This is a genomic window from Streptomyces sp. NPDC025273 (assembly GCF_040638585.1).
GTDB lineage: Bacteria > Actinomycetota > Actinomycetes > Streptomycetales > Streptomycetaceae > Streptomyces > Streptomyces cinereorectus.
The window spans coordinates 1-392256 of sequence record NZ_JBEZYP010000003.1; the positions used below are offsets into that span (position 1 = coordinate 1).

The following is a 392256-nucleotide window of genomic DNA, read 5'->3' on the forward strand; positions in this document are numbered from 1 at the left end:
CCGGGGGCCGCGGGGCACCCCGGGGCCGGGCCCCGCCGGCCCTCGTCGCCCGGGCCCACATAAACCCCTGGGGGGGCGCCGCCCGCCCGGGCCCCCCACCGATGTCTGGGAGTCGTCGTGCGGGGTCAGTTGTCGTCGGTTACCTCGTTGGTGATCTTGCCGTTCGCCGCATCCACCTCGAAGGCGGTCCTGTTCCAGTCCTCGGTGACTACGTCGACCTCCCAGACGAGGGTCTGGGTGTCGTTCTCGTCGAGGCCGACCGAGGTGACCGTGCCCTTCTTCTTGTCCGTGGCGACCTTGGCCGCCTGTTGCGGCGTCTGCGTCGCCTTGGTGAGCCAGTCCGCGATCTGCTGCTTGTCGGCGTCGGTCTGCTCCTCGTCGGGGACGGCCTCGATCACGTCGCCCGACACCGCGTCGATGGTGACGGTGTGCGCGGTGCCGTCCTCCTCGACCACCTCCGCGATCCACTTCGGGCCCGTGGAGCTGCCGCTCGGGCTCGGGCTGCCGGTCGCGGTGCCCTCCGGGCTCGGGCTGGCACTCCCGTCACCGCTGGGGCTCGCGCTGGGGCTCGCGGTGTCCTCGTCGTCCAGGCCCTCGAGGTCGAGGTCGGTCAGCTTGCCGCCGGACACCTCGCCCACCGCTGTCGTGGCGGCCTTGTCGAAAGTGACCTTGACGGTCGAGAGGAGCTCCTTGCGCGCGGTCTGGTCCTCGGTCAGCTGAGCCGTGCCGGAGGGACTGCCCGAAACGCTCTCGGACGGGGTGGCTGTCTCCTTAGGAATGACCTTCGCGGCTTCTGAGGTCGCCGCGGCGGTCCTGTCACCGCTGTCCTGCCCGCAACCGGTCACAAGGGCGGAGGCAAGGACGGCGCACAGGGCGCCGACGACACGGAGCCGGCGGGTGCGCGAGCAAGCGGTCTTGTTTCGGCGGGTCTCAAATCTCATACCCGCATGCCTAGCCACCTGGGCGATCAGTCATGTTGTCCGCCCGGCGGCTGTCACCCGATCGACGGTGCGGTCCGCCCATTCGCCGTGGTCGCACCGGCACCGGGGCGAGGCGGCGACCACCCCCGTGCGCACGGGCCCCGACGCGGGCCGCGGCACGAGCGAAGGACGCCGGTCAGGCGAACCAGCGTCCTTCGTACGGAATCGCGGGTGTCAGGCGGTGAGCTGCACCTCGGACGGTGTGCCTGCCGACATCACCGATCCTGCCGACGGGACGGCCCTCAACTGTGCCTCCGCGGCGCTCAGGGCGTCGGGTACGGTCCTGGTCCCGGTGGTGACACACAGGGTGTAGGAGACGTCCTCCAGGTGACGGACACTCTCGGGAGTACCGAGCCGTACATGAAGGCTACGCAGTGCTTCGTAGCGCTTGACGAGATTCCGCAGCGTTGCGGGATGGGCCATCAGCACGGCAGTTCCTCTCGACAGGGCGGCCGGGAGCACGAGGCCCGCGCCGACGAACTCCGATCGCGCCGGCAGTCCGCCCGGCGTCACGGGCGGCCGTGCGAAGGTGGCGGCACGCGCCGGTCCCTTGCAGATGATGGTCGCCCCGCCCCACGGAATCCGCATCCGGAATCACTCCGGGTCACGAGGGTCGGGCTCCCGAGCGCGGTGCGCGCCGGTGCGAAACAATGGGCAACGGGGCACCGGCCGCAGCCGTGCCCGAACGGGAGGTCACTCATGGATTACCCGGAGAGTTACGAGCTGATATTCCAGGCGGCGGGCGCCGAGGACGACGTGGTGGTCGTCCACCTCACGGCCCGGTCCGGTGCCGGCGGTCACCCGGTCTACGAGGACGAGTCCGGAATCGTACGCGCCGAGGTCAGTGAAATCGGTGAGGTGCGGATGCTGGCGAGCGGCGGGCACCAGGTACTCCGGGTGCCGCTGCTCGCCCGGCCGCTGAGCCACGGGACGGGCCGCCGCGCCGACGAATGAGGTCTCCCCATCCCCCGCCCCAGTGCACCCTGATGTCCATTCATGCCCACGCGTCATCCGAATGTGTTTACTTTCCGGAGATGCGACCGTAGCCTGCTGGTGAAACCACAGACTCGGGCATGAAATGGATACGTAACCACATGTACGCACCGGAGCGTCAGCAAGAGATCCTCCGCCTGGCCGGCGAGAGCGGCCGCGTCGATGTGCTGTCCCTGGCCGAGGAGTTCCAGGTGACCGCCGAGACCGTCCGGCGTGATCTCAAGGCTCTCGACCGGGCGGGATTCCTGCGCCGCGTGCACGGTGGTGCGATTCCGGCCGGGCGGCTCGGCTTCGAACCCGGTCTCGCCGAGCGCGACACGGTGGCCGCCGACGAGAAGGACCGCATCGCCGCAGCCGCGCTGGGCGAGCTCCCCGCCGAGGGCAACATCATCATCGACGCGGGGACGACGACCGTCAGGCTGGCCGCCGCCGTTCCGCTCGATTCCGGTCTCACCGTGGTCACCCACGCGCTGCCGGTCGCCGCGCGCCTCGCGGACCATCCTGGGATCTCGCTGCATCTGGTCGGCGGCCGGGTACGGCACCGCACCAGCGCCGCCGTCGACGCCTGGGCACTCAGCGCGTACAGCGAGATCAACGCCGATGTCGTCTTCCTCGCCACCAACGGCTTCTCCGCCGAGGGCGGCCTGACCACTCCTGATCTGGCCGAGGCAGCGGTGAAGCGCGCCGTGATCACGGCGGCCCGCCGGGTGGTGCTCCTCGCCGACTCCGGCAAGTTCGGCCAGGAGCACTTCGCGCGCTTCGGCGACCTCTCCCAGGTGGACCTGCTCATCACGGATACGGGGCTCAGCCCCGAGGACGCCCGGGCCATCGAGAGCCGGGGCACGGAAGTAGTACGCGCATGATCCTGACCGTCACCCCCAATCCCAGCCTGGACCGGACGTACGAGCTGCCCGGCCTCATCCGGGGCGCCGTCCTGCGGGCCACCGCGGACCGCGTCGACCCCGGGGGCAAGGGCATCAACGTCTCCCGCGCGGTCGCCGCCGCCGGGCACCGCACCGTGGCCGTCGCGCCGCTGGGCGGGCCGGAGGGCGAGCTGCTGGCCCGGCTGCTCGGTGAGCACGGCATCGAGGCCGCCGGGGTACCGATCGCCGGCAGCACCCGGATCAACATCACCCTCGTCGAACCCGACGGCGTGCTCACCAAGGTCAACGCGGCGGGACCAGAGATCACCACGGCCGAGGCGGAGTGCCTGCTGGACGCCGTGCGCTCACGGTCGGCGGGCACGGAGTGGATCGCCTGCTGCGGCAGTCTGCCGCGCGGACTGCCGCCCGAGTGGTACGCCGAGCTGGTCGCCCGCAGCCATCGTGCGGGGGCCCGTATCGCCCTCGACACCTCCGGGGCCGCGCTGGTCGCGGCGCTGAGTGAGCGGCCCGACGTGATCAAGCCGAACACGGAGGAGCTGGCCGAGGCGGTCGGCCGCCCGCTCGCGACGGTCGGTGACGCGCTCAAGGCAGCGCAGGAGCTGTGCGAGCTCGGGGCCCGGTCGGTGCTGGCCAGCCTGGGCGCCGCCGGACAGCTGCTGGTGGAGGATTCCGGAGCGTACTTCGCCGGCGCGCGGGTGGATGTCGTCCGCAGCAACGTCGGCGCGGGGGACGCGTCCCTCGCGGGGTTCCTCGCCGCGGGCGGAGCGGGCCGGGCGGCGCTCTCCGCCGCGGTGGCCCACGGCGCGGCCGCCGTACAACTGCCCGGAAGCGTCATGCCGACCCCGGCCGACCTCGATCTGTCCGCGGTCGTCACGACCTCGGACATCCCCATGGACCTCGCTCTGTCGGAGCCGGCCCCATGACCACCGCCGTCCCCCACCCAGCTGTACGAGCCCCACGTCCCACGAACCGACTGTCCCCAGGACGGTCCACGAGCAAGGAGCCCCGCGATGAGTGAGCTGATCACCGCGGAACTGGTCGACCTCGATCTGTCCGCCGAGACCAAGAGCGCAGCCGCCCGTTCCCTGGCCGAACGGATGGTGGCGGCCGGCCGCGTCACCGACCTCGACGGCTTCCTTGCCGACGTGGCGGCCCGCGAGGCCCAGATGCCGACCGGTCTGGACGGCGGCATCGGTATTCCGCACTGCCGGAGCGCCCATGTCGCCGCGCCTACGCTGGCCTTCGGCCGCAGCGCGCAGGGCATCGACTTCGGTGCCGCCGACGGTCCCGCGGATCTGGTCTTCCTGATAGCCGCACCGGCCGGTGCGGACGAGGACCACCTCACCATCCTGTCGAGCCTGGCACGGCGGCTGATGGACCCCGAATTCACCGGTGCGCTGAGGACGGAGGGCGATCCCGCCGCCGCGGCGGCCCTGATCCGCGGTGAGCAGGCGGCCGCTCCCTCCTCCGGAGAGGCCCAGCACACGGCGGACGGCCGGGACGCGGCCGACGAGCCGTTCCGGATCGTCGCCGTGACCTCCTGTCCCACCGGGATCGCACACACCTACATGGCGGCCGAGTCCCTGGAGGCGGCCGCGCGCGCCGCGGGCGTGGTCATCAGTGTGGAGACACAGGGTTCGGCCGGCTTCCAGCGGCTGGACCCCGCGGTCATCGCCGCGGCGGACGCGGTCATCTGGGCGCACGACGTCGAAGTGCGGGAGAAGGCGCGGTTCGCCGGCAAGCCCGTCGTCGATGCCGGGGTGAAGGCGGGGATCAGCCGGCCCGCCGAGCTCATCGCCGAGGCCCGGCGCAAGGCCGAACACGGCGAGATCAGCCGGATCTCCGACGGCCGCGACGACGCGGACGCGGGAGCCGGCGCGGCCGGCGGTTCCTCCGGGCACTTCGGTGTCCGGCTGCGGACCTATCTGATGTCCGGTGTCAGCTACATGGTGCCGTTCGTCGCCGCCGGAGGGCTCCTGATCGCGCTGTCGTTCGCCATCGGCGGCTACGAGATCGCGAGTGCCCAGTCCGTCGCCGAGCACTTCGCCTGGGGCGAGGCGGACAGCTGGGCCGCCCTGCTCAACCAGATCGGTGGCGCCGCGTTCGGCTTCCTGGTGCCGGTACTGGCGGGTTACATCGCGTACGGGATGGCCGACCGGCCGGCGCTCGTCCCCGGTTTCGTCGGTGGCGCCATCGCGCTCACGATCAACGCGGGCTTCCTCGGCGGCCTGGTCGCCGGACTGCTGGCCGGTGCGGTCGTGATGGCGATCCAGCGGGTGAAGGTGCATCCCACCCTGCGCGGCATCATGCCGGTGCTGGTGATCCCGCTGCTCGCGTCGACCGCCGTCGGATTCCTGATGTTCGTCGTGGTCGGGAAGCCCATCGCCTCGCTCCAGAAGGCCCTCACCGACGGGCTGAACGGGCTCTCGGGCTCCAACGCGGTGATCCTCGGTGTCGTCCTGGGCCTGATGATGTGCTTCGACATGGGAGGCCCGCTGAACAAGGTGGCGTACGCCTTCGCGGTGGGCGGCCTGGCCGACCCGACGCCGGGCAGCCTGAAGGTGATGGCCGCGGTGATGGCGGCCGGCATGGTGCCGCCGCTCGCGATGGCGCTCGCCACGACCGTGCGCAGCAAGCTGTTCACGCGGGCCGAGCGGGAGAACGGCAGGGCGGCGTGGGTCCTGGGCGCGTCGTTCATCAGTGAGGGCGCGATCCCGTTCGCCGCGGCCGACCCCCTGCGGGTGATCCCGTCGGTCATGGCCGGCGGCGCGGTCACCGGGGCGCTGTCCATGGCCTTCGGCTGTACGCTCCGCGCCCCGCACGGTGGCGTGTTCGTCGTGCCCCTGATCGGTGAGCCGTTCCTCTACCTGCTGGTGATCGCCGCGGGTACGGCGGTGGCGACGGCTCTGGTCGTCACCCTCAAGGGGCTGCGACGCAGCCCGGAGGTGGCGGCGCCGGCGGCCGGCGAGCCCAAGGTCCCCGTGGCTGCCTGACCCCCCGCCCGTACCGCAACCCGTAGACCGATTCGTCCCCTCAGGAGGGAATCCATGTACCAGCGCACCGTCTCCGTCGGCTCCCGCAGCGGGCTGCACGCCCGTCCGGCCTCGCTGTTCGTCCAGGCGGCCACCCGTCAGCCGGTCAGGGTGACCGTCGCACGCGAGGGCCGTGACCCGGTCGACGCACGCAGCATGCTCTCGGTGCTCGCCCTGGCGGCCCAGCACGGCGATTCGCTGGTGCTGTCCGCCGTCGGCGCGGGCGCGCAGGAGGCGGTCGAGGAACTGGCGACGCTGCTCGCGCAGGACCTCGACGGGAAGGCCTGATCGTGACGGAGGGATGGGATCCGGCCGGCACGGGCGTGATCGTGCTCCCCTCGGGCTGGCTGGTCCGCGGCCGCGGGCTGCGGCACCCGCTCCCCGAGGGCCCTGACCCCACCTTCGCGGTCCATCTGCTCGGCAGGCAACCGCCCCCGGCGGCCTGGGAGTCGCGGTGGCTGCGCTGGCCGGACTTCCGGCTGCCCAAGGACCGGGCGCAGGCCCGGACATTGCTCCGGGAAGCGCTGGACCGTGCCGCGACGGACCGGGTAGAGCTGGCGTGTGGGGGCGGGAAGGGACGGACCGGCACGGGGCTGGCCTGTCTTGCCGTGCTGGACGGTGTCCCGGCGGACGAGGCGGTCGCCTACGTCCGCCGGCACTACCATCCCGGCGCCGTGGAGACGCCCTGGCAGCGGCGGTACGTGCGGCGCTTCGATCAGCGGTGACGGGCGCGCGCCGGATGCGTGCGCACGGACCACGGATCACGCGGCGGGGCTCATTCCACCGCGTGCGGTACCGGAACCGTGGCTCCGCCTCCGGCGCGTACCGCCTCGACGACTCTCTGGTGGAAGGAACGGCTGGCTTCTTCGGAGGGGCACGGCACAGGACTTCCTGCCAGCGTGAACCAGTCCGAGGCGCCGCTGTACTGCACGGCTACCTCTGCCTGCCCTTCGGACCATGTCGTGTGTACGGTCAGATCGCCGTTCACGACGCCTATCTCTTCGGTGCGCACTCCGCCTGTTCCCGCGAAGACACCGCAGGTGGTCCACGATGCCCAGTTCATGACGCGTCACCCTTCGGGACGAAGACAAGCCTGCCCTGCGGACTGATTCCGAGTATGGCACCACGGACGTTCACTCGCACGGGTGTACCACTGCGTGCCCTGCCCGTTGCGCACCGCTGTCGGCCAGGCGTGCGTCGAAGCGCCCCTGGGATCTTGTCCACGGCGTCGCGGGGCCCGTGGAAGGCCGGGCCCACGCGGACCGGTCCGTCTCGGCCGACGGCGCGCACGGCGGCCCGGTCGGCCTTGCCGGGACCGGTCGCGACGAGGTCCGAGGTGAACACGGAGGTGATCGTGCCCCGGCCGACCGCCCGCGTGTGTGCCGTGGTCAGCGTCTCGTTCGCCCCGGCGAGGACGAGAACGGGCTGACGGAACATCAGCACGTACGGGGTCGTCGGCGTCGATCCGGCCCGGCGGCTGCTGCTCGGGGCATGCGTGCGCCCGAGGTGGCGGTGACCGTCGGCTTCCACGACCGGTCCCCACTTCTCCCGGCACTTCAGGCGTGTGGTCGGTGCGGGTCCGGGGCACTACGCGCGTACCGGGACCGCGGCTTACCGGCGCTCCAGCGAGCCGCGGACGAACGCCGCCTGACCCGCGTGCTGCAGGTCGTCGGCGATGACGCTGACCAGCCGCACGCCGAGCGTGACCGGGGGCGACCAGGACGCGTCGACGACGCGGTCCAGGGCCCGGCCGTCGAGCCCTCGGACGAAGGCCAGGGTCTGTTCGTGCACGGCGTCGAAGTACCCGAGGAGGAGGCCGGCCGAGGCCACCCGCACGGACGCCACCTGGGCGCTGGTATGGCCGTAGCCGGTGGACCCCTTCGTGAACGGCAGCCCGTAGCGGGCGGCCCAGTCCTGTGCGAGCCACGCCTGCTCGGTCCCCGCCGCATCCGCGACGTGGTCGTCCTGGACGCGCGTGAGGTGCCACACGAGCCAGGCGATCGAATTCGCGTCCGCGTCGAGCCTGGCGTTGAGTTCGGCGGGGGCCAGGCCTTCGACCGCGGCGTGCACCGTTTCGTGAATGCGCTCGAACGCATCGGCGAGAATGCCTGCACTGTTCATACGCCCACCTTGGCCGGTCCGCTTGCGGCGGCCCGACTTCGACACGCGGCCACGGGTGGCCCGGGGGTGGGGGGGCCGTCAGGCGTGCACCGTGTGCAGCCACCGCGTCAGCAGTGTGTTGACCTCGGTGGCGCGTTCCTGCTGGATCCAGTGCCCGCAGCCCTCCAGGACGTGCGAGGAGACCAGACCGGGAAGTGTGGTGGGGTAGGCGGCGATCGCGTCGGCCATCCAGGTCGTGGACGCGTCGAGGGCGCCGCCGATGAAGAGCGAGGGCCGGGTGAGCCGCGCTCCGTCCCAGACGGCCAGGTCCTCCCAGTCCCGGTCGACGTTGCGGTAGCGGTTGAGCCCGCCGGTCAGGCCCGTCCGCGCGAACTCGGCGCCGTACACGTCGAGGTCGGCCTCGGTGAGCCAGGACGGCAGTGGGCCCTCGGGGAAGCGGTCGCGCATGCGTGCGCCCGGGGGTACGAAGAAGGGACCGGCCTCGCCGGGTGGCGGCATCGTGTCGGCGGACAGTGCCGCGTAGAAGCCGGCGAGCCACCCGCGTACGTCGGTGTCGATCTCCGCCTCGGCGCGGCCGGGTTCCTGGAAGTAGCTGACGTAGAACTCCTCGCTCCCGCCGATACGGGCGAACCCGTCGGTGGGCCGCATCGGGTTCCACGGGGCGTAGGGAACGCTGAGCATCGCCACGGCGGTGAACATGTCGGGCCGCAGCAGCGCGCTGTTGGCCGCGATGGGCGAGCCCCAGTCGTGGCCGACGACCGTGGCGGTCTCCTCCCCCAGCGCGTGGACGACTCCGACGGTGTCGGCGACGAGGGCCGTCATCCGGTAGGCGTCCACGCTCGTGGGCGCCGACGAACGGCCGTAACCCCGTACGTCGACGGCGACCGCGTGGAACCCCGCCGCGGCGACGGCCGGCAGCTGGTGGCGCCAGGAGTAGGAGGTCTCGGGGAAGCCGTGGATCATGAGGACGAGGGGGCCGGTGCCCTGTTCGAGCAGATGGATCCGGCCGCCGGGCACGTCCACCAGCCGGTGGACGGCGCCGGGGACGGACGCGGAAGGCTCGGGAGAGGCAACGGGTTGCGGCATGGATCCTCCTGGAGTCCCCGGAATCGGTCTGCGTCACGATCATTCGGCGCAGCCGTGTTCCCGGGCAAGCGACCTTGCCGTTCCGGCAAACCGGCCGCCCTCACACGAGCAGGTGCAGAAGGTGTCCGCAGGCCGTGGCCTCGTCCGGGTGCCGGGCGAGCACCTCGTACGTACCGCGTTCGTACGCGCCGGTCTCCCAGGCCCCGTCGGGTGCCCGTCTCAGGAACAGGAAGTCGGTGGGTGTGGGGACCGGTTCGTGGACGCCTTCGATCCGGTAGTAACCGCCTGGCACCCTTGCCGCGTCGAGCGCGGACCGCAGTTCACGGCGTTCCACGGGTGGTTACGCGCCCGCGGGCGTGAGATAGGCGTGGTCCAGCAGCCACTTCACGTTGAGCCGCTCCCCGGCGCCCGGGTCGAGGAAGACCGCGTCGAGCTTGATCTGCTGCCCGCCACCGCGCTGCTCGAACCACGGAGCGATGCCGCCCTGCCAGACCCAGAACGGTTTGGCGACCTTGTAGACCCGGTAGTCGCAAGGGACGGCGGCATCACGGGTGCTGAGGTTCTGCGGGGGAAGGGCCCGCTCGGTGTACGCGTCCCCCGCCGGCGCCAGGTAGCTGCCGTACTCCGAGCCGAAGCGGTCCAGGCGCTGGCCGGGACGCAGCTTGGCGGGCTCCTTGTCGATCTCGCCGTTGACCTCGGCGAAGCCGTCGTTGGGCGGGTACTTCCAGCCGCCCGTGTCGGCGGGACCCTCCCAGTACTTGGCCAGGAAGGCGGACGGTGACAGGGCTCCTGTGCGCTTGTAGCCCTTGAGCAGCGGGCCGACGGGGGCCTGGGCCGGGTTCGGGAGCCACGTGGGTCCCAGCCGGGCGTCACCGAGGAACTCGCCGGTGCACGGGTCGTGGCGGACGGCCGCCGACGAAGCGAGTTCCTGGTGCGGTGCGGCACTCGCGGCGGGGGTCGCCACGAGCCCCGCGGTGATGCCGATCGCCGCAAGTGCGCTACGGATACGGTTCATTCGGAGGTCCCCTCGATTGCCGATCAACAGCCGGACAGGACACGAAGGGTAGTTGCTCGATCGCGCAGAGTGTCCGCGCCATGCCGTCGAGCGGCCCGGCCGCAGAGCGCGGCCGGGCTCCTCGGAGGATCAGCCCCCGGCCGGATCCGGCACGAGACCGTCGGCCGCCAGACCCGCGAGGACCGCCGCCCCCAGGGTCTCGACGGCGGACATCGGACGGACCATCACGGTGAACTCCTCGATGAGGCCCGCCCCGTCGAACTGCAGCAGGTCGATCCCGTGGATCTCCTTGCCGTTCACGGACGCCTTGAACAGCAGGATCTCCGACGGGGTCGCGGTGTCCCCGGCGCTGGTGAGCGCTTCCCCCGCGAAGTGTCCGATGTAGCGGAAGTCCTCGAACGTACGCAGGAGCACACAGAAGAGCCCGAGCACCGTCGGCCTGCCCTCGAACGGAGTGAACTTCACCGGACTGAAGAGACGGACGTCCTCGGCGAACAATGCGTCCAGCGCCGGGAGATCACGCTTCTCGACGGCGGCCCGGAACTGCTCCGCGGTTTCGGCGGCGGTCATGGCCCTCACCCCTCGACTCGTCAGTCAACAATGTGACTGATCACTTCGATGAGTATGCCCCGGGCCCACCCGTCCGTGCGAGGAGTCGACGGCCGCGGCCTCAGGAGGGCGCATCGACGTAGCGCACGGTGACCTTGTCGAACCCGAGGGAGCCGAGGAGGCCCTTGAGCATGGCGGCCGTGTTCTTCTCGGCCCGCCCGGTGAGGCCGCTCTCCTGCGCCGCTTCGCCGATGTGCTTGACCGCCAGCTTGTTGACCGCCTGTTCGCTGCCGGGGTTGTCGGAGAAGAAGTCGCCGAGCCGGTCGAGGAGACCGCGCTGCTTGGACACGGCGTAGGAGCGGTCGGGGTCCAGCGCGGGCTTGCCCAGGACCGCGTGGGGCAGGCGCAGTTCGGCCGTGGTGCGGTCCTCGTTGACGACCACTCCGTCACGGGCGACCTTGCCGAGGTCGACGGAGGCTCCCACGGTACCGGCGCCCACATAGAGTGTGCGGGTGCCGCGGATGGCGTCGGGCAGGAACTTGGCGTCCTTCTCCAGGTCGACGACGACCTGGAAGTTGCCGGAGGCCGCCTCGTACGTGCTCATGTCCTGGATCGACTTGAGGACCGCGGGCCCGGAACGGTCCGTGGTCTCCTCGCCGAACACGCCGCCTAGCCCCGGCAGAAGGCTGATCCGGGTGCCCACGAGCAGCAGGACCACGGCCGCCGCGCACACGCCGGCGAACGGCAGGCATCCGCGCATGCGGTTGCGGCGGGGCGCCCCGCCGTCAGGGCCCGGGGTGCTGTCTGTCCTTACATCTGTGGACGTCATGCCTTCCGTGTGACCCGCTCCGGCCGATTCAGTCCATCGGGCGGTGCGACTACGCCAGATCCTGTACGAGCTCGCCGCTCCGCCCCCGGCCCATGGGCGAGGTGGAGGGATCCCGGCCGGCCGGGATCCCTCCACCTCTCGGTCACTCACTCCAGGAGGTCGGAATACGCCCCCAGAGCCAGTGCGATGTCGGCCTGTGCCCAGAACCGGTGGTAGGTGAAGACCGGTGCGGCCCCACCGTCCAGATAGCTCTGCACCTTCGGCCAGTTCGGGTCGTCCTCGTAGAACGACCGGATGGAGAGGAACGTCGAGTCGTTGTCGACGGTGTCCCCGTTGGGCATGGCGCCCGTCCAGCCGTTGGGGACGTACACCGGGTCGTCGAACCGGTTGTAGTCGGCGCGGGTCTCCGGCACCGCCACCCCCGCTCCGTCCTGGTAGTGCTCCCACATGCCGTCGAGCAGCGCCTGGGCCGTGGCCTTCGCCTCCGTGTCACCGGACTTGGCGGCGTAGTAGGTCAGGGTCCTGGCATAGGCACCCGCCACCCCGACGTCGTTGGTGTAGTCGGCGACCGTGACGTGGAGCCCGTCGTTCGCACCGGGGCTCGACGCGTTCCAGGTGTCGGGCGCGCCCGACCACTTGAGCGTGGACGGCATGAGATAGGTGCCGTCCGGGTTGACCGTCGTCTCGGACAGGGCCCAGTCGACCCACTTGTCGAGCACGGCCTTGGCCTGGGCGTCACCCGACTCGTGGTAGTACTCGGCGACGCGCTCCATGGACCACGCCTGGAAGCCGAACCACTGGTTGGACGGCGGGTCGTGGTAGACGGGCTTCTCGTCGTAGTACATGCCGTAGAACGTCGGCGTGCCGACCGGCGGCTGTGCGTAGCTGCCCTTCCAGCTGTTGGTCGCGCCGCCCGCGATGGCACCCTCGTCGGACTGGAGCCACTGGTAGAAGTCCAGCTGCCTGTCCAGGCTCTTGGCCCAGTCCTGCTGGCCCGTGGCCGACTTGGGCTTGAGGTCGGCGACCGAGCTCAGGGCGTACGCCGCCATCGGGTTCTGGTATCCGCCATGGGCGTGGCTGGACCCGATGCGCCAGGACCAGCCCGCCGACGTGTCGGTGGCGCCGCCCCAGGCGTAGTACCAGGACATCAGGTAGTGCGCGCTGTCCTTGCCGCTGCCCGCGGGGCAGGCGGTCGGGCCGACGCAGTTGCCGACCTTCTTGAAGTACTTGTCGAACATGGAGTAGCGCAGGTAGTCACCCATCTTCGCCGCCTTGCCGACGGTGGCCGCCACCTCACTCGACTTGCCCTGTTCCTCGGCCCAGATGTCGGCCCAGTAGGCGGCCTGCACGGCGCGGGCGTCCGCGTCCGGGGCATTGGTGAACTTCCACTGCTTGGCGTACGAGGCGTCCCCGGTGAACAGGTCCAGGTAGCCGTTGTCGCCGCCGTACGTGAAGTTGTCGCAGGTCGGGTGGGTGACGGTCTCCCAGACGGACTCCTGCGGTCCGCGCTGGAAGGTGTTGATGTACGACGGTCCGGTGTCCGTGGGACCGGCCGCGCACTTCCCGGGCGAGTTGCCGTATCCGTAGACGTTGTCGACGTCCTGGATCCAGTGCATGCCGTAGATGTCATCGGTGCCGTACGCACTCTTCAGCTCGGCCGCGATCGGGTCCGACCCGGAGGCCGCGGATCCGTCGAGCACCGCCGGGTACTCGTTCGGGGTGTCGTGCTCGGGCGCGTAGGTGGCGGGCTTGGAGGCGTTGTAGAAGGAGTTCGTGGGCTGGTCGGCGTGCGTGGGGATCATGTACTTCTCCATGGTGTCCCACGCACCGTTGAACTTCGTCCAGTCCCCGGTGATCTTCCCGTACATCGCCTGCAGCCAGATCAGGTAGCTGTACGCCTCCGACGTCGTCTCGTGCCCGTGGTCGGGGGCCTCGACGATCAGCGTCTCCACGGAGTGGTAGGGGATGCCCTCCGAGGAGAAGTAGCCGTTCGCCGGGTCGGTGATCTTCCCGTACAGGTCGAGGAAGCGGGCGTCGTACTCCTTCGCCGCCGCCAGCTGGGTGACGGTGACCTCGGCCTTGCCGTGGCCGGGCGCCGTCACGGTGAACGTCGCGGCTCCGGTGCCCGAGGCGTCGGCCGAGACGGTCACCTTCTGCGCCGTGGACCAGTTCGACGGAGTGAAGGTGAGGCTCGCTCCACCGCTGACGCTCAGCCCCGTGTTGCCCGCGGACCGGGCCACCGTGACGGCGACATTCGCCGCCGGCCGGGTGGAGAGCTTGACGTCGAAGGTGCCGGACTTGCCCTGCTGGACACCGAGTTGGGCCGGTGTCGCGACTACGGCGGGACCGGCGGCGACGGTGATGCCGGCCGGGGTGGACTCCGCGGAGGCACCGAGGCTGTCGTAGGCCCTGGCGTACACGGAGTGGCTGCCGGCGGCCAGGCCCTGGGCGCTGTAGGTGTAGGGGGATGTCGTGTCGGTGCCGAGCAGTGTCGTGTTGTCGTAGAACTCGACCTTGCTGATCCCCGCTCCGTCCGCGGCCGCCGCGGTGGCGGCCAGGGGTACCGGGTCTCCGGCGGAGAAGACGGCGCCCGCCGCCGGGGAGGTGAGGACGGTGATCGGCGGCTGGTGTGCTCCCGCACAGGCCGTGCCGTTGACGGCGAAGGCGGTCGGAGCGCTGTTGGTGCCGCTGTAGGAGAACTGCGCGCCCGTCGTCACAGCGGCCCCGGCGGCGATGGTGCCGTTCCAGGCCGCGTTCTTGACGGTGACGTTCTTGCCGGACTGGGACCAGGTTCCGTTCCAGCCGTTGGTGAGCTGCTGGTTTCCGGCGTAGGCGTAGGTCAGGGTCCAGCCGTCGATCGCGGCGGAGCCCCGGTTGGTGACGGTGAGTTCGGTGCTGAAGCCCGAACCCCAGTCATTGGTCTTCTGGTCGACACTGCACTGCACGGCGGCGGCCTGGGCGGGGGTGCCCGCCGCGGCGGTCATACCCAGCGGAAGGGCGAACGCGGCCACGAATGCTGTCCACAACCGTCTGGATCCGGCTCCGGTTCGGCCGGGTCCTTTCGGTAACCAAGTTCTTCGTGCGGTTCCCGTCGGCATGCGCGGGTACCTCCTCGCGGCTCGGCATACATGGGGGTGTGCGGGGCTGAGCACAAGCCTTGAACCAGTGGGAGCGCTCCCAGCATGGGGACGAGGAAAAACGGAGTCAAGAGACGTGAAGAGTCGAATTATTTCGATAGCAAGAGATGGGAACGGGTGTGTTGACCGACACCACTTGACGCTCTAACGTCAAGCCTCACCAGTGGGAGCGGTTCCATCAGCCGACGTGCCGTAGGGGGCACGCCCGGTCTGTCAGGAGTCGCTCATGCGACACCGTCGCACCTGCTCGGACTGCTCCTCGGAGCAGTGCTCGCCACGGCCGGCCTCGCTGCCGTACCCGTGGCGACAGCCTCCGGATCCGCCCCCGTGCGCATGGCGGGGGCTGGAACGGGACGTCCGCGAACGGCGCGGGCATCACCGCCGGCCCCTGACGTCCGGAGCGGGTGCGGGCGCCCGTAGGGGCCGATCACCCGGTGCGTTCATGCTCAACGGCACGCCCTGCAAGGCGGATCCGGACCCGGATCCGACCGGCACCACCCATCACGAGCCGTACGACCCGGCGGACCGTCCCGCCGGCGCACGACACTCCACCACTCCCGATGTCTGCGCGAACGAGGACTGCTGGACCTCCACGTTCGCGCCGGTCGTCACCGAAGTCCCCCTCGCCACCGGCGAGATCGGCGAGAACACCTGCCCCCACGGCTTCGCCGACCGGGTCAAGCAGAGGTTCGACGACCGCGGACCTCCTACCGCGGACGGGCCTGGAACACCTGGGACTGCTCCACAGGCCCGCCCTTGACCAGCGACCACGACGGTACCCCCACCCCGTACGGAATCGGGCTGCGTGATCTGCGCGCCCTCGACAGCTGAGGAAACGGAATTCGTATGAGCCGCACGAGCCGCACCACCCTGCGCCGATCCCGAACGGCACTCATCGCGGCGGGCGCACTCGTCGCCGCAGCCGCGGGCTCCGCCGCCGCGGCGGCCCCGTTCGGAGCCTCCGCCGCCGCCGCGGCAGGATGCACCGTCGATTACAAGATCCAGAACCAGTGGAACGGCGGCCTCACGGCCGCGGTGAGCGTCACCAACACGGGTGACGCGATATCTGGCTGGCAGCTGGAGTGGTCCTTCGGCGGCACCGAGCAGGTCGGCCAGGGCTGGAACGCCACCGTTACCCAGAGCGGCAAGGCCGTCACCGCGAAGAACCTCTCCTACAACGGCTCTCTCGCCTCGGGAGCCTCCGCCTCCTTCGGCTTCAATGCCACGGGTAACGGCAACAGCGCCGTTCCCGCGACCTTCAAGCTGAACGGTGTCACCTGCAACGGGGACTCGACGGGACCGACCGACCCGCCGGACCCGACGGACCCGCCTGCCGGCAGCCGTGTCAACAACCCGTACGAGGGCGCAGAGGTCTATGTGAACCCGGAGTGGTCGGCGAAGGCGGCCGCGGAGCCGGGCGGCAGCCGTATCGCCCAACAGCCGACGGGTGTCTGGCTGGACCGGATCGCGGCCATCGAGGGCGCCAACGGCGGCATGGGCCTGCGCGACCACCTGGACGAGGCCCTGACCCAGAAGGGCACCGGCGAACTCGTCGTCCAGCTCGTCATCTACAACCTGCCGGGACGTGACTGTTCGGCTCTCGCCTCCAACGGCGAGCTCGGCCCCACGGAGATCGGCCGCTACAAGACGGAGTACATCGACCCGATCGCAGCGATCCTCGGCGACTCCAAGTACGCGGGGCTGCGCATCGTCACCACGGTCGAGATCGACTCGCTGCCGAACCTGGTCACCAACACCGGCAGCCGTCCCACCGCCACCCCGGCCTGTGACGTGATGAAGGCCAACGGCAACTACGTCAAGGGCGTCGGCTACGCGCTCAGCAAGCTCGGCGACGCGCCCAACGTCTACAACTACATCGACGCGGGGCACCACGGCTGGATCGGCTGGGACGACAACTTCGGCCCCTCGGCCGACACCTTCCACGCGGCCGCGACCGCCGAGGGCGCGACCGTCAACGACGTGCACGGCTTCATCACCAACACCGCAAACTACGGTGCGCTGACGGAGGACCACTTCTCCATCGACGACTCCGTCAACGGGACGTCCGTCCGCCAGTCCAAGTGGGTCGACTGGAACCGCTACACGGACGAGCAGTCGTTCGCCCAGGCGTTCCGCAACAAGCTCGTCTCGGTCGGCTTCAACTCCGACATCGGCATGCTGATCGACACCTCGCGCAACGGCTGGGGCGGAACCCAGCGGCCTGCCGGACCGGGTGCGACGACCAGCGTCGACACCTACGTGGACGGGGGCCGCTACGACCGCCGCATCCACCTGGGCAACTGGTGCAACCAGTCCGGAGCCGGTCTGGGCGAACGGCCGCAGGCCGCCCCCGCCGCCGGGATCGACGCCTACGTCTGGATGAAGCCGCCGGGGGAGTCCGACGGTTCCAGCAAGGCGATCCCGAACGACGAGGGCAAGGGATTCGACCGGATGTGCGACCCCACGTACACCGGTAACGCGCGGAACGGCAACAACCTGTCCGGAGCGCTGCCCGACGCTCCGGTCTCCGGCCACTGGTTCTCCGCTCAGTTCCAGGAGCTCATGAAGAACGCCCACCCGGCACTCTAGGTTCCAGGCCGGCCGGCTCCGGACGCTCCCTCGTCCGGGCCCGGCCGGCGACTGCGCCACCGGTCGATCAGGGCGCGTCCGCGAGCAACCGGCGCGGACGCGCTCCCGCGCGCGGCGGCCCCCGCGCCGGGCTTGCCCCCCGGCGTCGCCCTGCTTCCCCGTACGGGCCGCGTGCCGGCCTGGGCCTTTCCTGCGCCCTTGGTTTGGGATGTGGTCCGCGTGGTCCCCGTCTTCGTCCCCGTCTTCGTCGCGGGTGCAGCCTTCGCCGGATCCGCCGCGGGCGGCTCGTCCGACAGGGTGTGGTAGCGGTGGCTGATCCGCCGCCCGAGCAGCATGTAGCCCAGCAGTGCACCGCTCGTATTGAGGATCACGTCGTCGATGTCGAAGGCCCGGCCGGCGACGAGCGCCCCCTGCGTGAGCTCGACGACGACCATCACCAGCACGGTCAGGAGCACCATGCGGATCATCCGCAGCCTGCGCGGCACCATGATCGGCAGCAGTACGCCGAACGGCGCGCCTAGCAGCAGGTTCCCTCCTGCCTGCTTACAGGCTGCCAGGAACGTGTAGTCCTGCGCGTACTGTCGCAGGGACCGTCCCGGCTGCAGATTGGAGGTCACGAGGTCCTCCGATGCCGGCGACGGTGTCAGCGTGATCTTGGCCAGGACGACCGAAAACGCCACAAGCCCCAGGAACGCGACGGCCAATGCCACCGCGCGGAGCAGAAGACGGCCCAGTCTTCTGCGTCGTGCACTACGGTCCGCCTCTGCAGTCATGGCGGAACGGATGCCCCCAACCACGGCGGACACACCCCGAGTCGGATGCAACGATGTGCGCATGAGCGTACAGAGCAAGGACGAACTGCTGGCCGAGGCCGTGCGGCTGCGCGAAGAGGGCCATCCGGAACAGGCCCGGGAACGCCTGCTGGCCCTCACCGCCACGTTCCCCGACGCGGTGGACGTGGCCTATCACACCGCTTGGGTCCACGATGTGCTCGGCCTGGAAGCCGAAGCGGTCCCGTACTACGAACGCTGTCTGCAGGGGGACGGTCTCCGAGAGGAGGACCGCAGGGGAGCCCTGCTCGGTCTCGGCAGCACCTACAGGGTGCTGGGCAGGTTCGGGCAGGCGGTCGAGACGCTGCGCCGCGGGGTGTCGGAATATCCCGACGACGGCGCGTTGCGGACCTTCCTCTCCATGGCCCTGTTCAACACCGGTGAGCACCACGAGGCCATGGAGATCCTGCTGCGCCTGGTCGCGGCGAGCAGCGACAGCCCGGACGTACAGCGGTACCGGCCCGCGATCGAGCACTACGCGGCGGATCTCACCCGGACCATGTGACCCGGGCCCCGGCGAACAGAGCGTGTGGTCCGGCGGAAGGTTCAGGCCACCCCGGTGGCAGGGGGAAGCCCCGGCCGGATCGGGGGAATCCAGCCGGGGCGGCTCGGGTGCGGGGTGAAGGGCGGTCACCGCCCTGCGGGCTCTGCCCGCTCGGCCCCTCGCATAGATGAACGATAAACCACCCCTCGCCATTCCCGGAATCGGCCCCCCGGTGTGTGAGCCACGCCATGACCACCAGGGGCGAAGCGACCTCGCACCGCTCAGGCCGTGACGGAGACGGCGGGCTCGGCCGACCGGATCCGGTACCGGTCAGCGGGTCTCACGGAACAGGGCGTACCCACCCGCCACCGGGTCGTACTTCCGCAGTTCCAGTCGGTCGGGGCCGTTGCGGCGGTTCTTGCGCGTGACGTACGCGTGGCCGGTTCCAGCCGTCGACCGGAGCAGGACGACAGGCCTGGTCTCGCTGTGTGCCACGGGACCTCCCCACAGGTTTCCGACCCCGTCGACCATAGTGGCAACGGGTGTCATTTTCATTCTGCCGCAACAACACGGGCAGGTGCGCCACCATTCCCCGAGGCGCACCCAAAGGCCTCACCGCCCCCGCCGGCCCGCACCGCGCGTCGGTCCCACCCCCCTCACACCCGAGACGCGGATCCCACCCTTCGAACGCGCGACCCCCTGCATCGAACGCAGAATCGATCAAGCATTCCGACGTCCGGGCGTGACCGGTGATCCGCAGGACCGGCGCTCTGCGCATACGCTCTGACTCCAGCCGGGTGCGCCGCTCAGGAGCCGCACGCGCGGGCGTACATCAAAGCCCTCACGCCGGGTGACTTGCGTCAACTCCCCCGCAGGCGCGAGGGTGTCAGGCGGACCTCGGACCCACACAGCCGACGGCATATGCCAGAAGCAACAACGTATCGAGTGTTGCCGAATCCCTTACGGGCTCCGGCAGCCTGTGCAACAGTCGTGCTCGGTCCACCCCCACGAACCGACCGTGCCGCGCCCGTATCGGAGTACGAGATGCCGTCCCATCAGTTTGCGGACCGCCCCGCCCCACAGCCACCCGAGCGAGATGCCGTCGACGCGTTGATCAACCGGGCACGGCGGCTGCGCGGAGATGTGGACGCCGTGCGGCGGGACACGTCAGTGATCGACGAGGACGACCCCCGGACGCGATGGCAGCGCGCGCTCTGCGAGCTGGCGGTCCATCAGCTCGACGACCTCGGCGAGCATCTGGGGCAGCTGCGGGACGGCATCCCGGCCCAGCCGGCCTCCGAGGAGGCGCCGGAGGCCGCCCGGAAGGCGCCGGCCGGTCCGCCGGCTGCGGGATCCCTCTCCCTCCTCAGCAGGGTCGGCACGGCCGAGTGGAACCTTCTCACCGACGAGGTCACCTGGTCCGACGAGCTGTACCCGATCTTCGGCCGGTCACAGGAAGCGGGTGCGCTGTCCCTGGACGAGCTGCCGTCCGTACTCCTCGCCGAGGACCAGCCCCAGCTGACGTCCATGGTGACGGACTGTCTGGTGGACGGCCGACCGATAGACGGGGAGTTCCGCATCCTGCTTCCCGACGGCGCCATGCGGACGCTGCACATGACGGGCGAGCCCGTCCTCGACGCGGACGGCTGCACCGCTTCCATGTGGGCGGTCCTGCGCGACGTCAGCAGACTCCGGCGGAGCCAGCACATCGTGGGCAGGACCCGTGACGCGCTGCGGAACCACGAGCACATGGCGCAGGCCGAGCACCGGGTGGCGGTGGAGCTGCAGGAGGCCGTTCTGCCGCCGTGGCACGGCTCGCTGCCCTTACCCGGTCAGGGGAGCGGCGGACTGGATGTCGCCGCCCACTACCTGCCGTCCGGGTCCAGCGACCTGATCGGCGGCGACTGGTACGACGCGTTACGGCTGCCGGACGGCAGGACGATGCTCACCGTCGGGGACCTGACCGGCCACGGGATCCCGGCCACCTCGGCCATGGCGATGCTGCTCGGGGCATTGCGCGGCATGGCAGTGGCCGGCATCGAGCCGGGTGCCGTGATGGGTCACCTGAACCAGCTGATCGAATGCTCGGCTCAACCCGCTCTGGGCAGTGCCGTGTGCTGCCGCTTCGATCCGGCGACCGGGACGCTCGCCTGGGCACAGGCGGGGCACCCCGCACCGCTGCTGTTCCGCGACGGGGTGGGGCACCCTCTTCCCGCGCCGGACGGGGTGCTGCTGGGTGCGGCGTCCGGAGTCATCTACGAGCAGGACCAGGTGACACTGCTGCCCGGCGATGTGCTGATGCTGCACACGGACGGGCTCACGCTGCGGAGCGACCGGAGCGCCGGCGCGGAAGCGCTCCTGGAGCTCGCACCGCGGTTCGCACGGGCCCGCACGGCGCAGGACTGTGTCCGCACGGTCGTCGAGGAGTTCGGTGCGAACGAGCGGCTGGACGACGCATGCGTGCTGGTGGCTCGGATCGGGGCGTGAGGGATCGCCGGACCTCGTTGTCCGGGGTCCCGATGGGCGGACGACATGGAATGCGCCCCGTGACAGGGCTCAGGGTCAGGTCGGGACCCTCAGATCTTCTTGACGGACGTCCCCTGGGGCAGGGCGAGTTCGATCTCCTCGCGCAGGTCTTTGATCCTGGCGTATTGCGCGAACTGGCCCGTGAGCCGGTACATTTCGCGCAGCCGGTCCCACGTACGGTGCGACGAGGTCTCCCCCATCGATACCAGGGCGAGCCGTGCGTAGCGGTCCGCCTGCTCGGGGTCGTCGGCGATGAAGCACGCCGAGGCGAGCGAGATGTAGTCGAAGATCTTGGACCGCTGGCGGCCGTTCACCCGCAGATCGAGGGCCTGCTTGGCATGGCGCTGGGCCGTGGTCGCGGCTGACGGATCATGCTCGGCCAGCGTGCGGAAGGCCAGGGCCTGCATGCCGTGCATGTCCGCCTCGTCGAACATCTGCATCCAGCTCGGCGGCGGCACATCGCCCTTGTCCGAGACGAACAGGTCCTCGGCCTCGCCGAGCGTGCGTCGCATCGCCTGCCCGCGGCCCATCGACGCCTGTGCCCAGGCCTCGATGGTGTGCAGCATCGCCCGCGTACGCGGCAGGGTCTCCTCGCCGGACCCGGACTTGGCGAGCTTCATCAGGTCCAGCGCGTCGTCCGGCCGGCCCAGGTGGACCATCTGGCGTGCCGCGCGGGAGAGTGCCTCACCGGCGCGCGGCCGGTCCCCGCCCTCGCGCGCCGCGTGCGCGGCGATGACGAAGTACTTCTGGGCGGTGGGTTCGAGGCCGACATCGTGGGACATCCAGCCGGCGAGGACCGCGAGATTGGCCGCGACGCCCCAGAGGCGGCGCTGCAGATGGTCGGGGTGCCGGTAGGCGAGCATGCCGCCCACCTCGTTGAGCTGGCCCACTACGGCCTTGCGCTGGAGTCCGCCGCCCCGGGAGGCGTCCCAGGCCCGGAACACCTCGACCGAGCGCTCCAGCGCCTCGATCTCCTCGGATCCGATGGGCGCGGCCTCGTACCGGTCGAAGCCGGCGTACATGGAGTCGTGGAGGGGTGCGGTCCTGGCCGCCGGAGCGGGTTCGGAGTGCAGCCAGTCGTGCATGGCGCCGGTGAGTGCTGAGCCAGCGGCGAGCGCGGCGCCCGCGCCCACCAAACCGCGTCGGTTGAGCATGAGGTCCATTCCCGTGAATTCGGTGAGGACCGCTGCCGTCCGTTCGGGCGCCCACGGCAATCCGTCGGGATTCTTCTCCGTCCCGGTGTCTCGCCGCTTCCCCACACGCCCGCGCCGGCCGAACCCGAGGTCCTCGATGGTCACGACACGGCCGAGTCGCTCGGTGAACAGAGCTGCCAGCACTTCGGGCACGGGATCGCGGGGGGATTCCCCCATGTCGATCCAGCGCCGGACCCGCGAGGTGTCGGTGGCGAGTTGGAGGTGGCCCATGGCCGCCGCCTGCCTGTTCACCATTCTCGCGAGTTCGCCCTTGGACCAGCCGGCCAGGCCGAACAGGTCGGAAAGACGGGTGTTGGGTACTCCGGTCACTACAAGCCCCCAGGTTCTCGGCTGACTTGACACTAACCCCCTGTCAGATGCCGAGCGACTATTCGCCAGGGTTCGCCAGGGTCCGCCAGATGGTCTGCCACCCGCGGACCGGTGTCAGGTAGGAACGCGCCACCCCGCCCGGCAGCCCTCGGTACTCCCCAGGGTGCCGGACGGCCGCCGGCCGGGGCGGCGCACGCAACTTGTCGGCGCACGAAGGGATCTGTACCGCCCATGTACACAGCATCGTCCTCCGTGTCCGCCCCGCCCCGGCCGCTTCGTCCCGTGGGGGCGGGCGGCGCGCCGTATCTCGACCCGCGCGCCGCTTCACCGGCGTCCGGTACGGGTCGGACCCGGCGGGCGGCGGGGCCGGGCACCCAACCGCTCAGCGGAAGAATCGACCTGTCCGGCCCCCAGGGCGCGCAGCTCAGGATGGCCATCGCCTCGGTGCACCGCATCTGCCCCGAGTTCAACGCGGTCCAGGTGCTGCGCCGAAGCGGGCGTTCCGTGCTCATCGTCGGCACGACCGGCCGCGCCACCGCGGTGGCCAAGTGCTTACTCGACCACTCCCCCGCGTGGACGGAGCGGTTCAGGCACGAAATAGCGGCATACCGCGCCTTCGTCAGGCACCGCCCGCCGGCTCGGGTCCCCCGGCTCATCGCCGCGGACCCGGAGAACTGCACACTGGTGATCGAGCGGATGCCCGGCCGGGTCGCGGCACTGACGAGGCATCCGGCCGAGGCGCCGCCGCGTGCGGATGTCCGAGCCGTCCTCGGCGCGGTCAGCCGGATCAACACCTGGCGGCCCCCGGCAGGTCTGTTCGAGGCGCCACTGGACTACGCCTCGCGCATCGCCCGCTATCACGAGCTGGGGCTGTTCACCGATCGCGACCTGGGCGACCTGCAGAAGCTGCTGCACGGTCTGGCCCATGCGGGCGGTCGGCACGGCATGGGCCAGTTCTGTCACGGCGACGCCCTGCTCTCCAACATCCTGCTGCCCCCGACCGGCCCCGTGCTGGTCGACTGGGAGCACGCGGGCTGGTATCTCCCGGGCTACGACCTGGCGACGCTGTGGGCGGTGCTCGGTGACGCGCCGACGGCGCGGCGCCAGATCAGCCAACTGGCACAGTCCAAGGGAGCGGCCTCGCGCGACGCGTTCCTGGTCAACCTGATGCTCGTACTGACACGGGAGATCCGTACGTACGAGACGGCCGTGCAGCGGGCGATGCGGGAGGGTGCGCCCGCCGGGGTCGGCCAGGCCCGGCAGGGCGTGCTCTTCTCCGGCGAGGAGCAGCGGCTGTTGCTGCGCAGGCTGCACGACGACTGCGCGATGGCCCGGCGGGCCGTGCGCGCTGCCGTGGGCACGCGCTGACCACGGCGGGCCGATGACCTGACCGACGGGGGATGCGTGCTGCGGGACCGGTGCCGACACACAGGTCCCGCAGCGCGCCGTAAGCGGTCCCGGCGGACCGCCCGGTTCAGGAGCCCGCGCGCACCACGTCCACGTCGGACGTCTTCACGAACGCGATCCGGTGTCCGATCTGGACCGTCACGTATTTCTCGGTCCCCCGGAAATACGTGTGGTCGTACGGCTTGGACGCGTCGATCGTCGGTGCGTAGTAGTACCCGGTGGGCGCCTCACCACCACCGGGGAAGGCCTGCCCTGCCTTGATGGTGTACAGCAGCGGGCTGCCCACGGTCGGCTTCACGAAGTCCGTGGGGTACTCCTCCTTCCCCGGGTACGCCACCCCGTACACCGGCACCTCGTCCCTGCCCGGCTTCGGCCGCACCACGAAGCCGGACGTCGGAATGGTGACGTGGGTCCTGGGCGGGGTGCGGAGCCATGCCTGCTGCCCGTACCACCAGATCGCCGTCCAGCCCGGCACCCGGTCCGCGACGACGGCCTGCTGGGTCGCACTGATCTTGCTGCCCCAGTCGGCGGCGCAGTTGGTGCCGGGCGAACCGTCAGGGTGGAGTCCCGGGTCGGAGAAGAGGGGCGCGTCAGCGGACGGCCCGGTGTGCAGCGGGACCGCACTGCTTCCCTGGAGCGGCAGGTCGACGCCCTTCTCGCAGTCGCGGAAGGCCTGTTCGTTCTTCGTGAAGTCAGGGCTGACCGTGACGAGTTCGCTGCTCCGGGGGGCGCTGGGCACGGTGGGCCTGCCGAGCAGGGCCATGAAGCGGTTCCAGTCCCAGTAGGGCCCCGGGTCCCAGTGCATGTTCTTCGTTCCGGTGGCGCTGGTCGGCGGGACTCCGTCGTGCCCGAGGATGTGCTGCCGGTCGAGCGGGATGTCGTACTTCGCCGCCAGGTGCCGTACGAGTCTCGCCGTGGAGCGGTACATCTCGGGGGTGTACCACGTGGCGCCCTCGGCGGCGACGCCCTCCTGTTCGATGCCGATGGAGTGGGTGTTGAGGTACCAGTTGCCCGCCTGCCAGGCGACGTCCTTGTTCTTCACCATCTGCGTGACGTGGCCGTCGGACGAACGCACCACGTAGTGGGCGGAGCTCTGGTTGAGCGGGTTCTGGAAGATCTTCAGGGTGGTGTCGTAGTCGACCTCGGTGTCGTGCAGGACGATGAATCTGATCGCGTTGCTGTCCGGCCGGTCCGCTGTGTCGTAGTTGCCGTACGTCTCCTTGTCGGCCGGGTCCCCGGTCTGCCGGTAGGCCGCGGGGACCCAGTCGCAGGCCAGGTTGCGGGGGCATTCCGGGCGTACCGTGTCGGCTCCGGCGTGCGCGGCAGGCGTGAGCAGCGCGACGCTGAGCGCTCCTGCGGTGGTCAGTGCGAGCGCGATCCTGCTCCTGTGCTTGGACGTCATGACAACCCTTCTTGGGCCGGGCGTACCGGAGCCGTTCCTGGGGTGATCTCAGCGTTCCGTCGTCGGCCGACACTCTGTGACGCGCGTTGATGGTGAGTCAAGAGTGCGGCGTTTTCCCGCACCCAAGCTCATATGACTATTTCGAGCGGTGCGTGCCCCGGATGGCCGAAGGGTAGTGCTGGCGCTGACAGGACAGGTTCACGCGGAGTTCCTGGAAAGGCCGGACGTACTCATGGCACAGCCCTTCTCGCTGCCGGACTTCTATGTGCCGTATCCGGCACGCCTGAACCCTCATCTGGAGGCGGCCCGAAGCCATACCCGGGAGTGGGCCCGCGGGATGGGGATGCTGGACGGATCCGGTATCTGGGAGGAGAAGGACCTCGAGGCCCACGACTACGCGCTGCTGTGCGCGTACACCCACCCGGACTGCCCGGCCGAGGCCCTCTCCTTGGTGACCGACTGGTATGTGTGGGTCTTCTTCTTCGACGACCACTTCCTGGAGCTGTTCAAGCGCACCCCGGACCGCGAGGGAGGGAAGAGGTATCTGGACCGGCTGCCCGCTTTCATGCCGATGGAGCGGGGTGCGGCGACACCGGAACCCACGAATCCTGTGGAGGCCGGTCTGGCCGACCTCTGGGCGAGGACCGTGCCGTGCATGTCGGACGCCTGGCGGGCCCGGTTCGCGGAGTCCACTGAGAATCTGCTCAACGAGTCCTTGTGGGAGCTCTCCAACATCAACGAGGGGCGGATCGCGAACCCGGTCGAGTACATCGAGATGCGTCGCAAGGTGGGCGGTGCGCCGTGGTCGGCGGGGCTGGTGGAGTTCGCGGCGGACGCGGAGGTGCCGGCCTCGCTGGCCGACGCGCGTGCCCTGCGTGTGCTGAGGGACGCGTTCTCCGACGGAGTGCATCTGCGCAACGACCTGTTCTCGTACCAGAGGGAGGTCGAGGAGGAGGGCGAGAACAGCAACGGTGTGCTCGTCCTGGAGACGTTCCTGGGCTGCTCCACCCAGGAGGCGGCCGAGGCGGTCAACGATCTGCTGACCTCGCGCCTCCAGCAGTTCGAGAACACCGCCCTGACGGAGCTCGGGCCGCTCTGCGCCGAGAAGGGGCTCAGCCCCGAAGGGACGCGGTCCGTCCTCGCGTACGTCAAGGGGCTCCAGGACTGGCAGTCGGGCGGTCACGAGTGGCACATGCGCTCCAGCCGCTACATGAACGGCGGCGGCGCGGGCGAGAGCGTGCCCGGCTTCGGAATGGCCGCCGCCTCGCTGCGCCTCACACCGCGTGCGGAGTCGGCCCGGCTGCGCGGCCACACGCATGTGCCCTACCAGCGCGTCGGCCCGTCCCTGCTGCCCGACTTCGACATGCCGTTCACCACGACGCCGAGCCCGCATCTGGCCGGGGCACGGGTGCGGATCGTGGAGTGGTCGCGCCGGATGGGGCTGCTGGAGGCGCAGCCGGGTGTGCCGGGTTCGCACATCTGGGACGAGGAGCGGCTCGTCGCGACCGATCTGCCGCTCTGTGCGGCGGGGTTGCATCCCGATGCGACTCCGGAGGAGCTCGACCTGTCCTCGGCATGGCTGACCTGGGGGACGTACGGCGACGACTGGTTCCCGGTGGTGCACGGCAGGACGCGAGACCTGGCCGGGGCGCGGCTGGCGAACGAGCGGCTGTCGCTCTTCATGCCGCTGGACGGTGCGTCCGTGCCGGAGCCGGTCAACGCGCTGGAGCGAGGTCTGGCCGACCTCTGGGCGCGGACCGCGGCCCCGATGGACGAGGGTGCGCGCCGCGCCTTCCGCGAGGCGGTCGAGTCGATGACCGCGAGCTGGCTGTGGGAGCTCGCGAACCAGGCGCAGAACCGGATCCCCGATCCGGTGGACTACATGGAGATGCGCCGGGCGACCTTCGGTTCGGACCTGACGATGAGCCTGTGCCGGCTGGGGCACGGCAGGAAGGTGCCCGACGCGGTCTACCGCAGCGGTCCGCTGCGGTCCCTGGAGAACGCGGCGGCGGACTACGCCTGTCTGCTCAACGACCTGTTCTCGTACCAGAAGGAGATCGAGTACGAGGGCGAGGTGCACAACGGCGTCCTGGTCGTGCAGAACTTCTTCGGGGTGGATTATCCGACGGGAGTGGCGATCGTGGACGATTTGATGAACTCACGGATGCGCCAGTTCCAGCACGTCGCCGAGCGGGAACTGCCGGTGCTGTACGACGATTTCGGCCTGGACGCGGAGGCCCGGGAGATCCTGGCGGGCTATGTCGTGGAGCTCCAGCACTGGATGGCGGGGATCCTGATCTGGCACCGGGACTGCCGGCGCTACCGCGAGGAGGATCTGCGGCGGGGCACCGGCACCCCGTGGCACCTCAGCGGTCCGACGGGGTTCGGGACGTCGGCGGCGAAGGTGACGCAGCTGCTGACGGCGCAGGGACGTTTCAGCCCTGCTGGAACAGCTCCGCGGGCAGTGGCTTCAGCAGTGCGTACAGATCGTCGGTGATCGGCCGGTCCCAGCTGGCGATGGTGACGAGCACGCCGTCGCTCCGGTCGAACTGGACGCAGGAGACACGGCTCTCGGAGAGCTTGACACGGCGCACGATCAGCAGGCTGTCGCCCTGCATGACGGGCACGTCCTCGGTGCCGGTCACCTCGACGGGTTCGTCGTTCTCGAGCGCGAGGAGGAGCTGGGCGACCTCGAAGGGAACCTGGCCCTCCTCGGTCTCGCGGGCCGGTGAACCCTCCGGCAGATTGCCGATGATCATTGCGGGGCCGCGGCCGCCGAACAGGTCGTACCGCAGGAAGACGCCCTGACAGCTTCCGTCGGGGGCGGGCAGGAGGCCGGCGCCGAGGTTGCCGGGCCAGTCCCCCGGATCCATGGCCAGGACGTCGAAGTCCGGGCCCGCGGGTGTGGCGGCGCTACGGCGGCGGAGGAAGGACATGGGGCCATGTTACGTGTCCCGGCTCACGTTGCGGAGCCGGGCGCCCCTGAGGCCGCCCGTCCCGATCGCACCGGTGCGCGGGTGGAGCCCCTAGCCCGACTCCGCGGCCAGCGCTTCCAGCACCCCGACGGCCTCGGCCGTACGTGCGTAAGGAACGAAGAGGTGGTCGTGGTGGTATCCGGCGACCACGTTGCAGCTCACCCCGGCGTCGGTGAGCGCCAGGGACACCGCGGCCGTCAGCCCTACGGCATCCAGGACGCAGTGCACATGCAGCGTGATCCAGCCGGCCACGAAGTCGTACGCCAGACCGGCTGCCACGGCGTCCGCCTCGGGGAGTACGAGTGTCAGCCCCTCGCGCTCGGCGACGGTGGCCACGGGGGTGGCTCCGGCGGGCACCTCACCGCCCGGCGCGGTCGTGAAGACGTAGCGGCCGGGGTTCAGCTCCGGCCGCATGCTCTGCAGCAGTGTTCGAAGATCGCGCTCGCCCGTCATGAACGCCACGCTACGGCCGCCGCGCCCTGGACGCCGGGTGGGGCCGCCCGCGCCGGGCGGCACCGGCGCCTCGCGCCGGGCCCCGTGATCCAGGGGTCTGCGGGGCGAATGAGCCATTCAGGCACGCCATGTATCCATACGCTCACCTTGCGTGGCAGCCGGGGTTGATCGCCCATAGCTTCGACCCATGAGAAGAACACACATGAAATGCCTGGTGGCTGTCACCGTCACCGCGGCCACTGCGCTGGGTTCGGCCGCCGTTCCCACCGCCGCCGCCGCCGCCGGACACGGTGACCACGTGGTGCGTCCGGGCGCTTCCATCCAGAGCGCGGTGGATGCCGCAAGCCCCGGCGACACGGTCATCATCCTGCCCGGTACCTACCGCGAGAGTGTCCTGATCACGAAACCGGGCCTGACCCTGCGCGGTATCGGAAACCGGACCGTGATCACGCCGGCGGCCACCGGCACCAGGGCCGCCGACGCCTGCGCCACGGAGGGCAACGGCATCTGTGTCGTCGGCACCAAGGGCCGCCCCGTCGACGACGTCAGCATCCACTCGCTGACCGTCTCCGGATTCAAGAAGAGCGGCATCTGGGCCTCCTGGACCGACGGGCTCACGGTCCGCCGGGTGACCGCCACGAAGAACGGCACCTGGGGCATCGCCCAGGAGCGGTCGACCCGTGCCGCATTCCTGCGCAACACCGCCACCGGCAACGGCGACGCGGGCATCTTCGTCGCGAACACGGTCAGCGAGGAAGGCGGGGCTGTCGACACCCGGGGGACGGAGATCCGGGAGAACGCCCTGAGCGGGAACCGCATCGGCGTCACCGCCCGGCGGGTCAGGAACCTCGTGATCGACAGCAACTGGATGACCGGCAACTGCAGCGGTGTCTTCGTCGTGGGCGACGAGTCCAAGCCGGCTGCCGGGGCCATGACGATCAGCGGCAACCGGATCCTGAAGAACAACAAGTTCTGCGCGGCGACCCCACGGCTGTCGGCCATCCAGGGCTCCGGCATCGTCCTGACCGGCAGCGAGGGGACGGTCGTACGTTCCAACGTCATCCGGGACAACGTGGGCGCGACCCCGCTGTCCGGCGGAATCCTGCTGTTCAAGAGCTTCGTGGGTGCCCTCAACAGCGACAACACCATCACGCGGAACCTCGTGCAGGGCAACAAGCCGGCCGACCTGGCCGACCGTGACACCACCGGAACGGGCAACACCTTCGACAGCAACACGTGCGGGACCTCCGTACCCGCCGGGATGTGTGCCGGGTAACGGCGGCACCGCCGCACAAGGAGAAACGAGACGGTATGACCACTGTGAGTCCCACCCCCGAAACCACCCCCGTCGGCTCCCCCGTCACCGCGTCCTCGAAGCCCGCCGCCTCCGCCCCCGCGGCCCAGGCCCCGCCGCCGGCCATGCGACTGCGGGAGCTCGCGTTCGGGGCGGCCTGCGCCGCGGCCGTCCGCGCGGCGGCCAGGCTGGGCGTCGCCGACGCGCTCGGCACGACACCCGCCTCGGCCGCCGAGCTCGCCCGGGTCGTGAACACCGAGCCCGTACCGCTGCAACGGCTGCTGCGGGCACTGTGCTGCTACGGGATCTTCAGCGAGACCGAGGACGGGAAGTTCGTCCATACGGAGATGTCCCGGCTGCTGCGCGAGGACGACCCGAACAGCCTTCGGTACATCTCCCTGTGGTGCACGGAGCCCTGGACCTGGGAGGTCTGGCCGCGGCTCGACGACGCGGTGCGCTCCGGTACGAGCGTCTTCCCGGAGGCCTTCGGCAAGGGCTTCTTCGACTACCTCCACCAGGACGCGGGCGAGTCCGCCCAGATCTTCAACCGCGCGATGACCACGTCCAGCGTGCAGTCCGCGCGGGACGTGGCCGAACTCCTCGACCTCACCGGGGTCTCCTCGGTCGCCGACATCGGCGGCGGCCAGGGCCATGTGCTCGCGAGCCTGCTGGAGAAACACCCCTCGCTCCACGGCACGCTCATGGACCTGCCGGGTGTCGTGGCGCGCGCGGACAGCAGGCTGCGGGACGGCGGTGCACTGGCGGACCGCGTACGGATCGTGCCGGGGGACTGCCGTGAGGAGATCCCGGTCGACGCCGATCTCTACATCATCAAGAACATCCTCGAGTGGGACGACGACAGTACCCGCAGGACCCTGCGCAACGTGATCGCCGCGGCCCGCCCGGGCGCCCGCGTCGTGATCATCGAGAACCTGGTGGACGACACCCCGTCCATGCGGTTCACCACCGCCATGGACCTGCTGCTCCTGCTCAACGTGGGCGGTGCCAAGCACACCAGGGAGAGCCTGGTCGGCCGGATGTCCGAGGCCGGTCTGCGGATCGGCGAGGTCCGCCCGGTCAACGCGTATCTGCACGCGTTCGAGTGCGTCGTACCGGACTGAAGCCCCCGGTCAGCGGGATCGCCCCGGGTCCGGCACTCAAGGTGCCGGACCCGGGGCGATCGTCCGTGTATCAGGCGCCGTCGCGCTGCCAGCGGTAGAACTGCCGGGCCATCGCGTCCTTCGGACCGCGCCAGGTCTGCGGGTCGTAGGGGCTCACGAACGCGGTGAGCCGCTCACTGACGGCCTTGAACTCCGGGTGCTCCGTCACCTTGGCGATCTCCGGGCCCGGAGGCCGCTCCGATTCGATCAGGTGCAGGTACACGTCGCCGAACTGGAACAGGGTGCGCCTGTTGACCCCCACGAGGTGGGGAAGTTCGGTGCTGTCGGAGGCCGCGAAGAGCTCGGCGATGTCCGGGGCGGATTCGGGGGCCATCCGGGCAACGATCAGTGCGTGGTGCATCTGGCCGCCTTTCGGGGCATCAGTTGGCGGGGACCGAGGCGGACCGGCGCTCCCGGTCGCGCTGCTCGATCTTGTCGCGGATGAGTTCCAGCTGCACACGGGAGTTCCGGTTGATGTTTTCGGTCATCCACGCGTCGTCGACGGGCGCGTCGGGCCGCATCGCGAAGTCCTGGCGCCAGTGCATCCTGGTACCGCCCGGGACCTCCGTGTACTCCCACCGGATGTCCATGTGCTGGAACGGTCCGGGCTCGACGCGACGGGCGCGTACGGTGCGTGCCGGGCGGTCGGTCGTGCGCTCCGACACCCAGCTCCAGACCTTGCCGTTGTCGTCCGGGTGCATGGTGAGGCGGAAGGTCGTCTTCTGGCCCTCCCGCTTGATCACCTCGACGGCGGCGTACTCGCTGAACAGCTGCGGCCAGCGCTCCAGGTCGTTCGTCATGTCCCAGACGAGGTCGAGCGGGGCGGCGATGGTGATCTCGTTCTCCGTGTGTCCGGACACGTCAGGCTCCTGTCACGAGGGTGTTGTTGACGAGGTCGAGGAACTCGCCGGGGGTCTTGCACCGGTCGGCGTCGGCCGGCAGCGGGCGGCCGAACCGGTTCTCGAGCACGGCCACGATGCCGAGCAGGCCGAGCGAGTCGAGGCCGTACTCGTCGAAGGCCGAGCCGGGACGGCTCTCCATCGCCTTCGCGTCGACCGTGAGGCCCGCGCCGTTCTTCATGAGCGCGGCCAGTTCTTCGTAGGTCAGTTGAGCGGTCATGAGGGACTACTCCTTCTCACTGAGGGGTGTCGGTGGGGCGTCGCAGCACCAGGGCCGCGTTCGAACCCATGAGGCCCCGGCTCAGCACCAGTGCCGTCCGCAGTTCCGCGGGGCGTGCGCGGCCGGTGACGACGTCGAGGTCGTGGCACACCTCGAAGACGTTGGGCGTGGGCGGGATCAGACCGTGTTCCATCGCGAGTACCGCGGCGGAGGTGTCCAGCACGGGGGCCCCGCAGTAGGCGCGGCCGATGCCGGTCTTGGGCGCCGTCACCGGCACGCGCCGCCCGTGCGCGCCCAGGGCATCGGCGATGGCCAGCGCCTCGGCGCGGTCGGCCGAGGGCACGCCGAGCGCGTCCGCGAAGACGACGTCGATCTCCTCCGGCGCGCACCCGGCCTCCTCCAGCGCTCCCTCGATGGCGTGCGCCAGTCCTTCGCGGGACTGCTCCCAGCGGGACGCGCCGGTGAAGGTGGCGGCGTGACCGGCCAGTTCGGCACGGATCCGGGCTCCGCGGCCGCGGGCTTCCGTCTCCTCCTCGACCACGAGCATCGCGCCGCCCTCGGCGGGCACGAATCCGCAGGCGTCGGAGGTGAACGGACGGTAGGCACGGGTGGGTTCGTCGCAGACGCTGAGGTCCTCGTAGCCGAGCTGGCAGACGACCGAGTACGGCGCCAGGGGCGCCTCCGCCGCACCGACGACGACGGCGTTCGTGCCGCGCCGGATGGAGCGTGCGGCATGCATGAGGGCGTCCAGGCCGCCGGCCTCGTCGCTGGCCACGACGGCGCACGGTCCCTTGAAGCCGCCGCGGATCGAGATCTGTCCGGTGCTGGCCGCGTAGAACCAGGCGATGGACTGGTAGGGGCCGACGTAGCGGGAGCCCTGTCCCCACAGCCGCTGCAGTTCGCGCTGGCCGAATTCGCCGCCGCCCGAACCCGCCGCGGTGACCACTCCGACGCTGAACGGGGCGTCCTCGTAGTCGGCGCGGCCGAGCCGCGCGTCGTCCAGGGCGAGGTCGGCGGCGGCCATCGCGTAGTGCGTGAAGCGGTCGGTCTGGACGAGGTAGCGCTCCTCGATGAACGCGACCGGGTCGAAGTCCCTGACCTCGCCCGCGACACGCAGCGGAAGGTTCTCGCAGCCTTCGCGGGAGACCAGGTCGAGGACGCTGACGCCTTCCTGCGTCTGCTTCCAGAAGGCGCCGACGCCGGTCCCGTTCGGGGCGACGACACCGATCCCCGTAATGACGGATCGCCGGTGTGTCCGGGTACTCATGGGGTCCTCCCGCCTGATCGGGTCAGGGCGACGGCCGACTGGAATCCACCGAACCCGCTGCCGACCGAAAGCACGCTGCGCAGCTTCAGGGGCCGTGCGGTGCGCGGCACGTAGTCGAGGTCGCACTCGGGGTCGGCCGTCTCGTAGTTGGCCGTCGGCGGCACCGTCTGGTGCCGGAGGGCCAGGACGCACGCGGCGATCTCGATCGCTCCGATGGCTCCGAGCGAGTGGCCGACCATGGACTTGATGGAGCTCATCGGCACCTTGTACGCGTGTGCGCCCAGGGCCCGTTTCACCGCCGCCGTCTCGTGCCGGTCGTTCTGCTTGGTGCCGGAGCCGTGCGCGTTGACGTAGTCGACCTGCGAGCCGTCGATCCGTGCGTGCGCGAGCGCCGCGTTGATGGCCTCGGCCATCTCCAGTCCTTCGCAGGTCAGACCGGTCATGTGGTAGGCGTTGCCGAAGGTGGCGTAGCCGGATATCTCGCAGTGGACGGTGGCACCGCGGGCGCGGGCGTGTTCGAGTTCCTCGAGTACGAGAACGGCGCCGCCCTCGCCCATGACGAACCCGTCCCGGCGTGCGTCGAACGGCCGGGAGGCGTGCTCCGGGTCGTCGTTGTTCGCCGAGGTCGCCTTGATCGCGTCGAAGCACGCCACCGTGATGGGGGTGATCGGCGTGTCGGACGCACCGGCGACGCAGACGTCGACCCTGCCCTCCTCGATGGAGTGGAAGGCGTACCCGATAGCGTCGAGGCCGGAGGTGCAGCCGGTGGACACGGTCTGGACGGGCCCGTGGGCGCCGACCTCCTCGGCCACGGCCGAGGCCAGGGTGCTGGGCGAGAAGGCCCGCTCCAGATGGGCGCCCGCAGGCCGGTGGTCGACGTCCCAGCGCGCACCGCTGCCGCTGACGGCGACGTAGTCCTTCTCCAGCCGGGTGGTGCCTCCGACCGCGGTACCGAGGGACACCCCGATGCGCCAGGGGTCCTCCTTCCCGGGGTCGAGCCCGGCGTCGCCGAGCGCCTCCCTGGCAGCCACCAGGGCGAACTGGACGTACCGGTCCGAGCGTGCGATCAGGTCGTCGTCGAGGCCGTGGGCCACGGGGTCGAAGTCGCACTCGGCGGCGATGCGCGAGCGGAACGCCGCCGGGTCGAACAGGGTGATGCCGCGTGTCGCGGTGCGGCCGTTGGAGAGCAGGTCCCAGAAGGCCGGGGCCCCGATCCCGCCCGGTGCGACCACACCGACTCCGGTGACCGCCACACGTCGGGTCATGACGCGGCCCCCGTTCGTTCTGGCGGCGCGTAGCCGTCACCGGGGTCCGCGGTGTCCGTGACCTCGGTGTCGACGTGACCGAGTTCGGGGCGCGGGGCGAGCGGGCCGAGGTGGAAGACCATGCGCGCCTCCACGTCGCCCACGTTGCGGAAGCGGTGACGGACGTGCGGAGGGATCAGCAGACCCTGGTCGGGCCGCATCGGGTGCGGTTCACCGTCGAGGTCCACTTCGAGGAGACCGTCCACGACGTACACGAACTCCTCCGAGTACGGGTGGTAGTGCTCGCCGATGCGCTCTCCGGGACGGACGATGGCCAGCCCCATGAAACCGCTGGTGGCCCCCACCGCCGTCGGTGTGAGCATGGCGCGCAGGTCCCCTCCGCGCCTGCGGTTGGGCTGTGTTTCGCTGAGGTCCACGATGCGGGGCCGGTGCGTGGTCATGACTGCTCTCCTCCAGGCGCGTTGTGCGGTGTGACGGCACCGGGGCGGTTGCCGCCGGTGCCGTCGACTCGGTTCAGGACTCGGTGGCCCGACGGTCGGTGATGAGGCTCATCTCGGCCTGCGCGAGGAAGCGCGCGGCCTCCGTGTCCGTGGTGGGCAGGCCGTTCGCGCCGCCGTCGAGGAGCCGACCGAGCATGGCCGCCTTGCGGTGGCCACCGATGCCGAGCGCCTGGGTGGGCTGGGCGTCGAACGGGCCGCTCACTTCGAGGAGCCGCACCACGATGTCGTCGCGCTGGAAGATGGTGCTGCTCTCGATGGGGCTCGCGACGTCGTCCGCGGCTTCCTCGTCCTGGCCGGCGAGCAGCCGGGCCAGGGCCATGCCGCAGCCTTCCTTGGCCTGGTAGAACAACGCGTGCCGCTGGACGTCCGCGGGAGCGTGACGGCCGGCCTTCACGTGGTGGACGGTAGGGAGTGCGGCCCGGGTGAAGAACATCCGGGCGGAGTCGGGGTCGCTGAGGTCCCGGTCCTGCTCCAGGTAAGGGTTGATGGCCTCCTCGACGGCCCTGACCTCGGGCTGACGGGACACATGGCGCAGTGCCGCCATCAGGTCGCCCTCGACCTCCACCGCTCGCACGACACGGTTCCCGTGCATGAAGAGCGAGGTACGGCACAGTCGGGTGTTCTCGTCGACGCGCGCCTGCGGGGAGTCGTAGTCGGCGAGGATCTTCGCGACCATCTCCTCCGTGCCCGGCTTCACCGTGAAGGTGAGCGCGTGTCGCACCACGCCGTCGCCGAGGCGCGGGGCGGCCTGGAGGCGGCCCTTGGCGGGCTCGGGGGTCTGCTCGAACGCGACGCCGGTCTCGCGCAGCACGCTGAAACGCAGGGAGCGGGTGTCACGTACGCAGCTGTGCAGCGGCTGCACCGTGGCGACGTGCTCCTCGCTGTTCACCCAGGCGAGGAACGGCGGCGCGCTCTCCCACTCGCTGGTGATGAGCCACTGCGAGGGGTTCTCGATGGACTGGCACAGCTGGTCGCTGATGTGTCCGGGGATCGACGCCACCTGGTTGCGCATGTGCTCGTACGCCTCGAGGAACTGGTTCTGGGCGCCGTCGTGCAGGTCCAGCAGCAGTATGACCCGGAGCCTCGAACCGTCGAAGGCGGACTGAGATATCCGTTCCGAGAGGGTTGTCATCTTTCGCTCTCCTTCGAGACGGTGCGGCGGCCACGTCCGTGGCCCGTCCTCTTCCGTCGGTTTCGGTGGAAGCGGAGCAGGTCCCTGCTCGCTGATGCGTGATGTCGGCCCCCGCATCGCGAGTTCGCTCCCGGGACTGATCGTGGAACGCTGGTACGGGCGGCGCGAGATTTATGAACCGTTCAGGTGAGGCGGTGACCGAAGCCCCCGCGCGAGGGCATGGACACTCCATCCGTCGTGCGTCCGAGCTGGAGCAACTGATGAACGAGAATGTCGAGCACCGCGCACCCGTCCTCATCGTGGGCGGCTCCCTGGTGGGCCTGTCCGCCTCCCTCTTCCTGAGCCGGCTCGGTGTCCGCCACCTGTTGGTCGAGAAGCACGCGAACACCTCGACCCACCCGCGCGGGCGCGGCAACAACGTCCGCACCATGGAGCTGTTCCGCACCGCGGGCGCGGAGCAGTCGATCCGGGACGCCGCTTCGGTGCTGGCGGACAACCACGGCATCCTCCAGGCGGGGTCGCTCACGGGTGACGACCAGGAGTGGCTGTTCAAGGAGATCGACCCGGGCGGCGGGCTCGCCCGGTTCAGCCCGAGCGGCTGGTGCCTGTGCAGCCAGAACGACCTGGAACCCGTACTGGTCGACCGTGCCCGCGCCGAGGGCGGCGAGCTGCGGTTCTCCACCGAGCTGCTCAGCTTCGAGCAGGACGCGGACGGGGTCACCGCCGTGGTGAAGGACCGGGAGAGCGGGGAGCACACCACGGTACGCGCGGACTACATGGTGGCGGCCGACGGCCCGCGCAGTCCGGTCCGGGAACAACTGCGGATCGGCCGGTCGGGGCCCGGTGACCTGTTCCACAACGTGAGCATCACCTTCCGGTCCCGGCAGCTCGCCTCGGTGGTGGGTGACCGGCGCTTCATCGTCTGCTACCTGACGAACCCGGAGGCGGACGGGGCGCTGCTGCCGGTGGACAACGAGGAGCAGTGGGTGTTCCACGCGCCGTGGCAGCCCGACCGGGGCGAGACGCTGGAGGACTTCAGCGACGAGCGGTGCGCCGAGCACATCCGCAGGGCGGTCGGGGACCCCGGTCTCGACGTCGAGATCACGGGCAAGGCCCCGTGGCACGCCGCGGAGCGGGTCGCCGAACGGTACGGGGCGGGCCGGGTGTTCCTGGCCGGTGACTCGGCCCACGAGATGTCCCCCACCGGGGCGTTCGGGTCCAACACCGGCATTCAGGACGCCCACAACCTGGCGTGGAAACTCGCCGCGGTGCTCGACGGCGCGGCGGGACCCGCGCTCCTGGGGACGTACGAGGCGGAGCGGCTGCCGGTGGCCAGGGCCACGAGCGCGCGTGCGTCGGCCCGCTCGGCGGAGCACAGCCACCCGGGCTACGCCGGTTCCCCGGGGCCGAGCGGCGGACGCAAGGGCGGCATGCTCACCGTCGCGCTCGGTTACCGCTATCTGCGGGGCGCGGTGCTCGGTACGGATCCCGGACTGCCGGTGGTGCCCGAGGGCATGGGGCTGTCGGGTGAACCCGGCACCCGCGCACCGCACATGTGGGTCGGCCGGGGCGGGCAGCGGGTGTCGACCCTGGATCTGTACGAGCAGTCGTTCGTGCTGCTGTGCGACGCCGGGCACCCGGAGTGGCGGGCGGCCGCGGGCCGGGTGGCGGAGCGCCTGGCGATCCGCCTGGACGCCTTCGCGATCGGTTCGGGGCCGGGTGCCGATCTGGAGCCCATGGAGGGGGCGGACTGGGCGGCGGTCCACGGCACGAGCCCCGAGGGTGCGGTGCTGGTGCGCCCCGACGGCTTCGTGGCCTGGCGGTCCGAGGCCGCGGTGGCCGACGCCGAGGCGACTCTGCGCGACGTGCTGACGGTGCTGCTCCACCGCACCTGAGAGCGGAGTCGGCCGGTGCGGCGGCCTCGGCTGCCCGGGCTCGTGGCCGAGCGGTCCGCAGGCCTGGCGCCAGTGCCGGTAGGTGACGGGGAGGCCGGTCGCAGCGGTACGTCGACGGATCGTCCGGGCAGCGGAGTCCCCGGTGCCGCGCGGATCGGGGAGAACCGGCCCGGCGCGTGAAACAGGGCGGGCCGCTGCGGGGCGCGTGCGCTCCGCGGCGGTCAGCCGGATACGCCGGCGAGGAGCCGGGCGGCCGCCTCTTTGGCCCGGTGGGCGGGATCGGGGGTTCCGGAGACGGCCGCGGTGACGATCGCGCCCTCGGCGAGCAGCACGTACGCGGCCGCTGACTCCGCGGGCCGTCCGGCGGCCACGACCAGTGCGGTGACATAGGCGCCGAAGGCCTCCTTGTGGCGGCGGGCGACATCGGCGACCGAGGGGTCGACCGCGCCGAGTTCGCCGAAGGCGTTGACGAAGGCGCAGCCTCGGAAGCCCGGTTCGGAGAACCACTGGTGGAGCCAGTCGTAGACGGCGAGGAGCCTGTCCCGCGGGGTGGGATAGTTGTCCACGTACGCGGCCAGCCGCGCGCGCCAGCGGATGTCCCGGGCTTCCAGGCAGGCGCGGACCAGCGCCGACTTGGAGGGGAAGAGCCCGTACAGGCGTTTGAGCGAGAGGCCCGATGCGGCTCGGATCTCGTCCATGCCGACCGCCTGGATGCCCCGCTCGTAGAACAGCTCCTCTGCGGCGTCGAGTGCCGCGGCCCGTGCCTGTGCCAGATCCACCGGGACTCCCTTGCGTGAGAACGTGCGTTCTCCTAAAGTACGGCAGCACGCGGGGAGAACGAGCGTTCTCACTCGCACCGGAGGAGGCCCCCATGACCGCACAGCCGCTGGTCCCGCCGTTCACACGGGAATCCGCAGTCCAGAAGGTCCGCCGCGCCGAGGACGGCTGGAACACCCGCGACCCGGAGAACGTCGCACTCGCCTACACACCGGATTCACGCTGGCGCAATCGCGCCGAGTGGGTCACCGGCCGCGAGGAGATCGTCGCCTTCCTCACGCGCAAGTGGGCCCGTGAGCTGGACTACCGCCTCGTGAAGGAACTGTGGGCGCACGACGGTGACCGGATCGCCGTGCGCTTCGCCTACGAGTGGCGCGACGGCGCGGGACAGTGGTACCGCTCCTACGGCAACGAGAACTGGGAGTTCGACGGCGGCGGGCTCATGCGCGCGAGGCACGCCTCCATCAACGACGTCCTGATCGAGGAGTCCGACCGGCGTTACCACTGGCCGCTAGGACGGCGGCCCGACGATCACCCAGGGCTCACCGGACTGGGCTTCTGACCAGGCTCTTCCTCCGGGCTACGTCACCCCTCTTGCCAGGGCGCCGTACATCCTGAATTACTGCTCCCAGGAGGATCGACCGAATGATCGGTCGTCCGCCCCGGCGAGAGGATCACCCGCATGACGGCTCTGCTGGACGCAGCCGAGCGGCTCGGCCGCGACGAGCTGGAGGCGCTGCAGCTGGAACGGCTCCGGGCGACGCTGCGGCACGCGTACGACCACGTCGGTTTCTACCGGGCGGCCTTCGACGGCGCCGGCCTGCGGCCCGAGGACTGCCGTACGCTCGCCGACCTCGCCCGCTTCCCCTTCACCGTCAAGGCCGACCTGCGCGATCACTACCCCTTCGGGATGTTCGCCGTACCCGAGGAACGGGTACGGCGCATCCACGCCTCCAGCGGGACGACCGGCCGGCCGACGGTGGTCGGGTACACCGAGCGGGATCTGGACACCTGGGCGGACGTGGTCGCCCGGTCGATCAGGGCGGCGGGCGGGCGCCCGGGCCACAAGGTCCATGTGGCGTACGGATACGGGCTGTTCACCGGAGGCCTGGGTGCGCACTACGGGGCGGAGCGGCTGGGCTGCACCGTCATTCCCGCGTCCGGCGGCATGACGGCACGGCAGGTGCAGCTGATCCAGGACTTCAGGCCCGAGATCATCATGATCACGCCCTCGTACATGCTGACCCTGCTGGACGAGTTCGAACGCCAGGGCGTCGACCCGCGTGCGACCTCGCTGAAGGTCGGCATCTTCGGTGCCGAGCCGTGGACCGAGCAGATGCGCGGCGAGATCGAGGAGCGCTTCGCGATCGACGCGGTCGACATATACGGGCTGTCCGAGGTGATGGGCCCCGGTGTGGCGCAGGAGTGCGTCGAGACCAAGGACGGACTGCACATCTGGGAGGACCATTTCTATCCGGAGGTCGTCGACCCGTTCACCGGCGCGGTGCTGCCGGACGGTGCGAAGGGTGAGCTGGTCCTCACCTCGCTCACCAAGGAGGCCATGCCCGTGATCCGCTACCGGACCCGGGACCTCACGCGGCTGCTGCCCGGTACGGCACGGGTGTTCCGTCGGATGGAGAAGGTCACCGGGCGCAGCGACGACATGGTGATCCTGCGCGGGGTGAATCTCTTTCCCACCCAGATCGAGGAGATCGTGCTGCGGACGCCGGGTGTGGCACCGCACTTCCAGCTCCGGCTGACCCGGCAGGGCCGCCTGGACGCCCTGACCGTGCGGGCCGAGGCGCGGGCCGGTGCCTCTGCGGACGACCGTGCGGCCGCCGCGCGGCTGATCGCGACAGCGGTCAAGGACGGGGTCGGGGTGACGGTCGGGGTCGAGATCGTGGATCCGGAGACCCTGGAACGCTCGGTCGGCAAGATCAAGCGGATCGTCGACCTCAGGGACGCCGGCTGAGGGACCGCGCGGTCCGAGCGGCTCAGCGTGAGCCCGTGAGCGCTGCGAAGACGACGACGTTGCCCCGGTAGCCGGCCTTCCTGCTGAACTCGCCCCCACAGGTGATCACCCGGAGCTCGGGCCGGGCCGAGGCGCCGTAGACCTTCTTGTCAGGGAACTTCTTCTTGTCGTAGACCTCGACCGCGTAGACGGTGAACACGGCGGTGCTCAGGTCCGCCCGGGTGATCTCGATGGTGGCACCCTTGCGTACGGAGCCCAGCCGGTGGAAGACGCCGGGGCCCACGCGGGTGTCCACGTGCCCGGCGGTGATAGCGGTGCCCACGGAGCCTGGGGCCGTGCCGTCGGCGTACCAGCCCGCGAGGACGGGGTTGTTGTCGGGCGGCGGCTGCAGCGCTCCCGCCGCGTCGAGGGCGAGCTTCGTCAGGGGGGCGTCGACCCCGATGGCGGGGACCCGCAGCCGGACCGGTTCCGACCGCGGCAGGGGCTGGACGGCGGCCCGCGCCGCACCGCGGCCGGGGGCCGGTGTCGCGGAGACGGGCGCGGCCGTGGCGGGATGCGCCCGTACGGGGCGCAGGGGCGCAGGGCGTACGGGCGGCCGGGGTGCGAGCGCCGGTGGAACGGGGGCGGAGCGCACGAACGCGGGTGGTACGGGGGCGGGGCGGACCGGTGCCATGTAGGCGAGGGCTCTCGCGGGCGCCGGGGACCGGTCGCCGGGCGGCGCGGCCGTCCCCGGGGAGCCGGCCGGTTCGGCGGGGGACTCGGCCTGGGCCGCCGGGGGCTGTGGCGGGTTCCCGTCCCGTGTTCCGCTGATCACCAGGGCGGTGCCCGCCACCAGGGCCCAGACGAGGTGCTTGACCTTGGGGAACGACTGCGGTGAGGTGCTGGTCCCTCGCCCGGTTTCCATCGCGTGTGCCTCTGCTTCGCCGCGGGTGGGTGGGGAGTTGGCGGGCCCGGACCGGTGCGGCGTCCGGGGCCCGCCCGACAGGGCTCGTGCGGTCAGGTGCGGACGGTTGCCGTCCGGCGCCGCATCCTGACCACTCCCCCGGCCGCGGCTCCGGCGAGCAGGACGCTTCCCGCGGCCAGCTTTGTGCTCCGGTCCGCGGGGGCGCCGAAGCCGGCGTCCACGCCGCCGGTCGGGGCGCGGCGGACGATCTCGTACGTGTCCGTGATCTTGATCCGAGGCGGGCACTTCACGGTCACGGTGTCGGTGCCCGGCTCGGTTCCTGCCGGGATCTCGAACACGCCGACGAGTACTCCAGGCCGTTCGCCCGCGAAGAGGTGGAAGTCCCCTCCGACCTCGGAGATGCCCTTACCGTAGGTCTCCTTGCCGCAGGCCCTGGTACTGACCGTGACCTGCGAGCCCGGCGACGCCTTCGCCGGGCGGATGTGAATGGTCTGTTCACCGGCGGGGGTGTCCGCCGCCGCTGCCGCCGGGGCCGAGAGAGCGAGGGCACCGACGGCCAGACAGATACCCGCACCGATGTGTGTGTTGCGCATGAGGATCCTCCAACGGGAGCAGGGTCCGGCCCGTCTGCGCGGCACCTCTGCTGTGCTCCGTTCCCGAGGCAACCGACAGTGCGTCACCTCCGCAACACGACGCCTGGCCCTCCGCGTCACCCGCCCAGGCGCAGGAATCCGGCCCCGGGTGATCGTTCCCGCAGGTCACCCGAGCGCGGGCGGGGCCTGAGGAACGATCAGCTGACCGGCGGCGAACGGGCTAAGGGGTCGGCCCCGCACTCGCTCGCCCACGTCCCGGGCCGTCAGGACCGCGGCCGGGAGAACCGGTCCCGCAGCTCCCGCTTGAGGATCTTGCCGCTGGCGTTGCGGGGCAGTTCGTCCACGAACAGGACCTTCTTCGGGGCCTTGAAGTGGGCCAGCTTCTCGCGGGCGTGGTCGATCAGTTCGTGTTCCGTCGCCTCGCCGCGGAGGACGACGATGGCGGTGACGGCCTCGATCCAGCGGTCGTCGGGCAGCCCCACGACCGCCGTCTCGGCCACCGCGGGATGGGTATAGAGAGCATCCTCCACCTGGCGTGAGGCCACGAGGACGCCTCCGGAGTTGATGACGTCCTTCACCCGGTCGACGACCGTGAAGTAGCCCTCGGAATCGCGTACGGCGAGGTCGCCCGAGTGGAACCAGCCGTCGCGGAACGCCTCCGCGCTCTCCTCCGGCTTGTCCCAATAGCCCTGGCACAGCTGCGGGGAGCGGTAGACGACCTCGCCCGCCGTCCCGTCGGGCACCTCCGTCCCGTGCTCGTCGACCACCCTCGCCTCGACGAAGAGTACGGGCCTGCCGCAGGATTCCATCCGGCCTTCGTGCTCGTCAGGGCCGAGGACGGTGGCGAGCGGGCCGATCTCGCTCTGCCCGAAGCAGTTGTAGAAGGCCAGCCCGGGCAGCCGCGCACGGAGGCGTTCCAGGACGGGCACCGGCATGATCGACGCGCCGTAGTACGCCTTGCGGAGAGCGCCTAGCTCGCGAGTGGCGAAGTCCGGGTGGTTGGCGAGACCGATCCATACGGTGGGCGGGGCGAACAGGCTGTCCGCCTGCCCGGCCTCGACCAGGTCGAAGATGCGGCCCGCGTCCGGGGCGTCGAGGATCGTGTTCTCGGCGCCCACCGCGAGGTAGGGCAGCAGGAACACGTGCATCTGCGCGGAGTGGTAGAGCGGCAGCGAGTGGACGGGACGGTCGGTGGCGCGCAGGTCGAGGGCGGTGATGGCGCTGACGTACTCGTGGACCAGGGCGCCGTGGGTCATCATCGCGCCCTTGGGCTCGGCTGTGGTTCCGGAGGTGTAGAGCAGCTGGACGAGGTCGTCGGCGCCGGGTGCGTGTGCGGGAGCGAAGGCGCGTGGGGTCCCCAGCTCCCCGAGGAGCGAGTCCGGTGCGTCCCGCAGTGCGCGCGTGGCGTGGCCGGCGGGGACGCGCGGAGCCAGGTCGGGATCGGTGAGGACGAGGGAGCTGCCGGACTGCCGCAGGATGTACGTCAGGTCCTCGCCGGTGAGGTTCTGATTGACCGGTACGTGAACGAGTCCGGCCCGGGCGCAGGCCAGGTAGGCGATCAGGTACACGTCGGAATTGTGGGCGTAGGAGGCGACCCGGTCTCCGGGGCGCAGCCCGTGTGCGCCGGTCAGGACGGCGGCCGCCGTCCCGACCGCCTCGTCCAGGGCCGCGTAGGTCCAGGTTCGGCCTCCGTAGCGCACGGCTGTGCGCCCGGGGGTGCGCCGTGCGCTGCGCGACACGACACCGTCGACTGTGCTGATGCGTACACCTGTCATGGCGTGATCCTGGGCGGCCCCGGGCCGGTGGTCAAGAGTCCGGCACCCGGCGGACGGCCGAGGAGCGCGCGGGACCGGGGAACGCGGTGGGAGCGGTGACCGCGACAGCGGTTCGCCGGAGGCATGCCTTCGCCTTCGCGCATGTCCTACCACCCCCCGCGCTCGGCCTAGTTGATGGACCATCAGATTCTTTGTCCCGTCAGAGGCGTACGAGGCGGCGGAGGTGACAGTAATCTCTGCTTCGGCAGGAAGTTTCACCATCGGACGAGATTTCGAAAGTTACTTTCGCACTGGTGCTTTCGACATGAAGGGGAAGGGGTTCCGGATGGCCGGGGACGTGTCGGACCGGGGAATGAGCCGTCGGAGGATGGGCGGCGGGATACTGGCCCTGGGCGGAGCGCTCGCCCTCGCGCCGATCCCCTTCGCGGGAACGGCACAAGCGGCGGTCGGCGCCGGGCCGGAGGCGGCGGGCACGGGAGCGGGAACCGGGACGGGTATGGGATCAGGGTCGGGCCGGCCCACGCTGCGCCGGGGCTCCGCCGCGCGTGCGGGACTGCTGGAGGAACCGCTCGACCGGCTCGTGTCCGACGCGGAGAAGTACCTCGCCGGTTCGCCCGCCCACCCCTGGTACGCGGGCGCCGTGCTGCTGGCCGGGCGCGGCGGCACCGTGGCCCTGCACCGGCCGATCGGCAAGGCCGTGCGTTACGCGGCCTACGACGAGAAGACCGACACCGGGGTGGAGTTCCCCGCGGACCAGCAGATCGCGATGGCCGAGGACACGGTCTTCGACCTGGCCTCGGTGTCGAAGCTGTTCACCTCGATCCTGGCCGTGCAGCAGATCGAACGGGGCAGGCTGGACCTGGAGGCCGCGGTCGCCTCGTACCTGCCGGACTTCGCGGGCGGGGGCAAGCAACACATCACGATCCGTCAGCTGCTCACCCACACCTCAGGCTTCCGGTCCTGGATCCCGCTGTTCAAGGAGCCGACCCGCGAGGGGAAGCTCCGTCTGCTGTGGGACGAGGTGCCGGCCTCCGCCCCCGGGACGAAGTACCTCTATTCCGACCTCAACCTGATCTCCCTGCAGCTGGTCCTGGAGAAGCTCACCGGACGCACTCAGGATGTGCTGCTCCGCGAGGAGATCACCGCTCCGCTCGGGATGCAGCGCACCCGGTACAACCCGCCTGCCTCCTGGAAGCCGAAGATCGCCGCCACCGAGGACGCCCGGCTGCCCTGGTCGGGGCTGGAGCGCGGTCTGGTCTGGGGCGAGGTCCACGACGAGAACGCGTACAGCCTGGACGGGGTCGCCGGGCATGCGGGGGTCTTCTCCTGTGCCTGGGATCTGGCCGTCCTGGCCCGTACGCTCCTGAACGGGGGCGTCTACGGCAGATCCCGGATCCTGTCCGAGGATTCGGTGGAGCTGCTGTTCACCGACTTCAACACCGCGTTCCCGGGCGACGAGCACGGTCTGGGCTTCGAGCTCTACCAGCACTGGTACATGGGCGCGATGGCCACCCCGCGCACCGCGGGCCACACCGGGTTCACCGGCACGAGCCTGGTCATCGATCCCACGACGGACTCGTTCCTGATCATCCTGGGCAACTCCGTGCACCCCGTACGCAGCTGGCGCTCGGGCAGTGCCCCGCGGGTCGCGGCCGCCAACAGGATGGCGCGTGCCGTGCCCGTCCGTCCCGCCCGGGGCGGCACCGCCTGGTTCTCCGGTATGGAGAGCGCGGCCACCGCCACGCTGGCGCTGCCCGCACTGCGTCCGGTCTCCGCGCACCCGGTGCTGAGCTGTGCGCTCTGGTGGGACACCGAACCGGCGTCGGACTCCCTCAGCCTGGAGGCGTCGTCGGATTCGGGGGCGACGTGGCAGCCGGTGCCGTTCACGACCGTACCGGCGCACGGCACCCGGCCGCCGCAGGACCAGGCGCACCCGGCGGGCTCGGTGTCCGGCTGGTCGGGGCGGGTCTGGCACCGCCTCGATGCGGACCTGGCGGCCTGGCGCGGCACCGAGCTCAGGCTGCGATGGCGGTACACCACCGACCGGTTGTACGTCGGGCGCGGTGCGTACGTCGACGGCCTGCGCGTCCGGGACGGCAGCCGCACGCTCTTCGACGGGAACAGGCCGGGCGATTCCGGCCGCGTCGAGGCGACGGGCTGGACCGTCTCCGCCGACTGAGCGGCCCGGCCGGCGGCCCGGCCGGTTGGATGACCCGCGTGAATACAACGCGCTCCGTCGACGCCCCGTGGGGCGTGTCGGTGTTCGGGGCGGACGGCATGGATGCCGCACCCGACCTGGCACGCCTCCGCGTCGCGATCGAGCAGACCGGGAACACACCCGGGTGAGGCCTTCGCCGCCACCCGGGGCGGGGTGAACCGGATCCGGGTGGTCCGGCGCGTGCACCGGGCGCCCGAAGCCGCCGTCGAGGTCTCGGCTGAACCCGCCGTCGCAGTGGAGCCACGGCAACGAGGCCACGTTCCTCGGCTACGGGTGCACCGCGGCCTTCGTGATCGAGCTGCGGGATCCGGACATCCTGGAGACCGTGCTCATCGACGTCGTCGACGCGGGGGCCAACGTGCGTACCGAGAAGGAGCTGCGCGCCCGGGCGCGTTCGGCGGACGTGGCCGCGGCTCGGCAGAAGCGAGCCCGGTGCGCCGCGGCGGCCGAGGTGCGGCTCGGGCCCGTCGTCCCCGTCACGGACGTGGACTCCGAGCAGTTGCAGAACTACCGCGGACCGGCCGGCACGACGGGAGCGCCGAGGGCGATCTGACGCCCGGCAAGGTGACGGTGCCGGCGGGTGTCGTGATCCGCTTTTCGCTCATGGGCAGTTGAGACGCGCGCCGCAGGGCGCGAGGGTGAGCGCGGGCCGCGCAAGGGCGGCCCGCGCTCTTCTCATGGCCACGCGCTGAGCCATCAGCCATTTCGAAACTTTCGACAAGCATGGTGAACGTCTTTCGACATGTCTTTGCGTGCTACCACACTCCACCCGTCGAAGAGTCCGGATCCGCGCCTGAACCGCACCGTCTTCGCACGTGGAACAGCCGATGGTCATCAAATGAGCAGTTATTCGCTCGGAAATATTTCGGAAATACAGCGTTGACGCACCTTCCCGTTGGGCGCATACTCTCCCTCGCTCCCCTCTGTTCCACTGCTCGCCTTCCCGCCGCGGAAGCGCCCTCGGGGTGTTTCCGCCGACGGCTGCACAGCACCTCGAACGGTCCGACTCACCCGTCCGGGCGCTCTGTTGGATCCGCCCGGCATCCGGAAGAAGAGGCTGGAAACGCGATGGTTCAGGTATCCCCCGACGGCATCTCCGCCCGCCCGCACCTGCCGGCCCGCACCAGGCGGGCCCTGTCCCTCGTCACGGCCGGTGTCCTCGCCCTGGCCGGCGTGGTGTCGCTCGCCGGCCCGGCCGAGGCCGTCGGCACGCTCGGCAACGCCGCGGCGGCGAAGGGCCGGTACTTCGGCACGGCGGTGGCCGCCCATCACCTCGGCGAGGCGCAGTACGCGTCCACGCTGGACGCCCAGTTCGACTCGGTCACGCCCGAGAACGAGATGAAGTGGGACGCTATCGAGAGCACCCGCAACTCGTTCAACTACTCGTCCGCCGACCAGATCGTCAACCGCGCGCGGAGCAAGGGCATGAAGGTCCGGGGCCACACGCTCGTCTGGCATTCGCAGCTGCCCGGCTGGGTCGGCGGCCTGGGCACGGCCGATCTGCGTACGGCGATGAACAACCACATCACGCAGGTGATGACGCACTACAAGGGCAAGATCGACTCCTGGGACGTGGTGAACGAGGCGTACCAGGACGGCAGCAGCGGGGCACGCCGCAGCTCGCCGTTCCAGGACAAGCTCGGGAACGGCTTCATCGAGGAGGCGTTCCGTACCGCCCGCGCGGTCGATGCCGGCGTCAAGCTCTGCTACAACGACTACAACACCGACGGTCAGAACGCGAAGAGCAACGCGGTCTACGCCATGGTGAAGGACTTCAAGCAGCGTGGTGTGCCGATCGACTGCGTCGGGTTCCAGTCGCACTTCAACAGCAACTCCCCCGTCCCCTCGGACTACCGGGCCAATCTGCAGCGCTTCGCCGACCTCGGTGTCGACGTGCAGATCACCGAGCTGGACATCGAGGGCTCGGGTTCCTCCCAGGCCGCCTCGTACTCCAGCGTCGTGAACGCCTGCCTGGCGGTCACGCGCTGCACCGGCATCACGGTGTGGGGGGTCACCGACAAGTACTCGTGGCGCAGCAGCGGCACCCCGCTGCTGTTCGACGGCAACTACAACAAGAAGCCGGCGTACGACGCGGTGCTCACCGCGCTCGGTGGGTCCACCGGTGGCGGTAGCGGTAGCTGCACGGCCACCTACACCCAGACCGCCACCTGGAACGGCGGGTTCAACGGGCAGGTGACCATCAAGGCAGGCGGTTCGGCGATCAGCTCCTGGACGGTGCCGGTGACCGTGACGTCGCCGCAGAAGGTCTCCGCCACCTGGAACGGCTCGCCCACCTGGGACACCAGCGGAAACGTGATGACGGTCAAGCCGAGCGGCAACGGGTACCTCGCCGCGGGTGCCTCTACGTCCTTCGGGTTCACCGTGAACACGAACGGCAACACCTCGACGCCTGCCGTCGGTTCCTGCACCGCCTCCTGAGCGGAGTCGGTCACCGGCCGGGACCGGGGAGGGTGAAACCCGCACCCGCCCTCCCTGTCCCGCACCCCCGCCCCGTCCGGTCCTCCGACCGGGCGGGGCGGTTGGCCGTCATCGGCGTCCGGGTCCGGCGTGTCCCGGCCGGTCCGTCACCGGCCCAGCGCCGCCATGGCGGCGTTGTGGCCGGGCACCCCGCTGACCCCGCCGCCGCGCACCGCGCCCGCCCCGCACAGCAGGACGTTGGCGTGCGCGGTCTCGACGCCCCAGCGGCCGGTCTCCCCGGTGGCGTACGGGAAGGACAGGTCCCGGTGGAAGATGTGGCCGCCGGGCAGGCGCAGGTCCTGCTCCAGGTCGAGGGGTGTCTTCGCCTCGACGCACGGCTCGCCGTTGCCGTCGAGGGCCAGGCAGTCGGCGATCGGTTCCTCCAGATGGCTGTCGAGTTCCGCGAGGGTGGCCTTGAGCAGGGCCGCGCGTGTCGCCCCGTTGTCCGCGGCGAAGAGCCGGGCGGGGGTGTGCAGCCCGAAAAGGGTGAGGGTCTGGTAGCCGCGGGCCGCGAGGTCCGGGCCGAGGATCGACGGGTCGGTCAGCGAGTGGCAGTAGATCTCGGACGGCGGGGCGGCGGGCAGCCGTCCCGCCGCCGCGTCGCGGTAGGCGTCGGCGAGCTGCGTGTACCCCTCCGCGATGTGGAACGTTCCGGTGAACGCCCGGTGCGGGTCCACCGCGTGGTCACGCAGCTTCGGCAGCCGGGTGAGCAGCATGTTCACCTTCAGCTGCGCTCCCTCGGCCTGGGCGGGCGGCTCCTCGCCGAGGAGCGCGGCCAGTGCCTGCGGCGAGGCGTTGACCAGGACCCGCCGGGCAGCGACCACCCGTTCCCCGCCGGGTGAGCGGACGGTGACCTCCGCGCGGGTGCCGTCCGTCTCGATCCGGGTCGCCTCGTGCAGGACGCGGATCTCGGCGCCCGCCGCCCGGGCCGCCCCGGCCAGCGCGTCGGTGAGCGCGCCCATCCCGCCGACGGGGACGTCCCAGTCCCCGGTGCCGCCGCCGATCACGTGGTAGAGGAAGCAGCGGTTCTGGAGCAGGGACGTGTCGTGGGCGTCGGCGAAGGTGCCGATCAGGGCATCGGTCAGCACGACCCCGCGTACGAGGTCGTCGGTGAACCGCTCCTCGACGGCGACCCCGATGGGCTCCTCGAACAGCGTGCGCCAGGCCTCCGCGTCGTCGATCCGCGCACGCAGTCCGTCACGGGCCGGCAGGGGTTCGGTGAGCGTCGGGAAGACACGTGTCGCGACCCGCCGCGTCATCGCGTAGAAGCGCTGCCACGCGTCGTACTCGCGGTCGCCGCCGGTGAGTTCCGCGAAGGACGCCCGGGTGCCTGCGCCGCCGACGAGCAGCCCGGTGGCCCGTCCGCCGCGCACGGCCGGGGTGTACGAGGAAACCGTGCGCTTGCGTACCGCGAAGTCGAGGCCGAGATCGCGGACGATCTTCTGGGGGAGCAGCGAGACGAGGTACGAGTAGCGGGACAGCCTGGCGTCGATCCCGTCGAACGGGCGGGTCGAGACGGCCGCTCCCCCGGTGCTGCCGAGGCGCTCCAGGACGAGGACGGACCGCCCGGCACGGGCGAGGTAGGCGGCGGCGACGAGACCGTTGTGGCCGCCGCCGACGATCACCGCGTCGTAGCTGTCGTGCGCGGGTGTGCCGGGTGCTCGCTTCTCGTCTGTGGGCATGGCCCCTTCGTAACATGGGACGATCACCCCTGGCCAGAGGGCTGCGACCGTGCTCGCGGGAGCGGGCGAGTGGGGGCGGGACGCCACACCGTTCCCGCACCCGTCGCCTCCACCGTTCACCACCCTCGCCTGGCGTCTGAGCCACCTCACCGAGATGCTGACCCTGCGCGCCGACCACACGGCCGGAGGGCACAGCATGACCCGGGACGACCACCAGGTCGTGGGAGACGCCGCCGGGGCGATCGCGGCCTTCGAGGCGGGGGCAGCCGCGTGGCGGTCGGCGCTGCTCGGAGCCGACGACGCGGCGCTCGACACGGTCGGGTACAGCACCTGTCCGCACGGGAGCGATCCGGAGGATCCGTTCATCGACACCGTCTGGTGGGTCAACCAGGAACTGCTGCACCACGGTGCCGAGATCGCACTCTTGCGCGACCTCTACCGCGCACGGGCGCGGGGAGCCTGACGGCCGCTCAGTGCGGCTCCGGGCCGCCCCGCCGGCGCAGATCGGCGACCCGCCGGTACAGGTCCACCGCCTCCGCGCCGCGGCCGAGCTGCTCCAGGCAGTGTGCCTCGTCGTTGCGGCTGGCGAGTGCGTCGGGATGGCCGGCGCCCAGGACCCGTTCGCGGGCCTCGGCGACCTTCCGGTAGTCGGTGAGGGCGTCGGCCCACCGGCCGAGCCAGCCGAGGCCGACGGCGACCTCCCGGCGGCTGACGAGCGTGTCGGGGTGGTCGGGGCCCAGGGTGCGTTCGCGGATCGCGCACACGTCGCGCGACTCGACGAGGGCTTCCTCCCAGCGGGCCATCCGTCCGAGGTTGACGCCGAGGCCGTGCCGGGCGCGCAGGGTCTCCGGGTCGGTGGGCCCGTTGACCCGGGTGCGGTCCCCGACCAGCGCCCGGTACAGCTCCAGGGCCTCGGCGCTGCGGCCGAGCCTGCCGAGGCTGACCCCGACCTCGTAGCGCGCGGACAGGGTGTCGGGGTGGTCGGCGCCCAGGGCCGCGGCGCGGGCCTGCGCGACCTCGCGGTACGTCTGCAGGGCCTCGGCCCAGCGCCCCAGCCGGCCCAGGGCGCAGGCCACTTCGTACCGGGTGACCAGGGTGTCCGGGTGCGTCGCCCCGAGCAGACGGCCGCGGGCGTCCGCCACCTCGCGGGCCATCCGGTACGAGTCCTCGACCCGGCCCAGCCTGCTGAGGTTGAAGGCCAGGTTGTGGCGACAGCGCAGGGTGTCCGGGTGGTCCGGGCCCATGGAGCGCTCCCGGGACGCGAGCACGGCGGCGTACACCTGGTGGGCCTCGAAGTGCCGGCCGAGCTGTCCCAGGACGTACGCCGTCTCCTGGCGGGCCGCGAGGGTCTCGGGGTGGTCGGGCCCCAAGGAGCGTTCGCGGCCGTCGGCGACCCGTGCGAAGGTGCGCAGCGCGTCGGCCGCGCGTCCGGTACGGCTGAGGGTGAACCCGACCTCGTACCGGCTGGCGAGGGTGTCGGGGTGGTCGGGGCCCAGGGCCTGCTCGCGCGCCTCCGCGACCGAGCGGTGCACCTCCCCGGCCTCCTCCCAGTGGCCCAGGCGCGCCAGGTTCAGCCCGGCGCCGTACCGGCTGGCCAGGGTGGCGAGCAGCTCGGGCGACGGGGTGGGGTGCGGGGTTCCGGCGGCGGGGAGGCCGGGGAGAGGCAGGAGCCCGGTCCCGGTCGTCCATGCGCCGGTCAGGCCCGCCGAGTGGTCGACGGGCGCCGTCCCGGGGAACGCCGCGCCGGTCGCCTTGTGCCCGGTGGTCATGTTGCGGGTCCAGGAGGGCAGGTGCGGCGTCCGGGAGACGGCCGGCCGCCCGGGGCGCAGGACGGGGACGGGCGGGGCTGGCCGGATCCCTCCGGTCTCCGGCCCGCGGGGCTGTTCGCCGGTGCGGCCGAGGGCGATGCGCTGTCGTAGGTCGCTCGCGTCGGCGGGCCGTTCCTCCGGCGTCTTGGCCAGGAGGTCCAGGACGACCCGGTCGAAGAACCCCGGCAGTTCCGCGCGGTGGGTGCGCAACGGTTCGGGCTGGGTGTCACGGTGTCCGACGAGCACCGCCCAGGCGTCGTCGAGGTCGAACGGCGGTACGCCCGTGGCGATCTCGTACAGCACGCAGCCCAGTGAGTAGAGGTCGCTGCGGTGGTCGACCTCACCGCCGCTGATCTGCTCGGGCGACATGTAGTGCGGGGTGCCCATGGCGATCCCGGTGCCGGTGAGCCGTGAGGAGTGGCCGATGTCGTGGCCCAGCCGGGCGATGCCGAAATCGCAGATCTTCACCGTGCCGTCGTCGAGCCGCATGATGTTGGCGGGCTTGAGGTCGCGGTGCACGATGCCCTGCTGGTGGGTGTAGCCGAGGGCGTCGGCGACCTGTTCCGCGATGTCGACGATGTCGGGCACCGGCAGCGGGTGCTGTTTGTTGTCCTCCAGGAGCTGGCTGAGGTTGCGCCCCTCCAGGAGCTCCATGACGAGGTAGAGGACGCCCTCGGACTCGCCGAAGTCGTGGACGACGGTGACGCCCCGGTGCTGGAGCGCCGCGGCGACCCGTGCCTCGCGGCGGAAGCGTTCGCGCAGGATGCGGGTGAAGGACTGGTCGTGCTGAGGCCCCATCGGTTTGAGACATTTGACGGCCACCTTGCGGCCCAGGGATTCGTCGCGGGCACGCCACACCTCGCCCATGCCGCCGCGCCCGATCACGTCGAGCAGCCGGTACCGGCTCTGGATCAGCCTGGTGTCCGCCATCGCCTGCTGTCGCCCCCGTCGCTCGCCTGCTGCTGCGCCCTCCCCGGCCCCTCCAGTATGGCGGCCCGTCCGCGGAGTTCGTACGGGGCGGGGCGGCTGCCGGGGCCGAGTCGTTTCATCGCCTTCACGACGTGTCCCGGTGGCAGGCACCAGCGGATGCGTGCGGGGATGCGGCGCAGGGCGGTGCCGGTGGTGCGCAGGCGGCGGTCGACGGCCTCCTGGGGCGGCGCCGTCCTGCCGTACAGCTCGTGGGCGTACGGGGGCAGGGAATCGTAGGCGAGGGCCGCCACACGTCGCCACAGCAGTGCCCGCGCCGGTGTCAGCAGGGCGTGGACCGGTGGGCGGCGCAGGAAGTCGTCGACGTCCCGCGCTTCCGGACCGGCGGCGAGTTCGGGGCGGACCCGTTCGAGGTAGGCGGCGAGTGCCGCGGTCGTGGCGGGGACGCCGGAGGGGTCGAGGCCGACGAGGCGGGCGGATCTGCGCTGTTCGTCGACGTACCGGTCGGCCTGGGCGTCGGTGAGCGGGAAGCCGGAGCGGCGCTGCACCTGGAGGTAGGAGTCGATCTCGGCACAGTGCACCCAGAGCAGGAGTCCGGGTTCGTCGAGGCAGTAGCTCTCGCCGGTCGCCGGGTCCGTGGCCCCGAGGAGGCGGTGGATCTTGCGGACCCGGGCGCCGTAGCTCTCCGCCGCCCCGGTGGTGCCGTAGGTCAGGGTGCCCACGAAGTCCGCGGTGCGCATCAGGCGTCCCCAGGCGTCCTTGCGGAAGTCGGAGTTCTGCATGACCCCGCGGACGGCGCGCGGGTGCAGTGCCTGGAAGTAGAGGGCGCGTACGCCGGCCACCCACATCATGGGGTCCGCGTGCATCTGCCAGGTGACGGATCCGGGGCCGAACAGCCCGGGGTCCGCGTCTCTCGTCGGCTCGTGCATCGGCTCGTACCTTCCACTCGGCTGTGGAACCGGGAGGCCTCGCGGCCTCGTCGTGCCGGGGTGCGGTCGTGCTCGGAATCTCGTGAAACGGAGTGAGACGTCTCCGCGATACATGCATACCGCACCCTCGTCCGTTCCGGCGAGGGGTGGGAGCCATGCCACCACCGCCGGCTGCCCCCGGAACCCTGCCCCGGGCCGCGGACGTGCCCGCTGTGCCGCCCTGGCCGGGCGGGACGACCGGGCCGGAGCCCGGTCAGCGCTTGACGGCCCGAAGGACGACGAACTTCGGATCGCCGGCCACAGTGGTGCAGTTGCCGAACGTCCGGCGCAGCTGCGTGTGGTAGCCGAGGTGCCGGTTGCCGACGACCCACAGCTCCCCGCCGGGACGCAGCGCGGCTCGCGCTCCGTGGAACATGGTGCGGGCCGTGGCGTCCGAGACCGCCTGGTGCGAGTGGAACGGCGGGTTGCTGAGGACGAGGTCCACGCTTCCCGCGGGCAGGTCCGCCATCCCGTCCCCGACCAGGAAGTCCGCCTGTGCATCGGGCCGCGCGTTGGCCCGGAAGGTCGCCTCGGCGGAGGCGACCGCCTGGTACGACTCGTCGATGAAGGTGACGGAGGCCTCGGGGTTGGCGAGGGAGGCGGACAGCCCCAGGACGCCGTTCCCGCAGCCGAGGTCGACGACGCGGTCGGCGCCGGTCCGCCCGGGCAGGTGCTTCAGGAAGAAGCGGGTGCCGATGTCCAGGCGCTCCGCGCAGAAGATGCCGGCGTGGTTGGTCATGGTCCGGCCGGAGACGGCACCGACGTCGTCCGGCAGGTCGTAGCGGTACGGCCAGGGGCTGGGGCTCCTGGGCAGCGCCGGATCGGGGGTGCAGAAGACGAGCCGGGCCTTCTTCACCGCGAGCGAGGTGCGGGTGGGCCCGATGATCCGTTCGAAGAGCTTGAGGGTGGAGGTGTGGATCTCCTTGACCATGCCGGTGCCGATGACGACGGTCCCGGCGTGGACGGCCGGCGCGAGCCTGTGCAGCTGGTCCTCCAGGAGCGCGAGGCTCTTGGGCACCCGTACGAGCAGCACGTCGACGCGCTCCGGCGGGGTGTCGCGCACCGACAGCATGCGGACCGCGTCCGGATCGGCGCCGTTGCGGGCCAGATTGGCCGCGGTGGCGCGCTGGGCGAGATACGAATCGGTGATCTGTACGGGCCGGTGTCCGGCCAGCGCGGTGGCGAGGGCGCCCCAACGGTCACCGACCACGGCCACGGTGCCGGACAGGGCGACCGGCTCGCTGTCCTGCGCCCCTTCCAGCCGGCGCAGCAGATACTCGTCGGCGGCATCCCACGCACGGAACGGGTCGCGTGGGTCCTCGGGAAAGCGGGCGAGATCGAATCCGCCCTGTGACGTCGTCAAACGGTTCATATTGCGTTCAGGCTAACCGAGTGGCGGGGGGCGCTTCGCACGCTCCCCGCCACGGCGTCCTAAGGAAGCCGTTTGTCCATGGCCGACCGGCCCTCCTCGGCCAGCGTGCGCCGTGCCCACTCCAGGGACTCCGGGGTCAGGTCCCGCCCGGAGGCGAGCACCAGATCCTCCGCGGTGGGCTGGTCGTTTCCGCCGGTGTGCAGCAGACGGTCGGGAGTCACCAGCTGCACCTCCGGCACGGATACGGATATGGATTCCGACTCTTCGCTCATGCCGCCTCCTCGTCCTTGCGGCAATTCTCGCGCCGGGACGACGTCGCCGCATCCGTTGCCCCCGGCGGCCACTCCGTCCCGTCACTTGACCTGCACATGATAAATACACAGTGTTCACACGACCGGCACCGTACGTGTGGAAGGCTCCCGGCTGACCAGGCATCACTCGGCCACCATGGCACCGCTCGCCCCACACACCCGGTGGCGGCGGCGCGGTCCCCGCTGCTCCGGAGAGGACACCCCCATGTCCAGTCGCCGCCGTTTCTACGCGCGTCCACTACTGGCCACAGTCGCCTCGATCGCCGTGCTCGCGGGCGTCGCGGCCACCGCACCCGCGGCCACGCCCACCGCCCCGGTCGCCGCCACGACCTCACTCACCGCCCTCGACGACACCTACTACCAGAACGCCCTGGGCAAGACCGGAACGGCACTCAAGAGCTCGCTGCACACGATCATCAGCGACCAGACCAAGCTCTCCTACAGCCAGGTCTGGGAGGCCCTCAAGGTCACCGACCAGGACCCGGCCAACTCGTCCAACGTGATCCTGCTCTACGCCGGCCGGTCACAGTCCAAGAGCAGCAACGGCGGCGACGTGGGCGACTGGAACCGGGAGCACGTCTGGGCCAAGTCGCACGGGGACTTCGGCACCGTCACCGGCCCCGGCACCGACATCCACCACCTGCGTCCCGAGGACGTCCAGGTCAACTCCATCCGCGGCAACAAGGACTTCGACAACGGCGGCAGCGCGGTGTCCGGTGCGCCCGGCAACTACACCGACAGCGACTCCTTCGAACCGCGCGACGCGGTCAAGGGCGACGTCGCCCGGATGATCCTCTACATGGCGGTGCGGTACGAGGGCGGCGACTCCTTCGCCGACCTCGAACCGAACAACAGCGTGAGCAACGGTTCAGCCCCGTACATCGGGCGGCTCTCCGTGCTGAAGCAGTGGAGCCAGGAGGACCCGCCGGACACCTTCGAGAAGAACCGCAACAACGTCATATTCGACCGGTACCAGCACAACCGGAACCCGTTCATCGACCACCCGGAGTGGGTCGAGGCCATCTGGTAGGCCGGGGAGCCGCCCGGTAGGAGCTCAGCCCGGACCGGCCAGGGCCTGCGCGCAGCGCTCCACGGCCTCCTCGCGGGAGCCGTAGCGCGGCAGGTCCCGGCCGGTCCGTTCACGGACGAGGTCCGGCGGGCCCAGCCGGTTGCCCGGGTCGACGACGGCCGCACGCCGCCCGCCCGCGACCAGCCGGGCCAGACCCGCGTGCAGCAGCTCCAGCGCCACGGAGTCGGCGCCCGTCACCTCCCGCAGGTCGAGCACGACCGAACCCGTCCGCTCCCGCCCGGACTCGTCCAGGGCGTACAGCACACGCTCGGCCGCGGTGAAGTCCAGGGCTCCCTGGGCCGCCACGATGCCGACCCGCTCACGCAGGGCACGCTCCCGCCGGCCGGGCGGGGCGGAGGGCAGTACGTCGGCGGTGGTGGCCAGTGTGACGGTGGAGCCCGGCAGAGCCGGGTTCCTCATGAGGTGGAGCCCGTAGCGCTCCGACAGCGCGCCGAGCGCGGCCCGCCCCCGTACCGAGGTCCCGGCCGCGTCCAGCGGCGGACTGTAGGCGGCCAGGCCGAAACGGGCCGGTCCCGCGGCGATCAGACCGCCCGACACCCCGCTCTTGGCCGGCAGCCCGACGCGCAGCAGCCATTCGCCGGAGCCGTTGTACATGCCGCAGGTGGCCATGACGGCGAGCACCTGCGCCGCGACCTCCGCGGAGACGACTCTCTCGCCGGTGAGCGGGTTGACGCCGCCGTACGCGAGCGTGGCGGACATCACGGCGAGATCCACGGTGGTGACCCGCACCGCACACTGCCGGAAGTAGGTGTCCACGGCGGCCACCGGGTCCAGCCGCCCGGTCCCCGCGCTGCGGAGCAGGTAGGCGAGCGCCCTGTTGCGGTCCCCGGTGGCGACCTCGGAGGCGTACACCTCCTCGTCCACGTCCAGCAGCCGCCCGGCGAACCGGCTCATGCACGCCAGGATGCGACGGAAGGCGGGGAACTCCGGGGTGTCGGGGACCAGCGCGGTGGTGACGATGGCTCCGGCGTTGACCATGGCGTTGGCGGGCCGCCCCGTGCCGGGTTCCAGGCTGATGGCGTTGAACGCCTCGCCACTGGGTTCGGCGCCCACCCACCGGTCCACCTCGTGCAGGCCCAGCGACGACAGGGCGAGCGCGTAGACGAAGGGCTTGGAGACCGACTGCACGGTGAAGGGGGTGTCCGCCTCCCCCGCGCTGTAGCAGTGGCCATCCATGCTGACGAGGGCCAGCCCGAAGTCGCCGGGGTCGGCTCGCTTCAACTGCGGTATGTAGTCGGCTGGTTCACCCTCGCGCACAACGGCGTACCGGGCGTGCAGATCACCCAGGACATCCGTGACGGCTTCGGCCGCGGTCATCGCGGCCTCACCGAGGAGGAAGAGCACGTCCTCCGCACGGTCATCGCGTGTGGTCGCAGAAGAGGTCGCGGAGCCCGGCCTCGCGCTCGGGGTCGAGGATCCCGAGCAGGCATTCCCTCCGGAGGGACTTCACGGCCGCCCCCACGTTCTCGGCGCCGTCGGCCGGGTGGAACTCCCACACGGTGAGCGTGGACATCTCACACACCTCCGAAAAGCAAGGGGATAACTCGCTCATACTAGGATCAAAAGGTATGAATTAACTCGTCGAACGATCCGCCCCACCCCGCAGGGCGGCCCCAGCACCGCGGACTCCGAACCCTCCGGGAGGGAACGATGGATACGGACGCCCTGACCGCAGGCCTGTTGCAGGAACTTCGAGCGACCAGGCCCTATCCGGCCCTGTCCCTGACGATGCCCACCCACCGCCGGGCACCGGACAACGCCCAGGACGCGGTGCGGCTGCGGAACCTGGTGACCGAGGCCGCCAACCGCCTGGAGGCCGACCCCCGGGTGAGCCGCGAGTCCCGCGCCGCCGTCAAGGCGCAGCTCGACCGCGCGGTCGCCGAGGTGGACCAGCGGCGGGCCCTGGACGCCCTGCTCATCCTCGCCGACGCCGACGCGTACCAGATCTGGCAACTGCCGCGCACCGCACCCGAACGTGTGGTCCTGAGCGACACCTACCTCACCCGCAACCTGGTCGCGGCGAAGGCGCGGGCACAGGCCTTCTGGGTCCTGAGTGTGTCCGCGGAGCACGCGGCACTGTGGTCGGGCACGAACGACGGGCTGCGCAAGGAGGGAACGGGCGGATTCCCGCTCACGGCCCCGCACGAGGAGCCCAACCCGCAGCGCGAGGAGCGGATCGGGGACACCCCGAGCACGTACAGCAGTGAGGACGCGCGCAACTTCCTGCGTACGGTGAACGAGAAGCTGCGCACGGTCCTGGCGACGGACCCGCGGCCGCTGTTCCTGGTCGGCCTCGCCCCCGCACTCGCCCTGCTCGACGAGGTGGGGGAGACCTCCAGGACGGCCGTCGGCAGGGCCGCGAAGGGGACGACCGCGGAGACGACCGCGCCCGAGCTGTTCAAGGACCTGACCCCCGCACTCGAGGACCGGCGGCGGCAGACCGCGGCCGGGATCCACGAAAGGCTCGACCACGCCCGGGGCAGCAACTCCTTCGCGGGAGGCCTCGACGAGGTGTGGGCCGCGGTGCGGGAGGGCCGTGCGGGCCTGATCGCGGTGGAGGAGCACTTCCAGCAGACGGTCAGGGTCACCGAGGAGCACCTGGAGCCGGCCGAGGACGCCGAGCGGCGGACGTCGGACGGCCAGGTCCGCGAGGACATCGTCGACGAGCTCGTCGAGGCGGCGCTGGACAACGGCTGCGACGTGGTGTTCGTCGCCGACGACTCCCTCGCGGACCACGGCCGGATCGCGGCGGCCCTGCGCTTCTGAGGACGTGTCCTCGAAAGCCGTCGGCCGCCCTACTCCCTGCCGTACCAGACGGTGGTGGGGTTGCAGAACTCCCGGATGCCGTGTCCGGCGAGCTCCCGCCCGTAGCCGGAGCGCTTCACCCCGCCGAAGGGCAGTGCGGGGTGCGAGGCGGTCATGCCGTTGAAGAAGACACCGCCCGCCTCCAGGTCGCGCACGCACCGGGCCGCCTCCGCCCGGTCGCGCGTCCAGACGTTGGAGCTGAGTCCGAAGGGGGTGTCGTTGGCGAGCTCCACCGCCTCGTCCAGATCCGCGACCCGGTAGAGCGTCGCCACCGGGCCGAAGGTCTCCTCGCGGTGGACGCGCATCCCCGGGGTGATCCCGGTGAGGACGGTCGGCAGGTAGAACCAGCCCCGGTCCAGGCCGGCGCCCAGCCCCTCGGGCCGGCGGCCCCCGCACAACGCCGTGGCGCCTTGGCCCACGGCGTCGTCGACGAGCTCCTCCAGGTCGGCGCGGCCCTGTTCGCTGGAGAGCGGCCCCACATCGGTGGACTCCTCCAGCGGGTCGCCGACGGTCAGGGCGCGCATCCCGGCGGTGAACCGCTCGGTGAACGCGTCGTACACATCCGCGTGCACGATGAAGCGCTTGGCCGCGATGCAGGACTGCCCGTTGTTCTGTACGCGGGCGGTCACGGCCCTCTCCGCGGCCGCGGCGACGTCCGCCGAAGGCAGGACGAGGAAGGGGTCGCTGCCGCCCAGCTCCAGCACGGTCTTCTTCACCTCGTCACCCGCCACGGAGGCGACCGCCCGGCCTGCCGGTTCGCTGCCGGTGAGCGTCGCCGCGGCGACCCGGGGGTCGCGCAGCAGCGCCTCGACGGCGCCCGAACCGACGAGCAGCGTCTGGAAGCAGCCTGCGGGGAATCCCGCCCTGGTGAACAGGTCCTCGATGTACAGGGCGGTCTGCGGCACGTTCGAGGCGTGCTTGAGCAGTCCGGTGTTGCCGGCCATGAGCGCTGGTGCGGCGAAGCGCATGACCTGCCAGAGCGGGAAGTTCCACGGCATCACGGCGAGGACCACCCCCAGCGGGCGGTAGTGGACGTAGGCCCGGGATGCCCCGGAGTCCTCGACGTCGGCGTCCTCGGGGTGCTCGTCGGCGAGCAGGCGCTCGGCGTTGGCCGCGTACCAGCGCATCGCCTTCGCGCACTTGGCGGCCTCCGCGCGGGCCGCCTTGACCGGCTTGCCCATTTCGGTGGTCATGGTGCGGGCGATGTCCTGCCGGTCCTCGTCGAGGAGGTCCGCGGCCCGGTTCAGCAGCCGGGCCCGCTGGGTGAAGTCCGTCGTGCGGTAACCGCGGAACGCGCGGTGGGCGGCGGCGAGCCTGTGCTCGGTCTCCCGCGCGTCCAGCGCGTCGAATGTCCTGAGCGTTTCGCCGTTCGCGGGATTGACCGTCGCGATGGGCATGGCATGGCCTCCTTGCATCGGTTCTTCGACCGTGCCGCGCCACGCCCTGCCGCGCAACGCGGCCCCCTGACGCACGTACCCGGCCGGCGCGGATCATGCGTGCGCGAGGCACACCGTCCGCACCGGCCGGGCGCCGGGCCCTCGTCACACGAGGACGGGAACGGGCCCGTCGAGGAACGTGCGCCCTCCGGGGAGGGGCGTACGCGGCAGCAGTCCGGTGGTACACGGCGTCTCCGCGTAGCGCGTGAACCAGACGACCTTGCCGTCGGTGGTCCTGCAGGTCCCCCAGCTGTCGCTGAGGGCCATGACGCGGCTGAGACCGCCGCCACCGCCGCTGAGCAGCCTGGGCATCCGGGAATCGTTGTCCGCCACGGACACCGTCAGGTGACGGCCGGTCCAGCGGAGTTCGACGACGCACCGATTGTCGTCGCCGACATGCCGCTGGACGTTGGTCAGGAGCTCCTCCGCCGACCGGCAGACCGGCCGGACGTGCAGGTCGAGACTCCAGTGACGAAGGTGCGCGGCGACGATGCGCCGCAGCTGGGAAATGCGCTCTGCCGACACCTGCAGTTCGACCAGATAGTGCCGGTCGAGTGGAACGGTCATCGTCGAGGCTCCTCACCGCGAGGCCCACAAACTTCACCCCGTTCGAACCAACGACCCCCGAACACGAAGCGTGAGCAATTATCACTTCTGGGTCACTCATCAGAGTGACCCGTGGGGGCCGGTTGCGCAACCGAGAGGCCGTGGCGCGCCCCGTCATGGCAGGTAGGGCAGCAGTTTGTCCGGGGTGAGCGGGAGGGCGCGCAGCCGCGCGCCGGTGGCGTGCCGGACGGCGTTCCCGATGGCGGCCGCCGTGCCGACGATGCCGATCTCACCGATGCCCTTGCTGCCCATCGGGTTGAGGTGGGGGTCGTCCTCGTCGATCCAGTGCGCCTCGATGTCCGGGACGTCGGCACTCGACGGCACGTGGTAGGAGGCCAGGTCGTTCTCGGTGAAGTCCCCGAAGACCGGGTCCATGGTGCTGCCCTCGGTGAGGGCCATGCCGAGCCCCATCACCATGCCGCCGATGAACTGGGACCGTGCCGTCCGGGAGTTGAGGATGTGTCCGGCGGCGAAGACGCCGAGCAGCCGCCGCACCCGGACCTCGCCGGTGAGCGAGTCGACCGCCACCTCGGCGAAGTGGGCGCCGAAGGCGTGCCGGGCGTACGGGGACTCCTCCCCCGCCTCCTGTTCCGTGTCCGCCGTGACGGTCACGCCCTCCGGCGGCAGCGGCCCGGTGCGTCCGGCGAGCCGGCCCACCAGGGCGGTTGCAGCCTTGTGCACCGCTGATCCCCAGGACGCCGTGCCCGAGGAGCCGCCGGCCACGGAAGCCGCGGGCAGGTCGCTGTTGCCGATGTCGATCCGGACGTTCTCCTGCGGGGTGCCCAGTGCCGAGGCGGCGATCTGCGCCAGGACGGTGCGGGCGCCGGTGCCGATGTCGGTGGCGTTCACCCCGATGCGGAACGAGCCGTCCGGCGCGGCGTGCGCGGAGGCGGCGGACTTCGAGACCAGCACCGGGTACGTGGCCGAGGCGACGCCGGAACCGAGCAGCCACGGCCCCTCCTGCCGGGAGGCGGGGCTCGGATCCCGGTCGTACCAGCCGAACCGCCGGGCACCGTCGTGCAGACAGGCCGCGAGGTTGCGGCTGCTGAACGGGCGTCCGCTGTCGGGTTCGGCCGCCGGCTCGTTGCGCAGGCGCAGTTCGACCGGGTCGATCCCCAGGGCGCAGGCCAGTTCGTCCATGGCGGATTCCAGGGCGTACATCCCCGACGCCTCGCCCGGCGCTCGCATCCAGGACGGACTGGGCACGTCGAGGGCGGTGACCCGGTGCACCGTGCGGCTGTGGGGCGAGGCGTACATGACGCGGGCCGGGACGGCGGCCTGCTCGACGAACTCCTTGATCGTCGAGGTGTGCGTGACGATCTCGTGGGAGACGGAGGCGAGTACGCCGTCGCGGTCGGCGCCCAGCCGCACCCGCTGGACCGTCGGGGCACGGTGGCCGACGATCGCCGCCATGTACCGCCGGGGCAGAGCGATTTGGACCGGGCGCCCGGTGTGGCCCGCGGCCATCGCGGCCAGAACGGCCTGGGGGCGCGGTGTGCCCTTGGAACCGAAGCCGCCGCCGACGTGCTCGGAGACGACGGTGACGCGGTTCCGCTCGATCCCCAGTGCCCGGGCCAGGCTGTCGCGCACCGCGGTGGAGCCCTGGCTGGAGTCGTGGACGGTCAGATGCCCGTCGGCCCACCGGGCGGTGGAGGCGTGCGGTTCCATGGGGTGGTTGTGCAGGCCTCCGAGCGTGTACGTGGCGTCGATCCGTACCGCGGCGGCGGCGAACGCGGCGTCCGCGTCGCCGCGTTCGCGTACCGCGGGGTGGCCCCCGTTGGCCTGCTCGGGCGTGTAGATGCCGGGGTGGTCCGCGGTGAGGGTCACGTCGGTACCGGTCGTCCTGTACTCCACGCGGACGGCCGCCGCGCCCGCCCGGGCGGCTTCGAGGGTCTCGGCCAGCACCAGGGCGACGGGCCAGCCCCGGTGCGGAACCCGGTCGTCCTGGAGGACGGAGAGGATCGGGTCGTCGGGTTCCTTCAGCCGCGGCGCGTTGTCCGGGGTCAGGACGGTGTGCACTCCCGGCACGGCGAGGGCGTCGGCGGTGCGGGTCGCGGTGACGTGCCCGCTCGGGACGGTGGCGGGGACGATCCAGCCGTACAGGCAGCCTGGCGGGGTGTGCTCCGCGGCGTACCGGGCCGTGCCGGTGACCTTGTCGCGGCCCTCACGGCGGACGACAGGGGCGCCGGGCGGCTGGGGTGCGTGGCTCATGGCGGAAGTCCTCGGTTCGTCGGAGTGCGGGCCGGGCGGTTCAGCGGGGCGGTGCCGCCCGGGCGGTGAGCCCTGCCAGGGCCCCGATCGCCAGGTTGCGGGCAAGTGCCACCTTGAATCCGTTGTCCCGCAAGGGCCTGGCGGCTTCGAGCTCGGTGTCCACCGCCTGGGCGAAAGTCTCGCCGGTCGCGGGTGCGCCCCGCAGCACCTCCTCCGCCGCCCGGGCACGCCACGGCCGGTGGGCGAGCCCGCCGAAGGCGAGCGAGGCCTGCTGGACACGCCCGTCGCGGACGGTCAGCACGGCGGCGACGGAGGCCAGCGCGAAGGCGTACGAGGCGCGGTCGCGGGCCTTGCGGTACAGGGAGGCAGCGCCGTCCGGACGCGGTGGCAGCACCACTTCGGTGATCAGTTCGCCGGGCCGGATCACGGTGTCCTGGCCGGGGTCGTCGCCCGGCAGCCGGTGGAATCCGGTGACGGGCACGGTCCGTTCGCCCTCGGGTCCGTGCAGCCGGACCGTGGCGTCGAGGGCCGCGAGAGCGACCGCCATGTCCGAGGGGTGGGTGGCGACGCAGTCCTGCGAGTGGCCGAGCACCGCGAGATCGCGGTGGGAGCCCTCCCGGGCCGGGCAGCCGGAGCCGGGAATCCGTTTGTTGCAGGGTTTGGAGACGTCCTGGAAGTACGGGCACCGGGTGCGCTGGAGCAGGTTCCCGCCGGTGGTGGCGGTATTGCGGAGCTGCCCGGAGGCACCGGCCAGCAGAGCCTGCGACAGGACGGGGTAGCCGACGCGTACGTCGGGGTGGGCGGCGAGATCGCTGTTGCGCACGGTCGCACCGATCCGGAGACCACCGTCGTCCGTCCGCGTCACCCGGTCCAGCGGGAGCCGGCTGACGTCGATGAGCAGGCCGGGCGACTCCACCCCGAGTTTCATCAGGTCGACGAGGTTGGTACCGCCGCCGAGGAACCGGGCTCCGGGACGCTCGGCACCGGCGCGGACCGCCTCGGCCACGGAGCCGGGGCGCAGATAGGCGAAGGGTTTCACGAGGCCACGTCCTCGATCGCCCGGACGATGTGGGGGTACGCGCCGCACCGGCAGAGGTTGCCGCTCATCCGTTCGCGGATCTCCTCAGCGCCGAGGGGCGCCGGCCCTTCGGGGGCGGTCGCGGTCCGCGGGGTGACGTGGGAGGGGAACCCGTCCGCCGCCTCGCCGAGCATGCCCACCGCCGAACAGATCTGCCCCGGGGTGCAGTAGCCGCACTGCAGGGCGTCCCTCTCCAGGAAGGCCGCCTGCAGGGGGTGCAGCCGGTCGCCGTCGGCCAGCCCTTCGACCGTGGTGATGCGGGCACCCTCCTGAGCGACGGCGAACAGCAGGCAACTGTTGGCGCGCCGGCCGTCGACGAGCACGGTGCAGGCGCCGCACTGGCCGTGGTCGCAGCCCTTCTTCGCCCCGGTGAGTCCGAGGTGTTCGCGCAGCGCGTCCAGCACGGTGGTGCGGTGATCGAGCGTCAGTGTCCTCGCCGTGCCGTTGATGTGCAGGGTGAAGGTCGAGCGGGTGCCCGGAAGCGGAGTCCGTCCGGGGTCCGCATCGTCCTTCCCGGGGGTGGGGTCCATGGACTGGCGCCTTCCGTTCTCGGGTCGTGCGGGCATCACGCGGGGCCGCGGTTCTCCAGTCTCAGCCGGATCTCCTGTTCCTGGTCCCCCGCGGCCGTCCCCACGACCCGGACGGCGAAGGTGTCCGCCAGGTGCTGACGGAGACGGCCGACCGCCCAGTAGCCGCCCTGCGCCTCGAGCGTCACGGGGGCGGACAGCCGCGTGGGCCGGGCACCGGCGAGCGTCTCGGACACATCGACGGTCGCGGTCCACACGGTCGGGCGTGTCGTCGACGCGTCCTGGGGTGTGTCGCTGGCCGGGCGGTCGGAGACGAAGGCGCGGCGCAGCACGTCGAACACGGTCCGCGCGTCCTCCTTCGGGCAGCCGGTCACCGCCACCACGACGTCGCCGCTCTCCCGGTGTTCCTGTCCCTGTGCGTCCGTGCTGTTCACAGTCGTTCCTTTCGGCTCCGAGGAAGGCGATACCGCTGCCGGCGCGGCTGGTCACGAACCGGGCGGACAGTGCACTCGTGCGGGTGAGACGGGGGCCCACATGGAGGACGCGGACGATGACCGGCCCCGGACGACGACGCGGGTACGCGTGGCGGCCGAGCCCGGGCGCGAGCGGCGGCCCGGCGGGCCCGGCGGGCCCGGTGCTCCCCGGCGTCCCTCCGACGGTCCCAGGGGTTTCACTCCAGGCTCACCCCATGGCTGCGCGAGGGCGACACGAGCGGCTTCGGCCCGCGGGGGTGCGGAAGCGGGCCGGTCTGCCCCGTCACGATCATGCGGCCGGTTCTGCTCACGTGAAACTCTTTCACCAGGACACCGTCACAAAATATGAATTAACTTCGCCAACTGTCTGTTATCGATCATCCGGGGTATGCGCCAATGCATGGACGTAACAAACGGAGTCAGGGATTCTCTCGCTGTCACCCTCGCCGGGCCAGGCGCGATCGGGGTTGTCGTCGGCATCGTAGGACTCGCCGTGGTGGTCCTGCTGATCGGTGCCTTCTGGTGGGGTATGCGGCGCCGGGACAAGGAGCTTCCGCCGCCGCTCCCGGAGGAGCAGCCGCACCGCCCCGCTCACCGCACGGAGATCCGGGAGAGCGACAAGCACGGCTCGGACAGCTTCCCCGCCAGCGGCCGGGGACTCTCGCCGTACGAGCTCGGCAGCCACGGCAACGAGGTGATCCCGCCCGACACCGACCGCCCGCGCGACTGATACGCGGACGCCCGTCCTGCGGGGCGTTGCCTGCCGCGACCTCCCCGCTGCCCCGGCAGCGGGGAGGTCGTGTGTTGCGGGAGCCGCCGGTGCGCACGAGGCTGGGTGCTGGCCCCGCGGCACCGAAGCATGCCGCAGAACCGATAAGGCAGTGCGACCATGACCGCAAGCGAACCGGCGCCGCTGACCGGCGCGACCGCGCCGTGCTGGGTCCATCTGGTGACCCAGGAGCTGGGGGCCGCACAGCGTTTCTACGGTGCCGTCCTCGGGTGGACCTTCCGCACCGGCCCGCTGGGCAAGGACTACGCCATGGCCCGTTCGGACGGTGTGCCGGTGGCGGGGATCGGCGCGGTCGCCTCCGCCTACCAGGTGGCCGTGGCCTGGACGCCGTACTTCTCGGTCCGGGACGCCGATGTGGCCTCGGCCCGTATCCGCGAGCGCAGCGGCACGGTGGCGGTGGGGCCGCTGACCATCGGCAAGGGGCGCGCCGTCCTGGCCGCCGACCGGGACGGCGCGTCGTTCGGCGTCTGGGAGTGGACGGGGCGCGCCGCCTCCCTGGCGCCGTCCGGACACCGGGCGCACGCCTGGCTCAGGCTGCGCACCAGGAACGCCTTCGACGCCGCGATCTTCTACGGCGAGGTGCTCGGCTGGGAGAGCGGTGCGCCCGGCTGCTGCGAGGTCTCGTACGTCAAGGAGGAGGTACTCGTGCGCTGCGACGGCCGCCCGCTGGCCCGGATCAGCTCCGGGGCCGTCGAGGCCGCACCCGATCCGATCGTGCGCCCGCACTGGCAGGTGCAGTTCCCGGTCCCCGACGTAGCGGCGACGGTCCGCCTCGCGGAGCGGCACGGAGGCACGCTCATGGAGCGGCGTGCCGTGCCCCACGGCAGCGAGGCGACGCTGCGCGACCCGGACGGCGGGCTGTTCACCGTGACGGACGTGCGCAGCCCGGCCGAGACCGACGACGACTGAGCGGGTCATTCCGCCGAGCCGGAATCTCCGTCGCCCGGTGACCGGTCGCCTTCGCCCGTCTTCGGCCCCCTGGCGATGGCCCACAGCGGGAAGACGAACCAGCAGGCCATGAACCACAGCGCCATCGCGCCCACCAGCCACAGGGCCAGGGCGTTGTGGAGCGCCACCCGCAGGATGAGCAGCAGGGTGGAGCACATCGTGCAGAAGAGAAGCCCGAGTCCGAGCTTCGTCAGGCGCGAGGCCCAGGTCACGGTCTGCGGCTTCATCCGCCTGCCGGTGAGCAGCCGGTGGTAGGACACCGGCCCGATCAGTGCGGCGGCCGTGGCCGATCCCAGCATGACGGTGGTGACGTAGATGTTCCGGTCGGCGGTGGAGAGGTCGGCGAACCGCGGCTGGAAGACCACCGCGAGCAGGAAGCCGAACAGGATCTGCACGCCGGTCTGGGCGACCCGCAGCTCCTGGAGAAGATCCGTCCACTGCCGGTCCGCCCGCTCCTCCTCCGTCTCCTCACGGCCGCTCCTGGCCCCCGTCGCGCCGGGGTCCCCACCGTTGCCGCCCGTGCTGGCCGATATCCGTCCCATTGGTGCCTCCACCACGTCGAGTGGGTGGTTCTGGTGCCCCGCGCCGGCTCTGCGAATCCTTCCGGCAGGAAAGCACGTGGTGTCCCGTGCGGGACATCGCCGCTCCGGGCCCTCGCGGGCGGCCCGGCAGTGCGCGGGGGGACGGCACTCGCCCGTGCTGTCCATGGTGGCAGCCGCCTGGGAATCCACCAGGCCGGCCGGTGCGGGGGTGGCCGCGGGACGGCTTACGCCGAGCGATTACAGGCCAAGCCCTCGACGCACCGTGACCACTCACCTAGGATCTTCTGTACGGCATCGCGCGTCGGTCACCGGCCGGGTGAGGCGTGGAGGTAGCCCGTGAGATGCCTGTTGGAGGCATTCCACAGTGTCAGTCGAGTTGAATCACACCATCATTCACTGCCGGGACAACCGTGAGTCCGCCGAGTTCCTGGCGCACATTCTGGGCCTGGAAGCCGGAAGGGAATGGGGTCCCTTCATTCCCCTCGTGCTCGCGAACGGCGTCACGCTGGATTTCGCGACCGTTCCCGCCGAATCGATCACTGCGCAGCACTACGCGTTCCTCGTCTCCGAGGCGGAGTTCGACACGGGCTTCGAGCGGATCAAGGCGCGGGGGATCGCGTACTACGCCGATCCGCACCGGAAGCTCCCCGGCGAGATCAACCACAACGACGGTGGGCGCGGGGTCTACTTCCCCGACCCGAACGGGCACGGGATGGAGCTCATCACCCGCCCGTACGGAGGCTGGTCGTAACAGCGCCGGCACGTCGGCGTGGCCCGGCCGGGATCCGGCCGGGCCACGCCCGTCAGGGGCTCCCGACCGCGAGGGTCATCTCGGGCCGGTCCCACATCACCGCGGGCGGGCTCGCCGCCACCGTACCGGTGCGTTCCGCACCCACCCTGCGGTAGAACCCTTCGGCCGGTGGATGCGCGACCACCCGCACATCGCTCAGACCCGCACGGCGCGCCTCGTCCCGCAGGTGAGCGATGAGAAGGCGCCCGATGCCCAGCCCCTGGGCGTCGTCGCCGACGAACATCAGGTCGAGTTCCGGCGGGGAGACGACCAGGGCGTAGAAACCGAGCACGCCCTCGCCCTCGCCCACCGCGGCGAAGACCCTGTGCGCCTCGATGTAGTCCGGGCCGACCCGGTATCCGGCGACCATCGGCGCGTACGGACCTCCGTAGGCGCGTGAGGTGGTGACGAGACGGGTGAGCCGCTTGGCATCCCGCGCGACGGCACGCCGGATGCGGACCCCTGCGGGCCCGGCGGACCTGTCACGCCGGTACGTGATGCTCGATCCCATACGACGAGTATTACGCACCCGCGAGACCCGGCGCACACGGGTGCCCGGTCCCAGGGGATCCGGTCCAGCTCCGGCTCCGGCTCCGGCTCCACTCGACGGCCTCGACGCCGGAGGGCCGGAGATCCAGCGGCGGGCCCCGGTGGCATGAGGAGCGCCTTGCGGATCTTCTCGCTGACCTCGGCCTCCGCCCTCGCGCCGGACGCCTCATCCCGGCCCTGATCGACCACGTCCCGTCCCGTCCGCATGAACTGCGTCAGGCGGGTACACGACTGCTTGCGAACCGCCCGGCACATCGGCCGGGCCCGTCCGAAAGGGGTTGACGAGTGGGACAGCACTACGCACCGACCGCGAACCGGAAGGAGCTCCCGTCATGACGACCGTGGTGATCATCATTGCCGTCGTCCTGGTGGCAGTGCTCGGCTACTTCCTCGTCCGCGCCCGGACGGGCGGTGGCCACGGGCTGCGGCGCCGCTTCGGGCCCGAGTACGAGCGCACCGTCGACCGGCACAACGGCGACACGAAGGCCGCCGAGCACGAACTGGCCGAGCGCGTGAAGCTGCACGGCCATCTGGAGGAGCGTCCCCTGTCCCAGGAGGCGCGCGAGGCCTACGCCGGCCGCTGGGCCGCGGTGCAGGAGCGGTTCATCGACTCGCCCACCGAAGCGGTCGCCGAGGCCGACGCGCTGCTGGCGCGGCTGGCCCGCGACCGGGGCTTCCCCGACGGCGCCGGCTTCGAGGAGCAGACGGCAGCCCTCTCGGTGCACCACGCGGAGCATGTCGAGGGGTACCGCAAGGTACACACGGCGGTACGCGGACAGGGGGGCACGGAGGAGATGCGGAAGGCGCTGATCGAGTCCCGGGCCCTCTTCGACGTACTGCTCGGGCAGACGCCCGACGAGCCGGTCCAGCAGGGCCGGCACCGGACGAACGGAAGGACCGCAGCATGATGCACCGCACCGGAGACACCGAAGGCTCTGCGCCCCGTCCGCCCGTGACCGCGATGGAGGCGCGGCACACCGAGGCACCCGGGAGCACCCCGGTCCCGCGGCACGACCCGGCGCCCGGGATCGACGGAACACGGACGCCGGCCCCCGGTCCTGACCGGAAGCAGGTGCCCAACAGGGGCCCGGGCGACACCGTCGCGCCGACCGGCCGCCCCGAGGTCACCTCCGCCGGTCTGCCGCTGCTGCCCGCCGAGGAGCAGGACGCCCTGACCCGGCGCATGCATCAGGCCGTCTCCGACTTCGTCGAGAGCCCGCGCCATGCGGTCGAGGAGGCCGAGAGCACCTTCGACCGGATCGTGGCGGGTCTGACCGAGGCGCTCGAGGAGCGCCGGCACGTCCTGCGCTCCAGCTGGCAGGCACCGGACACCGAGGCCCGGACGGAGGAGCTGCGGGTGGCCCTGCAGCAGTACCGTGACGTCGGCGAACGGCTCCTGCGCATCTGAGCGGGTCCCTGGAACGGCGGCCCGGTGCGAGGTTCCCGCGGAGGGCGTCGCACCGGGCCGCGCCGCGTGTCAGGCCGGTACGGCCAGGTCGGCACGCAACCGCTCGACCACCGCCGGGGATACCCGCAGCCCGTCGCGCAGATAGCCGTCGAGTCCGCCCCAGCGCTCGTCCATGGCATCCAGGGCGGCCTCCAGGTAGCGGGGCCGGGCCTCGATGACCGCGGCCGCGATGTCCGGGTCACCGCCCTCGTCGAGGAATCGCCGCACCAGTGGCCCGAGAGCGGCCCGGACCGCCCGGTTCACGGCCAGGAACTCCGCCCGTACGACATCACGCGGCGCGCCCGCGACGAGCAGGAGGAGTGCGGCGGCCCAGCCCGTGCGGCCCTTGCCGGTCGCACAGTGGAAGAGCAGCGGTCTCGCCCGCGGGTCCGCGGCCGTCTCCACGAAGGCGCGGTACGCGGCTGCCGCACCCGGCGAGAGAACCATCTTCCGGTAGGTCTGGGCGAACAGTTCCTCCGCCCTGCCACCGCCGAGCACGGCCGCTGCTCCGTCCGGGTCGCAGAGCAGGGCCCTGAGCCGCGCCGGGGCGACGCCCGGGTTGTCGCCGAGGACATCGGCGACGAACAGCCGGGCGCCCGGCGGCAGCCGGTCGGGCGCCCACGTGCGCTCGTCGGCGGTGCGGAGATCGACGACGGTGCGGATGCCCAGTGCGGCAACCGCCATGTCGTGCTCCGGGTCGAATTCGCTCAGCTGGCCCGAGCGCAGAAGGATCCCCTGTCGCAGGCGGCGGTCGCGCCCCAGGGCGATGCCACCCAGATCGCGCAGGTTGACGACGGTGGCGGCCGGGACGGCCCGGGCGGTCTGCACGATGAACTGCCTCTTTCCCGGCGAAGTGCCCAGGTCAGGATCGACGTCGCGTGGAGCGCGAGATTCGACGGAGGAATCGCCGGGTGCCGACGGCGGTACCGGCCCCGGGTGTCAGTCGGCGAGGATCCTTGCCTTCTGGGCCGCGAACTCGGCATCGGTCAGGACACCCTGCGTCTTCAGTTCCGCGAGCCGCTCCAGCAGCGTGATCACGTCGTCCCCGCCGTCCGCCGGGACGCGCTCGTGCGCCACGAGCTCACCTCCCGCCGTGCGGGCCGCCTGGGTGAGCGGCACGGACCAGAGGTCCTCCCAGACGATCAGCGCGGCGGAGCTGCCCTCCGGCATGCGCCCGAGCGCGTCGATGTCAGTGATGTCCGGCAGCCCGGACGTCTCGCCCTCCGGCGGCTGGAACGACACCAGCCCCGCCGGGTCGAGCACCCGCTGCTCCACACGCTCCAGGGCGCCGTCCTCACCCTTGCGCGCGAAGGCGAGGGAGAGGATGCGTACCGCCTGCGAAGCGACCGCGTCGGCCAGGACGGGCGCGATCGCGTCGGCGAACCGGCCGCCGGGAAAAGTGACGACGAGGTACTCCACGGGTCCCGCGGCCATGGTGCGTCCTTTCCCTGACGGTACTGGGTCGCCAAAAGCATAACTTCGGTCATTAAGTGACGCACTGTGAAGAACCATGACCAAGAGAACTTCACTCCCTTACTCGCAGGATCGCGTGCGTTCCGGAGAGTGCAAGGTCACAGCCGGTTCTACTGATGCCTCCAAAAGCGCTGGCCTAGCATCTGAGCATGACGGTCCTGCCTGCTGACGGGCTCTCTCTGGCCGCCGATTTCCCTGACCCCTCCCACGACCAGTGGCAGAGCCTTGTCGAAGGTGTACTGCGCAAGTCGGGCAAGGACGTCACGGGCACGGCCGCCGAGGAAGCACTGTCCACCGCGCTCGGGGACGGGCTCACCGCCCGTCCTCTCTACACCTCCGACGACACCTCAGCCGACCCCGGACTCCCCGGCTTTGCCCCCTTCGTCCGGGGCGGCAGGGCCGCAGGGAACACCGTGGCCGGCTGGGATGTACGGCAACACCACGCCCTGACGGATCCCGTACGCCTGAACGAGGCGCTGCTCGGCGACCTGGAGAACGGCGTCACCTCGCTCTGGCTCGCCGTGGGCGGACCCGGCGGGGTTCCGGTCTCCGGCCTCGCCCGTGCGCTGGACGGCGTCCACCTCGACCTGGCTCCCGTCGCGCTCGACGCGGGCGACGCGTTCGAACCCGCGGTTCGCGCGTTGCTGGCACTCCACGAGGCGCGCGGAGTGGCGAAGGAAGCGGTACGCGGCAGCCTCGGGGCCGACCCGCTCGGGCGGACGGCCCGTACCGGTGCGGAGCCGGACCTGACGGCCGCCGTCCACTGGGCGCAGGTGTGCGGCCGTGAGTACCCGGGGCTGCGCGCCCTGACCGTGGACGCGCTGCCGTACCACGAGGCGGGCGGTTCGGCCGCGCAGGAGCTGGGGCTCTCGCTGGCGACGGGCGTCGCCTATCTGCGGGCGCTGACGGCGGCGGGGCTCTCCGCCGAAGAGGCGTTCCGCAGCATGGAGTTCCGCTACGCGGCGACGGCCGACCAGTTCCTGACGATCGCCAAGCTGCGAGCCGCCCGTCGGCTGTGGGCCAGGGTCGCCGAGGTGTGCGGGGCGGGGACGGCGGGGGCGCAGCACCAGCACGCCGTGACCTCGTCGGTGATGATGACCCGCCGCGACCCGTGGGTGAACATGCTGCGGACCACGCTGGCCTGCCTGGGTGCCGGGGTCGGCGGGGCCGACTCCGTCACCGTACTGCCGTTCGATCACGCGCTGGGGCTGCCGGACGCGTTCGCCCGGCGGATCGCGCGCAACACGTCGACGATCCTGATGGAGGAATCGCATCTGGCCCGGGTCATCGACCCGGCGGGCGGCTCCTGGTACGTGGAGCGGCTGACCGATGAACTCGCCGCCGCCGCATGGTCCTTCTTCCAGGAGATGGAGCGGGCGGGCGGTCAGGCCGCCGCGCTGCGCTCCGGCATGGTCGGGGAGCGGCTCGCGGCCACCTGGGCCGCGCGCAGCAGGGACCTGGCGCGGCGCAAGGAGCCGGTGACCGGGGTCAGCGAGTTCCCGAATCTGGACGAGCGGTCCGTGGAGCGCGAGTCCGCGCCCGCCGCCCCCGTGGCGGGTGGCCTGCCGAAGGTGCGCCGGGACGAGGCGTTCGAGGCGCTGCGGGTCAGGTCGGACCGCCACCTGGCCGCCACGGGCAGCCGCCCGAAGGTGTTCCTCGCCGCCCTGGGCCCCGCCGCGGTGCACACGGGACGGGCGTCCTTCGCGGCGAACCTCTTCCGCGCGGGCGGCATCGAGCCCGTCCATGAGCCGGCTTCCGTGGACGCGTCGACCGCGGCCGGCGCCTTCGCCGCTGCCGGGGCGGCGATCGCCTGCCTGTGCTCCAGCGACACGCTCTACGCCGAGCAGGCGGACGCCGTCGCCGGAGAGCTCAGGTCCGCCGGCGCCGAGCAGGTCTTCCTCGCGGGACGGCCGGGCGAGTACAGCGGCGTCGACGCCTATGTGTTCGCCGGCTGCGACGTGGTCGCCGTCCTCTCCTCCGCACTCGACCGCATGGGAGTGGCGTGATGCAGACCCCCCGTACCCCTGTGACCTCACAGGCCCCTGTGCCCGCGGCGACGGGCACTCCCGTACCGGACTTCTCCGACGTGGCCCTGTCCGCCGGGGCCCCCGCCGAGGGGGCGGCCGACCGGTGGCGCGCCGCCGTGAAGGAATCGACCGGCGCGTCCGAGGACGAGCTCCTCTGGGAGACGCCGGAGGGCATCGCGGTCAAGCCGCTGTACACCGGGCAGGACCTGGAGGGCCTGGACTTCCTGGACACCCGTCCGGGTATCGCCCCGTACCTGCGCGGCCCGTACCCGACCATGTACGTCAACCAGCCCTGGACCATCCGGCAGTACGCGGGATTCTCCACGGCCGAGGAGTCCAACGCGTTCTACCGGCGCAATCTGGCCGCCGGGCAGAAGGGCCTCTCCGTCGCGTTCGACCTGCCCACCCACCGCGGCTACGACAGCGACCACCCCCGGGTGACCGGCGACGTCGGCATGGCGGGCGTGGCCATCGACTCGATCTACGACATGCGCCAGCTCTTCGACGGCATCCCGCTGGACAAGATGTCGGTGTCGATGACGATGAACGGCGCCGTGCTGCCCGTGCTCGCCCTGTACATCGTGGCCGCCGAAGAACAGGGTGTACCGCCGGAGAAGCTGGCCGGGACCATCCAGAACGACATCCTCAAGGAGTTCATGGTCCGCAACACCTACATCTATCCGCCCGCCCCCTCGATGCGGATCATCTCCGACATCTTCGCGTTCACCTCGCAGAAGATGCCCCGCTACAACTCGATCTCCATCTCCGGCTACCACATCCAGGAAGCCGGAGCGACGGCCGACCTGGAGCTGGCGTACACCCTGGCCGACGGGGTGGAGTACCTGCGGGCCGGACGGGCGGCGGGGCTCGACGTGGACGCGTTCGCTCCACGACTGTCGTTCTTCTGGGCGATCGGCATGAACTTCTTCATGGAGATCGCGAAGCTGCGCGCCGCCCGGCTGCTGTGGGCGAAGCTGGTCAAGGAGTTCGAGCCGAAGAACACCAAGTCGCTCTCCCTGCGCACCCATTCGCAGACGTCCGGCTGGTCCCTCACCGCGCAGGACGTGTTCAACAACGTGACACGGACCTGTGTGGAGGCGATGGCCGCCACCCAGGGCCACACCCAGTCGCTGCACACCAACGCCTTGGACGAGGCCCTGGCGCTCCCGACCGACTTCTCCGCCCGCATCGCCCGCAACACCCAGCTGCTGCTCCAGCAGGAGTCCGGGACGACGCGGGTGATCGACCCGTGGGGTGGCAGCGCGTACGTGGAGAAGCTGACGTACGACCTGGCACGGCGGGCCTGGCAGCACATCGAGGAGGTGGAGGCGGCCGGAGGCATGGCGAAGGCCATCGACGCGGGCATCCCGAAGCTCCGCATCGAGGAGGCCGCGGCCCGCACCCAGGCCCGGATCGACGCGGGGCGCCAGCCGGTCATCGGGGTCAACAAGTACCGGGTGGAGACCGACGAGAAGATCGACGTGCTCAAGGTCGACAACTCCTCGGTGCGCACCCAGCAGGTCGAGAAGCTGCGGCGGCTGCGCGAGGAACGTGACGAGACGGCATGCCGAGCGGCGCTGAGTGCGCTGACGACGGCGGCCGAACGGGGCCCTGGTCCGGGCCTCGAGGGCAATCTGCTGGCCTTGGCGGTCGACGCGGCCCGCGCGATGGCCACGGTCGGCGAGATCTCGGACGCACTGGAGAAGGTGTACGGGAGGCACGCGGGCCAGATCCGTACGATCTCCGGGGTGTACCGCAAAGAGGCAGGAGAGTCCCCCTCCGTGGACCGTACCCGCACGCTGGTCGACGCCTTCGAGGAGGCGGAGGGGCGGCGGCCGCGCATCCTGGTCGCGAAGATGGGCCAGGACGGCCACGACCGCGGCCAGAAGGTGATCGCGACGGCCTTCGCCGACCTGGGCTTCGACGTCGACGTCGGCCCGCTGTTCCAGACGCCGGGCGAGGTCGCCCGGCAGGCGGTCGAGGCGGACGTGCACATCGTGGGCGTCTCGTCGCTGGCCGCCGGGCACCTCACACTCGTACCGGCGCTCCGCGCGGAACTGGCCGCGGAGGGCCGGGAGGACATCATGATCGTGGTGGGCGGCGTGATTCCGCCGCAGGACGTCGAGGCCCTGCACGAGGCGGGTGCCGCCGCGGTGTTCCCGCCCGGCACGGTGATCCCGGACGCCGCCCACGATCTGGTCTCGCGGCTCGGTGCCGCGCTCGGCCACGAGCTGTGAGCCGCTGAGGATGGCTCCGCACATCGACATCGAGGCGTACGTCAGAGGCGTGCTGGACGGGAGACGTGCCTTCGTGGCACGCGCGATCACTCTCGTCGAGTCGACCCGCCCCGATCACCGGGTGCTGGCGCAGCGGTTGCTGAGCGAACTGCTGCCCCATTCGGGGCGGGCCAGACGCATCGGGATCAGCGGAGTGCCGGGCGTGGGCAAGTCCACGTTCATCGACGCGCTCGGGACCCTGCTGACAGGGCTCGGGCACCGGGTCGCGGTGCTGGCGGTGGATCCGTCGTCCAGCCGTACGGGCGGTTCCATCCTGGGCGACAAGACCCGGATGGAGCGGCTCGCCGTGGACGCCCGGGCGTTCGTCCGCCCCTCCCCCACGGCCGGGACGCTCGGCGGGGTGGCGAAGGCGACCCGGGAGTCCATGGTGGTCATGGAGGCGGCGGGCTACGACGTGGTGCTGGTGGAGACGGTCGGGGTCGGGCAGTCGGAGACGGCGGTCGCGAACATGGTCGACACGTTCCTGTTGCTCACCCTGGCCCGTACCGGCGACCAGCTGCAGGGCATCAAGAAGGGCGTCCTGGAGCTGGCCGACGCCATCGCCGTCAACAAGGCGGACGGTCCGCACGAGCGCGACGCGCGTTCGGCAGCGCGTGAACTGGCGGGTGCGCTGCGGCTGATGCACCCGGTGGACGCCGCGTGGACTCCTCCGGTGCTCACCTGCAGCGCCCGGGAATCGACCGGGCTGGACGCGCTCTGGGAGCGGCTGGAGCAGCACCGTACGCTCCTGGACACCACCGGGCGGCTCACGGCCAAGCGTCGCGAGCAGCAGGTGGACTGGACGTGGACGATGGTCCGTGAGGAGCTGCTGGACGGCCTGCGCAGCCATGCGGCGGTGCGCGCGCTCGCGCCCGGGCTCGAACAAAGGGTACGCGGCGGCGAGTTGACGGCTTCGTTGGCCGCCGAGCAGATCCTCGGGGCGTTCCGGGGTGATGCGGCGCGTACGCCGGACCCGGCCGGCGGCAACGATCCGGAGGACGGCTGAGCGCTGTTCGCGCGTCGTGGGTGTGGTGACCGCGGACACCACACCCACGACCGTCATCAGCCCGTGCCGCCCAGTGCCTCGGAGACCAGGGCACGGGCCTCGTCCTGGACCCTGGCGAGGTGTTCGGCGCCCTGGAAGCTCTCCGCGTACACCTTGTAGACGTCCTCGGTGCCGGAGGGGCGGGCCGCGAACCAGGCGCTGTCGGTGCAGACCTTGAGTCCTCCGACGGCGGCGCCGTTGCCGGGTGCCTTCGTGAGCACCGCCGTGATGGGCTCGCCCGCCAGGGTGTCCGCGGTGACCTGCTCCGGCGAGAGCCGGGCCAGCACCGCCTTCTCCTCCCGCGTCGCGGGGGCGTCGACCCGGGCGTAGGCGGGGTCGCCGAACCGCGCGGTGAGTTCGCCGTAGTGCTGGGAGGGCGTGGAGCCGGTGACGGCGGTGATCTCCGAGGCCAGCAGCGCCAGCAGGATGCCGTCCTTGTCGGTCGTCCACACCCGGCCGTCGCGGCGCAGGAAGGACGCCCCTGCGGACTCCTCACCGCCGAAGCCGAGGGTGCCGCCGAAGAGTCCGTCGACGAACCACTTGAATCCCACCGGAACCTCCACCAGCTGCCGCCCGAGGTCTGCGGCGACCCGGTCGATCATGGAGGACGAGACCAGGGTCTTGCCGATGCCGGTGCCGGCCGGCCAGCCCTCGCGGTGCGTGCAGAGGTAGCGGATGGCGACGGCCAGGTAGTGGTTGGGGTTCATCAGCCCGCCGTCGGGCGTGACGATGCCGTGCCGGTCGGCGTCGGCGTCGTTGCCGGTGGCGATGGTGTACGCGTCGCGCTGCTCGATCAGGGAGGCCATGGCGTACGGCGAGGAGCAGTCCATCCGGATCCTGCCGTCCCAGTCCAGCGTCATGAACCGCCAGGTGGGGTCCGCGAGCGGGTTGACCACCGTGAGGTCGAGCCGGTGGCGGTCGGCGATCCGGCCCCAGTACGCGACCGAGGCGCCGCCGAGCGGGTCGGCGCCGATCCGGATCCCGGCATCGCGTACGGCGTCCAGGTCGAGCACGGCAGGGAGGTCGTCGACGTAACCGGTCAGGAAGTCGTGCCGTCCGGTGGTGCCGGCCGCCAGCGCCCGCGCGTGGGGAATCCGCCGTACCCCCTTCAGCCCGTCCTCGATCAGGGCGTTGGCGCGGTCCTGGATCCAGGAGGTGGCGTCCGAGCCGGCCGGACCGCCGTGTGTCGGGTTGTACTTGAAGCCGCCGTCGGACGGCGGGTTGTGCGAGGGCGTGACCACGATGCCGTCGGCAAGTCCGCCGGTGCGGTCCTGGTTGTACGTCAGGATGGCGTGCGAGACGGCCGGGGTGGGCGTGTAGCCGTCGTCGGCATCGATCAGGACCGTGGCCCCGTTGGCGGCGAGCACCTCCAGCGCGGTGATCCGGGCGGGTTCGGACAGCGCGTGGGTGTCGGCGCCGAGGAACAGCGGCCCGTCGGTGCCCTGCCGGGCCCGGTATTCGCAGATGGCCTGCGTGGTGGCCGCGATGTGGTCGTCGTTGAAGGCCGCCGACAGGGCGGAGCCGCGGTGCCCCGAGGTGCCGAAGGCCACACGCTGCCCGGGCTCGGCCGGGTCGGGGTGGACGGTGTAATAGGCCGTCACCAACCGTGCCACATCCACCAGATCTCCGGGCTGCGCCGGCTGACCGGCCCGTTCGTGAACCATCGCTTCTCCTCTGTATTCGCCGGTGGGCCCGCTGGGCGGGTGGCCGCCACCGGGCGGACGGTCATCACGAGTTGTACCTGATACCGCCCCCGCGGCCACACCGGTGGGTCGCGCTGACGCACCAGCAGTACATCCGGAGCACGGCGGGAACCGGGCGCTTTCGCCATGATTGGCCGGTTCGCGCGGAAGCCGTGCCGCGACGGCCTGGGCAGGGCCCGCCGGCGGGGACGGAAACCGGAAGCCGCAGGGCGCGCACCCCACCCCCGGCGGCCGTTATCCGCAATTCGCTGTCCGCCCACTCCGTCGTGCGCGATCCCGCGAGGAGTCGCCGGTCGCCGGAATGCGGGCGAATACACACGGCACATTCATCATGAGGCACGGTCCGAAAAATGACGGACACCGGCATCTGACACGCCGTAGCACACCGTGACCATCCCGCAATCCCCGCCCGGAGGTAATTCGTGCGGACAGATGCGCGAGTCATACGTGTTTTCGCACGCACTGTCTGCAAAAGTGCATTTCGGATTTATCCACTTGATCTCTGCCTCCGACATTCCGGCCGCCGGCGTCCACCCGATCCGGCTCTCCGGGGGCATGTGAGAAGAGAGCCGTGCGTGCTGCAGAAGAGTTGCACCGAGGAAAGTCGACTGACGGTCCTTCATTTGGTCCAGCCGGTGGAGGGGGGTGTCGCACGGGTCGTGACGGACCTCGTCGCCGCACAGGTCCGGGCGGGACTGCGGCCTCTGGTCGCCTGCCCGCCCGACGGGCCACTGGCGTCGGAGGCAGCCGGTGCCGGGGCGCGCGTGCGCGCCTGGCCCGCGGAGCGTGTCCCCGGGCCACGGCTGGGGCGTGAGATCGCGACCGCGGGCCGACTGATCGGCGCCTGCGCTCCCGACGTGATCCATGTCCACAGTGCCAAGGCGGGGCTCGCGGGGCGCCTCGCCGTCCGGGGCCGCGTTCCGACCGTGTTCCAGCCGCACGCCTGGTCCTTCGAGGCCCTGGAGGGCAGGGCCGCCGCACTGGCGATGGCCTGGGAGCGGTACGGGGCCCGGTGGAGCGACCGCACCCTCTGCGTGAGCGAGTCCGAACGCCGGACGGGTCAGCGGGCCGGCATCGCCGCCCGCTGGTCGGTGATCCACAACGGCATCGACCTCGGCCGCTTCCGGCCCGGCGGCGGGGCGGAAGCGGCCCGCGCCGGCCTGCCTCTGCTGGAGGGCCTTCCGGCCGGCGCTCCGCTGGTCGTGTGCGTCGGCCGTCTCAGCCGGCAGAAGGGCCAGGACGTCCTGCTGCGGGCCTGGGAGCGGTCCCCCGTCCGGGACGCGCGGCTCGTCCTGGTCGGCGACGGGCCGTACGGGGAGGAGCTGCGGCGCACCGCGCCCCCCGGGGTGCTGTTCGCGGGGGCGAGCCGGGACGTACTGCCGTGGATCCACGCGGCCGATGTGCTCGTACTCCCGTCACGCTGGGAGGGGATGGCGCTGGCCCCGCTGGAGGCCATGGCCTGCGGCCGGCCCGTCCTGTTGTCCGACGTCGACGGCGCCAGGGAGAGCCTGCCGCCGGGCCACGCACCCCACTGCCTCGTGCCCCCGGAGGACCCCGCGGCCCTCGCGGCGGCGCTCACCGCCCTGCTGGCCGATCCGGTGCTGCGGGCGGAGCTGGGCCGCACGGCGGAGCGGCACACCCGGTCGGTCTTCGACGTGACGAAGACCGCGGACGCGGTCCTGCGGCTCTACCGGGAACTTGTCGGCCAGTCCCGCCCCACGACGAGGAAGCGCACCGAGCGATGACGACGGAGAGTGCACCGGTCCCCCGATCCGCCCAGGCGACCGCCGTGCGCCGTGCGGCTTGCGCGATCCGCCCGCCGCGTGGCGGGAACGGCCGCGCGCAGGCCCTGCGGACCGCCGGGAGCCGCAGGCGGTGGGCACCCGCCACCGGCCTCGTGGCCGCCGACGGACTGGCGCTGGGCCTGGCCCTCACCCTGGTGGCCCCCGTGCCGTGGCCACCGGGTGTCCTCCTCATGCAGGCCGCCGCCCAGCTGCTGCTGAACGCCTCCCGGGGCCTGTACCGGATCGGACTGTCCCCGTCCGTTCTGGCGGAGCTGCCGGCGCTCTGCGGGCTGGCGCTGGTGCAGTGGTACGCCACCGCCGAGGTACTGAGCGCGTACGACCCCCGCTACGGCATGGGCTGGACGGCGCTGGCCCTCGCCGCAGGCGCCCAGACCCTGCTGAGCTGCGGGACGCGCGCCGCGGTCCACCGGATCCGGCTCCGGTCGGCCGTCCGCAATCCGCGGTCCACCCTGGTGATGGGCGACGGCCGGGCGGCCGAGCGGGTCACGGCGGTCCTGCAGGAGCACCCCGAGTACGGGCTCCGGCCGGTCGGCCGGGTGGTCTCCGGCACCCCCGTGGACGACGACTCCGGATCCGCGTGCGCACCGGCGGGCCCGGCGCTGCCCGTTCTCTCGTCCGAGCAGGACGTCGCCCGGGCCGTCGTCCAGAACTCCGTGCGGCACGCCGTCTTCACGGTCCCGCCCGAGGCGGCACCCGACGGGTCCGCGCTCGTCGAGTTGTTCGTGCGGCACGGCTGTCGCGTCTGGCTGATCACCGATCAGGGGACGGCCGTCCCCGGCCGGTCCGTGTCCCGGCCGGACCACCTGTGGGGTTTCGCCGCCCACGCGCTGCACGGAGGTCCCCACCGGCCGGTCGCCCACCGGGTGAAGCGTGCGATGGACGTCGGTCTGGCCATGGTCGCCCTGGTCGCGTCCGCACCGGTGATGGCCCTCTGCGCACTCGCCGTACGCGTGTGCGACGGACCGGGCGTCGTCTTCCACCAGGAGCGCGTCGGCCGGCACGGGCGGCCGTTCGTCCTGCTGAAGTTCCGCACCCTGCGCCCGGCCGACGCGCACGAGTCCGCGACCCGGTGGAACGTGTCGGACGACGGACGTATGAGCCGCGTCGGCAGGATGCTGCGCCGGACCTCGCTGGACGAGCTTCCGCAGCTGTGGAACGTGCTGCGCGGTGACATGAGCCTGGTCGGGCCCCGCCCCGAACGCCCCTACTTCGTGCAGCAGTTCAGTCGGATCCATCCCGGCTACCGGGCCCGGCACCGCATGCCTGTCGGGATCACGGGGCTGGCCCAGGTGCATGGTCTGCGTGGTGACACCTCGATCGAGGACCGCGCCCGCTTCGACAACCGGTACATCGAGACCTGGTCGCTCTGGCAGGACGTGTGCGTCCTCGCGCGCACGGCGGGTTCACTGTTCCGGCCCGGAGGCAGCTGAACCGTGACGCTCACCATGACCGCCACTCCCGTGGCCCCCGTCGTACGTTCCGCTCCGGCGCACCCGTTCCTGCGCCGGTGGGGCAGCGGATGGCCGCTGCTGCCCCTGATCGGCACCGTGCTGCTGCTGGCCGTACCCGCCGGCGGGGCGGGGACCGTGTACGGCGTTCCCCCGGCCGACCTTCTCTCGGGCGTGGCCGTGCTCGTCTGCCTGGGGCGTCTGCTGTACCTGCGGGCCCGTCCGCTCACACCGGCCGGGGCGCTCGTCCTCGGTCTGCCGGCCGCCGGCCTCGCCCTGTCCGCGGTGACCGCGGCGGACCCGGTGGCGGCACTGCCGGGCTTCGTGCGCTATCTGCAGATCTTCGTTCTGGTACCTGCCGCGGTCCTTCTGCTGGTCAGGGACGCCCGGGAGTTCCGGATCATCACCGGTTCGCTCGTGCTGCTCGCGCTCGTCCAGGGCGCGACGGGTGTGCACCAGTACGCCACCGGGTCCGGGGCCTCGTACCGGGGTGAGGACATCCGGGCCGTCGGCACGTTCGGCGCCGGCGATGTGATGGGGATGGCCACGGTCGTCGGCTACGGACTGCTCGCCGCCGCCGCGTACGCGCTGGGTGCCCGTCCGGGCGCGCCACGGTGGCTGCGCGCGTGTGCCCCGGCCGCCGCCGCCCTGCTGGTCGTCCCGCTCACCCTGTCCTTCAGCCGGGGGGCGTGGATCGCGACGGCGGCGGGTGCCCTGGCCGTGATCGCGGCCGCCGGGGCCAGGCAGGCGGTTCGCGTGCTGGCCGTGCTGGGTGCGGCCGGGGTCGTGCTCGTCGGCGGTTTCGGCGTCGGATCCGAGATGATCTCGCAGCGGCTCACCAGCATCACCGAGGTGACCAGCGCACCCGACCGGTCGGTCAACGACCGCTACACCATGTGGGCCGCCGCGGCCGGCATGTGGCGCGAGCAGCCGGCGACCGGCGTCGGCCTCAAGGGCTTCCCGGCCCACCGGGACGGACACGCCTCGATCGGCCTCTCGGCCGGCGGTGACACCGCGGGGGCCGGACAGGACTTCGTGAAGCAGCCGCTGCTGTCCCCCCACAACATGTATCTGCTCGTCCTGAGCGAGCAGGGGCTCATCGGCTTCACCGCGCTGGTGGGCTCCTGGGCCGCACTGCTGGTCGGCGGGGTGCGCAGGCTGGCGCTCGCCCGGTCACGCGGGGCCGCGGCCGTCGACTGCGGTCTCGCCGCCGTCGGGCTGATGACCTGGCAGACCGTCGACTTCCTCTACGCGGACATCGGCGGCCCGTCCACCGTGCTCACCGGGATCGTGCTCGGTCTGGCCGCGTGGTGGGCGCTGGCCGCGCCCGGGAGGGCGACCGCCGCGTGAGCGGGACCGTGACGGGGACGGCCGGGCCGGCGGCGCCCGGGACATCCACGCCTGTCGTTCCGCCGCGGCCCGGGGGGTTCCTCGCCCGGGCCGCGGCGGGCGCCGCCGGTCTCACGGTGATCGCGGCGCTGCTGGGGCTCGTACGGGACCAGGCCGTCGCCCGGCTGTTCGGCGCCAGTCACGCAAGCGACGCGTTCCTGATCGCCTGGACCGTGCCGGAGATGGCGGCCACGCTGCTGATCGAGGACGGGATGGCACTGCTGCTGGTCCCCGCCTTCAGCCACGCCCTGACACGGCGTGCGGCCGGCGGTTCCTCGGACGATCCCGTCCGCGCACTGGTCGCCGACACCTTCCCCCGACTGTTCGCCGCGCTGGCCTGCGCGGGAGCGCTGCTCGCCGTCGGAGCCCCGTGGGTCGTGGGTGTCCTCGCACCCGGCCTCACCGATCCCTCGCTCGCCGTGGACTGCACGCGACTGACCGCCGTCACCGTGCTCACCTTCGGCGTCACGGGCTACTTCAGCGCGGCGCTGCGGGCCCACGGCCGATTCCTGGCGCCGGCAGGTGTCTACATCGCGTACAACGCCGGCATCATCGGGACGACGCTCGCGCTGCACTCCCTGTGGGGGGTACGCGCCGCGGCGGCCGGGGTCGCCGTCGGAAGTGTGCTGATGGTCGTCACCCAGTTGCCCACGTTCGTACGGCTGCTGCGGCAAAAGCCGCGTATGCCGCGGCGACGGGGGACCCGGCAGGGGGAGGCCGCGCTGCTCGGCGCCTGTGCCCTCGCGCCCGTCGTGCTCTTCGTGGTGAGCCGTCAGGCACAGGTGCTCGTGGAACGCTTCCTCGCCTCGTCCCTGTCCGACGGGGCCATCTCCCATCTCAACTACGCGCAGAAGGTCGCGCAGCTGCCGATGGTGCTGTCCATGATGATCTGCACGGTGACCTTCCCGGTGGTCGCCCGGGCCTTGGCGGCCGGGGACCGGGAGGGTGCCCGGCGCCGGGTGGAACGCGATCTCACGCTGGCCGCAACGGTCGTGCTGCTGGGCACCGCGATGGTGCTGGGATACGCGCCCCGGATCGTCGAGGTCCTCTTCCAGCGAGGCGCGTTCGACGCGGCGGACACCGCGGCCACGGCCGGGGTCATGCGCGTCTACGCGCTCGGTCTGCTCGGCCACACCCTGGTCGGCGCCCTGTGCCGGCCGTACTTCTCCACGCGGAGGCCCACCTGGTACCCGCTCGGGGCGATGGGTGCCGGCCTCCTGGTCACCATCGGGGCCGGAATGGCCCTGACCGGTCCGTTCGGTGTCGACGGCATCGCGGCGGCCAACGCCGTCGGCATCAGCACGGCCGCGGTGCTGATGCTCCTTGGACTGGGCTCGCGTGCGGTCGCCGTCCGGGCCGGTGCCGTGGCGCTCGCGCTCGGCCGGCCCGTGGCGGCCGCGGCGGTGGCCGGGACCACGGGGTGGCTCGCCTCGTCCGTGACGGCGGGTCCGGTGCTCAGCCTGGCCGCGGGCTGCCTCCTCGTCCCCGCGGTGTTCCTCCTCACCCAACTCGCGCTCGGAGCTCCCGAAGCCGTTCACCTGCTGGCCCTCGTCCGACAGAGGTTCTCTCATGGCCGCTGACACCTCGGCACCCCGTGCCGCCCCGTACACCCGCCGATCCCAGCCCTGGATCCTCACCTACCACTCGGTGACCGACCCGACGGACGATCCGTACGGCATCACCGTCTCCGCCCACCGCCTGGACGAGCAGCTGACCTGGCTGCGCCGACAGGGTCTGACCGGGGTGGGCATCGCCGCGCTGCTGCGGGCACACGCTGCCGGACGGCGCGGGCTGGTCGGGCTGACGTTCGACGACGGGTACGCCGACTTCCTCCACGAGGCGCTCCCGGTACTGCTCCGGCACGGCTGCACGGCGACGGTGTTCGTCCTGCCCGGCCGGACGGGCGGCTCCAACGCCTGGGATCCGCTGGGCCCGAGGAAACCGCTGCTCACCGACGAGGGCATCCGCGCGGTCGCCGGAGCGGGCATGGAAATCGGCTCGCACGGCATGCGCCACCGGGATCTGACGTCGTTGCCCGACCACGAACTGCGCGCGGAGACACACGGCAGCCGGGAGGCGATCCGCCGTCTCACCGGGACCGGACCCGCGGGCTTCTGCTACCCGTACGGCACCGCCGACCTGCGGGTGCTCGCGTCGGTGCGCGACGCCGGGTACGCGTACGGCTGCGCCCTCACGCCCGGTTCCCTGCTCGGGCCGCTCGCCCTGCCCCGTACGCATGTCAGTCACGCCGACCGCGGCACCCGCCTCCGGGCGAAGGCGGTACGGCACCGGCTGCGCCACCGGACCACCATCGCTGTCTCCCGCCGGGCCGGGGGCGAGGACCGGTGAAGGCCCTGCACATCATCACCGGCCTCGGCATCGGCGGCGCCGAGCAGCAACTGCGCCTGCTGCTGCGCCATCTGCCGGTGCGCTGCGACGTCGTGACGCTCACCAATCCGGGGGCGGTCGCCGAAGGGCTGCGGGCCGACGGCGTCCGGGTGCGGAACCTCGGGATGAACGGCAACCGGGACCTCACCGCCGTGCCCAGACTGACCCGGCTCATCCGCCGGGGGGCCTACGACCTCGTACACACGCACCTGTACCGGGCCTGTGTCTACGGGCGGATCGCGGCGCGGCTCGCGGGGACCACCTCGGTGGCGACGGAGCATTCGCTGGGGCGTGCGGAGATCGAGGGGCGCCCGCTCAGCCCCGGCACCCGGGCGCTCTACCTGCGCACCGAGCGGCTCGGAGCGGCGACGGTGGCCGTCTCCGGCACCGTCGCCGGCCGACTGCGCGACTGGGGTGTGCCGGCCGCGAGGATCCACACGGTGTCCAACGGAATCGATGTGACGGCATTCCGCTTCGACAGCGCGCAACGGCGCGCGACCCGTGCGCTGCTCGGCATTCCCCACGATGCCTTCGTGGCCGGGGGCGTGGGCAGACTCGTGCCCGGAAAGCGCTTCGACCTGCTGATCCGTGCCGTCGCGGCTCTCCCCGGTGCCTGGCTCGTCCTGGCCGGGGACGGGCCGGAGGCCGGTGCGCTGCGCGCCCTCGCCACCCGGGCGGGGATCGCGGACCGTGTCCGCTTCCTCGGGGAGTGCGGGGCGGGAGCCGGTACTCCCCACATCCCCGCGGTGCTGTGGGCCATGGACACCTTCGTCTCGGCGTCCCGTGAGGAGACGTTCGGCCTGGCCGTCGTCGAGGCCATGGCCGCCGGGCTGCCCGTCGTGCACGGTGCCTGTCCGGCCATCGACGACCTGCCGGCCGGCCGGGCTCCGGACACCACCCGCATCGCCTCCCTCACCGATCCCGTCGGTGAGCTGACGACCGCGCTGCGCCACCGGATGGTGAGCGGCACCCGCAGACTGCCGCCCCCGCCGGCCGTGGACCACTACGACATCAGGCTCAGCAGCGAGCGCCTCATGAACGTCTACGCACATGCCCTCGAAACCGCCCCACCCGACCGGGAGAGCTCACCATGACCGACTCGTCCGAGCCGCAGCCGGCCGTCCCCGGACGGCTGCGCAGGCCCCGCCCCGCGTTCGTACGGCCCCGTTGGTGGCCCCTGCCCGCCTGCGTCCTGCTCGGGACGGCGTGCGGGCTGTCCTACGGGCTGCTCGCCCAGCCCGAGTACGCGTCCACCAGCTACGCCGTGGTGACCGCGGACAAGGGCGTCGACCCGGCGGCGGCGCTGGGTTACGCGCAGTCGTACGGCCGGCTGGCCACCAGCGACGCGACCCTCACCTACGCCCGTGGCGCCGCCGGGGAGCCGGTACGGGAACTGCGCACCCACGTACGGTCCGAGACCTCTCCCGACTCGCCGATGATCGCGATCACCGGCACGTCGGCCGATCCGCGCCGGGCGGCGGACATCGCCGAGGCGGTGACCGAGGCCGTCATCGTCAGCAGCGGGCACGTGGCCAAGAACACCGGGGTGAAGCTGATCAAGTTCTCGCACGCCGTGCGCCCGGTCGAGCCGGTCTCCCCCTCCGTCCCGCTCGGCACGGCCGTGGGCGCGAGCGCGGGCGGTCTGATCGGCGGACTGGTCCTTCTGGTGCGGCCCGGGCCGGGACGCCGGGGCGCCACCGCCCAGGTGCCCGGTCCCGCCCAGGCGGACGCGACCGCTCCGGCCGACGGACGGGAGCTCGTACGATGACGACCGTCCGCCACGGCCGGCTCACCGTCACCCTCTGCCGGGACCTGCCGGAGTTCTCCGCACTCGCCGCGGAATGGGACGCGCTGCACCGCCGCTGCCCGACCGCGACCCCGTTCCAGAGCCATGCCTGGCTCCATTCGTGGTGGCTGTCCTACGGAGCCCCGGGCCGGCTCCGGGTCGTCCTGGCCCGCCGGGGCGACCGGCTGATCGGCGCGGCTCCCCTGATGCTCGCGCACCGCCCCATGCCCCTGTTGGTGCCCATGGGCGGTCCGATCTCCGACTTCTTCGACATCCTCGTCGACGGCGGGTGCACCGACGACGCGGTCGCGGCCCTGGAGCGCGGGCTCGACCGGGCCGCCGTCCACACCGTGATCGATCTGCGGGAGGTACGGCCCGAGGCCTCGGCCCAGCTGCTCTTCGAGCTCTGGCCCGGTGCCCGGCGCAGACTCACCGACTCGACGTGCATGGAGCTGCCGGCCCTGCCGGTCGCCGCCCTGATCGAGCGGATGCACGGCTCGCGGGCCCAGCGGGCCCGGGCCAAGCTGCGCAAGACCGACGCCGCGGGAATCGAGTGCCGTGCGGTGCCCGGGCACCGGGTGGCGAGCGCGGTCGACACCCTGCTGCGCCTGCACGCACTCCAGTGGCGCGGCCGCGGCATCAACGCCGAGCACCTGCGGCCCCGCTTCCGCGCGCACCTGGTGCGCTCCGCCCGCCGGATGGTGCGCGACGGAGAGGCCTCGCTCCGGGAGTTCCTGCTCGACGGAGAGGTGGTGGCCGCCGATCTGGCGCTCCGGTCCGCGCTGCTGACCGGCGGCTATCTGTACGGCGCCGATCCCCGGCTCAGGGGGAGAAAGGTGGACGTGTCCTCGATGTTGCTGCGCGAAGTGGCGGAGCTGGCGGCGAGCACCGGGAGCGGCGCGCTGAGCCTGTTGCGCGGCTCGGAGCAGTACAAGAACCATTGGGCGCCGGAACCGGTCGTCAATCAGCGTCTGCTGCTGGCCCGTTCCTCCCTGGAGCCGCTGCTGCGGCTGCGCGAGTCGCAGGTGGAGCTGCGGGACAGGGCCGCGGAGACCGTGAGGACCCGCTTCCCCGCCGCGCGCGACTGGCACGGCCGGCTGAGCGGCTTCCCCGCCGCGGGACTGCCCGCGACCGGCCGGAACTGACGAAGATCACGACTTTTCGACCGATCCGTTACCGTCTGTCGGTTCCCGCGTTGTCAGAGCATGCCGGCCGCAGGTTCTTCGGCCGGTTTCTAACCTCTCAAGGAGAACTGATGTCGCGTATCTCGAAGGTGGCCGCCGTCATGGCAGGTACCGGTGCCCTGATCGCCGGCGGTGCCGGCCTGGCTGCCGCCGACTCCGGAGCCGAGGCCGTCGCGGCCCACTCCCCCGGTGTCGCGTCGGGCAACGCCGTGCAGGTGCCCGTTCACATCCCGGTCAACGTCTGTGGCAACACCGTGAACGTCGTCGCCCTGCTGAACCCGGCCTTCGGCAACACCTGCGCGAACGTGTCGGACAACCACCACGACGAGGGCGGCTACGGCTACTGATCTGCTCAGCCGTCCGGCCCGGGCCTCCCCTCCTCGCTCCCGCGGAGAGGGGAGGCCCGCCCGCTTCCCGGGCCGGGCCGCCTCCGGCTCAGACGTACCGGTAGATCCGGGTGTGGTCCATGAGCTGCGAGGGCGCCACGTTCCACGGAGGCATCGGCTCGTCCCGTGCGAAGACGCGGTCCCGCTGCGGGTCGTCGGCGGGGAGCCTGCCACCCGGCAGATAGCGGGAGCGGGGGTGCGCCTTCTGCCAGCGGGTCCAGAGCAGGTCCAGGTAGGCGTGGTGCAGCCAGAAGACCGGATCGTCGGGTGACCCCGCGCCCGCCATCGACCCGCCGATCCAGCGGTGGACCCGGTTGTGGTTGGCGACCCCACGGGTCCCCCTGATGCCCCATCCCTCGATCCTGTTCCGGAAGCCGGTGGTGCTGAGGCTGTTCCAGGGCGGGGTGTCGTAGACCGGGTCCTTCAGCGCGCGGTCAACCTCCGCCGCGGTGGGCAGGGTGACCGGTGCGGAGGGCCGGCCGAAGTTCCGGCGCAGGAAGCGGTCGTCGGTGGCTCCCCCGCCGATACGCCAGTTGCCCTGCCGGTAGGCGAACGGCCCCGTCATGACCTGCCGGTCGCCGGACCTTCCGTTACCGCCGAGGAAGTCCTCCGCCCAGAGGGAGGAGGCCGGCGTGTTGTCCCGTGTCCAGTTCCAGTACGGGATCGACACCGCGGGGTCGACGGCCTGCAGCGCCTTCTCGAACTCCAGCAGATACCTGCGGTGCCACGGGAAGAAGGACGGTGTCATGTGGGCGGCCCGTGGCCGGCCCTCGGCGTCGGTGACGTAGTACTGCCGGTGCAGCGTGACGAACTCGTCGTAGCGTCCGGAGCGCTTGAGCTCCAGGATCGCGCCGACCAGGCGCTTCTTCTCCGTGCGGGTGAGGTTGCGTTGATCCTTGCGGCTGTACACCTGTGCTCGTCCTCAGGGTTCAGATGGTGTGCGGGGAGGTCGTGGACAGCTGGGAGCTGCCGATCTCGTCGACAGCGGCGCGGGCCGTCTCCAGCAGCGTCGGGAACGACTCGTAGTGGTTGACCGTGCTCAGGTAGCTGCCGTCGGCGCGCCTCATCACGTGCAGCGGTCTGCCGTCGATGCGGACCTCGACGTCCGGCACGGCGGCCACGGCCGCGGCCCCACCGGCGCGCGGCTGCCCGCCGGCCGGCACCATGACCGTGGCCGCGCCGCGGATCTGCCGGCCGCGGTACGTCTCCGCGAACCGCTCGGGCTCCGGTGCCTTCCGCTCCGTGGGGGTTCCGGCCTCCGGGCCGCCGAGGAGGACCGGGGCGAGCGCCCCGCCCGTACCGGCGATCACGGTCGCGGTGAACGCGGTGCGCAGCACGGCGCGGCGGGCCGGCCCGCGGCCGCCCGCCGCTCTCCCGCTCGTGCCTGTGGTCGGGTCCATGGTGGTGTACCTGCCTCTCGTCCACTCCTGTGCGTTGTCCTTCTCTGGGTGGGCAACGAGTTGACGCGCGAACGGTTCTCGTCCGGCGCGGCATCGCGCGACCGTGGGAATTCCCGGGGCCGTCCGGCCGCGTCGGCCGTGCAGCGGTTCGCGGCGGGCCAGCATGGCCGTCCGAACTCCCGGAGGTGGTTGTACATGGACGCGCCGACGCAGGCTTCCACGGACCGCGGACGAGGGACGGTGCCCACCGATCTGGCGGACCCGTCGTTCTGGCGGCTGCCCAGGGCCGAACGGCTGGCCGCGTTCGCCCGGTTGCGGGAGCTCGGCTCGCCGGTCCGCTTCACCCCGCGTACCGGTTCACGCACCCCGTTCTACGCGCTGGTGCGGCACGAGGACGTGAGGACGGCGAGCCGGCAGCCGGAGGTCTTCGCCAGTGCGCCCGGTGTCACCACTCCGGAACCGGCACGCTGGGCCAAAGCGGTGTTCGGGAACTCCATGGTGAACATGGACGGCGCCGAGCACGCCGGCCTGCGCAGAACCATCTCCCGCGCCTTCACCCCGCGGCTGCTCGCCGCCGCCGAGGAGAACATCGAGGGGATCGCCCGGCGGCTTGTGGACGAGGTGGCCACCGGGCGCCCCGGCGACTTCATGCGGTCGGCCCCCTCCCGTATGCCGTTCGAGGTCATCTGCGACCTGATGGGCATTCCGGGCCACCACCGTGCCGAGATCGCCGCGCGGATCGACCACGCGTCGGAGTACGTGGGGGTGCAGCGCCGGGGCCGGGCACGGCTGCGGGTGCCCGGCCGCGGTCTGCGGTCCCTGGCCCGCATGCAGATCGTGATGGCGCAGATCGCCAGGGAGCGCCGCCGCCACCCGGAGGACGACGTGATCTCGGCGCTGGTCCGCGCGGACGTCGGCGGACAGGCGTTGTCCGCCCGTCAGCTCGGCGCGTTCTTCTCGCTGCTGCTCGTGGCGGGTGTGGAGACGACCCGTAACGCGATCGCCCACGGGATGGTCCTGCTGTCCGCCCACCCGGAGCAGCGCGCCCTCCTGGAGTCCGACTTCGACCGGCACGCCGACGGCGCGGTGGACGAGATCGTCCGCCACTCGACGCCTATCATCCAGTTCCGCCGGACGGTCGCCGCCGAGTACACGCTCGGCGGCCGGGTCTTCCTCCCCGGCGAGAAGGTGATGCTTCTCTACGCCTCGGCGAACCGGGACGCCTCGGTCTTCGCCGGCCCGGACTCGTTCGACATCACCCGCTCGCCCAATCCGCATCTGGGGTACGGCGGGGGCGGACCGCATCATTGTCTGGGCGCGCATCTGGCGCGGCTGGAGATGAAGGCGCTCTTCAGCGAACTCCTCACACGCCCGGAAGGTGTGCGGACGGTGGGCGAACCGGAGCTGGTCGATTCGAATTTCGACAACCGCGTCCGCTCCCTTCCTTTCACGTTCGGCCGATATCACCCGAACGGCGGGGTCTGATTCCCCACGTGCCGAGAATGGTCCGTTCACGGGCGGTCGTGGAGCCCGTCGTTGAACATTTCTCTTTATGGTCGACAGGGTCGGAGGTACGCCACAATCCACAATCCAAGGAGGAGCCGTGCCCGTACAGCGCCGTCTCATCAATTTCGGTATCGGGACGGCTGTGCTCGGCCTCCTCGTCGGTGGCGCGGTCGTCGCGGACCGGAGTGCGCCGGGCTCCACGGCAGGCAAGGGCTCCGCTCCGGCTCCCGCGGGGCCGGAGGGTCCGACCGCCGTCGGCGCCTACCTGGACTACGGGCCGAAGGGCGTGCGGCGGATGGCGGAGCTGTCGCGCTGGCTCGGCGGGAGGCAGATGCGGGTCGGGCACAGCTATCTGCCGGGCGATCTGTGGGTGAACATCGAGGGCAGTCCGGGCTTCCTCGGCTCGTGGGCGGCCTGGCGACGGGGGGCCGAGGACCGGATGTTCGTGCTCAACACGCCGATGCTGGAACGCAACGAGGAGCACGTCCCGGACGGCGAGGTGCGCAGGCTGCTGCGGGCGGGCGCCGGCGGGGAGTTCGACGAGCACTTCCGCAAGCTGGCCGGCCGGCTGGTCCTGCTGGGCATCCCGGACACGGTGATCGTGCTCGGCTGGGAGATGAACGGGACCACGTACACCCACCGCTGCGGTCCCGATCCCGTCGCGTGGAAGGCGTACTGGACGCGCATCGTCACCACCATGCGGTCGGTGCCAGGTCAGGAGTTCCGATTCGACTTCGCGCCGAGCCGGGGACGGGACGCCGTCCCCTGGACCGAGTGTTATCCCGGGGACGACGTGGTGGACATCATCGGCATGGACTCGTACGACCAGCCTCCCGCTCAGACATTCGACGAGCAGGTGAATGAACCATACGGTCTGCAGAAGCAGGTCGACTTCGCCGCGGAGCACGGCAAGCCGATCTCGTTCCCCGAGTGGGGGCTGTTCCGCAACGGCGACAACCCCGAGTACATGCGCCGGATGCTGGAGTGGATCGAGCGCCACGAGCCGGTGTACCAGACGATCACGGACTACTGCCCGCACGGAGTGTGGCAGTGCGCCGACAACCCCGAGTCCTCCCGGGTGTACCGCGACATGCTGACCCGGCAGCCTGGTGCCGGGGACCCCGCCACGCCGGCCCCCACGCCGACCGGGACGCCGAAGCCGGACAAGCCCGCGCCCGTCGTGCCCGCGCCGGACCCGAACAGGCGCGAGTGGTGCATCAGCGTTCCGCTGAGCGAGTGGTTCGGCCGGTGGGCGGCGGACCAGGAATTCTGCCTGGGCGGCTGAGAGGTCACCCGGACGGACGCGCCGGCCTCCGGTGCCGTGGTCCCTCGTCGGTCGAGGGGACAGCCCGGGGTGGGCCGCGGCGCCGCCGGCGGCGTCCGGTCCGTGGTCGGCCACCGGTCCCGGGACGGGCCCGTAGACGATCAGCGCCTCCGGCAGCGCGGGCTCCGCGAACCCTCCCGCCCCGCCGCCACGCGGGCGACGCGGGAAGGCGGAGCGCCGGCGGATCCGCGCGTCCGACGCGTCGCGCCGCTTCCCCGATCAGGCGCGCGATGTCGATACTGGTGTCCGCACCGGCGTCGACCGGAGGGAGTGCTCCTGAGGAAGGCCGAGGCGGCCGGCACCGAGCCGGTGCGGCCCCGCCGGATCCGCCGCCGAACGCCGGGGCCGCGTCCCCGATCACGCCCGCCGACCAGGCAGGACCCTGCTCAGGACCTGGCTGGTACGTACGTAGGAGATACCGTTGAAGATGCTGATCAACGTGCCGGAGACCGTAGTCGCGGACGCCCTGCGCGGGATGGCCGCCGCCCACCCGGAACTCACCGTCGACGTCGAGAACCGCGTGGTCGTGCGACGCGACGCGCCGGTGGCAGGGAAGGTGGGTCTCGTCTCCGGCGGTGGTTCGGGGCACGAGCCGCTGCACGCCGGGTTCGTCGGGCCCGGCATGCTCTCCGCGGCATGTCCCGGTGAGGTCTTCACCTCACCCGTGCCCGATCAGATGGTCCGGGCCGCCGCTGCCGTCGACAGTGGCGCGGGGGTGCTGTTCGTCGTCAAGAACTACACCGGTGACGTGCTGAACTTCGACATGGCGCTCGAACTCGCCGAGGACGAGGGCCTGCGGGTCGCCCGGGTGCTGGTGGACGACGACGTCGCGGTGACCGACAGCACGTTCACGGCGGGCCGCCGGGGCACGGGAGCGACGCTGTTCGTCGAGAAGATCGCGGGTGCGCTCGCCGAGGAGGGCGCGCCGCTGGAGCGGGTGGAGGCCATGGCGCGGCAGGTCAACGAGTCCTCGCGCAGCTTCGGGGTGGCGCTCAGTGCCGTCACCACACCGGCGAAGGGCACCCCGACGTTCGATCTCCCCCCGGGAGAGCTGGAGTTGGGAATCGGGATCCACGGCGAGCCGGGGCGGGAGCGCCGCCCGATGATGACGTCCGGGGAGATCGCCGACTTCGCGGTCCACGCGGTGCTGGAGGACCTGCGGCCGAACGGACCGGTCCTGGTGCTGGTCAACGGAATGGGCGCGACGCCGCTGCTGGAGCTGTACGGGTTCAGCGCCGAAGTGCATCGGGTGCTGTCCGAGCGGGGTGTGGCGGTGGCTCGTACCCTGGTGGGGAACTATGTCACGTCGCTCGACATGGCGGGCTGTTCGGTGACGCTCTGCCAGGTGGACGAGGAGATGCTGCGGCTCTGGGACGCGCCGGTGCGGACGCCCGCGCTCCGCTGGGGCCGGTGAACCGTACAGCCGCCCGATGTGTGCGAGGAACAGGAGATCATGTGCTCGACACCGACTTCTTCCGCCGCTGGATGGCCGCCATGGCGGCGGCCGTCGACCGTGAAGCGGGCCGGCTGACCGACCTGGACGCCGCGATCGGGGATGCCGACCACGGCAGCAACATGCAGCGCGGGTTCACCGCGGTGACCGCCGTCCTGGAGGCGGAATCCCCCACGACGCCCGGTGCGCTGCTGACCCTCGCGGGACGGCAGCTGATCTCGACGGTGGGCGGGGCATCGGGGCCGCTGTACGGAACCCTGCTGCGCCGCACGGGAAAGGCGCTGGGGGACGGGCCGGAAGTGACGGACAGTCAGTTCGCCGAGGCGTTCAGGGCCGGTGTCGAGGCCGTTGCGCAGCTGGGCGGGGCGAAGGCCGGGGACAAGACGATGCTCGACGCGCTGCTGCCGGCTGTCGAGGCGCTGGGGTCGTCGGCCGGGGCGGCCCGGGACGCGGCGCTGGCCGGCGCGCTGGCGACCGTGCCGATGCAGGCGCGAAAGGGCAGGGCCAGTTATCTGGGCGCGCGCAGCATCGGGCATCAGGATCCGGGGGCGACCTCGTCGGCACTGCTGGTCTCCGCGCTCGCCGAGGTGGCGGAATCGAGCGGCGGAGGAGACGCGTGAGCGAGGACGAACAGGTCGGGATCGTGCTGGTGTCGCACAGCGCCGCGGTGGCTGACGCCGTCGTCGAGCTGGCGCGAGGACTGGCGGCCGGCGGTGCGACCGCGCCCGTGGCAGCGGCGGGGGGCACCTCCGCCGGAGGGCTGGGGACCAGCGCGGAGCTGATCGCCGAGGCCGCCCGGTCGGTCGACAGGGGTGCGGGGGTCGCGCTGCTGGCCGATCTCGGGAGTGCGGTGCTGACGGTGAAGTCCATGCTGGCCGAAGGGGAACTGCCCGACGGCGCCCGGCTGGTGGACGCGCCGTTCGTCGAGGGTGCGGTCGCCGCTCTGGTGACCGCGTCGGCGGGAGGCGACCTGACGAGCGTGGAGGCGGCGGCCACGGACGCGTACGGGTACCGGAAGGTCTGAGCCGGGGAGGCCGGCCGCCCCGCGTGCGGCGGGGAGGCCGGCCGGGCGTGCTCGCCCGTGCGGTCAGCTCACCGCGCAGGCCGCGCCGTTGAGCGTGAACCGCTCCGGCTCCGTGAAGGCTCCGGAGTGCGTGCCCTGGAAGCCGAAGGACTGGCTGCCGCCTGCGGCGATCCGGGCGTTGAAGGCCACGTCGGTCGCGGTCACCGCGCCCGAGGAGGGCGCGAGGGCCGCGTTCCACGCCTGGGTGACCGTCTGCCCGGAGGGCAGGGTGAAGCCGAGCCTCCAGCCGTCGACGGGCGCGGTCCCGGTGTTGTCGACCTTCACGTCGGCGGTGAATCCGTTCGACCAGGAGTTCGCCGTGTACGTCACCCGGCAGGCCGTGGGCGTACCCGGCTCACCGGGGTTCTCGGTGCCGCCTCCGGTGTTGACGACCGAGGAGAAGGAGCTGAGCGAGAGGCCGGCACCGTTCTGCCACGGCTCGAAGCCGGCCTGGACGCTGGTGAGATACCAGGAGTTCTGCGCCATTCCCCGCGCCACTGTCTGGTCCACGAAGTCCATGACGTCGAAGTTCCAGCTCGTGATCGCGGACGGCGCCACGAACGAGATGACGTCGTTGCCGCCGTTGTTCCCGGTCCAGACCTCCCAGGTGCGGCCGGCGACGGACGCGGTGCCGGACTGCGAGCCGATCGGCTGTACGGGCCCCACGCGGTTGAACCAGATCATGATCTCGGTCCGGTTGACACCGTCGGTCTTCGGCTCCGGGTCGAGCCAGATGTCGTAGGACGCGTTGTAGACCGCGTTGTCGACGTACCCGTAGGTGAATCCGGTCGGTGCGGTGCTGATCGAGCTCAGCTTCGCCGGCAGGGCGGTGCCGGGCGAACAGTTCGTGTAGTGACAGCCGTTGAAGACGGACGGATACGATTTGGGCGCCCCGTTCGTCGGTACGGAGCCGTCGGCCCGGGCGACGGTGAAGCCGTCGCCGGTGACGTTGACGCACTGCGCGTCGGCGGTGCCCCAGCGGTTGTTCTGCACCACGTAACGGTCCTGGATGACGGCCGTTCCGTACTGGTCACATATCAGGGTGTCCGCGCGGGCCGGCGTCGCCGCCGCGCAGAGGGCCGCGAGCGAGGCCAGCGTCACGAGTGACGCCGTCACCGCGGCACGTGCGGACCTGAGAGAGACAATGAGGCTCTTCATGATGTCCTTCCCGTAGGACTCGATGATGGGAGCGCTCCCAATTACTGCTCCGGCGTGGAACCTATGGGGCTGTCACGGCACTCCGCAAGGGTCGGTCCGTAACAGCTCCGGCGACCGCTCCGGGGGTCTCGCGCTCGGGCAGGCCGGGGAAGACCCGCTCGGGGTGCCCACCCCTGAGGGGATCGGTGGCGGGTGCCGGCCGGGATACGGATCCGCACCCAGAAGCCTTCCAGCCGGCCGCTGCCGTCGGGGCGGTGAGGGCGAGGCCGTGGGGAACGGTGCCGCACCGGAGGACAACGAGGACATCGGAAGGAGCAGCGGGCGGCGCGGGATGACCCTCGCGGCCCCGGAGCCGGGGCGCGACGTCGGCCGGACGGGCCAGGGCTGATGGTCCCCCGGGGCCCGCACCGGCACACTTGACGACATGTCGACAGCGAAGCGCAGTGCAGGTCTCCTGCTCTACCGGATCACCCGCACGGAGGGTGATGAGCGGGACGCCGAGGTACTGATCGGACACATGGGCGGACCGTTCTGGGCGGGCCGCGAGGCGGCGTCCTGGTCGGTGCCCAAGGGCGAGTACGAGCCTGCCGAGGAGCCCGCGGCGGCCGCCCGCCGGGAGTTCGAGGAGGAGCTGGGGCTGCCCGTGCCGGACGGCCCGTGGGTGCCGCTGGGCGAGGCACGTCAGTCCGGCGGGAAGACCGTGACCGTGTGGGCCCTGGAGGCCGAGCTGGACCCTGCCGCGGCGGTCCCGGGGACGTTCACCATGGAGTGGCCGAGGGGGTCCGGGGTGCGGCAGGAGTTCCCTGAGATGGACCGGTTCGCCTGGTGCACACCGGACGAGGCCGCCGAGCGCCTGGTGGCGGGCCAGCGGGTCTTCGTCGAACGGCTGCGTGCTCATCTCCGGGCCGGTGGAGCGCCCTGCGAACCGTAGGACGCTCCGCGCCGGCCCCGGAGCGGTGGACCGCTCAGCCCCGGGCCGTGACCGCTGTCTCCGCCACCGGGCGGCCCGCGCGCAGTTCGAGGCGGTCGCCGGTGAACCGGCCGCGGAAACCGCGGTCGTGCGAGACGACGACGACGGCCCCTTCGTAGTGGGCGAGTGCGGCCTCCAGCTCCTCGACCAGGTTCAGCGCGATGTGGTTCGTCGGCTCGTCCAGGACCAGCAGATCCGCCGGCCGGGTCACCAGCCGGGCCAGAGCGAGCCTGCGCTGCTGCCCGGTGGAGAGCGCGGCCACGGACACGGCCAGGTCGTCCGGACGGAACAGGCCGAGGGCCAGTAGCTCCTCGGCGTACTCGTCGGCGGGCCCGGGCCGTCCGGCGGCGAAGGTGGCGAGCAGGGAGCGGCGCGTGAGCCTGACGGGGAGCTCCTGCGGGAGGTATCCGATGCGGGCCCGGCGCCGGACGGTCCCGGCGTCCGGCGCGAGGTCACCCGCGAGGACGCGCAGCAGCGTGGTCTTGCCCGCGCCGTTGGGCCCGGTGACCAGGAGGCGCTGCCCCGGCCGGACGCGCAGGCCGGGCAGGTCCAGCCGGTCACCGACGACGACGGAGTCGAGCGCGGCCAGCGGTTCGCGACGCCGGTCCCCCTCGGGGGCCGGCTCAGCGGCTGTCACGAGTCCGGCGGTGAAGCACAGGGGCTGGGGAGGTGCCGGCACGGGGGCGCGGCGCAGCGCTTCGAGCCGGGTCCTGGCCGCCCTGACCTGACCGGAGAGTCTGGCCTCGTGCGACCTGCGGTGCTTGCCGAAGCCCTGCCCGGGGTCCTTGCCGGCCCCCGCGAGGCGCCGGCCCGCCGCGCTCACCAGTTCCTCGGTACGGGTCAGCTCGGCGAGCCATTCCTGGTGCTCCCGCGCCCGGCGGCGGCGGGCGGCGGCCTTCGCCGTACGGTAGCCGTCCCAGCCGTCCCCGTAGCGGGAGACACCGCGCAGATCGCGGTCGACCTCCAGGATCACGGTGGTCGTCCGCTCCAGGAACTCCCGGTCGTGGGTGACGGCGACGACGGTGCCGCGGTGGGAGCGGAGGTGGTCCTCCAGCCACGTGACGGCGGCGGAGTCCAGGTGGTTGGTGGGTTCGTCGAGCAGCAGGAGCTCCGGCGCGGCGGCCAGCACGCAGGCCAGCGCGAGACGGGACCGCTCGCCGCCGGACAGCGTTCCGAGCCGGCGGTCCCGGGTGAGGTGCCCGAGGCCGAGGCCGTGCAGGGCCGCGCCCGCCCTGACGTCCGCCCGGTACCCGTCGCGCTCCTCGTACGCCGTCAGGAGGTCTGCGTACGCGCCGAGTTGCGCGTCGGTCGGGTGTCCGTCGGAGATCGCCGCCTCCGCCGTGCGGATCCGGCGTTCCAGCTCGCGCAGTTCGGAGAGGGCCGCGTCGACGGCGTCCTGGACGGTGCCGTCGAGGTCGAGGGTGAGGGTCTGGGCGAGGTATCCGGTGCCGCCGGGGAAGCGGACGGTGAGATCGCCGCTGTCCGGTGCCTCGGCGCCGGCCATCAGCCGGAGCAGGGTGGATTTCCCGGAGCCGTTCTCACCGATGACGCCGGCCCGCTCGCCGGGGCGGACGGTGAGGGACACCTGGTCGAGGACGGATCGGTCCCCGTAGGCCTTGGAGACGTCGTTCATGGTCAGCTGGGCACGGTGACGCTGGACGGACATGGGTGTTTTCCCTGGAGTGACAGACCCTCAGCCACGCGCACCGGAGAGGCGCACGGCGGGGGCACGGGTGCCGGACGTCGGGAAGGACTGCGGCACGCGGCGCGAGCCGGCCGGGTCAGGCGGCGGCCCTCGGCGTCACGCGGCGGCGTCCTGGCCGGGAATCAGAGAAAGAAGTAGTACGTACCCATGGCGCCCAGTGTATCCGCACGCCCGCGGACGCCCGCTGAGCCGGACGGGCGGATGCCGGTCCAGGTGCGGTGTCCCGGGCCGCTGCGAGGGGTCCAGGAGTCCGTGGGAGGGGGCCGGTGGTCAGCCGACGGGCCGGCTGCGCGCCGACGCGGTGGTGGAAGCCGTGGCCGAACGGTCCGTGGCTTCACGGTCCCCGTCCGCGGCCTCCCGCCGCGACGCGTCGCCGCCGTTGTCGGCCTGCCTCCTGCTCAGGACGAGCACCGCCACGTCGTCGCGGCGCACCCCGCCGGAGAATGCTTCCAGGTCGGCCTGGAGTGCCTCCAGGACCTGCCTGGGCTCGCGCCGCGCCCATGCGCCGAGCCTCTCGTCGAACGGATAGAAGGCGCCCGTCGCGTCACGGGCCTCGGTCACCCCGTCCGTGAACACCAGGATGGACGCGCCGGCCGGGAAGCCGAACCACTCCGCGGCGCGTGCCTCGCTGCTGAGATCCCCCATGCCCAGGGGTACGGAGGTCCGGTGCAGGGGGACCGCCGACGCCGTGCCGTCGTGCAGCAGCCGTGGCGGCAGGTGTCCGCAGTTCACGGCCCGTACCCGGTCGTCGCCGTCGAAGGAGAGCAGCAGAGCGGTGACGAAGCGCTCGGTCTCACCCGTGTCCGCGGAGAACGCGTTGTGCCGGGAGACCGCGTCCTCCACCACGTCGGCGACCGAGGCGAGCGATGACTCCCGGATGGCCGCCTCACGGAAGGCGCCGAGCGCGGCGAAGCCCGCACCGATCGCGGGCAGCCCCTTGCCCTGCACGTCCCCGATGATCACCCGGGTCCCGTAGGAGGACTCCACGACCTCGTAGATGTCGCCACCGACGAAGCGGTCCTCCTCGATCGGCTCGTAGAGCCCTTCCGCCCGGACCTGCCGGGTGACGATGGGCAGTGGTCGGAGAATCTGCCGCTGGAGGGCGACGGTGGCCGAGCGGAGCCGGGCCATCTCGATGGCATGCCGGATGCGAGCCGCGCAGGCCACGACCCCCAGGGCGCTGGCGAGGATCGTGAAGCCGATGAGGAACGCGACGTCCCAGAAGGCGCCGGCGCGCGGGATGCGGGAGCCGACGACGACCAGGGTGACCCAGGCCGCCACGCAGACGGTCTGGCGGACGGTGCAGAACACCGAGGCCAGCGCGGGCAGGACCACCAGGAGCGGGATGACGGGCAGGTCGTCCCCGGTGAGGGCGTCGAGCAGGACGATCACGGCGGTCAGCAGGAACAGGGACAGCGCGAGCGCCCTGTTCCCGATCCGGGCGGCGCCCGCCAACTCCTCGTCCGGGTCCGTACCTGGCAGCGGCGCCCTGCGCACCGCCGGGCGGCGGAGTCCCATGACCACGGCACGCCTCCCGCATGTTCGTCGCTTTCGACCCGCTTGTTCCAACCTACCCGCCCCTGGGGCCCGGGTCCTGGCATCGGTCCGCGGGGCCGGATCCACGGGACGGTCACGGACAGGAACGCCCTCCGGCGGAGCAGCCGGAAAGTCACGGCGCCGCGATCGCCACCCCACCGAGCGCCGGGCCGGCCGCCCGCCACCGCTACGCGTGCGGCGGCGCCGAGGCGGGGCGGGTGCCGGGACCGGTTCCGACGGATCGTGCCTCACTGAGCGGATCCGGCCCCAGCGCGCCCCTCCCTGTGGCACCCTGGGTACGGCCGCCCCACCGGGCTCCCCCGTACCGGTGGGGCGGTTCATCGTCTCTTCGCCCTCGGCGATCTCGCCTACCGTGACCGCGAAGGGTGAACGCGGCGATTTCCGGCCATAAACGCCATGACCGCGGCTCAAATCAGCCCCTCCATGCATGAGTTGCCGTCCCACGGGCAGGCGCCTGTACCTCACGGACTTCGACCAGGGGAGCGTGGCGAGATGACGGCGCACACTGCACAGACCGCCGGTGCGGAACACGCAGGCGCCGTGGACGGCCTTCCGTGGATCGAGGACGCGGAGCAGGTCGCCCCGCAGGACGCGCGGACGCTGTCCAGGGTGTTCTTCGACCGGCTGCGGGTTCTCGAGGAGGGCACCCCGGAGCACCAGTACGCACGGAACACGCTCATCGAGATGAATCTGTCCCTCGTCCGGTTCGCGGCGGGCCGCTTCCGCAACCGGGGCAGCGGCGACATGGAGGACATCGTCCAGGTCGGCACCATCGGTCTGATCAAGGCCATCGACCGTTTCGACCTCTCCCGCGAGGTCGAGTTCACCTCGTTCGCCGTGCCGTACATCGTCGGTGAGATCAAGCGGTTCTTCCGTGACACCACGTGGTCCGTGCACGTGCCCCGGCGGCTGCAGGAGCTGCGGGTGGACATCGCGAAGGCCAAGGAGTCGCTGGCGGTCGGTCTCGACCGGGACCCCACGGTGCACGAGCTCGCCGAGCATCTCGGCCTCGCCGACGAGGAGATCACCGAAGGCATCGTCGCCGCCAACGGCTACACGGCGGGATCGCTCGACAGGCCCACCGATACGGCGGACTCGGCGGGCCGCGCCGTGGGTGGGCGCACCTTCGCGGATGTGCTGGGTGAGCCGGACCCTGCCATGGAGACGGTGGAGAACCTCCACACCCTCGCTCCGCTGCTGGACGAGCTCGACGACCGTGAGCGCCGCATCATCGAGATGCGGTTCGGCCAGGAGATGACACAGGCTCAGATCGGTGAGGAGCTCGGCATCTCCCAGATGCATGTGTCCCGGCTGCTCAGCCGCCTTCTGCGCAAGCTGCGCAGCGGGATGTTCACGCAGGACTGACGCCACGTTCACCGCCCACCGCGAGCACCTGCTCACCGGCCGGTCGTGGTCGGACGGCGCACCGGTGCGTTCGGTGGAGGTCAGCACCGACGGCAACGCCGGGTGGCCACCCGCACGGCTGCGCGACGAGCCACGCGTCGGGAGCGGGGTCCGCCGGTCGGCGGACCGGGTGCCGCGGGATCCCGGCCCCGGCCGTGCTGCTCGCTCGGGCGACGGACCTGAAGGGCCGCACCCGGCCGGCGACTACGGCCCGCAACACACAGGGCTACCTCTTAGACGCGGTGGTGCGGCACCCGGTGACGGTCCCCCGACGCCGTCCGTCGGGCCCTTCCTTCATTCGGCGCGGCCCGCGTAGTACGTGGCGATCATGTCCTGGGCGCCGCGTCCGGCCGCCTCCGCACGGGTGAAGCGCTCGGCGGAGGCGGCGACCAGGTCCAGCTTCACCCCGGCCGCCCCGGCCGCGTCGAGGATCAGCCGGGCGTCCTTCAGCGCCGTGGACAGCGCGAAGCTCGGGCTGAGGTCGCCGGAGAGCACCGCTGCGGACTTGCCCTGCAGGTAGGGCGTGTCCAGAGGGCCACCCTTGACGGAGTCCAGGAACAGCTGCGGGTCGATCCCGAGGCCTTCGGCGAGATTGAGGCATTCGGCCACGCTGTTGACCATGTTGATCACCCAGGTGTTGGCGACCAGCTTGAGCCGGGTGGCAGCGCCCGGATCCTCCCCGACCCAGACGGTGCGCTGCCCGATCGCCTCCAGGACCGGCAGCGCCGTCGCACGGGCGGTGGAGGGACCCGAGACGAACACCGTCAGCGTGCCCTGCTCGGCCGGCTGCCTGGTGCCGGAGACCGGGGCGTCGAGGTAGACGAGTCCCAGGCCGGCGGCCCGTTGGGCGAGGTCGGTGGTGGCGTCGAGCCCGACGGTGGAGCTCTGCAGCCAGACCTGGCCGGGGTGGAGTCCCGGGGCGGCCGCGGTGAGGGTCTCGGCCACGGAGGGGCCGTCGTTCAACGCGGTGAGGACGAGGTCGGCGCCGCGCACCGCTTCCTCGGCCGTGTCCGCCACGACGGCGCCGTGGGTGGCCAGGGGCGCGGCCTTGGACCTCGTGCGGTTCCAGGCACGGACGGGGAGTCCGGCCCTGAGCAGGCTGCGGGCCATCCCGGATCCCATGATCCCGGTACCGAGAACCGCGACGGCCGGCCGGCCGGGGGTGACGGTGGTCATGCGTCGTTTCCCTTCGTCGGTGCGCCCCGACGCCAGGTGGCGGGACGGGCCTCAAGACTGCCGCAGCGCACTGTCGAGAGCGGCGCGGTGCACGGCCCTGGCGAGTCGCGCTCCCCAGACGGAGCGCGGGCCGGCGAACGGCTCACCCGTCTCCGTTCCCGGGTCGGGTGCGGCGATGCAGACCGCGTCCGTGGGGGTGCCGGAGCAGTCGAGTCCGGCCTCCACGAGTGCCTGGACCTTCGCCTCGGTGGCGGTGGCGACCGCGTTGACCAGGGCCGCGTCGGAGAGGGCCACGGGAAGGGTGACGACGATGTTGACGGTGCCCGGGGGCAGAGGTCCGTCGGTGCCCGGGGAGGGCACGGCCGCCCATCCGCGTACTCCGAGACCGCTGGTGACGGTGGCGGTCACGCCGCCGTCGTCGGAGACGGTCCGCTCGGTGACGTCCGCGGCCGTCATCAGGCCGGCGCCGGGGCCGGAGAGACCCTCGGCTGCGGCGATCCCGGCGAGGTGGCGGTCGGGGTCGAGCCGGGCGTAACCGCCCTGGACCTGCGCGTTGAGGATCCAGGCGCGCTGCCCGATCCCGCCGCCGAGGACGGCGCTGCTGCACACCCGCCAGCCGGGGCCCAGCCGCCACACCAGGTGGTGGAGGCCTCTGCCGTCCTCCTGCCGGGCCAGCAGCTCGCCGCGCTGTCCGGGCAGGCGGATGCGTGCGGAACCGATGGTGCACCCCCGTTGGCAGGCCGGCCGACGGCCGGCGACGGCGCGTCGATCATACGTGCGTGGCGGGTCGGCGTCCCGGCACACCCATGAGGGTGACCTCACCCGAATGGCGTAATGCGTCGCGAGGGCCGATACGGGCGTTGTGCTGGGCCACCGCTCACCCCGGGCGCCCTGGTCCGTCCACCGCCCGGGCCGGGAGGTTGCAGCGTCCAACCGGGTGAGGCGCGATGGAAGCCGGACGCGCCTCCCCTGATGGACACACCCACAGGACGCGCCCGGGCGAGGAGGAATCGGCCATGGGAGCCGCTGACGGTTTCACGGATTCCGGAGAACTCGACGGTCTGACCGTCTACGACAGCGACGGCGAGAAGGTCGGCAGTGTAGGGCGGGTGTACGTCGACGACGACACCGGCAAGCCCGACTGGATCACGGTCAAGACCGGCATGTTCGGCATGAAGGAGAGTTTCGTACCCCTTGCCGGAGCCCGTCGTGTGGGCTCCGACCTGCACGTCTCGCACACGAAGGACCGCGTCAAGGAAGCCCCACGGGTGGACGCCGACGCGCACCTGTCGGTAGCCGAGGAGGAAGAGCTCTACCGGCACTACGGCCTGACCAGGAAGACCCCGGGCACCACGGGCGCGGGCGGCGACGCACGCACCACGTCCGGGACCGGGACGGCAGCCATGGGCGCCGCCGGGGCAGGAGCGGGAGCCGGAGCCGCGGCGGGCACGGCCCGCACCTCCGGGACGGGCAAGGCGACGACGGCCGGTACGCCGGGCGCCGCGGCCACCAAGGGCGCCGGCATGGGCAGGCACCGCGACACGGAGACGTCCTCCACGTCGCGTCCGCTCGCCGGGGCAGGGGCGGAGCGGTCCGCGGCGGGCGCCGCAGGCCGCGAGGAGATGGTCCGCTCCGAGGAGCAGCTCCTCGTCGGTACGGAGGAGTACGAGAGCGGTAGGGCGCACCTGCACAAGTACGTCGTGACCGAGCACGTCACCCGGACCGTGCCCGTGTCCCACGAGGAGGTGCGCGTGGTGCGCGAACCTCTGCGGCCGGACGAGAAGTCGACCGGTACGACGAACATCGGTGAACAGGATGTCGAGGTCACCCTGCACGCCGAGCGCGCCACCGTCCGCAAGGAGGCTGTCCCGGTGGAACGGGTCCGTCTCGAAACCAACAGGGTCACCGAGCAGAAGGAAGTCTCCGCCGAGCTCCGTAAGGAGAAGATCGACTACGCGGACGGCAAGGACATGGGCAGCGGCAAGGACATGGGCGGCGAGTACGGCCAGGGTCGCCGCCGCTGACCCCCTCACCCAGCGGCGACATGCCTCGCGGCAGTAGCGAGGGGCGGACCCGGACGGCTTACGGGCCCGCCCTTTCGCGTTCGCCCACGTGCCCGGGACTCATCCGACGCCGGGGACACGGACGGCCGCGCCCGGGAGGAAGCGCACCGAGGGCCGTCCGTCCGGCCCGTCCGGCGTCACCACGGCCCGTACCCGGTAGACCTCCGCGATGAGTTCCTCGGTGATCACCTCCGAGGGCGTTCCGGCGGCCACCGCGCGGCCTTCCCGCATGACCGTGACCCGGTCGCAGAACATGGCCGCCATGTTGAGGTCGTGCAGCGCGATCACCGCGGTGACGGGCAGCGCGGCGACCAGGGACAGCAGCTCCAGCTGGTGCTGGATGTCCAGATGGTTCGTCGGCTCGTCCAGCAGGAGTTCGCGCGGCCGCTGGGCGAGGGCGCGGGCGATCTGGACGCGCTGGCGCTCGCCCCCGGACAGGGTGTGCCAGGACTGCCCGGCCCGGTCGGCCAGTCCGGTGCGCTCCAGCGCCTCGCGCACGGCGGCCTCGTCCTCGGGACCGGGTGCGGACCAGGCCCGCCGGTGGGGGATGCGGCCGAGACGTATGACGTCCAGCACGCTCAGTTCGACCTGGGTGACGGCGTGCTGGTCGACCACGGCCACGCGCCGGGCGACCGTGCGGCGGCCGGTGTCCGCGAGTGTGCGGCCGTCGAGGGTGACGACGCCCGCGCCCGGGGTGAGGACCCCGGCCATCACCCGCAGCAGGGTGGACTTGCCCGAGCCGTTCGGACCGAGGAGCCCGACCGTGGCACCGGGCGGCGGCGCGATGCTCACGCCGTCGAGGACGATCCGCCCGCCCGCCTCCCGGGTCACCCGCTCGGCCCGCAGACCGGTGTCCGTCATGTGCTCCTCCGCGTGCGGTACAGGACCAGGACGAAGGCGGGCACCCCGATCAGGGCGGTGAACACGCCGACCGGCACCTCCTGCGGGTCGAGAACGGTCCGGGCCAGGGTGTCGACCCAGACCAGGAACACCGCCCCGGCCAGCATGGTGACCGGGAGCAGCCGCCGGTGTCCCGAGCCGGTCAGCGCACGGGCGGCGTGCGGCAGGACGAGGCCGACGAAACCGATGGCGCCGGCCGAGCTGACGAGCGCCGCGGTCAGCAGCGCGGTCGTGCAGAGCAGCACGATCCGGGTGCGGGCGACATGGATGCCGAGGGCCGCCGCCGCGTCCTGGCCGAACGCGAACGCGTCGAGCGTACGGGCGTGTCCGAGGCAGATCAGCAGCGTCACGGCGAGCACCGCGGAGCACATCCACACATCGGTCCAGCCGACCCCGCTCAGGGAGCCCAGCAGCCAGAACAGCACGCCCCTGGTCTGTTCGGCGTCGGCGGCGGTCATCACGACGAAGGAGGTGAGCGCGGAGAACAGCTGCATGGCCGCGACGCCGGACAGGACGACCCGGTCGGTCGATCCGCCGAGCGTGTGGCTGAGCAGCAGCACGAGGGCGAACGAGCACAGCGCACCGACGAAGGCCCCGGTGGAGATCGACACCGCTCCCCCGCCGACCCCGAGGACGACGACCACGACCGCCCCGGTGGACGCCCCGGAGGACACTCCGAGGACGAACGGGTCGGCGAGCGGGTTGCGCAGCAGGGACTGCATCACGGTGCCGCACACCGCGAGTCCCGCCCCGCACACCGCGGCGAGCAGGGTGCGGGGCATACGCAGGTTCCAGATGATGCCGTCCCGGATCGGGGTGAGCCGGGTGTCGCCCAGGCCGAGGTGGGAGGCCACCGCGGACCAGACGTCGGGGACGGAGATGCGGGCGGGCCCGATCGTGACGGCGACCGCGACGGACAGGAGCAGGAGGGCGACGCCTCCGCTCCACAGGAGGCCGTCACGCAGGACGCGCGCACCGGCCGCGGGCGTCCTCACCGGGCCTGCGTCCACGGCCGGTTCGGTGACGGCCGCTCCGCGCGTGACCGTCACCCCGCGAGCCCGAACGAGCGCAGCCCTGCGGCGACGCGCTCCACGCCCTCGACGGTGCGGATGGTCGGGTTCATCGCCTGGCCGCTGAGGAGGACGTAGCGCTTGTGCCGGACCGCGTCCATGTTCTTCGTGGCGGGGTTGGTCTCCAGGAACTCGATCTTCTTCCCGGCGCTCTCGGCGGTCTGCGACCTGCGGGTCAGGTCACCGATGACGAGGACGTCGGGGTTGCGGTCGGCGACGGTCTCCCAGTTGATCTGAGGCCATTCCTCGTGGGTGTCGTCGAAGACGTTCTTCGCACCGACTTCCTCGGTGATGATGCCGGGCGCTCCGCAGCAGCCGGCCAGGTAGGGGGCCTCGGCGTTCGCGAACCAGTAGAGCAGGGTGGTGTCGGAGGCGTCGATGTCCGCGGTCGCCGTACCGATCCGCTTCCGGAGATCGGCGACGAGCGCGTCGCCCCGCTCCTGTACGCCGAACACCTGCGCCAGGTCGTGGACTTCGGCGTACACACTGTCCATGGTCAGGGATTTCGTGCGGGAGCCGTCGCCGCTGCCGGTGTTGTCCTTGGCCGTGCAGTCGGTGGGCGAGAGATAGGTCGGCACACCGAGCTTCTCGAACTGCTCGCGGGGCGCGACCCCGCCCTTGCCGAGCGTCGATTCGAACGAGGCGCTGACGAAGTCGGGTTCCTTGTCGAGGACCTTCTCCGACGAGGGCCGGTTCTCCGCGATGCGGGGTACCGCGGCGTCGGCCTTCTCCAGGCCCTTCATCACCGGGTCGGTCCAGGTCGCGGTACCCACGAGCCGGTCGGCGAGGCCCAGGGCGAACAGGATCTCCGTCGATCCCTGGTTCAGGGACACCGCGCGGCGCGGCGCGGCCTCGACCGTCACCGTGCGTCCGCAGTTCTCCAGCGTCACCGGGTATCCGGCGCCGCCGTCCTTCGCGGCCCCGCCGGAGGGGCTTCCGCTGCCGCCGCAGGCGCTCAGCAGGACAAGTCCCGCGGTGAGCATGGCGGTTCGGTGTACGGCACTGGGTATGGACGGCACGAGTTCCCTCTGCGTCTCTGGGCTCTTGCGCGAAGCCCGGTACGGAGTACCGCTCCCGGTACGGGAACGGGGTGCCAGCAGGTCTTCGGACTCGGGTTCGTCCGGACGGGACGCCTTCCCGGAGCACCCGAGGGTGTCCCAGTGGCCGTGGCCCCGCCCGTCCCCCTCACCGCTGCGCGTCAGCTCCGGATTCTCACCGGATTCCCTGACTCCACGTGGAGTGCGACTGGCGTCTGCAAGCTATCACGCGGCGGCACGGCCGCCTGCGTAGCGGTGGCCGGTGCGCAGGGGGGCGCCGGTGCTCCGGGAGGCGTGCGCGCACGTACGCTGCCGCACACCCCTCGCGCCTCCCCGCACACCGGCCGCCCGTCATGCCGTCAGGGCGTGCGGCGAACCGATTCGCCGCAGACGGCACGGGGTTTCGCACGGCCGCGGGCGAGCAGGGAGGACGTGCCCCAGTACGCCAGCAGCACGGCCCGCAGGCCGAGGATCTCCATCGTCTCGCGCACCCCCCGGCGGCCCGGGGCTGCGGTGCCGGCCCGCCGGCGAGCTGCCTGTGCGGCGCTCATGCCGGGCCCGCCGCCCCGGCGTGCCAGGGCCCCTCGGGGTCGTCGTACGCGTCGGCGTAGCCGGGTCCCGCGATCGGCCAGTCGGCGAGCAGCTCGGCGGGCAGCGCGAAGGAGTCGGCCAGTTCGCGGGCGTGCGCGGCGACGGCCGTGATGAGTTCCTCGGTGGCTCCCGGCAGCTCGTCGACCTGATCGGCGCTCAGGAGACCGGCGGCCAGCAGGTCGCCGCTGTTGCGGGCCACCCATTCGAGGGCGAACAGCCGCTCCAGCTCCGCCAGCCGCTCCCGGGCCGCCCCTCCGGGCAGCGCGGCCCGGGCCTGTGCGAAGGCCTCGGCTGCCTGCCGGTAGGCGTGGGCCTCGACTCCGCGCAGCGCGGGCCCGGAACCCGCGTTCCACCGGGCGAGCCTGTCGTCGTGGGATGCCGACAGCACCCGCTCCCTGGCCCGGCTGAACCAGATGTCCTCGACGGCCGCGAGGAGCCTGCCGAGGAAGTGTGGATCGGCCAGTTGACCGGGGGTGCGGTCGAGCGGGGTGTCCCCACCGCCGGGGCCGGCCGCGAGGAGCAGATCAGCGGCAGCCCTGCTGTACAGCGCGACGTTGTCGCCCTCCGCGGTGATGGCCCCTTCCACGCCGGTGACCAGTTCGGTCATGCCGTTGTTCTCCAGCAGGGCCTGTGCGCCGCAGCGTTCACGGCACTGGACGATGACGGCGCGTGCCCGCCAGGTGATCCATGCCTTCGCCACCGCGACGAGCCGCTCCGCCTCCGCCCGGTCCTCCTCGGTGCAGACCTCCCACCGGTCCAGCGCACGGCGGTGCAGCAGGCTCATGGCGAACACCGTCGCCATGGCCGAGGCGAGCGGCCCGTGATGGGTCCGGTGGGCGTTGACGGGGACCGCGCGGGTGCCCCTGGCACCGGAGATCATCCGGTGCCCGCCGTAGCGGACGGCGACCGCGAGTGTGGCCCGGGCGGAGCCGGCCGCGCAGGCGCTCATGGAGATCCGGCCGGGGACGACCCGGCCGATGGAGGTCAGGAAGCGGCGCCGGCGGCAGGCCCGCGTACTGTGGAAGTCCCCCTCCCCGCCGCCTCCCTCCTCCGCTCCCAGCAACGCGTCCCGCCCCACGAACAGTTGCTCGAACGAGGTCAGGCAGTGGTCCACGGGACTGCCCATCCTGGCGGGAAGGCGCCGTACGCGTACGCCGGGAAGAGCCCGTACGTCGTCGGTGAGCCGCACGAGGAAGAGACGGATCCCGTGGTCCTCACCGTCGGCCAGCAGACGTGCGGCGACCAGTCCGGACTTCGGCCCGCCCGCCGGGCTGGTGTTGGGCATGAATTTCTGCGCACCCGCGTTCGGGGTGTGCAGCACGAAGCCGTCGCGTGCGCGGTCGTACGTCGCGGTGGTCTCCATGGACGCCGCGTCGTTGCCGTGCGCCACCTCCGTACAGAGGAAGGTGCCGATGCGGCGCATCGCCAGGTGGTCCGACAGATCGCGGCTGCCGACGGCGTCGTGGTCCAGGAGGCTGCCGAGGAAGAGGTTGTAGTGAATGCCCGCCACGGTGGTGAGCGCGGGGTCCACCGGTCCGAGCCATTCGTGCAGGGCGGCGAGCGCGCGAGGGTCGGCGGCGAGGCGTGCTCCGCTGTCGAGGGAGCGGTTGAGGATGCGCAGCCGTTCGTAGGCGAGGTCAAGGCGTTCCTCGGGGGTTCCGCCGGCAGGGCGGCGGAACGGTTCTGTACTGATGAGCCGCTGCCAGAAGCCGTGCTCGCGGCGGTGGCCCGCACCGAGGAGGACGCCGGTCAGCAGATCGACGGTGGACGGTGGGACGGTGTCGGTAAGGGTCACGGTCATGCAGATCCAAACGACCGGGGCGGGGGCGAGGACACTCACCGCTCGGGCGCAAGTGTGCTGGTCAGACCGTCGCGGGTTCCTCCTTGCCGGGAGGGAGGGCGTCAGCCCGTGCGACGGTGACGGCGGCGGACGCCTGCGCACGGCCCCGTCGTCACCCAGGGTCACTGCACGCGGGGAGCTGAGGCGTGCGTGGGCCCGCTCTCCGAGCGGTCCGTGCGGGGTCAGGGTGTGCGGCGCGCCGGACGTGCACGCGCCCCTGCCCGCCGTGACGAGTGCCGCGCCCCCGCGTCGGGGAGCAGCGCGCACGCCCCTTACGCGGCCCAGGGCACCGGACGCACCGCCGCCGCCCCCGCCTCCCGCGCGGGCGCGCGTGCCGGGGGAAGGGGCCCGGGCGGCCGGGAGGAGTCAGGGGGTGCCCCTGCCCCCTTCCTCCTTGCCTCCTTCGTCCCCGTACCGCCGCTCGAATTTCGCGACCTGGCCCTCGGTGTCGACCACCCGCGCCTTGCCCGTGAAGAACGGGTGGCTCTCGGCGGAGATCTCCACGTCGATGACGGGGTAGCGGGCGCCGTCGTCCCAGTCGATGGTCTGTTCGCTCGACGCCGTGGACCGGGTCAGAAAGGCGTAGCCGGCGGAACGGTCGCGGAAGACCACGGGGCGGTACGACGGGTGCTTGTCCTGCTGCATTCCTGCTCCTGCCCTTGGGGGTACGGGGATCGCGTGTCCCTCCGTCCGGGCCAGCCTCGCGAAGGGTGGTGGCGGGCGCGATCCGGCGCGTCCGTACGGAGCAGCGCTCCCGCCCTCGGCGGCGACGAGCAGCTGAGGCGAACGGTCCGGCGGCGGGGTGCCGACCGCCGCCCGCGCGGCCGGAGGCCGCGTCAGCCGCCTGCCACCGCCTCCACCGCGTCCGCCACGAGCCCGAGGAAACGCGCACGGGCCTGCGGGCTGCACACGGGTTCCGGGTCCCACGGCACGATCCGGGCCCCCCGCGCCACCGCCGACCGGGCGGGGGCGTCGGTCTCGACGAGCGGCGTCGCGTGGGACCGGATGTCCGTGAGGACGATGTGCGGCCGGAGCTCCGCCGCCTGTGTCCAGCCCGTGGTGGACCAGTTGACCCCCGGGCCCTCGGCCGGGGACACCCGGCACCCGCAGCTCGGGCCACATCGCGGGGCGTGCGACATGCGCCTGCTCCCGCCCCGCCGGCGACAGCGCCACCACCCGGGGGCCGCCGGGCGCGGCACCCGCCGCGGCACGGAGCCGGTCCCGCGCGGCCCCCAGGTCCTGCGCCGCGGCCGGGACCGGTGCACCACCGAGCGAGCGCGCCAGCTCGGCGAACCGCTCGGCCACCCGATCCAGGGTGCGCGCCTGGCCCACGTCGATCACGACGACCGGAACCCGCTCCTCCAGGTGCTTGGCGGTGTCGGGGTCGAGCCCGTAGACCTGGCCGTGTCCGTAACTGACGGCCACCACCAGGTCCGGACGGCCGCGTAAGAGGGTCTCCACGTCCAGGCCGCCGCCCGCACCCCGGTGGTCCACGGCGTCCAGTGCGAGCGTGCCGGTCTTCGCGGGGTCGGGCGTCGGCCCGTCATGGCCGGAGCCGAAGATCCCCTCCGGGTGTATACCGTGGCCCCAGCGTCGCCCCGACCTGTACGTAGGGGAGAACCCGCGACGGGCGGCTGTCCGCCGAAGTAGGCCGCCCCCGGTCGTCCGTGAACCTCCATGCGCTCTGTCCCCTCACGGCTCGCTCACCCCGTCGGGCCTGCGCCTCGGCCCTGCCTCGAGGTCGCATCCCGCTGTCCGCCCACCCCATGGCCGCCACACCCGTCCGTGGAGCGCCCCAGGAAGGTCAGCGGCCCCGGATCGGGAACCGCGATCTCGTGGAACCCGAGGCGGTCGTAGAACGCCCTGGCCGGGGTGTTCGCCGTGAGCATGGACAGATGGACGGCCGGGACCCCTCGGGTGTGGAGCGCGTCCAGGAAGGTTCCCATCAGCTCCCTTCCGTACCCCTTGCGCTGCCAGGGCGGCAACAGGTCGATGTGCAGGTGCGCCGGATGCCCGTCCAGCTGGGGAAGGATCATGCGCTCGGGGTGATGGAGGAGAGCGGTCATGTCCTCGGTGCGCGTGCGTGGCGGCCCGCCGGGCTCGGGAAAGCGTTCCGTCACCTTCGGGAGCCAGACCTCGCGGAACGCGTCCACGAACCGCCGCGTGTCCGCCGTCCCCAGGACGTAGCCGACCGCCTGCCCCGTCCCGTCGTCCAGGACGAACGTCAGCTCGGGTTCGAGATGGGCGTAGGGCTCGGCGAAGAGAGCCGGCATCAGCCCGGGGTCGGGATAGAGGTGCCGGGAGTCGCCGCCGTTGTCCGCCGTGCGGACACAGATGTCGGCGAGGGCCTCGCGGTCACCCTGACGGTAGGAACGTACGTGTGCGGCCTGGGTCATCAGCCCATCCTCCCCAACTGGGAGCGCTCCCACAAGGGTCCGGCCCCTCAGCCGCCGGCCTCCTTCGTGCGGGTCAGCTCGACGTTGAACTGGGCGCCCGTCAGCAGTGCCAGATTGGTGAACCAGATCCAGATCAGGAAGACGACCAGACCTGCCAGCGAGCCGTACAGCCGGCTGTAGCTGCCGATGTGGGTGGCGTACAGCGCGAATCCGGCCGAGGCGAACAGCCACAGGAACGCCGCGAGCACCCCGCCGGGCAGCCCGCGCCGCACGCCCCGGGCGGTGCGCGGGCCGGTGCTGAAGAGGACGAGGATCAGACAGGCGACCAGGAAGAGCAGTACGGGCCACTTGAGGCCCGCCCAGACGGTCGCCCCGGCCTGCGTCAGGCCGGTCCGTTCCCCGAACCAGCGCGCCAGCGGGCCGGTCAGGACGAGGGCGAAGGCACTGGCCATCAGCAGGACGAGCAGTCCGATCGCGGACGCCACGATGATGTGCGCCTGGCGCAGCGGGGGCCTGGTGTCCTTCACCCGGTGCATGGCGTGCAGTGCTCTGCGGAAGACCGCCAGATAACTGGAGGCGGACCACACGGCGCTCACGCTCCCGGTGGCCACGAGCAGCCAGACGGCGGTGCGCTCGTGGGTGGCCGCTTCCAGCGGCTGGCGCAGCGCGGCTCCGGACTCGGCGGGCGCGAAGGCCGTGATGTCGGCGATCAGCGTGTTGGTGGCGGCGGGGTTCGCGAGGCCGATGACGGACACGGTGACCAGGAGCGCGGGGAGCAGCGCGAGGATGGCGTAGTACGTGAGGGCTGCCGCCCAGTCGGAGAGGTCGTCGTTCCAGAGCGAGACCGGCGTCCGGCGCAGGGCGTCCCGCCAGTTCGGCGTGGCGGCCTGCCCGGGCGCGGCAGGCGTGCTTTCCGCGGTAGGGGCGTCGGTCCTGCTGGGCACGCTGGTACTCCGGGGGACGAAGGAAGGGTCGGCGGGCCGGGCGTCGTCGCGGGACGGCCCGGCCGCCCCCTTTCTCTCATGCCTCGTTCCCGCGGGTGTATGCGGGTGGTCCCGGGTGGTCTCAGTCGTTGACCGCGGTCAGCAGCACCACGGCGTCCTCCAGGGCCAGCAGCCCGTGCCGCCCCTGGTCGATCGGGTGCAGCACGCCCGCCATGAGCTCCACGTCCCCGGAGGCGGCGGTGAGCCGGACCGAGCCCCGCAGCACTTGGAGCGATGCCGCGGGCGGCGCGTTGTGCTCGTCGAGGGCGGATCCCGAGGTGAGTGCGATCACCGTCTGGCGCAGCGGCTCCTGCCGCAGCAGCAGGTGCGCGCTGCGTCCGTGCGCGTTGGCGCGGGCCGCGGTCAGGTGCTCGTCGGCGAGAGCGTTGAGATCGTCCATAGGACCACTGTGCCGCAGCCGCCGCTCCCCCGCTCCCCCGGTGTCCGCCCCAGGGCCCCGGGCGGCGGCGTCGGTTCCGCAGCCGGGCCCGCGGTGTCGCCGGTTCGGGTCGGCCGTCGCGTACGTGAATCGACGTGCCGGCGGGTGGGGTGGCTCACGGAAGTCCGTTCGGACGTAACCCGGAATCCCGGTCGCGACGCGGCGGCGGCACGGCAGGGAGGGCTGCGCCCACGGCCTGACCGGAAGGGGGCGTGACGAGAATCAGGGCGACGAAAGGAGACCGCGAGCGACGCAAGCCGTTCGCGGCGACGCAGGGGTCGCGGAAAGCCCTGTTCCACGGCACGGCACGGGGCCCGCGGACGCGGACCCCGCTCCCTGAAGCGGCGGGGAGTGCCTGACCCCTCTGCGCAGGGTGTGGTCAGAGCTCCCCGGTGTGCAGGAGCAGGTCGGGCGAGCCCGTACCCAGGTTCGCCAGCACATCGGTGGTCGCCTCGGCGTCGAGCCAGTCGGCGGCCTCCCGCGGCGTCGCGTCGGGGTTCTGCTCCTTGAAGAGGGCGACGACCCCGGCCACGTGCGGGCCGGCCATGGACGTACCGCTGAGCGTCGAGGATCCGCCGCCGAGTCCGGCCGAGACGATGTCCACCCCGGGGGCGTACAACCACACGCAGGAGCCCCAGTTGCTGAACGTGGCCTGCCGGTCCCGGTCGTCACTGGCGCCCACGGCCACGACGCCGGCGGCGCCCGCCGGGGAGACGTCGCAGGCGTCCTGGTTCTCGTTGCCCGCGGCGACGACCGGTAGCGTGCCCTGGTCCGCGAGCGCGTCGAACGCGTCGTCGACGGCCGACGAGGAGGGGCCGCCGAGGGAGGCGTTGACCACGGCGGGCTGCTCGGCGTTCCGGGCGATCCAGTCGAGGCCGGCGATGACCCCGGCCCAGGTGCCCGAGCCCTCGCAGTCGAGGACCCGCACCGGGACGAGCGAGGCGGAGCGCGCGACGCCGTACGTCGCGCCGGCCACCGTGCCGGCCACGTGCGTGCCGTGGCCGTTGCAGTCCTCGCCGTCGCGGCCGTCGCCGATGACGTCGTAGCCGGCGCCGACCCGGCCGCCGAACTCACTGTGCGCGGACTCGATGCCGGTGTCCAGGATGTACGCGCTCACGCCCTGGCCCGTCCCGGCCACGTCGTACGCGCCGTCCAGCGGGAGCGTCCGCTGGTCGATCCGGTCCAGCCCCCAGCTCTCCGCCACCGCACGGGTCTTCGGCGCCGCCTCGACGGCGGGCGGGGCGACGGACGCCTCGCTGTTCTCCTCGACGGCCTGGACGCCTGCGGCGCCGCGCACCTTGTCCAGCTGGGCCGGGGTGAGCGAGGCGGCGAAGCCGTGCAGGACCTTGCTGTAGGTGAACAGGGGCGTGACCCCGACCTGCTCGGCCATGGCGTTCGGCGTCTGCCCGGACGAGAGGGTGACGATGTACTGACCGGGCACGGCCCGGGATGACTTCTGCACCGGCACGAGAGTGCCGCCGGTGTCGGCCGTGGCCGGAGTGGTGCCGATCAGGGGGACGATCAGCAGTAGAGCGGCTGGTGCCCAGCGGGCGCGCAGGCCCATGCGTTCTCCCTAGGTGCGGAGGAGCCGATCGCGAACCCAGGACAGGTCCGCGAGGTGCGAACACCTGACCTTTCGTCCACATCCGGGGCGGGCCTTGAGCCACGTCAGCCGGACAGCGCAATGATCGGTGCCGGGGCAGGCCCATTCGGCCGATCGCATGAAAGGTTTCAACACACCACCGTCGGCGAACATAGTCCCGCCCCGGCAGTGACGTCAATGCCGCACACAGCAAGCTTGCAACAGCGAGCCGGGAAAGATCACGATCGCGAGGTAACCCTTGACAGGGACTGGTCATAACTCTAGCGTCACAGGACTGAAACGATTCATCCATGCGTCGTTACGGAGCCGAGTTGTGATCAGCAGAAGACGACTGCTCAGCACCACCGCCGCCACCGCCGCCCTCGCCGCGGTGTCCGCGTCCGCCGCCCACGCCGCCGGACCGGCCCCGGCGGCCACCGGCCGGGCCCGCGTCACCGAGCCGACCGTGGAGTACGTGCGCCGTCCGCTCGGCCTGGACACCCCGCGGCCGAGACTGAGCTGGCCCATGACCTCGGACCTCGCGGACCGTCGCCAGGCCGCCTATCAGCTGCGGGTCGCCACTTCCCCGGACCGTCTCGGGGAACCCGACGTCTGGGACAGCGGCAAGGTCGTGTCCGAACAGTCGGTGCTCGTCCCGTACGCGGGCCCGGAGCCCGCCTCCCGCACGCGCTACCACTGGTCGGTGCGCGTATGGGACTCCGACGGCCGGGCGTCCGCCTGGAGCGAGCCCTCCTGGTGGGAGACCGGGCTTCTGGCCGGCTCCGACTGGTCGGCCGGGTGGATCGGCGCACCCGCCGCGCTCACCGGTGCGCCCGCGCTGGACGACGCCTCCTGGATCTGGTTCCCCGAGGGCGATCCGGCCGCGAGCGCGCCCGCGGCCACCCGGTGGTTCCGGGGCCGGGTGGACGTACCGGCGGGAGTCACCCGTGCCCGTCTGGTCATGACGGCGGACGACGGCTTCACCGCCCATGTGAACGGTGTGGAGGTGGCGCACACCGAGGCGGACGGCCCCGCCCAGAACTGGCAGCGGCCCGTCCTCACGGACGTCACGGCCCAGCTTTCCCCCGGTGTCCAGGTGATCTCCGTGGTGGCCACCAACGCGCTCGTCGGACCGGCCGGGCTGCTCGGCGTACTGGAGCTGACGACGGCGGACGGGGCGGTCACCCTCGTCACCGGCGACGGCTGGCGGTCCACCGACCGCGAGCCGGCGGGGGACTGGCACTCCGGCGCCTACGACGACAGCGCCTGGTCCGCCGCGAAGGTCCTCGCCCCGTGGGGTTCCGGTCCCTGGGGCGAGGTACGGGTGGCCCACTCCCCCGCCACCCAGCTGCGCCGGGAGTTCCGGCTGGGCCGCAAGCGGGTGGCGCGGGCCAGGCTGTACTCGACGGCGCTCGGCCTGTACGAGGTGTTCCTCAACGGCGAGCGTGTGGGTGAGGACCGGCTCGCCCCCGGCTGGACCGACTACCACAAGCGCGTCCAGTACCAGACCTACGATGTGACCGGGCTGCTCGCACCGGGCGGCAACGCACTCGGGGTCACGCTCGCGACGGGCTGGTACGCCGGGAACATCGCCTGGTTCGGCCCGCACCGGTACGGCGATCAGCCCGCTGTCCTGGCCCAGCTGGAGATCACTTTCGCCGACGGCTCGACCGAACGGGTGGTGTCCGGGGCGGACTGGCGCGCCGCGACCGGCCCCGTCACCGGTGCGGACCTCATGGCGGGCGAGGCGTACGACGCCCGGCTGGAGACCGAGGGCTGGACACGGGCCGGCTTCGACGCCTCAGGGTGGCTCGCGGCCGACCCGGTGGACGGCGTCACGGCGGCGCTCGTCGCCGAAGTGGACGGAGCGTGCCGTGTCGAGCGTGAGCTGACGGCCCGTGAGGTGACCGAACCGAAGCCGGGTGTGTTCGTGTTCGACCTCGGCCAGAACATGGTGGGCACTCCCCGGCTCACCGTCTCGGGACCGGCCGGTACGACGGTGCGGCTGCGGCACGCGGAGGTCCTGAACCCGGACGGCACCCTCTACACGGCCAATCTGCGCACCGCTCGCGCGACGGACACGTACACGCTCAGGGGCGGCGGTCAGGAGACGTACGAGCCCCGGTTCACGTTCCACGGCTTCCGCTACGTCGAGGTGACGGGCTATCCCGGTACGCCCGGCCGTGACGCGGTCGTGGGCCGGGTGATCCACACCTCGGCGCCGTTCACCATGGACTTCACGACCGACGTGCCCATGCTCAACCAGCTCCACAGCAACATCACCTGGGGTCAGCGCGGCAACTTCCTCTCCATCCCGACCGATACCCCCGCACGTGACGAGCGCCTGGGCTGGACCGGTGACATCAACGTCTTCGCACCCACCGCCGCCTACACGATGGAGTCGGCACGCTTCCTCACCAAGTGGCTCCAGGACCTGCGTGACGGCCAGGTCGCCGACGGTGCCTTCCCGAACGTCGCCCCGGACCTCCCGGGTGTCGGCAGCGGCGCGTCGGGCTGGGGCGACGCCGGGGTGACCGTGCCCTGGGCCCTGTACCAGGCGTACGGCGACGAGCGGGTGCTGGAGCAGTCCTGGTCCTCGATGCTGAAGTGGCTGACGTACCTGGAGGAACACAGCAACGGGCTCCTGCGGCCTGCCGACGGCTACGGCGACTGGCTCAACATCGAGGACCAGACGCCCAAGGACGTCATCGGCACGGCGTACTTCGCCCACAGCGCCGATCTCGTCGCGCGCACCGCCGAGGCGCTCGGCAAGGATCCGGCGCCCTACCGTTCGCTGTTCGGCCGGGTGCGCGACGCGTTCCGGGCGGCCTATGTGACGGCGGGCGGCCGCGTCAGGGGCGACACCCAGACGGCCTATGTGCTGGCCCTGTCCATGGATCTGCTGGCGGAGGGCGACCGCGGCCCGGCGGCCGACCGGCTGGTCGCGCTCATCGAGGCGAAGGACTGGCACCTGTCGACGGGGTTCCTCGGCACCCCGCGGCTGCTGCCCGTGCTGACCGACACGGGGCACACGGATGTCGCGTACCGGCTGCTGACGCGGCGGACCTTCCCGAGCTGGGGCTACCAGATCGACCGGGGCGCCACCACGATGTGGGAGCGCTGGGACTCCATCCGGCCGGACGGCAGCTTCCAGGACGCCGGGATGAACTCCTTCAACCACTACGCGTACGGCTCGGTGGGCGAGTGGATGTACGCGAACATCGCGGGCATCGCCCCGGGGAGCCCCGGCTTCCGGAAGGTCGTGGTGCGGCCTCGTCCGGGAGGCGGGGTGACGCAGGCCGAGGGCCGGTTCGACTCCCGGTACGGACCGGTCACCACGCGCTGGAAGAAGGACACGGAGGGCTTCGCGCTCCGGGTCGTGCTGCCCCCGAACACGACCGCCGAGGTGTGGGTCCCGGGCGGCGACGGGCGAAGTGCCGTCGCCGGGTCGGCGCGGTTCCTGCAGACGGACGAAGGGTGTGCGGTGTTCACCGCGGGATCGGGCACCCACCGCTTCACCGCATCGGCCTGAGAACCTTCACCCGTACGCGGTGCGCCCTGCGGGACGTCTCCGTCCCGCAGGGCGCACGCGGCGGATCGCGTGGGGAGTCCTCCCGCGGGGGCGGGCTCCGTGGGGGGACTCCCCGGTTCCTGGTCAGTGGAAGGGCGTCGTCCCGGATGCCACGCGGAGGACCGCGACGTCGCGCGGGGGAAGCACCAGGCCGCCGTCGGCGGTCGGCGCGGGGCCGGTCAGGGCCTCTCCGGCCACCGCGTCGAACGTCACGGACTCGTCCGTACGGTTGACGAGGAACCAGTACGACTCCGAGCCGTCGGTCCGCACGGTCAGCTCCACCCGCCCCCGCGCACCGGCGGGCAGTTCGCTGACCACGCCGGCGCCGGACAGCAGGGACCGCAGCACCTCGGGCAGCCCGTGGCTGCCCAGCCGGGTGGAGACGTAGGCGGCGGAGCCGCCGTCCTCCAGGGCACGGCGGGTGATGGCGGGGCGCCCCGCGTGGTCCCCGGTCCCGTAGCGCGCGAGCACCGTGACCCCGGAATCGACCACGCTGATGTGGTCGGTCCACAGGGTGCCGGTGAGGCCGTTGTCGAGGCGTACGTCCACGCCGTCCTGCAAGGGTGCGAACTCCTCGACGCGGATGCCCAGGAGGTCACGGAGGGCACCGGGGTATCCGCCGAGGTAGACGTGGTCGTTCTCGTCGACGACACCCGAGTAGTAGGTGGTGGCGAGGTGGCCGCCGCCGCGCACGTAGGCGTCCAGCCGGGCGGCCAGGGCCTGGGGGACGACGTGCAGGATGGGGGCCGCGACGAAGTCGTACCCGGTGAGGTCGGTCGCGGTGGTGACGACGTCCACCCGGACGCCGAGGGCCAGGAAGGCGGAGTACCAGTCGAGCGCCTCCTGCCGGTAGCGCAGCAGGGAGGTCGGCTGCGAGTCGCGTTCGACGGCCCACCAGGATTCCCAGTCGTACACCAGCGCGGCACGCGCCGGCTGCCGCACGGAGCCGGTGACCGGGGTGAGGGCCTCCAGCGTCCGGCCGAGTGCGGTCACCGCACGGAACACGTCGCTGTCCGGGCCGGCGTGCGGCACCATCGCGGAGTGGTACTTCTCGGCGCCCGCGGCGGACTGGCGCCACTGGAAGAAGCAGACCGCGTCGGCTCCGTGGGCGACGTGGACCAGGGAGTCACGGGCCAGCTCGCCCCGGCTCTTGGCGAGGTTGACGGGCTGCCAGTTGACCGCGCTGGTCGAGTGCTCCATCAGGAACCACGGCCTGCCCTCCGCGATGGAGTGGGTGAGGCCGGCGGAGAAGGAGAGCTCGTCCAGGCGCTGCGGCCCGGGGTGCGCGTAGTGGTCGTTGGAGACGAAGTCGATCTCGCCCGCCCACTCGGGGTAGTTCATGGCCTTGGTCTCGCCCATCACCATGAAGTTGGTGGTGGCGGGGATCTCGGGGGTGATGCGCCGCAGGATCTCGCGCTCGGCGCGGAGGTAGTCCCTCAGCGCGTCGGACGAGAACCGCTTGAAGTCGAGCTGCTGGGCCGGATTGGCGTGGCTCGCGGCGAGTCGCGGCGGCTGGATCTGCTCCCATTCGCCGTAGTGCTGCGACCAGAAGGAGGTCGCCCAGGCGGTGTTGAGCGCGTCGAGCGTGACGTAGCGGGCGCGCAGCCAGTCGCGGAAGGCCCGGGCGGCGTCGTCGGAGTAGTCGTAGACGTTGTGGCAGCCGAGCTCGTTGGAGATGTGCCAGGCGGTCAGGGCGGGGTGGTCGCCGTAGCGGGTGGCCATGGCCTCCACCAGCTTCAGGGCATACCTGCGGAAGACCGGGGAGGTGGGCCGCCAGTGCTGCCGCGCGCCTTGGGAGAGGGTCTCACCGGTGCGGGTGACCGGCAGGATCTCCGGGTGCAGGGTGGTGAGCCAGGGGGGCGGCGAGGCGGTGGCGGTGGCGAGGTCCACCGCGATCCCGCTGCTGTGCAGCAGGTCGAGCACCTCGTCCAGCCAGTCGAAGTCCCATCGGTCCTCGGCGGGTTGGAGGCGGGCCCAGGAGAAGATCGCGACGGAGACGACGGTCACTCCGGCCTCGCGCATCAGCCGGACGTCCTCCTTCCACACCTCGCGCGGCCACTGCTCCGGGTTGTAGTCGGCCCCGTAGGCGAATCGCGCGGTGCGGTCCTCGGAGGTCGGGCGCAGCCAAGGGCGCTCGGAGGCGGAGGTCATGAAGATCCTTTCGGATACGGAGGTGCGAGCGCGGCACAGGGACGGCGCCCGTCGGACGGGCGACCGCCCCTGTGCCGGTTCAGTGGTGCGACGTCACTTGTTGACGTCGAATCCCTGTTCGGTGCCGTAGTCGACGGCGGCCTTCTGCCACGCCTTCAGCCCGTCGGCCAGCGTGGTGTCGGAGACGTACGCCTTGCCCACGGAGTCGTTGAAGACGGAGTTCGCGTAGACCTGGTAGGGCAGGTAGGACCAGCTCTCCGGCACCTGGCTGGCGGAGCGGGCGAAGATCTCGTTCGCCTTCTGGCCGCCGAAGTACGGGAAGGGGGTGTCGAGGAAGGTCGTGGAGGTCAGGTCCGCCGTGGTCGCGGGGAAGGCTCCGGCCTCGATACGGGTCTGGACGCCCGCCGAGTGGTTGGCGTACTCGTTGAAGGCGTACGCCAGGTCCTTGTTCTTGCCCGCCTCCATCACCGCGAGGGAGCTGCCGCCGTTCTCGGAGCTGACCTCACCGCCCTTCTCCCACTGCGGGAGCGGGGCCGCGCGCCAGTCGCCCGAAGCCGATTCGACGCCCGAGACGAAGTTGGCGGGCATCCAGGCGCCGGTGGCGAGGGTGGCTATGGTGCCGTCGGCCAGCCCCTTGTACCACTCGTCGCTCCAGGAGCTGATGGGTGCCAGAAGCTTCTCGTCGATGAGCTTCTGCCACACCTCGGTGAAGGCGGTGACGCCCTTGTCGCCGGTGAGGTCGACCGTCACACTGGTGTCGCGGTTCTTGAACGGGGTTCCGCCGGCCTGCCAGATCATGCTGGTCGTGAACCCCGCGTCACCGGTGTCGTTGGTGATGTAGGCCTTGGGGTCGGCGGCCTGCAGGGCGCGCGCGGCCTCCAGGTACTCGTCCCAGGTGGTGGGCGTGGCGATCTTGTGCTTGTCCAGCACCTTCTTGTTGTAGAAGAGCGCCATCGGACCCGCGTCCATGGGCAGGGCGTACACGGCGTCGTCGACGGTGACGGAGTTCCACGGGCCCGGCGAGTAGTCGCGCTTGAAGTCCGACGCGCCGTATCCGCTCAGGTCCTCCAGGGACTTGCCGAGGGCGAACTGCCCGAGGGCGTAGTACTCGATCTGCGCGACGTCCGGTACCCCGGATCCGGCCTGCACGGCGTTCTGCAGGGCGGTGTACTGGTCGTTGCCGGTGCCGGCGTTGACCAGCTTCACCTTGACCTTGGGGTACTCCTTCTGGAAGTCGCTGACCACCTGCTTCAGCGTCGGCTCCCAGGCCCACACCGTGATCGAGCCGCCCTTCTTGAGAGCCGCCCTGAGATCACCACCCGATACGGACTTGTCCGGACCGTCGTCGGAGGACCCGCACGCCGTGAGGCTCAGCGCCGCCGCACACAGCAGGCCGACGCCGCGCATCGCGCGTCTGGTCATGGTTCTCATATCGCTTCACTCCGTTGTGGTGAGGGTGGTGCACGAACCGTCGAGCGTCCGCACAGGCGCGTGCGGAGGTGGGGCGCCGCGCGGACCGGGGACGGGCTGAGCCGTCCTGCGGGCGCGGAGAATCGGTGGCTGACGAAGGCCGGGAAAGCCGCGTCACTCCTTGACGCTGCCCGCTGCCAGGCCGGACTGCCAGTAGCGCTGGAGCAGGAGGAAGGCGATGACCAGTGGCACGATCGTCAGCAGGGAACCGGTGATGACGAGGTGGAAGACCGGCTGGCCGCCCGCGGTGGAGGCCTGCGCGTTCCAGGCGTTCAGTCCCAGCGTCAGCGGGTACAGGTCCGGGTCCTTGATCATGATCAGCGGCAGGAAGTAGTTGTTCCAGGTCTGCACCATGGTGAACAGCAGCACCGTCACGATGCCCGGGCTCAGCAGCGGGAGCGCGACCCGGAAGAACGTCCGCAGCTCTCCGGAACCGTCCACCCTGGCTGCTTCCAGGAGCTCCGTGGGGACGGCCTCGGCCGCGAACACCCACATGAGGTAGAGCCCGAAGGGAGAGATCAGGGACGGGATGATGACGGCCCACGGTGTGTCGGTGAGGCCCATCTTGCTGAACATGAGGAAGGTGGGGACCGCCAGCGCGGTCGCGGGCACGGCCACGGCACCGATGACGGTGGCGAAGACGGCTCGCTTGCCCCTGAAGTCGAACTTGGCCAGGCCGTAGCCGCCGAGGACCGCGAGGAAGGTGGCCCCGCCGGCCCCGACGACCACGTACAGCAGGGTGTTGAGGAACCAGCGGACGAAGATGCCGTCGTCGTAGGTGAGTGTCTCCGAGATGTTGTCCCAGAGAGCGAAGTCACCGCTGAACCAGAGACCGAAGGAGTCGAGGAGACTCTTCTGCGTCTTCGTCGCGTTGATGAAGAGCCAGGCGAGGGGCATGAGGGCGTAGAGGGCGGTCAGCCCCATGAGCGCCGTGAGCAGCACACTGCGGCGAGGGCGGTCTGCCGTGTGACGTCTGCGCGGGGGGCGCCGGGACGCCGGGGCACGGTGGGTGACTCGCCGGGACGTCTGCTCGGCGGTGAAGGAAGGTGCGCTCATCGCTCACGCCTCCTTTCGCATGCCGCGCAGCTGGACCGCGTACGCGATGATCATCGTGACGAGGCCCATGACGAGGGAGACCGTGGCCGCGTAGTTCTGCTGCCGGCCGGAGAAGGACAGCGTGAAGGTGTAGAGGTTCGGCGTGAAGTAGGTCGTGATCGCGTTGGGCGCCAGGCTCTGCAGGATGCTGGGCTCGTTGAACAGCTGGAAGCTGCCGATCACCGAGAAGATCGTCGCGATCACGAGCGCCCCGCGGATCGCTGGGATCTTGACCGCGGCGATGATCCGCCACTGCCCGGCTCCGTCGATCTCGGCCGCCTCGTAGAGGGACTTGGGGACCACGCGCAGCGCCGAGTAGAAGATCAGCATGTTGTAGCCGACGAACTCCCAGGTGACGATGTTGCCGATGCTGGCCAGCACCAGGGAGGGCGAGAGCGGGTCGGGCAGCGACACGCCGAGGGAGTCGTTGATGTTCGCGACCAGCCCGAACCGGGTGCCGTAGATGAATCCCCACATCAGCGTGGCGACGACGGCGGGGACGGCGTAGGGCAGGAAGACCGATATGCGGAAGAAGCTCTTCCCGTAGAGCCTGCCGCTGTCGAGTGCCAGGGCTATGAGCAGGGCGAGGCCGAGCATCACGGGCACCTGCACCGCGAGGAAGATCGCGACCCGGCCCACGGCCTCCCAGAACTTCTCGTCCTCGAAGGCTCGTCGGAAGTTCTCCAGGCCGACGAAAGACGTGCCGCCCACGAGCTGGTCCCGGAAGAAGCTCAGGTACAGCGAGTAGACGACCGGGGCGAGGAACACCAGGGCGAACACGGCCATGAACGGTCCGACGAAGATCCACCCGACCCGCCCGCGCCCGGCGCGGGAGCCTCTCGGTGGTGGGCGGCGACCGGTGGTGAGCGGCGTAACAGCCGTCATTTCTTGGTACTCCTACTGGTCCGGCTTTGTGCATGGCCCCGGCCGGAGGGAGACACCGGACATGGTGGAGGCGCTGCGTTTCAGAAGCCGATGTTTACGTAAACAACAATCGGTGACGTGATGTCTACACGCCTGCTCCGCAACCGTCAAGACCCGTCTTCCACCTGGTACGACCGGACTTGGGGGCGTGGCCGGCGGACCGGCGGCACCCGGACGGCGGCCGGCACGGCCGTGTCGGCGACAGGCCTGGGGAAGTGGTAGGAATATCGGTGGCCCGGACCTTCGCCCCGTCATGCCGCACGAGCCGCAGGCGGCGCGGGAACAGGACAGATCCCGCGCGGAACACCTCGAGGGGAGCGCCGTGGACGCCGGTCCATCGGTCGGGACGGCGTCCTCCCGCACGGCGAAAGGCTCACGGGAAACACGACGGAGGCAGAACGAAGTGCACGGACGGGAAGAGGCCGCGGACCGGTCCACGGACGCCGCGGAACGGCCTCGCCGCAGGGGCGCCTCCATGGCCGACGTCGCACGCCTGGCCGGCGTCTCCTCGCAGACGGTCTCCCGGGTGTCCAACGGGCATTCGGTGGTCACCGAGGAAACCCGCGCACGTGTCCTCGCCGCCATGAAGAAGCTGGACTACCGGCCCAACAGCGCCGCGCGCGCCCTCAAGAGCGGGGAGTTCCGCACCCTGGGCGTCATCCTGTTCACGCTGGCCACGACGGGCAACGTCCGCACGCTGGAGGCCATTTCCGCCTCCGCGGCCGACCAGGGCTACGCCATCACCCTGCTGCCCGTGGCGACGCCCACCAGCACGGGGGTCCGGGGGGCCTTCACCGTGCTCGGCGAGCAGGTCGTGGACGGCATCATCGTGATCATGGAGGTTCACCTCCTGGACGCGGCCGTGTCCTTGCCGCCGCACACGCACGTCGTGGTGGCCGACTCCGACGCGGGCGACCGCTACAGCGTCGTGGACACCGACCAGTCCGGGGGCGCCAGGGCGGCCGTGCGGCACCTGCTCGACCTCGGGCACCACACCGTGCAGCATGTCGCCGGTCCGGCGGAGTCGTTCGCCGCGCAGCGCCGTGCCGACGCGTGGCGGCAGACCCTGGAGGAGGCGGGGCGCCCGGTCCCGGCCCCGGTGGGCGGCGACTGGTCGGCGGCCTCGGGCTACGACGCGGGGCTCGTCCTTGCGGCCGACCCCTCCTGCACCGCGGTCTTCGCGGCCAACGACCAGATGGCGCTCGGTGTCCTGCGCGCCCTGCACGAGCGGGGCAGGCGCGTGCCCGATGACGTCAGCGTCGTCGGGTTCGACGACATCGCCGACTCCGGCTCGTTCGTTCCGCCGCTGACCACCGTGCACCAGGACTTCGCCGAGGTGGGACGACTGTGTGTGGACGGTGTCCTACGGCAGATCCGCAACGAGACGGCCGAACGCGGTACTACGCTGGTCCCGACCCGGCTGGTCGTGCGGGCCAGCACGGCCCCGCCGCCCCGCGGTTGAACGTCCGCGGCAGCCTGGTACGGACGCTCCCCCGGTCCGGGGTGTCCGGTCCCGTTCCAGGCGCCCGCCTCAAGCCGTACGTGGATGTGCGGAAAGGCTCCTGACGGAGCATCAGTGACCTGACACCGAAGGAGCGCCATGACGATGCCCGACGGCCCCGGGCCTGGTGCCGAGGACGGAACGCCGGCGCGGCCGCTGTTCTTCGAGCGGCTCGCCGGGCTGGAGTCCTGGCTGGAGGTCCATCACTGCGCACGGGCCGAACTGTGGCTGAAGCTGGCGAAGAAGAGTACGGGCATCGCGTCCGTCGCACCCGAAGAGGTCGTCGATGCCGCGATCTGCTTCGGCTGGATCGACGGGCAGCGCAGGGCCCTCGACGGGGAGTACTACCTGCAGCGGATCACCCCCCGCCGCAGGGGCAGCCTGTGGTCCCTCGCGAACGTGCGCAGGGTCGAGGCCCTGACGGCGGCCGGCCGGATGCGGGAGCCGGGGCTGGCCGAAGTGCGGGCCGCGCGGGCGGACGGGCGGTGGGCGGCGGCGTATCCCTCGCAGAAGGAGGCCACCGCGCCCGCGGATCTCGTTGCCGCGCTGGCCTCCGACCCCCGGGCGGCGCAGCGGTTCGAGCAGCTCGGCAGGTCGGCCCGGTACCAGATGCTCCTCCAGCTGCTCAAGGCGAGAACACCCGAGGTCAGGGCCGCCCGGCTCGCACGGTTGATGGCGCGGCTGGCATCCGGCGACGAGGCCGGCTGAGCCGCCCCGCACTCCGTCAGGTGCCGATGCCGAGCAGTCCGGGACTGTCCGCGAGCGAGGCGAGGTGCCCGGCCGGATCAGCGATCAGCCGACGGGCGGTCAGATCGAGCATGCCGCCGACGCCGCTGATCTCGGCGGCCACCGTGCCGTCCTCCTTGACGATTCGCTGCACGACCCCGAAGGTCCTGCCAGAGCCGTGGACGAACGCGCAGCTGACCCGCACCCGGTCCCCTGCGCGCAGTTCGCGCAGGTACTTCACCGTGACTTCCAGCTGCACGGGGCCGACTCCGCCGGCGAGCAGCTTCTCCTGGGGCAGTCCGGCGGCCCGCAGCAGCTCCCACCGCGCGTGTTCCGCGTACTGGAGATAGACGGCCTGGTTCAGATGGCCCTGGGTGTCGAGCTCGTAGCCGCGCACCGTGACGTCGACGAAGAAAGTCATGACCACGGGAACGCCGGCGGACGGTTCATCATTCCTGACCGTTCACGGCGGGAGCTTCCGCGCAGCCTCGGTACGGAGACCTGCCGTGTGCAGGCCGAGGCGTGGGTGCGGCCGACCCGCGGCCGCGGACCGCACCGGGCGGCGAGCGGACCAGCGGCTCCCTTTTGAAGCGGCCGTGCGCGATGCGGTTGGCGTAGCGGCCGACGACGGCGCCGAAGTACGGGTGCTTCCCCGTGTAGTCGCCGATCGTGGCAAGCGAGCGGACGACCGAGGCGGCGGCGCCCGCGGTGTCGGGCACGGTCAGCCGGTGCAGGGACGCTCCGTAGCTGAGGACCTCGGCCGTGACTCCGGTACCGGAATCAAGGGTCCACAGGCCGGTCTCGGCCCCGTGGGCGGAGCCGAACGGTGTGCGGTGCACGGTGGGGCGCGGCATCAGAGGTCCTCGGGAGGAGCGGAGTCATGCCCGGGCGCGGTGGATTCCCGGACGACGAGGCGGTAACCGGGGCGCGGCCTGCGTGGTTCGGCGACGGGTCTGCCCGACAGCCGTTCGACCAGGCTGTCGACGGCGAGCCGGGCGATGGCTTCCTTGTCCGGGGCGATGGTCGTGAGTGTGGTGGTTCCGTAGCTGCTCTCCTCGATGTCGTCGAAGCCGACGACGGCGATGTCGGCCGGGATCCGCAGTCCGCGTTCGGTGATGGTCCGCATCGCGCCGATGGCGATGAGGTCGTTGTAGGCGAACACGGCATCGGGCCTCTCCCCCCGGTCCAGGAGAGCGGCCATGCCCGTGGCGCCGTCCGCGCGGCCGTAGCCGTCGGTGACCACGACCAGGGACTCGTCCGCCGCCAGGCCGGCGGCGGCGAGCTCCTCGCGCCAGCCGCGCAGACGCAGATGCGCGGGCTGGCGTTCGCGGCCCGTGCGGGAGCCGAGGAAGGCGATCCTGCGGTGGCCGAGGCCGATGAGGTGGCGTACGGCGTCGCGGGCCGCCGCCACGTTGTCGATGGCGATGTGGTCGTACGGCGCCTCGTACTCGCGTTCGCCCAGCAGGACCAGCGGTGCCGTCTCGGTGCGCGCCATGAGGTCCTCGGTCTCCAGGTGGATGGGGCTGAGGATGAGGCCGTCGATCACGTGGGACCGGAATCCCTGGCTGACCAGGAGCTCCTTCTCCCTGAGGCCTGCGGTGTGGTCGACCAGGACGGTGTAGTCGTGGCGGGCGGCCGCGTCGACGACCGCTCCGGCGAGCTCCGCGAAGTACGGGTTGCCGAATTCGGGTACGGCGAGGGCGATGATGCCGGTGCGGCCCTTGCGCAGGTGGCGGGCGGTGAGGTTGGGCCGGTAACCGAGTTCGTCGATCGCCTGCTGCACCTTGGCTCGCATGGCGGGTGTGACGTGCTGATAGTTGTTCACGACGTTCGACACGGTCTTGATGGACACGCCCGCCCGTTGCGCAACGTCCTTGAGGCTGACGCCCACGGCACTCCTTGGATCCACTCGGCTCGATGGTTCGGTACGGCAGCTGGTCCGTCGTCAGGTGCTTCTGCGACTGCGCGCCAGATAGCGCTGGGCCACCACGACAACGATAAGGAACCCTCCGCTGACCACCGACTGGTACGAGGAGTCGAGCGAGCCGATCTGATTGATCAGGTTCTGGATGACGGCGAGCAGCAGAACGCCCCAGAGGGTGCCGCTGATCGAGCCCGCGCCGCCGACGAGCAGGGTGCCGCCGATGACGACGGCGGAGATCGCGTCGAGTTCCATGCCCACGCCGACGATGGTGACGCCGGAGGAGAGCCTGGCCGCGCTGAGCGCGCCGGCGAGCCCTGCCAGCAGGCCGCTGAGCGTGTAGACGAGGAGCTTCGTCCGGGCGACGGGGAGGCCCATCAGGGTGGCCGCGTCGCTGCCGCCGCCCACGGCGAAGAGCGTCTGCCCGAACGAGGTGCGCTGCAGGACGAGTCCGCCGGCCCCGAAGAGCACCAGCGCGATGAGGATCGGGTGGCCGAAGCCCCAGACACTGCCCTGGCCCAGCTCGCCGAAGGCGGAGTCCCTGGGCACCAGGTAGGTGGTGGCGCCCTCGTCGGTGAGGGCGAGCAGCAGGCCGCGGGCGCCGAGCAGGGTGGCGAGGGTGACGATGAAGGGGGCCATGTTGCCGCGGGCGATCAGGAGTCCGTTGAGCAGTCCGATCGCGCCGCACGCCGCGAGGGGGACGAGGAGTGCGGCGAGGAAGCCGTACTGCGAGGCCCAGGCGGCGAGCACTCCGCCGAGGGCGAAGACCGATCCGACGGACAGGTCGATGCCGCCGGTGATGATGACCATCGTCATGCCGAGCGCGACCACGGCGAGGAAGGACGCCTGGACGGTGATACCGCGGGCGTTGTCCAGGGACGCGAACGTCGGGTAGATGAACGAGGCGGTGATCACGACGGTCAGCAGGACCGCCGGCACGCCCTGGCGCTGGAGGAGTTCGGCGACACGCGCCTTGGTGCCCGGCTCGGAGACGGCGGCGGGGCTGGGCCCCTCGCCGGGTGCTGTCGTCCTCCGGCCGGCCGGGACTGCGGGCGCTGCGGGCGCGGGTGTGGTTTCGTTCATCGGGACCGACGCTCCCGGGCGACGTAGACGGCGGCGATGATGATGGCCGCCTGGGCGATCTGAGCGGTGGAGTCGGGCAGGTCGTGCTTGACGAGCGTGGCGCGCAGGAGCTGCATCAGCAGCGCTCCGGCCACGGTGCCGAGCACCCGGACGGATCCGCCGCTGAGCGGCGTGCCGCCGACGACGACCGCCGTGATGGCGGAGAGTTCCATCAGGGTGCCGAGCGAGGACGGGTCGCTCGCGGTGAGCCGGGCCGTGGCGAGAACACCGGCGAGGGCGGCGAGCACCCCGCACAGGACGTACACGCCGATGAGGACGCGCTTGACGGGAAGTCCCGCGAGGGACGCGGCGGACCGGTTGCCGCCGACGGCGACGATCTGCCGGCCGAAGGTGGTGCGCTGCACCAGGAACGCGACGGCGGCGGCCAGCACTCCGGCGATCCAGACGACGAGCGGGACGCCGAGGAGGGATCCCGTTCCCAGCGACAGCAGGCCTGGGTTGACGATCTGCTTGAGCTGGCCGTCGGCCATGACCAGGGCGAGCCCCCGGCCGCCGACGAAGAGGGCGAGCGTGGCCACGATGGGCTGCAGCCCGATGAGGGAGACCAGCGTGCCGTTGACCGCTCCGACGACGGCGCCCGCCAGGAGCGAGACGACGAGGGCGGGCACGAGCCCGTATCCGAGGTAGAGCGGCAGGAGCGCGGCGGCGAGCGCCATGGTCGAACCGACGGACAGGTCGACGCCCTCGGTGCCGATGACCAGGGCCATGCCCAGGGCGACGATGACGATGGGGGCGACCTGGACGAGCTGGGTGCGGAAGTTGTCGGCGGTCATGAAGTGGCCGGTGAACAGGGCGTTGAAGAGCAGCACCACCGCCACGGCGACGTACACGCCGTACTCCTGGTACCAGGCCGGGTCACGCAGCCGGGCCAGGGGACCTGGGGGCCCGGCGGGCTGTGCGGGTCCTGCGGGCGGGGAGACGGCGGCCTGGGTCATCGGGGCTCCTCCTGTGCGGCCGGGGCCTGGTCCTGCGGCGCCGGCGCGTGGTCGGCGAGCACTCCGAGCAGCCGGTCCTCGGCCACGTCGTCACCCGCCAGTTCGCCCGCGACGGATCCGCCGCGCAGGACGACGATCCGGTCGGCGCCCTCGATGAGCTCCTCGATGTCGGAGGAGATGAGCAGGACGGCCAGGCCCTCGCGGGCGAGGTCGTCGATGAGGCTCTGGACCTCGGCCTTGGCACCGACGTCGATGCCCCGGGTGGGTTCGTCCAGCAGCAGGACCTTGGGTTCGAGGCAGAGCCAGCGGGCCAGCAGGACCTTCTGCTGGTTGCCGCCGGAGAGTTCGCCGACCTTCTGCTCGGGGCTCGACGCCTTGATCCGCAGGCGCTTCATGAAGATGCCGACGATCCGGTCCTGCTTGGCGCGGGAGACGACACCGGCCCGGGACAGGCGCGGCATGGCGGCCAGCACGATGTTCTCGCGAACGGAGAGGCCCGGGACGATTCCCTCGGCCTTGCGGTCCTCCGGCAGCAGGCTGATCCCGGCGCGGATGGCGGCGGCCGGGGTGAGGCGGGTCAGGGCGGTCCCGCCGACGGTGACTTCGCCCGCGTCCAGCGGGAGGGCGCCGGACAGCGCCTTCGCCGTCTCGCTGCGGCCGGAGCCGAGGAGTCCGCCGAGGCCGAGCACCTCGCCCGCGTGCAGGGACAGGGATATGTCGTGGAGGTGGTGGCGGCTGGAGAGGCCGGTCGCGGTGAGCACCGGCGTCCGGGCGGCTTCGTGTCCCTCCACCGCGAAGCTGGTGACGCCGGAGCGGCGGACCTCGGCCATGTCGCGGCCGAGCATCATCGAGACGAGCTGCATCCGGTCGAGGCCGGCGAGGTCGCCGGTGTGGATGTGGCGGCCGTCGCGCAGGACGGTGACGCGGTCGCAGATCCGGTACAGCTCGTCCATGCGGTGGCTGACGTAGAGCACGGCGATGCCCTGGCCGCGCAGGGTCTCGATGACCCGGAAGAGGGTCTCCACCTCACGCGGTTCGAGCGAGGAGGTCGGTTCGTCCATAATCACCACCTGGGCGTTGACCGAGACGGCCCGTGCCAGGGCGACCATCTGCTGCGTGCCGATCCCCAGGGTGTGCAGGGGGCGGCGCGGGTCGACGCGTACGCCGAAGCCGTCGAGCAGCTTTGTCGTCTCCCGGTGCATGCGGGAGAAGTCGATGAGGCCGACGCGGTTCCTGGGTTCACGGCCGAGGAAGATGTTGCGCGCCACGCTCATCAGCGGGACGAGGTTCACCTCCTGGTAGATCGTGGAGATGCCGGCCTGCTGGGACTCGAACGGCCGGGCGAACTTCACCGGCTGCCCCGCCATCCGCAGGTCTCCCCCGTCCGGCCGGTACACACCGGTCAGTACCTTGATGAGGGTGGACTTGCCGGCGCCGTTCTCGCCGACCAGCGCGTGCGTCTCCCCTGCGCGCAGCGAGAGGGAGACGTCGTCCAGGGCGACGACGCCGGGGAACCGTTTGCTCACCGAGCGCGCTTCGAGCACGGCCGAAGCCGTGGACGCGGCCGACTCCGGTGCCTGAGGTACTGCTTGGGGTGGTGCCATGGGTGGTCGTGGCCTTCCACTGTTCCAGGGGGCGGGCCCGGGAGCCGCCGTGACCTCCTGCGAGTGCCACGGCGGACGGGGCCGTCGGGGATCGGGACCGGTCAGTACGCCCCGCCGAGCGATGCCTTGGCGTTGGTCTCGTCGTACGCGCGGTCGGTGATGATCACGTTCTCGGGGATCTCCTCGCCGCCGTAGAACTTCTGGGCGGTCGCGAAGGCCAGCGGGCCGAAGCGCGGGTTGGACTCGATGACGGCGTTGTACTCGCCGTTGACCAGAGCCTGCACGGCGTTGCGGGTGCCGTCGACGGAGACGATCTTGACGTCCTTGCCGGGCTTCTTGCCGGCCGCCTTCAGGGCGGTGACGGCGCCGAGGCCCATCTCGTCGTTCTCCGCGTAGACCGCGGTGATCTCGGGCTTCGACTGGATGAGCTGCTCCATGACCTGCTGACCCTTGTCGCGGGCGAACTCACCGGTCTGCTGGGCCACGATCTCGATGCCGGGCGCCTCGGTCTTGATCCGGTCGACGAAGCCCTTGGTGCGGTCGGTGGTCACGTTGTTGCCGGATGCGCCGAGGAGGATGGCGACCTTTCCCTTGCCGCCGGTGGCCTTGATCATCGCGTCGGCGGCCCGCTTTCCCTGCTCGACGAAGTCGGAGCCGAGGAAGGCCACGTAGTCCTTGCACGCCGTGGAGTTGACCTTGCGGTCGATGGTCAGGACCGGGACCTTCTTCGCTGCCGCGGCCTTGAGCGCCGGCTCGAGGCCGTCGGAGTTCAGCGGGGCGACGATGAGGAACTGGGCGCCCTGGGACAGCATGTCCTGGATGTCGCTGATCTGCTTGGAGAGCTGAGACTGCGCGTTGGTGGTGAGGAGCTTCTTGACGCCGATCTTCTCGGCCTCGTCCTTGATGGACCGGGTCTCGGCGATGCGGAACGGATTGGCTTCCTTCTCCGACTGGGAGAAGCCGACCACCGCGTTCCTCAGGTCGAGTTCGGGCGCTCCGTAGGTCTTCAGCGAGCAGCCGGCGCCGGAACCGGCTTCGGGGGTCCTGGCCGCCTGGGCTCCCTGGCCGCTGTCACCGTCGGCGTTGCTCGTGGTCTCCGACTTCGAGCAGCCGGACAAGGCCAGCGTGGCGGTGGCGGCCAGCAGGCAGGCCGCGGCGAGGGGACGGGATCGACGCTGGATCATCATGCGCGGGACGCTCCTTGGCAGGATGACCGCACGCCGTTCGGCGTGCGGTCGGCATGGCTGGACGATGGATCCACCGCTCGGCGGCAGATGGCATTGCGTTCCTCACGACCCACTACGAGCTGCGCGAACTGCGGTCGTGAGAGCCTGTGCGGCCTCTCGGCGGCTCGGTTTACAACGTTATATAGGCGAGGTGGCGCAGGCGGCAAGAGAGTTGTCGGCGCATTTCCAGAACGTGTCGCCCGGGCTCTCCCCGCCCCCGGAACACCACGGACGGGACCTGACGGAACCAGCCGCTGCGCCATCTCTGGACACCGGCCGGACGGCGTGCTGCCATACCGCGGCAGTACGACCGGGCCGGGATCGCCGACGAGGTGAAGGCCCACGACCCGTCCCGGCTGTCGGCGACATGAGCGGCATCGACTGCCGCGGTTCCGTCGGCGTCGGCAACGGCGACGTGATCGACTTCCACGTCCGCGTCGGCCCCGGCTACGCGGCGCCCACCGCGACCCGGCCGCCGTCCTCGGCGAGTTCGGCGGTCCGGGGTCGAAGGACCCCGGCCACGCGTGGTGAAGGGGTGACGCCTTCAGCTCCCGGCGGAGGTCACCCGTGGGGCAGCCCGGCCACCCCTTCACCGAGGACACGATCTGGGCGGTGGACGCGCCCTGGGCCCCGTGACCTGACCAGCCGGTCGTACGGGGCCGGCCCGGCGGCACCGACGCTGCCGAGCCGGCCTACGCCGTGCCGTTCCTACGGCTGTTCGCCGTCGTGCAGCGCGGTCACCTCCTGGTCGGTGAGCGCCTTGTCGTACACCTTCACCTGGTCGACGGAACCGTTCCAGAAGTCGGTGTCGGCGCCCGACCACTTGGCGCGGCCCACGGACAGCGCACCGGTGCTGACATCGGCGGCCCCGGCCGCCGCTGTCGCGGCGAGCTCGCCGTCGACGTACAGCTTGATCTCGTCGCCGCTGCGTACGCCGACCACGTGGTACCACCGGCCGAGTTCGGGCCTCACCTCAAGTCGGGCACGGTTCCCGCCGGGGGTGGAGAAGGCGAACGCGCCCTGCCCGTACTGGAGGTAGAACGGGTTCTCCTGGCGCCGCCCGTCCTGGCTGACGACGGTGGCGTAGTTGCCCGGGATCGCGTCGAGCGAGGCCCAGGCCGACACGGTGTAGTCGCCGGTGGTGTCGACCACCGGTCCGTCGGTCTCCGCGTACTGGCCCTCACCGTTGAACTTCAGCGCGGAGCCCTGCACTCCGGACGTCCAGGACGCCCCCTCGGAAAGGGTGAGGTCCTTGTGGTTCGGGCCGCTGTCGGCCGCCTCGGTGCCCTGGTTCTCGTCGAGGGACCAGGCGCCGCCGCCCTTGAGCTCGTCGCGCTCTCCTGCGGCGGCACCGGCCGCGATGACCTCCTGGTTGATCTTCCGCACCTCGGCCCGGTCGACCTTGATCTCGCGGCGGTCGTACGTCCAGAGACCGTTGAGTTCGTTCTCCAGGTCGGTCACCTGGGTGTAGACGGAACCGGAGAGTTCGGCGCCGGCCGCCTCCAGGTAGTACGTGCGGGTGTTGTCGACGTACTTGGCGGTCAGGGCGTCCTTGTCCGCGACACCGCTGTAGATCGCGGTGGGCGCGCCAGGCCACATGCGGCCGGGGATACGCAGGGTGAAGCCGCCGTGCTCACCGTCGATCGCGGCACGCTTCTCGTCGGGGAAGGCCGGGTCGGTGTTGTTGTAGTCGTGGTGGTCGATGATGTCGCCCTTGCCGGAGTCTCCCTTGGAGTTACAGCAGTTGACTCCGCTGTGGGCGCTGACGACGCGCGAGGGGTCCGCGGCCTGGACCTTCTCGGTGATCTTGCCGGTCTCGACGCGGTCCCACTCGCCCCAGCCCTCGTTGAAGACGATCCAGGCGCCGATGGAGGGGTAGTTGTGCAGTTGCTCCATCATCTCGGCGCCTTGGTCGAGGAAGGCTTTTTGGCCCTTCTCACCGGTGATGTTCCCGGAGACGAAGTCCTGCCACACCAGGAGACCCAGCTTGTCGGCGTGGTGGTACCAGCGCGCGGGCTCGACCTTGATGTGCTTGCGGACGGAGTTGAAGCCGAGGTCCTTCTGCGTCTTGAGGTCGAAGACCAGGGCGGCGTCGCTGGGCGCCGTGTTCAGGCCGTCGGGGTAGAAGCCCTGGTCGAGCTGGGCGAGGGAGAAGAACGGCTTCCCGTTGAGTACCAGCTTCTGGTAGCCGCCGACCTCGGCGACACCGAAGGAGCGCATACCGAAGTAGCTGTCGACGGTGTCCTTGGAGCGGCCGTCCCTGAGGGTCACCTCCAGGTCGTACAGGTACGGGTCGTCCGGCGTCCACAGGTGCTGCTCGGCGACGGGGAGGCTCAGCTCGCTGTTGGCCGGGCCCGTGACGGTGCCGACGGTCTTGCCCTTCCTGTCACGGGCGACAGCGGTGATCCGGGCGGACTCGGAGGCGTCCTCGGAATTGACCTTCAGTGCGAGCCGGCCCGTGTCGATGTCCGGCGTGGTCGTCAGGGAGTCGACCGCGGCGGGCGCGACGGGCTCCATCCAGACGGTCTGCCAGATCCCGGAGGAGGCGGTGTAGAAGATGCCGCTGGGGTTCGCGGACTGCTTGCCCGTGGGCTGGTCGGCTCCGGTGGTGTCGGTGACCGCGACCACGATCTCCTGCGGGCCGCTGCCCTTGACAGCGTCGGTGATGTCGGCGCTGAAGGCGGTGTAGCCGCCGGTGTGCTCGGCGACCTGCTTGCCGTTGACCCAGACGCGCGCCTGGTAGTCGACGGCGCCGAAGTTGAGCTTCAGGCGGTCGTCACCGCTCCGCTTGCCGACCGGCCAGCTCCTGGGCACCGTGACGAGCTTGCGGTAGAACATGTGGTCTTCGTGGCGTTCGAGTCCGGAGAGCTGGGACTCGACGGGGTAGGGCACGGTGATGCGCTCGTCGAGCGGCTTGCCGAAGACCGGCTGCTCACCGGCGGTGGCTCCGGCGAACTCCCACGGCCCGTTGAGGTTCTTCCAGTCGTCGCGCACCTGCTGCGGGCGGGGGTACTCGGGGAGCGGGTTCTCGCGGTCGGCCTTCTCGCCCCACGGGGTGAGCAGCCGGTGCGTGGAGAGGTTATTCGCCCTGCGGCTGATCTCCGGGACGGTCTCGTCGCCGGCCTTCAGGCCGCCCTCGCCGTCGTACGCGACCCTGACCTGCTGGCCCTTCTGGACGGCCGCGCCCAGGGTGACGACGAGCGCCCTGGGGTTGTCCGACGCCCTGACCACCGACTTCACGGGCATCGGCGTGGTGTCCGCCTCGACGTCGAGGTGGTCCTTCACGTCCTCGATGCCGCTGACCTCGTGGTCGAAGGTCGCCTGCAGCTTCAGACCGCTCCGGGAGACGCTCAGCCCGACCGGGTAGACCTCGAAGCCAGCGGGCGGGGTGAAGGCGGACTCGGGCACGATCTGCTTGGCGAGCTCCGCGCTCGACCAGCGCAGGAACATGTTCGCCCCGCCGGTGTCCTGGAACATCTCCAGCCGGAACGTGTGCGGTTCACCGGCCTTCAGGGAGACCGGCGCGCTGTGCTGCTCCTTGTCCCAGTCCGGCTCCCAGTGGTCGATGACGGGCTTGCCGTCGACGAAGAGCCGGAAGCCGTTGTCGCCGATGGCGGAGAAGGTGTAGTCGCCGGTCTCCGGGGCCTCGAGCTGTCCCGTCCAGCGAGCGGTGGTGTGCTCGGTCCTTCCGGTGGCCGACTCGAACGCGCCGGTCAGACCGGGGAAGTTGATCTCCGGGTCGAGCGCCACGGCACCGAGCTCGGCGAAGTCACGGGCGCCCGGGGCCGACATGGCGAAGTACTCACCCTTGAGGCCGTGGACCTCGGTGGAGGGGTCCTCCTCCACGAACGCCGAGGTGCCGACGGTTCCTTCGGCGTGAGCGGCGGCAGGGGCGGCAGGGGCGGCGGCGGCCGGAACCAGGGTGGCCCCGACGGGAAGCAGCAGCGCCGCCGCGCAGGCGAGCGTTCTGAAAAGCGTGCGGGGGCGGACCAGTTGTCGTATCAAGGCGTCGTCCTCATCGAAGAAGCCGAAGTGCTCCGGACCGCGGAGCACTGCACATAGTCGAACATTGAGTCACAGCCTCAAACACCTGACAACGGTCGTGCACACAGAATTTTCAACGATAGAAATTCGCTCCCTCACCACCGGCCCCATCGGACGGGCCGGAGCCGGCAAGCGGCGACGGGCCGCCCACCGAGCTCCGGCACACGGCCCGTTGCCCTGCTACTCGGGCAGACCCGCAGGTCCGGTGGCCCATCCAATGTTCGGCCGGTCAGCGAGCCGGTAGTCCAGCGACCCGCCCCGGGTGACCAGTCGCGCGTCCGTCCAGGACCGGTCGCCGGCGCGTCCGTCGACCTTCACCGCGTCGATGTACGGATGTGTCGCGTCGGCCTCCGGAGCGGTGATCCTGATGTCCCGGCCCTGCGGCCGGTCCAGGACGGCGGCCGGGAAGAGCGGGGTTCCGAGCAGCATCGTGGCGCTGCCCGGTGTATGCGGGTAGAGGCCCAGGGCCGAGAAGACGTACCAGGCCGACATGGTGCCGAGGTCGTCGTTGCCCGGCAGACCACGCGGGCCGGTCCCGTACACCGTGTTCACGATCTCGCGCACGGTCTCCTGGGTCTTCCAGGGCTGGCCCAGCGCGTTGTAGAGCCAGGGGGCGTGGATGCCCGGTTCGTTGGTCGGGTCGTAGCGCAGCACGTCGCCGCCCTTCACCGACCAGGAGCCGTCCGCCTTGTGGAAGAAGGTGTCCAGCCGCCTCGCCGCGATGTCGCGTCCGCCCATCGCCGCGGCCAGGCCCTGCACGTCCTGCGGGACCATCCAGGTGTACGTGGCACTGGTGCCCTGCGCGAAGCCGCGGTCGCTTCCGGGGCTGAACGGCGTCACCCAGGAGCCGTCGAGGTTGCGGGCCTGGACGTAGCCGGTCGTCCCCGCGCCGTCACCGGCCTCCGGGTTGAACACGTTGCGCCACCAGCGGCCGCGCTCCTCGAAGGCGTCGGCCTCCTCGTCCCGGCCCAGCAGCCGGGCCCAGCGGCCCAGGGCGGCGTCGGCGACCGCGTCCTCCAGCGTCTCGGCGGCGCCGCCCCAGCAGTGGCAGACGTCCTGCGGTGCGTAGTGGGACTCCAGGTACTGCGCCAGGTTGGGCCGCTGGCCGGTGCACTGGCCCGGGCATCCGGCGTCCGAGAGGCCGTCGGGATGGGGCACCGTGGCCTGGCGGGCCAGGGACTCGAAGGCGCCGTCGTGGTCGAAGTTGCGTACGCCCATCGCGTAGAACGTGGCGAGGGTGGCGGCCGTCGGGTCACCCGTCATCACGTGCGTGGCACCGTTGACGTGGACCCAGCGGTCCCAGACGCCGCCGTTCTGCCGGGCGAAGTTGTACAACGACTGGGCGAAGTCGCCCGCGATCCTCGGTTTGAGCAGGGCGAGGAGCTGGATCTGGGCTCGGTACTGGTCCCAGCCGGAGAAGTTGCTGTACTGCGCCCCCTGCCCTCGCGTCACGCGGTGCGGCTTCCCGTCCATGCCCGGGTAGCGGCCGTCGGTGTCGCTGATCAGGTTGGGCTGCATCAGCGCGTGGTACAGCGCGGTGTAGAACGTGGTGCGCTGCGCGTCGGTGCCACCGCCCGTGCGTACGGAGCTCAGCTCGCGGTCCCAGGCACGGGATCCGGCCCGCGCCACGTCGTCCACGCTCGCCTTCGGCGCTATCTCCTTGCGGAGGTTGGCCTCGGCCCCGGCCTGGCTGACGTAGGAGATCCCGATGCGCATGCGGACGTCGTCGTCGGCGGCGGTGTCGAAGCCGACCCAGCCGCCGGATCCGCGTCCGGCCCGGTCGGCCCCGGTGGCGTAGCCCTCGCCACCGCTCGCGCTGGTCGTGTCCGGGGCGAGGGTGCCGTCCTTCCAGGTGCCGGTCGAGGAGAAGGCGCGGTCGAAGGAGGCGCTGAAGTAGAGCCGGTAGTAGCTCTTGCGGTTGTTGGTGCCGCCGTTGGCGCGCCTGCCGCAGAACGCCCCGGTGAGCACCGATCCGGTCACCTTGCGCTGCGCGGTGTCGATCTCGACCTCGGCGTCCTCGCTGCCGTTGAGGGAGTTGGACACCCGGAAGAGCAGGTTGGCGGGCTTGCCGGCCGGGAAGCTGAAGTCGGCCACGCCCGCGCGTTCGCTCACCGCCAGGTCCGCGGAGGCGCCCGAGTCCAGGCCGAGGGTGTAACGGCCGGGCACGGCACGCTCGTTGTCGTGCGAGAAGTTCGCCGCGTAGACGGCGTCCTTGGTGTCGGCGGACGGGGAGGAGGTGACGTCGCCGACGAACGGCATGATCGGCACGTCACCCGCGGCGCCCGGATTGCACCCGGCGCCGTTGACATGGGTGAGGCTCAGCCCGCGCAGCCGGGTGGCCCCGTACTCGTAGCCGTTGGCCGCGCCGGTGCTGGTCTGGTCGCCCCTGGTGCTGGTAGGCGACCAGGCGATCATCCCGTACGGGAGGACGGCACCGGGAAAGGTGTTGCCGCCGTTCGCGGTGCCGATCAGCGGGTCCACATGGGCGGTCGGCCGGGTGACGAGCGCGTCGGCCTGGGCGGCCGGCGGCGCGACGGCGGCGGCGAGCGCGCCGGTGAGGACGATCGCGGCGGCGCGCGCGGCGAAGCGCCGGGCCGCAGGCGGTCTGGAGGGCATGTCGAACCTTTCCACAGGGGACATCGCGAGGTGAGGACAACGTTGTCGGGCGTCGCTCTCCGGCTCCGCCGACGTTGATCGCTGCGCGGCCGAGCGTAGGTCCCCGGCGCGTTCGAGGAAATGCCCTGGGCGGATCCGGCGGTGAACGGGTGGTGAAGGAACCGGCGGGCGCCCCTGGCACGATGGAGGTGCGGGCCATGATCTTGGCCTCACGAAGGAGAGCCGTGATCCGCTGGACGTACGCCGTCATCGACCGCCCGACAGCCCTTGTCGGCCCCGCGAAGGATTTCTGGACGGCCGTCACGGGCACGCACGCCTCCGCTCCGCGGGGCGCCCGGGGCGAGCTCACCACACTGCGGGCCGAGGGAGCGGAGGGGGCCGACGCCTGCCTCGCGGTACAGGCCGTCGGCGGGGCGGGCGGCGCGCATCCGGACCTGGCGGTGCGGGACGTGCCGGGGTTCACCGCGCGGGCGGCCCGGCTGGGCGCCCTGGTGGAGGCACAGCAGCCGGGACTGACGGTGCTGCGCTCCCCGGGCGGCCAGCTGTTCTGCGTCGTGCCCTGGCGCGGCCAGAAGGTCCGTCCGCCGGTCTTCGGCGGCCCCGGGGGTCCGGGGAGCCGGCTGGACCAGCTCTGCCTCGATGTCGCTCCGGCCGCCTTCGACGCGGAGGTCGCCTTCTGGACGGCGCTGACGGGCTGGGACGGAACTCCCGGTGATCACGAGGAGTTCCACGCGCTGCGCCCGCGCTCCGACCTGCCGGTGCACCTGCTGCTGCAGCGCCTGGACGATGCCGGTCCCGCCTCGGCGCACCTGGACATCGCGTGTCCCGACCTCGATGCGGGACGGGCCTGGCACGAGCGGTGCGGCGCCGAGCTCGTGCGCGAGCACCCCGCGTGGACGGTGATGCGGGACCCCGCGGGCGGCGTCTACTGCCTCACGCGGCGCGATCCGATGACGGGCCGCTGACCGGGCGGCGGCCGTCCCGCACTGCGGGAACGACCGCCATCCGGACAGGAGTCGTGCCGGACGGCTAAGGCGTCGTGATGTCCGGCCGGGGCGCGGTCGCCATTCCGCCGCCGATGGCGAAGCTGGGGTGCGGCGGCTGGTTGTACGCGGTGTTCTGCCAGGCCAGGGCGGTGCGGTACATGGTGTCGTGGAGCAGCGTGGTGATCTTCGTGCCGGTCTCGTACGGCGTGGAGTAGATCCGCAGCGCGGTGTTGTTGGTGGTCGGCCAGACGACCTCCTCGCGCCAGTCGCCGAAGAGGTCGCCGGAGATCGACGGCGTGGCCTTGGTGCCGTTGTTGGAGTGGACCGAGGCACCGGTCAGCTGACGGGTGTCGGCCGAGGTGCCGTACTTGTCGATGCGGGTGCCGTCGAGGAGTTCACGGGTCGTGTCGCCGTCCCACCAGGACAGGAAGTTCGAACTGGACGGCTTCCGGCTGGTGACCACGGTGCCCTGCGGGTTGCGCACACCGGAGACTGCGGATGACCAGGACTCGGCGCCGGGGCTGCCGGACCAGATGTCGCCGGACACGCCGCGGCCGTTGTCGCCGCTCGCGGGGGTGGACCACAGGATCTGGCCGGTCTTCGCGTCCGCCATCCACGAGGACGGCTTCGAGCTGTCCTCGTCGACCTTGAACTCCTCCAGCCCCGCCCGGGAGGGGTCGAGGTCGCCGACGTGCATGGCGTCGCCGTGGCCGTTCTTCGTCGTCCACAGTCCGCTGCCGTTGTCGTCCACGGCCATCGCGCCGTAGATGATCTCGTCCTTGCCGTCGCCGTCGGCGTCGGCGACGGACAGCTGGTGGTTGCCCTGGCCGTCGTACCCCTTGCCGGCGTTGGTCGAGCTGTTGGTGTCGAAGGTCCAGCGCCGGGTGAAGGCGCCGTTGCGCCAGTCCCAGGCGGCGATGACGCTGCGCGTGTAGTAGCCGCGCGCCATGATCAAGGACGGTCGGGCCCCGTCCAGATAGGCGGTTCCGGCGAGGAAGCGGTCGACCCGGTTGCCGTACGCGTCGCCCCACGAGGACACCGTCCCGCGCGCGGGAACGTAGTCGACGGTGCCCATCGCCGCGCCGGTCCTCCCGTTGAACATCGTCAGGAACTCGGGGCCGGACAGGATGTATCCGGAGGAGTTGCGGTGGTCGGCGGAGGAGTTGCCGATCACCCTTCCGGCACCGTCGACGCTGCCGTCGGCGGTCTTCATCGCCACCTCGGCCTGGCCGTCACCGTCGTAGTCGTACACCTGGAACTGCGTGTAGTGCGCTCCGGAACGGATGTTGCGCCCCAGGTCGACGCGCCACAGCCGGGTACCGTCGAGCCGGATCCCGTCGATGATCGTGTTGCCCGTGTAGCCGGACTGGGAGTTGTCCTTGGCGTTGGTGGGCTGCCATTTCAGCACGAAGTCGAGGGCGCCGTCGCCGTCCAGATCGCCGACCGAGGCGTCGTTGGCCTCGTACGTGTAGGCCACCCCGTCGGGTGTCGTACCGCCCGCGGGCGGGCTGATCGGCACGTCCTTGTAGCCGGACCGGAACTGGATGGCGTGCACGGAGTCGCCCTGCTCCACGCCGCCCACGACCGCGCGCACCGTGTAGTCGGCGGTGGCGGGCGCACCCGTGTGGAAGTAGTTCGTCGAGGCGGTGACGGGCGAGGCGTTGACCTTGGTGCCGGCCCGGTAGACGTTGAAGGACACGCCGTCGGGGTCGGTGCCCAGCCAGCGCCAGCTGACGAGGTTGCCGCTGTCGGTGTGCACGCTGACGACGCCGCGGTCGAGCGCCTCCGCCTGCCGGGCGGTGGCAGCCTGCGAGACCGGGCCGAGGGCGACGATCCCGCCGGCGGCGAGCAGTCCGGCTGCCAGCGAGCCGATCAGCGCTCGGTTGCGGGTGAGGCGGCGCCGACGGCGCGAGCGGGGTGCGGGGTGGGGAAGCGGAGGCTCCACGAGAGACACCTTCTGGCCGGGGACGGCTTACGACACGTCAGTCGCTGCCGGACGCCCAAAGGTTGCCGTCTCATTCCGCTTCTGTTCCGGCCGGCCGGATCCCGGCCCGCCGCGCCCCCGCCGACCGCACCCCGGCCCCGGCCGCGTGCGCCGCGGTGGTCAGCGAGCGCAGGGCGAGCAGCAGGAAACCGATGTCGTCGAGGTAGACGGGGTCGGGCAGCAGGTCGACGGGCGACACCGTGTAGATGATCGCGGCCCAGACCAGTGCCTTGTTGCGCAGCGGGATTCCCGCGTCCACGAGCAGCTTCCTGGCCCGGATCACCCGTACCAGGAGAACGGCGGCGGTGCCCGCCGCGAGCAGCGCGGCGACCGCGCCGATGACGAGCCAGACCGAAGTGTCCATGGTTCATCGTCCACCCGCACGGGGGCCGGAGCGCACAGGGGTCACCCGTGGCTCCTGGCCTGCCGTCGGCTGCGACGCTTGAGGGCACGGCGCTCGTTCTCGCTCAGGCCTCCCCACACACCCGAGTCCTGTCCGTTCTCCAGGGCCCATTCCAGGCACTGGTCCCGTACGGGGCAGGCCGCGCACACGGCCTTGGCGTCCTCGGTCTGCACGAGCGCGGGTCCGGTGCTGCCGATGGGGAAGAACAGGTCGGGGTCCTCGTCGCGGCAGGCCGCGAGCATGCGCCAGTTGTCCATGGCTGTTCACTCCTCTGCTGCGTGCTGGGCGGTTGTACCCCTGCGGGTGACCGGCTTCGGGGGATCGAAACCCCCGGGGCGGGCCCTATCCGCTTCCGGGCAGGGGGGAGCCCGGGGGCGGGGCGGCCGCGCAGGCGCTGTCCAGCCGGATGCGGTAGTGCGTGACCGTGTCCGGTTCGTCGAGGATCTCCACCCTGGCCCCCGGGATCTCCAGGACGGCGCAGTCACCGATCTCCGGAGCCGGGACGCGCATCAGGTGCAGGGGCGGGACGCCCGTCATGAGGTGCGGCGGGAAGTCGAGGGGCACCACCTGCACGGTGACGTGCGGCCGGTGCGCGGCCTCGGTCAGCAGCGCCCGCTGCCCGGCCATGACCTCGGGTCCGCCCACCCGCGTACGGAGGGCGGCGGCCGGGAACAGTGCCCAGAGGGCCGCGCCGCGCTCCGCCAGGCGCCGCTGCCGCTCCCCGAGCAGCTCGACGCGCCGGGCCCGCCGCCCGGGACTGTCGCCGGGGTACAGGGTGTGGCACAGGGCCGCCGCGTAGTCCGGGGTGCGCAGCAGTTCGGGGACCAGTGCGGGGTGCCAGGTCCGGACGAGCCCGGCCGAGGACTCGATGCCGATGACCTCCTGCTGTCGCGGCTCCATGATGTCCCGCCACTGATGCCACCATCCGGGGAGGTTCGCGGTGCCGAGGCCCGTCATGATCGGCTCGGCCTCCGCCGCGGGGACCCCGTAGCGGTCCAGGAGGACGCGGACCTGGCGGGCGTCCAGTCCGGTCTCCGCGCGTTCGATGCGCCGCACGGTCGCGGGGTGGGCATCCAGGGCCCCGGCCGCCGCCTGCAGGCTGACTCCCGCGCGCTCACGCAGCATGCGCAGGCGTGCGGCGAGGACTCGGTGCTCGACCGTGGGACCGGATCGGGGCCGCATCACGCGCCTTCCTCGTGAACGGATCGGAGCCTTTCAGGCACTCTGTCGCTTGCAAAGTATGCACTTTGCATCGAGAGTACTTATATGTCGGAAATAGTCAGTTGCGCACGACTCGGCTCGGAGGCCGCGGGCGGACGGAGCGCACAGAGCTGGTGGATGCCACGTCTCGCCCAGTGCGTGCCCGAAGCCAGGCACCGCGTGCAGACGGCCATGCGTGACTGGGGAGAACCCGACGAACGCGTCGATACGGCGTCCCTGGTCGTGACCGAACTGGTCACGAACGCGGTGCAGCACACGGCGGGCCGACAGATCCGGTGCCGTCTCCTGCGCTCCACGGGCAGAGTGCGCATCTGCGTGTGGAACCGTGGCCGCGGGCGCGTACCGGCGCCGTCCCGCCCGATGGACCCTGGCTCGGCTCCCTACACCCGGGCTCCGCAGCCGCGTCGCCCCGGACCGTCGCACCGCCCCGGGGACGGGCCGCACGGTCCGCACCACCGTCCGGGTGGCCCCGGCAGCACGGAGGGCCCGGGCCCGGTGGTGATGGACGACGTGGACGGTCTCGAAGGTTTCGACCTGGCGTCGCTCTCCGAGGACGGCCGGGGTCTGATGCTCGTGGACACGCTGGCTATGCGGTGGGGTACCCGCACCAGCCTGTCGGGCCGCCTGGTCTGGGCCGACGTCTGACGGCTTCCGGAACGGCCCGAGGGCCCTTCCCGTCAGCTCAGGCGACCGCCGCCCGGCACTCCGGGTGGCCCCAGCCGTTCGGATTCTTCGCGATCATGTCCTTCGCCGCGTAGGGCTTCCCGCAGTGGCACCGGCCCGCGAACTTCGCGCGGATGGTCCCGCCGGCACGTGAGGTCCTGGCCGCGCCCGTGCCCGCACCCGCCGTGCCGCCCGCCCTGCTCTTCGTCGAGCGGGCGGGAGCCGGCACCGGCAGTCCGGCGGCACCGTGTGCCGTCCCGGCCGGCTGCTGCGAGACGGCGACCTCGCTCGCCGCCTGGTCGGCGAGCGCGTTCAGCGGATCCCCGTCCACCTGGTGCGCGGGCACGTAGCGGAAGCTCACGGTGCGGCCGGCGAGCAGCTCGTCGATGCCGACCACCAGCTCCCGGTTGGCGACCGGCTTCCCCGCCGACGTCTTCCAGCCGTTGCGCTTCCAGCCCGGCAGCCACTTGGTCACCGCGTTCATCGCGTACTGGGAATCCATGCGCACCTCGACGGGCACGGCCGGATCGGTGGACTTCAGCAGCTCCAGCAGCGCGGTGAGCTCGGCGACGTTGTTCGTGGCGGTGCCCAGCGGACCCGCCTCCCACCGCCGGGGCCGCCCCTGCTCGTCGGCCACGACCCAAGCCCAGGCAGCAGGCCCCGGATTTCCCTTCGATGCCCCGTCACACGCGGCGATGATGCGCTCTTCCATGCCCTTGATCATGCCAGCACGGGGGCTCGGGGCACGATCGAGTCGAGGTATCCACGGTCCACCCGCACTGCCGCCCCATGGTGGACGACAGCGGGACCGCGGCCGGTGCGGCCGCGTGGACCCCGGGTCCCGCGCTCGCGGACCGGAGGGGGGGGTCAGCCGGACCGGCCTGCGGGCCGACGGGTGCCCGGGCGCCGACGGGTCCAGCCGAGCAGCACGACCGAGCACACGGCCGCGAAGGCGCACCACGTCGAGATGAACTCCGTGCGCCACAGCGCCACGCAGACCGCCGCCCCCACCGCGGTCAGGGCTCCCAGCAGCACCAGGCCGCGGTCCCCGGAGAGCAGCAGGGAACCGACGGTGGCCGACAGGTAGCCGGCCACGAGCAGCTCCGGGTGCGGGAGGTCGACGGCGTAACCGAGGGTACGTCCACGGATGTCGGCCGTGACGGGGTGCGTGGCGAGGCTGTACGCGAGAGCCGCCGAGGTCGCGATCCCGGCCGCGAGGGGCACCGCCAGTCGGCGGCGGGCGCCTTCAGGTGTCGCGCACAGCACCCCGAGGGGCACCCAGAGGGCCAGCAGGGGGAGCGCGATCACCGCCCATGCGACGGTGGCCGGCCCGCTGCCGCCCCCGGAGCGCCAGATCACGGATTCGATGATCTGGTGAGCCCCGAGCAGCAGCGGCAGTGCCGCGAGCGGCAGGTCACGGGCCCGTCCGGGGCGGGCGAGACAGGCCACCCCGACCGCGACGATCCCCGCGCCGGCGACGAGATCAGCGGTCGCGCTCCAGCACATGGCGTCACGCTACGGTCCGGCGCGCGGCCGTCCCGGCCGACACGACGGCCGGACCGCGCCCAGGGCCGTGCGGGGGCCCGGCCCGCCGGAACGGCAGTCCGGCCGGACCCCCGTCACGAGGTCAGAGAACGCCGGACTCGGAGACGGCGATCCGGGCCTTGGTCGTACCGGCCGAGGTGCCGTACGACTCGATCTTGCGGACGAGCTCCATGCTGGGCTCGTCGGCGACCTCGCCGAACACCACGTGCTTGCCGTCCAGCCACGGGGTGACGACGGTGGTGATGAAGAACTGCGAACCGTTGGTGTTCGGGCCCGCGTTGGCCATCGACAGCAGACCCGGCTTGTCGTGCTTCAGGGTGAAGTTCTCGTCGGCGAACTTCTCGCCGTAGATGCTCTTGCCGCCGGTGCCGTTGCCGCGGGTGAAGTCGCCGCCCTGCAGCATGAAGTCCGGGATGACGCGGTGGAACGGCGAGCCGGCGTAGCCGAAGCCCTTCTCGCCGGTGGCCAGCGCGCGGAAGTTCTCCGCGGTCTTGGGGGTCACGTCGTCGAAGAGGTTGAACACAATCCGCCCAGCGGGCTGGTCGTCAATGGTGATGTCGAAAAACGCCTTGATGGTCATGAGCCCATCCTGACATCACCGGCCGCCCGCCGTTGCACGGACCCCGTTCCACGCGGTCCGCCCGGCGCGTTCCGGGGGCGGACAACGGTGCGGCGCACCACGGCGAGGGCCGTGGTGCGCCGCGTTGTCACGGAAGTACTCCGTCTGCCGCTACCGGCGCGTCAGCGGTTGCCACCGCCGTGGTGGTGCCCTCCGCCGTGGGAGTGCCCGCCGCCGTGGTGCCGGCCCCAGCTCTTGGAGTCGACCTTGTGCCCGCGGCTGTCACGGAGCGTCGCGGTGTCCCTGCTGTCCCAGACGTAGTGGCGGCGGTCCTGGTACACGTCGTGACGGGTGTCACGGCCGACACCGGTGTGGACGCGGACCGAGGAGCGGCCCGGCAGCCGGAGGTCGAACTCGTAGGTGCGGCGGCTCTCGTCGGTGAGCGTCCAGCCGCGGAGGTTGACGGCACGCCGTCCGGTGTTGGTGACGGTGACCCACTCGGCGTTCAGGCTCCGGTTGGAGCCGTTGTCGCGGCCCGGGCTGTCGTACTGGATCTCGCCCAGGACGACCGCCGAGCGCTGAGCCGGCCGGTTCCAGCCGTGGTCCCGGCCATCGGCCGTGGCCGGGAGTGCCGCTGCGGCGAGCAGCGCTCCGGAGGCGAGAACGGTGGCGGTGATCCGTCGTGCGGAACGGGACATGGAAACCCCTCATCATGCGGGCCCGGAACGGAAGTACCGGGCGTTGTCCGGCCCCGGCGTCCTGCCGGGAACGCAAACTTTGTCCCGCTTTCGAGGTGGCTGGAAAGGTGCCCTGGTTCGCGTGACAAAATGCGGACATTCCTGTCACGCACGCATGCATCCAACATGGACCCGCACGGTCGTAGACCTGTCAACCGTTGATCGCTGCACCGACCCGCCCCGGCTACCGGCTACCGGTCACGGCGCTCCGTTCGCGCCTTGCCCGCTACCCGCGCACCCCCTGCCGGATCGCGCGCATCCGCGTAACAAAGGCGACAGCGCTTTCCTGGACAGGAGTGCCATTACCGCGGGAAACAAGGCCTCGCGTTCGAGCTTGCAGCGCCCATCGGGACGGGGCGATACGAGCGCGCTGACCGCCACTGGTGACCAGCGCGTTGACCGGGGCCAGCGGATCCATCGCCATGGACCTCGCCAGCAGCACACCGACGGCCAGCGGGAGCAGCGTGACGGCCAGCGCCGTGCCGGCGGTGGTGAGGTTCTGGATGCGGGGGTGCCGCTGCGCGTCGGGGAGCATGGTCCCCATTCGACCAGCGGCGGCCCGCCCCGGAATCGGGTGACGTACTCAGTCCCGCCGCTCCCCCGTACTCAGCCGCCGGCACCCGGGCCGCTACGGGCCGGGTCAGGCACCCGGGGCACCGGAAGGCCCCCAGTGGGAGAACCGGGGCAGCCATTTCACCCGGTAGTCGGGGTGTCCCGCGTGTTCGCCGGCCATCTGCCGGACGACGAATCCCAGTCCCACTGCACGCCCCGAGGCGAAGTCCTGGTCGGGCCGGTCCGTGTCCCGGGAGGCGATCTCCTCGTACTCGTCCAGCAGGACCCTGCTGGTCTCGATGCGGCGCAGGGTGCGCGCCGGGTCCTGGAGGGCGATGTGCCGGTCGTAGCCCCGGGACCGTACGACGAAGGCGATGCCGCTCGTGCGGTCGTGCACCTCGCCGGGGGCCTCGGCCGGACACCGCCAGCCGTCCCCGCCCGCCCCCTGGGCGATCTGCTCCTCCTCCGCGAGACGCGCCCGCACGAAGGCCAACAGGTCCGAATTGTCTGCCATCTGGTTCCGAATCCTTCTCCTCACAGGCCGGCGGCGACATGCTCACCGCCGCGGGCCCGGTCTACCCGACCAGCAGAGGATGCCTCACGAGCAGGCGCTCGGCGCAGTCCGCACCCCCGCGCGGTCCGCATGACGGACACGCCGCAGTCCCTGGCAGGGGCGAGATCCCCGGGTGGCCACCGGTCCGCGCCCTTCGACGTCACCTTCCACTCGCACGAACGACCCTCCCGGATCGCCGGGACACCGAGGTGCCCCGTGCCGCTGCCCGGACTCGTCGGGGACCTCACGTCCGGGACGGCCCGGGGGCGGGCCGCACGACAACGTCCGGCCCCTTCCCCGGGCCGTCGGCCCGGCGCCGCCGGCATGCGTCATGACGTCACGGCCCGGACGGGGCCACGTCCCGGCGGGCGGCGAGCAGGAGCGCGATGTCGTCGGGACGGTCCTCGTCCTGGCCCGCCTGCGCGATGACGCGGTCCGCCGTCTCGGGGAGGGGTGCGTCGCCGACTTCGGCGAGGGTGCTGCGCAGGCGCTCGATGCCCTCGTCGATGTCCGTTCCCGCCTTCTCCACCAGCCCGTCGGTGAACAGGGCCAGGACCGCCCCCGGCTCCAGCCGCAGGTCGGTGACGGGGTACGAGGCCGCGGGGTCGACACCGAGGACGACGCCGCCCGGCAGGTCGAGGACCTCGGTTCTGCCGTCGGGGTGCCGCAGGACGGGCTGGGGGTGGCCGGCCCGTACGGCCTGGGCGAACCCCGTCGCGGGGTCCAGCACCACGTAGCAGCAGCTGGCGAACTGGCCCGGATCCAGGTCGATGAGGAGCCTGTTGGTGGCGCTCATGATCTCCTGCGGGTCGTGCCCGCTCAGCCCGAAGGCGCGTACGGCGCTGCGGAGCTGTCCCATCGTCGCGGCTGCGGCGACGCCGTGGCCCTGGACGTCGCCGATGACGAGGGCCAGCCCGCTGCCGGTCTCGATGACGTCGTACCAGTCGCCGCCGATCTCCATGCCCTGGGTGCCCGAGAGGTAGCGCCCGATGGTGTCGACGTGCTCGACGACGGGCAGCCGGTGCGGCAGCAGGGCGCCCTGCAGCCCGCGGGCCAGGGCGGACTCGGAGTCGTAGCGCTGGGCCCGCTGGAGCGCCTGGGCGATGAGACCGGCCAGGGCGGTGAGCACGGTGCGTTCCTCGGGGCTGAAGCCCCGGGGCTGGTCGAAGCCGAGGATGCACGAGCCGACGGGACGCCCGGAGGCGATGAGCGGCAGGAAGGCGCGGGCGCCTACGTCGGTGTCCATGGGGATGCCCGGGTAGGCCTCGGCGAGCTTCTCCATGGACTCGAAGAACAGCGGCCTGCCGGTCGTGAGCGTCTCCACGCCCGGGATGTGGGCGTCGAGGCCGACGCCGTCGAACCGGTCCAGGAAGCCCTGGGGGAAGCCGGTCTCCCAGGACAGGTAGAGGTGCCGTTCGCTCTGCAGGTAGATGGCCAGCTGTCTGCCGCCGAAGGCGGGCAGCAGTTCCTCCGTGACCACGGCGGACACCTGGCGGGCGGTGACGGCCTCCGTCAGGGCGATGGCCAGGGCGACCGGCCGGTAGAGGATGGCCGCGCGGTCTGCCGGGGAGCCGAGCCCCGCCCCCTGGGCGTCGACGGGCTCCGGGGTGCGGTCGGGGCGTCCCGCGGCGCTGACCGTCATGGTGATCCCGTCCCGGCCGGGGAACATCGCCACGTTCAGCCAGTCCGTGGGGGACCGTCTGGCCAGGAAGTACACGGGGTCGTCCGAGAACAGCGCGGCCCGGTGATGGTCCTCGTACGCGGGGTCCGCGAGCCAGGGCAGCGCCTCCCACAGGATCCGGCCGACCAGCTCCGCCCGGCTGTGGCCGAGGACGGCCTCGGCCAGGTGGTTGACGTAGGTGATCCGTCCGAGCCGGTCGTGGGAGAGCACGCCGCGCGGGAGCAGGTCCGCGGCCTGCGGGACGACCGGCTCGGCGCCCGGGTCGAACAGGACGCCGGTCAGACGCCCGGGGCGTCCTGCGGGCCCGCGGCCCGACAGCTCGGCCAGAAGTGATCTGCCGTCGGGGCCGCGCAGCCGCATCCGGCGCACCTGCGGCGCCGCGGACCGTGCGGCCCCGCTGCCCAGGGTCCACAGTCCGTACACGTCCTCGGGGAGCAGCCGGGCCGTCAGCGCTTCCATGGTGGCCGGCGGGAGGTCCGCCGGTCCGGCACCGAGGATCGCGCACGCGTCGTCGTCCGCGCTGAGGGCACCGCTGCCGGGGTCCCAGTCGAAGTGCCCGACCCGCATCGGCCGCGCGGTGTCGGCGGGAAGTCGCACGGGCACGGGCTCGCTCTCCCACGCGACCTGCGGCCCGTCCTTCTCCAGTGCGGCGATGTCGGCCCCGAGCTGCTGCGCGAGGTCCTCCACCCTTCGGCGGTCGGCCAGGCCGACGGGCTCCCCGCGAGTGGCGTAGCGCAGCACGACGAGCACGCCCACGGGTGTGCTCCCGCTCAGGACGGGTGCGTAGAGCGATCCGAAGGGAAACGGCAGTCCCGCCATCAGCTGCGGGAACCTGCGCATGGCCTCCTCGGCGTCGCCCAGGTAGACGGGCCGGCCCGAGCGGAACGCCTCGGCCACCGGGAAGGGCCGGTTCACGTGCATGCGCCACCACGGACGCATGAGCGGGACGGGCAGTCCCGCCAGGACCGCCATCAGCAGGAGACCCGGGGTGCGGGAACGCAGGTAGACGCCGCCGGCGTATCCGCCGGCGGCGTCGATGGCGCTCACCACGGCCTGGGCGAGCACCAGGGACAGCCCGTCGGGCGCTCGGCTGCCCTGAGTTCTCCGGGTCACATAGTCAGGATGCGCAGCCCCGCGCCCCCGCGCACCTCCGCACCCGGTGCGCGGGGGTGCGGCCTCCGTCAGGTGCGGGCGGGGACCGAGGGTTCGGTGCCCGCCCGGGCGCACACCGAGGCGGCCACCTCGGAGGCGTAGGCCAGCATGCCCTGCGCCCCCTGGGCGCCGGGCATGCCCGTGAAGGAACCGCCCGCGCCCAGCCGGCTCAGCATGCCCGCGACGAAGGCGTCCCCCGCTCCGATGGTGTTGACCACCTCGACCGGTGTGGCCGCCACCGACACCGGCGGTGCGGTGGAGGTGTACGCCGTGCTGCCCCTGGAGCCCCTGGTCATCACCACGAGCCGTCCGCCGGCCGCGAGGTCCGCGCAGGTCTCCTCAGGATCCGCGCCCGGCCACAGGCGCGCCAGGTCTTCGTCGCTGGCCTTGACGACGTGGGCGAGGCCGCACAGCTCGCGCAGCGCCGCCAGGCTCCGTTCCGGGTCCAGGGTGCGGTCCTCCCGGACGTTGGGGTCCACGACGAGCAGGGAGTGTTCGGCGGCCGCGTGGGCGGTCGCCCGTACGGCCTCCGCCCCGGGATCCACGACCGCCGCGAGCCCGCCCACGTACACGGCGCCGAAGCGGGCGGCCTGCGCCGAGAGGTCCGGCAGCCGGAACGTGGCTGTGTCCCGGAGGTGGAAGTGGTAGCCCGTCCCGTCACTGCCGGGGTCGGCCACGGCCAGGGCGGTCGGCAGGGCGGACCGGGCGCAGAGGCCGAGATCCACCCCCGCCGTCCGCATCCGCTCCTCGATGGTGCGGGCGAATCCGTCGCCGCCCAGGCCGCCGGCGAACGCGGTCGGTGTGCCGAGCCGGGCGAGCCCGACCGCGACGTTGGCGGGGGCTCCGCCGAACTGCGCGGCCCGGACGTTCCCGTCTCCGTCCACGGGTACGAGGTCGATGAGCGCCTCACCGAGGACGAGGACGTGGCCGGGCCCACCCGGGGTCACGGCTGCACCACGATCTTGCGGCCGATGCCCGCCTTGAAGCGGTCGATGGCCTGCGGGTACTGCTCCAGGGGCAGCCGGTCGCTGATGAAGACGGAGGGGTCGAGCACTCCGGTGGCGAACAGCGCGGCGGCGCGCTCGTAGCTGTGCAGCACCGCCATCGAGCCGGTGATGGTGATCTCCTGGTTGTAGATGCGGTACGGCTCGATGACCGCCGTCGTCGCGTAGTCGGCCACTCCGAACTGGAGGAACGTGCCGCCCTTGGCCACGCGCCCCAGGCCGTCCTGGATGGCGCCCGCGTTGCCGGTCGCGTCGATGACGACGTCCCAGCCGCCGGGCCGGTCCAGCTCGTCGGCCCCGGCGGCGGACCGCGAGCAGCCGAGGAGGCCCGCCGTGGCGAGGCGGTCGGGGTTGACGTCCAGGACGTCGACGGCCGCGGCGCCGGTGCGCTTGGCGAGTTCCAGCATCATCAGGCCCATGGTGCCTGACCCGTAGATCAGCACCTCGGCGCCGAGGGTGCTGCTCAGGACGTCGTATCCGCGGACCGCGCAGGACAGCGGTTCGATGAGCGCGGCGTCCTTCACGTCGATGTGCTCGGGCAGCAGGACGCAGTTGGCGACGGGGGCCACCGCGTACTCGGCGGCGCCGCCCGGCTCGGTGACGCCGATGGCGGCCCACCGCTCGCAGAGGTTGCCGCGTCCGATGCGGCAGTAGCGGCACTCGTGGCAGTGCAGGGAGGGGTCGACGGCGACCCGGTCGCCGATGGCGAGCTCCGTGACGTCCCGACCGATACCGACGATCTCCCCGGCGAACTCGTGGCCCGGGACGATGGGCAGGGTGGGTGCGAACTCACCCTGCAGGATGTGCAGATCGGTCCCGCACAGGCCGCAGGAGGCGACGGCCACGACGACGTCGCGGGGCCCCGGTGCGGGGTCGGGGACGGTGCTGACGGAGACCTTGCCGGGGGCTTCGACGATCGCTGCCCGCATTATTTCACTGCTCCAAGGGAGAGGCCCTGGACGAGTTTGTCCTGGGCTGCGTAGCCGGCGGCGAGCACCGGCAGGGACACGACGACGGACGCGGCGCACAGCTGGGCCAGGAAGAGGCCCTGGCTGGTGACGAATCCGGTGAGGAAGACGGGTGCGGTCTGGGCGACGACGCCGGTGAGCACCCGCGCGAAGAGCAGTTCGTTCCAGCTGAAGATGAAGCAGATCAGCGCGGTGGCGGCGATTCCGGGGGCGGCCATCGGCGCGACCACGCGGGCCAGGACGGTGGGCAGCCTGGCGCCGTCCACCTGGGCGGCCTCGATGACCGAGACCGGCACGTCCGCGAGGAAGGACTGCATCATCCAGACGGCGATCGGCAGGTTCATCGAGGTGTAGAGCAGGACGAGGAGCCAGATGTTGTCCAGCATCCCGGCGTTCTTGGCGAACAGGTAGACGGGCAGGAGGCCGGCGACCACGGGCAGCATCTTCGTGGAGAGGAAGAAGAACATGACGTCGGTCCACTTGCGGACGCGCCGGATGGAGAGCGCGTATGCCGCGGGGAGTGCCAGCAGGAGCACCAGCAGCGTGGAGAAGAACGAGGCGCCCAGGGAGTTGAGCAGGGGCGGCCACGGGGTCACGCCGGTGTCGGCGCCGAAGAAGGCGCGGTACCCGTCGAGGGTCAGTGGTGCGGTGAGGGAGGGCGGGTTGGTCGCCGCGTCCGACTCCGCGTGCAGGGAGGTCAGGAGCATCCAGAGCGCTGGCAGGCAGAAGGCGAGTCCTGCCGCCCAGGCCAGCAGGCCCAGCGCGGTGGAGCGGCGCTTGGCCCGCCGCAGGGCGCGGGGGACGGACGCGGTGGCGGGAACGGTGGCAGCGGTCATGCGCGGTTCGCCTCCTCACTGAAGAGGGACGAGACGGTCCGGAGCGCGAAGGTGGCGATGATGATCGTGCCGATCACGACGACGACTCCCGCGGCGGACGCCAGTCCGTATTCGTGGGCTTGGTAGAAGGTCTGGTAGATCGTGTACGGGAGGTTGGCGGTGCCGAGGCCTCCGGCGGTGATGGTGAACACCGCGTCGAAGTTCTGCACGATGTAGACGGCGCCGAGCAGGACGCCGAGTTCGAGGTACCTGCGCAGGTGCGGCAGGGTCAGGTAGCGGAAGGTCTGCCAGGCGCTCGCGCCGTCGAGCCGTGCGGCCTCCACCACTTCGGCGGGCCGGCTCTGGAGTCCCGCGAGCAGGATCAGCATCATGAACGGCGTCCACTGCCAGACCAGCGCGGTCACGACCGCGAGCAGCGGCATGTCCGCGATCCAGTCCGGCTGGCTCGGTGACGTGTCGCCGAACAGCTCGCCGATCCAGCTGAGCGTGCCGTTGAGGAGTCCGTATTCGGGGTTGTACAGCGCGTGCTTCCACAGCAGTGCGGCGGAGACGGGGACGAGCAGGAACGGTGTGATGAGCAGCGTGCGGACCAGGCCGCGGCCGAAGAACGCGCGGTCGAGCAGCAGCGCGAGGGCCAGGCCGATGACCACGGTGGCGATGACGACGCTCGCGGTGAGCAGGATCGTGGTGAGGACCGAGTCGCGCAGCGCCGCGTCGGTGAAGACGGAGGCGTAGTTCTCGAGCCCGTTGAAGCTGCGCTTGTCGGGGTTGAGGGAGTTCCAGTCGAAGAGGGAGATCACCAGGGTCGCCACGAACGGCAGCTGGGTGACGACGATCAGGAAGACCAGCGCGGGCAGGAGGGGTGCCCTGGTGGCCCAGGCCCGCGGGCCGTGCTTGCGGGGCGCCGGGGCCGGGGGCCGGGGCGGGGACACGGGTGAGGTGCTGACTGCTGTGGTCATCGGTACTCCTTGGCGACCTGCTCGGCCAGCTTCTGGGAGGCGGCCAGGGCCTCGTCCACGGACTGGCGGCCGGCGATGGCGGCACTGATCTCCTGCGCGACCTTGGTGCCGAGATCGGTGAACTCGGGGACGCCGACGAACTGGATGCCGGCCGTGGGGCGCGGCTGGGTGCCCGGGTTCAGCGGGTCGGCGCCGGCGATGGCCTGCTCGGTGACGTCCGCGAACGCGCCTGCGGCCTTGCGGTATTCGGGGTTGTCGTACGTGGAGGCCCGCTTGCCTGCGGGCACGTTGGCCCAGCCGCTGGTCTCGCCGACGAGCGACTCGTACTCCTTGCCGGACGCCCAGGAGACGAACTTCCATGCGTGGTCGGCCTTCTTGGAGGCCTTCTGGATGCCCCAGGCCCAGGTGTAGAGCCAGCCCGAGTTCTTGGTCCTCTCGACCGGGGCGGGTACGTATCCGATCTTCCCCTTCACCGGGGATCCGGGCGCCTCCAGCGATCCGGCGCCCGCCGTCGCGTCGTACCACATGGCGGTCTTGCCCTGCGTCATGTTGTTGAGGCACTCGGCGTATCCGGACTGGGAGGCGCCGCGCTCTCCGTGCTCGCGGACGAGGTCCACGTAGAAGCGGGTGGCTTCCTTGAATTCCGGGGAGGTCAGCCGCGGTTCCCAGTCCTCGGTGAACCAGGTGCCGCCCATGGTGTTGACGACCGTGGTGAGCGGTGCGATGACCTCGCCCCAGCCGGGGAGTCCGCGCAGGCAGATGCCCTTCATGCCGCGCTCGGCGCCGTCCGCCCGCGCCGCGAGTCCGGCCACCTGCCGCCAGGTGGGGCGCGCGGGCATCTTCAGCCCCTTCTCCTCGAAGACGTCCTTGCGGTACATGAGGAAGGACGACTCGCCGTAGAAGGGTTCGGCGTAGAGCTTGCCCCCGGCGGTGAGCGAGTCCCGCAGGGGCTTGAGGATGTCGTCCTGGTCGAAGGCCGTGTCCTTCGCGGCGTACGTGTCCAGGGGGTGCAGCCAGTCGTTCTTCGCGAAGAAGGGCACCTCGAAGTTGCTGATGGTGCCGACGTCGTACTGACCCGCCTGGTTGGAGAAGTCCTGGCTGATCTTGTCGCGGACGTCGTTCTCCGGCAGCACGGTGAAGTTGACCTTGATGCCGGTCTCCTTGGTGAAGTGTTGCGCGGTCAGCTTCTGCAGCTCGACCATCTGCGGGTTGTTCACCATGAGCACGTTCAGTGCGTCACCTCCTCCGAAGGAGGTTCCGCCGGCTCCGGCGCATCCCGCGGTGAGGAGCGTCAGCGCTGCTGTGCCCGCGACCGCACGCACGCGGATCCCACGGCGTCGTTGCTGGTGGGGCATATGTTCTCCTGATGGGTCGTAGCGGCTCGTGTCTCGCCGGCCGGGGGCTCCGGTTCCGGGCATGGTGGGGCTGCCCCGCGGCCTCCTGGAGAGGCAGGGCTCGGGACCTGCGGGTGTCTCAGACGCGGATGACGTGCGGGCCGAGGAGGGAGTACCGCTGGGCCTCCGCCGAGGGGAGCCCGGTGTCGGTGACGACGGCCTCGAAGTCGCCGACACCGGCGAAGCGGCAGAAGCTCACCGCCCCGAATTTCGTGTGGACACCGGCGAAGACACGGCGGCGGGAGCTGCGCATGGCCTGCGCCTTGACCTCGCCGACCGTCGGGTCCGGCGTGGTCAGTCCGTACTGGCGGGAGATGCCGTTCGCGCCGACGTACGCCAGGTCGATGACGAAGTCGGCGAGCATCCGGGTGGCCCAGTGGTCGACCGTGGCCATGGTGCTGCTCCGGACACGTCCCCCGAGCAGAAGTACGGACGTCTTCTCGGCGTCCGCGAGGACCGTCGCGACGGCCAGGGAGGCGGTGACCACGGTCAACGGCCTGTCCCGGGGCAGGGCTTCGGCGATGAGCTGGGGGGTGAATCCCTCGTCGACGAAGACCGTCTCGGCGTCACCGAGCAGATCGGCGGCGGCCGCCGCGATCCGTGACTTCTGCGGTACGTGGTGGGTCGTGCGCATCGCCAGGGTCGTCTCGAAGCCCGCGCTCTCCACCGGGTACGCACCACCGTGCGTACGCCGGACCAGGCCGTGTTCCTCGAGAGTGTGCAGATCGCGCCTGATGGTCTCCTTGGCCACCTGGAACCGTTCGGCCAGACGGTTCACGTCGACCGAACCGTCGCGTCGGGCCGTTTCGAGAATTCCCCGTCGGCGTTCCTCGGTGCCCACGACACCATCCCTGTACCTAGGTGCGAATCTGCCAGGGCCCGGCGTCCGTTCGGGCCCACGCATAGGTTGTACAAGCAGAAACAGGTCCGGGACCAGCCTATGTGCGACTCGTCCTGTGCCCGTTCGTGCCCGATTCACCACGCGTTCCGCCCTGGTGGCCCGGCACTCCGTGACTGCGGGACAGTGGATCACTGCCCGCTTCGCTCGCCTCCACGCCCGTATCACGCCCGTACGCGGCCATGGCGCCCTGTCGGCCGGCGCCCAACTAGCACAACTGCACCCTCCTCGGTGCGGAAACAACACGACAACGTCTTATTCCACACCGTAAGACCTGCTTTCAGCCAACGATTCGTGACTCACGGGTCTGCGGACAACCTCCGGCGGCGTCCCTCGCCTCTCACTGGCAAAGCTCCTCCGCCGCCCGACCGGGCATTCGGAAATCGAGGAACGATGACCACGACAACCCCCCGCAGCCGACTGTGGCGTCCTGCGGTCGCCGCCGCCGCGGCGACCGCCGTGATCGCCGGTGTCGCCGCCGCCGCACCCGACGGCAGGAAGGCGCCGTCGCCGCGGCTCAGCCTGATCGCCGCCTCGGGGTCGGTGACGCTCGACTCGTGGAAGGACGACCCCGGCGTCTACCTGGATCTGGGGACGTACCTCACCGCGGAGAACTCCCCGCTCGAACTGCGGGTCACCCGCAAGTCCTACAAGGACCCGGTCGTCGCCACCCAGGTGATCCGCCAGGGGAAGAAGACCATCACCAGGACACTGCCCAAGGGCACCGTGAAGGACTTCTCCGGGCTGCCGGGCTTCCTGCGGATCACGGTCACGGACGCGGCCGGCAAGACCGTGATCAACCGCACGGAGTCCTTCTGCCCGAACAACGCGTCGGGCCGGGTGCGCCCCGACGCACCCGCCACCTCGAAGTACCCCGAGAGCTGCCCCGTGAACCCGTTCACGCTCGGCTCGGTCTGGGGTGTCGAGAACGGCTGGGCGTCCAACACGTACGCGGGCTACTACTCCGGGCCGGTCGCGCTCGCCGTGGGCAAGTACACCGCCAAGGTGTCGGTGACCAAGCGCTACCGCGACCTGTTCAAGATCGCCGACAAGCCGCGGACGGTCAAGGTGACCGTGCGCGAGCGCGGGGGCGAGGAGGAGGGCACGGGTGCGGCATCCCGGTCGGCCACCGCGCACGGCTCCCACGCGGCCGGACACGGGTCCGGGCACTCCGCAGGACACGCGGCCGGCCACGCCGGTCACATCGCGCCGCGCTCACCCGCCCCCGCGTCCGCGACCAACGGCGCGGGCCCTTCGTACAACGTGGGCCACGGCCCGCACGCACCCGCGCCGGCCGCCCTGCCCTGGGCGCTCAAGCGGCAGGGCCTGCGTGCGCTCCAGGGCGGGGACGGCCCGGGACGTACGGACGGTTCGCGGCAGGCTCCGGCGGCGCAGCCCCTGGCGAAGCGCCCGGCCGGAAAGGCCAGGGTGCCCGACGTGCCCAAGCCCGACCTGCGTTCGCTGCCGGCCTTCGGCATCACCGTCGGCGAGGGCGACGGCAGCGCACCGGGCAAGGACTTCCTGGCCTTCAGCGCCAATGTGTGGAACGCGGGACCGGCGCAGCTGGTGGTGGACGGGTTCCGTGCGCCCGGCAAGGAGCTGATGGACGCCTACCAGTACTTCTACGACGCCTCGGGGAAGCAGGTCGGCTACACGCCGACCGGCACCATGGAGTGGGACCCCCGCCCGGGTCACGAGCACTGGCACTTCACCGACTTCGCGAGCTACCGGCTCCTGAAGGCCGACCGGAAGGAGACCGTGCGCAGCGGCAAGGAGGCCTTCTGCCTGGCCAACACCGACGCGGTCGACTACACGGTGAAGAACGCCAACTGGCACCCGTACAACACCGACCTGGCCACGGCGTGCGGCCAGGAGAACTCGATCTCGGTGCGGGAGGTGCTCGACGTCGGCTCCGGTGACACGTACACCCAGGACCTTCCGGGCCAGTCCTTCGACATCACCGGGCTGCCGAACGGCACGTACTACATCCAGGTGCTCGCCAACCCGGAGAAGCGGCTCAAGGAGACCGACCTCACCAACAACAGCGCGCTGCGCAAGGTCGTCCTGGGCGGCAAGCCCGGCGCGCGTACCGTGACCGTGCCCGCGCACGGCCTGATCGACGCCAACTGACGACGCCCGTCGGCGCGGGCCCCAGGAGGTGTTCCCGGGGCCCGCGCCCCTCGCGTGCCGGCGTCGACTTCCCCCGGTCGCGGTGGAGTTGCTGTGGCAGAATCCGCAGGTGGAGCGGTCCACCCCCTCAGCAACGGAGCTCGTGATGACGCCGGCGATACCTCAGCCCCCGATCGACACCAGCAGGCCCCACTCGGCGCGCGTCTACGACTCGCTCCTCGGCGGCAAGGACAACTACCCGGTCGACCAGGCGGTGGCGGAACACCTGCCGGCGGAGGCGAAGACCGGCGCCTTCCAGAACCGTGCGTTCATGAACCGCGCGACGGCCTGGCTGGCCGGCGAGGGCGTCGACCAGTTCCTCGACATCGGTACGGGGATTCCCACCGCCCCGAATCTGCACCAGATCGCCCAGGAGATCAATCCGGCGTCCCGGGTGGTCTACTGCGACAACGACCCGATCGTCCTGCGGCACGCGGAGGCGCTGCTGATCAGCCGTCCGGAAGGGGCGACGGACTACGTCCACGCCGATGTGCGCGAGCCCCTCACGATCGTCGAGGCCGCCCGCAAGGTCCTGGACTTCGACCGCCCCGTGGCGCTCTCGCTCCTGGGGCTCCTCCACTTCCTGCCCGACGACGAGGACCCGTACGGCATCGTGCGCACCCTTGCCGCCACGCTGCACCCGGGCAGTTACGTGGTGCTGTCCCAGGGCGCGTCCGACGTGAACCCCGAGCGGGGCAAGCAGGGCGCGGCCGAGTACGGCAAGGGCGGGATCCGGCTCGCACTGCGCACCCGTGCCGAGTTCGCCCGCTTCTTCGAGGGACTGGACGTCGTCGAGCCGGGTCTGGTGACGGCCCCCGAGTGGTTCCACGGCGCCGACGCTCCCCGGCCGGAGGAGAGCGGACTGTACGTCGCGGTGGCCCGCGTCCCGTAGTCCCGGCACCGACATCAACGGAAGGAACGACTCCATGGACGAGGATCACCAGCACCCGGCGGCGAGGGCGTTCGACGCCATCGGCGCCGACTACGAGCGCGCCTTCGCCGCTTCGGCCGCCCACCACGCCTCCCTGAACCGGCTGCTGGAGGAGCTCGCACCGCACAGCCGGGTCCTGGACGTGGGCAGCGGAACGGGCCGGCCGACGGCCCAGGTCCTGGCAGACGCCGGGCACGAGGTGCTGGGGGTCGATGTCTCGCCCGTGATGGTGGAACTGGCCTCCCGTCAGGTCACCGGGGCGTCCTTCCGCTGCGCCGACATCCGCGAACTGCCTCTGGAGGAGGAGGGTTTCGACGCGGTCTGCGTCTACTTCTCGCTCCTTCAGATGTCACGCGACGAGCAGACCGGCCTCGTACGGCGGCTCGTGCGCGCGCTGAGGCCCGGTGGCCGGATGGTCCTGGCGACGGTACCGCTGGACGTGGAGGACGTGGACGTGGTCTTCATGGGTCAGGAGGTACGGGTGACCAGCTTCGGCCCGGAGGCCTTCACGGCGCTCGCGACCGGCGCCGGGCTCTCGGTCCTGCGGGAGGAGAACACGGTCTTCACCCCCTCCCGCCAGGGGGCGGTGCCCGAGCCTCAGGTGTTCCTGCACTGCCGCCGGGGCTGAGGGACGAGCGGCACCCGCCCGTGAGCGCTACGGCCGGGAGGAGTGGGCGGACCGGGCCGGGGCCGTCGCCCGTGGTCCGGATGTGCCCGGCCGCGCCCAGGCAGGCCTTCGCCGGCCTACCCGGCTTTCGTGGCCTTCGCGGTCCTGGTGGGTTCGGCGGCCTTCGGGGAGTTCGACGGTCTCGGTGACTTCGACGGCACGGACGGCTGCGAGGACGTCGGCGACTTCGCGGCCTTCGGCTCCCTCGACGGCTTCGACGGCTTCGGCTCCTTCGACGGCTTCGCGGACTCCGGCGGCTCCTCCCCCGTGCCGCTCTCCTCCAGCGTCCGGGCACAGAATTCGTCCACGCCGTCCGCTCCGCCCGCCGCCTCCGCGAGGCGCCGGAGCGCCTGGCCAGTGCGGTCGCCGTTGCCCGTGTTGCGGGCACGGCAGAGTCCCACGAGGCCCGGATCGGCCGGACCGCGCGCCGACGCTGACGGTGCCGTAGGCCGCGGGCGCTGCTCCTGCGTCGTACCCGGGACGGGTAGGCCCGCCGAGGGCTCGGCCGGGCTGCGAGGGGTGTCCCCCGTGGGTACGGGGGACACGGGATCGCCCCCGCGGTCGAAGGGGACGGGGACCACGCCGACAGCCAGCGCCACCCCGCCGAGCGCCGCCGTCGCGGCGATCGAGCCGAGGACCGCCTTCCAGGAGCTTCCCGCTCTCCGCCGCCCGGCGGCCGGGCGCCAGTCGTCACGCCTGCGGCCACGCCCGGTGCGGGCGTGGGTGCCCGCGTCGCGCGCCTCCCGGAATGCCGCGAGGGCCCGTGCCTCGCCCTCCCGCCCCGGTGTGTCGCGGCCTCGCACCGCGTCGGCGAGCGCTGCGATGTCCGGGGTCACCAGGGCCTCGTCCGGCTCCTGCTCCTCGCGTCTCATGTCTCATCCCTCAGTGTGCGCGGCACCGTGGACGTCACCGTGTCCGCCCGGCCCCCCGGGGCCATCTGCTCGGCCAGCCTCTTCAGCCCCCGGTACGCTGCCGTCCGCACCGCCCCGGGCCGCTTGCCCAGCACGCGTGCCGCCGCGGGTCCGTCCAGCCCGACGACCACACGTAAGAGGACCGCCTCGGCCTGGTCCGGCGGAAGTTTCGCAATGCGTTCGAGCGCCTGCCGGGTCTCCAGCGACTCCAGGACCGCCCCCGCCGTGTCCGTCTGTCCGGGCAGGTCCAGGACGTCGTGCTCGATCAGCGAGGTCCTGGGCCGGCGCTTCTGCCTGCGCAGGTGGTCCAGCGCCCGGTGGCGGGCGATCGTCGCCGTCCAGCCGCGGAACCCCGCGCCGTCACCGCGGAACCGTCCGAGGTCGCGGGCGATCTCCAGCCAGGCCTCCGAGGCGACGTCCTCCGCGTCGTCCCCGACCAGCCCGCGTACGTAGCCCAGCAGTCCGGGGTGCACGAGCCGGTAGACCGTGGCGAACGCGCCCTCGTCCCCTTGCTGGGCGCGCTCGACGGCCACGCCGAGCCGCACGTCGTGCAGCTGCGTATGACGTTGCTCCCCGTCCCTGCGCACACAGTCCTCTTCGGTCGCCCCGGCTCCTCTTACCCTCTGCGTCAGGACTCACAGAAACGTCACAGCTGTCGCGCTGTCCGGCCCGGCGGGTCGTCCGGGGGCGTCACGCCCGGGAGCGGCTGCTCCGTCCAGATGACCTTTCCGCCGTCGTCGGTGTACCGGGTGCCCCAGCGTTCCGCCAGCTGGGCGACGAGGAAGAGCCCACGGCCGCCCTCGTCCGTGGTGGCCGCCTGCCGCAGATGGGGCGAGGTGCTGCTGCGGTCGGACACCTCGCAGATCAGGGTGCGGTCACGGACCAGCCGTACGCGGATGGGGCCGGTGGCGTAGCGGATGGAGTTGGTGACCAGTTCGCTGAGGATCAGCTCGGTCGTGAACGCCTCCTCGATCAGATTCCACTCGGTCAGGGTGCGGGACACCTCGGCCCGTACGCCGGACACCGCTGCGGGATCGGAGTCGACCTCCCAGTCGGCCACGTTCTCGGCGGCGAGCCGGCGTGTGCGGCCCACCAGCAGCGCGATGTCGTCGCGTGCCCGCGCGGGCACGAGGGCTCGCAGGACGGCCTCGCAGGTCTGCTCGGGGGTCCAGCCGGGATGTCCTTCGAGGGTGGCGCGCAGCGATTCCAGCCCTTCGTCGATGTCCCGGTGCCGGTCCTCGACGAGCCCGTCCGTGTAGAGCACCAGCCGGCTGTTCTCGGGCAGATACACGTCCAGGGTCTCGAAGGGGAGGCCCCCCAGCCCCAGCGGAGGTCCGCCGGGCACCTCGGCGAACGCCGCGCTGCCGTCGGGGGCGACGACGAGCGGCTGGAGGTGTCCGGCCCGGGCCATGGAGCAGCGTCCGGTCGCCGGGTCGTAGATGGCGTAGAGGCAGGTGGCGCCGGTGACGCCGCCCTCCGAACCGTCGGCGGTCTCGTCCTGGTCGATGCGGGCGACGAGCTCGTCCAGGTGCCACAGGAGCTCGTCGGGGGGCAGGTCCAGGGTCGAGAAGTTGTGGACCGCCGTGCGCAGGCGCCCCATGGTGGCCGCGGCGTGGAGCCCGTGGCCCACCACGTCCCCGACGACGAGGGCGACCCTGGCGCCGGGGAGCGGGATGATGTCGAACCAGTCTCCGCCGACCCCGCCCAGCCCGCCCTGTCCGGCCTGCGCGGGCAGATACCGGTAGGCGGCGTCGATGGCGCTCTGGTCGGGGAGGCCGCGCGGCAGCAGGCTGCGCTGCAGGGTGACCGCGACGGTGTGCTCGCGCGAGTAGCGGCGGGCGTTGTCGATGCTCACCGCGGCACGCGCGACGAGCTCCTCGGCGACCGACAGATCCTCGTCCTCGAAGGATTCGGGCTTCCCCGCGCGCCAGAACGTGGCCACGCCGAGTATGACGCCGCGGGCGCGCATCGGGACGGCGATCATCGAGTGGAAGCCGCATTCGACGATCTGTTCGGCCCGGGCCGGGTTCTGCTGCTGCCATCCGGAGAGCCGGGTCAGATCGGTGTCGAGGACGGCTTCGCCCCTGACCAGGCGGACCCCGAGGGAGGTGCTCGGCAGGAAGCGGATCACCGATCCCAGCGGGTAGAGCCCCGTGTCGTGGCGGGGGCCGCTGAACGCCGTACGCCGCATGTCGCTGACCGCCCGGGCCGCGCTCGGTTCCTCTCCGTGCAGCACGCTCTCGGCCACGTCCACGGTGGCGAAGTCGGCGAATCTGGCCGTGGCGAAGTCCGCCAGCTCCTCGCAGGTCCGTACGACGTCGAGGGCGGTGCCGATCTCCGTACCCGCGTCGTAGAGCAGCTTCAGCCGGCCGCGCGCCACATCCGCCTTGCCCGTGAGTGCCTGCAGCTCCGTGGTGTCACGCAGGGTCGTCACACTGCCGGGCGGGCCGCCGTCCTGGTCCGTGGAGCGCTGGCTGACGGCCAGTACCCGGTGCCCCACGGAGAGGACCTCGTCGGTCGCCATGCGCCCCGAGGACAGCAGCTCGGTGGTGACCGGGTCGAGCCCCAGCTCCGTGACGGACCGGCCCTCGACGTCCGCGGGGAGTCCGAGGAGCCTTCGTGCCTCGTCGTTGGCCAGCAGCAGTCGCCCGTCGCCCCCGACGATGAGTACGCCCTCACGGACGGCGTGCAGGACGGCGTCGTGGTGCTCGTACATCCGGGTCATCTCGGTCGGGCCGAGGCCGTGGGTCTGGCGTCGCAGCCGTCTGCTGACGAGCGCCGTACCGCCCGTGGTCAGCATCAGGATTCCCGCGGCGGAGCCGAACAGGAGGGGCAACTGGTCTTCCGAGACACCGCTCACCTTGGCGATGGTGATGCCCGCGGACACCACGCCGACGACCTTGCCGTTCGCACCGAAGACGGGTACGACGGCCTGCACGAGGGGCCCGATGGTCCCGGTGATCTTCTCGGTGACGACCTGGCCGTTCAGTGCGGGCGCCACATCGCCGACGAACTTCTTCCCGATCCGGTCGGGCAGCGGGTGGGTGTACCGGATGGAGTCCAGGTTCAGCACGACGACGAAGTCGACCCCGGAGGCCTTGCGTGCCGCCTCCGCCTTGGGCTGGAGCACGGCGGTGGGGTCAGGGCTCGCCAGGGCCGCTTCCATGCCCGGGGCGTTCGCGAACGTTTCGGCCACGGCGACCGAGCGGTTGCGTGCCTCCCGTTCGCTGGCAGCCCTGGACTGCAGCAGGAGCGCGGCCACGGCAGCCGTGACGAGCAACACCACGATCGCCACCTGCAGGAGAAAGACCTGACCTGCGACGGTTCTCATCATGAGAAACGAGCGCGGGCGGCCGTAGCGTGCGGCCATGCCCCCCTTTCTACACCCTTGCCCTACACCGGGCGAGCGGTACGCGGTGGGCCGCTCGTCAGGCGCTTTGCCGCTCCTTCGCCGCGCCGCCGTCCTCGCGGGCGAGCCGGTGGGGCCACCAGACGCGCGGGCCGATGTCCAGGAAGAGGGAGGTGACCAGCACGGACCGGACGACGAACGTGTCCAGGAGCACGCCCAGGGCGACGGCGAAGCCGATCTCCGCGAAGGCCACCACCGGCAGGGTACCCAGCACGGCGAAGGTGCCCGCCAGGACCAGGCCCGCCGAGGTGATCACCGCGCCGGTGGCGGCGAGCCCCGTCACGACGCCCGCGCGGGTGCCCCGGTGCAGGGTCTCCTCGCGGATCCGGGTGGCCAGGAAGATGTTGTAGTCGATGCCGAGGGCCACCAGGAACACGAAGACGAAGAGCGGGAAGTCCGTCGTCTCGCCCGCGTAGTCGAAGACGTACCGGAAGGCGAGGGCGCTGACGCCCAGCGCGGCGGCGAAGGACAGCACCACCGTCGCGACCAGGAGCAGCGGCGCCACCAGGGCGCGCAGCACCAGCGCCAGGACGACCAGCACCACCAGCAGGACCAGGGGAATGATGACCAGGTTGTCGTGCCGGGTGGCGGCGTCCATGTCGAGCAGCGTCGCGGTGTCTCCCCCCACCCGGGCGTCCGCTTCCGGCACCCGGTGCACGGCGGCTCGCACCCGTTTCACGGTCTGCTCGGCCCGGTCGCTGTCCGCGGGATCGGTCAGGGTCGCCTCGAAGATCACCCGGCCGTCGTGTTCCGGCTCGGCACCGGGCGGCACGACGAGGGAGCCGGGCACCACGCCGCGTGTCTCCGCGACCGCGGTCCGCACCTGCGCGCTCCGGTCCGCCGCCGCGATGACGACCAGGGGGCTGCCGCTGCCCCCCGGGAAGTACCGGTGCTGGATCTCCTGGCCGACGATGGAGTCCGGTTTGTCGGGGAAGGAGTCGGCATTGCTGAGCCCCGCCGCACGCAGCTGGACCAGCCCCAGGGACAGCGCGGCGAGTACGAGGGCGGTGGCCACCCAGACCCTGCGGGGGCGGCCGGACAGCCACTGCCCCGTCCGGGCCCAGAATCCGCGCTCGGTGGGCTCGGGCGTCCCGAGGTGCGGAACCACCGGCCAGAAGACCCAGCGGCCGAAGATCACCAGCAGGGCGGGGAGGAGCGTGAGCATGGCGACCAGGGCGACGGCCACCCCGATCGCGGCGACCGGGCCGAGGCCCCGGGTCGAGTTCATCTCGGCGACCAGCAGGACGAGCATGCTCAGCACCACGGTGCCGCTGCTCGCCAGCACGGCCGGGCTCGCACGGTGCAGCGCGCGGGCCATGGCTTCGTGCCGGTCCTCGTGCCGTCTCAGCTCCTCCCGGTAGCGGGCGACAAGCAGCAGGGCGTAGTCCGTGCCCGCGCCGAAGACCAGCACCGTGAGGATGCCCGCGCTCTGTCCGTTGACGGTGAGGCCCGCGTGCGCCGCGAGCAGATAGATGAGGGCCTGCGCGGCGAGGAGTGCGGCGACGACCGAGATCACCGGGAGCAGCAGCAGGCTGGGACTGCGGTAGGTGATCAGCAGCATCAGGACCACGACGGCGAGCGCGGCGGTGAACAGGGTGGAGTCGATGCCCGAGAAGGCCTCGGCCGAGTCGGCGGCGACGCCGCCGGGACCGGAGATGTGGACGGCGAGTCCTCCCCCGCCGTGGCCCACGACGTCCCGCACGGAGTCGACGGCGGGACCGATGCGCTCCCAGCCCTTCTCGTCCATCGTCACGGGGACGAAGATCTGGGCGGCGGCAGGCGCGGTCCTTCTGTCGTACAACGGGCCCCGGGTCTCGCTGCCCCGCACACCGTGCGCGCGCAGCGTCATGAGCTGCTGCTTGTCCTCCGCGATCCGGGCACGGTCCGCGTCCGTCAGACCGCCCTCGCGGGCGTACACGACGATCGCCGTGATGATCTCGGGCCGGAATTGCCTGGACTCCTCCCAGACCTGGGTGGACTCGGCGCTGCTCGGCAGCCAGGACGCGGCGTCGTTGTCCTGGACGCCCATGAGCTTGCCGGCCAGCGGTGCAGCGAGGACGAGGACGACGAGCCAGAACGCCACGACGGCCCATTTGGTGCGCCGTCCGCAGATCAGCCGGGCCACTCCCCGCATGTCGCTCCCACCGCTCGCTCCGGTCCGTGCCGGCGACAGTAGAGCGGCCCCGGGCGGGGGGAGCGGCGACATGCCGGGGAGTGCCGTGCCGGGCCCCGGTCGGACCACGGCCCGGCGGTGTCACGGGACCGGGATGCCCCCGGGGCGGCCGAAGCGGACCGGGACTCCCGGCGAGTAGAGCACGCTCACCGGCTCACCCTCCGGCGCGGCCAGGCCCGCCGCCGTCACCAGGTTCTCGTCGCACTCGACGAGCCGGGCACGGTGCAGGGGCCAGCGGGGATGGGTGTTCGCGAGGTACATCCGGCGTCCGAAGAAGGTGTTGTGCAGGCCCCAGCGCGCGGTCAGGAAGTGTTCGAGGGCATCCGGCTCCTCGACGCGGTCGCCGATCCGCAGCACGATCCGGCTGTGCGCGCCGCGCGGTCCGGGCCACCGCCGCCTGCTGGTGTACGTGAGGGTGTCGGCGTCCCGCCGGACCTCCATCCGGGACCACACGTACGGCAGCCGGAACAGCGTCCGTGCCACGGCCACGGGGATCAGCCGGGAGGCGTCCAGCGAGCGGAAGACCACTCCGCGCCGTCCCTGGGAGTCCACCGAGTACAGCCGCACGTTCGTCTCGGGGAACGTGCCGAGATAGGGGATGCCGGGCAGGCGGAGCAGGCCGACCCGGTGCATGCGGAAGGCGACGAGTCCGACGTACGTGACGCCGTCCAGCGTGTCGGGCACCGTTCCGGCCGGCAGCAGCGGCGCCACGTCCGCGGGGTCGGCCGCCCAGTGCAGGAAGGCCAGGTCCAGCCAGGACTGGGTCAGCAGGGGGCTCAGCGCGGGATGCGGTGAGTCGGGGGTGATGGCCTGCGGAGTCACGGGGAGGGGCGGCACCCTGCCAGGATCGCAGAGCGGCCCGGCCGTCGGACACCTGGGTCCTGGTGCGCCGCTACCGCAGGGCGTGTACCGCCGCTTCGAACACGGCGGGCAGGCGGTGGGCGGCGGGGACGATCAGCCGGGCGGCGAACGGGTGCCGGGCCGCGCTCAGCAGGCCCTGGGTGAGCAGCCGGTGCCGGCGGGTCAGTCGCCTCCAGTGCGCGGGGTAGGCCTCGGGGCGGCCCGCGGTGAGGCAGTCGACGGCGGCGGACGCGGTCGCCGCCGCCAGGGCGATGCCTTCCCCGGTGAGCGCGTCGACATAGCCTGCCGCGTCGCCGACCAGCAGGACCCGTCCGGCCCGCGGGCTGCGCGCGGACTGCCGCAGGGGCCCCGCGCCGCGTACGGGCCCCTCCTCCGCGTAGCGGAGGGCGTCGGCCAGGGCGGGGAACGCGGACAGGTGTTCTGCGTGCGAGCGGCGCTCGCCGCTGAGCACGGCGACGCCCACCAGCCGCTCGCCCACGGGCGTCACGTACGCCTCGCACCGCCGCGACCAGTGCACCTCGACGAAATCCGTCCACGGGGCGACCCGGTAGTGCCGGCGCAGTCCGTAGCGGTGCGGGGCGGAGGCGGGGCGGTCGAGGCCGAGCGTGCGGCGCACCGGTGAGTGCAGGCCGTCGGCGGCGATCAGCCAGCGTGCCGTCAGCCCCGCCGCGCCAACGCTGTCAAGTGCCTGCCGCACCTCCCCCACCCGGCCCGCGACGATCCGTACGCCGAGCTCCAGGGCCCTTCGGTACAGGGCCTCGTGGAGGGCGGTGCGCCGGACGCCGAGACCGGGCGCGCCGCGGAAGTACGCCTCGGCCCTGCGGGCGCCGTCGATGTAGCGGATGCCGCGCAGTGCGCTGCCGGGGACCATGACGCCCAGTGCGCGCAGGGCGGCCACGCCGCCGGGCATGATGCCCTCGCCGCAGGCCTTGTCCACGGGAGCGGTGCGGGGCTCGACCACGACGGCCTCGCGGCCGGCCGCGGCGGCCCGGATCGCCGCCACCAGTCCGGCGGGTCCGCCGCCCGCCACCAGGATGTCGATCACGCGCGGGCTCCCGCTCCCGGGAGCCGGGCCAGCGCGCCGTCCTCGCAGCGGATGCGCACCGTCATGAGCGCCGCGTTCAGCAGGGTGAAGACGGCGGCCGTCACCCACGCGCCGTGGACGAGTGGCAGGGCGAGGCCCTCGGCGGCTACCGCCACGTAGTTGGGGTGGCGCAGCCACCGGTAGGGCCCGCCGGTCTCCGGGGGCAGCCCGGGGACGACGATGACGCGGGTGTTCCAACGGTGTCCGAGGGTGCGGACGCACCACCAGCGCAGTCCCTGCGCGGCGGCCACAACCGCCGCCATGGCCCATCCGTACCAGGGCACGAACGGGCGTCCCGCCGACCAGGCTTCGACGAGGCATCCGGCGAGCAGCGCGCTGTGCAGGGCCACCATCGCCGGATAGTGACGGCGCCCGGACTCGATGCCGCCGCGGGCCAGACTCCAGCGGGTGTTGCGCAGCGCCAGGGCCAGTTCGGCGAGACGCTCGGCGGCGACGGCCAGCACCAGGGCGGTGTACCAGATCACGCGTTCCTCCGGACTACCAGCGCAGGAGCACCAGTTCGCAGCAGAATCCGGGCCCCATGGCCATCAGCAGACCGGGGGTCCCCGGCTCGGGCCGTCGCTGTTCCAGGGTGTCCCGCAGGACGTGCAGGACCGAGGCCGACGACAGGTTGCCCACCTCGGCCAGTGACCGCCAGGTGACGTCGAGCGCCCCCTCGGACAGTGACAGGACGTCGGCGACGGCTTCCAGGACCTTGGGGCCGCCGGGGTGGCACACCCAGTGGGCGATGTCCTTCGGTTTGAGCCCGTGCTCCTCCAGGAATCCGCGGACGTCCTCGGCGAGGTACCGGCGTACGACGTCGGGGACGGCCGGGTCGAGCATCACCTTGAAGCCGGAGCTCCGGATGTCCCAGCCCATCACGTGTCCGGTGTCCGGGTACAGACGGCTGCGGGTGTCCACCACCTCGGGGCCGTCCGCCCGCGCGTGCCGGCCGCCGACGAGGACCACGGCCGCCGCGCCGTCGCCGAAGAGGGCCGTCGCGACCAGGTTGGCGGGCGTCGCGTCGTCACGCTGGAAGGTCAGCGAGCACAGTTCGACCGAGAGCAGTACGGCCACCTGTCCGGGCCGGCCGAGCAGGTAGTCGTGCAGCCGGGCCACTCCGGCGGCTCCGGCGACGCAGCCCAGGCCGAAGACGGGGAGCCGCTTCACATCGGGGCGCAGACCGAGGCGACCGACGAGCCGGGCGTCGACGGAGGGTGCGGCCAGGCCCGTGACGGAGGTGAAGAGCAGCAGATCCACGTCGGCGGGCCGCAGCCGCGCCTCGCGCAGTGCCTCGCGTACCGCCTGGGCGCCCAGGTCGACGGCCGCTTCGATGAACACGTCGTTGGCCGCCCCGAATCCGTCGAGTTCGCCGTAGCGTTCCAGCGGCAGCACCATGCTCCGGGTGCGGACCCCGGCGTTGCGGTGGATCCGGTCCAGCACGCGGCGGTCCGCGCCTGCGGGCAGGCAGGTGCGCGCCACCATGTCGGTGACCGCCTGCTGGGTGTGGCGGTGCGGTGGCAGGACCCCGTGCACCGCGGCGATCCGGGTCATCCTCGTGCCCGCTTCGGAGAGGTCATGACCGACATCCTGCCCACAGAACAACACAAAACCTGGCAAATGAAACGTGCGGCTGCCGTGTTGATGTGATCCCCGGTACCTACGATCGCCCTGTGGACACCACGGACCGGCCGGTACCCGACGGCACCTATCGCCCTGCGACGGGGCTCGCCCTGTCCTGTCATCCCGGGCCGGTGGTGGCGGTCACCGTCCTGGCCACCACCCTGGCGGCCGGTTCCGGGCCGGGGTTCGCCCGGTGCGTGGTGATCGCCGCGGCCGTGCTGACCGGCCAGCTCTCGGTGGGCTGGTGCAACGACGCCTTCGACGCCCGGCGCGACGCCGAGGCCGGGCGGGCGGACAAGCCGGTGGCCAGGGGCGAGGTGGACCGGAACACGGTGTGGAGCGCCGCGCTCGCGTCGCTGGCGCTGTGCGTCCCCCTGTCCCTCGCGTGCGGCCCCGCCGCCGGCGCGGTGCATCTGGCCGGGGTCCTGGCGGCCTGGCTCTACAACCTGGGACTGAAGGCCACGGTCCTGTCCTGGCTCCCGTACGCGATCGGCTTCGCGAGCCTGCCCTGCCTGGTGGCCCTGAGTGCGCCCGGCCGCCCCTGGCCCGCGTGGTGGGCGGTGACGGCGGGGGCACTGCTCGGCGTCGCGGCCCATCTGGCCGACGTGCTGCCGGACATCGACGCCGATCTGGCGGCCGGAATCCGCGGCCTGCCCCAGCGGTGGGGCGCCGCCCGCACCCGGCTCCTGCTGCCCATCCCGCTGGTGGCGGCATCGGCGGTGCTGGTCCTCGGCCCTCCGGGGCCGGCGGGCGGGTGGGGGGCGGTCGTCCTCGCGGGCGTGGTACCGGCGGCGCTGGCCGGGCTCGCACGGGGCCCGTTCCGTCGCAAGGCGGCGCTCGTGGGGACGGTGGCCGTGGCGGCGGCGGATCTTGCCCTGCTTCTGGCCCGGGGTACGTCGGCCGCCTGACCGCGGGCCGAGCGGTCCGTACGGATGCCGTGTCATCCCTACGGACCGCGGGCACGTCCGGGCACCCCTGCTGGCCGGCGAGACCGGTGTGGGCGATGCCGCGCACGATCTGACGCTGGAACAGCACGAAGACGACCAGGAGCGGCAGTCCGGCGATCACGAGCGACGCCATGATCAGCAGGTCGACGACGAGCAGGCCGATCCGGCCGGGGGTCCACCGCGGGCGGCGGTTGCCCCCGGCGGCGGACCGCGGTGCGTGGCGGGAGGTGACGGTGGCTGATCCGCTCACTTCGGGCCTCCTCAGCTCGGCGCCGGGGGACACCGACGAGGGGTATCCGCCCCCACCGGCCGGCGCTCCGGAGCCGGGGGCCCGCGGGCACCCCCTCGAACAGGCCTCCGCCGCACGGTCCGACGCCCCCGCGAGCCGGGAAGGGGAGATCTCGCGGAGGAGTACGGGCATTTCTTACTCGGGGGTAGGCTCACCCGGCATCGTTGTTATACCTTGCGTCTAACAAGCGGTGGCGGGCGACCGCCCCGCGGCGTTCCGCCGGAGGTGTCGGTCATGGCGGTCGTACGGGAACGGGCCGCCATCGCCCTCACCTCCGTCGAGCACGCACCGCACCGACTCCCCACGGCCGCCGCCACGGCGAGCCGCCACAACGGGAGGTGACACCCCGTCATCTCAGCCGCATCTGTCACGCGCGAACCGAGGAGCCGCACCATGGCAAGCAGCACCGTTCGACCCGAGGCACAGGAGCCGCACGAGCACGAGGTCGCCCGCCGCCTGCTCGATTCGGCCGCGAGGCTGGCGTACGACCCGGCTACGGAAGTCGACTGGGAGACACCGCTGGACAAGGACTTCCACGGCGCGAGCCCGGAGTGGAGCACGCTCTACGGCACGGCGTACTGGAGTGAGCTCACCGACGCCCAGCGCAAGGAACTGACCCGGCAGGAGGCCGCGTCGGTGGCCAGCACCGGCATCTGGTTCGAGATGATCCTGCAGCAGATGGTGCTGCGCGACATCTACGCCAAGGACCCGGCCGGCGCGGACGTCCAGTGGGCGCTGACCGAGATAGCCGAGGAGTGCCGGCACTCGATCATGTTCGCCCGCGGTGCGCGGAAGCTGGGCGCCCCGGCCTACCGGCCGCGCCGGCTCGCCGTGGAGCTCGGCCGGGCCTTCAAGACCCTGGCGTTCGGTGAGGCGGCGTACGCGGCGATCCTGGTCGCCGAGGAGGTGCTGGACGTCATGCAGCGCGACTGGATGCGGGACGAGCGGGTCGTGCCCTTCGTCCGCACCATCAACAACATCCACGTCGTCGAGGAGTCCCGGCACATGAAGTTCGCCCGCGCCGAGACGCGCCGGCACCTCGGCGGCGCCGGGCGGATCCGCCGCCAGATCCACGCGTTCGTCATCGCGGTCGCGTCCTACGTCATCGTCACCAGCATGGTCAACAAGGACGTCTACGCCAACGCGGGACTCGACAGCGAACGCGCCATCGCCGAGGCGAAGGACAACGAGCACCACAAGTCGATGATGCGCTCCAGCTGTTCGGGCCTGATGGACTTCCTGGCCTCCGCCCGCCTGCTCACCAGGCCGGCGCTGGTGTTCTACAAGCGTGCCCACCTGATCTGAGCGGATGAGATGACCTACGCCATCACCCAGACGTGCTGCAGCGACGCCACCTGCATCGCCGCGTGCCCCGTCAACTGCATCCATCCGACGCCGGAGGAACGGGACTTCGGCCGCACGGAGATGCTGTACATCGACCCGAAGGCCTGCATCGACTGCGGTGCCTGCGCGGACGCATGCCCGGTGGACGCGATCTTCCCGGTGGAGAGCCTGACCGGCGCGCAGAAGGAGTACGGCGCGGTCAACGCGGCGTACTACGAGGACCGGGAGCCCGAACCTGCCGTCACGGGACCGAACTTCCACGCGTGGAGCGAGCCCGCCTTCGAGCGCACCCTGCCGTCCGACTTCGCACCGATCCGGGTCGCGGTGGTGGGCACGGGCCCCGCGGGCATGTATGCGGCCGAGGACCTGCTGCTGCACACCGGCGCCGAGGTGACGCTGGTCGACCGGCTGCCCGTCGCGGGCGGACTCATACGGTACGGAGTGGCGCCGGACCACCCCTCGACCAAGAAGGCCGGAGACTCCTTCGCACGCTTCCACACGCATCCACGGGTACGCATGCACCTCGGTCTCGACGTGGGCAGGGACATCACACCGGAGGAGCTCGCCGCGCACCACGACGCGGTGGTCTACGCCGTCGGCGCCGGCGCCGGCCGTCGGCTCGGGATCCCGGGCGAGGACCTGCCCGGCAGCATCTCCGCGACGACGTTCGTCTCCTGGTACAACGCCCACCCGGAGGTCGCACCGGACGCCGTCGGCCTGTCGGCGGAACGGGTCGTGGTGGTCGGCAACGGCAACGTCGCCGTCGACGCGGCCCGGATCCTCGTGTCGGACCCGGACTCGCTGGCCGGCACCGACATCGCCCGCCACGCGCTCGACGCCCTGCGCTCCGGCCGGGTGCGCGAGGTGGTGCTGCTCGGACGACGGGGGCCCGATGAGGCGGCGTACACCGGACCCGAGCTGCTCGCCCTCAAGCACCTGCCCGGCGTGGAGCTGGTCGTCGACGACCACGACCCGCGGACCGGTGCGGCGATCGACGCCGCCGGACCGCGTGACAAGGCCGCGCTGCTGCAGGGCGTCGCCCGTGAGAAGGCGGACTGGTCGCTCGCGCCGGTGACGGGCAGGCGCATCGTGCTCCGCTTCCACTCCGCGCCCGTGGAGGCGTGCGGCGAGGACGAGGTCCGTGCCGTGCGCGTCACGGGCGGGGCGGACGCCTCGGACGGCCCGGTGATCCTGGCCGGGATGCTGCTGCGGGCGGTCGGCTACCACGGTGTGCCGGTGGCCGGACTGCCGTTCGACGAGGCGACCGGCACCGTGCCGCACGAGGGCGGACGCGTCACGGGTCTGCCGGGCACGTACGTCGTGGGATGGATCAAGCGTGGCCCTTCGGGCGGCATCGGCACCAACCGGACCTGCGCCGCCGAGACCGTCGGCACCCTGCTGGCCGACGCCGTCGCCGGGACGCTGCCCGCGCCGGAACACGGACCGAGGGCGTTCCACCGGCTGGTACGGCGCCGCAACCGCCGGATCGTCGACGCCCGCGGTCTGGCGGAGATCGAGCGCGCCGAACTGGCCCTCGGAGCCCGCGAGGGCCGGCCCCGGGTCAAGCTGGCGACGGTTTCCGAACTGGTGGCGGCGGCGCGGGGCAGCCGCTGGACGCTCCCACGCTGAGACTCCACCCGGTGCGGCGTGGGGCGGTTCCGCACGGGCCCGCCCCACGCCGCCGTCCCGCCCGGTCCCCGTCCGGATCCCCCGCGGCTGAGCGGATCCGCTCGCGTGCGGGCGCTCCGGGATCGGGGACACCCGCTCAACTGCCGGGAAGTGTCCGGGTCTCCGCGGCCGGCAGCCCTTTGGCCCACCAGTGGCCGTAGCGTGCGTAGACACCGGGATCGCGGGGCGCGAGGAAGGCGACGAGGGCTTCGGCCTCTGCCGCCAGTGCCTCCCAGACGCTGCCCGGGAGGGGGTGGAACGCGGTGGCCTCGATCCCACCGTCGGCGGGACGCCAGACGCCGGCGACGTGGCCGTCGACCAGCAGGGTGGGCAGCACATCGCCGTTGACGCGTATCACGAGCTTGCGGTAGGCGGGCGGGATGACGCGGCTGCGGTCGGAGTAGGCCAGCAGGACGCTGTCCCACATCGCCATCAGCCGGGGCGGGGCGGGAGTGTCCCCGGCCGGGCGGGGGGCGCCGGGGATGTCGTACAGCATCGTGCCGTCGGGGCCTTCCAACAGGTCGAGTCCGTCGGCGAGCGCGTGCACCGCCGCGCGGACCCGGGCCCGCTGGACCAGGGCGAACTGGGCCATGTCCGCCACCGATGCCGGTCCGAATCCCTCCAGATAGCGGCGGATCAGGGTGCGCAGGCTCGCGGCGGCGACGTCGGGATCCGCCGGCCGCGGTCGTATGCCCGCCGCGATGTACGACGGCCGGTGGCCGAACGACCACGGCCCACCGGTGCCCGCGTGCCACAGCGGCACGTACTGACGCAGCATCCGCTGAGCCGCCGTGTCCACCGGTGCGCCCAGCCGCTCATCGATCCGGCCGCTGATCTCGGCAGCGGTGCGCGGCCGGTCGGCGTAGGCCAGCAGGTCCTCGACCAGTGAACCGACGGCGTCCGGGGCGATCCCGGACGCCGTGAAGCGCGCGTCGCCCAGCCTGGAGGCGCGCAGTGTGGGTTCCATCGCCTCGCGGAAGGCCGGGTAGTCCTCGGCGTGGACCGCGTGCAGGGTGAGCCGCATCAGCGTCGCCTTGACCGTCCGCTGCCCGTCCACCGCCGCGTCGAGACGGGCCGGATCGAACCCGCTCAGCCTGTTCCACAGGGCGATGTAGGGCGAGGCGGGCTGCTGTGCCTGCAGGGCGACCACGCGTCGTACCGCGTCCTCGACGTCGAACGCCTCGCGGCGGAGCAGCAACTGACGGGCGAGCGTAGCGCGGTTGAGCGCGTGTGCGGTGATCTCCATCCGCGCATTCTCCCCTTCCGGGACGGCGTCGTTGCCGCGACTGACGGCCGGTGGCCGGCGGCGCTCGGCGCCGCCGGCGGCTCTCATACGTTCCGGTGGAGCAGGTAGTCGAGCAGCCCCTCGATCTCCCGCACCGTGCGCGGTGCGAGCGGTACGCCGCGCAGGCAGGCCCGGGCGGCGTCGAGGTGCCGGCGGGCCTCGGCCAGGGTGGCCGCCCGGCCGCCGGCCGCGTCGGCGAGCGTGGCCGCACGGAGTGCGGTGGGTTCGTCGAGCGGGAGCGGGGAGGCGAGCAGCGCGGCCAGTTCGCGGGCGGGGAGCCCGTCCGAGGCGAGGGCGGCGAGGACGGGATAGGTCTTCCTCCGCTGCCGCAGGTCTCCGTGGACGGGCTTTCCGGTCCGTACGGGGTCGCCCCAGATGCCGAGCAGGTCGTCGACGGCCTGGAAGGCGACGCCGAGGTGGCGCCCCGCCCTGTCCAGTGCGGCGACCGTGCCGGCGGGAGCGCCGCCGAGCAGGGCACCGAGTCCGGCGGCGCAGCCCAGGAGCGCCCCCGTCTTGTCCTCGGCCATGGACCGGTAGGCGTCGGGCCGGACCGCGCCGGGTCCCGTCCAGGGCCGGTCGGCGAAGAGCAGGTCCTCGGCCTGGCCCCGGACCAGGCGGGTCAGCGTCCCGGACAGCAGGCGCACGGCGGCCCCGCCGAGCGCCCCGGGCGTCTCGGAGAGGGTCTGCAGGGCGATCGCCAGCAGCGCGTCACCGGCGAGGACGGCGGGCCCCGTGCCGTACGCCTTCCACACCGTCTCGCGCTGCCTGCGTGTCTCGTCCCCGTCCATGATGTCGTCGTGCAGGAGCGAGAAGACGTGGACGAGTTCGACGGCGACCGCTCCGGGGACCGCGGTCTCCCCGGACGCCCCGACGGCTTCGGCCCCCAGCACGGCGAGGGCCTGGCGTACGCCCTTGCCCTGGGAGCCACCGGGGTCGGGGGTACCGCCGACCCCGCACCAGCCGAGCGAGAAGGCCGCCATCTCGCCGGGCCACGGATGGAGCCGCCCGACGGCGTCCACGAGCGCGGGGCGTACCAGGGTGCGGCAGCGCGCCAGGGTGAGGGGGGTGGCGGCGGTGTGCGGGGAGCCCGCTTCCGCCGGGGATGTCTGCGTGGGGGAGGTCGCGGAGCTCATCACAGCGTCCCCTCGCCGACGGGGTGCGGCGCGTCCGGCACCTGACCCACCCCCAGCTCGGCCGCTGCCCGGTCGATCATGTCCCGGGCGTGCCGCAGGCCGAGGCGTTCCAGCGCGTGGCGCAGTCCGGCGAGTTCGGCGACGGTCTCGGCGCGGTCCCGTCCCAGCCGGGCGAGCGTCTTGGTGAGCCCGAGGCGGGCGAGCGCGGTTCCGCGCGACTCGTCCATCGCGAGGAACTCGGCCAGTGCCTGTTCGTAGTTCTCGCGGGCCTCCGTGTACCGGCCCGCCCGGTAGAGCACGTTGCCGCGCATCTTGTGGTTGTACGCGAGCGCACTGGACAACCGCATCTCACGGCAGGTGTGTTCGGCCTCGGAGAGCAGGTCGAGCGCACGGTCCACTGCGCCGTCCCGTGCGGACACCACGTCGGCGATGCCGCGCAGGGCCCAGGCCCGGCCCCGGCGGTCGTCGGCCCGGTCCGCCGTTTCGGCCGCTTCCTCGAAGAGGGCGAGAGCCGTGTCGTACGAGCCGGTGTTCCGGTGCATCTGCGCTATGCCCTCCAGCGCCCACACCGTGTGCCGTGCCTCGCCGCGGCGGCGGGCCTCGGCGAGCAGCTGTTCGTGCAGCTCGCCGACGGCCTGGTAGTCACCCTGGATCCGCCCGGTCTCCGCGAGACCGGCGAGCGAGTAGCCCCGTACGACGACGTCGCCGCCGCGCTCCCCCAGTTCGGCCGCCAGCCGCAGGAGCCGGTAGGCGAGCGGCAGCGCGCCGCGCTGGCGGGCGAGCGTGCCGCCGCTCCACAGGGCCCAGGCCATGGCCCCGACGTCCTGTGCGGACCGGGCGGCGCGGTAGCTCGCCCGCCACGCCTGCTCGGCCTCCTCGTTGCGCCCGAGCCGCCGGCAGGCCTCCGCGACGGCGAGCCCGCAACGGGCCGCCTCCCGGCGGTCGCCGCTCCGTTCGGCCGCGCGCAGTTCCTCCCTCCCCCTGGCCAGCACGTCGGTGAGCGACGCGTTGACCGAGAGGGAGCCGAGGGCTCCCTGGTACTCGGGGGCGAACGCCTTGTCCTGCCGTCCGTCCCCCTGGACCGTTTCCTGCTGTGTCACCTGTGCCATGAGCCCCGCCGCCGTACCGTCTTTGATCGTTCCTGGTCGATCACGACCGTATGAGGAGGCGGGGCCTGCGCGAATCCCTCTCCGTATGGGTCCACGGGTCATCCCCAAGACCTACAACAGGATTACGGAATTCGTCAGTTGGACGTACGGGTCTGCGAGGGCCGGACCGTCAGGCCCTCGCCGCGGCCGGCTCCGCGACCTCGGCCTTCCCGCCGACCGCGCCAGTGGTCCGGACGGCCGGAATGACCGTCGCGACCAGGGCGGCCACGAGTGCGACCCCGCCGCCGATGATCAGACCGGTCCGGAATCCGTCCTCCGAGGTGAGGCTGAAACCGCCCATGCCGATGTTCATCCGGGAGAGGACCACGCCGATCACGGCGGCGCCGACCGACGTTCCCAGGGAGCGCATGAGCGTGTTGAAACCGTTGGCGGCGGCGGTCTCGGAGAGCGGCACCGAGCTCATGATGAGCGCGGGCATCGACCCGTAGGCGAGGCCCACTCCGCCGTTGATGACGATGCAGACGAGCATCAGCCCCCAGGCGGAGCCCATCAGGACCAGCGAGAGGCCGTAGCCGGCGGCGATGACCAGGGCGCCGCAGATCAGGGTGAACTTCGGGCCGCGGGCGTCGGTGAGCTTCCCGCCGAACGGGGAGACGATCATCATCATGATTCCGCCGGGAGCCATCCACAGACCGGCCGCGAGCATCGACTGACCGAGGCCGTAGCCGGTGGCGTCGGGGAACTGCAGCAGCTGGGGAATGATCAGCATGCTGGCGTACATGCCGAACCCGATGAACACCGAGGCGACGTTGGTGAGCAGGACCCGGGGGCGGGCGGTGGTGCGCAGGTCCACCAGCGGGTCACGGGTGCGGGTCTCCCAGACGCCCCAGGCGAGCAGGACCACGAGGGCGGAGGCGAACAGGCCGAGAGTGGCGGCCGAGCCCCAGCCCCATTCGGCGCCCTTGGAGACGGCGAGCAGGAGGCAGACCAGGCCGATGCCGAGACCGATGGCTCCGGGGGCGTCGAAACGCTGCCCCCGGGCGCCCGCCGGGACGTCCGGGATCATGAACCAGATCAGTACGGCGATCGCGACGGCCAGCACGGCGGAACCCCAGAAGAGCACCCGCCAGTCCGTGTACTGCGCGACCGCGGCGGAGATCGGCAGTCCGAGGCCGCCGCCGATGCCCATCGACGCGCTGACCAGCGCGATGGAGGAGCTGAGCTTCTCGGCGGGGACCACGTCGCGCAGCAGGGCGATGCCGAGCGGCACCATGCCCATCCCCATGCCCTGCAGACCGCGTCCGACGATCATGGGGACCACGGAGGACGAGACCGCGCACACGACCGAGCCGACGATGAGCGGCACGGAACAGGCGAGGAGCATCCGGCGCTTTCCCAGCAGGTCGCCGAGACGTCCGGTGACGGGCACACAGACGGCCGCCACCAGCAGTGTGACGGTGATCACCCAGGCACTGTTCGCGGACGAGGTGTGCAGGATCTGCGGCAGCTCCGCGATCAGAGGGGTGACCAGCGTCTGCATGATCGCCGCCGTGGTGCCGGCGAAGGCCAGCGTGGCGACCACGGCGCCGGCGCGGGCCGAGGGCTGGGGGGCTTCCATAAGGGAGTTCCTCGCATGTCTGTCGGTTGCGATATGCATCGTACACATCGAATGTATCGGGCACGTTATATGCCTGATACATATCGACGTGCGGGACGCCTGGCCACCTTCCGCGTCACCGACGAGGGCAGCCGGCTGCCCGGCGAGCAACTGGCCGCCCGGGCCAACCCGTTCCTCCGGCCGTTGCGTACAGCCGTGGCGTACTCCGCGGAACGGTGGGCGGACGAGGACGCCGCCGCGGCGGTCGGCAGCCGGCGGGTGGTGGCCCGCGCGATCGGCCGGGCCGCGCTCGTCTCCCGCGGTGCGCCCGGGGTGACGTTCGCCGGGCTGGCGGCCCCGGGGCCGGTCCCGCGGCGGGTCGCGGCCCTGCTCGGACCGGCCCCGGCCGCCGGCGCCTGGCCGCCCGTCTTCACCGCCGTCGGCCTGGCCGCCTGGGCCGCGGCGGCCGGCACGACGGTCTCCGCCCTGTCCTCGGCCAACGCGGCGGTCACCCTGTTCTTCGTCCTGAAGACCACCGCACCCTTGTGAGACCAGGGCCGCGGCGCCTGTGGGGTGCGTCGCCGGCCCGTCCACGGAGCCGGCCGCGAAACGGGAGCGGCCGGGAACCCCTGGCTCCCTTGGGCGACGAGGTCCTGGGCTACCTGCACATCAAGGACGCCCTCGGGGTGACCGAGCGGGACGAGCCGTATCCGACCGGCGCACCGCACACGATGATCCGGGTCGAGATCGACACACCGCTGGACGACACCATGACCGCCATGCGGGCCGGCGGCACCCATCTGGCCGCCGTCACCGGCGACCGGGGCACGGTGATCGGATTCGTCACCATGGAGGACGTCCTGGGCGAGCTGGTCGGCCCCTCCTCGGCGGCCTGACGGCCTGCGCCCGGTACTACGTGTCCGGCAGCACGACGGTGCTGCCGGACGCGCTCAGGGACAGCGCCGGCGCCCCTCCGCGTGAGCCGGCACGGCCTCAGGTGTCCCGCAGCCGCCCGCGCGCAACCGCCCGTGCCCGACGGCACGGCCGCGACCGTGGCCACGTCGCCGCGCGCGGCGGCGAGCTCGCCGAGAACCGCACGGGCCTGCCGCTCCCCCGCCGGGCCGCTCACGGACCGGGTGCCCGCAGGATCCCGCCGGGCGCCCGGTCCGCGTGGTCACGGCGCCATCTCGTACGCCCCCGCCAGGGCCTCGACGCGCTCCCAGACGCGCGTCGAACGGGCCGCGTCGACGACGGGACGCCGGACCGCGCCGAGTGCCCAGCTCTGCTGCGCGCCGGTGGCCGACTCCTTGCCGTGCAGCTCCACGGCGTGCGCGGAGAAGTCACGTACGAGCACGGAGAACAGCTCGTCGAGCACGTCCTGGTCCAGGTCCGTCGCGCGGGCCTGTTCCAGGACCAGCTGTCCGTGGACCACCAGCGCGAAGAGCTGGCCGACGGAGAGCAGGAAGTCGAGGTCGCGGCTCTGCTCCTCGTCGGGCGCGACGGTGGCGACGAAGTCGCACAGTGCGTCCGCCTGCTCGCGGAAGCGGGCGACGTTGGGCACGTCCGCGTACGCGTCGTAGGCGGGGCGCCAGTCGTGGAAGCGTACGGAACCCAGGCCGCGGGCCGGTCCCTGACGGAAGAGGAACGCGTCGTCGGCGGCGTCGAGGCGGGCCGGCACGGGTGCGTACTCGGCCGGGTTCAGCAGGTGGTTGCGCATGAACTTGAGGATCAGCGCGAGATTGACGTGGACCGTGCCCTCCAGCTTCGGCAGCCCGCGGACCTCGACGGCGGCCTGGGCGAAGTAGGTGTCCTTCTCGAATCCCTTGGCGGCGATGACGTCCCACATCAGGTCGATGACCTTCTCGCCCTCCGTGGTCACCTTCATCTTCGTCATCGGGTTGAACAGCAGGTAGCGACGGTCGTCCGGCCCGGCCGAGCGGAAGTAGTCGACGGCGCGGTCGCTGAACAGCTTCATGCCGACGAGACGGACGTAGGCGTCGGCCAGCTCGCGGCGCACGTGCGGGAACGCCGTGACGGGACGGCCGTACAGGACGCGGTGGTGCGCATGGGTGACGGCTTCGTACATCGCGTGCTCGCAGATGCCGATCGAGGCGGTGCAGAGGTTGAACTTGCCGACGTTGACGGTGTTCAGCGCGGCGTCGAAGGCCGCGCGGCCGGTGTGCAGGACGTCGTCTGGGCTCACCGGGTAGCTGTCGAGGCGGAACTCGCTGACGTACTTGGACGAGTCGACGACGTTCTTCACCAGGTGGTAGGCGGGGTGGCGGCTGTCCGCGGCGAAGAAGACGTAGCCGTCCGGGCCCTCGATGTCGGTGCGGCGACCGAAGACGGAGACGAGTCCGGCGGCGTTGCCGTTGCCGATGTAGTACTTGGAGCCGGTGGCCAGGAAGCCGCCGTCGCCGTCCGGCTCCAGCAGCAGGTCGGTGGAGTAGATGTCGGCGCCGTGGGCCTTCTCGGACAGGCCGAAGGCGAACACCTCGCCCTGGGAGAGGAGTTCCGCCGCACGGGTGCGGGCGGCCTTGTTGTCGCTCTGCCAGACGGGGCCGAGGCCGAGGACGGTCACCTGCCACGCGTACCAGTAGTCGAGGCCGTAGAACCCGAAGATCTCGTTGAGTGCGGCGATCCGGGCGGTGTCCCAGCGCTGGTCATCCCGGCTCGCGGCGGACGACGGGGTGAGGAAGGTGGCGAACAGCCCTTCCTCGGCGGCGAACGCGAGGAAGTCCCCCAGCCAGGTGCGGGACCGGTAGTCCTCGATCAGCCGGCGCTTGCCGCGGTCCTCGAACCAGTCGACGGTCGCGCGCAGCAGCCTGCGGGTCTCGGCGTCGAAGTGCGCCGGGTCGTAGGTGCGCGGGTTGAACAGCAGCGGATCGGCCATGGAGAGTTCCTTACGGGAGGTGAGGGTCGAGGGGTGCGGAACGGCTCAGGTACGCGGGTGGTTCCCGGCGATCCGGCGGAGGGTGGCGAGCACGTCGTCGAGCCAGGCGATCGTCATCCGCTCGTACGCGATGCCGCCGCGCAGCACGACATGCTGCAGCTCTTGGCCGGCGTCGGGCGACACGGGGGCGTCCGGTCCGGTGAAGTCACGGAACTCCCCGGCGAGGTAGTGCGCCAGCCGGTCGCTGTGGACCCGGTGGTGCCGTTCGACCTCGCGGACCAGCGCGGCCGGGTCGTCGAAGGCGGCGCCGCGGATCTTCACGGCGAGGTCGTGGCGGATGCTCTCGGGTTCGATCGGCTCGTGCAGCCACCGGGCGAGGGCGTCACGGCCGGGGGGCGCGACGGAGTACTCCTTCTTGTCCGGCCGGCGCTCCTGCGGCACCTCGCGGACATCCAGCAGGCCGTCGCTCTCCATGCGCTTGAGAACGCGATAGATCTGCTGGTGGGTGGCGGTCCAGAAGTAGCCGATGGACCGCTCGAACCGCCGGGCCAGCTCGTAGCCGGAACCCGGCTGCTCCAGCAGGGAAACGAGGATCGCGTGTTCGAGCGCCATACCCAGATGGTTCTATGCAACTGGTTGCATAGGCAAGTCGGGCCGCCCGGGTGAGACACGGCTCACGGCAGCGGCGGCCGGGGCACCGGCGCACGGGCCGGGGCGCGGGGCAACCCGGGGTCCCGCCGCGCCGCGTCAGATGACGTCGCGGGCGACGCCGGTGAGGTCCGCCGACGCGTCCCACAGGGCCCGCGCCATGTCCATGTCCTGGGCACGGGCCGACGTGCGGGCGGGCGTCGGCCCTCCCCTGGTCCCGCCCAGGTGACGGGGGCCGTAGTAGCTACCGCCGGGCGCTCCCGGCAGGGTCGCCGCGTACAGCGTGGGCAGTGCGCCGGCGGACGCCGGCTGCGTGCACAGACGCGTCGCCCGCTCCAGTTTCGCCGCCCACGTCCGTCCGGCCAGCCGCGGGCCGGCCTGTCCGAGCTCCGTCGCGCTCAGGCCGGGATGAGCGGCCAGCGCGACCAACTGCTTGTCGGTGGCCCGGGCGCGGCGCTGGAGTTCCGCGGTGAAGAGCAGGTTGGCGAGCTTGGACTGCGCGTAGGCACGCCACTTGTCGTAGCCGCGTTCGGCGTTGAGGTTGTCGAGGTCGATCCGGCCGATGCGGTGCGCGAGGGAGGAGACGGTCACCACCCTCGACGGGCCTCCCTCGCCGAGGACGGGCAGCAGGTGGAGCGTGAGGGCGAAGTGGCCGAGGTGGTTGGTGCCGAACTGCCTCTCGAATCCGTCGGCCGTGCGCAGCGGGGGCAGCGCCATGACACCCGCGTTGTTGACCAGGAGGTCGAGCCGGCCGTCGGCCTCCTTCGCGATGTGGCCGGCGGCCTCGGCCACGGAGGACAGGTCCGCCAGGTCGAGGCGGACGAGCCGGGTGTCCGAGCCCGGCGCGGCCCGGCGGACGGCGTCCAGCGCCCGCCGGCCCCGCTCGGGGTCGCGGCAGGCGAGGACCGTGCGGGCGCCGGAGCGGGCCAGGGAGAGTGCCGTCACCGCGCCGATCCCGCTGTTCGCGCCCGTGACCACCGCGGTGGTGCCGGAGAGGTCGGGCATGTCGTCGAGACTCCATGAGTGCATGTGCCACACCTCCCCCGCGGAGATCGGCGCACACCCCGGATCCCGTCGGAGGCCGCGGCCGACGACGGGGCAGATCCCCCTGGCCGGGATCACCAGTCGTGGACGGTGCCGTCCTGGAGACGGTTGACGGGCCGGTAGGCGGCCTCGTACGGGTGGGCGGCCGCCGCCTTCTCGTCGAGTTCCACGCCGATGCCGGGCGCTTCGCCCGGGTGCAGGTGTCCCTCGGTGAACGTCTCGTCGGTCGTCAGCTTCAGCGTGACGAAGTTCCGGCCGGGGCTGGTGACGACCACCCTCGCGTCGACGATCTTCATGCGGATGCTCTCCCGGTGCGGTGGGTGTGGCGAACCGGCCCAGCCTCTCGTGGCGGCCGACGTCAACCCTGCACCACGGGGCCCGCCCCGCCGGGACGGCGGGGCGGGCGGGCCGGGATGATGCCGGGACGGCTTTCACCCCGCTCCGTACCGCCTGGCGGGGAAAGGCACAGGAAGTCGGCAGCATGGGTGGCGTAGAGCGGGGCAGGCCGCTCCCTCGGCGCACCCGGGCGCACGTCCGGCGGCGCGGACGAAGGGGTGCCGGAGACCGGGGAGTTCAGGCGTCCGTGGTCGCGGTCAGGGACCGGGGGCGCAGATCCGTCCAGCGGGCCTCGATGAATTCCAGGCACGCCTCCCGGGTGTTCTCGTCGAAGACGATCGTCCACCCTCCGGGCACCTCGGCGAAGGACGGCCAGAGCGAGTGCTGGCCCTCGTCGTTCACCAGGACCAGGAAGCGGCCTTCGGGGTCGTCGAACGGGTTGGTGCTCATGTGTCAGTGCCTCCTCGGGTACGACGCGGCCGATGGCGGAGCGTCGGGAGTGTGCGTCAGGTCGTCGGCGAGCGGTTCGGAGCGCGGGTGGAGGCCGCCGTTCCCGCTCCCGCCGCGCCGCACGGCGGGACCGGCGCCCGGTAGGCGGCCCGCGCGTGCCGCTCACCCGACACGGTCACCGGGGCCGGACGGGCGTACCGACGCCGAGGCGGTCCCGGACGCGGTGTTCGGCAAGGGACATGGTGGGCCCGTTCGGGGAGGTGGACCGGGGATGGAAGCCAAGACTTCAATTAGGTTAGGCTCGCCTAATAAATATGAGCTTAGCCTCTCCTCCTCCCCTCTCACAAGGAGACGTTCATGCGCCTGGTGACCGAACGGGTCCGCACCGGGGACCGCACGGCGGTACCCGTCGGCGAGCTCCGCCGGAGCACGACCGACGACCTCACCAGCCGGCCATGACCGGCCCCGCCTCCGGCCGCGCGGCCGGCCCGGAGAACGCCTTCGCCGAGTTCGGCCTGCCGGGTGCACCGGGCACCGACGCGTTCTGGGCGGCGGCGCGGACACCCGCGTCGACACCTGCCGGCGACGGCGGTTGGGTGACCCTGTTCCTCTGGCGCGGGTCCCCGGCGAGCGTCGGCTTCGAGAGCTGGTCGCAGCCGGTGCCCCTGCGCCGATGGGGCGACACGGACTGCTGGTACGCCCAGGTGCCCATGCCCCCGCGACTGCGGGTGACCTATCAGTTCCTCGCCGACGACGCGGCGTACGCCGACCCCTTCAACCCGGTCGGTGCCGGCGCCGACCGTTCCATCGCCGCGACCCCGGACGCCCCGGTCCAGCCGCACTGGCCCGCCGTGGCCGCCGGCGACGTCCTGCCCCTTCCGCACACCCGGCTGCGCTGGGCCGGCGCACGGCTCGGCGGGCGGCGCACCGTGCGGGTCCATCCCGTGGGCGGCGGCGGACCGGTGGTCCTGCTGCTGGACGGGGACGACTGGCTGTACCTGCACCCGGCCATGACCGCGTTCGAGTCGGCGGTGGCACGCGGCGACATGCCGCCCGTCACCCTCGTCTTCCTTCCCGCCAAGGACAGGGCGGCCGAATTCGGGTGCAGGCCCGAGCTGTGGGAAGGGGTCCGGGACGAACTGCTGCCGCTGGTGGCGGAATCCGGCGTCCATGCCGATCCGGGCCGGCTGGTGGTCGCCGGGCAGAGCCTCGGCGGGCTGAGCGCGATGTACGCGGCCCTTGAGTTCCCGGACCTGGTGTCCCGCGTCGCCTGCCAGTCGGGGTCGTTCTGGTGGACACCCGATGCCCTGGACCGGCCGGACCCGTTCGGCGGCCCGGAGGGCGGTGTCATCGCGGCGCGCCTGCGCGAGCGCCCCGATCTGTCCGGCCTGCGGGTCGCGTTCGACGTGGGGGAACACGAAACGCGGATGCTGTCCCACTGCGAACCGGCCGAGGCCCTGGCCGCGGAGGCCGGTGCGACCGTGCGGGTCTCACGGTCGGCATCCGGCCACGACCGGGCCGGCTGGCGGCACGCCCTGCTCAGGGATGTCGCCTGGGCGCTCGCCTGACGGGCTCGCGGCCGGCGCGGGGGACCCGGGCCGGTCACCGGGCCACGGCGAGGCAGTAGGCCTCGTCGGTGGCAAGGAGGCTGCGGTGGGTGCCCTCGGCGGTGACGACGCCGTCGTCCAGGACGAGGACACGGTCGGCGGCGTCCAGGACGGCAGGGCTGCTGGTGAGCACGAGGGTGGTGCGGCCCCGGCGCATCTTCGCGATGTTGCGGGCGATGAGCTGTTCGGTGACCGCGTCGACGGCCGTAGTCGGGTCGTGCAGGACCAGGACGTCGGTGTCGGCGGCGAGGGCGCGGGCCAGGGACAGCCGTTGGCGCTGTCCCCCGGAGAGGTTCGCACCGCGGTCGCGGACGCTGTGGTCGAGCCCTTCCCGGTGGAGGGCCACCACATCGGTCAGCATCGACGCCTCGACGGCGTCGGGAATCTTCCGGCTGGTGCCCGACGGGTCGATGTTCGTACGGAGGGTGCCCGCGAAGATCTCCGCGTCGTACGGGTTCACCAGCATGTGCTCACGGACCGCCTCGATCGCCAGGTCCGTGATCTCCTGCCCGCTGACCCGTACCGCTCCCTCGTACGCGTGGGGCGGGATGTTCACGGCCAGGATCGACACGAGGTCGGCCGCCGCGCGCGGCTGGTAGGCGGCGATGGCCACGAACTCACCGGCGGACACCTGGAACCGCAGCTTGCGCAGTGACCCGTACCGGACGCCGTCGATCTCCAGGTCCCCGCCGGCGGCCGGGCGTCGCGGCCCGGAGGTCATCACGGGCGGCGCGGACAGCACCAGCGCCATCCGCTCGGCCGACGCACGCGCCATCATCACGTACTTGGGCATCTCCGAGAACAGTCTGAGCGGTTCCATGATGAACTGCGCCAGCCCCACGGCCATGACGAGCTCCCCGATCGTGATCCGGCGGTCGAAGGCCAGCCAGCCCGCCGTCAGGGTCACGGCGGCGGCGAGGACGGCGTTGAGGGCCAGCGCGGTGCCCGCGTAAGCGCCGTTCACCTTGGCGACGTTGATCGCCTGGTGCTTCGCGTCCGTGCTGACCTCACGGTAGGAGGCGAACGCCGCGTGGTTGCCGCCGAAGCCGTGCAGCGGGCGCAGGCCGGTGATCAGGTCGGCGACCTTCGCGCCGGCCCGTGCCACCCTGGCCTGCTGTTCCCGGGTGCCGGCGCCGATCCGCCCGGACATCACGCCCAGGACGGAGAGGATCGCGACGGTGCCGACGATGACCAGCAGCCCGAGCCGTACGTCGGCCAGGCCGAGCGCGATCGCCGCGACGAGCACCGCGACCAGCGAGCTGATCAGCAGCGGCACCACCTCGATGATGTCGGCGGTCTGGTCGGCGTCCTCGGTGGCGATGGTGAGCACCTCGCCGGACTTCAGGTCGACGTCCCTGGCCACCGGCTGGAGTCCGCAGGCCGCGACCCGCACCCGCCAGCGGTGCGCCTCGGTCGTGTTGGCCTCCTGCAGGGCGCGCATCCCGAACCGCCACGACAGCGACACGGTCGTGATGATCACGGCCAGCGCACCGACGGACAGGCCGAGCGAGCCGAGGCTCCGCTCCTGCAGGGAGTGTTCGACGATCAGGCCGAGCGCGATGGGGAAGGCGGTCTCGCCGGCCTGGTACAGGCCCATGAGGACGGTGCCCCGGGTCATGGCACCGATGTTGCGGCGCAGAGCGGTCCGGAGGATGTCGGCGCCCTGACGGGGCCGCTGCGGGTCAGGAGTTGTCATCAAGGTGGCTGGCAATCGCTTCCGGGGTTCGCAGGGTGAGCAGGTCGCGGATCGTGATCACCGGACCGAATTCCCGGCGGAGCAGCCCGATCAGCCGCACCGCCAGCATGGAGTGTCCTCCGAGGGAGACGAAGTCGCTCACCGCGCTCACCTCGTCGTCGTCCAGGTCCAGTGCCTCGGCGAAGAACTCGCAGACCACGGTTTCGGTGGCCGTCTGCGGGCCGCGTTCACCCCCCGTGGTCAGCACGCCGATCGGCTTGGCCTCCGGCAACGCCCCGGTGTCGGCCTTCCCGTTCACCGTCAGCGGGATGCTGTCGACCTGGGCGTAGTGCGTCGGGCGCAGGAAGTCCGGCAGTGCGGCGCCCACCTCGGCGGCGACCGACGCCAGATCGGAGCCGTCGAGCACGAGGTAGGCGGCCAGCCGGTACGCTCCGTCGACCTCCGGGGCGGGCTGGGCGACCGCGGCGGTGAACCGCACCGCCGGGTGCGCCGCGAACGCGGCCTCGACCTCGCCCAGTTCGACCCGGTGGCCCCGGATCTTGACCTGCTGGTCGGTGCGGCCCAGGTACATCAGGTTCCCGTCGGACCGGCGCGCCACCCGGTCGCCGGTGCGGTACATGCGCTCGCCGGGTGCGCCGAACGGGCACGCGACGAACCGGTGCGCGGTCTGGGCGGGCCGCCGGAGGTAGCCGCGCGCGATGCCGACGCCCGACACGTACAGCTCACCGGGAACCCCGTCCGGCAGGGGCCGCAGCCATGGGTCCAGCACGTACACCTCGGTGTTGTCGATGGCGACGCCGACCACCGGGTCCTGGCATTCGAAGGTGCCGACGCCGAGGGTGTTGATGGTGTATTCGGTGGGTCCGTACAGGTTGTAACCCACCGTCCCCTCGGTCTCGGCGAGTTGCTGCCACAGCCTCGGGGTGACGGCCTCGCCGCCCAGCAGCACCAGTGCGGGCCGCCGTGCGGGATCGTCGAGCAGTCCCTCGGCCACCAGCTGCTGCGCGTAGGTCGGGGTCACGTTGATGACGTCGATCGCGTTCTCACGGCAGTACTCGACCAGCCGGGGCGCGTCACGGCGCAGTTCCTCGTCGCAGATGTGCACCTCATGGCCGTCCGCGAGCCACAGCAGCTCCTCCCACGACATGTCGAAGGCGAACGACACGGTGTGCGCGATCCGGAAGACCCGGTGGCCGTGCTCCGCGAGCACCGGCTCGAAGATCCGGCGCTGATGGTTGATCAGCATGTTGGTGAGACCGGCGTACTCGGTCACCACGCCCTTGGGCTTCCCGGTCGATCCGGAGGTGAAGATCGTGTACGCGGGGTGCCGCAGACGGTCCGGGTCGTCCGGCGCGAACGTCACGAACGGCTCCGCCCCGGGCAGGGGGCGGTCGAGCTCGATCAGATCGCCGGTCAGCCGGGACGAGACGGCGCTCACGGTGAGGATCACGTCCGGGCGGGCGTCGTCGACGATCGCGGCGATCCGCTCGTCCGGGTGGTCGAGCTCCAGCGGCACGTACGCGGCGCCGACCCGCAGTACGGCGAACAGTGCCACGATCCAGTCGGGGGACCGCGGGATCGCAAGGCCCACGGTCGTCTCCGGGCCGATGCCGCGCCCGGCGAGTACGCCCGCCAGCGCCCGGCTGCGGTCCCGGAGCCGGGCGAAGGTCATGGTCGAGTCGTGGGCGACGAGGGCGACCCGCCGCGGGTCGCGGTCCGCCGCCCGGTCGAACCGGTCGACGACGGTGTCCGTGCCGATGTCGGTGCGCACCACCGGATCCGGCTCCGGCCCGAGGCCCCGCAGTGCGCCGACCGGGCCGGTGGAGCGGGCCAGGTCCTCGAGCACGCGCAGGTAGTCGTCGAGCAGACGACGGGCGTTCCCGGTGCCGTCGTCGCGGTGCTCCAGCTTGACGGTCAGCCGGTCGCCGGGCGTGACGACCCACGTGAACGGGTAGTGCGTCGAGTCGTCGGCCTTCACGGAGGTGATGCCGTGCCGGGCGTTCATCTCGGCGAACGCGTCCGTGTCCAGGAAGTTCTGGAGCACGAACAGGTTGTCGAACAGGCTGTCGTGACCGGCGGCCCGCTGGATCTCGCCGAGTCCCAGGTGCTCGTGCTCCATCGTCTCGACCCTGGCCGTCTGGACGGCCGCGAGGTACTCCCGCACCGTGGCGTCCGGCCGGGCCCGCGTCCACATGGGCACGGTGTTGAGGAGCACGCCGACGATGCCGGCCAGCCCCTCGCCCTCACGGCCGGAGACGGTCACGCCGAACACGGCGTCGCTCCGGCCCGTGCGGGCGCCCAGCATGAGACCGAACGCACCGGTCAGCACCGAGTTCAGCGTGACGCCGTGCACCCTGGCCGCTTCCCGCAGCAGTTCCGACTGCTCGGCGGACAGCTTGCGCACGAGCGCGCGCGGCAGGTCGTCCGTGAGGGGCGGGTTCGGTCCGGCGAGGAGCGTCGGACCGGTGAGGCCGGCCAGGTGCTGCGCCCAGAAGCGTTCCGACACGGCGGGGGCCTTGGCGTCGAGCGCCCGGGCGTAGTCCTCGAAGCCCGGCGTGACCGGGGTGGCGTCCAGTGGTTCGCCCGCGAGGACGGCCCGATAGGCGTCGAACAGGTCCCGCAGCAGGATCTCGCGGGACCAGCCGTCCCACAGCAGCAGGTGGTAGCTGAGCAGCAGGCCGTCCCGGTCGCCGGGCAGACGCACCACGGTCAGCCGGATCAGCGGCGGTTCATCCAGGTCGAATCCGGTGTCGCGGTCCCGGATGCGGAGGGCTCGCGCTTCCTCGTCCGTCGCGAGCCGGACCGTGCGGACGTCCACCCGCCGGCCCGCCCTGAGGATCTGGACCGGGTTTCCGTCGTCGTCGGTGGTGAAGCCGGCGCCCACGACCGGGTGCCGCGCGATCACGTACGCCATCGCCTCGGCCAGCGCGTCGGTGTCCAGGCGCCGGTCGAAGGTGAAGTAGCTCTGCGCGACGTAGTGTCCGGCCGTGCCCGCCATCTGGGCCTGGAAGAACAGGCCCCGTTGGAGCGGGGTGACCGGTGCCGTGCGCTCGGCCGTCGCGGAGACGTCCGCGAGGTGTTCCAGGGCGTCGCGCCAGTGCTCGGTGATCTCGTCGGGGATGCCGTCGGCGAGGGTGAAGTCCGCGTGCAGGCTTCCGGTGGCGTCGTCGATCCAGGCGTTGACCTCGACGGCGTACGGGCTGCCCTGGTCTGCGCCGGTGACGTGCAGCGCCTGGGACTCGCTGCCCCGCCCCAGGTAGTTGAACAGCACCTGGGGGCGGGCGGTCAGGAGGGGGGCCGTCTGCGGGTCGAGGTACCTGAGCCGGCCGTAGGCGACGTGTCCGCGCTCGTCCGGCTGGCGTGCGGCGACTTCGCGCGCCGCCTCGACGGGGTCGGTGTGCGCGGTGAGGCGTACGGGTGCGATGGAGGTGAACCAGCCGACCGTGCGGGTGTAGTCGTGGTGCTCCCGCACCGGGACACGGCCGTGCCGCTCCAGCTCGATCGCGAGATCGGTGGGTGACGGCTGGACCCGGGTGAGCGCGGTACGGAGTGCGCCGCACAGCAGCTCGGTGAGGCCGAGCCCGAGCACGGCGGGCGCGGTACGCGTCACCCGGTCGCTCGTGTCGGGCGCGAGCACGACGGTGGTCCCGCGCCGCCTCCCGACGGAGGGCAGCAGCGCGGGGGCCCGGAGCGTGGTGATCCAGTGCCCGAGGTCGCCGGTCGTACGGGAGGCACCGGAGCTCAGCGCTTCGGCGTACTCGGCGTAGGAGGTGGTCGGCGGTGCGAGGGGCGCCCCGCGCAGGGCGGTGGCCAGGTCGTCCAGCAGGACCAGCCAGGACACCGCGTCGACGGCGAGGTGGTGCACGGTGACCACGAGGGTCCGGCTCGCCGCCAGCCAGGAGAACGCGATGACGTCCCCGGCCTCGGGGTCGAGGCGGCCGGCGGCCTCGTCCGCCGCGGCCGTGGCGTCGGCCGCGTCCGACCGGACGACGGTGACCTCGCGGGCGGGTTCGGTGCGCAGGGTCCACACACCGTGCGCGACGTGCAGTCGCAGCCGGAGGGCCGGGTGGGCGGCCACGACGGCGTTCGCGGCGCGTCGGACGTCGGCGAACCCGGTGCCCTCGGCTGCCACCAGCGCCCTGGCCTGGGCGAACCGGGCGAGCGATCCGCCCAGTTCCCGCTGGCGCAGGATGATCGGCGTCGGCGGCACGGGGCCGTCCTCGTGGCGGACGGGCACGGGTACGGCGGCCTGCGGCGCCCGCGTCTCCAGGTGCTCGGCGAGCGCGCGCGGTGTCTTGTGCAGGAACACGTCCCGGGGCGCGATGGACAGGCCGAGGGCCCTGGCCCGGTTGATCAGCGTGATGGCGAGGATGCTGTCGCCGCCGGCCATGAAGAAGTCGGTGTCGCCGTCCGCGGCGGCTCCCGGCAGCGTCTCGGCGAAGACGCCGACCAGAGCGGCGAGCGCGGAGCCGCCCGCGGCCGCCACCGGGGGGTCGTCCTGGACGGCGCGTTCGGTCAGGGCCTCGCGGTCCAGCTTGCCGTTGACGGTGAGCGGCAGTGCGTCGAGCGTCAGCACCCGGCCCGGCACCATGTGGACGGGCAGCTTCGCGGACAGGAGGCCGGTGAGGTCGCCGGGCACCCGGCCCACGACGTGCGCGACCAGGTGGTCGCCGCCGTGGGCCGCGGTGACGGCCGCGTCGACCACGCCGTCGAGTTCCCTGATCGCGGACTCCACCTCGCCGGGCTCGACACGGAATCCCTTGAGCTGCAGCTGGTCGTCGGCGCGGCCGGTGAACTCCAGCTCACCGTCGAGCGTCCGGCGGGCGAGGTCGCCCGTGTGGTACATGCGGGAGCCGTCGTCGGCGAACGGGTTCGCCACGAACCGGCTCGCGGTGAGCCCGGGTCTGCCCAGGTAGCCGAGCGACACCTGGTCGCCCACGACGTAGATGGCGCCGACCCGGCCGGGCGGCACCGGCCGGAGCCGGTCGTCGAGCAGATGGGTGACCAGACCCGGGACCGGACGGCCGATCGGGCTGGCCTCGTGGCCCAGGTCCTCGTCGGTGAGCAGCCGCTGGGTGACGTGGACGGTGGTCTCGGTGATGCCGTACATGTTGACCAGCTCGGGCGAGGCGGTGCCGTGCCGTTCGGCCCAGCCGCGCAGCCGTACGGGATCCAGCGCCTCGCCGCCGAAGATGATCCGGCGCAGTGCGGTGGCCGGCCCGTCGGCGTGCCGGTCGGCCTCGATGAACTGGTGGAACGCCGACGGGGTCTGGTTGAGGACGGTCACCCCGCGCTCGCGGACCAGCCGGTGGAAGTCGACCGGGGAGCGGGTCAGTCCGTACTCCGGCACCAGCAGTTCACCGCCGTGCGCCAGCGCGCCCCACAGCTCCCAGACCGCGAAGTCGAAGGAGTAGGAGTGGAACTGGACCCACACGTCCTGCGGGCTGAAGCCCATGCCGGGCCCGGTGTTGGCGAGCAGTGTCACCACGCTGGAGTGCGGGACGACGACGCCCTTGGGCCTGCCGGTCGATCCGGACGTGTAGATCACGTACGCGGGGTCGTGCCATCCGGCCCCGGGTCCGGGGGCGTCCTGGGCCAGCGTGTCCGCCCGGGGCGGTTCGTCGCCCAGCACGAGCACGCGGGCGGGCACGTCCGGAAGCCGGGTCAGGAGTTCCGTGAAGCGGTCCCGCTGCCCACGGTCGACGAGCACGACCTGCGGGGCGGCGTCGGCGAGGATGTACTCCAGCCGTTCGTCCGGGTACGCCAGGTCCAGCGGTACGTACGCGCCGCCCGCGGAGACGATCGCGACCAGGGCGACGACCTGCTCCAGGCCGCGCGGGACGGCGACGGCCACGCGTCTGCCGGGCCCGACACCGGCGGCTCGCAGGGCCGAGGCCAGCTCGTCCTTCGCTGCGGCCAGCTCGCCGTAGGTCAGTGACCTGGTGCCGCCGTCGAGGCCGCACCAGGTGACGGCGGTGGCGGCCGGGCCGCGCCGTGCGGCGGCGTCGAACAGTCCGCCCAGGGTCGTCGGGGTGATCCGCGCGGGACGCCGGTCCTCGTCGGGTGCCAGGTCGTCGACCAGGACGTCGGGCCGGGCGAGAAGGCCGGTGAGGGTCCGGGTGAACGTGTTCAGGACGGCCCGGGCGCTCGTCTCCCGCAGCAGCTCGCCGTCGTGGATGAGGTTGAAGCGGGGCCGTCCGTCGAGTGCGCGCTCCACCACCAGCGTCAACGGGTAGTGCGGGGCGCCTTCGTTCACGATGCCGGTGACGACCAGCTCGTCGCCGGGCGTCCGCAGGGCGTCCACGTCGGTCGCGACGTCGAACACGACCAGGGTGTCGAAGCGGGCGCCGGCACCGGCCTGCCGGCCGATCCTCGCCAGCGAGACGTGCTGGTGCGGCAGCACCGCGCTCCGGTGTTCCCGCACCGAGGCGAGCAGCTCGCCCGCCGTGGTGGTTCCGGCCCACCGGGCGCGCACCGGGATCGTGTTGATGAAGAGGCCCACCATGTCCTCGATGCCGGGCACGTCCGCGTCGCGTCCGGACACCGTGGAGCCGAACACCACGTCCCTGCCCCGCAGGATGCCGCCCAGCGTCACCGCCCAGGCGCTGTGCACGGCCACGCTGAGGGGCACGCCGGCCGACCGGGCGGCCGCGTCGATGTCGTCCGCCGGTTCCGCGGCGGTGTCGGCGAACCGGTCGGAGGGGGTGTGCCCTTCGGCGACGAGTGAGGGGCCGGGCAGATCCGCGAGCTGCTCGCGCCACACGCGGTCGCTCTCGTGGTCGTCGCGTCCTGCGAGCCAGTGCACGTAGTCGGTGAAGCCGCCGATCTGGTACACGGTCCCCGGCCGGTGGTACTCGGCCAGCAGCGTACGGAGCATCGGCGGCACCGACCAGCCGTCGGCGATGATGTGGTGCACGGTCTGCACCAGCACGTTCCGGCCGGATCCCGCGCGGACGAGCGTGTACCGCATCAGCGGGCCGGCGGCCAGGTCGAACCCGGCGCGGCGGTCCCGCTCGGCGTACTCGCGGATCTCGGCGTCGGTGATGCCGGGGCGGTCCAGCGTGGTGAAGGGTGCCTCCGTACCGCTCTCCAGCACGGAGACCACACGGCCGTCGGCGAGGGCCGTGAACCGCGCTGCCAGGTTCGGGTACAGGGTGAGCAGCCGGGTGGCCGCCGCCGCGAGCCGGCCGGCGTCCACCTCGCCGTCCAGCGTCAGCAGCTGCTGTTCGACGTAGCTGCCCGCCGAGTCGTCGTCGAAGACCGAGTGGAAGTACAGGCCCTCCTGCAACGGGGTCAGCGGCAGGATGTCCCGCAGCCCCGGGCCGTCCAGGACGTCGACGTCGGCCTGGGTGAGCGGCACCAGGCCGAAGTCGCTGGGGGAGTGGCCGCCCTGGTCGAGGGCGGCCAGCCCGGCCAGGGCCACCCGCAGGTATGCGCCGATGGTCGCGATGTCCTCGTCGGTGAACATCCCCTCGGGCCACGAGATGGTGGTGACCAGCTCGTACGCGCCGCTCGCCGCGGGTTCGGCGATCGCGTTGAACTCCAGGGAGCGCGGCAGGCGCATCCGCGGGTCGCGCTTCTCGCCCAACTGTCCCGTGGTACAGGCGGGCTGCCAGTCCCCGGTCGTGCCCGAGCCGAAGCGGCCCAGGTAGTTGAACAGCACCTGGGGTGCGGGCGCGTCGAACGGGGTGCCGGCCAGGTAGCGCAGGGCGCCGTAGGACACGCCGTTGCTCGGCACCCTGGCGAGGTCTTCCTTGACCGCCTTGAGCGCCGCGGCCAGGTACGCGGGTGCCGTGGGATCGGCTGCCGCGCCGGGGTCCACGGTCACCGGGAAGAGCGTGGTGAACCAGCCCACGGTCCGTGACAGCTCCGGCTCGACGCCTGCGGCGGCCCCCACGAACCGTCCTTCGCGGCCGTGGCCCTCGAGCTCGATGTACGCGAACGTCTGGTCCTGGCCCAGGTCGCGGCGCCACCGGGCGAGGCTGACGGCGAGCGCGGTCAGCAGGACGTCGTTGACGCCGGCGTGGAATTTCGCGGGGATCTCGCCCAGCAGCGCGGCCGTGACCTCGGGGCCGACCGAGACGGTCCGGGTCCGTTCCCGGGCGACGGTGTCGGCCCCGGACAGCGGGCGCCTGCCCACCGGTCCGTCCGTACCCGGCAGGGGACGCCGGAAGTAGGCACGGTCCGCCTCGAACCCCGCACTCCCCAGCAGCTCCGTCCAGCGCCGGAACGAGGTGCCCACCGGAGGCAGTTCGACCGGAACGCCCGAGGTGTACTGCCGCCACGCCGTGGCCAGGTCCTCCATCAGGACCCGCCAGGACACGCCGTCGATCACCACATGGTGGACGACGACGACCAGTTGGCGTGCCTCGCGGCGCCAGACGGCGCGCAGCATCACGCCGTTGTCCGGGTCGAGCGCCTCCGTGGCGAGCTCGACGCAGGCGTCGAGCGTCAGCCCGCTCTCCTGCCACCCCGCGACGGTCCGGTCCGCCTCCGGGATGTCGAAGCTCCAGCGGTCACCGCGCACCAGCTGGGCGCGCAGCATGTCGTGCCGCCCGACGAGGGCGGTGAGGACGGTGTCCAGGGCCTCGGCGGTCAGGTCGGCCGGGGTGTTCAGCACCATCGACTGCACGAAACCGTCGATGGCGTCCGTGGTCTCACCGAGCCACCGCAGGATGGGCGGTCCCACGACGGATCCGGTCGCCACGTCACCCTGTCCGACGGTGGACCGGTCCTCACGGCTCGCCACCGCGGCCAGCGCGCCCACGACCCCGTGGGTGAAGATCTGCCGTGCCGTGACGTGCAGGCCGGCGTCGCGCAGCGCGCTCAGCAGCGAGATCGCCAGAATGCTGTCTCCGCCGAGCCGGAAGAAGTCCTGGTCGACGCCCACCTCGTCCAGACGCAGCACCGACGCGACGGCAGCGCACACCAGGCGCTCGTTCCCGGTGACGGGCGCGACGATCGAACCGGTCCCGGTCACGGGCTCCGGCAACGCCGCCCGGTCGAGCTTTCCGTTGGCGGTGAGCGGGAACTCCTTCATCACGACGGTGTGGGTGGGCACCATGTACTCCACCATGTGCTCGACCGCCCACGCCCTGACCTCGTCCGCGCGCAGGTCCTCGTTCCCGGCGGCCGGGATCACGTACCCCACCAGGTAGGTGCCGCCCGCCGTGTTCTTCTTCGCGACGACGCAGGTGTGCCGTACTCCGGGGTGCTCCGCGAGTCCGGCCTCCACGTCCTCGATCTCCAGCCGCATCCCGCGGATCTTGATCTGGTTGTCGGCCCGGCCGAGGAAGTCCAGCGATCCGTCGGGGACGAACCGGGCGAGGTCACCGGTCCGGTACAGCCGGGACCCGTCGCCGGCGAAGGGGTTCGCCACGAACCGGGACGCCGTCAGGCCGGCCGCGTTGACGTAGCCGCGTCCCAGGAGGAAGCCGCCGACGTACAGTTCGCCGCCGACCCCGACCGGGACCGGGCGCAGCTCGTCGTCGAGCACGTACAGCTGGGTGTTGGGGTTGGCCTTGCCGATCGACGTCGACAGGCGTGCGGCCTCTCCGCGGTAGATGACGTGCGAGACACCGATCGTCGTCTCGGCGGGGCCGTAGCCGTGGTACATGGGGATGTCGAGCCGGGTGCGGAAGCGCTCGTAGAGCTCCGGTGTCAGCACCTCGCCGCCGCACCACACGTGGCGCAGGCTGTCCAGCCGTCCGGAGTCGCCCGTGATCTCCAGCAGCACGTCCAGCATGGACGACACCAGGTACGTGAAGGTGACGCGCTGTTCGGCGATCACGCTCAGCAGGTGGTGCGGATCGCGTTCGCCGCCGGGCCGCAGGACCACCAGCCGGCCGCCGCACACCAGCGGCAGGAATATCTCGTTGATGGAGATGTCGAAGGACAACGGCGCCTTGAACAGGGACGCGTCGTCCGGCCCGAAGCCCAGGATCTCCTCGGCCTGCCACAGCAGGCGCTCGCTGATCGCTTCGTGCCGGATCATCGCGCCCTTGGGGCGCCCGGTGGATCCGGAGGTGAAGATGACGTAGGCCAGGGCCGCGCCGGGGACGGTGACCTGGGGCCCTTGGACGGGGCGGGAGCCGAGCTTCCAGTCGTCGAGGTCGACGGCCACGGCTTCCGGTTCGTCAGGGCCGTGCACGCCCGAGTCGTTGAGCTGCAGGACGACCCGGGCGTCCTCGATGACCACACCTCGGCGCGCGGCGGGCCACTGGGGGTCGAGCGGTACGAACGCTCCCCCGGCCTGGAGCACGCCGAGCAGCCCGATGACCATGTCGGCGGAGCGGCCCAGCGAGATACCGACGACCTGTTCGGCGGTGAGTCCGCGTTCGATCAGGTGGTGGGCCAACTGACTGGCGAAATCCGCCACCTGGCGATAGGTCAGGGTTCGGCGCTCGTCCACGACGGCAACGGCGTCGGGCCTGGCCCGCGCCTGCTCGCGGAACATCTCCACCAGGGTCGGGCGGGCCCGGTCGGCTTCGGTGTCGTTCCACGCGGCCAGGACCTCCAGCCTCCCGGCCGCGCTGGAGGGGCCGATGCTGCCGATGGGCCGGTCGGGGAAGTCGGCGAGGTCGTCCAGGGCGAGCTGCGCGTCGGTCGGCGGGACGCCTTCGGGGACGGCTATGCTCCGGCCGTCCGCCCCGACCTCCCAGCCACCGGGCCCGGCGCCGCCGTTGTCGACCCACCCGAGGACGTCGGCGAACGGAGTGGCGGGGGTGAGGTCGATCCCTTCGGGACCCAGTCCGCTCGCCCAGTACGACAGACCGATGGCGCACGCTCGGGCGATGGTCCTGTCGGAGTAGCCGCCGGTTCGACGGCGCAGGCCGGCCAGAACCGTGGGAGAAAGCAGTACGAGGCGAGCGCTCGGTTCCATCATCGAAGACTCCGCTTCCTTCCGGGGCAGGACACTTGACCCAGTCTTACTAAGGGTTACCTAACTACCCTCTCGCCAGGCTCGCCACAGTCGTGCATACCGGCCACCGAGAGCCACCAGCTCCTCGTGCGTCCCTTCCTCCACCACCCGCCCCGCGTCCAGCACGGCGATCCGGTCCGCCGCCATCGCCTGGGTCAGCCGGTGCGCGACGAACAACGTGGTCCGGCCCGCACACGCGGCCAGCACGGCACGCTCCAGCTCCGCGGCACCCTCACTGCCGGCCTCGGCGGTCGACTCGTCGAGCACCACCACCGGCGCCCGGCCCAACACCAGCCGGGCCAGGGCGATCTGGGCGACCTTGGTGACGTCCAGGCGCTCTCCGCCCTCGCCGACCATGGTGTGCAGCCCCTCGGGCAGCGCCTCGACCCAGCCGTCGGCGCCGACCGTGCGCAACGCGCCCGCCAGCTCGGCGTCGGTCGCGTCCGGCGCGGCCAGCCGCAGGTCGTCGGCGAGCGGGCCGGAGAACACGTGCGTCTCCTGCGTCAGGATGCTCACCAGGGCCCGCGCCCCCGCCTCGTCCAGCTCGGCGAGGTCGTTCGGCCCGATGTGCACCGATCCCGCCTGCGGGGTCCCGATGCCCGCGATCAGCGCGGCCAGGGTCGACTTGCCCGCGCCCGTCGCCCCCACCAGGGCGAGCGAACCACCCGCCGGGATCGTCAGGGCGACGTCCTGGAGGACCGGATCCTCCGTATCGGGATAGGTGAACGTCAGCCCTCGCACCGTCACCGGGTACGGGGCGGCTTCCGCGGACGGGACGGTGGTGTCGCCCACCAGCCGGTCCTCCGCGGCCTCCCCCAGCACCCCGACCAGCCTGGTCAGGCTCGCGCCCGACTTCTGCGCCTCGTCGAAGGTGAACATGATGGCGCCCAGCGGGGTGAACAGCCGGTGGAACATGAGCGGGGCGGCCGACACCTCGCCCAGGGTGGCCGCGTCGGCCTCCAGCAGGGCGTATCCCACCACGAGGATGAGGACCAGCCCGATGAACTCGGCGCGGTTCTCCCTGCCGACGAACCGGCCGAAGAACCGGAACACCTCGATGCCCAGGTCCCTGACCCGCCAGGACTCACTGGTGACCTTCTCCCGGACCGCACCCTCCAGGCGGTACGCCCGGACCGTGTCGATCCCGTTCAGACCACTGATCAGCGCCTGCGCACGGTCGGCCTGGGCCGCCCGCTGCTTCCGGTAGAGGGGGGCGGAGCGGGGCAGGTACCAGCGCAGGGCCAGCGCGTACGCCGGCAGCGCGCCGGCGCCCGCCAGGCCGAGCCGCCAGTCCAGGCCGAACATGCCGACCGTGGCGATGGCGACCAGCACCCCCGCGGAGAACACGGTGGGAACGGCCGCCCGGATACCCCTGGACAGCACGGCGACGTCGTCGCCGACCCGGGAGAGCACGTCCCCCCGGCCGACCTGCTCGATCCGCGCGCTCGGCATCCCGAGCACCGCCCGGACGGCACCTTCGCGCAGCCGCGCGAGCAGATCCGCGCCCAGCCGTCCGATCAGGTACGTCGACATCGCGGTGGCCGCCGCGCCGAACACCGCGGCGGCCACCATCAACGCCCCGGCCATGACCAGGACCGCACGCGATTCGCCTTCGACCACCCCGTCGACCACCTGGCCGAGCAGGAGTACCGGGAGCACCTGGAGCGCCGCCCCGGCCACCGTGGTGAGCACGGTGGAGAACGTCAGCCACGGCACCTCACGGCAGTGCGCCCCGATCCATCCGAGGGCCTCGCCTCCGGTCGCCGTGCGCAGGGTCGCGGGGGCGGTCCGGGTGTCGGTGGTGCTCACACGCGGCCCAGGACGGGCCGGGGACGGGACAGGAGGACCGGCATCACCGGTCGACCGACCCGACGAGCTCGTCGATCGCGTAAGGCAGGGAGCGCGGGGTGCCCCGGGACATGGCCGCACCGACCGCCGGACCCCGCCACGGCGCGCTGAAGGGCTCCTTCTCGGCCTCGGTGCGTCCCACCGTCGGGGCGATCCTGGAGAGCTTGTCGTAGGCGGCCCGGCCGATCCCGGAGTGGACCGCGACGATCAGGTCCGGCCGCGGGGAGGCGATCTTCTCGTAGTCGGGGCCGGGGATCTCCGTGGTTCCGGACGCTCGCTCCACGGTGACCGGGAACGCGCCGTCGACGGCAGCCGGTGCCCCGCCTGCCTTCCCGTCCGCCGTGCCAGAACCACACTCCGTGAGGAGGCCGACGCCGAGGGCCGCGGCGGACACTGCCGCCGCCGGCCGCCGCCATGGCTTCGTACCCGTCGTCGTTCTATGGAGGAGCATCCGGAATCCCTTGCTCTCGCGCTGTCCGCTACGCCCTGGCCAGGGACGGCCGGACCTTGCCCCGCAGAAGTGAGGCCAGCCTAGCCTAACTTCCACAGTTCCCGTACGGAGAAACCTAGTTGGGCTTCGCGTGGGTGCGACCGACCGGCACGATGAACGGTCTGCCCCACCGGGTCGTCGATCACCTTGGCACGCGGCCCGAACGCCTCGTGCGGGACAGCCCTCAGCGAGCCGCGCTGCCCGTCTCCTCGACCCGACGGGCGTCCCCGGAGGCGGACTCGGCGCCCCGTTCGAGCAGCGAGTCCAGGATCTCGCCGACCCGGATCGCGGTGTTGGACAGCAGGGACGACGTGATGCCGTGCGTGTGCTCGGTGCCGCCCTGCAGATAGATGCCGCAGTGCAGGCCGGGGTCCGTCGCGATGCGGTAGTCGCGCTCGACGCGGACACGGCCCACGTCGTCACGGAGGCAGCGGTCCGCGACCTCGCCGAGGAGACCGAGCGGGTCCACGGGGCTGTAGCCGGTGGCGAACACCACGACATCGGCGTCCAGGTCGGTCTCCTCCCCCGTGACGAGGGACTTCACGGTGGCGCGGACCTTCTCCGCCGTCTCCTTGACACCGGCGAGCCGGGACACGTTGAGGAAGCGCAGTCGTTCGGTGCCGAGGACCTTCTCCTGGTACGCCTGGCGGTACAGGTCGTCGATGAGGTCGATGTCGACCACGGCGTAGTTGGTGTTGCCGTGATAGCCCATCAGCTTGCGCTTGATCTCGTCGGGTGCTGTGAAGTACTCGTCGACGGCGTCCGGGTCGAAAATCCGGTTGGCGAAGCCGCTGTCGTCCGCGGGGCTGTAGCCGTAGCGGGAGAAGACCGCGCAGACCTCGGCCTCGGGGAAGCGGCGGTGCAGGTAGGCGACGTTCTCGGCGGCGCTCTGACCGGCACCCACGACGACGAAGCGGGAGGGCGAGCCGTCCGCCAACCCGGCCACTCTCGACAGTAGTTCGGAGTTGTGCCAGACGCGGTCGCCGCGCTCCACCCCCTCGGGCATCAGGGGACGCAGCCCGGTGCCGATGACGAGGTTGCGGGCCCGGTGGACCACGAGCCCCTCCCCCGACCGGACCGTGACGTCCATGTACTCCACGGCTCCGTCGCGCACGACGGGCGTGACGCCGACGACCTCGTGACCGTAGGAGGCCATGCCGTCGACCTGGGCCGCGGCCCACTCGAAGTAGTCGTGGAACTCCACCCGCAGCGGGAAGAGGTTCTTGTGGTTGATGAAGTCGACCAGCCGGCCCTGACTCTTCAGGTAGCAGAGGAAACTGAACTCACTGGCCGGATTCCGGAGCGTCACCAGGTCCTTGAGGAAGGACACCTGCATGGTCGCGTCGTCGATCAGCATGCCGCGGTGCCAGCCGAACCGCGGCTGCTGCTCGAAGAACCGGGCAGTGACCGCCTCCCGCGTCCCGGCGCGTGCGTTGTGCTCGCTGATCGCGATCGCCATGGCCACGTTGGACGGCCCGAAGCCGATTCCAATGAGGTCGTGGACCAGTGGTGCGTCGCCAGGAAGATCCTGTGACATGTCACTCCCATCGTGCGGGGAAGCCGCCTGTCAGGCGTGGGGGAAGGTGCGAAAGACGGGCACGCCGACGGAGCGGCCCACTGCAATTTAGGTGAGCCTAAGCTAATCCCAAAGGGCTGTCGATAGGTCAGATACAGGCCACCACGTCGCCAAAAAGACGCCAACTACGCGCCTCCCCAACGCCGTTGCAAGCTAAGGCAAGCCTTGCTTTACTGACTCCGGTCAATCCCAACACTGAGGAGAACCCCATGCGGGTCGTCATGTTCGGTTACCAGACCTGGGGGCACCGCACCCTGCAAGCCCTGCTGGACTCCGAGCACGACGTGGTCCTGGTCGTGACCCACCCCAGGAGCGAGCACGCCTACGAGAAGATCTGGAGCGACTCCGTGGCCGACCTCGCCGAGGAACACGGCGTCCCCGTCCTGATCCGCAACCGCCCCGATGACGAGGAACTCTTCGAGCGCCTCGAAGAGGCCGACCCCGACATCATCGTCGCCAACAACTGGCGCACCTGGATCCCCCCGCGCGTCTTCGGCCTCCCCCGGCACGGCACCCTCAACGTCCACGATTCACTGCTGCCGAAATACGCCGGCTTCTCCCCACTGATCTGGGCCCTCATCAACGGGGAACCCGAAGTCGGCGTCACCGCGCACATGATGGACGACGAGCTCGACGCCGGCGACATCGTCCGCCAGGAAGCCGTCCCCGTCGCACCCACCGACACCGCCACCGACCTCTTCCACAAGACCGTCGACCTCATCGCCCCCGTCACCACCGGGGCACTCGCCCTCATCGCCGCCGGACAGACCGAATTCACCAAGCAGGACCGCTCCCGGGCGACGTTCTTCCACAAGCGCTCCGCCGAGGACATCCGCATCGACTGGAACTGGCCCGCCGAAGACCTCGAACGGCTCATCCGCGCGCAGTCCCACCCCTACCCCAGCGCCTACGCCTTCCACCGGGGCCGGCGCGTCGAGATCCTCGCCGCAGTCGTGTCCCGAGGACGCTACGGCGGAACCCCCGGCCGCATTTTCTACCGCGAGAACGACGGCGTGGTCATCGTCGCCGGAGCCGACGCCCGCACCGGCCTCAACCACGGCCTGGCCCTCACCCGCATACGCACCGAGGAGGGCCGCGAGCTGCCCGCCACGGAGTACTTCACCTCCATGGGCGGCTACCTCACCAGTCGCCCCTGAAGCGGCGGCCACGGTCGGGACTCCCCCGGAAGTCGCCCGTCGACGAGGGGCGGAGTGCGACGAGCACCGGCGTGCGGTCCGTGCAACGGGGAGACGCGGGCGTCGGGAACTGCCCCAGCATCCCCCGATCGCTCCCGGCGGCTCATTACCCCGGGGGTAATCGCCCCCTCTCCCCTTCCCGGGCAGGATCGAGCACATCGACGGGAACCCCCGCCGGGATCCGGCCACAGCCTCCAGGAGAGCGCCATGTCCGTCACACCCACCGACTCCATCGCAGGTTCCGTCGCCGAGGCCACCCGGGCCGTGGTGCGGGAGTTCCTCGCCGCCCGGCTGGCCGGGGACACCCAGCGGCTCGTCACGCTCTTCGCCGACGAGGTCGACTGGCTGCTCGCCGAGAACCCCGCCGTCCCGTGGATCCGCCCGCGGTCCACCGGCGCCGACTGCGCCGCCCAGTTCACGGAGCTGATGGAGCACTGCGTGCCCGAGGAGGCGCGGGCCTCCGTCGACACCTTCCTCGTCGACGGCACCGATGCGGTCCTGATGGGGCACGTGTCGGGGACCGTACGCGCGACGGGCAAGTCCTTCGAGGGTCCGTTCGCCCTGCACCTCACCGTCGAGGACGGCCGGATCACCCGGCACCACCTCTACGAGAACAGCCTGTCGATCGCCGAAGCCTGCACCGCGTGACGGCGCACACGGGAGCGAGCGCGCCGGCGCGTACCGGCGCAGAGACCGGAGAGCCGGCCCGCCCGGAACGGCTGGTCGGCGGTCACCGGCACGACCACCGGGAGAAGGCGCGAATCAGCGACCCCGCTCAGGACCGGGCGAGCGCGGCCTCCAGCTCCGTCCCGTCGGGCGGGTTGGCTCCGGCTCGCGCGACGGTCACGGCGGCGCTGGCCACCGCGTGGCGCAGCACATCGGTGACGGTGCCCCGGTCCAGGGCGCGCAGGCGCTGACGGCCGTCGGGGCCGAGCAGTCCGTGCAGGGCGAGGGCGTGCAGGGCGCCCGACATGAACGCGTCGCCCGCGCCGACCGTGTCCACGACCTCCGTGCGCAGCGCGTCGACCGTCACCTGCCCGCCGGGGAGGACGGCCAGGGCCCCGTCTCCCCCTCGGGTGAGGAGGACGACGGCCGGGCCGGTGGCGAGCCACCGCTCCGCGACCTGCTCCGCGGCCTCCCCCGGACACAGCCACGCCAGGTCCTCGTCGCTGGCCTTGACGACATCGCTCAGCGCGACACAGCGCTCGACCCTGCGTACGGCCTCGGCGTGGTCGCCCATAAGTGCCGGGCGCACATTGGGGTCGTAGCTGACGGTCACGGAGGCCCGCAGCGCCTCGACGCCGGCCAGGACGGACGCGGCGCCGGGCTCCATCACCGCGGCGACGGAGCCGATGTGGACGTGGTGCGGCTGCCGTTCAGGCGTCCCAGGGGCCAGCGTCCAGGTGATCTCGAAGGTGTACGCGGCCTGGCCGGCGTCGTCCAGGGTGACGGCGGCCAGGGGTGTGGGTGCGTTGGCCCCGTCGGTGCGGACCTCCACCCCGGCGGCTGCCAGATGGTCCCTGATCAGCCGCCCGTTGTCGTCCGGGCCGAGCTGGGTGAGCAGGGTCGCCCTCCGCCCGAGCCTGGCCAGCCCGTAGGCGACATTGGCCGGGCTGCCGCCCGGGTGGACCTGATCGGCCGCACCCGGCAGCCGGACGATGTCGGCGACGCATTCACCGATGACCAGCAGGTCGAGTGTGTCGAGCATGGGGGTGGGGCCTCCCGGTGTGCGGTGACGAGGGTGTCGTGGCAGGCTCTGCGGCCTCGGTAGGCATGGAGTCCGATCCCGCCGTGTACCCGACGAGTGTCCGTCACGTCGACGGCGGAGTCGCTCAGCACGGCGGCGGGACACCGCTCCCGCCCTGGAAGCGCGAGGAGCGCGCCGCCCCGGTGGGTGGCTCGCTCCTTCCGCCCCGCTCGCGAGGCAGCTGAGCAGCGCGTCCGGGACTCCCCCGCGCCCGTCCGCCAGGAGGTTGCTCTCACACGGGGATCTCGAAATGCACGGTGCCGACGCCGGGACCGTGCTCACCTGTGGGGCGGGCGTCGAACACTTCCTTGGCCAGGCTTCTCCAGAACGCTTCCGCGCCCTCGATATGGACGTTCGTATGGAGGTAGATCCTGTCGAATCCGGGCGTCCCCACGACGAAGTCGGTGGCCGCCTCCACCAGCGCCCCGGCCAGCCCCCTGCGACGGTGCGCCGGGGCCACGTACACGCGCACCAGTTGCGCCGTGGTCCCCGTGGAATACCGCTCGCTCAGCCAGAGGGGGTGCGGCGGATGGGCCGGGCCGCCGGAGCGGACCCCGGTCGTGGCGACCACCTCGCCGTCGCACTCCGCGACGAGGAGCGCATGCCGGGGGTCGTCGAGATACGTGCCGCGAAGGTCCATCACATCGCGGTGCCACGGGGGCACGTATCCGTATCCGAACTCCCGGTAGAAGGTGTCGAGCATGACACGTCGTGCGCCGTCGAGGTCGGAGACGGTCGCGTGACGCACCACGTAGCCACGGGGTACCGGCTGGTTCACTCAGGATCTCCTGCCGAGAGGATCGCGCCCGCGACGACGGTGGGAGTGCACGCGGACACGCCCCGTCCCCACCATGGCGCGTAGATGAAAACGATAATCAATACTAGCGAGGTGTGCGCTGCGTAACCAAACGCGCCACACCTCACCGGCCGACTCCTTCACCCGCCACGCCCATGGGGCGCGCGTCGCCGCGATCGGCGCCCCGTCTCCCCTCACGCGTACGGCTTCGCTCTCCGCCCGGCTGACGGGCTCGCCCCGCTCAGGTGGTCGTCAGAAACGGACGTGGCCCTGTGGCGGGTTCCGGGTGGGACCGAACGCTCCCGTACAGGCCTCCATCTCGCGCCGCTCCCGCCGTCGTCGCAGCCCTGCCAGGACCCCCAGCCATCCCACGGCCAGAGCCCCTGCCCCCGCCACCACCACGACGGTGGCGAGAGGGACCGGCGTCAGCAGGAGCAGCGCTGTCAGGGCGGCGGACCCCCAGCCGGCCAGCACAGCGGCGGCCACCGCCCGCCGTGAGTGCGGCCGGTCCTGGCCCGCCCGCAGATCGACGCAGGCGGGCAGGTACCAGACATTGCCTGCCAGGCAGACGACGGTGACTCCCAGTGCCAGAACAGCGTGGGACATCGGACGGCACTCTCCTCGGGACAGCCGTTCGGGGACGGCGGATCAGTGCTGGGTGGCGTGGTCGAGCGCGGCGATCTCCGGATGGTGCAGGTCGAAGGCCGGGGACTCGCTGCGGATGCGCGGAAGCGAGGTGAAGTTGTGCCGGGGAGGGGGACACGAGGTGGCCCACTCCAGCGAACGGCCGTACCCCCAGGGGTCGTCCACGTCCACCTTCTTCCCGTACTGGGCGGTCTTCCACACGTTGTAGAAGAAGGGCAGGAACGACAGGCCCAGCAGGAACGAGCCGATGGTGGAGACGGCGTTGAGCGCGGTGAAGCCGTCGGCTGCGAGATAGTCCGCGTAACGGCGGGGCATCCCTTCGGCCCCGAGCCAGTGCTGCACGAGGAACGTGAGGTGGAAACCGACGGTCAGCACCCAGAAGGTGATTTTCCCGAGGCGTTCGTCGAGCATCTTCCCGGTGAACTTGGGCCACCAGAAGTGGAATCCGGCGAACATCGCGTAGACGACGGTTCCGAAGAGTGTGTAGTGGAAGTGGGCGACCACGAAGTAGGAGTCGGAGACGTGGAAGTCCAGCGGCGGTGACGCCAGGATGACCCCGGTCAGACCACCGAAGAGAAAGGTGACCAGGAATCCCGTCGCCCACAGCATCGGCGTCTCGAAGGACAGCGATCCCTTCCACATCGTGCCGATCCAGTTGAAGAACTTCACGCCGGTCGGTACGGCGATCAGGAAGGTCATGAAGGCGAAGAAGGGCAGCAGCACACCTCCGGTGACGTACATGTGGTGGGCCCAGACGGTGACGGACAGGCCGGCGATGGACATCGTCGCCGCGATGAGGCCGACGTAGCCGAACATCGGCTTCCGGGAGAAGACCGGCACGATCTCGGAGACGATGCCGAAGAAGGGCAGTGCGAGGACGTAGACCTCGGGGTGGCCGAAGAACCAGAAGAGGTGCTGCCACAGCAGGGCACCTCCGTTGGCCGGGTCGAAGATGTGCGATCCGAACGTGCGGTCCATCTCCAGTGCGAGGAGCGCCGCGGCGAAGACCGGGAAGACCAGCAGGATGAGCAGCGCGGTCAGCAGCACGTTCCAGGTGAAGATCGGCATCCGGAACATGGTCATTCCGGGGGCACGCATGCAGATGATGGTGGTGATGAAGTTGACCGCCCCGAGTATGGACCCGAAGCCGGACAGCGCCACTCCCATGATCCACATGTCGGCGCCGACGCCCGGGGAATGCGTGGCGTCGGACAGCGGTGCGTAGGCGAACCATCCGAAGTCGGCGGCCCCCTGCGGGGTGAGGAATCCACCCGCGGCGATCAGGGAGCCGAAGAGGAACAGCCAGAAGGCCAGCATGTTCAGACGCGGAAAGGCCACGTCCGGCGCACCGATCTGCAGCGGCATCAGCCAGTTGGCGAACCCGGTGAACAAGGGCATCGCGAACAGCAGCAGCATCACCGAACCGTGCATCGTGAACGCCTGGTTGAACTGCTCGTTGGACAGGATCTGCGTACCTGGCCGGGCGAGTTCCGCGCGCATCGCGAGCGCCATCACACCGCCGATCAGGAAGAAGACGAAGGCGGAGACGAGATAGAGGCTGCCGATCTGCTTGTGGTCGGTCGTGGTGAGCCACGAGACGACGAGGCGTCCACGCGAGGAGCCACGGTCGCGCGGCGCCGCCGTGCCGGGGCCGGGGCGCGGACCCTGGAGGGCGGCCGGCTCCGTGCCGCCGGGGCTTTTGCCGAAGGGCGTGGGGCCTTGTGCGGGAGCGGCCTTGCTGCCCTGCGATTCCGTTGCTTCCACCGGACCGTGTCCTCCAACTCGTGCGGTTCTCCGACCGCACCCCGGCCCGTCCGCCCGGGGCGGAACGTCGGACGGGGATGCGGCCGGGAAGGTCCGCGATCACGCGGGGGACGGAGCCGACCTTCCCGGCCGCACCATGCTGGCCGCGGTCCGCGACGGTCTCCAGGGGCCGAGGGGCACCGCCGGACGGGGCCGAGGGACACCCTCGACAGGGGCTGGGAGGCACCTCCGGGCAGGGCCGACCGGCCCTGGTGCGCACGCCCTCGGCCTGAGTCGCCCCGGTGCGCGACGGGTGACGACGACCGTCCGGAGAGGATCGGGCCGGGCGCGGAGGCAGGTCCCGCACGGCGCGAGACACGTGTGCCCCGGCCCGCGGCGCACCTCAGCAGGTGTACGCGCAGGGGGCGCGGCCGGGCTCCGGCCGCCGGGGCACCGATACCGGAGACTGCCGTAAACTGACCGCCCGCGGGCCGGTCCCAGCCCGCGGTGAGCCGGTGAGCGACGACCCGGCCCCACGACACACGGCCCCGGAGAGCGCGCCCCGATGACAGACGCTGCATGCCCGGAACCGCCGCCCTCCCCCGCCCCGGATTCAGCGGTACCCCGATGCCCCGCCGCTGACACCGGCGCCGGCCCGGGTGCGGGTCCCGGAGGCTGGCCGCAGCCCAGCAGGCCGGACCGCATGCGCGGCCTGCTGGACGCCGTGATGAGCCTGGGACGCGGGCTGGAGCTGGCGGAGGTGCTGCGCGGCATCGTCGAAGCGGCGGTGACACTGACCGACGCGGAGTACGGGGCGCTCGGCATCGTCGGCGACGATCAGACGCTGCTGGAGTTCCTGACGGTCGGCATGTCGGACGAGCTGACCGCCGGGATCGGGCAGACACCGTGCGGGCGGGGCATCCTCGGTGAGCTGATCCACCACCCGGAACCGCTGCGGCTCACCGATCTGAGCAGCCATCCGCACAGCTACGGCTTCCCGCCCCACCATCCGCCGATGCACAGCTTCCTCGGTGTCCCGGTGCGGGTGCGCGACCAGGTGTTCGGCAATCTGTACCTCACCGAGAAGCGCGGCGGACAGGGCTTCGACGCCGACGACGAGGCGCTCCTGACCACTCTGTCGATCGCCGCGGGGGTCGCCATCGACAACGCCCGGATGTACGAGGAGAGCCGTCGGCGGGAACAACGGCTGGAGGCGCTGGGCGAGATCACCCGCGCCCTGCTCTCGGGGACGGACGCCGACGAGGTGCTGCACCTGGTCGCCGAGCGGGCGATGGAGGTCGCGGGCGCCGACCGGGCCGCCGTCCTGCTGCCGCCGTCGCTTCCGGACGCCCTCCCCCTGTCGGACGTCGCGAAGGCCCCGGCAGAACTCGCCCGCCTCACCGTCGCCGTCGCGCACGGCCGGGACGCCGACCGGGTACGGGGTTTGTCCGTCCCGGCGCTGGGGTCGCTGGCCGGTCTCGCCGCCCGTACGGGAACGCCGGTGCACTGCGCCGACGTCCGCACGGATCCCCGGGCGCACCCGCTCGGCGACGGTGCCGAGGAGGGCCTGGGGCCGGTGGTCGCCGTGCCGCTGCGGGTGGGCACCGGAGCCATGGGCGCGTTGCGGCTGGGGCGCCCGGCGGGCCGTCCCTCGTTCGACGACACCGAGGTCTCACTCGTCTCCGGCTTCGCCGATCAGGCCGCCATCGCCCTGGAACTGGCGCGCGGGCAGGCGAAGTCCGAGGAGCTCGCAATCATGCACGACCGGGACCGGATCGCCCGCGATCTGCACGACCTGGCGATCCAGCGCCTGTTCGCGACCGGAATGACGCTGCAGAGCACCACCCGGGCCATCGCGGACCGCCCGGAGGCGGCCGAACGGGTCAGGCGCGCGGTCGACGACCTGGACACGACGATACGGATCGTCCGGTCGACCATCTTCGATCTGCGCACGGACGGCTCGAGCCACGGGGGGCTGCGGCACCGGATCGCGGAAACGGCCCGGACGACGGCCCGTGCGCTCGGCTTCCGGCCCTCCGTACGCATAGACGGGCCGGTGGACTCCGTGGTCCCGGACGACCTGGCGGAGCACGTCGCGGCGGTCGCCGCCGAGGCGGTGTCCAACGCGTCCCGCCACGCCGGTGCGAGCCGTATCGACATCGCGCTCCGCGCCGACGACGCGGTGACTCTGACGGTTACGGACGACGGCATCGGGCCGGGCACGGGCACCCATACGGGCGGGCGGAGGGCCCAGCGCGGCGGAGGTCTGGCCAACATGCGTGAGCGGGCCGAGTTGTGCGGCGGCACTCTGACCGTCGAGGAGTCCGCCGGCGGAGGCACCCGGATCACCTGGCGCGCCCCGCTCGACTGAAACCGCCGGGCCGGTCCGCGCGTGACCCGTCCGCCCCGCGGCCGGCGCGGTCAGCGTCCCTGGCCCGGGAACTGCCCCTGCCGTTCCCGGATCCGGCCGGCGAGCATCGCGGCCTGGATGCGGCGGCCGACGCCCAGTTTGGCGAGGATCCCGGAGATGCGGTTCTTGACGGTCTTCTCGGCCAGGAAGAGACGCTCGGCGATCTCCCGGTTGGTCAGCCCTTCACCGATGAGATCCAGGATCTGACGCTCCCTGGGGGTGAGCCTGTCCAGCTCCGAGGACTCGGCGGCGGGCGGATTCCGGGGGCCTCGGAGTCTCGCCATCACCCGGGCGGTCGTACGCGGGTCCAGCATGGACGTGCCGGACGCCACCGTGTGCACGGCGGCGACGAGATCGGCCCCGTTGATCTGCTTCAGCACATAGCCCGCGGCTCCGGCCATGATGGCGTCGAACAGCGCCTCGTCGTCGTCGAACGAGGTCAGCATCAGGCAGGCCAGTTCGGGCATCCGGGCGCGCAGTTCCCGGCACACCTCGATACCGGCGTGGTCGCCGCCCGTGTCCTCGCCGAGCCGTACGTCCAGCACGGCGACCTGCGGCCGTGCGGCCGGGACACGGGCGAGCGCCTCCCGGGCGTCGGCGGCCTCACCGACGACGTCGATGCCGCCGTCGGCCTCCAGCAGATCGCGTACGCCGCGTCGTACGACCTCGTGGTCGTCGAGGATGAAGACACGCACCGGGGAGGCGGGCTGTGACGGGTGCGTGCTCGTCGGGGACTGCGAGGAATCGTCGTTCACAGATGCTCGATCGGTCGGGAATCGGGGCGGACGGCACCAGTATGCGGTCGCTCGCGAAGGGGGCCGCGGCAGGGTGCCAGGGCACGTCCAGCCATCTTCCGCAAGGGGCCGAAAGGCCCTGTGACCAGGGCCGGTCAGCAGGAGGAACGCGGTGCCATACTGACGCGGCCCGCACCTCCCACGTCCGTGGTCCACGGACGCCCTCGTGCGGTCGAGGCCCGTCCCGTAGCCCCCCGGCCGTCGGACGAGGCGACCGTGCCGCGGGATTCCGTGGCCGTCGTACGTCCGCCGGGGAACGACCCGCAACCCCGCCGTGCCGTCCCGAGGAGTCACCTGCCCATGAACACACCGAGCGAGGACTATCACGCACTGCTCGCGCGGCATGACGCGATGCGGCTGCGACGGCGCATCCTGGCCCCGGAGGGAAGCACCAACAGGGCCGCACGCCCCGCCGCACCGCATACGTACGACGGTGCGGCCGACCAGTCGCTCATCGGTGAGTTCCTGCCGTTGGTGGGCCCGCTGGAGGAGCTGATCGCGGACCTGTACCTGGCGCTGTTCGACCGGCACCCGTACCTGCGGTCGCTGTTTCCCGAGTCGATGGCGTTCCAGCAGGCGCACCTGGCGTCCGCCTTCCGGTATCTGATCGGCAATCTGCACCGTGTGGACGCGGTGGCCGAGCGCTTCGCGCAGTTGGGGCGCGACCACCGGAAGCTCGGAGTGCGCCCGGCGCATTTCGCCGCGTTCGAGGGAGCGCTCGTCGAGGCGCTGCGCGCACGCGCGGGGGCCCGGTGGACCGTGCCGCTGGAGGACGCCTGGCTGCGGATGCTGCGGCTGGCCGTCTCCTCGATGGTCCGGGGCGAGGACGACGCGATCGCCGAGCCCTCCAGTTGGGAGGCCACGGTGACGGCCCACGAGATCCGCGCCCCCGGTCTCGCCGTCCTGCGTGTGCGGCCGCACCAGCCCTACCCCTTCCGAGCCGGGCAGTACGCCTCGGTGGAGACGCCGTTGCGGGAGCAGGCCTGGCGCCCGTACTACCTGGCGCGGGCCCCGCTCCAGGACGACGAACTCGAATTCCATGTGCGGGCCGGCCGTGCCGGAGGGGTGAGTGACGCGCTGGTGCACGGGACGCGGGCGGGCGACACCCTGCGGCTCGGCAATCCCCGCGGCATGCTGACGCTGTCCGACGAGGCGCTGTCCTCCGGCATCCTGCTGATCGCCTCCGGTACGGGCTGGGCCCCGATGAAGGCGCTGCTCCAGGAGATCGATGCCGCCCCCTCCCCCAGGCCCCAGGTGCGGCTGCTGCTGGAGACCGGCACACCGGAGGAGTTCCGGCCGGCCGCGGGCATGTACGACACGGCGTACCTGGAGGCGTTCCAGCGAGGACGGCCGTGGCTGACGGTCCTGCCGACCCATCCGGCGGTGCACGCCGCTGGAGGCGCGCTGCGGGTTCTGAACGAGGTGCTCGCGGCGCGGCCGGGACCCTCCGAAGCCCCGCACGCCTTCCTGGCGCTGGCCCCCGAGGCGTCGGCGGCCGAGCCGGCGCGGACCGTGGCTGCCGGACTGGCCGACGCCGGGGTGCCCGCGGCACAGGTTCACCGGGACACCTCCGAGGTCGTGGACGTCACAGGAGCGTCTGCCAGTACGACAGGAACCGGATCAGTATCAGCATGGCGATGACCAGGCACCAGGTCACCGGCACCACCAGCGGGAACTCCAGCGCGGCCGCCACCAGGGCCCGCGGGGCCCGGAGCACTCCGTGGCGCAGATTGTGCAGGGTGGTGTGCCAGAACATGAAGACGGTGGCCACCCACACGAGCACGCACCACAGGCACAACGCGCCTATCTCGTACAGCGCCTGCGTCATCAGCCACATGCAGAAGACGGCACCGGCCAGCGTGCCGAGGTTCAGCCCCCGCCAGTACCAGGGCCTGTAGCGCGCTCCCGCCAGCAGGCCCGCACCGGCCCCGAGCACGACTCCGAAGGCGATCAGGCCGATGAGCGGGTTGGGGAAGCCGAACACCGACGCCTGCTCACTGCGCATCACATCCGTGCACGACAGCACGGGGTTGAGGGAGCAGGCGGGGACGAAGCCGGGGTCGGCGAGCAGTTCGAACTTGTCCACGGTGATCATGAAGGAACCCAGCAGGCCGAGCGCTGCCGTGATCACGAGCAACAGGCCGAAGCTCCTGCGTGCCCCGACACACGTGAGGGAGTCGGCGCCGCCCGCTTCTCGGCCCCCTGTCCCCACCGGCGCTCGCCGCACCGCCGTCACGCCCTCCCCCGTACGGAGCCTTCCGGCCAGACGATCTCCACCTGGATCCCGCGCGTACGGGCGAAAGCGACCAGGTGGGCGGTGGCGTCCCGCCCGTTCGAGAGCGAAGCGTCCCACACGGCGAACACGGTCCGGCTCTCCTTGACCAGGCTCTCGTCGGCACCGACGCAGGCGTCGCGGTCGGCCGGGTCGAAGGCCAGGAGCCGTACGTGCTCGGCCAGGACCAGCAGTTCACCTGCGGCCCTGCGGTCCGGTTCGGGCAGGACGGCGGGTACCACGCCCTGGGCCGGCAGCAGGACGGTCAGCTTCCGGCCGGCCTCCCGGGCGGCTCGCCCGAACACCAGGGGCAGGCCGGATCCCGCGCGCACGAGTGCGGCCGCGCCTTCCGCCAGACGTTCCAGCCGCGCTCTCAGCTCGGCCTCCACCAGTTCCAGGGTCCTGCCGCTGAGATCCCTGTGCCCGACGACCGCGATCACCGTGTTCCCCTTCCGCACGTCCTCGATCCGCCCACCCGGCGAAACGCCTCGCACCTCGCGGGCGGCCCCGGTACCGCCGTCGGGCCGGTCCGCAGCGTGCGATACCCGCAGTGAATCCGGGCAGGGCCCGTCCCCAACAGGGCCGTTCGGCCCCGGGCCGTTCGGCCCTGTCGCCACGCCGCGAACGCGCGATGTACTCGAGCGGCAGGCGAGGAGACCAGGAGATGAGGCCGCACCATGCGCCACGTACGGCATCAGTGGCACCGGACATCCGCGGAGCCGGCGGGATCCGGTCAACCGGGTCCGCGTGTGCCGCGGCGGACGGTCGAGCTGACGGTCGACGAGTCGATGGCGCTGCTTCAGGGTGCGCCACTCGGGAGGATCGTCTTCACCCGGCGCGCGCTGCCCGCGATCCGGCCGGTGAACCACCTGCTCGACGGCGGACAGATCGTCATCAGGACCCACCGGGACTCGGAACTCTTCCACCAGGCCCGACAGCACGCAGACCGTGGGTTCGTGGTCGCCTACCAGGTCGACGACATCGACCGGCTGACCCACCTGGGCTGGAGCGTGGTGGCCACGGGGTACTGCCGTCCCGTCACCGACCCGGAGGCCCTGCTGCGGTACGAACGGCTGATCGGACCGTGGCCGGACCGGCCGATGGGGGCCGCGGTACGCATCAGCCCCGACCTGGTCACCGGGATCCGGCTCACCGCCCGAGGTGCGTGACCGCGGCTCGGACGGACCGCCGCGCGCGGCGCGGGAAGGCGGAGCCCGGGGCCGTGGATCCGCAGGCCGGCGGGGCACCGGGTGCCGCTCGCCGTCGCGTCCGGCGGCGAGCGGGCTCGTCAGGGGACGAGCAGGGTCTTGATCATGCCGTCCGCCTTCTTCCGGAACGTCTCGTACGCCCCGGGCCCTTGTTCGAGCGGCAGGTGGTGCGTGGCGAAGGCGTCCACGCCCAGCGGGTCGTCCTCGTTCAGCAGCGGCAGCAGATCGTCGACCCAGCGCCTGACATTGGCCTGGCCCATGCGCAGCTGGATCTGCTTGTCGAACAGAGTGAGCAGGGGCATCGGGTCGACCGAGCCGCCGTACACGCCGGAGACGGAGATCGTGCCGCCCCTGCGCACCAGATCGATCGCCGTGTGGAGCGCCGCGAGACGGTCTGTTCCCACTAGCGTATGTGTCCGGCGCACGAGGGGCATCCGGTGAGGGACCGCCCCGGACACGGTGACCGGGTTGCGACGAGGGCACCTGCCGGACAGGGCCGGTCAAGTGGTGTCGGGGCCGCGCACGCGTGACTCGCGGTGTCCACGGGGGAGATGTCCGCCGTACACCGTCACCTCGTCGCAGGAGCATCATGTCGCCTCAGAGTCCCATCCCTCGCTACACCGTTCCCGGCCTCAGCACCAAGGAAGGCGGCCGGCTGATCGACTTGCTGGGGATGCGCCTGCACGCCCTCAACGACCTGGCGCTCGCCCTGAAGCACATCCACTGGAACGTGACCGGCCCCCACTTCATCGCCGTCCACGAAATGCTCGATCCGCAGACCCTGGCAGTCCGTGGCATGGCGGACGGCACCGCGGAGCGCATCTCGGCCCTGGGCGGTGTGCCGCAGGGCACCGCGGGTGTACTGGTCGCCGAGCGGACGTGGGACGACTACAGCGTGGGCAGGGCCGACGCGATCGCCCACCTCGGCGCACTCGACCTCGTCTACACCGGCATCATCACGGACCACCGGAAAGCCGCCGCGGAAGCGGGTTCCGTCGACCCGGTCACCGAGGACCTGCTCATCGAGCACCTGCGGTGCCTGGAACAGTTCCAGTGGTTCGTCCGCGCCCATCTGGAGAACAGTGCCGGGGCTCTGACCACGGCAGCCGCCACCGGCGAGCAGCAGGCCGCCGCGGCAGCCGGGCCGCCGCGCACGACCCCCGCGAGGAAGACCGCCGGCACCAAGCGCACGGCCAAGAAGGCCGCCACCGGCAAACGCACCCGCTGACGTGAATCGACGGGTCGGCGGTCGACGCGCGCGAGGGTGCCGCGTCGCGGGCGAACACGCCCGGACGACGGTGGCGCCGCGACGTACCCGATGTGCTCCTCCCGGGCGGCAGCCCTCCGACGGACATGCCTATGGTGAAGGAACCGCTTGCCGGCCCAGGGGTGCGCAGCGCCACTGCGGCCACAGCCCGTCGAGGAGGTCGATATGACCGGCGCAGCCAGTCCTCTGCACGGCCGCGTCGCCGTGGTGACCGGCGCCGCGCGGGGTATCGGTGCGGCCGTGGCGCGGAGACTGGCTCACCGTGGGGCGGCGGTGGCCCTGCTCGGCCGGGAGGAAGCGACACTGGCCGAGGTGGGCGAAACGCTTCCCGGCCGCGCCCTGTGGTGGGACGTCGATGTCACCGACGACGCCGGGATGAGGCGGGTGGCCGACGACGTCCGGGACCGACTGGGTCCGGCGTCCGTCGTGGTCGCGAACGCGGGCGTGGCCGAGGGCGGCCCGTTCGCGGAGTCCGACCCGGTGAGCTGGCGGCGCGTGATCGAGGTGAATCTGATCGGCAGTGCGGTCAGCGCACGTGCCTACCTGCCCCAGTTGCGGGAAACACGCGGTTACTTCCTGCAGGTCGCCTCGTTGGCTTCCATCGGAGCGGCACCGATGATGAGCGCCTACTGCGCCTCCAAGGCAGGCGTGGAGTCCTTCGCTCATTCGCTGCGCGCCGAACTCGCCCATGAGCGCGTGGGGGTGGGTATCGCCTATCTGAACTGGACCGACACCGACATGATCCGCGACGCGGACGAGCACCCCGTTCTGCGGGAACTGCGCGCGCACATGCCCAGGCCCGCGAGGAAGGTCTACCCGGTGGATACCGTGGCGGAGCGCATGGTGCGTGCGATCGAACGCCGCAGTGCGGCCGTGTACGCACCCGGGTGGCTCCGGGCCACGCAGGTGGTGCGTGGCGCGATGCCGGTGGTGGTGACGGCGCTGTCCCGCCGGGAGATCCCCAGGCTGCAGCGGGAGACCTCGTTCGCGGCGACGGGGCTGCTGGGGGCGGGCGGCCGGGCCGATGTCGGCGGCCGGGGACGGGTGGACGGCTGAAGCGTGCGCGCCGACGCCTGCCTGCGCTGCGGAGGGTTCCCCGCGCTGGCGACGGGTGAGGACCACGCGCTGGTGGCCGCCGCGCGCCTGACGGCACGCGCCCGGGACGGATACGGCGACCATCTCGGCCGGCTCGCGGAGCGCGTGGGGCTGCTCGACTGAGACCTGCCGGGAGCGGACCCTGCCGGTCGCGGGCCGGCGGCAAGGTCCGGCGGTCACCGAACCGGTCGGCAACGGCGGGCGTTCCGGCCGCGCAGCGCGGCGCGGGCGGCATTGGCCCCGGGTGCGCCGTGCACGCCACCACCCGGGTGAGCGGCGGCGGAGGCGAGATACAGGCCCTTCACCGGTGTCTCGGGCCGCCCGGTGCCGGGCGTCGGCCGGAACACCAGCTGCTGGTGTGCCGCCGCGGTTCCGCCGTTGATCGCACCGCCGCGCAGGTTGGTGTTCATGGACTCGAGGACGGGCGGTGCGAGGACGCGGCGGGCCGTGATGCGGGAGCGGAAGCCCGGCGCCCAGCGTTCGACCTCGTTCTCCATACGGTCCGCCATGGCTTCCTGTTCACGCCGGTCCCAGCACCCGGTCAGCCCGTCCTCACCGGCGTCCCCCTTGATCCGGTGCGGTACGTGGGTGTAGGCCCAGGCCGATTCGGTACCGGCCGGCGAGCGGGTGGCGTCGGCCGTCGTCATCTGTCCGAAAAGGAGGAAGGGGCGGTCGGGCACCCGGCCCGTCGCGATCTGGGCGGAGAAGCGGGTGAGACCGTCGACCCCGTCGGCCAGGTGGACCGTCCCCGCGGAGGCAGCCTCCCCGGCGGTCCAGGGCACCTGGCCGCTCAGCGCCCAGTCGACCTTGAAGGTCGCGAAGTCCCACTGGAACCGGCGAAGATCGATCAGCAGCCGGTCCGGAAGGTGCCGTTCGTCGACCAACTCGCCGTACAGCGCCGGTGCGGACACGTCGGCGAGTACGGCACGGGCCGCCGGTACGGCCTCGCCCCCCGCCGTGCGCACGCCGACGGCGCGGCCGCCGCGTACGACGATCTCGCTCACACGTTCGCCGCAGCGGACGACACCACCGTGGCGCTCCAGACGGCGCACCAAGGCCGCCGTCAGCGCGCCGGCCCCACCGACCGGCACCGGAAAGCCGTAGGTCTGTCCGAGCATGGACATCAGCCATCCGAAGCCGCCGCTGCCCGCCGCCTCGGGGCCCAGGTCCGCGTGCAGCGCGTTGCCCGCGAGCAGGAGCCGCCCCGCCTCACCGCGGAACTCCTCCTCACCCAGCCGGCGGACCGGCAGGAGCATGGACCGTGCCGGCCGGAGCCCTCCGGCCACCCGCAGCCTGGCGGCGAGGCGGACGGCGGACCGCACCGGGGGGAAGGGGGTGAACAGAGCGCGCAGGATGTCGGGGCCGAGGCTGTTCCACGTGGCGCACAGGTCGAGCCAGGCAGCGCCGTCACCCGGTGCGAACGCGTCCAGGCCCGCGGCCGTGCCCTCGGCCCCCCGTTCGAGGACCGCGCACCGGCCGTCCGGCAGCGGGTGCGCCAGAACACGCGGGGCGCTGCTCCAGGCGAGTCCTTCCTCCTGCAGCGCCAGGTCCGCGAGGACCGGGGAGGCTGCGGCCAGTGGGTAGAAGGTGCTGAAGAGGTCGCTCACGTAGTCGGGGTGGACACCCCGATCGCTGCGCACCGCGCCGCCCGGTTCCGGCTGCTCCTCCAGGACCTCCACGTCCCACCCTGCGGCGGCGAGCAGGTTCGCCGCGACGAGACCGTTGGGTCCCGCGCCGATGACCACCGCGTCCGGCATAGATACCTCCCGCTGTTCTCGTCGGACCGTCGCTCCCGCGTACTCTCAGCCGGCTTTCCGGCCCGTCGTCAGGCCGGTTCGCGCACGTTCCGGGCCTGGTTCCACGGCGTCGGCGGATCGGGCGGGCACGCTGCGATGGCGTGGCTGTATCAGCGCGTCGAGAGCGGTGGTTCCGTCCGCGAGGCCCGCCCGGACTTCCCGCACGGAACGCTCGGTCCATCGGTGCCGTACAGCCATCGGTCCTCCTGCCATCCGGAACGGTCCACTCCTGTTCACTGTGGCAGGCCTCCGCGGGATCGGCCCGCGATCGTCCGCCCGGCCCCGGGTCTTCCCGTACGCGGCGTACAGGCCCCCCGGCCGCCGCCGGGAATCCGTGCATCGTCCGTGGTTCGGGACGCCATCCGGGCCTCCTGGCACATGGCGGCTACACGGACCGGTGCAACTCCGCCCCCTCGGCCCGACCGGGCGGGATCGAGGCAGACGCCGAGCGCTACCGCGGCCTTGTCGCGCGGTCGCGCAGGACGCATCGCCCGGCGCGACCGCGGAGCTGCAACGGCTGGCGCGAGCCGCAGGATGTGCACGACGTCCTGGGCCATGACCGGTGGCCCCCGCCGACCGTCAGGGCCGACGGCTGAGGAAACCCTCGCTCCCAGCACCGGACGGTCACGCCCCGGGAGTGGGCAGGAAGCCCGTCGAGTGGAAGTAGGTCAGGTAGCGGTTCACTGTCTCGTCGGTCAGGGGTGCCTGCTGGATGCCCAGGGCCGCCAAGGCACCGGCTGTCCGGCTGGAGTCGAAGCGGCGCTGGTCCGTCGCCTCGTGCCGGGTCTGCCCCTGGTCGCCGAGGAAGAGCTGGGCCGCGTTGTCGGGCTGCGCGGCGACGCGGGCCTGCCACTCCGCCACGGGGACGGTCCGTAGCTCGTGGCCCAGGCGGGCTGCCGCCTCGAAGACGCGGTCCAGGCCCGGCGCTTCGGGGTTGGTGAGGTGATACGTCTGCGTTCCGGTGCCGCCGGACGCGGCGAGCGCCACCACCGCGGCGCTGACGTGGTCCACGGGCACCCAGTCGGTCGACCCGTACGGCAGGTCCGGCACCGCTCCCGCCTGGAGGCAGCCCTTGACGAGCTGCCACAGCAGGTCGCGGTCCTGGCAGGCTCCGGTGGCCGTGTCACCGCTGATGCGGCCGGGCCGGTGGACGGTCACCGGCAGTCCGCGTTCGCGGGCCAGGCCGACGAGCCCCTCGGCGACCCACTTGCTCTGCGCGTACCCGTCGGGCAGGCGGGGCGCGGGCCCGGTCGGGGTCGACTCCGTGATGGTGACGGGACCGGGGCCGGTCGCCGGGGCGTAGACGCCGGTGGTCGAGATGTAGTGCATGCCGGGCGAGGAGGAGTCCGCGAGCAGGCGCAGCAGTTCCTCGGTGCCGAGCACGTTGGGGGCGCGCACATCACCGTACGCGGCGGCGAAGTTGACGCGCGCGCCGTTGTGCAGGACAGGACCGAGACGGCGGACCAGGGCGGTCCGGGCCTGGGGCGTCAGACCGAGGCCGGGGGCGGCCAGATCGCCGGGGACGGGGCGGATCAGGTCGGCGTACCGGGGGCGCCACAGGCCGTAGCGCTCCAGGTTGGCCCGCAGCCGGCCGGCCGCGCGCCGCTCGTCCTCGGCCCGTACGAGGCAGTCGACCGGTCCGTCCGTGGTCTCCATGAGGTCGCGCAGGAGGAAGGCGCCGAGGAAGCCGGAGGCGCCGGTCAGCAGGGGCCGTGCCGAGGGGCGGGAGAGCCTGCGGGTGGGAGCGGGCTCCGGCGTCGCGCCGGTCGCGGCCGTGCCGGTGATGTCCGCGGCCAGGCGGACCTCGGCAGCGAGGTCCGGCGCGGCCGTGTCCTCCTGGCCCTCCGCCGCCGTACGCCCCAGGAGACGGTCCACACCCTCGACGGTGGGCGCCGCGAACAGGGCGCGCAGGGAGGGGCGTCGACCGCACCGTTCCTCGATCCGCCGGGCCAGGGTCACGGCGAGCAGCGAATGGCCGCCCAGCAGGAAGAAGTCGTCCGTGACACCGACCTCCGGCACCCCCAGCGTCTCCGCGAACACCTCGCACAGGGCGCGCTCGCGCGTGGTGCGCGGCGGGCGGTCTCCGGCCCCTGCGGCATGGTCGGGAGCCGGCAGGGCGCGCCGGTCGGTCTTGCCGTTGGGGGTGACGGGCAGGGCGTCGAGACGTACGTGGGCGGCGGGGATCATGTGGTCGGGGAGCGTCGCGGCGAGGTGCGCGCGCACCTCTGCCGCGTCCGGGCCCGGGGCGCCGTCCGCGGCCACGGTGTACACGACGAGGCGCCGGTCGCCGGGCCGGTCCTCACGGACGGCGGCGCAGGCACCCGCGACGCCGGGCAGGGCGGTGAGCACGGCCTCGATCTCTCCGGGTTCGATGCGGAAGCCGCGGAGTTTGACCTGGTCGTCGACCCGGGAGACGTAGACGAGTGCCCCGTCGGCCGTCCAGCGCGCCAGATCGCCGGTGCGGTAGATCCGGCCGCCCGCGCGGTCGAACGGATCGGCCACGAATCGGGAGGCGGTCAGGGCGGCGCGGCCGTGGTATCCGCGGGCCACCCCCTCACCGGCCACGTACAGTTCGCCGACGACGCCGGGCGGCACGGGTTCCAGCCGGTCGTCCAGGACATGGACCCGGGTGCCGTCCACGGGGGCACCGATGGACACGGTGCGGTCGGGGGCGAGCGGCCCGTCCGCGTGCTGGAAGGCGCTCATGGTGGCGCAGACGGTGGTCTCCGTGGGGCCGTAGGCATTGACGAGGAACCGGTCCCGCGCCCAGGCGCGCACCAGGGCCGGCGGGCACGCCTCGCCGGCGAGGACCATCGTGGTGCCGGCGGGCAGCGAGCCGGGCGGCATCACCGCGAGTGCGGCGGGCGGCAGGGTGAGATGGGTGACGCCCCGGTCGCGGACCAGAGCGGCGAGCGTGGGGCCGGGCAGCAGGGCGTCGCGTTCGTCGATCTCCAGGCATGCCCCGGAGAGCAGTCCCATGCACAGTTCCCAGAACGCGGCGTCGAAGCTGACCGACGCCATCAGGAGCACCCTGCTGCCGGGGGCGACGCGCAGCCGCTCGATCTGGGTGCGGGCCATGGCGCCGGCGCCCCGGTGGGTGACCACGACGCCCTTGGGGCGGCCGGTGGAGCCGGACGTGTAGATGACGTAGGCCGGGTGTGCCGGGAGCGGGGACGGACCGGGCGTGCGCGCATCCGTGTGTGCGGCCGTCCGGGCGCTGTCCCCGAGGTCCCCGGTGTACAGGTGCGGCACCGGGGATTCGGGGAGTCGGCGGTGGATGGCGGGTGTGGTGAGGAGCAGGCGCGGCGCCGCGTCGTCGAGCATGTAGGACAGGCGCTGTGCCGGGTAGTCGGGGTCGAGCGGGACGTAGGCGGCCCCGGCCTTGAGGACGCCGAGGAGGGCGACGACGAGATCGTGGGTGCGGGGCAGGGCGACGGCGACCCGGTCCTCGGGGCCGATGCCTCGCGCGGCGAGGTGGTGGGCGAGGGCGTCGGCGCGGGCGTCGAGTTCGCCGTAGGTGAGGGTGGTGCCGGCGTCGCGGACCGCCGGGGCGCCGGGAGTGCGCCGGGCCCACCGCTCGAAGAGCGCGGGCACCGTCGACGGGTGCGGGCCGTGGACGGGACCGGTTCCCCAGGCGGCGAGCCGGGTGCGTTCCGCGGTGGTGAGCACGTCGTAGGTGCGCAGCGGGCGGTCGGGGTCCGCGGTGACGGCATCGAGCAGCAGCACGAGCCGGTCGGCGAGGCCGCGGACGGTTGCCGCGTCGAAGAGTTCCGTGGCGTAGTCGACGGCGGCCCGCATGCCGCTGGGCGCTCCGCTGTCGTCGTACGTCTCGGTGAAGGTGAACGACAGGTCGAACTTGCTGACTCCGGGGTCGACCGGCACGCCGCTGACCTCGAGGCCGGGCAGGTCGACTGCGGCGGCGGGGGTGTGGTTCTGGAGGATGAGCATGGTCTGGAAGAGCGGATGGTGGTTCTGCGAGCGGGCGGGATTGAGCAGTTCCACCAGGCGCTCGAAGGGGACGTCCTGATGCGCGTACGCGGAGAGGTCGAAGTCCTTCACCCGGTCAAGGAGTTCGAGGAACGTCGGGTCACCGGTCAGGTCCGTGCGCAGCACGAGGGTGTTCACGAAGAACCCGACGAGGTCCGAGGCGGCCTCGTCGGTCCGTCCCGCGACGGCCGTGCCCAGCGGGATGTCCTCGCCGGCGCCGTGCCGGGACAGCACGGTCGACAGGGCGGCCTGGAGCACCATGAAGACGCTGCATCCACGGGTGCGTGCGAGGTCCGCGATCCGGCGGGCGGTGGTGCGGTCGACGGCGAAGTGGTGGGTGGCTCCGGTGTGCCGGGGCGCGGCGGGGCGCGACCGGTCCCACGGCAGCTCGATCATCTCCGGCAGCCCGTCCAGCGCGTTCTTCCAGTGGGCGAGTTGACGTGACAGGAGGCTTTCGGGGTCGTGCTCGTCGCCGAGCAGACGGCGCTGCCAGAGGGTGTGGTCGGCGTAGTCGACGGGGAGTTCGGTCCACGCGGGGGCCTCGGCGCGGATCCGGGCGCGGTAGGCGACGCCCAGGTCGTGGGCGAGGGGTCCCAGGGACGAGCCGTCGGCGGCGATGTGGTGGATGACGAGCACCAGGACGTGGGCGTCACCGGCCGGACGCAACAGGGTCGCCTGGAGCGGGAGGCGGTGCTCGATGTCGATCGGTTCGCTCGCGGCGGCTGCGATCCGGTCGGGGAGCTTGTCCTCGTCGACGGCTTCCAGGACGAGCGGGAGGCGGACGTCGTCCGGGGCGGTGATGTGCTGGTGCGGTCCGTGGTCCCGCTCGGGGAAGACGGTGCGCAGGGCGGCGTGCCGGGTCACGACGTCGAGCAGGGCGCGGCGCAGGGCTTCCGTGTCGAGCGGCCCGTCGATGCGTACCGCGAAGGGGATGTTGTACGTGGCGGAGGGGCCTTCGAGCCGGTGGAGGAACCACAGGCGCTGCTGGGCGTACGACAGTGGGAGCGCGGCGGGGCGTTCCTGCGGGACGAGGGCGGGGCGGGCGGGGCGGGCCGCCTGCTCGATGGCGGTGGCGAGCGTGGCGACGGTGGGGTTCTCGAAGAGGGTGCGGATCTCGGTCTCGGTGTCCAGGGCGGTGCGGACGCGGCCCACGAGGCGGGTGGCGAGCAGGGAATGGCCGCCCAGGGCGAAGAAGCTGTCGTCGGTGCCGACGCGGGCCACGCCGAGCACGTCGGCGAACAGCCCGGCGAGGATCTCCTCCAGGGCGCTGCGCGGCGGCCTGCCCGCCAGGCCGGACGGGGCGGCGGGCGCGGGCAGCGCCGCCCGGTCCAGCTTGCCGTTGGGGGTCAGCGGCAGCGCGTCGAGGGACTGGATGACCGCCGGCACCATGTAGGCGGGCAGGTGGCGGCCGACGTGTGCGGCGAGCGGGCCGGGGTCCGGGGTGTGTCCGGGTGCGGGGACGACGTAGGCGGTCAGGGTGCGGTCGCCGGGCGGGTCCTCACGGACCACGACGCAGGCGGCCCGCACGGACGGGTCGGTGCGGAGCACCGTCTCGATCTCTGCGGGTTCGATGCGGTGGCCGCGCAGTTTGATCTGCTGGTCCGCCCGGGCCACGTACCGCAGGGTGCCGTCGGCGCCCCGGCGCACGAGGTCGCCGGTGCGGTACATGCGTGTCCCGGCGGCGGCGAACGGGTCGGCGACGAACCGGGTGGCCGTGAGGCCGGGGCGCCCCAGGTAGCCGCGCGCCACACCGGCGCCCGCGACGTACAGTTCGCCTTCGGCGCCGGGCGGCACGGGCCGCATCGCCGCGTCCAGGACGTAGGCGCGCATGCCGTCGAGCGGACGGCCGATCGGGGCCGCGCCGCCGGGATCGTCGTCGGGCCGGACGCGGTGGACGGTGGCGAACGTGGTGGTCTCGGTGGGCCCGTAGACGTGCAGGACGACGGTGCCGGGGTGGGCGGCGGCAAGGCCCTGGAGGACCCCCGGCGCGGCGGCTTCGCCGCCTGCGGCGACCAGGCGCAGCAGGCCGAGGGCGCCGGGGTCGGTCTCCGCGACGACGTTGAACAGGGCCGCCGTCAGGAAGGCCGCCGTCAGGCCGTGCAGGGCGACGAGATCCCGGAGCACGGCGGGCTGGAGCGTGCCCTCGGGCGCCACGACGACGCGGCCGCCGTTGAGGAGGGGAGCCCAGATCTCGAAGGTGGAGGCGTCGAAGACGTATGCCGAGTGCAGCAGGACGGCGTCGGCCGCTCCGTCGCCCCAGGTCCGGTCGGCCGCGAGGGCGGTGATGTCGGCGTGGGTGACACCGACGCCCTTGGGCCGGCCGGTGGAGCCGGAGGTGAACATCACGTACGCGAGCCGGGCGCCGCCCGTCGCTGCGGGAAGGGCTCCGGGCGTCGCCGGGGCGCCGTCCCGGACCCGGCCCGCGGAGTCCACGGTCACCAGCGTTGTCGCGGAGCCGAGTCGGCGTACCCAGGGGAGCGTGCGGGTCGTCTCGTCGACGATCAGGGTGCGCAGGGCGGCCACGTCGGCGACGGTGGCGAGACGTTCGGCGGGCCAGCGCGGGTCGAGGGGCACGTAGGCGCCACCCGCGCGCAGGGCCGCCAGGGCGGCGGTGACCTGGGCGGTCGAGCGGCCCAGGAGGATGCCCACGCCGTCCTCGGGACCGGTCCCTAGCCCCGTCAGGGTGCCGGCCAGCGCATCCGAGAGCTCGCAGAGCCGCCGATAGGTCAGCTGCTCGCCCGCACCGGTCACGGCCACCGCGTCCGGGTGGTGTGCGGCGTGCCGGGCCACGGCGTCCGGGACGCTCACCTCCGTGGTGCCGGTGGGGAGTTCGCCACCGGTGCCCTGGGCGAGCAGCAGGTCGCGCTCTCCGTCCAGGAGGAGGGGGACGGTGCCGACGCGGCGGTCGAGCCCTTCCGCCATCGTCGTGAGCAGGCGCCGCATGCGGACGACCGTGCGGGCCACCTCTTCGCGGTCGAGGGCGGCGGCCCGGAAGCCGAAGGTGATCCTCAGGGCGTCGCCCGGCGCGATGGTGAGGGTGAGCGGATAGTGGGCGGCGTCCGTGCCGCTGAACCCGGTGACGGCGAGACCCGGCAGTCCTTGCTGTGCGGTGCGCAGGGACTCGTCGTCGAGGGGATAGTTCTCGAACACGGCGAGGGTGTCGAAGAGTTCGTCCAGGCCGGTGACTCCGTGGATCTCGGTCAGGCCCACGTACTGGCTGCCGAGGAGGCGGCCCTGCTCCTCCTGGAGCCGGGTCAGGAGCGCGGCCAGGGTCTCGCCGGGCGCCGGGCGGATCCGTACGGGCACGGTGTTGATGAACAGGCCGACCATCGACTCGACGCCGGGAATCTCCGGCGGGCGACCGGACACGGTGGTGCCGAACACGACATCGGGGCGTCCGGTGAGATGCGCGAGCAGCAGACCCCAGGCGCCCTGGACCAGGGTGTTGAGGGTGAGCCGGTGGGCGCGGGCCGTCTCGCGCAGGCGGTGCGTCGTGGCCGCGTCCAGGTCGAGGGCCAGGGTGGTGGGCAGTTCACCGCCGCCCGGCGCGTGCGCGCCGCCCGGTCCGGCGAGCAGGGTCGGGGCCTCGACTCCGGCCAGGGCGGTGCGCCAGGCGTCCAGAGCGGCGGTGCGGTCCTGCTGGGCCAGCCAGACGAGGTAGGTGCGGTACGGGGCGACGCGCGGCAGGGCGCTGTCGTCGCCCCGGCTTGCGTACAGCTCGAACAGTTCCCGTACGAGGAGGGGCATCGACCAGCCGTCGAGCAGGATGTGATGGCTCGTCATAACGAGGCGGTGGCGCTGCGGCGCGGTGCGCACCAGTGTGAACCGCATCAGCGGCGGGGTGGTGAGGTCGAATCGGCGGGTGCGGTCGGCGGCGAGGAACGCGGCGAGGCGTTCCTCCGTGGTGCCCGTGCCGTCGGCACCGGTCAGGTCCAGTTCCTCCAGGGGCACGGGCACCTCCGCGGCGACGGCCTGCACGGGCTCGTCCAGGCCCTCGTGGAGGAAGCCGACGCGCAGGTTGGCGTGCCGTCGCAGAAGGCCGCCGACGGCGGCGCGCAGTGCGGGGACGCCGACGGGGCCTTCGAGGTCGAAGACGAACTGCGCGGTGTACACGTCCACGGCACGGGAGTCGTACAGCGCGTGGAAGAGCATGCCTGCCTGCAGCGGCGTCAGCGGCAGTACGTCCTCCAGTCGGAACCCGGTCACTTGCGTCCACCCCACTTGTTCTGCAGTCGGTCGATCTGGGCCTGGTCGAGCGAGACCAGGGGAAGGTCGGACGGCGTCCAGCCGCCCGCGTCGGGTCGTCCGGCGTGCTCGGCGACGGCGCGCAGGGCACGCGTGAACGCGTCGGTCAGGGCGCCCACGTCCTCCTCCTTGAGGAGGTCGCTGGGCCAGGTCCAGCGGATCACCAGACGCGGACCGTCCGGCAGGTCCTCGGTGTGCGCGTTGATGTCCAGGACGTGGTGGACGGGCATGTCCGGGTCCTGGCTGCGCGGTCCGCCGCCGTCGAGCAGTACGTCCCAGTCGGCGCCCTCACCCCCGTCCGTGTGCGTAGCGGCGTACCGCCCCAGGTAGTTGAAGCCGATCTGGGGTTCGGTCGCGGTGGCCAGCCGGGGGCCGGTCGCCGGGTTGAGGTGGCGCAGCATTCCGTAGCCGACGCCGTGGTCGGGCACGGTCCGCAGCTGTTCCTTGACGCGTTTGACGGCGCGCTCGACCAGTCCGGCGTCGAAGCGTCCGGGGTCGCGGGCGTCGACGGGCCCGGGGTCGAGACGGACCGGGTAGAGGCTGGTGAACCAGCCGACCGTGCGGGAGAGGTCGATGTGGTCGGCGATCTGCTCCCGGCCGTGGCCCTCGAGGTCGAGCAGGACGCCGGTGCCGCCCGGCCGCGGCACGCCGAGCCTGCCGGCCCGCTCCGCCCGCCAGGAGCAGACGGCGAGAGCGAGGCCCGTGAGCAGGACGTCGTCCACCCCGGCGTGGAAGGCGCCGGGCACGGTGGTGAGCAGAGGCTTCGTCCAGGTGGCGGACAGATGGGTGACCAGGGTGTGCGTCCGGTCGGCGGTATCCAGGTCCGGATCCAGCGGGCGGTATCCCAGCTGCGGGTCCGGGGTGCTCGACACCGCTTCCCACATGGGGAGTTCGGACTCGCGCGCGGCACCGCGCGCCTGGGACGCGAGGAGTCGCGCCCAGCTCCTGTAGGGCGTGGTGACGGCGGGCAGTACCCCTGCCGCGGCAGCGCCCCCGCCCGCTGCGGCACCCTCGGCGACCGCCTGCCACGCGGTGGCCAGATCGGCGGCGAGGATGCGCCAGGAGACCGCGTCGACGGCCAGATGGTGCACGACGAGCAGCAGTCGTCCGCGGGTGTGCGGCCCGGCGTCGCACCAGACCGCCTCGACGACGTTCCCGTCCGCGGGCCGCAGCCGCCCGCGGACCTGTTCGCCCGCGTCGGTGACGGCGGCGCGGACGGCGTCGGCGTCGAGGCCCGCGACGTCGACACGGGTGAGGCGGCCACGGGCCGGCACGGCGCCGGGCGGCAGGGCTTCGAGGACGGGTTCCCCCTGGGCCGAGCGGGTGACGCGCAGTCTGAGCATGTCGTGGTGGTCGATGAGGAGTTGGAGGGCGGCGACGAGCGTGTCCTCGGCGGCGCCCGCTGGTGTGCGCAGCACCCCGGACTGGTTGTAGCCGTCGGTGCAGGGCCGTTCCAGGAGCCAGGCGGCGATGGGCGTCGGCGGCATCTCGCCGGTGCCCTGTTCGGCCGGGGCGGCGGCTGTCCGGTCGAGCGCGGTGGCGACGGCCGCGATGGCCTCGGGCGTGCGGTGGACGAAGACGTCGCGCGGCGTGACACCGAGGCCGGCCTGGCGGACCCGGCTGACGAGCTGGATGGAGAGGATGCTGTCGCCGCCGAGCGCGAAGAAGTCGTCGTCGGTGCGGACGGCGGGGGTGCGCAGGACCGTGGCGAACACGTCGCGCAGGACGTGTTCCTGTGGGGTGCGCGGCTGACCGCCCGGCCGGGTGGCAGCTGGGCGTGCCGGGACGGGCAGCGCACGCCGGTCGGTCTTGCCGTTGGGCAGCAGCGGCAGGGCGTCGAGGGCGACGAAGACGGCGGGCACCATGTAGGCCGGCAGGGCCGAGGCCAGCCGGGTGCGCAGCTCGCTGTCGGCGAGGGCCGCGGCGCCGCCGCGCGGGTCGGGAACGGTGTAGGCGACCAGGCGCCGCTCGCCGGGCCGGTCCTCACGGACGAGGGCGCAGGCGGCGGCGATGCCGTCGAGCGTGGTGAGTGCCGCCTCGATCTCGCCGAGTTCGATGCGGAAGCCGTGCAGCTTGACCTGGTGGTCGGCGCGGGAGACATAGGTGAGCAGGCCGTCGGCGTCCCGTCGCACGAGGTCCCCCGTGCGGTACATGCGACTCCCGTCGGGGCCGAACGGATCGGCGACGAACCGGGCGGCCGTCAGGCCGGAACGCCCCAGGTATCCACGCGCGAGGCCGTCGCCCGCGACGTAGAGCTCGCCGGTGACTCCCGGCGGCACCGGACGGAGACCGGCGTCCAGGACATGGGCGCGGGTGTTGTCGACGGGGCGGCCGAGCGGCACGCTCCCCTCCCCCGCGGGTGTGTCCGGCTGCCCGCCCCGGTGGTGGTGGGCGGTGGCGTCGATGGTCGTCTCGGTGGGCCCGTAGAGGTTGTGCACCTCGGCCCGCCAGGTCCGCGCGACGCGTGCCGCCAGGGAACGGGGCAGGGGTTCGCCGCCGCACAGGACGGCCCGCAGGGTCGCGGGTGCCTCGTCGGGACCGGTTTCGGTGAGGACGACCGAGAGGTGCGAGGGCACGAACTGGACGATGGTCGTGCCCGCGTCACGCATACGGGCCAGCAGTCCGGCCGGGTCGTGGTTGACGGCGGGTGGCACGGGGCAGGTGGCGCCGCCGTGCAGCAGCGGCAGCCAGGTCTCCCAGACCGAGGCGTCGAAGCTCGGCGAGGTGCGCGCGAGGACCCGGTCGTCGTCGGTGAGGCCGAGGTGGCCGGCCATCCATGCCATGTGGTTGGTCAGGGAGGAGTGGGTGACGACGACGCCCTTGGGACGGCCGGTGGAGCCCGAGGTGTAGATGACGTACGCCGCGTCGCGCGGGTCCGGCGGGGCGGCGGGCGGTGCGGCGCGCCCGGTGGACCAGGTGGCCCGGTCGTCGAGCGCGAGACTGGGTACGGACGGGCTGTACCGCGCGGCGCGGGCGGTGCCGTAGGTGAGGAGCAGTGCCGGGCGGGCGTCGTCGAGCATGGAGGCGATACGCGCCTGCGGGTACTCCAGGTCGATGGGCAGGTAGGCGGCCCCGGCCTTGGCCACCGCCAGCATCGCGACGACCTGGTCGGCTGATCCGTCCAGGGCGAGCGCGACGAGGTCGCCGCGGCCGATGTCCTGGTCGTACAGGTGGTGCGCCAAGTCGTCGGACAGCACGTCGAGTTCGCTGAAGGTGAGGCGGTGCCCGCCGTCCCGTACGGCGAGCGCCGCGGGTGTCCGGGCGCACTGTGCGCGGAACGCCTCGGGTGCCGTGCGCGCCGCCAGGGGCCGGACCGGGCCGTGTGCGGCGCGTTCCAGGTTCCGCCGTTCGGAGGTGTCCAGCACGTCGAGGGCGTGGACGCGCCGGCCGGGGTCGGCGGCGAGCGAGGCGAGCAGGCGGGTCAGCCGGGCGGCCAGCGTGTGCGCGGTGGCGTGGGTGAAGAGTTCGGTGGAGAACTCCAGGACGCCGTCGAGGCCGGCGGGCCGGCCTGCGCCGTCGTGTCTCTCGGTGAAGGTGAAGGTGAGGTCGAACTTGCTGATGCCGGTGTGCACGGGCTGTTCCGTCACCGTGAGACCGCGCAGGTCGACCGCGGTGCCCGCGTGGTTCTGGAGGACGAGCATCGTCTGGAACAGCGGGTGGTGGTTCTGGGTCCGGACCGGTCTCAGTGCGTCGACCAGCCGCTCGAACGGCACGTCCTGGTGGGCGTACGCGGCCAGGTCGAACTCCCTCACGCGGTCGATCACTTCACCGAAGGTGGGGTCGCCGCTCAGGTCGGTGCGCAGGACGAGGGTGTTGACGAAGAAACCCACCAGGTCGTCGAGGGCTTCGTCGGTGCGTCCGGCGACAGCGGTGCCCAGGGGGATGTCCTCACCGGCGCCGTGCCGGGACAGGAGCACCGCCAGGGCCGCCTGGAGCACCATGAAGAGGCTGCACCCACGGGCACGGGCGAGATCCGCGAGGGCCCGGTGGGTGTCCGTGTCGACGGGGAAGGCGAGCGCGTCACCGCGGTACGCGGTCACGGCGGGGCGCGGCCGGTCGCAGGGCAGGTCCAGGAGGTCCGGGGCGCCGGCGAGTGCGGTGCGCCAGAAGTCCAGCTGGCGGGCTGCCTGGCTGGACGGGTCGTCCTCGGCGCCGAGGAGCGCGCGCTGCCACAGGGTGTAGTCCGCGTACTGCACGCCGAGTTCCGTCCAGGCGGGTTCCTCGCCGTCGGTGCGTGCCCGGTACGCTCGGCCGAGGTCGCGGGCCAGCGGGGCGAGGGACCAGCCGTCGCCCGCAATGTGGTGGATGACGAGCACGAGGACGTGGGCCTCGGCGCCGAGCCGCACCAGCCGGGCCCGTACGGGCAGTTCGGTGCTCACGTCGAAGGCGTGCGCCACCTCGGCGGCCAGGATCTCGTCGAGCCGGGCGGGTTCGGTGTCGCGGGGCTTCAGGTCGAGGTCGGCGCCGTCGGCGTCGAGGACGAGCTGGCGTGCCACACCGTCGGTTTCGGGAAAGACGGTACGCAGGCTCTCGTGGCGTTCGACGACGTCCGCCAGGGCGCTCTCCAGTGCCTCGGCATCGAGAGGGCCGTCCAGGCGAAGGACGAGGGGCACGTTGTACGTGGCGCTTGGCCCCTCGAGCCGGTTGAGGAACCACAGGCGCTGCTGAGCGAAGGACAGCGGCAGCGGATCGGGGCGGCTCCCGGCGCGCTCCAGAGGTCTTCCGGCCCTTTCGGCACCGTCCAGCGCGGCGGCGAGCGCGGCCGGCGTGGGGTGTTCGAAGAGGGTCTTGACCTGGACCTCCACGGCGAGCCTCGTGCGGATGCGTGCGGCCAGGCGGGTGGCGAGGAGGGAGTGGCCGCCCAGGGAGAAGAAGTCGTCGTCCACGCCTGCCCCGTCGCGGCCGAGCACGTCGGCGAAGAGTCCGCACAGGATCTCCTCGCGGGCGGTGCGGGCCGCGCGCCCCCGGACCGGGGCATGGTGTCCGGGCTCGGGCAGGGCGCGCCGGTCGACCTTGCCGTTGAGGGTCAGGGGCAGCGCGTCGAGCACCACGAACGCGGAGGGCACCATGTAGGCGGGCAGGGACCTGCCGACGGCCCGGGCGAGGTCGCCGGGTTCGGGCCGCACGCCGACGGCGGGCACCACGTACGCGACGAGCCGCGGGTCACCCGGAGTGTCCTCGCGGACGACGGCGAAGGAGTCGGCGACGCCCTCGCCGCAGGCCAGCACGCCCTCGATCTCACCGAGTTCGATGCGGTAGCCGCGCAGCTTCACCTGACCGTCGGCACGGGTGACGTAGGCGATCTGCCCGTCCGGGGTCCATCGGACGAGGTCGCCGGTGCGGTACATGCGCCCGCCCGCCGGGTCGAACGGGTCGGCCACGAAGCGCGCGGCGGTCAGGCCCGGAAGCCCGGTGTACCCGCGTGCCACTCCGCGTCCGGCGAGGTACAGCTCGCCCACGACCCCGGGCGGGACCGGGCCCAGGGAGCCGTCAAGGACGTACAGGCGCATGCCGTCCAGGGCGCGTCCGATGGGCGGCGGACCCGACGGCAGGTCGGCCGCCACCTCGTAGCGCGTGGCGAAGGTGGTGGTCTCGGTGGGCCCGTACACGTGGAGGACGCGTACGCCGGGCGCGGTGCCGGCGACCCGCTGCATCGCGTCCGGGGAGGCCTGCTCCCCTCCGGCGCAGACGAGCCGGAGGCCGCTGAAGGCTCCCGGGTCGGTCTCGGCGATCACGTTGAACAGGGCGGTGGTCAGGAAGACGGCGGTCACTCCCCGCTCGCGCACGGCGTCGCCGAGGACGCGGGCCTCCAGGGCGCCGTCAGGTGCGACGACGACCCGGCCGCCGCGCAGGAGCGGAGCCCAGATCTCGAACGTGGAGGCGTCGAAGACGTACGCCGAGTGCATCAGCACCGCGTCGGCGCGGCCGTCGTCCCAGGCGGAGTCGGCCGTGAGCGCGACCACGTCGGCGTGTGTCACTCCGACGCCCTTGGGCAGGCCGGTCGAGCCGGAGGTGGACATCACGTAGGCCAGGGCTCCGGGGCCCGGCACGGCGGCCGGGCGGCCCGGCTGCTCGGGCGCGCCGCGCAGGATCCGGCCGAGCCGGTCCACGACCACGACCGGCACCCGGCGGGCCGTGGCGGTCACCCAGGGGGAGGCCAGGGCGTCCTCGTCGACGACGAGGACACGTACGTCCGCCACCCCGGCGACCTGGTCGAGCCGTTGCCCGGGCCAGCGTGCGTCCAGCGGGACGTAGGCCCCGGCCGCGCGGACGGCGCCGAGGGACGCCGCCACCACGGCCGGCGACCGGGTGAGCAGTACGCCGACCCCGGACTCGGTAACGATGCCGTGGCCCGCCAGGGCGCGGGCGAGATCGGCGGAGATCCGGTCGAGCTCGGCGTAGGTGAGGGTGGTGTCCTCATCGGTGACGGCCGGGGCGTCCGGCGTGCGGTGCGCCTGGGCGGCGAACAGCGCGGGCAGCGTGGCGTCCACGGGGTCCTCGGGCAGGCCGCGGCCGGTGCCCCAGTGAGTGACCCGGGCGTGCTCGTCCGGCGTCATCAGTTCGTAGCCCGCCAGGGGCAGGCCGGGGTCGGCCGCCACCTGCTCCAGGAGGCGGACCAGTCGGGCCGCGAGGGTTTCGACGGTGGCCCGGTCGAAGAGGGCGGTGGCGTACTCGATCCCGGCGGTGAGGCCGCCCTCACCCCGCTCCTCGGCGAAGGCGAAGGTGAGGTCGAACTTGCTCAGGCCGTTGTGGACGAGCCGGTCCTCGACGGTGAGACCTGGCAGGTCGGGGCGGGCGGTCTCCTGGTTCTGGAGGACGATCATGGTCTGGAACAGCGGGTGGTGGTTGCGCGCCCGGACGGGGTTGACGCTCTCGACGAGACGCTCGAAGGGCACGTCCTGGTGCATATAGGCAGCCAGGTCGAACTCACGTACGCGCACCAGCAGTTCACGGAAGGTCGGGTTGCCGGACAGGTCGGTACGCAGGACGAGCGTGTTGACGAAGAACCCGATCAGGTCCTCCAGGGCCTCGTCCGTACGGCCGGCGACGGGCGAACCGAGCGGGATGTCCTCACCCGCGCCGTGCCGGTGCAGCAGCGTGGCCACCGCCGCCTGGATCACCATGAACAGACTGCTGCCGGACTCGCTGGCCAGGCGCAGGAGCCGGGCGTGCAACGGGGGCGGTACGTCGAAGGTGTGGACCGCCCCCCTCGGGTCGGTCACAGCGGGGCGTGGCCGGTCCAGCGGCAGCTCGATGAGTCCGGGCAGTCCCGCGAGGGCGGTGTGCCAGTGGTCGAGTTGCTGCCGCAGAACGCTTTCGGGCGCGTCGCCGTCGCCCAGGGCGGCGTGCTGCCAGAGGGTGTAGTCGGCGTACTGGAGCGCAGTGGCGGCCGTCGGCTCGGGCTCCCTTCCCGCGAGACGGGTCCGGTACGCGTCGCCGAGATGGCGGGCGAGCGGGGCGAGGGACCAGCCGTCGCCCGCGATGTGGTGCAGGACGAGCACCAGGACGTGGTGGCCGGGTGCGGAGCGCAGGAGCAGGGCGCGCAGCGGCAGGTCGGCGACGACGTCGAACGGCTCGCGCACGGCGGCCAGAACGGCCCCCTCCAGATCGGTGGGGGCGATGCTCACGACTGGCAGGCGGGGGGTTGCGGTGTCGGCGGGGAGGACCGACTGGCGGGGTACGCCGTCCCGTTCGGGGAACAGGGTGCGCAGCGCCTCGTGCCGCTCCACGACGTCACCCAGTGCGGCGCGCAGGGCGTCCGTGTCCAGGGTCCCGTCGAGTTCGAGGACGAGCGGGATGTTGTAGGCGGAATCGGGGCCTTCGAGCCGGTTGAGGAACCACAGGCGCTGCTGCGCGGAGGACAGCGGCAGCGGATCGGGCCGCTGTGTCACGGGCACCACCGGCGGGCGGGTCCGGCCCGGTGCGTCGAGGACGCGGGCCAGACCCGCGACGGTCGGCTGCTCGAACAGGGTGCGTACGGCGATCTCGACGCCCAGCACGGCGCGGACGCGGCTGACGACGCGCATGGCGAGGAGCGAGTGCCCGCCGAGGTCGAAGAAGCTGTCGTGCGGGCCGACGAGGGACCGGTGCAGGACGTCGGCGAAGATGCCGGCGAGCAGATCCTCCTGGAGGGTGCGCCGCCCCGGTCCGGCGGTGGCCTCGGTGGCTGGTCCGGGCTCCGGCAGGGCACGCCGGTCCACCTTGCCGTTGGGCAGGATCGGGAGGTCTCCCAGGACGACGACGGCGCCGGGCACCATGTAGTGCGGAAGGGTCTCGGCGAGCGCGTCGCGCAGGGCGACGGCGCGCGGGGCCGGGTCGCCGGTGACGGCGTAGGCGACGAGGCGGCGCCGGCCGGGTATGTCCTCGCGGATCACGGCGCAGGCCGCCGTGACACCGGGGCGGGCGAGGAGCGCGGCCTCGACCTCGCCCAACTCGATGCGGAAGCCGCGGAGTTTGACCTGGTCGTCGGCGCGGGCCACGTAGTCGAGCAGCCCGTGCCGGTTCCACCGTACGACGTCGCCCGTCCGGTACATGCGGGCGCCGGTGGCGTCGAACGGGTCGGCGACGAACCGCGCGGCGGTGAGGCCCGGGCGGTTCAGGTAGCCGCGGGCGAGGTTGGGGCCCGACAGGTACAGCTCTCCGGTGACGCCTGGCGGTACGGGCCGCAGCCGGCCGTCGAGGACGTAGGCGCGCATGGTGTCGACGGGGCGGCCGATCGGGACGGTCTCGGACGGTGTGCCGGCGTCCTCCTGACCGCCGGTCCCCGGGCCGCCGGTGCGGTGTGCGGTCGCGTCGATGGCCGTCTCGGTCGGCCCGTAGAGGTTGTGAACCTCGGCCTGCCACAGCTCGGCGACGTCGTCGGCGAGGGCGCGCGGCAGGGGTTCGCCGCCGCACAGGACGGCGCGCAGCCCGGGGAGCGGGCCGGCGTGCGCCGCCTCGGTGAGGACGAGGGCCAGATGCGAGGGTACGAACTGGGCGACGGTGACACCGAATCGGCTCATCCAGGAGACGAGGGTGCGGGGTTCCCGGTTGACACCGTGCGGCAGCACACAGACTTCGGCGCCGTTCATCAGCGGGAGCCACAGCTCCCACACGGAGGCGTCGAAGCTGGTGGAGGTGCGGGCCAGGACCCGGTCGTCCGGGGTGACGGCAAGGTGCCGCGCCATCCATGCCATGTGATTGGCCATGGCGGCGTGCGGCACGACCACGCCCTTGGGGCGGCCGGTGGAACCCGAGGTGTAGATGACGTACGCGGGGTCCGCGGGGTGCGGGGTGTCCTGGAGGGGGGCGGCGGAGCCGGTGGGCCGGGCGGCCGGGTCGTCGAGGGCGAGCCACGGGACGCCGCAGTCGGGCAGGTCCGCCCGGGCAGCCGTGGTGGTGAGCAGCAGAGCGGGCCGGGCGTCGTCGAGCATGTGCCGGATGCGGGCGGGCGGGTACTCCGGGTCGACGGGCACGTAGGCGGCACCGGCCCGCAGAACGGCCAGCATGGCGACGGCGGTGTCCACGGACGGCGGCGCGGCGACGGCCACCCTGCCCTCACGGCCCGCGCCGCGCTCGCGCAGGACGTGGGCGAGGGCGTCGGCGCGGGCGTCGAGCCCGGCGTAGGTGAGGCTCGTGTGCGCGTCGCGCACGGCGACCCTGTGGGGCGTGCGCGCGGCCTGCTCCCGGACCGCTTCGGGGACGGTACGGGCGGGCAGCGGCCGGTCCGCGCCGTGCCCCTGGGCGAGGAGGCGGTCACGCTCGCCGGGGGCGAGCGCGTCGAGGCCGCTGATCGCCCGGTCGGGGTCGGTCACGGCCTGGGTGAGGACGCGGGCGAAGCGGGCGCACAGGGCGCGGGCGGTGGCGGCGTCGAAGAGGTCGGTGGCGTATTCCAGGTAACCGCCGATGCCGGCGGGGTCGCCGGATCCGGTGGGTGCCGTGGCTTCGGTGGGTGCCGTGGCTTCGGTGGGTCCGGTGCGCTCGGTGAGGGAGAACGTCAGGTCGAACTTGCTGATCCCGGTGTGCCGGGACCGGTCATGGACGGTGACGCCCGGCAACTCGAGCCCCGCCCGCTCCTGGTTCTGGAGGACCAGCATGGTCTGGAAGAGCGGGTGGTGGTCGCCGGACCGCTCGGGGTTGAGGGCCTCCACGATCCGTTCGAAGGGGAGGTCACCGTGGCTGAGGGCCGCGATGTCGAACTCCTTGACCCGGTCCAGCAGTTCACGGAAGGTCGGGTCGCCGGACAGGTCCGTACGCAGGACGACGGTGTTGACGAAGAACCCGACCAGGTCGTCGAGGACCTCGTCGGTGCGTCCGGCCAGCGCCGTGCCCAGCGGGATGTCGGTACCGGCGCCGTGGGCCTGCAGCGTCACGGCGAGAGCCGCCTGGAGCACCATGAAGGGGGTGCAGCCGACGGCACGGGCGAGCCGGGTGAGCGCGGCGTGCTCGGGAGCGGGCAGCTCGAACGGGACGGCGTCGCCCCGGTGGCTGGGCACGGCCGGGCGGGGCCGGTCGAGGGGCAGGTCCAGCAGGTCGGGGGCGCCGCGCAGCGCCTCCTTCCAGAAGGCGAGCTGGCGGGCGGCCAGGCTGTCCGGGTCGCCGTCGTCGCCGAGCAGCCGGCGCTGCCAGAGGGCGTAGTCGGCGTACTGGACGGGCAGCACGGTCCAGTCGGGTGTGTCCGTAGCCGCGATCCTCGCGCGGTAGGCGGCGCCGAGGTCGCGGCTGAGCGGGGCGAGGGACCAGCCGTCGGCGACGACGTGGTGGAGGACGAGGACCAGGAGGTGGCGGTCAGGGGCGATACGGAGCAGACGGGCGCGTACGGCGGTGTCGCCTCTGAGGTCGAAGGGCGCGGCGGTCAGGCGGCGCACCGCTTCCTCGGCCCAGGCGCCGGCGGTCTCCTCGGCCGGGGGCAGCTCGACGACGAGGGGGACGAGCGACGCCGCGGCACCCACGTCGAGGACTTCCTGACGGGGGACGCCGTCGTGCTCGACGAAGACCGTGCGCAGACTCTCGTGCCGGGCGACCACGTCCGCCAGGCCGCCGCGCAGGGCGTCCGTGTCCAGGGGACCGTCGAGTTCGAGGACGAGCGGGACGTTGTAGGTGTCGCCGGCGCCCTCCACCCGGTTGAGGAACCACAGGCGCTGCTGCGCGAAGGACAGCGGTACCGCTGCGGGCCGTCGCTGGGGGACGAGGGCGGGCCGCGCCGCCCCGGCGGTGTCCAGGGCGGCGGCCAGGGAGGCGACGGTGGGGTGGTCGAAGAGGGTACGCAGGCCGAGCTCGGCGCGCAGGGCGGCCCGCACCCGGCCGGTGAGGCGGGTGGCGAGCAGCGAGTGACCGCCCAGGGAGAAGAAGTTGTCGTCGATGCCGACCTCGGGCACACCCAGGACGTCGGCGAACAGGCCGGCCAGGACCTCCTCGTACGGGGTGCGCGGGGCGCGGCCCGTGATGGTGGCGGCGCGGGGGGCGGGCAGGGCGCCGCGGTCGACCTTGCCGTTGGGGTTCAGGGGCAGTGCGTCGAGGGGGACGAACGCGGAAGGCACCATGTACGCGGGCAGGGCGCGGCCGACGCGGCGAGCCAGGGCGGACCCGTCCGGCCGGGCCTCGGGGGCGGGCACGATGTAGGAGACGAGCCGGCGGTCACCGGGTGCGTCCTCGCGGACCAGGACACAGGCGGCTCGTACGGCCGGATCGGTGAGCAGGACGTTCTCGATCTCGGCGGGTTCGATGCGGAACCCGCGGAGTTTGATCTGGCCGTCCGCCCGCCCGACGTACTCGATGTCGCCGCGCGCGGTCCAGCGGACGAGGTCACCGGTGCGGTACATGCGGCCACCGTCCGCGGCGTACGGGTCGGCGACGAACCGGGTCGCGGTGAGGCCGGAGCGGCCCTGGTAGCCGCGGGCGACGCCGTGGCCGCTCACGTACAGCTCCCCCACGACCCCGGGCGGCACCATGCCGAGGTCCCCGTCGAGCACGTACAGGCGCATCCCGTCGAGGGGGCGGCCGATGGGGGGCACGCCCGGCGCATCAGCGACGACCGGGTGGCGGACGGCGAACGTGGTGGTCTCTGTCGGGCCGTACACGTGCAGGACGCGCGTGTCGGGCGCCGCCGCCGCCACCCGCTGCATGAGGTCCGGGGACGCTGCCTCGCCTCCCGCGGCGACCAGGCGCAGCCCGGCGAACACCGCGGGGCCCGTCTCGGCCATCACGTTGAACAGCGCCGTCGTCAGGAACAGCGCGGTCACCCCGTGCCGGTCCACCATGTCCCGCAGGACCTCTGCCTCCAGCACGCCGCCGGGTGCGACCACCACGCGGCCACCGTTCAGGAGGGGCACCCAGATCTCGAACGTGGCGGCGTCGAACACGTACGCGGAGTGCAGCAGCACCGCTTCGCACGCACCCCCTGTCCAGGCGGTGTCGGCGGCCAGCGCGCGGACGTCGGCGTGGGTGACACCGACGCCCTTGGGCAATCCCGTGGAGCCGGAGGTGAACATCACGTAGGCGAGCCGGTCGCCGCGGGTCACGCGCGCCGGCGATCCCGGCCGCGGCGGAGCGCCGCGCACGACGCGACCGAGCGAGTCGACGACGATCACCGGCAGAGTGGCGGCCGTCTTCCGTACCCAGGGCCTCTCCGAGGTCGCCTCGTCGACCACCAGAGCGCCTACACGGGCGACTTCCGCGACACGGCCGAGCCGTTCGGCCGGCCAGGCGGCGTCCATCGGCACGTACGCCGCTCCCGCACCGACCGCGCCGAGTGTGGCGGACACCATGGCCGCCGAGCGGCGCACGAGGACGCCGACGCCGTCCTCGGCACCGATGTCCCAGCCCGCCAGGGCGCCGGAGAGGTCCTCGGCCGCCTGCGCCAGCTCGCGGTACGAGAGCGTGACGGCGCCGTCGACCACCGCCGGGGCGTCCGGTGTCCGGTGTGCCTGCGCGCCGAACGCCTCCGGCAGACCGGCGGCCACGGACTCCGCGCGCAGGTGGGCGCCGCGCCCGTGGGTGAGCAGGGCCTCGGTGGCGGTGTCGTCGAGGAACGGAAGATCGCGCAGGGGGGTGTGGGTGTCCGCGTCGGCCAAGGCGGACAGGAAGGCGACGACGGCCTGCTGGTGCAGCCGCACGTCCTCCGGACGGTACAGCTCCGGGTCGGCGTCGAAGCCGATCAACGGCCCTTTGCCCTCGGACCGTTCGGAGACGAAGAGGGACACGTCGTCGACCGGCCCGATGGACAGCACGCGGGAGGCACCGGGGCTGCCGGCGAAGTCGAGGTCGAAGTCGTAGCCCATGATGTTGACGACGACACCCGTCAGGCGCGCCGCGCCGTCGGCCATGTTCAGTGCACGGGCCAGCTGTTCGCGGGAGAAGCGGCGGTGACGCAGGGCACCCCGCATCTCCGCGGCGACGGCGCGTACGAGAGCGCCGACCGTCATGTCGGCGGTGACGGTCAGGCGTAGCGGCAGGATGTTGGAGGTCATGCCGACGACGTGCCGCAGCCCTCCGTGACGCCCGTTGGAGGCGAGGCCCACGATCACGTCCCGCGACCCGGTGACCCGGCTCACGTAGGCGGCGACCGCGCTCACGAGTACGGCGGTCCAGCTCGTCCGGTTGGCTGAGGCGAGCCGGCGCAGGCTGTCGAAAACGTCGAAGGGCAGGCTCTCTCCGGTGTGCAGCCGGACGTCCGTCCCGTCGGGTGCGGCCGGTGCCGCGGCGTCGGTGCGCCGGCGGATGAGCGTCCTGCCGCCGCGGGCGTCCGCGTCCTCACCTGCCGTGCCCACCACGCGGCCGGCGACCAGATCCGCGAACTTGCCGGTCCAGTAGGCGCGGTCGGCCTCGTAGCGCTCCGAGCCGCGGTAGGCCGCCTCGTCGGCCACGAGATCGCGCAGGGGCGCGGAGGGCAGCTCCACAGAGGCAAGGTCCTCGCCGCTCACGGCACGCCCGTAGAGGTCTGCGACGGTACGGGCGAAGACGGCGCCGCCAAGTCCGTCGACGGCTATGTGGTGGTAGCGGACGTACCAGTAGTGGAGCCGGTGGCCGAGACGGAGCAGCGCGAAGTGGTGGTGCGGGGCATCGAGTCTGTCGACGGTGGCCATGTCGTCGGCCAGGTAGCGCTCGGCCGCGGCCACGGGGTCGTCGGTGTCGGACAGGTCGGCCAGGTGGAGCCGGCTGCGTTCACCCGGCGGAGGAGGGACGACATGCTGACGGACCGTATCGCCGCTGGAGACGAACCGGAGGTTGAGGCTGTCGCACAGAGCGGCTGCCCGGTCGAGCGCTGCGGCGAATAACCCTTCGTCGAGGTCGCCACGGATCTCGAAGCATTCACCGATGTTGAATTTCGGACTGTCCGGATCGACCAGCTGCCCGTACCAAACACCTTCCTGAGCAGCGGTCATTTCGAAGGACTCTTCGGGAACCGCGCGGAAAGGGACGGAGCCGTTTTCGTGCATGCCGATTCACACCTTTGGGGAGAGATTTCGGGGACGGCGAAGAAGGCATGGCGAAGCCGACTACACCGGTGCAGCATCGATCGCCGACAAAGGGCAGGGGAAAGCGACGAAGAGCATCGTCGTACCCATGACGTCAGGCCCCGCCGGACCCTGTGGACGCACCCGCCCGACGCAGGACCCCGTTGCCTTCGCACACCGAGGGCACATCACGAAGCAGCCCATCGATGGTTTACGCACGCCTCATGAGGGCGGCGTGAGTACGTGCAGCCGAGAAGCGACCGACTACCACCCTTGTCTGATCGAATCTGCCCGAACGGGAGCGAGTTCGACCAGAGGGAGGTGCCGGAACACTGCCCGGCCTGCGGCTACACCCTCGACGGCCCGGGCGCCGCCCTATCCGGCGTCGGCCTCCATCGCCCGCACCAGAGCGGCGGGCCTCATATCGGTCCAGGCCCTTTCGACCGCGTCCAGACATTCCTGACGCGATCCTTCCGGCCCCTCCACGCGCCAGCCACCCGGGATATCGATATGCGCAGGCCATAGCGAGTACTGACCCTCGCCGTTCACCAGCACCACGAACCGTCCCGACTCGTCATCGAAAGGATTGGTCACGACCGTCCCCCACTTGCTCTCACTTTTCCCATGGCATGTTCGTCATGTGTTTCCAGGCATGCTGCGCCCGTCATCTTCCACAGCCACACCGCCGAGCCCCCTCGCGGTGCAATCTCGGCCACACGGAGCGGAGATACGTTACGCCTCCGGATACCGGCGGTAGCCGGGGCTCCGAGCCGGACTTCCCGGCTTCCCCGTTCACACCAATCACACTAGAGGACCTTCGGCGGCCGACGATGCAATTTCAGCCCATTACCCAGGAACACTCAATCGAACAAAAAGGGAACAGGTGCGCACGAGACATATGCCGCCCTCTCCTCTACATAAAATATCCAGCCACCCCGTGTCCCCATTGTTCGCATATGAACGAATACGACCCACGCAATTCCGGATAGCCGCCGGGCGTACGCCCGCAGACTCTGTGTCACACGAAGATTGCAACGCGCTCCCATGCGCCGGGCACGCGCCCCACCGAGCAGGCACCTGCGCCAGATGGAGACGGTGACCTTGGCCCCCGCGAGGCCGGGCGGTCGACGGCGCTCCACCCCCCGGGCAGCGCATGACGGCACTGCCTCATCAACCCCGGGGCGCCCGGCGGGCAGGCCCGATCGCACGGCCGCGTACCGGGGCTGACGGTGCCCGCACGTTCGCCCGGGAGCCGGGCCGCGAACCACGGCCGGCGCCCCGGCGAACTCGTCGGCGAACAGGAACCGGGTACCGGCCGGCCGCTACGGCCGCTTCGCGGGGACGGGCCGTAGCGCGGGCCAGCGAACGATCATGCGTCGACGCATCGCGCCGCTGAGGTCGCTCATACCGCCGAGAGAAGTCCGGCCGGCCGCCATCCGGCTGACGACCCCGAGCCGGTGGACGAGCCGTTGCCGGGCGGTCGCGGTGCCCCAGGTCCAGTCCCGGTCCGGAATCCGGGCCAGACGATCAGCCCGTTCGCGGTGTGCACGCTCGACCAGCGCGTCGCCGCGGATCAGCCAGCCCGCGCACGCGTCAGCGAGACCCTCTTGCATGGCGGACCCGGTCCTGGTGCGCCACTCCTCGCCGTACGCGCGCTCCGCCCGGGCGAGCAGCGACTCCGGCGCTGAAGTGACGCACCAGCAGGTAGGGAACCCGATGCGCAGGTAGGCGAGCTCCATCAAGCCGCTGCCCAGCGACGCCTGCTCGAAATCGATGAATCTGACTCCCGCGGGGGTGTGGAGGTCGTTACCGGGACAGGGATCCCCGTGGAGAAGGGCATGCCCCGGTGCCTGGTCGAGCCGGTGCACGAGGTCGGTGAGCTCGCCGGACACACCGGACGGGACAGAAACCCCCAGAGCCCCGGCCAGCCGCAGGAAGGACTCGGCATCGGCCTGGTCCGGCCCCCTCCACCGGGGCAGCACGCCTGCGTCCGCCGGACGGGCGGTGGCGTGCAGCCGTGCCAGCGCGGCCGCGTAGCCGACGATCCAGTCGTCGGCCGGGCGTCGGTGAGCGAGATGCTCCAGCACCATGACCCGCTCGCCGGGGTCGGTGGCAAGCAACGCGGGCACGACAGGAGTCTCGGCTCGGGCGGCGAGCCGCAGGGCGGCCACCTCGCGAGCGTATCGCTCGTCGGCATCAGGGCCGTCGACGATCTGCTTCACCACCACCCTCGCCTCAGGCAACTCGACGCGCCACACGCGCGAGCGAGGGCTGCTGCCCAGTCTGCGAGACCGCCTGGGTGACCCCAGTTCGGCCCGTAACCCCTCCCCGAACGGCAGTCGCGACCACATGGGCCTCATCTCCTTCCACCCTTCCGACCGGAGGCGGCGACGTCCGCGCCTGCGGTGCCACGTCCTCCGCGAGGCGACATCGATGAGGCTGTCGGGGAGGGGCGGCACGCGCAAGGCCCCGAGCAGCGCTCAGGCCTTTGCGCGGCGGACGTCGATGTTGCCGTGCCGGGTGCGGGCGCGGACCTTGACGGCGTCCTCGGACTCCCCGGGGGTCTCGGACGCGGTGAGCGTGTTGCGCACCTGGCCGGAGCCCGAGCTGACGTCGAGCCAGGCGGCCGTGCCCTCGCGCACGCCGACCTCGATGGCGCCGTAGTTGGTCTCCAGCTGGACGGTGCCGCGGGCCACTTCGTACACGCGCAGGGTGCCGTAGGCGGTGGTGGCGGTGACCGAGTCCTCGGCGCGCCGGATCTCGACGTCGCCGTTGGCGCCGCTCACCCGGAGCTCCCCGGTCGCGGCGCCGACCGTCGTGGTGCCGTGCGAGTTCTTCAGAACGGCGGGACCGTCGACGAGGCCGACGCGCAGGCTGCCGGAGCTGGTGGTGATCTCGGCCGCGCCCTCGACCCGGTCCACGGTGATGGAGCCGTGCGACGCGGTCAGCTTCAGCGGGCCGGTCGTGTCGAGGCGGACGTCGCCGGACGAGGTCTTCACGCGGACCTCGCCGAGCCGGCCCTCACCGAGCACATGGGCCCAGGCGCCGGTCATGTCGATGCGCGATCCCGTGGGCAGTTCGACCGTCACGTCGACGGTGCCGGTGCGGCCGAACAGATTGGGCTTGGGCGTCCTGACGGTCAGCACGCCACTCGCGCACGCGACCTCGGTCTGGTCGGCCGCCCGTACGTCCTGGTCCTTCTTCGGGTCTCGGGGCCGCACCTCGACGACGGTGTCGAGGCGGTCGCCCGCGGTGAACTGGATGGAACCGGCCTCCACATGCGCCGTGGCCGAGATCGGTTCGGGAGTGTCGAAAGAAGGCATGGCTGTCCCGTCCTTTTGGGTCTGCGGGTCGTCCGCGCCGGTCGGACGCGGTGTGGGGTGAAGTGGTCCGGGCCGGGGCGCGGCTAGCGCACCCAGCCCGTGAAGCTCTGTCCGACGGTCCGGGTCTTCTCCGTCGTACGCGGCCGGGTGCCGCCTTCGACCGCGCCCGACACGGCGCGCACCAGCCACGCGTTGACCGACAGGCCCTCGCGGGCCGCGGCCTCCTCGGCGCGGACCTTGAGGTGGGCCGGCAGGCGCAGGTTGACGCGGGCGGTACCACCCTCGTCGCCGTCGGCCGGGGCCGGCGTCCTGAGGGGTTCGACGGGCCCGTCCGGCTCTGCGGTGGCGCCACCGTCGGTGGGCGGCGGTGTCACCACGAAGTCGGGGTCGAGCCCACGCAGCCGTACGTCGACCGAGCCGGGGGCGAGTTCGCGGGTGATCTCGTCCGTCGCGGCGGAGAGCACGTTGAGCATGGCCAGCCGGGTCGCCGACTCCAGCGGAGCGGTGAGCCTCTCAGCGAGCTCGCGGGCTTCGTCGCCGCCGGCTTCGGCGGCCACCGCGAGTTCGCGGCGGAGGGTGTCGATATACGGCGTGAGGTCCATGACGCCATCATGGCACCACATTGGCCCCCCTGGCAAGCGCCGACCGTGACGCCTCTGGGCCGGCACCTGTGACAACAGCTCTGAACTGGGCAGACACCCTGCGCCTGCCAGGGCAGGATATGGCACCATGCACGCTCACACGCTGAGCGGGAAGGGAATGGCGCGGGGTGGCACCACGGCGCGCCGCTGGTCGTCCAGCGAGGTCGCAGGGCCGGCGTCCTCATCGACGGCCGGCCGAGGCCCTTCACGGAGCACCGGGATCCTCGGCTTCGTACCGAAGCACGACGTCCCGGTGGGCGGGAAGGATCGGTGGCCTACCCATGAGTCCGCGCTCGATCCTGTCCCGGGCAGGACGAGACAAAAACGGGTGACGTGCCGAAACAGCGCGTTCGGCCCGGAACGTTTCGCCCGGGCAGGGCCTCTCGGTCCCCCAGGACCTTCCCGGCGGTGGCCGTACAGCGTCGGACAGTGCCAGCATGAAGGTGCGGACACGACGGACGGCACGAGGAGCAGCGATGCGTACCGACACGTCCAGTGCCACCGAGAGCTCGAGGACGATCGTAGGCGTGGACGGATCGGAGCACGCCAGGGCCGCCGCACTCTGGGGTGCGGCCGAGGCCGCCCGGCATCGCCACGGCCTGTATCTCGTACACGCGGCAGACCTGGACCGACTGGACCGGTTCGCTTCGTTCGAGACGTCCGAGCACGTCCGGGACAACGGCGACACCGTGCTGACAGAGGCCGCGCAGGAGGTACGGCACCGGTTCCCCGGCCTGGACCTCACACTCGAGCTGAGCCGCAGGAGCCCGGTCCCCGCGCTTCACGCGGCTTCCCGGCCGCAGGACATCATCGTCGTGGGCGGCAGGGGCAGCGGGGGGTTCGGACCGCTCCTGCTCGGATCGGTCGGTCTCGGAGCGGTCGTCGGCAGTCCCGCGCCCGTCGTGGTGGTGCGTGGTGAGTCCGCGGAGAGGGAAGGCTCGCCGGTCACAGCAGCGGTGCGGGACGAGCGGGACGCCGTATGGGTGGTCCGAGCCGCCCAGGAGGCTCAGGTCCGCAGATGTCCCCTGCGTCTGCTGAACGTCCGGAACCTGCTCACCCGGTTCGGCAGCCGTCCGGCCTCGCCCGACGACGCCGCACAGTTCGCGGCTTCCGGCGAACGGCTGCTCGCGGACCTGGCGTCCCGCGTCCGCGAAGGCAATCCCGGGCTCACCGTGCAGACCGAGGTGGTGACGGCCCGGTCCGCGGCGTCCGCGCTCGTCGAGGCGAGCCGGGAGGCGAATCTCCTGGTCATGGGAAGCCATGAGCGGCGGAGTGTCTCCGTTCTGGGGCTCGGCCACGTCGCGCACGCGCTGTTGCACCATTCCCACTGCCCGGTGCAGATCGTGCCGTACCCGCGGGACGAGAGAGGAGTCACCGAGGAGGGGCTCGGAGATGGCGGTGACTGATTGACGTCCGCAGGTCAGGGCCACGGCGCGAGAAGCGGCCCACGCACCCGGCTGCGAACCCCGCGGCCGTCCGCCCGCGGATGCCGACCGGGGGCGTCGCTCCCGCACAAGTCCAGGAGGGACCATGCAGACCAATCGACGGAGTCCGACTCTGGACGGACCGGTGATCGTCGGCACCGATGGTACGCAGGACGCCCACCGGGCAGTGCGCTGGGCGGCATCGGAGGCTCGGTCCAGGAGCAGACCTCTCAGCATCGTGCATGCCACCAGGACCGGCTCGGGACATCCGCACCTCACCGCCCGCGGGGTTCAGCAGGCCGACGACCGCGCAGCCCAGGTGCTGGCCGAAGCGGCAGGACTGGCGAGGGAGACCGCTCCCGGCGTCACGGTCTCGACGACGGCGTGCCCGTACGAGACTTCGGCCTGCCTGCTCGGCGAGGCCGGCCAGGACGGCACGGTCGTCGTGGGCACACGGGGACACGGAGGGTTCCTGGCCTTGCTGGTGGGGTCCGACGCCCTGCGGGTGGCGGCCCGCGCCCATGTGCCGGTCGTCGTCGTGCCCAGACACGAGCGCAGCAGGCCGGCCGAGGTCGTTCTGGTGGCCGCACGGGACGAGCGGGACCGGGAGCCGGTACGCCTCGCCGCCGACATGGCGGTGCGCCGCGGCGCCGCGCTGCGCGTGTTCAGTGCCTGGATCTTCCTCGAGAACGTCGGCAGTATGGCGACGATGTTCGGCGATCCGGCCGATCTCGCGGCGGCGGAGGCCGCGGAGGCCTCACGCCTCGTCGCCGAACTGCGGGCGGAGCGCCCCGGTCTGCGGGTGATCCACGATGTCGTTCGTGCCGCGTCGGCAGCGGCCGTGCTGGTGGCGGCGACCGCCGATGCCGATGCCGTGGTCATCGGTTCCCGTCGGCGGTCCTCCCCCATCGGTGCTCCACTGGGGCACGTCACTCACGCGGTCCTGCACCATGCGCACTGCCCTGTACTCCTCACGCCGCTCGCCGACCGAGGATGACCTGCCTCCGAGCCGCACATCGCGCCACCGGTACGGGCGCACAACCATCGCGCTCGTGGAAACTGATCTGCGGGTGACGCTGCCGAAGTGGCGGATCCCGACACCTCCGAGCGGACCACCGTCGCTTCCGCCGGCCCGCGCAGGCAGCACGGCAACGGCTGGGAGAGGCCTCGGGCGCAGCTCTCGGCCCGGACCAGGCGGGCCCGTCAGGTACGGCACGGGGCCGGGACCTACGGCCGCGCGGGAATCCGCGCCCGGGCCCGGGCGAGCAGAGCGGCCGGCTCCGGCTCCGCCTGCAGCGACTTCAGCACCAGCAGCCACCACTGGTCCAGCCGCTCCCTCCAGTCCCGCCCGCCCGGCGGGTCGTCGGTCAGCGTGCACAGCCCGTAGAACGCGCACACGAGCGTCCCCGCCGCAGCCGACGGCTCCACTCCTGACGCGAGTTCACCCCTCACTCGGGCCTGGGCGAGAAGCCGGGTGGCGGCCAGGGCCCAGGCATCGAACGGCGTGGGTACGACTGCCTCGATACCGCGGCGTTCCGCCCACAGTCGAGCGCCCGCGCGCGCCACGACGTCCTCACTGAGGGAGCGTGCGACACCGAAGCTGAGGACGACCAGCTTCTCGAGCGGGGGGATGCCGGGCGCGGCGTAGGAGGCTACGAGCTGCGGCCAGGTGGCGAACTGCTCCCGGACCACGGCCAGTGCCAGTTTCTCCTTGCTGGAGTAATGAAAATAGATAGCCCCGCTGGTCTTTCCCGAGTGATCGCTTATGTCCTTGACACTCGTTCCCGCATATCCACGTTCGACAAATAGATGTGCTGCTGATTCCAGCAGCATTTTGCGGGTTGCACGGGCCCTGTTCTGCACTTCAGTTCCACCTTCGCTCAAACGTGCTAACGCCACGACGGGAGAATCCAGGCCCTCCCGGCGGAAGGCGCAATCGCATCGCGCGAAGATCTTATTATTCGTCACCCTTGCACGTACGGGCGACGGTTCACACAATCTGTCGCCCCGTCGTGAAGAATCGTTTCGTGTGAGCGTCATATCCACGCCCCGAACAACACTGCGACGGACCGGAAACGCTTCCCACCAGGCCTGTTGACTGCTTCCCGGGCGCCCCGCTCTCCAGCTCCGCTCCGTGCGCGAGCCCCGGCCGCCCGCAGCCGCGGCTTTTCCATCCACTCGAATTGGTGATTGCGGAAATCGGAGAAGCCGAAATAACGTAACCGCCACGATGTTTTCGGCTTGAGCCGAAAACGGTGATCCACGTCCGTCACGGCGCTCTCAGCAAGGGGCGCACAGTCCTGGCAGTCGTGCGAAATCGTTCGTCTCTCTCATTTCCGCGAGTGGATCAACCACTTGCCGGCACCCACCTGCACCCACCCGCACCCGTGCATCCGTGCACCGAACCGGCCGGCGCAGCCTCCGAGAACGGCAGTTACATGACAGCTCGTAACATCCTTTCGTGGTCCCCGTCCGCCATCGTCTTCGACTGCGACGGGACCCTGATGGACACGGAACGACACTGGCAGGAGGCCCGGAACATCACCTTCCGGGTGTTCGGCCTCAAGACGCCGGCCGGGTTCGCCGACCGCGCCAAAGGCATCCACTACACCGAGTGCGGCGCGCTCATGGCCGAGGAGACCGGGAAGCCGGACCTCGTGGACGACCTGGCCGACACACTCCTCACCACCTTCACCGCGCTGGTCGACCAGGACCCCGTCACCATGCCGGGCGCCGCCGCTCTGGTCCGGCTGGCCGCTCGCCACCTCCCTCTCGCGGTGGCGAGCAACTGCCCTCGCGAGATGGTGGAATCGTGCCTCGACCGGGCCGGGCTCCTCAGCTCCTTCAGCCACGTCGTCGTCGCCGGCGAGGGTGTACGGCCGAAGCCGGAGCCCGACGTCTACAGCATGGCCGTCCGTCTCTGCGATGTTCCGCCCGAGGAAGCCCTGGCCGTGGAGGACTCGTTCACGGGCATGGACTCGGCCCGCCGGGCGGGCCTCCGCGTCATCGGCCTCGGGCCCTGCCCGCCGGGTCCGGACGCGGAGCGGGCCGATCTGTGGGTCGCGAGCCTCGCCGACCGTGAACTGATGTGGTGGGCCCGTAGCCGGATCGGCGCATAGAGCGCTCCGATGCCCCTGCGGCGCAGACCGGTCCGGTCCGGGTGCGCACGGCCGGTCCGCCCCGCGCGACAGGGCCGGGGGAGGCAGGTCCTGCGGGCGCTGGTCAGCCGGTGGCCAGGTAGGGGCCCAGGGAGTGCACGGTGCCGGCGGCGGAGGCGAAGAACAGGGCGATGCCCACCGCACCGGGATCCGGAATGCCTGTCGCCCGTTCACCGAGATAGCTCGCCCTTCCCATCCGCGCAGACAGGGACGCCGTGTCCCGCACCCCCCGCCAAGCGCCGTCCGCGGCCATGGCCAGGGCGGTCGCGGGCGGCGCACCCTCAGCCGCCCGCAACGCGGCGGCGGCCGGAGCCAGTGCGTCGACCAGTGTCTTGTCCCCGGGCGAGGCATCACCCACGCGGCGGATGGCTGCCAGGCCCTGGGCCGTGCCGTCGGCGAGTGCGGCCGTCGTCAGACCCGGTCCGGAATCTGCCGCGGCCCTGCTCAACGCCTGGAACAGCAGCCCGAACAGAGGGCCGCTGGTTCCACCGATCTCGTCGAGGAAGGCGGTGGCCATGGTGCCCAGAGCCTCCGCCGGCCCGGCCGACTCATCCGTCCGGTCGAGCAGCAGCCCGGCAGCCCGCACCCCGGCGGCGAGATTGGTCCCGAAGTCGCCGTCTCCCGCACGCTGGTCGAGCGCGGTGAGTTCGGCCTCGGTGGCGTACACCGATTCGGCGAAGCGGCGCGTCCAGTCGCGGGTCCGCATGCCGTCCAGAGCGGCAGTCGTCATGGGGCCGTCCTCCTGCTCCTCAGGGGCCGGGGCGGCCGGCCGCTCACCATCGCAACGCCGGGGTGCGGACCGGTGCATCGTAGAAGTCCAACGTGTCGCGGTCGGCGATCATGAGGGTCAGGGAGAAGCCCCGCATGTCGAGTGCCGTGACGTAGTCGCCGACGAGGTGCCGGGCGAGCCGCACCCGCCGGGTGTCGAGAATCCGGGCCAGTTCGCCGAATATGCCGTACAGCTCGAGCGAGGTGACCGAGCCCAGACCGTTGACCAGCGCAACGACCGGATCGTCGGGACCTGGACGGAGCGCGTCCAGCAGAGCGCCCGTCATGTCCTCCACCAGTTCGCCCACCTGCCCCTGGCTCCTGGTGCGGTCGGCGCGTTCGCCGTGGATTCCGACGCCGTACTCCACTTCTCCCGGCAGCAGCCCGAACGCCGGCTCGCCGGTGGTCGGTGCGTTATGGGCGGCGGACGCGGCGGCGAGCGTCCGGCACCGGCCTGCCAGGGCGGTGCCGAGTTCCACCAGCCCGTCGAGTCCCATTCCGGTGTCCGCGGCACCGCCCAGGACCTTCTCCACCAACATCGTGGCACCCGTGCCCCGGCGCCCGGCGGCGATCTCCTCGGAGTCGGAGGCAAGATCGTCGTCGACGAGAACCCGCGCGCAGGTGATTCCCGCGTCGGCGAGCCGCTCGGCCGCGATACCGAAGTTGATCCGGTCCCCCGTGTAGTTCTTGACGATGTGCAGCACGCCTTCCGGGCCTGCCACCGCGCGGGAGGCACGGAAGATCTGCCGGTTGTGCGGAGAGGCGAAGACTCTCCCGGGGCAGGCGGCGTCGAGCATGCCGGCGCCGACGTATCCGGCATGCAGGGGTTCGTGCCCCGAGCCGCCACCCGAGAGGAGGCCCACCCGCCGTGCCGGCGCGGCGTGCCGGGCGGTGAGGAATCCGTCCGCGGGGTCGTACGCCACCAGGTCCGCGTGTGCGCGGGCGAAGCCGGCCAGTGCGTCGGGGACGAGTTCACCGGCACCGTTCTCGAAGTACCTGGCCATACGCCGCACTCCTTCCGTCCCCGGCCGCGAGGCCGGACGAGTCGGCCTCCGGGCGAGACCTCCATGGTGCAGGTGACCGAGCGCATGCGGCAACTCGCGGAACGTATCGACTGGGTGGTGCGGTGTCGCAGCCCGGTCGGGCCACGCCCGGCCGCTCGGCGTGAGGAACGCCGGCCGCTCGGAGAGCTGACCGGTGCCCAAGTCGGCCGACGGGCCGGCACCTGTGGGGGTCGGCGGCGTGATCAAGTCTTCAATGGAGAGAGTTTGCCCGGATATGCACTCTTACGCGAAGCACCCTAACCTGCTCGTATTGCTGGTAGTCGACAGCCGGTTTCAGCCGGCGGAGGGCGAGCTTCCATGGCTGGGCGACGTGCGGGTTCCGGATTGCTGGGCGAGTTGTCGGCCGAGTTCGCGGGCACGATGATCCTCATCCTCTTCGGATGCGGTGTGGTGGCCCAGGTGGTGGCAGGCGGGGCGTTGACGGATCCGCCGGGCGGTCTCGGAGACCACGACAGCATCGCCTGGGCCTGGGGACTCGGTGTCACCCTAGGTGTCTACGTGGCGGCGAGGCTGAGTGGCGCCCATCTCAATCCCGCGGTGACCGTCTCACTGGCCGCGTTCAAGGGGTTCCCGTGGAGCAAGGTGGCTCCGTACGCGCTCGCGCAAACGGCCGGCGCGTTCGTGGCCGCCCTCCTCGTCCGCTGGAACTACAGCGAGGCGTTGGCCAAGGCCGACCCCGGGCACACCGTCAGGACGCAGACGGTGTTCTCCACGCTCCCCGCCAACGGCAACCCCGCTCTACCGGTCCATGAATGGGGCGCGTTCCGCGACCAGGTGATCGGTACCGCGATCCTGCTGCTGCTGATCATGGCCGTCACCGACACGCTGAACACGCCGCCTGGTGCGAACCTGGCCCCGTTCATCATCGGTCTGGTCGTGGTGGCGATCGGAATGGCCTGGGGAGCCAACGCGGGCTACGCGATCAACCCGGCCAGAGACTTCGGCCCCCGGCTGGCGAGCTTCATCACCGGGTACGGCGGTGCGTGGCGGGACCAGTACGGAAACCTCTACTTCTGGGTACCCATCCTGGGCCCGCTCCTCGGCGGTCTGCTCGGCGCCGGCCTGTACAAGGGCTTCGTCGGCCGGTTCCTGCCCACCGCGGAACCCGAGCCGCCGGGACGCGTCCCGGCAACCAACGACTGACAACACCGGCCGGAGAGGTGACACATCATGGCGGACTTCGTCGGCGCGGTGGACCAAGGAACCACCAGCACCAGATTCATGATCTTCGACCATGGCGGCAACGAGGTCGCCAAGCACCAACTGGAGCACGCTCAGATCCTTCCTCGCTCCGGCTGGGTGGAGCACGACCCGGTCGAGATCTGGGAGCGCACCAACTCGGTGATGCAGAACGCCCTCCGGTACGGCGGCCTGTCGGCTTCCGACCTGGTGGCGATCGGAATCACCAACCAGCGCGAGACCACGGTGGTCTGGGACCCGCGCAACGGCCGGCCCTACCACAACGCCATCGTGTGGCAGGACACCCGAACCGACGCCATCGCGGCGAAGCTCGAACGCTCGGGCCGTGGCGACGTCATCCGTCGCAAGGCCGGGCTGCCGCCGGCGACCTACTTCTCCGCCGGCAAGATCCAGTGGATCCTGGAGAACGTCGACGGCGTGCGGGAAGCAGCCGAGAAGGGCCACGCCCTCTTCGGCAACACGGACGCCTGGGTCCTGTGGAACCTGACCGGCGGGCCCGACGGCGGCATCCACGCCACCGACGTGACCAACGCGAGCCGCACCATGCTGATGAACCTGGAGACCCTCGACTGGGACGAGGAACTCCTGGGCTTCTTCGACATCCCCCGCGCGATGCTGCCCGCCATCAACCCCTCGTCGCATCCGGAAGCCTTCGGCGTGACACGCACCTCCCGGCCGCTGCGCGCCGCCATTCCCATCGGCGGAGTCCTCGGCGACCAGCACGCGGCCACCGTCGGACAGGTCTGCTTCTCGCCGGGGGAGGCCAAGAACACCTACGGCACCGGCAACTTCCTGGTGCTGAACACCGGCACGGAACTGGTCCGGTCCCAGCACGGCCTCCTCACCACCGTGGCGTATCAGTTCGGCGACAGCCCCGTGGTCTACGCGCTGGAGGGCTCCATCGCGGTGACCGGCTCCGCAGTCCAGTGGCTGCGCGACCAGATGAAGATCATCAAGACCGCGGCCGAGAGCGAGGAGCTCGCCCGTACGGTCGAGGACAACGGCGGCATGTACTTCGTCCCCGCGTTCTCGGGTCTGTTCGCCCCCTACTGGCGCTCCGATGCCCGAGGGGCGATCGTCGGCCTGGCCAGGTACAACGACAACGCCCACCTCGCACGAGCGACCCTGGAAGCCATCTGCTACCAGAGCCGCGACGTGGTCGAGGCCATGGAGCAGGACTCCGGCGTCCACCTCGACGTGCTCAAGGTCGACGGCGGTGTCACCGCCAACGACCTGTGCATGCAGATCCAGGCCGACGTCCTCGGCGTCCCCGTCAGCCGTCCCGTCGTCGCGGAGACAACCGCGCTCGGCGCCGCCTACGCGGCAGGACTCGCAACAGGCTTCTGGCAGAACACCGACGAACTGCGCACCCACTGGGCGGAGTCCGAACGTTGGTCTCCCCAGTGGTCCGACGAAAAGCGCGCGGAAGGCTACGCGGGCTGGAAGAAGGCCGTGGAACGCACACTCGACTGGGTGAACGTCCCGTAGCCGCCTGAGGTCACCCGAGCTGTCGGGGACGCCATGTTTCCGACGTGCACCAGCGGCAACCCGGGAGGACGGGCGGCAGTGCGTCCCCGTGCCGTCCCACCCGAGTACTTCTGGGCCCCACCCCGAAGGGAACGAGGAGGAGAACGCCATGCCGGCAGGATCGAGCCCCAAGCGTGAGCGCCAGTACGAGCACGTCAAGGAGAGTGCCCGGAAGCGCGGCACCTCCGAGGAACGCGCGAAGGAGATCGCCGCCCGCACCGTGAACAAGGAGCGCGCCCGCTCAGGGGAGGCGAAGACGTCGAGCAAGACGTCGACACGCGACCCCAAGTCGGCCTCTCAGCGCGGCGGGGAGCGCTCGCACAAGGGTGCGCAGGGCCGCACCAAGGATCAGCTGTACCAAGAGGCCAAGAAGAAGAACATCGAGGGCCGCTCGACGATGAACAAGGAACAGCTCCTCCGGGCCGTCGGCCGCTGAGCAGCCTCAGCGCGCGCCCGCCGCCCGCAGGCCCTCTCTCCTCGCGGACCGGGGGGGGGCGGCCTTCCGGCGTGTTCGCGCCGCGCGCGGCGATCTCCGGCTCGAACTCGGCGGTCCGTCGTCGGAAGAGACCTGTCATCGGTCGGAGACGGAGAAGAGAGCACCCTCGGGGTCACAGATCACGAACGCGGTCTCCGAGGAATGGCTCTCCGAGGAACCGCCAGGCGAGAATACGCGCATCGCTTCCCCGCCGTGAGCGACGGCGGCGGCCGCGCTCTGCTCGCTGTCCGGCACGAAGAAGTCGACGATCCACCGCGTCCGGGCCGACGGGTCCGGATCGGCGTCAATGGCTCCGCCTCGCAGAGTGGCCACGGTGCGCCCACCGACCTGGACGAGCACGTGGTCCTGTGCGTAGTCGACGGTGCAGCCGCCGGACGGTCCGGGCGCCCAGTCGAAGACCTCGGCGTAGAAGATGGCCGCCTCGAGGGCGTGGCGGGTCTGCAGGTCCAGGCGAGCCGGCGCCCCCTCCCCCACGGACCAGGCCGGAGTCGGCCCCTCCCAGAAACCGAACGTGGCCCCCTCCCGGTCGGCTGCGACCCCCGCGCGCCCGTCGCCCAACGGGATCGGACCCACGGCGAGCGTGGCGCCCCGTTCCCTGACTCTGTCCGCCGTCCCGTCCGCGCTGCTCACGGCGAAGTACGGGATCCAGACGGCAGCGGGGCCGTCACCACCCGGGCAACGCCCGATTCCGGCAACCGGACTGCCGTGCGCGAGTGCGACCGAGAAGCCACTGCCGAGGCTGCTGTCACGAAATTCCCAGTGCATGACCGCGGCGTAGAACGACTGAGCGGTGCGCAGATCTCGTGCCGCCAGGCTCACCCAGCAGGGCGCCCCGCTCACCGGTGTGATCCTCTCCAGTGCCGACATCCGACGCTCCTTCGCCCGGACCGAGCGACGGCAGAGGCGGGTCATGCAGACCAGGCAGAGGGCATGTCGCCCTCCCACCGCCCGATGGACAGCCGACAGCGGGTTCGGGGCGGCCGGCTCCGGATTCCACGATGCCCTCGTTCCCGCCGTCGCGCACCTCAGCGCGACGACGCTCACAGCCGATCCCGCACTGCCGTCGGATCTGTCTCGGCCGACTGCGCCGACGAAGTGCGTGTCACACGGAGCCGAGTGCACACGCTGATCCGCGCATCCTGGTCTCGGTGCCGCCCCGGCCAGGGGGTGCTCGACGAGGCCGGCGGAGCCATGACAGAAAACTTGTCACACCGCGCCCGGCAACAGTGCGTCCGGCTGTCGCACCGCCTCCCACCACGAGGTCACGCACAGGTAGTCGACTTCCTCACGTGTGCGACCCACCCCGGTCGCCAGTGCCTTCACGCTCCGGGTCGGGACATCTGATCACCGGCGTCGAGCGTCCGGCAGCGGCCCCCGCAATACGGTCAGGCAAAGTTCGCCCTGCTGTTGTCCTGTGTCATGAACCTCAGGGCGGCGAAAGGCCGCTGTGCGGTGTCGGAGTCCCGGACCGACGAAGGAGTGGCACGGACCGGTCCCCCTCACCCTGGCGGGGGCACGCTCATCGCCAGGAGCGCGGTGTCATCGTCGAGCCCCTCACCGAAGGAGTCCAGGAGTGTGGTAAGAGCCTCGACGGCACGGTGGGCCGAGGTGGGCGCGAGGGCTCGCGCGAAGCTCAGGAGCGCTTCGTCGCCGAGGCGTTCACCCGCGTTCGGGGTGCGTGCCTCGGTCAGACCGTCGGTGTAGAGAAGCAGAGTGTCACCGGGTCCCAGGTCCACGGCGGCTGTGGTGAACCGCGCCTCCTGTACGACCCCGAGCAGCTGGCCGCCTGGCGTGGGCACGTACTCGGCGCTGCCGTCTGCACCCAGCAGCACGGCAGGGGGGTGGCCGCCGCCGGCCAGGACTACATGGAATCCCGTGTCGTTCCCCTTGGGCGTGAGCAGGCCGAATATCACGGTGCAGAAAGGTGGTTCGTCCTCCTGGGGCTGCTGGTTGAGCGCAGTGTTGAGGTTGGCCAGGACGGTGGCCGGTACCGGATCGGACACCGCTGCGGCTCGAAGGGTGTACCGCGCCAGGGACGTCACCACGGCCGCGTCCGCACCCTTGCCGCGCACGTCCCCCATGAAGAACCCCCAGCGTCCCGCGGCCAGCGGGAACAGATCGTAGAAGTCCCCGCCCACCTCGTCGGAGGATGCGACGTGGTAGTGCGCGGCGACCTCCATGCCCGGAACCGGTTCGAGAACCGGCGGGATCAGGGTGCGCTGCAGGGTCGTGGCGAGGCGTTGCAGGCGTTCTCGTTCGTGCTCGGCCTCCTGCCGGGCGCGCAGGAGTTCTCGCTCGTAGGTACGCCTGTCCCGGGCGTCCAGGAGGGTGGTACGGATCAGCAGAGGGTCGCCGTCGCTGTCCTGCTTGACGGCAGAGGTGACCAGGACCGGCAGACGGCTGCCGTCCGCGGCTTTGAGCTCCAGGGCGACGCCGCTGACCTCGCCCTGCATCCGCAGCAGCGGTGAGAAGTGCGTCTCGTGATACAGCCTGCCGCCGATGGTCAGCAGGTCGGAGAAGTGCTTGTGGCCGACCAGTTCCTCCCGACGGTAGCCGAGCCACCTCAGCAGGGTGCCGTTGACTTTGGCGATCCGGCCGTCCATCAGTGTGGAGAGGTAGCCGCACGGCGCGTTCTCGTACAGATCCTCCACGCTGTCCTCCAGCAGTGCGGAGAACGACAGCTGTTCCTGGTCACGGTTCCCCGCCGCCCACAACCCGTTGGTCTCCTCACTGCCCGGGTACACCGTCACGGCCCCTGCACGAAGGCGATGATCGCCTCGGCCGTCTCCTCGGGGGCGCTCAGCTGGGGGCAGTGGCCCGTCGAGTCCAGAGTGACCAGTTCGCTGCCGGGGATCCGCGCGTGGACGAAAGCGCCCACCTCGCGCGGGGCGATCGTGTCCCGGGCGCTCTCGGCAATGAGCGTCGGAACGGTCACCTTGGCGAGATCCGCCCGGTTGTCCGACAGGAACGTCGCTCTCGCGAAGACCCGGGCGATCTCCGGATCGGTTCGACAGAAGCTGTTGGTCAGCTCCTCGCCCAGCTCGGGACGCTCCGGGTTTCCCATGATCACCGGTGCCATTGTCGCGGACCAGCCCAGGTAGTTGCTGTCCAGCGACTCGAGCAGTTCGTCGATGTCCTGCTCGCTGAATCCGCCCCGGTAGTCGCCGTCATCGATGTACGACGGAGACGGGGTGAGGAGGACCAGCTTGTCGAAAAGCCCGGGCTCCCGCACGGCAGCAAGAACACCGATCATGGAACTGACCGAATGCCCGACGAAGGCGACGGGCCCGAGGTCGAGCTCCCGGCAGATCTCGATCACGTCCTGCGCATAGCCGTCCAGGGTGGAGTACCGCTCGGGGTTCCAGGCGGACGCGTCGGACAGCCCTGATCCCACATGATCGAAGAGGACCACCCGGAAGCGCTCCTCCAGTGCAGGCGCGACAAGACGCCACAAGTTCTGATCGCATCCGAAACCATGGGCCAGCATCACCACCGGGCCGCTCTCCCGACCCGTCACCGATACCCGGTTCCTTCTACGGACATTCATAGGAATATCCTTACACTCCCGGCACGTGACGGCCCACTCTGCCAGAGAGCAGCACCCCACCAGAATTGATCACGGTGAGTTACCGTTCCGGGGGTGCAAGGGCGCCGACCGGATCGCGGTCAGGGCTCGCGGCCCAGCCACGGCGAGAGTGTCGATGAGCCGGGAGACGGCAAGCCGGAGGCCACCGCGCCGAACACGGCCGGCCCGGCCCGCAGCATCCCGACATCGGACAGGCAGCCCCCGCCCGGCGCGACCGGCGACGGGGAGGTGTTCGCAACGACACATAGAATGATCGATCTCATTGAGTCGATACCCCGGTAGGTACCCGTGCAGCAGCCTGTCACCATCGTCACCGGCGGAAGCCGAGGTATCGGCGCCGCGATCTGCGAACGTCTCGCCGCAGATGGCCACCATGTCGTCGTGGGATACCGCTCAAACGACTCGGCTGCCGAGAGGGTCGCCTGCGCGGTTCGTGCCGCCGGACGCCAAGGTCTGACCGTTCGGCTCGACACGGTGAACGAGGATGATGTCGACCAGCTCTTCGAGATGGCAGCCCAACTGGGTTCCGTTACAGGCCTGGTCAACAACGCGGCGGTCAGCGGCCCCAATGGGCGGCTGGCCGACGCCGACGCCGACGGCATGCGCCGCGCTCTGGAGGTCAACGTCCTTGGTTACCTCCTGTGCGCGCGTCGCGCGGTGCGGGACATGTCCCGCACCGGCGGGGGCGCGATCGTGAACATCTCCTCGGCCGCCGCCACCATCGGCAGTCCTGGCCAGTATGTGCACTACGCCGCAACGAAGGCGGCAGTCGATGCGATGACCGTGGGCCTGGCCAAGGAAACCGCCGTAAACGGCATCCGGGTCAACTGCGTCGCGCCCGGCACCGTCTGGACGGATTTCCACGCCGACCCCCAACGGCCGGCGAAGGTGGCCGCCGGCATCCCGATGGGCCGGGCGGGACGGCCCACGGAGATCGCCGGCGCCGTCTCCTGGCTCCTGTCCGACGACGCCGCCTACACCACGGGCGCGATCCTGCGCATCGCCGGCGGTCTGTGAGCAACGAACGACACGCGAGATGCCGAGCCCTGGCAGAGTGGCCATCGGGGGTGACGGCAGCGCGGACGCACATCGCGAGGCACCCGTGTCGTCGAGGGAGGTGTCCGACGTGCGACGCCGGTACCCGCGCTGCGGCAGAGGATCGTCCCGTGGGTGGTGAGCGTCCGGAGGCCGTCGATCCCGGTCAGCAGGAGCTGGGAAGTCGTAGCGCGTCGCTGTGTGGGAATCGCCGAGCTCAGTCACACGCATGGTCGTCCCGCTCGCTTTGCGCCCCGGTCTTGGCGGGCCGTCGGTCCTGGCCGTTCCAGGACCGCCACAGAGCCGCGTACGGGCCCTTGGCGGCGACCAGTTCGTCGTGGGTGCCGAGCTCGACGATACGACCGTCCTGCATGACGGCGACCCGGTCGGCGTCCTGTGCGGTCTGCAGACGGTGCGCGATGGCGATCACCGTGCGGTCGGTGCGCACGGCCGCCATCGCACGTTCGGCCTGCCGTGCCGTCGTGGGGTCCAGCAGCGCGGTGGCCTCGTCGAGGATCAGCGTGTGGGGGTCAGCCAACAGCACCCGCGCAAGCGTGAGCTGCTGGGCCTGGGCGGCATCGAGCTGAACGCCACCCGCACCGAGGTGGGTGTCGAGACCGTCCTGAAGCTCCTGGGACCAGTCGGCGTCCACCGAGGCGAGCGCTGCGAGCATGGCATCGTCGGCGGCTTCCGGCGCCGCCATGGCGAGATTCTCCCGAAGGGTCCCCAGAAAGACGTGGTGCTCCTGGGTGATCAGGACGATGCGGTTGCCCAGCGCGCCCGCCGCGGCCAGGGCCGCGACCGGTACGCCGCCCACCTCGATCGACCCCCTGCGCGGGGCCCCCACACCGGACATCAGCTTACCGAGGGTGGACTTGCCCGCGCCCGAAGCGCCGACCACCGCAAGCCGCTCACCGGGCCGCACCGTCAGATCGACGCCGTCCAGCACGTCATGGGTGCCGTGGTACGCGTATCGCACCCCGGAAACCTCGATGCGGTCGTCGGCGGGCTGCCGGGTGTCGGGCACGGTCTCCTCAGCGACCACGCCGATGCCCTCGATACGGGCGAAGGAGGCTCCGCTGCGCTGCAGTTGCTCCACCCAGGCCAAGGCGCGGTCCAGCGGGTCGACCAGCTGCCACATGTAGAGGCTGCCCGCCACCACCACGCCCAGGCCGACCGCACCGTCGAGGTAGGCGAATCCTCCCACCAGGAGGACCAGCGCCACGGGCAGCGAGTGCGCGAACCCGGTGACGGGGAACAGCACGGTGCGCAGGAACAAGGTGCGCCGGCCCGCGCGGTACGTGGTGTCGATGGTCCTGTCCGTGTGCAGGACCCGGCTCTCGCGCAGGCCGAACGCCTCGATGGTGCGGGCGCCCTGCGCTGTGGCGTTCAGTGCCTCTGCGACGTCCGACGCGGCCGTGCCCTCGGCGAGGTAGGCTTCCCGGGCCCTGGCGAGGTACCAGCGGCTTGCCCACCAGACGGGCGGCAGGCCGGCGAGCGCGCACAGTCCCAGCAGCGGATGCAGGACGAAGACCGCGACGAGGATGAACAGCACCTGCACCATGGCGATGAACACGTCCGGTGCCGCGTTGCGGAGCGTCGAAGCCACGGTGCCGACGTCCACGGACGAGCGGGTCACCAGATCGCCGGTGCCGGCCTGTTCGACCACCCGGGCCGGCAGTGCGAGGGTCCGGTCGACGACGTCCTCGCGCAGGCGGGAGAGCGCGCGCTCGCCGAAACGGTGGGAGTGGGCGCGGGCATACCGGGTCAGCACCAACTGGGCCACGGCAGCGACGAGTACGGTCATCGCCAGCCGGTCGACCTGAGAGGCCATGGTGTCGCCCTGCTCCACCTCGGTGACGATCCTTCCCAGCAGCCACGGGCTCGCGAGGCCCGCCAGCGAGGCCAGACAGGTCAGAACGATGATCTTGACCATGGCCGGGCCGTCGTCCTTGAGCAGTCGCCAGCAGGCCCGGCGCACGGCCGAGGAGTCTGCGACCGGGAGCCGCGGTACGTCGTGCGAGCCGCTCATCGGCTGATTCCTTCCTGGGTACCGGCCGCCCGGACGGTCGGTGCGTCTTCGTCGGCGCCACGGAACACCAACGCCCGGTAGCCGGGCTGCTCGGCGAGCAGTTCACCGTGGGTACCCGTGGCGACGACCCGGCCGTTCGCCAGGTACGACACCTGGTTCGCATGACCGAGGAACAGCGGGGACGTAGTGACGACGAGGGTGGTGCGTCGCCGGCGGGCGGCGTCGACCCGCGACGCGACAAGGGCCTCGGTGTGGGCATCCAGGGCCGAGGTCGGCTCGACGAGGAGCAGGACCTCGGGGTCGGCGAGCAGCGCCCGCACGAGTCGCAACCGCTGCCGCTGCCCGCCGGACACGTTGAGGGCACGGTTGTCCAGGCGGGATTCGAGCCCGTCCGGCAGCGACTCCATGATGTCTTCGGCCGCCGCGGCCCGTACGGCCCGCTCGATGTCCTCGTCGGAGTGGGAGTCCCTTACGGAGACGGCGGCGCGGACCGAGCCGCCGAAGAGGTAGGCGTCGTTGTCGGCCAGGAGAATGCGACGGCGCACTTCGGCGAGCTCCACGTCGGCTATCGGGACGCCGCCCCAGGTGACGTCGGAGTCCGTGTAGCGGCCCAACCGGCCGACCACCGCCCACGCCTCGTCGAACCGGGCGCTCACGAGCGCCGTCATCCGTCCTGCGGGAACAAGCAGTTCGGAAACCGGATCGTGCAGGTCGGCGGAGGCGCTCGGCGGGGGCACGAGCGTCTCGCTGTCCTCGACGTCGGGTGTCATCGCCAGGATGTCGGTCACCCTGCGCGCGGAGACAAGTCCACGCGGAAGGTCGTCGGCACCTTCGATGAAGGCCGTCACGGGCACCAGGAGCGCGGCGACGTATCCGTAGACGGCCACCAGCTCACCGACCGTGATGGCGCCTGTGGCAGCCATCCGCGCGGAGATCCAGGTGACCAGGGCGAGGAAGATCACCGGCAGGCACGCCCCGAGGGACTGCACCCAGCTGGTCAGCGAGGCGACGCGGTAGCCATCGGTCAGCAGGGCCTGGGATCGTTCCCGGTAGCGGCGGGCGAACATCGGCTTTCCGCCGATGCCGTTCAGCACGCTCAGCCCGGTCACCAGGTCCACGGCCTGGGCGGTGAGCTCGCCCTGCTTGTCCCGGTAGGCCACCTCGGCACCGTGCAGCTTCTCCAGCAACGGGCCAATGGTCACCGCCAGCAGCGGGACGCCCAGCAGGACCACGAGCGCCAGCAGGACGGAGATGTCGAACAGCAGCACGGCGGTCACGGCGTACGCGATGACCGCGCCCACACCGGGCCCGGTGATGGTCAGGGTCTGGGCGATGCGGCCGATGTCGCCCGCCTGCAGATGGGTCAGCTCACCCGCCGACACCTTGCTGGGCAGCGCCGCCCCGAGATGGGTGATGTGCCGGACGACGACCTGCACCGTGCGGTACGCCGCGTCGACCCGGATGAGGGTCATGGTGCGGTGGCGCAGAATGCCGAGGACGGCGATGGCCGCGCCGACTGCGAGGAGGACCGAGACCCAGATGGCCAACTGCCCCCGGTCTCCGGCCTTGAGACCGCTGTCGATCGCCTTGGACATGAGGTACGGCGGAAGCATGAGCGCGCACATCCACGAAGTCCCCCACATGGCTCCGAGGGCGACCCGCTTGCGTTGCGTCCTGACCAGCCACCGCAGGTAGCGTGCCGGGGTGCGGTGGTCCGGCGAGCCCGGATCGGCATGGGGGACCCGGCGCGCGTACGTGCGCGGTTCCGTTCCTTCGGCCATGGGCTACCTCTTCTCGGTTCGTTGAGCAGATTCGTGCCGCGTCGGACGGCCTGGGCCCGACGAGGGTGCGCGGGACACGAAGGGTGGCAGGGGGGACAGTTCTCGGCGGGGCACGCCCGACGGCTCAACTGTCCTTGGCAGTAGGGCGGAGAGAAGCGACGACGTGGACCGCGGCGGGGCTTCGAGGCGCCGGCCGGGCGGCTGACGCCTACCGGCCGTCAGCCGCTTGTGTGGTGCGTCGCGTTGCCCACACGGGGACATCGGTCGGGTCGTTCCCTTGGTGTCCAGCCGCAGATCGTGATCCTTCTGTTTCGAGGCCGGTGCAGAGACGAGTGCGGCCACCGTTGATCACCGTGAGTCGGATGGACTGACGAAGGGACGGTGGCCGCCGATCAAAGCACGGAGAGAGCCGATGCCTCTAGGCCGTGAGGCAGGCCAGCACCGCACGCACCGCACGGTGCACGGCCTCGCGCGCTTCGTCGGTCGGGTCGAGCGTCTCGAACCCGTGGCGCCCGCCCGGTACGTCGATGACCTCGACATTTGCCCCGCAGCGCCCGGCCTCGGTCAGGAACTCCTCGACCGTAGCGGCGATCTCGGCAGTCTCGCGCCCCGCCCGGACCAGCACCACCGGCAGTTCACCGGCGTGTGCGAGCGCCCGGACCGGGTGGAAGCGGGAGTCGACCATGCCCCAGCTCGGCAGCGGCGACAGGATCGGGTAGTTCGCCGCCACGCAGCGCAGCCACACCGGATGCGCCGCCAGCCAGTCCGCGGTGAGCGGGCCCCCGCCCGAGAAGAACCACAGAGCGACCCGGCCCGCGTCCACCCGCGGGTCGGCGCGCACCCGGTCCACCGCGTCGGCGAGGTCCGCGGCGGCCGTCTCGTAGTCGGTCACGGCATGCAGGCGGTGGTCCAGCGTCACGCCCACGACTCCCTGCCCGGCGACGTGGCACGCGTACCCCTTCAGGGCCGGCCAGTCGCGGGGCGTGGGCCGCGCCTCCGCGGGCACCGGACCGCCGTGCACGAACACCACGGCCGGATGGGGCCCCGGGCCGTCCGGCAGGTACAGATCGGTGTTCCCGGTCCGTTCGCGTGGCCGTTCGGGTACGTCGAGGAGGAACGGCCGCAGATGGGCGGGCGGTCCGGCGGCGTCGCCGGAGGTCAGTCTTCGGCCACCGCCGGACGCTGCCTCGATCAGGACATCGGACAGCGCGGCAGGGCAGGACAGCATCGGCCAGTGCCCCGTGGGCAGCTCGAAGAAGGCTACCTGGGTGTCGGCCAGGGCCCGGAGGGCTGGATCACCCACGTCCACCATGATCTGAAGCATCTCGATGCCCGGCCCGTTGCCGGTGCACAGCACGCCGGTCACGGGCACGGCGGCCACGGAGCCGGTGAGCCGCAGCGGCTGGAGCAGCGTGCCCAGCGGCTGGGGCGCCGCGAGGGCGGTGAGCCCGTCGAGCGCCGCCTCGGAGAGCCCAGCGGTGCTCCCCCAGCGGGACCAGTCCTCCCGGGACGGGGGCGCCAGCTCGCCCGCCACACGCCCCTCCCCGCTTCCGGCTGCGCGCTCCGAAAGTTCCTCGCGCAGGCGCTGGTCGGGTACGGCGGCCAGGGCGGGGACGCCGTCCCTCGGCATTCCGGCGTCCAGGTAGACGATCCGGGCGATCGACCGCGCCCGCCGGTCGGCCGCGCCGAGCACCGGGTGGATCCCGTAGTCGTGGCCGACGAGCACGATCTCCCGGCCGGACTCCGCCGTCGCCGAGTCGATCACCGCGAGCACGTCCGCGACATGGGTCTCCAGGTCGACGACCTCACCGGGATCTCCAGGGCGCTTGCCGAGCCCGGTGAGCGCCACGGTGTGCACCTCGGCGCCCTTCGCGGCCAGTCGCGCCGCCGTGTCCCGCCACACGTACGGGCCGGTGAACGCCCCGGCCACCAGAATGAATACGGTCATGGTCCCTCCTCGTCACACTGTCCTCCGCGCACCGGCCCGATCCCCCGGCTGCGCTCGCCCGTACCGTAGGAACTCCCCCTGGGGGAGGTTCAAGTGTTCTCGTCGCACGACGGTCAGCGCACCATCGGTGAAGTGGCCGAACACATGGGTGTCAGTGTCGAGACCGTCCGCTTCCACTCGGACGGAAGACTGCTGCCGGAGGTGTCCCACAGTGCCTGCGGACACCGCCGGTACGCCCCGGAGGCGGCAGAGCGTCTGAGCCTGATCCGCTCCCTGCGTGGCCTCGACCCGCCGGTTCCCGAAGTGCGCCGGATCCTCGACGAAGGATGCTGGAGGCGCGGCAGACATGCTGGAGGACGCCGTCGCCGGCCGGCCGCCCCGGCAGACTGCGCCTGGTCGGGTCGGTCACCGCTCCACCCATCACAGCTCGCCGGCCGGTCGCGTCCAGGACCTGGCCCGGCCGTGGGTCCTCGGGCGGATGTGGGGTGCGTGTCGATCCCGCACGGCCGGAGTGGCCTGATGCTGGTCCGCGTATCCGACCCGCGTCCGCGGGGCTGGTGAGCCCAGCGCACTCGCAGCTTGCCCTCCGAGAGGCCTTGGGATCACACGAGCCCTGGCAGGCCTTCACACGGTCTGCCAGGGCACGTTGGTGGACAGCGGCTCCGCTCCTGCCCCACGCCGGTTCTGCGCTGCCGTATGCGGAAACTGCCGGCGCATCGGCTCATGAACGGACCGATGGCGGTCGGTCACCTGCCGGGTTGCTGCGTCCGGCTCACCTCGAGGGTGCGACTCCGCGAAGCGGAACTGCGAGCTGTGCTGCGGGGGCCGTCGGTGGCGGGAATCGCTGCCTCGTGGGGCGGTGTGTGAGATGAGCTTCCGGGGCGTCGCGTGTTGTTCCGCCCCGAGGCTGGTGCGACAACGTCACCTTCCGACCGTTCGGATGGGTCAAGGCCGGTTGTACTGGACGCACTTGAGTGGGTTCGCGTTCGCATCGTCAACACAGACGATGACATACGCGGCCCCACCGGGCACATCCGCAGGGATTCCGGTCGTGACCGGATACGTCACGTCGCACTTGGTGCTGGTGCTCCTGGCACCGAGCTCGTTGCCGGAGGCACCGTACGCGCCGAACCACGCCCTGCGGCAGCCGACGGCCCGGAGTGTTCCATCGGCCCCGACCGACCGGTTGTACCAAGTCAGGGTGCCGCGGGCGTAGCTGGCCCCGTATGTGACGTCGAACGCGGTGGTCGGGTAGGAGGCGGTCTGCGCGCCGGCGGCGGGAGCGCCCAGCAGGGTGCCAGCGGTCAGCACGACTGAACCGAGGACGACGGCGAGATGATTCTTCATGCGATCTCCGGGGTGGGATGAGCCGGTTACGGCTTCACATCCTGGGCGGGTCGGCCAGGTGCGGCCTACCTCTTAAGTCACGGCTTAAAGGGGGGCCGGGACGGCACGCGGCGTCTCACGCACCTCGGCACCCGTGTCCGGGGCGCCCGAGCAGGGCGGCACCGCACTTCCCGGTCCGACGCCGCGGTGCTCCCGGGCCTCACGGTTCCATCAGGGCACCGGTCCGCAGCAGGGCCAGCCCGAGGGGGGTGCTGAGGTGCAGCACGGAACCGCCTCGGCGGGTGGTGGTGATGAGGCCCGCATTCCGCAGCACGGTCGCGTGCTGACTGGCCGCCGCGGCAGTGACGTCGAGGCGGCGGGCCAGTTCGCTCGTGGTGCAGCCTTCTGTTGTCACATGCAGGGCGGCAGCCCGCGTACGGCCGAGCAGAGACTCCAGGTTCCGCACGACGGAGCCGTCCGCTTCTGTCGGTCCGCTACCGGTCAGCGGCCGCCGGAGAGCCGGCACGGTCAGTCGGGGTGGCCCGGCGGCATCGAGCGGGTCCCACAGAAAGCTCACCGCGTGCTTCGAGAAGACCATGGGCGTGATGATGAGCCCCCTCCCCTGGAGACGCACCTCAACCCGGCGCGGGTAGGGAGCTTCGAGCACCGGCGGACGCCAGCGGACCAGTGGTGCGCAGATCGAACGCAGCAGCAGGTTGATGCCTCCCTCCAACACCAGGTTCGCGCAACGGGTGGACAGCGCGACCAGTTCGGACCGCCCTCGATCCCAGTAGGGCTCCACGGTCAGCCGATGACAGGCGCGCACGGCGTCGGCGAGCTCCCGCCGCGCGTCGCGGTCGCCCTCGGACACCCGTCTGGCCCACGGCAGGTATCGGGGGTGGAAGTCGAGACCCTCGAACTCACGTCGCAGCCGGGGCACCGGGGCGTGCAACAGGTTGTCCACGGCGTGATCCAGAGAGGGCACATCGCCCATCAGGGCCAGCAAATCAAGCCCGGGACCGCGCAACGGAACCAGGGACGTCAAGGGGCGCGTGTCGGCTCCCATCCGGCCCGCGACCGCTGACCGCCAGGAGCGGAAGTTCGAAAGCTCCTGGTTCTCCGTCAACAACTCCAGACTGTAGTAGACCTCCGCTGCGACACCGATCGTTGTGGCCACCCGTGTCCGGGCGAGGTCCTCCGCCGTGAAGTGAATGCGTAACACCGACCGGCCTCCCGTCACGAAAAACAGAGCGCGTGAGCGCACCCTCAGCATGCCCCGACCCGCCGCGCCCGATCCGGCGTTCAGGCGTGGGCCGCGCGGCCGCGCCCGCTCGCTGACGGCCGGATGGCTCGACGGGTCGGTGACGGAGGCGACGACGGCGGTCGGTGCGTAGTGCGACTAGGACCATCGCAGGCGAACGCGTTACACGCTGACCGAGACGGAGCATGGGCATGCCTGGGGCGTCTACGCCGAGGCGGAAGCGCTGTTTGGTTGCGAAGTCGAGCTCGCGTGTCAGGCGGTGAAGCCACCGTCGACATGGATCGAGGCTCCGGTGATGTACGAGCCGTCCGCACTTGCCAGGTGGGCGACGGTGGCTGCGATCTCGGCGGCTTCCGCATAGCGGCCCACAGCCGTGAATCCGGCGATCACCTCGGCGTTCGGCCCGTCAGCCGGGTTGGTATCCGTGTCGGTGGGGCCGGGAAGCACCAGATTGACGGTGACTCCACGCGGACCGAGTTCTCGGGCCAGCCCCTTCGTCATCCCGACCAGAGCTGTCTTGCTCATCGAGTACAGCGCCAGTCCGGGGAAGACCGCACGCTCGGCAACATTGCTGCCGATGCTGATGATGCGGCCGCCCTGACCCATGTGACGCACTGCCGCCTGGGATGCCACGAACGGCGCCCGGACGTTCACCGCCAGGGTGCGTTCGATCTCTGCCGCCCCCAGGTCTTCGAGTGGGCCGACGAGGAAGACGCCGGCGTTGTTGACCAGGATGTCGAGTCTGCCGAACATCGCGGCGGCCTCGTCCACCGCGGCGGTGAGTGCCTCAGTGATGGCGCTGTCGGCCTGGATGGCCAGTGCCCGGCGCCCTCTGGCCTTGATCTGCTCCACCACCTGGGTGGCGCGTTCCACGCTGTTCTCATAGGTCAGGGCGATATCGGCGCCTTCTTCGGCCAGTCGTAATGCCACGGCGGCACCGATGCCCCGGCTGCCGCCCGTGATCAAGGCCACGTTTCCTTCAAGTCGGTTCATGACGTTGAGCATTGCTGGCACCGGCACCGGAAGCTGGCGGGAATCCGACCTGGCGTTCGACCGCCGGGAAGGCAACACCATCCCCTCGTTACCGCCTGACGATGGGCCTCCCGCAAGGGTGCACGGTCCCTGTCGAGCACAGGAGTGCCGGCCCGGTAAGCGAAGGAACAGTCCGTGTCGTGCAGTGGCACGCGAGACCCCAGGTGAGTGATGACTACAGGCCCAGACGGCGTTGCGGGGGTGTGTGGTTGCGGACCACACACCCCGCAACGCCTGAACCGGTCAGCAGCGCACAGTGACCGTGGAGACGCTGAGATAGGCGGCCACGGTGTCCTGCCCGTTCAGGCTCGAGTAGTTGAAGTAGTACTTGCCCGCAGCCTTGTCGCCGGTGCTCGACGTGTCGCAGTAGTTGTTGTGCCCTGTTGACAACGGTGCGGGCAGACCGGAGCGTCCCTTCTTCAGCTGGAGTCCCGCATAGGGCCCGAAGTTCTGACTGTCCGTAACCACTGCACGGAAAGTGAGCCGGGACCTGAGAAGTGATGGCGCTGCGGGCGAAGGTGGCGTATTTCTTTGGCGTATCCGTCATCCGCGAGACATCATGAGGCGGTGATCCGTATCCGAGGTGCCTCGACGGCTGATGGGCCGCGTCTGGTGGAGCTGCATGCCGGCGTTCAAGACGTTCATCTGCGTCACCGGCCTGACTGGTTCGTCGCGCAGCCGGGCGGGGAAGAGGTCAGAGCCGACTTTGAAGCTGCCTTCGGCGATCCCCACGTGAGCGTCCTTGTCGCCGAACTATCGTCCGGACCGGCCGTGGTCGGTTATGCGTTGGCCCGGGTTGTGAAGCGTGACAGCAGTACCGAGGCCCAAGCGCGCTCGACCGTGATGCTGGAGCAACTCGGTGTGGATCCTGATGCGTCGCGTGCCGGGGTGGGGTCGGCGCTCCTTGAGGCGGTGCGCGAAATCGGGCGTGAGGCGGGCTGTCAGAGCTTGGTGACCAACGTCTGGTCCTTCAACACGCCGGCCCGGGGTTTCTATGAAGCGTCCGGACTGGTGCCAAGGACACAGCAGCTCGAACAGAATCTTTGAGGGCTCTCTTGTGGCCCTGACGGTTCAGCGGAGTCAGCGGGACTACTGCATGAGCGGGTGACAGCGGAGGTTATTCAGCCAGGGCTGCGGGTGGGGTCGTACTCGGCGGAGGTCAATCGAGCCAGGCGCTTCTGGCGCCGGTGTCGGTGGTAGGTGCGCTCGGTCCTCGACGCCCTCACCCGACACGGCCGGTCCTTCGCGGTCATGCTCACCGACCGCCAAGGCAAGCGTCTCCCGGACTGGCTCGACGCCGTCCAACAGGACGACCTGCCCAGCCTCCACACCCTCGCCGCTGGCATCGCCCGTGACCTCGACGCCGTCACCGCCGGACTCACTCTGTCCTTGAGTTCAGGTGCGGTCGAAGGCCATGCCAACCGGATCAAGGTGCTCAAACGCCGGATGTTCGGGCGGGCAGGCTTCCAACTTCTCCGCAAGCGCGTCCTACTGGCACAATGGAAGGCCGCCGCTTCAAGGACGACGAGCCAGAGTCTTCGACGCGAACAAGACCGATGGGGTCAGGTGTCGGCGCATTCGTCGATGACGGTGCAGGCGAGCCGGATGCCGCCCAGGTAGGTGGAGATGCCGTCCTCGCCGTGCATGTGGGGCGCGTCCTGGAACCACTGCCGCCACAGGCCGCCCTCCTGGAGGAAATGGCCGGCCCGGTCGCTGTGCAGGACGAAGTCGGTGTACGCCAGGGCGCCCATGGCTGTCGGCTGGTCGTAGGCGAGGTCCGGCCGATGCAGGTAGCGATCCAGGTAAGCGGCGAGCAGGTCGGCGTCCCGCGCGGTGCCGAAACTCGCCAACGCAACGCAATAGGCCCCGCCCGCGCAGCAGACCTCGCTCTCCAGCAGCAGCGCTCCCAGACGCCCGCGGAAGTGGTCACGGCGCGAGACGGCGGCGAGCCATGCCGCGGTGCGCCGCTCGCGCCAGCTGCCCTCGAAGAGGATGGTGAGCTCGGCGTCGGTAACAGCCCTCGCATCAGCGGCCAGGGCATGAACGAATGGCTCGTACTCCTCGCGCGACATGCGAAGTACCGCTCCGCCAAGCTTCAGATAGCGGCGCGCAGGGAGGCAATAGCGGCGGTACAGGGCCTGTATCTCGGGGTCGTAGCGGATCACCACCCCATCCTCTCGCGACGAGCACGCATCTGAGGGCGTGGGGCGGAATACGCCTGCGATGTCCCCGAGACGGGCGGGACGCCACATGGGACCAGGTCAGCTGAACAGAGCCGCTGGTCCCCTCCCTCTCTCCACCAACGCCCGGGCCCGGGCGTTGGTGGCGTGCTCTCGGGTGGGGACTACCGGGCGTGCGGCCGCACGGCATGCAGGAGGCCCTGTTCGCGCTGGGATTGCCCGGGTCGGTGCGTCCGTCTGGACACAGGGGCACCCCGACAGTGACCTGTATCACATCTGACACCTCCGCCACTCTCCGTATGCTGCGCCATCCCGCACATCTTGCCGCCGGCCTGGCCGGAACCATCCCCACGCGTGGCGACGCGGAGAGGGGCACGACGCCCCAATCGACCGCCCACTGACCCACCGGCCCCGCCGGAGGGCCGCGAGGACAGGGCGCGCGACCAAGTGGCCGAGTGTCATCGGTCCTCGTAGTGCAACTCCCCCGAACCCGAGGGAAGAACCAAGAATCCACATATAGCGCAAGACCTCCCACCGTCCGATCACGTTGAGTGATGCGCGTTTTCGCGCAGGAGACCGGACCCGCCCAGTCCCCTTTTCAGCGATACCGTCATCGGCTTAGGTAAGCGGGGCCCTCTTTCGGGGGAACTGTCAGGGTCACGAAGCGTGGTGACCATGCGTGAGCAGAAAGCGTAGGATGATCGCCGTGGCGGATGAAAAGGTGCTCGACGCCCAGAAATGGGTCAACGCGACATACGGAAATGTAGCCGGCTACGTACGGTGTCCGGAAGACGGCAAAACCGGCTGGCCGACCATGAACTCCCTGATCATGGGCTTACAGCATGAGTTGGGTATCTCTCCCCTGGTCGCGAGTTTCGGCCCCACCACGGTAAGCAAGGTCCAGGCGCTCGGTGACATCGGGTTCGGCTGGAACCAGAACTCAAACATTGTGCGAATAATTCAGCACGGCCTGTTCTGCAAGGGTTACTGGGGTGCGAACGGGTTCGGTGAATTCGGCGCGGTCACCACCGAGGCGGTCAAGGCTCTCCGCGTCAACATGGGTCTCCCGGATGGTGGCACGGGCACTGCGGGCGGCACCGTCACTTCGAAAATCTTCAAGTGCATCCTCAACATGGACGCGTACGTCGTCGTGGCCGGCGGAACGGAGAAGATCCGGTCCATTCAGCAGTGGCTCAACGGCCGCTACTGGCAGCGGGACGCCTACTCGATCGGCCCCTGCGACGGCATCTACTCCCGAGATGTGCAGAAGTCCCTGGTCATAGCCATCCAGTACGAACTGGGGCTCAGCCCCAACGGCAACTTCGGCCCCGGCACCCAGGCCGGCCTGCGAGCCCGTCCCGTGCGGGAGGGCGACTCCGGCATCTTCGTCGAGCTGTTCACGGCTGCCTGCGTCTTCAACGAGCCGGTGATCCTGCGAGGCCTCGACGACTCGGAGGTCCGGACGACCTTCAAGAGCACCTTCGACTCGAAGACCCGGGAGTTCGTCGAGATCTTCCAGAAGTTCTCCCAGCTGTACACGAGCAACGATGCCAACTACGGCGTGGGCGAGTACGACACGTGGGCACAGCTACTGGTGTCCATGGGCAACGCGGACCGGGCGGCGACCGGTTCGGACACGAGGTTCGAGATCACCGCCTCACGCGCACGCTGGCTGTACGACAACGACTACCGCATGGTCGGCCGCTACCTGTACGACCCGCCGGGGTCCACGCTGGACAAGGAGATCAAACCCGGCGAGCTGCAGACGATCTTCGACGCAGGCCTGCGGGTCTTCCCCATCTACCAGGACAACGCGCGCCAGCTCGCCGACTTCACCTACAGCCAGGGCTACCAGCACGCCCTCAACGCGCACGACCTGGCCAGTCAGTACGGCTTCAACCGGGGCACCACGATCTACTTCGCGGTCGACTACGACGCCCAGCAGTGGGAGATCGACGGCTACCCACAGGGCATCGTGACTTACTTCAACGGTGTCGTGGCCGGCCTCGCCAGCAGGGGCAAGAGGTACTTCCACGGTGTCTACGGCTCCCGCAACGTCTGCATGAACGTCACCGCCAAGACCGGTGCGCGCTTCTCCTTCGTCTCCGGCATGTCCTGGGGCTTCTCCGGGAACCTCGGCTACCCCTTGCCCTCCAACTGGGCGATCAACCAGATCAAGGAGTTCAAGGTCACCAACGGTACGGACACCTTCGACCTGGACCGGGACGTCTGGCGGCACGGTGGCGAGCCCGGCGTCGGTTCGGTGAACAACACCGGTGGACCCGCGGACAGTTACATCGCCTACGTGCAGCGGCTCTACGACCACGCCCTCGCGTACAAGTCGTCGAACGGCGTCGGCACCGACGCCAGTCGGCTGGTGATGGAGTACATCCGTCACGAGAAGTACCGGGGCCTGCAGTGGTGGTGGCTGGCGGACAGCTACGACGAGGACTTCGTCGCGTACTGCAACACCCGCGGCATGTCGGTCCTGGAATCCTTCACCGACACCATCACGGGATACCAGCTCGACGCCTCGCACCTGATGGCCACGGCCAACGGTTTCCTGGAGAACGCCGACCCCTCCGACAAGAAGGAGTCCACGGGCGGCGACATCGCCGGCTGGGGCGGGGACATCATGACCTTCTGGGCGGACTGGCGGAACTCGGTGGACGAGTACGCCTCGCCGCTCACGTTCTGCCAGGCCAAGCTGGCCATCCCCGGCACCGTCTCCAGCTTCGGCTACACGGACATGGTCGAGGACGTCGACGGGTATCTCCTGGCCAAGTACGTCGCCGGTGGCGGAAACATCGTGAACTGGATGAAGGCGCACTACAACAACGGGGGCGGCCTGACCCGCTTCCGCAGCCACTTCGACCGGCGCTGGGAGAACGCCACCAACGCGCGCGCGTGCTGCTGGGACATCCTGGCCGGCCCCTCCGACGTCACCGTCAACGCGGCCCGGCTCGCGCTGATCACGGGTGCGGGCGCCGCCCTGCCGGCGGACTACGTCCTCCTGCCGGGCAATACGGAGAAGCTCGCCCTGTTCTGTCAGGGGTTCTCCGACCGTCAGCTCACCCTCATCGGCCTGGAGAACAGCCTGGCCCCGCAGTACAAGAAGAACCTGGCCGCCTACCGCAAGCAGGCCGCACAACGGGCAGCGGCCCGATAGGACAGCGAGAACCTGCAGGGTTGACCCATGGCCGTCATTCTCATTCCGATACTCCTCCCCCTCCTGACCGGACTGTGGTTCTGGAGCCGTCCGCTGCTCTCGGGCACGTGGCGGCGCAGCCCCGCCTGGTTCACCTGGAGCGCGGTGCTCCTCCTGCTGGGCTCCGGTGTCACCTACCTCGTCGGCTCCGTCGCCGGGGCGTCGCTGGACCCGGAGGAGGCATGCCACAGAGCGGGCCAGACCTACGACCGGGAGTACCGCAGGGCGAACTTCCAGGAGTACACGCAGTGGTTCCCACTGCACGACAAGTGTCACGCGGGGTACGACCTGGTCCCGGCCTGGGTGAACCCGATCCTGATCGTGCTCCCCGCCCTGGCACTGCTCTGCCTGGCCTACGCCGTGCGCCTGATCGTCATCCAACGCCGTACCAAGAAGAAGGGCACCTCGTGAACGATCTGAGCAGACGCCGTGTGCTCGGCGCCGCCGGCAGCCTGGCCGGAGCCACCGCCCTCGGCCTCCTCGACATCGCCCCGGCCGCGGCCGCCGACCCGACGCGGACCGACCGGGCGGCAACCACCTGGCGCGGCAGCCGCTCGGCCAACGGCTGGAAGATCCTCGACGAGGCCGCGTCCCACACCATTGAGGGCAGTGGCCGGTCCGTACGCCTGGCGGGCGGCGACTCCGCGCTGCTTCTGCTCCACGTCGCCCGCCGGTTCCACTACGAGATCGACCAACTGCGCGAGGAGGACGTGACGGGCCACACCACGTCCCGCAGAGTCCGTCAGCCCCACGAGTCGAACTACCTGTCGGGGACGGCGATCGCGATCCGGTCGTACGCCTACCCGCCGGGTGTACGGGGAGGGCTGTACCCGCACGAACTCGTCGTGGTGCGGGACATCCTGGCCGAGTTGGACGGTGCCGTCGCATGGGGCGGCGACTTCGTCTCGCCACAGGAGTCGCACTTCGAAATCGGTCTGGGACCGACCCATCCGAAGGTGCGGGGGGTGGCCCGCAAGCTCCGGGCCTGGAGGGACACCCCGGGCCTGGGAGCGGGGACGATCGACGCGTTCGAGCCGGGGCGCCTGGAGGACGTCGAGGCCTTCGAACGGCGTGGCGCCTCGTAGGGTCGGTCCGCGAGGTTTCCGGCCCGGCCCGGGGGCCGGGCCGGAAGCCTGGCAAGGATAGACGGTCGCAGTAACGAGCGACCGAAGCAGTCAGGTGGATCCTCGGGGGCATGGTGTTGTGGTTGCCGGCGGCTTGTTCGCGAGATGGTCGAGGGCGCGGGCGACGGGCGAATCGCAGCGGCGTCTGATCTCCGTGGCCGTGAGGACAGGGGTACGGAATTCATGCGGCACCGGAATGCCACGGCCCTCGAAGCTCTGCCCGGTCGCATCCCGGTAGTCCTCGTTGCTGAGGTCGAGGGACCAGCCGCCGGGCAGGGTCCGCGACAGTGTGTCGGAGAAGATGCCCTGCGTCGGGCGGCCGATCAGGTGGGCTCCGGCGAGCGGTTCAGCAGCGTCATGACCGCCGTCTCGCCCGCGCTCACCGTGAGGTCGCTGACCGGCAGCGCGATCAATCCTGGTCGTCGACCGCAGGCGCGTGGGGGGCCGCGGGCCGCCCTGGCCACGGAGCTCTTCGAGCGCGCGGCGAGTGGCTCCCCGTATCACGACGACCGTCGCGCGCTGGCGTAGCGAGCAGCTAGCGGTAGGTCTGGGAGGACCCCGGTTCGCAAGGGCCTGGCCCAGGGTCCGGGGGAGCCTGCTCCGGCGCTAGCCTTTGGGTGCCCATGGGTTCTCTGAGGGCTCGGGGCCCTCCAGAGCGTGTCGGACCTTTTCCTTCAGGGTTTTCGGCGGGGCCTTCTTCTCCTCCTGTGTGTGTATGAGACGGGCAACGGTCACGCGTATGTGGCACTCACGGTGGTGTTGCTCGAGCCGGACCAGCCAGGCGCCGTCGGAGGTGAGGAAAGCGCTGCGGGCGGGGGTGTCACCCGGTCGGGCATGGCGGGCCAGGACAGCCGGCACGTAGTGCAGGGCCGCGTCCTGCGCCGTGGCGAGCGCCTGCGCCTCGGTGCCGCTGACGGGGTGTTGGGCCACGAGTGTCCAGCGGTGCAGTTTCAGGTCGACGCCGTCGGCCCGCCGAGTCACACGGGTGTCCTCCTCGATGAGGACATACCACTGATCAGTCATGACCGGAGCCTAGCCACCCTGCTGCGGTCGAGGGGTGCATCGAGAACGATGTCCACGTGCCGGGGCGGAGTCCAGGCTTCGTCCTCGCCCTTGTCGCGGCCACCGGCGCCGTCGCCGGATCGTCGCAGTCAGTTCCGGCAGTACTTCACCATGGCGACGGTCGCGGCCCTGTGCGCCAGGGGCGGCCCGACGATGCAGAGCGCCACCACGCGCAACCGCGCGCTTCAGGAAACAGCTGGCCGACGGGTGGTCGGGAAGGCAGTAGGGACCTGACCAGAGAGAACGAGGACTGGCCAGGTCCCTGTTCCTGCCCTCGTCGGAGACACTTTCCAGGTGAGTGGGCGTATCGGGTCCTCCCTGAGTCTTCGCCATCTTCGAACATGCAGGTCAAAAGCTCTGGCGTGGCGCTCGCTCGGGATACTCATGCTGATCTCGGGCAGGAGTCTGCGGTCTTGATCATCCGTCATGTCATCGGTCGAGGCTGAGCCGCTCGCGGCGGCGCGGCCCGAAGGGCACATCAGGCCCCAGCGTCATCTCCTGGTGCGGTACGTCTCGCGGCCCACGGCCGGTGACGGCGTCCGCGAGGGGCGCAGCCAAGTCTCCGTTGTATGTAGTGTGCGGAAATGACAAGAAGCGAGCGACTCGCGGACCAGTTGGACTGGTACTGGAGCAGGAACCTGCGGCCACGGCTGGAGGGTCTTACCGACGAGGAGTACTTCTGGGAGCCGGTGCGCGGCTGCTGGAGCATCCGCCCACCGGCCGCACCGATGTCGGCAGGTTCGGGGGAATGGACGATGGACTCCGCATCCCCTGACGCGGTGCCGGTGCCTGCGCCGGTGACCACGATTGCCTGGCGGCTGGCGCACATCATCGTCTCGTGCCTGGGCTATCGGGTCGGATGGTACTTCGGCGGCCAGGACCTCGAGCCCCAGGCATTCGCCTACGCGGGGACCGCTGACGAGGCGCTGAAACAGCTCGATGAGATGTATGGGAGATGGAACGCGGGGGTCCGCGAGCTCTCGGACGCTGACCTGGACAATCCGCCCACGGTGGGTTCCGAGCGGTTTCCCATGGAGAACAGGGTCCTGCACGTCAACAGGGAACTGATCCATCACGGCGCCGAGATTTCCCTGCTGCGCGACCTCTACCTGGCAGGACAGAGCCGTACCGCGCCGAATATGACTGATCATCTGTCAGCGTGAGAGCTCGAGGTTCGAGAGGACCGGGAGAGCGCGCAGAAGGTCGGTGGCGCGAGCGGGGTCGGTGCGGAGTTCGGTGAGGATGCGCCAGGTCTTCAGGTGCGCGAAGCCGTGTTCGACGGGAGCGCGTGCGGCGGCCAGGACCCGGTTGGCCTGCTTCTCGCCGGGGGTGAGCTTGCGGGCGCGGGCGGCCTTGTAGCCGGTGAGGATCACCGGGTCGTCGGTGAGGCCGAGGAAGCCGAGGTCGGCCGGGGCGCCGAGGCCGGCCGCGCGCAGGTGGGTGAGGATGTGGTCGCGGCGGCGGTGATGTCGTGGGTGCGGCCGGGGCGGGCCGCGGAGATCCAGATCATCCCTACGGTGCGATCTGGAAGCGTCCGTCAGGCAGTTCGCGCAGCCAGCCCCGCCCGGCGAGCTTGCTCAACTTGCCGCGCAGCGGCTCCAGTCGGCCCTTCGCCTCGACCTCGAGGCCAAGCTCGACGCCGACGTCCTTGACCCGGATGGGGCCACCGGCATTCCGCACGATCTTCATGAGCCGCTGGTAGTCCGGCGGCAGGACCTCCTCGCCCGCGCCCGCCTCCCGGTGCGGAACCAGCAGCACACCGCGCCCGCCCACCTGCGCCGTCGCTGCCTGCGCCGACGGTCTCTCGGCGTCCAGCTGGGCGTGCATCCGTTCCCACACGCGCATCGCCACCACGAGTTCCTCGCGCTCGGCACGGACCGCATCGAGCCGCTCGGCCAGGAGCTTCTCCTCCTCATCGAGCTCCGCCCGGCGGGCCGCAACGCGTTCGGCGACCTCTTGATCTCCGTCATCCCGCGAGCCTGCGAACCCGTACGACCCTGCGACCTGGAAACGAACAGACCGGCCCTGACCGCCGCCTGACGATCAAGAGCACGGACCGGCGCGCCCACGACCAGCTCGTGCATGCTCACAGACGATTACGCCACCCCGATGACCTGCGACTTCAAGATGGCAGGGCTTCCCTGCGTGGCCGCGTCGGGGGCGGCGGTGTCTCAGACCGGGGTGTGGCGCTGGCCGAGACCGGCACACACCGACGGCTGTGCGAACACAGGCCGCTCAGGGGAGCGCATCAGAGCGTTGAGGGTCGCCGGAGGTCGGCGATGTGCTCGCCCCACCGGGCCAGGACCGCCGAAGCCCTACTGCTCTCATCGACGTCGATCGCGCACAAGCCACGCTCACCGCGGTCGTGTGCGGTCCTGCGAATCCGCTTCCGCACCGCGGGGGATCAGACGGTGTTCAGGCGGCACCGCCCGCGCGAGGACGCGTTGCCGTCGGGTCCGTTCATGCGGCTTGGATGAGTTCGGCACGGCCGAACAAGAGGGCGTACCCGGGTGGGAGCTGGGCGAGAATGCGGTCGAGGAGGTCGGGGCCGGCGAGGTGGCCGACCATGGCGAGGACGGTTTGGGTGTCCCAGCGCGCTGTAGCGGGAGTGCCGCCGGTGAGAGCGACAAGGTCCTTGACGAATCTCCAACCGGTCAGCGGGGAGGGGTCGGGGGTCTGGACGGTGAAGATGCGGGCTGCCTGGGCGGGCAGGCGGGCGGCAAGGTCGACGCGTGCGTCCCCGGTCAGCTGTCGGCCCAGGCTGGACAACACGGCGCGGGTGACGGTCTCGGCTCGTTCGCGCGTGGGGTAGGCGCCCTCGTAACGGATCCTTTCCAGCATCTGATCGAACGTCACGCCTGCGGCGGTGACGCGGGTCGTTTCACTCAGGGAGGGCATGGGTGAGGTGCCTTTCTCGGGAGCTGGCGTCTGCGATGTCGCCGCGTGAGGTGCGACAGCCGCGTGCTGATCTGGGGGATGCTGACTCGTCAAGCTAGGTGTGCCCGCGTCCGCCGGAGAAAGTCCTGGCATCTCGGATCGCCTCCGCCCGGTGGCCCATATGCGCGGTCACCGCACCGCGGACCGCTCCCGCTCCGGAGCGGTCCGCGGTGCTGGAGAGGCGGCGGATGCGCCCTCGGATGCGTCGCCGGCACTCTGCCTGGTTGCCGCCGTCGCACGTGCCCAGGGTGCGGAGGTCCTGTTGGGGGCGCTTTCCCGTATCAGCTCTGCGGGCGGGAGCAAAGCCGGATTCAGGGGCCGATCTGCTGGTGAGTGGCGCCTCCGCCGACGGTGATCTTGCGTGGCTTGGCTCGCTCGGCGATCGGGATCCGCAGGGTCAGCACCCCTGCGTCGTAGTCGGCCCTGATGCGTTCGGTGTCCAGGGTGTCCGCGAGGACCAGCTGGCGGGAGAAGACACCCAGGGGTCGCTCGGAGAGCTCGACCTGCGCGTCCTCACCCCTCGATGTGGGGCGGCGCTCCGCCTTGACGGTGAGCATGTTGCGTTCGACGTCGATATCGATCGCATCCTTCGCCACGCCCGGCAGGTCGAGGGCGATCACGTACTCCTCCCCCTCGCGGTAGGCGTCCATCGGCATCGCCGACGGCTTGGACCATGTCCCGGAAACGCCTGTCAGCTGCTGGGCAAGTCGATCCAGTTCGCGGAACGGGTCGGTGCGCATCAACATCGCGAAACACCTCCAGTGGTCAGGCAGAAACTGCCAATGCGCTTCATCGGACACCGTTGTAGCATGTCATCTAAACGATGACAACCAAGGTGTCGTCCGAAAGGTGACGCGAGTGGAGGAGCCTTCGTGAACCGCCCCGCTCCACCAGCCCACCCACCGTCGGTCCGGTCGCGACAGTGCTGAACCGCAGCGAGGAGGTGGTGGCCGCCCTCCCACCCCCGGATCGCGCTCAGAGGCCGACAGACGCGCATGCCGAACTGACGATGACTGCGAGCGAGCCTCCCCCTGAGAAGCTTTTCTGGCACAACTTCCGTAGGGGGCAAGGCCCCGAACCGCTGGGTCTGAGCGCTTCATGGGGCAGGTGAGCGCGAGAGGTGGTCAGCTGGGTGCCTTGCTCGGCCTTCGGCGGGCAAAGTGCCGACCGGTTGATGGGTTTGCCTGAGTTCCGGACGTGAGAGCGGCCTTCGCCTGATCCTGTGCTCCGTCACAGATGCATGGGATCAACACGAAGGCCGTAGCTATGAGTCTGCTGCAACACGCTATCCCGCGGGACGCGTTTGCCGAACTGTCACGCTTCCGGACGGAGCTCTATGCCTGTCTGACCGGGCGGCGCGATGCGTTACCGCAGGCCCAGGCCGGCCGATCGGCATGAAGAACAAGCACTGTGTGCGCGAACGCACGGCCGGAAAACAGGGCCAACCGGACCTCACGGCAACCCTCACGAGCAGCAGAGCTGCATAGACGTCAAGCTAAGTGGTGGGTGGCGGGGCTTCTTCGCTGTGACGCTACTCGCCTACGGGCAGCTCTCCTCGTACTTCACCGCGGTGAACTCGACCGGTTGCCCGTTGAGGGCGGCCCCTGGGGCAGGCGACTGCTTACACACCTTCCAGTTGCTTTCCAGCAGGACCATGCGGCCCTGCACCGCGTCCGTTGTCGTGATCGACGTACTTGAGTCCAGGGCGCCGCGGGCTGCCTTGACGGACTTCCCGACCAGGTTCGGCATCTTGTCGCCGGCCGTTACGGAGGCCTTGGCATCACTGGCGGGGCAGGTCTCCTCGAGCTTCACCGCACCGAAGTCCAGCTTCGTGTCGGTGGACACCTTCTTGCCCGCCTTGACGCTCTGGAAACACACCTTCCAGTTCCGGTCCAGCGCCTGCAGGCGGTCCCGGCCGGCACTGTCGTGGGACTTCAGCAGGTAGAAACCCTCTGATTGCGCCTTGTCCTGTGCGGACTGCAGGCCCATGCCGACGAAGTTCAGGACCGCCCTGGACTCGGCGGGCTTCTCTTCTTCCTCGGACGGAGTCGCGGCAGGGGGCTCAGAAGCCGCCGGCGCTGCGGGCTTCGGATCCGTGGCGGCCGGGTCGCAGCCGACCAGGGCCACGGCGGCAACACAAGCGAGGGCGGCGGTGAGTGTGCGGGTGTTCAAGTAGTCCCCCATGACGGTTCGTGGAGGTATGACCGTAGCGCTGCGGTATGCGGCAGGGGAGCCGGATGTTCCGGAGGTGATGGAGTTGTGACGAACGGCCTTCGCACCGGTGCAGGACTCCGGCCGGGGCGGCAGCTCGCTGCCGCCGGCCTGAGCCTTGTGCCCGGCGGGGTCAGGTGTCAGACGGGTACGTGGCGGCGGCCGACACTCTGCCGCCCGCCTCGTGGTGTGGACGATCAAGGGGTGGGATCACCCGGGCGGGTTCGGGGCGGACCGTCGTAGAAGGCGCGGGTTCACTCGGCGGGGCGGGAGTGCACGCTGACGGCATAGCCGCAGCCCTGGCGATAAGGATCGCCGCTCCAGGTGGCATAGCGCTGCCGCAAGGTCAGTCCGGCCTGGGTACACCAGTGGTCGAACTCCGTAAGGGTCAGTGGCGGTTCCGGCAGCGGCAGATGCTCCGCGTCCAGTCCCATGCCCGTGACCAGCAGACCACCGGGGCGCAGTACGCCGGCCAACTGCCGGACGACGGCTGCTTCGGTGCCGGGGGCCAGCAGGGGGATGACGTTTCCGGCGGCGAGCACCAGGTCGAAGCCCGGGTGCAGGCCGAGGGCGTCCAGACGGGCCAGGTCGCCGAGGAGCCACTCCTGTGTGGGGGCGTCACGGCGGGCGACGGCGAGCATGGAGGAGTCGACGTCCACGCCGGTACAGGAGTGGCCGAGCTCCGCGAGCCGGATCGCGATCCGGCCGGTGCCGCAGCCGGCGTCGAGTATCCGGGCGGCTGGGTTCAGCAGTGCGGCGCAGAAGGCGGCCTCACCGTGGATGTCGTGGCCCGATTCCGCGAGGCGCGCGAAACGCTGAGCGTACTCCTCTCCAGCTTGCCCGCCGGTCAGTTCCGCCCAGCGGTCGGATTGCCCAGTCATGTTCAGCGTGCCTTCCGGTCAGCCTCGCCCTGATGGAGCGGGGACGGTTCCACAGACATTTTATGGCCGTAGGTCCAGACGTCACGCGCCGCCTGCCGGCGTACGCAGAGTGAGGCGATGGCACCCACGGGCCGGTCACGCGTCACGCCACGCGGGCGGGGTGGTACCGGGGAGCCGACGCGCTGTCACGTCGCTCATCGCCCAGTGCACGCGTGACTCCGAGGTGGCGGGACCGGGCATCGGTGCAGGGCAAGGGTGCCGAAGGTCCCCTCGGCCACCCACCTCTTCGGCTGGTACTACCAGCCTGCAGCAAGCGTGACTCCGGCGGGCAAGGGTGACCCTGCTGCTGTCAGCAGGCCCACCGGCGCGCTTCCTGTCGCCCCGCTGAAATTGACAGTGCCACCGGAGAACGTGGCATCGGTGTAGTCGACAGTGCCACCGGAGAACGTGGCATCGGTGTAGTCGACAGTGCCATCGGAGAACATGGACCGGACGTAGTAGACAGTGCCGTGGGAGAACGTGGCTTCGGTGAAGTCGACCATGCTGCCGGCGAATGTGGCTTCACTGAAGTCGACGATGCCGGCGGAGAACGTGGCGCGTGGGAAGTTGACCATGCCGCCGGAGAACGCGGCGCTGTCGAAGTCGACGATGCCGCCGGAGAACGCTGCGCGGGTGAAATCGACGGTTCCGCCGGAAATCGTCGAGCCGGTGAAGTCGACCGTGCCACTGAGGCACTTCGTCCTGGTGAAGGCAACCTCCCCACCGGAGATCGTCGCGCCGGTGATGTCGACCTTGCCGCCGGAGATCGTCGCGTAGGAGAACTCGACCCTGCCGCCGGAGATCGTCGCGTCGAGGAAGGCGACCTCCCCACCGGAGAACGTCGCACCGGTGAAGTAGACCTCCCCACCGGAGAACGTCGTACCGGTGAAGTAGACCTCTCCACCGGAGAACGTCGCGCCGGCGAAGTAGACCTCCCCACCGGAGAACGTCGCGCCCCTGAATTCGACTTCCCCACCGGAGAACGTCGCATCGAGGAAGAAGACCTCACCGCCTGAGAACGTCACGTCGACGAAGGTGACTGCTCCACCGAGGAAGGTGGCACCGGTGAAGGTGACCGCTCCGCCGGAGAACGTTGCCTGCGACAGATCTCCGCCGTCGAATACGGCGTTGGTGAAGTCGAAGTCGTGGCCCTGCCAGCTGTGTGGATGCTCCTGCGGCAGTCGGAGGTGGTCGCGGACAAGCCGGATGACCGTGTGCCGGGCCTCCCGCAACGCGAGGTAGCTGTGTCTGGCTTCCGCACCTGCCGCCAGGGCACTCTCAGCGGTGTAGGGCAGGCGGATGAAGGCGCACAGCACGTCGATACAGGTCTGGCGGAGCTGGCGGGTGGGGGCGTCGTCGGCGAGGCCGGCCAAGGCGTGCACTCCGCCGAGACGGACCGTGGGTGCTTCGCTGCCGAGCTGGGAGACGGCGTTGGTGAAGCGTTCGTTGTGCAGGCGGGTGGTGTCACGTAGGGCGGCGTCCTCATCGACGCGCTGGCGGCGGTACGCGACGACCAACGCGACGAGGGCGCCGGCCCCGGCCACCACGCCGAACGACAGCTTCACCAGGTCGAAGAGCGTCTTGGAATCAATCTTCTGCTGCTTCTTCAGTTCCCGGGCCCCGAGCAGGTCCCAGCCGGTCCAGAAGACAAAGCCGGCGACCAGGAGCGCACCGGCGAAGGCCAGGGGCAGGACGATGCCGACGTTCCAGAGGCGCAGGCCGCGCCGCTCAGCCTCACGGGCGGGAATTTGGGGACTCATACCCGACAGGACAGATCTCGCGCCGAGCCGGTTGCAGTCGGTGCCGGCAACACGATCAACACCCGTCCCCAGGTGCCGTCGGCAGCCTCTCCGGAAGGAGCGGCCACATGCGGCCGGCGTCATCGGCCGGGCCGGCCCCTGTCCACCGGAGGATCACCGCGTCCGTACGCTGGAGCCTGGGATCAAGGGCGAGGTGATCCTCCAGCCCGCAGGTGGTCGCCGGTCTCCCCCTGGTCGGTCCCGCCGCGACGCTGCCGGAGCGAAGGGGCGAGCACGTAGTCGTACTCGTCCCGCTGCTTCACGTCGTTGTCGGTCATCAGTCGTCACTTTCCTCCGGGCGGGCCACCGGGTTGTGGTGCGCGGACCTGACGTTCCCCCGATCGGCGGTGATATGCGCCTGAGCCCCCTGGGCACGGACACCAGGGGCCCTGGTACCAGGCTCCGACGTCCTCCTGGTTGTGCACAGCCGCCTCCTGGGCGGCGGTCGGGCCGCCCCTCCGTCGGTGCCGACGTCGCGTTCACGCACCCTGTTGTCGCGCACGGACCCGGGCTCCCCGACGGCGGCGACGACACTGCCCGGGCGCTCGTCCCCGGCATCGCCTTCCTCCTGGCCGTCGTCCCCCGGCCCGGCATCGGTCCGGTCAGCCGGAAACGGGACTTCTCCGGCGGGGCGTACCCCGCGTCCGGCACCTCGTTGCCCATGACCGATCCTTGGACGCCGGGACCGGACGGGACGCCGGCCACGCCGCAGGGAGGCGGACGGTACGAGGCGGAAGGTCTGGAGGGGCGCGGAGGGGGCAGACGGCGAACGCCGGGGTGAGTCCCGGTCCCACGCGCAGCCGAGTCACTGAAACGACGGGACACCATGCCGACCGACATACCGGAAAGACCCGCAACCATCTCCGGAAGGCACGTCTCCGCCCTGCCGCCCCCTGCCGGGGATCAGATCCCGGCGCTGCCGGCCCGGTCCGGCTCGGAGCTTCCGGGCCGCGCCCCGCAGGCCGGCGGAGGTGGGGGCCGGGCCGCGGGAGTCATCGTCTCGACGGCGGTCTGCCAGGCCGCCCTGATGGTGGGGCTCGGACTTATGGTCACCGGGCCCGCGGCCGACGTCTGGCCAGTGACGTCCGAGGACGAGATCGCCGAGACGCTGGAGGGGGCCCGCACCAGCACGCTCGACATGGTGTCCCTCGTCGTGTCCGAGGCGGGCAACACGGCCACGGTCGTCGCCGGCACCCTCGTCTCCTGCCTCGTCCTGCTTCTGGTCCCGCGGCTTCCACGGTGGCGGGACGCGCTCTTCCTGGCTGTCGCCGTCTCGCTCCAGTCCCTGGTCTTCCTGGTCATCACCGAAGCGGTGGACCGCAACCGGCCCGATGTCGAACGGCTCGACGCCTCGCCCCCCACGTCCAGTTTCACCTCCGGACACACCGGGGCGGCGACAGCCCTCTACGCCGGTCTCGCGGTCCTGGTCCTGCACCGGACGAAGGGTCCGTGGCGCAGAGCCGTGGCCGCCCTGTTGCTGCTCCTGCCCCTGCTGGTCGGCATGGCCAGGATGTACCGGGGGATGCACCACCCGACGGACGTCGCGGGGGGTCTGCTCAACGGCGGGCTGTCCTTGATGATCGTCGGCCGCGCTCTGCTGGCCGGACCGCATGTGCCCGGCGCCGCCCCCGCCGCCGCAGCTGCCCACGAGGAGCCGGCTCGCGGCGTGCCGGCCCGGCAGGCCCCCGGGCGCACCACGGTGGTCTTCAACCCCACCGTCACCGACGAGGCGGTCTGCGCCGGCCTGCGACGGATCCTCGAGGACCACGGTCACCACGGGGCGGACTTCGTGCCGACCACGGCCGACGACCCCGGGGAGGGGCAGACCGCGCACGCGGTGCGGGAAGGGACGTCGCTCGTCGTGGTCTGCGGCGGCGACGGGACGATCCGGGCGGCCGCGGAGGCGCTGGCCGGTACGGGCATACCCCTCGCGGTGGTGCCCTGCGGCACGGGCAACCTCCTCGCCCGCAACCTGGGTCTGCCGGTGAAGCCGGCGGAGGCGCTGACCGTCGCGCTGCGCGGTGCGCCGCACCGGATGGACCTCGGACGGATAGAGGGCGACGGCATGGCGACAGCGCACTTCACGGTGATGTCCGGGGCCGGGCTCGACGCTGCGATGCTGGAGAGCACCAGTGACCGCGCAAAGGCCCTGATCGGCTGGCCCGCCTACGCGATGGCCGGCCTGAGGGAGCTGCGCGGGCCCCGGATGCGCCTGACGGTCGGCATCGACGGAGCACGTCCGCTGCGACGCACCGCCCGGATGGTGCTCGTCGCCAACACCGGCAAGGTGCAAGGTGGCGCCGTCCTGGTCCCGGCAGCCCGCCCCGACGACGGCCTGCTGGACCTCATGATCCTCGACCCGCGCGGACCGGCGGGATGGCTGAGCGCCGTCGCCTCACTGCTGTGCCGCCGGCCGGAGGGCGAGACCGGCCGCGCGGGCGGGTCCCGTGCCGTGGAGTACTTCACCTTTCGCCGTGCGGACATCCGCTTCGAAGTCCCGCAGCAGCGCGAGCTGGACGGCGACCCCGTGGCCCCGGGCCGGCGCCTCACCGTCCAGGTCAGGCCCGGCGCGCTGACCGTACTCATGCCCGGGCGAGGCGAGTGAGATGGGCACAGCCACCAGGGTCCCCCAGACCCGGGACATGGTCGGCAGCGAACTCTCCGGTGACGAGGCGCTGGCCGCCCTGCGGCGCTACGGCCGCTGGCCCCTGCTGCGCGACTCGTTCGTCCGCTTCCGCTACGCCGACGGCTTCAGCCACTCCCGGGCGCTCGCCCTGCAGACCGTGCTGGCCGTGGTGCCGCTGGTCATCGCCTTCGTCGGGCTGTCGACGGCCCTGCACACGGAGGACCTGGGCAGGGTGGCGGAACTGACGATCCAACGGATCACGGCGGGGCCGAGCGCCGAGGTGGTCGACGACGCGCTGGACCGCAGCCGGCGGAACGCCGACGACGGGGCGCAGCTCGCTCTGTGGTTCGGGCTGGTCTTCTCCCTGACCAACACCACGACGGCGATGTGCCAGATAGAGCGCGGGGCCAACCGCATCTACGGGGTCGAGCGCGACCGGGTCTTCCACCTGAAGTATCTGCGCGGGCTGGTGATGTCGCTGACCGCCGGTATCCCGCTCGGCGTCGGCTTCGTAGCGATGGTGGCCGGAGGGGACCTGGTGGCGGCCGTGGTCGATGTGTACGACCTCGGCGCGGGTGCCCGGTCCGCGTGGGACCTGCTGCGCTGGCCCGCAGGGCTGGTCCTCGTGCTCATCTCGGCGAGCGCGATCTTCCGCCGCTCGCCGAGGCGCCGGCAGCCGGGCTACACCTGGCTGGCCTTCGGGGCCGCTGTCTATCTGGTGCTCTGGACCACGCTGACCTGGCTGCTCAGCCTCTATCTCGAGGTCAGCGGTTCGTTCGACACCGTCTACGGCCCGCTCACCGCCTTCATGTCCCTGCTGCTCTGGGCCTACCTCACCTCCATCGCACTCTTCCTCGGCCTCTCCTTCGCCGCCCAGCTGGAGGCGGTGCGGGCCAGGCGGCCAGGACCCGTACAACCCGACCCGGGAGCCTGATTGAGCTTCCCTCCCTCATGGACGACGGAGATTCCCACGGCTCGCGCCGTGGGGTTTCTGCTTCGTCGCCGACTGCCCGCCCGGAGGAGTGCTCCGTTGAAGTCTCACCCCAGCTCCACAGACCGACACCGCCGGCCCGGTGGCCAGAAGAAGCCGGTCGTCTACCCTGCGGACATCCGCGACTTCTTCCTCGACTCGGAGCGCGGGTGCTTCGCCCGCTTACCGAGGAAGTGCGTGAAGACCGTCCGCAGGTGCCGCAGTGTCCGCTGCAACGGCACACAGGACACCTCGCTCAGGAACGCCGGCTCATCGGTGTTCTTCCACCCCGTCAGCAGCCCCGAGGTGACGTGGTCATCGACCCGCTCACCGCGCGCCCACGCCTCGGTGCGGGCGGCGAGGGCCAGGTTGTAGGGCTTGCGCACACAACACGTCCGCGACAGCTCAGCCCTCTGCGCAACGGTCGGATAGAAGCGGAACTTGAACGCCCGCTTCACCTGGCGCCCTCATGGGCACGCACGCACACACACTCATACGACCACCCGAAGTGACCAACCCGGCGGATCGGAGCACAGCGATCCGACCCGGCGGCATATAGCGGCTCTTCGCCCTGCACCCCAGGAGTCCACTTCCCCTCCGCCGAGAAAGGCGGAGCATCCATGGAGGATCCAGATGACTGCCCGACCCATTACGCCGTCCCTGCGACGCCGCCGGGACGCCGACCGCAGATTCGGGATCCGGCTGTTCGGTTCCGCAGCCGTCGCCGCGGTCACCGCCGTCCTCTTCGGCCTCCTGCTCGTCCTGGTGGAGAGCGGGTGGCATCCGCTGCGGCGCCTGGACGCGGGCGCGGCACGGTGGCTGAACCGGACCGCCCTCGACCATCCGGCGTGGACCGGAACTCTGCGCTTCTTCTCCGACGTGGTGTGGGACCCCGTGACCCTGCGTGCGGCGGTCGCCGTGCTCACCCTGTGGCTGGTGTACCGCCGTGCCTGGCGTCTGGCCGCGTGGTCGGCCGTCACAGCGGTGGCCGGCGGACTGACGGGGCTACTGGCGAAGACCGTCGTCGAGCGGGCGAGGCCGGCCCTGCCGGACCCGGTGGCGCACGCACCCGGCTTCTCCTTCCCCTCCGGTCACGCGATGACGGCCACGACCTCGTTCGCGATCCTCCTGCTCGTCCTGCTACCGCTGGTGCGTCGCGGGCTGCGCCCGCTGTTCTGGGCCGTGGCCGCGGTCTCCGTGCTGGGCGTCGGATTCACCCGCATCGCACTGGGCGTCCACTGGTTCAGCGATGTGGTCGGCGGCTGGACGCTCGGGCTGGCCGTGGTGGCGCTGACCGGCTGGTCCTTCGAGGCGTGGCGCGCGGACGCGGGCCTCGGCCAGACCGGCGTGGCCGAGGGACTGGAACCGGAGCTGAGCGGCGACGATCCCGAAGCGACCGACTCCGGCCACTGAAGACACGAACGCATGTTCTATTAGCGGCTAAGCTGGTCCCATGTCCGTTCATCTCCAGGGTTCACTGTTCGATCAGGCCGACCGCCCACACCTGGGCCGGCTCACCGGGCTGCGCAGGACGGCCCTCGGCGACGGGGCGTGGATCGACCTGCTGCCGGGCTGGCTGAGCGGCGCCGACGAGCTCTTCGCCGCGCTCGCCGCGGAGGTGCCCTGGCGGGCGGAGCGACGGCAGATGTACGACCGGACGGTCGACGTGCCGCGACTGCTCGCGTTCTACGGAGCCGGAAACGCGCTGCCGAGCCCTGTTCTGGACGAGGCCCGCGACGCGCTGTCCTCCCACTACGGCGACGAGCTGGGGGAACCCTTCACGACAGCAGGGCTCTGCTACTACCGGGACGGGCGCGACAGCGTCGCCTGGCACGGCGACCTGACCGGACGCAGCTCCCACCAGGACACGATGGTGGCGATCCTCTCCCTCGGCGCCCCGCGTGATCTGCTCCTGCGGCCGTGCCGCGGGGGCGACACCGTGCGCAGGCCTCTGGGCCACGGCGACCTGATCGTCATGGGCGGATCGTGCCAGCGCACATGGCAGCACGCGATTCCCAAGACCGCTCACGCCCGTGGGCCACGGATCAGTGTCCAGTACCGCCCCCGCGGAGTGCGCTGACGCGAACGGGAAGAGTGCGGCCCGTCAGAATCGGCAGGGCCGTCCGCTCATGCTCGGACCTACCGGGCGGCGCCTCGTGAGCCGGCGTTCCCCGTCCGTTCCTGACGACGTCAACCCCCAGCCCCTCAGTACTCATCTCGATGCAGAGGGTGAACCCTCACCCAGGGATCGGGCAAGGCTCTCCCCCGCACCGGCCGGTGGAAGCGCAGACGTCCGGGGCAGGGGTGTCCCGTGAGCGACGAGCACCGGAGGCGTCCCCGCCGCTGCCCGGCGGGGACATGCTGGGCAGCGAGCCGCTCGACCGGGCGGCGAACCCGCTCACCGAGGTCCTCCGGGTGCGGGACGCCGGTCCACACGGCGGCCGAGGCCCGGGGGCCACCGTTCGTTCGGCCAGGCTGAGGCGGGCGAGCGGGGTGATCGGTCGCGGGTCGTCGCAGGCGTTCTGCAGAGCACGTTCATCCGCTGCCGCCTGGCCGGCCACGAGGTCGTACAAGTCGACCCGTCGCCGAGTGGGGTGTCGTGAGGCAGCCGACAGCACCGCCCAGCGCGGACTCCGCCCGTATCGCTGTGCCGCACCCCTCAGCTCCGCAGGTCGCCCAAGGCCTGTCGGGTCCGGTCGGTCAACGGGTGATCTCCGCCCAGCACCTCAGCCTGCAGCGGCAGCAACGCGGTCAGCAGCTCCGTGGCTTCCACTGCGCGCCCGGAGCGCCGCAACAGATCCGCGAGCCGCGCCCGCGTGGTCATCATCTGCGGGTGCCGCTCACCGAGCCCCGCCTCCTCCCCCGCCGCCAGGATTCCGCGCAGCAGGGTCTCCGCCTCGTTCCGCTCGCCCTCAACACGGGATCTCGCCAGCAGTTCGCCCAGCGCGGAGGCGGCGGCGAAGGTGTCCGGATGCCGGTCACCGAGCACCCGCGTCCTGTCGTCACGCACACCGCGCATCAGGGCCGTGGCGGTCGCGTAGTCGCCCTCCTGCCCCAGGACCCAGGCACGCCCGTACCGGGTGGTGATCACCTCGGGATGGTCAGCGGTCCCGTACCCGGCCAGCCGCTCTTCGCACAGTGCGTCCAGCTCCGCCAGGGCGCCCTGCGTATCACCGAGCTCGGCCTTCAGCATGGCCATGTTGTAGCGCGAGATCAGCACCGTGGGATGGTCCGTGCCGTTGATCCGCCGCTGGTCTCGGATCAACGCCTGGTGCAACGCGAGCGACCCCTCGGCGTCGCCGAGCTCCCAGCTGAGGCGAGCGATGTTCAGCCTCACGATCAGTGTGTTCGGGTGGTCGGGACCCCGATGCCGCTCCACGCAAGGGAGCAGCTCCCGATAGCAGTCGAGGGACTCCCTCAGTCGCCCGGCGTCTCCGAGGAAGCGGCAGATGTTCATTCTGCTGAAGACGACCTGTGCATGGTCCTCCCCGAACACCGCGATCCGGTCGCGCAACAACTCGTCGTGCATCGCGAGCGCGTCAAGCGGCCGGCCGAGACGGCCGTACCAATAAGCGATGTAGTGACGGCTCTCCAGCACGTCGCGGTCACGTTCACCCAGCGCGCGTCGCTGGTCCTCCAGCAGCTCCTCGTGCAGGCGGAGGCCCTCGGCCATGTCACCGCCGCGGCCTGTCCAGTACGCGATGTGGTGGCGAGTGGCGAGGGTGCGCCGGTCCTGCGGGCCCAGCAGACGCAACTGGTCAGCCAGTACGGATCGGTGCAGCGCGACCGCGCTGTGGAATTTGGCCAGCTCACCGGTGGCGTAGGCGATGCGATGCCTGCTTTCGAGGATGCCAGGGTGGTCCTCGGGAAGGACACGCCGCTGCACCCGCAGCAGCCGCTCGTACAGCTCCAAGGAGGCCCCGTACGCACCGGCCTTGCCGGTCCAGTACGCCGCCCGCTCACGCGCCCTCAGCTCGACGGCGGTCTCTGCCCCCGGATGCTCGGCCAGCCGCCCCGACCAGGCAGCCCACCGGTCCCGGTTGACGGCGGCGGAGGTCGAGGCGCGGCTCTCCAGACTCTGAATCAGCCGCTCGTAGAGCGCCTGGGCGGCCTCGTCCCCGTCCGCCGCCCTCGCAGCGTGCCACAGGTGGAACGGCTCGGCCTCCTCGGCATAGGTGTGCAGGGGGTCGTCCGCTGCGTGCTGGTCCATGGGAGCAATTATGTCCAGTGCCTCCGTAAGCGCCCGATGACCTGACGACAGGTCAAGTTCCTCCGTGACGTACTCCACAAGCGTCTGATGGTGTACACCGAGGAGCTCGTTGACGGTGGCGTGCTCCGCCCGTTCCAGCAGACCGGGCAGCAGGTCGAGGACCTGGTCGAGCTCCATGTCGCCCTCCGGGCCGCCCAGCCGCCCGGCCGCCTCGGTGAGCAGCGCGCGGGGCAGACCGGCGCCCAGTCCGGACGCGGCCAGCACGACGACGACACTGTCGATCCACTCGTCGTTGCCGTCCGGTGCGCAGGAGCGGGCCCTGTCGAGTACCTTCTCGTACACCTCGTCGTACAGGACAGGGCTGTCGCCCTCCAGCGGTCCGTAGTCCGCCAGCAGCCGGACGATCTCCCAGTTCCCCGCCGCCTGCGCCAGGATGCGCCGTTGCAGGGCGTTCTGGCCACGAGCCGCCAGATAGCCGGACAGGAGGCTCTCCTGCGCCTTCGGCGCGACCTGTGTGCGGTGCCATTCCTCCGGCATCCGCACGCCCTCCCGGGTCGTGACCACCGCGCCGAACCAAGCCGGCGCCACGTCGTCCAGGATCCTCAGAGCGGCCGAGACATCGGAGCGGCCCACAGTGTCGAGCTGGTCGAGACCGTCGATGACGACCCGTACCGGACCGGGCGGTTCCATCAGGCCGAGGGGCCCCGCCACATCGATCTCCGCGCTCGGCTTCGCCTTGTCCTCGCGCTTCAGCGTTGACTTGTACGTCTGCGCCGCATCGGCGAATCCGGGCAGATAGAGCGCCAGTTGCCTGGCCACCTTCCGCATCACACCGCGGCCGTTCGTGCTCCGGTCGGTCAGCCTGATGAGCGCGCGTACAGGTGCCGCACACTCTCCCCGCGGCAGCAGCTCCGGCCGGCACAGCGCGGCCGCCAGCGTCGTCTTCCCGGTCCCCATCGCGCCGACCACGGCCACGAAACGATGCCGGCCGACCGACGCCGCCAGATCGTCCAGCCCGCCCGGCGCCTGGAAGAGCCGCAGCCGGCCGAGGAGCTGCTGGTTGTCCTCACTGGCGGCGAGCACACTCAGAGAGGCGTCTTGCGCCACGTTCTTCGAGAGCCAGGGACCGTACAGGTCGACGGAGCCGGTCCGGCTTCCGTCGTACGAGACGGACTGCGGGTCCTGGCGCACCAGACCGGGGCCGATCAGTCGGCGCAGCGGTACGGTGTGCAGCTTGTCGAGCAGCCGCACGTGCCCCTCTCGCATCACCTTGTTGAGCGCGAGCGAGAACTGCAGCCCGTAGGCCGGGCGGCCGTCCGACGAGGCCAGGACGTCGATCTTCCGGCCCGTCTGCATCGCGAAGGGGAACCACTCCCGTGCTGCCGCGAGAGCGCCGTACCCTGCCATACAGGTGTCGATCAGGACAGTCAGTTCCTTTATGCCCCCGTGGCGCAGAAGCAGCTCGCGCAGCACGTCGGGCACCGGCAGCGCAGTAGCGGGCCCGGGAACGGCCGGAGTTGAGGTCACAGGGAAGAGGAACTCGCCCTCCCGTGCGGCATATCCATGGCCGACGAAGCCGATCAGGAGCGACGCCCCCGCGGCCGATGCGCCGGCGAACGCCTCGGTGAGGGCGGCGGTCACGCTGCTGGGCACCCTGGGCCGGCCGAGCAGCCCGTCCCCGCACGCCGGGGCGCAGTTGCCCCTGCGCGGGTCCAGGAGCAGATCCCTGAGCTCCTGGGCACAGGGCTCGAGCAGGTCCAGCCGCTGCCCAGCCGTCTCCTCCCTGGCGTCCCAGTGCGATGCCACGACCAATGCCCTGCGCTCGTCTCCCATGCGTTTCATTATCAACGCACCCGATTTCCCCAACTCGACCTTGTCGCAGACAATTTGACGAACACCCACAACACAGAGGAGACGTCATGGTGGCCGAGGTCGTACTGGTGCACGGGATCGGCCCTGAGGGACAGACGGAGGAGGAACTGAGGACGGAGTGGACCACCACCCTCGTACGCACCCTGCGCGAGCACGGCCACGGCGGGCACGCAGCCCGCCTGGAGGCAGGCGGTACAGCGGTGGCGATGGCGTACTACCGCGATCTCTTCTCACGCTACGCACCGAGGGACGATTTGGATGTTCCGTTCCCCGAGGAGATGGCCCTCGTCGCCGAGATGACGGGCGAGGACATCATGGACAACATCCGCCGGAACGCCTCCGATCCTGCGGAGCGCGACGAGGCCGCCCGCGAGCTGGACTGGCTGCGCGCGGAGGTGGGCCCCGAGCAGGGCCCGTTCGAGCCGGTGCGCCTCGTCATCTCCATGCTGGGGCGGCTCGGCCCGGTCGCCCGCTCCGGCTTCGCCACCCTCAGCCGGTACGGGATCTTCCACCTCGGCCAGGTGGCGGCGTATCTGGACGACGAGACGGTGCGTGAGCGGGCGATCGAGTCCGTCCTGTCCCAGGTGACACCGGACACCAAGGCCGTGGTAGCCCACTCGCTGGGCACGGTCGTCGCTTACGAGGCCCTGCACAGGCTCGACCAGCCACTACCGCTGCTTCTCACATTCGGCTCGCCGTTGGGGATGCGGTCGATCATCCAGAAGCGGCTGCGTCCTCTGCCGCTGCGCAGCCCGGGCCAGGTGAAGCGCTGGGTGAACGTCGCCGACCGCGACGACTTCATCGTGTCCACGCTCAAGCTGAGGAAACTCTTCCCCGAAACGGACATCGTGCTGGAGCCCACCGTGCTGGTGAAGAACTCCAACATCGATCCGCACGCGGCGACGGAGTACCTGCGGCACCGCGAGACAGTCGAACCGCTGGCGAGTGTACTGTGAGCTGCTCTCAGGGGCGTTCACACCATTTTTTGATGAGGTCTCAGATGACCTCAGGGCCCTCTCGACTTTCTGCCTTACCGGCAGGACTGCCGTTGCCGCGTGGCTTCCGCCTCGCTGGCACTCGAGCGCGCGCTGAAGCCGAGGTGTCCCTCGCGGGTGCGCTGCTGCGGGTGACGGGGACCTGCGCGCGATTTCGGCCGGGGGTGACGTGGTGCGGATGTTCAGGGCGGTGGTGCCGGTCCTCGCTGTGGTGGCGACTGCGGCGGGGTGTTCGTCGTCCGACGGCAACGAGCGGCGGCTGACCGAGCAGCGGGAGAACTACTGCACACAGCTGGGGACGTGGCAGAAGGCGCGGAACGCGGCAGGCACGGTCACGCCGGAGCCGTCAGGGTACGACGAGGTCGCGGCCGTCGCTCAGGACGCCTTCCTCGCGATGCGACCGCTCCAGGACGAGGCCGTCGGCGGAGGCCGCACGCTGGCGGAGGCGACGGTGGCAGCGATGAACAACAGTGACTCCCAGGCAGAGGGGCGTGTGGTGAAGTACTGCGGAGACGTCGGCTTCGAGACGCTGACCCGATAGCACCTGCCCGCCGAATGATCTTTCCTTGAACTGTCCGCGCAGCTCCTACCGACTGCCCAGGAGGTAGCCGGTGTGCTCGCGCCGGGTGTGCATCGCGTCGCCCGTGACGACGATTCCCGTGTCAGGTTCGGCGACGGTGTCCAGCAGCGGTAGGAAGCAGGCGAGCCGCTCACCTCACGGTGATCCCGCGGGCGCCACCCCGCTTCGTGCACATGGACTCAGCGGAATCCCGCCGGGGAATCCGGGAGGGGACACGTCTGTCCTCTCCGCGCGCCTCGTGCGTGGCCATGTCGATGAGGGCGAGGAGTGTGCCACGCTTTCGCTCCAGCCTCTTGGCTGTTCCGCGTCTCCCCCACCGTCGAAGGCTCGTGGCGGTTGCTGAGACGGCGTCGCTGGAGCCGGCAGCAGCCGGCCACGCGCGCCATCGAGCGGGGCGACGACGTGGTCGAGGTGTGGAATGCGGGCACGCGACGTGGCCCCACGTCTCAGCCGAAGGACGCCGTACGGAGGTAGGCGTACTGCCCTGAGCCCAGGCAGCCCCGTGAGGTCTTCGCGGCGCCGCTGCCCGTGCCGTAGTGGATGACGGTGGCGCCGGCCCGGGCGGCGGCATCGACCAGGTGGTAGAAGAGCAGCTCGAAGTAGAGCGGCAACCCGCGCTGGGCGGCGTAGTCGAACCCTGCGCGGTGTGCGAACCAGCGGTCGTGGTGGACCACGATCAGCGCGAAGCCGATGATCTCGCCGTCGAGGCGGGCGGTGGCCGCCAGCGCGTCCGGACCGCAGGCGCCGAGCGCGCGCTCCAGGATGGCCGCGGAGCGTGCGGGGGTCCAGGCGCTCATCCCGTACTTGCCGAGGAGCGTGGCCTCCAGCTCCGCGAAACGGGGGATGTCGGCGGGGTCCAGCGGGGCCATGGCGATCTGGACGCCGGCGTCGCGCACCGCTCGGCGTTCGGCGCCGATCCTGCGCCGGCGGTGGGCGGAGAACCCGGCGAGGTACTCCGCGAAGCCGCCCTGCGGCACCGGCAGCCAGTGGTATCCCTCGGAGTGGAAGGAGCGGTAGCCGCGGCGGGCCAGCAGGGTCCGCAGTGCGGTGTCGTGCTCGTCGACGTGGAGGAACGCGACGCTGCGCAGCCCCTCCTCCTCCGCCAGACGCTCGGCGGCGGCCAGCAGCCGATCGCCGGTGCCGTCCTGGCCGTCATGGCCGTCACGGCTCAAGAGGGTGGTGCGGCCGAGGTGCCGCCCTCCGCAGACGAGGCCGGGAAGCAGGGCGTCGGCGAGGTCCCCGGGCAGGTCCGCGGCCAGTTCCCGTGCTCCCTGCCGCCCCTCTTCCGCGCACAGCCGCAACACGGTGTCGGGGCGGCCGGCGAGCCACGGGGCGTCCGCGTCGGCGACCGCGGTGGCCAGCGCACCGGTCAGGCCCTCGGCGTCGGTGAGGGTGAGATAGCGCATGGCCGCGCCGGAGGTGTCCTCCGCCACGTCGAGCCAACGGGTCGCCAGGTAGGCGTCGTCGGGGCCGGCGAGACGGTCCCAGGACGCGCGGGGTAGGTGCGCGGCCCGCTGGACGACGCCGAGTGCGGGGGGAGGCACGGGGGGAAGGGCGGACAGGCCGCCCGGGGTGAGCTGCCCCTCCGTCAGGCGCGGTAACGGCGGTCTGGTGTCAGGGTGTTCGGCGGTCCGGATGTCCGTGTCCGGCGTCTGCATGATGGTCTCCTCCTCAGCGTCACGGCGGCCGGTGACGGTGCCGTCTGCGGGCCCGGCGGCAGGCCGGGCCCCCGGAGCCGTCGGCGGGTCCCGTCGGCCGGTCTCTTCCGGCTGTGCCGATTCCGCTGGTCGATGGCGCCGTGCTCGGGCCCTCCCCCGGCGACGCCGGGGAAAGGGGAAAGGAAAGTGAACACCGCACCGGCACACGGCGGGAGGGCCGGGATCAGGGGCGCGGAGCGGGACGAACCGCAGCGAAAGTGGTCGTGCCACCACCTGCGGAGCGGCGGCGGGGACAACGTAGGGCAGTGCCCCTCTACGGCGCAAGCGCCCGTATGCCAGTTAAGGGACGCCCCCGCCACCGTCACCGTTCGTCGGCGGAAATCAGCGGAAAACCGATAGGGAAGGTGACCTGGCGCTATGCCGGGAGATTCACGAGGTATCCCCCAACTCCCCTGCACCTCATGTCTTTTCGTGTCTCTCTGCCCGCTCTCCGCCCCCTCTCTCCCCGCTTGCGGCGCCCTCGTGCCGCCTCTAGCATCGTCGCGCTCCCCGGCGGGACCGGAGTGGTCGGGTCCCGCGGTCCGGAGACCGCCGCCCACGGGCCCCGTCGTCGGTGTGCGCCGCACCGCGGTCCCGTGCCCGTCACAGGAACCGCACCCGCAGAAAGGCCTGGTGATGGTCGGACCACCCCGTTCCACCGCCGGCGGAAGCGAGGTGGGCGCACTGCGCCTGCTGCTGACCGCCCAGGCGCTGAGCCAGCTCGGTTTCCGTCTGCTGGGACTGGCGATGCCGATCCTCGCCGCCACTACCCTGCACGCCTCCGCTTTCGAGGTCAGCGCCGTCGCGGCCTGCCAGACGGCGGCGTTCCTCGTCATCGGGCTGCCCGCGGGCGTGTGGGTGGACCGCATGCGCAAGCGGACCGTGATGATCGCCTCCGACCTCGGCCGCGCCGTGGCCCTGGGCAGCATCCCGGTGGCGTGGAGCCTGGGCACCCTCGACGTGCTCCACCTGTGCGTGGTCTCGCTCGTCACCGGGATTCTCACGGTCTTCTTCGACGTCGCCGAGCAGAGCTACCTGCCGCACATGGTCGGCAGTGACCGCCTCGTCACCGCCAACGCCCGGCTGATCGGCGTGGAGGAGGTGGCGGGCGTGGTGGGCCCCGGCGCCGGCGGTCTGCTCATCCAGCTGGTGACCGCGCCCCTTGCCATCGTCGCGACGGCATTCGGCTACGTGTGGTCCGCCCTGTGCGTCGCCCTGATCCGACGGCCGGAACCGCTTCCTCCCCGCAAGGACCGCCCCCGGCTGCTCCGGGGCATCGCCGAGGGCGTGCGGCTGGTGACGCGGGACGCGCTGTTGCGGCCCATCGTGCTGTGCTCCACGACGATGACCCTGTTCTGGAGCATGTCCTACGCGATGCTCCTGGTCCTGCTCGCCCGGGATCTCGCGGTGCCCGCGACGACGGTGGGTCTGCTGCTGACGGCGGGAAGCCTCGGAGGCGTCCTCGCCACGCTGGTGGTGCGCCGGCTCATCGAGGCGCTGGGGGACGCGACGGCGGTGAAGTACAGCGTGGCGTGCGGCGCCCCGCTCACCCTGCTCGCCGCCCTCGTCCAGCCGGGGTGGCGGCTTGCGCTGGTCAGCGTCTCGCTGTTCGGGCTGGGGGCGGCGCTCGTGGTCTACAACGTGGCCCAGGTCAGTTTCCGCCAGCGGACCGTGCCGCCCGACCGCCTGGGCCGGGTCAACGCCACCGTGCGGTTCTTCGCCTGGGGGGCACGCCCCATCGGCAGCCTCTGCGGCGGTGTGCTGGCCGAGGTGTTCGGTGCGCGGGGGGCCGTGCTCACGGGGGCGATCGGCACCTCGCTCGCCTTCCTCTGGCTCTTCCTCTCCCCGCTACGCCGGATGCGGACCCTGCCGACCGGCACACCCCCCTGCGAAACCGTGGCGGCCACCTGACCGGGGCCTGCCGTACCGCCCCACCGCACCACCGGGCCGAGCCGCGCCGCTCGGCCCCGCCCTCGTACGCCCGACGAACGGAAGCCCTACCGTGACCGACGCACTCCCCCCGAACGACGCGCCCCACGCGCCCGGCGCCCCCGCGATCGTGTGGATCACCAACCCGGACAACTACGACCCGCGACGCCATCTCCTGCTGCAGAAGGAGGGCTCCAACCGCGTGAACCTCTTCGAGAGCAACGGCCTGCCCGTGCGGGTGGTGCACTCCGGGGACCTCGTGCCGGCGTCGTCCGGCGGGAGGCCGCGCCTGTACCTGGACGAGGAGGACCTGCTCGGCGGCGGTCACGCCTTCCTGCTGTCGGACTGGACGTGGGACGCCGGCATCGGCCGCCACGTCCAGGCGATCACGCGGACCATCAGGGCGGCCGGCCGGGTGCTCCTGAACGACGGCATCCGTGACGCCGAGTCGCTGGGGTCGGACAAACTCGCGATGTGCCACGAGGTGGCGGCGCTCGGGATCCCGGTCCCGCCGACGGTCGCGGTCCCCTTCGGGCGGTACGCCCGCCGGGTGCTGCCGGTGGTCAGCCGGGAACTGGGCAACGGTCCCTATGTGATCAAGCCCCGGGCCATGGCCATGGGCTTCGGCGTGCTGAAGGCCGAGGGCACCGAGCAGTTGACCGCGGCGGTCGACCTCCTCACCCCGGCGGCGCTGGGCGCTGTGGTGCAGCCGTTCCAGGAGAACGACGGCGACGTGCGGGTGTACGTGCACCGGGGGCGGGCGATCGCCGTGATGCTGCGCCGCCCGAAGGAGGGCTCCTACCTCGCCAACGTGAGTGAGGGGGGCTCCGGCACGTCCTTCGACGGGGACGACCAGGTGCGCCGACTCAGCGAACGGCTGGCCGCGGGAGTGGACGCGGACTACCTGTGCGTGGACTGGCTCCTCACCCGCGAGGGACCGGTCTTCAACGAGTGGATGACGGTCTCGGCCGCCTACGAGGACCTGCCGGAGCCGGACCGGTCCCGGGTGGCGGCGGCGCTCGTCACCTACGTACGGGACCGGATCGCCGCCGGCGCCTGACGAACCACGTCCGGGGCGTCCCCTCCGGGAGCCGCCCCGGACGACCACAGCGCGACCTGGCGGACCACCGCAATATCCCGTCGGAGCATCAAGCACGCTGCTGCGTAACGCTGTTGACGTGTCCGCCGAACACCCCTCCTGACTCTCGGCGAAGCGCAGGGCAAGGTAATCATCGGCGAGTTCGTCAACATCATTCAGCACCCCAGGGGCGAGCCCAAGCAGCTCGCACTGCGCGAGAACCAAGTCATCGACATGCTGGACGAGTTCGTGCACTACGCGTGCGACACCCGTGAGGGTTCGTCCGGCTCGGCGATCTTCAATGATCAGTGGGAGGTCGCCGCGCTGCACCACTCCGCCATCCCGAAGACCGACACCGAGGGACGCCCGCTGAGCGTCGACGGCACGGTCTGGACGCCGGAAGCGGGCGAGGACCAGCTGGCGTGGAAGGCGAACGAGGGCGTGCGGATCAGCCGCGTGCTGCGTGCCCTGCGCGAGGTCCCGCTGACCGGCGCGGCAGCCCGGCTGCGAGACGAGGTGTTCGGCGTCGGCGCCACTCCCGCCCCGGCCGGGAACACCCTGCTCCCGCCGTCGGTCGACGGGGCGGCGGACGGGGCGGGTCACGGGCGTACGCCGGCGGAGGCACCGCACAGCTCACCGTCCCGTTGCGGATCACCTTCGGATTCGACTCCGCCTTCCCGACGGCGGAGGTGACCGCCTCTCGACCCGTTGCGGGCCCCGGCCCGACGCCGCCCGCCCCGGTCCGGTCCGGACGGACGCGGCCTCCGCGGTCGAGCGGGATGTGAACGCGGCCCTGGTCGACCTCCGGCTCGCACGTGAGAGGCCGTACTACGGACGTGACGCCGACCACGCGGCACGCGACGCGTACTACGCGGGCGTCAGTGCCGCGGGCGGCGACGCGTTGCGCCGGGCAGGGCTCCGCGGGTACGGAGGGTCCGGACGTACGGAGAGAATGAGGTCATGGCGATGTGCAAGAAGTGTGGTGCGGAGAAGCGCCGTTGGCCCCGTTCCTGCTCCCGGTGCCGTTCCCGGTCGGACCGGGCGGAAACGGTCGCGGACGCTGCCGAGTTGGCCGTGGAGACAGGACTGCTCGGGTGGATCGGGCGAGGAGCGATGGCAGTTGTGCGGCTGATACTGCGCGCGGTCGGCTGACCTGACCTGCTCGGACGTGACCGGGCGAGGGTGTCCGGTCGCTGTGGAGGAGTTGCTTGTCGGTACCGCTCCCCATCGGATTGCCCCCGACCGTCTCCAGCCCGTTCCGCCTTCGAGGCGCGGCGAGCTGCGTCACGCACCCGCAGCGGGAGTCAGCGAGGCCCCCGCGAAATGTACCGAACCGCGTAACTCGGACAGCACTCGCCTATCCACCCCACACGGCCGGAACAGGCCCCGGACACCTCCCCGTAGCGGCCGCCCGCACACCCGCCACCCGAACTATGGTGTCCCGCCACATACGCCCCTGACCTGCCCCTTCCTACGGTATGGCGACACGGAAACGTCCCCGCCAAATCGTCCGGAAGTGGTATCCATGGCCGCCCCAGCAACCGCTCCCCCGCCCCCGTCGAACCTCCGCCGCATCGTCGCGGCGAGCCTCGTCGGGACAACCGTGGAGTGGTACGACTTCTTTCTCTACGGATCGGCTGCCGCGCTGGTCTTCAACAAACTGTTCTTCCCCGGCTCCGACCCCCTCGTCGGCACGCTGCTGTCCTTCCTCACCTACGCGGTCGGATTCGCCGCACGCCCTCTGGGTGCCCTGGTGTTCGGGCACTACGGAGACCGGCTGGGGCGCAAGAAGCTGCTGGTTCTGAGCCTGTTGATGATGGGCGGTGCGACCTTCGCCATCGGGCTCCTGCCGACGCACGCCACCATCGGATCCGCCGCTCCTGTCCTGCTCACGGTCCTGCGGCTGGTGCAGGGCTTCGCCCTCGGCGGCGAGTGGGGCGGGGCCGTGCTGCTCGTGTCGGAGCACGGTGATGCCAAGCGCCGCGGATTCTGGGCGTCGTGGCCTCAGACCGGGGCGCCGGCCGGGCAGTTGCTCGCGACCGGGGTGCTCTCCGCGCTCACCGCGCTGATGTCCGAGTCGGCCTTCGAGGCGTGGGGCTGGCGGATTCCCTTCCTGCTCTCCGGTGTACTCGTGATCCTCGGACTGTGGATTCGTCTCTCCGTGGATGAATCCCCTGTGTTCAAGGCCGCCCTGGCCCAGGCCGAACTGCGCAAGTCCGCCGCCGCTCCCGCCGAGAAGATGCCACTCGTCGCCGTCCTGCGGCACCACTGGCGGGATGTGCTCATCGCGATGGGCGCGCGCATGGCCGAGAACATCAGCTACTACGTCATCACCGCGTTCATCCTCGTGTACGCGACGACTGCGGCGGATCTCAGCAAGCAGACGGCGCTCAACGCCGTACTCGTCGCGTCCGCCGTGCACTTCGCCGTGATCCCGCTGTGGGGCGCACTGTCGGACCGGGTGGGGCGCAGGCCCGTCTATCTGGTCGGCGCGATCGGTGTGGGACTGTGGATGTTCCCGTTCTTCGCGCTCATCGACAGCCGGAGCTTCGGGAGTCTGCTGCTCGCCGTCACGGTGGGGCTGATCTTCCACGGCGCGATGTACGCACCGCAGGCGGCGTTCTTCTCCGAGATGTTCGCGACGCGGATGCGCTACTCGGGCGCGTCCATCGGCGCCCAGTTCTCCTCGGTCGCCGCGGGCGCCCCGGCGCCGCTCATCGCCACCGCGCTGCTCGCCGACTTCGGCAGTTCGACGCCGATCTCGCTGTACGTCATCGCCGCGGCACTGGTCACGGTGCTGGCGATCGTCTGCGCCAAGGAGACCCGGAACCGGGACCTCTCCGACATCGATCCGGGCGAGGCGGACGGGACGGACGCGGCCGGCGGACGGGCCGGATTGCCCGCCGAGGCGCGCAAGGCCTGAGTGAGTGTCCGAGGTCCGGTCTCCGGCAGGGTGGACCTGTGGTCTGGATGCCGGGTGGGACGACGTCCGGCGGGGCGGGTCGCGGGTGCTGCCGGACGGAGCGGAACACTGCTGTCGGCGACGAGGTCGCCGACAGCAGTGGTGCGGGTCACGACGTGGCGAGCCCCGGAGCGGGCCCGGGGCCGGGGTCGCCCGGACGCCGGTGAGAGATGCGAACCGGACCCGGTCGGACGGTGAAGCGGGCCCTTCCCACGGACGATCCGCGGCCCGGACGGTCGGACCCTGCGCACCAGCCAGGACAGCCGCGCACGCGCAGCATTCCGTCGCCGCCCGCGGAAGTGCGACAAGGAAGTACGAAAAGATGGACTGCCGCGGGCGTTCACGCGGTGGGGTGCGGGATCAACCGCCGGAAAGGCGCCGGCCGTGGCGGCGAGATACGACCGGCCGGCTGTCCGCCACGAAGCGACCTCTCTGGTCGCGGCCATCAGCGAGTGGCCGTGGCCAGCACTTTCACCAGGGGCGGGCGAGGCCCGTCAGCGGTGGCCCAGCACATTGACCACCCGTCCGCTGGGATCGCGGACGAGGAATCGCCGCACGCCCCACTCCTCGTCCTGCAAGGGGTGCACGATCTCCGCACCGCTCTCCCGCATGACGGCATAGGCCGCATCCACGTCGTCCACCTCGACGCTCATGTCGGGGGTCACAGGCGCGGTCTTGTCACTGGTGATGACGCTGATCTGCACTGCCGGTGCGGACGGGGAGGCGAGCGTCGTGATCCAGCCGTGGTTCATGACCTCCTCGAAGCCCAGCAGGCCATAGAACTCCCTGCTCTCCTGCGGCCTCTCCGACTGGATGTTGGGCACGGCACGGCGAACGGTCATCAACGCCTCCAGGTGAGAACAAACGTGTCCCTATGTCTCGCCAGGAGTGCTGCGCCACGCCCACCGCGGCACGCACTGTCGCAACATGTCCTAGGAAGCCTTGCTCAGGGCAGGATCGGTACGCCAGACGACGGCCAGTTCGGCAAGCGGTACGCCCAGCACCTCGCTGAGCCGGACGATGGTGCCGAAGGCGGGGGTCGGCAGCCGGCCGGTCTCGATCTTGCGGAGGGTCTCCGGCGAGATCTCCGCCGCCAGGGCCACCTCGACGGGACTGCGTCCGGCCCGGGCGGAGCGCAACGCGGCCCCGAGGCGCCGGCCCGCCTCGATCTGTTCGGGGGCGAGCGGATAGCGAACCATGCGGACATGCTAGAGCCGCAGGTGACCGGGGGGCAACCACACCATCCCCTGGTATAAATATACCTGTCGGTCGCCCCGCAGAATCGAGGATCGCAGTGATCGAGCACAAATCTCCCGAAGACATCGCGCGCATGCACGTCACCGGGCAGTTCGTCGGCCAGGTCCTGGCCGAGCTCGCCGGCCTCGCCGCGGTGGGGGTCAACCTGCTGGACCTGGAGCATCACGCCCGCCGCCGCATCAAGGAGCGCGGCGCGGAGTCCTGCTACTGGGACTACGAGCCCTCCTTCGGCAAGGGCCCGTTCCGTAACGTGGTGTGCCTCTCGGTCAATGACGCCGTGCTGCACGGACTGCCGCACAGCTACAAGCTGCGCGACGGGGACCTGCTGACCATGGACATGGCGGTGAGCATCGATGGCTGGGCCGCGGACTCGGCCCACTCCGTCATCGTCGGCACCCCGGCCGAGGCGGACCGGCGGCTGATCGAGGCCACCGAGGTCGCTCTGGAAGCCGCGATCAAGGTCGCACAGCCGGGCAACAGGCTCGGGGACATCTCGGCGGCCATCGGCGCGGTCGCCGCCGAGTACGGCTACCCGGTCAACCTGGAGTTCGGCGGTCACGGTATCGGCCGCACGATGCACGAGGACCTGCACATCCCCAACGACGGTCGTCCTGGCCGCGGTTGGAAGCTGCGGCCCGGCCTGACGATCGCGATCGAGCCCTGGTTCGCCGCCGGCACGAACAAGATCGTCTACGACCCGGACGGCTGGACGATCCGCTCGGCCGACGGCTCGCGCACCGCTCATTCCGAGCACACGGTCGCCATCACCGAGACCGGTCCGCTCGTGCTCACCCGGCGCCCCTCGGAGCGATGAAGGGCTGGAGGACCAGCGGGACCACCGGTGACCGGACGCTGACGGGAGATTCATCGAGGATGAAGCCCAGGTGGCCCTCGACACGGCACCCGCGGTGATCGGGCGAGGTGGCCTCGCGGGTACGCACCGGACCGGCACGGACCGCGCAGCGGCCTTGTCCCGCCCGGTCGGGTCTCGGCGTCGTCAGGATCCGGCGGGCTCGAACCAGGTGGGTTCGTCCGCGACGGACTGCTTGATGCGGAACAGCGAGAACTCGCTCAGCGGCGGCAGCGCGTCGAGGGCGAACCAGCCCACCTCGAGCGACTCGTCGTCGTTCACCCGGGCCTCACCGCCCGTCGCCCGGCAGCGGAAGGTGATGTCGAGGTGCTGGGACACGTCTCCGTTGGCGTACGTCACCGGCTTCGACGCCTGGGTGAGCACCACCCTCTCCGCGACACAGCGCACCGCGGTCTCCTCGTACACCTCGCGCACAGCCGTCGCCGCGGGCTCCTCGCCGGGCTCGGGAATGCCGCCGACGACCGACCATTGACCGGTGTCGGACCGCCTGCCGAGAAGCACCCTGCCCTCGTCGTCGAAGACGATCGCGCTGACGCCCGGCAGCAGAAGCAGCTGGTGACCGGCGGTGGCACGGATCTCGCGGATGAAGTCGGGAGTAGGCATACGACGATCCTACGGAGCCGGCGCAGCGTTCTCCGGCCGCTTCCGGAGGTCCTTCCCCGCCCGGACGGACCGGACCGTCGCCCAGCCGAGGCCGGCCACCGCGAGCAGTACGAGGATGCCTTCGGGCAGGGTTCCCAGCCGGGTGGCCGGGGTCAGGGAGGACCGCAGCGGTACCTCGTCGACCAGCGCGTCGGGAGTGAACATCTCGGTCTTCTGCACGATCGTGCCGTCCGGCCGGATCACGGCGCTGACGCCGCTGGTGACGGGCACGACGACGGAACGCCCGTGCTCGACCGCCCGCACCTGGGACATCGCCAGCTGCTGGTAGGTCATCTCGCTGCGTCCGAAGGTCGCGTTGTTGCTCGGTACGGCGATCAGCTGACCGCCGTTCTTGACGGTGTCGCGCACCGCGTCGTCGAAAGCGGCCTCGTAGCAGGTCACGAGGCCGACCTTCGTGCCCGCCAGATCGAACACGCCGACCTTGGTGCCGGGCCCGAAGTCCCGCTGCACCCGGTCCACGTCCTTGCTGAAGATCCGTACGAAGGACCGCATCGGCATGTACTCGCCGAACGGCTGGATGTGCCGCTTGTCGTACGTGTCGACGGGGCCGCTGTCGGGGTCCCACTCGATCAGTGTGTTGCGGAGCGGTCCTGTGCCGGGCGCCAGGACGGCACCGATGACGGTGGGGGCGCCGATCGCCCGTACGGCCCGGTCGATCGCCTCGCGGGCGTCGGGGTTGCGGTACGGGTCGAGGTCGGAGGAGTTCTCCGGCCACAGGACGAAGTCGGGCTGGGCCACCTTGCCCGACTTCACGTCCCGGGCGAGCTGCTCCGTACGGTCGGCGTGGTTGTCCAGGACGGCCCTGCGCTGGGAGTTGAAGTCGAGTCCCAGTCGGGGCACGTTCCCCTGGATCGCGGCGACGGTGGCGGTGCCGTCCTCGGCCGAGTCGTCGACGAGCGGCAGCGCCGCGAGGGCGGCCACGACGGGCACCGCGACGGTGACGGCTGCCGCCACCACGGCGGCACGGGGCACGGTGCCGGTGGTGCGGTACCTGTGGACCTGTCGCACGGCTTCGAGGAGCCCGAAGCCGCACACCACCACGGCGAAGGAGAGCACCGGGGTGCCGCCCAGCGCGGCGAGCGGCAGGAACACGCTGTCGGCCTGACCGAAAGCGATCTTGCCCCAGGGGAAGCCGCCGAACGGCACCCGGGCCCTGACCGCCTCGTCCAGTACCCAGACCGCGGCCGCCCAGACGGGCCAGTAGACGAGCCGGGAGACCACGGCGATCCCGACGCAGCCCACGGCGATGAACAGTGCCTCGGCGCACGCGAGTGCGAGCCACGGGACCGGGCCGACCTCCTCCCCCGTCCAGTGCAGCAGCGGAAGCATGAACCCGAGCCCCGAGAGGAGGCCGAGACCGAACGCGGCGCGCAGCCCTCGGGCGGACAGGACCCAGCCCAGCAGTGCGAAGCCCGGCAGCACGAGCCACCACAGGGGCCGGGGCGGGAAGCCGGCGTAGAGCAGCGCACCGGACAGGACGGCCGCGGCCGGCCGGACGAGCCGCGGCCACAGCTTCCTGCTGCGGGGCGCGGGGGCGGGGGACGGCGGGTCAAGGGTGGTGATGGTGGCGCTCACCTGGCGGAGTCTACGGTGGAGCGCTGTGGGAGCGGCAGTCGCTCCGGCCGTTCAGGCCCCCGCCGGACCTCCCGGCTGCCCGCCGGCCGTCAGGTGCAGGCGGTCGCGGATGAAGCGTACGGCCGCTTCCGCGTTGTCCACGGTGACGGTGAAGGTCCTGCCGTCCCCCAGCCTCAGCACGAGTGCCTCGCCCCGGCGCACGACCACGGCGGTGCCCTGTTCGGGGCGCCAGCGGTAGCCCCAGCCGCCCCACTGACGCGGGGTGACCGTGGGTGCGAAGTCCGCACCGACCACATGCGTGAGCAGGATCCGGCGCCTGGGCAGTCCGATGTGGCCGCAGCGCACCTCGAGGGCGTCGCCGTCCACCCTGACGGCCACGTGGACGAAGGCGAGGGTCCCGAACAGGATGAGCAGTCCGGCGGCGACGCAGCCGATGACGGACATGAGGAGCGGGGCGATCCCCGCGCTCCAGGCGGACCCGACGGCGAGTTCGATGCCGAGCGCCAGGCATCCCGCTCCGGCGGCCGCGAGCAGCCACTGGAAGCGGTTGGTGGCCCGGCCCGTCCAGACCGCGCTCGGGGCCTGGGTCGAACCGTGCCGCGTGTTGCCGGGGTGGTCCGTCATGCCAAGCAGCGTACCCACGTTCCGCGTCCGGTGGAGGTGACCGGAGCCACCTCGGGCGGTCAGGGACAGGTCAGAGTACGGTGCTGACGGCCTTGAGCAGCAGGCCCTCGGCGTAGGCCAGAGCGGGTTCCGGCAGGCCCGCTGGGTGCCCGCCGAGGAGGACGGTGAGGGCGCCGACGGGTTCGGCCGACGGGGCGGCCGCGGCACCGATGCGGCGGAGCGCCTGCGCCGCGACGGCGTCGGCGGAGCCGTGCAGGGCGACCTGCGGGCGGCCGGGCTGCTGCACCGCGGCGCGAATGCGGCCGGCGAGCAGCTCGTAGTGGGTGCAGCCCAGGACGACGTCCTCGACATCGGGCGGAGTGAGGGCGGCGGCGGCGGCCACCGCACGCTCGATGCCCGTCTCGTCGGCGTTCTCCACGGCGTCGGCGAGTCCCGGGCAGGGCACTTCCGTCACGTCGACGGACCGGGCGAAGTCATGGATCAGCCCGCGCTGGTAGGGGCTTCCGGTGGTGGCGGGGGTGGCCCAGATGGCGAAGGGGCCGCCACCCTGGGCGGCCGGCTTGATAGCGGGCACCGTACCGATGACCGGCAGGCCCGGTTCCAGTGCGGCCCGCAGTGCGGGCAGGGCGTGGACGGACGCGGTGTTGCAGGCGACGATCAGGGCGTCGGGCCGGTGGGCGGCGGCGGCGCGTGCCACGGCGAGCGCGCGTGCGGTCACGTCCTCGGGCGTACGGGGGCCCCAGGGCATCGAGGCAGGATCGGAGGACAGCACCAGATCGGCGTCAGGCCGCAGCCGGCGTACCGCGGCAGCTGCCGCGAGCAGGCCGATTCCCGAGTCAATAAGTGCGATCTTCACCCGGTCACCATAGTCGACGGCCCTTGCGGCCTCGCCGAAGTGGGGCAGACTTCGGCGGATGAGCGCCGTTGCCTGGATCGCCGTGGGTTCGCTGACCGTGTGGGTGTGGCTGCTGCTGGGCCAGGGGTTCTTCTGGCGGACCGACCAGCGGCTCCCCCGGTGTGCGGAGCCGGCGCGCTGGCCCTCGGTGGCCGTGGTCGTACCGGCGAGGGACGAGGCCGAGGTGCTGCCGGTGAGCCTGCCGTCGCTGCTCGCCCAGGACTACCCCGGGGACGCGGAGGTCTTCCTCGTCGACGACTGCAGTCGCGACGGCACGGGGGAACTCGCGCGTGCGTTGTCCGTACGGTTCGGTGGACTGCCGCTGACGGTGGTGACGCCGGGTGAGCCGGAGCCGGGCTGGACGGGCAAACTCTGGGCGCTGCGGCACGGGATGGCGCTGGCCCGGCAGCGGAAGCCCGAGTTCCTCCTGCTGACGGACGCCGACATCGCGCACGAGCCGGACAGCCTGCGGGAGCTGGTCGCCGCGGCGGGCGACGAGGGTGCGGGCGGTTTCGACCTGGTCTCCCAGATGGCCCGGCTGCGGGTGACGAGCATGTGGGAGCGCCTGGTCGTGCCGGCGTTCGTCTACTTCTTCGGGCAGCTCTATCCCTTCCGCCGGGTGAACCGGGCGGGGTCACGGACGGCAGCCGCGGCGGGCGGCTGTGTGCTGCTGCGGACCGGAGCCGCCGAGCGGGCCGGGGTCCCGGAGTCCATCCGGCAGGCGGTGATCGACGACGTGTCGCTGGCGCGTGCGGTGCGGCGGAGCGGCGGCCGGATCTGGCTGGGGCTCGCGGAGCGGGTGGACAGTGTGCGCCCGTATCCGCGGCTCGCGGATCTGTGGCGGATGGTCTCGCGGAGTGCGTACGCGCAGCTGCGGCACAGCCCGCTGCTGCTGGTGGGGACGGTCCTGGGGCTGGGGCTGGTCTATGTGGCACCGCCCGCCACGCTCGCCGCCGGCCTGCTGACGGGAGACGCGGTGGCGACGTGGTCGGGCGGGGCGGCGTGGGCGGTGATGACGGGCACGTACATGCCCATGCTGAGGTACTACCGGCAGTCGCTGTGGCTGGCCCCGCTGCTGCCGTTCACCGCCGTCCTCTACCTCCTGATGACGGTGGACTCGGCGGTGCAGCACCACCGGGGCCGTGGTGCGGCCTGGAAGGGGCGCACGTACGCCCGCCCCGAGACCGCACCCGAGCCCTGAGTCCCGCCGGAGCCGGCCGGGGAGTCGCTTGTGGCCGGGGGCCCAGTTCACCCCCCGGCCGTAGGCGGCGTCGATGGTCCGCTGAGTGCTGACCCCGCGTCGGGGGACGAGGCAGCGGGCCTCGCGCTGCACCGTGAGGTCTTCCCCGTCGTTGGTCGTCGGTGGGGGCTCACGGTCCGCGAGATCGCCGAGCGGGCAGCGCGGTACCACCTCCCTACGGCCCGGACCGACAGCGGCCGCAGGCGATGGATTCGATACACGTCTAAGTTGACATCCGTCGATACCAGAGGCAGGCTCTGGACATAGACAGCAATCGAAGCAGCGGTCGAGCCGGCCGCCGATCTCGGAGGACATCAGCGCCATGACCACCACCACTGCGGATCTCCCGGTCGTCGTCATCGGGGCCGGACCCGTCGGACTGGCCGCCGCCGCACACCTGGTCGAGCGCGGCATCACCCCGCTGATCCTGGAGTCCGGGCCGGTCCCCGCCTCCGCCGTACGCGACTGGTCGCACGTGCGGCTGTTCTCCACCTGGGGTGAGCTCACCGACCCCGCCGCCGAGAAGCTGCTGGCTCCCACCGGCTGGACCAGGCCGGACGCGGCCGCCTACCCGTCCGGCGGTGACTGGGCCGAGCAGTACCTGGAGCCCCTGGCCGTAGCCCTCGGTGACCGTCTCCGTCTGGGAACCACCGTCACCGGTGTCTCGCGCACCGGCCGCGACCGCATCGTCGACGCCGACCGCGAGAGCCAGCCCTTCGTCGTCCACCTCACCACCGCCGACGGCAGTGAGGAACGGGTCTTCGCCCGCGCGGTCATCGACGCCTCCGGCACGTGGACCACCCCGAGTCCGGCCGGCGCCAGCGGGCTGGCCGCCCTCGGCGAGCGCGCCGCGGGCGACCGGATCACCTACCGTGTACCCGACCTCGATGACCCGGCCGTCCGTGCCCGGTACGCCGGCAGGCGCATCGCCGTCATCGGCTCCGGCGCCTCCGCCTTCACCGCGCTCGCCGTTCTCGCCGCCCTCGCGAAGGACGAGCCCGGCACCCACGCGGTGTGGATCCTCCGGCGTGGCATCAGCGGCTCCACCTTCGGCGGCGGCCAGGCCGACCAGCTCCCCGCCCGCGGCGCACTCGGCCTCGCGGCGAAGGCCGCGGTCGACCAGGGCCACGCAGACGCCGTCACCGGCTTCCGTACCGAAGCCGTCGAACGCGCTGACGACGGGCGGATCGTCCTGGTCGCCGAGGACGGACGCCGTCTGGACCCGGTGGACGAGGTGATCGTGCTGACCGGCTTCCGCCCGGACCTGTCCTTCCTCTCCGAGGTCCGTCTCGGCCTCGACGAACGGCTCCAGGCCCCGACCGAGCTGGCTCCGCTGATCGACCCCAACCAGCACTCCTGCGGCACCGTCTACCCGCACGGCCACCGCGAACTGTCCCACCCGGAGACGGGGGTCTATCTCGTCGGCATGAAGTCCTACGGCCGCGCCCCGACCTTCCTGGCCATGACCGGCTACGAGCAGGTCCGCTCCGTCGCCGCGGCCGTCGCCGGCGACCTCGAAGCCGCCGACCGCGTCGAACTCACCCTCCCGGAAACCGGGGTGTGCGGAGGGGCCGGCCTGTTCGACGCCCCGGCCGCCGAGAGCGAGGGCGGAGGCTGCTGTGCCGCACCGGAACCCGCCCTGGTGCAGCTCGGCGCCGGCGCCGTGGCCGCTGACGAGACACCGGCCGGCGGCTGCTGCGGCTCGTGACCGGCATCGGCACCCCCGCACGCGGGGCCGCGACCGGGACGGGGGGCCGGTCGCGACCCCGCGCCGTGCTGCCCGCGCTCTGTGCCACGCAGATCACCAGCTGGGGAATCGTCTACTACGCCTTCCCCGTCCTGAACCCGCAGATCACAGCCGCGACCGGCTGGTCGGCCGGGGCGACCACCGCGGCCTTCTCCGCGGCCCTGCTCGTCTCCGCCCTCGCCGGGATCCGCGTCGGCCGGATCATCGACCACCGCGGACCACGCGCCGTCATGACCGCCGGGTCCGTCCTCGGCGTCCTGAGCATCCTCGTCGTGGCCCTCGCGCCCGGCCTGGCCGTCTTCACCACCGGGTGGCTGCTCGCCGGCCTCGCCATGTCGGCCACGTTCTACCAGCCCGCCTTCGCCGCCCTCACCCGCTGGTGGGCCCCCGACCCCATACGCGCCCTCACCGTCGTCACCCTCGCGGGCGGCCTCGCCTCCACCGTCTTCGCACCCCTCACCGCCGCGCTCGCCGACCACATGTCCTGGCGCGCCACCTACGCCGTCCTCGCGCTGGTCCTCGCCGCCGTGACCATCCCCGCCCACGCACTCGCCCTGAACGCACCCTGGCCACAAGCTCCGACGGCCCCCGCCCACCTCGGCCTCGGGGCGAGGACGGTCGCCCGCAGTCGGCCGTTCCGGATGCTGGCCGCCTCCCTCACACTTTCCTCGTTCGCCGTCTCCGCCGCCGTGATCGCTCTGGTCCCGCTCCTGATCCAACGCGGCTACACCACCACCGAGGCAGCCTGGGCCCTGGGCCTCGGCGGCGCGGGACAGACCCTGGGCCGCACCCTCTACGCCCCCCTCGCCCGCCACACCTCACCCACGGCTCGAACGGTCACGCTCATCGCACTCGGCGGGGCCACCGCAGCGGCGCTCGCGCTGACGCCGGGTCCCTACGCGCTGGTGGTCGCGCTCTCCCTCACGGCCGGAACGGTCCGGGGAAACCTCACCCTGCTTCAGGCAACGGCCGTCACCGACCGGTGGGGAACCACCCACTACGGCCGCCTCTCGGGACTCCTCGCCGCACCCACGACCACCGCCTCGGCGCTCGCCCCCTTCGCCGGCGCCGCCTTGGCCCTGCCGCTGGGCGGATACCCCCACCTCTTCCTCGCGCTCGCCCTCACCTCCACGGTCGCCTCCCTCACCGCGCTCAGATCAGCGTCCACCTCACGGAAGTGAGTCCGGCGGGTGAGACCACTCTGGTTCGACATGTGTCAACATAGATATATGTCGAATGTGCGAGTGTTGCCAGTGCTGGAGCCTGACGTCGCAGCCTGCTGCCCACCCATGACCGAGCGCGCTCTGACCGCCGAGGAGGCCGTGCGGACGGCCGCGATGTTCAAGGCGCTCGGCGACCCGGTCCGGCTGCGGCTGTTCTCCCTCGTGGCCTCGCACGAGGGCGGCGAGGCATGTGTCTGCGACATCTCCGACGTCGGCGTCTCCCAGCCGACCGTCTCCCATCACCTGAAGAAGCTCAAGGAGGCGGGACTGCTCTCCTCGGAGCGGCGCGGCACCTGGGTCTACTACCGCGTCCAGCCGGCCGTCCTGGCCGCGATGGGGCAGATGCTGGCCTCCCGGGACTGACCCGCCGGTCGATGACGGACCGCCGGCAGTACGTCGCCGGACGGCACCCGTGGCGACGGACACCCACCTTCCGCCCTCGACGGGGACGAGGCGGTTCCCGCGTCAGCCGTGCGTCCTGGACACGCACTCGGCCACCACGTCACGAAGACTCCCCGTGCGATGGAGCGCCTCCCGCTGGATCCGTGCCCCCGTCCCACGCTCCAGCACCTTCCCGAGGGCGGCCTCGGCCGATGCGAGGTCGCCGCTGTCCTCCAAGGCGTCGCGGACGTGCGCGAGCAGGGCGCCCACGACTTCGGACGCGGGCTCGGGACGCATGGTCAGGGGGTGGAGCAGCCGCCCCTCCAGCCCTGAGCGGCCGGCTTGCCAGGCGGCCATACGCAGAACACCCACCCCTACCTGACCGGGCGGCTCCCCCGCGGACCAGCTGCGGGCCGCTGTCTCGACCAGCCCGCGCACGAGCGTGGCGAGCAACGCGGCGTCGGCCGGATCCAGGCACACGTCCGCCACTCGGACCTCGACGGTCGGGTACCGGTGCGAGAGCCGTGCGTCGAAGTAGATCATCCCCTCGTCGCGCAGGACCCCCGTGCCGACGAGTGCCTCGACCTGTTGGTGGTAGCGGTCCGCGGAGCCGAAGATCTCGACCGGCCCGGCCGACGGCCAGCGCCCCCAGACCCTGCTCCGGTAACTGGCGTACGCGGTGTCGCGGCCCTGCCAGAACGGTGAGTTCGCGCTCAGCGCGAGCAGCACCGGCAGCCAGGGGCGTACACGGTCCAGCACACCGACGCCCTCCTCGTCCGAGTCGACCGAGACGTGCACGTGACATCCGCAGGTCAGCTGCTCCTGTGCGGTCAGACCGAATTTCTCGGCCAGCCACCGGTACCTCTCACCGCTGCCGATCGACGGGCTGACCGGCAGGGGCGCAGTGGCAAGGGCCGCCACGGCGGCGCCGGCCTGCGCGGCACTCTTCGCCGCCTCGGCCCGCGAGCGAAGGATCTCGTCCGCGAGTTCGCGCATGTCGGTGCGCGGTTCGGTGGCGAACTCCAGTTGCTGGTCGTGGAGCTCCGGTTCGAAGACCGACTCCCCCTCCGCACGGCGTTCCGCGAGGGCCAGCACAGCCGTGGCCAGCGCACGGGGCTCACCACTCTGTTCGTCGACGAGCAGCAGCTCCTCCTCGACACCCACTGTCCGTACCATCGTGGCCTCCAAGCCTGTCCTGCCCGCCCGCAACCGTCGGGGGCCCGCCCCGTCATCCATCGGCTTCCCCGCGCTCCCGGGTTCACTCGGCAGGATGACCCGTCCGGCGCCGGACTTCGGTCCGGAGGGGGAAGACCCAGCCGGATGCACCGCGCCAGGAACCATGCCGGCGGCTCTCGCGGGGTAGGTTCGCGGGGCGAGTGGCGTCCGGCGTGCGGGCGGACGTCAACCCGCACGAGCCCCGCCGTGGCTCGGACTCGCGCGCGAGGGCGGGTGCGGTGTGGAACGGGTGGCTGTGGAGGAGAACTGATGGCTGCGTCTGCCGCGGAGCACGTGGCACCGGTGCCCGGTGTCCCGTGCTGGGTCAATCTCATGGTGGGGGACCTTTCCGCTGCCCGGGCCTTTTACACGGCGGTGCTCGGCTGGGAGTTCCGGACCGGTTCCCTGGGGGGCCGGTTCCTCGTCGCCTCGGTCGACGGTGTCCGGTGGCGGGAATCGGGGCCCGGCAGCCAGGTCTCTCGCCCGCGTCCGTGTGGACGCCTTACTTCGCGGTGCGGAACGCCGATGTCACAGCGGCCCGGATCCAGGAACGCGGGGCCACCCTCGCGGTGGGTCCGGTGGCCATGGGCGAGGGCCGAGCCGGCCTCGCCGCGGACCGGGACGGAGCCACATTCGGGTTCTGGCAAGGACCCGCTCCGGCCTGGTGGCCCGGCGAGCGCAGCGCCCGCCTCGATCTGCAGAGCAGTGACGTGTTCGACGCCGCGGTGTTCTACGGAGAGGTGCTCGACTGGGCCCGCGAGCCCGGCATCGAGGTCGTGTACCGGCACGATCACGTCGTCGTCGAGCAGGGCGGACGAGCCGTTCTGTCCCTGCGCGGCGGCGGTGTACGCACATCCCCGGAGGCGCACCTGCGACCACGCTGGCTCGTGAACTTCGGCGTCGACGACGTCGAAGGTGCCGTGGTCGCCGCGACCGCGGCAGGTGGCAGCCGGCCGCGGCCGTCCGCGACCTCCTGGTCGCCGAAGGGGTTCTCACGGACCCTGCAGGACCCGGACGGCGGACTGTTCACACTCACCAGCCGAGAATCGTGACCGGCCTGTCACCGCAGCGGGCGCGCACACACGGCGTCCGGATGCACATGGGCCCACGGCAGGCGACTCTGGAGACATGGCGACACCACCGATCACCGTCCACGCGCCGACGCCGTCCGGCGGTCGTCTCGTGACCGTCCACGTCAACAGGCGTGACGAAAGGCTGGGCCTGGCGCACAGCGATCACGACCTCATCGTGTTCCTGGCCGATGCCGGGCTGACCGATCCGGAGCGGATCCTCGACAACCCCGCCGTGGTCCAGTGGCAGGGGGCCGGAGCGCATCGGTACGAGACCGGCTGACTCCGCTCCGGGAAGCCCGGCGGTCGCCCTCGGCCAACTCCTGGACCGAACGGGTGAGCCGTGGTGGCGAGGTGGTCGGCCGCCCCGCTCGCCATGCGATCAGGACCCTCTGGCGGACGGCCGGGGCGGTTCGGCTGCGGCCAGGGACCGGTGGGTCATTGTGCGCCGCGGCGCTTGGTGTTGCTGTGCCGGCGCAGTGATTCCGCTCTGTGTGTGATGTCCGCGATCTGTGCCGCGAGTTCGGGGTGTCCGGGCCGCATGTGGTCCTGTGCGGCGCTCAGCGGGGCGACCAGCAACGCCGCGTCGTTCTGGGCCAGTGCGTGGGTGAGCCGAGCGAGAGGGCCCTGCGCCGGGGCGGGAAGGTCGGTCAGCGCGGTGATCTGGCCCGCGAGCCGGCGCAGGCCCGCAGCGTTTTCGCGGGCCCATGCGGCGACGCTGCGGTGGGCGGCCCGGTCATCCCGTGTCGCCTGTACACGCTGCTCGCCCGTACTTCCCGTCGGGCCCGGGCGAAGGCGCAGATACCGGCGCTCCGCCGCCTGGCGGCTCGTGACCCCCAGAGGCTCTGCGAGGTCGGCCCAGTTCACCCCACTGGCACGGGCCTCCTCGATGAGGCCGGACTCCCAGGCGGCAAGCTGCTGCCTGATCTCGCGAAGCAGGATCAGTGCGGCCAGCGCCTCCCCTCCGTTCGGGGCCGGCGGGGCGGCGGCGGGCTGCGGGCGCGGATCGTGCGACCGGGCGCCCGCCACCGCCGCGTCTATCGCCTTCAGGGCACCCAGGGCCGCCAGAGCCGTGGGCGGGGCCACCGGCCGGGACTCGGATCGTGCTGAATCCTGCATACGCCGGACCCCCTTTCCCTCCTTGTCACCGATCAGGTGACATGGCATTTGTCATCGCTTCGTTGACATGCTACAACGGAATGCAGGAAAAGGCGCATGACGCGATGACGCAGTGGAGGTGTTTCCCGATGCTTATGCGCACCGACCCCTTCCGTGAACTCGACCGGCTCGCCCAGCAGATCACCGGGACCTGGTCCAAGCCGTCGGCCATGCCGATGGACGCCTACCGCGACCACGACGAATACGTTGTGGCGTTCGATCTGCCAGGCGTCTCCAGCGACGCGATCGACATCGACGTCGAACGGAACATGCTGACGGTCAGGGCGGAACGCCGGCCGCCGCAGAGGACCGAGGACGTGCAGATGGAGCTCTCCGAGCGGCCGCTGGGCGTCTTCTCCCGGCAGATCGTCCTGACCGACAGTCTGGACACGGAGAACATCCGGGCCGACTACGAGACAGGCGTGCTGACTCTGCGCATCCCGATCGCGCAGCGCGCGAAGCCGCGCAAGATCAGCATCGGAAGCGGACAGTCCGCCCGTACCGAGATCGAGAGCTGAGCCGGGCACGCACGGGCCCGTACAACCGGCGGAGGACGGACCATGCCCCCTCCCACCGTCCGCCCTCCGCCTTCCTCCGTACGAGGGAGGCCGAACGGTGACACACATGAGCTGGCCGGCATTTCTGGACGCCGTCCGGGAGCGCGGCAGTTACCGCTCGCCGCACGAGGCGGAACGAGCGGCACGCACGGTTCTCGCGCTGCTGGGTGCTCACCTGGTGGGCGAAGAGCGTGTCGAACTGGCCGCGAAGCTACCGGATACGTTCGCTCTCATCCTGCTGAACCCTCTCCAGGCGGCCGAACCGCTCTCTCCCGAAAGATTCGTCCGTGCCACGGCGGCGTGGATCGAGGGAGCGACCGAGCAGACCGCCCTGTGGGACGTCGGCGCGGTCCTGAGCGTGGCGGCCGATGCCGCGGGCCAGGACCTCACGGAGCGGCTGCTGCTCCAGCTGCCTCCCGGGTACGACCTGCTCTTCGGGCACCCCGGCCCGTCCCGGCCGCCCACCGACAACGACGACGACACGTGACAGCGCTGTCCTCGCACACGGTCCGGGCGTTGGGTGCGGGCAGCCATCGGACGGCGGCGGCGAGGACCCGCAGCGCGGCGCAATGGCGGCAGCCGCGTCAGTGCTCCGTGCGTGTGCATAACCACCGCGACCCATAGAAAGGGCTGTTCGGAATCTCGACATCGCCGGCTGTCAGGAGTACTTCGTCGAGAACATCTCCGTGCACAACTGCGGCGCCCCGCGCTACGCGATCAAGACGGCTCGGCGAAATCCGGCGTTCCCACGTCGGTCCCGGCTCGGAGAAGGTGGCGTGATGGGTGCCGCTTGACCTCCTCCGGCCCTCTGCCATATTCGCGCGACAGAACGTCAGGAGCGCTTGGGACGGCCGAAGTCCTGGCGTACACCTCTGAACCGTCCGGTGAACGATGGCGCGGCAGGCCCGCGTTCCGCCCCGCCTCGGCACCACTCCACCGGTACGCACCACCGGCCGACGCCACCGCCGGTTCCCGCGCCGCCTCCGCGACGCACCGAGCCGCCGGCAGGCCAGGTACTCACCTGGCGTCCAGTCGTCAGTGGCGACCGGCAGGCCGCGGTCGCCCGGCCGATTCCGGGATGGCCGAAAGACTCCAGGCACTCCGCTTCGGAGGCCCGGGGCCGGGCGAGCGCCGGGCCGATGTCGCCCTTTGTAGTCCACCCGCCACTTCTTGTCAGCCACATCCTCCGACAGAAAGGCCCCCACTGTTTACGGGGGCTTTAACGACGCCTTGGCAGGTCGGGTAGACAAAAGCAGCGTAAATCGGATGGCCCCGGGATTGGGGCTCCCCAATCAGCACATCGTGGGCTTACCTTATGTCTCATGACCTCCCCTCGCTCCACCTACGGAGGCGGCTACTACGCCGCGCCGTCGTTCCCCGACACCCCGATCTACGACTCCCTGGTCGCCGAGCGGGGTACCCCTCAGATCGCACCGATCCGAGTTCCGGCCGCCTACGACACCGGCAGCAGCTACCTGCCTGCCCTGCCGTCCGCGCTTCCGGCCCTGCCCGCGGCCCCGTCGCAGCACAACGGGTCCTACGGCTACCCGCAGCAGGCGCCGCAGCCGCAGTACCAGAACGCCCGTGTGCAGCAGGCGCCGATGATGCAGCCCGCGCATCTGCAGCACGCACCGGCCCCGTACATCCCGCAGCAGCCCGCCGCGCCCCGTGGCTACCAGCAGCCGCAGCCTCAGCAGCAGCGGCCCGGTACGGGTTACGAAGCGATGCGCCCGGCCTCCCCGAGGCCGGCGCCCGCGCCGTCCCCGTACGAGGACCCGTACAACCGCCCGTACCAGGGCCGGGGGTACTGAGCGGGGCGAGAGGGTCGGCTGTCAGTGGTGGCTGGCAGGATGGACGCATGGTCTCTCCCGTACTCAGCGCCATCCGCGTCCACCCGGTCAAGTCACTGACCGCGTGCGCGACCGAGGAGGCCGTCGTCGAGCCGTGGGGACTCGCCGGCGACCGCCGCTGGATGCTGATCGACAGCGCGGACAGGGTCGTCACACAGCGTCAGTTGCCTCGCCTGGCACAGCTGTCCGCAGCGCTGCTGCCGGGTGGCGGGCTGGTGTTGTCGGGGCCCGGAGGTGCGCCGCTGACCGTGGATGTGCCCGATCCGGCCACCACGGTCCCCGCGGAGCTCTTCGCGGACAAGGTCGAGGTGGTGGAGGCAGCAGGGGCCGCGCACGCCTGGTTCGGTGCGCACCTCGGTGCGGAGGTCCGGCTCGTCCATCTCGACGAGCCGTCGCACCGAAGGCCCATCGACCCCGCCTGGGCCCGCCCCGGCGAGACCGTCTCGTTCGCCGACGGATTCCCGCTGCTGCTCACCGCGCGCGCCTCGCTGGATGCGCTCAACTCACTGGTGGCGCAGGGCGACCACGCGGACGAGGGCCCGCTGCCGATGAGCCGTTTCCGGCCGAACGTGGTCGTGGACGGCACCGCGCCCTGGGCCGAGGACGGCTGGCGGCGGATCGCGATCGGGGAGGTCGCCTTCCGCGTGGCGAAGCCGTGCGGACGCTGCGTCGTCACCACCACCGACCAGGTGACGGCGGAGCGGGGCAAGGAGCCGTTGCGGACGCTCGCCCGCCATCGCCGGACGGGTAGGAGTCTGCGCTTCGGCCAGAATCTGATCCCTGACGGGACCGGTGCGATCCGGGTGGGGGACCCCGTCCGAATCCTCGGCTGACTCCGGGGCACCAAGCTGCCCGGGGCCGCACGGGACAGGGAATGGCGTCGGCGTACTGAGGTCGCTTCTACGCCGCTCCGGTAGGCAGGCGGGGCCGTATCGGGCCATGACGGATACGGAAGGGGGTGCGTGAGGTGCGAGCGGTCCTGGGAATCCGGCGGTGGCGGCACAATCCCCTGTGCCGGCCCACCGACCGTCACGAGGCCTGGGTGGCTCTTGTCGCGCTGCTGTCGATGGTGCTCGCGGCCCCGGCGCTCGGTCTGCTGTGCGGAGCGCTCACCGACGACGCCCTCCAGCGGGCGGTGCGGGCCCAGCACACGCAGCGCCGTCCGACCGCGGCCGTCGTGGTCCGTGAGCCCCTGGGTTCGTCACGCTTCGCACAGGACCCCGAGAGCGCCGTCGCGGAGGGCACCGCGCGCACCTCGGTGGTGGCCCGCTGGACGGCCCCGGACGGCACGGTCCGTGCGGGGCGGGTGGTCACGGCGTCCCGGACCACCACCCCGGGCGCCCGGATCCGGATCTGGACGGACGACGCGGGCCGTGCGGCGCAGCGCCCCATGGACGCGTCCACCGCTCGCACACACGCGGTGCTGGCCGGAATCGGAGTGACGCTGCTCGCGGCCGGTCTGATGGAAACCGCCCGCAGGCTGGTCGTACGGCACATGATGCAACGCCGGTACATCCGGCTCGACATGGCCTGGGCCGAAACGGGACCCGACTGGGGCAGAACGGGTACGGGCAGCTGACGCCGGAGTGCGCAGCGGCCGGGCCGGTGCGCTGGATGTGGCTTCTGAAGAGGGCTCCTGGGCGGCCGACGCGTCAGCTCCCGCCCGTCGCGCGCGCTACGGTGGACCGGCCCGCCCGACTCCTCGGCAGGTGGACCCGGAGCTGCCCGCACGGACGGCACCGGCTTGCGGGCAGGCACGAGGCAGCGCACACGGCACGAGGTGGGGGCACAGCAGCACCATGGCACAGGGCACGGTCCAGGTGACGCACACCGGCACATCGCGATGGCGGCGCCGCACGGGCGAATACGCTTCCCTCACCGCAGCCCTGGAGGTTGCGGCCGATGGTGACATCCTCACCATCGCCCCCGGTACCTACCGGGAGAATCTCGTCGTCCACCGCGCGGTGACCCTGCGCGGTCCCGAGGGCTCCGTCGGATCCGTCCGGATCGCGCCGGTCGACGGCGTCCCCCTGACCGTCCGCGCGTCCGCCGTGATCCAGGATCTCCATGTGGAGGGCCAGGACTCGGCCGCCCCCGCCCTGCTCGTCGAGGAGGGCGCACCCGAGCTGTCGGATCTGCGCATCGTGACGAGGTCGGCCGCCGGAATAGAGGTGCGGGGCGCGGCCAGGCCCACCGTGCGCCGCTGCACCGTCGACAACCCGTCCGGGGTCGGCATCGCCGTACTCGACGGTGCCGGGGGGGTGTTCGAGGAGTGCGAGGTCGTCTCGGCCGGGCAGGCCGGCATATCGGTGCGCGACGGCGCGCATCCGAGACTGGAGCGCTGCCGCGTGCACCACGCGTCGGGCGCGGGCCTGAGCGTGACCGGGGAGGGCAGCGGCCTGGAGGCGGTGGGCTGCGAGGTCTACGAGATCAAGGGCAGCGGGGTGCAGATAACGGCCCGGGGCACCGCTCACCTCACCGACTGCACCGTGCACCGCACGTCCGCGGACGGGGTCACGCTGGACACCGACGCGGTCCTCACGCTCGCCGACTGCGACATCCACGACATCCCGGAGAACGCGGTCGATCTGCGGTCCCGGTCGGTGCTGACCCTGACCCGTTCCACCGTCCGCCGGTTCGGCCGCAACGGCCTGTCGGTCTGGGACCCGGGCACCCGTGTCGATGCCAACCAGTGCGAGATCCACGACAGCACGGGGGACTACCCGGCGGTCTGGGTCAGTGACGGGGCGACGGTGATACTCGACTCGTGCCGCGTCCACGACGTGCCCGACGCCCTCTTCGTCCTCGACCGCGGCTCGCGCGCCGATGTCGTGGACAGCGATCTGTCCCAGATCCGCAACACGGCGGTCTCGGTGAGCGACGGAGCCACCGCCCAGCTCGACGACTGCCGGATCCGTGAAGCGTCCACCGGGGCGTGGTTCCGTGACCACGGCAGCGGCGGCACCCTGAACAACTGCACCATCGACGCCGCGCAGACCGGTGTCATCGTCACCAAGGGCGCCGACCCGACGATCGAGCGCTGCACGGTCACCTCGCCCGCCGAGGCGGGTTTCTACGTCTCCGCCGAGGGCCGCGGCACCTTCCACAGCTGCCGGGTCACGGGGAGCGAGGGGTACGGCTTCCATGTGATGGACGGCTGCCGTTCCACGCTCACCCACTGCCGTACCGAGCGGTGCGCGCGCGGTGGTTACGAGTTCGCCGACGGCGGTGCCTCACACGGCGAGGGGCGCACCGGCGGTCCGGTCGTGGAGGACTGCACCAGCGACGAGAGCGGGCTGCGCAGCGCCGCTCCCCCGGCCCCCGCGGTCCTGACGGCGACCCAGTCCACGCCCGGGCTGCTCAGTGCGATGCCGGTGCAGCGGGCGGCCGAGCCCGCCGCCCCGCCGGTCCCGGCCGCGCCCGTACGGGATTCGGATGCCGTGCTCGGCGAACTGGACACGCTGGTGGGCCTGGACAGCGTCAAGCGCGAGGTGCGGGCCCTGACCGACATGATCGAGGTGGGCCGCCGCCGCCGGCTGGCCGGTCTCAAAGCCGCGTCGGTGCGCCGGCATCTGGTCTTCACCGGCTCCCCCGGCACGGGCAAGACGACGGTGGCCCGGCTGTACGGCGAGATCCTGGCCTCGCTCGGTGTGCTGGAGCACGGACATCTCGTGGAGGTGTCCCGGGTCGACCTGGTCGGCGAGCACATCGGCTCCACCGCCATCCGGACCCAGGAGGCCTTCGACCGGGCGCGCGGCGGGGTCCTGTTCGTGGACGAGGCGTACGCGCTGTCGCCGGAGGACTCCGGCCGCGACTTCGGGCGGGAGGCCATCGACACGCTGGTGAAGCTGATGGAGGACCACCGGGACGCGGTGGTGGTGATCGTGGCCGGCTACACCCACGAGATGGAGCGCTTCCTCACGGTCAATCCGGGTGTGGCGTCCCGTTTCTCACGGACGATCACCTTCAGTGACTACGTGCCGGAGGAGCTGCTGCGGATCGTGGAGCAGCAGGCCGAGGAGCACGAGTACAGCCTGGCCGACGGGTCCGGGGAAGCGCTGCTCACGTACTTCACAGCGCTTCCCAAGGGTCCGGCCTTCGGTAACGGCCGGACGGCCCGTCAGACCTTCGAGTCGATGGTCGAGCGGCACGCGGGCCGGGTCGCCCAGCTCGCCGAGCCGAGCACGGAGGACCTGACCCTGCTCTATCCGGAGGACCTGCCCGAGCTTCCCTGAGTCCCCGCGCCGGCCTGCTGGGGCAGGGCGGGTCCGAGCCGTTCCAGGAGCGCGGCCCGCTGCACGGCGAAGTCCGGGTCGGCCTGGTAGTCCGAGTGCCCCAGGATCGGTTCGGGCAGCGGGTGTTCAGGGGTGCGGCCGTAGACCAGCGGGTCCCTCAGCGGGCCCCGGTCGACCTCCGGTCCCCCGCCCTCGTCGATGCCGACCGGGCCGCCGATCGGGTCCGTGGCGCGCCACAGGTTGCGCCAGCAGTGGACGGACCGGTGCAGCCCGTCCAGCGGGACGGGGCCGAAGTAGGCCGGGAACCAGCGCCCGTAGAGCCGCTCGATCGGCGAACCGTAGGTGAGCAGCGCCACCCGCCGCCGCGCCGCGTCGGGCAGCTGCCAGACGGCGGCAGCGGCGAGCACGCTGCCCTGGGAGTGTCCCGAGATGACGAGCCGGCCACGGGTGCGGGCCGTCCAGGCGGACATCCGGGAGGACAGGTCGGGTACGGCCCGCTCGGCGTAGCAGGGCGGTGCGAAGGGGTGGGCGGCGCGCGGCCAGAACGTGCCGACGTCCCAGAGGATGCCGATGGTGCGCCGGGCGGAGACGTCCCGGTAGGCGCGGCGTCCCCAGGTGACGAAGAGTATGAAGCCGAAGCCGATCATCCATGAGCCGGTCGCCTGGGCTGCCTCGGCGATGGATTCGACGAGCGGGCTGGTGCCCTCCATGGCCAGGCCCGGAACCTCGCCGCTGATCCAGGCCCCTGTCACCGCTCCGGCACCGAGCAGGAGTGTGGCGCCGGAGACCAGCCCGACGATCCGGGGCGCGGAGTCCGTGAGCGCGGCCGTGGCCCTCGTGCGGGCGATCCGCCGGGTGCGGCCGGGGTCGGGGTGTGTCTGTTCGTACTCGGCCTCGACCTCGGGTCCCATCCGGCGGGCGCGCCGGGCGGTACGGACGACCAGCCAGGTGACGGGGACGAGCAGGAGCAGCAGGAGGACCGGGATGACGGAGGCCTGCCAGCTGAGGACCACGGGCGGGCCCTCGATCGCGGAGCCGCTGCCCATGCCCGGGGTGCCGGGACCGTCGAGCCAGTCGGCGACGCGCTGGGCGACTCCTCCGGTCATCACACCGCCGAGGGCGCAGGCGAGCATCGCGACGGCGGGGCCGCCGAGGCCGTGGAGGGTGGTGCGCGGCTCGCGGGTGCGCCGGTACAGGCTCAGTGCCACCGCGGCGAGTACGACGACGAGGATGCCCTGGCCGAGTGTGAGGAGACGGAAGGCGGCCTCTCCGGGGAGGGCGCCGGAGGAGGCCCAGCCGGGACGCGACCAGGCGGCGTACACCGCGCCGGCGACCAGGAGGGCGAGCGCGGCCCGGGGCAGGTAGGTGATGATGGCACGATCGAGCCGGTTGTCGAGCCGTCGCTCGCTGCGGCCCCGGCGGCAGACCACGGCGACGACGACGAGGCCGCACAGGACGAGGGATGCCTCGAACAGCCAGCCGAGCACCGCGGGTACGGGACCGTCGCCCCCCCGGTCGTGCCGGGCGGCGGCGCCCCCGACGGCGGCGGCGACAGTGAGGAACCCGGCGGCGGTGTGCGCGGCGCGCAGCCGGGCGACCAGCCTGCGGCCGTACCAGAAGCCCGGCCTGCCGAGAGCGGGGCGGACGACGGGGGCGCCGGACGGAGTGGGCCGCCTCTCGTCGTCCTCGCCGGGTTCGTCCCAGGTCAGCGGGCGCTGCGATTCGTAGGCGCTCCAGGTGCGGTTGGACAGGTACCAGAGCAGTCCGACGAGGGCGGTGGGCACGAGCGCGGCGACGGCGAGCCGACGTCCGGGCTGGGACCACCAGCCGCCCTGCTCCGTGGCGAGGAAGCCCAGCCAGGACCGCCGCGCGGAGCATTCGGCGACACCCGCGCACTGCCAGGCCACCAGGTCGAGGGCCACCTCGCAGACGGCGGCGGTCAGCAGCACGGTGAGGCTGAGGGCGAGGAGCCGCACGACCGCTCCGTACAGCCGGACCGCGCCGGTGCGCCCCGGGGCGGTGGGCCGCATCCAGTGGGCGAGGTTGACCACCATGAAGGGAAGCAGCAGGAGCCACAGGGCGCGGGAGCCGTTGCCGGAGGTGAGGTTGGACCAGCAGTAGGCCTCGGCGACGGGCCCGTCCCGGTGGCGCTCCGGGTGCTCCTCGGCCGCGACGTCCTCGGTACGCCGGTGGATGGCGGCCGTGTCGTCACCGGTGATCCTGGTCGTGCGGGGGTCACCGAGCATCTCCTGGGGGGTGGTTCCGCCGACGCCGTGGACGAGCAGTTCCAGCGCCGCCCCGGAGCTCTGCGGGGCCTGGGGTGCAGGGGGCAATGGGGTGACTCGCTCTCTGGTCCGTCCGGCGTCTCGGCCGGTGGAGGAAGGGGACGGGGCGCCGCTCGGGCTTCCGGGCTGATGCGCAGTCACCACCATCCCGGACAGGGGGCGTCCTCCGCACCGATCTCACCGAATCTCCCCAGTGACACGGCCCGTGGGTGTGCGTGGCAGGATGAGGGAGTCCCGCAGGCCCCTGCCGGACCGTGTGGACAGGTGAACAGAGGAAAGGGCCGGCCGGCGTTGAGCGAGAACCAGAACCTGCTCGCGGAGCAGCGGCGCGCGCTCATTCTCGACGAGGTGCGCAAGCGCGGCGGGATCCGGGTCAACGAGCTGACCCGCAAGCTGAGCGTCTCCGACATGACCATCCGCCGGGACCTGGACGCGCTGGCCCGTCAGGGTGTCATCGAGAAGGTGCACGGCGGGGCCGTCCCGGTGGTCGAGGCGAGCACGCACGAACCGGGGTTCGAGGCGAAGTCGACGCTGGAGCTCAGCGCCAAGGAGGACATCGCGCGGGCGGCGGCGGCGATGGCGGTGCCCGGCAGCGCGATCGCGCTCTCCGGCGGTACGACCACGTTCGCGCTGGCCAGGCATCTGCTGGAGGTACCGGCGCTGACCGTGGTGACGAATTCGGTGCGGGTCGCCGATGTCTTCCACGACGCGCAGCGACCCACGGCGGGGGGCGGCTCGCGGGCCGGGGCTGCCACGGTGGTGCTGACCGGAGGGGTCCGTACGCCTTCGGACTCGCTCGTGGGTCCGGTCGCGGACCGGGCCATCGACTCGCTCCACTTCGATGTGCTGTTCCTCGGGGTGCACGGCATCTCCGTCGAGGCCGGTCTCTCGACCCCGAACCTCGCGGAGGCCGAGACGAACCGCCGCCTGGTCCGGGCTGCGCGGCGGGTCGTGGTGGTCGCCGACCACACCAAGTGGGGCACGGTGGGGCTGAGTTCCTTCGCGACGCTCGACGAGGTGGACAGCTTCGTCACGGACGCGGGCCTGCCGGACGGTGCCCGCCGGGAGATCGAGGAGTATCTGCCGGACCTGGTCGTGGCGGGCGGATCACCGGACACGTAGGGCCCGGGGCGTTCCGCTCCGCACCTCTCGGAGCGGTGGACGTCCTAGGATCGGGGTGTGGCCGTCTTCCGGATCGAGCGTTTCACTTCCCTCCCCGCCGCCGAGACCTGGCGCCGGGTGACCGACTGGGAGCGGCATGGCGGGACTGTCCCGTTCACCTCGGTCACCGTCCCGACAGGTCCGCACACCCGCACCGGGACGGTCTTCGTCGCCCGTACGGGTCTCGGACCGTTCGGTTTCGACGATCCGATGGAGGTCGTGCGGTGGACCCCTCCGGCGGCCGGCCGGGCAGGGCTGTGCACGTTGGAGAAGCGCGGCTCCGTGGTGCGGGGCCGGGCCTCGATCGATGTCCGTCCGACCGGCGCGGGGTCTCATGTGATCTGGGTCGAGGAGCTGCGCGTACGGCTGCTGCCCGGCTGGGCCGATCCGCTGCTCGCGACCGCGGGGCGGCGGGTCTTCGGCCGTGTGCTCGACACCCTGCTCGACGAGTAGCTCACGACCGCCGCGCGGACGACCCGCATGCGGACCCCCGGGGGTGCCTGGACCGGGGCGGACGGGCTCAGGCGGACCAGGTGCCGGTGGCCAGGAATCGGTGGATCGTATCCGTGTACGGCTGGATGTCCAGGCCCTGCTCGCCCAGCCAGCTGTCCGAGTAGTACTTGTCGAGGTAGCGGTCGCCCGGGTCGCAGATCAGCGTGACCACGCTGCCGGTGCTGCCCCGCTCCACCATTTCGGCCACGAGCTTGAACGCGCTCCACAGCCCGGTGCCCGTCGAGCCGCCCGCCTTGCGGCCGAGGGCGCGCTCCAGCACGCGGACGGCGGCGACGGTGGCCGCGTCCGGCACCTTCATCATCCGGTCGATGGCGCCGGGCACGAAGCTCGGCTCCATGCGGGGCCGGCCGATGCCTTCGATGCGTGAGCCGCAGTCGCTGGTGGCCAGCGGGTCGTGCCGGGTCCAGCCGTCGAAGAAACAGGAGTTCTCCGGGTCCGGTACGCAGATCCGTGTGTCGTGCTGCATGTAGCGGACGTAGCGGCCGATGGTGGCGGAGGTGCCGCCCGTGCCGGCCGTGGCGACGATCCAGGCGGGTTCCGGGTACCTCTCCAGCCTCAGCTGCTGGTAGATGGATTCCGCGATGTTGTTGTTGCCCCGCCAGTCGGTGGCGCGCTCGGCGTAGGTGAACTGGTCCATGTAGTGGCCGCCGGTCTCGGCCGCGAGGGCCGCGGACTCCTCGTACAGCCTGCGGGAGTCGTCCACGAAGTGGCACTGCCCGCCGTGGAACTCGATCAGCCGGCACTTCTCGGGACTGGTGGTACGGGGCATCACCGCGATGAACGGCACGCCGATCAGCTTCGCGAAGTACGCCTCCGAGACGGCCGTCGAGCCGCTGGACGCCTCGATGACAGGCTTGCCCCGGCGGATCCAGCCGTTGCACAGCGCGTAGAGGAAGAGCGAGCGCGCCAGCCGGTGTTTGAGGCTGCCTGTGGGATGTGTCGACTCGTCCTTGAGGTAGAGGTCGATGCCCCACTGCTCGGGCAGGGGGAAGCGCAGGAGATGGGTGTCCGCGGATCGGTTCGCGTCCGCCTGGACCTTGCGCACCGCCTCCTTGAGCCAGGCCCGGTAGTCCGGATCGCTGCGGTCGATGTCCGCCGTCTCCACGACCCCACCGTCACGTCGGTGCTCACTGGCGTCCATCAGGGATCTCCTTCTCGCGGCGGCGGCATTCCGGAGCCACCACGATATTCCCCCCACCTGCACAAACGATCGCTTTGGTGATCCATAGCCCTGCCTTTGCACAGGGGCCGACGGGCGTGCGACCGGCGCGGCGGATCAGTGGATTCCCCTCCGATGTGGTCTGGTGCAACCGCCCCCGCCCAGGGCAGACTTCTCAGCAGAAGCAGGGACAAGGGGGGTGAAGTCGTCATGTCCGAGGCAGAGTTCAGCGCGACGGATGTCAGGATCGAGCGGTGGGCCCGTTCTCTGACCAGGGCCGGCCGAGTGATCGTCAAGGACGGCCGGCTGGCGCTGCTGACCAGTGACGGCCGGGAGATCGACAGCGCCCCGGTGACCACGGTGCGCGCGGGCAAGCGGTGGTTCCTGGCGGCCGACTCCGCGGTCGCACGGATCAACGGGGTGCGCTACCGCCTGACGATGGGGCAGCGCAGCCGCAGGCCGGGTGGGGCCGCCCCGGTCCGCAGGTTCCTGGAGGTGCTGCGCGTCGCGGGGAGCCGGCGGACCTGACGGAACGCTTCCGTGCGGGCACCGCGAGTTGCGGAGCGCAACCCCCTGGGTCACGCTGGTCTCACGTCACTGATGGTGCACCGGCGGTGACAGCGCGAGCCGCTCCGCCGGGGCCGATCAGGGCGGACCACGCGTCACCAGACCAGAAACAGCAGTCAGCCATCTGCTGGATCCGTCCCTTCGTCTTCTTCCGGACCTATTTCGGGGAGTCGCAGCCGTGATCAGCGAGCCAAGCAGGCACTGCGCGGTGGAGCTCCAGGCCCTGCCGTCGCGGATCGGTCAGGTCCGCAGAATCATTTCGGCGCAATTGCGCTACTGGCATCTCGATCCTCTGATCGACCAGGCAGCGCTCGGCGTCACCGAACTGCTGACCAATGTCCACCGGCATGCACAGCCGGACAAATCGTGCACCGTCGAGATCGAGCTGCTGCTCGACCGTCTGACGGTCTCCGTCCACGACCACGACCCCCGGCTGCCGACCGTGTGCGATGCCGATCCCTCCGCCACTTCGGGGCGCGGAATGGCGCTGATCGCCGCTGTCAGCGAGAGCTGGGGCGTACGACCGAGCGACGACGCGGGAAAGGTCGTCTGGTTCACCCTCCCCGCTCCTTCCTTCGCCACCACTCCGCGTCCTCTCCCGGTGTACGGATCGACGACCGACGGTCCGTTCGGCTCCGGGCCCGGGATCCTCATGGAGCCTGCGGCGGTGGAGACGCGCGCCCGGTCGGCGGTCGTCGGCTGACAGGGGCGGCGCGCCGCAGCCGTCAAGCGGAGCGCGGGGAACGCGTCGACCACTCACGGCCGGCGCGCTCCCTCACGACCGGGTTGCGCACGCGCCGGCCCGACCGCAGGCCCTCCTTCGGTACCTTCCGGTAGGCGCGGTGGCCGCATGAGCGCTCCGGGCCGCCTGCCGGACCGCGACCGGCTGACGGCGGGCAGACAGTGGTGACGACGTGACGTCGTCCGTACGGCAGGGCACGGGTCAGCCGAGGGCGGCCAGCGGATCGTCGAGCACGGGCTGCCAGGCCAGTTCGGCAGCGCCCACCAGGCTGTTGTGATCCAGGGTGCAGGACAGGATCGGCACGCTGCCGCTGCGGCCCCACAGGCTGCGGTCGGCCACCACCGCCCGGAGCCGTTCGGGGTCGGCCTCCAGGAGGTCGCGGTGCAGGCCGCCGAGGATGATGCGGTCCGGGTTGAGGATGTTGACCAGTCCGGCCAGGCCCAGTCCTAGGCGGTCGATCAGCTCCTGGGCGGCGGCCCGCACACAGGGGTCGTCGTACTCCGCGCGCAGCAGGTCGCCCGACTGCTTGAGGAGTGACTCCTCGGGGCCCGGCTGCCGGTGCGCCGCGGTCAGGAAGGCGAGGGGGTCCGTCTCGACGTCCAGGCAGCCGCGTCCGCCACAGTGGCAGGGGCGGCCCTCGGGGTTGACCGTGAGGTGCCCCACCTCCAGGGCGAGGCCCGAACTCCCGCTGTGCAGGCGGCCGTCCAGGACGAGGGCGCCGCCGACACCCCGGTGGCCGGTGGCCACACACAACAGGTGCTGGGCACCGCGCCCCGCCCCGTGCCGATGCTCGGCGAGAGCGGCGAGATTGACGTCGTTCCCGGTGAACGCCGGCCCGGAGATGCCCGCCTCGCGTACACAGGCGGTGAAGATCTCCCGGACGGGGGCGCCCGCCGGCCAGGCGAGGTGCATCGGATTGAGTGCGGTGCCCTCGGGTTCGGCGACCGCGGAGGGGACGGCCAGCCCGGCGCCGACGCAGCGCAGTCCGCTGTCCCGGAGCAGTTGGGCACCGGCTTCGACGACCTCGCCGAGGACCTGCGCGGGGTCGGCCATCACGGCGACGCAGCCGGGTGCGGTGGCCACGATCCTGCCCCCGAGCCCGACCAGCGCGGCGCGGAAGCCGTCGGCGTGCACCTGGGCGGCGAGGGCGACCGGCCCGCTGTCCCTGACGGACAGCCGGTGCGAGGGGCGGCCCTGCGAACCGGCCGCGGAGCCGGGGCTGGAGTCGACCCTGATGAGCCCGAGCGCTTCGAGCTCAGCAGCCACCGCGCCGGCGGTGGCCCGCGTGACGCCGAGTTCGGAGGTCAGCACGGCACGCGTGGGCGCGCGGCCGGTGTGGACCAGCTCCAGGGCGGGCCCGAGCGCGCTGCGGCCCCTCTCCAACTTTGTCCGCGTGGTGGTCGACTTGCCGTTCATGGGGGCGAGTCTCCCATGGTCCGCGGCCGCCGCCGACGCTCCGGGGCCCCGCACCGTTCACCGGCACGTCATCGAGGCAGCCGTCTTGCGCACGCCGTTCGCACACCCCTATGCTGAATTTGTGCCGCAACTAAACAAACTGCGGACGGCCCTGACGGGGGGACCTGGCGGAGACACCGCCCCACCCTCGCCGGCCCGCCTCCGTACCGCGCTGACCGTGTTCTTCGCCCTGGACGGGTTCCTGTTCGCCGGCTGGGTGGTCCGCATTCCGGCGATCAAGCACCAGACCGGGGCTACCGCCTCCACTCTGGGGCTCGCCCTGCTGGGCGTCTCCGCGGGTGCGGTGATCACGATGATGCTCACCGGGCGGCTCTGCCGGCGCTACGGAAGCCATGCCGTCACCGTCGTCTGCGGCGTCCTGCTGCCGCTGAGCATCACCCTTCCCGCGCAGACGCATTCGGCACCCGCGCTCGGGCTCGTCCTGCTGCTGTTCGGCGCCGCGTACGGCGGCATGAACGTGGCGGCGAACAGCGCGGCCGTCGATCTGGTCACCGCACTGCGCCGCCCCGTGATGCCGAGTTTCCACGCCGCGTTCAGCCTGGGCGGCATGGTGGGAGCCGGACTCGGCGGGCTCGTCGCGGGCGGCCTCTCCCCGTCGGCCCACCTCCTCGCGCTGGCCGGTATCGGACTGGCCGTCACCGCGGTCGCCGGTCCCGTGCTCCTGCGCCACCGCTCGGCACCCGGTACCTCCGCCGCGGTGCCGAGGCCCTCGGGTCCGAAGCATCCGCACCGGATGGCTGGTCGCGCCCGCCGGATCGTGATCCTGTTCGGCGTCATCGCCCTCTGCACGGCGTACGGCGAGGGTGCGCTCGCCGAGTGGGGCGCGCTTCACCTCACGCAGGACCTGCACGCCGCCCCCGGTCTCGCGGCCGCGGGCTACTCCCTCTTCGCCCTGACCATGGCCATCGGCAGGCTCACGGGCACCACGCTCCTCGAACGGTTCGGGCAGACCCGCACGCTCGTTGCGGGCGGGGCCACGGCCGCGACGGGCATGCTGTTCGGCGCGCTCGCACCGACCGTCTGGCTCACCCTGCTCGGCTTCGCCGTGGCCGGTCTGGGGCTGGCCAACATCTTCCCGGTCGCCGTCGGCCGGGCCGGCGCGCTGGCCGGCCCGAGCGGAGTGGCCGCCGCGTCGACACTCGGCTACGGCGGAATGCTGCTGGGACCGCCGGTGATCGGCTTCATGGCCGACTGGTTCTCCCTGCCGGTGGCCCTCACCACCGTGGCACTGCTCGCCGCGACCGCGGCGGTACTGGGGTACGGAGCCCGGAACGCGGCGCACACCTGAACGATTGAGTAGCCGTACTCAGGCACGGGCCGCTCCCCCGGAGCACGATGGGAGCATCAACGACCCACGGGGAGCGGGACATGAGTCACCAGGTGATGAACAAGCGGCTGCGCACGGCGGCACGGCTGACCTTCGGCAACACGGCTTCGCGGATCTACCTCGGCCTGGTCCTGGCCGCCACGGTGTTCGTCGCCGTGGACACATTGTTCGTGGCCCACGAGGACGCGTCGTTCGCCGGGGTCTGGGTGTTCTTCCTCGCGGCACCGACCGTGTTCCTCTTCCTCGTCGGCGGCTCCATGGCCGGTGCGGAGGCGGGCGGACCGGCCTGGTTCGTCTATCTCGCGCTGATCGTGTCCGTACTGGCGCAGGCCTGCGCACTGGGCTGGTTCACCCGCATGGTGCGCCGCACGGGCCGTGAGCACTCCGCCCACCCGCAGGGCGCCTGACCCACCCGGTACGATCACGGCCGTGGAGATCTCGGAGCACGTCACTTCGCTGTCCGCGGAGGGCCTGTCACTCGCGGCAGCGGCCCGGGACGCGGGGACCGACGCACCGGTCCCGACCTGTCCGGGCTGGCGGGTGCGCGACCTCCTCAGGCACACCGGCATGGTGCATCGCTGGGCAGCGGCGTTCGTGACCGAGGGCCATCGCACGTACCACCCCGACGGCGGCGAGCCCGATCTGGACGGGGACGACCTGTTCGACTGGTTCGGCGAAGGTCACGGTCTGCTGGTCGAGGCGCTGCGGGCGGCACCGGCCGACCTGGAGTGCTGGAGCTTCTTTCCCGCGCCTTCCTCGCTGGCCTTCTGGGCCCGTCGGCAGGCTCACGAGACCAGGATCCACCGGGTGGACGCCGAGTCGGCGCGTGGGGGACCGCCGGCGCCGGTGGCCCCGGCGCACGCCGTGGACGGCATCGACGAACTGCTGACCGGATTCCACGCCCGCCCCAGGAGCAGGGTGCGCACCGACGTGGCGCGCACCCTGCGGGTGCGGGCCGTGGACACGGAGGCGGTGTGGGACGTACGGCTGTCGACCGACCCGCCGCGGACGGTGCGCGACGGCGGCACCCTGGGGACACCGGCCGACTGCGTACTGAGCGGCACGGCCGAAGAGCTCTTCCTGGTCCTGTGGAATCGCCGGCCGCTCTCCTCCGTCGCGCTGAGGGGGGACCGCGAGATCGCCGAGTTGTGGTGCGACCACTCAGGGATCACCTGGTCGTGAAGGGGAGGCGTGTCGGGGACCAGGCAGGGTCGCTCAGCCCCGCGGTCCGTTCAGCATCCTGGAGAGCACCGCTCGCTGCAGCGGCTTGGCCTCCGCGTGCCGGGCCCGGCCGCCGTCCGTCAGCTCGACCCGGACGCCGCGGCGGTCCTCACCGCACATCCCGCGGCGGACGAGGCCGTCCCTCTCCAGCCGTGCGACGAGCCGCGACAGCGCGCTCTGGCTGAGGTGGACCCGGCACGCGAGCTCCTGCACGCGATAAGCTGCGCCGCCGTCCTCGGCCGCACCCTCGGCGAGGATGTCCAGCACCTCGAAGTCACTGGCCCCCAGGCCGTGCCCGCGCAGCGCGCGATCGAGCTCGCACAGGGTCCTGGCGTGCAGCGCGAGAATGGCACGCCACTCGTCGACGAGTGCCTGCTCGGACCGTCTGGCTGCCATGTCCGCACGCTAGCAGAGCCGAGGACCGTCGTTGCGGCCGCATGAGACGCCCACGCATGGAGCCATATTCCCTGCCGCCCGCCGGTTCGGCCCCGGCCTGGACGTCGGCGACGGAGACGCCGTGCGCCAGGACGTCGTGCGGCTCGCACCCCTGCGCGGCCGCTCCTCGTCGGCCCGCTCCCGGGACGGGGGTACGAGCGGCACGGTGGTGGTGTCCTGCGTCAGGACGGTCCGCCCCTCGCGCCCCCGGCATCCGCTGCCCGGCCGTCCAGGAGGCCGACCGAGCGGGCGAGTTCGTGGGAGGCCCGCCGGAAGAAAAGGTCCCGCTCCTCGACGAGGCGGGTGAACTGGCCGAAGATCTCGAAGGAGATCAGCCCGAAGAGCTGTGCCCACGCCGCGACGAGCGCCGCCGCGACGGCGGGCGGGAGATCGGGGGCGAGGCCGGCCGCCATGCGTTCGGCCTCGGGGCGCAGTTCGGGGGCCAGCGGCGCGACGGCCAGGCCCTCGCTGAGGTAGGCCTCGCGTACCAGCCCGATGAGAACGATGCCCACGCGGGAGGCGGGGCCGATGGTGTCCTGCGGTGCAGTGTAGCCGGGGACGGGCGAGCCGTAGATCAGCGCGTACTCGTGGGGGTGGGCGAGCGCCCAGTCCCGCACGGCGCCCGCGACCGCGGTCCAGCGGGCGGGGTAGGGGCCGGTGGATCCACCGGGGGTCGCGCGGGCGGCCTCCGCGGTCGCGCCGACCGCGTCGTAGGCGTCGACGATGAGGGCCGTGAGCAGGTCGTCGCGGCTGGGGAAGTACCGGTAGAGCGCGGAGGAGACCATGCCGAGTGCGCGCGCCACGGCGCGGAGGGAGAGCTTCGCGGCGCCGTCCGCCGCGAGCTGTTTCCTGGCCTCGTCCTTGATGGCGGCGGTGACTTCGATGCGGGCGCGTTCCCTGGCTCCCCTGATGGCGCTCATGAGGGCAGTCTGCCACGAGAGCGGAGCACCGACCAATAACGAGAGCGGTGCTCTTGCTTTTGATCACCTACCACGTGCACACTGCTCTCAAGCGAGAGCACCGCTCTCTCAACGGGAGGAGATCCCCATGTCGCAGCGGCCGTATTACCGCCGGAGCAGCGCCTTCACCGTCCGCATGAACAGTGCCGTCGGCTGGCTCGCCCGCCACGGTTTCAGCCTTCTCGGCACGGCGGAGATGTCGGTACGGGGCCGCAAGAGCGGACAGATGCAGCGGATCCCGGTGAACCCCCACACCTACGAGGGCAGGCAGTACCTCGTCTCCGCCCGCGGCCACTCGCAGTGGGTGCGCAACATGCGGGTGGCGGGCGGCGGAGAGCTGCGGGTGGGCAGGAAGCTCCGCACGTTCACGGCGCAGGAGATCGCGGACGACGAGCAGAAGATGCTGATCGTCCGCGCGTACCTGGAGCGCTGGGGCTGGGAGGTCAACCAGTACTTCCAGGGCGTCACCGCCAAGTCCACCGACGCGGAGCTGCTGGCCGCCTGCCCCGACCACCCGGTCTTCCGGATCACCGTCGAGGGCTGACCCCGATCAGGAGCCCCGCGGCCGAAGCGGCCCAGCTGCCCGGACGGCCGCGATGCCCTCAGCGGTTCCAGCGGCCTCGGAGTCCCGGAAGCCCCGGCGGCCCGAACCGGCCCGGCGAAGCCACCCGGCCCGAGCGGTCCCGCCGTACCTACCGGTCCATCGCCGACAGCGCCCGCTGCGCCAGCGGATGCGTACGGACCAGCTCGGCCAGGGAGGTCGTCCCCCGGGTGACCCCGGCGAACGCGCTCCAGGCCGGGCGGAAGCCCGTCAGCACCGCGTGCAGGATCCCGGGGCGCCGCTCGAACAGCTTGAGCATGCGCCGGCCGACGCCCATCTCGACCCCCAGCCCCGCCTTGATGGCGAACGCGTAGTTGAGCGCCTGCCGCCGGGCGTCGACCGCGTCGTGCGACTCCGCGATCCGCACAGCCCACTCGCCGGCGAGCCGACCGGACCGCAAGGCGAAGGAGATGCCTTCCCTGGTCCACGGCTCCAGCAGTCCGGCCGCGTCGCCGCAGACCACCACGCGGCCGCGGGAGAGCGGCGAGTCCTCGCTCCGGCAGCGCGTCAGATGACCGGAGGAGATCGTCGGCTCGAACCCGGCGAGGCCCAGCCGGCCGATGAAGTCCTCCAGATACCGCTTGGTCCCCGCACCGTCGCCGCGCGCCGCGATCACCCCGACGGTCAGCGTGTCGCCCTTGGGGAAGACCCAGCCGTAACTCCCGGGCATCGGGCCCCAGTCGATGAGCACCCGCCCGGCCCAGTCCTCGGCCACCGTCGCCGGCACCGGGATCTCGGCCTCCAGCCCGAGGTCCACCTGGTCGAGCTTCACCCCGACATGGGCTCCTATGCGGCCCGCGCTGCCGTCCGCGCCGACGACGGCCCGTGCCAGGACCGTCTCGCCGTCGGCCAGCACCACCGCGACCGTGCGCCGGTCCGGCACGGCGGGTCCGTGCTGCTCGACCCGCGCCACCGCCACACCGGTGCGCAGTTCGGCACCCGCTTTCTGTGCCTCCTCGACCAGACCGGCGTCGAACTCCGGACGGTTGATCAGCCCGAAGAGCATGCGCTTGGACCTGCGCGTACGGGACAGCTTCCCGTTGAGCGAGAAGGTGACGGAGTGGATCCGGTCCTTCAGTGGCAGTTCGAAACCGGGGGGCAGGGAGTCCCGCGAGAACCCGATGATGCCGCCGCCGCAAGTCTTGTAGCGGGGAATCTCGGCTTTCTCCAACAAAAGCACCCGGCGGCCCGCGACGGCTGCCGCGTACGCCGCGGAAGCTCCCGCCGGACCCGCGCCGACCACGACGACGTCCCATACCGACGACGACTCTTCCGGCTCACGTCCGGCGTCTGCGTTCTCGCTGCTCACGATGTGCTTCTGCTCCCGATCCCGACCAGTGGCCCCAGTTGCTCACGGCATCCTACGGCGCGTTGCGGCCGAGCCCCTCTGTGGGAGGATCAGCCATGATTTCGCCATACATGCAACGCCGCACCCACGGCGTCGCCCACGGTTGCGTACACACCGCGCCATAGACCTAACGTCGCACCCACGAGGAGCGTGCCCATGACCGCCCGTCCGATTTCCGAGACCGTCGCCTCGCTGATGCCCCGTGCGAAGGCGGAGCTGACCGAGCTGGTGGCGTTCCGGTCGGTGGCGGACCCCGCGCAGTTCCCGAAGAGCGAGTGCGAGGCGGCGGCCGACTGGGTCGCCGACGCACTGCGCGCCGAGGACTTCCAGGACGTCGCCCTGCTCGACACCCCCGACGGAACCCGGTCGGTGTACGGCTTCCTGCCCGGCCCGGCCGGTGCACCGACCGTACTGCTCTACGCGCACTACGACGTGCAGCCGCCGCTGGACGAGTCCGCCTGGCTCTCCCCGCCGTTCGAACTGACCGAGCGCGACGGCCGCTGGTTCGGCCGGGGCGCGGCGGACTGCAAGGGCGGCTTCATCATGCACCTGCTCGCGCTGCGCGCCCTCAAGGCGAACGGCGGCGTCCCCGTCTCCGTCAAGGTGATCGCGGAGGGCTCCGAGGAGCAGGGGACGGGCGGTCTGGAGCAGTACGCCGAGGCGCACCCGGAGCTGCTCGCCGCCGACACGATCGTCATCGGGGACACCGGTAACTTCCGGGTGGGCCTGCCCACCGTCACCGCGACGCTCCGGGGCATGACCATGCTGCGGGTGCAGTTGGACACCCTCGAAGGCAACCTGCACTCCGGGCAGTTCGGTGGTGCGGCCCCGGACGCGCTGGCCGCGATGATCCAGTTGCTCGCGTCGCTGCGGGCCGAGGACGGCACGACGACGGTCGACGGGCTCACGACGGACACCGAGTGGGACGGACTGCAGTACCCGGAGGGCGAGTTCCGCAGGGACGCCAAGGTGCTGGACGGTGTGGAGCTGATCGGTACCGGCACAGTGGCCGACCGCATCTGGGCGCGGCCCGCGGTGACGGTCATCGGGATCGACTGCCCGCCGGTGGTCGGTGCCACCCCGTCGCTGCAGGCGCGTGCCCGGGCGCAGATCAGCCTCCGGGTGCCGCCGGGCCATGACGCCGCCGAGGCCACGAAGCTGCTGACCGCCCATCTCCGGTCGCACGCCCCGTGGGGCGCCCGGGTGTCGGTCGAACAGGTCGGCCAGGGTCAGCCGTTCCGCGCCGACATCACCAGCCCGGCGTACACCTCGATGGCGGAGGCCATGCGGGTCGCCTACCCGGGCGAGGAGATGCAGTCGTCCGGCATGGGCGGCTCGATCCCGCTCTGCAACACCCTGGCCGGGCTGTACCCGGCGGCGGAGATCCTGCTGATCGGGCTGAGCGAGCCCGAGGCGCAGATCCACGCGGTGAACGAGAGCGTGTCCCCCCAGGAACTCGAACGCCTGTCTGTCGCAGAGGCGCTGTTCCTGCAGAACTACGCGGAGTCCAAGAAGGTCTGAGGCCTCCCGCCGCTACGCGCGTGCGGGCGACGCCCCGAACAGAATCCCGGGCGACGTCCGCCCGCGCGTGCGTTCGCGGGATGGAACTCGTCGGCGTGCTCCCCCGGCTGCACGTGTTCCGCTCACCCGGTCTCCCAGGCGCACCTCTGGCGCGACGGCGCGGACCTGATCCTGGTCGACGCCGGGACGTGCGCGCCGCGCCCGCGATCGTGGACGCGCCGACGGTGCCCCGGCACCGCCCACCCGCGTCGACCGCGAGCGGGCGGACTGCGACGAGCTCTCGTTCGGCGGTGCCCGGGTGATCCGCTCCCCCGGTCGCACCCCTGCATCCAACTGCCCTGTCACGGTGCTCAGTTCACCGGGCGCCGCGTGGCCGGGGCGGACCAGGTGACGCCGGGCCTCCTGCACACGCACCGCGGCCGGGGCGGCGTTCCGGCGGCCTGCCGCCCCGGCCCCCGCCGTCGGCTGCTTCGGTCACGGCGATCCGCTCACCGTGGACACGGCCGTGCCGCCCGTGACCGCCACGGGGCGCCGGCCGGCGGGCGCTCCCTCACCCCACCGGCACCCCGGCCTCCAGGTTCAGGACGGTGGCCCGCTCGCGGGCGCGCAGGGCCCAGCGCAGCCGCTCGAAGCGGGTGGGCGGCAGCATGCCGGCCGCCTCCTCCTCGGTGACGAACCGCCAGCCGCGCAGCTCCGAGCCGGGAAGCAGCAGGTGTGCGGCGTCCTCGCCGGACAGGAGTCCGCCGTCGAAGAGGAAGCGCAGGCCTCCGTACGCGGGCGGGTCCGGCGCCTCCCAGTCGACGACCAGGAGCTTCGGGACCGTGCGGAGGCGGAGCCCCAGCTCCTCGGCGACCTCCCGGATCCCGGCCTCGGCCGGCGCCTCTCCCGGCTCCACCACCCCGCCGGGGAACTCCCAGCCGGGTTTGTAGGTCGGGTCGACGAGCAGCACCCGGTCCTGCTCGTCGAAGAGCAGGACCCCCGAAGCGACGGTCTCCGCACGCGGTTGCGGGGTCTGGACTATCCCGCATTCCTTGGCCTCTCCGCTGCGGACCGCCTCGGCGATCCGCCCGGCCGTCTCACGCGGGGTGAGGGCGGTGGTGTCGATCGTGAAGGCGTCCGCGGTGATCCACTCGAGCGCCGCCCGGTAGGGCTCGATGTGTGCGTACGCCCACTGTTCGGAGCGCTCGTGGTGGTCGGGATCGCCCGTGAACTCCTCCCGGTCGGCTATCCGTCTCCGCAGGATCGTTTCCTCAGGTGAGAGCAGTACATGGCACACCGGAATGCGCCGAGAGGCGAGTCCGCCGAAGATCTCGTCGCGGTACTCCTGCCTCAAAAGTGTCATCGGCACCACGAGCACCCCGGGAAGTTCGGCGAGCAGCGCGGCCGCCGTGTCGACCACCAGGCGCCGCCAGATCGGCAGGTCCTGGAAGTCGGTCACTTCGGCGAGCTTCTTCTGGGGCAGTAGGTGGCGCAGTGCCCCGCCGATCAGTTCGGGGTCGTAGAAGGTGCTGTTCGGGATCAGGTCGATCAGTTCGCACGCAGCACTGGTCTTGCCCGCACCGAACGCACCGTTGATCCAGACGATCACGGGTCCCCCTCTTCCGTAGCCCCCTGTGGCTTGCCCGCAACACCCTGCTGCGGAAACCCCGCCGGGGCGAAGCTTGTTGCGGAGAAGCGACCGCCGGGGGCGCAAGGGGCGTCCCACTGTACGAGCCCGGGCAAGGACGCGGCCGTTACGGGGGCGCCGGATGCCGTTGAGCGGACAGCGCAGGAACGGCGTGGGGCACAGGACGCGTTCCTCGTGGTCATTCCGCGGACGGGGACAGCCGACACGCCACCGGTCCGCCCGGGAGCAGCCGAGAGCCGCCGGGAGCCGCCGTCCGCCGGGTGGAGGGCCGGGGCACCGCCGGTCACCACGGAGCGGCCACGGCCCTTGCGTGCGCCCCGTCGTGGCGGACCGCCGAGGCGGCGGCGGCCGCGCCCACCAGGCCGGCGTCCGCGCCCATCACGGCCGGGGCCACCGTGAGGCCCTGGACGAAGGAGAGCGTGGCGTAGTCGCGCAGGAATCTGCGCAGCGGTGCGAAGAGCGTCTCGCCCGCCCCGGCCACTCCCCCGCCGATCACCGCGATGTCGATCTCGGTCAGCGTGGCGGTGGCTGCGACGGCGGCGGCGAGCGCCTGGGCGGCCCGCTCGTACGAGGCGACCGCGGCCGGGTCGCCGGCCCGTGCGGCGGCGGCCACCGCGGCGGCGGTGGCGTCACCGTCCGGGCCGGGCAGCCATCCGTTCTCCAGGGCGCGCCGGGCGATGTTCGGCCCGCTGGCGAGGCGCTCGACGCAGCCGCGTGCGCCGCACGGGCACAGGTCGCCGTCCAGGTCGACACTGATGTGGCCGATGTGGCCCGCGTTGCCGGTGGGCCCCCGGTGCAGCTTTCCGCCGAGCACGAGGCCGCCGCCGACACCCGTGGAGACGACCAGGCACAGGGCGTTGTCGTGGCCGCGGGCAGCCCCGAGCCAGTGCTCGGCCGCCGTCATCGCGACACCGTCGCCGACCAGCACGACCGGCAGTCCGCCCGTCGCCGCGCCGACCCGCTCCACCAGCGGGAAGTCCCGCCAGCCCGGAACGTTGACCGGGCTGACCGTGCCCGCCGACGCGTCCACGGGACCCGCGCTGCCGATACCGACCGCGTTCACCCCGTGCCACAGGGGCGACGCCTTGAGCTCCTCCAGGACGGCGCCGACCGCCGCCATGACCGTTTCGGCGTCCTCACGTGCGGGCGTCGGCCGCTGGGCCCGCACCAGCAGGGATCCGCCGCCGTCCACCAGCGCGCCGGCGATCTTGGTGCCTCCGATGTCGAGCGCGGCAACGAGGTCGGTATGCATCGGTGTGGACTCTCCGGAGGGGTGAGGGGCAGGACCTGCGAGTTCCGTGGGTGGTCCGCACAGTCTCCATTCTGTTGACAACGTTGTCCAGGGCCTATGCTCGACGCCACAGCCTCCGGGCCCCTCCCAGCACCGCCCCGGGAGGCCGGAACCGCCCGCACCCGACGACAGGACAGCGCACCGTGGCCGAGACCGCCCGTCATCCCGAGTCCCGCTACGGCAACAGGCCGACCATGAAGGATGTGGCAGCCCGTGCCGGAGTGGGACTCAAGACGGTCTCCCGGGTGGTGAACAGCGAACCCGGTGTCACCCCTGACACCGAGCGACGCGTCCAGGAGGCGATCGAGGCCCTCGGATTCCGCCGCAACGACAGCGCGCGCGTTCTGCGCAAGGGCCGTACCGCCTCCATCGGCCTCGTGCTCGAGGACCTCGCGGACCCCTTCTACGGCCCGCTGAGCCGCGCCGTGGAAGAGGTGGCCCGCGCCCACGGCGCCCTGCTCATCAACGGCTCCAGCGCCGAGGACCCGGACCGCGAGCAGGAGCTCGTCCTCGCGCTCTGCGCCCGTCGTGTGGACGGCCTCATCGTGATCCCGGCGGGTGACGACCACCGCTACCTGGAGCCCGAGATGAAGGCGGGTATCGCCACCGTGTTCGTCGACCGGCCGGCCGGTCGGGTCGACGCCGACATGGTCCTCTCGGACAGCTTCGGCGGTGCGCGCGAGGGAGTGGCCCACCTGATCGCGCACGGCCACCGCAGGATCGGCTTCATCGGTGACCAGCCCCGCATCCACACGGCCAAGGAACGACTGCGCGGCTACCACGCGGCCCTGACCGACGCGGATATCACGGTCGAGGACTCCTGGGTCTCCCTCGGCTCGACCGATCCGGCCCGGGTCAGGGCCGCCGCCGAGACCATGCTCACCGGCCCCGAGCCGGTCACCGCGCTCTTCGCGGGCAACAACCGTGTGACGGTCACGGTCGTCCGGGTCCTCGCGGAGTGCGACCGCCGGATCGCGCTCGTCGGCTTCGACGACATCGAACTGGCCGACCTGCTGGGCATCACCGTGATCTCCCAGGACGCCGCGGCGGTCGGCCGGACCGCCGCGGAGCACCTCTTCCGGCGTCTGGACGGCGCCGACCACGCCCCGGCGAGGGTGGAGCTGCCGACACGGCTCATCCCCCGCGGCTCGGGCGAACTGCCGCCCGTCTGAGCCGCCTACGGAGCCGTCACGGTCGCCCCGCCGCGGCGGGGCGAGGCGAAGGTGTCCAGGTCCGCGCGGGAGAGGCCGGTGAGCTCGGCGACCTCCGCGGTGTCCAGGGCGCCGCAGTCGATGCCCCGCAGCAGGTAGCCGCTGAGGGCCTTCGCGGTGGCCGGCTCGTCCATGACGTCGCCCCCGGCCTGGGCCACGTACGCGGCGAGCCGGGACGCGGCCTGGCGCAGGCCCTCGCGGTAGAAGGTGTAGACGGCCGCGTAGCGGGTGGGCAGGTGCCCCGGGTGCATGTCCCAGCCCTGGTAGTAGGCACGGGCCAGGGCGCGGCGGGTGAGGCCGTAGTGGAGGCGCCAGGCGTCGTGGACCTGCTCGGTGGGGCCGACGGGCAGCACGTTGGTGGAGCCGTCGCAGACGCGTACGCCGGTGCCCGCGGCGGCCACCTGCATGACGGCCTTGGCGTGGTCGGCGGCGGGGTGGTCACTGGACTGGTAGGCGGGGCTGACGCCGACGCAGGCGCTGTAGTCGAAGGTCCCGTAGTGCAGGCCGGTCACGCGGCCGCGGGCGGCGTCGATCATGCGGGCCACGGCCGCGGTGCCGTCGGCGGCGAGGATGGACTGGCTGGTCTCGATCTGGATCTCGAACCCGAGGCGCCCGGCCGGCAGCCCGTGCGTCTGCTCGAATGCCTCCAGCAGGCGGACGAAGGCCGCGACCTGCTCGGGGTACGTCACCTTCGGCAACGTGAGGACGAGCCCGTCGGGGAGGCCCCCGGCCCGCATCAGGCCGGTGAGGAAGATGTCCGTGGTGCGCATGCCCCGGTCGCGCACGGCCGCTTCCATGCACTTCATGCGGATGCCCGTGTACGGGGCCGCGGTCCCGCCCCCCTGCGCCTCGGACACCAGCCGGGCCGCGCGGGCCGCCGCCTCGTCCTCCTCGGCGTCCGGACGCGGCCCGTAGCCGTCCTCGAAGTCGATGCGCAGGTCTTCCACGGGCTCGCGCTCCAGCTTGGCCCGTACACGGTCGTGGACGGGCTCCGCGAGCTCCTGCGGGATGCCCAGGACCCCGGCGAGGGCTGCGGCGTCGGGGGCGTGCTCGTCGAGGGCCGCCAGCGCGCGGTCGCCCCAGGAGCGGACGGTCGTAGCGGCGAAGGCGTCGGCGGGGACGTAGACGGTGTGGACGGGCTGGCGCGTGCCGGGGTCTCCCGGGTAGCGGCGGGCGAGTTCCGCGTCCACCTCCGCGAGGGAGGCGCCGATCTCCGCACCGACCGCGCCGGCGAGGCTCGTCGCCACCTTCTCCTGCTGTCCCATGACCGCGCCCTCCGCCTGCGACACTTCCGCTTCCCGGAACCCTTAATCCGCATAGTGAAGTTATTGGCCGTCGCTGCTCACGTCAATGGTGAGCGGAAACGGCCCGGGGCCGCGCGGCGAGAACACCACGCGGCCCCGGGCCGTCGCACGGGTACGGCTTCCGCCGGATCAGCCCTTGCGGGCCTTGACCTCGTCAGTCAGCTGCGGGACGACGTCGAACAGGTCGCCGACGACGCCGTAGTCGACCAGATCGAAGATCGGGGCCTCGGCGTCCTTGTTGATGGCGACGATCGTCTTCGAGGTCTGCATGCCGGCCCGGTGCTGGATCGCGCCGGAGATGCCCGAGGCGATGTACAGCTGCGGGGAGACCGACTTGCCGGTCTGGCCGACCTGGTTGGTGTGCGGGTACCAGCCGGCGTCGACGGCGGCGCGGGAGGCGCCGACGGCGGCACCGAGCGAGTCGGCGAGCGCCTCGATGATCGCGAAGTTGTCCGCACCGTTGACGCCACGTCCGCCGGAGACGACGATCGCGGCCTCGGTCAGCTCCGGACGGCCGGTCGACTCACGCGGGGTGCGGGAGAGGACCTTGGTGCCGGTGGCCTGGTCGGAGAAGGAGACCGCGAGGGCCTCCACGGCGCCGGCGGCCGGAGCGGCCTCGACGGCGGCCGAGTTCGGCTTGACCGTGATGACCGGAGTGCCCTTGGACACACGGGACTTGGTGGTGTACGAGGCGGCGAACGCGGACTGCGTCGCGACCGGCCCCTCGTCACCGGCCTCCAGGTCGACGGCGTCGGTGATGATGCCGGAGCCGATGCGGACCGCGAGGCGGGCCGCGATCTCCTTGGCCTCGGCGGAGGAGGGCAGCAGCACGGCGGCCGGGGACACGGCGTCGTACGCGGCCTGGAGCGCGTCCACCTTCGGTACGACGAGGTAGTCGGCGAACTCCGGCGCGTCGGCGGTCAGGACCTTCACCGCTCCGTGCTCGGCGAGCACGGCCGCGGTGTCGGCGGCCCCGTTGCCGAGGGCGACGGCGACGGGCTCGCCGATGCGGCGGGCGAGCGTCAGCAGCTCCAGGGTGGGCTTGCGGACGGCACCGTCCACGTGGTCGACATAGACGAGAACTTCAGCCATGGGACTTCAATCTCCTGCGTGCGAGGGAGTGCGGGGCGGTGAGGGAACAGCCGGGGGCTCAGATGAACTTCTGGCCCGCAAGGAACTCGGCCAGCTGCTTGCCGCCCTCGCCCTCGTCCTTGACGATCGTGCCCGCCGTACGGGCCGGACGCTCGGCCGCGGAGTCGACCGCGGTCCAGGAGCCCCCGAGGCCGACCTCGTCCGCCTCGATGTCCAGGTCCTCGAGGTCCAGGGACTCGACCGGCTTCTTCTTGGCCGCCATGATGCCCTTGAAGGACGGGTAACGGGCCTCGCCCGACTGGTCGGTCACGGACACGACGGCCGGGAGGGACGCCTGGAGCTGCTCGCTCGCGGTGTCGCCGTCACGGCGGCCCTTGACGGTGCCGTCCTCGACCGAGACCTCGGAGAGCAGCGTGACCTGCGGGACGGAGAGGCGCTCCGCGAGCAGGGCCGGAAGCACACCCATGGTGCCGTCCGTCGACGCCATGCCGCAGATGACCAGGTCGTAGCCGGTCTTCTCGATGGCCTTGGCGAGCACCAGCGAGGTACCGATGACATCGGTGCCGTGCAGGTCGTCGTCCTCGACGTGAACGGCCTTGTCGGCGCCCATCGACAGCGCCTTGCGCAGCGCGTCCTTGGCGTCCTCGGGGCCCACCGTCAGCACGGTGATCTCCGCGTCGTCCGCCTCGTCGGCGATCTGCAGTGCCTGCTCGACCGCGTACTCGTCGAGCTCCGACAGCAGACCGTCGACGTCCTCACGGTCCAGGGTCAGGTCATCGGCGAAATGCCGGTCGCCGGTGGCGTCGGGCACGTACTTCACACAGACAACGATCCTCAAGCTCACGCCGGCTCTCCTACTGCATCGTCATTTCTGGGCTGCCTTGTTGCACGCAGCATAGGCGCCTGTGGGGCGGATCCGGTCGGGGCGACCGATGCTCCGAGGGCAATATTACTCGCCAGTACACCCAGTGCATTCCCCGTAAGCAAGCGCTTGGAACTGTGACGTTGCCAACGCGCTCCGCGCAGGTGCCGCCTGCGTGCCCTCAGTCTCGCAGAGCCGTGAAACGACCCTGGTGGTAGACCAGCGGGCGGCCGCCACCCGCCGGGTCCCCGAGCACCGTCCGGGCGATCACGATGCGATGGTCCCCGGCCGGGATCCGGGCCACCACCCGGCACACCAGCCAGGCAACCACACCGCCGAGCAGGGGCACGCCCTCGGGTCCGCTGCGCCAGTCGGTGGACGGGCCGAACCGGTCGGCGCCCCTGCGCGCGAAGGTGGCGGCCAGTTCCCGCTGGTCCTCGCCGAGTATGTGCACCCCGATGTGCTCGGCCTCGGCCACGACGGGCCAGCTGGAGGACGAGGTGCCCACACCGAAGGAGATGAGGGGCGGATCGGCGGCGACGGAGTTGAGGGAGGTCGCGGTGAAGCCGACCGGTCGCTCACCGGCCGCGGTGATCACGGCCACACCGGCGGCGTGCTGCCGGAAGACGGAGCGGAGAAGTTCGGGCGAAGCCGTCAGGGGGGTGCCGAGACCGGGCGATGCCGTCATGGAAGCGTCCTTCTGCGAGGGGGCGTACGGGGCCGAGGGTTCTTCAGGCACCCGGACAGCACGCACCGGCGTGGCGCGCGAGGTCCGCGGGGACCCGGCCGAAGAGAAGGAGTTCTGGCGGCATGGCGTCAGGGTGACGATGCGCGGTACGCGCGGTCAAGCGCGTCCCGGTATATGGGAGATGCGTCACGGTCCGTCACATCGCCTGTCCCAGCGCGGCGACGACGTCCGCGGTACGCGGCTGCCCCACGGCCCTGCGGACGATCCGGCCGCCCGCGTCCAGGACCAGGACGGTCGGTGTGCGGCTGATGCGGAGTCTGCGCACGAGCGCGAGATGCGCCTCCGCGTCGATCTCCACATGGGCGACGCCCTCGACCATTCCGGCCACCTCCAAGAGCGTGCGCCGGGTGGCACGACAGGGCTGGCAGAACGCACTCGAGAACTGCACGAGAGTGGCCCGATCCCCCAGCTCAGCGCCGAGTTGGGCGCGGTCCAGCGTATCGGCAGCCGTCTGCCCGTTCATCCGCGGCCTCCTTCTCAGAGCTCTGCCCAAGGAGTCAGCACCGGGCCGCGGCATTACATTCCCGGAGGATTCACGTGACGAGAATCTCGCGCCCAGGGCCCTTCGGGACTGGCCACGGCGTCGCGCATGGGGCACGATCGCCACAATGCCGGATACCTACGGCTGCGTAACTTACGCCGGGAGAACCCTCCCCAGGCGCTGAAGAAGGGTCTTCATCCAGATGGCAGAACTCGTCTATCGGCCGGTCATCGGCGCCGCTCGCACGCTGTTCAAGGCGCTCGACCTGAAGATCGACACACAGGGTTCGGAGCACATCCCGAAGACCGGTGGCGCGGTACTGGTCAGCAACCACATCAGCTATCTGGACTTCATCTTCACGGGACTCGGTGCGCTGCCCCAGAGGCGGCTCGTCCGCTTCATGGCGAAGGAATCGGTCTTCCGGCACAAGGTCTCCGGGCCGCTGATGCGCGGCATGAAGCACATCCCCGTCGACCGCAAGCAGGGCGAGGACGCCTACGCGCACGCGCTGGCGTCGCTGCGGTCCGGCGAGATCGTCGGGGTGTTCTCCGAGGGGACCATCTCCGAGTCCTTCACCCTGAAGAGCTTCAAGTCGGGTGCCGCCCGGCTGGCCCAGGAAGCCGGCGTACCGCTGATCCCCATGGCGCTGTGGGGCACCCAGCGCATCTGGACCAAGGGGCACCGGCGCAATTTCCGTCGCAGCCACATCCCGATCACCATCCGGGTCGGCGAGCCCATGCAGGCGCCCTCCGACCAGTACGCGGGCGCGATCACCCGTCGGCTGCGGGAACGCGTGCAGGAGCTCCTCGAGGCGGCGCAGCGCGCCTATCCGGTGCGCCCCAAGGACGCGAGCGACACCTGGTGGATTCCGGCCCATCTCGGCGGCACGGCTCCTACGCCCGACGAGGTACGCGAGCGAGGCTGACGAAGGGGCGCGCAGCAGGCGTCACGCCGGGGCGTGGAGGGTGATCCGCGCTCCCGGGCTCATCTTCTCCAGCGACTCGGCGAGCTCGGTGGCCGCGGCCTCGAGCTCGCCGGCCGCCAGGGGGGCGAGGCCCTCCAGCAGGAAGACCGCGTTCACCGATTCCTCGGTGAGGCGCGTGCGGGCGCCCTGGCGCCAGTTCCAGCGGCGGCAGGTGACGGCCTCGTCGTCGCACCAGACGACTTCGCCGGGCTCCGGGTGTTCCACGACGTCCGCACCGCCCGCGACCGTGGGGAACGGCTCCTGACCGGTGGCGCGTACGAGCCGCATGGCGCCCCTGATGCGGTCCGTGTCCTCGCCGCCGACGGGGATCAGGTGGGCGACGCTGATGGCGTTGTAGACGTCGACCAGGCGGTTGACGCGGGGCAGCCCGGCGTCGGTGAGCGCGCGCCTGGCGAGGGCTTCGGCCGAATTGCGGGTTCGGGACGGCTTGGCGCCGAACGCCGCGTACGTCTCGCGCCAGGCCGCGACGTGCGGATCCTCGTGCGGGGCCCGGCCGCCGAGCCGCTCGACGAGCCTGCGGGTCGCCTCGTCCAGGAGGGCCGAACTGTCCTCGTCGCTCGGCGCGTTCACCAGGCCGTGCGCCTCGACGGCGAAGTGGCTGAAGCCCGGGGCGAGGTGGCGGACCTCGTCGGAAACGGTGATCGTCAGGGTCATTGTCTGCCTTACGTCGACGCGGTACGGATTCGGGGAGAGACCGCTCCCGGCGCGGGCGTCAGAGCGCGGTGGGAAGGTTCGACCACGACTCGGCGCGGCCCCGGGCGCTCCGCAGCACACGGAGACCCACCGGGTGCGGTACTGCGTAGAGTACCGGAAAGTCCACTCCAATAAACTTCCTTCGTGGCACCCGGGCCGGCCGCTCCACTCCGGCCGAGAGTCGGCGCCGACGCCGGAACCATCACCGCGGGAATCCTGCGGCGCCCGGCGGTCCACCCCCGGAAGCCTCACCGAGACCGGCCCGTGGACGGCCGGAGCGGCGCCGTAGTCGTCGGTGAGCCGCCGGCGGCAGAGGCCGGCAGGGATGTCCGCGGTCCGCAGCAGGGCCGCCAGGGCGTGCGCCTCGGCGGATCGGATGCCCTGTACGGGCGGCGAGCCCACCGGGCGGCGCGCGGATCCCCGGGGACCCGCGGGGACGGCGTCACGCACGAACGGGCAGGAGGCGGGGGCGCATGGGTATGCATCGGCCGACTCCGCGCCGAGCGGCTCGGCCCTCTCGCGCACGAGCGGGTGGGCATGGTCGATGACCTTGTCAGCGGCGAGGTGGGAGGAATTTCCGGGGCATGCCGAAGCGGCTCCCCACCCGCCGAGCACGGCGAAGCGGCCGACCGGCATCAATGCCTTCCGGTCGACCGCACAGGTACGCTACGAGCGCGCCATCTCTTCCTTGAGCGCCTGGACGAACGCGTCGACGTCTTCCTCGCGGGTGTCGAAGGCGCACATCCAGCGGACGTCCCCGGCCTTCTCGTCCCAGAAGTAGAACCGGAAGCGCTGCTGCAGCCGCTCGGTCACCGCGTGCGGGAGCCGCGCGAAGACGGCATTGGCCTGGACCGGGTGAAGGATCTCGACGCCGTCCACCGCGCGGACGCCCGCAGCGAGCCGCTGCGCCATCTCGTTGGCATGACGGGCGTTGCGCAGCCAGAGATCGCGCGCGAGCAGCGCCTCCAGCTGGACCGAGACGAAGCGCATCTTGGAGGCCAGCTGCATGGACAGCTTGCGCAGATGCTTCATCGCACGGACGGAGTCCGGGTCGAGGACGACGACAGCCTCGCCGAAGAGCGCGCCGTTCTTGGTTCCGCCGAAGCTGAGCACGTCGACACCGACCGTGTTGGTGAACGTACGCATCGGCACGTCCAGGGACGCGGCGGCGTTGGCTATCCGGGCACCATCCAGGTGCACCTTCATGCCCCGCTCGTGGGAGTGCTCGCAGATGGCCCTGATCTCTTCGGGCGTGTACACGGTGCCGAGCTCGGTGTTCTGCGTGATCGACACGACCTGCGGCATCGCCCGGTGCTCGTCGTCCCAGCCGAAGGCCTGCCGGTCGATCAGTTCCGGCGTGAGCTTGCCGTCCGGGGTGGGGACGGTGAGCAGCTTCAGCCCGCCCATCCGCTCCGGTGCGCCGCCCTCGTCCACATTGATGTGGGCGGACTCGGCGCAGATCACCGCACCCCAGCGGTCGGTGAGCGCCTGGAGGGCGACCACATTGGCGCCGGTGCCGTTGAACACCGGGAACGCCTCGGCGGTCGGGCCGAAGTGGCTGTGCATGACCCGCTGGAGGTGTTCGGTGTAGTCGTCCTCGCCGTAGGAGACCTGATGGCCGCCGTTGGCGAGGGCGAGGGCCGCGAGGACCTCCGGATGCGCGCCCGCGTAGTTGTCACTGGCGAAACCGCGTACCTGCGGATCGTGATGACGTCGCGCGTCGGTCCTTACGGTTGCGGGGTCAGCCACAGGCGCTTTCCGTTCACTTCTCCGGCGGGCACGTCCCAGACGCCGGCGATGGCCTCGGCCAGCTCCTTGACGTCGGTGAAACCCGCGAACTTCGCATGGGGGCGCTCGGCGCGCATCGCGTCGTGCACCAGTGCCTTCACGACCAGGATCGCAGCAGCAGCCGTCGGCCCTTCGTCGCCCCCCGCCTTACGGAAGGCATCACCGAGGGCGAGCGTCCATGCCTCGGCCGCCGCCTTGGACGCCGCGTAGGCGGCGTTGCCGGCGGTGGGGCTGCTGGCTCCGGCGGCACTGACCAGAACGTACCGGCCGCGGTCGCTGCGCTGGAGGACGTCATGGAAGGCGAGCGAGGTGGACTGGACGGTGCGGACCAGCAGCTTCTCCAGGAAGTCCCAGTCCGCCAGGCTGGTGTCCGCGAAGCCGGCACTGCCGCGCCAGCCCCCGACCAGGTGCACCAGGCCGTCGACCCGGCCGAACTCCTTCTCCGTCCTGGCCGCCCAGTCCTTGGTCGCCTCCAGATCGAGCAGATCCACGGTCTCGCCGGTGACGGTCGCCCCGCCGTGGGCGTAGCGTGCCGCGTCGACCGCCTCGGCGAGCCGCTCGGGGTGTGCGTCGGCGGCGACCACGGTCGCACCCGCCTCCGCGAGCCTGATCAGGGTGGCCCGGCCCGCGGCTCCCGCCGCTCCCGCCACCGCGATCACCGCACCGTCGAGCACACCGCTCCCGTCACCCTTGGCTGTTGCGTTCATGGCCACCGCCTCCTCAGAACGTGCGCTCACGCGGCTGCCCGCCCGGCATCCGTCGCGGTGATCCCCTTGGTGGAGGCGATCACGTGCTTCAGCTTCTTGGAGAGCGCCTCATAGAACATGCTCAGGGGAAACTCGTCCGGGAGCACGTCGTCGACGAGCTTACGCGGCGGCTGTGTCACGTCCAGGGCGTCCGGACCCTTGGCCCAGCGGGAACCGGGGTGCGGTGCGAGATAGCTCGCGACCAGGTCGTACGCCGCGAACCAGTGGACCAGCTTGGGTCGGTCGATGCCGTCGCGGTAGAGCTTCTCGATCTCGGCGCAGAGCTGGTTGGTGACCTGCGGGGCGCGGGCCCAGTCGATCTTCAGCGTGTTGTCGGTCCAGCGGACCACGTCGTGCTTGTGGAGGTAGGCGAAGAGGAGCTGGCCGCCGAGCCCGTCGTAGTTGCGGACGCGCTCGCCGGTGACGGGGAAGCGGAACATCCGGTCGAACAGCACGGCGAACTGCACGTCACGGCCCTGGCCGAAGCCGTCGGCCTCCAGCTTCACGGCCTCCTTGAAGGCGGTGAGGTCACAGCGCAGCTCCTCGAGCCCGTACATCCAGAACGGCTGGCGCTGCTTGATCATGAAGGGGTCGAACGGCAGGTCACCGTGGCTGTGGGTGCGGTCGTGGACCATGTCCCAGAGGACGAACGCCTGCTCGCAGCGCTTCTGGTCGCCGATCATCTCGCGGATGTCCTCGGGCAGCTCCAGGCCCAGGAGGTCGACGGACGCCTTGGTGACCCGGCGGAAGCGGGCGGCTTCACGGTCGCAGAAGATGCCGCCCCAGCTGAAGCGCTCGGGGGCTTCGCGCACGGCGATCGTCTCGGGGAAGAGCACCGCGGAATTGGTGTCGTAGCCCGAGGTGAAGTCCTCGAACGTGATGCCGCAGAACAGCGGGTTGTCGTAGCGCGTGGCCTCGAGGTCGGCCAGCCACTCGGGCCACACCATCCGCAGCACGACCGCTTCGAGATTGCGGTCCGGGTTGCCGTTCTGCGTGTACATCGCGAAGACGACCAGATGCTGGAGGCCGTCGATGCGGTCCCTGGCCGGCTGGAAGGCGAGGAGGGAGTCGAGGAAGTCCGGGACCCCGAAGCCGTCCGCGGCCCAGCGGCGGAGGTCCGCGACGAGCGCGCGGTGGTATGCGGCGTCGTGCGGGAGCAGCGGGGAGAGCTGCTCGACCGCGGTGGCGACTCGCTCGATGGTGGCCTCGGCCGTCCCGGCCGAGGGCGCGCCCTCGGCGCCGAAGTCGATGGAGCCGTCCTTCGCCTGCCAGGGGCGGAACTCCTCGACGGCACTCTTGAGCGCGTTCCAGGCGGGGTGCTCGACGACCCGCTGGGCAGCGGCTGTCGCGCCGGGTGCGGTGGCGTGCTCAAGAATTTCCGTCATAACTCTTCCTTCACGGGAGAACCTCGCGTCAAGCAACCGTATCCATGCGGGGTTCCTTCGGACAAGTGGGATCCAGAAAATTATCCTGCCACCCCTCATTGTCACCGCTATTTTTCCTGCCACACCCCCATGTGACAAGTTCTTCCGTCGGGCAGGCGGGACATGCACCGCCCTCCACGCGAGAACTGGTTCCCTGTGGGCAGGAGCGGCACACGGTACGGACGACGGACGGAAGCGGGATCGCCTTGACTTTTCTCACCATCGGCCATCGCGGGGTTATGGGTGTCGAGCCCGAGAACACACTGCGCTCGTTCGTACGGGCCGAGCAGGCAGGCATGGACGCCATCGAGCTCGATCTCCATCTGAGCGAGGACGGCGCGCTCGTCGTCATGCACGACGCCGCCGTGGACCGCACGACGGACGGCAAGGGGCTGATCGCCGAGAAGACGCTGGCCGAGCTCCGCGAGCTCGACGCCGGGCGGGGCGAGCGCGTGCCCGTCTTCGAGGAGGTGCTCGACGCGGTCGTCTCACCGGTGCAGGCCGAGATCAAGGACGTGGCCGCGGCGCGTGCGCTGGCCGAGGTGATGTTGCGGCGCGATCTCGCCGGCCGGGTCGAGGTGTCCTCGTTCCACGACGAGGCGGTCGCCGAGATCGCGCGGCTGGTTCCAGGGGTGCGGACCGCACTGATCGCCGGCCGCTGGGGCGGCGACGTGGTGGAACGGGCCAAGGCCGTGGGCGCGGCGACACTGGCCCTGAACATCCGCCGCCTCACCCTGGAGGTGGTCGAGCATGCCCATGAGGAGGGTCTGAAGGTGATCGGCTGGGTGGTGAACACCCAGGACCACCTGCGTCTGGTGCGGGCCCTGGGCCTGGACGGTGCGACGACCGACTACCCGGAGATCCTTCGCGCGGGCCGTTTCACCGCCTGAGCCCGTCGCGGGCCTCTGTCTACAGCTCCTTGACCAGGAGCTCGAACACGAGGCCCTCGCACTGCGGGATTCCGAAGCGCTCGTCGTCGTACGGGAAGGGAGTCGTCGTTCCCGTGCGGCGGTAGCCCCGGCGCTCGTACCAGGCGATCAGTTCCTTTCGGACCGAGATCACCGTCATGTGCATCTCCTTCACGCCCCAGCTCTCGCGCACGGTACGCTCCGCCTCGGCGATGATCTCCTTGCCGAGGCCGGCGCCCTGCAGTCCGGGAGTGACCGCGAACATGCCGAAGTAGGCGGCCTCTCCCCGGTGTTCGAGCTGGCAGCAGGCGACCGGCTCGCCGTCCCGCTCCGCGACGAGGAGCCGTCCCCCGGGGGCCGTGAGCACCTCGCGCACCCCGTCCGCGTCCGTACGCCGGCCGTGGAGGATGTCCGCCTCGGTGGTCCATCCCGCTCGGCTCGCGTCGCCTCGGTAGGCGGACTCGACGAGCCCCACGAGGACCGGCACGTCCTGCTCGGTCGCGTCACGGAAGGTCAGCCTTGCCTGATCGGGGGACGGTGCGATGCCCATGCGAGGTACTCCGTTTGTCTGCTGCCGACGATGCCGTCCGAGACTAACCCGGCCGTAACCGCCCCCCGCAGGCCGGGCGCGCTCCCCTCGCACCTCGATGCGCCCCGGTAGGACCGTCCCGAGCTGGGCATCGACTAGACGACAACCGGCGTCATTCACCGCGGGGGGAGGTGCACCGTGCATGGACCGGCACTGTCCGGCTGGCTGCTGATGCTGCTGTGCGGGGTCACGGGTGCGTACTGCCTGCTGCGTGCGCGCAGTGGTGCGCAGGGGGAGCGCGGGGCGGCACACGCGGAGGCGGTGATGGGGTTCGGGATGGCCGCGATGGCGGTTCCCGCGGCCCTGTTCACGCCGCCGGACCGGATGTGGGCGGTCTACGCGGTGGTGTTCGGGGGTGCGACGGTGCGCGCGCTCGTCGGTGTTCGGCACGGTGGGCACCATCTGCATCATCTGGTCGGTTCGCTGGCGATGGTCTACATGGCGGTGGCCATGGCGCCGGGCGCGGGCCAGGGCGTGCACGGCGGGCACACGGCCCACGCGGGGGCGGCCGGCGGCATACCCCTGCTGACGGGAGTGCTGCTGGCCTACTACGCGCTCTACGTGCTGCGCTCGGCGGGACGCCTGATACCGGCGGACACCGCCGCGGGCGGCTCGGGCGTCCGTGGCGGCGGTGGGTCCGGCAAGGAGGACCTGGCCTGGGGCGCGCGGCCCGAGCTGGCGATGGCGTGCAGGCTGACCATGGGACTGGCCATGTTCGCGATGCTGCTCACCCTGTGAGACGGAGGGCCCGCTCGCCGTGTCCTGCGTCACTTGGGGCACGCGGCCATACCCGTGGGTACCGCCGCGCTCATAGGCTGGGACCATGGTGGTCTCCCTCACGCTGCTGATGCTCGGTGCACTGGCTGCCGTCGTGGCCCCGAGCCTGATGGCCCGGGCCCAGTGGCCGGAGCGTGAGCCGGTCGTGGCGCTGTGGGTCTGGCAGTGCGTGGTTGCGGCGGTGCTGCTGTCGTTCGGGCTGTCGATGACCTTCAGCGCGGCAGCGGCCTGGCAGGCGGTCCGCGGACATGTCTTCGCGCCCGCCCCGCACGCGGTGGTGGAGGCGTACGCACTGGGCGCGTACGGACCCTGGTCGGCGGTCATCGCGGTGCTGCTCGCGCTCGGCGGCCTGTGGACCGCCGCCATGCTCGTACGGGAGATCCGCCGGGCCCAGGTGCGCCGCAGGCGGCGGCGCACGGAACTGCTGGTCCGCTCCCCGCTCATGCCGGGCGAGGAGCCCGGCAGCGGCCGTCTCGTGGTGCTGGAGGGCGAACGGCCGGGCGTCTGGTGGCTGCCCGGGGCGGCGCCCCAACTGGTGATCACCACCGCGGCACTGGGTCGGCTGAAAGGCCGTCAGCTCGATGCTGTGCTGGCCCATGAACAGGGGCACGCGCGGGCGCGCCACGACTGGCTCCTGCACTGCTCGGACGCGCTCGCGACCGGATTCCCGCAGATTCCGGTGTTCGCCGCGTTCCGCGACGAGATGCACCGGCTGGTCGAACTGGCCGCGGACGACGTGGCCTCCCGGCGCTTCGGACGCCTCACGATCGCGCTCGCCCTGGTCGAACTCAACGAGGACCGAGGGGTGTTCGGCCCCTGCCCGGCTCCGGACGCCCAAGTGCCGCTCCGGGTGAACCGGTTGCTGGCCCCGGGTGATCGGCTCACCGCGGGCCGCCGGCTGCGGCTGACAGCGGCCGCGGCCCTGGTGCCGGTCGTGCCGCTGCTGGTGGCGTTCGTGCCGGGTCTCAGCGCCCTGGGTTAGCGCGATACGCGGACCGTCCGCGAGGATCGACCCCATGCACTCCCCCTCACTCCCCCCACGCACCCGGCACTCCCTACTGGGTACGGGCCTCGTCTGCGGGTCCCTGTCCGCCGTTCTGGTCGTCATGGTCGCGGTGCGCTGGACGCCCCTGATCTCCCTGGACACCACGGTGGCCGAGGCGCTGCACCGCAGAGCGGTGACCGAGCCCGGGCTGGTCCAGGTCAACCGGGTGCTGACGGACTGGGTGTGGGACCCGTGGACGATGCGCATCCTGATCGCCGTGGCAGTCATCGCGCTGTGGCGCCACGCCGCGCGCCTGCTCGCCGTGTGGGTGGCACTGGTCAGCGCGCTCGCCGCCCTCGTACAGCAGGGCCTGAAGGCCGCGGTGGGCCGGGAGCGTCCGCAGTGGCCCGACCCGGTGGACTCGGCGCACTACGCGGCCTTTCCGTCGGGCCACGCGATGACCGCGATGGTGAGCTGCGGTCTCCTGCTGTGGCTGCTGCGCCTGTACGGCGCGAGGTCCCCCTGGTGGTGGGCCGGACTGGCCCTGGCCGTGGTCTCCGTGGTGGGCGTGGCCGTCACGCGGGTCTACCTCGGCGTGCACTGGCCGACCGATGTTCTGGGCGGGCTGCTGCTGGGCGCGGCCGTGGTCGCGTTCGCCGTCGTCGGATACGGCGCGACCGCCGGGTACGCGGCGCGCCGGGCGGCCGGCGGCGCGGGTGCCCCCTTGTAGGGCTGCTCCCGGAGCGGCGACCATCGGCCCATGCAGATCAAGGGCGTGCTTTTCGACTTCTCCGGGACCCTCTTCCGCATCGAGCCCGTCAGCTCCTGGCTGCGCGCCGTGCTCGACGCACGGGGCGCCGTGGTGGAACAGGCCGACTTCCAACGGTATGTACGGCAGCTGACCGTCGCCGGAGCACTGCCCGGCGGTCCGGGCCCCCTGCAGATCCCGCCACGGCTGGCCTCCGCCTGGGCCACTCGCGACCGGACCGCCGAGCAGCACCGGGCGGCGTACACCGGTCTGGCCCGCGAGGTGGCCCTGCCCGACCCGGAGCTGTACGACGCGCTGTACGAGCGTCACATGAGCCCCGAGGCCTGGCAGCCGTACCCCGATGCGGCCGAGGTGCTGCGGGGACTGCGCGACCACGGGATCGCGGTCGGTGTCGTGAGCAACATCGGCTGGGACCTGCGGCCCGTCTTCCGGGCACACGGCCTGGACGAGCTGGTCGACGCGTACGTCCTGTCCTACGAGCACGGCATCCAGAAGCCCGATCCGCGCCTGTTCGGGGCCGCCTGCGCTCTGCTGGGGCTCGATCCGTCGCACGCCGTCATGGTCGGCGACGACCGCCGCGCCGACGGGGGCGCCACCGCGCTGGGCTGCGAGGTGCGTCTTGTGGACCACCTGCCCGTGGCGGAGCGCCCGGACGGGCTCAGGGCGCTCGGTCTGGTGTCTCTCGCCCGGCAGGGGGCATGCGAGGGGTCGTGAAGGATTCCGGGAGACGGTGTGAGGGATATCCCTGTCCCTCGATGGGGCGTATGGCTCGACCGGGGCCTAGCCTTGTACCCATGTCCCCGTATCCGAACACATCCGTGTCCGTGCGTCCTGCCTCCGTGGTGAACGAAGCGATTCGTGACCTGTGGCAGCGCTCGGGCGGGATGCTGTCCCCGGACGACGAACGGGAGTACCAGCGTCTGCTGGTGGAGTGGGCCGCCGCGGCCGGTACGAGCGTGCGCCCGGCCGCCTGAGCGGGTACGGATGTCCGGCCACCGCGCTCGCTCGCCGGGCCCCCGCTGATTCCGGCGATCCCCCGCGTCGCCGGAATCAGGGGTACAGCATCTCCCCGCGCGGCTCACCGGTCAATGAATTAAGCGTGTCCCGCCAGGTGGAGCCACCCGGCGGGACACAGCGCTCCCGTACGCGAGGAACGGGGAAGGAGCGGGTGGGTCAGCGGTCGAAGTAGTCCGGCTGGGTCTGCACGTTGAGCTCGTTCAGCCGCACCTTCTTCGCCGGGTCCGTCCGCCGGTCGTCGAGCTTCAGGACGTCGAGGCCCTTGGCGATGTCGTTGGAGTAGATGTAGCCGTTGTAGTAGTAGGCCGACCACGGGCCGGCCGTGGTGACCGCCGCCGTGGAGACCGGACCACGCTCGAAGTACGCGATCTCCTCCGGCTCGGAGGAGTTGGTGAAGTCCCACACGGAGACCCCGCCCTGGTACCAGGCCTGGACCATCAGGTCGCGGCCCTTGACCGGGATGATCGAGCCGTTGTGCGCGACACAGACCTCGGTGTCGGCCTGCGGGCGGTCGATCTTGAAGTAGCTGCGGAAGACCAGCTTGCGGTGGTCGCCCCTGCCGGTGATGTCGTAGATGCCGTCGGCTCCCCGGTTCGGGCCGATCTCGTCGTTGCAGGTGGCCGCTCCGCCGCCGCCGAGCTCATCGGTGAAGACGACCTTGCCGGCCCCCTGGTTGAAGGTCGCGGAGTGCCAGAACGCGAAGTTCACGTTGTCCTGGACCCGGTCGATGATCTTCGGGTTCTCCGGGTCCTTGATGGAGAACAGCAGACCGTCGCCCATGCACGCCCCTGCTGCCAGGTCCTTCGAGGGCAGCACCGTGATGTCGTGGCAGCCGGTGGTCCTGGAGACGCCCGGGTTGGTCGGCGCACCCGGGTTGCCGCCGTCCGGGAAGAGCACCGGGAAGTTCACGATCCGGGACTTCTCGGGAGCGCTGCGCGGCACCTTGATGACGGAGATCCCGTCGTGCGGCGGCTGGCAGTCCGGGAACGTCTCGTTCGGCGAGTACGAGGAGACGTACACGTACACGCTCTTGCGCTCGGGAATGATCGTGTGGGTGTGAGAACCGCACGCGGTCTCGACCGCGGCGACGTACTTCGGGTTGCGCTTGTCGCTGATGTCGAAGACCTTCATGCCCTCCCAGGAGGACTTCTCCGTGGCGGGCTGCGTGGTGCTGGCACAGGAGTTGTCACTGCGCGAGGAGTCGGTGGACAGGAAGAGCAGGTCCCCCGAGACCGAGATGTCGTTCTGCGAGCCGGGGCACAGAACCTGTGCGACGGTCATCGGCTTCTTCGGGTTGCTGACGTCGAAGATCCGGAAGCCGTCGTAGTTGCCCGCGTAGGCGTAGTTCCCCTGGAAGGCCAGGTCCGTGTTGAGCCCCGCGAGCGCGTCCTTGGGGACGTTGGCGAGGTGCTCGATGTTGTCGCTGTGGACGATCTCGTCCACGCCGGGTATCTCACCGCTCTTGATGGCGGCCTCGGCTTCGGCCTGCTGACTCACGGAGATGCCGCTGCGGGTCGCGGCGGTGTCACCGGGGTCGGGGGTCGCGGCCGCGGGTCCGGCCGTCAGCAGAGTGGCGAAGAGCCCGGCCGCGGCTGCCGCCACACCCAGACGTCTGCGCCGCACGCTGGTGGTGTGCAACGAGGTCACTGCGTCCTCCCTTGTGTCCGTCCGTAGAGGAACGGTTCGTGGACCCCGGCAGTATCGTCCCTCGCATGTACACACCAACAGATGGCAACAGAGACGTAATAAAAGTTTTTGATCACCGCCCTCCGGAAGGTGTTAGGACGGTCTGCAACACACCCATGTGGCACAGGAGGTCACCGTGCTGATCCACCGTCGGAACACGCGCAGACGCGCAGTCGCTCTCACGGCGGCGCTGGCGGCTGCCGTACTCGCCCTGAGCGCCTGCGATTCGGGCAGCGGGGGCGACGGGACCACCGAGGCGGCGGACAGGGGCCTCACGGTGGTGGCACCGGGAAAGCCGGGTGAGCCCGCCGGAACGATGTCGGCCGAGGAAGCCGTGAAGGCCGCCGCCGGGGACGACACCCCCAACTCCGCGGACTTCCGCTACGCCAAGATGATGATCGAGCACCACCGACAGGCCCTGGTCCTGACGGCTCTCGTCCCCGACCGGGCGTCCTCCTCCTCTGTCAAGCGGCTCGCGGAGCGCATCTCGGCGGGCCAGAAGCCGGAGATCGCCGCCATGGAGGGGTGGCTGACGAACAACCGCGGCGACGGACGCGAGGAGACGCACGACCACGCCGCGATGCCCGGGATGGCGACCGACGCCCAGCTGAAGCAGTTGCGCGCGGCGCGGGGCAAGGCGTTCGACACGCTGTTCCTGAAGCTGATGATCACCCACCACCAGGGTGCGGTCACCATGGCGACGGAGGCCCTCGCGGACGGCAACAACGTGCTGGTGGAGGAGATGGCCAATGACGTCGTCGCCCAGCAGACCGTCGAGGTCGACCGGATGCGCGGGCTGATGCCCTGACGGCCGCGGGAACCGGGCCGCGCCGCACCTGCCCGGTTCCGTACGGCGGTGCCATGCTGGAGGCATCCTGCGGGAAGAGGTGCGCCGTGCTCCGTGTCGCCGTCGTCGGTTCGGGTCCCAGCGGGGTCTATACGGCCCAGGCCCTGTTGCAGCAGTCGCGGGTGCCGGATGTGCGGGTGCACGTGCTGGACAGGCTGCCCACGCCCTACGGCCTGGTCCGCTACGGCGTGGCGCCCGACCACGAGAAGATCAAGTCGCTGCAGAGCAGTCTCCGGGCGGTCCTGGAGGACGACCGGATCACCTTCGTGGGGCATGTGGAGGTGGGCGGCCCGGGCGGGCTGTCACCCGCCCGGCTGAAGGAGCTCTACCATGCGGTGGTCTACTGCGTCGGCGCGGCGGCGGACCGGCCGCTCTGCGTCCCCGGGGAGGATCTGCCGGGCAGCTTCTCGGCCACCGAGTTCGTCTCCTGGTACAGCGCACACCCGGACGCGGCCGCCGACGGCTTCGCGCTCCGGGCCGGCTCGGCCGTGGTGGTCGGGGTCGGTAACGTGGCGGTCGACGTCGCCCGGATCCTCGCGCGCGGCGCGGACGGGCTGCGTTCCACCGACGTGCCGCGCGCCGCGCTGGACGCGCTCGGGGCGAGCCGGGTGCGCGAGGTGCACATCGTCGGCAGGCGCGGCCCCTCGCAGGCCAGGTTCACCACGAAGGAGCTGCGCGAGCTGGGTGCGCTGCCGGGGGCCCGGACCGTCGTGGACGGCGCGGACCTGGCCCTGGACCCGGCCTGCGCGGCCCCTGCGGGCGGGCCGGATACGCCGCCGCTGCCTGCCGTGATCCGGCGCAATCTGGAGGTGCTGCGCGGCTGGTCGCAGAACCCGCCGCCCGCCGCACACGACGGGGAGCGCCGCATCCGGCTGCGGTTCTTCCTGCGTCCGGTCGAGCTGCTGGAGCGGGGTGGCCAGGTCGCCGGGGTCCGGTTCGCGCGAACGGCTCCGGACGGCGCCGGGGGCGTGCGGGACACCGGCGCGTACGAGGACATCGAGGCCCGGCTCGTCCTGCGGGCCGTGGGGTACCGGGGGACGCCACTGCCGGGGCTTCCCTTCGATGCCGCGCGCGGCACCGTGCCGCATCTCGGCGGCCGGGTGCTCAGGGACGGCGTGGCGTCCCCCGGGGAGTACGTCGCCGGGTGGATCAAGCGCGGCCCGACCGGAGTGATCGGCTCGAACAGGTCGTGCGCCAAGGAGACGGTCGCCTCGCTGGTCGAGGACGCTCCGCTGCTCGTGCGCAGGGACGTGGCCGCCGATCCGCTGGGTGCCCTGCGGGCATCGGGCCTGCGTCCGGTGGAGTGGGACGGCTGGCTGTCGATCGAGCGCGCGGAGGAGGAGCTGGGGCGCTCGCTGGGCCGGGGACGCGTGAAGATCCCGGACTGGTCCGGCCTGCTCGACGCGGCCCGGGGCGAGGGCTCCTGACCGGTGGCGGGGAGGTGTCAGTCCTCGCCCAGTCGCTTCGCCTGGAGGTCCGCAGCACCGAGGATGCTGCTCAGCATTCCGGGGAAGAGGACGTCCAGATCCTCTGTCCGCAGAGCGCTCAGCTTGGCGGTGCCCCGGTAGGTCTGCTGGATGACGCCGCTCTCGCGCAGTACCCGGAAGTGATGTGTGGTGGTCGACTTGGACACCGGGAGCTCGAAGCGTGAGCAGGCCAGCTCGTCCGCCGCGCTCGCCAGCCGGCGCACGATCCGCAGCCGTATCGGGTCGGAGAGCGCGTGGAGCACTCCCTCCACGCGGATCTCCTCGCGCGAAGGATGGCTGAGCGCACGGGCGTTCGTCGTCACGGTGGCTCCACTTCGTCCGGGAGTGCCCATTGTACGAGATCTGCCGTAATTCAAGGACGGGTGGCGACCACCAGACGGGCACACGGGCTGCCGTCCGGCCGGCGGCCGAGGTCCTCCAGGGGCAGCAGCCGCACCTCGAATCCGGTGCCTACGAGATCGTCCACCACCCCGGGCAGCGGGAACGTGCGGTAGTACATGATGAATCGCGGATGCCACACGGCGTTGCGCACCCGCATGGCCGCGTCGAAGCCGAACAGTGACCAGTAGGCCCGGGACCCCACCGCGGGCGGCGCGCCGACCGGGAAGACGAACCTGCCGCCCGGCCTCAGCGAGGCGTACACCTGGGTGAACAGCCCGGGCCGTTCCCGCGGCAGGAAGTGACCGAACGCCCCGAGGCTCAGGGCCAGGTCGAAGGCCGACGCGAAGGGCAGCGCCCGGGCGTCGGCCCGCACCCAGCCCACCGCCGGACCGGCGGCGGACGCGGACCGCACTCCCTGTCCGGCCCGCGCCACGGTGAGCATTCCCGCGCTGAAGTCGACTCCGGTGACCTGCTCGCCGCACAGCCCGCGCAGGACGCCCACGCCGGCTCCGGTACCGCAGCAGACGTCGAGCCCCCGCGCGAACGGACCGAGCGGCCGCACGGTCCGCCCGACGGCGTCGAGCACCCGGTCCGGCGTCCGGTAGGGCGTCCGGTCGAACTTCGGGGCGAGCAGGTCGTACCCGCGCATCGTCGAGGAGAGCGCCTGGACGGCCAGTTCGCGGAGAGTGGGGCCCTGTGGAGTGAACATCGCGGCACAGCGTACCGACAGACCCGGCGTCAGACCGCCCAGGCGTACTGCTCGGGCACCGCGGTCCCGCCGCCGAGCGCCCGCGACGCACTGCGGGCGAAGTAGGGGTCGCGGAGCAGCTCCCGGCCGAGCAGCACCGCGTCCGCGCTGCCGTCCGAGAGGATCTTCTCGGCCTGCACCGGGTCGGTGATCAGCCCGACCGCGGCCACCGGAAGGCCCGTCTCGCTGCGCACCCGCTCGGCGAACGGCACCTGGTAGCCCGGGCCCACAGGGATCCGCGCCCCCGGGGCGAGCCCGCCGGTCGAGACGTCCAGCAGGTCGACGCCGTGCGCCCGCAGTTCGTGTGCGAGGCGGACGGTGTCGTCGGCGGTCCAGCCCTCGCGCCCGTCGTCCGCGTTCTCGGTCAGCCAGTCGGTGGCGGAGATGCGGAAGAACATCGGGAGCTCCTCGGGCCACACGGCCCGTACCGCGTCCACGACCTCCAGGGCGAAGCGTGTGCGGTTCTCGAAGGAGCCGCCGTACTCGTCGGTACGGTGGTTGGTGTGCGGGGAGAGGAACTGGCCGATCAGGTAGCCGTGCGCGCCGTGGACCTCGGCGACGCGGAATCCGGCCGCGAGTGCCCGGCGGGCCGCGTCGGCGAACTGCGCGACGACCCGCTGGATCTCCTCGGCGGTCAGCTCGTCGGGCACCGGGTGGCCCTCGTCGTACGCGACGGGGCTCGGGGCGACCGGCTGCCAGCCCTCGCCGCCCGGGGTTCCGGCGTCGACGGGGCCACCACCGCGCCAGGGGCGGTCGGTCGAGGCCTTGCGTCCGGCGTGGGCGAGCTGGATGCCGGGCACGCTGCCCTGGCGGGTCAGGAAGCCGGTGATACGGCGGAACGCCTCGACCTGCCGGTCGTTCCAGAGGCCGAGGTCGGCGGGGCTGATCCGGCCCTCCGGGCTGACGGCGGTGGCCTCCAGCAGGATCAGACCCGCGCCGCCCGCCGCGCGGGCGGCGTAGTGGGTGAAGTGCCAGTCGTTCGCGGTGCCCGTGTCGGGACCGGACACCTCCGCGCTGTACTGGCACATGGGCGCCATCCAGACGCGGTTGGGCACGGTCAGCGACCGCAGGACGTAGGGCTCGAAGAGTGCACTCACAGGGGACTCCGCTTCTTCGGGAGGGGCGGGCAGGCGGGGGCGGGCGGCCCGGACGCGGCGGACCACCGACTCGTACGAGCTTCACCGTACTACGAGATCCGCCGTAGTACGAGATTGGCCGTACAAGCCGTCGCCGGAGGCCGGGAAATCGTCCACCGTCCTCTCCCCCTCACCGTGCCGGCCGCAGCCGTCGCCTGAGCCTGATGTCGGTCTCGGCCGCGTAGACCTGGCTCCAGCTGCGTCCGCCGCCCGAGGTCCACGTCACCTGCACGTGCGCCCCGTCCGGCCGGACGGCCTCCACCGTCATGAGCCGGTCGCCGTCCCTGACGTCACCGCGGAGCAGGTCGCGGGCCTTGACGGTGACGGGCTCCCCCGACCGCGCGTTCTCCGCCTCAGCGGCAGCCCCGACGAGCTCCGCGGCCAGGGCCCTGGCCGCAGCCGGGGAGCAGGCCCAGGAGACGCGCCCCTCCGGGCCCTCGATCAGGATCGCGACCTCGACGGCGCCCTCGGCCGGGCCCGGGGTCACCGCCAGCGTCGCACCGCGCCCCTCGGTGTCCTCGATCTCGATGCTCATCGTGTCGCCTCCTCGTCCCGCCCCGGTCAGTTCGGCCGGAGATGCTCCGGCGGGCCGGGGTAGCCGGGCTCGGGGCCGCCGGTGTCCACCACGAGGTTCTGCAGCACCACCGTCGGGTCGACCATCCAGAATTGGAGCACATCCGCGCGGGCACGGCCGATGTGGTGTGCGGTGCTGGTGCGGTTGACGTGGTCCGAGGTGCCGCGGCCCACCGGGGGGTCACCACGCCGCCGGCTGCGGAGGCGTTGGTCACGGTGGAGGCGAGGACGGTGCGGCGGCGGACACCAGGAGCGTCGGGCGGCCTTCGAAAGTTTCGGAAGGGCCCCCGCACACCCCGGCAGGGTGTACGGGGGCGGCGGTCCGCCCCCGCCCGTCAGATCGCCGCGGGCACCGGTTCCGTCGAGGTGGCGCAGACCAGACGGCGCCGGTGGTCGACGGTGCGTTCCGGGCCGGTCAGGCGCAGCCGTACCGTGTGCCGGACGTCGGCGGAGCCACTGGAGGCGGCGAAGCGCAGCTCCAGGTCACCGGGCTCGACGATCCGGTGCCCGCCGACCCCGGTGAACGAGACCAGGTCCGCGTGGAAGGCGAAGCGGACCCGCCGGGACTCCCCCGCGGCGAGCGGCACCCGGACGTAGCCGATCAGCCGTGAGTCCGGGCGGGTGGTCTGGGCGACCGGGTCGTGGACGTAGAGCTGCACCACCTCGGCGCCCTCCCGGTCGCCGGTGTTGGTCACCGTGATCTCCAGGTCGGTGGCGCCGTCGGTGGGGAGCTCGGACGGGACCCCGGCTCCGGGCTCCCAGGCGAACGAGGTGTACGAGAGCCCGTGGCCGAAGGGGTAGAGCGGGGTCGGGTCCAGGTTGCTGACCCCGTTGGCCCGGCCCAGCGGCGGCTGCAGATACGTCCACGGCTGCCCGCCCGGACCGTCGGGTACGCCGATGGGCAGCCGCCCGGATGGGTTGACGCGCCCCGAGAGCACGCCCGCCAGCGCCGGACCGCCCTCCTCCCCGGGGAAGAACGCCTGCACACAGCCGGCCAGCCGGCCGGCCCGGCCGCCGAGCGCGTAGGTACGTCCCGTCAGCAGCACCAGGACGACGGGGGTGCCCGTCGCCAGGAGCGCGTCGAGCAGCTCGTCCTGGAGGCCGGGCAGCGCGAGGTCGGCCGCGTCGCAGCCCTCGCCCGAGGTGCCGCGGCCGAACAGCCCGGCCCGGTCGCCGAGCACGGCCACACAGACATCGGCGGCCGCGGCCAGTCCGGCGGCCTCCCGGATCCCGGAGGCGTCCGTGCCGTCCACGTCGCAGCCCCGGGCGAAGTCGATGCCCGCGCCGGGGAACTCCTCGCGCAGCGACTCCAGCACCGTCGGGACGGTGATCCCCATCGGCACCTCGGGGTGCGACACACCGACGTGGCTGGGGAAGGAATAACAGCCGAGCATGGCCAGCGGGTCGTCGGCGCGGGGTCCGACGACCGCGATCCGTCCGGTGCCGGCCAGGGGCAACGCGTCCCCGGGGTTGGCGAGCAGAACGCAGGACCGCTCGGCCAGGAGCCGGGCCAGGGTCCGGTTCCGGGGTGGATCGAGGTCCACGGTGCCGCGGGCCGCCTCCGGTTCCACCCCGTCGGGCACACCGGGCAGCGGGGGCCCGTGCGGATCGAGCAGGCCGAGCTCGCACTTCTGCAGCAGGACGCGGTGCAGGGCACGGTCCACCAGCTCCTCGGCCACGGCTCCGCCGCGTACGGCGGCGACCAGTGCGTCGCCGTAGCTGCGCACGGTGGGCAGTTCCACGTCGACCCCGGCGGTGAGGGCGAGGCGGGCGGCGTCCGCGCGGTCCGCGGCGACCTTGTGCAGGGTCTCCAGGAAGCCGATGCCGAAGTAGTCCGCGACCACCGTCCCGGTGAATCCCCAGGTGTTCCTGAGGAGTCCGGTCAGCAGGGCCGGGTCGGCGGCGGCCGGGACCCCGTCGATCTCGGCGTACGAGTGCATCACCGAACGGGCCCCGCCGTCGCGGACGGCCATCTCGAACGGCGGCAGGATCACATCGGCCATCTCCCGGGCGCCGGCCCGGACCGGGGAGAGGTTCCGCGCACCGGCCGACGCGGAGTAGCCCGCGAAGTGCTTGAGCGTGGCGACGATCCCGGCGGACTCCAGGCCCCGGACATAGGCCGTACCGATGGTGGCGACCAGATAGGGGTCCTCGCCGATGGTCTCCTCGACACGGCCCCAGCGCAGGTCCCGGACCACGTCCAGGACGGGGGCGAGTCCCTGGTGGACGCCGACCGACCGCATGTCGCTGCCGATCCGGTGCGCCATCTCGGCGACCAGCTCCGGATCCCAGGCCGCGCCCCAGGCGAGCGGTACGGGGTAGGCGGTGGCGCCCCACGCGGTGAAGCCGGCCAGGCACTCCTCGTGGGCGAGGGCCGGGATCCCGAACCTGCCCGCCTCGACGATCCTGGCCTGGGCCCGGGCGAGCGCGACGGCGCCGACGCCCGGATCCACCGGGGCGGTGCCGAACGGCCGGGTGAGCTGGCCGAGCCCGCGGGTGGTGAGCTCCGCGAAGTCGACGGAGTCGACCATGTCGTTCTGGTGCGGCGCGACTCCGTCGCCGTCCGCGTCGGCACCCACCCAGACGCCGTAGAGCTGGGCGGCCTTCTCCTCCAGGGTCATCCGGGCCGCCAGATCGGCCACCCGCTCCTCGGGGGTGAGCGAAGGGTCGCGCCACGGGCCGTCCACGGCGGGTGCGGGATCGGCCTGTCGGGCGTGCGGGACGGGGGTCATTGCCATGACGGCGGGGGTTCCTCTCATGAGTACGGTGGTCCGGGGCGGCAGGGCGTGTCCTACTTGCCGCCCACCCCCATCAGTCCGTTGACCAGCGCCCGCCGGGCCACGAGGTAGACGGCGAAGATGGGTACGACGGAGAGGACGATCGCTGCCAGCACGGCGGGGATGTTCACTCCGAACTGGGTCATGAAGGTGAACAGCCCCAGTGTCAGGACGCGGTTCTCCTCCGACTGCGTGAGGATCAGCGGGAAGAGGAAGCCGTTCCACGCCTGCAGCGCGGAGAAGATGGCCACCGTGCTGATCCCGGCCTTGGACAGCGGCACCGCCAGCTGCCAGAGCATCCGGAATGGGGAGGCCCCGTCGAGGGACATCGCCTCGTACATCTCCTCGGAGACGTCGCGCATGGTGCCGCTGAGCACCAGGACCGCGACCGGCATCGAGAAGGCGGCGGTGGGCAGGATGATCGCGTACAGGGTGTCGTACAGGCCCATCCTGCCGATCAGCAGGTACAGCGGCACGATCACCGCCTGCGCCGGAATGGCCACGCCGAGCAGGAAGGTCCGGAAGGCGAGCGACGAGAGGCGGCTGCGGGTGCGCACCGCCACGTACGCCACCGGGACGCAGAGCACCAGCACGAGCGCGACCGTGGCCACCGCCACGATCGCGGTGTTGGCGAGCAGCGTGAGGAACCCGCTGTTCAGCACGGTGTCGTAGTTGTCGAACGTCGGGTCCGTCGGAAGGGCCAGCGGGTCGCCGTCCAGTGCCTCGTCCTGGCGCATCAGCGATGCGGAGACCAGCGTGTAGAGCGGCACCAGGACGAGGACGAGCCAGACCAGGGAGCCCAGGCCGGCCAGCGGGTTGCCCAGCCTCCTGCGTCGGCGTGACGGACCCGGGCGGGGCGGGACCACGGGCGATGTGTGCCGCGGTGCGGCGGGGCGGGTGTCGGTCGACATCTCGTCACATACCTTCCCGGGTGGACCGCATGGATCCGAAGCCGCTGAAGCGGACCAGGATCAGCGACAGGCTGGTGGCCACGACGACGAGCGCGGTGGCGATGGCGGCCGCGTAGCCGAGGTCGTAGCTCTGGAAGCCGGTCCTGTACATCAGATAGGGCAGGATCGTCGTGTCCGTGCCGGGACCGCCCTTGGTCATGATGAGCACGGTGTCGAAGTACGTCAGCGATCCGACGATCATCAGGACCGACGAGGTCGTCATCGTGTGGCGCAGCTGCGGCAGGGTGATGTGGAAGAACTGCCGCACCATGCCCGCCCCGTCGATCGAGGCCGCCTGGTAGAGGACCTCCGGAATCTGCCGTGCGCCGCCCTGGTAGATCAGCGTGTGGAAGGGCATGAACTGCCAGCCGCCGACGAAGGCCACCACGAGGAGGGCGCCGGTGGACGACCCCATGACATTGGGGTCGATGCCGATCCAGGGGCCGATCTCCTTGATCACACCGAAGTTGGGGTCGAGGAGGGCGTGGAAGAGCATGGCGATCGCGGTCGTGGAGAGCAGCAGTGGGATGAAGAAGATCGCCGACAGCACGGCCCGGCTGCGCTGGCGGCCGGCCGCCCAGACGCCCAGCAGCAGGGCGACCGGGGTCTGGAAGGCCCAGCTGATCGTGGTGAGCAGGAGGCTCAGCCAGGCGGCCTGGCCGAATTCGGAGTCCTTGAACAGCCGGGTCCAGTTGTCCAGTCCTGTCAGGGTCGGGGAGTCGAGCCCGTCCCAATCGCAGAAGGAGAGGTAGACGGCGATCGCCAGGGGGACGATCGCGAAGACGGCGAAGAAGAGGATGCCCGGCACGGCCCAGCCGACCGGAGGGCGGCCGACGTTGCCGACGGCCGCCCTCCCGTCTCCGTGCCTCTTCGCGGGAGTGTGGAGGGGCATCGTTACTCGGCGGCCTTCATCGCTTCGACGAACTTCTCGGGAGTCGTCGTGCCGGCGAACAGCTTGCTGATCTCGGTGAGCAGCGGGGTGGCGTACCGGGCCTCCAGCGCCTGGTCCCACGAGAGGGTGAAGCTCGGGGCCTTCTGGACCAGCTGGTACTGGTCGTTCGCGAACTCGGGGTTGGGCGAGGTGCTCAGCATCGAGGCCGCATCGGAGGTGGTGGGGATGTCTCCGTTGTCGACGAGGGCCTGCGCGTAGGTCTTCGACGCCATCGTCCTCAGGAACGCGATGGCGGTGTCCTTGTGCTTGGTACGGGCGTTGACGGACCAGTAGTTGGTGGGGTTGCCCACCACGTTCGCCGGGTCGCCCACCCCGCCCGCCACCGTCGGGAACGCGGTCCAGCCGAGGTCGTTCCTCGCGAACTCGGGTGCCTTGCCCAGCTGGGTCGAGTACTCCCAGGAGCCCATGAGGTGCATGGCCGCCTTGCCCTTGTTGAGCAGCGTCGGGGCTCCGCCGTTGCCGTAGTCGACCGAGTGGAAGTTCTTGCCGAAGGCCCCGTCGTCGATCAGTTCCCTGACGGTCTGCGCCGTCCTGAGCACCGCGGGGTCGCCCCAGCCGTCGGTGTCGCCGTTCTGGATCCTCTGGAAGACCTCGGGTCCGCCGATCCGGTCCAGCAGGTACTCCATCCACATCAGCTCGGGCCACTTGTCCGAGCCGCCCAGGGCGAAGGGGGTGATGCCCGCGGCCTTGAAGGTGGTGATGGCCTTCTGGAGGTCCTCCCACGTCCTGGGGACCTGGAGCTTGTGCTCGGCGAACAGGGTCTTGTTGTAGAAGAGCATCACGGGCTGCATGCCGCGCATCGGCACCCCGTATATCTTCCCGTCGAGGCTGCCCGCGGTCATGACCGACGGCAGGAAGCCGTCCTTGAGCGTGGCGTCCTTCTTGACGGTCGAGGTGAGGTCGACCAGGTCCTTCGAGTCGACGTACGGCTTGATGGAACCGCCGCCCCAGTTGAAGAAGACGTCCGGGGCACTGGGGGAGCCCATGGAGCTGCGCAGCTTGTTCACGTAGTCGGTGCCGGGTACCGACACCAGTTTCACCTTGACGTCGGAGGTCTTGTTGAAGGAGTCGACCGCCGCTTGCTGAACCTTGACCGCGTCATCGCCGTAGACGTAGGCGGTGATGGTGCCGCCGTCCGCGCCGCCGCCCCCCGACCCGCAGCCGGCCAGCAGACCGGCCATGGCCATCGCCGCACCGGCTGCGACCCATCTCGTCGTACGTGTGCCTGAAGTGAAAATGCCCGACCGCATGACCGCACCTCTGTCGAATGTTTCGTCTTGCCCTTCGAATGTTGCCGGAACCGTACGGTCGCGTTTCGGGCCCGTCAAGAGGGTCGGAGCAAGGATTTCCGTACCCTGCCCGGCCGCCTGTACGGGGCGGCAGGGAGCTACGATTCGTGCATGAGCCCTGCAAAGGTCCGGCCCCAACAGGAGAAGGCGCCCGTCGACGAGCCGTCGGAGAGCACCGCCACGCTGGCAGAGATCGCCCGAGCGGCCGGAGTTTCGGCTCCGACAGTTTCGAAGGTGCTGAACGGGCGGGCGGATGTCGCCCCCGGCACGCGGTCGAGGGTGGAGGAGCTGCTGCTGTTGCACGGCTACCGCCGCAGGCGCGGCGCCACCCAGCAGTCCCAGCTCATCGACCTGGTCTTCCACGAGCTGGACAGCGCCTGGGCGATGGAGGTCGTCAGGGGTGTCGAGAACGTCGCCCGGGAGGAGGGACTCAGCCTGGTCCTCTCGGAGAGCGCCGGGCGTCTCACCCCGGGCCAGACGTGGGTGGACGGCGTCCTGGCGCGCCGCCCGGCCGGAGTCATCCTGGTGCTGTCGGACCTCGACGCCGCCCAGCGCGCCCAGCTGAACAGCCGCTCCATCCCGTTCGTCGTGGTGGACCCGGCGGGCGATCCCGGTGACGACATCCCCTCGGTCGGGGCGGCCAACTGGCAGGGCGGCCTGGCCGCCACCCGCCATCTGACGGGCCTGGGGCACCGGAGGATCGGCGTCATCGGCGGGCCGGCCCGCATGATGTGCAGCCGCGCCCGGCTCGACGGCTACCGGGCCGCGCTGGAGACCTCGGGGCTGCCGATGGACTCCGAGCTCGTCCGCGAGGGCGAGTTCAACCACGAGGACGGCTACACGGCGGCGCTGGAGCTGCTGCGCCTGCCGGAGCCGCCCACGGCGATCTTCGCGGGCAACGACCTGCAGGCGCTCGGTGTGTACGAGGCGGCGCGCGAGCTGGGACTGCGGATCCCGGAGGACCTCAGCGTGGTCGGCTTCGACGACCTGCCGCTCACCCGCTGGATCGGCCCGCCGCTCACCACGGTGCGCCAGCCGCTCATCGAGATGGCCGAGACCGCCGCCCGCCTCGTACTCGACCTCGGCCGGGGCCGGCAGCCCGCGACCACCCGGGTCGACCTGGCGACCAGCCTGGTGGTCCGCAGCAGCACGGCCCCGCCGGCCGTCTGACGGAGCGCCGGTGGCGGCCCGGGCGCTCCGCACGGGACGCCTGCCGCCGGAGCCGGACACACGGGCCGGCGAGAACGGTTTCGTGGCGCTGCGCCGGTGCCCGCCCGTCCCGTTCCGTTCCGTTCCGTCTGCACGAAGGGCCGCGGCGGAGCCCTGGGGCACCCCGTGCGCCGCCCCACCGCCCCGCATCCCTCGGCGGCCCCTGCCCGGGTCGATGCCCCGGTCCGCCCCTGCCTCCGTCCCGCGGTCCGACCGGCGCGGACGCGGATCTGCGCGCCGCTGTCAGTGGCCGGGTGCACACTGGCCCGTATCCGGCACAACGGCGTTTCGGGAGGTCGTGTCATGACCGAGGTACTGCTCACCGTGGGCACCCGCAAAGGACTCTTCATCGGCCGCAGGCGGGGCGGCACATGGGAGTTCACGGACCCGCATTTCAACGCCCAGGCGATCTATTCGATCGCGATCGACACGCGCGGCGGGTCACCCCGGCTGCTGGTCGGGGGCGACAGCGCGCACTGGGGGCCCTCCGTCTTCCACTCCGACGATCTGGGCGCGACCTGGGTCGAGCCGCAGCAGCCCGCGGTGAAGTTCCCCCAGTTCACCGAGGCATCGCTGGAGCGGGTCTGGCAGCTGCAGCCCGCCGGGCCCGAGGCCCCGGGCGTGGTCTACGCGGGGACCGAACCCGCTGCCCTGTTCCGGTCGGAGGACGGCGGTGAGTCCTTCGAGCTGGTCCGTCCGCTGTGGGAGCACCCGACCAGGTCCCGGTGGGTGCCCGGCGGCGGCGGCGAAGGGCTGCACACCATCCTGACCGACCCCAGGGACGCCCGGGCCGTGACGGTCGCCGTGTCCACCGCCGGAGTGTTCCGCACCAAGGACGGCGGTGAGCGGTGGGCCCCTTCCAACAAGGGGGTGTCCGCGGTCTTCCTGCCTGATCCCGATCCCGAGTTCGGCCAGTGCGTGCACAAGGTCACGCGGGACGCGGCCGATCCCGACCGGCTCTATCTCCAGAACCACTGGGGGGTGTTCCGCAGCGACGACTCCGGGGACACCTGGAAGGACATCGGCGCGGGACTGCCCTCGGACTTCGGATTCGCCGCCGCCGCACACCCCCACCGCGCGGACACCTTCTACGTGTTCCCGATCAACGCCGACGCCGACCGCGTCCCCGCCGACCGCCGCTGCCGGGTGTTCCGTACGCGGGACGCGGGAGAGACCTGGGAGCCCTTGACCCGGGGCCTGCCGGACGGCGACCACTACGGCACGGTCCTGCGCGACGCGCTCTGCACGGACGACGCCGACCCGGCGGGCATCTACTTCGGCAACCGCAACGGCGAGGTGTACGCGAGCGCGGACGACGGGGACAGCTGGCAGCAGCTCGCCTCGCACCTGCCCGACGTGCTGTGCGTGCGGGCGGTGGCGCTCGGCTGACCGACGTGCCGCGGCGGGGGCGTGAGGTCACCGCGCAGGTGCCGGGACCCGGTCCGGGTCACGGTCGTGCGCGGTGGCTCCGGCGGCTCGTGCCCCGGTCGGCACGCGGTGCACCGGCACGGTCGACAGGTGCGGGAGCTCGTGCGGGGCCGAGCCGGGCCGTGCCCCGCGGATCGGGCTCTCGCCCCGGTCGCCCACAGCCACGGCTCTCGCCCGTGCCGGGCGGCGGCCTCGATCGGTGCCGCGCCGGACTCAGGCCGATGACCTCGACGCAGGCCGGCAGGCCGACCTGCCGGGCCGCCGTGACCCCACGGTGCTCTGCACCCGGCCCGGCGGACGGCCTCGTGGTGGGCCGGACACTCCTCGCCGGTGGGGCCCGTCGGTGGCGCCCGAACCCGACGTCTACGGCAGACGCCAGTCCACCGGTTGTTCTCCCCCGCGCACCAGGAACTCGTTGGTGCGGCTGAAAGGCCTCGATCCGAAGAAGCCGCGATCGGCCGACATGGGCGAGGGATGGGCGGACTCGACCGCGGGCAGGTCGCCGAGCAGCGGTCGCACGTTGCGTGCGTCGCGCCCCCACAACACGGACACCAGCGGCTTGCCCCGGGCGGCCAGCGCACGGATGGCCTGCTCGGTCACCTCTTCCCAGCCCTTGCCGCGGTGGGCGCCGGGCTTGCCGGGCGCCGTGGTCAGCGCCCGGTTGAGGAGAAGGACGCCCTGCTCGGTCCAGGGCGTGAGGTCTCCGTTGGAAGGCCTCGGAAGGCCGAGATCGCTGTGCAGTTCCCGGAAGATGTTCTCCAGGCTGCCGGGCAGCCGCCGTACGTCGGGCGCCACCGCGAAGCTCAGCCCGATGGCCATGCCCGGTGTGGGGTAGGGGTCCTGACCGACTATCAGGACCCGCACATCGTCGAACGGCTGTTGAAAGGCGCGGAGGACGTGCTGCCCGGCCGGCAGATAGGTGCGGCCGGCCGCGATCTCGGCGCGGAGGAAGTCCCCCATCGCCGCGATGCGTCCGGACACGGGAGCCAGTGCCTCGGCCCAGCCCGGCTCAACTAGTTCACTCAACGGTCGCGCTGCCACAGCGCGTCACTCTACCGGCCCACACGCGCCCCGGCGATCATGAGGGTCCCCCCGGGGCCCGGGCCGGGGATAGGGTGCCGGTCGTCGCCACACTCCCCATTCCTCCCGGAGCGGCTCATGAGGTCACGCAGGAACACGTGCGGGAGCGGGCCGCGTCCGGACCGCCTCCCCGGCATCGCGCGGCGCCCCTCCCCCGGGCAGCCGTCGTGACCGCCGAGGCGCGGGGCGCGTTCGTCCTCGGAGTGGACTCGGGAGGGTCCGGGTTGCGGGTGGCGCTCGGCTCGGCCGACGGGCGGCGTCCGGTGTCCACGGCCGTGTGCGCGGAACCAGTGCGTACGGGGGCGGAGGGCATCGACGCCGGACATCTGCTGGAGCAGGTGGTCCCCGTGGCAGTACGGCTGCTGGCGGAAGCGGGGCCCGGCGCGGCGATCACCGCCGCGACGGTCGGGGCCGCCGGGATGGCGACGCTCGGCGGGCAGCTGCGCGCGCGGCTGCCCGCCGCGCTCGCGGACGCGCTGGGTGTACGGCGGGTGGCGCTGGCCGCCGACGCCGTGACCGCGTACGCCGGAGCGCTCGGGCAGCGGCCCGGGGCGGTTGTCGCGGGCGGCACCGGCATGATCGCGCTCGGCACCGACCTCACGACGTGGCGCAGGGCCGACGGCTGGGGCCACCTGCTGGGCGACAGCGGCGGCGGCGCCTGGATCGGCCGGGCGGGGCTCGACGCGGCGATGCGTGCCCACGACGGCCGGCGCGGAGGCTCCACGGCGCTGCTGGCCCGGCTCCAGGCGGTCTTCGGACCCGCCCCTGACCTTCCGGGCCTGCTCTATCCGCGTACGGACCGCCCCGCGCTCCTCGCCTCCTTCGCCCCCGAGGTCGCCGGCTGCGCCGCCGACGACGAGGTCGCGGCGGGAATTCTGCGGGAGGCCGCCGCCCACATCGCCGAAGCGGCAGCGGCGGCGTGCCCCCGTCCTGCGGACTCCGGCGGCGGGCCGTGCGAGGTCGCCCTGACCGGTGGCCTCTTCAGGATGGGTGACCCGCTTCTCGGGCCGCTGCGCGAGGAGCTGGCGCGGCAGGTTCCCCGCGCGCGCGTGGTCCCGGCGGCAGGTGATCCGCTGCACGGCTCGCTGGAGATCGCCCGCGCGCTCGCCCGGTCGGGGCTGCGACTGCCGGCCCACCCGACACTCCTGTTCGTACCGGGAGTAACGTAGAGGATTCGAGCGGACATCCGCCCGGTCAGAGCGGGGCAGTTGGCCGGTATGCCGCTCAACAGACATAAGCGGACAGATAACGCCCGACCGCCCCCTCCCCGAACAGAGGGGTACCCAAAACCAGTAGCATGCGGCGCCATGAGCACCCCCACTGGGCCCGCTTCCGGCCTGCCTGTACGAATGCCGCGACCTCGCCAGTCCGGACGGCACCGCCGCCCGGAGCCCGTGGTCGCACCTGAGGGCGCCGCCGCGCTCGTTCTCGCCGTTCCCGGTACCCCTTCCTCGGCCACGCGCAGCCTGGCCGAGGAAGTGATCAGCATCGCCCGCTCCGAGCTTCCCGGTCTCAACGCGCGGATCGGCTACATCGACGGTGACGACGCCGAGTACCCCACGCTTGTCTCCGCCCTGACCCATGCCGCCGCCGAGCGCAGCGCGCGCTACGAGCAGGCCACCGCCGCGGGCCGTGAGGTCCCCGCGCCCGAGGGCCCGTCCGCAGTCGTGGTGCCGCTGCTCGCGGGGCCGGACAGCGCCATCATCCGGCGCATACGGCAGGCGGTCATGGACAGCGGTACGCAGGCCGAGCTGACCGATGTGCTCGGTCCGCACCCGCTGCTCGCCGAGGCCCTGCACGTGCGGCTCTCGGAGGCCGGGCTGGCGCGTGCCGACCGCGCCAGACTGTTCACCGTCGCGACCGCGGCCGACGGCATCGTGCTGGCCACGGTGGGCGGCGAAGAGGCCGTGCGGGCCGCCGGGATCACCGGCATGCTGCTGGCCGCACGCCTTGCCGTGCCGGTGATGGCCGCCGCCCTGGACGTGGAGGGTTCGGTCGCCTCCATCGCCGAGCAGCTGCAGAAGTCCGGTTCCGCGCAGCTCGCGCTCGCGCCGTACCTGGTGGGCCCGGAGATCGACGCCGGGCTGCTGGACGCCGCCGCGAAGGAGGCGGGCTGCGCGACCGCCGAACCGCTCGGCGCGTACCCGGCGATCGGCAAGCTCGTGCTGTCGCTGTACGCGACGACGCTCGGGATCACCCCGGCGACGCCGCAGGGAGTCCAGGCGCACTGATCCCTGCCCGGGCAGCACCCGGTGGGGCGGCACCGGTCCCCCGCCCGAGCGGTGCCGGATCGGGCGGCACGGACCGACGCTCCGGTCCGTGCCGTCAGGCGAAGACCAGGCAGGAGGCCGCCGGAGCGTCGATGGAGCCCGCATGGGCCGGGATTCCCGTTTCCGCGTCGACGGCGAACCAGCTGACGTTGCCGCTGTGCTCGTTGGCGACGTACAGCCACTGCCCGGTGGGGTCCAGTGTGAGGTCGCGGGGCCAGCGGCCGCCGCAGCCCACGGCCGCTGCCAGGACCGGCTTCTCGGCCGTCGTGTCGAGGGTGAGCACGCAGATGCTGTCGTGTCCGCGGTTGGCGGTCCACAGGAACCGTCCGTCGCGGGAGACCGCCACCTCGGACGGGTAGGTACGCGCCCCGTGCCCGGCGTCCGCACCGTCGGGCAGCACCGGTGCCTCGCCCACCGGGTCGAGGAGGCCGCCGGCCGCGTTCCAGCGGCACACGGTGAGGGTCGGTTCCAGCTCGTTCAGGACGTAGACGTGGTCACCGGACGGGTGAAAGGCCAGGTGGCGTGGCCCGGTGCCGGGACGCAGGGCGGTCTCGGCGTGCAGCCGCAGGGCCCCGGTGCGCTCGTCGAGGGCGCAGACGCGTACGGAGTCCGTGCCGAGGTCCACGCTCAGCACCCATCTCCCCGACGGGTCGGCGAGCACCTGGTGCGCGTGCGGCGACGCCTGGCGGCCGGCGTCGGGACCGCTGCCCTCGTGCCGCAGAACGGAGGCGACCGGGCCGAGTCCGCCGTCGGCCTCCACGGACAGTGCGGTGACGCTGCCCGAGCCGTAGTTGGCGGTGAGCAGGTGCCCGGCGGCCAGGGCCAGGTGGGTGGGGCTGTCCCCGGCCACCGGCCGCACCTCGCCGATCAGCCGCGGCGGGCCTTCGCCGATAGCGAGCGCGGCGGCACCCCCGTCGGGGGTCTCGCTGACCGCGTACAGCACCTTGGCGCCCGACCCGGGGGCGGTGCCGACCGCGAGGAAGGACGGGTCGGGGACCGCGGCCGTGGCCGCGAGGACGGTCAGGGCCCCGGTGTCCCGGTCTACGGCGACGGCGGTGATCCCACGTCCGCCCGCCGAGGTGAACGACCCTATGAATGCCCGGCCGGCACTGCTGACGCCCATCGCGCTACCCCTCTTCACGTCTGTCGCGATCTCCCGGCCGACGGTAGCAGGCACCCCTCTCTGGTCCAGACCAATACCGCCGATGCGGGGCGGTCGAGGTCAGGCGCCGATCAGCGGCGCGCGGGGTGAACTGTGCAGGGGCGCGGCGAGCTCGGCGAGTGCCCGCTCCAGGCTGTGCAGATGGGCGAGCGCGGGTTCGGCGACACCGGAGGGCGGGAGGGAACCGGCGACGGCAGCCGCCTCGCGGCGCTTGCGCACCGGCGCGGTGAGGGCCTCCACGGAGGCTTCGACGCGCCAGCAGGCGGCGGCCAGCCGGGCGTCGTGGGAGGCCTCGGGGTCAGCCGCGACGGATGCCAGACCCCGCACCTCGCGCGCGCACACGTCGAGCAGCGCGAGCACCTGCCCGGCCCGCGCCTTGCGGGCGCGCAGCGGACTCAGCGGATGGACGAGCGGGCCGAGCGACAGCCGCACCCGCCCCAGGAGCGCTTCCAGCTCGGCGACACGGGGGGCCGGGTCGGCGGTCGGCGAGCCCGCGAGCCGCGCTGCGGCTTCCGCGGTGCAGGCGTGCACGCAGCGCAGGGCCCGCTGGATCCAGGCGTCGGTCGTGGCGTGTGTGGTGACCGGCAGCACGAGGAGCACCGCGACCGTCGCACCGAGCGCCCCGACACCGGTCTCCACGAGGCGCAGAGCGAGCAGTGCGGGGTCGAGCACGCCGAGCAGTCCGTAGAGCGCCCCCGCCATGACCGTCACCGAGAACATCATCCAGGTGTACGAGACCGCGGCGGCGTAGAAGATCCCGAAGACGCCGGCCGCCACCAGGACGGCGGTGGGCACGGCGGCCCCGTGCAGGGGCACGACGGCGACCAGGCCGACCGGCACACCGATCAGCGTGCCCAGCACCCGGCGGAATCCCCGCACCAGCGTCTCGCCGCGCGACGTGGTGTTCACGAATACCCACCAGGTGGCCCCCACCGCCCAGTACCAGCGCTCGTCGGAGAGGAGCTGGCCCGCCAGGAGCGCGAGGGCTCCGCCCGCGGTCGCCTGGACCGCCTGGCGGGTGGTCGCGCGGGCGAGACCGCGGCCGGCCACGGGGGTGAGCACCGTGGCCGCGGGCAGGCGTCGCTCGTAGCACCAGAGACCGAAGCGGACGACCGAGGAGGCGAGCAGCGAGAGCCCGACGGCCGAATACAGCTCGGGCAGTTGTCCGGGGAGTGTGTGGAGGAACTGGGTGGTGAAGAAGGCCATGAAGGCGAACACGCCGAGCGAGTGGCCGCGCGGCCCCCAGCGCCGGGCGTAGACGCCCGCGGCCATGACCGCGAGGAAGGCCACGTCGCGGGCCACCGGCTGGGCGTGCAGTCCCGCCGCGATGGCGAGCACGGGCAGCCCGACCACGGGCAGCAGCGCCGTGGTGATCAGCTGCCCGCGCACGGTGGTGTCGGTCACCGTGAACAGGGCCAGCAGCGCCGCGAGGCCGCCGGTGATGGCCCCGACGAGCGAGTGGCCGGTGAGACCGCAGACGGTGACCGCCAGCCCGATGCCGAGGACGGCCCGGACCGCGCTGCGCAGCCGGAGCCTTCCCGGATCCGGCGCGACGAACATCCTCTTCAGCACCACACGGTCCCCCTTCTCGCACCCCGGCCCCTGCACCGGCATGAAAAAGGCGCCACGGGGATCCGCAGCGCCATCGACGGGTCCATCAGAGCATCCCGGGACCCCATGGCTCAAATCGACGCGAATCGACTGGGCCATTGGCCCAGTCGACAACGGGTTCGCTGCGCCATGAGTAAGCCAACGGACCCGCGGGAACGGAGCGGACGGGCAGCAGCTGCCGCGAACCGGGCCGATGGTGCCGGACGGCGGTCCCGGGCTGCGCCATGGGTACAGTCGGCCGACTGATCACAGAGCCGGAAGGGAACAGCCGGAGATGGCCGTGGACGCTCTCGACACCCGCATCCTGCGCCTGCTCATCGAGCAGCCGCGCACCAGCGTCCGCGAGTACGCGCGCGTTCTGGGCGTGGCGCGCGGCACCCTCCAGGCCCGCCTGGACCGCCTGGAACGGGACGGCGTGATCACCGGCACAGGTCCGGCCCTCTCCCCGGCGGCCCTCGGCCACCCGGTACTCGCCTTCGTGCACCTGGAGGTCACCCAGGGGCATCTGGACGAGGTGGGGGACGCCCTCGCGGCCGTCCCGGAGATCATCGAGGCGTTCTCGACCACCGGGGGCGGGGACCTCCTGACCCGCGTCGTCGCCCGCGACAACGGGCACCTGGAAGACGTGATCCAACAGCTGATCCAGCTCCCCGGCGTGGTCAGGACGCGGACCGAGGTCGCCCTGCGCGAGCGGGTGGCGCACCGGGTACTGCCCCTGGTCGAAGCGGTGGGGCGGACGGCGGGCGGCTCCGGCTGACCAACGGCCGGCATGAGCCCGTCCCGGCCCCGCCGGCCGGGAAGGAACGCCCTGCGCCCGGTGCTCGCCGGCAGCTCCACGGCCGGAGCTGCGCGTCCGGGTGGAGCGGCCGGATGAGGAGGGTGTCTGGGTGGCGGTGGTCCCGGACTCCTCCCGGGGCCGCGAACCAGGCGACCCTCGCGGTCACCGGACGCGCGTACCTCCGCTCAGCCTGTCCGCCGAGAAGGTGCCGTGCGAGGAAACCGGAGCCCTACGCGTTCCTGGCGGCAGCCCGCGACCTGTCGCCGGACCGGCGGCCGTCGCGGTGCTGGAGGATGCCGCACCCGGTGTCCGGGCGGCACAGGTGGCGGAGATGCGCTGCTGCACGGTCCCGTACGACGCGGGCCGTTCGGTCACTCCAGGTTCCGAAGTGCCTGCGGGCGAAGCGGTGTTCAGGACGGTGGAGCTGCCCTTCCCCACCGGCCGGGTTGAGTTCACGGCCGCTGCCGTGCTGGAGTGGGTCGTCACAGGGTGAGCGCGAGCCGTCCGGGCAGTCGGATTGGCCTGATTCGGCGGGACGGTGGCCGGCCGGGCTCACGGAGGTCCGGCGGACGGATATCCTGATCATGCCGCGCGCCTACGCACCGTACCGAGCCGATCAGCCCGATGAGGTCGCCGCCGTGGCAGTCGGAGCGGGCCACAGTTCGAGATTGGTGTGCACAGGTGCTGGTAGCTGGACGGTACCGGTTGATATCCCCCATCGGCCGTGGCGGAATGGGTGAGGTGTGGCGCGCCACGGACGAAGTGCTGGGCCGGGCAGTGGCGGTGAAGTTGCTGCTGGGCGACCAGGCCGACGCCTCGTCGACGGCGCGGTTCCGCCTGGAGGCGCAGACCGCGGCACGTCTGAGTCACCCTCACCTGGTGGCCGTGTTCGACTTCGGCTCGTGGGAGGACCGCTTCTTCCTGGTGATGGAGCTGGTAGAGGGCCGTAGCCTCGGGGATCTCCTGGAGGCTCAGGAGAAGATCCATCCCGAGCAGGTGGCCCTGATCGCCGGCCAGGCGGCCGCAGGCCTGGCCGCGGCACACCGTCAGGGCATCGTCCACCGTGACATCAAGCCCGGCAACCTGATGCTGGACGCCGACGGGTCCGTGAAGATCGGGGACTTCGGAATCGCCCAGTTCGTCGACGATCCCTCGACAGCGCTGACCACGGCCGGACACATCGTCGGTACGAGCCTGTACCTGGCTCCGGAGCGGGCACTGGGCCGCACGGCCGACTCCGCGTCGGACATGTACTCGCTCGGCTGCGTCGTCTACCAGCTCCTGGTCGGTCAGCCGCCGTTCCGCTCGGACACGGCGACGGCCACGCTCTACCAGCACGTGGACACTCCCCCGGTGCCGGTGAGACAGCGGGGAGCCGATGTCTCCCCCGCCTTCGACTCGTACCTGATGGGCCTGCTCGCGAAGAAGCCGGAGGACCGGCCGAGCGCGCAGCAGGTCTCCGACTGGTTCCGCACCGACGCCTGGCGCGGGCGCACGGAGCCGCTGCCCCGGCACGCTCCCGCCGCCCCGGCCTCCACCGCCCCGGCCGTCCGGACCCCGTCGGGGGCCGCCGGACCGGCCGCCGGAGGCATGTCGACGTACCGGCTGCCCCAGGCCACCGGCCGCAGACGGGCCGCCCCGGCACCCCGGACGAGCCGGTCGGCGACCACCCGCCGGATGAGCACGAGTGAGGCGATCCGCCGCCGGCCCCGCGTGGCGAGCGCCATCGCCGGGGCGGTCGCGTTCGTGGCGGCCGTGTATCTGGGAACGGTCCTGTTCGCGCCTGACTCCGGTGCGGCGGACGTGCAGGACCCGGACTCCACCCCGACGGCCGTGCACGAATCTCCCGAGTCCACGGGTCCCGCCGGGGACGCCGACCCGGCCGGGGACGCACCCCGGCAGGACGGTCAGCAGAACGGCGACAGCGACGACGAGGACGACTGAGTCCGGCAGGTCACCAGCGTGCGTGGACCTCAGCGCGGATGCGGCGGTCGTACAGGTCGCCGACCGCGTCCAGTGTGCTCTGCGGCAACGGCGGGAGCGCGGCAGCCGCCGCGTTGGCCCTGGCCTGTTCCACGGACCGCGCGCCGGGGATGACGCTCGTGACACCGGGCTGCTGAATGATCCAGCGCAGCGCGGTCTGCGCCGGGGTGGCGCCCTCGGGGACGAGCCCGGCGAACTCCGCGGCGGCGGCCACGCCGGTCGCGTAGTCGACACCGGAGAAGGTCTCGCCCTGGTCGAACGCCTCGCCGTGACGGTTGTACGTGCGGTGGTCGTCGGGGGCGAAGACGGTGCCCGCGGTGTATTTCCCGGACAGCAGCCCGGACGCGAGCGGAACCCGCGCGATGATGCCCACCCCGGCCGCCGCGGCCGCCGGGAGCACCTCGTCCAGCGGCTTCAGCCGGAACGGGTTGAGGATGATCTGGACACTGGCGACACCGGGCCTGGCGATGGCCGTGAGCGCCTCCGCGCACGTCTCGACGCTCACCGCGTAGGCGGCGATCCGCTGTTTGGCGACGAGCGTGTCCAGGGCGTCGTAGACGGCGTCCGAGGAGTAGACGCTCGTCGGCGGGCAGTGCAGCTGGACGAGATCGAGCGTGCCGACGCCGAGGTTGGCGCGCGAGCGGTCGTTCCAGGCGCGAAAGTTGTCCAGGACGTAGTTCTCGGGTACCTGCTCGGCGCGCCTGCCCATCTTGGTGGCGACGAGGATGTCCGCGTCCGGCCGGTCCTTGAGATAGCGGCCGATGAGCTGTTCACTGCGGCCGTCCCCGTAGACGTCCGCGGTGTCGAAGAAGGTGACTCCCGATTCGACGGCGGCGTCCAGGACGTCGAAGGCGTCGGCCTCCCGCACCTCGCCCCAGTCTCCGCCCAGCTGCCAAGTGCCCTGTCCCACGACCGATACGTCACGGCCGGTCCTGCCGAGTGTGCGCTGCTCCATGCGGATCATGCTACGTCGGCATGTGGGGCCTGCGGCGGGTACGTTCCCCGCCCGCAGGTCGTGCGGCGGACGGGCACCGGGGTCACAGCGGGGCCGGGGCAGTCGTGGGGGGGGTACCACGTGGTCGACCACCGGTCGCTGCGGGAAGGTGGTGTCGCCGTCCGGGTCACCGGGCCGGTATCCGCCTGCGACGGCGGCCACGCGGTGGGATCGCGGTGGTTCGCGTGGCCGCTGTCGTGCGCGCCAGGGCCGGCGGCGGCACAGTGGAGGTACGGGGTCGGACCGTGCGGGTCCCACCGGCCTCCCGCCGGAAGGGCGCACAGGGTCCGGCCGCATCCCGGCGGAAGGACTCGGCCGTGACCAGCGACGGCGGACGGCGTTTCGTGGTGCAGATCCATGACGCCCGGCGGATGCACTTCGACTTCCGGCTGGAGGTGGACGGCGTACTCAAGTCCTGGGCCGTCCCCCGCGGCCCGTCGGACAATCCTCGGGACAGGCGCATGGCCGTGCCGACGGAGGACCATCCGCTGGAGTACCGCGAGTTCGAAGGCGTCATTCCGCCGGGCGAGCAGGGCAGTGGCACCGTCATCGTCTGGGACCAGGGGACCTACCGGCCGCTCAGCCACGACTCCGGGGGCGCGGCCGTGCCCTTCGCCGAGTCCCTGGAGCGCGGGCACGCGACCTTCTGGCTCCACGGGGCCAAGCTGCACGGCGAATTCACCCTCACCCGCTTCCGCGTGGGCGAGGAGGGTGACACACAGGCGCCCGAGGCATGGCTGCTGCTCAAGGCCGATGACCGGCAGGCCGTCCACGACCGGCCGGGCACCCCCGATCCGTACCACGCCCGCTCGGCCCGCACCGGCCGCACGCTGCACCAGGTCGCCGCGGCGGAAGGACGGGGCCCGCGCACCGGCTGACGCGGTACCGGCCTGCCCGTCCCCGCACGGATGCCGGTCACCGTGATCGCTCGACGACCGCGGTACCCACCGGGTCGGGGCGCTCCTCCCCCGTCGATGACCTGACGCGGAGCGGGAAGGTCCGGGAAGCACGTGTCACGCGCCAGCACCTCGCCGTACCCGGATGCCAGGCGCACTTCCCGGACGTGTGGGGGGAGTGAACGAGCACCGGTCCGTCGTCAGGCGCGCTTGGCGGCTGCCAGGTGGGCGAACACCACCACGTTGTCCTTGTAGTCCTTCTCCTTCTTGTCGTACTCGCCGCCGCAGGTGATCAGCCGCAGTTGTGCCGTGCCGTTGTCGGCGTAGACGCGCTCGTTCGGGAAGTTCGCCTTGCTGAAGGTCTCGACCGAATCCACCTTGAAGACGGTGACGATGCCGTCCTCACGGGTGATGCTCACCTTGTTGCCGGCCTTGAGCGTGCTGAGCAGCAGGAACACGGCGGGGCCCGTCTTGGTGTCCACGTGACCGGCGACGACCGAGGTACCGCGCTCTCCGGGGGTGGCTCCGTCCTTGAACCAGCCGGCCAGATTCATGTCGTTCGCGGGCGGCGCGTTCAGTTGCCCCGAAGGGCCGATGGCCAGCGGCGTGAAGGGGGCGTCGACCGCAATCTTCTTGATCCTGATCCGCTCGGGTTCGGACCGGGGCAGCCCGCGGTCGATGGAGAGCGCGGAGGCCGACGGCGAGGGCGAGGGCGACGACGACGGCAGGGCTGGAGCGGTGACGGCGGGCGCCGGGGCGGACGCCACGGCGGCGACGGGCGGCGGGACGCCTGCCGAGGCGTCGAGCGAGTTGTAGACGAGGAGGAAGCCCAGCCCGACCGCGGCGGCGGGCCACAGCAGGGAACGGCCGAGGGCAGGGGAGGCGGGTTCTGAGTCGGACGGCTGCTGGGCGGCCATGCGCGTGGTTCCTTTCGTGTACGGGACGGGCCCGAGGTGGGGAGACCGGGAAAATCGGCATGGCCACCGCCCGGAGAGGGCGGCGGCCACGACAGGATCGGTTCAGCGGTGGGTGCGCCCGTCAGGCTGCTGCGGCACCCGAGGCGTTGCGACGGCGCAGCCGGTACGCGGCGGCACCGAGGCCACCGAGCATCAGCACCGATCCGGCGGCCAGTCCGCTGCCGGACAGGGCCATCGCACCGCCACCGGTGTGCACGCCACCCTCCGGCTTCTTGTGCTGCCAGGACTCCGACTTCTCGCTGTCCGTCGTGCTGCCGGACCCGTTCTCCTTGTCCTTCTGCCAGTCGTCCGCCGTGACGCCGGCCAGCGCACCGCCACCGGTGTGCACGCCACCCTCCGGCTTCTCGTGCTTCCACGACTCCGGCTTCTCACGGTCCGCGTTGTCACCCGTCGCGGACCCGTTCTCCTTGTCCTTCTGCCAGTCGTCCGCCGTGACGCCGGCCAGCGCACCGCCACCGGTGTGCACGCCACCCTCCGGCTTCTCGTGCT

At 71.7% G+C, this 392256-nt stretch carries 321 protein-coding genes, 18 pseudogenes and 1 riboswitch; of the genes and pseudogenes, 139 read left to right on the plus strand and 200 right to left on the minus strand.

Going from position 1 to position 392256, the window contains the following annotated elements:
- Window positions 1-125: 125 nt before the first annotated feature.
- Together AB0F38_RS07140 and AB0F38_RS07145 are read right to left on the minus strand one after the other, a co-directional pair.
- Entirely contained in the window at window positions 126-941 is an 816-nt protein-coding gene (locus AB0F38_RS07140; protein WP_361887971.1) for a PepSY domain-containing protein, read from the minus strand.
- Between the two features lie 213 nt (window positions 942-1154).
- Window positions 1155-1409: a DUF5133 domain-containing protein gene (locus AB0F38_RS07145; RefSeq protein WP_361888872.1), complete on the minus strand. Its 255-nt coding sequence runs from the start codon at window positions 1407-1409 to the stop codon at window positions 1155-1157.
- A gap of 270 nt (window positions 1410-1679) precedes the next feature.
- Here AB0F38_RS07145 and AB0F38_RS07150 point away from each other — a divergent pair, with 270 nt between their 5' ends.
- The 6 genes from AB0F38_RS07150 (at window position 1680) to AB0F38_RS07175 (ending at window position 6614) form a co-directional block, all read left to right on the plus strand.
- Window positions 1680-1934 carry a DUF6296 family protein gene (locus AB0F38_RS07150; RefSeq protein ID WP_361887974.1) on the plus strand — a complete coding sequence of 85 codons (255 nt, stop codon included), beginning with the start codon at window positions 1680-1682 and terminating at the stop codon, window positions 1932-1934.
- Window positions 1935-2074: 140 nt separating this feature from the next.
- On the plus strand, window positions 2075-2836 hold the full coding sequence (locus AB0F38_RS07155) for a DeoR/GlpR family DNA-binding transcription regulator (protein ID WP_361888874.1): 762 nt from the start codon (window positions 2075-2077) through the stop codon (window positions 2834-2836).
- Entirely contained in the window at window positions 2833-3780 is a 948-nt protein-coding gene (pfkB, locus tag AB0F38_RS07160) for a 1-phosphofructokinase (protein WP_361887977.1), read from the plus strand. The genes AB0F38_RS07155 and pfkB overlap by 4 nt, the downstream gene beginning before the upstream one ends.
- Before the next feature lie 87 nt (window positions 3781-3867).
- Window positions 3868-5850: a fructose-specific PTS transporter subunit EIIC gene (locus AB0F38_RS07165; protein WP_361887980.1), complete on the plus strand. Its 1983-nt coding sequence runs from the start codon at window positions 3868-3870 to the stop codon at window positions 5848-5850.
- Window positions 5851-5904: 54 nt separating this feature from the next.
- Window positions 5905-6177, plus strand: a complete 273-nt coding sequence (locus AB0F38_RS07170) for an HPr family phosphocarrier protein (RefSeq protein ID WP_361887983.1) — start codon at window positions 5905-5907, stop codon at window positions 6175-6177.
- Between the two features lie 2 nt (window positions 6178-6179).
- Window positions 6180-6614, plus strand: a complete 435-nt coding sequence (locus tag AB0F38_RS07175) for a protein phosphatase (protein WP_361887987.1) — start codon at window positions 6180-6182, stop codon at window positions 6612-6614.
- Between the two features lie 50 nt (window positions 6615-6664).
- Here the strand turns inward: AB0F38_RS07175 and AB0F38_RS07180 are convergent, their stop codons facing one another.
- From AB0F38_RS07180 to AB0F38_RS07220, 9 genes and pseudogenes are all read right to left on the minus strand, one after another.
- Window positions 6665-6952 carry a hypothetical protein gene (locus AB0F38_RS07180; RefSeq protein ID WP_361887990.1) on the minus strand — a complete coding sequence of 96 codons (288 nt, stop codon included), beginning with the start codon at window positions 6950-6952 and terminating at the stop codon, window positions 6665-6667.
- A 149-nt stretch (window positions 6953-7101) separates the two neighbouring features.
- Window positions 7102-7341 (minus strand): annotated as a pseudogene (locus tag AB0F38_RS07185) (DUF2000 family protein); the annotation flags it as partial.
- Window positions 7342-7500: 159 nt separating this feature from the next.
- The gene (locus AB0F38_RS07190) at window positions 7501-8010 is read right to left on the minus strand and encodes a DUF664 domain-containing protein (protein WP_361887993.1); all 510 of its coding nucleotides are present in this window, start codon (window positions 8008-8010) and stop codon (window positions 7501-7503) included.
- Between the two features lie 78 nt (window positions 8011-8088).
- Window positions 8089-9096, minus strand: coding sequence for an alpha/beta hydrolase (locus AB0F38_RS07195; RefSeq protein WP_361887996.1), 1008 nt, complete (start codon window positions 9094-9096; stop codon window positions 8089-8091).
- Between the two features lie 100 nt (window positions 9097-9196).
- Window positions 9197-9430, minus strand: a complete 234-nt coding sequence (locus AB0F38_RS07200) for a hypothetical protein (protein WP_361887999.1) — start codon at window positions 9428-9430, stop codon at window positions 9197-9199.
- Between the two features lie 6 nt (window positions 9431-9436).
- Window positions 9437-10111: a TNT domain-containing protein gene (locus AB0F38_RS07205; protein ID WP_361888001.1), complete on the minus strand. Its 675-nt coding sequence runs from the start codon at window positions 10109-10111 to the stop codon at window positions 9437-9439.
- A gap of 129 nt (window positions 10112-10240) precedes the next feature.
- A complete protein-coding gene (locus AB0F38_RS07210; protein ID WP_361888004.1) occupies window positions 10241-10681 on the minus strand; it encodes a nuclear transport factor 2 family protein in 441 nt (146 codons plus the stop codon).
- A gap of 100 nt (window positions 10682-10781) precedes the next feature.
- Entirely contained in the window at window positions 10782-11489 is a 708-nt protein-coding gene (locus tag AB0F38_RS07215; RefSeq protein ID WP_361888007.1) for a DUF4230 domain-containing protein, read from the minus strand.
- Between the two features lie 146 nt (window positions 11490-11635).
- Window positions 11636-14473 carry a glycoside hydrolase family 48 protein gene (locus AB0F38_RS07220; RefSeq protein WP_361888877.1) on the minus strand — a complete coding sequence of 946 codons (2838 nt, stop codon included), beginning with the start codon at window positions 14471-14473 and terminating at the stop codon, window positions 11636-11638.
- Window positions 14474-15185: 712 nt separating this feature from the next.
- Here AB0F38_RS07220 and AB0F38_RS07225 point away from each other — a divergent pair.
- Both AB0F38_RS07225 and AB0F38_RS07230 read left to right on the plus strand, forming a co-directional pair.
- A pseudogene (locus AB0F38_RS07225) lies at window positions 15186-15457 on the plus strand (cellulose-binding protein); the annotation flags it as partial.
- A gap of 15 nt (window positions 15458-15472) precedes the next feature.
- The gene (locus AB0F38_RS07230) at window positions 15473-17215 is read left to right on the plus strand and encodes a glycoside hydrolase family 6 protein (RefSeq protein ID WP_361888009.1); all 1743 of its coding nucleotides are present in this window, start codon (window positions 15473-15475) and stop codon (window positions 17213-17215) included.
- On the opposite strand, the gene AB0F38_RS07235 is transcribed toward AB0F38_RS07230, so the two are convergent.
- Window positions 17212-17988 carry a VanZ family protein gene (locus AB0F38_RS07235; RefSeq protein WP_361888012.1) on the minus strand — a complete coding sequence of 259 codons (777 nt, stop codon included), beginning with the start codon at window positions 17986-17988 and terminating at the stop codon, window positions 17212-17214. The two genes, AB0F38_RS07230 and AB0F38_RS07235, sit on opposite strands and share 4 nt — an antisense overlap.
- Window positions 17989-18049: 61 nt before the next feature.
- Here AB0F38_RS07235 and AB0F38_RS07240 point away from each other — a divergent pair, with 61 nt between their 5' ends.
- Window positions 18050-18550: a tetratricopeptide repeat protein gene (locus tag AB0F38_RS07240; protein WP_361888015.1), complete on the plus strand. Its 501-nt coding sequence runs from the start codon at window positions 18050-18052 to the stop codon at window positions 18548-18550.
- A 309-nt stretch (window positions 18551-18859) separates the two neighbouring features.
- On the opposite strand, the gene rpmG is transcribed toward AB0F38_RS07240, so the two are convergent.
- Entirely contained in the window at window positions 18860-19024 is a 165-nt protein-coding gene (rpmG, locus tag AB0F38_RS07245) for a 50S ribosomal protein L33 (protein WP_361888018.1), read from the minus strand.
- Window positions 19025-19573: 549 nt separating this feature from the next.
- On the opposite strand from rpmG, the gene AB0F38_RS07250 reads away from it, so the two are divergent.
- Window positions 19574-21016, plus strand: coding sequence for a SpoIIE family protein phosphatase (locus AB0F38_RS07250; protein WP_361888021.1), 1443 nt, complete (start codon window positions 19574-19576; stop codon window positions 21014-21016).
- Between the two features lie 89 nt (window positions 21017-21105).
- Here AB0F38_RS07250 and AB0F38_RS07255 read toward each other — a convergent pair whose 3' ends face one another.
- On the minus strand, window positions 21106-22578 hold the full coding sequence (locus AB0F38_RS07255) for a hypothetical protein (RefSeq protein ID WP_361888024.1): 1473 nt from the start codon (window positions 22576-22578) through the stop codon (window positions 21106-21108).
- Window positions 22579-22809: 231 nt separating this feature from the next.
- On the opposite strand from AB0F38_RS07255, the gene AB0F38_RS07260 reads away from it, so the two are divergent.
- Window positions 22810-23946, plus strand: a complete 1137-nt coding sequence (locus AB0F38_RS07260) for an aminoglycoside phosphotransferase family protein (protein WP_361888027.1) — start codon at window positions 22810-22812, stop codon at window positions 23944-23946.
- A gap of 106 nt (window positions 23947-24052) precedes the next feature.
- Here AB0F38_RS07260 and AB0F38_RS07265 read toward each other — a convergent pair whose 3' ends face one another.
- Window positions 24053-25387 (minus strand): peptidoglycan recognition family protein, encoded by a 1335-nt coding sequence (locus AB0F38_RS07265; protein WP_361888030.1) that lies wholly within the window; start codon window positions 25385-25387, stop codon window positions 24053-24055.
- A 232-nt stretch (window positions 25388-25619) separates the two neighbouring features.
- Between AB0F38_RS07265 and AB0F38_RS07270 the strand changes: the two genes are divergently transcribed.
- Window positions 25620-27884 carry a terpene synthase family protein gene (locus AB0F38_RS07270; RefSeq protein ID WP_361888032.1) on the plus strand — a complete coding sequence of 755 codons (2265 nt, stop codon included), beginning with the start codon at window positions 25620-25622 and terminating at the stop codon, window positions 27882-27884.
- On the opposite strand, the gene AB0F38_RS07275 is transcribed toward AB0F38_RS07270, so the two are convergent.
- Window positions 27823-28323, minus strand: coding sequence for a hypothetical protein (locus tag AB0F38_RS07275; RefSeq protein ID WP_358674686.1), 501 nt, complete (start codon window positions 28321-28323; stop codon window positions 27823-27825). The genes AB0F38_RS07270 and AB0F38_RS07275 overlap by 62 nt on opposite strands.
- Before the next feature lie 90 nt (window positions 28324-28413).
- A complete protein-coding gene (locus AB0F38_RS07280; protein ID WP_361888036.1) occupies window positions 28414-28815 on the minus strand; it encodes an ACT domain-containing protein in 402 nt (133 codons plus the stop codon).
- Window positions 28816-29002: 187 nt separating this feature from the next.
- Between AB0F38_RS07280 and AB0F38_RS07285 the strand changes: the two genes are divergently transcribed.
- Window positions 29003-30091 carry a right-handed parallel beta-helix repeat-containing protein gene (locus tag AB0F38_RS07285; RefSeq protein ID WP_361888039.1) on the plus strand — a complete coding sequence of 363 codons (1089 nt, stop codon included), beginning with the start codon at window positions 29003-29005 and terminating at the stop codon, window positions 30089-30091.
- 35 nt (window positions 30092-30126) lie between these two features.
- Window positions 30127-31230, plus strand: coding sequence for a methyltransferase (locus AB0F38_RS07290; RefSeq protein ID WP_361888042.1), 1104 nt, complete (start codon window positions 30127-30129; stop codon window positions 31228-31230).
- Window positions 31231-31300: 70 nt separating this feature from the next.
- Here AB0F38_RS07290 and AB0F38_RS07295 read toward each other — a convergent pair whose 3' ends face one another.
- The 7 genes from AB0F38_RS07295 to AB0F38_RS07325 form a co-directional block, all read right to left on the minus strand.
- The gene (locus AB0F38_RS07295; RefSeq protein WP_361888045.1) at window positions 31301-31630 is read right to left on the minus strand and encodes a TcmI family type II polyketide cyclase; all 330 of its coding nucleotides are present in this window, start codon (window positions 31628-31630) and stop codon (window positions 31301-31303) included.
- 19 nt (window positions 31631-31649) lie between these two features.
- Window positions 31650-32129: an SRPBCC family protein gene (locus AB0F38_RS07300; RefSeq protein WP_361888047.1), complete on the minus strand. Its 480-nt coding sequence runs from the start codon at window positions 32127-32129 to the stop codon at window positions 31650-31652.
- A gap of 1 nt (window position 32130) precedes the next feature.
- Entirely contained in the window at window positions 32131-32388 is a 258-nt protein-coding gene (locus AB0F38_RS07305; RefSeq protein ID WP_361888049.1) for an acyl carrier protein, read from the minus strand.
- Between the two features lie 16 nt (window positions 32389-32404).
- Window positions 32405-33655 (minus strand): ketosynthase chain-length factor, encoded by a 1251-nt coding sequence (locus AB0F38_RS07310; RefSeq protein ID WP_361888052.1) that lies wholly within the window; start codon window positions 33653-33655, stop codon window positions 32405-32407.
- The gene (locus tag AB0F38_RS07315) at window positions 33652-34920 is read right to left on the minus strand and encodes a beta-ketoacyl-[acyl-carrier-protein] synthase family protein (RefSeq protein ID WP_361888055.1); all 1269 of its coding nucleotides are present in this window, start codon (window positions 34918-34920) and stop codon (window positions 33652-33654) included. The genes AB0F38_RS07310 and AB0F38_RS07315 overlap by 4 nt, the downstream gene beginning before the upstream one ends.
- Complete coding sequence (locus tag AB0F38_RS07320; protein ID WP_361888057.1) at window positions 34917-35360, minus strand: cupin domain-containing protein; 444 nt, start codon at window positions 35358-35360, stop codon at window positions 34917-34919. The genes AB0F38_RS07315 and AB0F38_RS07320 overlap by 4 nt, the downstream gene beginning before the upstream one ends.
- Before the next feature lie 73 nt (window positions 35361-35433).
- Entirely contained in the window at window positions 35434-36552 is a 1119-nt protein-coding gene (locus tag AB0F38_RS07325; RefSeq protein ID WP_361888059.1) for a SchA/CurD-like domain-containing protein, read from the minus strand.
- A gap of 260 nt (window positions 36553-36812) precedes the next feature.
- Here AB0F38_RS07325 and AB0F38_RS07330 point away from each other — a divergent pair, with 260 nt between their 5' ends.
- Window positions 36813-38447 carry an FAD-dependent monooxygenase gene (locus tag AB0F38_RS07330; RefSeq protein WP_361888062.1) on the plus strand — a complete coding sequence of 545 codons (1635 nt, stop codon included), beginning with the start codon at window positions 36813-36815 and terminating at the stop codon, window positions 38445-38447.
- 221 nt (window positions 38448-38668) lie between these two features.
- Here the strand turns inward: AB0F38_RS07330 and AB0F38_RS07335 are convergent, their stop codons facing one another.
- Window positions 38669-39226, minus strand: a complete 558-nt coding sequence (locus tag AB0F38_RS07335; RefSeq protein WP_361888065.1) for a TetR/AcrR family transcriptional regulator — start codon at window positions 39224-39226, stop codon at window positions 38669-38671.
- A gap of 92 nt (window positions 39227-39318) precedes the next feature.
- Between AB0F38_RS07335 and AB0F38_RS07340 the strand changes: the two genes are divergently transcribed.
- Together AB0F38_RS07340 and paaK are read left to right on the plus strand one after the other, a co-directional pair.
- Window positions 39319-39786, plus strand: coding sequence for a nuclear transport factor 2 family protein (locus AB0F38_RS07340; RefSeq protein ID WP_361888068.1), 468 nt, complete (start codon window positions 39319-39321; stop codon window positions 39784-39786).
- A gap of 120 nt (window positions 39787-39906) precedes the next feature.
- A complete protein-coding gene (gene paaK, locus AB0F38_RS07345; RefSeq protein WP_361888070.1) occupies window positions 39907-41196 on the plus strand; it encodes a phenylacetate--CoA ligase PaaK in 1290 nt (429 codons plus the stop codon).
- Window positions 41197-41218: 22 nt separating this feature from the next.
- Here paaK and AB0F38_RS07350 read toward each other — a convergent pair whose 3' ends face one another.
- The 3 genes from AB0F38_RS07350 to AB0F38_RS07360 form a co-directional block, all read right to left on the minus strand.
- On the minus strand, window positions 41219-41770 hold the full coding sequence (locus AB0F38_RS07350; protein WP_361888879.1) for a class F sortase: 552 nt from the start codon (window positions 41768-41770) through the stop codon (window positions 41219-41221).
- Between the two features lie 422 nt (window positions 41771-42192).
- On the minus strand, window positions 42193-42693 hold the full coding sequence (locus AB0F38_RS07355) for a sortase (RefSeq protein WP_361888073.1): 501 nt from the start codon (window positions 42691-42693) through the stop codon (window positions 42193-42195).
- 263 nt (window positions 42694-42956) lie between these two features.
- Window positions 42957-44468 carry an acyl-CoA synthetase gene (locus AB0F38_RS07360; RefSeq protein ID WP_361888076.1) on the minus strand — a complete coding sequence of 504 codons (1512 nt, stop codon included), beginning with the start codon at window positions 44466-44468 and terminating at the stop codon, window positions 42957-42959.
- Between the two features lie 325 nt (window positions 44469-44793).
- On the opposite strand from AB0F38_RS07360, the gene AB0F38_RS07365 reads away from it, so the two are divergent.
- The 4 genes from AB0F38_RS07365 to AB0F38_RS07380 all read left to right on the plus strand — a co-directional run bounded on the left by AB0F38_RS07365 (window position 44794) and on the right by AB0F38_RS07380 (window position 49125).
- Window positions 44794-46647 (plus strand): serine hydrolase, encoded by a 1854-nt coding sequence (locus AB0F38_RS07365; protein ID WP_361888882.1) that lies wholly within the window; start codon window positions 44794-44796, stop codon window positions 46645-46647.
- A gap of 38 nt (window positions 46648-46685) precedes the next feature.
- Window positions 46686-46814 carry a hypothetical protein gene (locus AB0F38_RS07370; protein ID WP_361888079.1) on the plus strand — a complete coding sequence of 43 codons (129 nt, stop codon included), beginning with the start codon at window positions 46686-46688 and terminating at the stop codon, window positions 46812-46814.
- An 89-nt stretch (window positions 46815-46903) separates the two neighbouring features.
- Window positions 46904-47239 (plus strand): SIMPL domain-containing protein, encoded by a 336-nt coding sequence (locus tag AB0F38_RS07375; RefSeq protein WP_361888885.1) that lies wholly within the window; start codon window positions 46904-46906, stop codon window positions 47237-47239.
- A gap of 515 nt (window positions 47240-47754) precedes the next feature.
- Window positions 47755-49125 carry an endo-1,4-beta-xylanase gene (locus AB0F38_RS07380; protein ID WP_361888081.1) on the plus strand — a complete coding sequence of 457 codons (1371 nt, stop codon included), beginning with the start codon at window positions 47755-47757 and terminating at the stop codon, window positions 49123-49125.
- 146 nt (window positions 49126-49271) lie between these two features.
- On the opposite strand, the gene AB0F38_RS07385 is transcribed toward AB0F38_RS07380, so the two are convergent.
- On the minus strand, window positions 49272-50846 hold the full coding sequence (locus tag AB0F38_RS07385; RefSeq protein ID WP_361888084.1) for an NAD(P)/FAD-dependent oxidoreductase: 1575 nt from the start codon (window positions 50844-50846) through the stop codon (window positions 49272-49274).
- Window positions 50847-50889: 43 nt separating this feature from the next.
- Between AB0F38_RS07385 and AB0F38_RS07390 the strand changes: the two are divergent.
- Window positions 50890-51309 (plus strand): annotated as a pseudogene (locus AB0F38_RS07390) (DinB family protein); the annotation flags it as partial.
- A gap of 7 nt (window positions 51310-51316) precedes the next feature.
- Here AB0F38_RS07390 and AB0F38_RS07395 read toward each other — a convergent pair.
- The 4 genes from AB0F38_RS07395 to AB0F38_RS07410 all read right to left on the minus strand — a co-directional run bounded on the left by AB0F38_RS07395 (window position 51317) and on the right by AB0F38_RS07410 (window position 56193).
- Complete coding sequence (locus tag AB0F38_RS07395; RefSeq protein ID WP_361888087.1) at window positions 51317-53584, minus strand: serine/threonine-protein kinase; 2268 nt, start codon at window positions 53582-53584, stop codon at window positions 51317-51319.
- Window positions 53566-54510 carry an oxygenase MpaB family protein gene (locus tag AB0F38_RS07400; protein WP_361888090.1) on the minus strand — a complete coding sequence of 315 codons (945 nt, stop codon included), beginning with the start codon at window positions 54508-54510 and terminating at the stop codon, window positions 53566-53568. The genes AB0F38_RS07395 and AB0F38_RS07400 overlap by 19 nt, the downstream gene beginning before the upstream one ends.
- A 253-nt stretch (window positions 54511-54763) precedes the next feature.
- Entirely contained in the window at window positions 54764-55921 is a 1158-nt protein-coding gene (locus tag AB0F38_RS07405; RefSeq protein WP_361888093.1) for a methyltransferase, read from the minus strand.
- Window positions 55922-55980: 59 nt separating this feature from the next.
- Complete coding sequence (locus AB0F38_RS07410; RefSeq protein WP_361888096.1) at window positions 55981-56193, minus strand: hypothetical protein; 213 nt, start codon at window positions 56191-56193, stop codon at window positions 55981-55983.
- Between the two features lie 244 nt (window positions 56194-56437).
- Between AB0F38_RS07410 and AB0F38_RS07415 the strand changes: the two genes are divergently transcribed.
- The gene (locus tag AB0F38_RS07415; RefSeq protein WP_361888099.1) at window positions 56438-57262 is read left to right on the plus strand and encodes an endonuclease; all 825 of its coding nucleotides are present in this window, start codon (window positions 56438-56440) and stop codon (window positions 57260-57262) included.
- 24 nt (window positions 57263-57286) lie between these two features.
- Here the strand turns inward: AB0F38_RS07415 and glsA are convergent, their stop codons facing one another.
- Together glsA and AB0F38_RS07425 are read right to left on the minus strand one after the other, a co-directional pair.
- Entirely contained in the window at window positions 57287-58639 is a 1353-nt protein-coding gene (gene glsA / locus AB0F38_RS07420; protein ID WP_361888888.1) for a glutaminase A, read from the minus strand.
- A 40-nt stretch (window positions 58640-58679) separates the two neighbouring features.
- The gene (locus AB0F38_RS07425; protein WP_361888102.1) at window positions 58680-58835 is read right to left on the minus strand and encodes a hypothetical protein; all 156 of its coding nucleotides are present in this window, start codon (window positions 58833-58835) and stop codon (window positions 58680-58682) included.
- Between the two features lie 137 nt (window positions 58836-58972).
- Here AB0F38_RS07425 and AB0F38_RS07430 point away from each other — a divergent pair, with 137 nt between their 5' ends.
- Window positions 58973-60088, plus strand: a complete 1116-nt coding sequence (locus AB0F38_RS07430) for a chemotaxis protein (RefSeq protein ID WP_361888105.1) — start codon at window positions 58973-58975, stop codon at window positions 60086-60088.
- Between the two features lie 29 nt (window positions 60089-60117).
- On the opposite strand, the gene AB0F38_RS07435 is transcribed toward AB0F38_RS07430, so the two are convergent.
- The 6 genes from AB0F38_RS07435 to AB0F38_RS07460 all read right to left on the minus strand — a co-directional run bounded on the left by AB0F38_RS07435 (window position 60118) and on the right by AB0F38_RS07460 (window position 66419).
- On the minus strand, window positions 60118-61524 hold the full coding sequence (locus tag AB0F38_RS07435; RefSeq protein ID WP_361888108.1) for an NADP-dependent succinic semialdehyde dehydrogenase: 1407 nt from the start codon (window positions 61522-61524) through the stop codon (window positions 60118-60120).
- Window positions 61525-61668: 144 nt separating this feature from the next.
- Window positions 61669-62130 (minus strand): ATP-binding protein, encoded by a 462-nt coding sequence (locus AB0F38_RS07440; protein WP_361888111.1) that lies wholly within the window; start codon window positions 62128-62130, stop codon window positions 61669-61671.
- A gap of 153 nt (window positions 62131-62283) precedes the next feature.
- Window positions 62284-64380: a xanthine dehydrogenase family protein molybdopterin-binding subunit gene (locus tag AB0F38_RS07445; protein ID WP_361888114.1), complete on the minus strand. Its 2097-nt coding sequence runs from the start codon at window positions 64378-64380 to the stop codon at window positions 62284-62286.
- A 40-nt stretch (window positions 64381-64420) separates the two neighbouring features.
- Window positions 64421-65419 (minus strand): xanthine dehydrogenase family protein subunit M, encoded by a 999-nt coding sequence (locus tag AB0F38_RS07450; protein WP_361888117.1) that lies wholly within the window; start codon window positions 65417-65419, stop codon window positions 64421-64423.
- A complete protein-coding gene (locus AB0F38_RS07455; protein ID WP_361888119.1) occupies window positions 65416-65988 on the minus strand; it encodes a 2Fe-2S iron-sulfur cluster-binding protein in 573 nt (190 codons plus the stop codon). The genes AB0F38_RS07450 and AB0F38_RS07455 overlap by 4 nt, the downstream gene beginning before the upstream one ends.
- Window positions 65989-66023: 35 nt before the next feature.
- The gene (locus tag AB0F38_RS07460) at window positions 66024-66419 is read right to left on the minus strand and encodes a hypothetical protein (RefSeq protein WP_361888121.1); all 396 of its coding nucleotides are present in this window, start codon (window positions 66417-66419) and stop codon (window positions 66024-66026) included.
- A 439-nt stretch (window positions 66420-66858) separates the two neighbouring features.
- On the opposite strand from AB0F38_RS07460, the gene AB0F38_RS07465 reads away from it, so the two are divergent.
- Both AB0F38_RS07465 and AB0F38_RS07470 read left to right on the plus strand, forming a co-directional pair.
- Window positions 66859-67188 (plus strand): DUF6479 family protein, encoded by a 330-nt coding sequence (locus AB0F38_RS07465; protein WP_361888123.1) that lies wholly within the window; start codon window positions 66859-66861, stop codon window positions 67186-67188.
- A 159-nt stretch (window positions 67189-67347) separates the two neighbouring features.
- Window positions 67348-68157 (plus strand): VOC family protein, encoded by an 810-nt coding sequence (locus tag AB0F38_RS07470; RefSeq protein ID WP_361888126.1) that lies wholly within the window; start codon window positions 67348-67350, stop codon window positions 68155-68157.
- Between the two features lie 5 nt (window positions 68158-68162).
- Here the strand turns inward: AB0F38_RS07470 and AB0F38_RS07475 are convergent, their stop codons facing one another.
- Window positions 68163-68738, minus strand: coding sequence for a DUF6328 family protein (locus tag AB0F38_RS07475; protein ID WP_361888129.1), 576 nt, complete (start codon window positions 68736-68738; stop codon window positions 68163-68165).
- A gap of 364 nt (window positions 68739-69102) precedes the next feature.
- On the opposite strand from AB0F38_RS07475, the gene AB0F38_RS07480 reads away from it, so the two are divergent.
- Window positions 69103-69489, plus strand: a complete 387-nt coding sequence (locus tag AB0F38_RS07480) for a VOC family protein (protein WP_361888132.1) — start codon at window positions 69103-69105, stop codon at window positions 69487-69489.
- A gap of 52 nt (window positions 69490-69541) precedes the next feature.
- Here AB0F38_RS07480 and AB0F38_RS07485 read toward each other — a convergent pair whose 3' ends face one another.
- Window positions 69542-70039, minus strand: a complete 498-nt coding sequence (locus tag AB0F38_RS07485; protein ID WP_361888135.1) for a GNAT family N-acetyltransferase — start codon at window positions 70037-70039, stop codon at window positions 69542-69544.
- Between the two features lie 370 nt (window positions 70040-70409).
- On the opposite strand from AB0F38_RS07485, the gene AB0F38_RS07490 reads away from it, so the two are divergent.
- Window positions 70410-70985 carry a hypothetical protein gene (locus tag AB0F38_RS07490; protein WP_361888138.1) on the plus strand — a complete coding sequence of 192 codons (576 nt, stop codon included), beginning with the start codon at window positions 70410-70412 and terminating at the stop codon, window positions 70983-70985.
- Complete coding sequence (locus AB0F38_RS07495; RefSeq protein ID WP_361888141.1) at window positions 70982-71485, plus strand: hypothetical protein; 504 nt, start codon at window positions 70982-70984, stop codon at window positions 71483-71485. Before AB0F38_RS07490 ends, AB0F38_RS07495 begins: the two co-directional genes overlap by 4 nt.
- A 69-nt stretch (window positions 71486-71554) precedes the next feature.
- Here AB0F38_RS07495 and AB0F38_RS07500 read toward each other — a convergent pair whose 3' ends face one another.
- Together AB0F38_RS07500 and AB0F38_RS07505 are read right to left on the minus strand one after the other, a co-directional pair.
- The gene (locus AB0F38_RS07500) at window positions 71555-72352 is read right to left on the minus strand and encodes a tyrosine-protein phosphatase (protein ID WP_361888144.1); all 798 of its coding nucleotides are present in this window, start codon (window positions 72350-72352) and stop codon (window positions 71555-71557) included.
- A 111-nt stretch (window positions 72353-72463) separates the two neighbouring features.
- Window positions 72464-72958, minus strand: a complete 495-nt coding sequence (locus tag AB0F38_RS07505; RefSeq protein ID WP_361888147.1) for a DUF6325 family protein — start codon at window positions 72956-72958, stop codon at window positions 72464-72466.
- 188 nt (window positions 72959-73146) lie between these two features.
- On the opposite strand from AB0F38_RS07505, the gene mutA reads away from it, so the two are divergent.
- The 3 genes from mutA to meaB are packed head-to-tail and all read left to right on the plus strand — an operon-like array spanning window position 73147 to window position 78306.
- The gene (gene mutA / locus AB0F38_RS07510) at window positions 73147-75003 is read left to right on the plus strand and encodes a methylmalonyl-CoA mutase small subunit (RefSeq protein ID WP_361888150.1); all 1857 of its coding nucleotides are present in this window, start codon (window positions 73147-73149) and stop codon (window positions 75001-75003) included.
- The gene (scpA, locus tag AB0F38_RS07515; RefSeq protein WP_361888153.1) at window positions 75003-77261 is read left to right on the plus strand and encodes a methylmalonyl-CoA mutase; all 2259 of its coding nucleotides are present in this window, start codon (window positions 75003-75005) and stop codon (window positions 77259-77261) included. Before mutA ends, scpA begins: the two co-directional genes overlap by 1 nt.
- Window positions 77262-77271: 10 nt before the next feature.
- The gene (gene meaB / locus AB0F38_RS07520; RefSeq protein WP_361888156.1) at window positions 77272-78306 is read left to right on the plus strand and encodes a methylmalonyl Co-A mutase-associated GTPase MeaB; all 1035 of its coding nucleotides are present in this window, start codon (window positions 77272-77274) and stop codon (window positions 78304-78306) included.
- 56 nt (window positions 78307-78362) lie between these two features.
- Here the strand turns inward: meaB and pgm are convergent, their stop codons facing one another.
- A complete protein-coding gene (pgm, locus tag AB0F38_RS07525; RefSeq protein ID WP_361888158.1) occupies window positions 78363-80009 on the minus strand; it encodes a phosphoglucomutase (alpha-D-glucose-1,6-bisphosphate-dependent) in 1647 nt (548 codons plus the stop codon).
- 614 nt (window positions 80010-80623) lie between these two features.
- On the opposite strand from pgm, the gene AB0F38_RS07530 reads away from it, so the two are divergent.
- The 9 genes from AB0F38_RS07530 to AB0F38_RS07570 all read left to right on the plus strand — a co-directional run bounded on the left by AB0F38_RS07530 (window position 80624) and on the right by AB0F38_RS07570 (window position 90395).
- Window positions 80624-81793, plus strand: a complete 1170-nt coding sequence (locus tag AB0F38_RS07530) for a glycosyltransferase family 4 protein (protein ID WP_361888160.1) — start codon at window positions 80624-80626, stop codon at window positions 81791-81793.
- Window positions 81790-83283 (plus strand): sugar transferase, encoded by a 1494-nt coding sequence (locus AB0F38_RS07535; protein ID WP_361888163.1) that lies wholly within the window; start codon window positions 81790-81792, stop codon window positions 83281-83283. Before AB0F38_RS07530 ends, AB0F38_RS07535 begins: the two co-directional genes overlap by 4 nt.
- Window positions 83284-83298: 15 nt before the next feature.
- Window positions 83299-84651 carry an O-antigen ligase family protein gene (locus AB0F38_RS07540; RefSeq protein WP_361888167.1) on the plus strand — a complete coding sequence of 451 codons (1353 nt, stop codon included), beginning with the start codon at window positions 83299-83301 and terminating at the stop codon, window positions 84649-84651.
- Between the two features lie 8 nt (window positions 84652-84659).
- A complete protein-coding gene (locus AB0F38_RS07545; RefSeq protein ID WP_361888891.1) occupies window positions 84660-86270 on the plus strand; it encodes a lipid II flippase MurJ in 1611 nt (536 codons plus the stop codon).
- Window positions 86260-87039 carry a polysaccharide deacetylase family protein gene (locus tag AB0F38_RS07550; RefSeq protein WP_361888170.1) on the plus strand — a complete coding sequence of 260 codons (780 nt, stop codon included), beginning with the start codon at window positions 86260-86262 and terminating at the stop codon, window positions 87037-87039. Before AB0F38_RS07545 ends, AB0F38_RS07550 begins: the two co-directional genes overlap by 11 nt.
- Window positions 87036-88172 (plus strand): glycosyltransferase, encoded by a 1137-nt coding sequence (locus AB0F38_RS07555; protein ID WP_361888173.1) that lies wholly within the window; start codon window positions 87036-87038, stop codon window positions 88170-88172. Before AB0F38_RS07550 ends, AB0F38_RS07555 begins: the two co-directional genes overlap by 4 nt.
- Window positions 88169-88846 (plus strand): lipopolysaccharide biosynthesis protein, encoded by a 678-nt coding sequence (locus AB0F38_RS07560; RefSeq protein ID WP_361888176.1) that lies wholly within the window; start codon window positions 88169-88171, stop codon window positions 88844-88846. Before AB0F38_RS07555 ends, AB0F38_RS07560 begins: the two co-directional genes overlap by 4 nt.
- Complete coding sequence (locus AB0F38_RS07565) at window positions 88843-90009, plus strand: GNAT family N-acetyltransferase (RefSeq protein ID WP_361888178.1); 1167 nt, start codon at window positions 88843-88845, stop codon at window positions 90007-90009. Before AB0F38_RS07560 ends, AB0F38_RS07565 begins: the two co-directional genes overlap by 4 nt.
- A gap of 110 nt (window positions 90010-90119) precedes the next feature.
- Complete coding sequence (locus AB0F38_RS07570) at window positions 90120-90395, plus strand: chaplin (protein ID WP_361888181.1); 276 nt, start codon at window positions 90120-90122, stop codon at window positions 90393-90395.
- 88 nt (window positions 90396-90483) lie between these two features.
- Here the strand turns inward: AB0F38_RS07570 and AB0F38_RS07575 are convergent, their stop codons facing one another.
- Entirely contained in the window at window positions 90484-91344 is an 861-nt protein-coding gene (locus AB0F38_RS07575) for a tyrosinase family protein (RefSeq protein WP_361888184.1), read from the minus strand.
- A 19-nt stretch (window positions 91345-91363) separates the two neighbouring features.
- Entirely contained in the window at window positions 91364-91834 is a 471-nt protein-coding gene (locus AB0F38_RS07580) for a tyrosinase family oxidase copper chaperone (RefSeq protein WP_361888187.1), read from the minus strand.
- 195 nt (window positions 91835-92029) lie between these two features.
- Between AB0F38_RS07580 and AB0F38_RS07585 the strand changes: the two genes are divergently transcribed.
- The 5 genes from AB0F38_RS07585 to AB0F38_RS07605 all read left to right on the plus strand — a co-directional run bounded on the left by AB0F38_RS07585 (window position 92030) and on the right by AB0F38_RS07605 (window position 97141).
- Window positions 92030-93319 (plus strand): cytochrome P450, encoded by a 1290-nt coding sequence (locus AB0F38_RS07585; RefSeq protein WP_361888190.1) that lies wholly within the window; start codon window positions 92030-92032, stop codon window positions 93317-93319.
- A gap of 118 nt (window positions 93320-93437) precedes the next feature.
- Window positions 93438-94625 (plus strand): glycosyl hydrolase, encoded by a 1188-nt coding sequence (locus AB0F38_RS07590; RefSeq protein WP_361888193.1) that lies wholly within the window; start codon window positions 93438-93440, stop codon window positions 94623-94625.
- A 460-nt stretch (window positions 94626-95085) separates the two neighbouring features.
- Complete coding sequence (gene dhaK / locus AB0F38_RS07595; RefSeq protein ID WP_361888196.1) at window positions 95086-96078, plus strand: dihydroxyacetone kinase subunit DhaK; 993 nt, start codon at window positions 95086-95088, stop codon at window positions 96076-96078.
- 41 nt (window positions 96079-96119) lie between these two features.
- Window positions 96120-96737, plus strand: a complete 618-nt coding sequence (gene dhaL / locus AB0F38_RS07600) for a dihydroxyacetone kinase subunit DhaL (protein WP_361888199.1) — start codon at window positions 96120-96122, stop codon at window positions 96735-96737.
- Window positions 96734-97141 carry a PTS fructose transporter subunit IIA gene (locus AB0F38_RS07605; protein ID WP_361888202.1) on the plus strand — a complete coding sequence of 136 codons (408 nt, stop codon included), beginning with the start codon at window positions 96734-96736 and terminating at the stop codon, window positions 97139-97141. The genes dhaL (AB0F38_RS07600) and AB0F38_RS07605 overlap by 4 nt, the downstream gene beginning before the upstream one ends.
- A gap of 63 nt (window positions 97142-97204) precedes the next feature.
- Here the strand turns inward: AB0F38_RS07605 and AB0F38_RS07610 are convergent, their stop codons facing one another.
- Window positions 97205-98338 carry a cellulose binding domain-containing protein gene (locus AB0F38_RS07610; protein ID WP_361888205.1) on the minus strand — a complete coding sequence of 378 codons (1134 nt, stop codon included), beginning with the start codon at window positions 98336-98338 and terminating at the stop codon, window positions 97205-97207.
- A gap of 424 nt (window positions 98339-98762) precedes the next feature.
- On the opposite strand from AB0F38_RS07610, the gene AB0F38_RS07615 reads away from it, so the two are divergent.
- Window positions 98763-99269: an NUDIX domain-containing protein gene (locus tag AB0F38_RS07615; RefSeq protein ID WP_361888209.1), complete on the plus strand. Its 507-nt coding sequence runs from the start codon at window positions 98763-98765 to the stop codon at window positions 99267-99269.
- A 34-nt stretch (window positions 99270-99303) separates the two neighbouring features.
- Here the strand turns inward: AB0F38_RS07615 and abc-f are convergent, their stop codons facing one another.
- Both abc-f and AB0F38_RS07625 read right to left on the minus strand, forming a co-directional pair.
- Window positions 99304-100974, minus strand: a complete 1671-nt coding sequence (gene abc-f, locus AB0F38_RS07620; protein ID WP_361888212.1) for a ribosomal protection-like ABC-F family protein — start codon at window positions 100972-100974, stop codon at window positions 99304-99306.
- Between the two features lie 309 nt (window positions 100975-101283).
- Window positions 101284-102537, minus strand: a complete 1254-nt coding sequence (locus AB0F38_RS07625; protein ID WP_361888215.1) for a PP2C family protein-serine/threonine phosphatase — start codon at window positions 102535-102537, stop codon at window positions 101284-101286.
- Window positions 102538-103062: 525 nt separating this feature from the next.
- Between AB0F38_RS07625 and AB0F38_RS07630 the strand changes: the two genes are divergently transcribed.
- Both AB0F38_RS07630 and AB0F38_RS07635 read left to right on the plus strand, forming a co-directional pair.
- Complete coding sequence (locus AB0F38_RS07630; RefSeq protein ID WP_361888218.1) at window positions 103063-103935, plus strand: SigB/SigF/SigG family RNA polymerase sigma factor; 873 nt, start codon at window positions 103063-103065, stop codon at window positions 103933-103935.
- A 25-nt stretch (window positions 103936-103960) separates the two neighbouring features.
- Window positions 103961-104240: pseudogene (locus AB0F38_RS07635) on the plus strand (sulfite oxidase); the annotation flags it as partial.
- Window positions 104241-104268: 28 nt separating this feature from the next.
- On the opposite strand, the gene AB0F38_RS07640 reads toward AB0F38_RS07635, so the two are convergent.
- Window positions 104269-105150, minus strand: coding sequence for an NAD(P)-dependent oxidoreductase (locus AB0F38_RS07640; protein WP_361888221.1), 882 nt, complete (start codon window positions 105148-105150; stop codon window positions 104269-104271).
- A 51-nt stretch (window positions 105151-105201) separates the two neighbouring features.
- The gene (locus tag AB0F38_RS07645) at window positions 105202-105972 is read right to left on the minus strand and encodes an adenosylcobinamide amidohydrolase (RefSeq protein WP_361888224.1); all 771 of its coding nucleotides are present in this window, start codon (window positions 105970-105972) and stop codon (window positions 105202-105204) included.
- 194 nt (window positions 105973-106166) lie between these two features.
- On the opposite strand from AB0F38_RS07645, the gene AB0F38_RS07650 reads away from it, so the two are divergent.
- On the plus strand, window positions 106167-107174 hold the full coding sequence (locus tag AB0F38_RS07650) for a PRC and DUF2382 domain-containing protein (RefSeq protein ID WP_361888228.1): 1008 nt from the start codon (window positions 106167-106169) through the stop codon (window positions 107172-107174).
- 99 nt (window positions 107175-107273) lie between these two features.
- Here AB0F38_RS07650 and AB0F38_RS07655 read toward each other — a convergent pair whose 3' ends face one another.
- From AB0F38_RS07655 to AB0F38_RS07705, 11 genes and pseudogenes are all read right to left on the minus strand, one after another.
- A complete protein-coding gene (locus AB0F38_RS07655; protein ID WP_361888231.1) occupies window positions 107274-108074 on the minus strand; it encodes an ABC transporter ATP-binding protein in 801 nt (266 codons plus the stop codon).
- Entirely contained in the window at window positions 108071-109108 is a 1038-nt protein-coding gene (locus tag AB0F38_RS07660; RefSeq protein WP_361888234.1) for an iron chelate uptake ABC transporter family permease subunit, read from the minus strand. Before AB0F38_RS07660 ends, AB0F38_RS07655 begins: the two co-directional genes overlap by 4 nt.
- A gap of 50 nt (window positions 109109-109158) precedes the next feature.
- Window positions 109159-110166: an ABC transporter substrate-binding protein gene (locus tag AB0F38_RS07665; RefSeq protein ID WP_361888237.1), complete on the minus strand. Its 1008-nt coding sequence runs from the start codon at window positions 110164-110166 to the stop codon at window positions 109159-109161.
- Between the two features lie 94 nt (window positions 110167-110260).
- A riboswitch (cobalamin riboswitch) is annotated at window positions 110261-110448 on the minus strand.
- A 131-nt stretch (window positions 110449-110579) separates the two neighbouring features.
- Window positions 110580-110771: a hypothetical protein gene (locus tag AB0F38_RS07670; RefSeq protein ID WP_361888239.1), complete on the minus strand. Its 192-nt coding sequence runs from the start codon at window positions 110769-110771 to the stop codon at window positions 110580-110582.
- A complete protein-coding gene (locus tag AB0F38_RS07675) occupies window positions 110768-112612 on the minus strand; it encodes an acyl-CoA dehydrogenase (RefSeq protein ID WP_361888242.1) in 1845 nt (614 codons plus the stop codon). Before AB0F38_RS07675 ends, AB0F38_RS07670 begins: the two co-directional genes overlap by 4 nt.
- Window positions 112613-113017: 405 nt before the next feature.
- A complete protein-coding gene (locus AB0F38_RS07680) occupies window positions 113018-113296 on the minus strand; it encodes a type B 50S ribosomal protein L31 (RefSeq protein WP_361888246.1) in 279 nt (92 codons plus the stop codon).
- Window positions 113297-113487: 191 nt separating this feature from the next.
- A pseudogene (locus AB0F38_RS07685) lies at window positions 113488-114347 on the minus strand (ABC transporter substrate-binding protein).
- Between the two features lie 7 nt (window positions 114348-114354).
- On the minus strand, window positions 114355-115047 hold the full coding sequence (locus AB0F38_RS07690; protein ID WP_361888249.1) for a GNAT family N-acetyltransferase: 693 nt from the start codon (window positions 115045-115047) through the stop codon (window positions 114355-114357).
- Between the two features lie 47 nt (window positions 115048-115094).
- Window positions 115095-115991, minus strand: a complete 897-nt coding sequence (locus AB0F38_RS07695; protein ID WP_361888252.1) for a YihY/virulence factor BrkB family protein — start codon at window positions 115989-115991, stop codon at window positions 115095-115097.
- A gap of 121 nt (window positions 115992-116112) precedes the next feature.
- On the minus strand, window positions 116113-116430 hold the full coding sequence (locus tag AB0F38_RS07700) for a cupin (RefSeq protein ID WP_361888255.1): 318 nt from the start codon (window positions 116428-116430) through the stop codon (window positions 116113-116115).
- A gap of 418 nt (window positions 116431-116848) precedes the next feature.
- Window positions 116849-118033: a S8 family peptidase gene (locus AB0F38_RS07705; RefSeq protein ID WP_361888257.1), complete on the minus strand. Its 1185-nt coding sequence runs from the start codon at window positions 118031-118033 to the stop codon at window positions 116849-116851.
- 352 nt (window positions 118034-118385) lie between these two features.
- Here AB0F38_RS07705 and AB0F38_RS07710 point away from each other — a divergent pair, with 352 nt between their 5' ends.
- Window positions 118386-121583: an alpha-L-rhamnosidase gene (locus AB0F38_RS07710; protein WP_361888260.1), complete on the plus strand. Its 3198-nt coding sequence runs from the start codon at window positions 118386-118388 to the stop codon at window positions 121581-121583.
- A gap of 123 nt (window positions 121584-121706) precedes the next feature.
- On the opposite strand, the gene AB0F38_RS07715 is transcribed toward AB0F38_RS07710, so the two are convergent.
- From AB0F38_RS07715 to AB0F38_RS07730, 4 genes are all read right to left on the minus strand, one after another.
- Complete coding sequence (locus tag AB0F38_RS07715) at window positions 121707-123773, minus strand: beta-galactosidase (RefSeq protein ID WP_361888263.1); 2067 nt, start codon at window positions 123771-123773, stop codon at window positions 121707-121709.
- A gap of 93 nt (window positions 123774-123866) precedes the next feature.
- Complete coding sequence (locus tag AB0F38_RS07720) at window positions 123867-125204, minus strand: extracellular solute-binding protein (RefSeq protein ID WP_361888266.1); 1338 nt, start codon at window positions 125202-125204, stop codon at window positions 123867-123869.
- Window positions 125205-125357: 153 nt separating this feature from the next.
- Window positions 125358-126299 (minus strand): carbohydrate ABC transporter permease, encoded by a 942-nt coding sequence (locus AB0F38_RS07725; RefSeq protein ID WP_361888269.1) that lies wholly within the window; start codon window positions 126297-126299, stop codon window positions 125358-125360.
- A 3-nt stretch (window positions 126300-126302) separates the two neighbouring features.
- The gene (locus tag AB0F38_RS07730) at window positions 126303-127223 is read right to left on the minus strand and encodes a sugar ABC transporter permease (RefSeq protein WP_361888272.1); all 921 of its coding nucleotides are present in this window, start codon (window positions 127221-127223) and stop codon (window positions 126303-126305) included.
- Between the two features lie 514 nt (window positions 127224-127737).
- Here AB0F38_RS07730 and AB0F38_RS07735 point away from each other — a divergent pair.
- Both AB0F38_RS07735 and AB0F38_RS07740 read left to right on the plus strand, forming a co-directional pair.
- Window positions 127738-128724 carry a LacI family DNA-binding transcriptional regulator gene (locus AB0F38_RS07735; RefSeq protein WP_361888275.1) on the plus strand — a complete coding sequence of 329 codons (987 nt, stop codon included), beginning with the start codon at window positions 127738-127740 and terminating at the stop codon, window positions 128722-128724.
- Between the two features lie 138 nt (window positions 128725-128862).
- The gene (locus AB0F38_RS07740; protein ID WP_361888278.1) at window positions 128863-129471 is read left to right on the plus strand and encodes a YdeI/OmpD-associated family protein; all 609 of its coding nucleotides are present in this window, start codon (window positions 128863-128865) and stop codon (window positions 129469-129471) included.
- 16 nt (window positions 129472-129487) lie between these two features.
- Here AB0F38_RS07740 and AB0F38_RS07745 read toward each other — a convergent pair whose 3' ends face one another.
- From AB0F38_RS07745 to AB0F38_RS07775, 7 genes and pseudogenes are all read right to left on the minus strand, one after another.
- Entirely contained in the window at window positions 129488-129910 is a 423-nt protein-coding gene (locus AB0F38_RS07745) for an acyl-CoA thioesterase (protein WP_361888281.1), read from the minus strand.
- Window positions 129911-130076: 166 nt separating this feature from the next.
- Window positions 130077-130343, minus strand: a pseudogene (locus tag AB0F38_RS07750) (galactose-1-epimerase); the annotation flags it as partial.
- Window positions 130343-131380 carry a LacI family DNA-binding transcriptional regulator gene (locus AB0F38_RS07755; RefSeq protein ID WP_361888284.1) on the minus strand — a complete coding sequence of 346 codons (1038 nt, stop codon included), beginning with the start codon at window positions 131378-131380 and terminating at the stop codon, window positions 130343-130345. The gene AB0F38_RS07755 and the pseudogene AB0F38_RS07750, both read right to left, overlap by 1 nt.
- Before the next feature lie 54 nt (window positions 131381-131434).
- Window positions 131435-132493 carry an ABC transporter permease gene (locus AB0F38_RS07760; RefSeq protein WP_361888287.1) on the minus strand — a complete coding sequence of 353 codons (1059 nt, stop codon included), beginning with the start codon at window positions 132491-132493 and terminating at the stop codon, window positions 131435-131437.
- Complete coding sequence (locus AB0F38_RS07765) at window positions 132490-133488, minus strand: ABC transporter permease (protein ID WP_361888290.1); 999 nt, start codon at window positions 133486-133488, stop codon at window positions 132490-132492. The genes AB0F38_RS07760 and AB0F38_RS07765 overlap by 4 nt, the downstream gene beginning before the upstream one ends.
- Window positions 133485-135092 carry a sugar ABC transporter ATP-binding protein gene (locus tag AB0F38_RS07770; RefSeq protein ID WP_361888293.1) on the minus strand — a complete coding sequence of 536 codons (1608 nt, stop codon included), beginning with the start codon at window positions 135090-135092 and terminating at the stop codon, window positions 133485-133487. Before AB0F38_RS07770 ends, AB0F38_RS07765 begins: the two co-directional genes overlap by 4 nt.
- 101 nt (window positions 135093-135193) lie before the next feature.
- Window positions 135194-136279 carry an ABC transporter substrate-binding protein gene (locus tag AB0F38_RS07775; RefSeq protein WP_361888296.1) on the minus strand — a complete coding sequence of 362 codons (1086 nt, stop codon included), beginning with the start codon at window positions 136277-136279 and terminating at the stop codon, window positions 135194-135196.
- Between the two features lie 341 nt (window positions 136280-136620).
- Between AB0F38_RS07775 and AB0F38_RS07780 the strand changes: the two are divergent.
- A pseudogene (locus tag AB0F38_RS07780) lies at window positions 136621-136846 on the plus strand (glycoside hydrolase family 2); the annotation flags it as partial.
- A 180-nt stretch (window positions 136847-137026) separates the two neighbouring features.
- Here AB0F38_RS07780 and AB0F38_RS07785 read toward each other — a convergent pair.
- Window positions 137027-140371, minus strand: a complete 3345-nt coding sequence (locus tag AB0F38_RS07785) for a LamG-like jellyroll fold domain-containing protein (protein WP_361888299.1) — start codon at window positions 140369-140371, stop codon at window positions 137027-137029.
- Between the two features lie 171 nt (window positions 140372-140542).
- Window positions 140543-142978, minus strand: coding sequence for a GH92 family glycosyl hydrolase (locus AB0F38_RS07790; RefSeq protein ID WP_361888302.1), 2436 nt, complete (start codon window positions 142976-142978; stop codon window positions 140543-140545).
- A gap of 224 nt (window positions 142979-143202) precedes the next feature.
- Between AB0F38_RS07790 and AB0F38_RS07795 the strand changes: the two genes are divergently transcribed.
- Entirely contained in the window at window positions 143203-143943 is a 741-nt protein-coding gene (locus tag AB0F38_RS07795; RefSeq protein WP_361888305.1) for a VOC family protein, read from the plus strand.
- A gap of 64 nt (window positions 143944-144007) precedes the next feature.
- On the opposite strand, the gene AB0F38_RS07800 is transcribed toward AB0F38_RS07795, so the two are convergent.
- The 4 genes from AB0F38_RS07800 to AB0F38_RS07815 all read right to left on the minus strand — a co-directional run bounded on the left by AB0F38_RS07800 (window position 144008) and on the right by AB0F38_RS07815 (window position 147533).
- Window positions 144008-145909 carry a rhamnogalacturonan lyase gene (locus tag AB0F38_RS07800; RefSeq protein ID WP_361888308.1) on the minus strand — a complete coding sequence of 634 codons (1902 nt, stop codon included), beginning with the start codon at window positions 145907-145909 and terminating at the stop codon, window positions 144008-144010.
- A 70-nt stretch (window positions 145910-145979) separates the two neighbouring features.
- Window positions 145980-146312: a YkvA family protein gene (locus AB0F38_RS07805; protein WP_361888312.1), complete on the minus strand. Its 333-nt coding sequence runs from the start codon at window positions 146310-146312 to the stop codon at window positions 145980-145982.
- Between the two features lie 41 nt (window positions 146313-146353).
- A complete protein-coding gene (locus tag AB0F38_RS07810; protein ID WP_361888315.1) occupies window positions 146354-146608 on the minus strand; it encodes a WhiB family transcriptional regulator in 255 nt (84 codons plus the stop codon).
- Window positions 146609-146693: 85 nt separating this feature from the next.
- A complete protein-coding gene (locus AB0F38_RS07815) occupies window positions 146694-147533 on the minus strand; it encodes a helix-turn-helix transcriptional regulator (RefSeq protein ID WP_361888894.1) in 840 nt (279 codons plus the stop codon).
- A gap of 156 nt (window positions 147534-147689) precedes the next feature.
- On the opposite strand from AB0F38_RS07815, the gene AB0F38_RS07820 reads away from it, so the two are divergent.
- The gene (locus AB0F38_RS07820; RefSeq protein ID WP_361888897.1) at window positions 147690-148217 is read left to right on the plus strand and encodes an ATP-binding protein; all 528 of its coding nucleotides are present in this window, start codon (window positions 147690-147692) and stop codon (window positions 148215-148217) included.
- A gap of 37 nt (window positions 148218-148254) precedes the next feature.
- Here the strand turns inward: AB0F38_RS07820 and AB0F38_RS07825 are convergent, their stop codons facing one another.
- The 13 genes from AB0F38_RS07825 to AB0F38_RS07885 all read right to left on the minus strand — a co-directional run bounded on the left by AB0F38_RS07825 (window position 148255) and on the right by AB0F38_RS07885 (window position 161016).
- On the minus strand, window positions 148255-148947 hold the full coding sequence (locus AB0F38_RS07825; RefSeq protein WP_361888318.1) for a ribonuclease H: 693 nt from the start codon (window positions 148945-148947) through the stop codon (window positions 148255-148257).
- 155 nt (window positions 148948-149102) lie between these two features.
- Window positions 149103-149741 carry a DUF6629 family protein gene (locus tag AB0F38_RS07830; protein ID WP_361888321.1) on the minus strand — a complete coding sequence of 213 codons (639 nt, stop codon included), beginning with the start codon at window positions 149739-149741 and terminating at the stop codon, window positions 149103-149105.
- Window positions 149742-149862: 121 nt separating this feature from the next.
- On the minus strand, window positions 149863-150360 hold the full coding sequence (locus tag AB0F38_RS07835) for a peptidylprolyl isomerase (protein WP_361888324.1): 498 nt from the start codon (window positions 150358-150360) through the stop codon (window positions 149863-149865).
- Window positions 150361-150521: 161 nt separating this feature from the next.
- Window positions 150522-151037 carry a lamin tail domain-containing protein gene (locus tag AB0F38_RS07840; protein ID WP_361888327.1) on the minus strand — a complete coding sequence of 172 codons (516 nt, stop codon included), beginning with the start codon at window positions 151035-151037 and terminating at the stop codon, window positions 150522-150524.
- Between the two features lie 265 nt (window positions 151038-151302).
- Window positions 151303-151620: a hypothetical protein gene (locus AB0F38_RS07845; protein WP_361888330.1), complete on the minus strand. Its 318-nt coding sequence runs from the start codon at window positions 151618-151620 to the stop codon at window positions 151303-151305.
- Between the two features lie 96 nt (window positions 151621-151716).
- Complete coding sequence (locus AB0F38_RS07850; protein ID WP_361888333.1) at window positions 151717-152142, minus strand: DUF6221 family protein; 426 nt, start codon at window positions 152140-152142, stop codon at window positions 151717-151719.
- 376 nt (window positions 152143-152518) lie between these two features.
- On the minus strand, window positions 152519-154975 hold the full coding sequence (locus AB0F38_RS07855; RefSeq protein ID WP_361888336.1) for a SpoIIE family protein phosphatase: 2457 nt from the start codon (window positions 154973-154975) through the stop codon (window positions 152519-152521).
- Between the two features lie 68 nt (window positions 154976-155043).
- Window positions 155044-155961 (minus strand): carbohydrate kinase, encoded by a 918-nt coding sequence (locus AB0F38_RS07860; protein WP_361888339.1) that lies wholly within the window; start codon window positions 155959-155961, stop codon window positions 155044-155046.
- Window positions 155958-156947, minus strand: coding sequence for a zinc-dependent alcohol dehydrogenase family protein (locus tag AB0F38_RS07865; RefSeq protein WP_361888341.1), 990 nt, complete (start codon window positions 156945-156947; stop codon window positions 155958-155960). Before AB0F38_RS07865 ends, AB0F38_RS07860 begins: the two co-directional genes overlap by 4 nt.
- A complete protein-coding gene (locus AB0F38_RS07870) occupies window positions 156947-157822 on the minus strand; it encodes a carbohydrate ABC transporter permease (RefSeq protein WP_361888344.1) in 876 nt (291 codons plus the stop codon). Before AB0F38_RS07870 ends, AB0F38_RS07865 begins: the two co-directional genes overlap by 1 nt.
- Window positions 157819-158781, minus strand: coding sequence for a sugar ABC transporter permease (locus tag AB0F38_RS07875; RefSeq protein ID WP_361888347.1), 963 nt, complete (start codon window positions 158779-158781; stop codon window positions 157819-157821). The genes AB0F38_RS07870 and AB0F38_RS07875 overlap by 4 nt, the downstream gene beginning before the upstream one ends.
- Window positions 158778-160136 carry a sugar ABC transporter substrate-binding protein gene (locus AB0F38_RS07880; protein WP_361888350.1) on the minus strand — a complete coding sequence of 453 codons (1359 nt, stop codon included), beginning with the start codon at window positions 160134-160136 and terminating at the stop codon, window positions 158778-158780. Before AB0F38_RS07880 ends, AB0F38_RS07875 begins: the two co-directional genes overlap by 4 nt.
- A 118-nt stretch (window positions 160137-160254) precedes the next feature.
- Window positions 160255-161016: a DeoR/GlpR family DNA-binding transcription regulator gene (locus AB0F38_RS07885; RefSeq protein ID WP_361888352.1), complete on the minus strand. Its 762-nt coding sequence runs from the start codon at window positions 161014-161016 to the stop codon at window positions 160255-160257.
- Between the two features lie 450 nt (window positions 161017-161466).
- Between AB0F38_RS07885 and AB0F38_RS07890 the strand changes: the two genes are divergently transcribed.
- The 3 genes from AB0F38_RS07890 to AB0F38_RS07900 all read left to right on the plus strand — a co-directional run bounded on the left by AB0F38_RS07890 (window position 161467) and on the right by AB0F38_RS07900 (window position 164801).
- Window positions 161467-163203, plus strand: a complete 1737-nt coding sequence (locus tag AB0F38_RS07890) for a lysyl oxidase family protein (protein ID WP_361888355.1) — start codon at window positions 161467-161469, stop codon at window positions 163201-163203.
- Between the two features lie 145 nt (window positions 163204-163348).
- Window positions 163349-164134 (plus strand): SAM-dependent methyltransferase, encoded by a 786-nt coding sequence (locus AB0F38_RS07895; RefSeq protein WP_361888358.1) that lies wholly within the window; start codon window positions 163349-163351, stop codon window positions 164132-164134.
- Window positions 164135-164168: 34 nt separating this feature from the next.
- Window positions 164169-164801 (plus strand): class I SAM-dependent methyltransferase, encoded by a 633-nt coding sequence (locus AB0F38_RS07900; RefSeq protein WP_361888361.1) that lies wholly within the window; start codon window positions 164169-164171, stop codon window positions 164799-164801.
- Between the two features lie 116 nt (window positions 164802-164917).
- On the opposite strand, the gene AB0F38_RS07905 is transcribed toward AB0F38_RS07900, so the two are convergent.
- The 8 genes from AB0F38_RS07905 to AB0F38_RS07940 all read right to left on the minus strand — a co-directional run bounded on the left by AB0F38_RS07905 (window position 164918) and on the right by AB0F38_RS07940 (window position 174832).
- Entirely contained in the window at window positions 164918-165712 is a 795-nt protein-coding gene (locus AB0F38_RS07905; RefSeq protein ID WP_361888363.1) for a hypothetical protein, read from the minus strand.
- The gene (locus AB0F38_RS07910; RefSeq protein WP_361888366.1) at window positions 165709-166338 is read right to left on the minus strand and encodes an RNA polymerase sigma factor; all 630 of its coding nucleotides are present in this window, start codon (window positions 166336-166338) and stop codon (window positions 165709-165711) included. The genes AB0F38_RS07905 and AB0F38_RS07910 overlap by 4 nt, the downstream gene beginning before the upstream one ends.
- A gap of 59 nt (window positions 166339-166397) precedes the next feature.
- Window positions 166398-169121: a SpoIIE family protein phosphatase gene (locus AB0F38_RS07915; protein WP_361888369.1), complete on the minus strand. Its 2724-nt coding sequence runs from the start codon at window positions 169119-169121 to the stop codon at window positions 166398-166400.
- Between the two features lie 58 nt (window positions 169122-169179).
- On the minus strand, window positions 169180-171294 hold the full coding sequence (locus AB0F38_RS07920) for an MMPL family transporter (protein WP_361888372.1): 2115 nt from the start codon (window positions 171292-171294) through the stop codon (window positions 169180-169182).
- Between the two features lie 120 nt (window positions 171295-171414).
- Window positions 171415-172170, minus strand: a complete 756-nt coding sequence (locus AB0F38_RS07925) for a DUF2071 domain-containing protein (RefSeq protein ID WP_361888375.1) — start codon at window positions 172168-172170, stop codon at window positions 171415-171417.
- A 55-nt stretch (window positions 172171-172225) separates the two neighbouring features.
- A complete protein-coding gene (locus AB0F38_RS07930; RefSeq protein ID WP_361888377.1) occupies window positions 172226-173239 on the minus strand; it encodes an FAD-dependent monooxygenase in 1014 nt (337 codons plus the stop codon).
- Complete coding sequence (locus AB0F38_RS07935) at window positions 173236-173763, minus strand: isoprenylcysteine carboxyl methyltransferase family protein (RefSeq protein ID WP_361888379.1); 528 nt, start codon at window positions 173761-173763, stop codon at window positions 173236-173238. The genes AB0F38_RS07930 and AB0F38_RS07935 overlap by 4 nt, the downstream gene beginning before the upstream one ends.
- 13 nt (window positions 173764-173776) lie before the next feature.
- On the minus strand, window positions 173777-174832 hold the full coding sequence (locus AB0F38_RS07940; protein ID WP_361888381.1) for a 3-oxoacyl-[acyl-carrier-protein] synthase III C-terminal domain-containing protein: 1056 nt from the start codon (window positions 174830-174832) through the stop codon (window positions 173777-173779).
- Window positions 174833-174951: 119 nt separating this feature from the next.
- Here AB0F38_RS07940 and AB0F38_RS07945 point away from each other — a divergent pair, with 119 nt between their 5' ends.
- From AB0F38_RS07945 to AB0F38_RS07955, 3 genes are all read left to right on the plus strand, one after another.
- Entirely contained in the window at window positions 174952-175809 is an 858-nt protein-coding gene (locus AB0F38_RS07945; RefSeq protein WP_361888384.1) for a UbiA family prenyltransferase, read from the plus strand.
- Between the two features lie 721 nt (window positions 175810-176530).
- Window positions 176531-177442: a diiron oxygenase gene (locus AB0F38_RS07950; protein ID WP_361888386.1), complete on the plus strand. Its 912-nt coding sequence runs from the start codon at window positions 176531-176533 to the stop codon at window positions 177440-177442.
- Between the two features lie 9 nt (window positions 177443-177451).
- Window positions 177452-179110 (plus strand): FAD-dependent oxidoreductase, encoded by a 1659-nt coding sequence (locus AB0F38_RS07955; protein WP_361888390.1) that lies wholly within the window; start codon window positions 177452-177454, stop codon window positions 179108-179110.
- Between the two features lie 136 nt (window positions 179111-179246).
- Here the strand turns inward: AB0F38_RS07955 and AB0F38_RS07960 are convergent, their stop codons facing one another.
- From AB0F38_RS07960 to AB0F38_RS07975, 4 genes are all read right to left on the minus strand, one after another.
- The gene (locus tag AB0F38_RS07960) at window positions 179247-180395 is read right to left on the minus strand and encodes a winged helix DNA-binding domain-containing protein (protein WP_361888393.1); all 1149 of its coding nucleotides are present in this window, start codon (window positions 180393-180395) and stop codon (window positions 179247-179249) included.
- 83 nt (window positions 180396-180478) lie between these two features.
- A complete protein-coding gene (locus tag AB0F38_RS07965) occupies window positions 180479-181567 on the minus strand; it encodes a polyprenyl synthetase family protein (RefSeq protein ID WP_361888395.1) in 1089 nt (362 codons plus the stop codon).
- Complete coding sequence (locus AB0F38_RS07970; protein WP_361888398.1) at window positions 181567-182676, minus strand: tetratricopeptide repeat protein; 1110 nt, start codon at window positions 182674-182676, stop codon at window positions 181567-181569. Before AB0F38_RS07970 ends, AB0F38_RS07965 begins: the two co-directional genes overlap by 1 nt.
- Window positions 182677-182845: 169 nt before the next feature.
- Window positions 182846-184294 (minus strand): MFS transporter, encoded by a 1449-nt coding sequence (locus AB0F38_RS07975; protein ID WP_361888401.1) that lies wholly within the window; start codon window positions 184292-184294, stop codon window positions 182846-182848.
- Window positions 184295-184441: 147 nt separating this feature from the next.
- Between AB0F38_RS07975 and AB0F38_RS07980 the strand changes: the two are divergent.
- Both AB0F38_RS07980 and AB0F38_RS07985 read left to right on the plus strand, forming a co-directional pair.
- A pseudogene (locus tag AB0F38_RS07980) lies at window positions 184442-184822 on the plus strand (M56 family peptidase); the annotation flags it as partial.
- Between the two features lie 95 nt (window positions 184823-184917).
- Window positions 184918-185169 (plus strand): annotated as a pseudogene (locus tag AB0F38_RS07985) (CBS domain-containing protein); the annotation flags it as partial.
- 278 nt (window positions 185170-185447) lie between these two features.
- Here the strand turns inward: AB0F38_RS07985 and AB0F38_RS07990 are convergent.
- The 5 genes and pseudogenes from AB0F38_RS07990 to AB0F38_RS08010 all read right to left on the minus strand — a co-directional run bounded on the left by AB0F38_RS07990 (window position 185448) and on the right by AB0F38_RS08010 (window position 189644).
- Window positions 185448-187166 carry an acyl-CoA dehydrogenase family protein gene (locus AB0F38_RS07990; protein ID WP_361888404.1) on the minus strand — a complete coding sequence of 573 codons (1719 nt, stop codon included), beginning with the start codon at window positions 187164-187166 and terminating at the stop codon, window positions 185448-185450.
- A 45-nt stretch (window positions 187167-187211) separates the two neighbouring features.
- Window positions 187212-187778 (minus strand): PadR family transcriptional regulator, encoded by a 567-nt coding sequence (locus AB0F38_RS07995; protein ID WP_361888406.1) that lies wholly within the window; start codon window positions 187776-187778, stop codon window positions 187212-187214.
- Between the two features lie 135 nt (window positions 187779-187913).
- Entirely contained in the window at window positions 187914-188843 is a 930-nt protein-coding gene (locus AB0F38_RS08000) for an oxidoreductase (protein WP_361888409.1), read from the minus strand.
- A gap of 89 nt (window positions 188844-188932) precedes the next feature.
- Window positions 188933-189076: pseudogene (locus AB0F38_RS08005) on the minus strand (bifunctional D-altronate/D-mannonate dehydratase); the annotation flags it as partial.
- A gap of 355 nt (window positions 189077-189431) precedes the next feature.
- A complete protein-coding gene (locus tag AB0F38_RS08010) occupies window positions 189432-189644 on the minus strand; it encodes an MbtH family protein (RefSeq protein WP_361888411.1) in 213 nt (70 codons plus the stop codon).
- A gap of 455 nt (window positions 189645-190099) precedes the next feature.
- Here AB0F38_RS08010 and AB0F38_RS08015 point away from each other — a divergent pair, with 455 nt between their 5' ends.
- Window positions 190100-191212, plus strand: coding sequence for an alpha/beta hydrolase-fold protein (locus AB0F38_RS08015; RefSeq protein WP_361888413.1), 1113 nt, complete (start codon window positions 190100-190102; stop codon window positions 191210-191212).
- Window positions 191213-191246: 34 nt separating this feature from the next.
- Here AB0F38_RS08015 and AB0F38_RS08020 read toward each other — a convergent pair whose 3' ends face one another.
- From AB0F38_RS08020 to AB0F38_RS08040, 5 genes and pseudogenes are all read right to left on the minus strand, one after another.
- The gene (locus AB0F38_RS08020; protein ID WP_361888416.1) at window positions 191247-192947 is read right to left on the minus strand and encodes an ABC transporter ATP-binding protein; all 1701 of its coding nucleotides are present in this window, start codon (window positions 192945-192947) and stop codon (window positions 191247-191249) included.
- Window positions 192934-203832 carry an amino acid adenylation domain-containing protein gene (locus AB0F38_RS08025; RefSeq protein WP_361888419.1) on the minus strand — a complete coding sequence of 3633 codons (10899 nt, stop codon included), beginning with the start codon at window positions 203830-203832 and terminating at the stop codon, window positions 192934-192936. The genes AB0F38_RS08020 and AB0F38_RS08025 overlap by 14 nt, the downstream gene beginning before the upstream one ends.
- A 57-nt stretch (window positions 203833-203889) precedes the next feature.
- On the minus strand, window positions 203890-205677 hold the full coding sequence (locus AB0F38_RS08030; RefSeq protein WP_361888421.1) for an ABC transporter ATP-binding protein: 1788 nt from the start codon (window positions 205675-205677) through the stop codon (window positions 203890-203892).
- Window positions 205678-205810: 133 nt separating this feature from the next.
- Window positions 205811-206167 (minus strand): annotated as a pseudogene (locus tag AB0F38_RS08035) (iron-siderophore ABC transporter substrate-binding protein); the annotation flags it as partial.
- Between the two features lie 223 nt (window positions 206168-206390).
- A complete protein-coding gene (locus AB0F38_RS08040; RefSeq protein ID WP_361888423.1) occupies window positions 206391-207743 on the minus strand; it encodes a lysine N(6)-hydroxylase/L-ornithine N(5)-oxygenase family protein in 1353 nt (450 codons plus the stop codon).
- Between the two features lie 248 nt (window positions 207744-207991).
- Between AB0F38_RS08040 and AB0F38_RS08045 the strand changes: the two genes are divergently transcribed.
- Both AB0F38_RS08045 and AB0F38_RS08050 read left to right on the plus strand, forming a co-directional pair.
- Entirely contained in the window at window positions 207992-208939 is a 948-nt protein-coding gene (locus tag AB0F38_RS08045) for a methionyl-tRNA formyltransferase (RefSeq protein ID WP_361888426.1), read from the plus strand.
- A gap of 246 nt (window positions 208940-209185) precedes the next feature.
- Window positions 209186-209626 carry a nuclear transport factor 2 family protein gene (locus AB0F38_RS08050; RefSeq protein WP_361888429.1) on the plus strand — a complete coding sequence of 147 codons (441 nt, stop codon included), beginning with the start codon at window positions 209186-209188 and terminating at the stop codon, window positions 209624-209626.
- A gap of 127 nt (window positions 209627-209753) precedes the next feature.
- Here the strand turns inward: AB0F38_RS08050 and AB0F38_RS08055 are convergent, their stop codons facing one another.
- The 4 genes from AB0F38_RS08055 to ctaD all read right to left on the minus strand — a co-directional run bounded on the left by AB0F38_RS08055 (window position 209754) and on the right by ctaD (window position 213930).
- Entirely contained in the window at window positions 209754-210686 is a 933-nt protein-coding gene (locus AB0F38_RS08055) for a carbohydrate kinase (RefSeq protein ID WP_361888432.1), read from the minus strand.
- 271 nt (window positions 210687-210957) lie between these two features.
- Window positions 210958-211503, minus strand: a complete 546-nt coding sequence (locus AB0F38_RS08060) for a GNAT family N-acetyltransferase (RefSeq protein WP_361888434.1) — start codon at window positions 211501-211503, stop codon at window positions 210958-210960.
- Window positions 211504-211773: 270 nt separating this feature from the next.
- Window positions 211774-212127 carry a hypothetical protein gene (locus AB0F38_RS08065; RefSeq protein WP_361888437.1) on the minus strand — a complete coding sequence of 118 codons (354 nt, stop codon included), beginning with the start codon at window positions 212125-212127 and terminating at the stop codon, window positions 211774-211776.
- 42 nt (window positions 212128-212169) lie between these two features.
- A complete protein-coding gene (gene ctaD / locus AB0F38_RS08070; protein WP_361888440.1) occupies window positions 212170-213930 on the minus strand; it encodes a cytochrome c oxidase subunit I in 1761 nt (586 codons plus the stop codon).
- A 682-nt stretch (window positions 213931-214612) separates the two neighbouring features.
- Between ctaD and AB0F38_RS08075 the strand changes: the two genes are divergently transcribed.
- Window positions 214613-216280 carry a GAF domain-containing protein gene (locus tag AB0F38_RS08075; RefSeq protein ID WP_361888443.1) on the plus strand — a complete coding sequence of 556 codons (1668 nt, stop codon included), beginning with the start codon at window positions 214613-214615 and terminating at the stop codon, window positions 216278-216280.
- Window positions 216281-216330: 50 nt separating this feature from the next.
- Here AB0F38_RS08075 and AB0F38_RS08080 read toward each other — a convergent pair whose 3' ends face one another.
- Entirely contained in the window at window positions 216331-217074 is a 744-nt protein-coding gene (locus AB0F38_RS08080) for a response regulator transcription factor (protein WP_361888445.1), read from the minus strand.
- 339 nt (window positions 217075-217413) lie between these two features.
- On the opposite strand from AB0F38_RS08080, the gene AB0F38_RS08085 reads away from it, so the two are divergent.
- Window positions 217414-218754: a globin domain-containing protein gene (locus AB0F38_RS08085; RefSeq protein ID WP_361888448.1), complete on the plus strand. Its 1341-nt coding sequence runs from the start codon at window positions 217414-217416 to the stop codon at window positions 218752-218754.
- Here the strand turns inward: AB0F38_RS08085 and AB0F38_RS08090 are convergent.
- Entirely contained in the window at window positions 218699-219325 is a 627-nt protein-coding gene (locus tag AB0F38_RS08090; RefSeq protein ID WP_361888451.1) for a vitamin K epoxide reductase family protein, read from the minus strand. The two genes, AB0F38_RS08085 and AB0F38_RS08090, sit on opposite strands and share 56 nt — an antisense overlap.
- 20 nt (window positions 219326-219345) lie before the next feature.
- Entirely contained in the window at window positions 219346-219825 is a 480-nt protein-coding gene (locus tag AB0F38_RS08095; protein ID WP_361888900.1) for a hypothetical protein, read from the minus strand.
- A gap of 237 nt (window positions 219826-220062) precedes the next feature.
- Here AB0F38_RS08095 and AB0F38_RS08100 point away from each other — a divergent pair, with 237 nt between their 5' ends.
- Window positions 220063-220554 carry a pyridoxamine 5'-phosphate oxidase family protein gene (locus AB0F38_RS08100; RefSeq protein WP_361888453.1) on the plus strand — a complete coding sequence of 164 codons (492 nt, stop codon included), beginning with the start codon at window positions 220063-220065 and terminating at the stop codon, window positions 220552-220554.
- A gap of 119 nt (window positions 220555-220673) precedes the next feature.
- Here the strand turns inward: AB0F38_RS08100 and AB0F38_RS08105 are convergent.
- Window positions 220674-220988, minus strand: a pseudogene (locus AB0F38_RS08105) (glutathione-dependent formaldehyde dehydrogenase); the annotation flags it as partial.
- A gap of 194 nt (window positions 220989-221182) precedes the next feature.
- On the opposite strand from AB0F38_RS08105, the gene AB0F38_RS08110 reads away from it, so the two are divergent.
- From AB0F38_RS08110 to AB0F38_RS08120, 3 genes are all read left to right on the plus strand, one after another.
- Entirely contained in the window at window positions 221183-221821 is a 639-nt protein-coding gene (locus AB0F38_RS08110) for a DNA starvation/stationary phase protection protein (protein ID WP_361888456.1), read from the plus strand.
- A 204-nt stretch (window positions 221822-222025) separates the two neighbouring features.
- The gene (locus AB0F38_RS08115; RefSeq protein WP_361888459.1) at window positions 222026-222916 is read left to right on the plus strand and encodes an SDR family oxidoreductase; all 891 of its coding nucleotides are present in this window, start codon (window positions 222026-222028) and stop codon (window positions 222914-222916) included.
- 3 nt (window positions 222917-222919) lie between these two features.
- A complete protein-coding gene (locus tag AB0F38_RS08120; protein ID WP_361888461.1) occupies window positions 222920-223078 on the plus strand; it encodes a hypothetical protein in 159 nt (52 codons plus the stop codon).
- A gap of 53 nt (window positions 223079-223131) precedes the next feature.
- Here AB0F38_RS08120 and AB0F38_RS08125 read toward each other — a convergent pair whose 3' ends face one another.
- The 7 genes from AB0F38_RS08125 to AB0F38_RS08155 form a co-directional block, all read right to left on the minus strand.
- Window positions 223132-224712 (minus strand): NAD(P)/FAD-dependent oxidoreductase, encoded by a 1581-nt coding sequence (locus AB0F38_RS08125; protein ID WP_361888464.1) that lies wholly within the window; start codon window positions 224710-224712, stop codon window positions 223132-223134.
- A 663-nt stretch (window positions 224713-225375) separates the two neighbouring features.
- Window positions 225376-232944, minus strand: a complete 7569-nt coding sequence (locus tag AB0F38_RS08130; protein WP_361888466.1) for an amino acid adenylation domain-containing protein — start codon at window positions 232942-232944, stop codon at window positions 225376-225378.
- Window positions 232941-247400 carry an amino acid adenylation domain-containing protein gene (locus AB0F38_RS08135; RefSeq protein ID WP_361888469.1) on the minus strand — a complete coding sequence of 4820 codons (14460 nt, stop codon included), beginning with the start codon at window positions 247398-247400 and terminating at the stop codon, window positions 232941-232943. The genes AB0F38_RS08130 and AB0F38_RS08135 overlap by 4 nt, the downstream gene beginning before the upstream one ends.
- A 393-nt stretch (window positions 247401-247793) precedes the next feature.
- Window positions 247794-248012, minus strand: a complete 219-nt coding sequence (locus tag AB0F38_RS08140) for an MbtH family protein (RefSeq protein WP_361888472.1) — start codon at window positions 248010-248012, stop codon at window positions 247794-247796.
- A 728-nt stretch (window positions 248013-248740) separates the two neighbouring features.
- Window positions 248741-249769, minus strand: coding sequence for an aminoglycoside phosphotransferase family protein (locus tag AB0F38_RS08145; RefSeq protein WP_361888474.1), 1029 nt, complete (start codon window positions 249767-249769; stop codon window positions 248741-248743).
- 129 nt (window positions 249770-249898) lie between these two features.
- Complete coding sequence (locus AB0F38_RS08150; RefSeq protein WP_361888483.1) at window positions 249899-250741, minus strand: DUF4097 family beta strand repeat-containing protein; 843 nt, start codon at window positions 250739-250741, stop codon at window positions 249899-249901.
- A gap of 83 nt (window positions 250742-250824) precedes the next feature.
- Window positions 250825-251343, minus strand: coding sequence for a hypothetical protein (locus tag AB0F38_RS08155; protein ID WP_361888486.1), 519 nt, complete (start codon window positions 251341-251343; stop codon window positions 250825-250827).
- A gap of 515 nt (window positions 251344-251858) precedes the next feature.
- Here AB0F38_RS08155 and AB0F38_RS08160 point away from each other — a divergent pair.
- Together AB0F38_RS08160 and AB0F38_RS08165 are read left to right on the plus strand one after the other, a co-directional pair.
- A complete protein-coding gene (locus tag AB0F38_RS08160) occupies window positions 251859-252788 on the plus strand; it encodes a universal stress protein (protein ID WP_361888488.1) in 930 nt (309 codons plus the stop codon).
- Window positions 252789-252912: 124 nt separating this feature from the next.
- Window positions 252913-253803, plus strand: coding sequence for a universal stress protein (locus AB0F38_RS08165; protein ID WP_361888491.1), 891 nt, complete (start codon window positions 252913-252915; stop codon window positions 253801-253803).
- Window positions 253804-254033: 230 nt separating this feature from the next.
- Here the strand turns inward: AB0F38_RS08165 and AB0F38_RS08170 are convergent, their stop codons facing one another.
- Window positions 254034-254669 (minus strand): ScbR family autoregulator-binding transcription factor, encoded by a 636-nt coding sequence (locus tag AB0F38_RS08170; protein ID WP_361888494.1) that lies wholly within the window; start codon window positions 254667-254669, stop codon window positions 254034-254036.
- A gap of 575 nt (window positions 254670-255244) precedes the next feature.
- Here AB0F38_RS08170 and AB0F38_RS08175 point away from each other — a divergent pair.
- A complete protein-coding gene (locus AB0F38_RS08175; RefSeq protein ID WP_361888497.1) occupies window positions 255245-255925 on the plus strand; it encodes an HAD family phosphatase in 681 nt (226 codons plus the stop codon).
- Between the two features lie 103 nt (window positions 255926-256028).
- On the opposite strand, the gene dhaL (AB0F38_RS08180) is transcribed toward AB0F38_RS08175, so the two are convergent.
- Together dhaL (AB0F38_RS08180) and AB0F38_RS08185 are read right to left on the minus strand one after the other, a co-directional pair.
- A complete protein-coding gene (gene dhaL / locus AB0F38_RS08180; protein WP_361888501.1) occupies window positions 256029-256694 on the minus strand; it encodes a dihydroxyacetone kinase subunit DhaL in 666 nt (221 codons plus the stop codon).
- 43 nt (window positions 256695-256737) lie between these two features.
- Window positions 256738-257736, minus strand: a complete 999-nt coding sequence (locus AB0F38_RS08185; protein ID WP_361888504.1) for a dihydroxyacetone kinase subunit DhaK — start codon at window positions 257734-257736, stop codon at window positions 256738-256740.
- Window positions 257737-258093: 357 nt separating this feature from the next.
- Between AB0F38_RS08185 and AB0F38_RS08190 the strand changes: the two genes are divergently transcribed.
- The 3 genes from AB0F38_RS08190 (at window position 258094) to AB0F38_RS08200 (ending at window position 260959) form a co-directional block, all read left to right on the plus strand.
- Complete coding sequence (locus AB0F38_RS08190) at window positions 258094-258939, plus strand: MIP/aquaporin family protein (RefSeq protein ID WP_361888507.1); 846 nt, start codon at window positions 258094-258096, stop codon at window positions 258937-258939.
- A 27-nt stretch (window positions 258940-258966) separates the two neighbouring features.
- Window positions 258967-260484: a glycerol kinase GlpK gene (gene glpK / locus AB0F38_RS08195; RefSeq protein ID WP_361888510.1), complete on the plus strand. Its 1518-nt coding sequence runs from the start codon at window positions 258967-258969 to the stop codon at window positions 260482-260484.
- Between the two features lie 148 nt (window positions 260485-260632).
- Window positions 260633-260959 (plus strand): plasmid stabilization protein, encoded by a 327-nt coding sequence (locus AB0F38_RS08200; protein WP_361888513.1) that lies wholly within the window; start codon window positions 260633-260635, stop codon window positions 260957-260959.
- A 135-nt stretch (window positions 260960-261094) separates the two neighbouring features.
- Here the strand turns inward: AB0F38_RS08200 and AB0F38_RS08205 are convergent, their stop codons facing one another.
- The 3 genes from AB0F38_RS08205 to AB0F38_RS08215 all read right to left on the minus strand — a co-directional run bounded on the left by AB0F38_RS08205 (window position 261095) and on the right by AB0F38_RS08215 (window position 264566).
- Complete coding sequence (locus tag AB0F38_RS08205) at window positions 261095-261886, minus strand: VOC family protein (RefSeq protein ID WP_361888516.1); 792 nt, start codon at window positions 261884-261886, stop codon at window positions 261095-261097.
- Window positions 261887-262518: 632 nt separating this feature from the next.
- Complete coding sequence (locus AB0F38_RS08210) at window positions 262519-263733, minus strand: SpoIIE family protein phosphatase (RefSeq protein ID WP_361888903.1); 1215 nt, start codon at window positions 263731-263733, stop codon at window positions 262519-262521.
- A gap of 32 nt (window positions 263734-263765) precedes the next feature.
- Window positions 263766-264566, minus strand: a complete 801-nt coding sequence (locus AB0F38_RS08215) for an alpha/beta hydrolase (protein ID WP_361888519.1) — start codon at window positions 264564-264566, stop codon at window positions 263766-263768.
- A gap of 327 nt (window positions 264567-264893) precedes the next feature.
- On the opposite strand from AB0F38_RS08215, the gene AB0F38_RS08220 reads away from it, so the two are divergent.
- Window positions 264894-265622, plus strand: a complete 729-nt coding sequence (locus tag AB0F38_RS08220; protein ID WP_361888522.1) for an SDR family oxidoreductase — start codon at window positions 264894-264896, stop codon at window positions 265620-265622.
- A 235-nt stretch (window positions 265623-265857) separates the two neighbouring features.
- Here AB0F38_RS08220 and AB0F38_RS08225 read toward each other — a convergent pair whose 3' ends face one another.
- The 3 genes from AB0F38_RS08225 to AB0F38_RS08235 all read right to left on the minus strand — a co-directional run bounded on the left by AB0F38_RS08225 (window position 265858) and on the right by AB0F38_RS08235 (window position 271401).
- Entirely contained in the window at window positions 265858-267672 is a 1815-nt protein-coding gene (locus AB0F38_RS08225; RefSeq protein WP_361888525.1) for an ABC transporter ATP-binding protein, read from the minus strand.
- Window positions 267669-269453, minus strand: a complete 1785-nt coding sequence (locus AB0F38_RS08230) for an ABC transporter ATP-binding protein (RefSeq protein ID WP_361888528.1) — start codon at window positions 269451-269453, stop codon at window positions 267669-267671. The genes AB0F38_RS08225 and AB0F38_RS08230 overlap by 4 nt, the downstream gene beginning before the upstream one ends.
- Before the next feature lie 418 nt (window positions 269454-269871).
- Window positions 269872-271401: an alpha/beta fold hydrolase gene (locus AB0F38_RS08235; protein ID WP_361888531.1), complete on the minus strand. Its 1530-nt coding sequence runs from the start codon at window positions 271399-271401 to the stop codon at window positions 269872-269874.
- 93 nt (window positions 271402-271494) lie between these two features.
- Between AB0F38_RS08235 and AB0F38_RS08240 the strand changes: the two are divergent.
- Window positions 271495-271829: pseudogene (locus tag AB0F38_RS08240) on the plus strand (MerR family transcriptional regulator); the annotation flags it as partial.
- A gap of 517 nt (window positions 271830-272346) precedes the next feature.
- Here AB0F38_RS08240 and AB0F38_RS08245 read toward each other — a convergent pair.
- The 4 genes from AB0F38_RS08245 to AB0F38_RS08260 form a co-directional block, all read right to left on the minus strand.
- Window positions 272347-272748 (minus strand): hypothetical protein, encoded by a 402-nt coding sequence (locus AB0F38_RS08245; protein WP_361888534.1) that lies wholly within the window; start codon window positions 272746-272748, stop codon window positions 272347-272349.
- 199 nt (window positions 272749-272947) lie between these two features.
- Window positions 272948-274000 (minus strand): winged helix-turn-helix domain-containing protein, encoded by a 1053-nt coding sequence (locus tag AB0F38_RS08250; RefSeq protein WP_361888537.1) that lies wholly within the window; start codon window positions 273998-274000, stop codon window positions 272948-272950.
- A gap of 240 nt (window positions 274001-274240) precedes the next feature.
- Complete coding sequence (locus tag AB0F38_RS08255) at window positions 274241-274981, minus strand: 3-oxoacyl-ACP reductase family protein (protein WP_361888906.1); 741 nt, start codon at window positions 274979-274981, stop codon at window positions 274241-274243.
- A 282-nt stretch (window positions 274982-275263) separates the two neighbouring features.
- Entirely contained in the window at window positions 275264-275488 is a 225-nt protein-coding gene (locus AB0F38_RS08260; RefSeq protein ID WP_361888540.1) for a hypothetical protein, read from the minus strand.
- 99 nt (window positions 275489-275587) lie between these two features.
- Between AB0F38_RS08260 and AB0F38_RS08265 the strand changes: the two genes are divergently transcribed.
- Window positions 275588-276067: a GNAT family N-acetyltransferase gene (locus AB0F38_RS08265; protein ID WP_361888543.1), complete on the plus strand. Its 480-nt coding sequence runs from the start codon at window positions 275588-275590 to the stop codon at window positions 276065-276067.
- 192 nt (window positions 276068-276259) lie between these two features.
- A pseudogene (locus AB0F38_RS08270) lies at window positions 276260-276517 on the plus strand (transposase); the annotation flags it as partial.
- 65 nt (window positions 276518-276582) lie between these two features.
- On the opposite strand, the gene AB0F38_RS08275 reads toward AB0F38_RS08270, so the two are convergent.
- A complete protein-coding gene (locus AB0F38_RS08275) occupies window positions 276583-277185 on the minus strand; it encodes a DUF6000 family protein (RefSeq protein WP_361888546.1) in 603 nt (200 codons plus the stop codon).
- A 712-nt stretch (window positions 277186-277897) separates the two neighbouring features.
- Between AB0F38_RS08275 and AB0F38_RS08280 the strand changes: the two genes are divergently transcribed.
- The 4 genes from AB0F38_RS08280 (at window position 277898) to AB0F38_RS08295 (ending at window position 282060) form a co-directional block, all read left to right on the plus strand.
- On the plus strand, window positions 277898-280369 hold the full coding sequence (locus tag AB0F38_RS08280; RefSeq protein ID WP_361888908.1) for a glycoside hydrolase domain-containing protein: 2472 nt from the start codon (window positions 277898-277900) through the stop codon (window positions 280367-280369).
- 27 nt (window positions 280370-280396) lie between these two features.
- Complete coding sequence (locus AB0F38_RS08285; RefSeq protein WP_361888549.1) at window positions 280397-280819, plus strand: hypothetical protein; 423 nt, start codon at window positions 280397-280399, stop codon at window positions 280817-280819.
- Entirely contained in the window at window positions 280816-281493 is a 678-nt protein-coding gene (locus AB0F38_RS08290) for a hypothetical protein (protein WP_361888552.1), read from the plus strand. The genes AB0F38_RS08285 and AB0F38_RS08290 overlap by 4 nt, the downstream gene beginning before the upstream one ends.
- Window positions 281494-281889: 396 nt before the next feature.
- Window positions 281890-282060: a hypothetical protein gene (locus AB0F38_RS08295; protein WP_361888555.1), complete on the plus strand. Its 171-nt coding sequence runs from the start codon at window positions 281890-281892 to the stop codon at window positions 282058-282060.
- A 78-nt stretch (window positions 282061-282138) separates the two neighbouring features.
- On the opposite strand, the gene AB0F38_RS08300 is transcribed toward AB0F38_RS08295, so the two are convergent.
- Entirely contained in the window at window positions 282139-282555 is a 417-nt protein-coding gene (locus tag AB0F38_RS08300; protein WP_361888558.1) for a hypothetical protein, read from the minus strand.
- Between the two features lie 623 nt (window positions 282556-283178).
- Here AB0F38_RS08300 and AB0F38_RS08305 point away from each other — a divergent pair.
- Window positions 283179-283737: pseudogene (locus AB0F38_RS08305) on the plus strand (DinB family protein).
- A gap of 11 nt (window positions 283738-283748) precedes the next feature.
- On the opposite strand, the gene AB0F38_RS08310 reads toward AB0F38_RS08305, so the two are convergent.
- Both AB0F38_RS08310 and AB0F38_RS08315 read right to left on the minus strand, forming a co-directional pair.
- Complete coding sequence (locus AB0F38_RS08310; protein WP_361888561.1) at window positions 283749-283967, minus strand: transposase family protein; 219 nt, start codon at window positions 283965-283967, stop codon at window positions 283749-283751.
- Window positions 283968-284106: 139 nt separating this feature from the next.
- A complete protein-coding gene (locus tag AB0F38_RS08315; RefSeq protein ID WP_361888564.1) occupies window positions 284107-284421 on the minus strand; it encodes a hypothetical protein in 315 nt (104 codons plus the stop codon).
- On the opposite strand from AB0F38_RS08315, the gene AB0F38_RS08320 reads away from it, so the two are divergent.
- Window positions 284416-284634 (plus strand): hypothetical protein, encoded by a 219-nt coding sequence (locus tag AB0F38_RS08320; protein WP_361888568.1) that lies wholly within the window; start codon window positions 284416-284418, stop codon window positions 284632-284634. The two genes, AB0F38_RS08315 and AB0F38_RS08320, sit on opposite strands and share 6 nt — an antisense overlap.
- Before the next feature lie 420 nt (window positions 284635-285054).
- Here the strand turns inward: AB0F38_RS08320 and AB0F38_RS08325 are convergent, their stop codons facing one another.
- The 6 genes from AB0F38_RS08325 to AB0F38_RS08350 all read right to left on the minus strand — a co-directional run bounded on the left by AB0F38_RS08325 (window position 285055) and on the right by AB0F38_RS08350 (window position 290739).
- On the minus strand, window positions 285055-285492 hold the full coding sequence (locus AB0F38_RS08325; protein ID WP_361888570.1) for a DUF2267 domain-containing protein: 438 nt from the start codon (window positions 285490-285492) through the stop codon (window positions 285055-285057).
- Between the two features lie 350 nt (window positions 285493-285842).
- Window positions 285843-286277, minus strand: a complete 435-nt coding sequence (locus AB0F38_RS08330) for an Hsp20/alpha crystallin family protein (protein WP_361888573.1) — start codon at window positions 286275-286277, stop codon at window positions 285843-285845.
- Between the two features lie 793 nt (window positions 286278-287070).
- A complete protein-coding gene (locus tag AB0F38_RS08335; protein ID WP_361888576.1) occupies window positions 287071-287715 on the minus strand; it encodes a PASTA domain-containing protein in 645 nt (214 codons plus the stop codon).
- Between the two features lie 281 nt (window positions 287716-287996).
- Window positions 287997-288623 (minus strand): class I SAM-dependent methyltransferase, encoded by a 627-nt coding sequence (locus tag AB0F38_RS08340; protein WP_361888579.1) that lies wholly within the window; start codon window positions 288621-288623, stop codon window positions 287997-287999.
- 296 nt (window positions 288624-288919) lie between these two features.
- Entirely contained in the window at window positions 288920-290422 is a 1503-nt protein-coding gene (locus AB0F38_RS08345) for a pentapeptide repeat-containing protein (protein WP_361888582.1), read from the minus strand.
- A 182-nt stretch (window positions 290423-290604) separates the two neighbouring features.
- Window positions 290605-290739, minus strand: a complete 135-nt coding sequence (locus AB0F38_RS08350; RefSeq protein WP_361888585.1) for a hypothetical protein — start codon at window positions 290737-290739, stop codon at window positions 290605-290607.
- Between the two features lie 548 nt (window positions 290740-291287).
- Here AB0F38_RS08350 and AB0F38_RS08355 point away from each other — a divergent pair.
- Both AB0F38_RS08355 and AB0F38_RS08360 read left to right on the plus strand, forming a co-directional pair.
- On the plus strand, window positions 291288-293066 hold the full coding sequence (locus tag AB0F38_RS08355) for a diacylglycerol kinase family protein (protein ID WP_361888588.1): 1779 nt from the start codon (window positions 291288-291290) through the stop codon (window positions 293064-293066).
- Window position 293067: 1 nt separating this feature from the next.
- Window positions 293068-294021 (plus strand): YihY/virulence factor BrkB family protein, encoded by a 954-nt coding sequence (locus AB0F38_RS08360; RefSeq protein ID WP_361888591.1) that lies wholly within the window; start codon window positions 293068-293070, stop codon window positions 294019-294021.
- A 164-nt stretch (window positions 294022-294185) separates the two neighbouring features.
- On the opposite strand, the pseudogene AB0F38_RS08365 reads toward AB0F38_RS08360, so the two are convergent.
- Window positions 294186-294515 (minus strand): annotated as a pseudogene (locus tag AB0F38_RS08365) (helix-turn-helix domain-containing protein); the annotation flags it as partial.
- Between the two features lie 175 nt (window positions 294516-294690).
- Between AB0F38_RS08365 and AB0F38_RS08370 the strand changes: the two are divergent.
- Window positions 294691-295470, plus strand: coding sequence for a phosphatase PAP2 family protein (locus AB0F38_RS08370; protein ID WP_361888594.1), 780 nt, complete (start codon window positions 294691-294693; stop codon window positions 295468-295470).
- A 40-nt stretch (window positions 295471-295510) separates the two neighbouring features.
- The gene (locus tag AB0F38_RS08375; RefSeq protein WP_361888597.1) at window positions 295511-296137 is read left to right on the plus strand and encodes an alpha-ketoglutarate-dependent dioxygenase AlkB; all 627 of its coding nucleotides are present in this window, start codon (window positions 295511-295513) and stop codon (window positions 296135-296137) included.
- A 579-nt stretch (window positions 296138-296716) separates the two neighbouring features.
- Here AB0F38_RS08375 and AB0F38_RS08380 read toward each other — a convergent pair.
- A complete protein-coding gene (locus AB0F38_RS08380; RefSeq protein WP_361888600.1) occupies window positions 296717-300100 on the minus strand; it encodes a tetratricopeptide repeat protein in 3384 nt (1127 codons plus the stop codon).
- A gap of 86 nt (window positions 300101-300186) precedes the next feature.
- Here AB0F38_RS08380 and AB0F38_RS08385 point away from each other — a divergent pair, with 86 nt between their 5' ends.
- The 3 genes from AB0F38_RS08385 to AB0F38_RS08395 all read left to right on the plus strand — a co-directional run bounded on the left by AB0F38_RS08385 (window position 300187) and on the right by AB0F38_RS08395 (window position 302188).
- Window positions 300187-301095 carry a hypothetical protein gene (locus tag AB0F38_RS08385; protein WP_361888603.1) on the plus strand — a complete coding sequence of 303 codons (909 nt, stop codon included), beginning with the start codon at window positions 300187-300189 and terminating at the stop codon, window positions 301093-301095.
- A 217-nt stretch (window positions 301096-301312) separates the two neighbouring features.
- Window positions 301313-301675, plus strand: a complete 363-nt coding sequence (locus tag AB0F38_RS08390) for a hypothetical protein (RefSeq protein WP_361888911.1) — start codon at window positions 301313-301315, stop codon at window positions 301673-301675.
- A 306-nt stretch (window positions 301676-301981) separates the two neighbouring features.
- The gene (locus AB0F38_RS08395; protein WP_361888606.1) at window positions 301982-302188 is read left to right on the plus strand and encodes a winged helix-turn-helix domain-containing protein; all 207 of its coding nucleotides are present in this window, start codon (window positions 301982-301984) and stop codon (window positions 302186-302188) included.
- On the opposite strand, the gene AB0F38_RS08400 is transcribed toward AB0F38_RS08395, so the two are convergent.
- Window positions 302161-303372 carry a GNAT family N-acetyltransferase gene (locus AB0F38_RS08400; RefSeq protein ID WP_361888609.1) on the minus strand — a complete coding sequence of 404 codons (1212 nt, stop codon included), beginning with the start codon at window positions 303370-303372 and terminating at the stop codon, window positions 302161-302163. The genes AB0F38_RS08395 and AB0F38_RS08400 overlap by 28 nt on opposite strands.
- Before the next feature lie 714 nt (window positions 303373-304086).
- Here AB0F38_RS08400 and AB0F38_RS08405 point away from each other — a divergent pair.
- The 4 genes from AB0F38_RS08405 (at window position 304087) to AB0F38_RS08420 (ending at window position 309341) form a co-directional block, all read left to right on the plus strand.
- Window positions 304087-305322, plus strand: a complete 1236-nt coding sequence (locus tag AB0F38_RS08405) for an MFS transporter (RefSeq protein WP_361888612.1) — start codon at window positions 304087-304089, stop codon at window positions 305320-305322.
- A gap of 91 nt (window positions 305323-305413) precedes the next feature.
- Window positions 305414-306400 carry a hypothetical protein gene (locus AB0F38_RS08410; RefSeq protein WP_361888615.1) on the plus strand — a complete coding sequence of 329 codons (987 nt, stop codon included), beginning with the start codon at window positions 305414-305416 and terminating at the stop codon, window positions 306398-306400.
- Between the two features lie 189 nt (window positions 306401-306589).
- Complete coding sequence (locus AB0F38_RS08415) at window positions 306590-307111, plus strand: trypsin-like peptidase domain-containing protein (RefSeq protein ID WP_361888914.1); 522 nt, start codon at window positions 306590-306592, stop codon at window positions 307109-307111.
- Between the two features lie 832 nt (window positions 307112-307943).
- Window positions 307944-309341 (plus strand): MFS transporter, encoded by a 1398-nt coding sequence (locus tag AB0F38_RS08420; RefSeq protein WP_361888618.1) that lies wholly within the window; start codon window positions 307944-307946, stop codon window positions 309339-309341.
- Between the two features lie 533 nt (window positions 309342-309874).
- Here the strand turns inward: AB0F38_RS08420 and AB0F38_RS08425 are convergent.
- Both AB0F38_RS08425 and AB0F38_RS08430 read right to left on the minus strand, forming a co-directional pair.
- A complete protein-coding gene (locus AB0F38_RS08425) occupies window positions 309875-310222 on the minus strand; it encodes a VOC family protein (protein ID WP_361888621.1) in 348 nt (115 codons plus the stop codon).
- Between the two features lie 90 nt (window positions 310223-310312).
- Window positions 310313-310579: a helix-turn-helix transcriptional regulator gene (locus tag AB0F38_RS08430; RefSeq protein WP_361888623.1), complete on the minus strand. Its 267-nt coding sequence runs from the start codon at window positions 310577-310579 to the stop codon at window positions 310313-310315.
- Between the two features lie 95 nt (window positions 310580-310674).
- Between AB0F38_RS08430 and map the strand changes: the two genes are divergently transcribed.
- Complete coding sequence (gene map, locus AB0F38_RS08435; RefSeq protein ID WP_361888626.1) at window positions 310675-311451, plus strand: type I methionyl aminopeptidase; 777 nt, start codon at window positions 310675-310677, stop codon at window positions 311449-311451.
- 183 nt (window positions 311452-311634) lie between these two features.
- Here map and AB0F38_RS08440 read toward each other — a convergent pair whose 3' ends face one another.
- From AB0F38_RS08440 to AB0F38_RS08455, 4 genes are all read right to left on the minus strand, one after another.
- The gene (locus AB0F38_RS08440) at window positions 311635-312111 is read right to left on the minus strand and encodes an NUDIX domain-containing protein (RefSeq protein ID WP_361888629.1); all 477 of its coding nucleotides are present in this window, start codon (window positions 312109-312111) and stop codon (window positions 311635-311637) included.
- 9 nt (window positions 312112-312120) lie between these two features.
- Window positions 312121-313746 carry an apolipoprotein N-acyltransferase gene (lnt, locus tag AB0F38_RS08445; RefSeq protein ID WP_361888632.1) on the minus strand — a complete coding sequence of 542 codons (1626 nt, stop codon included), beginning with the start codon at window positions 313744-313746 and terminating at the stop codon, window positions 312121-312123.
- Between the two features lie 51 nt (window positions 313747-313797).
- Window positions 313798-314370 (minus strand): hypothetical protein, encoded by a 573-nt coding sequence (locus AB0F38_RS08450; protein ID WP_361888635.1) that lies wholly within the window; start codon window positions 314368-314370, stop codon window positions 313798-313800.
- A gap of 70 nt (window positions 314371-314440) precedes the next feature.
- The gene (locus AB0F38_RS08455; RefSeq protein WP_361888638.1) at window positions 314441-315226 is read right to left on the minus strand and encodes an aspartate/glutamate racemase family protein; all 786 of its coding nucleotides are present in this window, start codon (window positions 315224-315226) and stop codon (window positions 314441-314443) included.
- 58 nt (window positions 315227-315284) lie between these two features.
- Between AB0F38_RS08455 and AB0F38_RS08460 the strand changes: the two genes are divergently transcribed.
- On the plus strand, window positions 315285-316466 hold the full coding sequence (locus AB0F38_RS08460) for a glycosyltransferase (protein WP_361888641.1): 1182 nt from the start codon (window positions 315285-315287) through the stop codon (window positions 316464-316466).
- Between the two features lie 27 nt (window positions 316467-316493).
- Here AB0F38_RS08460 and AB0F38_RS08465 read toward each other — a convergent pair.
- A pseudogene (locus tag AB0F38_RS08465) lies at window positions 316494-316622 on the minus strand (Tellurium resistance); the annotation flags it as partial.
- A gap of 205 nt (window positions 316623-316827) precedes the next feature.
- Here AB0F38_RS08465 and AB0F38_RS08470 point away from each other — a divergent pair.
- The 3 genes from AB0F38_RS08470 to AB0F38_RS08480 are packed head-to-tail and all read left to right on the plus strand — an operon-like array spanning window position 316828 to window position 319838.
- Window positions 316828-318213: an NAD(P)-binding domain-containing protein gene (locus tag AB0F38_RS08470; protein ID WP_361888644.1), complete on the plus strand. Its 1386-nt coding sequence runs from the start codon at window positions 316828-316830 to the stop codon at window positions 318211-318213.
- A complete protein-coding gene (locus AB0F38_RS08475; protein ID WP_361888647.1) occupies window positions 318210-319433 on the plus strand; it encodes an MFS transporter in 1224 nt (407 codons plus the stop codon). The genes AB0F38_RS08470 and AB0F38_RS08475 overlap by 4 nt, the downstream gene beginning before the upstream one ends.
- A gap of 48 nt (window positions 319434-319481) precedes the next feature.
- Window positions 319482-319838 carry a metalloregulator ArsR/SmtB family transcription factor gene (locus AB0F38_RS08480; RefSeq protein ID WP_361888650.1) on the plus strand — a complete coding sequence of 119 codons (357 nt, stop codon included), beginning with the start codon at window positions 319482-319484 and terminating at the stop codon, window positions 319836-319838.
- Between the two features lie 102 nt (window positions 319839-319940).
- On the opposite strand, the gene AB0F38_RS08485 is transcribed toward AB0F38_RS08480, so the two are convergent.
- Complete coding sequence (locus tag AB0F38_RS08485; protein WP_361888653.1) at window positions 319941-321032, minus strand: glutamate--cysteine ligase; 1092 nt, start codon at window positions 321030-321032, stop codon at window positions 319941-319943.
- 372 nt (window positions 321033-321404) lie between these two features.
- Between AB0F38_RS08485 and AB0F38_RS08490 the strand changes: the two are divergent.
- Together AB0F38_RS08490 and AB0F38_RS08495 are read left to right on the plus strand one after the other, a co-directional pair.
- Window positions 321405-322123, plus strand: a pseudogene (locus AB0F38_RS08490) (VOC family protein).
- Between the two features lie 76 nt (window positions 322124-322199).
- Window positions 322200-322424, plus strand: a complete 225-nt coding sequence (locus tag AB0F38_RS08495) for a hypothetical protein (RefSeq protein ID WP_361888656.1) — start codon at window positions 322200-322202, stop codon at window positions 322422-322424.
- A gap of 155 nt (window positions 322425-322579) precedes the next feature.
- Here AB0F38_RS08495 and AB0F38_RS08500 read toward each other — a convergent pair whose 3' ends face one another.
- On the minus strand, window positions 322580-323260 hold the full coding sequence (locus tag AB0F38_RS08500; protein WP_361888659.1) for a type III effector protein: 681 nt from the start codon (window positions 323258-323260) through the stop codon (window positions 322580-322582).
- Between the two features lie 128 nt (window positions 323261-323388).
- Between AB0F38_RS08500 and AB0F38_RS08505 the strand changes: the two genes are divergently transcribed.
- From AB0F38_RS08505 to AB0F38_RS08530, 6 genes are all read left to right on the plus strand, one after another.
- Window positions 323389-323817, plus strand: a complete 429-nt coding sequence (locus AB0F38_RS08505; RefSeq protein WP_361888662.1) for an Hsp20/alpha crystallin family protein — start codon at window positions 323389-323391, stop codon at window positions 323815-323817.
- Between the two features lie 106 nt (window positions 323818-323923).
- Window positions 323924-324343: a DUF2267 domain-containing protein gene (locus AB0F38_RS08510; RefSeq protein ID WP_361888665.1), complete on the plus strand. Its 420-nt coding sequence runs from the start codon at window positions 323924-323926 to the stop codon at window positions 324341-324343.
- Window positions 324344-325178: 835 nt separating this feature from the next.
- Window positions 325179-325667, plus strand: coding sequence for a DUF6643 family protein (locus AB0F38_RS08515; RefSeq protein ID WP_361888667.1), 489 nt, complete (start codon window positions 325179-325181; stop codon window positions 325665-325667).
- 47 nt (window positions 325668-325714) lie between these two features.
- The gene (locus AB0F38_RS08520) at window positions 325715-326539 is read left to right on the plus strand and encodes an MOSC N-terminal beta barrel domain-containing protein (RefSeq protein ID WP_361888670.1); all 825 of its coding nucleotides are present in this window, start codon (window positions 325715-325717) and stop codon (window positions 326537-326539) included.
- 134 nt (window positions 326540-326673) lie between these two features.
- A complete protein-coding gene (locus AB0F38_RS08525) occupies window positions 326674-327285 on the plus strand; it encodes a hypothetical protein (RefSeq protein ID WP_361888917.1) in 612 nt (203 codons plus the stop codon).
- Window positions 327286-327505: 220 nt separating this feature from the next.
- The gene (locus AB0F38_RS08530) at window positions 327506-329941 is read left to right on the plus strand and encodes a right-handed parallel beta-helix repeat-containing protein (protein WP_361888673.1); all 2436 of its coding nucleotides are present in this window, start codon (window positions 327506-327508) and stop codon (window positions 329939-329941) included.
- On the opposite strand, the gene AB0F38_RS08535 is transcribed toward AB0F38_RS08530, so the two are convergent.
- Window positions 329911-332187, minus strand: coding sequence for a hypothetical protein (locus AB0F38_RS08535; protein ID WP_361888919.1), 2277 nt, complete (start codon window positions 332185-332187; stop codon window positions 329911-329913). The genes AB0F38_RS08530 and AB0F38_RS08535 overlap by 31 nt on opposite strands.
- Window positions 332188-332517: 330 nt before the next feature.
- On the opposite strand from AB0F38_RS08535, the gene AB0F38_RS08540 reads away from it, so the two are divergent.
- Both AB0F38_RS08540 and AB0F38_RS08545 read left to right on the plus strand, forming a co-directional pair.
- Entirely contained in the window at window positions 332518-333348 is an 831-nt protein-coding gene (locus AB0F38_RS08540; RefSeq protein ID WP_361888676.1) for a DeoR/GlpR family DNA-binding transcription regulator, read from the plus strand.
- A gap of 57 nt (window positions 333349-333405) precedes the next feature.
- Complete coding sequence (locus AB0F38_RS08545) at window positions 333406-333840, plus strand: SRPBCC family protein (RefSeq protein WP_361888679.1); 435 nt, start codon at window positions 333406-333408, stop codon at window positions 333838-333840.
- A gap of 67 nt (window positions 333841-333907) precedes the next feature.
- On the opposite strand, the gene AB0F38_RS08550 is transcribed toward AB0F38_RS08545, so the two are convergent.
- The gene (locus AB0F38_RS08550; RefSeq protein WP_361888682.1) at window positions 333908-335041 is read right to left on the minus strand and encodes a PLP-dependent cysteine synthase family protein; all 1134 of its coding nucleotides are present in this window, start codon (window positions 335039-335041) and stop codon (window positions 333908-333910) included.
- Between the two features lie 228 nt (window positions 335042-335269).
- Between AB0F38_RS08550 and AB0F38_RS08555 the strand changes: the two genes are divergently transcribed.
- The gene (locus AB0F38_RS08555; RefSeq protein ID WP_361888685.1) at window positions 335270-335587 is read left to right on the plus strand and encodes a hypothetical protein; all 318 of its coding nucleotides are present in this window, start codon (window positions 335270-335272) and stop codon (window positions 335585-335587) included.
- 217 nt (window positions 335588-335804) lie between these two features.
- Complete coding sequence (locus tag AB0F38_RS08560) at window positions 335805-336329, plus strand: ATP-binding protein (RefSeq protein ID WP_361888688.1); 525 nt, start codon at window positions 335805-335807, stop codon at window positions 336327-336329.
- Between the two features lie 240 nt (window positions 336330-336569).
- On the opposite strand, the gene AB0F38_RS08565 is transcribed toward AB0F38_RS08560, so the two are convergent.
- Entirely contained in the window at window positions 336570-337784 is a 1215-nt protein-coding gene (locus AB0F38_RS08565) for an ROK family protein (RefSeq protein ID WP_361888691.1), read from the minus strand.
- Window positions 337785-337905: 121 nt separating this feature from the next.
- On the opposite strand from AB0F38_RS08565, the gene AB0F38_RS08570 reads away from it, so the two are divergent.
- The 3 genes from AB0F38_RS08570 (at window position 337906) to AB0F38_RS08580 (ending at window position 340353) form a co-directional block, all read left to right on the plus strand.
- A complete protein-coding gene (locus tag AB0F38_RS08570) occupies window positions 337906-339132 on the plus strand; it encodes an MFS transporter (protein WP_361888694.1) in 1227 nt (408 codons plus the stop codon).
- Window positions 339133-339212: 80 nt separating this feature from the next.
- Window positions 339213-339578, plus strand: coding sequence for a hypothetical protein (locus tag AB0F38_RS08575; protein ID WP_361888697.1), 366 nt, complete (start codon window positions 339213-339215; stop codon window positions 339576-339578).
- 22 nt (window positions 339579-339600) lie between these two features.
- Window positions 339601-340353: a maleylpyruvate isomerase family mycothiol-dependent enzyme gene (locus AB0F38_RS08580; RefSeq protein ID WP_361888700.1), complete on the plus strand. Its 753-nt coding sequence runs from the start codon at window positions 339601-339603 to the stop codon at window positions 340351-340353.
- 33 nt (window positions 340354-340386) lie between these two features.
- On the opposite strand, the gene AB0F38_RS08585 is transcribed toward AB0F38_RS08580, so the two are convergent.
- The gene (locus AB0F38_RS08585; protein ID WP_361888702.1) at window positions 340387-340788 is read right to left on the minus strand and encodes a MarR family transcriptional regulator; all 402 of its coding nucleotides are present in this window, start codon (window positions 340786-340788) and stop codon (window positions 340387-340389) included.
- 221 nt (window positions 340789-341009) lie between these two features.
- Window positions 341010-341747: a TetR/AcrR family transcriptional regulator gene (locus AB0F38_RS08590; protein WP_361888705.1), complete on the minus strand. Its 738-nt coding sequence runs from the start codon at window positions 341745-341747 to the stop codon at window positions 341010-341012.
- A gap of 127 nt (window positions 341748-341874) precedes the next feature.
- Between AB0F38_RS08590 and AB0F38_RS08595 the strand changes: the two genes are divergently transcribed.
- Window positions 341875-342330 carry a nitroreductase/quinone reductase family protein gene (locus tag AB0F38_RS08595; protein WP_361888708.1) on the plus strand — a complete coding sequence of 152 codons (456 nt, stop codon included), beginning with the start codon at window positions 341875-341877 and terminating at the stop codon, window positions 342328-342330.
- A gap of 148 nt (window positions 342331-342478) precedes the next feature.
- Here AB0F38_RS08595 and AB0F38_RS08600 read toward each other — a convergent pair whose 3' ends face one another.
- Window positions 342479-343696 (minus strand): geranylgeranyl reductase family protein, encoded by a 1218-nt coding sequence (locus AB0F38_RS08600; protein WP_361888711.1) that lies wholly within the window; start codon window positions 343694-343696, stop codon window positions 342479-342481.
- Between the two features lie 195 nt (window positions 343697-343891).
- Here AB0F38_RS08600 and AB0F38_RS08605 point away from each other — a divergent pair, with 195 nt between their 5' ends.
- Window positions 343892-345256, plus strand: coding sequence for a dipeptidase (locus tag AB0F38_RS08605; protein ID WP_361888714.1), 1365 nt, complete (start codon window positions 343892-343894; stop codon window positions 345254-345256).
- A 550-nt stretch (window positions 345257-345806) separates the two neighbouring features.
- Here AB0F38_RS08605 and AB0F38_RS08610 read toward each other — a convergent pair.
- Both AB0F38_RS08610 and AB0F38_RS08615 read right to left on the minus strand, forming a co-directional pair.
- Window positions 345807-346844: an NUDIX hydrolase gene (locus AB0F38_RS08610; protein WP_361888717.1), complete on the minus strand. Its 1038-nt coding sequence runs from the start codon at window positions 346842-346844 to the stop codon at window positions 345807-345809.
- A gap of 322 nt (window positions 346845-347166) precedes the next feature.
- On the minus strand, window positions 347167-348135 hold the full coding sequence (locus AB0F38_RS08615; protein ID WP_361888720.1) for an ROK family protein: 969 nt from the start codon (window positions 348133-348135) through the stop codon (window positions 347167-347169).
- Between the two features lie 182 nt (window positions 348136-348317).
- Between AB0F38_RS08615 and AB0F38_RS08620 the strand changes: the two genes are divergently transcribed.
- Complete coding sequence (locus AB0F38_RS08620; protein ID WP_361888723.1) at window positions 348318-349346, plus strand: LacI family DNA-binding transcriptional regulator; 1029 nt, start codon at window positions 348318-348320, stop codon at window positions 349344-349346.
- A gap of 5 nt (window positions 349347-349351) precedes the next feature.
- Here AB0F38_RS08620 and AB0F38_RS08625 read toward each other — a convergent pair whose 3' ends face one another.
- The 5 genes from AB0F38_RS08625 to AB0F38_RS08645 all read right to left on the minus strand — a co-directional run bounded on the left by AB0F38_RS08625 (window position 349352) and on the right by AB0F38_RS08645 (window position 353854).
- Complete coding sequence (locus AB0F38_RS08625) at window positions 349352-350650, minus strand: aldolase/citrate lyase family protein (RefSeq protein WP_361888725.1); 1299 nt, start codon at window positions 350648-350650, stop codon at window positions 349352-349354.
- 168 nt (window positions 350651-350818) lie between these two features.
- Window positions 350819-351781, minus strand: coding sequence for an electron transfer flavoprotein subunit alpha/FixB family protein (locus AB0F38_RS08630; protein WP_361888728.1), 963 nt, complete (start codon window positions 351779-351781; stop codon window positions 350819-350821).
- 58 nt (window positions 351782-351839) lie between these two features.
- Complete coding sequence (locus tag AB0F38_RS08635) at window positions 351840-352625, minus strand: electron transfer flavoprotein subunit beta/FixA family protein (protein WP_361888732.1); 786 nt, start codon at window positions 352623-352625, stop codon at window positions 351840-351842.
- Between the two features lie 199 nt (window positions 352626-352824).
- Window positions 352825-353331 (minus strand): flavin reductase family protein, encoded by a 507-nt coding sequence (locus AB0F38_RS08640; protein WP_361888735.1) that lies wholly within the window; start codon window positions 353329-353331, stop codon window positions 352825-352827.
- A gap of 196 nt (window positions 353332-353527) precedes the next feature.
- Entirely contained in the window at window positions 353528-353854 is a 327-nt protein-coding gene (locus AB0F38_RS08645) for a thioredoxin family protein (RefSeq protein ID WP_361888738.1), read from the minus strand.
- A 220-nt stretch (window positions 353855-354074) separates the two neighbouring features.
- Between AB0F38_RS08645 and AB0F38_RS08650 the strand changes: the two genes are divergently transcribed.
- Window positions 354075-354797: a lysophospholipid acyltransferase family protein gene (locus AB0F38_RS08650; RefSeq protein WP_361888741.1), complete on the plus strand. Its 723-nt coding sequence runs from the start codon at window positions 354075-354077 to the stop codon at window positions 354795-354797.
- Window positions 354798-354818: 21 nt separating this feature from the next.
- On the opposite strand, the gene AB0F38_RS08655 is transcribed toward AB0F38_RS08650, so the two are convergent.
- The 4 genes from AB0F38_RS08655 to AB0F38_RS08670 all read right to left on the minus strand — a co-directional run bounded on the left by AB0F38_RS08655 (window position 354819) and on the right by AB0F38_RS08670 (window position 359469).
- A complete protein-coding gene (locus tag AB0F38_RS08655; RefSeq protein WP_361888744.1) occupies window positions 354819-355511 on the minus strand; it encodes a phenylalanine--tRNA ligase beta subunit-related protein in 693 nt (230 codons plus the stop codon).
- 705 nt (window positions 355512-356216) lie between these two features.
- Window positions 356217-357299: a low specificity L-threonine aldolase gene (locus AB0F38_RS08660; protein WP_361888747.1), complete on the minus strand. Its 1083-nt coding sequence runs from the start codon at window positions 357297-357299 to the stop codon at window positions 356217-356219.
- Window positions 357278-358045, minus strand: a complete 768-nt coding sequence (locus tag AB0F38_RS08665) for an SDR family NAD(P)-dependent oxidoreductase (protein ID WP_361888750.1) — start codon at window positions 358043-358045, stop codon at window positions 357278-357280. Before AB0F38_RS08665 ends, AB0F38_RS08660 begins: the two co-directional genes overlap by 22 nt.
- A 26-nt stretch (window positions 358046-358071) precedes the next feature.
- A complete protein-coding gene (locus AB0F38_RS08670; RefSeq protein ID WP_361888753.1) occupies window positions 358072-359469 on the minus strand; it encodes a DUF6421 family protein in 1398 nt (465 codons plus the stop codon).
- 245 nt (window positions 359470-359714) lie between these two features.
- On the opposite strand from AB0F38_RS08670, the gene AB0F38_RS08675 reads away from it, so the two are divergent.
- Entirely contained in the window at window positions 359715-360398 is a 684-nt protein-coding gene (locus tag AB0F38_RS08675) for a glycerophosphodiester phosphodiesterase family protein (RefSeq protein WP_361888756.1), read from the plus strand.
- A 19-nt stretch (window positions 360399-360417) separates the two neighbouring features.
- Here the strand turns inward: AB0F38_RS08675 and AB0F38_RS08680 are convergent, their stop codons facing one another.
- Window positions 360418-360966, minus strand: coding sequence for a GNAT family N-acetyltransferase (locus AB0F38_RS08680; RefSeq protein WP_361888759.1), 549 nt, complete (start codon window positions 360964-360966; stop codon window positions 360418-360420).
- Window positions 360967-361143: 177 nt separating this feature from the next.
- On the opposite strand from AB0F38_RS08680, the gene AB0F38_RS08685 reads away from it, so the two are divergent.
- From AB0F38_RS08685 to AB0F38_RS08705, 5 genes are all read left to right on the plus strand, one after another.
- Window positions 361144-361743, plus strand: a complete 600-nt coding sequence (locus tag AB0F38_RS08685; protein ID WP_361888762.1) for a DUF5134 domain-containing protein — start codon at window positions 361144-361146, stop codon at window positions 361741-361743.
- Between the two features lie 85 nt (window positions 361744-361828).
- Entirely contained in the window at window positions 361829-362764 is a 936-nt protein-coding gene (locus tag AB0F38_RS08690) for a M56 family metallopeptidase (protein WP_361888765.1), read from the plus strand.
- A 34-nt stretch (window positions 362765-362798) separates the two neighbouring features.
- Window positions 362799-363497 (plus strand): phosphatase PAP2 family protein, encoded by a 699-nt coding sequence (locus tag AB0F38_RS08695; RefSeq protein WP_361888768.1) that lies wholly within the window; start codon window positions 362799-362801, stop codon window positions 363495-363497.
- Window positions 363498-363527: 30 nt separating this feature from the next.
- A complete protein-coding gene (locus AB0F38_RS08700) occupies window positions 363528-364250 on the plus strand; it encodes an HAD-IA family hydrolase (protein ID WP_361888771.1) in 723 nt (240 codons plus the stop codon).
- Window positions 364251-364330: 80 nt separating this feature from the next.
- Complete coding sequence (locus tag AB0F38_RS08705) at window positions 364331-364510, plus strand: hypothetical protein (protein ID WP_361888774.1); 180 nt, start codon at window positions 364331-364333, stop codon at window positions 364508-364510.
- Between the two features lie 199 nt (window positions 364511-364709).
- On the opposite strand, the gene AB0F38_RS08710 is transcribed toward AB0F38_RS08705, so the two are convergent.
- A complete protein-coding gene (locus AB0F38_RS08710; protein ID WP_361888776.1) occupies window positions 364710-366200 on the minus strand; it encodes a hypothetical protein in 1491 nt (496 codons plus the stop codon).
- A 157-nt stretch (window positions 366201-366357) separates the two neighbouring features.
- On the opposite strand from AB0F38_RS08710, the gene AB0F38_RS08715 reads away from it, so the two are divergent.
- Window positions 366358-367047 (plus strand): DUF305 domain-containing protein, encoded by a 690-nt coding sequence (locus AB0F38_RS08715; RefSeq protein ID WP_361888779.1) that lies wholly within the window; start codon window positions 366358-366360, stop codon window positions 367045-367047.
- 86 nt (window positions 367048-367133) lie between these two features.
- Complete coding sequence (locus AB0F38_RS08720) at window positions 367134-368513, plus strand: FAD-dependent oxidoreductase (protein ID WP_361888922.1); 1380 nt, start codon at window positions 367134-367136, stop codon at window positions 368511-368513.
- Window positions 368514-368530: 17 nt separating this feature from the next.
- Here AB0F38_RS08720 and AB0F38_RS08725 read toward each other — a convergent pair whose 3' ends face one another.
- From AB0F38_RS08725 to AB0F38_RS08765, 9 genes are all read right to left on the minus strand, one after another.
- On the minus strand, window positions 368531-368905 hold the full coding sequence (locus AB0F38_RS08725; RefSeq protein WP_361888782.1) for a helix-turn-helix domain-containing protein: 375 nt from the start codon (window positions 368903-368905) through the stop codon (window positions 368531-368533).
- A gap of 20 nt (window positions 368906-368925) precedes the next feature.
- The gene (locus AB0F38_RS08730; protein ID WP_361888786.1) at window positions 368926-369663 is read right to left on the minus strand and encodes a methyltransferase domain-containing protein; all 738 of its coding nucleotides are present in this window, start codon (window positions 369661-369663) and stop codon (window positions 368926-368928) included.
- A gap of 29 nt (window positions 369664-369692) precedes the next feature.
- Complete coding sequence (locus tag AB0F38_RS08735; RefSeq protein WP_361888789.1) at window positions 369693-370799, minus strand: NADH:flavin oxidoreductase/NADH oxidase; 1107 nt, start codon at window positions 370797-370799, stop codon at window positions 369693-369695.
- 169 nt (window positions 370800-370968) lie between these two features.
- Window positions 370969-371373, minus strand: a complete 405-nt coding sequence (locus AB0F38_RS08740; protein ID WP_361888792.1) for a hypothetical protein — start codon at window positions 371371-371373, stop codon at window positions 370969-370971.
- Window positions 371374-371399: 26 nt separating this feature from the next.
- Window positions 371400-371585 carry a hypothetical protein gene (locus tag AB0F38_RS08745; protein ID WP_361888795.1) on the minus strand — a complete coding sequence of 62 codons (186 nt, stop codon included), beginning with the start codon at window positions 371583-371585 and terminating at the stop codon, window positions 371400-371402.
- Window positions 371586-371746: 161 nt separating this feature from the next.
- Window positions 371747-374149 carry a glycoside hydrolase family 3 N-terminal domain-containing protein gene (locus tag AB0F38_RS08750; RefSeq protein WP_361888797.1) on the minus strand — a complete coding sequence of 801 codons (2403 nt, stop codon included), beginning with the start codon at window positions 374147-374149 and terminating at the stop codon, window positions 371747-371749.
- Window positions 374150-374202: 53 nt separating this feature from the next.
- The gene (locus AB0F38_RS08755; protein WP_361888800.1) at window positions 374203-375099 is read right to left on the minus strand and encodes a carbohydrate ABC transporter permease; all 897 of its coding nucleotides are present in this window, start codon (window positions 375097-375099) and stop codon (window positions 374203-374205) included.
- Window positions 375100-375103: 4 nt separating this feature from the next.
- Window positions 375104-376030 (minus strand): sugar ABC transporter permease, encoded by a 927-nt coding sequence (locus tag AB0F38_RS08760; protein ID WP_361888802.1) that lies wholly within the window; start codon window positions 376028-376030, stop codon window positions 375104-375106.
- A gap of 2 nt (window positions 376031-376032) precedes the next feature.
- Window positions 376033-377277 carry an extracellular solute-binding protein gene (locus AB0F38_RS08765; protein WP_361888925.1) on the minus strand — a complete coding sequence of 415 codons (1245 nt, stop codon included), beginning with the start codon at window positions 377275-377277 and terminating at the stop codon, window positions 376033-376035.
- A gap of 213 nt (window positions 377278-377490) precedes the next feature.
- Here AB0F38_RS08765 and AB0F38_RS08770 point away from each other — a divergent pair, with 213 nt between their 5' ends.
- Both AB0F38_RS08770 and AB0F38_RS08775 read left to right on the plus strand, forming a co-directional pair.
- Entirely contained in the window at window positions 377491-378549 is a 1059-nt protein-coding gene (locus AB0F38_RS08770) for a LacI family DNA-binding transcriptional regulator (protein WP_361888805.1), read from the plus strand.
- Window positions 378550-378891: 342 nt separating this feature from the next.
- Window positions 378892-379977: an exo-alpha-sialidase gene (locus tag AB0F38_RS08775; protein WP_361888808.1), complete on the plus strand. Its 1086-nt coding sequence runs from the start codon at window positions 378892-378894 to the stop codon at window positions 379975-379977.
- 402 nt (window positions 379978-380379) lie between these two features.
- Here the strand turns inward: AB0F38_RS08775 and AB0F38_RS08780 are convergent, their stop codons facing one another.
- Complete coding sequence (locus AB0F38_RS08780; protein WP_361888811.1) at window positions 380380-381057, minus strand: uracil-DNA glycosylase; 678 nt, start codon at window positions 381055-381057, stop codon at window positions 380380-380382.
- A 206-nt stretch (window positions 381058-381263) separates the two neighbouring features.
- Between AB0F38_RS08780 and AB0F38_RS08785 the strand changes: the two genes are divergently transcribed.
- Both AB0F38_RS08785 and AB0F38_RS08790 read left to right on the plus strand, forming a co-directional pair.
- The gene (locus AB0F38_RS08785; RefSeq protein WP_361888814.1) at window positions 381264-382265 is read left to right on the plus strand and encodes a BadF/BadG/BcrA/BcrD ATPase family protein; all 1002 of its coding nucleotides are present in this window, start codon (window positions 381264-381266) and stop codon (window positions 382263-382265) included.
- 138 nt (window positions 382266-382403) lie between these two features.
- Entirely contained in the window at window positions 382404-383327 is a 924-nt protein-coding gene (locus tag AB0F38_RS08790) for a hypothetical protein (protein WP_361888817.1), read from the plus strand.
- A 94-nt stretch (window positions 383328-383421) separates the two neighbouring features.
- On the opposite strand, the gene AB0F38_RS08795 is transcribed toward AB0F38_RS08790, so the two are convergent.
- Together AB0F38_RS08795 and AB0F38_RS08800 are read right to left on the minus strand one after the other, a co-directional pair.
- Window positions 383422-384489 (minus strand): lactonase family protein, encoded by a 1068-nt coding sequence (locus AB0F38_RS08795; protein ID WP_361888820.1) that lies wholly within the window; start codon window positions 384487-384489, stop codon window positions 383422-383424.
- 99 nt (window positions 384490-384588) lie between these two features.
- Window positions 384589-386100, minus strand: a complete 1512-nt coding sequence (locus AB0F38_RS08800) for an FUSC family protein (RefSeq protein WP_361888927.1) — start codon at window positions 386098-386100, stop codon at window positions 384589-384591.
- 313 nt (window positions 386101-386413) lie between these two features.
- Between AB0F38_RS08800 and AB0F38_RS08805 the strand changes: the two genes are divergently transcribed.
- Window positions 386414-386896: an Lrp/AsnC family transcriptional regulator gene (locus tag AB0F38_RS08805; RefSeq protein ID WP_361888823.1), complete on the plus strand. Its 483-nt coding sequence runs from the start codon at window positions 386414-386416 to the stop codon at window positions 386894-386896.
- A gap of 753 nt (window positions 386897-387649) precedes the next feature.
- Window positions 387650-388861, plus strand: a complete 1212-nt coding sequence (locus AB0F38_RS08810; RefSeq protein WP_361888825.1) for a serine/threonine-protein kinase — start codon at window positions 387650-387652, stop codon at window positions 388859-388861.
- A gap of 10 nt (window positions 388862-388871) precedes the next feature.
- On the opposite strand, the gene AB0F38_RS08815 is transcribed toward AB0F38_RS08810, so the two are convergent.
- Window positions 388872-389864, minus strand: a complete 993-nt coding sequence (locus AB0F38_RS08815) for an aldo/keto reductase (RefSeq protein WP_361888827.1) — start codon at window positions 389862-389864, stop codon at window positions 388872-388874.
- Window positions 389865-390211: 347 nt separating this feature from the next.
- Between AB0F38_RS08815 and AB0F38_RS08820 the strand changes: the two genes are divergently transcribed.
- Window positions 390212-390772, plus strand: coding sequence for a DNA polymerase ligase N-terminal domain-containing protein (locus AB0F38_RS08820; protein WP_361888830.1), 561 nt, complete (start codon window positions 390212-390214; stop codon window positions 390770-390772).
- A gap of 218 nt (window positions 390773-390990) precedes the next feature.
- On the opposite strand, the gene AB0F38_RS08825 is transcribed toward AB0F38_RS08820, so the two are convergent.
- Both AB0F38_RS08825 and AB0F38_RS08830 read right to left on the minus strand, forming a co-directional pair.
- On the minus strand, window positions 390991-391707 hold the full coding sequence (locus tag AB0F38_RS08825) for a class F sortase (RefSeq protein ID WP_361888833.1): 717 nt from the start codon (window positions 391705-391707) through the stop codon (window positions 390991-390993).
- A gap of 121 nt (window positions 391708-391828) precedes the next feature.
- Window positions 391829-392256: hypothetical protein (locus AB0F38_RS08830; RefSeq protein ID WP_361888836.1), on the minus strand; the 428-nt coding region annotated here is incomplete at its 5' end.

Coding starts and splice junctions, on each gene's coding strand:
- AB0F38_RS07140 (WP_361887971.1), bottom strand. CDS start 941: ATGAGATTTGAGACCCGCCGAAACAAGACCGCTTGCTCGCGCACCCGC.
- AB0F38_RS07150 (WP_361887974.1), top strand. CDS start 1,680: ATGGATTACCCGGAGAGTTACGAGCTGATATTCCAGGCGGCGGGCGCC.
- AB0F38_RS07155 (WP_361888874.1), top strand. CDS start 2,075: ATGTACGCACCGGAGCGTCAGCAAGAGATCCTCCGCCTGGCCGGCGAG.
- pfkB (WP_361887977.1), top strand. CDS start 2,833: ATGATCCTGACCGTCACCCCCAATCCCAGCCTGGACCGGACGTACGAG.
- AB0F38_RS07165 (WP_361887980.1), top strand. CDS start 3,868: ATGAGTGAGCTGATCACCGCGGAACTGGTCGACCTCGATCTGTCCGCC.
- AB0F38_RS07170 (WP_361887983.1), top strand. CDS start 5,905: ATGTACCAGCGCACCGTCTCCGTCGGCTCCCGCAGCGGGCTGCACGCC.
- AB0F38_RS07180 (WP_361887990.1), bottom strand. CDS start 6,952: ATGAACTGGGCATCGTGGACCACCTGCGGTGTCTTCGCGGGAACAGGC.
- AB0F38_RS07190 (WP_361887993.1), bottom strand. CDS start 8,010: ATGAACAGTGCAGGCATTCTCGCCGATGCGTTCGAGCGCATTCACGAA.
- AB0F38_RS07195 (WP_361887996.1), bottom strand. CDS start 9,096: ATGCCGCAACCCGTTGCCTCTCCCGAGCCTTCCGCGTCCGTCCCCGGC.
- AB0F38_RS07205 (WP_361888001.1), bottom strand. CDS start 10,111: ATGAACCGTATCCGTAGCGCACTTGCGGCGATCGGCATCACCGCGGGG.
- AB0F38_RS07210 (WP_361888004.1), bottom strand. CDS start 10,681: ATGACCGCCGCCGAAACCGCGGAGCAGTTCCGGGCCGCCGTCGAGAAG.
- AB0F38_RS07215 (WP_361888007.1), bottom strand. CDS start 11,489: ATGACGTCCACAGATGTAAGGACAGACAGCACCCCGGGCCCTGACGGC.
- AB0F38_RS07220 (WP_361888877.1), bottom strand. CDS start 14,473: ATGACCGCCGCGGCGGGCACCCCCGCCCAGGCCGCCGCCGTGCAGTGC.
- AB0F38_RS07230 (WP_361888009.1), top strand. CDS start 15,473: ATGAGCCGCACGAGCCGCACCACCCTGCGCCGATCCCGAACGGCACTC.
- AB0F38_RS07235 (WP_361888012.1), bottom strand. CDS start 17,988: ATGACTGCAGAGGCGGACCGTAGTGCACGACGCAGAAGACTGGGCCGT.
- AB0F38_RS07240 (WP_361888015.1), top strand. CDS start 18,050: ATGAGCGTACAGAGCAAGGACGAACTGCTGGCCGAGGCCGTGCGGCTG.
- AB0F38_RS07250 (WP_361888021.1), top strand. CDS start 19,574: ATGCCGTCCCATCAGTTTGCGGACCGCCCCGCCCCACAGCCACCCGAG.
- AB0F38_RS07260 (WP_361888027.1), top strand. CDS start 22,810: ATGTACACAGCATCGTCCTCCGTGTCCGCCCCGCCCCGGCCGCTTCGT.
- AB0F38_RS07265 (WP_361888030.1), bottom strand. CDS start 25,387: ATGACGTCCAAGCACAGGAGCAGGATCGCGCTCGCACTGACCACCGCA.
- AB0F38_RS07270 (WP_361888032.1), top strand. CDS start 25,620: ATGGCACAGCCCTTCTCGCTGCCGGACTTCTATGTGCCGTATCCGGCA.
- AB0F38_RS07275 (WP_358674686.1), bottom strand. CDS start 28,323: ATGTCCTTCCTCCGCCGCCGTAGCGCCGCCACACCCGCGGGCCCGGAC.
- AB0F38_RS07280 (WP_361888036.1), bottom strand. CDS start 28,815: ATGACGGGCGAGCGCGATCTTCGAACACTGCTGCAGAGCATGCGGCCG.
- AB0F38_RS07285 (WP_361888039.1), top strand. CDS start 29,003: ATGAGAAGAACACACATGAAATGCCTGGTGGCTGTCACCGTCACCGCG.
- AB0F38_RS07290 (WP_361888042.1), top strand. CDS start 30,127: ATGACCACTGTGAGTCCCACCCCCGAAACCACCCCCGTCGGCTCCCCC.
- AB0F38_RS07295 (WP_361888045.1), bottom strand. CDS start 31,630: ATGCACCACGCACTGATCGTTGCCCGGATGGCCCCCGAATCCGCCCCG.
- AB0F38_RS07305 (WP_361888049.1), bottom strand. CDS start 32,388: ATGACCGCTCAACTGACCTACGAAGAACTGGCCGCGCTCATGAAGAAC.
- AB0F38_RS07310 (WP_361888052.1), bottom strand. CDS start 33,655: ATGAGTACCCGGACACACCGGCGATCCGTCATTACGGGGATCGGTGTC.
- AB0F38_RS07315 (WP_361888055.1), bottom strand. CDS start 34,920: ATGACCCGACGTGTGGCGGTCACCGGAGTCGGTGTGGTCGCACCGGGC.
- AB0F38_RS07320 (WP_361888057.1), bottom strand. CDS start 35,360: ATGACCACGCACCGGCCCCGCATCGTGGACCTCAGCGAAACACAGCCC.
- AB0F38_RS07325 (WP_361888059.1), bottom strand. CDS start 36,552: ATGACAACCCTCTCGGAACGGATATCTCAGTCCGCCTTCGACGGTTCG.
- AB0F38_RS07330 (WP_361888062.1), top strand. CDS start 36,813: ATGAACGAGAATGTCGAGCACCGCGCACCCGTCCTCATCGTGGGCGGC.
- AB0F38_RS07340 (WP_361888068.1), top strand. CDS start 39,319: ATGACCGCACAGCCGCTGGTCCCGCCGTTCACACGGGAATCCGCAGTC.
- paaK (WP_361888070.1), top strand. CDS start 39,907: ATGACGGCTCTGCTGGACGCAGCCGAGCGGCTCGGCCGCGACGAGCTG.
- AB0F38_RS07355 (WP_361888073.1), bottom strand. CDS start 42,693: ATGCGCAACACACACATCGGTGCGGGTATCTGTCTGGCCGTCGGTGCC.
- AB0F38_RS07360 (WP_361888076.1), bottom strand. CDS start 44,468: ATGACAGGTGTACGCATCAGCACAGTCGACGGTGTCGTGTCGCGCAGC.
- AB0F38_RS07365 (WP_361888882.1), top strand. CDS start 44,794: ATGGCCGGGGACGTGTCGGACCGGGGAATGAGCCGTCGGAGGATGGGC.
- AB0F38_RS07380 (WP_361888081.1), top strand. CDS start 47,755: ATGGTTCAGGTATCCCCCGACGGCATCTCCGCCCGCCCGCACCTGCCG.
- AB0F38_RS07385 (WP_361888084.1), bottom strand. CDS start 50,846: ATGCCCACAGACGAGAAGCGAGCACCCGGCACACCCGCGCACGACAGC.
- AB0F38_RS07395 (WP_361888087.1), bottom strand. CDS start 53,584: ATGGCGGACACCAGGCTGATCCAGAGCCGGTACCGGCTGCTCGACGTG.
- AB0F38_RS07400 (WP_361888090.1), bottom strand. CDS start 54,510: ATGCACGAGCCGACGAGAGACGCGGACCCCGGGCTGTTCGGCCCCGGA.
- AB0F38_RS07405 (WP_361888093.1), bottom strand. CDS start 55,921: ATGAACCGTTTGACGACGTCACAGGGCGGATTCGATCTCGCCCGCTTT.
- AB0F38_RS07410 (WP_361888096.1), bottom strand. CDS start 56,193: ATGAGCGAAGAGTCGGAATCCATATCCGTATCCGTGCCGGAGGTGCAG.
- AB0F38_RS07415 (WP_361888099.1), top strand. CDS start 56,438: ATGTCCAGTCGCCGCCGTTTCTACGCGCGTCCACTACTGGCCACAGTC.
- glsA (WP_361888888.1), bottom strand. CDS start 58,639: ATGACCGCGGCCGAAGCCGTCACGGATGTCCTGGGTGATCTGCACGCC.
- AB0F38_RS07425 (WP_361888102.1), bottom strand. CDS start 58,835: ATGTCCACGCTCACCGTGTGGGAGTTCCACCCGGCCGACGGCGCCGAG.
- AB0F38_RS07430 (WP_361888105.1), top strand. CDS start 58,973: ATGGATACGGACGCCCTGACCGCAGGCCTGTTGCAGGAACTTCGAGCG.
- AB0F38_RS07435 (WP_361888108.1), bottom strand. CDS start 61,524: ATGCCCATCGCGACGGTCAATCCCGCGAACGGCGAAACGCTCAGGACA.
- AB0F38_RS07440 (WP_361888111.1), bottom strand. CDS start 62,130: ATGACCGTTCCACTCGACCGGCACTATCTGGTCGAACTGCAGGTGTCG.
- AB0F38_RS07445 (WP_361888114.1), bottom strand. CDS start 64,380: ATGAGCCACGCACCCCAGCCGCCCGGCGCCCCTGTCGTCCGCCGTGAG.
- AB0F38_RS07455 (WP_361888119.1), bottom strand. CDS start 65,988: ATGGACCCCACCCCCGGGAAGGACGATGCGGACCCCGGACGGACTCCG.
- AB0F38_RS07465 (WP_361888123.1), top strand. CDS start 66,859: ATGGACGTAACAAACGGAGTCAGGGATTCTCTCGCTGTCACCCTCGCC.
- AB0F38_RS07470 (WP_361888126.1), top strand. CDS start 67,348: ATGACCGCAAGCGAACCGGCGCCGCTGACCGGCGCGACCGCGCCGTGC.
- AB0F38_RS07475 (WP_361888129.1), bottom strand. CDS start 68,738: ATGGGACGGATATCGGCCAGCACGGGCGGCAACGGTGGGGACCCCGGC.
- AB0F38_RS07485 (WP_361888135.1), bottom strand. CDS start 70,039: ATGGGATCGAGCATCACGTACCGGCGTGACAGGTCCGCCGGGCCCGCA.
- AB0F38_RS07490 (WP_361888138.1), top strand. CDS start 70,410: ATGACGACCGTGGTGATCATCATTGCCGTCGTCCTGGTGGCAGTGCTC.
- AB0F38_RS07495 (WP_361888141.1), top strand. CDS start 70,982: ATGATGCACCGCACCGGAGACACCGAAGGCTCTGCGCCCCGTCCGCCC.
- AB0F38_RS07505 (WP_361888147.1), bottom strand. CDS start 72,958: ATGGCCGCGGGACCCGTGGAGTACCTCGTCGTCACTTTTCCCGGCGGC.
- mutA (WP_361888150.1), top strand. CDS start 73,147: ATGACGGTCCTGCCTGCTGACGGGCTCTCTCTGGCCGCCGATTTCCCT.
- scpA (WP_361888153.1), top strand. CDS start 75,003: ATGCAGACCCCCCGTACCCCTGTGACCTCACAGGCCCCTGTGCCCGCG.
- meaB (WP_361888156.1), top strand. CDS start 77,272: ATGGCTCCGCACATCGACATCGAGGCGTACGTCAGAGGCGTGCTGGAC.
- pgm (WP_361888158.1), bottom strand. CDS start 80,009: ATGGTTCACGAACGGGCCGGTCAGCCGGCGCAGCCCGGAGATCTGGTG.
- AB0F38_RS07535 (WP_361888163.1), top strand. CDS start 81,790: ATGACGACGGAGAGTGCACCGGTCCCCCGATCCGCCCAGGCGACCGCC.
- AB0F38_RS07540 (WP_361888167.1), top strand. CDS start 83,299: ATGACCGCCACTCCCGTGGCCCCCGTCGTACGTTCCGCTCCGGCGCAC.
- AB0F38_RS07550 (WP_361888170.1), top strand. CDS start 86,260: ATGGCCGCTGACACCTCGGCACCCCGTGCCGCCCCGTACACCCGCCGA.
- AB0F38_RS07560 (WP_361888176.1), top strand. CDS start 88,169: ATGACCGACTCGTCCGAGCCGCAGCCGGCCGTCCCCGGACGGCTGCGC.
- AB0F38_RS07565 (WP_361888178.1), top strand. CDS start 88,843: ATGACGACCGTCCGCCACGGCCGGCTCACCGTCACCCTCTGCCGGGAC.
- AB0F38_RS07570 (WP_361888181.1), top strand. CDS start 90,120: ATGTCGCGTATCTCGAAGGTGGCCGCCGTCATGGCAGGTACCGGTGCC.
- AB0F38_RS07580 (WP_361888187.1), bottom strand. CDS start 91,834: ATGGACCCGACCACAGGCACGAGCGGGAGAGCGGCGGGCGGCCGCGGG.
- AB0F38_RS07585 (WP_361888190.1), top strand. CDS start 92,030: ATGGACGCGCCGACGCAGGCTTCCACGGACCGCGGACGAGGGACGGTG.
- AB0F38_RS07610 (WP_361888205.1), bottom strand. CDS start 98,338: ATGAAGAGCCTCATTGTCTCTCTCAGGTCCGCACGTGCCGCGGTGACG.
- AB0F38_RS07615 (WP_361888209.1), top strand. CDS start 98,763: ATGTCGACAGCGAAGCGCAGTGCAGGTCTCCTGCTCTACCGGATCACC.
- abc-f (WP_361888212.1), bottom strand. CDS start 100,974: ATGTCCGTCCAGCGTCACCGTGCCCAGCTGACCATGAACGACGTCTCC.
- AB0F38_RS07630 (WP_361888218.1), top strand. CDS start 103,063: ATGACGGCGCACACTGCACAGACCGCCGGTGCGGAACACGCAGGCGCC.
- AB0F38_RS07640 (WP_361888221.1), bottom strand. CDS start 105,150: ATGACCACCGTCACCCCCGGCCGGCCGGCCGTCGCGGTTCTCGGTACC.
- AB0F38_RS07650 (WP_361888228.1), top strand. CDS start 106,167: ATGGGAGCCGCTGACGGTTTCACGGATTCCGGAGAACTCGACGGTCTG.
- AB0F38_RS07655 (WP_361888231.1), bottom strand. CDS start 108,074: ATGACGGACACCGGTCTGCGGGCCGAGCGGGTGACCCGGGAGGCGGGC.
- AB0F38_RS07665 (WP_361888237.1), bottom strand. CDS start 110,166: ATGCTCACCGCGGGACTTGTCCTGCTGAGCGCCTGCGGCGGCAGCGGA.
- AB0F38_RS07670 (WP_361888239.1), bottom strand. CDS start 110,771: ATGAGCGCCGCACAGGCAGCTCGCCGGCGGGCCGGCACCGCAGCCCCG.
- AB0F38_RS07675 (WP_361888242.1), bottom strand. CDS start 112,612: ATGACCGTGACCCTTACCGACACCGTCCCACCGTCCACCGTCGATCTG.
- AB0F38_RS07680 (WP_361888246.1), bottom strand. CDS start 113,296: ATGCAGCAGGACAAGCACCCGTCGTACCGCCCCGTGGTCTTCCGCGAC.
- AB0F38_RS07690 (WP_361888249.1), bottom strand. CDS start 115,047: ATGACCCAGGCCGCACACGTACGTTCCTACCGTCAGGGTGACCGCGAG.
- AB0F38_RS07700 (WP_361888255.1), bottom strand. CDS start 116,430: ATGGACGATCTCAACGCTCTCGCCGACGAGCACCTGACCGCGGCCCGC.
- AB0F38_RS07705 (WP_361888257.1), bottom strand. CDS start 118,033: ATGGGCCTGCGCGCCCGCTGGGCACCAGCCGCTCTACTGCTGATCGTC.
- AB0F38_RS07715 (WP_361888263.1), bottom strand. CDS start 123,773: ATGACCTCCGCCTCCGAGCGCCCTTGGCTGCGCCCGACCTCCGAGGAC.
- AB0F38_RS07720 (WP_361888266.1), bottom strand. CDS start 125,204: ATGAGAACCATGACCAGACGCGCGATGCGCGGCGTCGGCCTGCTGTGT.
- AB0F38_RS07725 (WP_361888269.1), bottom strand. CDS start 126,299: ATGAGCGCACCTTCCTTCACCGCCGAGCAGACGTCCCGGCGAGTCACC.
- AB0F38_RS07730 (WP_361888272.1), bottom strand. CDS start 127,223: ATGACGGCTGTTACGCCGCTCACCACCGGTCGCCGCCCACCACCGAGA.
- AB0F38_RS07735 (WP_361888275.1), top strand. CDS start 127,738: ATGGCCGACGTCGCACGCCTGGCCGGCGTCTCCTCGCAGACGGTCTCC.
- AB0F38_RS07740 (WP_361888278.1), top strand. CDS start 128,863: ATGACGATGCCCGACGGCCCCGGGCCTGGTGCCGAGGACGGAACGCCG.
- AB0F38_RS07745 (WP_361888281.1), bottom strand. CDS start 129,910: ATGACTTTCTTCGTCGACGTCACGGTGCGCGGCTACGAGCTCGACACC.
- AB0F38_RS07760 (WP_361888287.1), bottom strand. CDS start 132,493: ATGAACGAAACCACACCCGCGCCCGCAGCGCCCGCAGTCCCGGCCGGC.
- AB0F38_RS07765 (WP_361888290.1), bottom strand. CDS start 133,488: ATGACCCAGGCCGCCGTCTCCCCGCCCGCAGGACCCGCACAGCCCGCC.
- AB0F38_RS07770 (WP_361888293.1), bottom strand. CDS start 135,092: ATGGCACCACCCCAAGCAGTACCTCAGGCACCGGAGTCGGCCGCGTCC.
- AB0F38_RS07775 (WP_361888296.1), bottom strand. CDS start 136,279: ATGATGATCCAGCGTCGATCCCGTCCCCTCGCCGCGGCCTGCCTGCTG.
- AB0F38_RS07790 (WP_361888302.1), bottom strand. CDS start 142,978: ATGCCCTCCAGACCGCCTGCGGCCCGGCGCTTCGCCGCGCGCGCCGCC.
- AB0F38_RS07805 (WP_361888312.1), bottom strand. CDS start 146,312: ATGGACACTTCGGTCTGGCTCGTCATCGGCGCGGTCGCCGCGCTGCTC.
- AB0F38_RS07810 (WP_361888315.1), bottom strand. CDS start 146,608: ATGGACAACTGGCGCATGCTCGCGGCCTGCCGCGACGAGGACCCCGAC.
- AB0F38_RS07815 (WP_361888894.1), bottom strand. CDS start 147,533: ATGCGGCCCCGATCCGGTCCCACGGTCGAGCACCGAGTCCTCGCCGCA.
- AB0F38_RS07820 (WP_361888897.1), top strand. CDS start 147,690: ATGCCACGTCTCGCCCAGTGCGTGCCCGAAGCCAGGCACCGCGTGCAG.
- AB0F38_RS07825 (WP_361888318.1), bottom strand. CDS start 148,947: ATGGAAGAGCGCATCATCGCCGCGTGTGACGGGGCATCGAAGGGAAAT.
- AB0F38_RS07830 (WP_361888321.1), bottom strand. CDS start 149,741: ATGTGCTGGAGCGCGACCGCTGATCTCGTCGCCGGCGCGGGGATCGTC.
- AB0F38_RS07835 (WP_361888324.1), bottom strand. CDS start 150,360: ATGACCATCAAGGCGTTTTTCGACATCACCATTGACGACCAGCCCGCT.
- AB0F38_RS07840 (WP_361888327.1), bottom strand. CDS start 151,037: ATGTCCCGTTCCGCACGACGGATCACCGCCACCGTTCTCGCCTCCGGA.
- AB0F38_RS07845 (WP_361888330.1), bottom strand. CDS start 151,620: ATGGGGACCATGCTCCCCGACGCGCAGCGGCACCCCCGCATCCAGAAC.
- AB0F38_RS07850 (WP_361888333.1), bottom strand. CDS start 152,142: ATGGCAGACAATTCGGACCTGTTGGCCTTCGTGCGGGCGCGTCTCGCG.
- AB0F38_RS07865 (WP_361888341.1), bottom strand. CDS start 156,947: ATGCGGGCAGCGATCGTCGAAGCCCCCGGCAAGGTCTCCGTCAGCACC.
- AB0F38_RS07870 (WP_361888344.1), bottom strand. CDS start 157,822: ATGACCGCTGCCACCGTTCCCGCCACCGCGTCCGTCCCCCGCGCCCTG.
- AB0F38_RS07875 (WP_361888347.1), bottom strand. CDS start 158,781: ATGACCACAGCAGTCAGCACCTCACCCGTGTCCCCGCCCCGGCCCCCG.
- AB0F38_RS07880 (WP_361888350.1), bottom strand. CDS start 160,136: ATGCCCCACCAGCAACGACGCCGTGGGATCCGCGTGCGTGCGGTCGCG.
- AB0F38_RS07890 (WP_361888355.1), top strand. CDS start 161,467: ATGACCACGACAACCCCCCGCAGCCGACTGTGGCGTCCTGCGGTCGCC.
- AB0F38_RS07895 (WP_361888358.1), top strand. CDS start 163,349: ATGACGCCGGCGATACCTCAGCCCCCGATCGACACCAGCAGGCCCCAC.
- AB0F38_RS07900 (WP_361888361.1), top strand. CDS start 164,169: ATGGACGAGGATCACCAGCACCCGGCGGCGAGGGCGTTCGACGCCATC.
- AB0F38_RS07905 (WP_361888363.1), bottom strand. CDS start 165,712: ATGAGACGCGAGGAGCAGGAGCCGGACGAGGCCCTGGTGACCCCGGAC.
- AB0F38_RS07915 (WP_361888369.1), bottom strand. CDS start 169,121: ATGGCCGCACGCTACGGCCGCCCGCGCTCGTTTCTCATGATGAGAACC.
- AB0F38_RS07920 (WP_361888372.1), bottom strand. CDS start 171,294: ATGCGGGGAGTGGCCCGGCTGATCTGCGGACGGCGCACCAAATGGGCC.
- AB0F38_RS07940 (WP_361888381.1), bottom strand. CDS start 174,832: ATGACCCGGATCGCCGCGGTGCACGGGGTCCTGCCACCGCACCGCCAC.
- AB0F38_RS07950 (WP_361888386.1), top strand. CDS start 176,531: ATGGCAAGCAGCACCGTTCGACCCGAGGCACAGGAGCCGCACGAGCAC.
- AB0F38_RS07955 (WP_361888390.1), top strand. CDS start 177,452: ATGACCTACGCCATCACCCAGACGTGCTGCAGCGACGCCACCTGCATC.
- AB0F38_RS07960 (WP_361888393.1), bottom strand. CDS start 180,395: ATGGAGATCACCGCACACGCGCTCAACCGCGCTACGCTCGCCCGTCAG.
- AB0F38_RS07965 (WP_361888395.1), bottom strand. CDS start 181,567: ATGAGCTCCGCGACCTCCCCCACGCAGACATCCCCGGCGGAAGCGGGC.
- AB0F38_RS07970 (WP_361888398.1), bottom strand. CDS start 182,676: ATGGCACAGGTGACACAGCAGGAAACGGTCCAGGGGGACGGACGGCAG.
- AB0F38_RS07975 (WP_361888401.1), bottom strand. CDS start 184,294: ATGGAAGCCCCCCAGCCCTCGGCCCGCGCCGGCGCCGTGGTCGCCACG.
- AB0F38_RS07990 (WP_361888404.1), bottom strand. CDS start 187,166: ATGGCCGATCCGCTGCTGTTCAACCCGCGCACCTACGACCCGGCGCAC.
- AB0F38_RS07995 (WP_361888406.1), bottom strand. CDS start 187,778: ATGGCGCTCGAACACGCGATCCTCGTTTCCCTGCTGGAGCAGCCGGGT.
- AB0F38_RS08000 (WP_361888409.1), bottom strand. CDS start 188,843: ATGCACTCATGGAGTCTCGACGACATGCCCGACCTCTCCGGCACCACC.
- AB0F38_RS08010 (WP_361888411.1), bottom strand. CDS start 189,644: ATGAGCACCAACCCGTTCGACGACCCCGAAGGCCGCTTCCTGGTCCTG.
- AB0F38_RS08015 (WP_361888413.1), top strand. CDS start 190,100: ATGACCGGCCCCGCCTCCGGCCGCGCGGCCGGCCCGGAGAACGCCTTC.
- AB0F38_RS08020 (WP_361888416.1), bottom strand. CDS start 192,947: ATGACAACTCCTGACCCGCAGCGGCCCCGTCAGGGCGCCGACATCCTC.
- AB0F38_RS08025 (WP_361888419.1), bottom strand. CDS start 203,832: ATGATGGAACCGAGCGCTCGCCTCGTACTGCTTTCTCCCACGGTTCTG.
- AB0F38_RS08040 (WP_361888423.1), bottom strand. CDS start 207,743: ATGTCACAGGATCTTCCTGGCGACGCACCACTGGTCCACGACCTCATT.
- AB0F38_RS08045 (WP_361888426.1), top strand. CDS start 207,992: ATGCGGGTCGTCATGTTCGGTTACCAGACCTGGGGGCACCGCACCCTG.
- AB0F38_RS08050 (WP_361888429.1), top strand. CDS start 209,186: ATGTCCGTCACACCCACCGACTCCATCGCAGGTTCCGTCGCCGAGGCC.
- AB0F38_RS08055 (WP_361888432.1), bottom strand. CDS start 210,686: ATGCTCGACACACTCGACCTGCTGGTCATCGGTGAATGCGTCGCCGAC.
- AB0F38_RS08065 (WP_361888437.1), bottom strand. CDS start 212,127: ATGTCCCACGCTGTTCTGGCACTGGGAGTCACCGTCGTCTGCCTGGCA.
- AB0F38_RS08075 (WP_361888443.1), top strand. CDS start 214,613: ATGCGCGGCCTGCTGGACGCCGTGATGAGCCTGGGACGCGGGCTGGAG.
- AB0F38_RS08085 (WP_361888448.1), top strand. CDS start 217,414: ATGAACACACCGAGCGAGGACTATCACGCACTGCTCGCGCGGCATGAC.
- AB0F38_RS08100 (WP_361888453.1), top strand. CDS start 220,063: ATGCGCCACGTACGGCATCAGTGGCACCGGACATCCGCGGAGCCGGCG.
- AB0F38_RS08110 (WP_361888456.1), top strand. CDS start 221,183: ATGTCGCCTCAGAGTCCCATCCCTCGCTACACCGTTCCCGGCCTCAGC.
- AB0F38_RS08115 (WP_361888459.1), top strand. CDS start 222,026: ATGACCGGCGCAGCCAGTCCTCTGCACGGCCGCGTCGCCGTGGTGACC.
- AB0F38_RS08125 (WP_361888464.1), bottom strand. CDS start 224,712: ATGCCGGACGCGGTGGTCATCGGCGCGGGACCCAACGGTCTCGTCGCG.
- AB0F38_RS08135 (WP_361888469.1), bottom strand. CDS start 247,400: ATGCACGAAAACGGCTCCGTCCCTTTCCGCGCGGTTCCCGAAGAGTCC.
- AB0F38_RS08145 (WP_361888474.1), bottom strand. CDS start 249,769: ATGTGGTCGCGACTGCCGTTCGGGGAGGGGTTACGGGCCGAACTGGGG.
- AB0F38_RS08150 (WP_361888483.1), bottom strand. CDS start 250,741: ATGCCTTCTTTCGACACTCCCGAACCGATCTCGGCCACGGCGCATGTG.
- AB0F38_RS08155 (WP_361888486.1), bottom strand. CDS start 251,343: ATGGACCTCACGCCGTATATCGACACCCTCCGCCGCGAACTCGCGGTG.
- AB0F38_RS08160 (WP_361888488.1), top strand. CDS start 251,859: ATGCGTACCGACACGTCCAGTGCCACCGAGAGCTCGAGGACGATCGTA.
- AB0F38_RS08165 (WP_361888491.1), top strand. CDS start 252,913: ATGCAGACCAATCGACGGAGTCCGACTCTGGACGGACCGGTGATCGTC.
- AB0F38_RS08175 (WP_361888497.1), top strand. CDS start 255,245: ATGACAGCTCGTAACATCCTTTCGTGGTCCCCGTCCGCCATCGTCTTC.
- dhaL (WP_361888501.1), bottom strand. CDS start 256,694: ATGACGACTGCCGCTCTGGACGGCATGCGGACCCGCGACTGGACGCGC.
- AB0F38_RS08185 (WP_361888504.1), bottom strand. CDS start 257,736: ATGGCCAGGTACTTCGAGAACGGTGCCGGTGAACTCGTCCCCGACGCA.
- AB0F38_RS08190 (WP_361888507.1), top strand. CDS start 258,094: ATGGCTGGGCGACGTGCGGGTTCCGGATTGCTGGGCGAGTTGTCGGCC.
- glpK (WP_361888510.1), top strand. CDS start 258,967: ATGGCGGACTTCGTCGGCGCGGTGGACCAAGGAACCACCAGCACCAGA.
- AB0F38_RS08200 (WP_361888513.1), top strand. CDS start 260,633: ATGCCGGCAGGATCGAGCCCCAAGCGTGAGCGCCAGTACGAGCACGTC.
- AB0F38_RS08205 (WP_361888516.1), bottom strand. CDS start 261,886: ATGTCGGCACTGGAGAGGATCACACCGGTGAGCGGGGCGCCCTGCTGG.
- AB0F38_RS08215 (WP_361888519.1), bottom strand. CDS start 264,566: ATGAATGTCCGTAGAAGGAACCGGGTATCGGTGACGGGTCGGGAGAGC.
- AB0F38_RS08225 (WP_361888525.1), bottom strand. CDS start 267,672: ATGAGCGGCTCGCACGACGTACCGCGGCTCCCGGTCGCAGACTCCTCG.
- AB0F38_RS08230 (WP_361888528.1), bottom strand. CDS start 269,453: ATGGCCGAAGGAACGGAACCGCGCACGTACGCGCGCCGGGTCCCCCAT.
- AB0F38_RS08235 (WP_361888531.1), bottom strand. CDS start 271,401: ATGACCGTATTCATTCTGGTGGCCGGGGCGTTCACCGGCCCGTACGTG.
- AB0F38_RS08245 (WP_361888534.1), bottom strand. CDS start 272,748: ATGAAGAATCATCTCGCCGTCGTCCTCGGTTCAGTCGTGCTGACCGCT.
- AB0F38_RS08250 (WP_361888537.1), bottom strand. CDS start 274,000: ATGCTGAGGGTGCGCTCACGCGCTCTGTTTTTCGTGACGGGAGGCCGG.
- AB0F38_RS08255 (WP_361888906.1), bottom strand. CDS start 274,981: ATGAACCGACTTGAAGGAAACGTGGCCTTGATCACGGGCGGCAGCCGG.
- AB0F38_RS08280 (WP_361888908.1), top strand. CDS start 277,898: ATGATCGCCGTGGCGGATGAAAAGGTGCTCGACGCCCAGAAATGGGTC.
- AB0F38_RS08285 (WP_361888549.1), top strand. CDS start 280,397: ATGGCCGTCATTCTCATTCCGATACTCCTCCCCCTCCTGACCGGACTG.
- AB0F38_RS08295 (WP_361888555.1), top strand. CDS start 281,890: ATGACCGCCGTCTCGCCCGCGCTCACCGTGAGGTCGCTGACCGGCAGC.
- AB0F38_RS08300 (WP_361888558.1), bottom strand. CDS start 282,555: ATGACTGATCAGTGGTATGTCCTCATCGAGGAGGACACCCGTGTGACT.
- AB0F38_RS08315 (WP_361888564.1), bottom strand. CDS start 284,421: ATGCACGCCCAGCTGGACGCCGAGAGACCGTCGGCGCAGGCAGCGACG.
- AB0F38_RS08325 (WP_361888570.1), bottom strand. CDS start 285,492: ATGCCCTCCCTGAGTGAAACGACCCGCGTCACCGCCGCAGGCGTGACG.
- AB0F38_RS08330 (WP_361888573.1), bottom strand. CDS start 286,277: ATGTTGATGCGCACCGACCCGTTCCGCGAACTGGATCGACTTGCCCAG.
- AB0F38_RS08335 (WP_361888576.1), bottom strand. CDS start 287,715: ATGGGGGACTACTTGAACACCCGCACACTCACCGCCGCCCTCGCTTGT.
- AB0F38_RS08340 (WP_361888579.1), bottom strand. CDS start 288,623: ATGACTGGGCAATCCGACCGCTGGGCGGAACTGACCGGCGGGCAAGCT.
- AB0F38_RS08345 (WP_361888582.1), bottom strand. CDS start 290,422: ATGAGTCCCCAAATTCCCGCCCGTGAGGCTGAGCGGCGCGGCCTGCGC.
- AB0F38_RS08350 (WP_361888585.1), bottom strand. CDS start 290,739: ATGACCGACAACGACGTGAAGCAGCGGGACGAGTACGACTACGTGCTC.
- AB0F38_RS08355 (WP_361888588.1), top strand. CDS start 291,288: ATGCCGACCGACATACCGGAAAGACCCGCAACCATCTCCGGAAGGCAC.
- AB0F38_RS08360 (WP_361888591.1), top strand. CDS start 293,068: ATGGGCACAGCCACCAGGGTCCCCCAGACCCGGGACATGGTCGGCAGC.
- AB0F38_RS08370 (WP_361888594.1), top strand. CDS start 294,691: ATGACTGCCCGACCCATTACGCCGTCCCTGCGACGCCGCCGGGACGCC.
- AB0F38_RS08375 (WP_361888597.1), top strand. CDS start 295,511: ATGTCCGTTCATCTCCAGGGTTCACTGTTCGATCAGGCCGACCGCCCA.
- AB0F38_RS08380 (WP_361888600.1), bottom strand. CDS start 300,100: ATGGGAGACGAGCGCAGGGCATTGGTCGTGGCATCGCACTGGGACGCC.
- AB0F38_RS08385 (WP_361888603.1), top strand. CDS start 300,187: ATGGTGGCCGAGGTCGTACTGGTGCACGGGATCGGCCCTGAGGGACAG.
- AB0F38_RS08390 (WP_361888911.1), top strand. CDS start 301,313: ATGTTCAGGGCGGTGGTGCCGGTCCTCGCTGTGGTGGCGACTGCGGCG.
- AB0F38_RS08400 (WP_361888609.1), bottom strand. CDS start 303,372: ATGCAGACGCCGGACACGGACATCCGGACCGCCGAACACCCTGACACC.
- AB0F38_RS08420 (WP_361888618.1), top strand. CDS start 307,944: ATGGCCGCCCCAGCAACCGCTCCCCCGCCCCCGTCGAACCTCCGCCGC.
- AB0F38_RS08425 (WP_361888621.1), bottom strand. CDS start 310,222: ATGACCGTTCGCCGTGCCGTGCCCAACATCCAGTCGGAGAGGCCGCAG.
- AB0F38_RS08430 (WP_361888623.1), bottom strand. CDS start 310,579: ATGGTTCGCTATCCGCTCGCCCCCGAACAGATCGAGGCGGGCCGGCGC.
- AB0F38_RS08440 (WP_361888629.1), bottom strand. CDS start 312,111: ATGCCTACTCCCGACTTCATCCGCGAGATCCGTGCCACCGCCGGTCAC.
- AB0F38_RS08450 (WP_361888635.1), bottom strand. CDS start 314,370: ATGACGGACCACCCCGGCAACACGCGGCACGGTTCGACCCAGGCCCCG.
- AB0F38_RS08460 (WP_361888641.1), top strand. CDS start 315,285: ATGAGCGCCGTTGCCTGGATCGCCGTGGGTTCGCTGACCGTGTGGGTG.
- AB0F38_RS08470 (WP_361888644.1), top strand. CDS start 316,828: ATGACCACCACCACTGCGGATCTCCCGGTCGTCGTCATCGGGGCCGGA.
- AB0F38_RS08480 (WP_361888650.1), top strand. CDS start 319,482: ATGTCGAATGTGCGAGTGTTGCCAGTGCTGGAGCCTGACGTCGCAGCC.
- AB0F38_RS08485 (WP_361888653.1), bottom strand. CDS start 321,032: ATGGTACGGACAGTGGGTGTCGAGGAGGAGCTGCTGCTCGTCGACGAA.
- AB0F38_RS08495 (WP_361888656.1), top strand. CDS start 322,200: ATGGCGACACCACCGATCACCGTCCACGCGCCGACGCCGTCCGGCGGT.
- AB0F38_RS08500 (WP_361888659.1), bottom strand. CDS start 323,260: ATGCAGGATTCAGCACGATCCGAGTCCCGGCCGGTGGCCCCGCCCACG.
- AB0F38_RS08505 (WP_361888662.1), top strand. CDS start 323,389: ATGCTTATGCGCACCGACCCCTTCCGTGAACTCGACCGGCTCGCCCAG.
- AB0F38_RS08510 (WP_361888665.1), top strand. CDS start 323,924: ATGAGCTGGCCGGCATTTCTGGACGCCGTCCGGGAGCGCGGCAGTTAC.
- AB0F38_RS08515 (WP_361888667.1), top strand. CDS start 325,179: ATGACCTCCCCTCGCTCCACCTACGGAGGCGGCTACTACGCCGCGCCG.
- AB0F38_RS08520 (WP_361888670.1), top strand. CDS start 325,715: ATGGTCTCTCCCGTACTCAGCGCCATCCGCGTCCACCCGGTCAAGTCA.
- AB0F38_RS08530 (WP_361888673.1), top strand. CDS start 327,506: ATGGCACAGGGCACGGTCCAGGTGACGCACACCGGCACATCGCGATGG.
- AB0F38_RS08535 (WP_361888919.1), bottom strand. CDS start 332,187: ATGCTCGGTGACCCCCGCACGACCAGGATCACCGGTGACGACACGGCC.
- AB0F38_RS08550 (WP_361888682.1), bottom strand. CDS start 335,041: ATGGACGCCAGTGAGCACCGACGTGACGGTGGGGTCGTGGAGACGGCG.
- AB0F38_RS08555 (WP_361888685.1), top strand. CDS start 335,270: ATGTCCGAGGCAGAGTTCAGCGCGACGGATGTCAGGATCGAGCGGTGG.
- AB0F38_RS08565 (WP_361888691.1), bottom strand. CDS start 337,784: ATGAACGGCAAGTCGACCACCACGCGGACAAAGTTGGAGAGGGGCCGC.
- AB0F38_RS08575 (WP_361888697.1), top strand. CDS start 339,213: ATGAGTCACCAGGTGATGAACAAGCGGCTGCGCACGGCGGCACGGCTG.
- AB0F38_RS08585 (WP_361888702.1), bottom strand. CDS start 340,788: ATGGCAGCCAGACGGTCCGAGCAGGCACTCGTCGACGAGTGGCGTGCC.
- AB0F38_RS08590 (WP_361888705.1), bottom strand. CDS start 341,747: ATGAGCGCCATCAGGGGAGCCAGGGAACGCGCCCGCATCGAAGTCACC.
- AB0F38_RS08595 (WP_361888708.1), top strand. CDS start 341,875: ATGTCGCAGCGGCCGTATTACCGCCGGAGCAGCGCCTTCACCGTCCGC.
- AB0F38_RS08605 (WP_361888714.1), top strand. CDS start 343,892: ATGACCGCCCGTCCGATTTCCGAGACCGTCGCCTCGCTGATGCCCCGT.
- AB0F38_RS08615 (WP_361888720.1), bottom strand. CDS start 348,135: ATGCATACCGACCTCGTTGCCGCGCTCGACATCGGAGGCACCAAGATC.
- AB0F38_RS08625 (WP_361888725.1), bottom strand. CDS start 350,650: ATGGGACAGCAGGAGAAGGTGGCGACGAGCCTCGCCGGCGCGGTCGGT.
- AB0F38_RS08630 (WP_361888728.1), bottom strand. CDS start 351,781: ATGGCTGAAGTTCTCGTCTATGTCGACCACGTGGACGGTGCCGTCCGC.
- AB0F38_RS08640 (WP_361888735.1), bottom strand. CDS start 353,331: ATGACGGCATCGCCCGGTCTCGGCACCCCCCTGACGGCTTCGCCCGAA.
- AB0F38_RS08645 (WP_361888738.1), bottom strand. CDS start 353,854: ATGAACGGGCAGACGGCTGCCGATACGCTGGACCGCGCCCAACTCGGC.
- AB0F38_RS08650 (WP_361888741.1), top strand. CDS start 354,075: ATGGCAGAACTCGTCTATCGGCCGGTCATCGGCGCCGCTCGCACGCTG.
- AB0F38_RS08655 (WP_361888744.1), bottom strand. CDS start 355,511: ATGACCCTGACGATCACCGTTTCCGACGAGGTCCGCCACCTCGCCCCG.
- AB0F38_RS08665 (WP_361888750.1), bottom strand. CDS start 358,045: ATGAACGCAACAGCCAAGGGTGACGGGAGCGGTGTGCTCGACGGTGCG.
- AB0F38_RS08670 (WP_361888753.1), bottom strand. CDS start 359,469: ATGACGGAAATTCTTGAGCACGCCACCGCACCCGGCGCGACAGCCGCT.
- AB0F38_RS08680 (WP_361888759.1), bottom strand. CDS start 360,966: ATGGGCATCGCACCGTCCCCCGATCAGGCAAGGCTGACCTTCCGTGAC.
- AB0F38_RS08690 (WP_361888765.1), top strand. CDS start 361,829: ATGGTGGTCTCCCTCACGCTGCTGATGCTCGGTGCACTGGCTGCCGTC.
- AB0F38_RS08695 (WP_361888768.1), top strand. CDS start 362,799: ATGCACTCCCCCTCACTCCCCCCACGCACCCGGCACTCCCTACTGGGT.
- AB0F38_RS08700 (WP_361888771.1), top strand. CDS start 363,528: ATGCAGATCAAGGGCGTGCTTTTCGACTTCTCCGGGACCCTCTTCCGC.
- AB0F38_RS08705 (WP_361888774.1), top strand. CDS start 364,331: ATGTCCCCGTATCCGAACACATCCGTGTCCGTGCGTCCTGCCTCCGTG.
- AB0F38_RS08725 (WP_361888782.1), bottom strand. CDS start 368,905: ATGGGCACTCCCGGACGAAGTGGAGCCACCGTGACGACGAACGCCCGT.
- AB0F38_RS08730 (WP_361888786.1), bottom strand. CDS start 369,663: ATGTTCACTCCACAGGGCCCCACTCTCCGCGAACTGGCCGTCCAGGCG.
- AB0F38_RS08740 (WP_361888792.1), bottom strand. CDS start 371,373: ATGAGCATCGAGATCGAGGACACCGAGGGGCGCGGTGCGACGCTGGCG.
- AB0F38_RS08750 (WP_361888797.1), bottom strand. CDS start 374,149: ATGGCAATGACCCCCGTCCCGCACGCCCGACAGGCCGATCCCGCACCC.
- AB0F38_RS08755 (WP_361888800.1), bottom strand. CDS start 375,099: ATGTCGACCGACACCCGCCCCGCCGCACCGCGGCACACATCGCCCGTG.
- AB0F38_RS08760 (WP_361888802.1), bottom strand. CDS start 376,030: ATGCCCCTCCACACTCCCGCGAAGAGGCACGGAGACGGGAGGGCGGCC.
- AB0F38_RS08765 (WP_361888925.1), bottom strand. CDS start 377,277: ATGGCCATGGCCGGTCTGCTGGCCGGCTGCGGGTCGGGGGGCGGCGGC.
- AB0F38_RS08770 (WP_361888805.1), top strand. CDS start 377,491: ATGAGCCCTGCAAAGGTCCGGCCCCAACAGGAGAAGGCGCCCGTCGAC.
- AB0F38_RS08775 (WP_361888808.1), top strand. CDS start 378,892: ATGACCGAGGTACTGCTCACCGTGGGCACCCGCAAAGGACTCTTCATC.
- AB0F38_RS08790 (WP_361888817.1), top strand. CDS start 382,404: ATGAGCACCCCCACTGGGCCCGCTTCCGGCCTGCCTGTACGAATGCCG.
- AB0F38_RS08795 (WP_361888820.1), bottom strand. CDS start 384,489: ATGGGCGTCAGCAGTGCCGGCCGGGCATTCATAGGGTCGTTCACCTCG.
- AB0F38_RS08805 (WP_361888823.1), top strand. CDS start 386,414: ATGGCCGTGGACGCTCTCGACACCCGCATCCTGCGCCTGCTCATCGAG.
- AB0F38_RS08810 (WP_361888825.1), top strand. CDS start 387,650: ATGGGTGAGGTGTGGCGCGCCACGGACGAAGTGCTGGGCCGGGCAGTG.
- AB0F38_RS08815 (WP_361888827.1), bottom strand. CDS start 389,864: ATGATCCGCATGGAGCAGCGCACACTCGGCAGGACCGGCCGTGACGTA.
- AB0F38_RS08825 (WP_361888833.1), bottom strand. CDS start 391,707: ATGGCCGCCCAGCAGCCGTCCGACTCAGAACCCGCCTCCCCTGCCCTC.